The sequence below is a fragment of the Streptomyces sp. NBC_00029 genome (genome assembly GCF_045160505.1).
Taxonomy (GTDB): domain Bacteria; phylum Actinomycetota; class Actinomycetes; order Streptomycetales; family Streptomycetaceae; genus Streptomyces.
On record NZ_CP108292.1, the window covers coordinates 505,512 to 963,076 of the forward strand.

A 457,565-nucleotide genomic window follows, 5' to 3' on the forward strand; every position below is an offset into this window, starting at 1 on the left:
CGGACCCTCGGGACGATCCGGGCCAACCTCGTCTGGGCCTTCGGGTACAACGTCGTCACCGTTCCGCTCGCCGCGGTGGGGCTGCTCAATCCGATGGTCGCGGCGGCCGCGATGTCCGTGAGTTCCCTGATGGTGGTGGGCAACAGTCTCCGGTTGCGCACGTGGCAGCCCGCGCCGCATGCACGGCGGGCGGGTACGAGCGGCCGGGCGGAAGGTATGGGGCGATGACGCAATCACCTGCGGGGCAGACCGCGCGGTCCCGACTCCCGTCCCGTCGGCGCGTGCGGGACGGGCTGCGCGCCGCGATCGTCCCGGTGGTCGCGTGCGCGGTGACGCTGACCGGTCTGACGATCTGGACCTCGTCCGGTGCCGCGGGCAGCCCTCCGCGGATGGCCGTCGGCAACGGCCGTGTCTTCCTCCCCTACGGCAACAGCCAGGAGACGGCAGCCTTCTTCGACATCGTCAACGTGGGCGGTTCGGCGGACCAGTTGACGTCCGTGACGTCACCTGCCGTCGAGAGGTCGATGCTGAGCCGGCACGCGAGTTCCGGCCTCGGGGCCGACACCATGCGGATGGCGGGATCGGTGCAGGTGCCCGCGGGCGCCGCCCTCACCATGTCCCCCTTCGGCGTGAGCGTCATGGCGCGCAAGAAGACGAGTACGAGCTGGCGGGCGGGCGACTTCGTGCCGTTCGTTCTCCACTTCCGGCACGGCCCCCCGGTGGAGGTGCTGGCGGTGGTGATCCGGCCCGGCAGCTGACCCGCCCCGGGAGGAGAAAGGGGCCGCGCGGCATCAACACGGACCGGCCGGGTATCCGCGCGGGGTCAAGCACGGCCGTCGTACGGTCCGCCGCGCGCGCCGCCGCGTGGCGGACGGCCGGCGCCGTGACAGGAACCCGATGCGAGGTGGGCCTCATGCACGACCTCATGCGTACCCCTGACGACCCCGTACCGCCCAACCCCACGCCGGCGCCCGGACCCGGGCCCGGTCCGCAGCCCGGTCCGCTGCCCGGGCCCGTCCCGGGTCCCGGCGGCCCCGACCCGGTGCCACCGGCGCCGCCCCGGCCCGGGCCCGATCCCCGGCCGGATCCCGCCCCGCAGCCCGATCCGCTCCCGCAGCCGGGACCGCTGCCCGGGCCGGTACCGGCTCCCGAACCGATCACCTGACGGCCGCGCCCATGGGCCGGGCGGGTGACCGACCGCTTCGTACAGGTTTCAGGAACGCTGTCCGGGCAAGCCGCAGCCCATGAGGACACGGCAGGGAACCGGTCCCGGGCGCCCGGAGGCACAGCGTGAGAAATTTTCCTCCCTCTCCGTCGGACTTCGCGGCCCGGCCCGGAACCCCGCTTCCGGAGGCAGGCGGTGCGGACGGAAGCCTGCCGCACGACCACACCCAGGCGATCCTGGAGACCACCAAGCGCGTGGCGGCGCTCCTGAAGGCGTCGGGGCAGCCGTTCGCACTCGCCGGCAGCGTGGCCGCCTTCGCCCACGGCGTGCCGGCCGGCTTCCAGCACGACACCGACTTCTGTGTCCGGCCCGAGGACGCGGACGCCGTGGTCAAGGCACTGGAGAACGGCGGTATCGCCATGCGCCGGGCACCCGAGGACTGGCTGGTCAAGGGCCGGGCGGGCGGGGAGGAGATCGACCTGATCTTCGAGCTCGCCCGGCGTCCGGTGAGTACCGCGCTGCTGGAGCGGGCCGAGGTCCGGCCGGTGGACTCGGTGTGGATGCCCGTCCTGGCACCGACCGACCTCATGGACGCCCGGCTCACGGCGCTCTGCGAGCACTACTGCGACTTCGGCGACCTGCTCCCGATGGCGCGGATGCTGCGGGAACAGATCGACTGGGACCGGCTGAACCGGGCCCACCGGTCCGCCCCGCTGCCCGACGCGTTCCTCTACCTGCTCGAACGGCTCCAGATCACCGATCCCTGGGAGGCGACGCCGTGACTTCGACCGAGCTCATCGAGTACCGCATCGAGCACCTCAGGGAACGCCTCGCGCGCGAGGAGATCGCCGAGCTCGGCGTCCGGGTCGAGGCGCGCGGCGCGGGCGTACTGGTCCGTGGCGGCGTGAGCAGCGGGGAGTGCCGGGCGGAGATCCTGCGCATCGCCGGGGAGGAACTCGTGGGCCTTCCCTGGCGCGAGGACGTCACCGTGTGCTGCGCCAGCCCTCCCGACCGCTCGGAGGAGCTGCTGTGATCCGCGTCGCGGCTGTCGGCGACATCCACCTCGGCCCCGGCAGCGAAGGCCTGTTGCGCCCCGCCTTCGAGACGCTCGGAGACTGTGCGGACCTGCTGCTGCTCGCCGGCGACCTGACGCGTCACGGCACTCCGCAGGAGGCCCATGTGGTGGCCGGAGAGGTGGACCGGCTCCCGGTGCCGGTGATCGCGGTGCTCGGCAATCACGACTACCAGAGCGGCCGGCAGACGGCCGTCACCCGCGTGCTGGCGGAGGCAGGGGTACGGGTCCTGGAAGGCGACGGCGTCCTGGTCGACGTCGACGGCGCGAGGGTCGGAATCGCCGGAACGAAGGGCTTCGGCGGTGGCTTCGCGGGGCGCTGCGGCAGCGAGTTCGGCGAGCCCGAGATGAAGGCGTTCATCCGCTACACCCGGCGCTGCGCGGAGGAGCTCGAGCGGTCGCTGCGCGAACTCGCCGAGGCGGGCAGTGACCTGCGCATCGCGCTCACCCATTTCTCCCCGGTGGCGGACACGCTGGCCGGTGAGCCGCCCGAGATCTATCCCTTCCTCGGAAGCTACCTGCTCGCGGAGGCCGTCGACGGGGCCGGTGCGGATCTCGCCGTCCACGGCCACGCCCACCTGGGTACGGAGCACGGAACGACGGCGGGCGGGGTGCGGGTGCGCAACGTCGCGATGCCGGTCATCGACAGGGCCTTCGCCATCTACCACCTGACCCCGGACGGCTCCGCGACCCGGTGACGGGCGCCCCAGCGCCGCGCTTGAGCCCCTCATCCCCTCACGCAGAGTCACGCACGGCGACGACCTGCACAGCTTCAACCGGTCGGGAGCGGGTATGTGGCTTGAGGGAACTCCCAAGGAGGCCTCATGCCTACCACTCTCCGTATTCAGGCCGCCCCCGCGCCGCAGCCGGACGCACTCCCGGACCTTGCCAGGACCCCCGAGATCCCCGAGATCCCCGAGATCCGCGAAATCCGGGAGCTGCAGTCCGTGAGCACGGCGGACGCGCACGATCTGTCCGTGACGCTCTTCCGGCGACTGCACGAACTGGACGAGGGCACCGCGGAGTACTCGTACGTGCGCAACACCCTGGTCGAACTGAATCTGAGCATGGTCAAGTACGCGGCCACGCGCGTCCGCCATTGCAGCGCACCGTGGGAAGACGTCATGCAGGTGGGCACCATCGGCCTGATCAAGGCGATCAACAGGTTCGACCCGGATCGCGGGTTCGAATTCATGTCGTTCGCCCTGCCCACGATCGTGGGAGAGATCAAGCGGTTCTTCCGTGACACGACCTGGGCCGTCCGCGTACCGCGCCGGCTGCAGGAGCTGCGCATCGACCTGGCCAAGGCGAATGACGCGCTGGAGCAGGAACTGGGGCACGCCCCGAGTGCGCAGGAGCTCGCCGAGCGGCTGGACGTCACGGTGGAGGAGGTCTGCGAGGGCCGGCTGGCGGCCAACGGCTTCACCAGCCTTTCCCTGGACCTCTCCGTGACGGAGGAGGACGACGCGCCCGGCACGCTGGCGCGCAGCCTCGGCATGGAGGAGAGCCGCTTCGAGACGGTCGAGGACCTGGAATCGCTCAAGCCCCTGCTGGAGGAGCTGACCGAACGGGACCGGACGATCCTCGCCCTCCGCTTCGGGGAAGAGCTGACCCAGGCCGAGATCGGCGAGCGCCTGGGCATGTCCCAGATGCACGTCTCCCGGCTGCTGGGCCGCATCCTGGGCCGGCTGCGGCAGGGACTGCTCGCGGAGGACCCGCAGACCGCAACGGCATGAGGCGCTCCACCCTTCGCGCGGGACAGACAGGTATATTGCGCTGGATCCCGGGCAGGCGCACAAGAGCACGACGGAAGGGTGGTGCCGGATGGTGCCGGAAGCGGAAAGCGGACGCTTCACCGTCGCGGTCGAGGCCGTGGAGGACGGAGCCGTCGTCATCGCGCTCGCGGGGGAACTGGACCACGATACGGCGCAGCCCCTGCGGGACGCCCTCGACGCGGCCCTCGCCCCGGGCCGCCGGGTGCTGGTCGATCTGGCGACGCTCGGCTTCTGCGATTCCACTGGGCTGAACGTGCTGCTGAACACGCGGCTCGCGGCGCAGGAGGCAGGGGCCACCCTCGAACTGGTTGGCCTGCACGGGCCCGTCGCCCGTATGTTCCGGATCACCGGTGCGGACGGTGTGTTCCCCATCCACACCGATGTGGCGGAAGCCCTGCGCACCCCGCGCGGCGGAGGAGCCTGAGCGCCATGGAGCAGCGCGGGCCGTCGGACCGGACCTGGAGCCTGAGGCTGTCCGGAACCACCGACGTCGTCTCGCGCAGCCGTGATTTCGCCCGCGAGGCGCTGACCGCCTGGCACTGGCTCCCGGGCAACGGGGAGCGCGAGCGGGAGGCCGCCGAGGACGTGCTCCTGCTGGTGTCGGAGGTGGTGGCCAATGCCTGCCTGCACGGCGGAGGGCCCCGCGCACTCGTCCTCGACTGCTCGGCCGAACGGCTGCGGATCGAGGTCACGGACGGCAATCCGGCGCCGCCGGTGCGCGTACCGGCGGGGCGGGGCGAGCGCTCGCAGCCCGGCGGTCACGGGCTGCTGATCGTGGAACGTCTGGCCCGGGACTGGGGTTCCGAGCCGGGGGCGGACGGCAAGCGCGTCTGGTGCGAGGTCGCCTGCCCGCCGGGGATCCATGTCCCCGGGCGACGGTGACGAACACCGGCCGGGCGGTCGGTCAGCCCGGTGGGGTCTGCGCGAAGGGGCTGCGGTCGAGGTGCTCGAGCAGATCGGCCGGGTCGCGGTACACGGCGCGGGCTCCGGCCTCCTCCAGGTCGTGACGCGCAATGCCGCCGCACAGGAGCCCGACGCCGGTGACCTCCGCGCGGGCGGCGGCCTTCATGTCCCAGACGCTGTCGCCGACGAACACGGCGTCGCGCGCCCGCGCCCCGGCGAGGCCGAGGGCGTGGTGCACCGGGCCGGGTGCCGGTTTGCCCTCGCTCACGTCGTCGGAGCTCGCGGTGGCAGTGATGGCGTCCTCGGCGTCGATCGCCTTCTTCAGCGCCTCCAGTTCGACGCTGTTCGCCGAGGTGACCAGCACGACGCGCCAGCCCCTGCGGTCAAGTTCGCGCAGTAGGTCGGCGGCGCGGTCGTAGCTCGGCAACCGGTCGAAGTACGTGCCGTACAGGGTCTCGTGCGCGGCGCTCAGTGCGTCGTCCTCGCTCTTGTCGCGAGCGTCACCGAGGAGCCGCGCGATCAGGTCCTCGCCCGGCAGTCCCAGGGCCCGGTGGACGGAGTGCATCGGCACCCGGTGACCGGCCTGCCGCAGCGCCTCCCACCAGCACGTCACGTGCAGGTGGTTGGTGTCGGCGAGCGTCCCGTCGACGTCGAAGAGCGCGGCGCGGCTCATGACGCGGGTCCGCCTCCCGGCTCGGCCGGCCCGGCGCGCCGGACGGCGAAGCCGCCGCGCGTCCTGGCCGGGGCCTGACGCGCGGCGCAATTGCGGATCACGGGATACGGCATGTCCGGCGGCTACCCATCACCACCCAGCTCATTCGCGCTCATTCGCGAGGTTTTCCGCAGCCGCCCCCCGGGCAAAAGCCGACTGCCGCCCTGCGGGAATGACCGCAGGGCGGACCATGCGTCCGTGGATCCCACGCGTCATGCTCCGGCGCGGGGTCCGTCGCCGAATTCCTTCACGAGAGCCGCGCAGAAGGCGTCCAGGTCGTCCGGCTTGCGGCTCGTGACCAGCGTCGAGGGTCCTGCGTGGCAGACCCGGACCTCCTCGTCGACCCAGGTACCGCCCGCATTGCGGATGTCGGTCGCCAGGCTGGGCCAGGAGGTCAGCGTCCGCCCGCGTACGGCGTCGGCCTCCACCAGCATCCACGGGGCGTGGCAGATCGCGGCCACCGGCTTGGCCGACGCGAAGAAGTCGCGGGTGAAGTCGACGGCCGGCTCGTACATCCGCAACGCGTCGGGATTGGCGACCCCGCCGGGCAGGACGAGGGCGTCGAAACTGTCGGCCGTGCGGCTCGCGAGGACCCGGTCGACGGGGTACGTGCCGGCCTTGTCCAGGTGGTGGAAGGCCTGGACGAGGCCCGCCTCGGTCGAGACCAGCTGCGGGTTCCAGCCCGCCCCGAGCACGGCCTTCCACGGTTCGGTGAGTTCGATCTCCTCGACACCCTCGGGCGCCGTCAGAAAGGCGACTCGCACAGCGTTCACATCCTTCCTCGTTCGGCCGGTGAGCGGTTGGGCCGTTCGGTGACTCGGTCAGTCGGGGGGCTCCGGGACCGGCGGTGACGTGCCGGGTTCCGGGGCCGGAGGTTCCGGCTCGGGCGGCTTCTCGCCCGGGTCGGGCGGACGCGGGTCCCGTGGGACCGGGTCCGGCGTCGCGGGTGTGGGCCCGGGCCCCTCGGGCTCCGGCTCGGTGGTCCGTTCCATGGCACTCACCCTCTGTTCCTGGTACGGGTACGCCCTTGCGCCTGCCCATCCGGACGCGCCTCAAGCGGTCCGGGCCCGTGGGGCCGGCCTGCTGTTTGGGGGCCGGTTTCGGGGTACACGTAGAACATGACCGCCACCGAGCCGCGCAGTCTTCCGGCCGGCGTCCCGGACCGCGGCCCGGGACGCGCCACCGCAGCGGTGCTCGCCACGACGGGGAGACCGGTGGTGTCGACGGTGGGGGTCGAGGAGGAGTTCTTCCTCGTCGACCGCCTGACCAGAGCCCCGGTGGCGCGCGCCGGACCGGTGATCGAGGCCGCTTCGTACGCCCTCGGTGATCTGGTGCAGACCGAGTTCTACCGCTGCATGGTCGAGGTCTGCACCCGGCCCGCGACCACCTCCGACGATCTGCGGGCCCAGCTGTGCTTCCTTCGGGCCCGCGTCGCCGACGCGGCTCGTGCCTCGCACTGCCTGCTCGTCGCCTCCGGCACCGCCGTGGTGCCGCCGGCGGCACCGATCCCGGTCACCGACTCTCCGCGCTACCGCCGCATGGCCCGGCACTTCGGCGCCCTCGTCGACGGCAGGCTGGGGATCGTGTGCGGCTGCCACATCCACGTCGGCACCGCCGACCGCGCGCAGGCCCTGTTCCTGGCCAACCGCGTACGCCCCTGGCTCCCCGCCCTCCAGGCCCTGGCCGTGAACTCGCCGTTCGCCGGCGGGCTGGACACCGGTTACGCGAGCTGGCGGGCCCTGGAATTCGGCCGCTGGCCGACCGCGGGCCCGTCCCCGCTGGTGGACGCCGTTTCGTACGAGAGGACCGCGGACGCCCTGGTCGCCTCGGGCGTCCTCATGGACCGCCGGATGATCTACTGGTTCGCGCGTCCCTCCGAGCACCAGCCGACCGTCGAGTTCCGCGTCACGGACACCAGCGCCGACGTCGACACCACTGTCCTCGCGGCACTGCTGCTGCGCGGTCTGTGCGCCTCGCTCCTCGCTCGGGCGGACGAGGACGGGCCCGCGCCCGACGTCTCCGTCGCACGGCTGCGTGACGCGCACCGGTACGCCGCCCGGTACGGGCCCACGGGCTTCGCCCTCGACCCGATCACCGGCGATCACGTGCCTGCCGAGGTCCGGATCGCGGCCCTGATCAGGGCCGCGGGCCCGGGGCTCCGCGCGGCGGGCGACGAGGCGGAGGTTTACCGCCTAGTCGACGCGCTCCGCAGGAAGGGCAGTGGCGCGGCGCGCCAGCGAGCCGTCCTCGATCGTGCGGGCCGCCTGCGGGACGTGGTCGACCATCTGGCCGGCCTGACCACCTGCGGCTGAGGCTCGTCGGAGGTCACCCCGCCGGCGCGGTGTCGGCCTCCAGACGTGCCAGGAGCCGGGGGCGGTGCAGCTGCGCTATCGGCGCGAGGAGATCGGGGTGGCGCATCAAGGCAGCGGCGTCGAGGTCGGTCGCCGTCGGCCGGGTGAGGCGGTGGAAGGCGAGCGGTACGGCGCTGCCGTGGTGGGTCCGCGCCAGGGCCCTGGCCGCGGCCGCGGCCAGGTGGGGGTGGCTCAGCAGGCATGCCGCCCAGCTGGCCACGATCTCGTCCACCCAGGTGCGCCACGCGTCGCCGTCACCGGCTTCCTCGCTGAAGCCCCCCACGCCGCCCCCGGCGCCGTGGCCGCTCGGGGCGGCGGCGTCCGTACCGGCGATCCGGTCGAGCCGGTTCGATCCGCCGGGGCCCGTCAGAGCGACCAGCTGCGCGTCCAGCTCGGTCGGGTAGCACAGCCAGGCCGCGACCGTGACGGCCTGGCGGGCCTGGGCTTCGGCCAGGCCGCGCTGCAGGGCGCCGCCGTCGGCGGGATAGGCCCGGGTGAGCCAGTGCGCGGTGGCCGCTATCAGGGGCGAGAGGGAGAAGTCTGCGGACACGGCTGACCATCCGGACCGGTGAGTGAGGGGATCGGACGGTCACGATAGCGGACCGTTCGGCCGAAATGGAATGTTCCGGCCACCCCGAACCAGCCCCTCAGCGGATCCTTGCTCCTTCGGGCCGCCGCGCGTCACGCACGGGGCACGGGACGCACGCTCACCCGCGAAGCGGGCTCCTGGTGGCCGCCGCTCGCGATCATGCGCACGTCGCCCCGGTCGCTGATCTCCGCCTGCACGATCCCGGTGTCGTCGGCGTAGATCGGGTGGCCGCCGGGGCCGGTGCGGTCGGTGCGGTGCACAAGGAGGACCGTTTCCTCGCCGCCCGGTACCGCATGGTCAGGGCCGGCGAACACCAACTCGTACCTGCTCTCCCGTCCCATTCCGGCCTCCTCCGCGCCCGAATCCGGGCGAATGGTCCACCAGCAAGCGAATGCCCCCTGGGCACCATTATCAGGCAGAGCCGGGCGACCGCCCGCGCGGCGGCGGGCCCTGTCGGGACTGAGCGTCTGTAGGTGTAACGCTCCGTGCACACCCCGGGTTCCCGGTCCCGTTGTGATCTTCAGCCGCTGATGTACACCTTCCGGCAGCGGCTCCCACCTGCGCATACTCCAGGACCGCCGCCCCGGACGACCTCGGGGCAATGGCCGACCGAATGGAGCCGATGCAACAGATGAAGACGCCGCACACGATCTCCGCCGCAACGGCGGGCACCTGGACGCTCGGTGACCTCACGGTCAACCGGATCGGCTTCGGCGCGATGCGGCTGACCGGCGGCGCCGCCTTCGCCCACGACGGGCCTCCCGGCGACCGCGGCCGGGCGATCGCCGTACTGCGCCGCGCGGTGGAACTCGGCGTCAACCACATCGACACCGCCGCCTTCTACTTCTCCCGGCTCCGCTCCGCCAACGAGCTGATCAACTCGGCGCTGGCGCCGTACGCGGACGACCTCGTCGTCTCCACCAAGGTCGGCCCGGCCCGCGACGCCTCCGGCGGGTGGGCCGAGTCCGCCCGGCCCGACGAACTGCGGGGCCAGGTCGAGGAGAACCTGCGCCAGCTCGGCCGCGACCACCTGGACGTGGTGAACCTGCGCATCATGGGCCAGGACTCGATCAGCGAGCACTTCGGGGCCCTGTCCGACCTGCGCGCCGCGGGACTCGTGCGCCACCTCGGCATCTCCAGCGCCCGCCCGGAACATCTCGCCCAGGCCCGGGAGATCGCGCCGGTCGTGTGCGTTCAGAACCGCTACGGGATCGACGCGCCCGACGGGCAGGAGATGCTCCGCGCCTGCGCGGCCCACGGCATCGCGTTCGTGCCCTTCTTCTCCATCGCCGGGGAGGGGCGGGAGGCCGGCGCCGTCCGGACCGAGCACGACCAGGTCCTCGCGGTGGCCCGGCACCACGGCGCGTCACCGGCGCAGGTACGGCTCGCCTGGATCCTGCATCAGGGCACTCACGTCCTGGCCATCCCCGGGACGGGAAACCCGGACCACCTCGCCGACAATGTGGCGGCGGGCGCACTGCGGCTCACCGCCTCCGAACTGCGACTGCTCGGCACGGTCGCCAACGGCGGGGCGACGAAGACTCCTTGACGGCCGGCGGCCGCCTCTGCCACTCCCGCCGGCCCGAGAAACAGAACACCCGATCGCCTCGCGCGAGCGCGTGCGAAGAAGCGGCAGGAGTGGCCGTTACGGGGCCCTGAACCCGTTCGGCGCAGGGCCGGAGGGCATCACGGGGGACGGGCGTCCCTGCTTGAGGAACCCTTTCCGCAGTGATGCCAAGGCGTGTTGGGCACGCTCCCGCCGTTCGCGTCAGCGCAGCGTTGACCCGTGTCCACTACAAGCGAGAGTCACCGATACGTCCGTATTTTGCAACACGACCCGAATTAGTGGCTTTTGATGGCGCTTGGGGGCCAGAGTATGGCTCCTCGGCAGGACGCCGGGAACTGTTCGGAGCCCACCCGCCGTACACGAAGCGGGCCGGGCCGCTGTCTGTTGAAGGGGTCATCTTCATGTCTGCTTCTCTCGCCACCCGCCGGGTCGTCGCCGCGCTCCTGGCCGCAGGTGCCCTGGTCGGCGCCGCCGCCCTCCCGGCCACCGCCGACGACCACGGGCGTGACCGCGACCGCCGGGCCCCGTCCTCGATCGTGATCAGCGACGTCCAGTACGGCGGGGCCGACCGCGGCGACCGCTCCGCCCGTGCGCTGAACCGGGAATGGGTCGAGGTGAAGAACACCGGCCGCAAGAGCGTCAACCTGCGCGGCTTCACCCTCACCGACCGGCAGGGCAACCGCTACCGCTTCGCCGACTTCCGCCTGGACGGCCGCTCCAGCGTCAAGGTCCACACCGGCCAGGGCCGCGACACCCGCCGCGACGTGTACCAGGACCGGCGTCACCAGATCTGGGACGAGCGCGACACCGCCACCCTGCGCGACAACCGTGGCAACGTCCTCGACAGCGACTCCTGGAACGGCCGCCGGCACCACCGCAACGGCTGACCGCCCGGCTCTGCCGACAGCCGCGCCCGTACTCCCCGCACGACGGGGAGTGCGGGCGCGCACGTCGTTGGCGGCGATAATGTGCGGCGGCTGTCAGTGGGGGGTGGCAGGATCTACGGCGGTGATCCGACCACCTACAGGGGGCAGGCATGGGGAGCACGACGTTCGAGTGGCCGCGCGGCGCGGAGCCCGAGGACACGGCGGCACTGGAGCTGTGGCTGGCCGTGCACGGCTGGGAGGTCGACCCGACGGTGTTCATGGCCGGCGGACTGGGCCCGTCCGTGCAGGTGCAGCGCATCGGCGGGGCGTGTCAGAACGGCGAGTCCGGGCTGCTGATCCTGCCGGGCGAGACCGTGGAGTACGCGCGGGACCGGGTGCGGATAGCGCCCCGGGCCGCCGCTGCCGTCGGCTGCGGTTCCGCGTAGCGCGACGGCCGGGCCCGCTGCCGGGCGGCCTGTCAGTGGTATGGGTCACAGTGGTAGGGATGCCGATTTCTCCGTGAACGAGGTGATCCCGTGAGGTACGCGATCCAGGCCGAGGGCCTGGCCAAGCGGTTCAAGGAGACCCGCGCGCTGAACGGGGTGGACCTCGAGGTGCCGGCGGGGACGGTACTGGGCCTGCTCGGCCCCAATGGCGCGGGCAAAACGACCGCGGTCCGTATCTTCGCCACCCTGCTGCGCCCGGACGAGGGGCGGGCCGAGGTGGGCGGGCACGACGTGGTGCGGGAGGCGGGGCTGGTCCGCTCGCTGATCGGGCTGACCGGGCAGTACGCGGCCGTGGACGAGAACATGACCGGCACGGAGAACCTGCTGATGATCGGGCGTCTGCTCGGGATGTCGCGCGGCGGTGCCCGGGCCCGCTCCGCCGAGCTGCTCGACCGCTTTCACCTCACTGACGCGGCGGGACGGGCCGTGAAGACCTACTCCGGCGGAATGCGGCGCCGGCTCGACCTCGCGGCCAGCCTGGTCGGGCGTCCGCAGATCCTCTTCCTGGACGAGCCGACCACCGGACTCGATCCGCACAGCCGCGGCGAGGTGTGGGACATGCTGCGCGTTCTGGTGGCGGAGGGCATGACCACCCTGCTGACCACGCAGTATCTGGACGAAGCCGACCGGCTGGCCAACAGCATCGTGGTGATCGACAACGGGCGGGTGATCGCCGACGGTACGCCGGACGAACTGAAGGCCCAGGTCGGCGGTCAGGTCCTGCACCTGCGCCCGGTCCGGCCGGCCGATCTCGACGCGGCGCACGCCCTGGTCGCGGAGGAGGCGGGGCCGCAGGCCAAGACCGAGGGCGACGGAATCATCGCCCCCGTCAACGACCCGGCGCTCATGCCGCGCGTCGTCCGTCGCCTCGACCAGTCGGGTATCGCCGTCGCGGAGCTCACGCTGCGTCGCTCGTCCCTGGACGAGGTGTTCATCGCCCTGACCGGCCACCGCGCCGAGCCGGGCGCACCCCCTCGGGGCGACACCGATGCCGACGCCGACGACGACGCGGACGAGCAGTACGCAGAAGCACGGAGTCCGTCATGACCGGCACGACGCTCACGGACGGCCTCGGACGCGGCGGCCGGGTCCGGCCGCTCGCCGCCCTGCGGCAGACCGCCACCATGGCCTGGCGCAGCCTGGTCTCGGTGAAGCACAACCCGCTGGAGCTCGTCGACTACAGCATCACACCGATCATGTTCGTGTTCCTGTTCACCTACGTCTTCGGCGGGCAGATGGCGGGCTCCCCTCAGGAGTACCTCCAGTACGCGCTTGCGGGGATCATCGTTCAGAACACGCTGTTCATGAGCATGTATACCGCCATGTCGCTGAACACCGACCTCACCAAGGGCGTGTTCGACCGGCTCCGCAGTCTGCCGATCGCCCGTTCGGCGCCGTTGTTCGGCCGGATCGTGGCGGACCTCGCCAAACAGCTCTGGGCGATGCTGCTGATGATCGCGCTGGGGCTGGTGCTGGGCTTCGAGATCACCGGCGGTCCGGCCGGTTTCCTCGGCGCGACGGTGCTGCTGCTCGTCTTCGCCGCGGCCGTCTCGTGGACGGCGGTGCTGATCGGGATGGTGGCCGGGGACGCGGAGAAGGTTCAGGTCTTCGCCTTCACCTTCATCTTCCCGCTCACCTTCACCAGCAGCGCGTTCGTCGAGGTCGACACCATGCCCGGATGGCTCCAGGCATGGGTCGAGGTCAACCCCGTGACACATCTGTCGGACGCGTTCCGCGGGCTGCTGCTCGGCACTCCGGCCGGCGAGGCGATTCTCTGGTCGCTGGTCTGGGCGGTCGGCATCACGGCGGTCTTCATGCCCCTGGCGATGCGCGCCTACCGCTCCGAGAGCCACTGAGCCCCGCGTCGTCGGTCAGTAGGTGACGACGATCCTCCGCGCCGGGCCGTCCACCCAGATACGGCCTCCGACCGGGATGACGACTTGCGGGTCGGTGTGGCCGAGTTCGACGTCGAACACCACCATGGTGTCGGGGGCGTACTGCCGCAGGGCGCGCAGGACGGCCTCGCGCTGCTGCAGGCGGTAGTGCGCCTTGCCCTCGGCGTCGAGCGGGTTCTCGAACGACCAGCTCTTCGCCCTGCCCATGAGCAGTGCGGGGAACTGCTGCAGCAGTCCGCGCTCGCCCATGCTCCGAAGGACCCGGTAGACCTCCTCGGCGGGCGGCATTTCCTCGGAGGTCTCCAGGAACAGCACATTTCCGGCGTAGGAGTCGACCGGCTGCACCACGCGGTCGGCCATCAGCAGCCAGGAGATGATCTCCAGGTTGCCGCCCCAGCTGATGCCTTCGACGACCCGGTCGGCGTTGTGCCAGGACCAGCCGTCGGCCGGCTCCATGAACGGCTCGGATTCGAAGGTGTGCGGGTCCTCCCAGGGGCTGTTGACGTCTCCGTAGGTGTCCGCCGCGGTGAGCTCGTACTCGCCCGACGTGAACAGCGCCGCCCGCAGCGAGTCGGCGGTCGACGGGTGCATCGCGCCGGGCCGTCCGAAGCCGACCATGACCGACCCGCCGTGGTAGCCGACGATGCCCAAGTTCCTGAGGAACAGCAGCAGGTTGGTGTTGTCGCTGTAGCCGAGGAACGGCTTGGGGTTGGCGCGTATCAGGTCACGGTCGAGGTGGGGAAGGACGGTGATCTGGTCGTCGCCGCCGATGCTGGTGATCACGGCCTTGATGTCGGGGTCCGCGAAGGCGGCGTGGATGTCCGCGGCCCGGTCCTCGGGCGTCGCACCCATCGTCCGGGTCGTCGGGTACTCCACCGGCTTCAGACCGAAGTCCTCCAGGAGCCGGCGCAGCCCGAGCTCGTACGGCATCGGGAAGAGACCGGGGAGGCCGGACGAGGGCGACAGTACGGCGACCTGGTCTCCGGGGCGGGGTTTCACGGGGTAGCGCGGATCCATCATCCGATGATCATAGAAGCCGGCGGATCCGGCCTCACGCAGATTATGCGGGGCGAGCCCGCAAAGGCGTCGCGGAGCGGCATGTCGGGCGCGTCGGTATGGCAATCATTCATGCCTATCATCTCGAATCGAATGCAAAATCGAGACAAATCAGCCTGTGTCCGACACCGTTCAGCGTGCCGCGTCGGAGAAAACTGGTCCGCCGTCAGACCCATGAGGCATTCGACCGAGAACAGGACCTTGACCACTGACCTGACTGTTACCTGCCAACCGATTGCGGAGGTGTCACGATGTCCTGCTTCAGGACCGACTTCCGAAAGGCCCCCAAGGGCCTTCTCCCCACGTGCTGTTGCCCCAGAGCACGCGCCGCACTCTCCCTGCTGCTCCTGACGGCCGCCGCACTGACCGGCCCCGCAGCCCCGGCGCACGCCGCCGCCCCGTATGGCGCCAGAGCCGTCGCGGTGGCCGCATCCAAACAGGGCTCGCCGTATGCCTACGGCGCCACCGGCCCCAAACGCTTCGACTGTTCGGGCCTCACCCTCTACGCCTTCAAGAAGGCCGGCAAACGCCTCCCGCGCACCGCGGACCAGCAGTACGAGCACACCCGCCACATCCCCGAGGCCGATCGCGCGGCCGGGGACCTGGTCTTCTTCCCCAGCGGCTCGACCATGACCCACGTGGGCATCTACGCCGGCGACGACCGGATCTGGCATGCCCCGCGCCCCGGAACCCGGGTACGCCTGGAGCGGATCTGGAGCTCAGCGGTCCGCTATGGGCGGGCCACCTGATCGGGCGTCCGGCCGTTCCGGCCCCGGGGACTGCGCTCCCCCGCCACTACCGCTGTCGCTGCCGCCACCACGACGGGCCCGGTGCCCGCGGGCAGCCTGCGGACGGCCCGCACGCTCGGGACGAGCAACAGTGCCAGGCTCGCCGACACCATCAGTACGGCACTCCAGAGCAGGACGGATTCCGTACCGAGCCGGGTCGCGACGGCTCCCACCGCGAGGTAGCCCAGCGGCACCGACATGAGCTCACCGGCCGAGCTGAAGGAGGTGACCCGCCCGAGCACCTCGGGCGGCAGCTGTTCCTGCACGGCGGTGTTCCAGCACACGATCGCGATGTCGAGGCCGATGCCGGCCATGACCGTCGCCCCGGCCAGCACGGGGAGCGGGGCGCCCAGGGCGAGTGCCAGGAAGGGCAGCGCGAGAGGCACATTGGCGCAGACGCACACGACCATGATTCTGGACGGTTTCCACTTGAGCGAAACGATTCCGCCCAGGAGCAGGCCTGCCGCGAGTGCGCCCTGGACGATTCCCCAGGAGGAAGCACCCAGATGACCGTTGCGGGCGATCACCGGGCCGAGGAGCTGATAGCCGCCGAGCCAGAGGGCGACGACCACGGTGCCGGACAGCGCATAGGACCAGATCCAGGAAAGACGGGAGAACTCTTTCCAGCCATCCTTGAAGTCACGGAAGACTGAAGCAGTCGCGGTCCTGGCGGGTCCGGGAACGTCGAGACGGCTGCAGAGGAAGGCCGCGACCGCGAAGCTGGCGGCGTCCCAGGCCAGGGTCGGTTCCGGGCCGACGAGTGCGACGAGGGCGCCGCCGACCGCCGGCGCGAGGATGCGGACCACATTGCCGGGCAACCGCATCAGCGCGTTCGCCTGCTGCAGCTCGCCGGGATCGACGAGCTGCGGCAGCAGGCTGTTCATGGCGGGCTGGGTCAGGGCCGACGCGCAGCCCGCCAGCGCCGCGAAGAGGGCGATCCGCCCAGTGGTGGCCGTTCCCGTCGCCACGAGCAGGGCGACGCAGCCCTGGGTGACGGCCGGCACCAAGTTGCCGATCACCATGACCCGTTGACGGGAGAACCGGTCCGCGACGACTCCTCCGACGAGGAGGAGGACCAGCTGGGGCGCGGTGTTGCAGGCGAGGACGATCGCCAGGGACGCCGGACTGCTGTCGAACCCGAACACCGCGAAGGCCAGGGCCACGGGAGCCATCGCCGTTCCGCTCATCGAGATGAGCCGTGCGAGGAGGAACAGCCTGAACGGTTTGTGCCGCAGCGTGGAGAGAGATCCCGGTCGAACCATTCGACGGAGAGTAACCTGCCGCGCAGGGGCGCCGGTTCACCCGGGTCAGATCGGTCCGGGGCCGCCGAGGACGATCAGCGCCTCAGAGGGATTCGCCCGGCCGCAGATAGCGGTACCCGTGGTCGGTCTCCTCCTCGAGCCAGCCGTTGACGCTGCCGAGACCTCGATCGTTGATCTGGGCGTCGTGAATGCCGAACGCCCGCTGTGGTTTCACGGCCTTGACGAAATCGATCGCCTCCACCATTTTCAGCCACGACCCCTGCACCGGCACCAGGAGCGTCTCGACCGGCTGCTCGGGAACGTGCAGCGAGTCACCCGGGTGGTAGACCGCGTCGTCGATGACGTAGCCGAGGTTCGCGCAGTCGGGCTGGCCGGCGTAGATGAAGGCATGGCGACCGCCGACCGCCCGTATCCGGAAGCCGGCGGCCGTGAACTCCGTACCCGAGGACACCTCGATGGCTTCGAGCCGTGGAATGTCCGCCCCGGCGGGGGCGTAGACCGGCACACCGAGCCCGGCCAGGCGCAGCACGTCGACGTGATCGGTGTGTTCGTGGGTGACCAGGACCGCGTCCGCGCCCGCCAGGGCGGCCGGTTCGCTCCACGTCCCGGGTTCGATGACCAGGACGCGGCCTTCGTGCTCGATCCGGACACATGCGTGGGTGTACTTCGTGATCCGCATGACTGCGGACCGTACCGCGCCCTGTCCGGCCTCCGCCCGGATATTTCGCGGGTGTCCCCGATGTCCCCGGGTCACTCCCCCGTCGTGCCGTCGATGGCCTCGCGCAGCAGGTCCGCGTGCCCGTTGTGGCGGGCGTACTCCTCGATCATGTGGGTCAGGATGTAGTGCAGCGAGTAGGCCTGATCCCCGGAGTGCCCCGTCACGTCGAGGGACTCGGCGGCGTCCACGATCGCCCGTGACCGCTCGCACGACTCCTCCCAGATCCTGAACGAGTCGGCCACGTCCGCGTTCCCGACGTGGAACTCGGTCCACTCCCCCGCCGCGTTCCTCGGGAAGTAGCTGCGTACGTCCTCACCGCCCAGGACGTTGCGGAACCACCCGCGCTCGACCTCCGCGAGGTGGCGCACCAGCCCCAGCAGGCTCAGGCCGGACGGGGGGACCGCCCGCATCCGCAGCTGGTCCTCGCCCAGGCCCGCGCACTTCATCATCAGGGTGTCCCGCTGCCACTGCAGGATGCTGGTCAGCGTGGCGCGCTCGTCGCCCACCAGAACGGGCCGGGTCCTCTGCTCGTCGATCATCGGGCGATCATCACATCAGGGGCGGGCCCTGCCCACCTCGATTTCACCTGCCGGACGGCCCAGCTGCCGGAAGAAGGCGCGGATGTCCCCCACCAGCAGCTCGGGCACCTCCATGGCGGGGAAGTGGCCGCCCCGGTCGTACGAGGTCCAGCGCACGATGGTGTCGGTGCGGGCGGCGATGTGACGCAGCGGGATGAAGTTGTCGCGGGGGAAGTCGGCCAGTGCGGTCGGGGTCCGCGACACCTCGGGCGGCCGTCCGGCGTACGCGGCATGCGCGCGTTCGTAGTAGATGCGGGCCGCGCTGCCGGCCGTTCCGGTGAGCCAGTACAGCATGACGTTGGTCAGCATCTGGTCCCGGTCCACCGGGCACGCGGGGTCGCTCCACTCGTCGAACTTCTCCGCGATCCAGGCGAGCAGCCCGACGGGCGAGTCGTTCAGTCCGTACGCGAGGGTCTGCGGCCGGGTCGCCTGGATGTCGGCGTAGCCCTGCCGCTCGCGGGCCCAGATCCGGTACCGCTCCCAGGAGGCCAGCGTCCGCTCCCGCTCGGCGGGGGACAGCCCGGCCAGCTCCTGCGGCCCGGGTTCGGCCGTGGCCCCGCCCCCGGGGAGCAGGTTCAGGTGCACTCCGATCACATGGTCCGGCCGGATCCGCCCGAGTTCCCGCGAGATGGCGGCCCCCCAGTCGCCGCCCTGGACCCCGTACGACCGGTACCCCAGGCGGTCCATCAGCGCGCCGAAGGCCCGGGCCACCCGCTTGAACTCCCAGCCCGGCTCGGTCGTGGGCCCGGAGAGCCCGAAGCCGGGGATGCTCGGGAGCACCAGATGGAAGGCGTCCGCCGGATCGCCGCCGTGCGCGCGGGGGTCCGTGAGCGGGCCCGCGACCCGCTGGAATTCCACCAATGAGCCCGGCCAGCCGTGGGTCATCAGCAGGGGCGTCGCGTCGGGCTCGGGCGAGCGGACGTGCGCGAAGTGCACCCGCGCGCCGTCGATGAGGGTGGTGAACTGCGGCCACTCGTTCAGCCGTGCCTCGGCCGCCCGCCAGTCGTACTCCTCGCTCCAGTACGCGACGAGCTCCCGCATCCGGTCGCGCGGCATCCCGTACGCCCGCCCGACGCCGGGCAGCTCGTCGGGCCACCGCACCCGCGCCAGCCGCTGCTTCAGGTCGTCCAGCTCGTCCTGGCCCACTTGGAGCCGAAACCCGCGCACCCGGTCGTCAAGATCACTCATGGTCCGCATGCTAGGTCGTCCGAGCCTGCCGATGGCGCGGCAGCGGCGTCGGCTCACCGGAGGCCCCTCCCGGGCCACGAGGCAACCGCCCGCTCCCCGAGCCGCATCACGCAGCGGGGACGGTGAACTCACCTTCTCCACAGGTCCGTTACCGACTCCACCCATCCAGCGGCGAAGAAACAATCACGCAAAGGACCACACAACTCCGCGAACTGCTCCGCCGCTTCCGCGAAAAAGTACCTGTCGACTGGTTTCCTTTCGCATCACCCGACTACATTGACCGCACACCGCAGCGAACGCCGCTGCTGGGGCAGGGACCAGGGAGACGAGCACACGTGGCGAGGGCCAGACAGGAGCGGGCCGAGATCACCCGCCAAGCCATACTCGATGGCGCGGCGACCGCCTTCGACCTCAGCGGGTTCGAGGGCACCAGCCTCAGCGACGTCGTCAAGCACGCCGGAGTCACCAAGGGCGCCCTCTACTTCCACTTCCCGTCCAAGGAAGCGCTCGCCCGCACCCTGATGGACGAACAGTTCCAGGTCTCCGAGCACGTTCCCGCCGTCGAGGACCCGGGCCTGCAGACCGTCATCGATCTCACCCACCAGATGGCCCACGGACTGCGCTCCAATGTCCGCATCCGCGCCGGCATCCGCCTGGTCATCGAGTTCGGCTCCTTCACCAACCCCGACCCCACCCCGTACGACGCCTGGATCGACACCTGCCGCGGCTGCCTGACCCCCGCTCAGGAACGCGGCGACATAAACCCGTCGCTCGACGTCCAGGACCTGTCGACGCTGCTCGTCGGAGCCTTCACGGGCATCCAGGTGACCTCGTACGTCCGCACCCGGCGCGAGGACCTCCACACCCGCGTGACGGACCTGTGGAACTTCCTCCTCCCCACGATCGTCCCGCCGCAGCGCATCGGCCGCTTCCGCCCCGAGGGCTCGCCCGAAGCGGTCCCGCCGGCCCCCACCCACTGACGCAGGACGGCCTCGCACACGCCGTGGCGAACCACGGGGGTGCTCGCCACGGCGTGGCCGAGACCGTCCTGCCCAGAACAGATCCGGACCGGCCCATGTTGCGCGCCCGGCCGGGGCCTCACCGAAGGTGCGACCGACGGCACCTCCGGTGGGGCAACTGGTCGCGCCGGGCCGGGTGGGGAGCGGCGCCGTGCGGCTCAGACCTCGGGAAGGGACGGGTCGGGCGTCCAGGGGCCGGGGGCTGTGATCGCCCAGCGTTCGTGGTCCCGCCAACCTCCGTCGATGTAGAGGTAGGCGGGCGAGAGGCCCTCGTAGGAGAAGCCCAGCCGCTGGACCAGTGCCAGGGATGCCTCGTTCGCCGGCTGGATGTTGGCCTCCAGCCGGTGGAGCCGCAGCTCGGTGAAGGCGTGGTGCAGGGCGGTGGTGAGCCCTTCGGTCATGTAGCCGTGGCCTGCGGACGGGGCGAAGGCCGCATAGCCGAGCGACGCACCCTGGTAGCGGCCCCGGATGATCGAATTGATGTTGATCATGCCTGCGGCCGCGCCGGTCTCCCGGACACGGACCAGGAAGCCGCGGTTGGTGCCGTCGTCGAAGCGGCCCATCCAGGCCTGGAACTCCTCCGCGTTCGCAGGCAGTTGCATCCACGGCCGGTGCAGCTCGGAGCTGGCCCGTACGAGCGTGCAGAACTCGTCCTGGTCGGAGCGGGTGAGCGGGTGCAGTTCGACCCGTGACGGCATCTTGAGCATGGACCTACGTTAGCTCCCGTGACGCGTGGGGCAGCCGGTGCAGGGTGGTCTCGCGCAGTTCGCCGTCCACGACGGTGAGGGACAGGAAGGTGTGGTGCGGCTGGCGACGGCGGTCGGTCGGTGAGCCAGGGTTGAGGAGGCGCAGCCCGCCGGGGGCGGTGGAGTCCCAGGGAATGTGGCTGTGGCCGAAGACCAGGACGTCCGTATCGGGAAAGCGCTCGGAGCAGCGGCGCTCGCGCCCGGTGGCCGGACCGGTCTCGTGGACGACGGCGAAACGCAGCCCGCCCAGATCGGCCCGGGCCACCTCCGGCAGCCTGCGGCGCAGGGCGGGGCCGTCGTTGTTCCCGTACACGGCGACCAGGTGGCGCGACCTGGACTCGAGCAGGTCGAGGGTGGCCTCGTCGGTCCAGTCACCGGCATGGATCACCACGTCCGCCCGGTCCACGTGCTCCAGGAGGGCCGGCGGCAGGTGCTTGGCGCGGGCGGGCACGTGGGTGTCGGAGGTGACCAGGAGCCTCATGCTTCCCACTCTAGGGTGGTTCCGCGGGCTCTCGTCGTTGAACCTGGCGGCCTCGGACCGGCCTACGAGAGTTCCTTCCGCATCAACGTGCACATCGTTTCGTAGCGGCGCAACGATCCATCGGGGCACTGTTCGTCCCACGCGTCCGGCTCGCGCCCGTACGCGACATAGCCCAGTCGCCGGTACAGCGCATGCGCGCGGGGGTTGCTTTCCTCCACAGCCAGCTCGGCCTGCCGCAGACCGCGGTTCCTGATCCGCAGTTCTGCGGCCTCGACAAGGAAGGTGCCGATGCCGCACGACTGCAATGCGGGGTGGACCGCCAGCTGCCACAAAGTGCCGACGCCCTCCTTGACCTGGTAGTCGACGCCGCCCTTCGCCACAGGGATGTCCGTCCCGGGGCAGACCGCCAGGTAGTCGACCTCACCGGTCCGGGCACGTTCCAACTGTTTCGCGACGCCGGCCAAGTGGTGGTCGGACCCCGCCCACCCGCACGACGCCAGGTCCGCATGCAGCAGATCACGGGCTGACAGCTTCAGCACCACATCGGTCACCTTCAACACCTCCGGCCAGTCAGCATCCACACCGATCGCAAGGCGCGCAAAGCCGTTTTCTCAGCGAGGGAATCGAGGTATGGCGGAAGGCGGCCACGAAGCGGGCGCCGGTCTCAGGGGGCCGCACGACCGATGCGGGACGCCAGGACCTGGGCGAGGCGGGCAGCAGCAGCGAGCGCCGCGCGGCCCTGCCGCCGGAGCTGGGACGGGCCCAGCAGCGGTGCCCTCATCACGCCCAACGCGAAGAGCAGCTGCCCCATGGCGGGGATGATCAGGATCGGCGGGAAGAAGAGCAGGAACCAGAGCGGGAGGAGCAGGAGCAAAGCGAGTGGGCCCCGGAATGCCATACCGGTGCGACTGTTGGCCAGCCCGTAGACGAAGCTGATCACGATGGACGGGATCCCGATGTACATGACGAAGAGCAGCCCGTCGTGGGCGGCGAACCTGAACTCCGCCGGCAACGACGCCGACACGGCCGCCAGGGTGATGGTGAATACGAGGGCGTACCGGACGACCAGGTCGACCAACCGCAGTCCGATGACTCCCAGGTTCCGCCATGGTGTGCCCTCGTTCACAGCCTTCTCCCCCTGATGGCATGCCTGGTCGAGACGGCACGCCAGAGCGGCGTCCGCTGTGTGACATCCTGCCAGCTCCATTGAACGCGTTCAATATTGAATGCGACGCAGCTTCGGAGACACGAGCCGGCCGATCGTCACCAATCGCCGCTGGCTGCAGTGCAGTCAGTGACCGCGGGGGGCATACATGATCACGGCCATGCCCGCGAGGCAGACCAGGGCGCCGATGATGTCGTAGCGGTCGGGCCGGTAGCCGTCGGCGACCACGCCCCAGGCGATCGACCCGGCGACGAAGATCCCGCCGTACGCGGCGAGGATGCGGCCGAAGTTGTCGTCGGACTGGAAGGTGGCGACCACCCCGTAGAGGCCCAGGGCGATGACGCCGGCGCCGGTCCAGATCCAGCCCTTGTGTTCGCGGATGCCCTGCCAGACCAGCCAGGCACCACCGATCTCGAAGAGCGCGGCGACGACGAACAGGGCAACTGAACGAGCTACGGTCATGCGGGCGACCCTATCGGCGGCCGGCGCCTCCGATCTTCAGCGGTTCCGCGGACGCCTTGCAGCCGCACCCGCCCTCACCAGCGGTCTTCGGCGCGCAGGCTCCCGCTCACCGCTGCTCCCGGGTGGCCGCGGTGCGGGCGGCCAGCGCTTCCAGGACCGCTTCGTGCGCCTGGTCCACCTCGATGTCCAGGCCGATCCCGCCGTCGCCGACCGCGAGGGTGAAGGTGAAGAACGAGCAGCAGCCCCTCTCGCGGTCGACCAGGTCCCGCACCCACTCCTCGACTCCCGGCCCGTCGGCCACGTCCAGGCGCAGATGCAGCGCCCCCGGCCGGGACAGGCCAGTCAACCGCTCGGAGAGCAGCCCGTCCCATTCCGCCACCCGCAGGGGCCGCTCCTCGGTGGGCAGCGTGCAGGACTGCGGCACCCACGCCGGATCACTCATCGCGCTCACTCCCGTCAGCACATCCCCGGTGCGGGGACACCTCCGACGGTAAACCTGTACCCAAGTACCGGATGCAAGGACGGGCGAGCTGGACACGGGACATGGCGGGGCCCCGGTGTCGGCGTCGGCGTCGGCGTCGGTGTCGGAGGGACGGGTTAATCTCCGGCCATGAATATGACTTACAGCACCAGGCCTTCGGCGGAGGAGATCGTGGCAGCTGTGCCCGGACTCGCGCCGTACCCCCGGGCGGCCGTGGTGCTGACCCCCGAGCGGGGCGCGCCGACGGTCCATCAGAGCTCGGTGGGCGGACCGTTGCTCTGGCCGGCAGATGAGCCCTGGCCGCACTGCGATGTCCCCGACGAGAAGTCCGGCTCCGGGAGCCCCGCCACGGCCATGGTGGCGGTGGTGCAGGTGTATCGCAGGGACGCACCGGGTGACTGGTGGCCCGAGGACAAGGACGTGTTCCAGCTCCTGTGGTGCCCCAACGTGCACTGCGACCCGCCGGCTCCGCACGCCGACATCAGCCCGGTCGCCGAGATCCGCTGGCGCCGAAGCGCCGACGTCACGCACATACTCGGGTCGCCCCCGTTGCCCGTACGGCAGGAGGACCCCGACTACGGCTACACCCCGGTGCCGTGCGCGCTCACCCCGGAGCCCCTCGTCGACTTCCCCTACGCCCAGGGCCTGCCGGACCCGGAGCTCGTCGAGTCCGTGCTGGAGTACGTGGAGGCGACCGGAGACGGAAACGACGTCATCACCTGCGTGGCAGGGATCAAGTTCGGCGGGTGGCCCACCTGGCACCTGACCGAACCGGATGACATGCCGTGCGACACCTGTGGTGCCCCGTGCCGTCTGCTGTTCACCGTGGGCAGTGACCACACCACCAACATCACGGTGGGCAGGTGGGGCGACTTCCGGGTCTTCGCCTGCCCAGCCGGAGAGGAACACGGCTACATTTTCGACCAGCACTGACGTCGCCGGCGAGTGAACCCGCACAGGGGCATGACCATGACCTGGGTACGGGATTGAGGATCGGCCGGTGGGCTTGTTCGCCCGGGTGCCGCTCACCCTCCGCAGGCCGCACAGCATCGTCTTCGGTCGGTGTGGCACCCCAGCGCGCGGGAGTGACCGCGGCGGTCGGCCCGGACGACGAAGTCGCGGACTTCGTCGCGGGTCCCAGGGTTGCCCCAGAGCCGGGCATCGACTTCGTGCTGAGTGACGTCCCCGATGTCCGGGCCGCGGGTGCTCGCCGTGGTGAGGAGTTCGGCGGCTCGATGTCCGGGCGCCGTGACATCGTCGTGGAACGAGACCCGCACGCCCTCGCTCAGCCAGCCCTGGGTGCTGCGAGGTCAGTGGAAGGGGGCGAATCCCTCCGACTGGTCGAGAGGGAACGGGGAGCCCGGGGTTGTGGGGCTCCAGCCGCGGGTGAGGGCGGTTCGGATACCGGTGGCGACATCCGACGGCAGGACGGGGACGGCCGGACTGCCGATCCAGTTGCTCGGGTGGGGCTGGTCGGTGGTGACGACGAGAGTGGTGCCGGGGTTGTCGGCATGATCGACCGCGTACGTGAGAGGTGACCAGACCATTCCCTGGCCGTAGGTCGGCCTTCCGCGAAGTCGCCATCGGTAGGTGATGCCGTCGACGGTGATGTGCCGCGACCCCTTCTTGACCAGTGCCATGCCCGCATTCTTCCGGGTGCGCGGTGGTGCACGGCCATGGGGCCGTGGCGGATGCCTCGTGTCCACCAGGCCGAACTTCGCGAACGTATGCGCGCGAAGACCAAGCGCGGACGATGCGTCTGATGCCCCGTGGGTCACGTGGTCGAGGACTCGGGCGGTGGCCGAGCACGATCAGTGGCTTGTGGCTTGTTCCAGCAGGTACCAGAGGAGCATCAGACCTGCCCAGCCCAGTACGCCCAGGGCGCCGAGCAGGATGCCGGTGACCGATGCGATCCGCCCGGAAGGTGCTGCACCGCCGCGGCGCAGCGCGCGGACACCTGAGGCGATCGCGGCGATGCCGAGGGGCAGTGCGAGGAGGACGAGGTAGTGCAGCACGGGCAGGGTGCCGAGAGCCAAGAACGCGCTGGATCCCAGCGCCAGGGCCGGCATGCCCGTCTCGGGGCCACGGGGCGCGAGGTCGAGATCGCAGGACAGCCGGTCGGCGCTCATGGGGTGCATGGGTGTCACGGTAGGTCTGACACGGTCGCTTGCGTATGGGCGCTGCTACTCGGTCGTCCCTGAGTACGAGGCCATGCCCCAGGCCCGCGAGAGCATCACGCGCCTGCACCGCGTCCACCCGGCCGGGACGATCTCCGGAGCGTCTCGGGCATGGTTGACCGCAGTGAGACCGGCCGATCTGTCAAGCGGCGGAGAGGTCCGGTTCCTCCTGAGCGAACGCGATGCGGCAGCGTTCCACCTGGTCGGCCACCTGCTCCATGAACCAGCCCATGACCTCGTAGGGGACGACGCGCTCGTCAGGGCTCCAGACGCGGACGGTCGGCTGCAGACTCGGGTCCTCGTCCGGGACAAGCGCCACCAGGAAGGCAGCGCCGGGCACGTGGGTCACCGAGGCGTCGGGGTTCTCGGCCCCCTCGGTCGGCACAGGCACGGCCTCGCTCAGCTCCACGGCCCAGGCATCGTCGTGCAAGGCGTAGTGGAACAGCACGGCGTAGTGACGGCCTGCATGTTCGCGTAGTTCCCATGGCATCGCAGCAGACTGCCACAGCTGCCGCGTCGGAGGCTCGCGGGTATCCCGGCTCGCTCGGCCGAAGTCGACCGGTCGTGTCCTGGGTGGCCGGCCGGCTGTCGGCGCCTTCACCGACGCTTCCTCGCCCGCGTCGGCACAGCCGCAGCCCTCGTCTCCCACCGCCGCCTCCGGGCGGTGAATGCGGCCGCGGGAAGCCGGTATGTCCTGCTGCGGTCATCCGGGCAGGATGGTCCTGCGCGCTGGAGGCCGCCGGATGAAGGCATCGGCGATCTCGTCCTGGAGCGGGTCCTCCTGCCACGTTTCGGTGATGTCGGTCCAGTTGCGGAGGACGGCCTTGCTCTCCGCCTTCGGCGTCCCGCGGTCGTAGGCGGGATCTGCATGGGACGTGTACGGCCTGGGACATGAGCCGATCTTGTGTCACCTGCGCCCGAAGCACGCCCGGCGCGCACCGTGATCGTCGATCCACCGGAGTCGAGGTCTGCCGTCCGGTTCAAGGTCCGGTGGACGCGCGCGAACGACCCATTGGCGTCACATACGTCGAGGTTCAGAACGGGGGGCAGTCGCCGTGGCCCACCGGCTCGGGCGGGCGGACGGCGGGGCGCGGCGTCCGAAGGAGCGCTACGGCCTCCTCGACCCGGCCCAGCTCCACCAGCAGCGGGGCGAGGACCCGTCGGTGGCCCGGGCGGTCCGTGTCCAGGAGGGCGACGGCCTCCTCCGGGCGTCCGGCATCGGCCAGCAGACGGGCCACGCTCTGCACCGCGTACGGACCCCCGCCCTCGGGATGGGCGCAGGCCTCCTCCACCGCCTCGTCCAGCCGGCCGCAGGCGGCCAAGAGCGGGCCCCGCAGCCGGAACAGCTCCCATTCCTCCGCTCCCCGCCGGGCCTTGAGCGCGTCCAGGTGTGCGAGCCCCTCCTCGGCGCGGCCCTCGGCGGCGAACAGCTCGCACAGCAGGTGCAGGATCCAGTCGTCGGCACCGCCCATCGCGCGGACCACCTCGATGGCTTCGTCACCCCGCCCGTGCCGGGCGAGCAGCTGCGCGAGCAGTACCGGGGCGTGCCAGTCGTCGTGCTCCGAGTGCCGCCGGTACACCTCGACCGCGCCCGCCACGTCCCCCCGGGCCTCCAGCAGTTCGGCCAGACGACGGACGGCTTCCTCGCGGTCCTCGCCCGCCGCGTACGCGCGCAGCTCGTCGATCCGGTCGTGCCGCACCAGCAGTTCGGCCAGCGGGTCGCAGTCGTTGACCGGGGCGGAGCCGTGCGTGCGCAGCACCTCGATGGCCTCGTCCGTACGGCCCTGGCCCTCGCGGACGGACGCCAGCAGGGTTACCGCGTTGGACGGCTGCGGGTTCCGGTCCGCGCATTCCTGGCTGCCGCACCGCGTGCACGGAAGGCCCGGTGCGATCCGGGCCTCCAGCAGCGCAGCCACCTCCTCGTCCCGGCCCAGACCGATGCCCACCTCGACCAGGGCCTCGGCGGCGGGCCAGTCCGCGATGTGCGGCAGGAGCAGCGCGTACGCCTCCTCGCCCTGCCCGTGCCGGGCCAGCAGCAGGGCCAGGTCGCACAGGGCGAACCGCTCCCCCGCGGTCACGAAGGGGCGGACGAGCGCGATGGCCTCCGCGCCCCGGCCTCCCTCGTCCAGCAGCCGGGCCGCCTCGGCGGCCGCCGTCCACCAGCCCGTCCCGACGTACGGGGCCAGCACCGCGAGGGCTTCGTCGAGCTCGGCCCGGCCGGCGAGCAGGCGCGCCCAGGCGCGGGCGCAGAACCAGTCACCGTCCTCCGCCACGGCCAGCCCGCGGACCGCTTCGGTGTGGCCGAGGGCCAGGAGACGGTCGATGAGGTCCGGCGGTATGCACTCGTCGTGCATCCGGGTCCGGCGGTCGAGTACGGCAGCGTCCATGACCGCACACTAGGGGGTGTCCTGAGGGGATCCCAACGCCGAGAGGTGCGGCGCCGGCCGGTCCTGGCCGTTGCGGGTCAGGCTTCGGCGGGGGCGAGGGAGTCGATGTCGTCCATGAAGCTCAGCATCCGGGCGTTGACCAGGTCGGGGTGGTCGATCTGGGGTCCGTGGCCGGTGGCGGCGACGATCTCGGCGCGGGCGCCGGGTATCAGCCGCGGTACTCGTTCCAGCTGCCGCTTGGGGTGGACGAGCAGGCTCCGCCGGCCGAGGACCAGGTAGAGCGGGGTGCGGATGGAGCGCAGGGCCTCCTCGGCCAGTGGCCGGGGCGCGGGGCGCCGGATCCGGAAGGCGCGGGCGCCCACCTGCACCCACCTGCGCAGCTCGGGCACGACGATGACCGGCTGCTCCAGCCAGGCGGCGAGGCGCGGGCGCAGTGCCTTGGGCGCGAAGCTGGCGAAGAGGCTGACGAACACCCAGGCGAAGAAGCGCAGGCCCACCTTTTCCAGGCCGCCCGGATCGAGGAGGGTGACGGAGGCGAGCCGGTCGGGACGGCGGTGGGCCTGGTTGAGGACGAGCCAGCCGCCGTAGGAGGAACCCACGAGGTGGACCCGGTCGAGGCCCAGTGCGTCCAGGGCCTCGTCGAGCCACTGCGCCGCACGCTCGGGCTGCCACATGGGCTCACGATGGACGCTGCGGCCGGCGTCGCCGGGGGTGTCGAGGGCGTAGACGGGGCGTTCGGCGCTGAGCGCGGGGGTGTTGGGGTACCACATGGCGGAGCAGTAGCCCGCGCCGTGGATCAGGACGACCGGCGTACGGGACTCCGCCGCCGGGTCGTCGGGTCCGTACCGGTAGACGTGCGTGGTGCCGAAGCTCGTCTCGACGTCCGTCTCGGAGCGGACGGGTGCGCCCATCGCGTAGAGCACGTCGCTGGCGGCGAAGTACCGGTCGCGCAGGGTGTCGTTCACGTAGCGGCCGACGTCGCGGCGTGCGCGGGTTCGATTGGCGTTGTCAGGCACGGGGCACCTCCTGGAAGATCCGTTCTTCGTAATACGAACGTACCATAAAGATGGTACGGCGGTATCATCAAAGGGTCCGGGCACTCCGGACCACGGGAGCACCACCGACGGGCGGAGAGAAAGCACATGCCTAAGCGCGTGGACCACGAGGAACGGCGGGCCCAGATCGCCGAGGCGCTCATCCAGGTGGCCGGGCGGCGCGGACTGCACGCCGTCGGCATGCGCGACGTGGCGGCGGAGGCGGGGGTGTCGCTGCGGCTCGTGCAGTACTACTTCGAGACCAAGGAGAAGCTGCTCTTCTACGGGCTCCAGCACCTCACCGACCGGTTCACCGCGCGCGTGGGCGAGCGCCTGAGGGCCGCCGGCCCGAACCCCGGACCGCGCGCGACCATCGAGGCGCTGCTCCTGGCCTCCCTCCCCACCGACGAGGAGAGCCGCACCTTTCACCTCCTCTACAGCTCGTACTCGATCCTGTCCGTGACCGACGAGACCCTCGCCGCCCAGCCGTTCATCGACAACCCGGACGCGGCGGAGAACGCCCTCGCCGGACTGCTCCGTCAGGCACAGGAGAGCGGCCTGGCCGACCCCGGCGTCGACGCGCGCACGGAGGCGATCAGCCTGCTCGCCATGACGGCGACCATGGGCACCAGCATCCTCGTCGGCCAGCGCACGCCCGAGTCGGCCGTCGCGGTGCTCCACCACCACCTCGACCGGATCTTCACCCCGGCCCGGCCCGCGGCGTCCCCCGACCCCCGATAGCCCCTCGGCCCCCTACGGCCCGCGGACCCCGACGAGTTCCAGGACTGTTCACCCCCACGTGACCTGCGCCTTCCCGGACCGGCCGGACGCGGCCGGTCGAATGACCGGGAGCAAGAGGTCTGGACCAATGAAGTCACGCCATTCCGTGGCGCATTGGCTCCGCTGCCACACGCTCGCAACAACTGGTCTACACCTTTACCCTTAGGGTGGGCCACCTGAAACGGGCACATGCACAGCCGTGGGGGGCTTTATGACCTTTCATCATCTTCCTCAACCACCTTCCGACGAGGAGCTCTACTGGTACTTCGGACCGCAGCGCCGCTGGGTCCTGGTCAGCACCTCGCTCGCCTTCGTTTTCACGGCGGCGACCATGTTCACCTTCGCCCTGCGAACGCCCGCACTGTGGGCGTTCCTCGCCGTCCTCGGCCTCAACGTCGTGGCCCTCGTGCTCTCCTCCGTCAACAGCCTGCGCCAGCGCCGGCTCACCCGACCGTCCCACGAGGTGCTCGTCCACGCCTGGCAGCCCGCCGTACTGCCCGGCGTCGACCTCTACCTGCCGACCTGCGGCGAGCCCCTCGACGTCCTGGGCAACGCCTACCGGGCGGTCGCGGCCGTCGACTGGCCCGGCGCGCTGACCGTCTGGGTCCTGGACGACGCAGACCGCCCCGAGGTCGCCGCGCTGGCCGCCTCGTACGGTTACGAGTACGTCGTACGGCCCGACCGGGGCCATCTGAAGAAGGCCGGCAACCTCAACCACGCGCTCACCCTGAGCAGCGCGGAGTTCATCGCGATCCTGGACGCCGACTTCGCGCCGCGGCCGGACTTCCTGCGCCACCTCGTGCCGTACCTGGCCGATCCCGCCGTCGGCATCGTGCAGAGCCCCCAGTGCTTCGACACCGACGAGAGCATGGGATGGATCCAGCGGGCCGCCGGCTCCGCGCAGGAGTGGTTCTTCCGCTGGATCCAGCCGTCCCGGGACGCGAGCGACGCCGCGATCTGCTGCGGCAGCAACGCCGTGTACCGGCGCAGTGCGATCGACCTCGCGGGCGGCTTCGCCCGGCTCGACCACAGTGAGGACCTGTACACCGGACTCGCCCTCCACGAGCGGGGATTCCGCACGCTGTACGTACCGGTGCTCGTCGCCAAGGGCACCTCGCCCGACGAGGTCGCCTCCTTCGTGAACCAGCAGTACCGGTGGGCAATGGGCAACCTCCACCTGCTCGGGACCCCCGTGCTGCACAGGATGCGCGCGCCCTGGCGGATGCGCCTGTGCTTCTACGAGGGCATCGTCGGCTATCTGACCACCGCGGTGAACACCTTCGCGGCGCCGCTGCCGCCGCTGGTCATGATGTTCTGGTACCCGGACCACATCCGGCCCTGGCACGTGCTGCCGCTGCTCGCCCCGCTGTGGCTGTGGCACGTGCTGCTGCCAAGGATCAGCCGGACCCGCTGGCGCGTGGAGGTCATCCGGGCGAACGTCCTGACGAGCGTGGCCGCCGCGGCTGCTTTCGTGCACACCCTGCGGGGCCGCAGCGCCGCCTGGGTGCCCACCGGCGCGCGGAGCACGGCGGCCCCGGGCGGGATGGCCCGCCGGGTGATCGCCGTCTCGCTCGTCTGGCTCGTCCTGTCCAACGGCGCCGCCGCCGCGGGGCTCGTGCTGGCCGTGGCCGGCCATGGCTGGGAGCCCAACTGGGGGCTGCTCCTCTACCTCCTCGTGCAGTGCCAGATCAACGTGCCGCTGATCCGGGACCTGGTGGCCGAGCTCTACCCGGCCGCGGGGCCGGTGCGCGCCCGGGTGCGCGACGCCCTGCGCTCGCGCACCGGCATGCTGCCGCGCCGCTGGCCCGAGACCGTCGCCGCCTCCGCGGTCCTCCTGCTCACCGGCCTGCTGGCATCGGGGTGGGTCGACCCGATGCTTCCCTGGCTGAGTTGAAAGGCACCATCCCATGTCCTTCCTCGTCACACCCGTCCGGCGCCGGCTCCGCAGGGGCGCCTCCCCCGGGCCCGGAGACGCACCATCCGGTCCCCGCTCCGGCAGCGAGTCCGGGCCGAGCCCGCACCGGTCCGCCTTCCGGCCGGACATCGAGGGCCTGCGCGCCGTCGCCGTGCTCGCGGTCCTCGCCTTCCACGCCGGGATCCCCTGGACGACCGGCGGTTTCGTCGGCGTGGACGTCTTCTTCGTCATCTCCGGCTACCTGATCACCGGTCTGCTGGTCCGGGAGGCGATCACGACCGGCCGGATCCGGCTGGGTGACTTCTTCTCCCGGAGGGCCCGGCGGCTGCTGCCCTCCGCGGCCGTGGTGCTCGCCGTCGTGGCGGTGGCCGGCGCCTGGCTGACCGTACCGCTGCGCCGCACCGGCATGGAGTACGACGTCGTCGCGGCGGCGCTGTCCTTCGCCAACTGGCGGTTCGTGTCGCAGCGGACCGACTACCTCGCCGCCGGGCACGACCAGAGCCCGCTGCTCCACTTCTGGTCCCTCGCCGTCGAGGAGCAGTTCTACCTTTTCTGGGCCCCTCTGCTGGCGGTGCTGGTGCTGGGCGCGGCCCGTGCCGTGCGCCGGGGCCGGGCCGTGCGCCTCGTCGTGGTCCTCGCCGCCGCCCCGCTCGCATGCGCGTCGTACGCCCTTGGGGCGTACTGGACCGTGCACTCCGTTTCGCTCGCCTACCTCGCAACTCCCTCGCGGGTCTGGCAGTTCGGCGTCGGCGCCCTGCTCGCCCTGCTGCCCTGGCACCTGATGCGCGGGCCGCGCCCCCTGCGGCTGCTGTGCGGCTGGGCCGGGGCCGCGGCCATCGGCTGGTGCGTCGTGTCGTACGACGCCGGGACCCCGTACCCCGGCCGCGCGGCGCTCGTGCCCACGCTGGCCACCGCCGCCGTGATCCTGGCCGCGATACCCGGCCGGGGCGAGCGGTACACCCCGGGCACCTGGGACGTGGGGCGGCTGCTGTCGGGGCGGGCGCCCCGGGCCGTAGGGCGGCTCTCCTACAACCTGTACCTGTGGCACTGGCCGGTGCTGGTCCTCGCCGAGGCGCGGCTCGGAACGCTCGGCTGGCCCGCGAAGACCGCGCTGACGCTGGCGGCCGTCCTGCCCGCCCTCGCCACCATGCGCTGGGTCGAGCAGCCGCTGCGCCGCAGCCGTACGGTCTCCGAACTGCCCCGCCGCGGGCTGTCGGTGGGCATCACGGCCATCGTGCTGCCGGTGGTCCTCGCACTGGTGGTGGGTACGACGACGCTGCGGGTGCTGGGCCCGGTCACCCCGGTCGACACGCAGGGGCTGCCCCCGGGCGCCGCCTCAGGCCCCACGCTGCTCGCGCGCACCCCCGGTACGCCGCTCGTGGACGGCCCGGTGGTGCCGAGTCCGGCGCAGGCGCGCCGGGACTTCCCGCCGGACGGGGCCTGTGAGGTCGCCCCGGCCGGGACCCGCAGCCCCGACTGCCTCTTCGGGGCGGTGGACAGTCCGGACCGGATAGTGCTGCTCGGCGACTCGCACGCCGGGCAGTGGTTCTCCCCGATGCTGGCGCTGGCCTCGCAGCGGGGCTGGGCGCTGCAGGAGCTGGTGAAGCAGGGATGCCCGCTGCCGGAGCTGGCGGTGAACAGCCCGCAGCTCGGCCGTGCCTACCGGGAGTGCGACACCTGGCGGGCCGACTCCCTGGAGCGGCTGAGGCAGCAGCCGAAGCCGCGCCTGATCGTGATCGCCTCGCTCAACCGGTACACCGACGACGCGGAACTGCTGGCGCGGGCCTGGGAGAAGACGCTCACGCCGCTACGGGCCCTGGGGGCGCCGATCGTCTACATCGAGGACACGCCGGTGCCCGGTACGGACATCCCCGCCTGCGTCTCCGGCAGCCCCCGGTCCCCGGACGCCTGCGCGTTCAGCCGTGCGGACGCGCAGCTGCCGGATCCGCTGGCGCTGCGGATAGCGTCCGGCGCCCTGCCCGGCGTACGGAGCATCGGCGTGAACCCGGTGCTGTGCCCGGGCGACGGACCGACCTGCCCTGCCGTCCTCGACCGGATCCTGCTCTACCGGGACGACGCGCACCTGACCAATGCGGCGGCCGTGGTCCTGACCAGCCGACTGGAGCGGCTGCTCACGGAGTCCGGGCTGCTGCCTGGCCCGGCCGGAGCGCCGGCGCCGGGGGCGGGGGCGGGGGCGGACGGGTGGACGCGGCTGCTGCACGACGGCTTCGACGGCCCGGCGGGCTCCCCTCCGTCCGCCGTCGACTGGCTCCACGACCTCGGCACCTGCTATCCGGGCTGCCCCGCTCCGCAATGGGGCACCGGGGAGATCGAGACCATGACCGACTCGACCGACAACGTCCGCCTGGACGGGAGGGGCGCACTGGAGATCGTGCCCACCCGGAAGGACGGGCAGTGGAGTTCGGGGCGGATCGAGACGCGGCGCTCCGACTTCGCGCCGCCGCCCGGGGGTGTGCTGCGGATCGAGGCGTCGATCGCCCTGCCGGACGTGACCGGGGAGAAGGCGGCGGGGTACTGGCCGGCGTTCTGGACCCTGGGGGCGCCGCTGCGCGACGGGTACACGGGGTGGCCGGGCGTCGGGGAGCTCGACATCATGGAGAACGTGAACGGTCGGGACACCGTCTTCGGCACCATGCACTGCGGTGTCCTCGGAGGGGGCCCGTGCCAGGAGCCGGCAGGCCTGACGTCCGGCCCGCAGCCGTGCTCCGGCTGCCGTACGGCCTTCCACTCGTACGCCGTGGAGGTCGACCTCGCGCCCGGCGCAGAGGAGGTGCGCTGGTCCCTGGACGGGCGCGTGTACCACCGGGTGACCGCCGGCCGGATGGACCCCGCGACGTGGAAGGCGGCCGTGGAGCACGGGCTGTTCCTGATCCTGAACGTGGCGGTCGGCGGCAGTCTGCCGCTCGCCGACGGCGCGGGCGCGGGGCCGGCAACCGAGCCGGGTCATGCGATGCGCGTGGACCACGTCACCGTCTCGGCCCGGGAGCGGACCGCGCAGAGGTAGGGGGGTACGCAGGGGAGCGCCCCGCCTCCGGGCCGGTGACGGTCCGGGAGGCGGGGCGCTCCGCGTCGGCGTGTTCCCGGCGTTGCCGGCCGAGGATCGCGGGGGTGGCTTCCCCCGCCCGGCCGGGCGCAGGTGCGACGCGGGATCAGAACGCGAAGACGGCGTTGCCGTTGAGTGTCGCGGCCATGACGCAGGAGTTGGAGAAGGTGTTCTTCCAGGAGACGCGGCTGCCCTTCCACACGCCGTCGGCGGTCACGGTGACCGGGGCGTAGTGCATCGGGCAGGCGCGGTCCGGGTCCGGGGCGGCCAGGAGGCGGTCGAGCGCTCCGCCGGTGGAGTTGAGGGCGGCGCAGGCGGCCCGCGGGTCCGGGTGGGTGCCCAGGGCGGTCGGGGCACAGCTGAGGGTCGACGCCCGCAGGACGGTGGAGGTGGCTGCGTCGTCGCCCTGCGAGACGCTCAACACCAGGGCGGAAGGGGCGTACAGGCTGGAGGGCTGTGCGGCTGCCATGCCGGTGGTGCCGATCACGCAGAGGAGTGTGGCGGCAGAGGCAGCTGCGATGCGGTGACGCACGACGAGACTCACTTTCAATTCGAAGGTTGAGCGCGATATTTGGTTTCGATATCGCGTTTCGGTGGGACCAGACTGTCCGACCTCAGGGCCCACCGCACATCGATGACCGATTTACGGACAGAGCATTCGCATATCGACTACCGAATGGTCGTTCGGGCAGCTCACGGGGTACATCCCACCCCCTGCCGGTAGGCGCCGACGGACGCCGCGGCGGCTGCGACGTGCAGCACCGCCCCCGCTGACCTGCCGTCGGCCGCACGCGGTTCACCGGACGGCCACGGAGCATGACCGGATATGGGCGTTCACGCCACGAGGGCGCGGTGCGACGGCGTCCCAACTCCGGGACATCTCGGCAAAGTTAGGTAAGGCTTGCCTAAAAATAACCTAGGATGCCGCCATGAAGAAGATCATCCGCGTACTGACGGCGGTGACGGCCGGCCTGGCCCTCGCCGCACCGGGCACGCTCACCACCCCCGCCACGGCCGCATCCGCCCCGGCCGGCGCCCCCAGACTCGAACTCCCCCGGCCCACCGGGGACTTCGCCGTGGGCCGCGACACCCTCCACCTGGTGGACCGCGAGCGCCGCGACCCCTGGGCGCCCACGGCCGACCGGGAATTACTGCTGTCGCTGTACTACCCGGCGCTCGCTCGCACCGGAACTCCCGCTCCCTATATGGGCGTTCCCGAGGCCAAGGCGCTGCTCACCGACCGCGGGCAGCTCGGCGACCACGTCACCCCCGAGCGCGTGGCCGCCACCCGGACCCACGCACGGGCGGACGCGTTGCCCCGGCCTTCCGCGCACCGCTACCCGCTGATCGTGCTGTCGCCCGGCTTCACCCTGCCCCGCGCCTCGCTCACCACCCTCGCGGAGGACCTCGCCAGCCGCGGTTACGTCGTCGCCGCGGTGGACCACGCGTACGAGTCGGACGGCACCGTCTTCCCCGGCGGCCGGACGCTCACCTGCAAGGCGTGCGAGCAGGTGTTCCCCGACGGGTCTCTGCACCGGGTCTCCGACGGCCGGGCCCGGGACGTTCCGTTCGTCCTGGACCGGCTGACCGGCCCGCGCTCCGCGTGGCGGTACTCCTGGCTGATCGACTCCCGGCACATCGGCATGGCCGGTCATTCGATCGGCGGCGCGGCCGCCTCGGCCACCATGGCCGTGGACCCGCGCGTGGACGCCGGGGTCAACATGGACGGCACCTTCTTCACCCCGGTCCCCGAGACCGGCCTCGGCGGACGGCCCTTCCTGATGCTCGCCGGCGACCCCGCCCTGCTGCCGCCCGACTTCCCCGACACCTCCTGGGAGGACAGCTGGCCCCGGCTGGACGGCTGGAAGCGCTGGCTGACCGTCACGGGAGCAGGGCACCCCGGCTTCACCGACTGGCCCGTACTGGGCGACCAGGCGGGCTACCCGCATCCGGAGACCCCGCTGTCGGGCACCCGCTCCCAGCAGATCACGCGGGCGTACGTCGGCGACTTCTTCGACCTGCACCTGCGCGGGAAGCCGGCGCCACGGTTCGACGGCCCCACGGCGGCCGACCCGGAGGTCGTGTTCCACCGCGACTGAAATCCCGCACGGGGCGCCCGGCGTCCACGGTGGTGCGCCGGTGGCGGCGTGGCGGCGGTGGTGCGGGCGTGGGGTCCGGAGAACTGCCGTGCGCCGCAGCCGGGTTGACTCGGCACCCGGTGCTGCACGGGAATCCCACGACCGAGGACGCATATCTCGCCCAGCACTCGACTCTTAGGTTAGGCTTACCTAATAGTGGGGGTGTGGGGATGCAGGAGAAAGCGCAAGACCAAGCGCAGGACCAAGCCCAGCAGGACGAATGGGCCGACGAAGTACTGGCCTGGATGGGCTCGCAGGAGGAGATGGACCGGGCGCTGCGCGACGCACTGCGTCGCACGCCCAGTCAGCGCGAGGAAACGATCGCCCGGATGGCCGACGCCCTCCGCGGGGCGGCCCAGGGACTGACCATCCCCGGGTGCGCGGCCGCGGCCGGGGTTCCCGAGCGCATTCTGCGCGAGTGGCTGGAGATCGACGCCAGTTTCGCCACGGCGCTGCGTTCCGCGCACGCGCTGGCCGAGGCACACGGACTGAGGCCGGGGACAGCGCCCACCCCGGCCGCGTTGCAACTCATGCTGAACGCGATCCGCAAGGGGGCGGCCTGGCCGGCCGCGGCGACCCTCGTCGGGATCTCGGTGCGCGGGTTCAACCGCCTGCGCGCCGAGGCGCCCCCCGTGGGAGCCCTGATCGCGGCGGCCCAGCGGGCCCGTTCGGCGAAAGCGGGCAGCGGCCGGCGGCGCAGACCCCCCGAGGCGGCGAACCGCCGGGTCGGGTACCGGATCGTGCAGCTCGACGACCCCCTCCTGTCCCCGGACGCCCAACCGGACGGCCCTGCGGGCGGGTTGGGCGACCGCACCATACGCCGGGACTGAGCCGGAGCACCTGAGAGCGCGGGGCCCGGAGACCGAACCGGGCAGGGACGGACTCTCACAAGATCCAAATTGGTTAGGTTAGGCTAAGCTAAGCACAAGATGAGGGGCAGGGCATCCTCCACCCCTCGTCGAGCTCCGCGCGCCCGTTCACCACCGGCGCCCCGCGTAGCGCCGGCATCAAGGAGATCCAGCCGTGGGCCCTGCGACCATTGCCCCTTACCCCATGCCCACCCAGGACGTCGTGCCGCGTTCCGCGGCACCCTGGTCCGTCGACCCCGACCGGGCCGCCCTGCTGATACACAACATGCAGAACCATCTGCTCCGGCCGTTCCCCCGTGACCACTCACCCCTCGTCGACCTGATCGGCAACATCGCCGCACTGCGCCGCTCCGCGCGACGGCTCGGCCTCCCGGTCGTCTTCAGTGCGGTGCCGTCGGCCGAGCGCCCCGAACAGCGGGGTCTCGCGGCCGAGATGGAGACAGGACCGGCGGCGGACGACCCCGACGTGTCGATCACCGAGGAACTCACCCCGCACCGGGGAGAGCACCTGATCACCAACGCGCGGCACAACGCCTTCCTGCGCAGCCACCTGGAGCGGATCCTGCGCACCTCGGGCCGGGACCAGCTGATCCTGTGCGGCGTGTTCGCGCACTCGGGCGTGCTGCTCACCGCGGCGGACGCCTTCATGAACGACATCCAGCCGTTCGTGGTCGCCGACGCGGTGGCGGACACCTCCGCGGAGGAGCACGCGCTCGCGCTGCGCTGGACGGCCGCACGCGGCGCCGTCGTCAGCACCACCATGACCCTCATCGACGAACTGGAAGCCTGAATGACGACCCCCCACCCCGCGCCGTGAGCGGACCTGCCGCGCCACGGGCGCGCACCCTCATCGAGGCCCTGCCATGGCTGGAGCGGTTCCAGGGCCGCACGGTCGTGGTCAAGTTCGGCGGAAACGCCATGGTGAACGAAGAGCTCAAGGCGGCCTTCGCCCAGGACGTGGTCTCCCTGCGCTACGCGGGGCTCCGGCCGGTCGTGGTGCACGGTGGCGGCCCGCAGATCAGCGCGATGCTCGAGCAACTCGCCCTGGAGGTACGGTTCGCCGCGGGCCTGCGGGTGACGACGCCCGCGGTGATGAACGTGGTCCGCATGGTGCTGGCCGGCCAGGTCCAACGGGACATCGTCGGGCTGATCAACCGTCACGGTTCCTTCGCCGTGGGGATGACCGGCGAGGATGCCCGCACCCTGTCCGCCGTGCGACGGCCGGCCCTGGTGGACGGCGCGGAGGTGGACATCGGCCTGGTGGGCGACATCGTGCACGTGGACCCCGACACCGTACGGGGACTGCTGGAGCGGGGCCGCATCCCGGTGATCTCCCCCATCGCCCGGGGGGCGCACGACGACAACGTCTACAACATCAACGCGGACCTCGCGGCAGCCGCCCTCGCCGAGGCGCTCGACGCCGAGAAACTGGTGATGCTCACCGACGTCGCCGGCCTCTACGCGGACTGGCCGCACAGCACGGAGATCATCGACCGGCTCACGGCGCGCGAACTGGGGGAACTGCTGCCCTCGATGGCCGGTGGCATGGTGCCCAAGATGGAGGGCTGCCTGCGGGCGGTGCGCTCCGGTGTCCGGATGGCGCACGTACTGGACGGCAGGGTTCCGCACGCCCTGGTCCTCGAGGTCTTCGCCGACGAGCACACCGGGACCACGGTGGTGCCCGACGCCCCGCCGGGCGGGGACTCCCCCCTCCGCTGAACCGGGGGAGGGCGTACCACCCAGGCCCCTCCCCCACCCGCACCCCGTGGCCGGTCCGGCCACGGGGCCTTCGGCGTGCCCAACTGACGTGCCACCAGGTCAGGTTGACGCTCGGTGAGACAGCCATGGGTCCAACTTGACAGCTTCCGGCCTGTCAGAGATGTTAGGCCAGCCTTACCTAAGCAAATGGGGTAGGACCGAGGAAGGATGGGCATGTCCGCACCGCACGCGAGCTCCACACCCGGGGACGCTCTCCCGGACACCAGGGACCTGGTGGGCATCGGCTTCGGGCCGGCCAACCTCGCCCTGGCGATAGCGATCCGGGAGCACAACGGCCGGCGCGCCCCCGGCGAGGCGATCCGTGCCTCGTTCATCGAGCGCCAGGCCGACTTCGGCTGGCACCAGGGCATGCTCCTCGAAGGGGCCACCATGCAGGTCTCCTTCCTGAAGGACCTGGTGACGATGCGCAATCCGGGGAGCCCCTTCAGCTTCCTGCACTACCTTCAGGACCGGGACCGGCTGGCCGACTTCATCAACCAGAAGTCCTTCTTCCCCACCCGCCTCGAATTCCACGACTACTTCCGCTGGTGCGCGGCCTCCTTCAGCGGTCTGGTCGACTACGCGACCGAGGCCGTCGAGGTGCGCCCGGCGGGACCGGCCGACGCCGTGGACCGGCTGGACGTCATCACGCGGCCCGCGTCCGGGACCGGTCCGCGGCGCGCCACCCGCACCCGCAACCTCGTCCTCGGGACCGGGCTGCGCCCCCGCGTCCCGGCCGGAGTCAGCACCGGCCCGCACGTCTGGCACAACCGCGACCTGCTCCACCGGGCACCGGGGCTGACGGTGCGTCCGCACCGCCGGTTCGTGGTGGTCGGCGCCGGCCAGTCCGCCGCGGAGACGGCCGACCACCTGCACCGCACGTTCCCGGACGCCGAGGTGTGCGCCGTGTTCACCCGGTACGGGTACAGCCCCGCCGACGACAGCCCGTTCGCCAACCGGATCTTCGACCCGGCCGCCGTCGACGAGTTCTTCGCGGCGCCGGAGGAGGTCAAGCAACGGCTCATCGGCTACCACGCCAACACCAACTACGCGGTGGTGGACGGCGATCTGATCGAGCACCTGTACCGGACCGTGTACCAGGAGAAGGTCGCGGGCACCGAACGCCTGCGCATCCTCAACACCACCGCCCTCACCGCCGTGGAGGAACTCCCCGACGGGGCACGGGCCGTGGTGCGCTCCCTCACCACGGGAGAGACCCTCACCCTCGACTGCGACGCGGTGGTCCTGGCCACCGGCTACCGGCCCACCGAACCGGCGGAGCTGCTCGGCGACCTGGCCGGGGAGTGCCTCACGGACGGGCAGGGACGGCTGCGCGTCGGCCGCGACCACCGGGTGGAGACCACCGACCGCGTCCGGGCCGGCATCTACGTCCAGGGCGCCGCGGCCGAGCACACCCACGGCATCACCGCCTCCCTGCTGTCCACGCTGGCCGTGCGCTCGGGGGAGATCTGCGACTCCCTGCTGCTGCGCGTCGCCGAACGCGAGGTGCAGGCCGCTCTGGCGACCAGGGCGGCCGTCGCCGACGGCGTCCCCGCGCACCGGGGCTGAGCGGCCATGCCGCGCACCGATACCCCGGCGGCGGCCGGGAGGACCGGCCTCACGGCGGCGCAGGCGCACATCCTGGCGGCCCAGAGCGCGGATCCCTCGTACGCCGGCCACAACGTGGGCCAGTACATCGAGCTCGTCGGCCCGCTCGACACGGCGGCGCTCGACGAGGCCGTGCGCCGCACCCTCGACGAGGCCCCCTGGCTCCGCTCGCGGCTGATGACCCGGGGCGGCCTGCCGCGCCTGGACACCTCCGGGGCGGCCGACCCGGTGGGCGCCGCCGTCGAGCTCGTGCGCGGCCAGCTCGCCTGCCCGCCACGGGCCGAGCTGCTCACCGCCCCGGCGGGCGCCGGCCCGGCACCCGATCTCACCGGCGCCCTGCTGGTCAGGGTCGGCCGCGAACGCCACCTGCTGGTGCAGTACTTCCACCTGCTGGCGGTCGACGGGTACGGAGTGGCGCTGCTCAGCCGACGGATCGCCGACGTCTACACGGCCCTCGTGGCCGGACGCCCGCCCGGCCCGACCCCCTTCGAGCCGGTCTCCGTACTGGCCGACGCGGACCGCGCGTACACCGGCTCGGCAGCGCAGGCCGCGGACCGGCGGTACTGGACGGAGCGGTACGCCGACCGCCCGGCACCCGTGTCCCCCGCCGGCCGGGCCGCCCCGGCCCAGGACACCGCGCGGCGGCACACCGTGCACCTCGACGCGACTGACAGCGCAGCCGTACGTGCCGCCGCCCGCTCCGCCCGCGTCACCTGGGCCGAGGTCGTGCTCGCCACCACCGCGGTGCGGGTGACGGCGCAGGCAGGAGCGCGCGAGGCGGTCCTCGCCGTGTACGCGGCGGCGCGGACCGGCCCGGGAACGCTACGGGTGCCCGCGACGGCGGTGAACGTGCTGCCGGTGCGGCTGCCGGTCCGCGGGGCGGACACCTTCCGGTCGCTCCTGCACGCGGCGGCCGGCGAGCTGACCCTGCTCCGCCGTCACCAGCGGCTGCGCGGCGAGGAGCTGGCGCGCGAGCTGTGGCCCGAGTACGGGGGCGGCCGCGTCCCCGGGCCGCTGGTCAATCTGCGGCCGTTCGAGACGGACCTGGACTTCGGCGGGATCCGCGGCCGGGTCGTGAGCCTCGCCTCGGGCCCGGTCGACGACCTGTCGGTGTCCGCCGGGGCGGACGCCGACGGGCGGCTGCGCCTTGACTTCGACGCCAACCCGGTGCTCTACGAGGAGGGTGAACCGGCCCGGTTCGCCAGCCTGTTCACCGAGGACCTGGCGGCGCTCTGCGGCGCCCCCGACGCTCCGGTCGCCTGCCTCGCGGGGTCCGATCCCGTACCGGCCCCGGCCGCGGCACCGGGGTCCGGCCCGCCCGGGCCGGACTCCCCCGCCCACCACTGATCCCATCCCCGTTCCGACCACCCCGGTCATCACCCAAGGAGAGACACCATGGCCACCAACCCGTTCGAGGACGACGACGCCCGCTACTTCGTCCTCGTGAACGCCGAGAAGCAGCATTCGCTCTGGCCCGCCTTCGCGGAGGTTCCCGCGGGCTGGACCGTCGTGCACGGCGAGGACAGCCGGGAGGGCTGCGCCGCGTACACGGAGGCGAACTGGACCGACATGCGGCCCGCCAGCCTGGTCGCCAGGAGCTGACGCCGGGGCCGCCCGGCCCCCGGTCACGCGTGGGGCCGGACCGGAGGATGCCCTCCGGCCCGGCCCCCGGTCACGTGCGGACCGTACGGTTCACAGCCGTCGGGAGAGCACCTCCGAACCGCGTGCGGGGTCAAGCGCCCCCGCCCAGGCGACGGGTGCCCGCCCCGGGCACGCCGGCGCGAAGCCGTGCCGCCGGAAGAAGGCGGCGCCGCCGGTGGTCGCGGTGAAGACCTCCCGCACGAGGCGGTTTCCGGCGTCGGCCAGCGCGGCGCGCAGCAGCGCGGCCCCGAGTCCCTGGCCCTGGTTCCCGCTCGCTACGCAGAAGTTGTAGAGCACGGCGGCTCCGTCCCCCTCGTCGCTCAGGGCGAGGCAGCCCAGGACCGCGGTGCGGCCGCGCCCGGTCGCGAGGAGGAACTCCCCGGCGTGCGCGAGGTAGTGGTCGATGCTGCGGGGCCGTAGAGCCCCGGAGCGGATGAACGCCAGTGAGAGGGCGTGGAGGGCGGGGGCGTCGTGCAGGCGCGCCCGGCGCACCAGCGGCGGGAGGCCCTCCGTGCCGTGCAACGGGGGACGGGGGGTGGCGGCAGTAATCACAAAGTTAGGTTAGCCTTCCCTAAATTACGCCGCAATTCCGCCTCCCGGCCCAACACATCACACGCAGAGGCGGCAGAGGCCAGTTCATCCAGGCGGCAGCCCCGTGTTCACCACACCCCGCTTGACGTGCAGCTATGCATTTAGTTAGGTAAGCCTTACCTAATGCAATGCTGAAATGTCGCCGCCATTCCACCGATCACCGAGGAGAGAGCCCCTCCATGTCCGCTTCCCCGCCCTTCACGCTCGACCGGCTGGTCCGCGACGTCGCCGACGTGCTCTACACGGAGCCCGCCGACGTCTCCCTGGAAGAGGACCTGCTGGACCAGGGCCTCGACTCCATCCGGCTGATGTCGCTCGTCGAGAAGTGGCGGGCGGAAGGCGCCCGCATCAGCTTCGTGGACCTCGCCGAGCGGCCGACCCTGCGCCAGTGGGCCGAGCTGCTCACCGCAACCCCCTGATCCTCCCTCCCCCGCACCTGCCCGCCCCGGAGCCTGCCGTGCCCTTGCGTGACTTCGTCATAGACATCGAACCCCTGCGTACCAGCAGGGACTTCCGCGCCATCTTCATCGCCCGCGTGGTGTCCCTGTTCGGCCTCGGCATGGCGACGGTGGCCCTGTCCGCCCAGGTGTACGGTCTGACGCGCTCCACCTTCAACGTCGCCGTCGCCAGCATGATCATGAGCATCACCGTGCTGCTCGGGTCGCTCTGGGGCGGCGTCATGGCCGACCGGAGCGACCGCCGGCGCCTGATCGTGTGCGCCCGTGGGGCCGCCGCCCTCGCCTTCGCCGGCCTCGCCGTGAACGCGATGCTGCCCGACCCCACCTTGTGGGGCATCTACGTCTGCGTCGCCTGGGACGGCCTGGCCACGGGCGTCAGCGTGACGGCCCTGATGGCCGTCGCGCCGACCCTGGTCCGCCCCGACCAGCTCCCCGCCGCGGGCGCGCTGATCTCCCTGACCGGTGAGATCGGCTCGGTCAGCGCGCCGTTCCTCGGCGGCATCCTGCTCGCGCTGTGGGGGCCCGGCCCCGTCTTCGCCTTCACCGCCGTCACCACGGCCGTCACCACTGTCCTGATCTCCCGCATCCGCCCCCTGCCCCCGGTCAAGGACGACGAGGAGGACGAGGAGGCCGCCGCCGACAGCGGATCGCTGCTCGTCGCGTTCAAGTACGCCGTCCGCAATCGCGTCGTCGGCGGCCTGCTCGTGCTCGGCGGCGTGATGGCCCTCTTCAACCTCCCGGTCGTGCTCTTCCCCGAGATGGTCGACCGGCAGTTCCAGGGCGGCGAGGTCATGCTCGGCCTCCTCTACACCGCCCCCGCCATCGGCGCGGTCGTCGTCTCCGCCACCAGCGGCTGGCTGACCCGGGCCGCGCGGCCCGGCCGGCTGCTGATCGTCGCGGCGTTCACCGGTGGCCTGTCCGCCGTGGGCTTCGGCCTCAGCGGCAACATCTGGGCGGCCTTCGCGCTGCTCGCCGTGGGCGGAGCCGCCGGAACGGTGTACGAGATCCTCGAGTACGCCCTCGTCCAGCACAGCACCCCGGACCGGCTGCGCGGCCGCATCGTCAGCGTCATCACCACGCAGGGCACCACCGGCGGCGTCGTCGGCGACGTCGAAGTGTCCGCCCTCGCCCGCTGGTTCAGCCCCGGTGGCGCGGCCGTCGTCAACGGCGCTGTCTGCGCCGTGGCCGCCCTCGCCGTGGCGATCGCCGTACCCGGCCTGCGCAGGGCCACCCTTCCCCGCGACGAGGGGGACGAGGAGGACCGGCACGACGACGGGCCGGGCCCCGACTCCGCCGGTCTGAAGCCCGCCGCCCCCGCGGCCTAGACAGGGCCTCCCGGGCCCGCCCGCAGCCCCCATCCCGTCGACCTCCCCCGGCCGGTCCCGCCACCGGCCGGGGACCCGCAGCGAATCTGGAGCACGATGTCCATGACCGAGCGTCCCTCCCAGCGCCTTCCCCTCACCGGGGCCCAGACCGGTGTCTGGTACGGGCAGCGGCTCGACCCCGACTCCCCGGTCTACAACGTCGGCCAGTACGTCGAGATCGACGGCCCCCTGGACGCCGGCCTGTTCGTGACCGCGCTCCGGCAGACGGTCGCCGAGAGCGAGGCGCTCACGGCGCGCTTCGCGGAGGGCCCGGACGGGGAGCCGTACCAGGTCACCTGGAGCGGGCCCGCGGCCGGACCGCTGGTCGCCGTGCTCGACCACACGAGCCAGGACGACCCGTACGGCACGGCGCTGTCCCTGATGCGCGCCGACATGGCGCGCCCGGTGGACCCGGTCCGGGACTCCCTGTACGTGTTCACGCTGCACAGGATCGGCCCGGACCGCACCCTCTGGTACCAGAGGGCCCATCACATCGTCCTGGACGCCTTCGGGTTCTCCCTCCTCTCCCGGCGCACCGCCGAGATCTACACGGCCCTCGCCGGGGGCGTGGAGCCCGCGCCCGGGCCGTTCGGCGGGCTGGAGGTGATCCTCGGCGAGGAGCAGGACTACCGCGCCTCCTCCCGGTTCGCCGAGGACCGCGCCTACTGGCTGGAGCGGCTCTCGGACCACCCCGAGCCGGAGCCGCTGAGCGGTGCCCGTTTCCCCGCGGCGCACGCGTTCCTGCGCGACGGCGCCACCCTCACCCGGGAGGAGACCGCCGGCCTCCTTGCCATCGCCCGGGCCGCCAAGGCCAGTTGGGCCGATGTCCTGACCGCCGCGTTCGCCGCCTACCTGCACCGCGCCACCGGCAGCCGGGACGTGCTGCTGTCGCTGCCCGCCATGGCGCGGCTCGGCTCGGCGGCCCTCAAGGTGCCGTCCATGGTCGTCAACGTGCTGCCGCTGCGCGTCGCTGTGCGCCCGCAGACCCCCCTCGCCGAGCTGGTCGCCGCGGTCGCCTCGGACATCCGCGACCTGCGCCGCCACCAGCGCTACCGGGCCGAGGACATCCGCCGCGATCTCGGCCTGGCCGGCCGCGAACAGGGCCTGCTCGGACCCATGGTCAACATCAAGGCCTTCGACAACTCCCTCGACTTCGCCGGAGCAGCAGGCTCCGTGCACAACGTCGCCGCCGGCCCGGTGGACGACCTCACGCTCGGCGTTTACCACGACGCCGCCGAGGGCCGCATCCGGTTCGAGCTCGACGCCAACCCGCAGGCGTACGACGCCACGTCGCTGGCCGCGCGCCGCGCCGAGTTCGCGCAGTTCCTCCGCGAGGCCGCCGCGGCCGGGCCGCAGGCACCCGTCGGGCGCCCCGACCTGCTCTCGCCGACGGCCCGGGACGCCCTGCTCCTCGACCTGAACGACACCGGCCACCCGGTGCCGGCCGGCACCGTCGTCGACGCCTTCGAGCACGCCGCCCGGCTGCACCCCGAGATGCCCGCGGTGATCGCGGGCGGCCACACGCTGGGCTACGCGGCCCTGGAGGAGCGCGCCAACCGGCTCGCCCGCCTCCTGATCGGCCGCGGCGCCGGCCCGGAGACCATCGTCGGCCTCGCGCTGCCCCGCACCCCGGACCTCGTGGTCGCCCTGCTCGCCGTCATGAAGGCGGGCGGCGCCTATCTGCCGCTCGACCTCGACTACCCCGCCGACCGGCTGGAGTTCATGGTCGGGGACGCCCGCCCGCTCTGCGTCCTGACCACCCTGGACTGCGCGGCGACCGCCCCGGTCGTCGACGGGGTCGAGACCGTCGTCCTCGACGCCCCCGACACCCTCGCCGAGCTGGCCGACACCGCCGCCCACGCCCCGACGGACGCCGACCGCACCGCGCCGCTGGACGGCGGCCACCCCGCGTACGTGATCTACACCTCCGGCTCCACGGGCCGGCCCAAGGGCGTCGTCGTCCCGCACGCGGCCCTGGCCAACTTCCTGCGCATGCAGGCCCACGAGCTCGAACTGGCCCCCGGTCAGCAGCTCGTCGCGGTCACCACCATCTCCTTCGACATCGCGGCCCTGGAGATCCACACCCCGCTGATCAGCGGCGCCACCGTGGTCCTGGCCGACCGCGACACCGTACGGGACCCGGCCGCTCTCGCCACGCTCGTCGACGCGCACCGGCCCTCCGTCATGCAGGCCACGCCGTCGCTGTGGCACGCCCTGCTGGAGGACGGCCGCCCGGCCTCGCTCGGCGGCACCCGTGTGCTCGTCGGCGGAGAGGCGGTGCCCGCCGCCCTCGCGGAGCGCCTCGCGCGCACCGCGCGGTCGGTCACCAACGTGTACGGCCCGACCGAGGTCACCGTCTGGGCGACCTCCCGCCTGCTCCGCCCCGGGCACACCGGCGTTCCAGACATCGGGGAGCCGTTCTGGAACACCCGCGCCCACGTCCTCGACGGGGCCCTGCGCCCGGTCGGCGTCGGCCGGCCCGGGGAGCTCTACCTCGCCGGTGACCAGCTCGCGCGCGGTTACCTCGGCCGCGCCGCGCTCACGGCGGAACGTTTCGTCGCTGATCCGTACGGGCCCGCGGGCAGCCGGATGTACCGCACCGGTGACCTCGTACGCCGCACCGCGGACGGCCGGATCGGCTTCCTCGGCCGCGTCGACGACCAGGTCAAGCTGCGCGGCTTCCGCATCGAACTCGGCGAGATCGAAAGCGCGCTCACCGCCGGTGAGGGCGTGGACCGGGCCGTGGCCCTGGTCCGCGAGGACCTTCCCGGATTCCCGCACCTCGTCGGCTACGTCACCCCCGCCGGCCAGGGCCCCGGACCCGACGCGGCGGACCTGCGCCGGGCGCTGGCCGAAGTGCTGCCCGAGTACATGGTCCCGTCCGCGGTCGTCGTCCTCGAGGCGTTCCCGCTGACGGCCAATGGAAAGATCGACCGCCGTTCCCTGCCCGCGCCCGATCTGGCGGCGCTGGCGGGAGCCGGGGCGCGTGCCCCGCGCGGGGCCCGCGAGGAGATCCTCTGCGGGGTCTTCGCCGACGTGCTGGGCCTGGAATCCGTGGGTCCCGACGACGACTTCTTCACCCTCGGCGGGCACTCGCTGCTGGCCGCGCGGGTGGTCGCCCGCGTGCGGACCGCCCTGGGCACCGAATGCGGGATCCGGGACGTGTTCGAGGCGCGCACCGTGGCCGCACTCGCCACGCTGCTGGCCGGGCGCACGGCCGCCGCCCGTCCGGCGCCCGTCGCGGGTCCGCGCCCGGACCCGCTGCCGCTCTCGTACGCCCAGCAGCGTTTGTGGTTCGTGCACCAGGTGGAGGGCGCGAGCGCCACCTACAACATCCCGTTCGTGGTGCGCTTCGACACGGCGCTCGACGCGGACGCCCTGGCCGCGGCCCTGCGCGACGTGGCGGGCCGCCACGAGGCCCTGCGGACCGTCTTCGGGGAGCGGGACGGGGAGCCGTACCAGCGGGTGCTGGACGTGGCGGAGGCCGGGGTCCGGCTGCACGTCGACGACGTGGCCGGCGACGGGTTCGAGTCCGCGGTCCGGGAGGCGCTGGGTCATCTCTTCGACCTGTCCGGGGAGGCCCCGCTGCGGGTGACCCTGGTGCGTGACGCGGCCGGCGGTGAGCAGGCCCTGGTGGTCCTGCTGCACCACATCGCGAGCGACGAATGGTCGATGGGGCCGTTCCTGCGCGACCTGGAGCGGGCGTACGCGGCCCGCTGTGCGGGCGAGGACCCCCAGCTCGGGGTTCCGGCCGTGCAGTACGCCGACTTCGCGCTGTGGCAGCGGGAGCTGCTGGGCTCGGCGCGGACCCCCGGTTCGCTCGCCGCATCCCAGGCGGCGTACTGGCGCGAGGCGCTGGCGGAGCTGCCTCCGGAGGCCGGGCTGCCGGCCGACCGGCCGCGTCCGGCCGTGGCCGACCCGGCCGGGGCCGTGCTCTTCAAGGCCGTGCCGCGCGAGCTGGCGTCCGCGGTGCGGTCGCTGGCCCGTGAAACCGGTACCAGTGTGTTCATGGTGGTCCACGCGGCGGTGGCCGCGGTGCTGCACCGGCTCGGCGCGGGCGAGGACATCGTGCTGGGCAGCCCGGTCGCCGGGCGGACCGACAGCGCGCTCGACGACCTCGTCGGCTTCTTCGTCAACACGGTGGTGCTGCGTACCGACCTGTCCGGCGACCCGTCCTTCACGGAGCTGCTGGACCGGGTGCGCACGGCCGATCTGGCCGCGCTCGACCACGCCGACCTGCCCTTCGACTCGGTCGTGGAGGAGGTCAACCCGCAGCGTTCGCTCTCCCGCCACCCGCTCTTCCAGACGATGGTCTCGCACAGCACGGTGACCCAGGACGTGGCGAACCTGTTCGGGTACCCGGCCCGGGTGGACCGGGTGGACCCCGGTGTCACCAAGTTCGACCTCGACATCACCTTCTCGGACGCGGCGCACAGCGACGACCTGGAGCTGGAGGTGTTCTACGCGACCGCGCTGTTCGACCGCCCGACCGTGGAGACCTTCGTCCAGCGGCTGCTGCGCGCGCTCGCTGCGGCGGTCGCGGCTCCGGCGGACCCGGTGTCCTGGTGGGAGCTGCGGGACTCCGCCGAGCGGGCCCGGCTGGCCCGCTGGAACGACACGGACCGGCCGGTGGAGCCGGGTGCGGTGACCGAGGTGTTCGCGGCCCGGGCGGCCGCGGCTCCCGACGCGGTGGCCGTGGTCGCCGGGGAACAGCGCCTCACCTTCGCCGAACTGGAGGACCGGGCGGGCCGGCTGGCGGCCCTGCTGGCCGAGCGCGGGGTCGGCCCGGACGCCGTGGTGGCGCTGGCCGTGCCGCGTTCCGCCGACACCGTGGTGGCGACGCTCGCGGTGCTCAAGGCGGGCGGCGCCTACCTGCCGCTGGACCTGGACCACCCGGCCGAGCGGATCGCGTTCATGCTCGGGGACGCGGAGCCGGTGTGCACGGTGACGACCCGGGCGGCCGCGGACCGGCTGCCCGGTGCGGACCTGGTGGTGCTGGACGACCCGGCGACGGCCGAGCGGCTGGCCGCCCTCGCACCCGCGGCCGATGTGCCCGTGGACCCCGAGCACGCCGCGTACGTCATCTACACCTCCGGTTCCACCGGCCGCCCCAAGGGGGTCGTGCTGCGGCACGCCGGTCTGACGCGGCTCTTCCGCGACCACGAGCGGGAGCTGTACCTGCCGGTCGCCGACCGGCTCGGGCGCCGGGTGCGGGCGCTGCACACCGCCTCCTTCTCCTTCGACTCGTCCTGGGAGCAGCTGCTGTGGCTGGTGGCGGGGCACGAGCTGCACGTCCTGGACGAGTACGGCCGCCGGGACGCGGACGCGGTCGTGGCGTACGTGCGCGCCGAGGGGATCGACGCCCTCGACGTCACTCCCTCGTACGGCCGGCAGCTGGTGGACGCCGGGCTGCTGGCGGGCGAGTGGCGGCCGCCGCTGTTCCTGCTGGGCGGGGAGGCGGTGCCGCCGGCGCTGTGGGAGGAGTTGCGCACCGTACCGGGCGTGGAGGTCGTCAACTACTACGGGCCCACCGAGTTCACGGTGGACGCCCTGGTGGCGCGGGTCGGCGACTGTGCCTCGCCGGTGGTGGGCCGGCCGCTGGACAACAGCAGGGCGCACGTGCTGGACGGGCGGCTGCGGCCGGTGCCCGTGGGGGTGCCGGGTGAGCTGTACCTGGCGGGCGAGCAGGGAGCGCGCGGCTACCTGGGCCGGTCCGCACTGACGGCGGAACGTTTCGTCGCAGATCCGTTCGGCTCCCCGGGCGCCCGGATGTACCGTACGGGCGACCTCGTACGGTGGCGGGCCGACGGCCTGCTGGAGTTCCTCGGCCGCGTCGACGACCAGGTCAAGATCCGCGGCTTCCGTGTGGAGCCGGCCGAGGTCGAGGCCGAACTCTCCGCCCTGGACGGGGTGACCTCGGCCGCCGTGGTGGTCCGCGAGGACACCCCGGGCCTGCCCCGGCTCGTCGGCTACGTCACGGGCTCGGCCGATCCCGGCCGGCTGCGGGCGGAGCTGGCCGGGCGACTGCCCGAACACCTGGTCCCGGCCGCCGTGATGGTGCTGCCGGTGCTGCCGACGAACGTGAACGGAAAGCTGGACAAGGCGGCGCTGCCGGTGCCGGTCGCGACGGCCGACAGCTCCGGGCGGGCCCCGCGCGGGGATGCCGAGGAGCGCCTCGCCGAGGCCTTCGCCCAGGTCCTGGGGGTCCCCTCGGTCGGAGCCGAGGAGGACTTCTTCCGCCTCGGCGGGCATTCCCTGCTGGCCACCCGCGTGGTGGCCCGGATCCGGACGGCGCTCGGCGCCGACTGCTCGGTGCGGGACGTGTTCGAGCTGCGCACGGTCGCGGCGCTCGCACAGCGGCTGGCCGGCCGCCGCGCGGCGGCCCGCCCGGAGCTGACCGCGGGGCCGCGCCCCGAGCGGCTGCCGCTGTCGTACGCCCAGGCCCGGCTGTGGTTCCTGCACCGGATGGACGGCCCGAACGCGACCTACAACATCCCGCTGGCCCTGCGGCTGCACGGTGAGCTGGACACGGCCGCGCTGGAGGCTGCCGTGCACGAGGTATCGGCCCGGCACGAGGTGCTGCGCACCGTGTTCGCGGAGGACGCCGAGGGCCCGTACCAGCGGGTGCTGGAGCCCGCCGACGCGGCGGTGCCCTTCGTGGTGGCCGAGGTCGAGCCGGCTGATCTCGTCCGGAGCATCGACGCGGGGGCCGGTCACGCCTTCGACCTGGAGCGCGAGACGCCGCTGCGGGTGAGCGTGCTGCGCACCGCCGCCGACGAGCAGGTGCTGCTCCTGCTGCTGCACCACATCGCCGGTGACGAGTGGTCGGCCGGCCCGCTGCTGGCCGACCTGTCCGCCGCCTACGCGGCACGGTGCGCGGGCGGGGTCCTGGACACCGCGCCGCCCGCGGTCCAGTACGCGGACTACGCGCTCTGGCAGCGCGAGCTGCTGGGCGAGGCCGTGACTCCCGGATCCGTCGCGCACGGGCAGGCCGGCTTCTGGCGGGAGGCCCTGGCGGGCCTCCCCCAGGAACTGGAGCTTCCGGTCGACCGGCCGCGTCCGGTCCGCCCCACGCACGAGGGCCGGACCGTGTCCGCGGCGCTGCCGCAGGAGCTGGTGGCGGAGCTGGAGGCACTGGCCGGGGAGCGCGGCACCACGATGTACACGGTCGTGACCGCGGCCGTGGCGGCGCTGCTGCACCGCCTCGGCGCGGGCGAGGACATCCCGCTCGGCAGCCCGGTGGCGGGGCGCGGCGAGGAGGCCCTGGACGGGCTGGTCGGGTTCTTCGTGAACACCCTGGTCGTCCGGGCCGACCTGGCGGGCGACCCGTCGTTCGCCGAACTCCTGCGCCGTACGGCCTCCTTCGGGGCCGCCGCCCTCGCCCACGCGGACCTGCCGTTCGACGCGGTCGTCGAGGCGGTCAATCCGGAGCGCTCGCTGTCGCGGCACCCGCTCTTCCAGACGATGGTGGCCTACGAGGACGGCGGTGCGGAGCCGGTCCGCGCCCTCGGCTCCCTGCCGGCCGAGGAGTTCCCGGTCTCGGCGGGCAACGCCAAGTTCGACCTGGAGATCCTCTTCCGCCGCACCCCGGGCACCGACGGCTCGCCCGCTGCGATGACCTGCGGAGTGCGGTACGCGACCGACTTGTTCGACGCGGAGACCGTACGGTCCCTGCTGGCCCGGCTGCTGCGGCTGCTCGGCGCTGCAGCGGCGGCCCCCGAGGTCCCGCTGGCCGAGCTGGAGCTGCTGGACCCCGCCGAGCGCGCCCGGGTCCTGGACGGATGGAACGACACCGTCCGGCCGGTCGCGCCGCAGACCCTGGACTCCCTGGCGGCGGCCGGCTCCCGGCGCGATCCGCTGGCCACGGCCCTCGTCCTCGAGGGGCGTGAGCTGTCGCGCGCCGAGTTCGAGGAGCGGGTCAACCGGCTGGCGCGCTTGCTCATCGGCTCAGGGGTCGGGCCGGAGTCGGTGGTGGCCGTGGCCCTGCCGCGCTCCTTCGACCTCGTCGTCGCCCTGCACGCGGTGGTCCGGGCGGGCGGCGCCTATCTGCCGCTCGACCTCGGTCTGCCGGCCGAGCGCCTGGCGTACATGGCGGAAACAGCTGCTCCGGTCTGCCTGCTGACGGACCTGCCCTCACTGGGGGCGCTGCCGGACCTGCCCGACACCGAGATCCTGGTCCTGGACGCCCCCGAGCGGGTGGCCGAGCTCGCCGCGCTTTCGGGCGGCCCGGTCGCGGACGCGGACCGGCGCGCGCCCCTGCTGCCCCGCCACCCCGCCTACGTCATCTTCACCTCCGGCTCCACCGGGATGCCCAAGGGCGTGCTCGTCGAGCACGAGGCGATCGTCAACCGGCTGCGCTGGATGCAGGACGCGTACGGCCTGGACTCCACCGACCGGGTGCTGCAGAAGACCCCGGCGAGCTTCGACGTCTCCGTCTGGGAGTTCTTCTGGCCGCTCGCCGAGGGCGTCCCGCTGGTCATCGCGCGCCCCGACGGGCACAAGGACCCGCGCTACCTCGCCGACCTGATCCGCGAACAGCGCGTGTCGGTCCTGCACTTCGTCCCGTCGATGCTCGCCGCGTTCCTGGGTGACGCCGAGATCACGGACTGCCCGTCCCTGCGCCTGGTCGTGTGCAGCGGCGAGGCCCTGCCGGGCGAGCTCGTCGGCCGCTTCCACGCGTCCGCCCCCGGCGGCGCGGCCCGTCTGGTGAACCTTTACGGCCCCACCGAGGCGGCCGTCGACGTCACCGCCGCGGACTGCCCTTCCACCGGCACGGGTTCCGCGTCCGTGTCCATCGGCAGCCCTGTGTGGAACACCCGCGTCTACGTCCTCGACGCCCGCCTGCGGCCGGTCCCTGTCGGGGTTCCCGGCGAGCTCTACCTGGCCGGCGTCCAGCTGGCCCGCGGCTACCTCGGCCGCCCGGCACTCACGGGCGAACGCTTCGTCGCCGACCCGTACGGCACGCCCGGCGCCCGCATGTACCGCACCGGCGACCTGGTGCGCTGGAGCCGGGACGCGCGGCTGGAGTACCTGGGCCGCACCGACGACCAGGTCAAGCTGCGCGGATTCCGCATCGAACTCGGCGAGATCCAGGCCGTGCTCGGCTCTTCCCCCGACATCGCCCGGGCCGCGGTGATCGTCCGCGAGGACCAGCCCGGCGTGCAGCGTCTGGTGGCCTACGCCGTCCCCGCGCCCGGCGCCACCATCGACCCGGCCGCCCTGCGCACCCTGGCCGCCGCCCGCCTGCCCGAGTACATGGTCCCGGCCGTGGTGGTGCCGCTCGCCGTGCTCCCGACCACCGCCAACGGCAAGCTGGACCGGCGGGCGCTGCCCGCGCCCGCCGCGCCGGTCGCCGGGTCGTCCCGGGCTCCGCGCGACGCCCGCGAGGAGATCCTCGCCGGGATCCTGGCCGACGTCCTCGGCCTGGAATCGGTCGGTGTGGAGGACGACTTCTTCGCCCTCGGCGGCCACTCGCTGCTCGCGGCGCGTGCGGTGGGGCGCTTCAGGTCCGCGCTGGACGTGGACTGCGCCATCCGCGACCTCTTCGAGATGCGGACGGTCGCCGCGCTGGCCGCGCTGCTTGCGGAGCGGACCGGCGCCGGGCGTCCGCGCCCCGCGGCGGCCGTGCCGCGGCCCGAGCGCCTGCCGCTGTCCTTCGCGCAGCGCAGGCTGTGGCTGCTGGACAGCGTCCGCGGCCCCGGCACCACCTACAACGTGCCCCTCGCGGTGCGGCTGAGCGGGCCGGTGGACACCGCGGCCCTGGAGGCGGCGGTGCGCGATCTGGTCGGCCGGCACGAGAGCCTGCGGACCGTGTTCCGCGAGCACGGGGGCGAGCCGTACCAGGTGGTCCTGCCGGCCGAGCGGGCCGGTGTGGCTCTGACGGTGCGCGAGGTGGCGGCGGACCTGCTGGAGGAGGCGGCGGTCCGCGTCGGCGGGCACGTCTTCGACCTGGCCGCCGAGGCGCCGGTGCGGGTCACGCTGCTGCGGGCCGCGCCGGACGACCACCTGCTGGTGGTGCTGGTGCACCACATCGCCACGGACGAGGGGTCGGCCGGCCCCCTGCTGGCGGACCTGGACCGGGCGTACGCCGCGCGGGCGGCGGGCGCGGAGCCCGGCTTCGCGCCGCTGCCGGTGCAGTACGCCGACTTCGCGCTGTGGCAGCGCGAGTTGCTCGGCGACGCCGGCGATCCGGACTCGGTGGCGGGGCGGCAGGCCGCGTACTGGCGGCAGGCCCTGGCCGGCGCCCCCGTGGAGCTGGCGCTGCCGGCCGACCGGCCGCGGCCGGCGGTCCCCTCGTACGAGGGGGACGTGGTGACCTTCGAGGTGCCGGCGCGGACCGGGGCGGGGCTGGCGCGGATCGCCCGGGAGAGCGGTGCGACGCTGTTCATGGTGGCGCACGCGGCCGTCGCGGCGCTGCTGCACGGGCTCGGCGCGGGTGAGGACATCCCGCTGGGCAGTCCGGTCTCGGCCCGGGAGGGCGAGGAGCTCGACGGGCTCGTCGGCTTCTTCCTGAACACACTGGTGCTGCGCGCCGACCTGTCCGGGGACCCGACCTTCGCCGAGCTGGTGGCCCGGGTGCGGGACACCGGGCTGGCGGCCTTCGCCCACGCCGATCTGCCGCTGGAGGCGGTCGTCGAGGCGGTGGATCCGGAGCGGTCCCGGTCGCGCAATCCGCTGTTCCAGACGATGGTGACCTACCACTCCGTGGACGGTGCGGTTCCGGAGCTGTTCGGGCTGCCGGCGCGGGAGTTCACGGTGGAGACGGGCGGCGCCAAGTTCGACCTGGAGTTCGCCTTCGGGGCCTCCCAGGAGCACGGGGCGATAGCGGGCGGCATCCGCTTCGCGACCGACCTCTTCGACCGCGGAACCGTCGAACTGCTGGCCCGACGGCTGCTGTTGCTGATGGAGGCGGTCGTGGCGGCGCCGGACCGTCCGGTCTCGGCGGTCGAGGTGCTGGACCCGGCGGAGCGCGAGCTCGCGCTGCACGGCTGGAACGACACCGTCCGCCCGCTCGGCGGCGCGCGGACCCTGGCCGCTCTGGCGGCGGCGGGCGCGAAGGAGGAGACCGCTCCCGCGCTGGTCTTCGAGGGGCGTGAGCTGTCGCGCGCCGAGTTCGAGGAGCGGGTGAACCGGCTGGCGCGGCTGCTGATCGACCGCGGGGTGGGCCCGGAGTCGGTGGTGGCCGTGGCCCTGCCGCGCTCCTTCGACCTCGTCGTCGCGCTGCACGCGGTGGTGCGGGCGGGCGGTGCCTATCTGCCGCTCGACCTCGGTCTGCCGACCGAGCGCCTGGCGTACATGACCCGTACCGCCGAACCCGTCCTGATACTCACCGACACCTTGTCGGGAACCTTGCTGTCTCCCGAAGTGGGCAGGGAGCGGGTCCTGCTGGACTCCCCCACCGTCCGCTCCCGCCTGACCGCACTGGACGGCTCGGACCTCTCCGACGCGGAGCGGCGCGCACCCCTGCTGCCCCGCCACCCCGCCTACGTGATCTTCACCTCCGGCTCCACCGGGATGCCCAAGGGCGTGCTCGTCGAGCACGAGGCGATCGTCAACCGGCTGCAGTGGATGCAGGGCGCCTACGGCCTCCGTCCCGGAGACCGGGTGCTGCAGAAGACCCCGGCGAGCTTCGACGTGTCCGTGTGGGAGTTCTTCTGGCCGCTCGCCGAGGGCGTCCCACTGGTCATCGCCCGTCCGGACGGGCACAAGGACCCGCTGTACCTCGCCGACCTGATCCGCGAGGAGCGCGTGTCCGTCCTGCACTTCGTCCCCTCCATGCTCGCCGCCTTCCTCGGCGAGACCGGGACCGCCGGCTGCCCGAGCCTGCGGCTGGTGGTGTGCAGCGGCGAGGCCCTGCCCACCGAGCTCGTCACCCGCTTCCATGCCTCGGCGGCGGGCGCCCCGGTGGCACTGGAGAACCTCTACGGCCCCACGGAGGCTGCCGTGGACGTCACCTCGGGCGCCTGCACAGCGCTCACCGCCGCCGAAGGACGGGCCTCGGCCCCGATCGGTCTGCCGGTGTGGAACACCCGCGTGTACGTGCTCGACGCACGCCTGCGGCCGGTGCCCGTCGGGGTTCCCGGCGAGCTGTACCTGGCCGGCGTCCAGCTGGCCCGCGGCTACCTCGGCCGCCCGGCACTCACGGGCGAACGCTTCGTCGCCGACCCGTACGGCGCGCCCGGCGCCCGCATGTACCGCACCGGCGACCTCGTACGGCGCCTCGCCGACGGGCGCCTGGACTACCTCGGCCGCACCGACGACCAGGTCAAGCTGCGCGGATTCCGCATCGAACTCGGGGAGATCGAAGCCGTCCTGACGGGCTCGCCCGAGGTGGACCGGGCGGCGGTGATCGTCCGCGAGGACCAGCCCGGCGTGCGCCGCCTGGTGGCCTACGCCGTCCCTGCGCCCGGCGCCACCGTCGACCCGGCCGCCCTGCGCACCCTGGCCGCCGCCCGCCTGCCCGAGTACATGGTCCCGGCCGTGTTCACGGAGCTGGAGCGGCTGCCGTTGTCCGCGAACGGCAAGCTGGACCGGCGGGCACTGCCCGCACCGGTGATCGCCGGACCGGCGGCCTCCGCCGCCCCGGCGGCGCAGGTGCCCGCCGGGACCCCGGAGCAGATCCTGTGCGCCCTGATGGGTGAGGTGCTGGGCCTGCCCGGAGTCGGCCCCGACGCCAACTTCTTCGAGCTCGGCGGCGACAGCATCGTCTCCATCCGGCTGGTGGGGCTGGCCCGCAAGGCCGGGCTGACCGTCTCCGCCCGGCAGATCTTCACGCACCCGACCCCGGCCGCGCTGGCCTCGGTCGCCACCGTGCCCGAGGACTCCGCCGCTCCCGCCGCAACGACCGCCGACGCGGGTCCCGGCCCGCTGCCGCTGCCTCCGGTGGCGTCCTGGCTGGCCGAACGGGGCGGCCCGTTCGCCTCGTTCGCGCAGGCCCGGCTGGTCCGGCTGCCCGTCGGGGCCCGGCGCCCGCACCTCACGGCCGCGCTGCAAGCCGTACTGGACCACCACGACGCGCTGCGCCAGCAGCTGACCGTGCCCCGCCCCGGGGTGTGGAGCGCGGAGATCCGGCCGACGGGCGCGGTGGACGCCTCCACCGTCCTGGAGGGCGTGGACGCGGTCGGCCTGTCCGACACGGCCCTGCGCGAACTGGTCGCCGCCGAGTCCGAGCGGATCTGGCGCCTGCTGGACCCCGAAGCGGGGACCCTCGTGCGCGCCGTGCACCTCGACCGGGGTCCGGCCGAGCCCGGCCGGCTGCTGCTCGTCGTCCACCACCTCGCGGTGGACGAGGTGTCCTGGCAGATCCTGCTGCCCGACCTGGAGGCGGCCCACGAGGCCGCCGCTGCGGGCCGGACGCCGGACCTGGAGCCGGTCGGTACCCCGCTGCGGGCCTGGACCACGCACCTGCTGGCCGAGGCGCAGAGCCCGCGCCGCACCGCCGAGCTGGACCGCTGGCTGGCCGCCGCCCCCGGCGGGCCGCTGCTCGCCGGACGTCCGCTGGACCCGTCCACGGACACGGCGGCCACGGCTCGCCGGCTGTCCGTACGGATCTCCGCCGAGCGCACGGCCCCGCTGCTCCAGGCCGTTCCGGCAGCCTTCCACGGCACCGTCGGGGACGCCCTGCTGAGCGCGCTGGTCCTGACGGTCGGCGACTGGGCGACCCGCTCGGGCCGGACCCGGCCGGACGGGTTCACGGTGGACCTGGAGGGTCACGGCCGGGAGCAGGAACTGCTGCCGGGCGCCGACCTCACCCGCACGGTGGGCTGGCTGACCAGCATCCACCCGCTGCGGCTGCCGGTGGGCGCCTACGACCCGGCGGCGGTGACCGCCGGGCGCGCGGACGCCGGAGCACTGCTCAAGGAGGTCAAGGAGCTGCTGCGGGCGGTGCCCGACGGCGGGCTGGGCGCCGGCCTGCTCCGCTACAACAACCCCTCCACGGCGCGGCTGTTCGACCCGGCGGCCCGGGCCGAGATCCTGTGGAACTACCTGGGCCGGCAGACCGGCCGGGCCGATTCCGCCTGGGGCCCGGCCCCGGAGGCGGACGCCCTGTCCGCCCGTCCCGACCCGGCGATGCCGCTCTCCCACGTACTGGAGATCACCGCGGAGATCACCGACGGGGACGGCGGGCCGGAACTCACCGCCCACTTCATCTGGGCGGGCGAAGCGCTCTCCCAGGACACCGTGGGGCGGCTCGCGGACGGCTGGACGGCCGCCGTGGACGCCCTCGCCGCCTGGGCCGACGGCGGCACGTCCGCGGGATACACCCCCTCGGACCTCGACCTGGTCGATCTCGACCAGGACCAGATCACCATGCTCGAAGAAATGTGGAGGGCCCAGCAGTGACGCAGGCTCGAATAGAGGACATGCTTCCGCTGTCCCCCTTGCAGCAGGGCATGCTGTTCCATTCCGTCTACGACGCGAGCGCGCCGGACGTGTACACGGTGCAGGTCTCCGTGTCGCTGGCCGGCCCCGTGGACGCGGACCGGCTGGAGCGGGCGGGCGCCGCCCTGCTGCGCCGCCACCCCAACCTGCGGGCCGGCTTCTGGCACGAGGGGGTGCCCCAGCCGGTGCAGTTCGTGCCGGCCGAGGTGACCTTCTCGCTCGGCCGGGCGGACCTGTCGGCCGACCCCTCGCAGGCCGCGGTGCGCCGGGCGGAACGCGCCGAGCTGGACCGCCGGTTCGAGCTGCACCGGCCGCCGCTGCTGCGGCTGCTGCTGGTGCGCCGGGGCCAAGGCGACCACCTGCTCGTGGTCACCGTGCACCACATCCTGGTCGACGGCTGGTCGATGCCACTGCTGGTCGGGGACCTGCTCGCGCTGTACGAGAGCGACGGCGACGCCTCTGCGCAGCAGCCCGTACGCCCCTACCGCGACTACCTCAAGTGGCTGAAGGCGCAGGACGTCCCGGCCGCCGAGGGCGCCTGGCGGACCGCGCTGGCCGGGCTGGACGAGGCCGTGCTCGTGGCCCCGGCCGACCCGTCCCGTACGGCGGTGCGGCCCGGTGTGCACCGCGTGGAGCTGTCGGGGGCGGCCACCGCCCGGCTGACGGCGGCGGCGCGCTCGCTGGGCACCACGCCCAGTACGGTGATCCAGGCGGTCTGGGGCCTGCTGCTCGGCAGTCTGACGGGCCGCCGGGACGTGGTCTTCGGGCTGACGGTCGCGGGCCGGCCCGAGGAGCTCCCGGGCGTCGAGTCGATGGTCGGACTGTTCATCACCACCGTCCCGGTGCGGCTCACGGCGCGGCCGTGGGAAAGCGTCGCGGACCTGCTCAGACGGTTCCGGGACGAGCAGAACGCCCTGCTCGCCCACCACCACCTGGGCCTGCGCCTGATCCAGAAGCAGGCGGGCGGCGGCGAGCTCTTCGACACCCTCGTCGTCATCGAGAACTACCCGGTGGACCCGTCGACCCGCGCGCCGCTGGCAGACGGGGTGCGGGTGACGGGGGTCGAGGCCCGGGACGGCACGCACTACCCGCTCACCCTCTCGGTGTCCCTGGACGAGCGGGTCGAGCTGGCCCTGGAGTACCGGCCGGACCTCTTCGACGCCCGGACCGTCGCCCGCGTGGCCGAGCGGTTCACCACGCTGCTGGACCAGGTCGCGGGCGACCCCGGCAGGGCGGCCGGGACGCTGGAGCCGCTGACCGCGACCGACCGCGCGGAGCTGCGTACCGCGGAAGCGGGCACCGCGCGCGATGTGGCCGACGGTACGGTCGCCGACCGGTTCGCCGAGCAGGCCGCCGCCACCCCGGACTCCTGCGCCGTGGTCTCGGGCCCCGACCGGCTGACCTTCGCCGAACTGAACGACCGGGCGGACCGGCTGGCCTCGCTGCTCGCCGCGCGCGGCGCCGGACCCGAGTCCGTCGTGGCGCTGGCCGTGCCGCGCTCGGCCGCGTCGGTGGTGGCCATCCTGGCCGTCCTGAAGTCGGGCGCTGCCTACCTGCCGCTGGACCTGGACTACCCCGCCGACCGGATCGCTCTGATGCTGGACGACGCGGCGCCGGTGTGTGTGCTGACCACGGAGGCGGCGCTCGCGCTGCTGCCCGCCGAGACCGTGGGCGGACCCACCCGGATCGTCCTGGACTCAGCGGAGGCGACCGCGGAACTCGCCTCGCACGGCGCCGGTTTCCGTCCGCCGCGCACGGAGTCCGGCCACCCGGCCTACGTGATCTACACCTCCGGTTCCACCGGCCGCCCCAAGGGGGTCGTGCTGACCCACGGCGGTCTGGCGAACCTGTACGCCAACCACGTCGCGGACGTCTTCGCCCCGGCCGTGGCGGCTGCGGGCGGGCGGCCGCTGCGCGCCCTGCACACCGCCTCCTTCAGCTTCGACACCTCGTGGGAGCAGCTGTTCTGGATGGTCTCGGGGCACGAGCTGCACGTCCTGGACGAGATCGGACGCCGCGACGCCGAGTTCACCGTCGGCTACGTCCGCGAACACCGGATCGACGCCATGGACGTGACCCCCACCTACGCGGGAGCCCTCCTGGAGTGGGGGCTGCTGAGCGGCTCGCACCACCGGCCCGGGCTGCTGCTGCTGGGCGGCGAGGCCGTTCCCGAGTCGCTGTGGAGCGAGGTCCGCTCGGCGCCCGGGGTCATGTCGGTGAACCTGTACGGGCCCACCGAGTACACGGTGGACGCGCTCGGCGCCGACCTTGCCGACTCGGCCACCCCGATCGTGGGACGGCCCATCGGGAACACGGCCGCCCGCGTACTGGATTCCGCGCTGCGGCCCGCGCCGGCCGGCACCCCCGGTGAGCTGTACCTTGCGGGCCACGGTCTGGCCCGCGGGTACCTGGGCCGGTCCGCGCTGACCGCCGAGCGGTTCGTCGCCGACCCGTACGGTCCGCCGGGCTCGCGGATGTACCGTACGGGCGACCTCGTACGGCTGCGCTCCGACGGGCAGCTGGAGTTCCTGGGGCGGGCCGACGACCAGGTGAAGATCCGCGGCTACCGGATCGAGCTCGGCGAGGTGGAGTCGGCCCTGACCGCGCTGCCCGGTGTCGGTTCCGCTGCCGTGGTGGTCCGCGAGGACACGCCCGGGGTCAAGCGGCTGGTCGCCTACGTGACCGGCCCGGTCGCGGGGGCGGCGCTCCGGGAGGCGCTGGCCGGCGTACTGCCCGACTACATGGTCCCGGCGGCCGTGGTGGCCTTGGATTCCCTCCCGACGAACGTCAGCGGCAAGCTGGACCGGGCGGCGCTGCCCGCGCCCGAGCTGGGCACGGCGGCGCGCTCGCGCCCGCCCCGCGACGCCCGCGAGGAGGCGCTGTGCGCCGTCTTCGCGCAGGTGCTGGGGCTGGCCTCGGCCGGGATCGACGACGACTTCTTCGTACTGGGCGGGGACAGCATCGTCTCCATCCAGCTGGTGACCCGGGCCCGGAAGGCGGGCCTGGTCCTCACACCGCGCGATGTCTTCGAGCAGCGGACGGTCGAGCGGATGGCCGCCGCGGCCCGCAACGCCGGGGATCAGGGGGGCGGTTACCCGGCGTCGGCCGGTCCACTCGTCACCCTCGACGCCGGGCAGGAGGCCGCGCTGGCCGCGGTGTTCCCGCACGTGGCGGAGGTCCTGCCGCTGGCACCGCTGCAGGAGGGCCTGTACTTCCACGCCGTCTACGACGACCGGGCGCTCGACGTCTATCTGATGCAGAACTTCGTCGAGCTGCTGCACGCCGTCGACGGGCCCGCCCTGCGCGCCGCCTTCGACACCCTGCTGCGGCGCCACCCCAATCTGCGGTCCGGTTTCCGGCACGAGGGTCTGGACGGCCCGGTGCAGGTGGTGCCGGGCGAGTGGGAGCTGCCCTGGCGGGAGATCGACCTCAGCCATCTCGACCGGGCGGCACAGGACGAGGCGCTGCGGGAGTTCTCCCTGGCCGACGCGGCGACGCGGTTCGACCTCGCGGCCCCGCCTCTGCTGCGCGTGGCCCTGATCCGCTTCTCGGCGGAGCGCTGGATGCTGTGCGTGACGCAGCACCACATCCTGACCGACGGCTGGTCGGAGTCGCTGTTCTTCGAGGAGCTGTTCGCCCTGTACGGGCACGGCGGCTCCGAGGACGTGCTGCCGCCCGTCACCCCCTACCGGGACTACCTGCGCTGGCTGTCGGCCGTGGACCGGGACGCGGCCGAGCAGGCCTGGCGCACCCACCTGTCCGGGCTGGACCAGGCCACGCTCGTGGCCCGCGCCGATCCGAACCGGCAGCCGGTGACCGCCGAGGTGGTGGACCTGTCCCTGGACGTGGACACCAGCGACCGGCTGCGTGCCTTCGCGCGCGGCTGCGGGGTGACCCTCAACACCGTGCTCAGCACGGCGTGGGCGATGGCGCTGGCCGGCATGACGGGCCGCGACGACGTGGTCTTCGGTGCCACCGTCTCCGGCCGTCCGGCGGATCTCGCCGGGGTCGACCAGATGATCGGCATGTTCATGAACACGCTGCCGTTCCGGGTCGCGCTGCGCCCCGACGAGCCGCTGCGCGAGCTGATGGTGCGGGTGCAGGGCGAGCACGCGGCCCTGCTGCCGCACCACTACGTGGGGCTCGGACCGATCCAGCAACTGACGGGGCTCGGGCAGCTCTTCGACACCCTGTACGTCTTCCGCAACACCCCGCTGAACGACGCGGCCCGCGAGGAGGCGGTGGCGGCCCACGCCATCGGCTGGACGCACAGCGTCGACGGCACCCACTATCCGCTGACCCTCGCGGTCACCCCCGGTCCGGCCCTGGAACTGAGCCTCGGCTACCGGCCCGACCTGTACGACGAGGCCACCGCCCGGCACCTGGCGGGCCGGCTCGCGCTGCTCGTGGAGCAGCTCGCCGACGGCGGGGCGGTCCCGGTGGGCCGGCTGGTCACCCTGGAGACCGCGGAGCGGGCCGGACTGCTCGCGACCGGCGACGACACGGGCCACGAGGTCCCGGACACCACGGTGATCGACCTGTTCGCCGAGCAGGCCGCCCGTACCCCCGGGGAGACGGCCCTGGTCTTCGAGGGCCGTCGGCTGAGCTATGCGGAGCTCGACGCACGCGCCAACCGGCTGGCGCGCGCCCTGGTGGCGCGGGGTGCGGGGCCGGAGGTCGTGGTGGCCCTGGGCCTGCCCCGGTCGGCGGACTTCGTGGTCGCGCTGTTCGCCGTACTGAAAACCGGCGCGGCCTATCTCCCGCTGGACCTCGACCACCCCGTGGACCGGCTCGGCGCGATGGTGGAGGACGCCTCGCCGCTGTGCCTGATCACGACGGCCCCGGTGACGGACCGGGTGCCGGTGGTGGAGGGCGTACCGGCGCTGTTGCTGGACGACCCGGCGGTGGTGGCCGAGCTGGCGGCGCTGCCGGAGGGACCCCTGGCGGAGTCGGAGCTGGCGGGCGTCCGGGACGGCCGGCACCCCGCCTACATCATCTACACCTCCGGCTCCACCGGACGGCCCAAGGGCGTCGTGGTCCCCTACTCGGGTCTGACCAACATGCTCCTCAACCACCGCGAGCGGATCTTCGCTCCGGCGGTGGCGCTGGCGGGCGGGCGCCGGATGAAGGTGGCGCACACCGTGTCCTTCGCCTTCGACATGTCGTGGGAGGAGTTCTTCTGGCTGGTCGACGGGCACGAGGTGCACGTCATCGGCGAGCAGCTGCGCCTGGACCCGGCGGCCCTGACCGCGCACTACGACCGTGTGGGCATCGACGTGGTCAACGTGACCCCCTCGTACGGCCTGCAGTTGGTCGAGGCGGGTCTGCTGGACGCGGACCGGCACCGGCCGACGCTGTTCCTGCTGGGCGGCGAGGCGGTGCCGGACGGCCTGTGGGAGCTGCTGAAGCGTACCGAGGGCACCATGGGCTACAACCTGTACGGCCCGACCGAGTACACGATCAACGCGCTGGGCGCCGACGTGGACGACAGCGCCGCCTCCTGCGTCGGGCGGCCCATCTTCAACACCCGGGCCTATGTACTGGACAGCGCGCTGCGGCCGGTGCCGGTGGGCGTGGCCGGTGAGCTGTACCTCGCGGGAGCGGGGCTGGCCCGCGGGTACTTCGGGCGGCCGGAGCTGACCGCGGAGCGGTTCGTCGCGGATCCGTTCGGCGAGCCCGGCACGCTGATGTACCGGACGGGCGACCTGGTGCGGTGGCGCGGGGACGCGCAGATCGACTACCTCGGGCGCGCCGACGACCAGGTCAAGATCCGCGGGTTCCGCATCGAGCTCGGCGAGATCGAGTCGGCGGTGGCGGCGGAGCCCGGCATCGCGGCGGCGGCCGTGGTGGTCCACACGGGGCCGACCGGTGTGAAGCGGCTGGTCGCCTACACGGTGGCGTCGGCCGCGGAGGCCCCCGAACCGGCGGCCCTGCGGGCCCGGCTGTCGGCCGCACTGCCGGAATACATGGTTCCGTCGGCCTTCGTGGAGCTGTCGGCGCTGCCTCTGACGGTGAACGGCAAGGTGGACCGGGCGGCGCTGCCCGCCCCCGACTTCGGGGACGCGGGCGGCGGCCGGGCGCCGAAGGACGCCCGCGAGGAACTGCTCTGCGCGATCTTCGCGGACGTGCTGGGCCTCGAGCGGGTCGGGGCCGAGGACAACTTCTTCGAGCTCGGCGGCCATTCGCTGCTGGCCATGCGGCTGGTCGGCCGGATCCGCGCGGAGTTGGGCACCCCGGTCCAGGTCGGCGCCGTGATGGCCGCGCCGACGGTGGCGGACCTGGCGGCTCGGATCGGGTCGGACGCCCGCCGGGACGCGCTGCGGGTGCTGATGCCGCTGCGGGAAAGGGGAACGGCCGCGCCGCTGTTCTGCTTCCACCCGGCGTCCGGCTTCGCCTGGCAGTACACCGGCCTGCTGCGGTACCTGGACGCGGACCGGCCGGTGTACGGGCTCCAGTCGCCCGGGCTCGCCGGCGCGCAGCCCGAGGTGGCCGATGTCGCCGCTCTGGCGGAGCTCTACCTCGATGAGATCCGTACCGTCCAGCCCGAGGGTCCCTACCACTTCCTCGGCTATTCCTTCGGCGGGACCGTGGCACAGACACTGGCCGCGCTGCTCCAGGAGCGCGGCGAGGAAGTCGCCTTCCTGGGGCTGCTCGACGCGTACCCGCCGGAGACCGAGGACTGGTCGCACATCGACGCGCCGGACTGGCGCGAGCGCCTGGAGCGCGAGGAGAGCGGTTTCCTGCTCTCGGTGGCCGGACTGAACCCGCCGGAGGGCGATGCTCCGGTGGACCGGGCGGAGGCGGTCGACGCGATCCGCGACAGCCAGGGCCTGCTGGCCGGCTTCGACGAGGCGCTGCTGGGGGCGATCGTCGACACGAACGTGCACTGCGTACGGCTGCTGTCGCGCAGCCGCACCCTCCGCTACCGGGGTGACGTGCTGTTCTTCACGGCGGCCCGGTCCACTCCGGCGGACGAGGCGCCGGGACTGGTCTGGCCCGCGTACCTGGGGGGCCGGCTCGAGGAGCACGTCCTGGACTGCGCGCACGACGACCTGATGTCCCCTGGCGTCCTGGCGGAGATCGGTCCGGTGCTGGCCCGTGCGCTGGCCGCGCCCGAGCCGGGCGCCCGGGACTGACCCCCGGGACTGACCCCCGGGACTGACCCCCGGGTGCGGGTGGGGGCGCTCCGTCGCGCCCCCACCCGCAGCGGCGCCGAGGCCCTCGTCACAACCCACGCGCCGCGTAGTGCCGTTCAGCATTTAATTAGGTTAGGCTTACCTAAGATTTGAGGAGGGGCGGCATGTCCGACCACCGTGTGCCCGGCGTCCCCGGGACCAGCGGCTTCACCGGGAAAGTCGCGCTCGTCACCGGCGCGGGCCAGGGCATCGGCGAGGCCGTCGTCCGGACGCTGTTCCGCCTCGGCGCGTCCGTGGCCGCGACGGACGTCTCGGCGAAGGCCGTCACCGCGCTGGCGGCGGAGCTCGGATCGCAGACCGGCCGGGTTCCGGCCGCGGGCGTAGGCGCGGTCCGCGCCTACGGGCTCGATGTCACCGACCCGGCTGCCGTCGGGCGGACCGTCGCACTGATCGGACGGGAACTCGGCCCGGTCGACATCCTGGTGAACGTGGCCGGGATCCTGCGCGCCGCGCCGGTCGCGGAACTGACCGACGAGGACTGGGCGGCCACCTTCGCCGTCAACGTCCAGGGCGTCTTCTTCACTTCCCGCGCCGTCGTTCCCGCCATGGCGGAACGCGGCTCCGGCAGCGTGATCACCGTCGCCTCGAACGCGGCCGGAATCCCGCGCACCGGCATGTCCGCGTACGCGGCTTCGAAGGCTGCGGCCGTCATGTTCACCAAGTGTCTGGGCCTGGAGTACGCCCGGAGCGGAGTGCGCTGCAACATCGTCGCCCCCGGGTCCACGGACACCCCCATGCAGTGGGGGCTCTGGAAGGACCCGCAGGCGTCCGCCCGGGTGCTGGACGGGGATCTCGCCAGCTACCGGACGGGGATCCCGCTGGGCCGGATCGCCGACCCGCAGGACATCGCGGACGCCGTCGTGTTCCTCGCGTCGGACCAGGCCCGCCACATCACCATGCAGGACCTCTACGTGGACGGCGGAGCCACGCTGCGCTGACCCCGCGGCAGCACGGCCCGCGCCCTCCCCCGCGCCATGCGCGCCACGTGCGCACGACGCGCAATCCCCGCGCCCTCTGCATCACATGCGCCTCGCGTACCACCCGCGCCATGCGCACCACCCGGACCTCCGCAGCCGGCGACCGCCCGGCCGCACCCACCTGCCCGCACCTGCCCGCACCTGCCCCCACCCTGAAGAGGAGTCACCGTGCCGACGGTCCACCAAGTCGCCACGCCCCCCGCACCGGCCGATCCGGTGCACCCCTCCGTCGGCGCCGCCACCACGCTGCTCGACGCCTATCGCAGCGGATCGCGGTTCCTCGCGACACCCACCCGGACCCTGCTGGCCGAGGGCGTGCGCCAGGAGGTCGCGCACTCCGCCGAGCCCCTGCCGCACCGCGTCGCCCGGGCCCTGGCCGAGGCCCGGCGGGCCGGGCACCCCTGTCCCACGGTGATCGGCGCGATCCCCTTCGCCCCGGACGCCCGCGCGGCGCTCGTCGTTCCGGAGTTCCTGCGCAGCGGCCCGCCGCTCGCCTCGGACCCGCTCATCGCCCTTCCCGCGGACGGTCCCGAAGCCACCGGCTGGGCCATCGCGTCCGTCCCCGAGCCCGACGTCTACGCCAAGGGCGTGGCAACAGCCGTGGACCGGATGTGGCAGGGCGAGTTCAGCAAGGTCGTACTGGCCCGCACCCTCGAACTCGCCTCCGACAGACCCCTGGACATACCCGCCATGGTCCAGCGTCTCGCCCGCCGGGACCCCTCCGGCTACACCTTCGCGCTCCCCACCGGCCCCGGCCGCAACCTGCTCGGTGCCAGCCCGGAACTGCTGGTGTCCCGCCGCGGCGACCGGCTCATCTCCAACCCGCTGGCCGGGTCGACCCCGCGCAGCGCGGACCTCGCCGAGGACGTCCGCCGGGCCGCCGCCCTGCTCCAGTCCGCCAAGGACCTCCACGAGCACGCCGTGGTCGTCGACGCGGTCCACCAGGCGATGGCCCCGTACTGCAGCTCCCTCGACGTCCCGGAGCGGCCCACTCTGCTCCGTACGGCCACCATGTGGCACCTGTCCACCACCGTGACCGGAATGCTCGCACGACCCGACGTCTCCGCACTGGAGATCGCCTCCAGCCTGCACCCCACGCCCGCCGTCTGCGGCAGCCCGACCGACGTGGCCCGCCGGGTGATCGAGGAGACCGAGCCCTTCGACCGCGGCTTCTTCACCGGCATGATCGGCTGGGAGGACGGCAGCGGTGACGGCGAGTGGGTCGTCACCATCCGCTGCGCCGAGGCCGAGGAGAACCGGCTGCGCCTGTACGCGGGGGCGGGCATCGTCTCCGCGTCCGAGCCCGACGCCGAGACCGCGGAGACCGCAGCGAAGTTCCGTACCTTCCTGCAGGCGGTCGGAGCCGAGCTGTGAGCGACCCCCTGGAGCCTCTCACCCCCGCGGCCGGCCCCGCCTGGCAGCCCTGGCCCGCCGAGTTCGCCGAGCGCTACCGGGCGGCCGGCTGGTGGCGGGGCGAGACCTTCGGGTCCGTGCTGCGGGAGCGGGCCGCGGCCCACCCCGACCGGATCGCCCTCGTGGACCCGGCCGGCGGCCCGGACGGGGTCCGGCGCACGTGGAGCTACGGCGAACTCGACGCGCGGGCCGACCGGATGGCCGCGGGCCTCATGGCGCGCGGCATCGCCCCCGGCGACAAGGTCGTCGTACAACTGCCGAACACCGCCGAGTTCTTCGAGGTCGTCTTCGCGCTCTTCCGGATCGGCGCCCTGCCCGTCTTCGCCCTCCCGGCGCACCGCCGCACCGAGATCTCCTACTTCTGCTCCTTCACCGGAGCGGCGGCCTACGTCGTTCCCGCCGTGCACGGCGGCTACGACTACCGCGAGCTCGCCGCCGCGGTCCGAGCCGAAGTCCCGGGCCTGCGCCAGGTGTTCGTCGCCGACGCCGACCCGGGCGACTTCACGTCGCTGGCCGAGGTCCCCCTCGACGCACCCGCCGGAGGCCTCGGCGACGGGCCCGCCCCGCACGACCTCGCCTTCCTCCAGCTCTCCGGCGGCAGCACGGGCGTCCCCAAGCTGATCCCCCGCACCCACGACGACTACATCTACTCGCTGTGGGGCTCGAACGAGATCTGCGGCGTGGACGCGGACTCGGTGTACCTGGTGGCCCTGCCCGCCGCCCACAACTTCCCGCTGTCCTCGCCCGGTTCGCTGGGCGCCCTGTACGCGGGGGGCCGGGTGGTGCTGTGCCCGCAGCCGGTGCCCGACGTCGCCTTCCCGCTGATCGAGTCCGAGGGCGTGACGATCACCGGCCTGGTGCCTCCGCTGGCCCTGCTGTGGACGGAGGCCGCCGCGCGCACCGATCTGGACCTGAGCAGCCTGGACGTCCTGCTGGTCGGCGGCGCCAAGTTCAGCGAGGAGGCGGCCCGCCGGGTGCGGCCGGGACTGGGATGCACGCTCCAGCAGGTGTTCGGGATGGCGGAGGGGCTGGTGAACTACACCCGCCTCGACGACCCCGAGGAGACCGTGGTCACCACCCAGGGCCGGCCGATCTCCCCGGACGACGAGATCCGGATTGTCGACGACGAGGACCGCGAGGTGCTCCCCGGCGAGTCCGGCCATCTGCTGACCCGCGGCCCGTACACGATCCGCGGGTACTGGAACGCGCCCGAGCACAACGCCCGTTCGTTCACCCCGGACGGCTTCTACCGGACCGGTGACATCGTCCGGATGACACCGACCGGGCACCTGGTGGTCGAGGGGCGCGCCAAGGACCAGATCAACCGGGGCGGGGAGAAGATCGCCGCGGAGGAGGTGGAGAACCACATCCTGGCCCATCCGGCCGTCCACGACGCCAATGTCGTCGGCGAACCGGATGCCTATCTCGGCGAGCGCACCTGCGCCTACGTGATCCTGCGCGAGGGCGCCGAGGCGCTGCGGCCCGCCGCCGTGAAGAAGTTCGTGCGGGAACGCGGCCTCGCCGCGTACAAGGTGCCGGACCGGGTGGAATTCGTCTCCGCCTTCCCCAAGACCGGCGTGGGCAAGGTCTCCAAACGGGACCTGCGCACCGCCGCCCCCGAGGCCCCGGCCCTCGTCCCCGTACCGCCCCATCAGCACTGAACGGATGAACCCATGGCCCTGCCCGCCATCGCCCCCTACCCGCTGCCGACCGCCGAGGAGCTGCCGGCCAACCGCGTCGACTGGACGGTGGACCCGGACCGCGCGGTCCTGCTCGTCCACGACCTGCAGAACTACTTCCTGTCGGCCTTCGACACGGACGCACAGCCCGTCACCGGCATGCTCCAGCAGGTCGCGCGACTGAAGAAGGAGGCGGGCCGGGCCGGGGTGCCCGTGTTCTACACCGCCCAGCCCGGCGGCCAGAGTCCGCTCGAGCGCGGGCTCCAGCAGGACTTCTGGGGGCCCGGCCTGCCCGCCGACCCGATGGCCGGCGCGATCCCCGACGCCGTGGCCCCGGGCCCCGGAGACACGGTGCTCACCAAGTGGAAGTACAGCGCCTTCGTACGGACCGACCTCGCGGAGCAGCTGCACGCGATGGGCCGGGACCAGCTGGTCATCACCGGCGTGTACGCGCACATCGGCGTGCTGATGACGGCCTGCGACGCCTGGATGCAGGACATCCGGGCCTTCGTGGTCGCGGACGCCGTCGCCGACTTCTCCGAGCGCGAGCACCGGACGGCGCTGGAGTGGGCGGCGGGCCGCTGCGCCGTGGTCACCACGGCCGACCGGGTCTGCGCGCAGCTGTGAGACCGGCCTCGCTCCGGGCACGGCCGCGGCCGGCAGCCGCGCACGTGCCGCCCGTGTACCCCGTGCCCGTGCCGGTGGCCCTGCCCGGACAGACCCGTGTCTGGACGGCCTCGGTGGCGGAGAACGCCGCGGCCGCCACCGCGCGGCGGGGCGAGCTCGACCGGGCCGAGTCGCTGCGGGCGGACGGCTTCCGCCGGTTCGCGGACGTGGACCGCTTCCTGGTCGCGCACGTCTGCCTGCGCGACATCCTGGGCACGGTCCTCGGGACTCCGCCGGCCCGGCTCATCATCGACCGGGAGCCGTGCGTGGCGTGCGGCGGTCCGCCCGGCCGGCCGCCTTCGCCCGCTGCTGGACGCGCAAGGAGGCCGTGCTGAAGTCCACCGGGCAGGGGCTGTCGCACGGCGCGCGGCTGCCCTACGTGGGCACGGCCGCGGAGCCGGCGCGTACGTCCGCACACCAGGTGTACGACCTGCCCGTGCCCCCCGGCAGGGTCGCCGCCCTGGCCCTCTGGACCGCCTGAGGTCCTCCCCCGCTCACCCCCCACGTCCCCGTATTCGAACGAAGGATCTCCCCATGACGGAACGTCTGAACAACGCCCAGCCCTATGCCCTGGGTCTCTTCCGGATCGTCACCGGTCTCTTGTTCGCCTGTCACGGCGCCGCTTCCCTCTTCGGCGTCCTCGGTGGCGCGCACGGCGGCGGCACGGTCCCCGTCGGGGCCTGGCCGGGCTGGTACGCGGCGGTGATCCAGCTCGTCGGCGGCGCCCTGGTGATGGTCGGCGCCGGGACCCGCGGCGCGGCCTTCATCGCCTCCGGCTCGATGGCGTACGCCTACTTCACGGCCCACCAGGCCGAGGCGCTCTTCCCGATCCAGAACCACGGCGAGTCCTCCGCGATGTACTGCTGGGCCTTCCTGCTGCTCGCCTTCACCGGCCCGGGCGCCTTCGCCCTGGACCGGCTCCTGCCCGCCCGCGGGAGCCGGGCGGCGCAGCCGCAGACCGCGAGCAAGACCGGGAGCGAGAGCGAGCAGCGGCCTCGGGCCGCCACTGTCTGACCCCTGACCGGTGACCTGAGCCCCGCCCCCGCATCCCGGGGCGGGGCTCAGGCCTGTTCCAGATAGCAGGCCAGGGTGTCGCGGCTGTGCCGCAGGCCCTCGATGCGCGCGTCCATGGCCGCCAGTTCACCGTCGAGGACGGTCCGGATCTCCTCGCACCAGGCGAACCGCACCCCCTCGCCGCGGACGCACGGCAGGACGGAACGGATCACCTCGGTGGACAGGCCCGCCGCCAGCAGGGCGCGGACCTTGCGCACGGCGGCCACGGAATCCGCGGTGTAGTCGCGGTACCCGTTCGGGCCGCGCTCCGCGTCGAGCAGCCCCTGGGCCTCGTAGTAGCGCAGCAGCCGGGAGCTGACTCCCGTGCGGCGGGACAGTTCACCGATGAGCATGTGCCGTACCTCTGCGTCCGGTTGACCTTCACACTGATGTCAACCTCTAACGTCACCGCTGAGCGCGGGCATTCCGCCGACTCGAAAGCGCACCTCTGGAGTGATGTTCATGACCGACCGCTCGTTCCTCTTCGTCCTCGGCAGCTCCCGGTCCGGCGGCAACACCGAGATCCTCGCGCGGGCGGCCGCCGAGCAGTTGCCCGCCGGGGTTCGACAGAGGTGGATCGATCTGGAGGCGCTGTCGCTGCCGGACTTCCGGGACGGACGGCACGAGGCCGAGGGCTGGACGGCAGGGGAGAGCGAGGAGATCCTGCGCCGGGCCACGCTGGAGGCGACCGACCTGGTCATCGCCTCGCCCCTGTACTGGTACTCCCTCTCCGCGCACACGAAGCGGTACCTCGACTACTGGTCGGGCTGGCTGACGGTGCCCGGCTCGGACTTCAAGCAGCGGATGGCGGGCCGGACCCTGTGGGGGGTGACGGCCATGGCGGACCACGACGAGACCCGTGCCGCCGGGCTTGTGACCAGCCTTCATCACACCGCGGCCTACATGCGGATGCGGTTCGGCGGTGTACTGCTCGGCAACGGCTCACGGCCGGGCCAGGTCCGCGACGACGAGCGGGCGAGGATCCGCGCCAAGACCTTCTTCGAGCAGGACGCCCCTCTCGCCCGCTTCCCGCACGAGGAAACGGCCTGAGACGGTCATTCCTCCAGGCGGGAGAGCCAGCCGGTGAGCAGCGTTTCGAGCGCCGCGGCCTCCTCGGGCGTCACGAGGTCCAGGAGGCGGCGTTCGTTGCGCATGTGGTCGGTGAACGCCCGGTCGACGAGGTCGCGTCCAGCTGTGGTGAGGGCGACGATCCGGCCGCGCTGATCGTCGTCGGAGCGTCGGCGGGTGACGAGCCCGGCCCGTTCCAGGCGGTCGATCCGCTTCGTCATGGCACCCGTGGTGACCATGGTGTGCGCGGCGAGCTCGCCCGGTGCCCGCTCGAAGGGCTCGCCCGCGCGGCGCAGTGCGCACAGGGCGTCGAACTCCCCTTCCCCGAGTCCGTAACGGTCGTAGACGAGGCGCAGTTCCGCGCCGAGCCGGTCGGCGAGGCGGTGCAGCCGGCCGATCACGCCCTGCGGGGTGACGTCGAGGTCAGGCCTTTCGCGACGCCATTCGGCCTGGATCCGGGCCACCCGGTCCCGGGGCGGGTCCTGCGGTGGGTCGTGCTCGGCGGACGAGACAGTTGCTTCCATGGAAGCTATATTACCTTCCATGGAAGCAAATGCGCGCTGGGTGGCGCTCACCGCAGTGGCGCCGGTGGCCTGGGGGGCCAACTACTTCGTCACCCATGAGTTCCTGCCGGCCGGACACCCGCTGTACGGGGCCGCCCTGCGGGCGCTGCCGGCCGGCCTGGTCCTGCTGGCGTTCTGCCGTCAGCGGCCGCGCGGCGCATGGTGGGGCCGGTCCGCCGTGCTCGGGCTGCTCAACGTCAGCGTGTTCTTCGTCCTCGTCTTCGCCGCCTCCCAGCTGCTCCCGACGAGCGTGGCCTCCACCGTCATGGCGGTCTCCCCCTTGGTCATGATGCTCGCCGCCCGGTTCCTGGTGTCCGAGCGGCCCGGCGCCGCCCACCTGGGAGGCGCCGTGATCGGGCTGGGCGGGGTGTGTCTCATGCTGCTCGGGGGCACCGGCGGGATCAGCGTGCCGGGCGTCCTGGCCTCGGCCGCGGCGGTGCTCGTGTCGTCGTTCGGCCACATCCTGGCCAAGCGGTGGAACACCGGCGCCGCGGGTGCCGGTGTGCTCGCCTCGACCGCCTGGCAGCTCACCGCCGGGGGCCTGCTCCTGCTGCCGGTCGCCGTCGCCGTGGAGGGCGCCCCGCCGGCGGTGTCCCCGTCGGCCTTCCTCGCGTTCTGTTACGTCGGCCTGGTCGCCACCGCACTGGCCTTCGCCGCCTGGTTCGCCGGCCTTGCCCGGCTGCCCGCCGGGACGGTCGGTCTGATAGGGCTGCTCAACCCGGTCACGGGGGTCCTGCTCGGGACGGCGGTCGCCGGCGAGGTACTGACGGGCCGGCAGCTGTGCGGACTGGCGCTGGTACTGGCCGGGGTCGCTCTGGGCCGCCCGCGGGGGCGCGCCGGAGTCCCCGGACCGATCGGGGCCCGGGGACATCCGGCGTCGCAGGCCGGGTGGGGTGTCAGGTCACGATGGCGGTGACGGGCTCGAGGCCGTAGGTGCGGGCGTAGCCGTTCTCGGTGCCGACCAGCAGGTCGACGACCGTGAAGTAGCGGTCCCAGAAGGGCGTTTCGCGCAGCACGTCGATGAGGAGCTGGTAGGCGTCGTGGTCGTCGGCCTCCCAGACCCAGACGTCGGTGACGCGCGTGGAGTAGAACTCCGTGTCGTAGAAGCGCGAACGGACGCCGGTCGTCCTGGCCTTGACCGCGGGGACGACCTCGGTGGCGAAGGCGTTCACGCGCTCCTGGGGGGTCATGGCGAGCCACTCGGGCATGGTCTTGATCAGCATGAACGCCGTGACCGGCGATGTGCTCCGCTCAGCGGGCATGACGGGTTCCTTCCGAGAGGACTGCGGGTGCCAGGGTCCGGGCGCACCACTGCCGGAAAGTGGTGGGGGACGCGGTGGCCGGGGTGCGGGTGACCCCGGCGTCGAGGCCCTCGTTCTTGGCCCTTTTCATGTCGACGACGCCTTGGGCGAACTCCTTGTCGAGGCGGTGGCCGAGGAGTTCGGTGTACAGCTCCTCCAGCGGCCGGCGTTCGTAGCGGACGGGGCGGCCGAGTTGTTCGGTCATGATGCGGGCCAGGTCGTCGGGGGAAAGGTCCTGGGGTCCGAGAACGGGGACGCTTTCGTTGCCCGACCATGTACGGCTGCGCAACAGGTCTGCGGCGACGGCCGCGATGTCGGCGACGGCGGCCCGGGGGGCCTTGAGGCCGGCGTCGACGGCGTCGGTGAAGACGCCCGTCTCCCGGATCGACCCGGCGTCCTCGAGGAGGTTCTCGAAGAAGGACGGGCAGGCCAGGGCGCGGTAGGCCACACCGGTGCCGGCGATGAGGTCGTCCATGGCGAGGGAGGCGGTGACGAGGCCGGCGCGGTGGGCGAGCGAGGTGCCGCGGCCGAGCGCGGAGACTCCGACGACGTGTCCGACGCCGTGGGCGACGAAGGCCTTGGCGGCGGGCCGGGTGAAGCCGCAGTAGGCATCCTCGGGAGGCAGGGACGCGTCCGGGGGCACGAGCCAGAACACTGCGTCGGCGCCCTCGCATGCGCGCCCGACGGCCTCGGCGTCGCCGTGCGAGCCGGTGATCACCTCGACGCGGTCGCGCACCGCGTCGGGCAGCCGGGCGGGGTCGCGTACGACCACGCGTAGGTGCTCGCCGTGGGCGGGGGCGGATTCCAGGAGCAGGGACAGCAGATGGCTGCCGATGTTCCCGGTGGGAGCGGTGATGACGATCATGGAAACCTCAGGGTCGTGACGGATCGGGACGACCCTCATCCTGTGGAGGACCGAGATGTTGCCACAATGGGAACTCCAGCAAGGAATCATTGCCTGAAATGGAATTACTCCCATGAGCAGCAGCGCAGGGCCCGTCATCGATGCCAATCTCGCCGTCGCGCTGGACGCTTTGCTGACCGAGCAGAGCGTCACTCGCGCCGCCGCCCGCTTGCACACGTCGCCCGCGGCCATGAGCCGCACCCTCGCCCGGCTGCGGCGCATCCTCCAGGACCCCCTGCTGGTCCGGGCCGGCCAGGCCATGGTCCCCACTCCCCGCGCCAGGGCCCTGCGCGAGGAAACGGCCGCGGTGGTACACCGGTTGGAGGTGCTGCTGGCCCCCGGCGCCGGCGTCGATCCCGCGCTCCTGCGCAGCACCTTCACCCTCCAGGCGGCCGACCTGGTGGGCGCGGCGCTGGCCCCGGGCATGGCGCGGCTGTCCCGGCAGGAGGCACCGGGGATTTCGTTGAGGTTCCGGTCCGAGGAACTGGAAGCCGGATCGGCACTGCGCGACGGCCGGATCGATCTGGAGGTCGGCGCCATCGACCACGTGGACCCCGAGACCCGGATCGAGGAGCTGGTCACCCTTCGGATGGCGGCGGCCGTCCGGCCCGGCCACCCGCTCACCGAAGGGGCCCTGACCCCCGACCGGCTCGCCGCCGCAGATCATGTGGCGGTGAGCCGCCGCGGCCGGTTCACCGGTCCCCTGGACGCCGCGCTGGCCGAACGGAACCTCCGCCGGCGCGTCGCTGTCGTACTGCCCAGCCACCTGGCCGCGATGAATCTCGCCGCTTCCAGCGACATCGTCTGCCTCGTCCCCACCGCACTCCCCGGCGATGCCCCCTCCCCCGTCACGGACACCGCCACCGCCCTGGGACTCCGCCTCCTCGACATCCCCGTGCCCCTGCCGCCACTGGCGATCGGCATGGCGTGGCACCCCCGCCACGCCGCGGACGGAGGCCACCACTGGCTCCGCAACGCCGTTCGCCGGACGCTTCGCGCACCCGGCGCAACGGCGGCCTGACGGTGGTGTGCGCAGGCCGACGGCGCACGCACGCAGGGAGCACCGGCCGGGTCGGCGGCGCGTCCGGCCGGCGGAGACCGGGCGCCGCCGGGCCCCCTCCTACGCCGACCTGTCCAGCGAGCTCCGCACGTACGCGCCCGGCGTCTGCCCGAAGTGGCGGCGGAAGGCCAGGATGTAGCCGTTGGTACTGACGAACCCCACCCGGGCGGCGACGGCGCTGACCAACTGGCCCTGTTCCAGCAGGCTCAGCGAGTGGTTGAGCCGGAGCCGGGTGCGCCACTCGGAGAAGGCCATCCCGGTCTCCGCACGGAAGGCCCGGCGCAGGCTGGTCGAGCTCGTGTAGAGGTTCTCCGCCCACTCCGTCGCGGTACGCGGGTCGCTCGGGGTCCGCGCCAGCTCCCGCGCCACGGCGCCGGCGGTGTGGCTCGTGGGCTGGGGCAGCGGCAGGCAGTTGCGGTGTCCGGCGGACAGGGCGGCGAACACCTCCGGGTCGTCGTCCTCGGCGCGGGTGCTGCGCATCCGGCCGAGGATCAGCCGGCGCTGGGCATCGGTGATGTTGATCGGGGTGACGTCCTCGTACGGCAGCTGGAACAGCTCCGCGTCGAAGGCCTCGACCGCGATGACGGAGTCCGCACCGAACCGTGCGCTGTGCGCAATGCCCGCCGGTATCCACAGCGCCACCGAGGCGGACAACTCGTAGTCCCGGCCGAGGGCGCTGACCACGATCCGGCCGATCGGTACGTGCAGGAACTGGTGGAACTCGTGGACGTGCAAAGGGTGTCCGCCCTCGGCGATGAAGTCGTCATCGGCCACGACCACGGCGTCCGCCCGGGTCTCCCCCTCGTCGCGCACGGTGCGCAGTTCGGCCTCGGCCACAACGTCCTCCCCCTGCCGCAGGGGCCGTGTTCCTGACCCCTGATTGTGAGCGGTTCGCCTCCGGCATTGGACCGGACCCCGCTTTGGTAAGGCTATCCTAACTTCGAGCTTGAGCAGGTGAGGAGTACCCGAAGACCCATGAAGCAATCGGCTTCGCCGGCCGCACCGACGATCCCCCCGACGCCCGCGAGGCCCCGTTTCTCGCGTGCCACGGTGGTCGTGGTGCTCGCCGGCCTGATGCTGGCCACCGTGACCGTCGCGAGCGTCGGCCTCGGCGCGCGTGACATATCGCCGCTGGAGATCCTGCGGATCGTGCTGCACCCCGGCGCGGAGGGCTACAACGGCGATGTCCTGTGGACCGAGCGGATACCCCGCACCCTGCTGGGCCTGACCGTCGGGGCCTCCCTGGGCGCCTCCGGGCTCATCATGCAGGCACTGACGATGAACCCGCTCGCGGAGCCGGGGGTCCTGGGCGTGGAGCAGGGCGCGGCGGTGTTCGTCGTGCTCGGGATCCTCTTCCTCGACGCTTCGAGCGTGCAGGGCTACTTCTGGATGGCGCTGACCGGCTCGGCCGTGACGGCCGTCCTCGTCTTCCTCATCGGCACCCGCACCAACGCGGGCAGCAGTACGATCGGCCTCGTCCTCGCGGGCGTCGCCGTCGCCGCGGTGATGTCCTCCCTGATCACCCTGCTCGTGGTGCGCGACGAGGCCGTCTACGCCCACCTGCGCTTCTGGTCGGTGGGCCAGCTCACCGGCCGCGGCCAATTCCTGTTCCAGGTACTCCCGTTCGCGCTCAGCGGCCTGGTGCTGGCGCTGCCGTTCGGGCGCACCCTGAACCTGCTGAGCCTCGGTGACGAGACCGCCCGCGGGCTCGGCATCCGGGTGGAGCGGGCCCGGCTGGCCAGTGCGGCCGTTGCGGTGCTGCTGTGCGCCGCGGCCACCGCGGCCGTGGGACCGGTCGCCTTCGTGGGGTTGATCGCCGCGCACGCCGCCCGGATGCTCGTCGGCGCGGACCACCGCTGGTCGCTCCCCCTGTCCATGGTGTGCGGGTCCGTCCTGCTCGTCGGCGCCGACACCGCGGGACGGCTGGTCATCGACCACGGCGAGATCCAGGTGTCGGTGATGACCGCCCTGGTCGGAACCCCCTTCTTCGTGTGGCTCGCGCGCCGCCGCGACCTGGTCCGGATGTGAGTGACATGCCACAGACCCACGAGCCGCAGACCGATGAACCGAGGCCTGATGAGCCGAAGCCCCGGCAGCCGAAGCCCCGTCAGGAGCCCCCTCGGCAGCCGCATCAACCGGGCACTCCCGGGGCCACGTTCGTGGACCCCTCCCGCGATACCACCCGCGACACCGCCCGTGACACCGCCGCCGCGCTCAGGACCGCCACCGTCGCCCGGCTGCGCGGCGCCCACCGGGCCGGGGTCCGCCGCGCCACCCTGGTGGCCTGCGCACTCGTCCTGATGCTGCTCGCCCTGCTCGTCACCTCGGTGCTCCTCGGCGGGGTCAAGCGGATCCCGGCGGGCGACATCCTGCCCGCCGCCTTCGGGATGCGCACCGGACTCGCCGACTACGTGATCTTCCGGATCCGGATGCCGCGCGCACTGGCCGCGCTGCTCGCCGGAGCGCTCTTCGGTCTCGCCGGCGCCCTGTACCAGCGGCTCCTGCGCAATCCGCTGGCCACCCCGGACATCGTCGGCATCGCGGCGGGCGCCGGAGCCGGCGCCACCACGATGCTGCTGTTCGCCCCGGCTGTCCCCTTCGGGGCCTCCCTGGCCGGTCTCGGCGGGGCGTTCGCCCTCGTGGCGATGGTGCTCGCGCTGAGCAGGCGCCGCGGGACCATGGACACGTACCGCCTGATCCTCGTGGGCATCGGCCTCAGCGGTGTGTGCACCGCCTACGTGAACTACCTGTTCACGGTGGCCGGGCAGCACGGGATCGCCCAGGTGATGCGCTGGCTGGTCGGCAGCGTCAACGACGCAACCTGGGAAGGGGTGTCCACGCTGGCGGGCGCGCTCGCCGTGTGCGGGCTCTGCGCCGCCCTGCTGGGCCGCTCCCTGGGGAGCATGGCGCTCGGCGACCAGCTCGCCCAGGGGCTCGGCACCCGGGTGGGCGGCGCCCGGATCGCGGCCCTGCTCGTCGGAGCCGCGGCCGCCGCGCTGGCAACCAGTGTCACGGGGCCGATCGGCTTCGTCTCGCTGATCAGCGGCCCCATCGCGGTCCGCCTGGTCGGCGCCGACCGGTCCATCGCCCTGGCCGTCCCGATCGGAGCCGTCATCGTCCTCGGGGCCGATGTCCTCGCCCAGCACGGCCCGCTGATCAGCCCGGTCCCGACGGGTGTCCTCACGGCGCTGCTCGGCGCCCCCTACTTCGTCTGGCTGATCCTCCGGCGCAGGCAAGGAGCCACCGCATGAGCGCACGAACCGTACTCGCCTCCCCCGATGCCGGCTTCCGGCTCGAAGCCCGCGGCATCAGCGCCGGGTACGAGCGCAAGCCGGTCATCCAGGAGCTGTCCCTCGGGATCGAACCCGGCAGGATCACCGCGCTGGTCGGCCCGAACGCCTGCGGCAAGTCGACGCTGTTGAAGTCGGTCGCGCGGCTGCTGCCGGTGGCGGCCGGCTCCGTCCTCCTGGAGGGGCAGGACATCCACGCCCTGCCCACCCGCGAGGTGGCCCAGCGCCTTGGCATCCTGCCGCAGTCGCCGATCGCCCCCGAATCCATCACCGTCGGCGACCTCGTCTGGCGCGGACGCCATCCGCACCGCCGCTTCGGACAGCGGCGCACCGCCGCCGACGACGAGGTCATCGCGGACGCCCTGACGGCGACCGGCACGGCCGAGCTGATCGACCGCCCCGTCGACCAGCTCTCCGGCGGCCAGCGCCAGCGGGTGTGGATCGCCCTCGCGCTCGCCCAGGACACGCCCACGCTGCTCCTGGACGAGCCCACCACCTACTTGGACATCGCCCACCAGATCGAGGTCATGGACCTCCTCGCCGACCTCAACGAGCAGGCCGGCAAGACGATCGTGCTGGTGTCCCACGACCTCAACCAGGCAGCCCTGTACGCCTCGACGATCGTGGCCATGCGCGACGGCCGGATCGTGCGCCGGGGCACTCCCGAAGAGGTCCTCACCGAGCAGACCGTGGCCGAAGTCTTCGGCCTGGAATGTCTCGTCGTCCCCCATCCCCGCTCAGGGCGGCCCCAGATCTTCCCCCTGGGCCGTCGTACCCTCGCATAGGAGAACCACCATCATGTCCGTCCTGAACAGAACGCGCCGCCGCCCGGTCCGCGCCCTCGCCGCCCTCACCGCGGCCGCCGCCTGCCTCGGCCTGCTCACCGCGTGCGGCGGGGACCCGGCCCCCGCCAAGGACAAGCCGGCCGCCGCCGGCGCCGGCGCGTCCGCGGGCTTCCCCGTCTCCCTCACCAACGCGTGGGGCAAGACCGAGGTGAAGAAGAAGCCCGTGAAGGTCGCGACGGTCTCCGACGGCGACACCGCCATCGCGCTGGCCCTCGGCATCGTCCCGGTGATCACCCCGGACGTCGAGGACGGCGGCAAGGTGCCCGAGTACAAGCAGCGCGCCATCGACAAGCTCGGCGCGGGCAAGCTGAAGACGTACGACGACACCGACGGCACCGCCTACGAGGCCATCGCGGCCGAGGCTCCCGACGTCATCCTGGGCATGAACACCTGGGAGATGGACGCCGACTACGCCAAGCTGCAGCCGATCGCCCCGGTGGTCACCTTCACCGACAAGGCGCACGCCGACACGATGACCTGGCAGGACCGCCTCAAGACGGCGGCGAAGGCCCTCGGTCTGAGCGCCAGGGCCGACGAGGTCATCGCCGCGAACGAGAAGGCCACGACGGACGCCGCCGCCGCGCACCCCGAGTTCAAGGGCAAGACGTACACCTACACGGTCGTCCACCCCGAGCAGATCAGCTTCATGTCCTACGCCGACCAGGACCCGGGCGTCTTCGAGAAGCTCGGCTTCACCAAGACCGACAAGGCGAAGAACTACGCGCCGAACAAGAACGCGGTGAGCCTGGAGAACCTCGACCAGCTCGACGCCGACGTCCTCCTCGTCACCTACCCCTTCGGTGACCGCGGTGTGATCAGCGCGACCGAGCTGGAGTCCAACAAGCTGTTCCAGTCGCTGAACGCGGTGAAGACCAAGCACTTCACGGTCATCCCCTCGGACAACTCGCTGTCCTCGGCCATCGCCTACCCGGACGCGCTGAGCGCCCCGTGGGTCGTCGAGCAGATCACCCCGCTGCTCGCGAAGGCCGTCGCCGGCCAGTAGGCCGCCGCACAAGCCGGGCACAAGCCCCGTGCACACAGCCGAGGCCCGTCTCCCGTGGGAGGCGGGCCCATGGCGTATCCGTGCCGGGGCTCTTCAGGCCTCCGTGCCCTCGACGGGGCACCCTCCGTAGAGGTACGGCTCGATCTCGTTGCCCTCGCGGTCATGAAGAGGGAAGCAGCTGCCGTTGGCCCACACCGTGAGCGAGTCGGGCCGGTGCTGGACCTCGAACGGTTCGTCCCCGAGCGTCGTCCCGGGCCAAGTGCCATACCCCGCAAGGGAGTGCGTGACGACGGCACAGAGCTCAGCGGGCATGATCCGATGGACATCGCCCCGGGGCTCGACCGCCAGATCCAGCGGCTCCTCGGCATCGTTGCGGACCATCAGTCGCGCCGCTCTCCCCACGAACTGCTCCATCACCCCTCCTCGGTGCCCACGTCTCACGATTCTGTCAGTGGTGCCAGGCGTGGCCGCCCGTGTTGTGGATGAAGCGCTGGAGGACCTTCAGCGTGAGCACGTACTCCTCGTCCGGGATGCCCCGGTGGCGCTCCTGCCGGAGCTCCGCCTGCGTCGTGACGAGCAGGGCGTGGAAGTCCTTCCCTCCGGCGCTGAGTTCGAGGTGCCCGCCGGCGTCCTGCATGACCCAGCCCCGGGCCACGGTGGCGTCGATCTCCTCGTCCAGGTCGTCGATGCCCGCTGCCGCGTAACCGCTCAGCACCCCGGTCACGCCGTCGCGGGTCGGCGGTGTCTCCGCCTGCGCGATGCGGTCCAGGATCCAGGCCTGCGGCTGGGTGGTGCCGATCTCGGCGAGGGCGGTCCTGATCCGGGTGACGACCGCTTCGGCGGCGGCCCAGCTCCAGTAGCCGATGGGCTGCCGGACCAGTTCGGCGTCAGCGTGCGAGTACTCCATGGCGGATGCGCTCCGTTCTCTGTTTCGAGATCCCCTGCCGTACGACACCGTAGGAACTCAAGTGCACTTGAGGTCCAGTCCCACGGGCCGTTCTGTGCCGGGCGCCGGCCGGAGAGGGTGCCGGGCACCGGCGCAGCAGGGACGGCGGCGGGGTGGTGGCGGGGCGTGCGGCGGCGTGGACGAGGAGGACATCGTGGCCACCGTAGGAGCGCGTCCGGCGGCGGCATCGAAGCGTGCGCACCGGATCGTGGAACCGGGCGTGCGGATTGCGCGCGGGGTGTCAGTGCCGTGGCCCGCGGGTTGGATGCCGGGCGCGCAGGGCGGCGTAGCGTGGCCGCAACCCGAACCCGGATCTACCGGCCGGATGTGAAGGAGCAGTCAGATGTCCACCCGTAGTCCCCGCTCGGTCGTCACCTTCCCCATCGTGCTCAGGGAGCTGACGGTGTTGCGCGTCTCGGACGTCACGCCCGGGATGCGGCGGGTGACCCTCGGCGGGCCTCAGCTGCACGCCTTCGAGCACGCGGGACTGCCCCTCCCGCCGCTGCGCACCGAGGGCTTCGACGACCACGTGAAGTTCTTCTTCGCCGAGGAGGGCCGCGATCCGGTGCTGCCCCGGCAGAACGTGAGCAGCCTGGACTGGCCCTCGGACGGCCGTCCGATCTCCAAGGACTACACGCCGGTGCGGTTCGACCCGGTCGCCGGGGAGATCGACTTCGACTTCGTCCGGCACGACGGCGGGATCGCCTCGTCCTGGGCGCAGCAGGCGGCTCCGGGCCAGGTGACGTGGATCGCCGGGCCGAAGATGTCGCACGGTCACCCCGAGGGCGCGGACTGGCTGCTGGTGATCGGCGACGAGACCGCGCTGCCCGCGATCGGCCGCTGGCTGGAGGAGATGCCCGAGGGCACCCGGGCGCGGGTGTTCGTCGAGGTCGGCGAGGACAGCCACCGTCAGGAGCTGCCGACGCGGGCCGACGCCGAGGTCACCTGGCTGGTGCGCGGCGGGATTCCGGCCGGGCGCAGCGATCTGCTGGAGCGCGCGGTGCGGGACATGGAGTGGCTGCCGGGCACGGTGTTCGTCTGGGCGGCCGGGGAGGCCGTCACCCTCAAGGGCATCCGCCGGCACCTGTCGGTGGACCGGGGCGTTCCGCGCGAGCAGACACACATCACCGGCTACTGGCGCCGCGCCGAGGTCGCGCCCGGCCTCGCCGAGCCCGCCCACCCGGATGTCCTGGAGGGCGAGGACGCGCACGGGCGGCTGCACGAACTGACCGACCTGGCCCCCGGGCTGGCGATCCGCGTGGCCGTCACGCTGGGCTTGGTCGACCTCGTCTACCAGGGTGTACGGGAGACCGCGGAGCTGGCGCGGCGCAGCGGGACCGAAGCGCGCACGCTGGGCGCGCTGCTGAAGTTCCTCGTGGAGATCGAGGTGTTCGAGGTGGCCGACGACGGCTACCGGCTGACCCCGGTGGGCGAGGAACTCGTCGAGGACGACCATTCGTTGGAGGAGTACGACCTGCGCGGCGCCCAGGCGGCCTTCGACCTGTCGCTGGCCGGGCTCGCCGAGCGGCTCCGCTCGGGCGCGAACGGCTGCCGGACCGCGTCCGGCGAGACCTTGGCGGAGGCGCTGCGCACCGATGTGCGGCTGGGCGCCTCCGCCCGTACCGCGATCGAGGACGAGGCACGCTGGGTCGCGTCCGGCATCTCCGGTGCCTACGACTGGTCGGGGGTGGACGTCCTCGGCGCGTCGGGCAACGGCGCCGGGACGGTGGTCAACGCGCTCGTCAAGGAGTTCCCCGGCCTGCGGGTGCGGATCGCCGCCCTGCCGTCGGTGCTGGACGTCCTCGGCGAGCAGATCCTGGATCCGGAGGTGCTGCCCCGGGTGGAGCTCGTGGCGCAGACCCGCCCGGTGCCGTCGGGTGCGCGGACGCTGCTGCTGTGCCGGCTGCTGGAGTGGCTGCCGGACGAGGACGCGGTGCTGACCCTCACGGAGGCCGCGGCCACGCTGCCGGCCGACGGCGCCCTGGTACTGGTCGAGCAGGTGGAGGCGGCGGACCCGGACGACATCGACGCGGTCTTGCACCACCTGCGGCTGACGGCGGCGTTCGGCTCCGGGCTGCGCTCGGTGAAGGACGTGACCGTACTGGCGGAGCGCGCGGGACTCGTCGTGCGCGACTGCCGCGACGTCGGCTGGGACCACCGCCTGTGGGTCCTGGGCCCGACGGCCTGACCGGGCGGGCCGGGCGGGCCGTACGCCCTCTCACCTCCGCGGGATCCACCGGATCCGTACGGCGCCTGCCCGGCCGGGGCGGCGCCATTCACGAAACCCGCCTTCAGCGCGGGCGCCGGACCGGCGAGCGGCCGTCCACCGCTCGGGGCATCAAGGCCGTGTGCGGGGTACACGCAGGGCATGACCGAGGAACAGCGCGGATCGCAGCCCGAGGACGTCCTGCTCGCAGGTCTGAGCGTGGACGCGACCCGGCCGGAGCAGCCGGTGCTGCTGGACGGATCGGGGGCACCGATCCGGACGTGGCAGGAGAACTACCCCTACACCCGCAAGATCCGGCGGGCGGACTACGAGAGGAAGAAGCGGATCCTGCAGATCGAGCTGCTGAAGCTCCAGCGCTGGGTCAGGGACACCGGGGCCCGCGTGGTGGTGATCTGCGAGGGCCGGGACGCGGCCGGCAAGGGCGGGACCATCCGGCGTTTCACCGAACGCCTCAACCCGCGTGGTGCACGCATCGTGGCCCTGGACAAACCCAGCGAGCGGGAGACCGGGCAGTGGTACTTCCAGCGGTACATCGCGCACCTGCCCGACCGCGGCGAGATCGTCTTCTTCGACCGCTCCTGGTATAACCGGGCCGGCGTCGAGAAGGTCATGGGCTTCTGCAGCGAGGTGGACCACCAGCGCTTCCTGCGCCAGTGTCCGGCCTTCGAGGCGATGCTCGTCGAGGACGGAATCCTGCTGGTCAAGTTCTGGTTCTCGGTCTCCCGCGCCGAACAGCGCACCCGCTTCGCGATCCGCCAGGTCGACCCGGTACGCCAGTGGAAGCTCTCGCCCACCGATGTTGCCTCCCTGGACCTGTGGGACGCCTACACCTCTGCCAAGGTCGAGATGTTCCGGGCCACGGACACCGCTCACGCGCCGTGGACCGTGGTCAAGAGCAACGACAAGCGGCGCGGGCGGCTGGAGGCGATGCGGAGCCTGCTGTGCCGCGTGGACTACGCCAGCAAGGACGGGGCGGCCGTCGGCCGGCCCGACCCGCTGATCGTCGGCGCCGCCGACACCCTCCTCGAGGCGGGCGAGGCGCCTGCGGACCTGTCCCCCACCCCTCTGGGGAACAGGTCCGTAGGTCCGGGCAATCACCCGGGCACGCGAACACCCCCGGGCCGGGACGCGGAAGCCTGACCTAGGCAGTGTCTGACAAATGATCACGGGCTGGTTCGCGGAGCCAGAGGATCAGTGAGGCCAGGACCACTCCGGCGCGGTGGCGGTCGGCGAGCTTGTCGAACCTGGTCGCGATCGCGCGGAACTGCTTGAGGCGTGCGAAGCATCGTTCGACCACGTTGCGGTCGCGGTAGACCTTCTTGTCGAAGGCGGGTGGTCGGCCGCCGAGGCGCCCTCGGCGGCGCCGGCGGTTGGCCGCTTGGTCGCGGCGCTCGGGAATCGTGATGGCGATGCCCCGACGCCTCAGAAGGTGTCTGATCGCCCGGCTGGAGTAGCCCTTGTCGCCCAGGACCCGGGGCGGGGTCGTGCGCGGCCGGCCGGTGTCGGCTCGCGGAATTCGGATCCCGTCGAGGACCCGGCCGAAGGCGATGGCGTCGTTGACGTTGCCGGGCGTGAGCACGATGGACAGGGGCAGGCCCCGGCCGTCGACGGCGAGGTGGACCTCGGTGGTCAGCCCGCCTCGGGACCGGCCGAGGGCCTGGCGCGCCTGCGGCCCGGATCTTCCCGTTCGTCCCCGTATGTGGCCCCCTTTTGCGTGCGCCGGCGGCGTGCTGGTGGGCACGGTTGACCGTGGAGTCGACGGCGACGGTCCACTCCACCCGGCCCACCGCGTCGTCCCGGACCTGCACATGCTCCAACAGCCCTGCCCACGTGCCATCCGCCTCCCAGCGGGCGAACCGCTCGTAGACGGTCTGCCACGGCCCATACCGCCCCGGCAGATCACGCCACGGAGCCCCGGTCCGCAACCGCCACAGCACACCATCGACCACCTGCCGGTGGTCACGCCACGGCCGACCACGCCCGTCCACCTGCGGCAACAAGGGCTCCATCCGCTCGCACGCCGCGTCCGTCAACTCACCTCGACCTGCCGCAAGATCAACTATCAGTCAGGCCTTAGCGGCCAGCCCCCGCTGACCGTCCGGGGGCCCGGACGGCCAGCGGGCCCCCGACCTCTCCCGCACACCAGCAGGCACCCAGGCCCGGCTGCCGCCCGTTCACACTGAAGGGAGCACCGATAAAGCTCCGTACGGATCTCGCCCCGCTCGCGGCCGCTGTCACCGACGCCGCCCGAGCCCTGCCCGCCCGGCCCCCGTCCTCGCCGCGATCCGGCTGTGGGCCACCACCGGCGCCCTGGCCGTCGCCGCCTTCGGCTACGAGACCAGCGCCCAGGCCACCGCGGAAGCCGAGGTCACCACCCCCGGCACCGTCCTGGTCTCCCGCCGCCTCCTCGCCGACGTCACCCGCACGATCTAGGGCACCTACCCGGTCGACCTCGAACTCGACGGCCGCCTGGTCCTGACCTCCGGCCGCACCCGCTACACCCTGCACACCCTCCCGCTGGAGGAGTACCCCACCCTGCCCCGTGCCGCAGAGGCCAGCGGCACCGTCTCCGGGCCCGCCCTCGCCGAGGCGATCCACCAGGTCGCCATCGCCGCGGGCCGCGACGACGCCCTCCCGACCCTGACCGGCATCCAGGCCGAGATCACCGACGACGCCGCCATCGTCGAGCTCGGCGGTGTGCTGGAGCTCCCAGCTACCCGTATCGGGCGCTTCAGGGGCGCGGCCATCCCGGAAGGCTGCGCGGTCAGCGCCGGCCGCCGCCGATGCGGCGGTCGTCGGCCAGTGCGGTAAGCGGGCCGAACTCGCGGGCAAGCTGGTTCCACGTCAGAACCTCGCCACAGCGGGCCGGGAACTCCTTCGGGTTGAACTCGGGCATGGTCCAGGTGCCAGTGCCCCGGTCCCGCAGCCACAGGTCCCCGTCACCGTCGACCACAGTCGGCGGGACCGGTACGGGCTCGGCCTGATCGGTGGGCTCCCAGGTGACCCGGCCCGGGTGGGAAACGCGGCGCAGCTCGGTGGTGGCCAGCCGCGCGGCCAAGTCACGGGTGGACTCTTCGGCGTCCTTGACCGACGTGAGTCGGAATGCGTCGTCAAGTACGGGCAGGGCTGGATTCTTGCTGCGCTTTGAACTCATACGCTGACTACCTCCGGTGGGGGGCGTCACATCCGTTGTGGCACCCCGTAGAGGACCACGGTATCCGAGGCGGGAGCCGGGCCGGCTACGACCACTGTCCAGGTGGAGGCGCTGGCACACCGGGCGGTGGGGCTAGGTGGTGAGCTGGTCCTGGACGTGGCGCAACCCGCAGCCAATGGCACCGGACCCGCGATGGCCGCGACATTTGCCCTGCCTGCTGGATGAACGAACGACGATGATCGCCAACCGACACGCGACGAACGCCCAGGTTCGGGGCGCCGAGGCAGTATTCGCGAACTCAGGCGGTTCCCGGCGGATACATCGGCGACTCCGCCCGCGCCGAGATCGCCTACGCCTACCAGCTCGGACGGCCCGTCCGCTACACCGACCCGGTCGGCCACGCGGTCATCCTCCACCGGCCGGACCTGGACCCGGTACGGATTGGCCCGTACGAGCACGAGTACCGGGCCGAGGAGATTGCCGCCGGCCTGCGCAGGCAGATGCGCTCCACCGCGCACGTTGAGGGCACCGTCATCGAGACCGGAGCCTTCCGACCCGACCTCGGCCACCTCGCACCCCAGATACCGGCCGACCCGCACGCCGTGGCCGAAGCCATGGACAACGCCCCCGGCGGCGACGGCACTGGTCGCAAATTTTCGCTGGCGCGGGCGCCGGAGCTGACGTGGCAGGCCAGCGCCTGGAGCGGGCCCGTACGGCCCTCACCGCGCTGGAGGCGTCGTGAAGGTCACCGGCCACGAGGACTGCCTGCGCCGAGTGCGACGGCCGGTCCGACCGCCCCCACGTGGCCGGCCTGCGGCCCGGCCACCTCCACCAGGCACCCGAACGCGCCGCCCCGGCGGGTCGCGGTCGAAGCGGGGTGGGCGGTCGCCATGGCTGCCTCGTCGTTGGCGGTGGCCGATCTGGTCGGACGGCTGAGGGATGACCGCGCGGATGCCCCGGCGGCGCAGGTGGGCCCGGATGGCGCGTGAGGAGTAGGCGCGGTCGGCCAGAACAGCGTCGGGCCCGGTCCGGGGCCTGCCGGGTCCGGTGCGGGGTACGCGGATGAGGGCCATCACCGTCTCGAAGGCAGGTGCGTCACCGGCCTGGCCTGCAGTGACGGTGAAGGCCAGGGGACGGGCCCGGCCGTCGGCCGCCAGGTGGACCTTGGTGCTCAGGCCTCCGCGGGTGCGTCCGAGTGCGTGATCGGCCGGCTCCCGGCGCCCCGCCGCCCCTTTTTGAGTGCTCCGGCGGCGTGCTGGTGGGCCCGGACGATCGTCGAGTCGACGGAGACGGTCCAGTCGATGTCGTCGTTGGCGTCCGCCGCGGCCAGGATGGACGTAAGGATCCGTTCCCAGGTGCCGTCGACGGCCCATCTGACCAGCCGTTTGTGCGCGGTCTGGAACGGACAGGCGATGGCTTCAGTGCGGCGGTGGTAGGCCCACCGTCGTCCACGGACCGGATCGGCTGGCATCAGCGGCTCGATCCGGTCCCACATCGCATCAGTGATCACTAATCGGACAGACACATCCGATCAACTGACCAACCCATCAAAGAGACACGCGCTAAAGGTTGTTTCACAAGCCCCGTCGGCCGCGAATCAGGTCCGCTTTGACACGATTCAGCCATGCCGTTCGGTGGCCGGGAAAGCGGACAAACCAGCCGCCTTCGAGCTGGCGCGAGCCGCCTACCTGAGACCCGATCACCTTGTGAAACAACCTTTAGGTGTGGAGGCGGCTGTTGGGTCCGTCCTGGTCGCCGGCGGCTTCCTCGTTGAACCAGTAGTCACCTGCCGCCAGGTACCGGAAGGAATGGCTGCTCCTGCTGGGCAGCTCGACCGTGACGGCACGCTTGCCGTCCTTGCGCGGCTGGAGCGTGTGGACTCCGGGCTGCCAGTCGTTGAAGTCGCCCACCACGCTGACGGGGCCGGGCGGTGTGTCGGCCGGGAGGACGAAGGTGACCCTGGTGCGGTCCTTCTTCAGCGTGCGCTCCAGCATGTGGTGACTCCAAAGACGGTGAAGGGAGGGCTACGGGCACATCCTCGGCGGCGGAAGCCCGCAGAGCGTGCAGACGCCGCTGCCCGGGTCGCGGCATCACCCGCCCACCGCATTGTGTGCAGCCCGCACGCATCGCGCCTGCGGTGCCCCCTGGAGCCGGCCGGCGTCCTCGGGCACCGGCCACGGGGAAGTCGCGCCGCGCGGCATGTCGGATCCGGCAGCCTCCCGTGCTGAGGGAAGATGCCGTGTCGGGGCCCGTGGACGGCTGAGGAAGACGGTGATTCGGCTGTGACGCCGCCCAGTGGTTACGTGGAGGAAGCGGCTCCGGTCACCGCGGGTCCCGGTGCCGGGAAGAAGGGCCTCAAGGCCGGCGCCCTGGGCCTGGCCTCCTCCGTGGCCATCGGCGTGGCGTCCACCGCCCCCGCCTACAGCCTGGCGGCCACGCTCGGCCTCATCGTGTCGCGGGTCGGCCCCCAGGCCCCGGTCATCACCATGCTGGCCTTCATCCCGATGCTGCTGATCGCCTACGCCTACCGGGAGCTCAACGCCGGCGACGCGGACTGCGGAACCACCTTCACCTGGGCGACCCGGGCCTTCGGCCCCCGCATCGGGTGGATGGGCGGCTGGGGAATCATCGTCGCCGACGTCATCGTCATGGCGAACCTCGCGGAGATCGCCGGCATCTACACGTACCGCCTGTTCGGATACGAGTCGCTGGCGGAGAGCAGGCTGTGGGTCACCGTCGCGGGGGTGCTGTGGATCGTCGTGATGACCGCCGTCTCGTACGTCGGCATCGAGATCTCCGCCGCCCTGCAGCGCGCGCTCCTGACGGTCGAGGTGGTCGTACTGGTCCTCTTCGCCGTCACCGCCATGGCCAGGGTCTACACGGATCCGCCGGCGACCGCGATCCGGGTCTCCGCCTCCTGGTTCAATCCCCTGCTCGTGCCCAGCGCCGAGGCGTTCACCGCGGGGCTGCTGGCCGCCGTCTTCATCTACTGGGGCTGGGACACCGCCGTCACGGTCAACGAGGAGACCGCCGACAGCACGCACATCCCCGGGCGGGCCGCGGTCCTCTCCACCGTCCTGCTGCTGGTCATCTACGTCGCGGTCGCCACCTCGGCGCAGGCCTTCGCGGGCGTCGGAACGGGGGGCATCGGCCTCGCCAACACGGACAACGCCGATGACGTGCTCTCCGACCTCGGCAGCGCGGTCTTCGGCGACGAGGGAATCGGCCGGTTCCTCACCGGACTGCTGATCTTCATGGTGCTCACTTCCGCGGCGGCCTCCACCCAGACCACGATCCTGCCCCTGGCCCGGACCGTCTTCTCGATGGCCGCCCACAAGGCGGTCCCCGCCGGTTTCGCCCGCGTCCACCGCAAGTACCTGACCCCGACCTGGTCGACGGTGGGCATGGGCCTGGTGTCGATCGCGTTCTACGTCCTGCTGTCGCTGACCAGCCGCAACGTACTGTCCGACTCCATCGAGTCGGTCGGCCTCGCGATCGCCTTCTACTACGGCCTCACCGGCTTCGCCTGCGTCTGGTACTACCGCAAGGTGCTCAGGCGCAGCGCGAAGGACTTCGTGTGCAAGGGCCTGCTGCCGGGCCTGGGCGGCCTGACGATGCTCTCGGTGTTCTGCTACGCGGGCTTCCACGTCTACGCCGACCCCGCCTACGGTGCGACCTCCATCGACCTCCCCTTGTTCGGGCCGACGGGCGGGGTGGCCGTGGTGGGGCTGGGAGCCCTCCTCATCGGCGTCGTGCTCATGCTGGTCGTCACCCGCGAGCACACCGCGGCGCTGGGGCTCCAGCGGAGGCTGCTGCCGCGCAGACTCGCGCCGCAGACGGCCGTCGAGGCGGCGAGCCGCTACGTGCCGGCCGACAGCCGGTCCGGAGTCGGCGGTGACTGGTTCGACGTCGTCCCCTTGTCGGGTACGCGCGTCGCCCTGGTGGTCGGAAACGTGCGCGGGCACGGGCTGCACGCCGCTGCCGCCATGGGCCTCCTGCGCACGAGCGTGCGCGTCCTCGCCCGCATGGACCTGCCTCCGGACGAGCTCCTCTCCCACCTGGACGACGTGGCCCGCCAGACCTCCTCGGAGTGGGCGGGAGAGCTCGGCGGGAAACCCGGCAGGGGGCTCGCGGGAGAGCGCGGTGGCGAGCTCGGTGAGGACGGAGCACGATCCGGCACCGGCGGCCCGCTCTCCGGCGTCGCCCCGGTGGCCTGCCTGTACGCCGTGTACGACCCGGTGTCGGGTCGGTGCACCATGGCGCGGGCGGGCAGCTGGCCGCCCGCGGTGGTGGACGCCGCCACCGGCACGGTCTCCTTTCCGGACCTGCCGCCCGGCCCGCCGCTCGGCCTGGGGGGCCAGTCCTTCCAGAGCGTCGAAATGCAGCTGCCGCCCGGCAGCCTGATCGCCCTCTTCACCGACGGTCTGACGCACTCCGTCGGCCACGACCCCGACGTGGCCCTCGGCCGCCTCGCCGAGACCCTCGCCCAGCACCGGCGCCCGCTGGAGGAGCTGTGCGACCTCGCACTGGCGAGGCTGCTGCCCGGGCCCGTGGACAACGACGTGGCCATGCTCCTGGTCCGCACGCGGATGCTCGACGAGCGCCACGTGGCCGACTGGGAGCTGGAGGCCGACCCGGCGATGGTCGGCGCCGCCCGTGCCGCCGTCACCGGGCAGCTGAGCGCCTGGGGGCTCGACGAGCACGCGTTCGTCACCGAGCTGATCGTCAGTGAACTGGTCACCAACGCCATCCGTTACACCGACGGCCCCGTCCACGTCCGGCTGATCCGTGACGAGAACCTCATCTGCGAGGTCTCCGACACCGGCCACACCTCACCGCACCTGCGCCACGCCGCCACCGACGAGGAGGGCGGCCGGGGCCTCTTCCTCATCGCCCAGATGGCCTACCGGTGGGGGACGCGCTACACGGCCGACGGAAAGACCATCTGGGCCGAACAGGCCGTGCCGCCGACGGAGGGACCGTGAGCGGGCGGCGACTGCGCGTCGCGGAACACGGGCCCCGGTGTGCGTGAAACGCCCGGGGCGGGAAAGGTGCAGATCATACCGTTGAGGAAGAAATCGATCAGCGGTCATGTGTGACGAGGAGTGCCATGAGTGACGATCCGATGGCGGATGACGTGTACCAGCCCACCGGCGACAGCGAGGAGCAGGAGGACGCGGCGCCGCTGGATCTCCAGAACGCTGTGGACGAGCGCACTTACGACGAGATGCTGGACGAGGGCTACTCCCCTCCGGAGAAGCCGCTCGGGGTGACGAAGCACGGTACGACGGCCGCGGAGCAGCGCGAGGGCGAGACGCTGGACCAGCGCCTGGCGCAGGAGGTCCCGGAGGTCGGCCCGGACCCGGGCGACGGTCTGGGGGATCTGCCCGGGGGCGAGGGCGAGCTCAGGGACGCGGAGGTCGGCACGGAGCGCGCGGGCCGCCTGACCGCTCCGGACGAGGGTGCGCACGCCGACGTGACCAAGGAACTCATCGCGGAGGACCACGGCATCGACGCGGGGGCCGCGTCGGCCGAGGAAGCCGCGATGCACATCGTGCAGGAGGAAACGGACGAGGAATCGTACGGGGAGCCGGACGAGGAGCCCGGCGAGGAGGAGCCGGACGCGTAGGACCCTTCGATGGGACGTCCGAACGGACGTGAACGGCTGACCTTCGACGGCTGGATCGCCGCCGTCGGGACGCTGTCCGGAACCCGCCTGGTGGTGGGCCACTGGCCCCGTTCGCCCTTCGGGCCGTTCAGCGACGTCATGCTGGAGCGCGCCGACGGGCACCGCATCCTGCTGGCGCCCACCTCCCGTACGGCCGGGTACATCGCGGACGTCTACCACTTCGACGAGGTCCGGACGGGGCCGGTGAGCGTGCACCGCCGCGGCTCCGTGTGGGACGTCGTCGCCGCGGACCTGGTCCTGCGCTTCGACGTCGGACGACGCGGAGCGCTCGGCCTCGCCCTGCGGGCCGTACCCCGGCCCCTCGCCCGCCGGCCGGGGTGGGCCGCTGTGGCCAGCTGGCCCGCGCGCCTGGTGCTCGGCGTCCGGACCCGGGGCAGCTCGCGCCCCGGATGGCGCCAGTGGTACGCGGCCCGCGACCTCCGCCCGATCACCTCGGCCGCGGCGTCCTTCGAGGGGACCGACCTCGGCCGGCTCGCTCCGGTGGTGCCGCCCGTGCGGTTCGGATTCGCGTCGGCGCCCGCCGCGCCGGCACTGGTGCGGGTCGTCTCCACGGTCGAACGCGCCGCTCCTGCGGTCCGGCGGTGACACGCCCCGCCTCGCACGCCCCGGGCCGGGCCGGTCCCGCACCAACCCCAGGCATGCGCGTTCAGCATGCACACATCGGGGTATATGCGTTTTCCAGTACCAGCCGGACCAGGTCGTATCCCGGGGGTGATACCCAATGTCCCAGTGCAAGATCCCCGACTACCGCACCGGCCACCGCGGTCGTCACTGGACGCACGCCCTGCGCAGTGCTCAGCGCGCCGGGGCCGTGATCGTCACCGACGAGACCTTCGAGGCGGTCACCTATGCCCACGACGAATCCGGTCCCGGCCGCTTCCGGCCGTGGATCACCTCGTCCGGCATCCGCCACGACAGTCACGACGTCCATCCCGAGTGGTGAGCAGCCCGCGCGACACGGTGGCCGGGACGGCCACGGGCCCGGCCGTCGTGTCGCGCGGTGCCGCACGCGCGGGACGACGAGGATGGGACGCACCAGGCACCCGATCGGCCGGTGAGAATCGGGGTGCGAGTGGTTCGAGAGGAAGTGGCGCCGACTGTGACCTCGGACGAGAACGCCCCGGCGGTCCCGGACGGGCTGGAGCCCGTTCTGGCGTGGGTGCTCGAGCGCTCGCACGGGGCGTCCGCCGTGCAGCTGGCGGGGCTGATCGCAGAGGCCGCGCGACGGCTGGGAATCGGGCGGAGCCGCTTGTACCTGGCCGACGTACAGCAGCAGCGGCTCATCCCGCTGCCCCAGCCCGACCTCGCGGCCGAGGAACGGGACGGCTTCGGCATCGACGGGTCACTCGCCGGTCTGGCCTACCGGACCCAGCAGGTCCAGTCGTCCCGCGCGGAGGACACCACGTGGTTCCCGATGGTCGACGGCATCGAGCGGATCGGCGTGATGCAGGCTGCCGGCGGCCGCGCCGCCGCCGGCCCGGCGGGTGCGGGCCGGGCCCTGGCGAGTCTGGCCGCACTGCTGGTGGTCTCCAAGTCCTCCCACCACGACGTGCTCGTGCAGCGCGAGCGGACGCGCCCGATGACCGTGCAGGCGGAACTGCTGTGGGCGTTCCTGCCGCCTCGGACCATCGGCACCGACCGGGCCACGTCCTCCGCGGTGCTGGAGCCCGCGTACGACATCGGGGGCGACGCCTTCGACCACACCTTCATCAACGAGGTCCTGCACCTGACGCTGGTGGACGCGATGGGCCACGACCTCGCCTCCGGGAACGCCAGCGCCGCCGCCCTGGCCGCCTGCCGCGCCACCCGCCGCTCCGGGGGAGATCTCCGCGAGATCGTCTCCACCATCGACCGGACCCTGATGGAATGGATCCCCGACCGGCTGATGACCGCCGTCTTCGCCGAACTCGACACCGTCCACGGTGACTTCACCTGGATCAACTGCGGTCATCCGCCGCCGCTCCTGATCCGTGACGGCCACGTCGTGCACCAGGCCCTCGAACGGCCCGCCCACCTCCCCCTGGGCTTCGGCCATCACACACCCGACGCGCCGCCCCACCAGCACGTCCGGCTCCAGCCCGGCGACCGCGTCCTGATCTACAGCGACGGCATCACCGAGGCCCACTCCCCCGACGGGACCTTCTTCGGCGAGGAACGCCTCGCCGATTTCGTCATCCGCTCCACCGCCTCGGGAGACACCGGCCCGGAAGCACTGCGCCGCCTCCTCCAGAACCTGCTCACCCACCAGCAGCACCGCCTCAGCGACGACGCGACCATCCTCCTCACGGAATGGCACCCCCCGTCCTGACCCGTCCCGAGCCCTTCACCGCACGTCGTCACAGGGGTGCGGCGGGCGGCGCCCGGAGGCCGGATCGGCCTTTCGTGCGCATACAACGGCGGGAACCGGGCAGGCGGCCGGTACAGAGAAGGTGTGCGTCGCGTAGAGAAGGAGTGTCCGTGCTGCCCGTCAAGGTGACCGACCGAGGTGTGCTGATCATCCGACTGCAGGCCGACCTCGACATCGGCAGGCGGGCCACGACCGCGTGCGCGATCGACCGCGTGCTGGCCGCCCACCGGTCCTCACCCGTCGTGCTCGAACTGACCGACGCCGCGCTGAGTCCTGCGGGCGTGAGCACCGTCGTACGGGCGTTGCGGATGTGCCGCGACGCGGGCACGGCATCGGCCGTGGTCACCGCCAGCGCGGACGCCCGCCGGACCCTGGGGACCGGCGCCGGAGCCCAGGCTCCGGACGTCCACGCCACACTCCCCCTGGCCGTCACCGCCCTGTCGGCCACGGTGGGCGCGGCGGCGTAGCGGTTTCCGCCCCGGCCCGCCGGCCCGGCACGGAGTCGGGCCGGCGGGCCGCACGGCGGTGGGCTACATGGGGTCCATGCTGCCGGCGCCCGGGCCGTACATCTGCTCGCTCTTCTCGCGGATGTGCAGCGCCTTCTCCGTCAGCCGCTGCCGTTCTGCGGGATCGGTGGCGTGCTGGGCGGACTGCTCCAGCTGCTGGGCCTTGTCGCGCATCTCCTGAGCTCGCTTGGCGGACGCGTCCTCGATACTCACTTCGACCTCCTCGGTCGGGCTGATGGGATCCCCCCTACCCCAGCATGCGAAGGGCATTCGCCGTGGCGCCGTGCGACACGCGGCCCCCGCGGCCCCGATGCCGGGCGCGCCCCCGGGTGCCCGTCGCCAACACACTGCAGCACTGGCGGCCTTGCCGATGCGGGCGTTTCCCTGACGGCGCGGGCCCGGCCGGTTACGGTGCGTATGCCGACGTACGAGGGGCCGGGGCCGCGTCCCGGCGCCCGGCGGCAGCGGGCCCCTGTGACCGGGCCCGGTCACGGGGCAGGAGGGACCGCACCATGCTGACCGATGAACTGCTGACGCTCGCAGCCGCGGCGGGTGCCGCGGTGGCGACCGCCGCGGGCACCGACGCCTGGGAGGGCCTGCGCGCCCGGCTCGCTGGCTGGTTCGGCCGGGGCGACGCCCGGCTCGAGGAGAGCGTGCTCGGCGAGCTGGACAGCAGCGCCGACCGGCTGCTGGAGGCCGGTACGCCGACCGGCACCGAGCTGGAACACTGCGGTGCGACCTGGCGGGACCGGGTGGCCGCCGCTCTGGAGCAGCTGGACGGACCCGATCGCGAGGACGCCGCCCGTGAGCTGAGCGGGCTGGTGGCCGGGGAGACGGCGCCTGCACCGGCCCCCGGCGGTGACCAGAACGTCCGGGGCGACATCCGCGTCCACGCCGAGCAGGGCTCGCTCGCCGCGGGCCTGATCAACGGGAACGTCACTTTCAGCCCCCCTCCCCTGCCGGTCCGGCCCGAGGGCTGACCGGACCGGCCTCCGGCGGCACCCCCGCCGGCGATGCCCCTGACCATCCCGACGCCCCCCGTACGCCCAGCACTTCAGGCGTCTTGGGAGGCGCCGACCGGACACCTGGCAGCGCGCACGCCTCCGGCAACGGGGGGCTCGCGGTGGGCTCGGCGCACAACGTCTTCCAGCTCAGCACCGACCGCGGCGGCCGTGCCGTCGGCCCGCTCGCCGCCGTGCTCTGCCTGCTGCTGGCCGCCGGTACTGCCGTCGGCGGCACCCTGTGGTGGCAGAGCCGCGACGCGGACGGCGACGTCGACACGGCCCGGCCCCCGGCGGACACCCGGCCCCGCCCCGCCCCGTCCGGGAGTCCGCCCGTGCTGGTCGCCTCCGTCACCGGGCCGGTGAGCGACCTGCCGGGACGGGACTTCGCGCTGCCGGACGCCCTGCGGATGAGCGAGGCCGAGCTGGCGCGTTTCGGCTCCGGGATCGTGCCCGACTCGGCGGCGTTCGCCTCCTGGTACGACCGGCACGGCGCGGTGGTGACCGAGTCCGGCACCATCACCGTGGCCCTGCGCGGCAACGCGGCGGAGGAGGTCCAGGTCACCGACATCAACGTGCACAAGAAGTGCGGACCGCCCCTGGACGGCACACACTTCGAGGGGCACTCACAGGGCGGCAGCGACACGGTGGCGATCGGTTTCGACCTCGACGCGGCCGACCCGTATCCGCAGCTGCGGGCCCGCACCGGCGCGGGCCTGAAGTGGACGGAGCGCAACTACTTCGACGAGCAGACCCTCACCCTCGAGCCGGGCGAACGGGAGACCCTCAGCGTCGGTGTCATCAGCGCCCGCCACCGCTGTTCGTTCACCCTGGAACTGGTGGTGGCCACCAGGGACGGGGTTCTCACCCAGCAGATCGACCGGCAGGGAAAGCCCTTCGAGCTGACCGCCGCCGCCCCGGCCGCCCAGGGCAGCCGCCCGCCCGCCGGATACCGCGCGGCCTACGCGCAGGACCGCGACGGCTGGCACCCCGCCGACCCGGCCGCCGCGGCCGCGAAGGGAGCGGACCGATGACCGGGCCGCGCGGGATCGCTGTGGGCCGGTTCGCCGCCCTCGTGGTGCTCGTCCTGGCCGTCGCCGTCGCCGCCACCCTGCTGATCACGCGGGCCACGGACGGGAGCGGCGCAGGCGGCGGAGCCGGGGAAGGAAAGGGCGGGACCGCAGACGGCCGGCCGTCCCAGGCCTCGTCGAACGGAGCCACGGCCGGACCCACGGCCGCACCCGCGGGCGGGACACCGTACGCGTACACCACCGAGCAGGAACTGGTCCTCGTGCGCGGTGACCGGCCGGCGACCCGTGTCCCGCGGGTCTTCGACCTTGCCGACCCGCATCGGAACAAGGTGGTGTGGACCCACGACGGCCACCGGGTGGCGTTCTTCTCCGACGACGAGCTGCTCGACCGGCGCGACGACACCCGGCTGATCACCGTCGACGCCCGGACCGGCGAGGTGCGCAGGCTGCCCTGCCCCGGCTGCCACGACCTCGCCCCGGTGGGCGACCACGACGTCATGGTCCTGTCCTACGAGCCCGGCCCCACCAGCGCGTTCCGCATCGACCTGGACCGCCCCACCGCCCCGCGGACCGAGCTCGACAACGGCAGCTACTGGCAGCCGCAGCTCCTCGGCTCCACCCCCACGCACGTGCTCACCGGGCAGTACGAGATGTCCGGCGGCGACCCCGGGATGGAGCTGCGCCTGAACGACCTCAACACCGTCGGGATCACCGTCTATCCGCGCTTCGACTCCAACGCCTACATGCCGGCCGCGCTCGCCGCCGTCGGGGGCGGCGAGCGGATCGCGGTGGCGGCCCGCCACAACCCCGGCGGCTGCACCGCCCCGTTCCCCATCCACGTCCTCGGACCGAAGGGCGAGGTCGGCGGCAGCGACCAGTCGGCCGCTCTGCCGCCCGGCTACATCGACGGCGTCACCGGCGGGATCGACGTGAGTGACCTGTGGTGGGGACCCGACCGGCATCTGTACGCCACCATCTCCGCCTGGACCTGCGACAAGAGCCAGGATTCGCAGGACGGCAGGAAGCGGCCGCACCGCCCGGCCACGCTGTTCCGGCTGGACGGTGACCGGTGGGTGAGCGCGGGCGACCAACCGGCGACCGTGGTGCGCCCCTTGGACCGCGACATCAGGATGGTGCTGGTCGTCCCCGACTGCAACGGCCCCGTGGAGCGGACCGACGGCATCACCTACTGCAACACCGGTTCCCTGTACCGCGAGGAGGCCGGACAGCGGACGAAGGTCGCGGACGACGTCCTGTCGCTCTCCGCCCCGGCCACTGCTTCCTGACCGCGCACCAACCAGGTTCGGGCTCGCGGGTGTTGGCGGGCATCGTTTCGCGAACTAGGCTGGGCGGCGATGACTCCCGGGACGGCCTTGCGCCACACACAGACTGGTGACCCGGTGCTCCTCTGAGCCCGGTAGGGGCCGGTACGGGCTCCCTGTCCGATCGAGGAGCCGGCGCGGCTGCGCGGGCTCCGCCTCCGTCGTGTTGATCACAGGCTGCAGACATCAACCACGACAGGAGAACTCATGCCCACCGCAACGCTGTCGATCCCCACGGCGGACGGCCAGGCCGACGCCTTCGCCGCGTTCCCCGAGCACGGCGAGCAGCACCCAGGGGTGCTGATGTACCCGGACGGCCTCGGCATCCGCCCCGTGCTGCGGGAGATGGCCCGCGAACTGGCCGGGCACGGGTACTACGTACTCGTGCCCAACCCCTACTACCGGCACGGCCCGGCACCGGTGATCGAGCTTCCCGAGCACATCGGGGCAGAGGTCCGGCCCGCGATCTTCGCCCGGGTGATGCCCATGATCGAGGCGCACACCGCCGAACGCATCCTGAGCGACGCCGACGCGTACCTGACGTTCCTCACCAGCAGGCCCGAGGTCGGTCCCGGACCGGTCGCGGTGACCGGCTACTGCATAGGCGGCCTGCTGGCGATGCGCACTGCCGCGGCGCACCCCGGCCGGGTGGCCGCCGTTGCCGGATTCCACTGCCCCGTGGCCGCCGACGGCCCCGACGGCCTGCGCCGTCTCCTCTCCACGCTCACCGCCCGGGTCCACCTGGGACATGCCGAGACCGACATCACACCCGCGGCCCTCGACGAGCTCAACAACGCCATGGATGCCGCAGGGGTCGTCCACACCTCCGAGATCTATCCCGGCACCGTTCACGGCTTCACCATGTCCGACACGGATGCCTTCAACGCCGGCGCACTGCAGCGCCATTGGGACCACTTGCTGCCCCTCCTCGGCGGCACCCTGATCACCGGCTGAGGCGGCTACAGGGCTTCTGGCCCCACACATCCAGACGCCCGTGCAACTACCGCGAAATCCTCGCCAGTTGCACGGGCACAGGAAGTACTACGCGCTGAGGTCACCGACTTGGCCGGTCCGCTCCGTCACGCAGGTCCTCGATACGGACGGTCAGGGCGGGCCAGTGTCCGGACCACCGCGCGGGATCATCCGCGGTCAGCGCTCCGTGCGAACGCAGGCCCTCGGCCGGCAGGAAGCGGACGCAGGTGCCCGTGGTCCCGTCCGTCTCGACGGACTCCAGTCCGGTGACCGGGACGCCGTGCTCATAGCGCCGGCTCCAGGATCCGTTGAGGCGGCGGTTGGTGTGGATCAGCCACTCGCTGAGCGCTGCGACGGTGGACATGCCTCGGCGCGGGTGACCGTCCGGCAGCCGCTCCGCCTCCGGGTGGTCGAAGAACCGGAGGTCCTTGGTGGCCATCACCGGCTTCTTCACCACCCGGCCGTGCTCGTCCACCCGGGTGTCGGTGCCCCGCCCGTCGTCCTGCACCGATACGGAGCCGTCCGCATGCAGCGTGACCACGCACCGTCCCCCGCCCCTGCTCGCCGCCTCGTCGGCGGCGTAGGCGACGACCTCGAGCACGAGGTGTCCCGGCCCGCCCGGAGCGAACTCTCCCGGTTCCCGGCGGATCCGGCCCAGATGGTCCGCGTCCACGGTGTCGGCCCAGTCATGTGTGGTGTTGACCCACGAAGCCCTTGATCCGTCCATCCGACCAGTATCGGCGAAGCCGGCGAGCAGTTCGCGGATCCGATTGCGGACAGGCCGTGACTCTCGCCCGTCGAGCTCGTTGAAGGGACAGGTCAGCGAAGTGCACGAAGGCCCCGAGTCGATTGCGGGGCCTTCGTGGTGTCCGCAGCCGCGGCCGGCACCTACCCGTTTGCACAGACGCAGCCCGGTGTCACAGTCCGGCCAGCGCGATGAGCCGGTGCATCTGTGCGGGCGGCAGGTCGGCGTTGCCGGCCGCGGTGGCCGCGACCCGTTTCGACGGGTCCGACAACAGCCGCGTCAGGATCCGGGCCGGGAGTCCGGGACGGGTCGCGATCGCGTGGCGTACCGAATCGTCGGGATCGGCGGCGAGGGCACGGAGCAGTTCCACCGGCAGGTCGGGGTCACGGGGGGCCAGCCTCCGCATTCTCGGGTCGGGGTCGGTGGCCAGTCGCCGCAGGACGTCCGCCGGCAGGGGGAAGTCGTCGGCCGGGCGCCATCGCGTCCTCTTGTACGGGCGGTGGCTGCGGTCGATGCGTTCGGCGGTGGCGGGATCGATCCGGTCACGTGCGTGCCGGGCCATCGTCGTGCGGACGCTGCTCTCCTCGTCGTCGAGCAGCCGGGCCGCGACCGGCCTGGGCAGGGAGTCGGACATCGCGGCCGAGGCACGGAAGCAGACGTACGGCGATTCGGTGTGGGGCAGGGGATCGGCGGTCACCCACGGCAGACGCAGCGTCCGCAGTTCCAGACGCGCGATCTCGCTCAGGATCTGTCGTTCGAGCGCGTCGTCGTCCAGTTCCTGGTCGTCGTCGAGCCAGTCCGCCGGGGGCGCCTCGGTCAGGATGCGTGCGTGGATCGCGGCACGGGTCGGTTCCGGGGTGTCCTGACGGGCGAAGATCCCGAGCGCGACCCGCGGGTCGGGATCCTCCGCCAGCCGGTCGCGCAGCGGAGCCGAGAGGCCGGGATGCTCCGCGAGTTCCTTGCGCACCGCTTCGTCCGGGTCGTGGGCCAGCCGGCGCTCCGTGTCCGCGTCCAGAGTGCAGTGGCGGACGGCCCCGGCGCGTGTGACCGGGTCGGCCAGGAGCGCGGGGAGCAGGTCGGCCGGCGGAACCGGGTGGGGCAGCTGCCGGTAGTAGGTCGCGCAGGCGCCTGCGCGCACCGCGTCGTTGGGGTCCGTCAGCAGACGGCGACGCACCGGTTCGGGGGCCTGCGACCACCATTGGGCCAGTGTCGCCCGGACCTCCGGGTCGGCGTCGGCCGCCAGCAGGGCGCGCAGATCCGCCGGCATGTGATCGTTCTCCGCCAGCGATCCGCGCACCTTGGGGTCGGCGTCGCCGAGAAGCCGCTCGAACAGCTCCCGGTGCGCGTCGCCGCCCGCCCTGGACGCCACGGCCGTGCGTACCGCAGGGTCGGGGTGCTCGGCCAGTGCCATCCGGAAGGCGTGCGGGAGGCTGCGGTTGAGGGCGAGCGAGTGAGTGAGCCAGTGATCGTCGATGGCGATGATCTCGGCGATCATGTCGTCGGTCAGGTCCGGGCGCTTGGCGACCTCGCCGAAGCCGTTGCGATGGGCGAAGAGGCGGCGGACGAGCTCGGGCGGCAGCGCAGGATTCTCCGCGAGTGCCTCCACCACCTCGTTGAGGTGGACCGGGGACGGTGTGGCGTCCGACACGGGAAGTGACCCTTCTGACTGGGCGAGTTGACCGCCGAGTCTCTCACGCGGGGCCCGGCCGGCCGGGCAGCCCCGTCGTACGGATTCATCGAGGGGGACGACAGTCATGGGTGCCAGCAGCACACGGTCCTCCAGCGGAAGAGACCACGGGCGGCCATTGCGGACCGGATCCACACCTTCGCGGCGCAGGGCCGTCACCAGCTTGCCGAAGACGCGCGGGCTCAGCCCGGTGAACGGGGCTATCCAGACACCTCAGGCCGCTAACGCGTCAAGTCCCCATCGTTGAGTTCACCGGTTTCCCCAGCGGTTCCAGAGCGTGTGATGCCATTCGGTGGCATCGGCTCCGGGTAGCGTCACCGGCGGCACCGGTCCTGGGCTGGTCTCGATCAGGTGCAATAGCGACCAGGCGACGCCGTAGCAGTCGTCGGGGCCGAAACAGGTAGCCAAAGCATGCGCCTCGTCGGCTGTGACGGGCGCCGAGATGGCTTCGAGTTGGTTGACTCGGCGGTCGATCTCCTCCTCGTCGGCGTCCCAGTCAGGGAGGGGGCCGGCGGCGACGAACGTCTGAACTCCGGGTCTCATCTGTGAATGATCGACCGCTGTGGGCGACCTGATCAAGGGGCGTTGCCACAGGTCAGGCGGCAGCTGTCTCCGTCACCGAGGGTGGCGTGGGGAAGGCCGCCAGCTCGTCGAACCGTTCGCCGTTCTGGAGGCAGTGGTAGAGCTGGCCGATCATGCGGTTGAAGAGGTTGCGCTGGGCGGAGGCGTGCCAGTCTGCGTGGTTGTCGCGTCGTCGCCGGTAGTGGGCCTTGGCACCGGGCGAGGCGGTGATCGCGGAGAATGCCCAGAGGTATCCGGCATGGTTGAGGCGGTCGTTCTTCACCCAGCGTCGGGTGACGCTGGACTTCTTGCCAGACGCCCGGGTGATAGGCGAGGCGCCGGCGTAGGCCTTCAGGCCGCGGGCGTCGGCGAATCGCTGTCGGTCGTCCCCAATCTCGGCAAGTACCCGGGCGCCGAGCTGGGTGCCGAGGCCGGGGAAGCTGAGGATGATCTCAGCGTCCGGGTGCTGCGGGAATGCCTCTTCGACCGCCTCAGCGAGGCTGTCGGCGGCTGTGCAGGCGGCCTCCAGCTGAATCAGGAGAGCAAGCATCTGCTTGCCGAGTGCGTCCTCGACCAGCTGCGGCTGGTGAGCCCAGTCGGCTCTGAAGACCTCGCGGAGCCGCTCGGCGTCGGCGGCGATGCCCCGCTGACGACCGGCCCGCTTGAGCGCGGTCTGTAACTGTGTGCGCGTGAGGCGAGCGGCCTTGGCCGGCGTCGGGGCCAGCTTGAGGAGCTGGTGAGCCTCAGGTCGGCAGAGCCCGTTCTTCCAGGATTCGACGGCCGTGAGAGCGGCCGGGTAGTACTCGCGCAGCAGGGAGCGGAGCTGGTTGGCGATCTGCTGGCGGTTCCAGGTCGCGTCCTGCTGAGCGCGGGCGAGGACGCCGACCGCGCGGGCCAGATCGCTGTCCTGTGGAAGCGGCCGGTGAGCGTGCATGTCGGTCCGCAGCACGTTGGCCAGGACCAGGGCGTCGCCCGGGTCGGACTTCTTGCGCGAGACGGAATGCCGGTCTCGGTAGCGGGCCGCGGCCATCGGGTTGATCGCGAACACCTGTCGTTTGCCGGTCCGCAGCACCGAGACCAGCAGGCCCCGGGATGTCTCGATCGCGACCGGGATCGGGGCCTCCGCCGTGTCGCCGTACTCAGCGAGCAGATCCAGCAGGATCTTGTAGCCAGCGGCGTCATCGGTGATATGCCGCTTGGCCACCAACTGGCCGCTGTCGTCGACCAGGGCGACGTCGTGCGTCTTCTCCGCCCAGTCGATGCCGCAGTAGATCAAGATCTTTCCCCTCCCCGTGCTCGGGTGTTTCGTACTGGTCACGAGCTCATGCGGAACCACGCAGCGACCTAATCCAAGGACTCGACAAGAGGTCGGTCCGCCACCTCAGCAGCTGTTCGTGGCACCAGCTCACCGCACGGGCCCCGGTCTGCGTTGGAGCTGAAGTGGCTCGGGCATCACGAGGGGTCACCATGCAGCGGGCTCGCAACACAGACACCAACGAGTGATCAAGCGGGCAGTGTTGACGATGATGGCGGTCACGAGAGCGTCGGGCATCACCGCTCTGGATATAGGGATCAAGTCCCAGGACGACTCAAGGCGTCAGCCCGACACTCACGTGACCGCCATCGCGACCACCGTGGCTGCTCGAACAGCCACGGTGTACGCCCCTCAGAGCTGTCGCTACCACCGGATTAGGACGGCTCCGACGCCGTGATCACACCAGACACTGCAAGATCATCTCACCTGGCGGGAGCGTTCCTGAGACGGTATGTGAAGGCGTCACAGCCAGGCTGCCCGCTCGGTACGATCGGCACCGCCATCGCCATCCACCACGTAGATCAGTGCCTCTGCGAAGCTGGTGCCCAGCTGCCACAGGAAGCCCGGTCCCACGGTGATGACACGCCCGCTCGCCGCCACGTATGACCTGTACTGGATTGACCACATGCCCAGAGGGCTGTAGTTCTCCCCGTATCGGCGCCTCAGCCTCTGAGCCTCCGCAGACGCGTCGATACAGGCGTCAACGGGATCCAGGTGCAGCGACGAGGAAGGGACACGAGCCGGAGAACTTTCGATCGTCAGTTCGCCGAACTCTGCCCAAACCGCTGTCGCCAAGTCGTTGAACTCGAACCCTGCCGCCACGAGTTGCTGTGTCCAGGTCTCAGTGTCGATCCGTCGTCCTGCTCTCCACCCGGCAATCCTGAGCGCTTCCAACACCGAGGGCCTGCACCCCGTCAACAATCCACCGACGCGCTCTATGCGCCCACCCCGTCTCCTCAGCGAACCTGCTTCACGCAAGTCTGTCAGGTGCGGACCCGCACACTACAGGGCGGCGCGACACGTGCCAGCAGGGAATTCAGTTACGGGACAGCCCTTAAAGGTTGTTTCACAAGGTGATCGGGTCTCAGGTAGGCGGCTCGCGCCAGCTCGAAGGCGGCTGGCTTGTCCGCTTTCCCGGCCACCGAACGGCATGGCTGAATCGTGTCAAAGCGGACCTGATTCGCGGCCGACGGGGCTTGTGAAACAACCTTTAGACGAGCGGGCCGCCGATGGGCTGTTCCGTCCAGATGGTCTTGCCCGTACGTGTGAAGCGGCTGCCCCAGCGGTCGGTGAGCTGGGCGACGAGGAAGAGGCCGCGCCCTCCTTCGTCCGTGTCCCGTGCCCGGCGCAGGCGGGGCTGGGTGCTGCTGGGGTCGGACACCTCGCAGACGAGCACCCGGTCGCGGATCAGCCGCAGCCCGACCGGGCCGCCCGCGTAGCGGATCGCGTTCGTGACGAGCTCGCTGGCGACGAGTTCGGTCACGAAGCCCAGTTCGTCCAACTGCCATGCGGACAGCTGGCCCACCACCAGCTCACGGGCTTCGGCGACGAGGGAGAGGTCGGCCTCGAACTCCCACTCGGCGACCTGGTCGGACGAGAGCGTGTGGATGCGGGCGAGCAGCAGGGCGGCGTCGTCGACGGGCATGTGAGGCCGCACCCCGTCGAAGACGCCCCGGCTGATCTCATCGATCGGCCGGCTCGGGTCGGCTCCGGCGAGTGCGCCCCTGAGCCTCTCCATTCCCTCCTCGATGTCGCCGTCGCGGCTCTCCACGAGTCCGTCCGTGAAGAAGCCGAGCATGCTGCCCGGCCGTACGCCGAACTCCGTCACCTCGAAGGGCACTCCGCCCACCCCCAGCGGCGGTCCGGGCGTCACGTCGAGGAAGGCCGGCTCCCCTTCCGGCGGCAGCAGGACCGGCGGCGGATGTCCCGCGGCGGCAGCGGCACACTGGCCCGTCACGGGGTCGTAGACGGCGTACAGGCACGTCGCCCCGAGCACCGCCGGTTCGGAGCGCTCCGAGTGATCCGAGGGTTCTGAGGAATCCGAGGGCTCCGAGCGGAACTCGCCGGTCATCTGCTCGTCCGAGAAGCCGAGCACCAGGTCGTCGAGATGCGTGAGGAGCTCCCCCGGATCCAGATCGAGGTCGGCCAGGGTCTGCACCGCGGTCCGCAGCCGCGCCATGGCGGCCGTGGCCTCGAGTCCGTGTCCGACGACGTCCCCGACCACGAAGGCCACGCGCAGCGACGACAAGGGGATCACGTCGAACCAGTCCCCGCCGACCCCCACACCGCCCCCGGCGGGCTGGTACACCCCCGCCGTGTCCGCGGCCGCCACGTTCAGGGCGGAATGCGGCAGCAGGCTCCGCTGCAGGGCCACCGCCGACCGGTGTTCCTTGGTGTAGCGGCGCGCGTTGTCCACGCCGAGTGCGGCTCTGGACGCGAGGTCCTGGAGGAGGGCGGCGTCCTCCTCGCGGAACGCGGAAGGCAACTGGCTGCGCCAGACCGTGACGCAGCCGAGGATCAGGCCGCGTGCGTAGAGCGGCACCGCCACCGAGGAGTGCGCCCCGCTCGGGACGAACAGGCGCAGGGTCTCGGTGTCCACGCCGAGCTTCGCGCGCAACGCGTCGATGTCGGACACGAGCACGGGCTGTCCCGCCATGAGCGGACGCATCACATCGGAGTCCGACACGGGAGGAAGGGCCTCGCCGACCGGCAGGAGGTCCTCCGCGGATATCCCGGGACTCTGTGCCGCGGCGGTCCGGCACAGGCGGACATCACCGCTGGCTTCGAGGTGCGGCGGCTCGTCCCCCACCAGCACCGGCTCCGCGAGGTCCACGGTCGCCAGGTCGGCGAATTCGGGGACCAGCAGGTTCACGAGGGTCTGGGCCATCTCCGTGACGTCGAGCGAGGCCCCGATGCTCGAGGTGGCGGCGCGGGACAGCCTCTTGCGGCGGCGCTCCGAGTCGTGATCGGCCGCCTCCGCGACCGCTTCGGCCGGGGTGACCAGGACGAGCCACTGGGTATCGTCGGCATCGGGGGCGCCGCGGGTACAGGCCGCGAGCCGGACTATCCTGCAGACGAGCGGGACCTTCCGGCCCGCCTCGTCGCTTCCGGGCACCGTCACGAGCCGACCGGCCGATCCCGCTTCCGGTCCGCCGCGCGGCAGCAGCCCCGACAAGGGGGCGTACGTCTCCCCCGGCGAGCATGCCAGCAGCGTCGCGGCCGACGCGGAACGGGCGATGACCACGCCCTCGTCGTCCAGGACGACCGCTGCCGTGTCACTGACGGGCGCCGAGGCCGGCCTCGGGCCGCGATGCTCCGGTTCACCCATGTCGCCTCCACGCACCGTGCCTTCAGTATCGACCCCGAAGGGGCGCCCGGCGACCTGCGGCCCCACCGGACGCAGGGCGGCCCGCGGTGCTCAGGTCAGGCCCCACGACCACGTTCCGTCGGCGGTGACGAGGCAGACGAGGACCAGCACGTCGGCCAGGCCCAGGGCGATGCCCAGGCGGGCCCGGCCGGGCCTGGAGGTGTGCCGCCGCAGGGCGAGGGCGCCGAGGACGACGGCGACCGGGCCGAGGATCAGGTTCATCACGAGCAGCCCCACCAGCCCGAGGACGAAGCCGGTGACGGCCATCGCGTCGGCGTCACGGGTGCGGGTGGCCGGGGCCGGGCCCCGGCTGCCGGTACGGGGTCCGGTACGGGCTCCCGTACGGCCTCCGGGGCGCGTACGGGACTCGGTCCGCGGGCTCATCGCAGACCTCCCCGGTCGTGGTCGACGTAACCGGCCCGGCGGTGCCCCGAGAAGCGCTCGCGCGTGGCGAAGAGGGCGAGCCAGAGGGCGATGGCGAGGCCGGCGACCAGGCTGACGGGCACGGGGACGTGGGCCACGGTGCCGAGGACGACACCGAGCACCAGCAACGCACCTACGAGGAAGAGCATGAGACATCCTCCGTTCAGGTAACAGTTGTTCACTGACTACCCGGTTCAGTCGGTCTCATGCTGGCGGCGGACAAGTGTGACGCGGTTGACTTCGCGTCATGAGTCCGCACACCGGCATTCGTGAGACCCAGCGCCGCCGTACCCGACGCGCCCTGCTCGACGCGGCCCTGTCCGAGTTGGAGGAGCGCAGCCTCGGCAGCCTCGGCCTCAGGGAGGTGACCCGGGCCGCCAAGGTCGCCCCCACCGCCTTCTACCGGCACTTCCGGGGCATGGAGGAACTCGGGACCGCGCTCGTCGAGGAGGCGCTGGACAGCCTGCAGGAGACCGTGCGGGGCATCCTCGCCGCGACCGGCGACGCAGACCGGCGCGGCGACGCCGCGGTGCAGCTCGTCGCCGAACTGGTGCGCAGCAGGCCCGCGCACGTCCGCTTCCTCGTCCGCGAGCGCCACGGCGGGGTGCCGGCGGTCCGCGAGGCCATCGCCGGCCAACTCAACGTCCTCGCGCATGAGATGGGCGCCGCGCTCGGCGCCGACCCGGTGAGCGCGGGCTGGGACGCCGACGACGTGACGATGCTGTCGCGGCTGCTGGTGGATCACATGTTCATGACGGCCTCGGCGTTCCTGGCCGCCTCGCTCCGGGGGGAGGACTGGTCGGCGGCCACCGGCACGGCCCGCGCCCAGCTCCGCCTGATCCATCTCGGGCGGGTGAACTGGCCGAAGTGACCTGGGGGGTGTCTGCGCCGCGTCCGCGTCGGGGGCCACGACGAGGAAGGCGTCCCTCTCGAGGTCCCTCACGACGGTCGCCCGCTGGCCCCGCTCCCCTTCGTCCGCGGTCAGGAGGCAGGTGCTCCGTCGGGCGTACGTGCGCCGAGCGTCGCGACGGCGGCGATCATCCGGTCCCAGAACCGGCCGGCTTCCAGGGTGACGGCCACGCGTGCGTTGACCGGACGGCCCGTGGAGCGGTGCAGGTCCACCACGGTGGCGCCGCGCGTGAACCGGCCGTGCAGTTCCACGGCGACTTGGGCGTCCACGCAGTGCACCAGCCCGGGATCGATGACCCGGGCCACCGCGACGGGGTCGTGCAGCGGCGGACTGGAGAACCCCCACAGCGCACGGTAGGTGGAGCCGAAGTAGGTGAGCAGCTCCGCGCAGGTCTGCCCCAGTGGCGTGCCCAGCGCCACGAAGCGGGCCACCACCTCGGGTGTCGCCAGTGCCTGGTGCGTGACGTTGAGCCCGCACATGGTGACCGGCACGCCCGAGCGGAAGACGATGTCGGCGGCCTCCGGATCGGTGAGAACGTTGAACTCGGCGGCCGGGGTCCGGTTGCCCCGCTCCGTGGAACCGCCCATCAGGACGATCTCGCGGATGCGCGAGGCGTCCTGCGGGTACCGCGTCAGCAGCAGGGCGATATTGGTCAGCGGAGCGGTCGGGACGAGGGTGACCGGCTCGGGGTGCCCGGCCAGCAGTCGGTGGATCAGGTCCACGGCGTGCTCCGGGACCACGTCCACGGTGGGGGCCGGGAACATCGGTCCGTCCAGTCCGGTGACCCCGTGCACGTCGGCCGCCACGTCGAGCGGCTGGACCAGCGGCCGGTCGCACCCGGCGGCGATGGGGACGTCGGTGATCCCGGCGACCGTGCAGACGCGGCGGGCGTTGAGCGTCGTCTTGTCGAGGGTCTGGTTGCCGGCGACCGTGGTGATGGCCAGCAGGTCCACCGCCGGGTCCCCGGCGGCCAGCATGATCGCGAGGGCGTCGTCGTGTCCGGGATCGCAGTCGATGATGATCGGGACGGGCACGTCACTCCTGCCGCTGCGGGGGCGTGGGGCTCCAGTCTGCCCCCACGCCCGCGCCCTGACCACACCGCCTCGCCCGGGGCCGGCCCGGCCGGCTCAGCTCGGGCGGCGGCTGAGCCGTCCCGGCCACCAGGCCGCGGGGCCGATGTCCAGGACCAGGGCGGGTACCAGGAGCGAGCGCACGACCAGGGTGTCCAGGAGGACGCCGAAGGCCACGATGAAGGCGATCTGCACCAGGAACGCCAGAGGGATGACGGCCAGCGCGGCGAAGGTGGCGGCGAGGACCACGCCCGCGGACGTGATCACCCCACCGGTGGCCGTCAGGCCTCGCGTCACCCCCTCGTGGACGCCGTGCCGCAGCGACTCCTCGCGCACCCTCGACATGAGGAAGATGTTGTAGTCCACGCCGAGGGCCACGAGGAAGACGAACCCGTACAGGGGGACGGACGAGTCCGTGCCGCTGAACCCGAACACGTGGCGGAACACGAGCGCGGACACGCCCAGGGTCGCGAAGAAGTTGAGGGCCACCGTCGCCACCAGCAGCAGCGGCATCACCAGCGAGCGCAGGAGGGCCACCAGGATGACGAGGATGATGGCCAGCACCACCGGAACGATGATCTCGCGGTCGCGCTCGGCGGTCTTCTGCGTGTCGTACGCCTGTGCCGTGTAGCCGCCCACGAGGGCCTGCGCACCCGGCACCGGATGGACCGCCTCGCGGAGCCTGACCACGGTCTCCTTCGCCGCCGCACTGTCCACGGGGTCCTTCAGGACCACGTCGATCCGCACCCGGCCGTCCTTCTCGCCCCGCACCGCGGCCGAGTCCACGCCCTGCGTGCCCTCGGCGCGCTCGCGCACCTGCGCCTGCCGGCCGGCGGCGGCGATCACGACGGCCGGATTGCCCGCCCCTCCGGGGAAGTGCCGGCCGAGTGCCTTCTGGCCCGTCACCGACGGGGCCTCGTTCACGAAGATCTCGTCCAGGGGAACCCCGCCCGAGTGCAGCGTGGGCGCGAAGGCTGCGCAGGCGAGCAGGCCCGCCAGAGCCACGGCCCACACCCGCCGCGGGGCCCCGCTGACGAGGGTGGCGATCCGCTTCCAGATCCCTGCCGCGCCGTTGCCCGCGCGCACGTGGGCCGGCCAGTAGGCCTTGCGTCCGAGCAGCACCAGCGCGGCCGGCAGGAAGGTGAGGGCGCTCGCCACCGCGCAGACGATCCCGATCGCTCCCACCGGCCCGAGCGCCCGGTTGTTGGTCAGGTCGCTGAGGAACAGGGCGAGCAGGCCCAGGGCCACGGTGCCGGCGCTGGCCACGATGGGGCCCCACGACTGTCCAAGGGCCGCTCGCATGGCCGCGTACCGGTCCTCGGTGTGCCCCAGTTCCTCACGGAAGCGGGCGGTCAGGAGCAGGGCGTAGTCGGTGGCCGCGCCGATGACGAGGATCGAGAGGATGCCCTGGACCTGCCCGTCGACCCTGACCAGGTCCGCGCTCGCCAGGGCGTAGACGATCGCGCAGGCCAGGGAGAGGGCGAACACCGCCCCGATGATGATCAGCAGGGGCAGGAGGACGCTGCGGTAGACGAGCAGCAGGATCAGGAGGACGGCCGCCAGCGCCACGCCGAGCAGCAGCCCGTCGATTCCGGCGAAGGCCTCGGACAGGTCGGCCCGGGTGGCCGCCGGTCCCGTCACGTGGAACGTGGTGGCCCCGACCCGGGAGCCGGCCTCGCGGATCTCGGCGACCGCCGCGGGCAGTTCGTCGCCCAGCGCCGGGTCCAGGGGGACCACCGCCTGCAGCGCCCTGCCGTCGCGCGAGGCGACGACCGGGGAGGGCGGGCCGGCGCTCCAGGGGCGGCCCGCCAGGCCGGCCAGCGCGGCCTGCGCCGAGGCGGTTTCGGCCGGGGTCACCCCTGCGGCGCCGTCCGCCGTCCAGACCACGACGGCCGGCAGCGACTCCTCCTGCCGGAAGGCACCCTGGGCCTGGGCGACGCGGGTGGATTCGGCGCTGCGGGGCAGGAAGGCCGCCTGGTCGTTGGTGGAGACCTCGCCGAGCTTCCCCGCGTAGGAGCCGAGGCTGCCTCCGACGCCCAGCCAGACCACGAGGAGGAGGACGGGCACCAGCCACCGGGCCGGTCGGGGCGAGGTGCGCATGATGCTCCTGAACAGGTACGGGTGGACGGCCCACGGGCTCGATGGTCAAGCGTGGGCCACGGACGGGCCCGGACGGCGATGGGACACGCCCCCCGGTGAGAGGGCCCACCCTCCCCCGCGAGGGCACCCCGGGGGCAACACGCAGCGTTTCTGCATCACTTCCGGCCGGCGGCGGCCAGGGGCGTACATCCGTTCGAACGGGGTCGGAACAGTTCGGCCCGCACCTGCCTGATCGCCGGAATCCGGGGCAGACGGCGTGGTGAGACCGAAGGAGGTTCCGGATGCCCGGAATCCGCGCCTGGCCCGGCCGCCTGAAGGACGGCGCCGCCGCGCTCGGTAAGCGTCGCGCCCAGGTGCAGGCGCGCAATGAGGCCGAGCTGCTGGCCGAGCGGGAGCGTGCGGCGGAGGCCCGCCGGACGCGTCCGCGCAATCCGGACCCCGCCCGGGCGGTGCCCTGGGGCGTACGGGTCGCGGCCGAGGCCTGCTGGCGGTTCCTGGTGCTCGCGGCAGCCCTGTGGGTCGTCATGCGGGTCATCGGATCCGTCCGGCTCGTCGTCCTCGCCTTCGCCGCCGCGCTGCTGATCACGGCCCTGTTGGAGCCGACGGTCGCCCGGCTGCACCGCATCGGGCTCTCCCGGGGGCTCTCCACCGCCTTCACGGCGATCTTCGGGTTCGTCGTCCTGGGACTGGTCGGCTGGTTCGTCGTATGGCAGGTGCTCGACAACCTCGACAACCTGTCCGAGCGGCTCCAGGAGGGCATCGACGAGCTGAAACGATGGCTCCTGGACAGCCCCTTCCACGTGACCGAAGAGCAGATCAACGACGTGGCCGGCAGCCTGAGCGACGCCATCGGCACCAGTACCAGCGAGATCACCTCGACCGGTCTCCAGGGCGTGACCGTCCTGGTGGAGGTCCTCACCGGGATGCTGCTGGCGATGTTCTCGACGCTCTTCCTGCTGTACGACGGCAGGCGCATCTGGCAGTGGACGCTCAAGCTGGTGCCCGCCGCCGCCCGGCCGGACGTGGCCGACGCGGGCCCGGCGGCCTGGCGCACGCTGACCGCGTACGTGCGCGGGACCCTGATCGTCGCCTTCATCGACGCCCTGTTCATCGGCCTCGGCATCTACTTCCTGGGGGTCCCGCTCGCCGTCCCGATCGCCGTGGTGATCTTCCTGGCCTCGTTCGTGCCCCTCGTCGGCGCCGTCGCGTCCGGGGCCCTCGCCGTGGTCGTCGCCCTGGTCACCCAGGGTGTGTTCACCGCGCTGATGACCCTGCTGGTGGTGCTCGTCGTACAGCAGATCGAAGGCCACGTGCTGCAGCCGTTCATCCTCGGGAGGGCCGTACGGGTCCACCCCCTGGCCGTGGTCCTGGCCGTCGCCACGGGCGGAGTGGTCGCCGGCATCGGCGGGGCCGTGGTCGCCGTTCCGCTGGTCGCCGTGGCCAATACGGTCATCGGGCACCTGCGCGCCAACGCCGGAGACGAAGGGCCGCCGGCGGACCAGCCCCCTGCGGAGCCGGCAGAGCCCGCGGAGCTCGCGGAGCCCGCGGAGCCCGCGGGGAAGCGCCCGGCCCCGCCCCCGGCGCCGGACCGGGAACCCTCCTGATCCGCAGCAGCCGGGGAGCCGGTCCGAGGCACGGGTCCTCCTCCCCGACGGGCACGTGCGGGCCAGGACTCAGGGCCGTGCGAGGCTCCGGGGGTCGGCCGGGCGGGGGACGAAGACCGGGGAGTCCGACTGGTAGAAGAGGTCGATGTCGGCCTCCTCGCCGCCGACGATCAGGGTGTCCCAGGCGCCGCTCTCCAGCAGCGTGCGGAGGGTGGCGGGGGCGATCGAGGACAGGTGGGAGCGGAGTTCCGAGTCCGTGGGGAGGCCGGGGAGACGGGACGCCAGCCGGTCCCGGATCCCGGCCATCCGGTCCAGCAGCGCGTCCAGGTCGCTCCCGTCCGTGTCACCGGCACCGGCCCGTGCACCGGCACGAGCCCCGGAGGCGGCACCGGCACCGCTTCCGGCCTCCGCGCTGCGCGCGATGATGTCCCTGATGGCGCGCGTGACGCCGTGATCGTCGGTGGTCACCATCGCGTTCCAGGCCCGGCTCTTGTGCCGGTACTGGAGCATCGACATCGCCGCCTCGTGCCGGATGAAGTCGGCGTCCCGCAGCGGCTTGCCCTGCCAGGCGCGGCTGAGCGACCGGGCCAGTGAAGTGGCAGAGGCCAGACCGCTGTTGAGGCCGCGGCCGGGCCAGAAGTGAATGGCGTTGGCCGCGTCGCCCAGCAGGAACCCATAGGTGCCGGGGGTGCTCGCGGTCGGTCGGTGCAGCTGCGCCGTGAACCGCGGGCGCTGCACCATGTCCAGCCGGAACGAGGTGATCGCGGACAGGTCCTCCTCGGCCACGCCGAACAGGCCGAGGCCCTGCCGGATCTCCTTCCAGAGCGGGGAGCCGCGCAGCAGGGCGGGCAGGAAGAGGGTGCCGTGGGTGGGGCACCGGAACTCGTTGTCCTCCTCCTGGCGGCTCATCAGGCACGGGCGGGCGGCGATGCACTCCTCGAAGACGTGGCGGACCGGGTCGATGCCGATGACGTTCTTGGCCTCCTCCCGGGTGAGCCGCATGTTCAGGAAGCCTTCGCCCCGCAGCGAGTTGAGGAGGAAGCGGTTCTGGGACACGGTGAGCAGCACGCTCATCGGGTCCGGCAGCCTCGACTTGACGCGCAGCCCCAGCACGATGTCCTGGAGGTGCTCGCCGTCGAGGGAGTAGATCGAGGAGTCGGCCGTGCCGAAGCGGTCGGCGTAGTGCTCGCGGGTGCGGGAGCGGCCGCCCTCGCAGACGACGAGGACGTGTTCCTGGGTGAGCCGGTTCTGCTGCTCCTCCACGTCGAAACGCTTGGGGACGAGGCGGATCGCCGGTCTCCGGTTGGCCAGGTCCAGCAGCCGGTCCTCGATGTGGGCGATCCGGATGTTGCGGGGAGGATGCCCGTCGACCGAGTCGGGGCCGACCGGCCACATCTCGGAGTAGGCGCCGCTGTCGTCGAACAGGGCGGAGCGGACTTCCTCGGACAGGGCGAGGTACTGCCGGCTCTGGACGGTCACGACCTGCTGGCGGCGGAAGTTGCCCTGGGTCTCGTCCTTCCAGGCGATCGCGGAACCCTTCCTGGTCCAGCGTCCGTCATAGAGGGTGATGACGGTCCGGCCGGGCAGCATCTCGTCGAGCGCCAGCGCGAAGGCGAGGCCCACCGGTCCGCCGCCGGTGATGGTGACGCGCAGCGTGCCGGGGTCTGCGGCGCTCACCCTGGGGACGTCCAGGAGAGAGAGGTCCATGACCGTTTCCATGGCGTCCTGCGCCTCATAGAGGAACGTTTCGTCGCCGATCCGGATGCAGTCGTTGGGGCGCAGCACGTGCCGGGTGACGCGCTGGTCGTTGACGAACGTGCCGTTGCGGCTGTCCCGGTCGTAGAGGACGAACCCGGCGTCCTCGGCGAGGATCTCGGCGTGCAGCCGGGAGGCACTGGCGCTGACGATGACGACGTCGTTGTCGCTCTTGCGCCCGAAGCTGAGGGACTCGCTGCCCAGAACCGCGCTCTGCCCGGTGAAGGGACCCGTACGCCCGACGATGACCGATGCCACTCAATGCTCCTCGAAAAAGATGCCGCTGACTCCTCGTACGACCACACGTCATCGAGAACATGTTCGGTTCAACTATTTCTGAGAATTTCTTGCGCCTCGCTGAACCGGTGCCCCAATCGCTACGTGATGTTTGAGTCGGCTGGCAATTCGAGGGAGAACCGCCCCCATGTACAACGAGGAAACCGAGACCGTGACGGAGACCGCACTCGCGGGCACCACCGCGCTGACCAGTGCCATGACCAGCGCGCTGACCGGCCCCGGTACGGCCACCGACGCGTCCACGATCGCGGACACGAACACGGACACGGCCACCACCGCGGCCGCGCCGGCTGCGGCGGGCGGGGAACGGCTGATCGCGGGCCGCTACCGGCTGCTGTCCCGGCTCGGCGAAGGGGGCATGGGCACCGTGTGGCGGGCCCTCGACGAGACCCTGCACCGGGAGGTCGCCGTCAAGGAGGTCCGGGCCCCGGCCGGTCTGCGGGCCGGGGACGTCGCGCGGATGTACAGCCGGCTGGAGCGGGAAGCCTGGGCGGCGGCGCGCATACCCGACCGCAATGTGGTGACGGTCCACGACGTGGTCATGGAGGACGACCGGCCCTGGATCGTGATGGAGCTGATCCGCGGGCAGTCGCTGGCCGACCTGCTGCGGGCCGAGGGGCCTCTCACCCCGCGGCGCGCCGCGCACATCGGCGCGGAGGTGCTGAGCGCGCTGCGGGCCGCGCATGCCGTCGGGGTGGAGCACCGGGACGTGAAGCCCGCGAACGTGCTGCTCGCGCAGGACGGCCGGGTGGTGCTCAGCGACTTCGGTATCGCGATGGTCGAGGGCAGCACGGCCCTGACGATGACGGGCGAGCTGGTCGGCTCCCCCGAGTACCTGCCGCCGGAGCGGGCGCTGGGCCGCCCCTCGGGCCCCGAGTCCGACCTGTGGTCCCTCGGCGTGATGCTGTACGCGGCCGTGGAGGGGATCTCCCCGTTCCGGCAGGACACCGCCCTGAGCACCTTGCGGGCCGTCGTGGACGAGGAGCCTCCGGCGGCGACCCGGGCCGGCCCGCTCACCCCGGTCATCGCCGGGCTGCTGCGCAAGGAGCCCGGCGAGCGGACCCCCGCCGCCGAAGCCGCCGAAGCCCTGCGGGACATCGCCGCCGCACCGGACGCCACCACGACCGCAGCCCGCATCCTGCCGGCCCCCGCGGAACCGGCCGCGGCGGCGGCCCCGGTCCCCGCGGTGGAACCGGCGACCGCGGCAACCGGGATGCCCCGGTCTTCGGAAATGCTCCCGTCTCCCGAGGCGCCCCGGTCGTCCGAGGCCACGCCCACCGCGGTTGCCACCACTGCCGCCGCCGCTGCCGCTGCCGCCGCCCCGCCCCGCAAGCGTCGTACGGCGGTCTTCGTCGCGGCCGGCGCGGCCGCCTGCGTACTGATCGCCGCCGGGCTGGCCTACGCCCTCTCCGAGAGCAACAAGGAAACCGCCCTCGTCTCGGGCGTACGGATGTCGGTGGCGGGCGCGAACACCAAGTACGTCGGCAGCTGCCCCACCCCCGAAAGCAAGGCCCCGGCGTTCACCGCGACGTTCACCGCGTCCGAGCCGACCCTCATCTCCTACCGCTGGGTGTCCGGTGACGGTTCGGTGGTGGATCCGCACTGGCGCACCATGTCGATCGGGGACGAGGCCAACCCCACGGGACACGACACCGTGCGCCTGACCACGTACGCGAAGACCGGCACCCTGACCACCGGAATGGCCGTGGAACTCCAGAGCCCCGGCCGGGCCACCTCCAACCCGGTCCCCTTCTCGATCACCTGCACCGGCTGATCCCGCCCGGCCGGGGCACCCCGGTGCGGCCGTGAAGGCGGCCGGCCGTCACCGCAGGACGACGTCCACGCGCCGAGCTTCGAAGATCTCCAGGAGCAGGTCGAACAGCGATCCCTCGCCCCCACCGGTGGGCACGCGCTCGGCCAGCCGGGCTCTGGCCTCGGCCGAGTGGTCCCAGCGCAGGGTGAACGGAGCGGCGGCACCCCAGCCGCCGCTCAGACAGTCGTCCAGAGCGTCGAGGTTCCAGCCGAAGTATCCGCCGGGCCCGCCCACGGCCTCACCGATCGCGCAGTAGAAGCTGCCGATGTCGACGATGTGCCGGCCGTCCACGGTGAACACCCGGCCCGCGGGAGCATCGGTCTTCCCCCGGCGGCGGTACTCCCGGGACCACAGCGCCACCGACAGCCACGCCTGCCTGTCCTGTGGAGCGAGCTCGTGCCACATGCCGGTACGGTCCAGGCGCCCCGCGCGGATCAGGTCCCACACCCGGTCCGCGCCCGGCATGGCGTTCTCGCACCACAACGTCAGCGCGAGGTCGACGCGACCGGCTCCGTGGGCGGAGGGCCGGGCGTCGGTGACCGTGACCTCGTTGACGAAGTAGGAGCCCATCGCGGCGCGGTCGGAGTCGAGGAGGTCCCACCAGGCGCTCCCCGCCGTGGCACGACGACTGCCGATGTGGTCGAGGCTCTTCAGCAACCCGCCCTGCGGCAGACAGCCCGACAGGCGCACTCGGCGCGCGCCCTCTTCCTCCGGCAGCGGCGTGAACAACCCCTCGGCCTCGTGGGCGAAGCCCCAGAAGTCGGTGTCGTCGTCGTCCGAGGTGAGTGCGTGCCGTTCAGGCATAGATGCCGAAAAGGGCGTCAATGTATTCCTCCAGTCTCTGCGTCAGGACCCCGGCTGTCAGATCGACGCGGCCCAGTTCGCGCCAGGGGACAGCGACCTTCTCCGCGTCCGGTGCGAAGGCCAACGCGTCCAGCAACCGCCAGTGGAGATGCGCGCCGCGTTCCTCGGCGAGGGCTCCTCCCGCAGCGACGTACCGGTCGGCGAAGCGCATGCCGGCGGAAACCCCGTGCAGCAGGGCGAGGGCCGTGGAGCAGTGGGCAACGTCCAGGTCGGCCGGCCCCCAGGAGGTCTCCACCCAGTCGACGACACCACTGATCCGGACCTCGTCATCGGTACCGGTGAAGAGGACGTTGCCGGGATGGAAGTCCCGGTGCAGGAAGCATCCCTGATGGGCAAGCGGCTCCCGGCGGATCACGTCCACAGCACGCTGCCAGAGCTCGGGCCGCTCGGTGTCCGCGGGCGGAATCACTCGTTCGGGAGAGGTCCACGGCTGGTAGGTACGAGGGCGTTGCCGTCCGGGCACCGGTAGTTGATGGATGCGCACCAGCTGGCGGGCCAGCAGTTCGGCACGGTCGTCGGCACCCGGATCGCCGAGGCGCACGGTCCCCGGCAGCAGGGACATCAGCAGGGAGGGGTGGTCGCAGTACTGCGCGGTCGCGTCCACCGCCACGAGTGCGGGCGCGGGCACGCCCGTGCCGTCGAGGAGGCGCAGAACGGCCGCCTCACGGGTCAGCAGGCCCTCCGCGTGCCGAACGTAGAAGGGCTTGACGAACGACCTCAGGACGAGTGAGCGTCGGCCGCTCGGCCGGCGGAGGTCCAGGCGGCGCATGTGCGAGGTCCAGCCGCCGCGCAGCCGCACCACCTTCTCGATGCGCTCCGCGTCGGACAGCCCCTTCTCCACCCAGCAGCGGGTGGCGCCCCACTCCTGACCGTCAAGATCCGCGCCGATGCCCTCGGCCGCCCCTTCAACCGAACCCATGCCGGAAGACTATCCCGGAGGCCGTCCCGGACCGCACCCTGCCCGCCCTTGCGACGAGGCCGGCAGGAGGAGCGGTCCGGCGGCGCACCGTCACGGCCGACCACCCGGTTGCGGTTGGCCAGGGCTCCGAGCGCGCTCAGGAATGTCTTGGACAGGAAGTCCTTGCCCCGGTCGACACGGACGTGTTCCGGTACCCCGCCTGCCGGACCGTAGGGGTCACTCCACAAGGCCACACACCCGCCGGCCGCGGCACCAACCTCTCCGGACAACACACCTAGCGGCTGGTGGTGATCCACCGCACGAGGGTGGCGTGGGTCGTGTCGTCGAGCGACGAGAGGATGTTGATGGATTCCAGGTCCCCGGGGAGTGGTGGAATGCCCACGGTGGTCAGCGCTGCTTGCAGGTCCAGCCTGCGCCGATCCACGGGCGTCAGGGGCCGGGTGAGGCGTGGGTCGGATGCCGGCCCGCGTGCCGGATGCCATTCGCCGAGGGGAGGCGGTTGCCAGCCCGTATCACCCGGGTTCTGCGGCCGGGCGTCGTAGGCCGCGGGCGCGTCTGTGTCAGCGCCGGGGAAGCGATAGGGGTCGAGGTCCAGCTGAGGGACCGCGACATCGGACGGGGCATACTGCAAGAACTCCACGAAGACCCTCCATGCGCCGGGGGTGTTGCGTGCCGCGGCGGCTGGCCGCGGCACGCCGTTGCTACTGGGGGCCGGCAGTTCACGGACCCCGATGGTGTGACTGCCGGGCCGGATCAGCGGGAGCCGCGACGGCCCCAGGTCTCGGTGTCGATGACACGGCCGCGGTCGTCGCGCAGGGTGGCAGTGTCACGCTCGTCCCAGATCTGGTGACGGCGGTCCTGGTACACGTCGCGGCGGGTGTCGCGGCCCTGGCCGGTGTGGACCTTGACGCTGGAGCGCCCGTCGAGACGCAACCCGGCGAAGCGGTAGCGGTTGCCCTGCCGGTCGGTGAGGGTGAAGCCGCGCAGGTTGACGGCCTGGCGGCCGGTGTTCTTCACCTCGACCCATTCGCGGTTCACGGCGCGGTTGTCGCGTCCGCGACTGTCGTGCTGGACGTCGCCGATGACGATCGAGGAGTGCGGGCCCCGGGGGGCCCGCAGGTCGGACCCGTGGGCGACGGCCGGCAGAGCGGCCGCCCCGATCAGTGCGCCGGCGGCCACGATCAAGGTGACGGTGCGGCGGGTGGCGAGAGAAGCAGACATGCAGATGGCTCCTTCAACAGACAGCCGGCCCGGCCTTGTGCGAGCCGGGCGGGCTCCGTGCGGTTCCCGGCGTTCTGCCGAGGAGCCACACTCTGGCCCGCACCCGCCATCAACCGCCACAACTCACAACGCGCGTTGCCCAATGCGGACATGTCCGTAACTCTCCCTTGCAAGTTGCAGACGTCAAGCCCCAGTTGACGCAGACGGGGCGAGATGCGGGGGCGGCCCCACCGGTGCTGGAACGCATGGGTTTCGGCCAGATAAGAAGCTCATTCACGCCTGCCTCGCACTCTGCGCCGAATGGGTACCGAGCTCTGTAACAGACACGTTGGCCGTTTCCTCGAACCACTTGCGCACAACCGTACGGACGTGCGGGCGGTGACGGCCGCCAGGTCGGGGCCGGACGGAACACCGGCCAAGGAACCCTGCCCTCCGACCTCCCGTGCCGCGTCCGCCGGCCGCACCAGCAGCCGAGGTCTCTACGGCCGCGTCGGCTGCCATCTGCCGCACCGGGCCGGTACAAGGGATGGCAGACCGCCAACCCTCGGCGTTCCGAGACGAGGAGCACGATGTCGCACCCCCGGTCCGCCCTGCGCCGCCCGGAAGCCGGGCTCGCTCTCGCACTGGCGTTCGCGGCTGCCGCCGCGGTCTTCGTCGCCGTCTTCCTGCTCGGCCGGACGAACACGCCGGACTACACGGCGACACTGTTCGGCCGGTCGGACGCCGATGCCATGCGCCTCAAGGCACAGCTCGCAACCGGCGTCCTGGGGTTGGCAGCTCTCCAGCTGCTGCTGGCAGTGTGGATGTACGGTCGGCTGCCCGGGGTGCGCCGGGTTCCGGGCTCGGTACCGATCACCCACCGGATCGTCGGGGTGGTTCTGTTCGCCCTCACTGTCCCGATCACGGTGCACTGCGTGCGAGCGTACGGCGTGCAGCTGACCGGCTCCCGTGCGGCGGTGCACTCGATCGCGGGTTGCTTCTTCTACGGGGCGTTCGCCGCCAAGCTCCTGCTGGTGCAGAGCCGGCGCTTGCCGGGCTGGGCTCTGCCACTGGCCGGGGGCAGTCTGGTGGTCGTGGTGGTGCTCCTCTGGTACACGAGTGCGCTGTGGCACTTCAACGGAAGCAGCATCCCGGTCCTGTCCCTCGGGCGCCACCACCTGCCACCCGGGCAGATGTGATGCGCGGCGCTGCGAGCTCCCTGAACGGTGAAGCGTGTGGGGGCTGCGGTGACCGCCGAAGGACGATCCAATCGGTACAGAGACCCTTCCGATCCACGCCGCCCGGCAGACCACGGCCGCCGCATCCCGGTGAGCACGGGCGTGTGCAGGCCCACGCGGGTCCTCTGCGACAACGAGCCGACCCTGTCAGGCACCGCCGTGGAATCGCGGCGGACGGCTTCGGGCGCGGGTGCTCCGCCCGTCAGGTGCCGAAGCGGTGGCGGGAGGCCTCGATGTGGCCGAGGTAGCGGTGGGTCCAGTCGCACAGTGCGTCGATCGTCACCCGCAGGGCCTGGCCCGGCTCGGTCAGGGTGTACTCCACCCGCGGCGGGACCACCGGGTACACCGTCCGACCGACCAGACCGTTGCGTTCCAGCATGCGCAGGTTCTGGGTGAGCATCTTGTGGCTGATGCCCTCGATCTCGTCGCGCAGCTCGCTGAAGCGCAGCGTCCGCTCCCCCAGGGCCTCGATGATCAGGAGTGCCCATTTGTTGGCGACGTCCGAGAAGATCTCCCGCGCCAGGGAGTCCGCGCGCCGCAGGTCCGCATCGTCGGGCGAACCCGTGAACTGCTTGGTCACCTTGAGGTTCCCCTGTCACCGAAAAGTGCGTTCTTCCATGTCAGCGGCCACTCTCCTACGGTTCCTGAGTAACCACAAGAGACCAAGGGCGCCTTGGTCCCGCCGGCAACGAGCCCGTAGGGCTGGCTCCCGCGACAAGGAGACGGACAGCATGGCCATCACCCTGGTGAACCCCACCGGACTGCCCGAGATCGATGCCTACCGGCAGATGTCGATCGCGACCGGATCGAAACTCGTCTTCATCGCAGGACAGGTCGCCTGGGACGCCGACGGCGTCACGGTCGGCGAAGGCGACCTCGCGGCCCAGGTCGAGCGGTGCTACCTCAACATCGGTACCGCCCTGGCCGCGGCAGGTGGCTCCTTCGACGATGTGGCGAAACTGACCGTCCACGTCGTCGACTGGACTCCCGACAAGATGCCCCTGCTGATGGAGGGGATCACCCGGGCAGCCTCCACGCTGGGCGTCGTCCCGGTCCCGCCGGCCACTCTGCTGGGCGTAGCAGCCCTGGACGTACCCGAGCACCTGGTCGAGGTCGAAGCCACAGCCGTCATCGACTGACCTGACGCTTGCGGCTGTCTGGTGGGCTCACTGCCCCGATGCGCTGGGTCTGCGCAACGGGGCAGTGAGCCCACCGTTGGGATGCGCGAGGTGAACGAATCACTCTCTTGGTCAGATGCGCCATGCATCCTGTGTCGAAGTGCGCAGTAGCCAACACAGAGTGCTACTTGTCGCTTGGCGGCGGCTCGGGGATACAGGGCCTCCTCAACCGCCCCCGGCTGCGACGTTCCTGCGCCGCAGCCAGTGCCACCACCGGCTCTGTGGCCGTTGGGTGGACATGGCTAGCGCTGTCTCCAGCGCGTTACGGGTGCTCAAGGTATGCGTGTGCTCGTCGCCCAGGATGCGGACGCGGTCATCGAGGGTTCGGCGCAGCAGGTCTATCGCCTCGGCCTGCTCACCTGCACTGGTCAAAGCGAGAGCGAGGTTGTGGCGACTGGCAAGGGTATCCGGGTGCTCGGGGCTCAAGATGCGGGTGCGGTCGTCAAGGGTGCTCCGGTGCATGCGCACTGCTTGTGCGTGCTCGCCCATCCCGTCCAGCGCGAGACCGAGGCTGTCCCGGCTGGCCAGCGTGTGCGGATGCTCGTCGCCCAGAACGCGGGCGTGGTCGTTGAGCGCCTGCCGCAGCAGCCGTATCGCTTCCGTCTGCTCACCCGCCCTGGTTAGGGCGCTGGCGAGGTTGTGGCGGCTGAGCAGGGTGAGGTGGTGCTCGGGGCCCAGGACACGGATGCGGTCGTCAAGGGTGCTCCGGTGCATGCGCACTGCTTGTGCGTGCTCGCCCATCCCATCCAGCGCGAGACCGAGGCTGTCCCGGCTGGCCAGGGCATGCGGATGCTCGGGGCCCAGGACACGGTTACGGTCGTTGAGGGTCTGCCGCAGCAGACCCACCGCCTCGGCATGCTCACCCGTCCCGTCCAAAGCGCATGCGAGGTCATTGCGGCTGGTCAAGGTATCGGGGTGCACGGGGCCCAGGATGCGGGTGCGGTCCTCCAGGGTCTCCCGGAGCAGGCGTATTGCCTCGGCCGGCTCTCCCATTCCGAACAAGGCATTGCCCAGGTTGTTGCGGCTGGTCAAGGTATCGGGGTGCTCGGGGCCCAGCATGCGGGTCTCGACGTCGAGGAGCCGTTCATGCAGCAGGCGCGCCGCACCGAAAGCGCCAGCCTTCTGCAGCACCTGCGCCAGGGTGTTGAGAGTGGTGCGCTGGTGTGTGGCGGTGCGCGGGTCCGCGTGGTCGAGCAGCAGCGGCAGGTGGGGGGCGAGGAGCACGGCTCCAGGCCAACCGGCGCGCCCGCGCTGGTCGGCCTCGTGTACAGCCGTGGTCAGCCGCTCGGCAAGAGCCCGGTGCCACACGGCGAGATCGGAGGTCTCGGCCGTGAGGGCGACAGCGTTGATCTCTCGGATCAGGGGATGCAGTACCACCTGCGCCCCCTCACTGCTGCCCGACGCCGGGCCGGTGCTGCCGGGAGAGTGGGGCAGGCCGAGGAGACCGTAGCGGTGCAGGCCGGCGAACGCGGCCTCCAGGGCCACCGCGGTGACGTCGTGTCCGGTGACGACGGATAGCAGGTCCGGGGTGATCAGGGACAGTGGGACGGGGGCTTGAGCCAGCAGGGCCAGCAGTCGCAACAAGGGGCGGGCCAAAGCGTTGCCCTCCCCGGCGAGCTGGTCCAAGGACACCTCCCAGGTGTGCCGCACCACGGCGCGGGCGACCTGCGGATGGGAGGCATTCGGGTGCGCCGCTCCCAACAAGAACCGCAGTTCGTGTTCCAGGGCCTGGCGGTAGGCGGCAAAGGTGCGGTAGCGGCTGGTGGGTCCGGCCAGATAGGTGCCGGCCGCGTGCAACGCCAGTGGCAGCCCGCCCAGTCGCGCCGCCAGCTCGCGGGCCTGCTCGGCGGTGCCGGCCACGGGAGCGGCGTCCAGCAGGACCTGCCCCGCAGGTCGCACCGGCAGCGGCTCCAGTGGCAGCAGCTGTGCGCACGGACCCCAGGTCTGCTCGCTGCCATCCCGGCTGGTCACCACCAGCAGGCCTCGGCCGTGAGGACGGATCCAGCCGCGATAGTCGGCCACCGGCTCCCCTGCCGGGCCGATCTCGTGCGGCTCGTCGGCGTTGTCCACCACCAGCAGCCAACGGCGCACCCGGCCCAACTGCCGCCAGACCACATCCGGCAGGTTCGCCTGCCCCGCTCGCGCGGCCTCCAGCTCTGCCTCTGGCAGGCCGCAGGCCAGCGCCGTCTCCACCATCTGCTGCGCCAGCTCGGCACCGTCGCGCCAGCGGACCCAAAACACTCGCCAGCCCGCCGCCTCGGCCTGGGTGGCCAGTTGCGCGGCCACCGTTGTCTTGCCCATCCCGCCGACCGCGCACAGCACCGCGAACCGCCCTTGTGGCCGCCGAAGCATGCCTGCCAGCACGCCGAGTTCTCCCTCACGCCCCCGCACGCGCTGAACATGCGGGGGGCGTAACGAAGCCTGCTGGCCTCGGGCCAGTCGGCTCACCGGTGCCAGCCGCGCCGGGGGCCTTGGTGCGGCATCCAGATGCCGGCCCCACAGCAACAGCACGATGCTGACCACCACCAGCACGGCGAACACCGGCCAGATCACCCACGCCTGCGCCGCCCAGCCAGGCACCGCGTCACTGGCGTAGTTGGTCACCGGCCCCAGCACAGCCGCCACCAATGCGGCCCCTCCCGTTACCACCGACCCGACCCACGCACCCCGTCTACGCCCCACGGTCTGCCACCCCCGTCCACCGTCACCAGATGTTCCCGCCTGGATTACGTCCATGGAAGGGTGCGGGTGGTCACGACGCGGGCGGCGGTGTTGCTCCGGTTCAGCGGCCGGATGCCGAGCCTGCTGCGTGAACGCCGTCATCCGCCGCGCGGCGCGGCCCGGGCACCAGGGCAGGCAGCAGGTCGAGCCGCTTGTCCATGTCGAGGCGGAAGGTGCCGTACGGGTTGATGTGCGACCAGAACAGCGCAGTCAGTCCTCGCCGGTCCACGTCGGACAGCTTCTTCGCCCAGGCCGGTTCGGCGAGGACCTGCTGCAACAGCAGGGTGTCGACGTGCACCAGGGCGGACTGGAGCAGGTGCAGGGCGAGCATCCCTGGCGGCCGGGCTCGGAACCGTCACGCGCGCGGTACGCCAACGCCATCCTGGACGACGGTGATCCCCGTGCGGCCGGATCGGATCGGTCGGCGCGGGCTGCGGGGAGCGCCTGCCGGTCGCGCGAGCACGGCGCCTCTGCCCCGTCGATCTGGCGATCGGGGAGCACCACGGCGGTGACCACGGGTAGTTCGCGACCGGCTGCGGCAAGGTTGAGGGCCAGGGTGCGCGGGGTGGCGTCGAGGAGGTCGGAGCCGGTGGGGTGCTGGACTGAGCGCAGGGCCTGCTCGGTGGCGGCAGCGCTGCCGGTGGGTATGGAGGTGCGGCGGCCGGGCCAGGGCTTCGTCGGCGTCCTGCACCTGCTGGGCGGTGTCCGCCGTCTGACCGCCCTACGCGGGCGAAGGCGCAGGAGCGGCGGTGCCGGGCTGTGGCCCATGGAGAGGGTGAGCTCTTGACCGGGGACGATCGGGTCGGGGTTGTCGAACCTTCGGCCGCGGGGCAGGGGTTGTCCTTGTTGCAGGCCATGGACGAATCCCACCCTCGGTGCAGGAACTGCCGCGACGGCCGTGCACGGACCTCAGGGCTCCCCGCAGTGGGCGGTCCTGCACGACCGTGCCCAGCAGTGGCGAGCAGTGGCGAGCAGTCGCGAGCAGTCGCGAGCAGTCGCGAAATGATTTACGGCCTTCGGCCGTGGGCTGTTCCGGTGGTCCCGTACGCGGGTTCGCGGCCCGCGTGCGAGGGGTGCGGCGGCCCGCCGGGGTGCGGGGACCATCCTGGGGATCCCGTGCGGCCCGGCCGCTTCCACCGTCCTTCGATCCCGGCCCGCCGGGAAGCTACGGAGACCGATGTCCCCCACCGTCGCCCCCGAAGTCACCGCCATGGCCCTGGTGCGCCGCCCCCAGCTGTGGTTGGTCCCCACGATCCTCACGGGGCTGCTCGCCCTGCTGCTGTCCCTCCTCTACATGGGCGGCATCGTCAACCCCAACGCCGACCTGCACGACCTGCCCATCGCCCTGGTCAACGACGACAAGGGCGAGCCGCCGCAGGGCCAGCAGCAGAACCTGGGTACGCAGATCACCGCCGCCATCGCCGCCGACCCCGCGGGCGGCAAGGCGGACTGGCGCGAACTGACCCTCGTCCAGGCGCAGGACCAGCTCGACTCAGGCCAGATCTACGGCGCGCTGGTGGTCCCGGCCGGCTTCACGGACTCCGTCACCGCGCTCCCCACCTCCGCGGCCACGAAGCTCCCGACCATCACCGTGCTCACCAACCCCGGCAAGGGGAGCCTCGGGTCCTCGCTGGCCGGCCAGATCACGACGCAGGCCGCCCACCGCGCGTCCCGGGCCGTGGGCGAGCAGCTCACGGCGGCCGCCGGCGCCCAGGCGAGCCCCACCGCGAAACTGCTGCTCGCCGACCCCGTCGAGGTCGTCACGCAGGTCGGCCACCCGATCGGCACGCACAGCGGTCTCGGTCTGACGGCCTTCTACTACACCCTGCTGCTGGTCCTGGCCGGATTCATGGGCGGCAACGTCATCAGCAACGGTGTCGACACCGCCCTCGGATACGCCGACAACGAGATCGGCCCCTGGCACACCCGCCGCCCGACGGTGCCGATCAACCGTACGCAGACACTGCTCCTGAAGATGGTGATGACCGCGGGCATCACTCTCCTCAGCACCTCCCTGGTGATGCTGGCCTGCGTCGCCGTTCTGGGGATGGACGCGACCCACCTGCCCCTCCTGTGGGTGTATTCCTACTGCGCCGCCCTCGCCGTCGGCCTGGGCGTACAGGCCATCAACGCCGCGTTCGGCGGGATCGGCCAGCTCGTGTCGATGTTCGTGTTCATCGTGCTGGGTCTGCCGTCGTCGGGTGCGACGGTCCCGCTGCAGGCTGTCCCCGGCTTCTACCGCTTCCTCTCCCACTTCGAACCGATGCGTCAGCTCAGCGACGGCGTGCGCGCGATCCTCTACTTCGACGCCCGCGGCGACGCAGGGCTCACCCGCTCCTGGATCATGATCGCGGTCGGCACCGTGCTGGCCCTGGTCTTCGGTTTCGCCATGACCGCCTACTACGACCGCAAGGGCCACAAGAGACTCACCCCGCAACCCGCCTGACGTCGCCTGGTCCAGGGCCGGCAGCTGCGTGTACATGCCTGGCGCGCCTCGGGGTACACGAGCCGGTGAGAACACCAAGGAGGCGCCATGTCGACGTTGTTGACCCGTATCAAGCAGTTCGCGCGCAGCCCCCAGGGGCAGCGGGCCGTCGCGTCGGTCCGGCGGGCCGCCGCCGACCCGCGCAGGCGCACCCAGGCCGGGCGGCTCCTGAACCGCCTGCGCGGGCGGCGCTGACCGGTCCGGGTGGTCGGGCCGGACTGCCCTGGCCCGACCACCCTCGCCCCCGACCTCGATCGCCCGGCCCCCTCCCCTAAGCCCTGCCGTCGACGTACGCGGCGACGACCTCGATCGCTCCGATCCGCGAGGGTTCGACCCGGCGCGGGTCGTCGCCCAGCACGGCCAGGTCAGCGCGGCGGCCCGGGGCCAGGGCGCCCGCACTGCCGTCCCAGTGGCAGGCATAGGCACCGGCGACGGTGTAGGCGTACAGGGCCTCCTCCACGGTGATGCCCTCGTCGGGGCCGATCAGGGCGCCGGACGCGGAGGCCCGTTCGACCATGAACTGGACGGCCCGTAGCGGTGATCCGTCGGTGACGGGCCGGTCGGAGCTGCCCACCAGGGTGACGCCGTGGTCCAGGAAGCCCCGGCCCCGGTATAGCCAAGGGGCCCGGTCCGGGCCCATGACGGCCGCGTAGTCGTCGCCGAAGGAGCGCAGGAAGTTCGGCTGGACCACCGCGCTCACCCCGAGTCGGGCGAAGCGCGCGAGCTGGTCGGGCCGGATCAGGCCGGCGTGTTCGATCCGGTGCCGGGCCGTCGGGCGCGGTCTTTCCCGCTGGGCCCGCTCCAGTGCGTCGAGGGCCAGGTCGGCGGCTCGGTCCCCGATGGCGTGGACGGCGAGCTGCCAGCCGGCGAGGTGGCCGTCGACGATGATGCCGGCGATCCGCTCGGGGGTGTCCTGGAACTCGCCTGCTCGGTCGCTCCCTTCGTAGGGGCGGGTGAGTGCGGCGGTACGGGCCATCATGCCGCCGTCGGTGTAGACCTTGAGCGCGCCGAGGGAGAGCCAGTCGTCGCCGAACCCGGTGCGCAGGCCGAGGTCGAGGGCGCGGGGGATCCCGTCGGACGCGTGCGCGGCCACGGGCCGCAGGGTGTCGGCGGCCGCCATGAGCTGGACCCGCAGCGGGAGCCGGCCCTGGTCGCGCAGGAGCTGGTAGGCGCCGAGTTCGACCGGGCTGTGGCCGAGCAGTCCGCCGCCGATGCCCGCCTCGGCGCAGGCGGTGACGCCTTCGGCGAGGCAGGCGCGGCCGGCGCGTTCGATGGCGTCGGCGATCTCCTCCTGCGAGTACGGCAGGCGCAGCCGGCGGGCGGTGGTCATGGCGCTTTCGGCGAGGAAGCCCTCACCGTGGGCGAGTTCGCCGGGGAGCAGCTCCAGGACGGCTCCGTTGACGACGCAGCCGTGTCCGGAGTCGTGCAGCATGAACACCTTGCGGCCGTCGCTGACCTTGTCCAGCTCGGCGGCGGTGAGGTGGCGGCCGAGGGCGCGCTGGTCGTAGCCGCCGATGTCCACCCATGCTCCCCGCGGCGTGCGGGTGACGGCCTCGGCGACGACGGCGAGCACGTCCTCCACGCGTGTGCAGGGCGCCACGCTCGGGGTGGCCGCCTTGAGGCCGGTCCAGGCCAGGTGCACGTGGGAGTCGATGAAGCCCGGCAGCACGGTGGCGCCCTGCAGGTCGACGACCTCGCGGGCGGGCAGTGCGGTGACCGCCTCGTCCAGGCCGACGATCCGGCCGCGCCAGATGCCCAGGTCGTGGGCGACGGGGTGGCCGGGGTCCATGGTGAGGAAGGTGGCGTTCGTCAGCCTGGTGCAGAGCATGGGTGCTGTTCCTCAGGGGGTGGGCGCCGTGTGGGAGGCCGGTACCGGTACGCGGCCGTGGGTGACGATGGACCGGAGGATCTCGCCGACCCTGACGGCGGTGTTCGACAGGAGGGAGGACGTGATGCCGTGCGTGTGCTCGGTTCCTCCCTGGAGGTAGACGCCGCAGCGCAGTTCGGGTTCGCTCTCGACACGGTAGTCGCGGGCCACGCGGACGCGGCCGAGGTCGTCGCGCCGGCACAACTTCTCGACGTCCCCGAGCAGGCCGAGGCCGTCCGCCGAGCGGTAGCCTGTCGCGTAGACCAGCACGTCGGCCTCCAGGACCTCCTTCTCCCCCGTGACCAGCGACTCGACGGTGACGCGCACGCTGTCGGGGCCTTCGCAGACGTCCGCGAGCCGCGAGACCTTCAGGAAGCGCAGCCGCTCGGTGCCGAGGACCTTCTCCTGGTACTCCTGCCGGTAGAGGTCGTCGATCAGATCGATGTCCACCACCGAGTAGTTGGTGTTGGCGTGGTACTCGATCAGCTTGCGCTTGACCGATTCGGGGGCGGTGAAGTACTCGTCGACCGCCGAGGGGTCGAAGATGCGGTTGGCGAACCCGCTGTCGTCGGCGGGGCTGTAGCCGTAGCGGGAGAAGACGGCGCAGACCTCGGCCCCGGGGAAGGTGCGGTGCAGGAAGGCCACGTTCTCGGCGGCGCTCTGGCCCGCGCCGACGACGACGAAGCGGGACGGGTCCGCGTTCCCCAGCGCCGCCACGCGCGTCAGGAGTTCCGAGGTGTGCCAGACCCGCTCGGTGCGGTCCACGCCGTCCGGCATCTGCGGGCGCAGGCCGGTGCCGATCACCAGATTGCGCGCCCGGTGGACGACGAGCTCCGAGCCGGAGCGGGCGGTGACGTCCAGGTACTCGATGGCTCCGTCGCGCAGGACGGGACGTACGGCGACGACCTCGGACCCGTAGGACACCATGTCGTCGACCTTGGCCGCGGCCCACTCGAAGTAGTCGTGGAACTCCACGCGGAGCGGGAAGAGGCTCTTGTGGTTGACGAAGTCGATCAGGCGGCCGCGGCTCTGGAGGTAGCAGAGGAAGCTGTACTCGCTGGCCGGATTGCGCAGTGTCACCAGGTCCTTGAGGAAGGACACCTGCATCGTGGCGTCGTCGATGAGCATGCCGCGGTGCCAGCCGAAGCGTGGCTGCTGCTCGAAGAAGTGGGCGGTGACCGCCTCCTGCGGTCCGACTCCGGCGTTGTGCTCGCTGAGCGCGATCGCCATGGCCACGTTCGAGGGGCCGAAGCCGATGCCGATGAGGTCGTGGATCAGTGGCGCATCATCGGACAGATCCTGTGACATGTCACTCCCAATCGTGCGGGGGGCAGCCGATTGCCGTGCGTGGGGGAACCGGGGGCGGGGCACGCCGAAGGAGCGGCGCCCGAGGGGAACTTAGGGAAGGCTAACCTGATGCCATGGAGCTGTCGATGGGCAAATCAGATCGAGTCATCGTCGATTTCGAGCTGAACTGCCTTCAAAAAAGGCGATGTTGCGGACTTAGGTAAGGCTTGCTTTACTCATTCTGAAATCTGTCGCCGCTCCAAGGAGGAACCCCATGCGGGTCGTCATGTTCGGCTATCAGACGTGGGGACACCGCACCCTGCAGGCTCTGCTGGAGTCCGAACACGATGTCGTTCTGGTCGTGACGCACCCCAAGAGCGAGCATGCCTACGAGAAGATCTGGAGCGACTCGGTCGCCGATCTCGCCGACGAACACGGTGTTCCCGTGCTCATCCGCAATCGGCCCGACGACGAAGAGCTGTTCACCCGCCTCAAGGAGGCGGAACCGGACATCATCGTGGCGAACAACTGGCGCACCTGGATTCCCCCGCGCATCTTCGACCTGCCCCACCACGGCACCCTCAACGTGCACGACTCGCTCCTGCCGAAGTACGCCGGCTTCTCGCCGCTGATCTGGGCGCTGATCAACAACGAGCCCGAAGTCGGCGTCACCGCGCATCTGATGAACGACGAGCTCGACGCGGGCGACATCGTCGTCCAGCGCGCCGTACCGGTCGGCCCGGCCGACACCGCCACCGACCTGTTCCACAAGACCGTCGACCTGATCGCACCGGTCACGGTCGGCGCGCTGGGCCGGATCGCCGCGGGCGAGACCGAGTTCACCCGCCAGGACCGATCGCAGGCGAGCTTCTTCCACAAGCGGTCCGCCGAGGACATCCGCATCGACTGGAACTGGCCGGCGGAGGACCTCTCGCGCCTCGTACGCGCCCAGTCCGCCCCCTACCCGGCCGCGTTCACGTTCCACCGCGGCAAGCGGCTGGAGGTTCTGGCCGCGGTCGTCTCCGAGGGCCGCTACGGCGGCACCCCCGGCCGCATCTTCTACCGCGAGGGCGAAGGCGTCGTCATCGTGGCCGGATCCGATGCCCGTACCGGACGCAACCACGGCCTCGCCATCACCCGGGTGCGCACCGAGGGCGGCGAAGAAATGCCCGCCACCGACTACTTCACCACCATGGGCGGGTACCTGACCAGCCGCTGAGCCGCTGCGTCGACCCGGGCGGCGGGGAGGACCCGCGCCCGGGCGGCGACCCGCAAACGCCTGCATGACCATGGTTCCAGCCACTAGAATTCGGCCGGACCAGGCGCGATGCGGGGGGTCAAGTGGACGCATTGATACCGGGTGACCCCGTACGGGTCGGGCCCTACCACCTCGTCGCACGGCTCGGCAGCGGAGGCATGGGCCGGGTCTATCTGGCCCGGACGCCCGGCGGCCGCAGCGTGGCCGTCAAGGTGGTGCACCCGGAGCTGGCGCGGGATCCGGAGTTCAGGCGCCGGTTCGCCCGTGAGGTCGCCGCCGCGCGGGCCGTGGACGGGAGGTTCACGGCCCAGGTGCTCGCCGCGGGCGTGGACGACCCGACTCCGTGGCTGAGCACGGTGTTCGTACCCGGGATGTCGCTCGCCGAGGCGGTGGCCGAACACGGCCCATTCCCCGAGGCATCGGCGCTCGCCCTGGCCCGCGGGCTGGCGGCGGCGCTCGCGGCCGTGCACGCGGCCGGGCTGGTGCACCGTGACCTGAAACCGTCCAACGTCCTCCTGGGCCCCGACGGGCCCCGGGTGATCGACTTCGGCATCTCGCGGGCCACCGAGGCCAGCGCCCTGACCCGGACCGGAATGACCGTCGGTTCCCCCGGCTTCATGTCACCGGAGCAGGCCTCCGGCGGCGTGGTCGGCCCCGCCTCCGACGTGTTCTCCTTCGGGGCGGTGCTGGCCTTCACCCTCAGCGGCGAGAGCCCCTTCGGGACCGGTGCCACCCCGGCACTGCTCTACCGGGTCGTTCACTCCGAGCCACGCCTGGAGGCACTCTCCGGGGTCGCGCTGGACCTCGTCACGCGCTGCCTCGCCAAGGATCCGGCCGCACGGCCGTCCCTGGAGACCCTGTTCGCGGTGCTCTCGGTCGACGCGGACGACCCGGACTCGGAGCACCGGGCAGGCGGGACAGACGGCGCGGTCGGGAGGGACCGGGCGGACGGGTCGCACCGGGCGGGCCAGGGGAACGAGGCGGGTGACGGCCGCCCCGTCGGTTCCGGCTGGCTGCCGGCCCCCGTCGCGCACAGCCTCCTCGCGCGCGCCTCGTCGGCGCTGGAGGCGGACTCCGACCCCTCGATGACGGCCGCCGCGCCTCCGCGATACGCGCCGACGCGGGTGGATCCAGCCGCCGTGGCGGTGCCGCCGGCCGCCCTGCCCGTGTACGGAACGCGCCGGCGGGGAGCCCGCGCCCGGATCCGTACGGCACCCTTCATCGCCGCCGCGGCCGTGGTGGTGGCCGCGGCGATCGGCGTCCTGGCGTACACGGCCGGGCAGAACGGGAAGGACCCGGACCGGACCTCCGTCTCCCAGGACGACAACGGCGGCACCCCGACGGATCCGGCGCCGGAGAGCAGCGATCCCTTCGACGGCTGGTCCCTGTCGGACGAGGCGGAGATCCAGCTGCCCACCGGGTACGGCATCGACGCCACCGACTTCAGGGAGGGCAAGGCGGGCGACGGTTTCGACGTCGACCTGCACACGAACTGGGACCTCGGCGGGAAGGACATCCTGCTGCTCAAGTCCGGGGATTTCGAAGGGAACAGCGACTGCCTCGCGGACGAGCGCACCTCCGGCTACGGAACCCTGGCCGAGCACACCGAATGGGGCATCGCCGACGTCATCTGTGCCCGTGTCTCCTCCGATCTGCTGCTCGTCCTGGAGGTCACCAACATCGAGGACGGCCAGGACGACTACCTGGAGGCCGTCGCCAAGGTGTGGAAGCGCGAGTGAGTCCGCACGCCCGACAGCATGATCGTCGCCGGTAGGGTGGTGCGGTAATTCCTTGCGGAAAGTCCCTTGTGGCTAGGGACAGTTCACCGCACACCCCATACAACAGCGAAGCGACTCATACCTGTGAACGAGAAAGAGCGAGCCCCCATCGAGGACACGCACTTCGGCGCGGTCACCGTCCGCCAGGACGGCCAGGACCGCATCGAGGTCGACGGCGAGGCGATCCCCCGCGTGACCCTGGAGCGGGATCCGGCGGCGGAGACCGATCCGCACATCGCCATCGGCACCCGCGACCCGGCGCACCTCACGATGCGGGTCGACGGCGTGGAAGTCGGGCTGCTCCCCGCGAAGGGCCGGTTCAGCAGGCACTCGTACCGCGTGGACGTGGAGTACGACGGGGCGGCCTACCGCTTCGTCCCGGACTCCATCCCCGGCAGCCGGCTGACCCGCGACGGCCGGCACCTGGGCGACTTCTCATCAGACGGTGACGAGACGGTCCTGGCGGAGTGGCGGGAGGACGGCGAGATCCGGCCGGCCGACGCCGCGATCGGATACGCCCTGGCCTCGGCCTTCGGCACGGGCGCCCAGCCGATGTGGATGATGATCGTCGACGGCGTGAGCAACGCGATCCCCTAGGCCGTCTCCTTCGCCCATTCCTCCGGCTCTTCCGGACCCCTTCGTCGGAGTCCCGCCACCTCCTCCGGGAGGGTCACCCGCGTTCGAAGCAGTGCGTGTGGCCGATGACGGCGAAGCCGCGGCGCTCGTACCAGTGGCGCGGCCAGTCCAGGGCATCGGCGGTCAGGAATCGGAAGTCGCAGTCGTGGGCGGCGGCCAGGCTCAGGGCGCGGGCCAGGACGGCGTCGGCGTGGCCGCGGCCGAGGTGGGCCTCCGAGGTGATCAGGTCCTCGATCTGGGCCGTGCGCGTGGCCCGGTCCACGTAGAGATCGGCCCAGGAGGCGACCTCCCCCGCCTCCGTACGGGCACCGATGAACCGAACGACGTCCGCGCCGCGCCGGCGGGCCTCGCGCCGGTCGACGAGCTGGCGCAGGACCTCGTCGTCGGCGTCCGGGAGGAAGCCCCGCCAGCGCCGGGTCAGCGGAGCGCGCAGCGCGTCGAGGTCCACCTCCTGCGCCGGTCCGCCGTCCGGCACCGGGCCCGTGTGCAGCATGACCAGATAGGCGGAGTGGGTGTATCCGGCCCGGACCATCGGCTCCGCGCACGCCGTGCCGGCCTCGTCGTCGAGTACGGAGACCAGCCGGTGCTGCAGGTGCCCGAGGGCCTCCTCCGCGATGCCCGGCAGCGCCTCGGGATCGACGGCCGCATCGATGACGACCTGGTTGTTCGAATGGGACTGCGCGAACGTGTCGTCGTAGACGGCGAACCCTCCGGGAAGGGCCGTGGTGCGCTCGGCCTGGCGGCGGGCGAAGTCCGAAAGGAAGGCACGGACGCGCTGGAGTTCTGGTCTCGGCATGGGGTGAGCCTACGCAGCCGGGGGCCTGGGACGCCTTCGAATACCCGGCGGGATCCGTCACAGGCGGAGGATGACCAGCGCCGTGTCGTCGGTCATGCCCACCGCGGGGATGAGCTCGGCCAGCAGGGCGTCGGCCAGGTCGTCGGGGGTGGCGGTGCGGTGTCGTACGAGGGCGTCGGCGAGCCGGCCCAGGCCGACGTCGATGTCCTCGCGGCGGCGTTCGATGAGCCCGTCGGTGTAGAGGACGAGGGTGGAGCCCTCGGTGAAGACCAGCCGGTCCTCGGGACGGCGGGTGTGCTCGGGCCGGGCGCCGAGCGGGGGGTCGGTGGCCCGGTCGAGGAGGACGACGGTGCCGTCGGGGTGGCAGAGCAGGGGCGGCGGGTGGCCGGCGCTGCTGTAGGTGAGGGTGCTGCTGTGCCAGTCGATGAAGACGGACACGGCGGTGGTGGACTCCGCGCCGTCGACGGAGCGGGCGTACAGGCCGAGGACCTCCAGGGCCTGGCCCGGGCCCTCGGCGACCCGGGAGGCCGCCGACAGGGCGCTGCGGAGCTGGCCCATGACGCCGGCCGCGTGCAGACCGTGGCCGACCACGTCGCCGACGGCGACCGCGGTGCGGCCGGGCTGGTCGACGAGGTCGTACCAGTCGCCGCACACGTTCAGGGCCGCTGTGGCGGGCCGGTAGCGCACGGCGGCCTGGTGGTGGCCGAGGGGGGTCGGCGCGGGCAGCAGGGACTCCTGGAGGTGGACGGCCACGTCGCGCTCGTGGGCGTGGGAACGGCGCAGGCGCTCGTTGACCTCCTGGAGCTCCCGGGCGCGGGTGTAGATCTCGGCTTCCAGCACCTGGGCGTGGTCCTTGCCGCGGGAGGAACGGGCCCGGATGAGTTCGGTGACCTCCTCCACGCGGTGCAGCAGCAGCGCCACGGTGCCGTCGGGGGCGAGGACGGGGACGTTGACGGGGCTCCAGTAGCGCTCGTGCCACACCCCGGACCCGTGCGGGTATTCCACGTCGTAGCGCTGGACGGCCATGCTGTCGCGCTCCCCGGTGGCCGCGACCCGTTCCAGGGAGGCGCGCAGATTGCGCATCCCGCTGGCCCCGTCGTCGGTGGGGTTGTCGGGGAAGACGTCGAACAGGTACCGGCCGATGAGCTGCTCACGGGTGCGGCCGGAGGTCGAGAGGAACGACTCGTTGACGTCCATGTACACCAGATCAGGGGTGAGCAGCGCGACCGCGCCCGGCAGGGCTCGGAAGACCGCTTGATAGTCGATCCCGGATCCGTCCACGTCCACCTGTTCGCGCGCCACCGCCCGGTCATGGGCTCACTCCCACGATAGGCACGAGCCCCGGTGCGGGCTCGTCACCGGCTCCCGCATTGAGCCGTTCGGCTCAATGCGGGAGCCGTGCGCGAGGGCTCAGGGGGCGATCGGCAGCTGTCGCTTGTGCTCGGTGAGGCGGTAGCGGCCGACGATCGCCGCGAAGGCGGCCCCCTCGACGGGCTTGCCCTCCAGCAGGTCGTCGATGTCGTCGTACGAGACGCCGAGCGCGTCCTCGTCGGGCTTGCCCGGGTCGAGCGTCTCCAGGTCCGCGGTCGGGGTCTTGTGCACCAGCCCGGCGGGCGCGCCCAGCTCCTGCGCGAGGGCGCGCACCCGGCGCTTGGTGAGGCCGGTGAGCGGGACGACGTCGGCGGCGCCGTCGCCGAACTTGGTGAAGAAGCCGGAGACGGCCTCGGCGGCGTGGTCGGTGCCGACGACCAGGCCGTCGTGCGCGCCCGCCACCGTGTACTGGGCGATCATGCGCTGCCGGGCCTTGATGTTGCCGTGCACGAAGTCCTGGTGGTGCGCGTCGCGGAAGGCCGTGCCGCCGGCCAGCGCCGCGTCCAGGGCGGCGTCGCTCGCGGCCTTCACGTCCACGGTCAGGACCCGGTCGGCCCGGATGAACTCCAGCGCCAGCTGTGCGTCCTTCTCGTCTGCCTGGGTCCCGTACGGCAGGCGCATCGCGAAGAACGTCGCGTCGTGCCCGGCGGCGCGTACGCGCTCGACGGCGAGCTGGCACAGCCGGCCCGCGGTCGTGGAGTCCACACCGCCGCTGATGCCGAGGACCAGGGCACGCAGGCCCGTGGAGGTCAGCCGCTCGGCGAGGAAGGCCACTCGGCGCTCGATCTCCTGCCGTACGTCGAAGGACGCGCTCACCTGGAGATCGCGGGCGATCTCCTGCTGCAGGGATATGGACGCCAGGTCGGTCACGGTTGCTCCTCGATCGGGCCCGTGCGCGGGTCGGCACGCGCCGCCCGGCCGGGTCACAGTCACGTGTACGGGACGGAAGCACTCTAGAGGAAGGGCGGGAGGCCGTGACCCGGCGCCCTGGGCCCGGGGTCGCCGGCCGGGCCGGGAGGTGTCGGTGGGCCGTGCGACGATGCGAAGCATGATCGTCTCGCTCGCTGCCCTGGTGCCCGCATCCCGTCCGCACGCATCGACGACGTACGCCGACTGGGTCGCCGCCCACGACCCGGGCGCGGCCCAGGCCGCGCGCGGCCTGAACGACGAGATGCGCACGGAGCTCGGCCGGTCCCAGGGCAAGCCCGGCAGGTTCGTCGACACGATGACGGCGCGGGCGCGACGGCTGCCGCCCGCGCACCTGCCGTGGTTCTGGGACACGGTGGGCCATCGGCTGATCGGTTACGGGAGCCGGCCGGGCGGGCGGGCCTACGCGGCGGCACGCGCGGCCGAGGCGGAGCACGGGCTGCCGGTGGATCCCGCCTACCGCCGGGCCAACGCGCTGCTGTTCGCGGCGGGCGGGGCCATGCCGGCCAAGGAGTTCGGGGCGCATCAGCGTTTCCTCGCCGGCACACTGGATCCGGCGGCGGCGCACACCGCCCTGGAGGCGTTCCTGACCGCGTGGGCGGGCTCGAAGGCGGATCTGCCGGCGGACCTGGTGCGCCGGGTACGGGCTTCCGCCAAGGCGGCCGGGCACGGGGACGCCGAGGCCGCGCGGATGGTGGCGCACTCCTGTCGGTCACCCGCGGCAAGTCGGTGCCGGAGGCGCTGCTGACCGCCGCGGAGCCCGTCCTGACGGCCCATCCGCCGGCGGATGCCGTCCTGGCCGGGCTGGTGGAGGTCTTTCCGGCCGGGGTCACCGACGGCGGGGCCTGGCTGCGGCTGCTGATCGGCTGCGGCGCCACGGAGGCGATGGAGGCCGGGCGGCTGGTGCCGGAGGGCGGGCTGCCGCACTGGGTCGGGCACTTCGTCCGCATGTACCAGTACGCCCTGCAGTCCGGCGGCGGGGTTTCCCGGCAGCCGTTGCCGGGGGAATTCCTCGACCTGATCGGCCGGCTGGGGCCGCGGCTGCGGACGGCGGGCACGCCGGTGGCGGTGCACACCACCCGGTACCACTACCAGGGCTTCGACGCGGACGTGCTCGACGCCTGCCTGGCGTCCGGGGCCGCGGTGGTCGATCCGGGCGCGGAGGTCCGGATGCGCTTCTGGGGCGAGCGGTCCCGGCGGGACCTCGTCGCGCTGGCCGCGGACCCGGTGTTCGGCCCCCGGCTGGAGGGGACGGTCCATGCCGGTCTGCTCCCCGACCACTGGAACGCGCGCGGGCGTCGCGCCGGGTCCGCGGTGACGCTGCTGCCGGGCAACGAGGGCATCGCCCAGGAGGTGGCCGGGCGGGTCGGCAAGCTGGTCGGCGCGGTGGGGGGCGGCGGCATGGCGGGGGCCGAGGAGGCCCTGGCCGAGCTGGAGACGCTGCTGGACAGGCCGACGGTGAAGGCCCTCGGCGGGATCGTCGACGCCCTCGCCGGGGCGGGCGCGGCGGGCGCGCTGCGGCGTTCGCTGGCGGCCGGTCTGCCGGAGGAACTGGCCTGGCCGGCCCTGGAGTCGGTGTACGCGGGGTTCGCGGAGAGCGCCGAGAGCGCCGAGCCCACAGGGCCCGCCGGGTCCGCGGCCGACGGGGCCGACGGTGCCGACGGTGCCGACGGGGCGGATGCGGCGCCGGTCGCGGTGCGCCCTCCGCTGCCGGGCGTGGCCGGAGTGACCTGCACCTGGCCGGTGCTGACGGTGTTCGGGCGCGACCGGGCCGTCGCCGTCGCCCCCGACGGGGAACGGGGCTCCTGCCGGTTCACCGTGCCCGAGGACGCGACCCTGTTCGCCGTGCACTACGTGGGCGGCTCCTTCCTGGTGAGCTGGACCCTCAAGCCGAACCCGTACTACTGCGACACCGCCGTCTGGGCCGACCGTCCCGAGGAGCCGTTCGCGCCGCCGGAGGTGGGTGGTCTGGTGCCGTTCGGCGGCAGCCTGGACGGGGCGTACGGCTTCCAGTTCGAGACGGCCGACGGAAGCGGGCGCCACAGCGGCCTGCGCGTGCTGCGCCCGGGCGACACCGAGGGCATCGACAGCAAGGAACTGCTGCTCGGCGACGGCTCGCGGATCTGGATCAACCAGATCTACGGGCGGAAGCCGTGGGAGGTGGTCGACCCGGTCACCGGGGAGCCGCAGGGAGCCATGGCGCTGCCGGACTTCCCCGGCCGCGCCCCGGGCGCCGATGCGGGCGCGGATTCGGGCGCCGGTGCGGGCGCGGATCCGTCCGAGGCGGGGATGAGCCTGGCCTCGGAGGCACTGCAGCTGGCGCCGCTGCCCGCCGGGCTGTCCGACTCCCCGCTGGGCTGCCGGGACGGGCTGGTCGGGACCCGGGTGCTGTTCCGCACCCGGCACCGCGACCACGCGCCCGACCACTACCTGGTGGAGAGCGTGGACGGGCGAACGGCCCGTTTCGACATCGACCGGCAGGGCCAGGAGCCGTGGGGGCTCATGGCCGCGCCGGAGGGCGCCGTGGAGGACGTGATCCTGGCCGAGGCGCAGACCCCGACGGGCGTGCGCGCGTACGCCGCCGACGGTGTCCTGTTGTGGGAGCTGGAAGGGCACCACTCCCCCAAGCACCCGCGGGTGCGGCCGGCCCGGAAGGCGACCGTTTCGGGGGGCGTGGCTCTGCCGCCCGCCTTCTGGTACCTGCTGCGCACGCGTGACGCGGCCGGGTCCCGGGCACTGCGGGGCGTGGGACGGCAGTCGGCGGACGCGCTGCTCTCGGCCGCCCTCGACGGTGAGGAGGCGCTGCGCACCGCCGTGGCCCGGGAGTTGCCGGAGGTCACCGACCCGGTACTGGTCGAGGCCGTCGTGGCGGTCGCCGGACGGGCGGCCCGGGTGGAGGAGCGGCGGCGGACCCTGCACCGGCGCGTGTCGCTGATCGCCGCGGCCCCGTCGGTCCTGCTGCGCCGGTCCGCGCGGGACACCGAGCTGCTGCCCGCGCTGTTCGGGCTGGTCGCGGACGACGGGGGCGACACGCGTCGGCGGACCAAGGACGTGGCCCTGCCGGCGACGCTCGGCGCGCTGGCCGCGGACGGTGCCTGCCTGGCCGGGACGATCGTGGAGGAGGTGCGGCGGTTTTCGCCGCCTGCGCCGCCGCGGGACTGGTCGCAGCTGCTGGGCTCGGTCGACGCCGTGGCGTGGCGGGCGGCGGTGGCACCGACCCCGGACGCGGACCGGGCGGCTCTGCTCGCGCTCCTCGACGCGTGGGCGGACCAGCCGTTCGCCCGCACGGGCAGCCGGTGGTGGGTGGGCCGGACGTCCGACTCCGCGGCCCTGGACGGGCTGCGGGCGGGCGGGACCGCCGTGGCGTCCGCAGCGGTGCGGGCCGGGAGTTCGGAGTGCTGGTTCGTGGTGCCGGCCGCCGGGGACCCGGACGGTGACCCCGTACCGGCGGCCCTCGGCCAGGCGCGTCCGGTCCGGGTGGAACGGGACGACGCCGCCCGGCTCCGGACCCTGGTGACGGCGGTCGAGACGCACGGGCCGGTCCCGGTGCCGGAGTCGGCGGCCGCGCGCTTCGCGGAACTGACCGGTGTCCGGCGGGCCGTTGCCCGGCTCGTGGTGGCCGGCCTGGTCGGACGGCCCCGGCACGACGAGGACCTCGACCTGGCGCGCAAGGCCCCGTACGGCGCGACGGCGATGACCGCGGAGGCGTACGGGGAACTGCGCGCGCGGCTCGGAGGCGCCGGGCAGCGGGCCGTACTGGCCGCAGCCCTCCCCGAGGACCCGGCCGAACTGTGGCGGCCCGGCGGGGTCGAGGCGGCCGTGGAGCGGATGGCCGGGGTGTGGCGGGAGCTGCTCGGTGCGCTGCCCGCGGTGCACGACGAGGCGGCGGACGCCCTGGAGGCCGATCTGGGGCTCGGGGAGGTCTGGGCCCGGCGGCTGGCGGCCGGCTACGGGGCGGCCGCCGATCCGACCGTGGAGGCGGCCGGCTGGGAGCTGGCGGCGACCCCGTACGGCATCGGGGTGGAGGTCCGGCCCGTGCCCCCGGCCGGGCCCGAACTGCCTTACCGCACACCGGTGGGCCTCGATCTCCAGGGGATCGCGAGCGCGCTGGTGTGGGCCTGGACGGACCGGCCCGTCGGGGATCCCGCGGTGGCGGGCGCGCCGGACGTGTACGAGCGGCTGCGGGCCGAGCTGGCGCGTCCGGAGCTGCTGCTGGCGCTGCCCGGCGGGCGGGTGCAGGACACCTCGGCGCGGATCGCCGAACGGTTCGGGCCCGGGCTGCTGCCGGTGGCGATGGACAGCCGCAAGGAGGACGGTCCGGTCCCGGTGACCGCGTACGACTGTGGGCCGCTGGTGGTGTGCGCGCCCGGCGGCGCCTCGTTCGTGCGGCCCTCGGCGGTCGCGGATCCCGACGTCTGGCAGCGGGTCCGCGAGGTCACGGACCTCGCCGAGGAGTTGGACCGGGTGGAACCACTGCTGGCCGGTGGCGGGCTGGAACGGATGATGCTCCGGACCCGGTCCGGAGCGGTGCCGGCCGGTGCGTACGAGGCGGATCCGCGGCAGTCCTGCCCGGAGCTGGTCGCGCGGGCGGCGGCAGAACTCGGCGTCGGCGCGGACGCGGCGGCGCTGTACCTCCAGGTGGCGGCCCTGGCCTCCCCCACCGACCGGAACGTACGGCGGTGGAACGGCTGGTCGGCCAAGCGGCACAAGGAGGTCCGCGCGGAACTCCTCGCCACCGGCGCGGTCGTGGAGGCCAAACGGGCAAGGGCGGGCCGGACCGTGTTCCTGCCCGGGGAATGGACCGAACTGAAGGCCCCGAATCTGCCGCTGGAGACGGCCAAGCTGGCGAGTCACCTGGTGCGCCCGCTGTGGAGCAACTCGGTCCGCTCCCCCTTCGGCCGGGTGCTGCCGACGGCTCCCCTGCACGAGATGTTCGCGCAGGCGTGGGAGCGGAGGCCTGACGGTCGCTGAAAGCGTGCCGGGCAGATGATCCAAAATGGGGTGCGGGCGGCCTCGGCTGTTGAAAGGCTGCCCGGATGAACCGCGAAAAGATATCCGGCATCGCTCACACGGACCACCCGATAAAGGCCCCGCTCGACGACGAATCGGTACGCCGGCTGCTCGCCCATGGCGTTCCGCGCGGCGATGAGCGGGTGCTCGACCTGGGGTGCGGCACCGCGGAATGGCTGCTGCGCGCCCTGGCCGCGCATCCGGGGCTGCACGCCGAGGGTGTCGACACCTCGGACGAGGCCATCGAGCAGGCCGGCCGGTCGGCGGGCCTGCTCGGCCTCCGGGAGCGGCTCGTGCTCCACCACGGGAAGGCGGAGGACTTCGTCTCCGACCGGCCGTTCGACCTGGTGGTCAGTGTCGGGGCGACCCACGCCTTCGGCGGTCTGCTCCCGACCCTCGCGGCGGCCCGGGAGCACCTGGCTCCAGGTGGCCGCGTGCTGATCGGTGACGGGTTCTGGGACCGCACGCCGTCCCCGGAGGCCGTCGAGATCTTCGGCGAGATGGACGACCTCGCGACGGCCGTGGACCGGATCGTCGCCGACGGCTGGGCTCCGGTGCACGCACATGTGAGCACGCGCCATGAGCTGGACGACTACGAGTGGACCCTCTGGGGTTCGCTGGCCTCATGGGCTCTCGACCACCCTGCCGATCCGGACAGCGCCGAGGCACTCGAGACGGCCACCGCCCGGCGCAAGGAATGGCTGCACACCTACCGGGACAGCTTCGGATTCGTCTCCCTCGTCCTGCGCCCGACCTCCGGCTAGGGACAGCTGCCCGGCACGCTCTGGCCGCCGCACTTGCGGCGCTCGCGGCTCTTGCAGCGCTTGCGGCGGCCGGGTCTCCGCCCGCAACCGGCCCCGTGCGTGGTCTGCTGACCAGCCGCCTCGGCCCGGTTCTCGGGTTCATCTCACGGGCCTCGCGCCGATCTGGGCGAGAACCGCGGCGGCGCCGTCCTCGGCGGCGATGGTCCGGGCGAGTTCCGCCGCTCGGCGGCGGTGGGCGGGCTCGGTCACGCAGGCCGTGATCGCATCCCCCAGGACTTCGGCGGTGAGGTCCTCGAACGGCAGCGCCGAGGGGGCAACTCCCAGACGGTGCAGCCGGGATGCCCAGAACGGCTGGTCGTACATGACGGGTACCGGCAGGGCGGGTACTCCGGCGCGCAGTCCGGCCGCGGTGGTACCGGCCCCCGCGTGGTGGACGACGGCGGCCGTGCGGGGGAACAGCCAGTCGTGCGGGACGTCGCCGACGGACAGGACGTCGTCGCCACCGCCGCTCAGTCCGGCCCACCCCGCCTGCACCACCGCGCGCACTCGCGCCCGCCCCACTGCTGCGGCCACCAGTTCGCTGAGCCGTTCCCCCTGGCCCGGTGCCATGCTGCCGAAGCCGATGTAGACCGGGGCCGGGCCGGCTTCGAGGAAGTCGACCAGTTCGGGTGCGGGGCGCCAGCCGTCGGGCCGGGCGGGCCACCAGTAGCCCGCCACCTCGACCTGGGAGGGCCAGTCCGCAGGGCGCGGTACCACCGCCGGGCTGAAGCCGTGGAGGACCGGCCGGATGTCCCCCGTTGCCGACGGCGCGCCGGAAGGCAGCCCGAGGCGGGTACGCAGCCGGGTCACGGCGTCGGCGAAGAGGCCTTCCGCGCGCGTCGCCACAGTGTGGCCAGCGGCGAGGTTGCCCTCCGGCCCCAGATCGTCGACGCCCGGCGCACCGGGGAGCGGGAACTGCCGTGTGGCGAAGGCCGGTACGAGATAGGTGCCGATGACGGGTACGCCGAACGCCTCGCCGGCCGTCCGGCTGAGGGGTGCCGGGCCGGCGGCGGTGAGCACCAGGTCGCATCCGGCCTCCACGGCGGTGACCACGCCGTCGGCGAGTCCGTCCACGTACGCCCTGGTCAGCGCCCGGGCCTCCGCCCGCGACGCCGCGCGGGACCACGCGAGGATCAGCTCCTGCGGGTCGCCCGGCAAGGGCCGGTGGGCGAGCCCGCACCCGCTGACGAGCGCCGCCAGCAACGGGTGTGCGGCCACGGCGACTTGATGGCCGGCGTCCTGGAGCCGCCGCCCCAGGCCCGTGAACGGCGCCACGTCTCCTCGCGAACCGGCAGTGACGATCAGAATCCGCATGCGGCGATTCTCCATGGCCCGTGCCGTCCGGTCGCCGCCCCGTCCGCGCCGTCCGCGCCGGGTCGAGCACTCCCGGTTGTCACATCCGGCGGGCCGGTTCGGTCCCTGCGGTCGCGGAAGCGCTCGTGAACGACTCCGCCACCACCCCCTCGGCCCGCCCGGGGGTGGTGGCGGCAGGCGGAGGAACCCGTCTGTGCGGGGCCGTCTACGCGAGGCCGTCGGCGACCAGGCCGGCGAGAACCGCCTGGCCCAGGGTCTGCACGGCGGAGTGCGGGCGGACCATCACGGTGAACTCCTTGATCCGGCCCGCCTCGTCGAAATGCAGCAGGTCGATGCCGTGGATCTCCCGGCCGTCCACCGTGGCCCGGAAGAGCAGGACCTCCGCCGGGGCATCCGTGCCGTCCACGCTGGTCTCGGCGGATCCCTCGAAGCGGCCTACGTAGCGGAAGTCCTCGAAGACGCGCAGCAGGACCCCGAAGAGCCCGAGCACCATGGGGCGGCCCTCGAAGGGGGTGAACTTCACCGGGCTGTAGAGCCGCACGTCCTCGGTGAACAGATCCTCCAGTGCGGCAAGATCCCGCTTCTCCACGGCGGCGCGGAAGCGTTCGGCAGTCTCCATGAATCCTCCTCGTACTCGTACTGCTATCGATACTCATGAATCTGACTAGTCACTTTCATGAGTATGATGCAGGGGTTGACGAGGAAGGGGAAGGGGCGGCTGCGATGACCTTGCGACATGCCGTACTGGCGGCACTGCTGGACGGCGAGTACAGCGGCTACGAGCTGGCGAAGTCCTTCGACATCGGCGTCGCGAACTTCTGGCACGCCCTGCCCCAGCAGCTGTACGCGGAGCTCGCCAAGCTGGAGAGGGCGGGACTGGTCGAGGGCCGCGAGGTGGTCCAGGAGACGCGGCCCAACAAACGCCTCTTCCGTGTCACCGAGGCCGGCCGCACCGAGCTGGAGGAGTTCGCCGCGGCCCCGCTGAAGTCCTCGGTCATCCGTGACGACCTCCTCGTCAAGGTCCAGACCGCCGACCGGATCGGCATCGAGCCGGTGATCGAACAGCTCGAAGCACGGGCGGTCGCCTCCGACGCAAAGATCGAGCTCCTCGGCAAGGTGCTGCGCAAGATGCGCGGCGACATGGACGAGAACCAGTTCCTGCTCCACGGCGAGCGGATCGGCGGGTACCTGACGGGCCTGCGCGGCCTCGCCTTCGAACAGGGACACCGCGACTGGTGCCGCCGGAGCGCGGCGATCCTGAGGGAGAGGCTGACCCGTGCCGAACGGTGAGTACCTGCGCTACGTAGCCCTGGGCGACAGTCAGACCGAAGGTCTCGGTGACGGGGACGACACCGTGGGCCTGCGCGGCTTCGCCGACCGGTTCGCCGAACACCTCGCCGCCGTCAACCCCGGTCTCCAGTACGCCAACCTGGCCGTACGGGGACGTCTCGCCGGGCAGGTCCGCGCCGAACAGCTGGGCCCCGCCCTGGCCATGCGGCCCGACCTGGCCACCGTCGTCGCCGGGGTCAACGACATCCTGCGGCCCCGGTTCGACGCCGCGGAGGTCGCCGCGCACCTGGAGGAGATGTTCACGGCGCTCACGGCCGCCGGGGCCCGGGTGGCGACCGTGACCTTCCCGGACCTCGGGCAGCTCGTACCGCTCGCCCGGCCGGTCTCGCCCCGCATCGCGGACCTTAACGACCGCATCCGCGCGGCGGCCGCCCGCCACGGGGTCATGGTCGCCGAGACGGCACGCCCTGCCGCCGTGACCGACCCGCGGATGTGGACCGACGACCGGCTGCACGCGAGCTCCGTCGGCCACGAACGGATCGCCGCCGCTCTCGCCCACGCCGTCGGCCTGCCGGGCAGCGACGACACCTGGACGCGGCCACTGCCGCCCCGGGCGGCCGGCGAAGGCGCGTCGTCCGTGGCGGCCGAACTGCGCTGGGCGGCCGGGTTCCTCGGCCCCTGGCTGGGCCGCCGCCTGCGCGGCCGCTCCTCCGGCGACGGCCGCACCGCGAAGCGGCCCGCCCTGCTGCCGCTGGGCACCGCCGTCGACCAGTGAGCCGCTGACCAACGAGCATGCACAGCGGTTGCGTTACTGCAGGTCGAGACGGTCCGCGAGGCCCGGCTCGGTAGCATGCGACGCATGGGCATCAAACTTGAGAACGTCGGCATCGCCGTTCGCGACCTCGAAGCAGCGATCTCCTTCTTCACCGACCTCGGCCTCACGGTCATCGGCCGTGACACGGTCAGCGGTGAGTGGACCGACACCGCAGTCGGCCTCGACGGAAATCACGCCAGGATCGCGATGCTCCAGACGCCGGACGGACAGGGCCGCCTTGAGCTCTTCGAGTACATCCACCCCGAAGCGATCGAGTCGGAGCCCACTCGCCCCAACGAGATCGGCATGCACCGCGTGGCCTTCTCGGTCGACGACCTCGACAAAGCCCTTGAGGCAGCCGCACAGCACGGATGCCGCCCGCTTCGCGGCGTGGCGACCTATGAGGACGTCTACAAGCTCACGTACCTCCGCGGGCCCAGCGGCATCCTCGTGATGCTCGCCGAGGAGCTCAAGAAGAACTGACGCCGGCCGGTGCCGTTCTCTGAGCTCGCTCGGCTGAACAATCACATTGACCGGCGTGAGCGGGACGGAGATCGTGAGCCCATGACGGACAGCACCTGGCTCAACCGCGATCGCCAGCTCATCCCCGGCAAGGAGCTCTTTCGCAGCCGGCGCAGGTTCCACCTCTTGGCCTACACGGCGAGCCACGGCCAGCTCCTGATGCGGAGCGTCGGCGAGCCCGACACACCCGGCGAGCCCGGGACGACGATCGACCTGCTGTTCAAACCCGCCGCCGTGGTGAAGATCCGTGCCTACTACCGTGGCTTGGCGATCAGATGCGCGACCGCGGCCGAGAGCGCGCAGGTCGAGGCCGACCACGCCAGCGTGCCCTTCGGCCGGGACGACCGCGTCTTCATTCTGGAGAGCCAGGGTGAGTCCGACTACGTGGTCGCCATGGCCGTCGGCTGGACCGAAGGGGTCCTCGGCCGCACGCAGCAGAGCTTCTTCCACAACTTCCACCCCACCAGGCCGATCGTCTGGCCCAGCCGGCCTCTCCCCGGTGTCGACGCCGGCCTCGACATCGCCTCGGCCCAGGAACTCGTCGACGCACTGTGTGCCGAAGAGAACGCCACGATCCGACGAGAGCGCCACCGCCACGTCCACGTCGTCATGACGCGGATCATCCGCCCCGAGGGACCCGACGTCACCGGAGCGGGCGTCTTCCTCACCAGGGCGGACGCCGAGGAGGCTCGAGCCGTGATCGCCGCGACATCACTCGACTGCTGGATCGAGGAACTACCGATCGCGATCTGACGCCAGGCTCGGCCGGACGCGAGGCGTTCCTCGAGGACGCCCCCTAGTGCTCTGACCGCAAAGGTTCACCGGGTCCCTGTATCTGGCTCTGTAGCATCAGAGAGCGCTGGTGGTCGCCCATGTACGGAAGATCGCAAGAGCCTCGCTAAGGTTCCCGGGGCCGCACGCGGCGTGGAAAGTCTTCTCAGCGGTCCAGGCCCAGACCCAATCCTGGGCGTTGCGATTGACGTCCTTGCGGGGGTACTCGCGTCCCTCGAGGTCCGTCTCCTCTAGATCGATTTCGACGGTCCAGCCGGGGTTGTCGAGCGTGGCGATCTTCACGCCCCACTCGTGCTCCCAGTCGCCGTCGCACTGCTTCGCGTACCAGTCCTGTAGCCAGGCAAGAAGATGCTGCTCCGAATCACTCATGACAGGAGAGGCTAGTGCTGGGACCGTCTGGCGCGCTGGGCTGGGTGGTCAGGCTGCTGTTCGTAGCGGTCTGCCGCCCCAGCGGATGCCTTTCTCACTGCGGATGCGGGCGCGTTCGCGTCGTTGTGCTGCGAGAACTTCGGGGTGGCGGGCGTTCTTGTTGCGCCAGCGCAGGTAGGCGTGCAGGGCCCGGGTCTGGGCGGTGTGGTTGGGGTGGTGGGAGTTGGCGAGGGCGAACTGTCGCAGCGGTCCGAAGTGGGCTTCGATGGGGTTGGCCCAAGAGGCGTAAGTCGGGGTGAAGCACAACTCGACCTTGTTCTTGGCCGCTCACCGCTTCCGCCAGTTCGTGTGGGCGGAAAGGTTGTCGAGGATCACGTAGACCGGGGCGCCGTCCGGGCGGGCTGCCCGGATCGATCTCATCGCTGCCCAGGTGTGGTCGATGCCCTTGCGGCGCCGGTTGATCCCCACATCTGGTCGTCACCGACCGAGTAGCAGCCGTGGAAGTAGGTGATTCCGTGGGTGCGACGGTAGGTGGCCGGCAGCCGGTCGGGACGATTTTCTTCGGCCCAGCAGGACCCGGCTGTCGGCCGGATGCCCAGCGGGCCGAACTCGTCGAAGGCGAACGTGCGGTCGGGTCGCTTGTTGATCGCGTACTCGATTCGGTCCAGCTTGGCGTCGAAGTCCGGGTCCGGGGACTCCTTCCAGGTCTTCGTGCGCTGGAAGGTAATGCCTCGGCGGGCCAGTAAGCACCGCAGTGCCTCCCGACCGATCCGGACGGGCCTGGCTATGTCGCGCCGCAGGTGATCGGCGAGCTTGCGGATGGACCAGCGGGTGAAGGGCTTGCCGACCTGGGTCGGGCGGGCCGTGGCCGTCTGGATGACGAAGTCCTCGTCGTCAGGACTGAGCAGGCGGGGACGGCCTCCCGCCCAGCGAGGGTGCAGGCATGCGAGCCCGATCTCGTTGAACTTGTGGATCACGTCGCGGACGGTGTCCTCGTCCGCCTGGACCAGACGTGCAATGACCGGGACGGTGCTGCCGCCGGCCGAGGCCAGCAGCATCATCGCCCGGCAGAACCGAACCGAGCTGGTACTGCCCCGCCGCACGATCTGCTGCAGTTTCTGCCCCTCCTGCTCGGTCAGCCTGCGAACCCGGACCGGTTGCGCCATCCCGCCTCCCCACGCTGGTTGGAAGCGATCACTTCCAACCAGCACAACGAGCAACCCGGCGAACGTTCACGGTCACAGCACTAGATGTCCAGGTCAAGGGTGGTCAGTTCGCGCAGCGCCGAGACGGGCAGGAGCAGTGATCCGTTCGTGTCGCTGGATCGGTATGCGATCATGCCGACCAGCGAGCCGGCACTGGAGAAGACGGGCGCTCCGGCCAGCCCGTCGATCGTGTCTCCCGACACGCGCAGCCAGATCCCCGAGCGCCCCTTGAGCTCGAGAAGGCAGGAGAAGTACCCGGTCCCGGCGCTCGTGCGCGCGCCCACCACGAGCCGGGTGCCTGGCATGACGCGTGCGTCGCAGGTCAAGGGCCGATCGGGAACGGGAACCGGCTCGCTCAGACGGAGAACCATCAGGGTCACCGTGGTGTCGGAGGGCCCGGCCACCGGCAGCTCTTCCACCAGCGTGCCCCGGACCGACTTCTCACCGACGCCGACCGTCACCGGTGAGTCCCGGGCCGGAGGCTGCCAGTCGAAGGTGACCACCGTGTCCGCGTCGACGAGCAGGCCGTTACGGACGTCTCGATCGGGGATCTGCAGCCATACGGTCATCGAGGACACGAACTCTTCGTCCACCTGCCAGCTGTCGCTGACCACGTTGACGCCTCCGTTGACATGCCCGAAGTGGAACGTCGGGGAGCTGCGACGACCGGATGTGTCCCGAACGTCCAGGCCGCCGTCGATGTGTTCCCGTGTGGCCGGCAGCAGAGGGGCGCCGTTCAGCACGGCGGTCCTCTCGGTTTCGACGAGCTCCCGCTCGAGGCGTTCGCAGCGCTCCTCCGCCTCGCGGTGCAGGGCTCGTACGCGGGCCAGCTCATCCTTCAGGTCGCGGATCTCCGCGCGCAGCCGGACGTGCTCGTTCGCCGGCTCGCCGTCGGCGTCGACGGCCTCCGTCGCGGCTGCCCCGGCCTGAAGCTCGCGGTAGCGCAGGCCAAGGTCCCGAATGCGCTGTTCGCGGTCTTCGAGGGTGTCCTGCAGCCAGCGTTCCCGGGCGGCCGCACGCTGGGCCTCCCGGTCCGCGTCGGCGAGCTTCCGCTCGAGCAGGTGGACCCGGTGGACCGGGCTGTTGCCCGTCTGCCAGGCCGCGGTATGCAGCGTGCGCAGCATGTCGACGGCCTCTCCGGTGGGTGTGGCACCGCGCGCCTCGGAGACGTCGTTCAGCAGGTTCAGGACGAACTCCCACCGCGGAAGGCGCTGCCCGCTGAGGTATCGGGAGACGGTGGAGGAGTCGTACGAACGGCGGGCCGCGTAGCGGCGGGTCGTGAGGTTCAGGCCCGCGAAGAGGTCGCGCAGCGCCTGCGCGAGGGCGGCCGTCTCAGGGGGCAGTCCGTCGTGAACCGGTTGCAGTTCGCCGGCCATGGTCCGCGCCTCGCTTCCGTGTCCAGTGCGTGCTGCCGGTTCCCCGGCAGCAGTGCTGCACCTGCCGCAGCACCTCGGGCACAGCCAGTGTGTCCTGAGAACCTCTCCACCACTGCCCTGACCGGAAACCGGGAGACCACAATGAGGCAGCGCACCAGCCGAGTTCAGGACCTCGTCATCTTTCTCGCCGTGCTGGGTACCGCAACGGTGCTCATTCTGCGCGGGGTGGCGCCGGAGTCGCTGGCGACCATCGCCGTCGCGGTCTCCGGCCTCTACGCCGCCTGGCGTGGCACCGGCACCGGCACCGGCGGTGAACCACCGCAGCCGCCCTCCACCCGCTGAGCTGCCGGAACACGATGCCGTTGATCGGCCGACGGTGGTGGCCCGCACGGTTGCGTTCACCGTTTGCGCGGCCACCATCCGGTCCTCCGGCGGGAGCCGCGCGGGCCGCGGTCCGGCCGCAGGGACGGTGCCAGGGCGAAGGCCACGGTGATGTGCGCGCCTCCCCGCGGGCCGTGGGCGATGCGCATCGTTCCGCCGGTGACGGCCGCGGCCCTGCGGGCGATGTCGAGGCCGAGCCCCGAGGAGCCGGTGCTGCTCCCGCGGGAGAGGGCCCGGTCCGGTTCCGGAATGCCCGGGCCGGAGTCCTCCACGACCAGCTCCACGGCCTGGGCGGTGCGCACGACGCTGACGCCGAACGCGGTGCCGGGCGGGGTGTGGCTGAAGACGTTGCCGATGAGCGCGTCCACCACCGCGGCGATGTCGTCGTCGCTGAGGCTGACGGCCGTCGGCTCCTGCGTGATGTCGAGCGTGCAGGACCTGCTCTGCTGCTCCGCCAGGATCGCCCAGAAGGCGGTCCGCCGCCGGACGACGTCGGCGGTCTCGCAGCGGGGACCGGCGGTCTGCCCGGTCACGGCCGCCTGCTGGACCGTACTCGTTTCCGCACTGCGCATGCCGTGGCCCATGGGGCCCACGGCGAGCGGTGTCCGGGCCGCGGTGATGATGGCCTGAAGCTCCGTCTCCAGCGCGTGCACCGCCGCCTCGACCCTGGCCGATTCCGGCGTACCGGCCATCCGCTCCGATGCCAGGTGCAGGGCGGTCAGCGGCGTGCGCAGCCGGTGGGAGAGGTCGGCGACCAGTTCGCGCTCGATGGCGAGCAGTTCCGTCATCCGGTGGGCCATGGCGTTGAAGGCGTCGCCGGCGTCGCGCAGTTCCTTGGGGCCCATGGGCTCCACCCGGGTGTCCAGATTGCCCTGCCCGAGGGTGTGCGAGGCCTGGGCGAGCTTCTTGGAGGACCGGACGACCTTCGCGCCGAGCCGGTCGGCGACCAGGACGGAGCCGCCGACGAGGCCGACCGCGAGCAGGAGCATCATCGCCCAGGAGGACTTGACCCCACGGGTCAGGTCCTCGTCGGGGACGAAGTTCTCGATGACGGCGACCCGGTCGCCGCGGAGCACCACCGGCTGCAGGCAGATCCATCCGCCGGGAATCGCCTGGGATATGGACTCGCGTCCCTGCTGGGCCCGTTCGAGCAGTTTCGCGGGGGCCTGGGAGTCGCCGAGGGGCTGGGCGTCCGGCAGGTGGACGACCAGGTGCTCGGTCGCGTCCAGGCCGGCGGCGGACTCCCGTAGCGCCGACGGGTCCGTGGTGAGGGTGAGGACGGGCGCGAGGGCTGCGGCGCGCTGTTCGGCCGCGGTGACGCTCTGCTCCTTGACCAGCGACATCACCAGTGCGCCCAGGGGTATGAGGAAGGAGAGGGCGACCATGGACGTCACCGCGAGCGCCACTCCGGCCAGTGAGCGTCTCACCGCGGGGCCACCAGCTTGATGCCGACTCCGCGGACCGTCAGCAGGTAGCGCGGGGCGGCGGCGCGTTCGCCGAGCTTGCGGCGCAGCGAGGACAGGTGCACGTCGACGGTCTGGTCGTCCACGTACGGCTCGCGCCAGACCTCGGTGAGCAGCCGGCGCTTGGAGACGACCTGGCCGGTGTGGTGGGCCAGGAAGGCCAGCAGGTCGAACTCCCGCCGGGTGAGGTGGAGCTCCCGGCCGGCCAGGTACGCGGTGCGCGCGCCCGGGTCGACCGCCAGCTCGCCCACGGTGGTGGCGCGCAGCGGTTCGGCGGCCGGTGCGGGCCGCGCGCCCTGGACGGTGTGCGCGGCGCCGCCCGGCGCAACGTGGCTGGTGCGCCGCAGGACGGCGGACAGGCGGGCGATGAGCTGTCCCCCGGAGAAGGGCTTGACCAGGTAGTCGTCGGCGCCCGCGTTGAGGAGCTTGATGATTTCGGCCTCGTCGTCACGGGCGGTGGCCACCAGGACCGGAACGGAGGATATGCCCCGGATCATGCGCAGTGCGTCTCCCCCGTCCAGATCGGGCAGCCCCAGGTCGAGGACCACCGCGTCGACGGGCGTCTGGGTGACCTCCCGCAGGGCGCCGAACCCGTCGCCCACGCTGCGTACGGCATACCCGTGCTCCGCCAGGACCTCGATGAGTGACTGACGGATGCTGGGGTCGTCTTCCACGACGAGAACGCTGGGCATGGGCACACCTTAGGGGTCGGTCCGGACGCGCCTGTCTAGGGGGCGGCGGCGAAGGACGGGCCGTCGTCGGTGAGGCGCAGGCGTACGGGGCGGTCGGCTACCGGAATGGTGCAGCCCTGCTCGGTGCTGCAGCTGGCGTACCCGAGGATCACCGTCGCTTCTCCGTTGCCGTCGGCGCGGACGGGCAGGGTGGTGGTGACGGGGCCGTCCGGGTAGACGGGCACCGGGGCGTCGACACCGGGCACGGTGATGGTCCGTACGTCGGCGGCGGCCGTCAGCTTCCCGTCCGCCGTGAGGACGCCGCTGACGTCCATCGCGGTCGGCCGTCCCACGCCTTCTATGCCGGTGAGCGGAAGGTCGGTGCTGTAGAGGTGGAACCCCTTCTCCTCGGGGGTGAAGACGGCTGTCAGCGTGCCCTTCGAGGCGTGCCAGTCGGACACCGAGAGAGTGACGGTGACTCCGTTCTCGGTGAAGCTCGTCGTGGGCGGCGGCGCGGCGGCGGCGCTCCCGGCGGACTGCTCGCCGCATGCCGTGAGCGCGGCCAGGGTGAGGAGGGCGACCGCCGTCCGGGTCCTGCGGGAAAGTCCGATGCGCATGGAAACGTTCATCTGTGCCTCTGTGCCTCTTGTGTCAGGAAATCGAAGGGTCGTGCTTCTCGGGCTTCGGGGCGGATCCGAGCGGGTCCGGGCGGGACCCGGCGGATCCGGCCCCGGACCCGCTCACACGGCCGGGGTGAAGTCCGCGCTCCACAACTGCAGCCGGTACACCAGGTCGTTCCACACGCCGCTGGCCAGCAGTACGCCGACGAGCACGAGCATGCCGCCGCCGATCCGCAGGACCCACGGGTAGTGGCGTTTGACCAGGCCGAAGGCGCCCAGGGCGCGCCGGAAGGCGAGCGCGGCAAGGACGAACGGCAGTCCCAGGCCGAGGCAGTACGCCGCCATCAGCATGGCCCCGCGCAGCGCGCTGGCCTCGCTCCACGCCAGCGCCTGTACGGCGGCCAGCGTCGGGCCGATGCACGGGGTCCAGCCGACCGCGAACACCGCCCCCAGTACGGGGGCTCCGGCCAGGCCGAGGGCGGGGCGCCGGTGGCTGCGGAACTCCCGTTGCGCGAATCCCGGCAGGAACCCCATGAAGGACAGCCCCATCAGCACGGTGAAGACACCGAGCACCTGGGTGATCACCTCCTGGTGGGCCAGCAGGGTCCGGCCGAAGTACCCGAACAGGGCGCCCCCGGAGACGAGGACGGCCGTGAAGCCGAGGACGAACAGCAGCGCGCCGGCCGCCATCCGGCTGCGGCGCCCGCCGCGGGCCTCGGCCAGGTCGGAGACCGACAGGCTGGTCACGTAGCTGAGGTAGCCGGGCACCAGCGGGAGTACGCACGGCGAGAGGAAGGAGACGAGGCCCGCGAGGAACGCCACCGGAGCGGCGATGAGCAGGGCCCCGTGGAGGAGGGACGGGTTGTCCGCGGCGGCGAGCGTCAGACCCGCCGCGCCCAGGCCCGTACCCATGCCGCCGCCCATGCCCATCCCGCCGCCCATGCCCGTGCTCAGGCCCGTGACGATGTCGGCCGTCATGGCGCTTCCTCCGTCACGCGTGCCAGCAGGGGCCCCAGTTCGTCCTCGGTGACCGCGCCGCCGATGCTGACGGCGATGCGTCCGCGGCGGTCGATCACGAGGGTCGAGGGGATGGCCTGCGGGTTGAGAAGCGCGGGAGGGAAGCGGAGCAGCAGCTCCCCGGTGCGGTCGTGGAGGCTGGGGAAGCCGAGCCCGTGCGCCCGTACGAAGGACCGCGCGGCGGAGCGGTCAGGGTCCCGGGTGTTGATCCCGAGGAACCGGACGCCTTCGTCCCGGGTCTGCCGGCTGAGCCGCTCCAGGTCGTCCGCCTCCGCCCGGCAGGGCCCGCACCAGGATCCCCAGACGTTGAGCACGACGACGTGCCCCCGGAACCCGGCGAGGGCCACCGGCTTCCCGTCCAGGTCGTCGCCCGCGAGCTCGGGCGCGGCCTTCCGGTCGGCGGGGTCGATGACGGTGGCACCGGCCGCGGCCCGGACCGCGCCCGCCGGCCGTTCGGCCGTCCCGGCGCGGCCGGCGTCGGCGGCGACCGGGCCCACTGCGGCAAAGACACAGCCGGCTGCCGCCACCACGAGGGCGGCTCCGGCCAGGGCCGCGGTACGCAGCTCGGCCCGGAGCGGGCCCGTCCGTCTCACGAGGCCCACTGGCGCAGGAAGGCGTTGATCCCGTCCGCGGTCAGGGAGGGGTTGCCCGTGGCGTGCGTGTCGGTGCGCACCTTGCCGGACGGCGAGACGACGATCAGCACGGGCATCTTGTAGCTTCCGCCGGACGGGCTGTACTTGCGCAGGAGCGCGGAGTTGGCGGAGCTGTTGCCACCGATGTCGATCTTGACCAGGTGGTACGAGGCTCCGAGGATCGCCGCGGTCTGCGGCTGGGCGAACACCTTGTCGGCGGCCTTGCAGTTGCCGCACCAGTTGGCCCCGAAGTCGAGGAGCACCATCCTGCCGTCGGCCTTGGCCGCGCTCAGGGCCGCGTCGATCAGCTTCTGGGCGTCGGCCGAACTGTCGTAGCCGGGCCCGGGAACCTTGGCGGGCGCGGGCGCCGGGGCGGCGGACGTACGGGCCGGCTTGGGGGCGGCCGAACCGCTGCGGGTCCGGGAGGGGGTGGGCGAGGAGCTGGACGTCGCGCCGGCGGACGCCGACGGCGAGGCCGACGCGCTCGGGGACGCCTCGGCGGATGCGGAGGCCGACGGCGAGGAGGAGGTGAGGGCCCCCGCGGACTGCCCGGCCGTGGCAGGCGAGGCGGAGCCGACGGTCTGGGAGGACGGCCCGCAGGCGGCGCACAGACCCACCGCGACCACGGCCGCGGCGGCGAGCGGCAGTCGCATTCCCAGGGGCGCTGCGGAGCCGGGCCGCTGGGCGCGGTCGGCGGCACGGACGGGTCGGAACATGCGAGAAGTCATGGCGAAGACACCCCAAGGCGCGGTGAGGACTACGGGAAGGGCGAGAGGCCCCCCGACTCGGTGAAGCCGGCGGTCCTGCGGTTCGCCGGGGCAGAACGCCCGGGCGCCGAAGGCCGCTCGGCTGACGTGAGCATAGGACCGCGCGGGGCCGCTGGAACGGTCTGGGCGCGATCTTGAGGTTCCCCTAAGGAACAGCTCACCTTCCGCTTCGCCGGGGGCGGGCCGATGAGCACACACAAGGCAGCAAATCCCGTGTAACGGGCGGGTGGGCAGGGAGAGTGCGCAAGGGCATGAACCGGATGGAACGGTTCGGTGCTGCCGTCAGAATGACGTCTCGCGGACGGTGGCCTTGGCCGTCGGGTCGATCGTCGCGGTGATGACCGACCGGTGGTCCCCGCTGGTGAACGTGACCGTCAGGGTGTCGTCGTCGGCCTGGGACGTGGTGGCCTTGAATCCCCGGCTGGGCACCGCGGAGATCAGGCACACGCCGCGGCTCCCGTAGCGCACCGTGGCCTTGCCGCCCTGCGAGGGGACGGTGTGCAGGCCCGGTCCGCCGTTCTCGCAGTCGACGCCGGGCTTGGGCGCGCTGGTCCTGGGGGCGCCCGAGGCCTTCGGGGACGGGGAGGCCGAAGCGGAGGGCGTCGGCCGCTCGGTCGCGGAGGGCGAGCCGCTCGGGGAGGCGGAGGCGGTCGGGGAGGGCGGGCTCGGCGACGGGTCCTGCGCCGCCAGCCAGGCCGGCGGCGAGTCGAAGACCATGGGCGCGGACCGGGCCACCGGCGGCGTATGGCTGGTGGAGCCCACGACGAACTGGACCGTGGCGAGCACGGCGGTCACGCTGGTGGCCGTGCACGACAGCCATATGAACAGGTAGCGCGGAAATCGAGGCACGGCCCCATAGTGGCTGACGGGCCGGGCCTCCCGTCACCGGCTCCCCCGTACGGCGCCCGACGGCGCCCGACGGCGCCCCGGCAGGGCGGAACCGCGGGCGGACATGCCGATGTCCTCCTGACCCGTGTGCGGGTCAGGAGGACATCGGCGGCCCGGGGCCGGGCCGCGGCCGCGCAGCCCGGCGCCTCTGCGGCGGTCCGTGGCCGGGCGACCGGGCGGCCGCCGGTTCCCTGTGGGGGGCTCGGGAGGGGTCTGCCTACTTCGGCGCCCCGAAGTTCTGCGTCCACCACGGGCCGCCGTCGCCCTTGTGGACGCCTATGCCGATCTCCTTGAAGGCGCAGTTGAGGATGTTGGCCCGGTGGCCGGAGCTGTTCATCCACGCCTTCATGACCGCGTCGGCGTCCGACTGGCCGCGGGCTATGTTCTCGCCCAGGCGGGACCACGCGTACCCGGCGGCCTCCACGCGGGAGGTCATGGTGGACCCGTCGGGTCCGGTGTGGGACATGACCCCGCTGCGGGCCATCGTGTCGCTGTACCCGCGCGCCGCGGCGTTCAGCTTGGCGTTCGCGGTCACGGGACCGCAGCCGGCCGCGGCCCGCTCCTTGTTGACCAGCGCGAGGACCGCGGATTCGGAGTCGCCCGAGGAGCTGCCGGAACCGCCGCCGGACGACCCTCCGGTCGAGCCGCCGGAGTTCCCGGACCCGCCGGAGCCTCCGGAGCCGCCGCCGGTGGTCGACGCGGACGTACGCGCGGGCTTGGCGGCCGGGCTCGACTTGGCCGGGCCGCCCTCCCCGTCCTCGGGCTTCGGCGGAGCGCTCGACTCCGTACCCTCGGCGGCGGGAGTCACGGGCGGCGCAGAGCCCGTCGCGGCCGCGGCGTCGGCGGTGATCTCGGGCAGCGCAGCAGTGGGGCTCGCCGTCCCGGCCGTGTCCCCGGCGGTCGGCGTCCCGGACTTCGACCCGGTGGCGCCGTCGGCCCGCTGGTCCACCTTCGTACCGCCGTCGGAATCGGCCACGGCGACGCCGACCGCCACCGCGGCGGCGGCCGCGGTGAGGGACAGCACGATGCGCGTGCGCATCGCCTTCTTCCGTCGGGCCTCGACTCGGGACGGTGTTCCGGGAGTTCGGCTGCTCATGCCTGTAGCACCTCACAGAGGGAAGGGGGGGTGGTGCGAGTGAGCCTAGGGCGGTGATCAGCCGAAACAGCGCTCCGGAGGGGTTCTTCAAGTTCTCTTAAGGAAGCCCGCAGGAAAGGCACAGGGACGACTCGGGGCATCCCTGCCCATTCGGTCGATACGACCCCGGGCGAACCGGGTGCGAGCGCGGATGCGCAGAGTCCGGCCCCTGTCACAACCGGTGCAACTCGCCCTCCTGGTGCGGCTCGTGCCGGTTGTGCAGGCGGAAGCGGGACGTCTGCGGCACGACTGCACCGGATGAGCGGCGAACCACGGGCCCGACCGCACGGACGGAACTCCTCCGTCCGCGGGAGTCGCGGGAGGGCGGGGAGGGCTGCCGGTCGCACACCGGGGGCGTGTGATCATGTCCGTCGACAGATCCGCACCTCATGGGGGGACCATGCGCACCCGTACCACCACCGCCACGACCGGTCTCGTGACCGCGCTCGCGGCGCTGCTCGTCCTCGCCGGCTGCACCGCGCCGGGAGAGGGCCGGCCCGCGGCGGTGAGCTCCGTGGCTTCCGCGCCCCCGCAGGGCGGCGGCGGGTCCGGCTTCGACGGGCCCCGGCCGCAGGACCAGAACCTGCTGGCGTGGACCGGGGACCCCAACGACGCGGGCCATGTCACCGCCCAGTCGGCCGCCGGGGTCGGCGGCCGGGTGACCCTGGTACGGATCGTCCTGCGCGAGCAGATCACCTGGTCGAACATCTGGCTGGGGCTCGCCGGCATCGACCCGAACGCCCAGCTCGCCAACTGCTACCTCGGCGTGTACGACGCCAAGGGCGCCCTCGTGGCGAGCACCCCGGACGTCTCGCCCCAGCTGATGACCGACGCGATCGCCAAGCCGTTCGCCCTCGCCAAGCCCTTCACCGCCGCTCCCGGGACGTACTTCATCGCCCTTCTGCTCAACGGCACTTGGGCCACCAACGGACTCACCCTGAAGTCCACGGGCGCCGGCATCTCGGTCAACGCGGGCCTGACGCCGCCGAACCTCCGCTACAGCAACCTGCTGACCGGCCAGACCTCGCTGCCGCCCGCCCTGAACCTCGCCGAGCAGTCCACGAGCACCATCAACACCGGCTGGGCCAGCCAGTGGTACGCGATTTCCTGACGGGCCGGGCGCTGCCCACCGGCCGGGGCGCTGCGCTCACTCCCCGGTGGTGACCGCGCCCTCCGGGAGGGCTGCGCAGCGGGAGGTGACGGCCGCATCGTGCCGGTACCAGGCCGACTCGACGACCCTGCCGTCGGGGAGCGTGTGCAGGGGCGGGCCGTCGCACGGGACGAAGCCCGCCGCGCTCAGGGCCCCCCGGCAGCGGTGGTTCAGGGTCTCGGTGCCGGCCCGCACGGACTCCAGGCCGAGGTGCTCGTGGCCGAACCGGGCGGTCGCCGCCACGAGTTCGGCGCCCAGGCCCTGACCGCGGAATGCCGGGGCGAGCCAGAAGCCGATGGCTCCGTCGCGGTCCGGACTGAGCGAGCTCGTCCCGGCCACGAGACCCGTGGCCGGGACGACGGCGAGCAGTCTCTGCTCGCCGGCCGGGACGGGGAGCACCACCGGCTGTGTCAGTTCCCGGCGAAGCGCTCTGTGGAATGCACGCAGCCGCTCGGCGCGGTTGCCGTCGTGGATGGCGAGGAGATGTACGGCGGTCTCGGGGTTGACGAGCGAGGTGGGGATCCATCCGAACCAGCGCTGTGCGTCGGCGTCGGCGCCTGCCGCGGCGCCGATCTCCACGTCCAGAAGGTCGCGGGGGGTGTACAGGACCAGTCGTGCGGTCCGCATCGTGTGGCGGCCGTCGCCGCACCCGACGGGCACGGGCTGCGGCCCGCGCGATCCCCTGCGCCAGATCATCTGCGTCTCCTCACGCGGGCACTGTATGCGGCCCGCACACCCGCGCGGCGCCCGGGGCGGCCGGGCCCTGGCCGAGGCCTCCCCGGTCCGCCCGGAGGCCCTCCGCGGCTGACGGACGCACGGGCTCCGACATGAGGCGTCATATGCCGGTGGGTGACCTACCATGCAGCCATGAGTGATCGTGCGATGCAGGAACCGACCCTCCTCCTCCTGACCGCGCTCGCGGACGAGCCCCGCCACGGGTACGCGATCGCGCGCGAGGTGGAGCTGATCTCGGGCGGCCGCGTCAAGATGCGGACCGGCACCCTGTACGGGGCCCTGGAGCGGCTCCTGGGCCAGGGGCTGATCGAGGTCCACGAGGAGCTGATCGTCGACAGCCGGCTGCGCCGCACCTACAGCCTCACCGCCGAAGGCCGCCGGAGCCTGGCCGCCGAGGCGCGGCGGATCGCCGCCACCGCCCAGGAGGCCGCGCGTCGGCTGGGCATCTCCGGTGGGACGGCCACGGCATGACCCCCCGTCTGCTGCGCCTGTACCCCGCCGAGTTCCGCCGCACCTTCGGCGACGAGATGGCGGAGGCCTACCGGGAGGCGACCGAGGGGGCCGGAGCGTGGACCCGGCTTCGGGAGGCCGGGGACATCGTGGCGCACGCGCTGCGCCTTCGCCTGGGGATCGGTTCCGCGCACCGGGGCGGGCGCCTCTTCGCGGCGGCCGCGCCCTTCGCGCTGGCCGCGACGGGCGCGCATGCCGCCTTCCTTCTCGCCTCCACCCTCAACCTCGCGTACGTCACCGGCCGCCCCGACTTCGAGAGCCCGCTCGGGTACGCCATGAACGGCTTCTACGTGCTGACCCTCATCGGGGCGGTGGTGGGCCTGAGCGGGCGCTTCGCCGTCGGCGCGCGGACCGCCTTCGCCGCGGCCACGGGAACGATGGTCTGCTTCGTCATCGCGGTGCTGCCGGGGGCCCTGGACATGCCGCTGGCGCACGTGGCCTACCTTGCCCCGCCCCTGGCGATCGCCGCCCTTCCCCTGCTCTGTCCCCCGGACCTGCACCCGCCCTGCCGGATCCGGACCACCACGGGGTTCGTGGCACTGATGATCTGGGCCCCGCTGTCCGTGGTGCTCCTCGCGCTGCTCGACGCGGGCGGTTTCGGCATGATCCCGCTGTGGCGCTTCGCCGTGACCGTGACGGCCGCGCTGGTTCTGGCGGGCCGCCCGGCCCTGTTCGGCGTCCGCACCTACGGCCGGTTCGCGCTGGCCGCGGCCCCGTTCCTCGTCCTCGGGTACTTCGCCGGGGTGGTGGGCGAGGAGACCGCGCTCCCGTGCCTGGTCCTGCTCGCGTTCACGGCCCTGGCCGTGCGCCGGTGGCGACGTACTCACCCGGACTCGACCGGCCACGCCTGAGACCGACGCTCAGACCTCGGCGTCGACGCCTGCACCGGCATCGGCATCGGCACCCGCGACGCTCACGCGGATCTTCGACTGGCCGTGACCGAGCCGCTCCCAGTCGTCCATGAAGCGTGCCGCCAGCCCGTGCCCGGCGGCGAGGTCGATGAGGGTCTGGGTGCGGTAGTAGAAGTCCTCGCGCAGCACCTGGTGTTCGGTACCGGTGGTGCGGTCGAAGGTGAAGTCGAAGTATCCGCCGGGGGCCAGGACCCGGCCCACGTGGGCGAAGCACTCGTCGATGACGTCGATCGGCGAGTGCGAGAAGACGCTGTGGGCGTGGACGACGTCGAAGTATCCGTCGGGCAGGAAGTCCAGGGTCAGGTTCTTGGTGATGGTCAGATGCGGGACCTTGGCCTGCAGTTTGCGGTCGGTCAGGGTCCGCTTCGCCGCGATGAGGATGTCGGGCGAGATGTCGATGCCATAGTAGTGGCCCGCGTCGAGGTAGTCGATGAAGCGCCAGCCGGCACGCAGGTTGCCGCAGCCGATGTCCAGCATGCGCGCGCCCGGCTTCAGGCCGTGCCCCAGCAGGTAGTCGAACTGCATCTGCCCGAGCGCGAGCCAGCGTTCGTGGGTCTGGCTGCCGACCGCGGCCTCCGGGTTGCGGCGGGTGTCCGAGGCCATGACGGCCCGGTAGTAGCTGACGTGGTCGGGGTGCTTGAAGGCCAGCCACCGGTCGCGGGCGGCCCGCTTGAGGTACGGGGCGATGCGGTGCGGGCGGCTCGCGGCGTGGCGGACCTTGTGGACGAGCGATTCCCGGTTCGCGGTGAGGTTCTTCCTGGTGGCCATGAGTGCTCCGTCTCCATCGCAACGTGAACTCCCGACGGCGGGCAGGAGTGGCTGCCGCCGGAAGGATCTTCGAATCCACCATACGTCGGCGACCGACATATACAAACCACTTGAGCGTCCTGGGAAGCAGAAGGCGTCGCACGGCGTACGCACGGGAGTTCACGGGCGTGAGGATTGTGATGGTTTCACCCAGATTGCCACCCGGCAGGGCGTGGGTCCACGCAACGCGCCCGAGCGCGTGACGCGACGTCAGCGGGCCTCTGGCAGCATGAAGGGATGACAGACATACGCCGGACCGTCAGCTCGGGATCGCCGCTGGAGCCGCGGATCGGCTTCTCCCGCGCGGTGCGGTCGGGTCAGTACGTGGCCGTCGCCGGGACGGCCCCCATCGGGGACGACGGCTGCACGGTCGGCCCCGGCGACGTCCACGCCCAGACCGTGCGGTGCCTGGACATCGCCGAACGGGCCCTGCGGGAGACCGGGGCTTCCCTGGCGGACGTCCTGCGGACCCGCATCATGCTCACCGACGTGACGCGGTGGGAGGAGGCCGCGCGGGCGCACGGCGAGCGGTTCGCCTCGGTCCGGCCCGTCACCACCTTCGTGGAGGTGTCGCGCTTCATCGACCCCGAGTGGCTCGTCGAAGTGGAGATCGACGCGGTGGTCCCCCGCGAGCAGGGCTGAGGACCGGGCCGTCGTCCTCGCGCGCCCGTCACACGGCGGGTGCCGGGCGCTCCCCCAGCAACCGCGCACGGAAGAGGTCGAGGACCGTGTCGAGCGCCTGCCGCGTGGGCTGTCCGGGCTCGTCGATGAGGTGCTCCGTCAGGACGGAGTGGGGCGCGAGGGCGCTCTGCGGGTTCGCCGCGGCGTCGTCCAGCTCGACGGCTACGAACGCCTCTCCGAGCTCGCGCCGCAGGTACGCGAACCGGTCACCGGGCACCAGCCGGTCGCCCCGGAAGCGCAGCCCCAGGACCTGGAGCCCGTCGCGCTCGCAGCGTCCGCGGACGACCGCGAGGTCCTCGGGGCTGATGTCGATGGCGCCCGCGCGGCCGGCGGTGCAGGCGAGCGGGAGCGACGGCTGGGAGAGCACCGGCGCCACGAGACGCTCGTCCGTGGCCATGGCCAGGGCGAATCCGCCGGTCAGGCACATGCCGACGGCCCCCACCCCGGGGCCTCCACAGCGTTCGTGTTCGGCGGCGGCGAGCGCGCGCAGCCACCGTACGACGCGCGAACTGCGCCCTGTCGCCAGCAATGTGAACTCTCGGCTCACGCACACCTGCCACAGCGTCGAGGCCATGTAGCGGCCGGCGCTCGGCCAGCCGACGGCGGCGGGATCGGGATCCCTGCCCGGATCACCGAAGAGCACCGGGAGAACGGCCGTGCAGCCGGACGCGGCGACGCGCTCGGCGAACTCGAGGACCTTGGGCGTGATGCCCGGGATCTCCGCCATGATGATCACCGCGGGGCCGGTGCCCCGGCACAGGATCCGGCGTGTGACACCGTCATGGGTGAACGCGCTCTTCTCGAACCCGCTCAGGTCGTGGTCCGCCACGTGCCCTGCTCCTTCCGACGGCTCTCCTGGACGCCATCAAGTTACCGAGAAGTAGAGCCCTGTGGTCAAGGGACTTCACGCCCGCGTTTCATCCGGACGGCGGCGTGTGCCGGGCGAGCGGCGCGCGATCGGGTGAGGCTGGGCGGGAGAAGCGGTGCCCGCCGTCGGCCGCGCCCCGTCGGGTCAGGTCGGATCGGGTCAGGCCGGGTCCGGTCCGGACCGGACCCGGGATCGTCACGTACCGCCCAGGAGGTCCACGCGATGGAGAACGGCCGCGGACACGACGCCTCCGAAGCGGTCGCCGCCGCCCACCGCGAAGCGCGCGCCGGTGACGCCTTCGCGAACCGCGCCGACTTCGACGACGCCACCCGCGGCTTCATCGCCGCCCTGGAGCCCTGCGTCATCAGGTCCGAGGACGGGAGCGTCGTATGGGACGGCGACGCCTACGCCTTCCTGAACGGGGACCGCCCCGACACCGTCCATCCCAGCCTGTGGCGCCAGAGCTGCCTCGTCGCCCTCCAGGGCCTGTTCCAGGTCGTGGAAGGCGTGTACCAGGTCCGCGGGCTGGACCTGTCGAACATGACTCTCGTCGAGGGTGACAGCGGCGTCGTCGTGATCGACCCCCTGATCAGCGAGGAGACGGCGGCCGCCGCCCTCGCCCTCTACCGCGCCCACCGGGGCGACCGCCCGGTCACGGGCGTCCTGTACACCCACAGCCACGCCGACCACTTCGGCGGCGTCAAGGGGGTCACCTCACGGGCCGACGTCGACGCGGGCCGGGTCCCCGTCCTGGCGCCCGCGGGCTTCGTCGAACACGCGGTCGGCGAGAACGTCTACGCCGGCACGGCCATGGCCCGCCGGGCCGGCTACATGTACGGCGCCGGCCTGCCCAAGGGCCCGCGCGGCCAGGTCGGCGCGGGCCTGGGCCAGACCACCTCCACCGGCCGCGTGACACTGATCCCGCCGACCGTCGACATCACGCACACCGGCCAGGAGGAGACCGTCGACGGCGTGCGCATGGTCTTCCAGCTCACCCCCGGCACCGAGGCCCCGGCGGAGTTCAACCTGCTGCTGCCCGACCACCGGGCACTGTGCATGGCCGAGAACGCCACCCACACCCTCCACAACCTGCTGACCCTGCGCGGCGCGCTCGTCCGCGACCCGCGCGCCTGGGCCGCGTACCTCACCGAGTCCATCGCGCTCTTCGGCGACAAGTGCGACGTGGTCTTCGCCTCCCACCACTGGCCCACCTGGGGCGGCGAGCGGGCCATGGCGTACCTGGCGGAGCAGCGCGACCTCTACGCGTACCTGCACGACCAGACCGTGCGCCTGCTCAACCAGGGATACACCGGGACCGAGATCGCCGAAGTGCTGCGCATGCCGCCGGCGCTGGAGACCGCGTGGCACGCCCGCGGCTACTACGGCTCGGTCAGCCACAACGTCAAGGCCGTCTACCAGCGGTACATGGGCTGGTTCGAGGGAAATCCCGCGCTGCTGTGGCAGCACCCGCCGGAGGAATCGGCGCGCCGCTACGTCGAGTTCATGGGCGGTGCGGAAGAGGTCCTGCGTCGCGCCCGGACCTCGTTCGAGCAGGGCGACTACCGCTGGGTGGCCCAGGTGGTCGACCACGTCGTCTTCGCCGACCCCTCGAACGCGCAGGCCCGGGAGCTCCAGGCCGATGCCCTGGAGCAGCTCGGCTACGGCGCGGAGAACGGCACCTGGCGCAACTTCTACCTCACGGGCGCCCAGGAACTGCGCGGCGAGCCGATCGGGACACCGGCCACCGCCGCGTCGCCCGACGTGATCGCCGCCCTCGACCTGGACCAGCTGGTGGACTCCCTCGCCGTGCGCATCGACGGGCCGCGGGCCTGGCACGCGGACGCCGTCGTACGGTTCGTCCTGCCGGGCCCGGACCCGCTGACGCTGCGCCTCGGCAACGGCGTACTGACCGGCGTCCGTGGGGACAATCCCGCGGCCGGCCGCCCGCACGCGGTCCTCGTCCTCGACGAACCGCGTCTGCGGGGGCTGCTGCTCGGCGCCGTGTCCCCGCAGGACCTGCTGCGGGACGAGGGGGTGGCCCTCGACGGCGACCCCGCGGCGGTCGCCGAACTCTTCGCGTACCTCGACTCCCCCGACCCGGACTTCGCCATCGTCACCCCCTGACGGTGCCTGCCGCCGGTCCTGGAGCAGCCCCTATGCTGCGGAAATGATCAAGCCGATAGAACTCGTGATATTCGACTGCGACGGGGTGCTGGTCGACACCGAACGCATCGCGGTCCCCCTTCAGGTGGCGCTGGGCGCGGAGCTGGGCTGGCCGCTCACCGAGGACGAGGTCATGGACCGGTTCATCGGCCGGTCCAGTGCCTCCATCCACGAGGACATCGTGGCCCGGGTCGGCGACGAAACCGCCGGCATCTGGCGCGAGCTCTTCGAGGAGCGCCACCGTGAGGCGGTGGACGCCGGGTTGTCCGCGGTCGACGGACTGCCCGAGGCTCTCGACGCGATCACCCTGCCGACCTGCGTCGCCTCCAGCGGCTCGCACGACAAGATGCGCCACACCCTCGGCCGCACCGGCCTCTACGAACGCTTCGCGGGCCGCATCTACAGCGCCGCCGAGGTCCGCCGCGGCAAGCCCGCCCCAGACCTGTTCCTGTACGCGGCGCAGAAGATGGGCGTCGACCCGGCGGCGTGCGTGGTGATCGAGGACAGCCGTCCCGGGGTCGAGGCGGCCCGCGCCGCGGGCATGCGGTCCTTCGGCTATGCGGGAGGTCTGACCCCGGCGGGACGGCTCGAAGGCACGGACACCGTCGTCTTCCACGAGATGCGTGAACTGCCCGGTCTCATCGCCGGAGCATGAGGGCGGAGCAGGGCAGTGGGCGGAGGTCGCGCCAACGGCCCCCGCCCTGCGCGCGTTCCGGACCGCGGCGCCCGCGCGAGCGGTGACGAATCTTCAGAGATCCGCCGCAGGAGCAGTATGCGCCGCGGCGGAATTGTTCAGGGCGCCGGGTTCTTCGTGAACGATCCGGTCCTGCCGGACGGCCATGACCTGGCCGGATGCGCCGGTGAGGGAATTGTTCACGGCCGTCGGGACGGGCGCGGGAATTGTTCGGCGGGGCGGGCATGGGCGGAATGCCGGGCATTTCGGCTCATGAGCAAGGGATGTTGCGGGGAGCCGTGCTCGGGCATGGTGGTGGAGCACCCGCGGCCTCCGGGCCGCGAGCGGAACCGTAGCGCCAACTACGGGCCCGCGCAGGCGCGATGCACTTCCTTCCGGACCGTCGCTATTGAAGGAGTTGTCGTCATGGTGATTTCCGTGGCCTCGTTTCCCCGCCCCCACGGGCGTCCTTCCGCGCTCGTGATCAAGATCGTCGTCATCGTGGTGGTGGCCGTGCTGACGGCCGTTCTGGGCGCGCTCGGGTACTCCCCCGGCACTGCGCTCGCCGTGATCGTCATGGTGACGACGACCGCTCTGGAGCTGGGCCGCCGAATCACCGCCGATGGCGGCGAGGACGGCGTCCGGCCCGGCCCGATCGGCCGGTAGAGCCGTGGGAACGGGGCGGGGGCGGCCGCAGCGGCCGCTCGACACCACCGTCCCGGCCCTGGCGGAGCTCGCGCAGGAACTGCGCGAGCTCCGTGCCACGGCCGGGCTGAAGCTCGACGACCTCTACACCCTCACCCACTGGAGCAAGGGCGCGCTCAGCGCGGCCACCACGGGGCGGGACCTCCCGCGCTGGGACCTCGTACGGGCCTGGGTGACGGCCTGCGATCCCGGTGCCAACCTGGACCTGTGGGAGGCCCGGCACGCCCGCGCCCGCGCGCAGTACGAGCGGTCCCGCCTCGCCCCCGTCCCGGCCGAAGGCGGCCGTACGGAGCCCCCGCACGCCCCGGACGTGCTGGACGTGCTGGACGTTGTGGACAACCCGGCGGTACCCGCCGCCACTGCCGCGCTCGCCGACCGGGCCGACCCGGCCGGACCGGCCGGACCGCGGCCCAGCTCGCTGGAGCGGGACGCCTGGCGGACCCTCGCGCCCGACCGGCGGCCGTGGGGAGTCGCCGCCCACCCGGCCGCCATCCCGCTGCGCTTCTCCACCGTCGGCCCCGACTTCACCGACACCGGATCCGACGCCGCCGACCTCACCGGCCGCTACGACCAGATCGGGGAGATCTTCGCCCTCACCGGCCGGCGGCGCCTGCTGATCCTCGGCGACCGGGGCAGCGGCAAGACCCAGCTCGCCCGGCACTTGGGCACCCGGCTGCTGACCGCGGACGGAGGCGGTGGCGCCGGCGCCGTGCCCGTGCTCGTGTCACTGCGCGGGTGGCGGCCCGGCCACGGCCCGGACAGCCTCCTCGACTGAATCGCCGACGCGCTCACCGGCTGCACCGCCGAGGACGTACGGACCCTGCTGGGCCGGCACCGGCTGCTGCCCCTGCTGGACGACTTCGACAGCCTGACCCTGCGTCAGCGCGGCCGGGCACTGCACACCTTCAACCAGTTGCCGGCGCAGGCGCCGTTCGTCCTCATCAGCGGATGGACGGAGTTCAGCAGGGCGGTGGAGCAGACCGACACGGTCATCGCCGCGAGCGCCGGAGTGCGGCTGCTGCCCGTCGGCGCCGCCGACCTCGACGGATGGATCCAGCGCAGCTCCCGTTCCCGTACCAAGCAGCAGGAGTGGGCGCCGGTCCTGGCGGCGATCGCCGCCCGGCCGGAGCTGCCGGCGGCCACCGTCCTGGCCGATCCGACGCTGGCCGGCGCGGCCAGGCTGCTCTACACGGACGGCCGCGCGGTTCCGTCCGAGCTGGTGGCCGAGGACGCGACCGTCGAATCCCTGGAGGCGCGGCTGGTCCGGAACCTCTTCGGCTCCTTCTCGCCGTACCGCAGCCACCGGGACGCGGACGGCGGGCGGCTCTTCCAGGAACAGCACCGCCACCAGGCGCTGCACCTGCTCGCCAGGCGGGAGCTGGAGGAGGGCGGAGCCGTCGCCGATCTGCGGGTGCTCTACCGCGGGCGCCGTCCCTCCCGGCTCCAGGCGGGCGTCCACGTGGCCCTGCTGGTCCTGCTCATCTGGCTCTTCCTCGGAATCACGGACGACAGTACCGGCGCGAACGACTTCACCGATTCCTCGACGGCCCCCGACATGTCCGGGTTCCTCCTGAGCATCGTCATCGGGAGCAGCTGGTACGTGTACCTGAGACACCGGCTGAACCCCGGGGCGGCCCCGACGGATCCCGTCGGCCGGGTGCGCTTCCGGCTTCTGCAGAGCATCCCGGTCGCGGCGGCCTGGATGCTCGTGCTGGCATTCGAAGGCGATTCGGAGCTGGCCCCTCTCGCTCTGGTCCTGGTGTCGTTGCTGCTGGTGTGTGCCGTGTGGCTTGCGGAACAGGCCTCCAGCCGGCCGGCGCCGCGGTGGTTCCTGAGCGAGCTGGCCCTGCTGCCGGTCCTGTTCTTCACGGTGTCGCTGACACCGGGGTTCGATCTTCTCTTGCTGCCCGTGTTCCTGCCGGTGCTGCTGGGCGTCACGGTGACGGGGCACTGGTTGCGCGCGGTCCTGACCTCGCGCTTCGCCCTGTGGGGCCTCTATCCCGGGGTTCTGCTGGAACTGCTCGCCGAGGCCACCGGCCCGGAGATCCTGCGGGCGGGGCCGGACGGCTGGTCCTTCACCCACCCTGCCGTGGCGCGGTGGTACCGCGACGCCCCCGCCGGTCCGGCCGAAGCGGAGGACGATCCTAGGATGGACTGATGATCGGACGGCCGCCTCCGGCTCCCACAGCCCTGGTCCTCGACGTCCCCGACGGGCACGGCGTCATCGAGGTGACCGGGGACGAGAGCAGCAGCCTGCTCGTCCTGGCCGGCGACCCGGCGCTGCTGGAGGCCGGCGACGGCTGCGGGAGCATGGGCCGGCTGGCGGTCCGCGCCGGCCCGGGCGCGTCCGCCATGCCCGAGGTCAAGGCGCTGACCGAGTGGCTGACCGCGCCGGACCTCGTGCCCGACCCGCGTACCGGCCGGGCCGAGCCGCCGGATCCGCTGCGACTGCGCCCGCTGCTGTCCCTGCTCTCGCCGGGCCGGTACGTGATGACGGCCGAGGTGGCTCCGCACCGTCTGCACGTGGTGCACCCCCGTGCCCACCAGGTCGACCACCGGTACGCGGACGAGGATCTCGCGCTGCTGACCAGCGACTTCTGGCCGCCCGGCGACCACGCCGCCGTACGCAGGTACCGCGAGCGCATCCGCACCGGAGGTGTCCGCCCCGCACTGGTCGCGTTGTTCCCCACCGCAGCGAGCCGGGTGGGCTATCTCCTCGACGGGCACCACAAGCTGGCCGCCTACGAGCAGGCGGGCGTCCCTCCCCTCGTGATCCGGCTGGCCCCGCAGACACCCCGGCCGTTCCGGTCCGGGGATGTCGGCCGTGCCCGGGCGGCCTTCACCGGCGCGGCCTCCGCGGGCCACGACGATGCGCTGCACCGGGTCTTCGCCGACATGCGGGAAGAGGCGGCGCAGGGCCCGCGGTGAGGGCCCGGGAACCGTTGCGGGACCGCTTCGGGCGGTTGGCCGAGGGCGGATGCGACGTACGGGCCCGCCGCACTTCGGGTGCGGCGGGCCCGTCTCGCTTCGACGACAGGACCTAGGCCGTGGGCGACAGGACGGTGTCCTCCGGCCGGCGTGCCGTGGACGGGGTGCTGCCGGCGACGATCAGGGCGAGCAGGACCGCGGCGGCCTCGCTCTGCAGGATCCGGGCGGCCTGCTTCAGCCGGCCGGGGTCGGGGACGGGGATGGACAGGGCCACGCACTCCGCGTTCGGGCCCGCGGTGATGGGCACCGCCGCGCACACCGTGCCGACCGCGTATTCCTGCAGGTCGAGGAGGGGGGCGTTCGGCGGCCGGGCGTCGAGCTGGTGGAAGAGGTCCTGCTGGCTGGTGAGGGTGTGGGAGGTGAAACGGGTGAGCCGGTGCCGGGCCAGGTGGTCCTTGCGGTCGTCGTAGTCGAGCTGGGCCAGCAGGGCCTTGCCCACCGCGGAGGCGTGGGCGGCGACGCGGAAGTCGACCCACTCCTCCACCAGGGGTGCCGCCGGGCCGTCGGCGTACTGGGTGATGGAGACCTCGCCGTCGGTGTAGCGGGCGACGTAGACCGCGGCGCCGACGGCGTCCCGCACCCAGGCGAGGGTCTCGCGCAGGTGCCCGCGTCCTTCTCCGGTCGTCGAGTCCGCCAGCTGGAGGGCGTTGCCGGCGACGTACGCGTCCGCGCCCGTCGGAGTGGCGAGGTTCGCCCGGATCAGTTGCTCCACGGCCCGGGCGAGGACCAGCTGGGGCAGTGCGGTTTCCCGGGCGATCTGGGTCAGGTTCACGCCGCCCGAGTAGCGGTTGATGACCTCCAGGACGCGCAGTGCCTGGTGGACGGATTCCAGTGGGGCGGGGGCGGGCTGTCCTTCGCTGGTTTTCCGGGCCGCGTGGGTCAGGTGGGGCTGTTTCAGGGCCTCGAGTGCCCAGACGTTCGCCTGGTCCGTCAGGTGGAGGGGGTTGAGCCGTGCGTTCCGGGCGACGGCGACCGCGATCTGTGGGCCGGGGGTGAAGACCTCCCCCAGGTCGGGGTGTTGCCTGCGGGGCCGGGCCATGAGTGCCTGCCGCAGTCGTACGGGAAGCCGGCACGGGGGTCGGCCGGCTTCTCCGGGTCCGGTGGTGAGGGCGGTGAGGTCCTGGGTGGTGATGGGCGGGGAGGCCCAGATCACCGAGGCTCCGAGGGCCTCCTCGAGGTGTTCCGGGAGTTGTGGCAGGGGCGGCAGGTGATCCTCCCGGGAAAGGGTCCGGGCCTGGCACTTCCAGTAGCGGGCGGTGGCGACCTCGGCACGGGAGAGGTGGAGCAGGTAGAGGCAGCTGGCGGCGGTCCGCGAGCCCGCCCCGGCCGCGTACTGGAACCAGAACTGCGCGGCCTCCATCCGGTCGGCCAGGTGGAGCAGGCAGCCGAACAGCAGCGCGGAATCCACGCCGTGGGGCCAGGAGTCGGCGTCGAGGGCGAGTTCGGCGAAGGGCCGGCTCTCCACGAGGCTCCAGGTGAGGTCGTCCAGACCCCGGGCGGCGCGCACGTGGCAGGCGGCGTCGAGGACGAGGTCGTCGGCCGCCGCGAATGCCGTGTGCGCGCGCGCCGGAAGGGGCACGACTCCGGGAGGTCCGGTGGTTCCCGTCGCCGAGCGGGCGCGGTCGGCGACGATCCGGCGGGCGATCCTGCGGCGCGCCGCACCCTCGTCGTATCCGGCGTACTCCTCCCCGAGTACCGTCGCGTCCTCGAGGGCCGCGTCCAGTTCGCACAGCAGCATGTCGCGGTGGCGGGGCATGTCGCTCACTAGTCCTTCTCCTCTCCGGGAATCCAGTCCACCCCGAGCTTGCGGGACAGGGTGCGGCGTGCGCCGCGGATGTGCGAGCGGACCGTCGCGGGGGTGATCCCCATCATCCGGGCCACCGTGTCGGAGTCGTTGCCCAGGAGGAAGGCCAGCAGCACCACGTCGTACTGCCGCTCGGACAGGCCCGCGATCGCCGCGTACAGCCCGAGCTTCGACTCCAGCAGTTCCAGCCGCTCTCTGGAGGAGCGGCGCAGTGCGGCGAACCACGCCGTCTCCACCATCGCCACCTGTCTGCCCAGGGCCGCCAGCCGCCGCTCGACGTGCTCACGCAGCACCGCCCACGCGAAGCCGTGGAGGCTCGCCTCCTTGAGGGCCTGGCGCCACACCTTCAGCAAGAAGGTGAACACGTCGTCGACGACTTCCTCGGCGTCCTTGGGATTTCCCAGCTGCAGATGGGCGTAGCGCAGATAGGCGCGGTGCTGCTGGGAGTGGAAAGCGGTGAAGTCCACCGGCAGTACGCCGGCCAGTTCGCTGGAGACCGCCCGGTCCCCCGATGGATCGAATTCGCCTTCGCTCATACGCTCCCCCACAGCTGTTCGTCGCCGCGCGCCGGGGCGGCGGCGACCTCATGGTGGCGAGCGCGGGGAGCGGCACGGCGGGGGCCGGCGGATGGCCCACCGGTTCCCGTTCGTACCCCCGCGCCCGGCAGGCGCATCGGCGCCCTGACCACATCGATGACCAAATAGCGGGCAGTGGTGACTAACAGCGCGAGGGCGGCCGTCTCGGCAACATTCACGTCGGCGCGGAACCTTTCGAGTGGATCATGCGTAACCGGCCTGCCTGCCCCCGAACCGGCAGCCGTGGAGCACCGATCGCTCCCATTCACCACCCCATCGAAAAACGAGCCCGATCGTGCAAGCCGGTCCCCGGAAATCTTGCGCAGGAAGCGCATCCGCTCTCCCGTGCGCCCCGGTCCACCCGTGCGCGCCCCGGCGTGCCCGTCGAGCGCCACCTGCGCCTTCGTGAGCCTTCGTGCGCCCGTACGGTCCTCGCCGGTGTTTCCGTCACACGATCGGATGCCGAAAAGGACCCCATCCGGTGGGACACGTCCCGACTCCCCCCTCTGCAGGGGCGGACAGCTGCATGGTGGGTCCAGCTTTCGGCGCCCCGGCCCTTCGCCCCGCGCGCCCGTCGAGGAGGAAGGGCCCATCAGATGGCGTACGTGAGGACCTTGCTGCCCGCCGTACTCTCCCTGGCGCTGACCGGGGCACCCGCAGCGCTGCCCGGCGCGGCGGCCGCCCTGTCCTACGAGGGCCAGGCCGGCCACGAGACCGCGCTGTTCAGCGTGAAGGCCACGAACAACGCGGCGGCCCAGGCGTTCACGGTGGACGGCACCCGGCTCTCCCGGGTGAGCGTCTGGCTGGGCAGCGGGGCGGCGACGGGCACCGTGACCGCACAGGTGCGCCGGGTCCGCACGGACGCCGCCTCGGCGATCGCCTCGCAGACCGTGGACCTCGCGGCACTCGGCGGCGCCGGCGCCGGCTGGGTCGAATTCCCGCTGAGCGCCGACGTCACGGCGGGCAGCACCTACTACCTGCACCTCCAGGCGAGCACCGCCGAGAGCGGGCCGATCGCCTGGTACGGCACCACGCGCGCCGTGCCCGGCTCACTGACCAGCTGGAACTACGACAGGGCGTACTGGGGCGGCTGGCACTCCTCCGCCTCACGGCTGGCCTTCCACGTCAACCCCGCGGGCAGCGAGCGCTGCGGGGAGACCGAGCCCTGCTACGTACCCGCCTCCGCCCTCGCCGCCCGCACGTCGGGCCTGCTGACGAACCGGGTCGCCACCGAGGCGGTCCTGCCCTCCTTCGCCGTGGGCGCCTCCTACCTCGACGGGAGCAATGTGCTGCGCCTGCCGTCGGGCCGGTGGCGGTACCTGCCCGAAGGGGCCTCCGCGTCGGTGGTGGTCGAGGCGGACGACCCGGGCGCCCTGGCGCAGGCCGAGGAGAGCCGCGCATGGCTCGCCTCGGGCAGGGTGCCGGGAGCGACCGCCGCGCAGCGGGCGGCGTCGCAGCGCGCCCTGCTGTCGATGCGGGCGCTGCTGAAACCGGGCGGAGCCTTCGCGGCCGCCTGGGCTCCGCCGTGGGAGTACTCCTGGCCCCGCGACGGGGCGTTCGCGGCGGCCGCTTTCGCCGCCACCGGGCACGACGAGGAGGCGTACCGGATCCTGGGATACGACGCGCGAACCCAGCGGGCCGACGGCACCTGGGAGGCCCGTACGAAGCTGGACGGCAGCGGACCGCCGGACGCACGGAAGTGGCAGCTGGACGGCAACGGCTGGGTGCCCTGGGCCACTTGGCAGTGGTACCGGGCGGCGCCGCCCGACGGGCGGGACGACCGGCTGCGCGCCCTCTACCCGATGGTGCGCAAGGCCGCCGACTACGCGGCCCGGTCGCTGGGGCCGGACGGGCTGCCTCCGGCGTCCCCGGACTACTGGGAGCTGGACACGACGACCACCAACATCGGTACCGCCGCTCCCCTGCTGGCCGGACTCAACTCCGCGGCCGACCTGGCCGCCCGGCTGGGCATCGACGAGGACGCGGAGCGCTGGGGGGAGGCGGCCCGGCGGCTGTCCGCGGGGATCGCGTCCGGCTTCGCACCGCTGGGGTACCAGCGGACCGTGGACGGCAATCACGGCCGGGACAGCGCGGTGGCGTTCATGGCGCCCCCGTTCAACTCCGCCCCGGCCGGGCTGGGCGAGGCGCTGGACTCCACCTACCGGGCGCTGCTGCTGCCGAACGGCGGGCTCTCGCCGGGCAACGACCCCTCCTTCAGCTGGGGCGCGTACGCCTGGACGGCAAGCACCTCCTTCTTCGCCCTGGCCTGGGCCGGTACGGGTGAACGGGCGAAGGCCGACGAGGTGCTCGACTGGGTGCTGTCCAAGCGCAACGGGCTGGGCGAGCTGCCGGAGACCGTGAACGGGGCGGGCCTGCCGTCCGCCGTGGCGCCCCTGGGGTGGACGGACTCGCTGGTCGTACTCACCGCGCTGGCCCTCCAGGGTTCGCCGCAGCCCACTCCGCCGACGACGACGCCGGGCGGTGCCGGCGCGGCGTCGTCGTCGGTGCGTTGACGGTCCTGCCCGAACCGCTTCTCAGCGGTCCTTGGTCGTGTTGCTCGTGATCGAGCCGTCCGTGCCGGACACGGTGACCGCGTGCCGGACTCCGTCGGAGCCGACGACCACGGCCAGCCAGGCGCTGCCGCCGCCCTCCTGGGCGACCGCGCGCAGACTCGCCACCTTGCCTCCGGGCACCGCGGCAGCGGCCTTCTCGGCCGCCTCGCCGATGGCCAGGGAGGGGATGGGGGCGGGTGCCGGGGCCATCTTGGTGATGCCGCCCCGCCCGTCGGCGCCCTCGTGGCGGCCGAGCTCGTCGCGCACCTCGGGGCCGCCGGGGCGTCCCGGCTTCCCGGGCGCCCGCTCGGGCTTCGGGCCGTCCCGGAAGCCGCCCTCGGGGCCGGGTCCGGCCCAGGCGATGCGCGGGCCCCGGTCGATGCGCCCGTGGTGGTCGTGGTGCTCGGCCACGGCCACCGCCGTCAGTCCGCCGACGACGACGACCACCGTGGCCGCGCCCGCGGCCACCCAGCGGGCGCGCCTGCCGCGGGGCACGAAGCGACCCAGGGTCGCGGACCTGCCGGCTCCTGCCTCGGGGGCGGTGACCGGGGCGGTCCCGGCCGGATCGGACGGCTTGGCCTGCTCGGACGGCGGCGGGACAGAATCAGACATACAGGCACTCCTCAGGACAACCGGGCGCGGTGCGCGGCTCGTTCCAGAGCATGAACAGCGGATGCTGAAGCTCCGCTGAAGCCACCTGAAGACCTCTTCAGCCGGCGGCGGAGCGGTACTGCGATCCTGTCCGGCATGCGCGTACTGGTGGTGGAGGACGAACGGCGGCTCGCCGTGGCCCTGCAGCGTGGGCTGCAGTCGGAGGGCTTTTCGGTGGACATGGCCCACGACGGCCCGCAGGGCCTGTGGATGGCGACGGAGCACGACTACGACCTGATCGTGCTCGACATCATGCTGCCCGGCCTCAACGGCTACCGGATCTGCTCGAAGCTGCGCGCGGCCGGCAACGAGTCCGGGATCCTGATGCTCACGGCGAAGGACGGCGAGTACGACGAGGCGGAGGCGCTGGACACGGGCGCCGACGACTTCCTGTCCAAGCCGTTCTCCTACCTCGTCCTGGTCGCCCGGCTGCGCGCGCTCGGCCGCCGTACGGGCCGCCGGCAGCCCCAGGTGATGCGGTTCGGCGACCTGCTGCTCGACCCCGCCCGGCACTCCTGCTCCCGCGGCGGCACGGAGATACGGCTCACCGCGCGGGAGTTCGCGGTCCTGGAGTACCTGGCCCGGCGCTCCGGCGAGGTGGTGCCCAAGCGGGACATCCTGGAACAGGTGTGGGACAGCGCCTTCGACGGCGATCCCAATGTGGTCGAGGTCCACGTCAGCGCGGTCCGCCGCAAGATCGACGCGCCGTTCGGCCGCGCCGCGCTGGAGACCGTACGCGGGGCCGGGTACCGACTGGCGGCCGACGGTGGCTGAGCGTCGCGGCCTGCGGGAGCGCGCGGGCACCGCCGTGCGCGGGACCACGGGTGCGGCCGTGCGCCGGTGGCCGGTGCTGCGGCGGATGTGGCCCACCACCGTACGGGCGCGGGCCACGGTGGGCGCCAGCGCGGTGGTGGCCGCGGCGCTGGCACTCGCTTCGTTCGCCCTGCTCGGGCTGCTGGAGGCCAACCTGCTCCGCAACGCGGAGAGCGACGCCCGGCGGCAGGCCGAGACCGTGGCGCAGCTCGCCGCCACCGGGAAGCTGGCCCGGGTACGTCCGCAGGCCCGCGGCATCGACTTCGTCCAGGTGGTGGACGCGGACGGGCGCATCCTGTTCGCCAGCCCGAACCTGGCCGGTGTGCCCGCCTTCCCGCCGCCCGCCCCCGACGCCCCGGGAACCCGTTCCCACACGTGGCGGGTCCGCCCGGTGGACGCCGAGAACCGGCAGCGGGTCGTCCAGGTCGTCACGCAGACCCCGGACGGCATGGCCATCGTCTACGCCGGCGCGTCCCTGCGGGACGCGGACGCGGCCGACGACACCACCACCGCCGCCCTCGTCATCGGCCTGCCCCTGCTGCTGGCCACCGTCGCCCTCGTGACCTGGCGGGTCACCGGTCACGCGCTCAGGCCGGTGGAGGCGATCCGGGCCGAGGTCGCCGAGATCTCCGACCGCGGCCTGCACCGCCGGGTGCCGGTGCCGGCGACCCGGGACGAGGTCGCCCGGCTGGCCGAGACGATGAACGCCACCCTGGACCGGCTGGAGGCCTCCGGCATCCGGCAGCGGCAGTTCATCGCCGACGCCTCCCACGAGCTGCGCAGCCCGATCACCGTCCTGCGCACCCAGCTGGAGGTGGCGCTGGCCGTGCAGGACCCGGAGCTGTGGCCCGAGCTGATCGGCGGGGCCCTGGAGGACATCGAACGGCTTCAGCACCTGACGGCCGATCTGCTGCTGCTCGCCCGTATCGACGCGGCCCAGCCCGTGGTCGCCGCCCCTCTGGACCTGACGTCCCTGGTGCGCGAGGTGGTGGAGGGCCGCCACGGCGACCGGGTCCCCGTACGGCTGGCCCTGGAGCCCGAGGTGCGGGTCACCGCGGGGGCCCTGTGGCTGGGCCGTGTCGTGACCAATCTCGTCGACAACGCACAGCGTTTCGCCGACCGGCACGTGGAGATCACCCTGCGCACGACGAAGGGCGCGGGGCCGGGCACCGCCGTGCTGGAGGTCGTCGACGACGGCCCGGGGATTCCCGCGGCGGACCGGGAGCGGGTCTTCGAACGCTTCACCCGGCTCGACGACTCGCGCAGCCGCGATCACGGCGGGGCGGGCCTGGGCCTGGCCATCGCCCGTGACCTGAGCGCCCGCCACGGAGGCACCCTGACCGCCGAGGACAGTTCCGGGGAGCGGGCCGGGGACGGCTCCGGGGGTGCCCGGCTGGTGCTGCGCCTGCCCGTCACGCGCCGGGCGGGCTGACGCTGCCGGGGTGACTCCCCCTGTACTCCTTGAGCCGGCGGAACAGCTCGGGGAGGATCACCACCCCGGTGTCCGGGAATGGTGGTGACACTCTCGTCCGGGTGCCGTTCGATGCCGGTGAAGCCGAGCCGGGCCGAGAGCGCAGGCGTCGACATCCTCCAGGCGCCCGGTCGCCACTGACGTGGCGTCAATTCCGCCCCGCGGCGGGCCCGGGGAAAACCCGGTGCCCCCGGACGGCCCGGTCATTAGACTCGCCGTGCGCGCTGCCGACAGGGCACCGCGCCCATGCCGAGTGAAGAGAAGGGGAGCCGCGCCATGTGCACGTACCGCACTGCCGCCTTCGCTCCCCCGTCCCGGTACGACGTGATCCCGGTGTCTCGCAGCGCGCGGTGCCTGCCGCGCGGCAGTCACCGTACGCCCGTGACCCACCCCTAGGTTCCATCCCCTCCTGCTCCCGCAACGCCCTGACGCCTCCTGCCCGGACCTCCTCCGGTCGGGACGGCGGCGCTGCGGCTGCCCGTGGGGACCGGGGCCGGAGTCCGGGAATCGCGCCGCCCTCTTCCTCTGCACACTCGAAAGGCCTCGGGCCATGCGCGCCAACAGGCAGCCCTTCATCACGACTTCCCCCACCGCCGTCCGCAACCTGGGCATCCTCGCCCACGTCGACGCCGGCAAGACCACCATCACCGAACGGATCCTGTTCGCGACCGGTGCCATCCACAAGCGGGGCGAGGTCCACCACGGCACGACCGTCACCGACTTCGACGCCCAGGAACGCGATCGCGGCATCACCATCTTCGCCGCGGCCGTGAGCTGCGCGTGGGGCGGTCACCGCGTCAACCTGATCGACACCCCGGGGCACGTCGACTTCTCCGACGAGGTCGAGCGTTCCCTGCGGGTGCTGGACGGGGCGGTCGCGGTGTTCGACGCCGTCGCCGGCGTAGAACCGCAGAGCGAGACGGTCTGGCGGCAGGCCGACCGGCACGGTGTACCGCGCATCGCGTTCGTCAACAAGCTGGACCGGGCCGGCGCCGACCTCGATACGGCGGTCGCGTCGATCCGGGCACGGCTGGGCGTCGTTCCGCTGGTGGTGCAGCTGCCGATCGGAGCGGAGGACTCGTTCTCCGGCGTCGTCGACCTGCTGCGCATGCGCTCGCTGAACTGGCGGGCCGACGCCGACACCTACCAGGAGGGCACGGTACCCGAGGCGCTCCTGGAGGAAGCGGCCCGGCGGCGCCGGCTCCTGGAGGAGACGGTGGCCGAGCTGCACGCCGACGCCCTGGAGGAGTTCTGCTCGGCCTCGGCCCTGACGGAGCGCACCCTGGTGCGCGCCCTGCGCGAGCTGACGCTCCGCGGGGACGGCGTGGTCGTGCTGTGCGGCTCGGCGTACCGCAACCGCGGGATCGAGCCGCTGCTGGACGCGGTGCTCGCGTATCTGCCGTCGCCCGCCGACATGCCTGCGGTACGGGGGCTGGCGGCGGACGGTGCGGAGCAGGAGCGCGCCCCGGACCCGGCGGAGCCCTTCACGGCCCTCGCCTTCAAGGTGACCGCGACGGCGACCGGGCGCCTGACCTACCTGCGGGTGTACGCGGGCACGCTGCGCAAGGGCGCGACGGTACTGGACGCGGCCACGGGCCGTACGGAGCGGGTCGGCCGGATCCTGCGGGTCCAGGCCGACCGGCACGAGGAACGGGAGGAGGCGGTGGCCGGTGACATCGTCGCGGTGATCGGGCTGAAGGCCGCCCGGGCGGGAACGACCCTGTGCGTGCCGGGTGCACCCCTGGTCCTCGAACCGCCGTCGGTGGCCGAGCCGGTGGTGTCCGTCGCGGTCGAGGCCCGGCGCAACATCGACACGGGCCGGCTCTCGGCCGCACTGGCGCGGCTCGCCGAGGAGGACCCCTCCCTGGTGGTGCGGTCCGACCCGGAGAGCGGCCAGACCGTGCTGTCGGGGATGGGCGAGCTGCATCTGGAGGTCGCGGTGGAGAAGATCCGCAGTGGCCACGGGGTGGAGGTCGTCGTGGGCCGGCCGCAGGTCTCCTACCGGGAGACGGTCGTGCGCGGGGTCCGCGGACTCGTCCACCGGCACGTCAAACAGGACGGTGGGGCGGGTCAGTTCGCGCACGTCGTCCTCGACGTCGAGCCGCTGGAGGAGCCGTGCTTCGAGTTCCGCTCGACGGTCGTCGGCGGGCGCGTGCCGCAGGAGTACGCGCGCGCCGTGGAGGCGGGCTGCCGGGACGCGCTCGCCGAGGGGCCGCTCGGCGGGTTCCCGGTGACGGGGCTGCGGGTCACGCTCACCGACGGGGCGACCCACTCCAAGGACTCCTCGGAGATGGCGTTCCGCGCGGCGGGCCGGTTCGGGCTGCGCGAGGCGCTGCGCCTGAGCACGATGGAGCTCCTGGAACCGCTCGTCGAAGTCACGGTGACGGTCCCGGAGGACGGCGTCGGGGGCGTGCTCGGTGACCTCGCGGCCCGCCGAGGCCGGGTCAGCGGTTCCACGGCCGAGGCCGGGACCGCGGTGATCACGGCGGCCGTGCCGCTGGCCGAGCTGTTCGGCTATGCGTCCCGGCTGCGCGGCCGGACGCAGGGCCGGGGCACCTTCACCACCCGGCCGGCCGGTCTCGCGCCGGTTCCGGCCTCGGTCGCGGGGGCCCTGCCGGCCCGGTGACCGCCCGGCTCCCGCCGCGCCGTGGCCGCCCGCTCCGCCCCGTGCCCAGGGGCGGGGCGGGCGGCGCCCTGCCGTTAAGCTGCGGCCTTCGGGGGTCCACGCAGACAGGCAAGGTGAACATGTTCGAGTCGGTGCAGGAAAATCCCTACCCTGACAGCCACGTCCTCGGCGAAGGCCCCGCACCGCACCCGCAACTGCGGCCCGTCCTGGCCCTGCTGGGACGCTGGCACGGCCGCGGGCAGGGCGAGTACCCGACGCTCGAACAGGACTTCCGCTACGAGCAGGAGATCACCTTCAGCCACGACGGCCGCCCCTTCCTCCGCTACGAGGCACGCGCCTGGCTGATCGACGCGTCCGGGGCGCCCGTGCGGCCGGCGGGACGCGAGGCCGGCTGGTGGCGGGTGACGCCCGACGCCTCCCTGGAGGTCGTGCTCGCCCATCCGACCGGCATCGTCGAGACGTACGTCGGGCGGGTGTCCGGTGCGGAGATCGAGATCGAGACCAAGGACGTGTCGCTGACCCCGCTGGCCAAGGAGGTCACGGGCACCCGGCGCCGCTACACGGTCGGGGACGGCGAGATGACGGTCGTTCACGACATGGCCGCGGTGGGACAGCCCCTGCAGCACCACCTCACGACGCACCTGCGCCGGCGCCCGTCTCAGGAGGGGGCCCCGTAGCGGGTGGCCATCGCGGTGGCGCGGTCGCGCAGGGCGGTGCGCAGCGATTGCGGGGCGAGGGCCTCCGCGTCCGTGCCGAGCTGCCACAGCGCCCATTCCGCGTGCCATGAGTCCTGGAACGTCAGTTCAAGCCGCAGCCGGCCGTCCGCGTCGGGCTCCTCGGCGCGGACGGCCACCGCGGTGTCCAGCAGGTCCTCCCGCCGGGCCGGCTCCACCCGCACCAGCACGGTGATGTGGTTGTCGCCGAGGAACTGGGCGGAGCGTTCCCGCCAGATCCGGTCCAGGTCGACCCGGTTCGGCCGCTGCGCCGGCTCGGGGAGTTCCTCGGCGGCCAGCACCCGGGACAGCCGGTAGGTACGGTCCTCACCGGCCCGGGTCGCCAGCAGGTAGATGCGGTCGCGCACGGTGACCAGGCCGATCGGGTCCACCGTGCGCCACTGCGGCGGCCGGCCGGTGGCCTCGTAGTGGATGCGCAGCTTGTGTCCGGCGAGCACCGCGCGCCGGACCTCGATCATGGTGGTGCCGGGTACCTCGTCCGTGACCGGCCTGCGTGAGAGCAGGTCCGTCTCCGGCTCGACGAGGAACCGCCGGGCCGCGTCGCTCGCGGTGGCCCGGTGGCCTTCCGGCAGCGCGTCGACCACCTTCCGCATGGCCGAAGCGAGCGCCGAGCCGAGTCCGAACACCTGCTCGCCGCGGCCCGATCCGGCGGTCAGCAGGGCAAGGGCCTCGTCGTGGTTCAGCCCGGTGAGCTCGGTCCGGAAGCCGGGCAGCAGTGCGAAACCCCCGTGCCGGCCGCGTTCGGCGTAGACCGGTACGCCGGCCGCCGAGAGCGCCTCGATGTCGCGCAGCACGGTGCGGGTGGACACCCCCAGCTCGCCGGCCAGCGTGTCCGCGGTGAGCCGGCCGCGCTGGCGCAGCAGAAGTACCAGGGAGACCAGTCGGTCGGCGCGCATGCGGGGAATTTTATCGGAATACATGACCAAGGGTGTCGTGATTTGTTGGCAGGCTCTTCAACACGACGTCAAGGCCGGTGGCGCCCCGAGCCCACGGGCGGACGGATGTTCGTACGCACGTATTCCTGATGAATCGAATGGAGCTGATGACGCGATGGAGCGAACGGCGGTCAACCCGGTGACGTGGTCCGTGGAGATGGGGTTCAACCAGGGGGAGGTCGTCTCCGGGCACACCCGCACGCTGTACATCTCGGGGCAGACCGCGATGAGCGGCGACGGCAAGCCCTTGCACGAGGGGGATATGGCTGCGCAGTTGACGCTGAGCGTCGACAACCTGGAGGCCGTGCTCGGCGAGGCCGGGATGTCTCTCGCGGACCTCGTGCGGCTCAATGTGTACACGACCGACGTCGACCTGCTCTTCCAGCACTACGGCGTCCTGGCGGCGCGGCTCGGCGCAGCCGAGGTGGCGCCGGCCACCACGATGCTCGGGGTGACGCGACTGGCGATCCCCGGCCAGATGGTCGAGCTCGAGGGGACCGCCGTCGCGTGACGCGGCATCACCCGGCCCGCTGCGCGCGCCCGCCGATCACGTTCGGTCATGCCACCCCAGATTCCGTGCTCGATCCGGTGGTCGAGGGCGTAGGCAAGGCATTCGGTGCGCACCGGGCAGCCGGTGCAGAGGGCCTTGGCCCGGTTCTGGGCCGCGCTGTCCAGTTTTCCGACATGGGGGGTGTCCGGATCGGATGTGAGCTGCGAAACGCGTGACGTAGGCGTCCGTGACGTGGCTGGCTCGGGCAGCAGGGCAGAAATGGCGTGATGGCCTCGCCCCGTCAGGGGGCGAGGCCATCGGTGGTGTTGAGGGGTAGCCGCGACCGGCGCCGCGACGCCCTCCCGAACCCCGGCTGACCAGCAGATTCAACCGTCCCGACGAACCTGAACCACCTCGCCGGAGCAGTGGAACCCGGCGCCCACCCGACGCGACAGCCGGGCCGTCCTCACGCCCGAAGAACACCCTCGAACGCAGATCGGCCGCCAGTCGAAGCTGACGGCCAATCACGAAAGATCGAGGCTAGAACGCCGCGAGGTTACACGTCAGTATGAAGAGTCTCCGCTCATCTTCGGTGTACTCCGGCGGAACGTGCTCGACACAGCTTCCGCCTTCACGCTTCACCCGTGCGCCCGCAGAACTCGCACTGTTCTGGACAATGCGCTTCCTTTCCTCCGCATCGATGGTCGGCGCAGGGGCGGGTTGCGGAGCGGTGGCCGTTACGGTCACCACAACCTTTTCAGGCGTCTGTTCTGGGGTGCTGGAACAACCGGTGAGCGGGACCAGCATCAGTGCGTAGACGACCCCTTTAGCTATCTGTGTGCGGGCCTTCGCCATGGTGTCCCCATCCCCTTATGTTCCCTCGCGACGGCGGCCAGCGTAGTGCGCGATCACGGCCCTCACAATGAGCGCCGGCACCACCGCGGCAACGTCAGCCTGCCGCTGGACGTACTCGCTCGGCTCCTCGACGAGCAGCATTAAATGATCTCCGAGTCGTTACTGCCGCTGGGCTTCGAGAAGGTCCACTTCAAGTGCGGCGATGCGTTTGTCGCTGAAGCGAAGGTTGGAGCGGGCCCCCTCCAGACGTTCCTGCAAGGTGCGGTGCTCACGGGTGAGCTGTTGGATGCGGTGCCTGAGGGTGGTGTTTTCGGTGGTCAGTGTCTGAAGTGAATCGCCAGGGACCATCTGGTCGAAGTCGCGGATGTGGCCCATGAGCTCACCGATCCGGTATGCCGTGGGCGGAGGCATGCAGCCTGTACTCCGTGGTCATGTAGGCGAAATAGCTGCTGATCATCGCCGGGCTGACCAGGTAGACATCTCCCTTGGTCACCACCCCGTCGACCACCGCCCAGTCCGGCTTGATCTTCGCTGCCGCCCGGTTGGGGTTCGCCCTGCGATGGCACACGTGCACGTGTGGTGCCTTGCAGTCCCCGCAGTCGGCGTTCTCCCGCAAATGCAGATCGGACAGGTGCAGACCCGTCAGCCCCCCGATCCGCATCGTGGTGTCGGAAAGCCAGGTCACGACCATCCCGTCACGAGCCGTGTTCACGACGCCCAGAAGGTCGTGCCGGGCCCCATCGGGCAGCATTTTCGGATGACGGCGCCTGGTGGGCCGTTTCGGGCCCAGCGGATTGGCCGGCATCGACTTCTTCACGTGCCCCAGGAATGCCCAGCTCTTGTCAGCCTTCGTCGGCAGTCGCCTCCCGGCGAGCTCGACCGCCAACGCGTCGTTGACCCCTCCCCCAGCGCAGAGGTGCAGGTAGAAGCCCTTGAGGCAAGCCGCTGCGACCTGGAGGGCCGAGTCACCGCAGGGGCGCTTCGGCGGAACCCGCCACGGTTGCCCGTGGGGCATCATCACCTTCGCGCCGATCGCCCCCATGTAGCGATGGAGGTCGAGCAGCCTCACCGTCTCGGTCGACAACCCTTCCCGGACGCGCCAGCGCAGGTGATCGACGAGGCAGTAGGCGTACGTCCTCTGCGTGCCCGAGCCGTCGTACTGGCGAAGGAACCCGTCCGACTCCTCGTCAACCAGGCCGTCCGGCCACAGGATCGCGTACGCCCGTCCGCCGCCAGCCGGCATTGTCTGGACCCGTAGATCCTCCAGGACCATCCCCGCTCGCACATCGACTCCCGTCCGCCGTGTTGCTACGTACGGGATCGTTCCAACGCGTTCGGTAAATCAGTCCGCTGATGGCGATGGCCTGGTCGGCGAAGACGTCCGCGATCCACTGGTACCGGATGGCCGCGCGGCGCGGCCGCGGACCCAGACGGACAACAACACCTTCTACAAGCAGCTCGGCCTCGCCTGACCCGCGCGTGGCCCGGCGGTGCGGAAACTGCCGGGCCACGCACAGACACCCTGAAGTGCCACGAGGCGGGAGCAGGCGCCGAACACACGAGCCCGCGAACCCCACACCCCGCCCAGCCCTCCACCAGACTGTCCGACCTCAGCGCCGGCACCTGGATCCTGGACGCGACCAAGTCATCAGTGGAGTTCAAGCACAAGTCGATGCGGGGGCGGGGTGCTTCCGGAGCGGGTCCCGCCGCATGATGACCTTCCCCCGGTGTCATGGGGCAGGCTCGCCCGCACGACGGGCTGCCGCCCGGACCCGTACGGCAACCGCACACCCCGTCCAGGCCCCCTCCCCTGCCGGGACGGAGTGACCAGCCAACCCCCGGTGCCGGCGCTCAGACCGCCACCCCGGGCAACGAACCCGACGGCAGCAACCCGCCATGTGATCAGTACCGATAAGTTCGGGAGTCACCGACCGTTCGTGGCGCTCACCCGTCTCTGCCCGTACGGTCCAGGAGCAGGTCCGTGCAGCGGATCCCGCCTCCAGGGTGCGACTCCAACACCAGCCCCACCCCGTCGCCGTGCTCACCGCACCAGGAGACGGGGACCACGCCGCCGCAGTCGTGCGCGCGCAGACGCAGCCCTCACCCGGACCCGCGTACGCGACTTGAACCAGGCCGCGAACCCGGAACGCACCGCGTCCGTCACCGTCTGGCCGATCAGCTCCCTCGCCTGCCCCACCCGCCCCGTCCACCATCCCCTTCACTGCCCGGCTCCGGCTCCGGCTCCCGGCTTCGCCCCGGGCCTGCATCCCGGTATGCCACACCCCGGGCGCACACGCGCCCGGGAACGGGACGAGACCACCCTGCGCGGAGCCGGCACCGCTCCCAGACGGTTTCTCGACGGGCCGACTCCTTTCTGCTTCGGCACCGTTCGTCGAAGTGTGGTGCTCAGCGGTACGGCTGGTGGTCGTCGCGGTGGGCGATGGAGCGGTCCTCGAACCGCCAGGAGCGGCTGTGGCTGCTCAGGGCCCAGCCCTCGGGCGCAGACCGGGCGGCGTAGGTCCAGGCCGCGAGTTCGGGAAGCGCGTGCCGGAGCAGGGCCAGGCGGGCGATGCCCCGTCGGATGTCCGCGATCGGGGCGATGTGGATCCGTACGCTGTTCCACAGACCGGGATCGATGCCCGTGCCGTAGTTGGAAGAGAGCGGCGGTATCCACTCGACGTGTAGCAAGGTGCCGTCACTCCAAATGCGGTCGTCGAACCGCAGGTCGACGGCGATCGTCTCTCCCGTACCAAGGGCCGTGCGGATGTCTGTTGGCGAGAGCGGCCACGACAGGTCCCGAGGCAGGCGGCGGTTACGTGCTGACACGGGACCTGAGGATGACATACGCCCTGGTGAAACCACATGTGCTTTTCACAGTTCGTGCCGACGGCCGTGCGGAGGCATGGCACGGTGAGCTGGTGCGAGCCGGGGTCTCGATGCCGAGAACGGCGGGGTGCCGAGGACGGCCTGGAGAGGCCGTGCGCGACACCCAGGTAGCCGGCGCCCTCTCAGGAGTTGGGTGCGACGGCCGCACTGATGATGTCGGCGTGGTCGAACGCCAGGCGCTCCGGCAGATCCTTCACGGGCCATCAGCGGGCGGTGCGGGCGTCTTCCCTGGTGATGGCCGGGGTGCCGTCGGGGACGATGACCATGTACGCGAAGGTGACGTATGTGCCGCGCGGGTCGCGGCCGACCTGGTCCCAGACGCCGATCTGGTGGAGGTTGCCGACGGGCACGTGAGCACCGGTCTCCTCGGCCAGCTCGCGGGGGGCGCCCGCGGCCGCCCGGTGTCATGACGCCGGGGCCTGCCCGCCCCGCCGCGGCTGCGGTCAGAGGTCGACGGTCTTCCACCGGTCGGTCGGCATCCCATCGGCGCGGCCGAGCGTGATCGATGCGCCGGGCGCCTTCGACTCCTTGGTGTAGGCGCCGACGTGGCGCTCTGGGCACCGGGCCTCACCCACGCACGCCATATCGGCGCGGGCTGACCACGACCCTAACCGGCGCCCGGGACGGCCGAGGCACAGGCCGGAAAACTGGTCCTGGCACCCGACGCTGCCACCACCGCTCTCGGTGACATCCGTCCCCGAGCGACAGCAGCAAGGAACAGAAGGCGTCAGGCACCAGGACCCGGGGTCCGCCCGGGCAGGCCGAGGAGAACGGCAGGGCGTGCCCGGGACGGCGTGCGACCCAGGACCTTCAACGACCGGACACACCACCGGTTCCGCACCCCGGCCGCCGGGGTGCGAACTTCGCAGTCCTACGTATCCGGCCGGCCTGTGACCGGCCTGAGAGGCGTGGACGCGCCCACGCGCGCACGAGGGGATCCGGAGAGAGGCAGACGGTGCCTTGAGCCTCTTGCAGCCGTTGACGATGTGGGCGAGGCCGTCGGTGTTCGGGCGTATGCGGTATCCGAAGCCGGTCAGGACGGCGGCGAGCGCAGTGTTCATGGCGTCGCGGACCGTCTCGAAGCGGGTGACGACCGCTGCCTCCAGCCTGTCCGCGTTGACCACGGCGAGCGCCGCGGTGTTGAGGCGGGTGTGGGAGAGGCATGCGACGACGACTTCGCCGTCCTGGTCGGGGCTGACGACGAGTCCCTGGGCCTGGTCTGTCGGCGGGGTCGTGCAGAAGCCAGCGGTCTCCAGGTCGAAGCACACCCGGTCTACCAGGCCGTGGTGGTCGGTCGGCGGCGCCGTCCCGGCTCCTGCTTTCCGGTTTCAGTGCGCGGCATTTTCAGGTTCCTGTTCAGAAGGAGACGTCGAAATAGTCGATGTCCGTGAATTCGACTTCAAGGCCGTCCGCGCGGGTCCCGCCGTCCTTGAAATAGATTTCCTGCAATCCTTCGGCCACGATTGCACGCATCTGCTGGTCGCTTCCACCCTGGGCGCGGGCGTCGAAGAGACGCTGCGCGTACGCGGGCGGGAGATGGACGGTCAGGCGTCGCATCCGGCCGTCGTCGGTCGTGCCGACCGGAGCGGTGTAGCCGAACCGGGCCCGCGTCTCCACCGTGATCCCGGTGCTGGCTGCCGCCTCCTTGCGGCGGCGGCCACGCACCACGGGCTGCCATCAGGCCCGCACGGCCATGTCGATGCGGTCCGCGACCGGCTTGGGCGGGGTCTTCCGGTCGCCCTTGCGGTAACGCTCCACCGGCCGCTGGCTCACTTTGAGCTCCCGGGCGACGGCCTTGGTCGACTTCAACTGTCTCACCAGGAAGCTGATCCGCCCCTTCAACGTCCTGGGCGGCTCCCGCGTGAACCCTTCACGGTCCGCGCGGTCCAGGGCGTCATCGATGTCCCCCACCAGCTGCATTCCCTTCCTGCGTCACGGTCTACGGCCGCGCGCTGCCGCGGTCCTACGAGCGCTCGGCCCGTGCGGCCTGTGCCCTGCGTTCGTTCTCGTCATCGGTCATGCCCGCAGTGTGCCCGACCGCCCCGCCCGCGTGCGGCCGTTGTCCGGTGACAGCGAACCGGGATCGAAGTTGGATGGCCGGGGCAGGTGAGCGACGCTGGAGACATGGCCCGCGTTCGCTTCTGCGCCTCCTGTGGGACTCGGTTGCCCAGGGGCGCCCCATCCCGGCGCCTCTACTGCGACGACGTCTGGCGAGCCCAGGCGCACCGGGAGCGCAGGACCGCCGGCCGCATGCCGGGGCACGGGCTGATGCTGGGTGAAGCGGAGGGGAACGGCGAAACCGGCATGGTCCGGCTGCTGACCTGTCTGGTCTGCGGTCGCCTGACCTTCGCTGGAGCAGGCCGCCGTCAGGACACCGTGTACTGCTCGGGACAGTGCAGATCCAGAGCCTGGCGCAACCGCGCAGCACACCCGTGCGGGTCTAGCTCTGCGCGCCTGACGCACGGCCAGTATGCTTCCGGCCACTTATCATTTTGATCATCCGGAATGGAGCCCCACCATGACCATAACCCGCTTGTCCGCAGCAACTTGGAGCCTCTCGGCCGTAGCCGCCAGCGTGCTGCTCGTCGGCTGCTCGGGCTCCGTCAGCGTTGGAAACTCCGAGCAAAAACTGTCCAAGGCCAAGCTGGCCACCACAGTCGCCGAAAAGCTCGCCGCCACAACGGGCCAGCCGACGCCAGACGTCGCCTGTCCCGAGGACCTCGTCGGGAAGGTCGGCACCACCACCCGTTGCACGCTCACAGCGGGCGACGGCAGCACTTTGGGCGTATCAGTCACCGTTTCCTCTATCGTTGGAGACCAGATCAACTTCGACATCAAGGCCGACGACACAGCTTCCCCGGCTGCGAACTGACAACGGAGCTTTTCCGACCTACCCCCGCAACCTGTCCGACCTGAGGCTACGGATCGGCAGCGCCACCGAGCCACCCGTCATCGCCATCACCCGAGGCATCCAGCGCCACCTGCTCGATCTCCTCGGCCTGGAAGCCACACACCCCCGCTGGCCAGACACCTGAACGAACTAACCGCGAAGACGCTTCTCCACCACGGACGTCACCACCACTTCGAGGCGCTGACGCTCAGACCGTGGCAGCAGATGCCGGCATTCGGCTGTTTCTGCCCGGGCGCAGGCGGTCTTCGTGGATCATGGCGGGCGGTGTCCAGCCCGGGCGCCGCGCTCTGATGATCACGATGAAGGGGACCGTTTGGCAGGGTGAGGGCCCTGCTCGCAGGCGATCCGCACCCCTGGCCCCGGTTCAAGTGCCCCGAGTGCACCTCGACCTGGTACTCCAGCAACACCCCCTTTGGCCTGCGCAAGCGGTCAGACCGGGAAGGCTCCAACAGCCGCCTGCACACCTGACGGCACAACCGGCGTGACCGGGGCAGGCGCAGGTAGCCGACGACCGAGCGGAGAAGGGCCTGCGTCGTGTTCGCGGCGTGTGGTGTCGCGTCGGACGACCTCGTAACCACCCCGGTCGGTGGGTGCCTCCCCTCGCATCCCGCCCGACGGGAAAACCCCTACCCGCCAGGAACCACGTGTCGAAAGTGCCAGAGGTGTGCCACACACCAGACCCCACCACCCCCGACCGTGGCACCAGGGAGACCAACCGCCACCTCCAATGCATTCCCGACCCCGGCACCCAAGCCCCCACCCCGGCGCCCGTTTCCTCTTCGAGATGCTCAGCGACGGAACCCTCTACCAACCCCAACTCGCCACGTCAGGCTGAACCGCCGAGAGCCCGCCGTGCTTCAGCCCACAGCCGGTCGAACGGTTCAGCGGGTTCCAGCCGGTGGATGCCGCCACCGGCCGCGGAGAGCGGCGAAAGATCGACTTCCGGGCCGAGGGCTGCTCCGCAAGACTTGGGAAAAGCGATCCCCGAAGGAAGACCGAGGTGCGCGATGGCCGAATCGGAGGATGCCCTCAGCATCCGCCATGTCGCCGAGCGGCTAGTGAAGGCGCACCCTCAGCTGGACGCCGGCCTGGTACAAAAAACAGTACAGACGGCGTACGACGAGCTCAGGTACGCACGTGTGCGCACATACCTGCCCGTGCTGATGGAACGCCGAGCCAAGGACCTGCTGCCCCCGACGGATCGACAGAGCGCGATACCTGCTCGGCGCGGGCTTCTCGCACAGCGGGTGGTGCGCTCGCCGTCATCAGCCCCTCAGCGGGTGACTTCGGAGATCTGGACGCGGTCGCCGGCGTTGTCGGAGAGGAACGACGCGAGTGCCTGCCCCTGCTCGGCCACAGCGGTGCGGTCACCTCGGGGAAGGTGGCGTAGGGGGGTGACGATCACGGTGTCGGCCTTGAGGGTCCAGGTCGCGGCGACCCGGCCGTCGACCAGGACGACGCGGGCTCCGGTAACCGACAGGCCGCGGTAGGCATCATCGATGATGCGGCCCCGGTCGTGATAGCCGAGGACCGCGTTGTCGAAAGCCGGCAGGAACCGTACCGGGGCGGGTGTGTCGGGGTCGGGGCGTGGTGCGTCGGGGAGGTCCAGCAGTTCCCGGCCTCGCTCGTCGCGAAAGCAGACCAGTTCCTCCCGTAGTGCGGCGACCGCGGCCGGCAGTCCGGCGAGGCCGCACCAGGCGCGCAGGTCGGCCGAGGCGGCGGGGCCGAACGCGGCCAGGTAGCGACGCACCAGCGCTTCGCCGACCGGATCGCAGCCCTTCGGGGCCGGAGGGTCGACCTCGCGGCCCAGCCAGGCCGAGAGCGGGACGTTTCGTACCCCCGCCTTGGTGCGCCAGAGCCCGCGCGGGGGCAGTTGCGCCATCGGAATGAGGGCGGCGATCAGCATCTCCCCCAGTGCCCGCGGCCCGGGCGTGGGCCAGCGCGGGGCGAGCGCCCGCGTGAGCTCGGCCATCGAGCGCGGCTCACCGTCCGCCATCACGGCCCGGCCCGCTGTGGCGAGCTCGTCGAGGTCCGTCCCGTCGAGCTCGCGGCGGTAGGTACCGAGCACCCGTTGGCGCAGCATGGTGTCGTGGCGGGCCCGCCAGGCCAGAGCGTCTTCGGCTGTGACGAGGTGGACGGTGCGGCGCATGAGGTGGGTCCGTACCACGCGCCGCCCGGTCAGCAGGTCCGAGAGCACCCCCGGGTCGAACGCGCGCAGCCGCGACCAGAGCCCGACAAACGGTTCCTGCGGTTCCTGCGCCTGCAGGCCGCCGAGGTGCGCGACGGCGTCGAGAACCGGTACGTCGGCGCGGTCGAGCAGCAACTGCCGGGCGAGCGTCGCGCGGTTGAGCGCCCGGGTGTCGAGGACCCTCATCCGGTCAGGCCCCGGCACGCTCGTCGGCCGATCGCCGGGGTATCGACGCGCCTGTGATGGCCGGCAGCACGCAGTTGTTTCGGTCTGCCGACCGGTACGAACCTCGAGGTGCCCAGGCAGTAGAGCCTGCCCCGAAGTTCGCTTCGCCCTTGCTCGCGCATCTTCACGGTGACGTCGTTCCTTTCAGGTTGGTGGTGATCCGACTCCCTGGCCTGGCTCATCCGTGGGCCCGGGGCCGGGCGACAAGGAGTCGCCTCCAGCCCCGGGATCGCCGCTCAGGTGGACTTCTGGCCGTCGAGCGTCTCGCGCAGGATGTCCGCGTGCCCGGCGTGCTGGGCGGTCTCGGCGATGACGTGCATCAGCACCCGGCGCACGCTGCGGTCCGCTCCCGGATCGTTCCAGGGAGCCTGCGGCAGCGGGTGCGTCGCCGACAGGTCGGGCACGGAGGCAATGATCTCCTCGCTCCGGGCGGCGACCTGCTCGTAGCGCTCGAGGATGCCGGCCAGCGTCTCGCCGGGAAGCGTCCGGAAGTCGTTCTGGTGGTCGATCATCCACTGAGGGAACTCGCGTGCGGTGCCGGCGGCGAGCTCGGCCCAGGTGACACCGTCGGGCAGGTCGAACCGCATCGCGGACGGGCCCTCGGCCACGAAGCGCATCCATGCCTCCTCCATAGACGCAACGTGCTTGATCAGCCCGCCCAGGCACAGAGTGCTGACGGTCGGGTGCTCGCCGAGTTGCTCGTCGCTGAGCCCACGCGTGGTGGCGGTCAGGGCCGATCGCGCGGTCGCGAGCGCCGCGAGCAGGTCGGCGCGCTCTGCGTCGGGAGTCGAGGATGGCGTCGTGGCTGTCACGGAGATCGGGCCCTTCCGGTTGTTCTCGTTGTCTGGCACGAGAACAACGATCGCGGGGGAAGCGGACAGGGTGTGGCCGCTTCTCGGGGCAACATGGGGATCATGCCGAAGACCTCAGCACGCCTGCTCTCGCTGCTCTCGCTGCTCCAGGCGCGCCGGGACTGGCCCGGGGCGCTCCTGGCCGAGCGGCTCGACATCAGCCTGCGTACCGTGCGCCGTGATGTCGACCGCCTGCGCGAGCTCGGGTACCCGATCGTGGCGTTCAAAGGCCCCGACGGCGGGTACCGGCTCGATGCCGGAGCGGAACTGCCCCCGCTGCTGTTCGACGACGAGCAGGCGGTCGCCCTCGCCGTCGCACTCCAGATCGCCACCACTGCCGGCGCCGGCATCGAGGAGGCCGCGGCGCGCGCCCTGATCACGGTCCGGCAGGTCATGCCCGCTCGGCTGCGCCGACGTATCGACACCCTCCAGATCACCGCCGTCGAGCGACCCGTGACCCGGCCGGATCGGCAGGTCGACAGCGGGGTGCTCATGACGCTCGGGGCCGCCGTCCACGCCCGAGAGGTGCTGCGCTTCGGCTACGCCCCCGTACCCCGACCAGGAGCAAACGACGAGCCCGCCCCATCCGCTCCGCGCCGGGTCGAGCCCCATCACCTCGTCACCTGGGGCGGCCGCTGGTACCTCGTAGCCTGGGACCTCGACCGCGAGGACTGGCGCACCTTCCGCGCCGACCGCATCACCCCGCGCACCCCGACCGGGCCCCGCTTCGCCCCGCGCGAACTGCCCGGAGGCGATGTGGCTGCCTTCGTCTCCGGCAGGTTTCAAGGTCATGACGGCTCGGGCGACCAGCCCTGTCGCGGCGAGGTGATCCTCGACGTCCCCGCTGGCTTCGTGTCCCGCTACACCCGCGACGGGTTCGTCGAGGAACTGGGCCCGAACCGCTGCCGACTCACGTTGGGTTCGTGGTCATGGCCCGCACTGGCCGCCGCCGTGGGCAGGTTCGATGCCGACATCGAGGTCGTCGGACCGGCTGAGCTCAAGGATGCTTTCGCGCATCTGGCCCGCCGCTACGCCGACGCCGCGGGCGACGCCTCTGCCCCGCCGGCCCCGATCGGATGAGACGAGCGCACCGCCAGGTCGATGGGCCATTCTCGGACCACCTCATGGCCAGGAGTATCACGGGCCGGTGTACCTGGAACGTGCGGCGCCCGCCGAACAGGCTGCGGCGGATCGATCGGCGGGTGCTGCCGAGCCGCGGGCCCGGCGTGGTGGTGTCTCAGGGTTTCAGCTGGCGGCGGCCTGCCTGATCGGGTCGGCGTCGGGCTGCGCCACGGCCGGAACCAAGCCGACGATGGTGCTGAGCGCCGGCTGCCATGCGCTCGACCACGGCATCCGGTGCCGAGTAGACCCCGCCCACGGCCTTGCTCTCCTCGCCGAGCCCCTCCAGCAGGCTCCCGCTGATGGCTGCGGCCCCGACCGCCGCATCGCCGATTCTTCAGCTCTTCTCAGGGCTGGTCGGTGCTGTCTCGGTTCGTGGTCCGGCGGTTGCTGGAGCGTCGGACCAGGCGGCGGGTCGTCCAGGCTCCGGCGGTGACGAGGAGTGCAGCAACGGTGTTGCCAAGGACATCGTGGAGGAGGAACTCGTAGAACAACTGGCTCCAGTGCATCGCTTGCTCCATGGATTGGGAGAAGGGGCTGCGGACCACGATCTGCACTGGTGGGATATGACTGGCGCCTAACAGAGCATCAGCCCTGGTAGTTGCCTGATTCTGCGTGGACAACGGCCGGACAGGCCTGGACAAATACCGGGAGCACCATGCCGCGGCAGCGCGTTTTCAGGGGGAGGCCGCATGCGAACCGGCTGGCGGAGTTCTTGTGTCGGCTGATCGAACCTCAACGGCTCACGGTCAGGGATCTGGCCGCCCGCTTCGAGGAGGGCCCCAGTGCCTCCACCTGGGCCACCTACCTGAACGGGGCCCAGATCATCCCCCGGTCTCTGCTGCATCGTCTGCTGGAGAGCACTGCCTCCGATCCTCGTATGCTGCCGGCCTTGCAACGTGACGCGGCACAGTTGTGGCGGGAGGCCGACCGCGAATCACGGCGGCCCGAGGCCGAAGGCGAGGCCACGCACCTGGTACGCCTGCATGAACAGCTCACCGATGCCCTCGCCGGACAGGCCCGCGCGCAGGACGTCGCCGCGAAGGCCAACGCCGCCCTGGCCGAGCTGCGGCAGATGGGTGCCTACCTCGAGTCCGTCGTCGGTCAGCGGACCGTCGAGCTGGCCGCCGCCCGCGATCGTGAACGCGCCGAGATCGAGTACCAGCTCGCCCAGGCCCGCGCACGTCTGGAACGCACGAACAGCGAACTCGAACGCGCACGCCGCCGCCGCTTCACGGCCGAACAGGCCCAGCAGGCCCTCGCCCGCGAAGCGAACGAAGCACACGAACAGATCCAGCGCCTGCAGGAGAAGGCCGCGCAGCTCACCTCCCCCGAGCCGGCCGCACTTGCCGTATTGCGCCAGACGGTGCGGATGGAGGACCTCGACCACCGGCTCGACCTCATCAGCGACGACGCCACCGCCGAGGACGAGCTGCTCGCCGACCTCGTCGACCAGGCGCGCCTCGACCTCCCCCGGGGCAAGGAGGCTGAGGGGACAGCCGTCCCCGTGCCCCGAATCGTCAGCGGAAGCCTCGTCGAGAGCCGTCCCGGCTCCCGATCCGCTGCCACGTTGGGCGCCACGCGGATGTCCGGGACAACGCCGGACAACGCCGCCGCATCCGGCGCACGTTGCACAATCACCGGGCCGGAGGCATCCCGCAAGGCTCTGCTCGCCCACCTCGCCGGGAACATGCACACGCTGAACAGCCAGGCCACTGCCCACCCGACGACGCGTCTCAAGGACCTCCACGCGCCAGTCCTCCGGCGACTGCGGCACATCGCACAATTGCTCGTCGCGTTCGTCTTCTTGGTCGTGGCGAACCTGCCGTATTTCCTCGTGCTGCTGCTCAGTGTCGGTCTCGGCTGGGACAAGGAACACGGCACAACGACTGTCGGCTGGATCATCGCAGGCGTCGGCGGCACGGCAGCCGGCTGCTTCGCCTACTTCATGCTGCGCGATACCACCACGCAGGACGACGGCGAGCCCTTGCCCCGAACTGGCACCATCCTCCGTTCCCTGGTCGGCGCACCCCTGCTCCTGTTGCTCGCCATACCACCAAGCGGTGGGCAATAACCCCTGATCGGACTCTGGAGATCGAGCAGGCGCAGCGCAACCGGCGGCCGCCGGCGCTGTCCGAGCTCAGCCCGGAGACCGCCGAGCCCCTGAAGGTCATCCCGGCCGCCGTCACCGCGCTACGTGAGTTCGCAGTGCTGTTCGGCTGCTCCGACTCCCGCCTTGCTGCCGAGATCATCTTCGACCGCGGCCTGGGCGACCTGTTCGTGGTCCGCACCGCAGGCCACGTGGCGGGGGCAGAGGTGCTGGGCAGCATCGAGTACGCGGTCAGCGTGCTGGACTGCCCCTTGGTCGTCGTCCTGGGCCACGACACTTGCGGCGCGGTCGCGGCCACCCGCACCGCCCTGGCCGACGGCATCGTGGCCACCGGGTACGTACGCGATGTCATCGAGCGCGTCACGCCCAGCGTCCTGGCCGCCCGCGCCGCCGGACTCACCGAGGACGATGACATCATCGCCGAACATATCCGCCACACCGTCGACTTCCTGCTGGACCGCTCCCGCGTGCTCGCCGACCAGGTCAGCACCGGCCAGGTAGCCGTGGTGGGTCTGTCCTACCGGCTGGCCGACGGCAGCGCCCGGGTCGTCACCACACGCGGCCTGGCCAAGGAAGCGGTCCTCTGAACAGAGCTGACCCAGCCCCCTTGCCCCGGCCAGACCTGTAGAGATCTATAGGAGGGGCACTCTGGAAGGTTCTGCCCCGCCTCCGGTGAGCTTGCCCCGGGAAGCCTTGGGTTTAACGGACCGGAATGCTTGGCTGGAAAGCGCTCTCCGCGGTGGGGCGGAGCACTGTCGCGGGCAGACTGGCCGGGAATGCATGGGGGAGCGAGCGTAGGGGGCGTGCGGGATGCGCATGCAGGGGAGCGCGGCGGTGGTTCGGTGACGGCATATCACATCAAGCATCTGCCGACCGGGACTCTGCCCGAAGACGGTGTCGCCACCTGGTCCGTGACCGGGGACGGTGTCGCCTCCCGGTCGGTGTCCGGAGGAGGTGTCGCCACCTGGGCCGTGGCCGACGCCGAACGATGGCGGAAGGCGGCGGTCCCGACCGTTCTCGCCCCTGCCGTGGGCGGCTGGGTCCTGGCCGTCCTGGTGACGGCGGCGTACGTCCTGCTGTTCGGGCTCTCGTCCGCGTCCGCGGCCTGGCACAGCGGGCCCGGCGACGAGACGGACTGGCTGAGGTATCCGGGTCTGATCCTGCTGACCGCCCTGCCGCTCTGGTATCGGAACGTTCCGGTCGCGGCCATTCCGGCGGCTGTGTTCGTCGCTGGGGAAGCGGTTTTGACTCTGGCCCGGCCCGGCGACGTGGACCATCCGGCGAGGGCCGGGTGGCTGGTCGTCCTCGCCGCCTGCGCCGTCGCGTTCACAGGAGGCTTCCTGCGGCTGCGGGCCCGACACCGACAGCGGGCCATGGCCCTCGCCGCTGCGGGAGAGCGCCGCTTCCCGCTGCCCGACGGCACCCCGGAATCGGACGGCCACCGCGGACACCAGCAGGTCTACCTCGGGCTGGCGCTCTGCCTGGTCGCCGCAGCCATCCTCACCGACGGCCTGTTCGGGGAACCGACCGCGCCCGGCGTCGCCTACGACGCCGTCGGGCAGCAGGGCATCGGCCTGGTGCTCCTTGTGGCCGGTACGACCTTCTACGGCCGGGGCCAGCTCGCTCACCGGGCGGCGCGGCGGCTGCACGGGGAGCCCCAGCCGGCCCTGATCGTAGGCGTGCGCGCCGGGGCGGACGGACGCCACTGGGTGTGCGCAGACGCCCGCACCCGCTCGGCAACCCCCCTGATCGCGTACGTTCCCCGCAAGAGCGACACCCGCGCCAGGACGCGGCTCCTGGGCAGCGGCTCGGCGTACGGGGTGGGGAACGGGCACCACGACATCGACCCGAAGCACGAGCCCTTCGAAGCGGTCCTGTACGGCACCCCTGCGGAGGGCGACGAAGTCGTCCTCGAATACGCCTGCGCCGAATACCACCGCCACCAGGAGATGGGGCGGATGTACGCGACCGTGACCACTGCCCCGCTCCGCCCGGACCGCCGCCACGGGCTGGGCCCGTGGGAACCGGCGGACGGCCCTGCCCGGCAGCGGGAACGGCTCCGCGAGGGCCGGGAGAGGGCGGAGCGCTACCGCCAGGCGCAGCGCGAGGAGAAACGCCGCAGGAACCCACCGCGCGGCCCGTCGACCCGGGGCCGCGGGAGTGACTCCGGCAACCGGCACAACGGGGGCGGCTGCGGGTCGAGCTGCGGCGGCTGCGGGGGCGACTGAGCCCCGACAGCCGCCAGAGCCCGCAGTCAACATCCAGTTGTCAGCGGTCGGCGTGCAGAAGGTGGCGTGGGCCGTGGACCTGATGGAGAAGGGCCTCAACCCCGCCCGTCACATCAAGGGCGGCGACGCCGTCCTGGACGAAGGAGAGCCGAGCAAATCTACGGGGCACGGCCGTTCGCCTCCGTGGAGGACGAGGAGGTCTCTGGGGCCGGAACCGCGGTCCGCACAGCCTCCCGCCGGGCAGGGCCGTGAGCGAGCGGCAGGGGCGTTCGGCATCGCGTCGGAGCCGGTCGCTCACACGCCGGGCGGTGGGGTGAGGGACGTCCCGCGTAGCCGGAAGACGGCGATGCGGTAGGTCTCCTGCGACTGCACGGTGAGCCCCACCAGATCGCCGTTGTCGAATTGGAGCGGGTAGAGGTGGAGCCACCAGATGCCGCCCTGGAACTGGTAGGCCACCCACAGAGCTCGACCGTACGGTATCGCCGAGGTGAGGACCGCGAGGGCGTCCTGGTGGGCGGGACTTCCGGCGCCGCATGCCGCTTCCCGCGCCTCATCCGCTTTGGCTCTCTCTTCGTCGGCGCGCCGGTTCCTGGCCGCGGCCCGCCGCTTGGCCCGGCGTGGTCGCCACCCGTAGACGTAGAGGGCGTGGAGAAAGCCGATCACGATGGCGGCGAGGAGTCCGGCCAGGGTGATGAATCCGGCCGTGCCCAGCGACGGGCCGGCCTTGCGTCCCGAGACGACCAGGGCAAGCGTCACCAGCCCACTGAGCACCACCAGCACCACCGCACCGAGGGCCAGCAACTGCTGCGTCGTCAAGCTCCGAGAGATCACTTCGTCGCCGGACAGCACCCGCGGCGGGGGCAGCACGGAGCCGGGCAGCGGTCTGGTGAGGGCGGGGGTGGGGCCCGGGTCGGGGGTTGAGTCCGAGGCCGGCTTCGGGTTCGGGCCGGGGCCCGGAAACGCGGGGATCACCGCTCCGCCCTCGCCGAGCACGGCCGGGGCGCCCGGATCCGCGTGGACGCCGACGACCGCTGAGGCGTCGGAGGTGATCGCGTCCGGGTCGATCACCGTCGCGTTCCGGGAAGGTGGCGCCACCGGCGGGGGCGGCGCGTTCACCGGCAGGGGCAGCGCCGCGATCCGTTCCCGCACCGCGGCAGCGTTCGGCGGCCGGTCCCCCGGCGCTTTGGCGAGGAGATCCAGCACCAGCGCGTCCCACGCGGCCGGAATTCCGTCCCTGAGCGCACCGGGCGGCAAGGGAGCCTCCTCGATGTGCTGGCGCAGAACGCGGTGCCAAGGCCCCTCGGGGAAAGGCGGCCTGCCGACCAGGGCTGCGTACAGCAAGCAGCCCAGGGAGTAGAGATCGCTACGGCCGTCGAGTGCGGTCGCACCGATGGCCTGCTCGGGAGACATGTAGGCGAACGTGCCCATCACATGGCCGGAACGGGTGAGGGTGGACAGGTCGAGTCCTTCGCCCTCCAGGCGGGCGATACCGAAGTCCAGGACGGTGGCGTGCCCGTCGGGGCCGATCATCACGTTTGCGGGCTTCAGATCACGGTGCACGATCCCCGCCCGGTGCATGACCGACAACGCCGCGCAGATCCCGTCGCCCCAGCGGGTGATCTCCGCGAGCGACGGGGTGCGGGCACCGAGCAGCCGGTTCAACGGCTCACCCGGGATCTCCTCCATCACCAGGTACAGCAGTGGACGTCCGTCGACGAACGTCTCGCCCGAGTCGTGCGCCTCCACGATGTGCGGGTCACGCAGCAGCGAAGCCACCTGGATCTCACGGCGGAACCTGCGGGCCAGTTCGGAGGTGTCCGACTCGACGAGACCCGTCAGAGTCTTCACGGCGACGCTGCGCCGACGCAGTTGGTCACTGGCCCGCCACACGGTCCCCATGCCGCCCGCGCCGAGCGGCTCCCGTAATTGGTAGCGGCCGCCGAGTATCGCCCCCCGCATGTCACCCTCTCCCGCGCGGCGCACCGCCGGCGCGTCCGCCGGATCATTGTCGACCGAACAGGCCGGGGTCGCCAGCCATTCACGCCGATCGAAGGCCCCACCGTCACCAGGCTCGTCGACGCCGGGCTCCTGATCCGCGTCAGCGCCGCCGCCCTGGCCGTCCGAGCCGTCATGGACACGGTCCTCGCCGACGCCGCAGCCCGCGGCCGCCGCCCCACCCTCACCGCGGTCGAGCGGCGCCTCGGCATCGCGCACGCCACGTTCTACCGGCACTACAGCGACCTGATCGCTGGCTACTTCCAGCCCCGTATCCCCCGGTCGGCAGCATCTGCGGATGACGGCCAGGCGGACGCCGACGAGCCAGCAGCCCGGGCGGTGCGACGGCTGCGGCAGGAGAACATCGAGTTGCGCCGCACCGTGGAGATCTACTCGGAGATGATCCGGCAGTTGGCGACCGAGAACGATGCCCTGCGGCAGCCCTCGGTCGTCGTCCGCTCCCTTCCAGTGCGCGGCGACGTCTGAAGAGCCGCTCGCACGAAGCGCCATGTAGTTCTCCGCGACGCTAGGTGGCTGAGAGGCGGCGTTCGAGGGGGGTGCGCATGCTGGGCCGGATTCGGATGTCGCCGAGGAAGGCGGCCATCCGGCCGGCCTCCATGGCGGCGGCCGTGCGAGCTTCGCGGGTGCGGCCTTCGGGCGTCAGGGCATTGGTGACGATGCCGCCGTCGGGGCACTGGGCCCAGCCGCCGGCTATGCGGCCGTTCCACCACAGGGTGGGGCCGATGTTGCCGTAGGCGTCGAAGAGCTCGGGCACGAAGGCGGGGTCGAGGTACCAGTCGCGGTGGCGCCACCCCATGGACGTCGGGTCGAGCCCGGGGAGCAGAACGGCCGCCGGGCGGTCTCGGTGGGCGGGTCCAGGTGGTCGGGCAGCGCGTGGCCGGGGCCGTGGGAGAGGTCGACTTCGACGGCGCCGGTTCGGGTGATGGCCCTGCGGGTGTCGGTGAGGGTCCAGCCGGTCCACCACTTGACGTCCTCGGTCGTGGCCGGGCCGAAGGCCCGCAGGTAGTGGGTGGCGAGTTCGGCTCTGGCGTCGTCGGCGTGGAGTTCGGGGTGGGGTTCGGCTGTGGTCCAGCGGAACTGGGACGAGGCCCAGGTGCCCAGGGGGCGGCCGCGCCGGATGCGGCTCTCGGCGGCCATCACGCCGAGTACGCGGCTGGTGAGGCGTGGCGTGGCCGCGTACGGCTTGCCCGGGGCGACGGAGATCTTGGTCTTGAGGGCGGGTACGGCGTCGGCGAGCTGGGTGGCGGCCGCGTCGGGCGCCTCCAGCTCGCCTTCCAAGAGAGCGCTCCGAGGCCAACCCCTACGCACTCCGAGTCCGGCCCGGCGCTCCGAGCGACCCGGGCGGGCTCTGCCGGACTCCGGGTCCCGGCTGTGCGGCCTGGGCATGGTGACAGGCGGTCTGGTGGCGAAGGCAGGCCCGTACGGTGCGCAGAGCGTCGGTGGTGTCGGTATGGACCGGCAGCGAGGGCTGGTTGGCTTTGATGAGGTAGCGGACCGCGGCGGATGGTGTGGCCACGGCCATGACGATGCCGTTACCGGCATGGTGGTGGTAGAGGCGCAGTACGACGGAGACGGCTGCCGCGGTTGCGGCGATCGTGTGGTCGCGGGTGGGCACCAGGGTGCCGTCCACGATGAGCACGGCATCTCTGGCGAAGCGGCGCCGAGGCTGCAGCGCCAGGAGCGGACCGAGGTGGTCGATGATGCGGTCGGCAGCGGATTTGGATACGCCGAACAGCGGGGCGAGCTGGCGCATCGTCAAGTTCGTGCGCCACTACGCCGTGACCAGCAGTGCTCTGTCTGCGACGGCAGGCTCCACGGCCTGCCCCGGCGGGTGACATCGACTCCCGTGCGACGCAGTGCCGTCACCAGCTTCGTGAACCGGCGCGGGCTCAGCCCGGTGAACGGGACTATCCAAGACGGCTCCGACGCCGTGATTACACCAGCGACAGCAAGATCATTGCACTGTGGCGGAACCCTCCAGCCGGTGAGGGTGGGGTCCGGAGACGAAGGCGAGGATGTCGCGGACCGCTTCGTGCAAGGTGTCGAAGTGGCGATGCACGCCGTCCACCGCTGCGGGGGTGTTGACGCCCCACACCGTCATCCCGGCACGCAGCCCGGACTGCACTCCAGAGGGGGCGTCCTCGATGACCAGGCAGTCCTCCGGTTGTGCACCAAGTCGTGCGGCGGCCTGCAGATACGGCACCGGTGACGGCTTGCCCTCCTCCACCGCGGCGGCGTCCACGAGGACTTCCGGGACCGGCAACCCCGTCCGGGCGAAACGTCCACGTACCCGGTGCTCATAGTTCGACGTCACCAACGCCCAGGCCCCGGGCCGCAGAGCGTTCAGCAGCTCCGAGGCGCCGCCGAAAGCCGTATAGGTGCCGGTGCGGACGTCCTCGTCCTCCAGCTCGTGCAGTTCGGCCAGGCACTTCTGAGCGTCCCTGTCCGGAGCGACCTGCGCGAAGGTCTCCATCGGCCTCGTCCGTAGCGCCACCCGGTAGACCTCATCAGGGTCCAGCCCGTACCGCTCTGCCCACGTTCGCCAGACCAGGCGCTGATTGTCCACGGCATCGATCAACGTGCCATCGACATCAAACAGGACATACCTCATCGCACCAGACTGACCGGGTTCACTGATCACGCCTCGATCATGTCATCAGGCCCTGAGCAGGAAGTTTGCGGGACAAGCCTTAGACCGTGTCCTATGTGGTGAGGCGTCGTTGACGTCGGTATGGGGCGGGGTACTTGGAGTTGGATTGTTCCGGACGGGCTGTGGGAGATCGCGGAGCCTCTGATCCCACCGTCGAGAGTGCGGCCGCAGGGCGGCGGGACGCAGGACACGCCTGATGAGACGCTGTTCGCCGCGATCATCTATGTGCTGGTCAGCGGGTGCGCCTGGCGGGCTCTGCCACCCTGCTTCGGGATATCGAAGTCGACAGCCCACCGCCGGTTCCTGATCTGGTCGAGGGCCGGAGTCTGGGGCCGGCTGCACGAGGAGATCCTGCACCGGCTCGACGACGCCGGCCTGCTCGACCTCTCCCGCGCGGTCCTCGACTCCGCCCACGTCAGGGCTAAAAGGGGGCGAACTCACAGGTCCGAGCCCCGTGGACAGGGGCAAGCCGGGTTCCAAGATGCACGTCCTGTCGGACGCGGCAGGACTGCCCCTCCTCGTCGGTCTCTCGGCCGCCAACACCCACGACAGCCAAGCGCTGAAGCCCATGGTGCTCGGTCACCAAACGAGACACGACCCCCACCGCGGACGCCACTTCAAACCCCAGCGCCTCCACGCCGACAAGGCCTACGACATACCTGAACTGCGGAAATGGCTACGCGGCAAGCGGATCGGCGTCCGTATCGCCCGCAAAGGCATCGAGTCATCAGAGCGACTTGGGCGACGCAGGTGGGTGATCGAGCGGACCATGTCCTGGCTGACCGGCTACCGCAGACTCAACCACCGCTACGAACGCCATCCCCGCAACTACCTGGCCTTTCTCGGCCTCGCGGCAGCCCTGTGCTGCTACAAGCGACTCGTCCGCCTCACCACATAGGACACGGTCTAAGAGGCCATCTCATTTGGGTGGTTGGGTAGGCTGTCGGTCGTGGCGGGGATTGTTGAGCGGCTTGTGCCGGATGAGTTGTGGGCACTGTTCCAGCGGGTGGTGCCGGAGGCGCCGTCGCGGCCGCAGGGCGGTGGCCGACGCCGGCACGGCGACCGGGAGGTACTGGCGGCGATCGTGTTCGTCGCGACCTCGGGTTGTACCTGGCAGCAGCTGCCCGCGGCCTCGTTCGGACCGTCGGGAGCGACAGCTCACCGACGGTTTACCGAGTGGAGCAAGGCTCGAGTGTGGGCCAAGCTCCACCGCTTGGTCCTCGATGAGCTCGGCGCCCGCGGCGAGCTGGACTGGTCCCGCTGCGCTATCGACTCCGTCAACATGAGGGCCCTGAAAAGGGGGACCTGACAGGTCCGAATCCTGTCGACAGGGGCAAGTACGGGTCGAAGATCCACTTGATCACGGAGCGGACCGGTCTACCCCTGTCCGTCGGAATCTCAGGGGCGAACCTGCACGACAGTCAGGCCCTCGAGCCCCTCGTCCGCGGCATACCGCCCATCCGTTCACGCCGCGGACGCCGACGGCGCAAGCCCGGCAAGCTCCACGCCGACAAGGAATACAACTACACCCACCTGCGAAAATGGTTACGTCAGCGCGGCATCAAGCACCGCATAGCCCGCAGAGGCATCGAGTCCTCGCAGCGACTGGGACGTCACCGCTGGACCATCGAACGCACCATGGCCTGGCTTGCCGGCTGCCGCCGACTCCACCGCCGCTACGAACGCAAAGCCGAACACTTCCTCGCCTTCACCAGCATCGCCTGCACCCTCATCTGCTTCCGAAGGCTGGCCAAATGAGATGACGTCTCAGAGACCCAACCCTCCAACCCATCGCACACGGTGACCTCGCACTGGGGGGCTTCCCTCCCTGGCCAGCGGTGTCACGCGTGCCAGAGGTCGAGCGGGCTGGGCACCTGCCCGGGCCCCGTACCGTCCACCGGGGCTGGGCTTGAGGTGGACGGCCGCGGCAACGGGTCGCTCGGCCACCCTTCCTGCCGATGTCCGGCAATCGGACGGGCCCAGGGGTGCCGCCGGCAGCCCGTGACGCAGCCGCGGAGCCCCCCATACCGTTGCCCCGTACGTGAGCAGCGCATATGGGGGTAATGGAACATGGTCGAGACGGTACGTGCAGGCTCCGGGCACCGCATGGAAGTGTTCGTGTGGCTGGGTCTCGCGCTACTCCTGGGCGCTCTGTCGGCGCTGGTACTGATTCCCCAGGCCCAGCATCTGCGCTCGCTCCGCGACGGTGTACGCGCCGACGCCACGATGCATACCCGCGGCACGTGCGCGCTGGGACGGTGCAAGGTCGCCTTCGAGGCGCAGGGCCGCACCATCGTGGCGACCCTGCCACCGGGCAGTGGTGGCAGCAAATACCCCGCGGGCGCGCACCTCACCGTCCGGTACCGGGCGGACGATCCGCAGGTAGTCGCCAGCGCGGCCGACGTGGAGGGCGGTATGGCAACCTTGCTCGCCGCCACGACCGGGGCGGGCGCCGTTTTGTTCCTGCTTCTGCCGGTCATGAAGACGGCGGCCCGAGCACGGCGGCGACGCGCGCCGTCCAGCGCCGTGGGATGACGGGGCGAGCGCCGAGCGCCTTGCCGGGATCCGGTGACAGCGCCGCCTCACGAGGACCTCGGGTGGCTGCGCCTGGTCGGCCTCGGAGCACGGGGCGGGCAGACGACGGAGCCGGGGCCGGTGGATGCTGCCGACCGGGGGCGGTACCGGCGACGTGTGACGGCAGCCGGGTCCTGGCCCCGGCCGACAGCGCCACGGGGCTGGGAGCAGCCCGTCCGAAACCTTCCGAGGCAGTGCCTGGCCTTGACGCGCTCGAAGAAGGCGGTGTCCCACCCTGCTACTGAACTTGATTGGGTGATGTCGGGGCCGTTCGCCTGACACCCGGTGGCTGGTGCCGGTAGCTCTGGGGGCGTGAGGTATGCACAGGGTGGTGGACTGACAGACGCCGAGAGGGGCACGCGGGAGCGGTTACGGCTGCAGGCCGTGGCCTGCTTCGAGCGTGGGGAGAAGAACGGCGAGATCGCTGCCGCGCTGCGGGTCAGCGAGCGGTCGGTGGAGCGGTGGCGCCGGGCCTGGCGCGAGCAGGGCGAGGACGGGGTGCTGTCGAAGGGCTCGCCAGGTCGACCGCGACTCAGCGAGGCCCAGGTCATCAGGCTGGAACGGGAGTTGGAGCGCGGCCCGCTGGCACATGGCTGGGCCGATCAGCGGTGGACACTCGCCCGGATCAAGACACTGATCGGTCGGCTGTTCCGCGTCTCGTACACCGTGGAGGGCACCTGGCGGTTGCTGAAGCGGCACGGCTGGTCCTGGCAGCAGCCCGCCCGAAGGGCGATCGAGCGCGACGACGAGGCGGTCGAGGTCTGGAGAAAGGAGACCTGGCCGCCGGTAAGAGCATCGCGGCGGAACGCGACGCCTGGGTGGTCTTCGAGGACGAAGCCGGGCAGTCGATCACTCCGCCGCGTGCCAGGACCTGGGGCCGGATAGGCCAAACCCCCGTCGTCCGGGTGCGGGGACGTGGCTCCGGACGTGTGTCGATGGCGGGTATGACCTGCTACAAAACGGGCGAGCGGTCCCGGCTGATCTACGCGATACGCGAGTACCGGGGCCGCAAGGACGAGCCGAAGGGCTTCGGCTGGCGGGACTTCCGCGATCTGATCGTCCGCGCGCACGCCCAGCTCGGCGGCCCGATCGTGCTGGTTTGGGACAACGTCCGCCTCCACCTGACCGCCGAAATGCGAGAGTTCATCGCCGCGAGCGCCGAGTGGCTCACCGTGTTCCAGCTGCCGACCTACGCCCGGACCTCAACCCGCAGGAGGGCATCTGGTCGCTGGTCAAGCGCGACCTCGGTAACCTCGCCGCCGCCGACCTCAGCCAGATCACCAGAGCCGTAAAACGTCGGCTCAAGAAGATCCAGTACCGTCCGGAGCTGGTCGACGGCTGCCTTGCCGGAACCGGCCTCATCCTCGACTAACCGCCGAGCCCGTCGACCCCGCATTGCCGGAGGCGACGGTCACCCCCAACGACACCCCCCTCTGACGTGGGCGGATAGAGGTCGAGAACGACGTCGAGTCCCAGCCCGCCGACCTCGGCGAGCAGGTGGGCCGGCAGGACGCAGCCTCCCTGACCGTTGTCACTGCCGAAACCTAGATACAGCTCCAGATCACAATCGACAGACAGGCGCGTCAGCTCCTCACGACACCCGTTGACCAGTCGGACCAGCGCCGCGACGTGCTCCTCAAGCTGGCTGTCGCTTCCCAGTCCACTCCGCCGGATCCAGACGCTGGTCTCCCGCCGGGCGCTGCTCGGGTTTCGGGGACTCATCAAGCTCCCCTGCTCGAGCTGCTCGTCGGGGACGACCCCCAGGCGAACCGAGATCTCCTCGGCGCGGACCGTCCGGCTCGTGATCCGGATCGATCCGGCCGACCACTTCGTGTCCGGCAACGGCGAGTGCATCGTCAAGTGTTCTGGCACGTCCTCACGATCGCAGGCCAGTCAGCGGCAGGCCAGCGCATTCCTCAGGCTCCCCACGCAGCCTGCCCACCCGACATCACCCAATCAAGTTCAGTAGTGCGCGTCCTGGTGGGTGCGCCAAAGCTCGATGGCTGCCACTGGCGGCACCGAATAGGCTGCGCAAGCATCTGGGGCGAAGCAGCCTGACTGTCTGAGAGGCACGGTACTTGTCACCCACAGCCGATCCGCCGGCCTTCCTGTCACCGGGCCAAAGCGTGACTCGCGAGGACCTCATCGCCATGCTTCGCGAACAGACCCCGGCATGCGGACCTGCCCGTGACGCCTTGATTGCAGGGGGTGCCTTCGTCGTTTGGGACGGTCTGGTCCCTGCCAACCGGCACGCGGGTGTGTTCGCGATTCGAATCTGCACGGCTGCTCGGCGCGGCCACACTATCGAGGGCCTTGCCGCCACGGTCGACATCCTCCGGGAGGCTGGGGAAGAGCCTCTCCGTACCGGTTGCATTGACTCTGCAGACATGTCGTCCGTGTTCACGATCTTCCTGAACTGCTCAGCAACAGAAGTCCTGGCCTGCGCCGGCGGGCCCCGGCCCAACCCCGTGCAAACGCCAGCCGACGCCCCCGCGTGACAACACGCCGGCCTTGGTGTCAACTCTCGTGCTTCGGCTCAGTGGGCGCGCTGCTGGGCGCGGCCCCGGCCGGGGGGTCAGAAGCTGACGTCGAAGTAGTCGACGTCGGTGAACTCGCCCTGGAGCTGGTCGGCTCGGGTTCCGCCGTCCTTGAAGTAGATCTCCTGCAGTCCCTCGGCAACGCTCGCGCGCAGCTCGCGGTCGTCGGCGCCCTGAGCGCGGGCGTCGAACAGGCGCTGGGCGTAGGTGGCGGGCAGGTGGACAGTGAGCCGGCGGACGCGGCCGTCGTCGGTGCTGCCGACGGGGGCGGTGTAGCCGAACCTGGCCCGGGTCTCGACCGTGAGGCCGCCCGCTCTGACCGCGCTCTACCGCCAGCTCCGCAAGGCCTTCGAGGATGGCAAGGACGAGCCCGGCGCCGCCGACTTCTACTACGCCGAGATGAAGATGCGCCGCCTGGGCCCGGTCCCGTCGTAACCGGGCGGAGCACGGGCTGCTCACCGGGTACTGGGCCCTGTCCGGCTATGGCCTGCGTGCCTCCCGGGCTCTGGCCTGGCTGCTGCTGGCAATGACCGCCACCGTCATGGGCATGATGCTGTGGGGACTTCCCACAAACGATCCGAAGCCGGAGTCGACCGGGACGGTGACCGGCCAGTACATCCGGCTCACCACCGACACACCCACCCCCGTCAATCCCGTAGGTCCGCTGCACCAGCGTGTCTCGACCAAGCGGTGCGAGAAAAGCCTGCGGGTAGTGGTGAACTCCGTGATCTTCCGCTCCTCCGGCCAGAACTTGACCACCCGCGGCACCTACATCGAGATGGCCTCACGCCTGACCGAACCCGTCCTGCTCGGCTTCGCCGCCCTCGCCATCCGAGGACGCGTCAAACGCTGACTCACTGACACCTCTCCCGGCAAAGCGACTGACGTTGTTGTGGCAGACGACAACGTTCGAGGACCTGCTGGGCAGCCTGGACGCCCACGATGCGCAGCGCTGTAAGGCCAAGCGGGCCGACTTCGCCTCCCGCACCACGCTCGGCTCCCTGCTGAACGACCGCACCCACGAGATTCGCATCGGGCCCTGACCGGCCGGGACCCCGTCGGGCCATCGATGCCACGGCCCGTGCGTCACACCAGCCAGATCCTTGCCGGATCAGACAGCTGGGGGTGGCCCATGACAAGTGCGCTGCGCGCAGGTTCTCGCCGATACGGTGATCTGTACGGGGTTCAGGGCGGCTGTGCTGATGCCTTCACGGTGGTCTGGTGACCAGAGGCGGCCTTCTGGTGTCCACGCAGACGGAACCTCAGCTTTGGGGCCGTACGCCGGATTCGTCGCTGTGGGCGAGGCGGGCGAGGACCTTGGCGTACACCATGGTTGCCGCTGCGGTGACAGTCGCTACGGACGCCAGCGCGAGGATGCCCATCAGTGCGGGCCACTGCCGCAATTCGTCGCTTCGGCAGACTCTGTCCTGAGGCGACGGGTCACCGAGCGGCCCCTGGCACACAGCGTGGGTCCCCTTGTACGAGGACACCTCGGGGCCGTAGTCGGCGACCATCAGGAAGATGAAGCACCCCCAGACCAGCATGGCGAGGAGCATCCAGACGATCGACCATCCCTCGATGCGGCGTGCGTCCCGGGCCCTCTTCTCAGCCGTCTCTGGTGCGGTGTCTTCAGGAACCGACACTTCCAGAGGCGTGTCTTCGGCTTCCATTCGTCCCCCTGCTTTCAATTAACGATCATCAGTTCATCACAACCTGATTGCGCACCTGGACTGACGTCCCCAGACGTCGTTGCCGGACCTGCGTCTTTGCGATGGGGAGCGCAGCTCCGCAAACGCGAGGGGACCGTCGCCTCACGGACCGGAGGGATGTATGGGCTGTGGCACGCGGGTAGAGAGCGTGCTCCACCGTTCAGAGACGCTCGGCGGCTCTCGGGGCCACGCACCGGCGGATTGACCGCTCAAGGCTCGGGCGGGCTGGTGGGCAGCGGGGCCGGCCAGGGTGTGGGGGTGCTCGCCGGTGGTGGCCACGAGTATGCGTATCGTGGCGGACTCCATGTGGGCGCGGGCTCCGGTGCGAACGGGCCTGCCCGGTTCGCCATGAGGAGCATCATCGTCCCGGCGAAGAGGAGGGAGACGATGATCAGGGTGAGTCCGATGGGGTTGCGCGGGTTGTAGTAGTACCTCTGGGTGCCCCACTTGCTTCGTTTGAACACCGGCTCACGGTCGTAGTTCACCTGGCACCCCCTCGCTTCGCGCTCGCGTCTTGGGGCCCGCTCGCTCAGCGGGCCCCAAGGATGTGCGAGCTAGCCGGCGATTTCGATCTTGCCGTTGGATGAGTTCGGCTCGGGCAGGGCGGACGTCTTGGCGGTGGTCAGGCCGCCCAGGAGTTGGGCGAGGTCGATACCTGTGGCGGAGGAGAGAAGTTCCATGCCTTGGGCGACGTTGTCGGCGACGGTGCGGGAGAGTTTGCTCGCGCCGTCGGTGGAGATGACGGTCATCTTGTCGATGGCGGACAGCGGTTCGGCGGCCTTGGCCACGACCTGGGGCAGTGCCTCCACCATCATCTGGATCATCGCGGCGTCACCGTAGCTCTCGAAGGCGTCGGCCTTCTTCTGCATGGCCTCGGCCTCGGCGGCACCCTTGGCCAAGATGGCGGCTGCCTCCGCGTCGCCCTCCAGGCGTACCGCGTCGGCGATGGCCGCACGGCGGGCGCGCTCGGCCTCACCGCGCTTGGCGCCCTCGATGGCCTCGGCCTCGGCGAGGGCGGAGCGGCGCTGCTTCTCGCCCTCACCCGTCAGACGGGCCCGCTCAGCCTCCGCCTGGGCGGCGGCGATGGCGGCGAGGCGCTCGGCCTCGGCCTGCTTCACACGGGCCACCCGCAGCGCCTCGGCCTCCTGCTCCGCCTGGTAGCGGCGGGCGTCGGCCGGCTTGCGGACCTGGGTGTCGAGCTGGCGGTCAGTCAGCGCCGCCTGCCGTTCGGCCACCTTCTCCTGCTCGGCAAGGATCTGCTGCTGCCGGTCGGCGTCGGCCAGCGGGCCTGCCGCGTTGGCCTGGGCGGTCGCGGCGTCGGTCTCGGCCTTGATCTCGGCCTGGCGCAGGTACAGGGTGCGCTGCGCGACCGCGATCTCCTCCTCGGCTTTGAGACGGGCCTGTTCGGCGGCCTGGCGGGAGTTGGCCTCGGCGATGTCGGCCTCCTGCTTGGCGCGGGCGGCTTCGGGCCGTCCGAGGTCTTCGAGGTAGGAGCCTTCGGTGGTGATGTCCTGGATCTGGAAGGCGTCCAGGACCAGGCCCTGCCCGGACAGGCTCGCCTCGGCCTCCTCCGCGACCTGCCCGGCGAACGCGGCGCGGTCGCGGATGATGTCCTCGACGGACATCCGGCCGACGATGGCCCGCAGCGCGCCCGACAAAACTTCCTGGGTGAAGCCGACGATGCCGTCCTGCTGCTGCAGGAAGCGCTGGGCGGCGGCGCGGATGGCGTCCTCGTTGCCACCGACCTTGACGATCGCCACTCCTTCGAGGTTCGCCTTGATGCCGCGCAGCGTGACCGCCCCCCGCACGGCAATCGGGATGTGCCGGCTGGACAGGTCAAGCGTGTAGCGCTGCTGGACGAAGGGCAGGACGAACACGCCTCCGCCGACCACGACCTTCTGGCCGGTGTTGTCGGTCGATATCCGCCCAGTCTCCGGATCGGTGGAGCGTTTGCCGCGGCGTCCGGTGATGATGAACGCCTCGCTGGGGCCGGCGACCTTGTAGCGGGTGACGACAACGAGGGCGAGCAGGACGAGGAGTACGACGACTCCCACGACCGCGGTGACAACAGGACTCATGGCGGTTCCCCCCTGCCTCCTGGAAGGAGGCAGACTCAAGGGTTGATGGAAAGAGGATCGGAAGGTGGAAAGGCGCTGGTGGCGCCGCTCAGCGCTTGACGGCGCGGACGCTGACCGAGGTCATGGACGGCGTGGCCGTCACCCAGATCTCGGCCCCCCGCTCTATTGGGGCGTCGGCGGTCGCGGCGTACTTCAGCGGCTGGCCACCGAGCGACAGCAGTACTTCGCCGTAGCCGTCGGCCGGGATGGCGGTGACCACCCGCCCCGCTGAACCGACGAGGTCCGCCTGGTGCGGGGCACTGCCGTCGCCGTCCCGTAGCAGGGCCCGGCTGAAGCCGTACGTCGCCCAGCCCGCGCCTACTCCGGCCAGGGCCCCCGTGGCGGCTGCCGCTCCCGGCCCGAGCCCGGTGGACCCGAGCACGATCGCCCCCGTGAAACCGAGCATCGAGACGAAGCCCGCGACCACCGGGAGCGACAGCCACCCGTCGAACAGTCCGTCCAAGGCGCCGTCGAAGACCCCCTCGAAGACCCCGTCGAACACCAGCGACGCGGCCAGCAGGACGATTCCCCCGATGCCGAGACCCAGAAACAATCCCATGGGCACTTCCCCGTCTGACCACTGCCTTCCCGCTGGACAACTGCAGATTGACAGGGGGACGCGGACTCGCACATTGCCTGTGGTCGGCAATCTTTACGTCTCTTTGACGCACGTTGGGGAGGCCTCGAGGATCGGGGGCCGGTTTGTCAGCTGGCCGCGGCGCCGCGCGGAGCGGCCTCGGCGACGTGCCCGCTGGATTCACTGCCGCATCCAGCACTGGACGGCGGCCCGCAGGAACCACACGCCCTGAGGCGCAGGCTCACACCTCGGTGTCGGGCCAGGCGAGCAGTCGGGCGCCGATCACCGCGGTCTGGAGGGTGTAGCGGTTGACCGGGTCGGCCGGGTCGGCGCCGGTCAGACTGTGGATCCGCTCCAGCCGGTAGGTCAGCGCCCGCACGCTCAGCGACAGCCTACGTGCGGCCTCGGTCGCCACGCAGCCGCTGTCGAAATAGGCGGTGAGGGTGTCGAGGAAGGTCTGGGCGCCGCCGCGCCCGTTACGGAGCGGGCCCAGCACGTTTTCCACCAGGTCGACCATCGCCTGCCGGTCCCGCGTCAGGACCGGGTAGACCAGCAGGTCCGCGGCGTGCAGCACCGGCCCGTCCAGGCCCATCCGGTCGGCAAGGTCGAGGGCATTGAGCGCCTCCTCGTAGGAGTGCACCACGCCGCCGGCGCCGGGATGTGAGCGGCCTATGGCCACTTTGCCGCCGTCGGTGGCGGCGTACGCCTGCTTGGCGAAGAACGCCAGCACGTCCGGCTGGTCACCGGGGGCCACACAGATCAGCCGCCCATCCTTGGTGGTGAGCAGGATCTGCCGGCCCGCGAACCGGGTCAGCACCGCCGACTCGATCCCGCGGGCCACCGGGTAGCCGTCGCCGTACGGCTCGGGTCCGCTCGCCACGGCCACCGCGTGAGCCTGGGAGAAGCGCAGCCCGAAGCGTTCTGCGCGCTCCGCCAGTCTCCCGAGATCGCTGCGCCCGTAGAGGAGGTCGTCGATGAACTCCCGACGTGCAGCCTCCTCCTGGCGCACGGCCTGGTGCTGGGCGCGCTCGTATCCTTCGACGAAGGCGTCTACTGCCTGTTCGGTCACGGCAAGCAGGGAGCCTGCCTGCTGGATCGGCACCCGGGTGAGGACTTCCTGGGACACGGCCAGGTGCTCGCGGATCATCACGCGCAGAGTGAGCCCGAGCTCCGCGGCCCGCTCCCCCTCGGCGCGGCGTCCCTCCAGCTCGAAGCGCGTCATCCGGCGCCCGGTGGTACAGGCGTCGCGCAGGCACTCGGCGTACCCCGTCAGCTGGTGTTGCGGTGCTTCCCGCTCCGTCACGCACTCCCCCGTTCTCGTCGCGTCGGCGAACCCGTTGACGCGCACTCAGGTTGCCATAGCCAGCAAAGGGTCCTTCACCGGCAGCGACTGGTGGGCAAAGACTGCCGGTCGACGGCAATGCGCTGCTGCGAAGCGGCGGAGAGGATCAAGGAACGCCCTGTGTCGAGGACAGCTGCGCCGTGCCCGGTATCCGGTGGTCGCTGCCGCGCATCAGTACTGACCGTGGCTGGCATGGACCAGCGCGCACCCGCAGCTCCCAGCCCGTCGTCGGCCTGCGGTTCGTCCGCAAGCATGGGCAGTTTGGCGGTCTGCAGGGAACAACGCTCACCACGCTGCACTGCGGTGGTGTTCCCGTCACGTGCTTTTGTTCGTGCAGCGGCCTGTCTTGCTCGGAGAGGGTGTCGGCGACGGTGTTGCTGACGGGCTCGGCGTCGGCGATGCCTCGGGAGTCGGTGAGGAGGCCGGCGTCGGCGAGTTGGTGACCGACGGAATGCTGAACGGGACCCTGCCGGGCGGAAAAGTCAGCCACACAGCCGGTTCGACGGCAAACGCTGCAGGCCGGATGCCTCTGGGCCGCTGGAGCGCCGGGTCGGAGGCGATCTGGCCGGCCCGAGTCCCGTCATCGCGGCAGGCCCCAGAATCTCCCGTGAGGGTGTCACCCACGAGGACCGTGGCCACCGCCAGCGCGCCCACCGCCAGCACCGCGGCCGCCGGACGTAACCGGGTGCGCAGCGCGGCTCCCCGGCCCCGGACCAACGGCCGACCCCTACGTGAGATGTCGCGTGCGGGGCGTTGCGGTCCGGGCCCGTCCGGGGTCGTGGCGGTCGCTGCCTCGCTGGCCCGGCCCAGGACGTCGGCGGCGTCGCGGCGGGCCTGCGCGCGGATGTCCTCGGCGTCGGTGTGCGCGCTCGCACGGATTCGTTCGGCTTCCGCGTGTGCGGCCGTGCGTACGGCTTCGGCTTCGCGGACGGCGTCGTCGTGGATCTGCCGGACCGTGGCCTTCAGGCGGCGGTTCGCCGGCTGGGCGCGGCGCTGGAGCAGTTTGGTGTCCTGCCAGTACCCGCGCCACAGGGTGACGAGGGCGGCATCGGCGCGGAACTTCTGGGCGGCGGGCTTGTCCAGGCCGCTGGGGGTGGTGACGACCCGGACGAACTCGAGGAGCGACTCAAGGGAGGGCAGGCGCTTGCCGGAGAGCATCTCGTTGACGCCGGTGGTGGTCAGGCGCGGCCGCACCGAGGCGGAAGCGATGGCCGCGTAAGAGGGGGTGCCGCCGGCTATGTGGAGGAGATTCAGCTTCTCGGCGAAGGCCGCCAGCGAGGCCTCGTACGCCTCGATCACCTCACTGTCCTGCGACTCGATCCCGGGTCCCTCGACGGCCATCCGATCCCCCTGCCTGTGCGGAAAAGCCACGCTAGAGGGCGGTGCAGCCGTACGTACGCGGATTGCGCCGAACGGTTGCGGACACCTCGTGCCATCCGCATTCGGCCCGAACTCCGCCGGCCGAAACGGAAGGCCGTCCGGGTCCGGGCGGGCCCGTACGGATCACTGGGAAACCCGGCAGCAAGGCCGCTCTCCTGGGGTCATGACCAACACCGGCACCACCCCGCAGACACCCGACCCCGACCGGACTCCGGCCACCCGCGAACCGGCCCCGGAGCCCAGGACGCACCGCATCCCCGACGCCGTCGTCCTGGTCGCGCTCCTCGCGACCTGCGCCGGCACCTACCTCACCGTCGGCGAAGCCGGATTCGCCGGCGTCATCAGTGCCGTCGCCGCCCTCTACGGCACATGGCGCGCACGCCGCTGAACCCGGCGAGGTGTCTCCTCGCCGGGTACCAGCCTGCGATCGGGTGGGCCCGGCGGCACACACGCAGCACCGCGCAGGGCGGCCGCCCCGACAGGACGCCGGCCTTCGGCCAGCCCCGTCCTACGGGGCCGGGGTGAACTCCACCTCCGTGCCGCCGCAGCCGGCCGCGATGTCGAGCAGCCGCTCGCGCTCGGCTTCGTCGGCCGCGAGGCCCCAGCGGAGCTGGGTCGCGGTCCACTCGGCGCCGTACCGGCACAACGCGTCCGCGGACGGCGGCAGCCACACCCCGCGACCACCGCCCCGGACCGGGACGGTCAGCCGCCGGGTCAGCAGGGGTCAGCAGTCGCCCAAGACCTCGTCCCGTAGCGGTGAAGGTCCTGCGCGAGGACATCGACAGCACCCAGGCCGTGGCCCGATTCCGCCGGGAAGCCACCATCGGGGCGAGGCTGCGGCATGCCGGGATCACCACGGTGCATGACGTCGGGCGTGATGTCGGCCGGCTGTTCCTGGTGATGGAGCTCCTGGAGGGCCACGACCTGGCCGAGCTGCTGGCCCAGGCGCCCGGCGGACTGCCGGCCAGAGAAGCCGTCGAGCTGGGGTTGCAGATCACCGACGCGCTGGCCGCCGCGCACGAGCAGGACATCGTCCACCGCGACCTGAAACCGGGGAACGTCTTCCTCCACGAGGGCCGCGTGAAGATCTAAGCTACCTCGGCGGCCGTCAAGGCCAGCTGCGCGGCGCGCACGTAAGGTTTCGGGTTCGGTCACGGGCCGGCGGCGCGCCCCAGCCCCTTCGCGGGTCCCACCCCGAAATCCCCAGCGCGGCGGAGGACCTCGTCCTCGCGCTCCTGGCCAAGGACCGGCAGCAGCGGCCCGCGGACGCCCGCACCGTGCACGCGACCCTGACCACCCTCAGCCGGACCCCGGAACCGAAGGCCGAACAGCCGCCGCAACCCGGCCCCGGCCCGACCCACAGCACCCTCGTGGACGACCTCATCAAAGACGCCGACACCACGGGGTACGGCGGAGACCATCGCCGCCGTCATCATCTCCCACCGCACCGTCAAACTCGCGTTTTGGTCCCTCGCAACCCGCACCCGCATCACCACCGCAGACCTCAGCAGCACCCTTGGGGGCGGGATCCCGGTGCAGCCGTTCTTCAGTCCCGACGGACGGACGCTGGTCACCGCCAGTGAGGACAACACCGTCCGACTCTGGCCGCTCCCCATCCAGGCCGCTCACCCATAGCTACGGCCTCTGGTCGGCACAGAGCCCGGCGGCCCGGGGCACGTGAGGTTGTTCGTGTTTGGCGTCGAGGCCATGACATCAACTGAGGGGACTTCTTCGGCTGGATCGTCGTCCTCGTCGGAGGCGCCCTCGGTGCGGGCGGAATCGCACGCATGTGGGTCACGATCAAGCACCGGAGACCCGAACCAGGGGCATAACACTCACGGGTGATACACCGGCGTGTGCACAGCACTGTCGCAACTGTCGTACCCGGCGGTAATCTGCGGACCGGTCCGCAGCAGGGGGGAGTGGTATGGGAACCGTCACGGGATTCAATCCCTCCGCAGAGCACGAGAAGACCCGCGCCGCGCTGGGTGCCGTAGTCCCGCGGCTCGTCCGGCTGCTGCGCGATGTCCCCAACCTGGACGCGGCCTCCGGTGTCCCCGTGTGGACGGTGGGCGACGTCGGCTCGCACCTCTCGGCCGTGTACGTCGGGTACTCCTCCGCCAGCAGCGCCGACGAGTCCATGGACTGGGACAGCATCCTGCCGGCGGGAGAAGGGCCGTTCAGCGAGCGGATTGCGGCCATGAACGCCACATCAATAGGCCTCTTCGGCGACAACGACAGGGCCCGTCTGGCCGACTTGGTCGCCGAGTGGGGCGAGGTGTTCCTGCGGGTCACCGAGCACCTCGCCCCGGACACCCCTGTCACCGTGCCCTGGTTCGGGCAGGACATCACGCTGGCGACGGTGACAGGCCTGATGCTCAGCGAGAGCCTCGTGCACGGTCTGGACATCGCCCGCGGCGCCGGACTTTCGTGGCCGATCAGCCCGCGTGAGGCGCGCCTGGCACTCGGTCAGACACTACCGACGACGATGCCACTGGCCCTGGATTCCGAGAAGGCACGGGGTGTCAGCATTGCCTTCGACCTCGCCATCAAGGGCGGCCCGCGGCTGGCGGTCGTCGTCGACGACGGAACGGTGACGGTGGCCCGCGATGCTCCGCCACGCGCCTACGACTGCAGGATCACGGCGTCGCCGACCGCGTTCCTGCTGGTCTCCTTCCGGCGCACGCCGACCTGGAAGGCGATCGCGCGCGGCCAGATGCGCGCCTCCGGCCGCAGACCGTGGCTCGCCATGCGGCTCGGCGAACTCATCGCCACTCCCTGACCCAGGGCTGACTGCCTGCTTGGAGAATCAGCAGGTCGCAGGGTTGTGACGAACCTTCAGTACGGCAGTTCCGCACGCAACGAAGCTCCGATGATCAAGGGGACCTCCAAGTCGCCCGACCAACGGAGCCCCGATGTGCCGCCAGTCTGCCACCTTCTGTCTGATCAAGTCGCCCTCGCGCGCGTGAGCAGCGCCTGGGCATGCGGGTCCTGGTCACCGGCTGGCAGCACCAGCCCCAGCAGTGCATGGCCGAGGTCGCCGGCATCCCGGGACCCGGATCGGCCACCGGGGAGCGGTACGCGGTGGCAGGCTTCCGCCGGCTGGGTCAGGCCGCCTGCCCGCCCTCGGCGCGGCTCAGGCGAGAAGAGCCCGGTATCAGTCCTCTTTTCCCGCCAGGACACGATCAGCCGCATAGTGCGGGCAAAACAGAACATGCCACGTCACCGTCAGGCGGCACCCGGCCGCAACCGCAATCGTACGTGCCTGCCCGTCAGTCGGGCCCGCCGCGCAGTACGGGCACACGACGGTCTCTGCCCTCAACTCAGCCGTCATCCTCCAGATCCTGCCCCGCGGGCGTGGGCCGTGACGAGAGGGCCGCGCCGGTGGCCGCCTGGTGCACCACTGGCCAACTGCGCATTGTCGGTGGCGCCGGACCTCCTCCTCTCGGCTATCGCGTGAGGAAAAGGTGTCATCGTCGTGAGGAGGCTTGCCCACCGGGTCTGACCAGGGGGGTTCCGGGGGGTGCAGTCCAGGCAACTGTTGCCGGCCGACGGCTTGGACACTTTAGGCCCGCAACCGCGCCTGGCTTCGCCCCCCTGTGCGAATGATGGTCTGCCGGCAGTAATTTGGCCTGGTCAGGGCCCTGTGGCTGTGCCAGGAACGTAACCCAGTTCGCTCATCGCGCTCAAACGTTTGGCGCGGCCTGTGCCATGGCAAGCCCATCATTCCCACCTCGCGCTGGCCATCCCCGCCCCCCTCGAATCGGTCATACTGTGCAATCACCTGCACCGTCACCGCGTTCGCGCCAATCCGCCGAACCCGGCCCGCCCGCGTGTCGCACGCCGACCAAACAGGCGGGCACTGTGACCAGATCACCGAGGATTGGCGGCAATACGCCGCTCTGGCCGGATTCGGCAGCCAGCTGCGTGTACGCAAGGCCGCCGACCCGTCCAGGGGGTCGGACAACTCCGAGCAGACCGCTTGGAGGTCCTCAAGCTGCTGGTGACGGCGTGCGGCGCCGAGGACTGCTCCCGCCGCAGCCGGACCCCCCGAGCAAACGCCCGTCGCCAAGCGGCCCCGCTCCCTGCTCCGCTCACAGCTGACCGACCTCGCCGACTCCCCCGACGCCAACACCACATCGAGGACCTGGACGGCTGGACCCTGCACCGGCTCCGGCCAGCGTCCTGACACACGACGCCGAGGACGGCACCTCCACCCCGATGCCGCTGGCCCGCTCCCGCCACGCATCCATCCGCTCCCTGGAGCGATACGCACGGTCCGGCGTCGACCCGGTCGCCCGGCATGTCGCTGAACGCGACCCCGCTGCACGTCGCCGCACGTCAATCCGAGCGGATCAGGGCTTCAAGATCATCTTGTTGCCCCTTTGGCGCGTATCCCACAAGCCCCTTTAACGCCCCGCCGTGCAACCGCCCGCATGCCTCGGGCGGCTACTGTGCTACTCACTGCCAGCAGTGGTCGGATGGATCCTCCTGAAGGGCTCAGGGAGAGCCCTTCAGGAGCGGTCGTCATTACACGGACGTCCAGGTCGAGCAGGACGTCCACGTGTCACCCACGTATTCGCATGCCCGGAACTCCACAACGTCCCCGAAGACATTCTCGGAGTAGGACTCGGAGGCTGCTTCGTTGTGTGCGCCGTTCCTGTCGCAGAGGTAGACGTCGTTGACCTTCTGGAAGTTCAGCAGCAGGCAGACGCCGCGCTGGTCGGCCATCTCGTCATTGACCCAGGCCCACGAGGCGCCGGTTCCAGGGCTGTTGTCGACCGCGATCTTGTTCCCGGACCACGTCCATACCTGCTGCTGTGCGCTGGCAGAGCCCGCCAACGTGAGGGTCAGGCCGACTGCGGATACTCCGACCGCAAGGGCCCTCAAAGCGTTCTTGGCCGAGCAGACTCTGGTCTTGGGGTGCTTCACCGTTTTCCTCTTTCAGTCACCGTGACGATGCGGGTACTCCCGCTACGGACGCAGCAGAAACAGGCGCTCTTCGGAAGCGCCCGGCGTGAGCGGGAACGAAACCAACTAGAGCAGGCGGCAGCGAAGTTCGTCTACGAAAGAGAACTGGCGCGCGATCTGGGGTGGTCGCTTCTGATGGGGCTTCGCAAGCCACGAGGCCGGATTCGAACTGGATCGGCAGTCGGTGCCAGACGACTTCCCCGCGCCTGCAGGGTGACGCCGTCTGGCAGTGCAGGCGGGGCTTCACCGGTTGAGCCCTGTATCCGCAGCGACAATCCCAGGTGCTCCGGAACTGTGCACGGGCTCGACCGGCGCCTCCGCTCTGCTGCTACTCGTCGAGGTATCCGACGCTGTCCGGGCCCGCGAAGACAAGCTGGGTCAGGGTGTGGTTGTGGTTGGAGCGGACGGTGACGCGGTACAGGCCCGTGTCGGGGACGGTGAGGGTGGCGCGGAGCCGGTCGTCGCCGTCGGCCTGGGCCCGGGCGGACTTTGTGTAGTCGCCGTCGATGGCCGAGACGGTGCATTCGATTCCGGCCGGTTCGTTGGTGCCGGTGATGGCGAGATCCCACTTGGTGCGGGGGTGGACGTAGTCGGGCACGTTCAGGCCCAGGCCGTCGTCGGCCTGGTCGGGTCCGAGGTGGTCGTCCTCGAGGAGGAAGTCGGCGACCGTGCGACGGGCTTGCTCACCGCTGGCGAGCGCACCGTGCTGGGCGTAGATGGGCATCGCGCGGCGGACGGGTGAGGCGGAGACGCGGTGGACAGTGCCGTCTCCCTTGGCCGGGTAGCGCAGGGGTCGTCCGTGCCTGTCGCGCTTGAGTTCGCCGTTGTTGTCTTCGCGGAAGCAGTATTCGGAGGCGTGTACGACGCCTGCGTGGAGCTGCAGGGACTGGACGGTGTCCTGGCCGATGCCGGCGATGGGCCGGTGGTGGGGCAGCGGCTGGCGGTAGAGGCGGGCGAAGAAGTCCTGGGAGGCTGCGAAGAGTTCTTTGTCGCCGCCGAGGTCGGCAACGTCAGCAGGGGTGAGCGTGCGGACGGTGGGGCCGTCCTCCAGGCAGAGGAATCGGGGCAGGAGGTCGTGGACGCCGGGCATGGTGGCGGCGGCGGCCAGGCGGTTGTGCGGTAGGGGCAGGGGTGCGCCCTGGAGGGTGTTGAGGATGTTGGCGGCGACGACGGAGCCCTGGAACGGGGTGCCCAGGGTCATGACGCCGCGGGTGTCGTCGGCGAGGTCGTGGTCGCCGCCGTGGCTGAGTGCGGCGTAGGTGACCAGGCCGCCCATGGAGTGGGCGATGAAGACGAGGCGGGCTTCGCGGCCGGCGCCATCGACGTACGCCTCGACAGCCGGGCCACCCAGCGAGGCCTGCGCACCACCTTGCGCGGGGCCCGACAGTTTCTGCGGCCCGGGATCGTCCTCTGACCTGACGGGTCCGTCAGCCCTCGGGGTTGGTTCCGGCTGCGGCGAGGAGCCTCTGCGCCGTCCGTTGGCACGCCAAGTTCCCGGACGCGGCGAAGTACATCTGGGCCCAGGAGGAGCCGGCGAACCAGGGTGCGTGGCCGTTCATCGCGCTGAACCTGATCGACCACCTCGACCTGGCGGTCGGCGCGGACGTCCCGGCGGGCGAGCGCCTGCGGCGCATCTCGCGCCCGCACGGCTCGTCGCCGGCGGTCGGCTCCGCGAAGCGCCACCAGGCGGAGCAGCAGCAGCTGATGAACGAGGTCTACGAGGCCTGATCGCTGCGCTGAGCTCAGCATCACGGAAGGCCCGGCTCCCCCTCGGGGGGAGCCGGGCCTTCCGGCGTCCCTGGCCCGGCTTCCGGGTCGGTGCCTCCTCTCGGTCACCCAGCACCCCTGCTCCGTCCCGTCAAGTCACGTCCTTCCGGGACATGACCGGGACCGGCGACGACCGCGCCTTGGCCATCGAAGCGGTCACCGACCGGGCCCGTGCCCGCTACGGCCCCGGCACTATCCGACCCTCCACCCTCGCCAAAAAGACCAGGGGGAATACCCCGTTGCACGACTCGAAGCGGATGTCGCTGAGGAGGGTCTATCCGATAATCTTGAAGTAGATCTCCTGAAGCCCCTCGGCGACGATCGCGCGCAGGCCGGGCCGGGGAGCGGGTTCGGCTGTCAACGCCCGTGGGGGCCGAGTCGTGCGGCGGCCGCGGTGACGAAGGCGGTGGCGGCCTCCTTGGCGGCGTGCCGCCGGTCGTCCAGGTCGGCCCGGTCGGTGGCCTTGCGCAGCGCGTAGGTGGCATCTGCGGCCTGCTGGGCGGGGACGGCCAGTTCGGGGACCAAGATCTGCAGGCGGATGTGGGGCGCGGTGATCGCGGCGCGGGTCTCATGGGACCGTGTCTGCGCTGCCAGCTCCGGTTCCGGTCCGGCGCTGGTCAGGGTGAGGCGCTCACGGTGGAAAATCGCGGAGCGGTGCGCGTCGAGGGCGGCAGCGAACTCGGTGACGGCGGCGAGCTGGTCCTGGCGGTGGCCGTCGGCGCGCTGCTCGGCGCGCGCGGTGCGGGCGGAGCGGTGCTGGAGGAGTCCGGCGGTCAGGGCTCCGGCGCGGGTTCCGAGGACGGCGACGACCGAGGCCCACATCAGGCGGTCCGCCGGGTGCTGCAGAACGCGCAGGCGGAGGGGTGGGCGGTGCCGTTCTCAGCTTCGCAGTGCGCGCAGGTCCACGCGACGGTGCTCGTGGTGTGCTCGGCGAGGCAGGCTTTCGCGTCGTCGGCTGCCGCGGTGGTGGTGGGGTAATCGGGCGCGCTGGTGTGGTGGGTGCCGTCGGCGGCGACGGCGGTGAACATCCAGTGGTCGGTGGCCTGGTGGTGGAGCACGGCAGCGGTACCGCCGGCGTGCTGGACGGTGACGGGCGGCTGGGGGAGGTCGGCGCGGGAGGGGACAGCGTCGGGCCACTTCACGCGGGCGGACTGGCGGCTGATGCCCCAGGCCTCGCCGATCTTCGTGTAGCTGGCGCCTTGAAGGCCGGCGACCTTCGCGGCGACGGCGGCCCGCTTCTCGACGGCAGCCGCGGTCTGGCGGAGCGCGTGTAGCAGGGTCAGCTGGTAGTCGCCGGAGAGCACGACGCGGTCGGGGGCGTCCCCGTCGGCGGCTCGGTGGGCGCGGGCGCGTTCGGAGATCCGCCAGGCCATCGCGTCGGCGGCTTCGGCCACGGCATCCTGGAGGGCGAGCACGTCGTCCTCGGTCGGCTCGGAGTAGGCGGGGGTGCGGATCGTGTTGACGTCCACCCAGACGTCGTTCTCACTGTCAGAAGTCATGAGTGACAGCTTTAGCTGTCACTCATGATTTGACAATCAAACCTGCGATACCGGCATATGACAGTTCAACGGTTCTCGCCGTGCCCGTGGAGGCAGAAAATCCTTGCGGAGGTACGTGCGCCTGCTCGACGCCCCGCTCGGCAACGACGCGATGACCCTGCACGACGTGCTTGCCGGACAGCCGGCTGTCGACCTCGCCTTCGAAGGTTTCGAGGACCCGCGCCTGATCGAGATCCTGGGGACCCTGACCGCGGACGAGTGAACAGTGGCTGTGTGGCGCAGCCGCCGCGGGATCACCAACTGGGTCGAGGCCGCAAGGCTGCTGGTTTCCAAGAGAGGTAGGCGAGCAGGTTCGCCGGAAGGTGAAGGGGCTTGCCACCTGAATTACCCGCCGCGCCCGGCACCGGCAGCACTGACACGGTGCGGCTCGGGGCGTCCCCCGAGCCGCACCGTGTCAGTGCTGCCGGGGAACCCCTCGGGCCGGCTTCGGCGCTCTGCCCTCGCGCTCAGTCCGGGGAGGTCGAGGCCGGTTGTCTCGTAGGAGGTCGATCATGGCGAGGGCCAGGCCCTTTGCGGTTCCGATCTCTTTCATCATCTCCACCTGTGCCTTGTGCACGACGTCGGCGCGCAAGCCCCCGAGATGCCCGATTCCGAGGTCGGCGACAACGCTGGCTCGGTGGGTTGCGAGTAGTACTTGATGGTTCCAGGAGGCCATGAGGTCGCGCGTGAAGGGGTCCAGGTCACCCGTTGCGGCGGCCGGTCACCGCGGGACGGCCAGGCTCAGCGGGCGTCACCGTGGAACTCCCCAAGGGCGGCACCCACTCCTTCCGCTACCTCGCCACCGGCAACCACTGGTTCAACGACAACACCGCCGACGACCAAGACGGCCCCAACAGCCGCATCCACACCTGACCAGCACGTGACCGCGGCGGCCTCGCGTCGCTGGCAGCCCTTCCGGGAAGGGCGGGCGACGCAGCCGGTGAGCTCCGCGGCCGCGACGCGCTGATGCCGCCCGTCCCGTGGCCGCGCCGAAGGCGACCAGGCGCTCGGCGTCGGTGCCGGGACGGATCACGAATCCCCTTGGAGACCACGCGTTCCGCCCGCAAGCCGGAGCGCAGCGCGCCTGAGCCGGTCCCCTACGGCTGGGGCGGCCCCGGCTGTACTGCGTCCTGTGACCGGGGACCGGGGCCTGTCCCGTACTCCACCCCGGCACCGGCCAGGACGGAGCACGGCTCGCCCCAGAGACTTCGTGACCGACCGGGCAGGTCCCGCGCTCCCTCTGCACCGCCGTTCGCGGCCCTGACCTGCAATTCCCCACACAGCAATCGCGGTTGACGCGCTGCGGCGCGCACCGGTTTGCTGGGCCGATGACCGACCTTCGCATCCAAGGGGTGGACGACGACGCCTCGATCCACGACTGGCAGTACGTCCACAATTTGATCATCCCCGGGGACGTGCTGTCCCTCGACGACGTCCGTGCCCGCACCGGCCGCAACCGTATGGAGGTCGCCTACCTCGGCGACGTCCTGGTCGGCTGCACCACCGTGCGCCCGCCCACCGACGACAACGGCGCCACCGCCACGGTCATCGCCCGCATCCTGCCCGAGTACCGCCGCCGCGGCCTCGGAACCTGCCTCTACCAGCGTGCCCTGGGCCAGGCCCGCGCGTTGGACGCCCAGGTCATCGAGACCGTGGTGCTGGCCTCCAACCCGGACGGACTGCGCTTCGCCGAGCATCACGGCTTCACCGAGATCGAACGCTACCTGCTGCGCGAAAGCGACACAGTGCCCTGGATCGACCTGCGTCTGACCTGACCCGCAGGACCGGAGCGCAGCGCTGGGTGCTGCCGACCGGGGCAGTGTCGGCGACGTGTGACGGCTGCCTTTCCTGCCCGCAGTCGACAGCGCCACGGGGGCTGGGAGCAGCCCGGCCGGAGGCGGCTCCCCGCACTCGCCATTGCACCCCTCGGCCGGGTCAGACAGGGCATTGACGCGCGGGGGCGGGGTGAGCCCCACCCGGACGGAGCGTCGTCCCCGGCACGTGGGGCGACGCTCCGCTGATGGTGGGCGTAAGAATGTCGTCTCACTCGTGTCGGCGTCAGTGCGTCACGGCCTGTCAGAACCGCAAGGTCGCTGGGGCTACACCGCTGGCAGCCGGCTGACGAGACTCCGCTGCCACTCTCCCGCAGACCATCAGGAGCGCCTCGGGTCGTGCCGGGGTGGGGTGGGCGGGTGACCCGGCAGACACCACGGCGACGTCACCGCGCCCAGCCGCTGCTCGGGGTCGAGCATGGGCCCGTATCCCCGCTCGCCGTGCCCCTCAGGAGCCCCAGCGCGGAACGGCCCGTCCATCACCGTCCCGGGGAGCTCCCCGGGACGGTGATGGACGGGCCGTTCCGGGGAGCCCCCGGCCGGCCCGCGGGCCGGCCGGGGGACGGACGCGGAGCGGGGCGCACCCTGCCGACTCCGCGGCACGGACACGCTCATGCCGCTGGCCGGCGCGCGGCAACCCCAGGCGAACACGGCGGGCGCAGGGGCGCGCTGTACGACATCGTCATCGACAGGTACTACCGCGAAGTCGTCGGAGCAGCGTGGACCGGCGCGAGCGTTGCCCGCACCGCGGGCCGCTACGCCGACGGCCTGCTCACACCCCGGGTGCCCGGTGTGCCTCGGGTCTGTTCTCGGGTTCCGCCGTGTCGATCGAGAGGGCAGACGGTGCTGGCCGTGGACTTTCACAGGCCGGCGAAGGGGTCGTCTCCCGGTTCCTGTGGCCACGGCGGGTTCGGGTCCGCAGTGGCCACAGGGTTGGTTGTGTGTCCGGCAGTCCGCGTTCGCCGAGCCCTTCAGATCCTGGTCGTGGTCCTGGCCTGCCTCCTGGCTGGGGGCAGGAGCGCGTCGAGCCGGAAGAGGGCCTCGCGCAGGTCGGTGACCGCGTGGCGGGCGTCCGGCCACCTGCCCTCCTGCAGGGCGGCCGCGAGAGCAGCAACCCCGTGCAGAGCCCCACCCGCCGCCACCGACTGCCACTCCAGTCCCGTCGCGGTGGTCGTGACGGTCGCACGGCTGTCCATCGCGCTGCTCCCTTCCCCGTCGGCGTGTTCAACGAACCCGCCGCCCAAAGGGCCCTGTCCGCTGGGTTCTTTGCCGACTGTCAGGGATTTTGGGGGTCCAAGTCGGCTTCTCCGTTGGTGAAGTAGTCAGCTGCTGGCATTGCAGGCCCGGCATTGACGGCAGCATCGTAACTCTCTTTAACTATTTTAGCGAACGCTGCAGCCCTTCGCCGATTCCCCCCTATGGCGCCGCGAAGCCAGTCATGGCCGCCATATTCCCAATGCAATCTCCCAATCTCACCACGAAAATGCCGCTCCAGGGTATACCTGAGAGTTGAGTCGTCCACGTCTCCCAGTTGATATGCTGCGTACCACCTGCCCATGATCAGATTGGCGAATATGATCTGCCGGTACCGCTCGAAGGGCATCGGACTGTTGGGGGGTTCCAGGCATTCTGCCAGAGCACGATCCCCCATAGTCAGATAGATCATTTGCCTATGGGTCGACCTGTCTCGTTCATCTCTGGCGGCCTTTGTCTGCTGCCCTTGAAGCGTGAGCGAGATCGCGACGCCAGCTAGGGCAATTCCAGAGATCAGTACCGACGCTGCACTGAAGGCTTGCGTGCGGTTTTCGATCAATCTGAACACTGAGGCCAGAAGCACTAAAAGCAGGGTTACCGCTAGAATCGCGGAGAACAGGGGTTTACGAGGAAGCATCGCATCCATACCTCAGCATAGATTTCAGCCAGGCCCCCTATGCTGCCAGGCGAAGAACCCTTGAACAACAGGGGATGGATCGGAAGGTATCCACTCTGTTCCCTTGAATAACATCCGTCTCACTACAGTACGAATGCTCAGCTGATCATGTTGGGCCATGTGCCCGGAGCGGCCCGAGCGTGCGAAGCGGGACAGGCTACTGGGCTCTCGTCGGGCTACGGCGGCACCGACGGGGAATCCCCCGCCCCGGTAGACGGGAGCAGAGCGCGGCAGACACCGAGACCAGGTGCGGCTGCCTCGCTCTTGTCCGGCGGAGCTGGCACGGCTGGTCGCAGTGGTCATGGGTGCTGCCGAGCTCGCGATGCTGTACACGCCTGCCGGGACCGGGCTGGATGGTCACCGCAAGCCGCGCAGGCAGACGCCGGCGCGCGGTGCCGCAGCTGTCCAACATCAACGTGCGGTGCGGGCAGAGGCCGGGTGGGAGGAGCAGCTGGATGCTGTCGACCGGGGCGATGACCGGCGACGTGTGACGGCTGCCGTTCCTGCCCGCGGTCGACAGCGCCACGGGGGCCGGGAGCGGCCCGTCCGAAGGGCGGCTCCACAGCAGTCCCCATTGCATCCTGTGTCCGCGTGCGGCCGGGCGTTGACGCGCGGGGCGAAGCGTGAGCCCCACCCGGACAGAGTGCTCTCCCCGGCCGTCCCGCGCCCTCGGTGGCACAGCAGCGGCCGCGGCGGGGCCTTCCGTCCTTCCCCTGCTCGTGCCGCATCAAAACTCGTCGGAATAGTTTCCCCGGCACGGCCGAGGATGGTCCCTTCCTGCCCCCTGATGGGACTTTGGGTGAATGTCGGGTCGGGGTCTGGATGGGTTCCTTTCCTGCGTGCTGCGGGTGCCGCAGCAGCCCACTCCACCCATCGCCATATGTCGTCTGACCTGGCCTTCAATCCCCGCCGTTCCTATCATCGGTGTCGGTCGAAAGGGGGCCGGATGGACCGGACCGTACGCACCGTCGAGGACGTTCTCGCGCTCCTGGACGGACTCTTCACATCTCAACCCGACGCCGGCCGCACGGCGACCGGCGACGGCAAGGACTTCTGGGACCGCTTCTACGCCGACCGGTCAAGACCCGTCCCGTTCTTCGCGGCGAAGCCGGACGAGAACCTGGCCGCCTACCTCGACCACGGCCTGATCGCTCCAGGGCGGGCCCTGGACCTAGGATGCGGGCCGGGCCGCAATGCTCTGTACCTCGCAGCGCGCGGCTTCGAGGTGGACGCCGTCGACCTCTCTCCCGTTGCCGTCGCCTGGGGCGAGGACCGGGCTCACGAGGCTGGAGTCGCTCAGGGTGCTTCCACCACCTACCGCCGCACCGCCGCGTCAGCTACCTGACCCTCCTCGACCGCGTCCTCGCACCTGGCGGCCACTTCGCACTCACCAGCTTCGCCGCCGGCGAGGCGGGAATGGGGTCGGAACTCACCGACGCTGACCTCTACCGTGAACGCGAGCTGCAAGGCGGACTCGCCTACACACCCGAATCGCTGCGCTGGATCTTCTCCGACCTGGTAGAGGTCGAACTGCGCCGCATGCGCGAGGAACCCCCTGAGTCAGCACTGTTCGGCGTGCCGTTCCTGTGGACCGCGTTGTTCCGTCGGAGTGCGGCTGCGTCAGGCGACGTTGACCCTGTCCACGACGGCTCGTAGGCGCCGGTCGTCGGCATGGTGGTTTCACCAGATGACATTGCCTGCTCCGGCACTAGCTGACGGTGTCGTCGCAGACGGGCTTCGGCGGGGCCTTCGCGATCACGCTCCGCCAGTAGTCAGCCTCCCCGGCCGCAGAGCTCCGCGGGTAGGAGAAGTCCTCGTAGTTCAGTCGCTGACGGTCGTCGCCGCATCCGGCGCGATCCTGATCCTCGCCCCCGGATACGACCACGCAAGGTTGGCATGGGAGTACTCGGCCTTGTACTCCGTGCTCGCGGTCCACCGGATCTCACCGTCATCGACCGAGCTGTCCTCACGCGCCTCGGTGGCATCACTCTCCCCACTTCGCGATGCACGGCGCCGCCACCGCAGCACGCACCGGGCCCGGCGCCAAGTGCAGCACCGCGGCGAAAGCCGCCGGGCCGACTAAGAGTTTGCGCATCCCGTCAACGGCAGGGCAGCCCCGCCGAGGACGATCGTTTCAGCACCGCGGGTACCGGCGACCGGCCTGGCTGCGTAGGGCCTGTGTGCCTTCTGGCGGCAGGGCGGGTGCTGGTGGGCGCCGGGCTGCGGGGTGTCAACCGCGCCTACCAGGCGCGCCCGGCATCCGTTATGTCAGGCCGGGGCTATGTGGGCGAGCAGCGCCCGGATCTCGCCCACCCGAGGGTGGCTGGGATGGAGGTAGGGTTCGCAGGCGGTCAGCGCCCGCTGGGCCTCTTCTTTCGCCTCGTCGTGGCGGCCCAGGCCGTGCAGGGCCACGGCGGTGGCGAGCTCGTGCGCTCCGGCGCGGCTTCGCGACGACTCGGGGGAGTGTCTGCCGGACTCGGCCAGTGCCTCCTCATGGCGCCCTTGGCCCGACAGACTGTGAAGCAGCAGGAGATGCAGACCGGCCGCCAGGTGCCCCTCGGCCCGCGGCAGATGCCCGCGGGCGATCGTCTCCGCCTCCTCGTGCCGGTCCAGCGCGCACAGGACATCGCCCAGGCACACCAGAGCACTCAGTTCCAGCTCCCAGACATTGGTCACGTACATGGTCCGTGTCAACGCCCGCAGGACATACTCTGCCTCGGCCTCCGCCTCAGCCGGCCGTCCCTCATCGACCAGCACCCACGCACGGAACATCCGGGCGCTCAGCAGCAGCCGCCGCCTCGCGCCGGTCAGCTGCTCCAGTTCGGCGATCAGGCCTTCAAGTTCAGCCAGCACCATTGCCCCACGCCCATGGAGGACCGCCGCCACAGTGGCGTAGTACCTGCCCTCCCAGACAGCCACAGGCCGCCGATCACGCCCTCGCACACGCTCACGAACCGCGATGACAGCCCGCGCCCGTCCCTCCGCCGCCTCGAACGAGCCCTCCTGCACAAGGCGGTGGGCATCCTCTAGAGCCGCTTCGTGCCACGGCGCCGCAGCACCTCTCGCCCACGCCATCCAGGAGGACACACCCCACCACCGGCTTCGCAACGTCATGAACAGCGAGAATACGTTTCCGCTTGAACCGGTCGCCGCCGGGTGGCTTCGTCCTCGACGCGGGCTGAACGTCGTATCCGGCTCGGGCCGGCGGGAGGTACGCGTGGTATCCGCGTTCTGGGCACCAGCCCGATGGCTGTGATCACGCCGCGGAGGGTTCGTCCCAGGGCATGACGATCGATGCGGTGCCCTCGCCGGTCCAGGCGACGCGGCAGGTGCGGGTGTCGGCGTGGGCGCGCCAGCCGTGCATACGGGTGTCGTAGTCGGCACTGATCAGGGCGGTCTGCACCCGCGTGGGGCGGCGGGGTGTGACGTGGTCGTCCCATTCCAGGACGTCGACCACCGGCAGGCCGTCCACGACCGCCCAGCCGGCGCCGGCGACCTGCCGTGCCCACGTGCGGGATACGGACAGCTGGACCAGCGGCTCGTCGCCGTACTCGACCTTGTAGGTGAAGAACATCCCCGGCTCGCCGTCGGTGACGGTGGACTCCACCCGGGCCAGGGGCACCTCAGGCACGCGGGAAGCATCATGGCCCGCGCGCTCACGCCCGGCCCGGAACGCGGGTAGCGGGGCCGGACGCGTCGCGTAGTCCATGTCGTCGAACCAGGTCTCGAACCCGGAACGCACTGCGTCCGTCACCGCCTGGCCGATCAGCTCCCTCGCCTGCCCCACCCGCACCGTCCACCATCCCCTTTCACTGCCCGATGCAGCCCTCGCCCGGGGCCTGCATCCCGGTATGCCACACGCCGGGCTCAACGCGCCCGGGAACGGGACGAGACCACCCTTCTCACAGCCCCTCCCCGACAGGGCGCACACCCGCCGGCGCCGGACCGGGAAACCGGGGGCCTACTCAGCGGGCTGGAGGCGGACTGGAACCGGGCAGGTGGGTTTCGGGGTGCGACCCAGGTCGCGGCCCGACGGACGGCGACCCGACTCCCCTGGCCTGGGCGGCCGGTGACGTGTGGGACGGCCCGGTGGTACTGCATGCCCCCAGAGCGCTCTGGGCACCGGGCCTCGCCCGCGCACTCCCTGTCGGCGCGAGCTGATCACGACCCTAACCGTCGAACAGGCAGCCACCACCAGCACGGGCCGAAAAGCAGCCCCCAGGGGACAGTCCTGACACCCGACGCCACCACCACACGCGGCAACATCCGTCACCGCGGTGCGCCCAGCAGGGCAGAACACGTCAGGTGCCAGGAATCGGGCCCGCCCCGGGCAGACCCGGGGGAACGGAAAGAGCCCCCGGAGCGGTGTGCGTCCCAGCCCTTCAACGACCAGAGGCACCACCGGTTGCGCACCCCGGACGCCGAGATACGAAGGCAGGTCAACCCCTGGCGCGCCCGGCGACACCGAAGAACGACGGCACCCGCCCCCGGCCTGATCTCGGGGTGGCAGGGCAGCGGGAGTGGGGCTATCCGAGCCAGGTGATGGTGAAGACGGACAGACGGTGCAGGGGCCGGTTCACCCAGTAGGTGAGGGAGAGCTGGCCGACGGAGGCATGACGGACGTCCTCGCCCTCGGCGTCGTCGGCGTTCCACTGACGGAAGCCCCACGGGTCGGCCGCGGCAGCGTCCAGGATGTCCCACATCATGTCCTCGGCGTGCTCGGGCAGGGTGTCGAGGACCTTCGCGGCCTGGGCGGAGAAGCGGACCGCGTAGGGCTGCTGTGCGGTCACCGGCGCCTTCCCCGCAGCTCCGCCATGTCGATGAACTCGCTGTCGTCGTAGCCGGAGGCGACGAACGCGTCGACGGCCGGGGCGGAGGCAAGGCGTCCCTGCCAGTCCTGGACGACCTCGTACAGCCCGGCGAGGGAGAAGGTGCGGCGGGACTCCTCCAGCGCGGCCGCCCACTCTCCCTCGAAGGCCGGCACCCAGGTGTCCGCGCGCCGGTCGGCGCGCAGCTGGGCGAGCAGATCGGCCGGCGCCCCGGCGGCAGGCGCGTACGGGGTGGCGGGGGTGTGGTGGTCGGGCTGGGCGCTCATGGACGGTTCCTCCCGGCGGCGGGTCGTACCGCAACGGTACGCGCGCCGTGAGAGTACGGAAGCCGGCATCGTCAGATCCCTCCCTACCGGGTCAGGGTGCGGGCGAGAGTCTGGGCGTGGCGGCGCAGCAGGAGATCCTGCTTGTCCCAGGTGGCGGCGACGTAGGTGAGGAGTTCGGCCGTCGCGCGGTCGGTGTCGCTCGGGGCGGCGGTCGGCGGCGTAGGCGACGTCGGCGGCCGGGGCGGCTGACTCCCTCCCGTAGCCGGGGCGTGGGGCGCCGGTCACCTTCAGGGTCTACTCGTTGCCGGTGCGGGTGAGCGCGGTGACGGCGCCAAGACGGTCCGCTCCGAAGATCACCCGTTCCCTGGCCAGTGCCGCGGAGACGAAGTCCGGGTGGTTGCCGATCGCGGCGGCGACAGCATCCCAGGCATCGGCCACATGCTGCGCGTCGAGGATCGGTTCCACGGTGGTCAGGGACAGTTCGTAGCCGATGCCCTCCGCGTCGCGGAACCAGACTGTTTCGTCGCCGGGTTCGACCGGAGCGACGAAACGGATGTGCGGGCTCCCGCGCAGCGCGTCGGCGATGCGAACGGCGTCGAGCAGCGGGCTCTTGTCGCAGTCGATGGCCGGGTGTGACTGATTCCCAATGACCGTTGTCAAGCGTCGAGGGTGCTTACTGGGTGGCTGATGTCATGCCGATGGCACGCCGGAACCGTGCCCACAGAGAGGTCGGCAAGGTGACGCCAGAGACTTCGTCAGAAGAGTCGGCATCCTGTGATGTGGCGATCCGCTCTGCTCGGTAATCGTGAGCGTCTCCGCGGAATGCGACGGCGTCCTCGCCGATCCCGAGTACCTCCAGGAAGGTGTTCAGGGCCTTGTCTGCTTGCTCGTGCGGCTGGGTGAGCCAGACATACGAAACGCCAAGCGGATTGCCGTCGTGCTTGCTGATCGCGAAGCTGAAATCTTCCAGCCGGAACAGAACGACATCGAGCTCGTCCAGCCCGTCCCAGGACCGCTCCACGCGCAGACGCAGCCGCTGGGCCACGGGCTGCACTGGCAGTGCCAGCGCTCCGATCATCTGGAACAGCGGGGCGGAGTGCTCCCAGACGCTGTACTGGTAGGCCGGGTTCTTGCCGGTGTAATAGGGCGGTTGCGTAGCCGGCTGCCAGTCGGCCTCAGGCCCCGGGACCTCGATCTCTGTCACAGCAGCTCCTCCCCACGGCCTCCAGCCAACTGGTGATCAACCTACCTTCGCCAGGTTGGCCGGCGTTATGCGGCGCCGGTCAGGCCCGGTTGCGGTGGCTGGGCTGTCCATTGGCGTTGGTCGCGGATGAGGGCCCACAGAACGTCGAGGCGGCGGCGAGCGAGAGCAAGAATCGGTGTGCCGACGCACGGCAGGTGGCACCAGCGGCAGCTGTCGACCTGCGCTTTCGCCCTGGTGAGGAGCCGTAGTTGTCACCAGTTCGGCACGCCACCCGTCACCGGCCATGGGATCCGCAGAGCAACGGCCACGGACGGAGACGGTCGAACACCGGGACGCATTCGCTGTACTCCTGAAGGGTGACGCAGAGCCCTTCCGGCCCTCTGTCGCACGTTGGCAGGGAAGGGATCCGCCTGGCCCAAAAGATCAGCGGCGACCCTCACGGGCGCCGCACGACACGAGTGGAGTCGGCCATGGCACCCGTACCGAACGGCACCTACACGATCACCCGCCCTCGCGAACAGCTGCTCACGCTGCTGGACGGGGCATCGGAACCCAAGACACCCGTTGTCCTGCTGCCGCCCACCGGCAACCCCGGCGAGCAGGAGTGGCAGCTGGAGAGACTCGACAACGGCAACTACACGATCCGCAACCTCCGCAGCGAAACCTATGTCTCCTACGACGGCGACCCGGAGATGAACAAGCCGGTCGTCGGATACCCCGAGCCCCGTGAGTGGGCGCTCTACCAGAGCGACCGGCCGCACACCTTCCACGTTGTCGTCCCCGGCGGCCCCGTCGACGGCGAGGAGCTGGCCCTGGACCTCAGCCTGCTGCGGATCTTCCCGCCCCGTATCGCCCTGAGGCCACTCGACGTCAGCAACCAAAGCCAGGCGTGGACCTTCCAGTTCATGGAGTAGAGATCTGGACCGGGTGCCCGGACCGGCAGCCGGCCCGGGCACCGGCCCCGAAAACACGGCCCCGCCCACACCAGCCGCTCTCCGGATGACAACAAGCCCGCTTCTGTGTCAACTTTCGTGCTTCGGCTCAGTGCGGCGCTGCCGGGTGTGCCCGGCGGTGGGGTTCAGAAGGAGACGTCGAAGTAGTCGATGTCGGTGAACTCGACCCGGAGCTGGTCGGCTCGGGTTCCGCCGTCCTTGAGGTAGATCTCCTGGAGCCCCTCGGCGACGATCGCGCGCAGGTCGCGGTCGGCGGCGCCCTGGGCGCGGGCGTCGAAGAGGCGTTGGGCGTAGGCGGCGGGGAGGTGGACGGTGAGGCGGCGGACGCGGCCGTCGTCGGTGGTGCCGACGGGGGCGGTGTACCCGAAGCGGGCGCGGGTCTCGACGGTGATCCCGGTGCTGGTGGCGGCGTCCTTGCGGCGGCGGCCGCGTACCACGGGCTGCCAGCGGGCGCGTACGGCGGTGTCGATACGGTCCGCGACAGTCTTGGGCGGGGTCTTGCGGTCGCCTTTGCGGTAGCGCTCGACCGACCGCTGGCTGACTCCGAGCTCGGCTGCGACCGCGCTGGTCGTCTTGAGGTGCTTCAGCAGGAAGTTGATCCGGCCCTTCAGGGTCTTGGGCGGTTCCTTGGTGAAGGCCTCCTGGTCGGCGCGGACGATGGCGTCCTCGATCTCTCCCACAGCGGTTCAGCTCCTCAACGGGGGGGGCCAGGTCATGCGGCTTGAGCGGCCTGTCGGCTGTGGCCTCCGGCACGTCTCGCCAGAGGCCACAGAGCGGTTCTATTCGCCGTCGTCGAGGACGGCGTCGCCGCCCTTGATGTGGCGGGCGGGGTTGAGGCCCTTCTCCATCAGGTCCACCGCCCAGGCCATCTCCTGCACCCCTTCCAGCTTCGCCAGGCCGGGGGTGGGGCCTAGGCGGAAGCCGCCCATCAGCGGCTTGCCCGACGCGGCGTACGGTAGGAAGTCCAGCGGGGATGCACCGGGGCTGGGGTAGACGACGCAGTCGGAGAGGACCGCAAGCGGGTACAGCCCGGTGAGCTTGACCATGTTGGTCAGCTTGCGATGCATGTTGACGCGGGCCTTGGAGATGACGGCGGCGCGGATGTCGGGGCGCCAGGTCGGGCGCTGCATCGCGGGCCACGGGTCGCCGTCGCGGTAGGTGCGGCCCTGGGGGCGTTCGCGGAGCTTGCCGATGCCGCCCTTGACCGTGGCCTTGATCGCGGCGAGGACTGCGGCCATGGCGGGGTCGGTCTGCTTGTGGTGCTCCATCGCGGTGAGGAAGTCGGCGTCGGTTAGGTCGGCGGTGACGCCGAGGTCGGCGAGAGTGTCGACGTATGCGGTCTTGAGCCGGTCGTGCCACGGGTCGAGGTAGGCGCCGGTCTCGCGGCGCAGGTAGGCCTCGACGGGGTGGACGTCGTGGCCCAGTTCCTGGGCGTAGCCGAGGGTGTGGGTCTGGTACCAGGCCGGACCGGTCGGCCGGGTGCCGTCCGGGGTGAACGGCGAGGGCAGGCGCGGGTCGAGTTCGATGTGGGAGAGGTCGGCCAGCCAGGAGCCGGGGATCTTCTTGTTGAAAACCGGCCGGTGAAAGTGGTCCGGCGCGGACAGGCCCACCATCAGGCGGGCGGCGGCCGCGAGGAAGGCGGTGTTGAGGTCCAGGCCGACCGCGTACGGCAGCAGACACTCGGCGTCGGAGAGGAGGGCGGGGTCGCGGACCCACTGGTAGGCCTCCTCGTTCAGGAAACCCCCACTCCAGCCCGTCCCGACGACGACGGGGTGTTCGGCGATCGCCTCCGGAGGCGCCGGGTCCACCGGCTCCGAACCCAGCGAGCCCGGGTGGTACCCCGACACCCAGGCCCCGGTCCCGTCCTCCTGCACGGCCCGGGTGGGCGGGCGCAGGGCGGTCATCAGCTCCAGCCCGGACACGGCCGTCGAGCCGCGCGGGGTGATGACCCGCTGCGCGTACACGCCAAGGACGCGGGCGATGTCGGCGGGATCCATGGCAGCGACGCCCGGCCAGGAGCGGGTGTCGAGGGCGTCCCAGGACAGGACCGCGAGCTGCACGCACTGTCGCGCGCTGCCTTCGGCCTTGCGGTAGACGCGCGCCCACGGGCCGAAACCGCGCTGCGTGAGCTGCCACTTCGCCTTGCGGACCTGCTTCACGACCAGGTGGTCGTCCGCCAGACGCAGGGAGCGGCGCTCCTCTCGGCCCTCAAGGTGCTCGGGCAGGCCGAGCTTCACGGCGGCCGCGGCGGTGAGCACGATAAGCGGGTCGGAGTCCTTGCCGTTGCGGTTCAGGCGTGGAGCACCGAGCCCGGACTCCTTCAACGTCCACTCGACCAGTTCGACCACGGTGGTGGCGGGGCAGTCCAGCACGATCCCGTCCACGCCGTACGCGCTGCCGTCGCCATCCAGTACGGCGAGCGGGCCGTGCGGGAACCGGGGATCGGCGGGAGTAGAGGTAGCGGGCTTGGCCGCCTTCTTCGCGGCGGGGCGCCGCGAGGTCGCGGCCGGACGGACCACGGGCTCGGCAACGGCGTTACTACTGGACGCGGCTGACGGGGCAGCCGGAGCAGCGGCGGCCGGTGCGGGCCTGCCGGGCAGTGCGGCGGGCACGGGTGCGCTCGGGCGGGCGGGGTGCTGGGCGGACCAGCCGTCCAGCAGTCGCTGATATGCCTGACGGCGCGGTGGCCTCGGCTCGGACCGGCCCGCTTCCCAGTTCTTCACCGACTGGGTCGTGGTCCGCAGGACCTGGGCGAGTCGGGCCTGGGTGATACCGGCCGCCTCGCGCAGCCGGGCCCGCTCCGCCGGCGGCGGCATCTCGGGCTCACCGGTCAGCAGGGCATCCACGGCCGCGAACAGCTCATCCTCGGTTGGCATACCCAAACCCTAGCACGCCTTAACCCTGAATTCATGTATTTCTTACCTCTGGATTTAACCTCTGGTGGTTGTTCGTGTCGCGGGCGGCGGGCCTTGATCTGGAGCACTCGATGGGGTGCACCTGACGCACGGGCGAAACCGGTTCCACGGCTCGCGGGTTGCCGAGGGCATGAGCGACGAGAGCGTCATGACGATCGAGATCCGGGGCCACGAGCCGGCCGCAGTCACAGCTGCGCAGCGGATCTCCGAGCTGTTCCTCTCCAGCGGCCCGTGCCGGCTGCGCCGCACCCCGGGCGAGACCGAGGTGCAGGTGCGGTTGTACGCGGACGTCAGCCGGAAACCGGACGAGGGCGGCTACCCCTGCACCGAGGAGGATTTGGAGGAAGGAGCCAGGGCCCTGCGGTGACGTCCCGCCCCGTCCCTGGGAGACTGGGTACCGGCCACGGCCGCCCCGCTCGCGCCTCGGGCATGCCGATGGGGCTGCCACCCGACCGACAGGGTGGCAGCCTTCAGTCCGTCGACATCGCTACGGGGCGGGGGTGAACTCCACGTCGGTGCCGCCGCAGCCGGCCGCGATCTCCAGGAGCCGGTCCCGCTCCAGCTCATCGACAGCGAGACCCAGCGGAGCTTCGTCGCGGTCCACTCGGCCCCGTACCGGCACACCGCGTCTGCGGACGGAGGCAGCCAGTGCGCCGGGTCCTGGTCCGCCTTCGACCGGTTCGAACGGGCCGGTTATCCGGATGATCCGGGAAAGCGGCCCTTCGGCTTCAGTCCCGGCTACCATTTCGCGAAAGGCGTTCCCATCGCGAGCTCGGGAGCGGCGCGTCGCAGCGCGGACCCAAAATCGGCGGCCAAGCCGGCGAGAAGTTCGAGCGCTGCCGCCCGCGACAGGACCTCCACCTCCGGATCCGGGCGCCACGCGGTGCCCGAGACGCAGCGGATCTCCGTGGTACCCCCGGTGGGCGTGAAGGTCAGGCGCCGTTCGATGCCCTGCCCGTAGAGGTCGATCTCGGCGGAACGGCCCGACTGCAGATTGTCGATCGCCTGGGGGAGCTGCTCGATGACCGATGAGAGATCGTACGAAACACTCACCGGCCATTCTTCTTGGCCGAACCCCGAAACGAGGAAGCGTGCATCGGTTTCCGAGAGCAGCTGGCATGCATCCATCGCGAGCGACTCGTAGTCGCTATCGGAGAATTCGATTTCCACCAGGTCGGGAGCCAATTCCACCGAGGGGGACGTGAGGGACATCTTCATGGTCATTTCACCATCACTTCACTATGGGGAAGGCTGTTTTATAGGTTCCGTCAGGTTTGGGAACCATGCGGACGTGGGTCGGTTCCACGATCGAACCATCGGGTTTGATGACCTGCCCCATTCCCGGTGGGATCGGTACTTCGCGTACGCCGCCATCCGGATCGTGATGCGCCTTCAGAAACTCTACGGCCTTGGAGTTGTCCAGCCACTGCCCTTGGTCATTGCCTGTGGAGCGGGCACGGTCCGTGAGGCTTTGCGTGATCTTCGTTCCCGCTCCGTGCTCACTGAATGTATGCCCGAAGGTGGGTCGGCTCTTCTCGTTCCAGTTGAGATCCTCGGTCTTCTTCTTGCACGGTTTGAGGCCGAGCGGATCGGACCAGGTGTGAGGGTTGGACACGTAGGACCGAGGTGTGGGTGCAGGAGCCAGGCCCAGAGGGTCCGGTGTCAAGTATTGTGCCACCTCCGGGTCGTAGTGCCGGAAATAGTTGTAATGCAGGCCCGTCTCCGGGTCGAAGTACTGGCCCGGGAACCGGAGAGGGGTATAGGTCGCACTGGTCGCGGCCCACGTGGTCGTGCCCCACAAGGTGCTGCGCATGCGCCAGGCCAGATTGCCCTCATCGTCGATCAGTTCACTCGGCGTGCCGATCAGGTCGGTGACAATGGAGAAGAACCGCTCGGCAACCAGTTCCTGTGGTGCGTCAGGTCCGAGGATCCGCTCCGTCTGGGCGAGCGGATGCAAGCCGTCGTGGTCCCACGTGAGCGCCACAGGGTGCGGCAGGGCCGCGCTCGTGGTCGTCTGTTCGCACAGCAGGCTGTCGTCCCAGACGAACGACACCCGCTCGACGATCGAGGGGCCGCTGTCGGCCAGGCGCTGCTTGGACACACGGCGGCCCAGGGCGTCGTACCGGTAATACCACACGGAGCCGTCCGGTGTGGTGACGGAGGTCAGCCGGTCCTCGGCGTCCCATGTGTAGTGCCAGGTATCGGGTTTCCGTGACAGGCGGGTCTTCTGCCGGAGAACGATCCGGCCCTGGGCGTCGCGCTCGTAGCGGACACTCCCAGCGCGGGTGATCTGCGTGCCGCTGTAGGAGCGGGGGCCTGCCGCGTCCTGCTGCGCGTGCGTTACTGGCCATGAGGCATCGGTCTGGTTGCCGACCGCGTCGTAGGTGTACCGCTCGGTCCAGCCCTCGGCCCGAACCGCCGTGACCCGGCCGGCCGCGTCGAGGTCGAAGCGACGACGCCCGGCGAGCTCGTCGTCGATGCCGATCAGGTTACCGTCCGCCCGGTAGGCGTAGCCGCGGCGCTGGAGCGAACGTCCGTGGCTGCTGACGCCCTGCTCGGTCAGGCGGCCCATCACGTCGTAGCCGTGTGACAGCGTGACCGCTTCACCGACGCGGCGCACCACCTCCTGGCCGAGCGCGTCGCGTTCGAAGGTCATCGTGCGGCCAGCGGCAGTGAGCGATTCCGGTCGTCCGGCCGGGTCGTAGGTCCAGGAGCTGACGGCGCCGCTCGGTGTCTTCCTGCCGGTTCGGCGGCCGAGGAGGTCGTATTCGAAGGTGAGCGTCCGGCCGTCGACGGTCTCTGCCACGAGACGTCCGTGGCGGTCGCGCAGGCGCGTGAGGGTGACCTCAGGGGTCGTCGCCACGGCGAGTTCATCGAAAACGTCGTACTCGAAGGTGGTGACGGCCCCCGCGGCGTCCTTGCGGACGACCTGCCCGAGAGGGTTGTACTCGAACCCGATGCTCTGGCCCATGCCGTTCGTACGCGCGATCAGCCGGCCCGCCGGGTCGTAGCCGTAGGCGATGGTCCGCTGGTCGAAATCGGTCTCGGTGACGAGCCGCCCGGCAGGGTCGTAGTCGTACTGCCAGACGAGACCCTGTGGGTTAGTGACCTGCGTCAGCCGGAGGTTGGTGTCGTGGGTGAACCGGTACGCGAGCCCGTCCGGGCCGGTGCGAGAAGCGGGAAGGTCGAAGTCGGCGTACTCGTAGGTGGTGACCCCGCCCAGCGCATCGGTGTGGGTTGTGCAGTTGCCCTCGCCGTCGTATGTCCAGGAGTGTTCGCTGCCGTCCCCCTCGACGCGACCGGCGAGATGCCCCTCCACCGTCCACTGGAACCGGGCCGAGTAGCCCAACGCGTCCGTGAAGGAGACCGGCCGACCGAATCCGTCGCGTGCGATCCGTGTCGTCGCGCCGAGGGGGTCGGTCAGCTCGACCTCCAGGCCGGCCCCGTCACTGCGGACGACGGTGACATGGCCGAAGGCGTCCGTGACGGAGACGAGATTGCCCGACTCCTCGTAGTTGAAGTGGGTCGTGGCGCCGGACGGGGTGGTGACGGAGGTGCGGTTGCCGCGGTCGTCGAAGGTCTGGCGGGTCACCGCTCCATCGGCGCTCACCGTGCGCACAGGCCGTCCGGACGTGTCGTACTCCGCGCTCAGGGTCCGTCCGTCCGGCCTGACCACGGTGGTGAGACGGCCGGCCTCGTCGAAGGTGAATCGTTCCACGTTGCCGAGTGGATCGGTACGGGACCGAAGACGGTTGTGGCGGTCGTACTCGAAGCGGGTGGTCCCGCCCAGGGCATCGATCTCGGCGACGATCCGGGAGCGCCCGTCGACAACGAACTGCTTCGTGTGCCCGAGGCCATCGGTGATGGACGTCGTCCTCAAGCCGGTGTCGGGATCGGTCTCGCCCCAAGTGAACCGGGATTCGACGTGGCCGTTGGTGCCGGACTGGTAGGTGCAGCGGTCCTGGTCGTCGTAGACGTAGTCGTAGTGGTTGCCGTTGGTGTCGGTCCACGCGGTGATGCGGCCGTGCACGTCGCAGTCGAAGCGCAGCGGCCGGCCGGAGGAATTGGTGACCGCAGTCAGGTGCCCGTCGGTGTAGCCGTAGCGGAGGATCTCCTGGTCGCTGCCGTCCGCGGCCGCTCCCGCGAGGTGGAGGGCCGTCACCCGGCCCTCGCTCGTGGTGAGCTTCAGGTGGTAGCCGCCGTGGTGGACGATCGACGTCGGGGCGCCCGCTTCGTCGTGTTCGAAGCTGATCCAGCGGCCGTTGCGGTCCTCGACCTGGGCCAAGAGCGCGAGCTCGTCGCTGTGATCGACGAAGTGCCAGACCCTGCCGGTGTTGGGATCTGTGAGGGTGTAGCCGCCCTGGACCCGGTCCAGCGGCCACTGTCGGCCGTGCATCGGCAGAACCGGGATGCCGGGGGCCGGGTGGGGGTACGCCAGCAGGCTGCCCTCGTCGCAGCTGAAGACCACGCCTTTCGCGTCGATCTCCAGCCGCTGGTCCACCGTGCTCGACCAGGTCGGACCGAACCAGCGACCCGAGCGGCGTGAGGAGTCGAAGGTGCGCTGGAAAACGAGGGGCATCGATCCGGGAAGGGTGATGTCCGTCTGCGGCAGCAGCATACGGCCGGTCGCCATGTCCACCGGGTCGCCGTCGCAGACGTTGTCGCCACACTGGTTGCTGTTGTGGTTCGGATCCTTCTCGTGATCCTCTCGGCTGCCGCCCGGCTTCGTGTCGTCCAGGTGCTTCGCCTCTGAGCCGAGCCTTCGCCCGGCACCCATGCCCTTGCCGCCGAGGAAGTCCGGAATCATCCTGCCGACGCCCTCGTTCGAGTCCTTCATGAACTCGTCGAGCATCTGCTTGCCAGCGCCCCACGGGTCGTTGGCCATGGTGAGCAGCCCTGCGGCCGTCGAGTTCAGGTTGGTCCGAAATTCGGCGGGGTGCGTGATGTTGTAGAGGTCGAGCGGGTTGAGCCCGCGGGCGAAGTTGAGTGTGCCGGCCGTGCCCTTGAGGACACCACCCGCAAGGTGCGTCTTCGCGAGGTCGAAGTAGTCCATGCCGTCACTGAGCTGCTCGGCGTACGAGGGCTTCTTCGGGGCTTTGTCGCGGGCCGCGCAGACGGCCGTACGGGCCGTCTCCGCGACTTCGTTGCGCTGCTTGCGGGCGCTGGTGAGTTTGTCCTGGGCTGCGGCGATCAGGGGCTTTCCGGGGTCGTCGAAGTCTTCGGGGTCGACCGGCCTCGGTGGCAGGTGGTCCTTCTTTGCCTTCACCGCATCGTTGTAGGCCTCGGCCTGCTTGTTGTAGGCGTCGCGAGCGTCTGCTGAGACCTTCTTCGCGTGGTTGTAGTCCGCCAGGGCCTCCTTCGCCTGCCCCTGCGCCCACTCCACCGTGTCGGCGAAGCGGCCCATGGCGTCGGCGGCCTTGCCGAAGGCTTCAGCGGCCTGGAACCAGCGCGGCGGCTCCTTGGCCACCGCCGTCCGGAAGGCGTCCGCCGACTTGCCCTTGAGACCGTCGGGCTCCCCGATGCCCTTCAGACCGTTGCCGACCTGCTCAAAGGATGCCGTGAAGTCGTTCAGGTGCGATACCTGAGCCCGTATCTTGGCCACGCTGCCGTAGACCAGCTTCTTCGGGTCCTCGGTCTGGCCCAGCTCGAGTTCCTCCACGTCCGCGCCGAGCCGGTTGGCGGCGGAGCGGCTCTTGTCCCGGATCCAGTCGCCGGCGTCGTCGAGGCCTACCTTCTCCGCCAGGCCGGCCGTCTTGTTTCCGATCCGCTCGATGGAGTCGCCGGCTTCCTCGACGAAGTCCTCGGCAAAGTCCTCGACCGGGTCGGGTATGAAGTCACTCCAGCCCATCAGTTACCGCCCCCGTTGCCGTCCACCTGGTCCAGCAGATCCTTCAAGGAATGCACCCTGCCGGTGGAGGTCACCGTGTCCTTGGTCTCCGACCAGGTCTCCTTGATGTCCCTGTCGCTCTTCTCGAACGACTCGTCGCTGTAGTCCGGCTTGTAGACGTCCCACCGGAAGAGGTCTCCCCAGGCCTTCTTCTCGATGTCGTCCTCACTGGCATAGGGATTGCCGTACGCGGAGTTCACGACCACTTTGAAGGCACCCTGCATGTACTGGTCCTCCTCCCAGACCGTGCCCGCGGCGATCCCGAGGGACTGGGCGAGCGTGCTCGCATCCTGCACGAGGCTGCGTACACCCCACTCCCAGCGCTCGCAGAAGTCCTCGAAGTCGGTGGCCAGCCCGGCGTGCCCGGCTTCCATTCCCGTCATCGAAAGGTCGCTGAAACCAGCGCCCTGCGAGGCGCCGGCGGCATCCGAGGACTCACGCAGCTCCGAGATCGCCGCGCGCAGCCCGTCCTGGATGTTCTTGACCGCTGTCGGTGAGACCTCAAGGTCCCCGTCGCCCGCCATCAGGCCACGTCCACGGCGTCGACGGCGCACGCGTCGGGGACGATCCCCGCAACCGGCGGGAAGACCATCGAGCCGGCCTGGTCGGCGACGTTGACGGCTATGCCCGCAGGGCCGTCGACCATCGGGACCACGGCATCAACGAGTCGCGCGCCCAGAATGGAGAGGTACGGCCACTCCCGGTCGGCGGCGCCACGCGCCTCGGCGAACCGGGCCAGTGCCTCCTCGTCCGTGAACGCGTACAGCCAGCGAATACCGCCCCGGACGGCGGACATCAGGCCCCCATGGGCGCCGGCGGAGGCGGCGGAACCGTCAGCAGGGACAGCGAGGGGCACAATCAATACAGCCCGGCGGAACTCACCCATCAGCCGCGCCGGATCACCCCTGCCATCCCGGACGGCTGCTATCTCCCCGGTCAATTCCATGTTCCTCATCCCCCAAGTGCTGTTCAGCGCCCTGGAAGGAACCTTAACTTGGGTGTTTGCTCCGCCTTCAGGGGGATCTCTGCCATGTCTCCGACAGTCGGCCGAATATCAGTCAGGGCCAGCCCTCGCCCCCTCACCACCTGGCCCAGGAACCGGTTTACGCGCAGGGGAAGCCGCCCCCGGCTCGGGCGGGACGCACCGTTTCACAGCTCGTTCGGTGTTCTCACTTGTGAAACCCGCTCCTGCGCGCTGTCATCTACGACCCCCGTCCTGCACTGTCTGTCGAACGACCGTGGCAAGGGTTGCGGTTCGGGTTTGACGGCTCGCGGGCCTGCGGCGAATCCCTGGCACGGCCCGCGAAGGGCCGTGCCAGAGGTCAGGTCCGGGCAGGACGGGCAAGGTCACGCAGGGCATACCTCGTTCATGGGTGCCATCGCGACCAGGGGCCTCGGTTCCGGAGCGTCGGGTCCTGTCGGTGGCGACATGATGGTGTCGCCGAAGAGGTCATTGCGCTGGTGGTTGCTTCTTTCCTCACCGGGTGTGTTGGGGCCTCGGGCCAGCGTCGTGGCAGCCGGGTCCGTTGGTAGCTCGGGGGTCGGCGGCACGCTTCTGGAGTGCTGGGGGATCAGCACGGCCCTGGGCGGCACCAGGGTGATGGAATCCTGTGGTTTCTGGGTCCATTCCAGGGGCGGAACCACGACGATCGCGCCCTGCATCTGCGCGGATCGCTCCATCGGGGGTTCGCCTGCGAGCAGCAGGGAGAGCAGGACGGCGTCGCCCTCGGGGGCGTCGGGGGTTTCGGTGTCGCGCCAGGTGGGGGCCTGGCGGGTGGGGCCGTAGATCCGCCACCGCTTCGCGCCCTCGACCTGACAGACCACAACGTCATGGTCGTCCCAGTGCGTCCCGAAGCCCTCCGCCGCGGTCCACGACGCGTACGCGTTCACCTGCACCGGGGTGCGCAGGAACCGCTCCAGGCCTTCGGCGGCGGCCATGATCGGGGGGTGGATCTCGTCGATCGAGTCGACGACGAGGGAGGCGCCCTCGCGGATGCGGGCGTGGAGTTCAGCGGGCTGGATCCGGTGCCAGACCACGGACCGGCGGGTGGTGGGCGGCTCCAGACGGTGGGTGGCGATCACCTGGTTGAGGGTGCTCCAGGAAGCGAGGCCGGCGAAGTCGTCGGGCTTGCCGCGGACGACGAGGTGGGAGCGGAAATACGACTGGGCGAGGAAGAGGTCCCCGCCCAGCCGCTCCGCCCACGAAGGGGCGTCGAACATCAGAAGATCAGCTTTTGCCGGTTAGCTTGCCGTTTAAGGTCCTCCGTCGAACGGGGCTCGAACTTGTTTGGTTTTTTCCCAGTTCACGAGATGTGTGAGGGGCCGCGGGTCGATCCTGTGCTGAGCGACAGCGCAGTACGGAGGCCGGGATCGTGGGACTGGTCGAGCATGAGGTTGAACGAGATGCGTTGACGGTGGTGGCGGAGTTCCGCTCGGAGTTGTACGCGTGCCTGACCGCGCGGAGTGACGTCCTGTTCGAGTTGTGCGACGCGCTGTTATGCACCGACGGTCCGGTCCGCACCCTCGTGGACCTGGCGCTCGCTCCCGAGCATCGGCGCGGGCACGGGGCCTTGTACTCCGGGATCAACCACGGTCGGATCGACGTCGCCCGGCTGCGCCGAGCACTGACCAATGTCCCGCTTCCCCGAGCCAGTGACGGTCGGCTGGTGCTGGCCGTGGACGTCTCCCCGTGGTTGCGTCCGGACGCCGACACTTCCTCGGACCGGTCCTTCTGCCATACCTTCGGCCGGGGCCTGGGCAAGCACCAGATGGTGCCCGGCTGGCCGTACTCGATCGTCGCCGCCCTGGAGACCGGCAGGACCTCGTGGACCGCGTTGCTGGACGCGATCCGGCTGGAGCCCGGCGCCGACTTGGCCGCGGTCACCGCCGACCAAGTCCGCGACGTCGTCCAACGTCTCGTGGACGCCGGCCAGTGGCGCGACGGGGACCCGAAGGTCTTGGTCGTACTGGACGGAGGTTACGACGGGCCCCGCATCGCCCACCTCCTGGCCGACCTGCCCGTGGAGGTTCTGGGCAGGCTCCGCTCGGACCGGGTGATGCGTAAGCCCGTTCCGGTGCCGTGGATCTGCCCGCCGCAGGGCGGCCGCCCGCCCAAGCATGGCGGTGAGTTCGTCTGCGGCCGGCCCGGGACCTGGGGTGATCCAGACGTGGTCACCCTCACGGACACCGACAGGTATGGGACGGCGACGGCGCAGGCGTGGGACCGGTTGCATCCCCGGCTCACCCGCCGGGCGGCATGGGGCGATCACGAAGGGCCGCTGCCGATCATCGAGGGCACCGTGATCCGCCTGTCGGTCGAGAAGCTGCCCAGCGGCGGTGTGAACAAGCCCGTCTGGCTGTGGTGGTCGGGCACCGGCGCCGATCCCCAGGAGGTCGATCGCTGTTGGCAGGCGTTCCTCCGCCGGTTCGACGTGGAGCACACCTTCCGCCTGCTCAAGCAGACTCTCGGCTGGACCCGGCCCAGACTGCGGGACTCGCAGGCCGCCGACCGCTGGACCTGGCTCGTCCTGGCCGCGCACGCTCAGCTTCGCCTCGCCCGCCCGCTCGCGCGCGACCTCTGACGGCCATGGGAGCGGCCGGCAGAACCGAACAGACTCCCACCGGCCCGGGTTCGGCGGGGGTTCAGGAACCTGCGGGCGAAGACCGGGAGGCTGTCGCACAACTGCCGGCCACTGGTGGTCAAGTGCGAGCCGATGTTCGGTTCTGGTCTTCTGTGGGGCGTCTGAGCCTTGATCTGTGGGTCGGAACTTTCTCCCGCGTGACCGTGACCGTGTGCTTGAGATGCCGCAGGACGTGCGGGAGTGGCTGCCACCCGACCACCTGTGCTGGAAGGTGCTAGAGGTCGTTGATCACCTTGATCTGTCGGAGTTCGTGGACAGCTACCGCGATGACGGTCAGGGCCGGGCGGCCTATCCTCCGCAGGCTCTGATCGCGCTGCTTCTGTACTGCTACAGCAAGGGAATCCGCTCTTCCCGCAAGATCGAACAGGCATGCTTCGATGACGTGGGCTGCCGGATCATCACCGCGAACCGAAGAGTCGACCACTCCACCCTCGCTCGCTTCGTCCGACGTCATCGGGAGGCTTTGAAGCTGTTGTTTGTGCAGGTCCTTGCGATGTGCAGTCGTCAACAAGGGCTGCTTGACCTCGCAGCTGTTGCAGTGGACGGCTCTCCGATGGAGGCGAACGCCTCACGTGCTTCGAACCAACGCCTGCAGCGGCTTGACCGCGTGATCTCGGAGTGTGAAGCGGAGATCGACACGATGGTGGCCGGAGACCTGCAACCTGATGGGGCCGAGGACGCGGACAGCGACGTGGTGCGGAACGAGTGGCCTCGGTTTTCGCGGCTGCTGGACCGGCTCAACCGGGCAGCTGCGGCCAGACAGAAGCTCTTCGAGCGTGCTCTTCCCTCGGCTGGGGAGATCCGGCTCAAGGTGGAGGCCGCCGAGCGGATGGTGGCTCGGGCGGAGAAGCGACTGAACGCGGAATCTGAGGCCCACCGGAAGAAGCTGGAGAAATACGCCGAACGGACCCGTGCGGACCTGGTGGCGGGGCTTCGCGGAGCCAACGGCCGGCCACCGGTGCCGATGGAGCACAAGACCGTATTGGTCCGGCAACGAAAACGGCTGGTCAACGCCCAGGCATGGCTTGAGCGGGCCCGTAGCCCGAGGCCGGATCCTTCCTCGACTGCTCAGGCCTCGCTCAGCGATCCTGATTCTCGGATGATGCTTTGCAAGCGCGGCGGGTTCGTCCAGGGCTACAACATCCAGATCGCCTGCGCCCGCCGCCAGCTTCTCCTGGCGATCGAGGTTCAGGACAACCCGTCCGACATGACCGCCCTCGTCCCCATGGTGAACAAGACGCAGGTCAACTGCCTTGGCGCTGGGATAGAGCAGCCGATCCAGCTCTGGCTCGCCGACAGCGGATATGCCTCTACCTCGGCCTTCGAGGCACTCGCTGACTTTCCACTCCTTGTCTCGGTGACCAGTGAGGCCCACCAGGCAGGCTTCGAGGCGAAACGCGAAGGTCCACGGGGTGGCCAGCACGAGATGGCAGCCCGCCTCGCCACACCACTGGGAAAGGAGCAGTACAGACAACGGGGTGCCCTGGTCGAGCCCGGGTTCGCCCAACTCTTCCAGCGGTTCGGACGCCGGCTCAACTACCGCGGCCACGACGGCGTGGACACCGAGATCAAACTCCTCGGCGCGGTCCACAACCTCAGCAAACTCTTCGATCACAAGGCCAGACCGAGGTCTTGACTGCTGCCGGGCGGCAGTTGCGCGACAGCCTCCCGGCACGCCAGCCGGTGCACCGAAACCCACCCGCCCCGGCCCCGGCCGGCCACTCGGATCGAAGAACCGGCGGACCGCCACCCGCTACGACGTCGGACGCGTCCTCGCCACCGGCGAGGCATACAGCCGCCCCGCACACCACAAGAAGGGGACGAAGCCGCGACGAACGGACTGAGCTGCAAGTCAGGTGCCACGGCGCAGCTGTCTCTGGCAGGATCACCCCATGACGTTCTACAGAAAGGCCCATGCCGCGTAGACGGCCCGGGCGTGTCCGCGCCGAGCAGTGGCCGCGGCACCGGCTTACCTATCAACCCCCTATTGCTGGCCTGTCACCGCCTGCTCTTGCCGAAGTTGCCAGGGTCGAGAGGAACCGGAACTACCTGTGGCCTGGCGTCACGGCCGAGTCCGTGAGGATTTGGCGAGAGTTCGTACGGGACCCGTACCGCAACCTCTGGAGTGAGTACGAGGACGGCGGCTGCGGCGTGTGGGAATGCTGCGGCAGCCCCTTCGAAGCACGGGAGTTCCTGGATGCCGTGATACACGGCATGTCCCGGCGCCGAGCTCGCGAGCTTCGATTCCTCGTAGACCAACTCGACAACTCGTACTGAGCGAGTTCAGGCAGGACGTTAAACGGCAAGCTTAGGCCCGCCGTGGCCCGTGCCGGAATGGAGTGTGCGGGACAGGCCCCGGTTCCCGTGACGGGACGCAGTATGGCCGGGGCCGTCACTCCACGGGCGCAGGTCGTGCGGTCGCCGGTGACTCAGTCCAGGCGGGAGAAGTCGAGATCCACCAGGATCTCCTTCAGGTCGACGTTCTCGTCGTTGCAAAAGCCCCGAAGCTCGTCCCACATCTCGGAGAGGCCTTCCAGGGCACCGGAGAGCAAGGACAGCTGTCCGCGGTCCTCATCGAACTCCTCGTCGTGGAAGTAGACCATCTCCGCCTTCTGGAGCTCGCGTACGACGCTGAGTAGCGTCGCGTGGTTCGTCTTGAAGCGCCTCAGCACCAGTTGAAAGTCCGTGGTCTGCTCGTGTACCACAAGGGCGAGGACCTGTCGGGCCATCCGTGTGAGGCCGCCGACGCGCCCCGCGAAGCGGTTGACCAACTCGAGGACGTCCTGTTCGTCCGACGGGTCCTGGCCGGCGTCCTCCCAGGCGAAGAACCGGCGCATGGTGGTCGCGGGCCGGACCAGGGAGCCGTTGACCGTGTCCCGGAACTCGGCCTCGATGTCGTCGACCGTGTACCGGTACGTGCCCTCATGCTTCTGTTTGACTGCCCGCAGGTACTCGACGGTGTAGTCGTGCCGGGTGACGCTGCTGTCGATCAGGTCGTGGTGCACTCCGCACAGCAGCATCAGGTTGTCGAAGTCCCGTAGCTGTTCGACATCCTTACCGTCCCATACTTCGTGCCGGGCGCTGCCGGGCTCGGCTCCGATGATGTGGGCGATCTTGCCGACCCAGGCGCCTTCCTCCGTGACCAGCCGAGTTGAGCAGTGTGGGTCGCCCCAGGCGCATTCGTTGCCGGAGAACGCCCACAGTCGGCGCGCGACGCCGGACAGGGGCTCCTTACGGTTCTTCTCGGAGCCGTTCGTCTGCTTGGCCACAGATCCGCCTTCCTACGCCCTGACGACAGCGCGCAGCGTAGTCCAGCTGGGGGGCGCGGGTCGGCCGCCCGCACAGCAGGGCCCACGCCGTGCCACGGGGCAGGACCAGCCTCACGCTCCGTCAACCGGATCGCCGGTTTCCGTCCGTAGGCTCCTGCGTCCGTGCTGGTCCGGCCGGGCCCTCCCCCGATGACCTGATCGGGTGTTCCGGTGGCGTCGGGTGAACTTGTGAAACCCGGCGGCGGAGGGCTGGAGGCCGGTGGATACTGCCGGGGTGCCGACGGATCTGAAGAGCGCGCTGGCCGCGCTGGACGCCCATGAGCCCTGCTCCCTGCTGGGATTGCGCGAGACGCAGTGGCTCGACGCGAAGGGGGGCCCGTACCAGTTGGCGAACCCCAGGTCGGTCGAGGAGCTCGCAAAGGACGTCGCGGCATTCGCCAACGGCGGTGGCGGGCTCATCGTCATTGGCATCGCCACCCGCCTTGAGCACGACGAGGAGGTCCTGGACCGCATCGTCGGGGTGGATCCGGCCGAGGTGAATCTGGACCAGATCCGCAAGCTGATCCGGCAATGGATCACGCCGGCTCCTCGCGGCGTGCGGGTCGGATGGTCCGGTGGCGATGGCGAGCGGGTGGTGTTCATCGATGTCCCTGCGCAGGCTGTCGACACGCTCTTCGTCGTGCCGGCACCGGTGGGCAAGCCCGGTTCGCCGCGCACCGACACGGTCGCCGTTCCGATGCGGGACGGCGACAGCACGCACTGGCTGCCGCGGGCCGAGATCCAGCAGCTGCTCTCCGCCGGGGTCCGGGCCTCCGGCATGCCCACCGCCCAGGCCCTCACCGAGCTCGTACGGCAGGCCGTGTCCGATGTCGGGCCCGACGGTGGGCTGCGGGTCGGGCAGGGCCTGCCCGAACGGGAGAGGGAGATGCGGGCAGCCTACGAGCAGTTCGCCGAAGCGGGGCTGGGGCAGCCGGCCGGTGAGGCATGGGCGCAGGGCTCGGCCGCTTTGCAGGATCTGCACCATCAGCGGGACGGCGATCCGGGCTGGGTGCTGTGTCTGGTGGCCGGGCGCCCTGCGGCTGCCGTCGCCGCGCCGGTCTGGCAGGCGATCGTCGATGCCGGCCGACATGCACCGGGCCAGGACCCGCTCGCGGCCGTCGGCTTCCCCCGCCCGCCCGAGGACATGGACACCCCGTGGGTGATCGCGGCTGACAGCCGGAGCGTGGATCTCGACGGCGGGTCGTGGGGCGCGGGCCGCCTGGTGTGTTCGGGGCGCGGCGTGTGGCGGTGGCAGCCGCTGCCCCGCTTCAGCCTCGACCAGGGCCGGTCTGCCGAGAACTGGACCGCCGGCCAGACGCCGGCGCTGCGCCTGCGCGCCCTGGTGAGCCTTCCCTGGGCCAACCCGGGCACGCTGGATATCACCAGGCCCCGGCGCACTGTGCTCGAACAGCAGCTTCCGTACAGCGCGGTGGCCGGCGCGGTGACGTTGCTTTCCAGGCGCCGGGGTGCGGATCTGCCCGCCGCTCGCTGGGAACGGGGGCCCTTCGACAACTCGGCCCGTTCCGTCGGCTACACGTGCACGATCGCCGGACCGGACGGCGGCCCGGGGTTGAGGGCATCCGTCGTGCTCGCGCTGCCCACCGCCATGGAGTCCACCGTGGTCGCCTGCGCGGACGTCCTGATCGAGAACCCGGCAGCATGGGCAGCGGCCCTGGGCCCCGGCTCGGGCACGCAACTGGGCCTCGACGAGGTCCAGGCCGTGCTGCTGAGCGCGTGGGAGACGGCTGCCGAGCTTCTGCCCGACCTCGTCGGCGACCCGGCCCTGCTGTCATGGGCCGGCCCGCCCACCACCGAACTGCGGATGACGTGCGAACAGCCCGCCGACAACGGCGTCCTGCCGATCCTGGACTCGCTCGTCGACCTGTCGCCGCTCGGCGCCAACGGCGGCAGCCCCAGATCGCGGATGGCCGTCACCATCGCCGCCGCGCCGGCCATGAGCCGCGCAGAGCGCCAGCGCCTGCTCCGGGAGGCGCTGGCGCACATGGCCCAGGCGTTCGGGTACGTCGACGCAGAGGTGGACCTGCTCTAGGCATGCCCGCAGGGCTTGGAAGACCGTCGGCTGACGGCCCCCGTCTGGGGTGAGACTGACTTGACGCCCGCGGGGCGCCTCGTGCCGTCGTTCAAGCGGTGGCCGAGCAGCCGGGCATCGCCGGCAGCAAGGCCTCGCCCGTCAGGGAACTGATCCGTCGCCGGATCGCCGCGAACATCTCAGCCCGCTCCTCCACGACCGGGTAGTCGATGCGGTCGTAGCGCAGCTGGAGGGTGGCGGTGTTGTCCGGGGACTTCAGGAGGACCAGGCCGACGCTCTCGCCGGGCGTGAGATCACGGTGCCCGCGCAGTTCCAGCGGCAGGCCGTGCTCCGGGTCGGTGAGCGCCTGCACCAGCTCGGCGCGGCGCAGGCCGGTATCGGAGGCGTGGTCCAGCTCCAGGATCCACCAGGCCCCCACCCTGGCCTGATCGCCGCGGACGACCTGGGGGACGGCGACGGTGTGGAGAAGCCCGAGGCGACGCAGCAGCCCGCTGGGGAGCCAGGCCGCCTGGCGCCAGCTGGCGTCGTAGGAGAGCGGCTGACGCTCGTCCTCCCACAGCCGCTCGTGGGCCGTCCAGGCGTCGCCGGCCAGCCAGCTGGCCTCCCCTCCCTGGTCGTGGATCCGCTGGGCGAGGGCGGCCTCGGCCTTCTGGAAGGCGCGACGGGAGGGGCCGCTGATCTGGATGCTGGTCGGGTGGCCGAGCTTGCGGAGCTCGATGCCGCGCTCGCCTCGCGCGGTGATCCGCAGCCCGTTGACGCCATAGATGGTGTCGTCGTCGGTGCCCAGGGGCATGCGGCCGGGCAGCAGCCCGGGCAGCAGCCTGTCGAGGCTCCGGTTGCTCTCCAGGTGGAGCCTGATTCCCTCCGCCGTGGGCTGCACGTACCGAATACCGAAGGGAAACTCGAAGAAGTCCCGCTGGGAGTTGAGGATCCAGTAAAACGCCTCGGACTCGAGCAGGAGCTGCGCAGGGTGGGCGGGTGCCGGAATGAGAGGTGCATGCGGGGAAAGGCTGGCGACAACCTCGCACGCCAGCTGGCGGGGAGCACCGGTGTAGAGCGCGTATGTACGGGCTCGGTTGCTGATCTGGTTGGCCGACACGGGTTCAAGCACCTTTCACTCCGCTCCGTCGGCCCGCGGAGCATGAGGAACAGGCACGGGTGTGCGGTATTGCGGTCGGTGGGTTGGAACTGATCGAAGCCCAGCTTCTTCGCCTCCGCCTTGAACCAGTGGGCCGAGGTTCGCATGAGGAGCAGCAGACCGATGCCGCGGCGACACTGTAGCGGCAGGGCGTCGCACTGCCCGGCGCGCCACGCCGTCCCATCGCGGCCTCCCGGTGGTGCGCGGAGGCACGCCTCGTGTCGGATGGCGACATTGCTGGCGATCTGGAGGTGGGAAGCCGGGGCGCGGTAGGTAGATGTCAGGCCACGACCGGTCGGCTGCTGTGGTTGACTCCTTTCTTCGCTTGGGGATGGGGGAACGCATGAGCGACGGGATGACGCCGGACGTGACATGGGAAGAGATCGCAGACAGCTGGCGGCTGGACGAGCAGGTCGAGGGACGGATGCGGCCCACCACGAGCGACGACGTGCTGACGCTGATGACGATCGGGGCTCTGCGTGGTCGCAAGCCACTGAATGAGGGCGCGCGGCGGAATGCCTTCGACGCGATGATGGCGGCGGTTGTCGGCGGCGCGGAGGCCGAAGGGGACCAGATCCCGCGGGATCCTGCCCGCATCGAGCAGACTCGCCAGGCCACGCTGCGTGCCCTCGAAGAGGCCCGGCAGCAACTCGAGGAGTGACCAGGCGCAGCCGGCGCGCCGCAGAACCGCCGCGGGGCGTGGCCAGGAGTGCCTTCGAGCCGGGCGCCGTCGTTGATGTTGGCATGAGCGTTCGGAACCTCCTCGATACGGCCTTCGCGCAGCTGGCGGCTCCGGGTACGCGTGACGGCGGCCTCACCGTCACCGCCCTGGGCTCGGGGGCCTGGAAGGAGTTTCTTCTCGGTCCCGGTGCCGGGCCGGGCAGGTCGGGGTCCTGGGACGAGCAGCTGGCGGTGCTGTGGAAGCGGGTGGTCGCGGAGTGCGGCGAGGCACTGCGACTCGCGGACGAGCACGACATCGACTGGGAGCTGCTCCCCCATGAGTCGAGGCTCGTCCTCGCGCTGAGCGGCCCGGACAGCGTGGTGGTCGACGTCGCCGCAGCCGCACTGGCGACCCAGCGGGAGCAGTGGGAGCTTGAGCAGCGCTTCGCCCGGATCCATCGCCGCCTTCCCTCGGGCCTGTCCGGCCTGGTGCCCGCGGACGTCGGCGCGCTGCGGTCCGGTCTGCTGGACGAGCACGACTTCCGCACCAGCACCTACGCCGTGGAGCGGGACCGGGCCGTGCGGTGGCTGCGCGCCCTGACCAGCACCGCGGCCTACCTCGCCGCCGCGCACATGGTTCCCGCCCCGCTCGCCCTGGACGTGGTGACCACCGCCCCGCTCGACGAACCGACCCGGGCCGCTCTGCGGCTGCCAGCCCCCTGGTCGCTCATCACGCACGACGCCGTCCCTCTGCGCGCGGCCCAAGCCGATGACGACGAGCTCGCCGCGCTCGTCGAGGCCGGCATGTGTGTGGGACCGGAGCCCGTCATCCTCGGCGGGCTGCTCGCCGCCCAACCTGATGGCCGGCTCGACACGACGTCGGGGTTCCTGCTCATCTCCTGTCTCGACGCCGCAGGCATACGGTGCCAGGTGCTGCAGCCGGCCGCGTACGGTGACCACGCTGGCGGCCGTGTGCTGTACGGGTACGCCGCGCAGCTCGCGTTCGCCCGATGGACGCCGCCTCCCGTTCTCCCGGACCCCGGGCCGCGCCCCACGTCGCGCAGCACCCTGGGCAGGATCGCCACGAGCGAGGCCGGACAGGCAGGCGGCTTCCATGGGATCCGGGTCCTGGACTTCACCCCTCCGCCCGAGGAACCGCCCGAGGAGCGCCCGGCGCCAGCCGGCTCCCGGGGGCCGCTCGCCTTCGGCACGTGGCGGCGGGCCCACTGGAAGCCGGGGGTGCGGATCGGAATCCGCGATGGCGACGGGCGGCTCATCGGGCCGGTCTACAAGGACGGCGCGGTCGAGGGCCTCACCTTCGGCCGTGAGCGCCGGTTCTTCCCCCGCGCCCGGATCCGCCCCGACCTCCCTCTGGCTCCCACCACAGCCGTTTACAAGCTCTCGAACTCAGGTGCACCGCAGGGGCGTTAGCAGCCATCCGCGGCCGCTGCCCTGCGCTGCTGCTCTCGCGAGGCCGGGCAGGATCTGTCGGTCCTGTGCGGTATACACGAGGAGATCACAGACCGCCTGACCGCAAGGCGGCGCACCGGGGGTAGGGAATGACCGTTCCGCACGTGAGTACCGCGCTTCGTCCGGGGGACTACCTCCAGATCGCTTCGGAACGGATGGCCGTCGACGGCGTGCCGGACGGCGAGGGGTTCGCCCGGATCGAGCGGGTCGAAGTCATCTCCGACATCGGCTTCCTGGCACCAGGCTCCACCCACGTGCGGACCCGGGCCGCCCGGCAGATCGCGGTCGTGTTCTGCCACGGCATGCCGGGCCCGGTCATGCTGATCGAGGGCGATCAGTGGACCCTCGGCGAGGTGGACGGCGAACGGGCCCAATGGGATTCCGCCCATCCCTGGTGGCCGGAGATACCCGAACCGCTGTTCACCGGAAGCCGCATGGCAACGGGACCGCACCCCTTTCGCAGCAACGTCCAGGGCCCCGAGCTCGTGCCGCCAGCCGCCTCGTCGGAGCCGCAGCCGCCGCGGCAGCGGGCAGCCGTGTTCGCCAAGCCGGCCCACACGCTCATGGTCGGGGACTACCTGCAGATCCATGCCCTGCGCCACCCGGAGTGGGACATGCGCATCGACGAAGGATTTCACCGTGTCGAATGGATCGGCCACCTCACCGGGGACGCCCTCGCCGGAGTGCTGAACGATCCTGACTGGGCGCGCGGCCGCCTCACCCTCGCCTCAATCCACGGCCTGTCCGGCATCCTCGTGCTGCCCGAAGTCCCGGTGACCGTCCTGATCCAGCCCAACCCGGAGCGTCGCCGCTCCGACGAGGACGAGGCCTGGCACGAAGGTCCCTTCTACGAGCTGGCCGGTGTCACCGAACCCGACCTCACCGAGCAGCAGCACGCCGATGCCCGTCTACGGCCGGAGCCGCCCGGGTCCGAGGCCGAGCTGTACCCCAGCAGGTTCAGCAGCCCCGCCCAGCGGGCCCTGCACCTGGACGGCGTCACCGGCATCCGCCCCGTCGCGGCCTCACAACTTCCCTGGCCACATGGCCTATTCAAGTGCCCCTACGGTGAGCGGGCGAAGGACCTGGCTGCCACCTACCCCAAGGGCCACACCAAGACCGCCCACGCCGAGCTGTTCACCCGGCTCCAAGAACAGGACTTCGCCGCCTGCCCCTACCACCAGGCCGACGACTGGAAGGCCATCGCCGAGGCCGTGCTCACCTTCGCCCGCGCTGAACCCGACAGCGACGAACAGGACCAGCTCTACCGCGCCACGCACCTGAGCGACCGCGACCGCTCCTGGTTCCGCTCCCTCATCGGAGGGGGTCACATCTGGTGGGACACCGGACGCCAGAACCTGACCAACGGCCAGCACCGCCTGTGCGCACTGCGTGCCGCCGGAGTCGAGGTGATTCCCGTCTACGGCCGGCACCTTCCCGACCACGACGAGACCACGCCCTCCCAGGACGCCCAGGCACACGCCAGGCGCACCGTGGAGGACTTCTGGTCCGCCCGCGTCACCGCCGTCCTCAAGCCGGGCCTCCTCAGTACCCACTTTGCCCGGCTGCTTGCCCGCTACCCGCGGCTGCGTGCCCTGCTGCCGAAAAGCGAGTAGCGCGCTACGCCCCAGATGCCGTGGACGCTTGTGGAGGTGCCAGTTGCGCATGCCGCTTACCGCACGTGAGGCCGTCGCTGCTGCCGCCGCGTACGCGTACGACACCGCCATGAAGTTCGAGCTGCTGGCCCGCCAGTGGGAGGCAGAGGGCCATACCCGGGACGCTGACGTCTTGCGTGAGCAGGGCCGGAACCTCGTCCTGGCCACGGCCGAGTACGCCGCCGTGAACGGTCCGGACGCCGCCTACAAAGCGGTGGAGCAAACCGCCCGGCTCATGGGGTTGAATCTGCCCTGGCCTCGTGTTTGACCGCCGGTCTCTGACTCACAGATCAGCAAAGACAACACAGCGTGGTCGCGGGTTTCCGTCAGACGGGCATCGACCGATGGTCACGTCGGATCCGGCGAGTATGCCCCTGGACGCAGCGCACGGGGGGACGCGGCGTCCAGGGGGACTGCCCGCCAAGGTACCGCGACATCCAGCCTCTTATCGCATATATCGGCGAATCGGAGCGCGAGTCGGGGCTCGCGTTGACTCGCGCTGCCGGTCCGCGCAGCTGCTTCGTGACGGCTTCGGGGATGATCTCGATCGCCACCACGGCCTGTCCAGAGTGGCGCTACAGCATGTTCCCCGTGTCATGGTGATCAGCGTCGTCGCGGACCGGAGCGTCGGGCCGGGCTCGGTATCCCCACCTGGTCAGGTCTGTTCCTCGGGAAGCCGCTGCTGCATCTCGATCACGAAGGCTGAAGGTCCGCGGGATATCCAGTATCCGTTCTTGGTCTCGTATCCGGGGCCGGTGATCATGGTCACGGTCGACTCGGCACGGGTGAGGGCGACGTAGAAGGTGCGCCTTTGCTCGGCGAGCTCCGTCTCGGTCGGTCTCCGCCACTTCTTGTTCCCGATGGGGACATCACGCGGAATGAGGCCTTGGACGAGGCCCGGCAGGATCACGGTGTCGAACTCTCGGCCCTTGGCTGCGTGGTAGGTGGCGAGCAGGACTTTCCCGATGACTTCCTCGCCGCGCGCGAGGTCCTGCAGCACAAGGTTCTTGGACCTGCACAGACCGGCCAGGCCGTCGAGACTGCTCGTGTTGTCCTGGTCAGGGTGCCCCGCGGCTACCTCGTCGAGAGCCAAGCCGGCACGCAGCTGCTCCAGCCAGGCGAGGGCAGGGGCTTCGGCTGGGTAGAGCTCCCCGGGGGAAGCCCACCCGTGCCGGCTGAGGGCAGTGACCCCAGCGCCTAGCTGTGTTGTCCCGGGACGTTGGTGACACGCGTGCCGGGTTCTTGAAATGGGTGAGGGCCTCCGGGTTCGGTGTGGATTGCGACATCTGAACCGAAGACAGGAGGCCCTCGTGGTCCACCGTAATGCCCCGCTGACCGAGACCGGGCGACTGCGTCTGGCCCGCTGTGTCGTGGACGACGGCTGGCCCGTGCGGCGGGCCGCGGAACGTTTCCAGGTCAGCCACACCACCGCCGCCCGATGGGCCTCGCGCTACCGCACGCTGGGCGTCGCCGGAATGAGTGACCGCTCCAGCCGCCCCCACCACCAGCCACGACGGACTGCGGCCGAGGTGGAGGAACACGTACTGCGGCTGCGGCGCGAGCACCGGATCGGGCCCCTGCGGCTGGCCGCCCGCTGCGGGATCGCCCCCTCGACAGCCCACCGCATCCTCGCTCGGCACGGCCTGCCGCCGCTCGCAGTCCTGGACCGGGCCACCGGCGAACCCGTCCGCCGCTACGAACGCGCCCGCCCGGGCGAACTCATCCACATCGACGTCAAGAAACTCGGCAGGATCCCCGAGGGCGGCGGCCACAAGGCCCTCGGCCGGGCCGAAGGCCGCCGCCACAAGACCGGCGCCGGCTGGGCCTACCTCCACACCGCCCTCGACGACCACACCCACCTCGCCTACACCGAAGACCTCCCCGACGAGACCGCCCCCACCTGCGCCGGCTTCCTGATCCGAGCCGTTGCCTGGTTCGCCGAACGGGGCGTCACCGTCGAACGGGGCGTCACCGACAACGCCTGGGCCTACTCCAGGAACACCTGGCGCCAGACCTGCCGTGATCTGGGCATCAGCCCCCGCTGGACCAGGCCCTGGCGACCACAGACCAACGGCAAGGTCGAACGCTTCCACCGCACCCTGCTCGAAGAATGGGCCTACCGGCAGCCCTACACCTCAGACGCCGAACGCCGGGCCGCGTTCACCGACTGGATCGACTGGTACAACTACCACCGACCCCACACCGGCATCGCAGGCCAAACACCCGCCAGCCGCGTCACCAACCTGTCCGAACAACACACCTAGGCCGTGTCCGATGGGTCCTGTGGGTCGCCTCGCGCTGGATCGTTGCGGTCGGTGTGGGGCGAGGGGATCGTTCAGATGACGCTGGAACGGCATCTGCCGCGTTACCGCGGTCGGGGTCGATGAAGACCCTGTCGGCGCACATGCAGCCGATGGTGGTGCAGGCCCTGGTGACGGCCTTCCAGCGGTCGCTGTGGGAGGAACTGAGGGCGGCGTTCACCTCGGAGACCGGGTGAACGCCGCCTACGGGTGCTCTGCTCGCGGGCTCACACACCGCCCGCGAAGAACGTCCAGCCCGAGGAGACCCCGGCAAGTGGTCCGACGTTGGCGTAGGTGTTCCTGCTGAGCTTGGAGGTCCACGCGGTGCCGTCCGTCTTGTAGAAGATCAGGCTGTCCGAGGTCCGGCCCTCCTCCTCCCACATGCCCGACGTGCCGATGTCGCGGAACCCGCCGAGCCTGCCGTCGGTCGCCGTGGCGATGCGGTACCGGAGTCCCGAACCGTTGTCCGCCAGGGCCAGGACCGTGTCCTTGGTCGCGACCAGAGTGCCCAGGTCCTCGGTGCCTCTGCCGTTCACATGCGTGTAGACGCCGCCCTTGATGGTCCCATACCCGACTTCGCCGGGCTTCGTGAAGACCGCCGTGTCACACGAGGCGGCGATGGACTCCCAGCCCGTGCTGAAGTTGTCGTACGAGCGGACGTGCTGGTACCGGCCGTTCTTCAGTGTGCCCGTGCCCCCTTGGCCGTTGTCGGCGTTATAGAAGAGGGCCGAGTCGCCCGACGCCACGGCGTTGGTCCAGCCCGTCGAGAAGTTGTCGTAGGTCTGGACGCGGGTGTACTGCCCTCCCTTGAAGGTGCCGCTCTCCCCCGCTCCGGTGTCGGCGTTGTAGAACAGCATCGAGTCGCGGCTCGCGACGCCGTGCGTGTACCCGTCGGGAACCTCGATGTTCGAGCCATAGCGCCAGCGCCCGGCCGACAGGGTGCCGGTGCCCACGGCTCCGGTCTCCTTGTTGTAGCCGAGGAGCGACGTGCTCGGGGTCGTCTGGTTGCAGAACGCCGAAGCAGCGGCAGCGGGCGTCGCCGGAACGGCCGGCATGACGGCCATCACGGAAGTGGCAAGTGCGGCCATCAGGGTTTTCTTCATGGGTCTCCCCGCTTCTTCGCACGTGAACGGGTGATCCCCCCAGCTGTGCACGGTCGGAGAAGGACACGTGCCCTGTTCATCGTGCGCCGCGTCCGGCGCCGTCGCATCTCGGGCGCCGGACGCGCGAGGGGGCTGGCCCCCGTTGACCAGTTGATGTGCATCAGGAGCCCTCACTGGAGCGCAGGGGCATGCCCCACTCGATCCATTGCTGTAGGTCGAAGCGGTCGACATGCTTGACGGCGCAGCTCATGCCCTGGAGTGGCGAAGAGCTGCTCGCGAGATGTGTGGAAGGTTGCTGACCAGCTGGACGCTGCCGAAGTCGCCGGCCTCCGCCAAGCCGGGCCTCGAGAGTGGCGTGAACTCGTGGTTTTGGCTTCGGTCAGGGCAGGTATTGGCGAGTCTCTGTCCAGGCGAGAAGTTGATCCCGTACTGGGCTGGGTTGCAGGTGGCCGACGAGCCTGTCCAGATGAGCCGTCAGGTTCTTGTGCCGCCGCAGCTCGCCGATCTGCGCGACCTCGAGGTCGCGCCAGTGATCGGCGAGAGCCCGGGCCTCAGCAGAGGTGAGGGCAAGTGCGGCAACGGTGTCGGCCGCCAGCTTCTCGGGGCTCCAGTCGTGATCCTCGTCGTCAGGGCCGAACTGGTCGATCATCCACATCCGGAGCATGAAGTTCTGCTGAGCCCCTCGCGCTCGATCCCACAGACCGTCGCCGTGCAGACGACGGTTGGCCTGCAGCGACAGCTTGGCCCACTGCTGGCGGGCTTCGCGGGGTTCGTCGGCGCGACAGGCATGGCTCTGCGCGACGGCGCGTACCGCCTCCAGCTCCTGGCCTTGGGCGTACTCGGCGAACAACGAAAGACGTTCGATCGTCCAGGTGCTGAGGTCCCGGCTTGGGCTTTCGTGATCGGCGTCGGCGTTCAAAAGTCCTCGTTCCTGATGGTGGGCATGCCGAGGTCGACGTCGGCTCCCTGGTGGGGACGCCGTCGACCTGGGCGAGCTTGTCCTCGGCTCCCGCAAGGCTGACACGCAGGCCTTCGACTTCGCCAAGCCACCCCTCGCGCTCAGCCTCGGCGATTCGGGCGATGAGATTGTCGCGGATCTCGACCAGCCGGTCACGCTGGGCAGGGTCGGGCCAGAGCATCGGGCAGCGCACGCCCCGTTGACTGAACGAACCACGTTGATTGTGCAGTTCAGGGCACATGTGAGGTTGTCGCCCAGTACGGTCTGCGGTCGTGATGAACGATCGTGCGCCCCAGCAGGATCTGCCGAGATTAACCGTTCCTCGGTGGGGCCGACTGGTGGATACCGGCGACCGGTACGAGCCCTACCGGCTCGTCAGCGCCGACGGCGCGGCCGTGGTACCGGTAGCGGTGTTCTTCCAGGAACTGCTCGCAGCCGGGAAGGCGGCGGCGACCGTCCGCTCCTACGGCATGGACCTGCTGCGGTGGTGGCGGTTCCTGCACGCGGTTGAGGTGCGGTGGGATCGAGCGACGCGCGTGGACGCTCGGGATTTCAGTTGCTGGATCCAGCTGACGGTCAAACCGCGAGCAACCGCGGCCAAGCGGCGGCCGGCCCACAACGTCGGCGCCCCGAATCCGGTGACAGGGAAAACGAGCCCTGGGCTTGGCTATGCCCCGTCGACCGTCGCTCACAGCGAGACGGTCCTGCGCAGGTTCTACGACCTGCACCGTGATGCCGGATCCGGGCCGCTGCTCAACCCATTCCCGCTGGACCTGGCGCGTCGCTCCGGCCGAGCGCACGCACACCACAACCCGATGGACGCCTGGGCACCGGAGCGGACAGGCCGCTACCGGCCCACGGTTCCGCGCCGGATTCCACGCTCGATCCCGGACGAGTGGTTCAACACGCTGTTCGCGGCGCTGCCGTCGAACCGCGACCGGGCCATGATCGCCTTTTGGATCTCCAGCGGAGTCAGGGCCTCGGAGCTGATCGGCGTCCGGCAGTGCGACGTCGAACCGGGACAGCAGCTGATCAGCGTTGTACGGAAGGGCTCCCGAGCACGGCAGCAGGTGCCGGCCTCGGCAGATGCGTTCGTGTGGCTGCGGCTCTACCAGCAGGAGCTGCACGGGCTGATGCCGCGAGGCCGGACACAGCCGCTCGAACATGCGATGGGCGCCGTGGTAGGTCAGCGGCTGAAACGGACTGGACCCTTCACGCCCTTCGTCACAGCGCCGCCGCCCGCATGGTCCGCGATCCAGCGCTGACGCTGACCGACGTGCAGTGGGTCCTCGGGCACGCGCATCTGACCACGACCGAGATCTACCTCGCGCCGCGCCAGGACGAGGTCGTGGCCCAGGTGCTGGCCCACCACGCCCGGCAGGCAGACCGACGTGCCGAGCCGGTGCCGCCGCCTCCGGCACCCGGCTACGACCCGGAAGCCATGGACGTGCTCTTCGGGCGGTCTTCATGACCACCACCACGAAGCACTCGACGCTCCGACAACTGCAGACCGCGAATGCAACAGCCGAACAGGCCCGGGCACGGAACAACATACTGCGGGAACAGTTCCCGCCCCGCTCCGCGGAGGCGCGGTGGCTGGCGCCAGCGCAGTCGGCGGATGAGGTGCTGCGACGGCTCACATCGCCACCGTTCTTGCCAGCAGCCAACGCCACCCGGGCCGGGCGACAGCGCGGAGTCGCCAAATTTCTGCGCTGGCTGTCCAGTCTCCAAGGGGATACCTGGCAGCAGCGTTGGAAGACCGGCCGCGTCGAGGAGATCCCCGGCGCGGACTGGACAGATCTCCCGCTGCGTTTCTTGCGTCAGAGTGGGCCGTCACCGTCGTATGAGCGCGGTGACCTGACCTCAGGGCTGCTGATGCTGGTCTGCGGCGATGTCATCCGTCCCGACCTGGCGGCGGAGGGGCTCGGCCGAGACGGCCAGTCAGGCGCGAGCCGAGGAGACACCCGCCGGCGGCCCCGCACCCCCACCCCAGCAACCGATCCCGCCCAGGCGAGCCAAACCCAGTCCCGCCGGCGCTTGAGGCGCGGCCACCGGGCCGCACCCGGAAACGGCACCCGCACCCGCCCGGCCAGGGCACGGGCACGGGCGGAGCCCCAGGGGCCGCAGCCGGGGTGGCGGCACCGCCCAGGCGGGCCAAACCGCAGCTGTTCAGGTGGCTTCTCGGCTGACGCGGACTATGTGCTTGTCACTCCATTTCGACTATGCGCTGATTTATCCAGAACCTCAGTCGGCACTAGGAGCAACGCATGGCGCGAAGAATGACGGCACTATCGGTCATCGCCGGACTGATCGCCACAGCGTTGGGCTTGGCGGCCCCCGCTCAGGCCGAGACACGGCACCAGCATCTCGACGTAGCCACGTACAACATCTATCAAGGCGCCGACCTCACACCCCTCTTCACGGCACCCAACCTGCCGGAACTCGTCAGGCGAGCAGGAATCGCCTACGGCCAGGTGGTCGCCACCGACTTCCCGCTTCGCGCCCGCGCCATCTCCCGCCTGATCAAGAAGGACCGGCCCGAGGTCATCGGTCTGCAGGAGGTCGCCCTGTGGAAGACCGGCCCGCAGGGCGGCGACCTCACCACCACGTACGACTTCCTGGACATCCTGCTTCGCACACTGCGTAAGGCGGGGCTGGACTACCGGGCTGTCGCGGTCGACACCACATTCAGCGGCGCTCTTCCGATCAGCGCCACCGAGCAGGCGAGCTTCACGGACCGGGACGTGATCCTCGTACGCCACGGAGTCCGGGTGACGAACACCCAATCGCACATCTACACCGCAAAGCTCGTCGTCCCGACACCGTCCGGTATCACCTTCACCATTCCGCGCGGCTGGTCCACGGTGGACGTGAAACTCGCGGGCAAGCCGGTACGGGTGGCGAACACACACCTGGAGCCTGCGGCGCCGCCCGTCCGGAACGCCCAGGGCCAGGAGCTGTACGACGCGCTGGCACAGTCGCCGTACCCGGTCACCGCGATCGGCGACTTCAACTCCCTTCCCACGGACGCGACCGGGCCGTACAGCACGTTCACCACCGGCGGCTATGAAGAGGCGTGGCGCAAGGTCCACGCCACGGGACGCGGCTTCACCGCAGCCCAGGACCCTGACCTCACCAACGTGCCGTCCAAGCTGGACCGCCGCATCGATTACGTCTTCTACCACCCTGGCCGGCTGTCGGCGGTCTCCGCCGACGTGATCGGGGACAAGCTGCGGGACCGCACACCGACGGGGCTGTGGCCGTCCGATCATGCCGGCCTGGTGGCACGGCTGCGCCTCTCGCCGAGATAGCGTCCCTGCGGGGCCGAGTGCACGTCATAGCCGGCGGGCCCCTCGACCACCGAGGGGCCCGTTTCGTCATCGTGGGCGAAGTGCCGGAGGAACCAGGTCCGCGCGGCGCCCTAAAGGGTGTCGCAGAAGGCTTAGTTCTGGGCATTTTGCCTGTATGGGTGGGGTGTTGCGGGCTGAGCCGGTGTGGGTGGAGACGTTCACGGGCTTGCGGATCGATCGGTTCGCCAAGCTGGTGAAGGTGGTGCGGGAGCGGGGCGGGAACGGCCCCAATGGTGGCCGGCCCTGGTGCCTGCCCTTGGCAGACCGGGTGCTGCTGGTGGCCGTGTACTACCGCACGAATTTCACGATGCGGCAGCTCGCCCCGCTCTTCGGTATCTCTCCGGCCACGGTCTGTCGGGTCATCCAGCGCCTGCGGCCGCTGCTGGCGCCGGAGCCGGCCCCGCGGCCGGTCGCCGGGGTGGACCGGTTGTGGATCGTGGACGGAACCCTGGTCCCGGTCCGCGACCGCACGGTCGGCGCCTCGTCGAGGAACTACCGGTTCTCGGCGAACGTGCAGGTCATCATCGATGCCGACAGCCGTCTGGTCGTCGCGAGCGCCCGCCCGGCGCCTGGAAACAAGGCGGACGCCCACGTCTGGCGTGAGTCGGATCTGCCGGCCGCGGCGGCCGGGACGACGGTGATCGCGGATGGCGCCTACCTGGAACGGGTCTGATCGTTCCGCACCGCAAACGTGCCGGACGCCCCCTCCTGCGCGGCCAGGAGGAGGACAACGCCGAACATCGGCGGGTCCGTGCCCGCGTCGAACACACCTTTGCCCGCATGAAGAACTGGAAGATCCTCCGCGACTGCCGCCAGAAAGGAGACAGCCTCCACCACGCCGTCCAGGCCGTCGCCACCATGCACAACCTCGCCATGACAGGCTGAAACACCAGGCCAGGCACCACTCAAGCCTGCCCAAGACGGACCTTCTGCAACACCCTTTAGGTCCTGTGTTCCGCCGCCCAGTCAGGGGCGAGCAATGCACGCTCGAGCTCGGCCGGGGTGAGACGGAGGCACTGCCCGATCATGCTCATGAACCACACCGTAGGAGGAGCCACTGACAGGACCACTGTGTCTGGCAGGGCGAACGGCTGGGCAAGGCCCGCTGCCGGCTCCCGCAGCGCGGACGGAAACGGTCAGACGTCTTCCGCTCGTGCACGCAGCTCCGCCAGGCCCACGGGCCCCTCGGTGTCGCTCAGTGATCGTCCCGTCAGCTCCGTGAGGGCCTGGCACGGTGACAGTCCCCGATCGGAGGCGGAGCGCAGGCGGTCCAGCCACGTGAGCGCCGTCCGGTACCTCTCGTCGTCGTCGAGATCGAGGGGCTCGAAGCTCGCCGCGGGCTCGGTCTCAGAGGCCCAGAGATATCCGAGCACCCCGCGGTCGTCGGTCACCGGCACGTACCGGACCTCGCCCGGCACCGAGCGTCGGTATCCAATGTGCCCGAATCCGGGCGCATGGGTGAAGACGTCGTACCGCTGGGCAACTTCGTACCGGGTCCAGGAGTCGGACGGAGTTCCGTCCTGGTCGACATGGGGAACGACGCCCGTCTCCGTCGGCGTGCCGAAGTAGGTGGGGTCCTCGGGGTCCATGTCGGATCCCAGCACTTCGGTGAGCTCCGCGAGCACGGACGCCAAACGAGGCGCGTTCGCCTCGTAGACGGCGGACTGATCACGGCCTCGGAGGTCGTACCGCATCCATGCATCGGAGTACGTGCCCAGATCCACTGTGGCGAAGCCGGGGTCCACGACGACGGTCAGGTCGAACACTCCTTCCGTCCGGATCTCCTGCGCACCGGTGGACAGCGAGCCGGCCACGGCACACCGGGCATCCACCGATCCGATGCGACCGGGACGCATGGCAGACCTGATCGCGCCAGCCAGCTCCTCAGCGGATCCGGCAGCGGTGAGTTCGCTCTGGAACAGCATGCCGGCCGGTGTGGCGGGAGGTGTACCGGGCGGCGTGCCTGCCTCGGAGATGGCGAGACGGAAGGTCGGCACGCCGAGCGCGAGCCGGTACGAGGCCAGGACGGACCGGGCCGCCATCAGGTCTCCGAGGCACCGGACCAGCGGGTCCACACCATCGATGAATTCGCCCCACGTCCATCGGGCGACCGGCGTACTGGCTATCACGGCGCCACATCCGGCAACGGCGCCCACGGGCGCCCACATCGCCCACCCTGTGCTCGCGATCCTGACACTGTCCTCCCAGCTGGTGCCCTGGGCCTTTGCATCCGCTTCCCGGCCGCGGCCCGAAAGAGCGCGACCGCGTCCCTCCTGAACTCCTCCGAATACGGAGACCTGCGTCCCACCTGGACATCCCTCCCTGGACCAGCAAGATCCATTGTCAGGGTGTCCACTTCAGAGGGTCAGCCTCAACTGGCGCCTGCTCCTCGCGGTTTTCCACGACGGCCAGGTCGTCGGTCAGCAGAATCTCTCCGCACGCGACTTCGCCACCACCGGGGAAGCCCGCACCGGTTTCTGGCTAGGTCGCCGGTTCCAGGGCCAGGGCTACGGCACCCAGATGCGTGCCGCCGCCCTGACTCTGGCCTTCGACGGCCTGGGCGCCGCCCGCGTCACTTCCACCGCTTTCGCAGATAACGCCGTCTCCAGGGCTGTCTCTCTCAAATTCGGGTACCGCCCGAACGGAGTCCACCGCATCGCCGTCGACGGCCACGCCTACGACGCCCACGAGGAGGTCATCGAGGCTGCCAACTGGCAGGGCTGCGCCAGCGTGGTGCCGGTCGGAATGGCTAGGCTGTCCAGCTGCATCTCGTTCTTCCGCTAATGCGCACGACTTGGCCGGGGCGTCTCAAACGCCCCTCGGGGCCTTTTCCGCGGAGCCGGGGCCTGCTGCGTCGCCGGGGGCGGATCACCGGGGTCAACTGGGAGCGGTGGGGATATTGATGTCCCGATCGCCAACCGCCTGCGAGGTCAGTAGAGTGCGGACGCGCCGCCCCAGGTTGAGTGAGGCGGCCCGTCTTGTTGACTGTGTGGTCAGTCGAGTTCGGTCTCTCACAGGGCGCCGCGCGGCGGCCTGAGGCTGCTGAACGTCGCCCCGGCAACCAGGACCGCGACGCCCGCCAGGAGGGCGGGCATGCTGGTTGCGGCGTGCAGGACGACAGCCCACGGCTGCGCTCCGCGGCCGCCGCTCTTCCATCCTCCGACGGCGAGGACCAGGGGTATGGCGGTGAGGACCGGGGCTGCGATCCGGGCGCCGGTGAGGGGGTTGAGGAGGAGCGCCAGGCCGAGGTAGAAGGCGGTATTCCGGCCGATCGCCAGGGCCACGGCGTCGGCGCCCGCGAAGTGTCCGAGAACGGCCATGCTCAGGGCGAGGGTTGCGCAGGCGGCGGCGAGGGAGGCATCGAAGCGGTGGACGGCGCGCACGGCGACTGTTTCAGTGGCGTCCCGGGCGCGGCCGGTGAAGGCGAGCCATGTCACGGCGGGGATGACGGTGATCAGCGCGGCGAGAAGGAAGTGTCCGGCCCCGCCGACCATTGCGGGTACGGGGATGCGGCTCTGTCCGAATGCCAGGCCTGCGCCGGCCGTCACAGCGGTGACGGCGGCGAGGGTGGGGACGTTACGGGATGCGGCCCACCAGTTCACCGGCCTGCTCCTTCAGGGTTCAGGTTCGGCTTCTGGTCGCAGCCGGTGAGCGCGGCCCGGTTCGTTTCGTACCAGGCGTGCTGACGGTCGGAGGGCAGCGTGAGGACCTTCTGGGCGAGTTTCGCGTCGTCGGGGGAGACGCGGCCATGGACCGGCGCTGGGGGAGCTTGGGTGGCGATGGCGGTCAGCCATGCGGTGAGCGGTCCCCGGGCGGGGAACGCCGGGTATTCGTGGCTGGTTCGGGCACATTCGGGGATGGGGGGCAGGAGGGTGTTGGTGAGGTTGGCGGCGATGCCCTGCTCGCGGACCTGGCCTTTGCCTCCGAAGCCGGCCTGTCCTGGCTTGAGGTCACGGTTTTGGGTGAGGGAGGAGAGCACGGGAAGCCCGGCGTCTTTCAGGCGGCCGCTGTAGGTGCGGGTGGTCGCCACGATCCGGGTGCGTCCCGGGGTCTCGGGCCACAGGCACACTTCCGGGACGGCGGCGGTGTCGCAGACCAGAGCGTCGGGCTTCCGGTCGGCGACCGGGTCATAGTCCATGTCCACGACCAGGAACACCGAGGCCACGGACGCGGCGACAAGGGCGGCCAGAGGCTTCCAGGGGCTGGCCTGGGCGATCGCGAGGAGGCATGCGGTGATGATCCCGCCGGTGAACAGGAGCGGCGCCCGCACGGCCACAGGGTCGATGACCGATCCGACCGAGCAGCAGCTGTCGTAGGCGCCAGCGACCAGGTGGCGGGGCCACGGGGTGTCCCAGGATCCGGGGAACGCGGTCAGGCAGAACCCGGCGACCATCGCCAACGGTGCGGCCGCAAGGTGCGGAAGACGGCCGCCCAGAAGGTATCCGGCCAGCGTGGAGGCCGCCATCAGCAGCGCGTACACCACGAACATGCCCAGGTGGGAGAAGGGCGGAAGCGTTCCGGCGGCCGAGACCGCGACACCGACTGCGATGAGCATTCCGACCACGCCCATCGCCCACACCGGGACCAGCAGCGGCAGCGCGATGGCGAGCCGGCTGCGGGAAGGAGTCTGCCCGAAGACGTTGCCCCGGCGCAGGCGTGCGCTTTCCCACGCTCCGCTCGCCGCGCACGCTGCCGCGGCGAACGGGATCGTGTAGGAGGCATTGCCGAGGACGGACGGCCCGTAACCGGGGACGGTGCCCATGGTGATCGGCTCCGACAGGAGCAGCAGGACGTAGCCGGCGAGGAAGACGAGCATGAGTCCGGCGGAGGAGGACCGCAGGAGAGTGGCGATACGCATCGGTCAGATCTCCCGTCCGACGAGCATCACGTAGGCGGCTTCGGCCTGCTCGCGTCCGCGTGTGGAGGCCGGTGCCAGGGCGTGGAAGTCGGCGGGGCTGCCCTGAAAGCAGATCTTGCCGTGGGCGAGGACGGCCACATGCGTATACAGGTCGGCGAGGTCTTCGGTCTGGTGCGTGGAGACGATCACCTGCACGCTGCCGGCGAGGTCGTCAACGAGCTCACGGAACACCACGCGCTGCGTGGGGTCGAGGCCGGCGGTCGGCTCGTCCATCAAGATCAGTTCACTGCGATGGGTCAGTGCTCCCGCGATTCCCATGCGGCGGAGCTGCCCGCCGGACACCTGGTGGCTTTTGCGCTCCGCGAGGCGGGTGAGGTCGACGCGGCGCAGCGCGTCTTCGGACGCTTTCCACGCCAAGTCTTTCGGCATGCCCTTGAGCCATCCTGCGTAGGCGACCTGTTCGCGTACGGTCAGCCCGGGCACGGGGGTGATCTGCTGGGGGATCCACGCCACGCTTTTGCGGTAGGCGGCCAGGTGGCGGCCCTTTGCAGTGCCTCCGTTGAAGGTGACCGATCCGGAGGAGGGGGGCAGGTGGGAGGCGGCGATGGCCATCAGTGTGGATTTGCCGGCTCCGTTCGGGCCGAGGAGGACTGTTGCCCGCGCATCAATCCGGAGACTGAATTCGTTGAAAACGGATGTCTTCCGCCCGTATCGGAACGAAACATGATCAAAAACCAGAGCCATGGAGGAACGCACAATCCGCCACCCCGCCGCCAGCGGGATGGCTTTGGTCGTGGGACAGTGGACAGGAGAGGGTCCCGGTGCTGAATCCACCGGGACCCTCGTACTACGTGTGCAACAGCCTTACTACCAGGCGACCTTCACGTATTTGACGGTGAGGAACGTGCCGCTGTACACGTCCGTCAGCGCGAAGTAGTAGTTCCCCGCGTCGTCCGGGTCGCCGTAGTCCACCCACCCGCAGTTGTTCGACCGGGTCCCCTTGGAGCGGTCCGGAGCGGAAGAGATGTCCTTCCACAGCCGCAGCCCGGCGGAGTTGAAGCCGCTACCGCCGTCCGAGATGCAGTCCGCGAAGTAGATACCCGTGTAGTCCCAGGTGTCGTTGTTGTCCCACCAGCGGCGCGACTCGTTACCCACCCGCCACCCGGTGATGGACGACTCGAACTGACCCTCCGCCGTCACCCCGGCGTGCGCCGGAATCACCGACACCGCCCCCACCGGGCGGCACCCTCGCGGATCGGAAATCCGACCCCTGATCCGGCCTGCGACTACCAGGCGACCTTGACGTAGTCGATGTTGATGTAGTCGCCGTTAACCGACGTCCGTCAGCGCGAAGTAGTAGTTGCCCGCGTCGTTCGGATCGCCGTAGTCCACCCACCCGCAGTAGTTGTTCCGGGTGCCCTTACTGCGGTCCGGGGCGCTGGAGATGTCCTTCCAAAGGCGCAGCGACGCGTAGTCGTAGCCCCGATGGTCGTCATCCGACTTGCATCCCTGGAAGTAGATGCCGGTGTAGTCCCAGGTGTCGTTGTTGTCCCACCAGCGGCGGGACTCCGTCGGAGCCGTCCACCATGAGATGTGGGACTCGAACTGGCCTTCCGCGGTGACGCCCGCGTTCGCCGGGGTGATGCCGCCGATCCCGAGGAGCGCAACACCTGCCATCAGACCGGCAGCCTTCCTGCGCCGTGTACTCATCGGTTTCCCCTTCCCTTGCTCATTGGCCCTGTGTGAGGGCATGACGGAGGGAGGAGACGTTGTGCGAGGCCCCCCCCGAGGCGATTCGAACGCTAACCGCGGAACACCCCATTCTGCGAAAAGTGTTGGAGTATGACTCAAAAGAGTGCCGTTTCGCTGCCATCGGCGGAACAAGTCGTAGATCCGGCCCCACGGCCCGTACTCGACGGGCACGTCCACTCGGCGGCCACTGCGGCACAATCACGGGTATGTCGCCGGAAGTTCACCGAGCGGCCCCGCCAGCACAGCGGGCTCGGTAAGCGTGGCACCTGGGTGAGGCGTCGAGCTCGACGAATACCACCCGGGCCAGTCGGTCACCGATCCGCTCCGCAGCCTGACCGACCGGGATGCCCGAGTAGCTGTGACCCACCAGGACTACGTCACGCAGACCCTGGCACCATCCCGCCGGATGGGATCCGGGCAGGTGCCCGTCGTGATGGGGATGCCGCTAGTCAGGCTGTGTCGGCGTTGCGCGCGCGGACGTGGGTTTGGCTGATTCCCAATCGTTCTTATCAAGGCCACAGAAACCTGTGCGGACGTTGAGAGGGTCTGAGCGGCGGAGTGAGCCGACTGCACCGAACTCCGTTGTCAGAGACCTGTTGGACAATCCGTTCCGTCAGCCTGCACCGCAGCAGGGAGACCCGTAGCGGCAGGCTCGGTGCGGGCTGAAGGCATGAGGAGGACGGATTGGAAGACCAACCGGCAGCGGATAATCTCGTCCTGCGCCTTGATGAGCTGGCGGCCGGACTCACGGATCCGGATTGCGACCTCGACGACCTTGCAGAAATCGAAGAGGAGCTCGTAGCCGCCCGGCGGCGGGAGCTGATTCCGTACCTGGAACAGCATCTCGCGGCAGCTGTGGAGGCGGGCAACTGGTACGCCCGTCATGTGTTCGCTCGGATTCTGGCCGAGACCGCCGGCCACACGTCCCTTGCCGCCCTGTTGCGGGCCTACTCCCGCAACCTGGGTGACGACCAGGACTCCCTCTCGACGACGCTCCATGTACTCGTGAAGGAGCACCCGGCCGCCGCGCGCCGAATCCTCCTGCCATGCGCCGTCGGCAACGATGAGGACCTTCGCGGGGCGGCAATCTGGCTGCTCGGCTTCGTCCCCGAACCAGCCGATCTCAACCTGCTGGCCCACGCTGCGCAGGACTCGGACGAAGGAATCCGCAACGCGGTCGTGGGCACGCTCGGCAGCCATGGGACAGAGCCCGCGGCCATCGACCTGCTGTTGCACCTTCTGGACGACCCTTCCCCGCAGGTGCGCATCTCAGCCCTCAGCTCCCTCGGCTTTCTTCAGCAACCCAGAACCCTGCCGAGGATCCGCTTGCTCGCGAACGACGACAACCCCCGCGTTCGTGCCTGGGTCGCGGTCGCCTTGGGCCGCTTTCCCGCCCTGGACCGCGCAGACCCCGCGACCTTGGCCGTGCTCGACCAGCTGGCAGCAGACGCTGACCCGTACGTTCGTGACCAGACAACCGAGGCACGTCAGCGCAAGCCCCTCCGCAGCTGACGAGGCGTGCGCTTCATGCGGCGCTGGCCAGGCCCAGTTGCGGCGGCTGGGCTGTCCATTGGCGTTGGTCTCGGATGGACAGCCCAGCCGCCTCAACCGGAACCAGCCGCGGCATGACACCACGTGCTTGTCAGCGGACGCGGAACGCACACCCGTCGGAGTCGTTCCTGAGCGCCTGTCGTAGGTTCCCGGCCATGGACACGAACACACAGCCCGATGCGATTGAACTGATCCGGCTGACCGACCCTGGCCAGAGCATCACCGTTCGTTTGCGTTCTACCGAGCCTTAGCCTGCGGTTCATGAACCTGGATGCTGAACTGAGCGCTCTTGCTGTCCAAGAGGATCTACCCGCCGATCTTGTGCGGCGTCTGCTCCAGCATCCGCAGGCCCGGCGCTCGGCGGCCCTTCTGCGCAGGGATCTGACTCCGGAGTTGCTGGAGGAGATCATCAGGCTCGGCTCCGCCCGTAGTCTGGCCGCCAACGGCTTCGTGCCCGCCAAGTTCAGGGCGCGTTTCGCAGATAGTCCGGAGCCGCTGGTCCGGGCTGCGGTCGCGGCGAGCGTTACCGACGAGCCGCCTGGGCTGCTGGCACGCCTAGCGGCTGATCGGGATCCGTCCGTGCGTGCGTTCCTTGCGATGAACGAGCATCTACCGCCAGAGCTGTTGGCCGTGCTGGCCGAGGATCCCGAGCCGAGGGTGCGGTCGTCGGTTGTCGATCACTGGCGGCATGCACCCGAGCCGGTGCGCCAGGCTTTGCTGACGGACTCGGATGCGAATATCCGCAGGGCTGCCGCTTCGGTGTACTCGCCGCCGGCGGACCTGTTGCCTGCTCTCCTTGCCGATCCGCAGACCCGTGCCATCGCTGTCAGGCATGCCGGTCCGTCCCCGGAGCTGGCCGCCGACCCGGATTCCGGTGTTCGCAAGGCTGTGGCCGCCCACCCGGACCTGCCCGCCGAGCTGCGAGATCTGCTCGCGGGTGACCGGGACGCCTTCGTCCGCAACGAGATCGCGGCCCGCGCGGACACTCCCTCGACGCTGCGCGAGAGCGTCGTCGCCACCCTGACTACTGACGACCCCGTGACCGACTGGTTTCTGTCCTTCCGCCGAAACACCCACACATGCCCTCCACGCACACCGGCTCCACCCAAGCTCACGCGAGAACAGGCGGAAGACCTCCTCGCCCGTGCCGGCCTGTAGCCGTCGGGTTCTCCGGTTCAGGCAGCCTGAACCAGGTCGGTCGGGGTTGTTCCGCGTTCGGTCCGGATTCCGGGACTGCGGCTGATGCGGCGAGTCATGAGCGTGATGGCGGCCCAGGTGATGAGGGCTTCGCTGTGCTGCACAAGTCGCTCGTAGTCTCGTGCGTGGCGTCGGGCCTGCATGATCCAGGACAGGCTGCGTTCGACGACCCAGCGGCGGGGCAGAACAACAAATCGGGTGGCTTCCTTGGGGCGGCTGACGGTCTTCACCGTCAGGCGGAGGTACTTCTTGGCCCAGTCGACGAGTTGTCCGGCGTAGGCGGAATCGGCCCAGACGATGGTGATTTCGGGATGCATGAGGCGGAGTCGGAAGAAGACCTCTTTGGCGGCCTCGCGATCGGTCATGTCAGCCGGAGTGACCATGACCAGCAGCGGAAGACCGCGTGTGTCCACCACGCCTTCCGCGCCCCGCTCGCCCGCCCGACGCGCCTGCCCTGGCTGCCTTCCAGCCCCGCACTGCAGGGCTGGAGGTGCTCGGCGGCAACGGGCTGGCGCACCGGCGTGTGATGCCGTGGCGCCGGGCCGCGCAGTTGCTGGCCTGTCAGATCCCGCCTCTAGGCTGTCCGCAGAGATTCGATCAAGGCGCGAGGCAGTGGGGATAGAGCATCACCAGGCAGGCGGGGCGGCCGTGTCGGCGGCACGCGAGGACTTCACTGACCAGCCAGGGTAGGTCCGGAACGTCGCAGGCGTAGCCCCGCCACCCAAGGCGCCGTCGCTCACCTCGCTGTCCGCCGACCTCGCCACCGAAACCGACTACCCGACAGGACCCAACACCTGATGTCCATATGGCCTTCGCTCGTCGCCGTACTCGGTACCCTCGCCGGCGCCCTGACCGCCGGACTCCTCCAGCACCGTTCGGCACGAACCGCACGCGCCGAGCAGCGCGCCGACGGCCACCGCCAGGACCAGCTCGGCGCCGTCACCGACTTCGCGGCTGCCCTGGACGCGCACCGCTCGGCAATGTTCCATCGGGAGCGTCTGTCCCTGACCGAGGCAGGCACCGAGCACCAGCTGGAGGCCCAGACGAGGTCCCACGACACCCGGGCGGCAATCACCGCGCCCCACATCCGCCTTCAGGTCCTGGTCCCCGAGCTGGCCGGCCCCGCCCAGCAGGCCGCAGATGCCACGTACGCGCTGCGCAAGGCCATCGACCGAACCGAGCTGGACGCCCAGCGGCATGCGGCCAAGGAAGCATCCGTTGCCTTCATCTCCGCGGCAAGCCAGCTGTTGAGCCCCAACAACCGCTGATTGAAGGCGACCACTGCCAACGTCCTGGCCGTCCGGTGATGCCGGTTCATACGCCTCATGCGCCCCCGTGACAGAGGCGCGTTCGCCTCGTAGACGGCGGTCAGGTCGAACACTCCTTCCGTCCGGATCTCCTGCGCACCGGTGGACAGCGAGGCGGCCACACTGCACCGGGCATCCACCGATCCGATGCGACCGGGGCGCATGGCAGACCTGATCGCGCCAGCCAGCTCCTCAGCGGATCCGGTAGCCGTGAGTCCGCCTTGGAACAGCATGCCGGCCTCGGAGATGGCGAGACGGAAGGTCGGCACGCCGAGCGCGAACCGGTGCGAGGCCAGCACGGACCGGGCCGCCATCAGGTCTCCGAGGCACCGGACCAGGGGGTCCACACCCTCGATGAATTTGTCCCACGTCCATCGGGCCACTGGCGTACTGGCGATCACGGCGCCACATTCGGCATAGGCATGCTCGCTACCCGCCTTCTCCGAAATTCAGCCTCGGGGACGGATCAGCGTGGAGAAGGCCCGGCCCAGGACAGGCGCTTGCGCAGAACCACGGATCCACAGTCCGGAAATCCGGGCGCCCATCACTGCGCATACATGAATCAGGCCCTGGAATCACGCCTTGTCCCGATCCCAGGTTCGCGTAGGAGCACGGGTTTCGTCCCATTCGAACGCCTGGAGGGAAAAACGGCCGTCCTCGCTCTGAACCAGTCTTTGCGCAAGGACCCCGTTCTCATGCCATCGCCGGGCCTCCCCGGCCAAACGCCCCGTGCGCATCACGCCCTCGGCCTGCAGGACCCCGCTCGCGTACCACTGCCGATAGGGGCCGTCCTTGATGCCTTCCCGGTACGCCGTCAGGCTCACGCGGCGCCCGGCGACGAACTCTTCGGCCTCGCCCGTGAACAGCTCTCCGCGGTAGAGCAGCCTGTGAGCGTAGTCGCCGTCCACTTCTGGGTCGTCAATGTCGATGCGATGCATGCCCTCACCAAGCCTGGAAGTTCGTGTCCATGTCCGGCGGGAATCCTGTGAACCTACCGAAGCCGCTCGAAGACCACGCCGAGCACCTGGCCAAGGCGGTCGACCGCACCGAGTCTTCCACTCTGCCTGCCCCCGCAGTCCGCAAGACGCTAGCGTCAAGTCCATGATCGTATGGCTCAACGGCACGCACGGCGCGGGCAAGACGACGACCAGCGCGCTCGTCCAGCAGCTGATTCCGGACTCACGGGTGTTCGACGCCGAGAAAGTCGGCGAGACGCTCATGGACATCAAGCCAGGATTGCCCGCGACGGACAACTTCCAGCACTGGTCGCCATGGCGGCCGCTTGTAGTCGAGACCGCCAGACGCGTCCTCGACTACACCGGCGGAACCCTGGTGATGCCCATGACCGTCCTGGTCGAGGAGTACTGGCGCGAGATCAGCTCGGGCCTTGCCGAGCACGATATTCCGGTCCGGCACTTCGTCCTCCACGCCGACCAGGACACTCTCCGTGCGCGCATCGCGGGCGACACCGTTCTCGGCCCCGACTCCCCGTTCCGGCTCCAATACCTTGAGCCCTACGCCGAGGCGGCCCGCACGTGGCTGCACGCCGAGGCCGAGGTTATCGACACCACGCACCTCACCCCCGCCCAGACCGCCCAGTCGATCGCAGAGGCCGTCAAGAGTTGAGAGGCCAACCTTCCAGCGCCACACCTCGCAGGTGACAACAAGACTGCCTATGTGACAACTACCGTGCTTCGGCTCACCGGGCAATTAGACCGTGTCCTATGTGGTGAGGCGGACGAGTCGCTTGTAGCAGCACAGGGCTGCCGCGAGGCCGAGAAAGGCCAGGTAGTTGCGGGGATGGCGTTCGTAGCGGTGGTTGAGTCTGCGGTAGCCGGTCAGCCAGGACATGGTCCGCTCGATCACCCACCTGCGTCGCCCAAGTCGCTCTGATGACTCGATGCCTTTGCGGGCGATACGGACGCCGATCCGCTTGCCGCGTAGCCATTTCCGCAGTTCAGGTATGTCGTAGGCCTTGTCGGCGTGGAGGCGCTGGGGTTTGAAGTGGCGTCCGCGGTGGGGGTCGTGTCTCGTTTGGTGACCGAGCACCATGGGCTTCAGCGCTTGGCTGTCGTGGGTGTTGGCGGCCGAGAGACCGACGAGGAGGGGCAGTCCTGCCGCGTCCGACAGGACGTGCATCTTGGAACCCGGCTTGCCCCTGTCCACGGGGCTCGGACCTGTGAGTTCGCCCCCTTTTTAGCCCTGACGTGGGCGGAGTCGAGGACCGCGCGGGAGAGGTCGAGCAGGCCGGCGTCGTCGAGCCGGTGCAGGATCTCCTCGTGCAGCCGGCCCCAGACTCCGGCCCTCGACCAGATCAGGAACCGGCGGTGGGCTGTCGACTTCGATATCCCGAAGCAGGGTGGCAGAGCCCGCCAGGCGCACCCGCTGACCAGCACATAGATGATCGCGGCGAACAGCGTCTCATCAGGCGTGTCCTGCGTCCCGCCGCCCTGCGGCCGCACTCTCGACGGTGGGATCAGCGGCTCCGCGATCTCCCACAGCCCGTCCGGAACAATCCAACTCCAAGTACCCCGCCCCATACCGACGTCAACGACGCCTCACCACATAGGACACGGTCTTAGACCGTGTCCTATGTGGTGAGGCGGACGAGTCGCTTGTAGCAGCACAGGGCTGCCGCGAGGCCGAGAAAGGCCAGGTAGTTGCGGGGATGGCGTTCGTAGCGGTGGTTGAGTCTGCGGTAGCCGGTCAGCCAGGACATGGTCCGCTCGATCACCCACCTGCGTCGCCCAAGTCGCTCTGATGACTCGATGCCTTTGCGGGCGATACGGACGCCGATCCGCTTGCCGCGTAGCCATTTCCGCAGTTCAGGTATGTCGTAGGCCTTGTCGGCGTGGAGGCGCTGGGGTTTGAAGTGGCGTCCGCGGTGGGGGTCGTGTCTCGTTTGGTGACCGAGCACCATGGGCTTCAGCGCTTGGCTGTCGTGGGTGTTGGCGGCCGAGAGACCGACGAGGAGGGGCAGTCCTGCCGCGTCCGACAGGACGTGCATCTTGGAACCCGGCTTGCCCCTGTCCACGGGGCTCGGACCTGTGAGTTCGCCCCCTTTTTAGCCCTGACGTGGGCGGAGTCGAGGACCGCGCGGGAGAGGTCGAGCAGGCCGGCGTCGTCGAGCCGGTGCAGGATCTCCTCGTGCAGCCGGCCCCAGACTCCGGCCCTCGACCAGATCAGGAACCGGCGGTGGGCTGTCGACTTCGATATCCCGAAGCAGGGTGGCAGAGCCCGCCAGGCGCACCCGCTGACCAGCACATAGATGATCGCGGCGAACAGCGTCTCATCAGGCGTGTCCTGCGTCCCGCCGCCCTGCGGCCGCACTCTCGACGGTGGGATCAGCGGCTCCGCGATCTCCCACAGCCCGTCCGGAACAATCCAACTCCAAGTACCCCGCCCCATACCGACGTCAACGACGCCTCACCACATAGGACACGGTCTTAGACGTCATCTCATTTGGCCAGCCTTCGGAAGCAGATGAGGGTGCAGGCGATGCTGGTGAAGGCGAGGAAGTGTTCGGCTTTGCGTTCGTAGCGGCGGTGGAGTCGGCGGCAGCCGGCAAGCCAGGCCATGGTGCGTTCGATGGTCCAGCGGTGACGTCCCAGTCGCTGCGAGGACTCGATGCCTCTGCGGGCTATGCGGTGCTTGATGCCGCGCTGACGTAACCATTTTCGCAGGTGGGTGTAGTCGTATCCCTTGTCGGCGTGGAGCTTGCCGGGCTTGCGCCGTCGGCGTCCGCGGCGTGAACGGATGGGCGGTATGCCGCGGACGAGGGGCTCGAGGGCCTGACTGTCGTGCAGGTTCGCCCCTGAGATTCCGACGGACAGGGGTAGACCGGTCCGCTCCGTGATCAAGTGGATCTTCGACCCGTACTTGCCCCTGTCGACAGGATTCGGACCTGTCAGGTCCCCCTTTTCAGGGCCCTCATGTTGACGGAGTCGATAGCGCAGCGGGACCAGTCCAGCTCGCCCCGGGCGCCGAGCTCATCGAGGACCAAGCGGTGGAGCTTGGCCCACACTCGAGCCTTGCTCCACTCGGTAAACCGTCGGTGAGCTGTCGCTCCCGACGGTCCGAACGACGCCGCGGGCAGCTGCTGCCAGGTACAACCCGAGGTCGCGACGAACACGATCGCCGCCAGTACCTCCCGGTCGCCGTGCCGGCGTCGGCCACCGCCCTGCGGCCGCGACGGCGCCTCCGGCACCACCCGCTGGAACAGTGCCCACAACTCATCCGGCACAAGCCGCTCAACAATCCCCGCCACGACCGACAGCCTACCCAACCACCCAAATGAGATGGCCTCTTAGACCGTGTCCTATGTGGTGAGGCGTCGTTGACGTCGGTATGGGGCGGGGTACTTGGAGTTGGATTGTTCCGGACGGGCTGTGGGAGATCGCGGAGCCGCTGATCCCACCGTCGAGAGTGCGGCCGCAGGGCGGCGGGACGCAGGACACGCCTGATGAGACGCTGTTCGCCGCGATCATCTATGTGCTGGTCAGCGGGTGCGCCTGGCGGGCTCTGCCACCCTGCTTCGGGATATCGAAGTCGACAGCCCACCGCCGGTTCCTGATCTGGTCGAGGGCCGGAGTCTGGGGCCGGCTGCACGAGGAGATCCTGCACCGGCTCGACGACGCCGGCCTGCTCGACCTCTCCCGCGCGGTCCTCGACTCCGCCCACGTCAGGGCTAAAAAGGGGGCGAACTCACAGGTCCGAGCCCCGTGGACAGGGGCAAGCCGGGTTCCAAGATGCACGTCCTGTCGGACGCGGCAGGACTGCCCCTCCTCGTCGGTCTCTCGGCCGCCAACACCCACGACAGCCAAGCGCTGAAGCCCATGGTGCTCGGTCACCAAACGAGACACGACCCCCACCGCGGACGCCACTTCAAACCCCAGCGCCTCCACGCCGACAAGGCCTACGACATACCTGAACTGCGGAAATGGCTACGCGGCAAGCGGATCGGCGTCCGTATCGCCCGCAAAGGCATCGAGTCATCAGAGCGACTTGGGCGACGCAGGTGGGTGATCGAGCGGACCATGTCCTGGCTGACCGGCTACCGCAGACTCAACCACCGCTACGAACGCCATCCCCGCAACTACCTGGCCTTTCTCGGCCTCGCGGCAGCCCTGTGCTGCTACAAGCGACTCGTCCGCCTCACCACATAGGACACGGTCTTAATGCTCGCCATCCAAGGCTCCGAATTCAGAAGCTGATATCCAGGTAGTCGATGTCGCTGATTTCTACCTTCGACAGTCCCATAGCGCGGGCCCCGTGTCTTCTGGGATCAAGCCGGAGAAGAAGACTCTTTGGACGTCGCTCAAGCGAGGCTTGAACACCGCGAAGGACTGGACCATTGCCCACCGCGGGATCCTCGCCACGGTCGGGGCGACCATCACCTGCCTCGTACCAGGCCTCGGATGGGCAGTGTGTGCGGCGGTGACAGTCGGTGCACTGGTCGTGCGTACGGACCAACGGGCGTCCGAAGGCGGCGGCTGGGGTGAAACATGGAAGGAGAACGCCTTCGACGCGACCTTCACCGCCATGGCATGGCGTCAGCCCACTCCCAGAAGGCCCGGCCTTCGGACACCTCGCGTTGCATGATGTTGAACAGCGTCGAAGGATTCGCCTCAGGGGGGATGTCGACGGCGACGTGGCGGTCACCGTTCCACTCGCTCAGCAGACCTGTGGCATCGATTTCGGTCCGAATCCGATCTATCGTTTCCGTCAACTGCTTCGGGTCTGGGGCGGGCATGAGAAGCATCCGCAGGACACGATGGGAAGAGGGACCCACGACCTCCCCGACCTGGTCGTTCGCTGACAGGCGCACACGGTCGCCGAGAGCAAGTCCGTACGTTTGGAACGGGATGCAGGCGATAGAGAAAGTGCCGTCGTTGAGGGGCTTCAGCCACAGCTGTTCCACCTGACCGTCCAGCCCGAACGGCGCCAGGTCGGCTTGGGCGATGTAGTTGCTCTGGGCCCGACCAACCGGTTCGTCATGGACGATGAACTTGGTCATGGCATGCCCTCTCGATCACTCTTCGCCGCCATGATGCCGTGGCCGTATGACCACGTCGTCAGCGGGGTCTCCACAAGCGACCTCAGGCCGCTTCACGGAACTCCGGCCAGAGCCAAAATTCGGGATCGGCATCAATCCCGCAGCCCGCCGACCAGGCCGTGAACCGCAAGCGCCTCGGCCGGTTCGGCGCCGCCCGCCAGCCTTCGACCGTGAGGCTTGCAAGCAGCGGAACACCGTTGAGCGGTGCATCAACAAGCTCAAGCAGTGGCGTGGCCTGGCCACTCGCTACGACAAGAACGCCACCATCTACCTCGCCGGACCCCACCTCGCCGCCATCTTCATCTGGTCAGCAAGGTGACCGAATATGCGGCCTATCGTTCGCTCCGCCAGTTGACGAAGGACACCTCGTCCTGCAGGGAGATACTGATCTTCCCCTTTCGAAACACCGCATCACTCAGGAGCCGATGAAGGAACTCGGCCATGCCGAGAGGGTGCAACTGCATCTCGGGGTTGGTGTGTCGTCCGCAGATCAGGACCGGCCATCGATCCGGGTCGTCGTCCGTGGTCACCCAGCAGTAGATGTCCGCGCCCGACGTCACGGCCCAGGCCACGATGGACTCGGGGTCCACGTCGAAGTCGGCGCCGTCCCGGCACATCTCTCAGGTCTCGCGGGCGTTCTCCGTCTCGTCCCGCAAGCCCGGGCCGTCCCTGTAGGGGTATCCCTCGGCCCGCAGCGACGGCAGCAGGATGCTGATTCCGTCGCTGATCGCCCCCGACCCGTACACCTCCATGAAGCGGACGTAGTCCGAGGGGAACCGGGTCCCCCAGGCTGCCTCGACCTCGTCCCAGTCGACCTGCTCGTCGACCCCGACAGTCACCGGCATGAGCTCGGCAAGTGCCGCCACCGCTTCCGTCCCGCGCATGTCCCTACCCTTCGTCCCGCCACCCGCACTGCGCGGCGCTCGCCTCCAGGGCCCAACCTACGAGGACGGGCTCTGCAGCGAATCTCCAGGGCCCCGTCTCCGGAGCCCTGCAGGATCCGAAAGAGACGGCCTAAAGGTTGTCCCGTAACTAGGGCCTGGTGTCTCGCGGCATACTGGCGCTCGTTGATGACCTTGTTCGACTGTGGGTGGGGGCGTTCGTGCTTGAGTTGCGGTGTGAGGCGGTCCGCTGGTCGGACGATGAGCCGTGGCCCGGGGTGGTCGAGGTTCAGTTCACAGACGCGGCGGGGCGGCGCTGGTCGCTGTTCGACAAGGCTCCGATCTTTGCAGCGATGGGCGAGCTCGGCCCGGATACGTCGTATCCGGTTGAGGTCAGCGTCGCCTGCGCGGTCGCCGAGGGTGATCGCCTGGCGGGAGACGACGAGGTCGTCGCTATCTCCACCTCGCCGCACGGTGTCACCACGCCGGACGGACACGAGGAGTTCACGGTGCGGCGGGACCAGCTCATCCGCTGAGCGCGAGGTTGTGGAGCCGTGCGACGCCCATCATCGCGTGGTGCACGCCGGCTCCGCGCAGGCGGCAGTCGCGCAGGACCTTCCAGTTCTTCATGCGTGAGAAGACGTGCTCGACCCTGGCCCGGGCCCTTCGGTGGACGGCGTTGTCGGCTTCCTGCTCGGGCGTGAGGTGGTCCTGCCCACGACGGCGCCGGTGCGGGATCAGGGCGCCGGTTCCCTGGTAACCGCCGTCCGCCAGGACCGGTGCGTCCCGGCAAGCCAGGTCGACGCCCGACTCTGTGAAAGCCCGGCAGTCGTTGTGGTTGCCAGGCAGGGGCAGGCCGACAGCAACCACCAACCGGCTGTTGGCGTCGATTACCACCTGGTGGTTGGTGGAATAGCGGTAGTTCTTGCTGGAAGCAGCGATCGTCCTGTCCCGGGTGGGCACCAGGTGCCGTCTACGATCAGCACAGTGTCCTGCCGCGGCCGCCGCGCAGGCGAGATCGCCAGCAGCGGTGCAAGGTGGTCCAGTACCCGGTCCGCAGCGCAGCGCGACCTGCCGCGACGTCAGGTTCGTCCGCCAGTACGTGGCCACCAGCAGCACCCGATCCTCCAAGCAGAGCCGCCACGGCCGGCCACGCTGGACGTCACCGCCACGACGGCGGACCAGCGCGACCAGCTTGCGGAACTGCGACTCGCTCAACCCCGAGAACGGCTCGATCCACATCGGATCGCTTGCCGAGATCACCCACCCATGGCGTGACCAACGTGGAAGCGGGGCGGCGGTTACGGGACAGCCTTTAGCCGTACCAACCGCTTCGTGACCGACGACGGCTTCGGCCGCGGAGCGTGGGTTACCCGCTGCTGGAGTCTGCGCAACGCCGCAACCAACGACTCGCAGCTCGCCGAGATCAGCTACTAACTGATCGTTTCTGAATCAGGTCCTTCGGGAGGGCCTCCCACAAGGGGCTGCGGGCGTTTTAGGCCCGTCACGTGGTAGGCATGGCCAATGATTGGTCGCCTCCCGCTCGACGAGCAGCTTGCCGCCCTGAAGTCTGCGCTGGCCCGTAACGAGGTACTGATGGAGGTGCTGAACCGCACGGCAGAACTGGGTTTGCCCAATTGGTACGTGACGGCGGGTTGCCTGTTCCAGACCGTCTGGAACGTGGTCACGGACAGGCATCCAACCAGCGGGATCAAGGACTACGACGTCTTCTACTTTGACGACCGTGACTTGTCATGGGAGGCGGAGGACGCGGTGATCAAGGCCGCCGGCGAAGTGTTCGTAGCGCTACCGGCGGAGGTAGAGGTCCGCAACGAGGCTCGCGTCCACCTCTGGTACGAGCAGAAGTTCGGCGTCGCGTGCGCTCCTCATGCGTCTACGGAGGCGGCCATCGACAGCTTCGCGGCGACCACCTGCTGCCTGGGTGTGCGCCTGGAGCCGGGCGGCCAGTGGCGCGTCTATGCGCCGCACGGGCTTTCCGACGTGTTCAACCTCGTCGTGCGCCCCAACCCGGTGCTTGCCCCGCGCGAGGTGTACGAGGCCAAGGCGGATCGCTGGCAACAGCAGTGGCCCGAGCTGACCGTTCTCACCTGGCCATCGGCCCCTGTCGTCCCAGCCACCTCTTCATCCTGAGGCGTGCAGCCGACGCAGGCAGACGATGCTGCACGCAAGCTGGAGCAGGCCGAGATGGAGGGCGGCACGGCGTTCGTAGCAGTTGCAGACGCTTTAAGTGGTGAAGCCAGGCGAAGGTGCGCCCGGCCTTGCCGCCGCCGCCCGGCGCTCGACGACCCAGCGCACGTTGCCGAGTCCGGAACCGAGGGATTCAAAGTCAGTCTCGACAGCGCCAAGCACAAAACTTGACCAGCTCGACGGCCAGGCAAAGCGATCTCAGCAAGCCATCGACCTCCGCATCCCCTTCAAAAACCCCGACCACGCAAATCAACAGCTCCGCCGACAAGGAAGCCCGTGAGCGACCTCAACGCCCTGACCCGCCTCTGCCCACCGCCACAGCCCCCGCCGGCCCCCATCGATTGGGGCCGTGTCGAAGCTGAGCTCGGCATGCGCCTGCCCGAGGACTACAAGCAGCTTGCGTCCGCCTACGGACCGGGCTCATACGGCGGCGACCACATCAGCATCTACCACCCTCATGGGGTGACGCTGTATGTGAACCTGACCGGACCGATGCCGTCCCGGATCCGTGAACACCTGCAGCGCGACTACGATCAAGGCACATATCCCGTCGCGTACGACCCACAGCAGCTGTTCGCCATTGGCGGGACCGAAAGCGGACAGAAGCTGTTCTGGATTACCGAACCAGGAAATGCACCCGCCGCCTGGCGCATCGCGGTCAGCGAAGACAAGGGCCCCCGCTGGTTCACCTACGACGGAACCCTCACCGCCTTCCTGGTAGCCGTTCTCAGCGGTCAACTGGACATTCCGCCGTTCCCCAACCTTCGCGGACTTGCCGCCGACTTCACGCCTGCCGTGGCGCCTCCGTTCGAAGTCGGGGATCCTCCCATGAGAGAGCCGGTCAACACGGACGACATCCGGGACTGGGCCCGTGCCAACGGCTTCCAAGTCCCCCCGCGCGGCCGCATCCCCCGGGAGGTCCGCGAGGCATGGGAACAAGCCCACCCCGCCTGAGCTTGTCCCACTTCCTGACCTGCTGACGAAAAGAATGGCACCTCACCTACCGCGGCGGCTCCCGGCGGGGCCTCGCCATGCCACGTGCAGGCCGTCAGTGGTGAGGCACCGACTTCGTTACGGCGGAGTTCAGAAGGCGCCGGAGGGCGTCGGAGTACTGGCCCGGTAAATGGTGAGGCGACCATGCGCCTCGATAGCAGCAACGTGGCAGTCCTCCAGGCCGTCACGGCAACGAAGGCGGAGCGTGTCGGGGCGCCGTGGATGGCGTTGGAGGAACTCGCCGCGCAGAAGGCCTTGGACTACCTCGAAGCTCACAAGGTCGCGGCACGCGCGCTGCGACAACTCCAGAACAAGAGCCACCAATCGGAGCCGAGCTGGACGAGCCATGCCTGGATCTCGGAGTCTGATAGGCCGATGTCCGGGACCGGGTAGAACTCGCCGAGCCGCTGACGCAGCCGACCGGGCGGGTTGTTGGCGTAAGCGCGCAGTTGCTGCTCCGCGACGGACAGAGCCCAGGGGCGGGTGTGCCAGGTGTGCCGCAAGTAGGCCCGGAGGGCGAGGCTGGGCCGGTCGGGTTCGTCGGCGGCGGGCTGACCGAGGTAGGCGCTGATCACCTGGTCCAGCTCGCCGTAGCGGCGGTCGAAGTCGATGGGCTTCATGGACATCGGGTGTGGCCTCTACAGGTAGATCGGGACGGTGGTGTGTACGACGAAGCCGTGAGGTGCGCCGGGCTCGCGCCGGAGCACCACCCGCGCGGCCCGTACGTCCACAGGCCCGCGCCCGGCGAAGGCCATGGCCTGGAGCAGGACACGGCCGACCGGATCGGGACGGGAAGGCCAGGCCGCTTCGAGGGTGATCCGGAGGCGGGTGCCCTGGGCGAGCCAGCGGTGGATGGCCTGCTCGTTACGGGTGATGACCTCCTGGGTGGCCCATTGGGCGGTTTCCCGGTCGGGGTAGGTGGCGGTTCGCGTCAGCATGGATTCCCAGTTCGGTGGATCTGATCAGGTGGGGTCGAAGTACCAGATCATCGCGACTTCGGCGTCGTTGACGGCAATCAGACCGGCATCCCAGCCGTAGCGGCTGAACGGATCCGTCAGGCGGACGGGCTGCTCGTAAAAGTCCGGGTTTTCGGTCTTCCACCCCACATTGGAGTAGAAGCGTGTGCCGTGGAGGAAGCGCGAGAGGATCAGACGCGCTCGGCGTTCCATTTCGGGCCGGTCACGTCCGAAATCAGCCGCCTTGGCCACCTCCAGGCCGGGAATGCCGAGCAGGACGACCAGCGACTGGACCGAGCTCCGGGGAAGCTCGGTCACTCGCTGCCGGAAGCGGACCACGTCTTCGGGTGTGGTCGGGGCCTCGGCGAAGGGGAACAGCGGATCGTCCCGTCGTTCGTCCTCGTCCTCGTCCGGATCGAGCGATCGCCATCCGCGTGGGTCGGAAGTCTGACCGCGCATGATCGCGGCGGCGTCGAGCCACCACTCCTCGTGCTCCCGGCGGACAACGGATACGGAGGTATAGCTGTATTTGTAGAGCTCGAGCGCGTCTGCCCACGCCTCCGCGGTGAGTTCAGTCATCATTCACTCCACTACTCAGGTGACGATGTGTGGACGACGAAAGGCGGATTCAGGTTCGGGTCGTACTGAAGGCGCGTTCGCACACCTTTGGCATCCTCAACGGGCATCGGCACGTTGCTCACACCCCGAGAGGTCCGTCCGGTCACTGCGTCTCCGGTGAGCGGGCCTTCCAACAGTATCGATGGCACGACGATGGACAGTGCACGTTTGACCAGGCGCCGGAGAGGCCGGCGGCCGCCGGGTGCGACGACACCTTATCCATGGCTGCGATGCGCAACAGCAAGGGCCGATTTCCATCCGTAGATTTTCAGCTGATGAATGGCTGGACATGGAACAACCCATGACTGCACGTCATCGGCGTCGGACCGGCGAAGCGTTCGCAGCGCTACCGGCGGAGGTAGAGGTCCGCAACGAGGCTCGCGTCCACCTCTGGTACGAGCAGAAGTTCGGCGTCGCGTGCGCTCCTCATGCCTCCACGGAGGCGCCCATCGACAGCTTCGCGGTGACCACCTGCTGCCTGGTGTGCGCCTGGAGCCGGGCGGCCACCTCCAGCAGGAGCCGCCCGTGCGCGGCCATCGCGGTCAGGAACTCGGCGGCTCGGTTGATCCGGGAGTAGGACGCGCGGACCCGGCCGAGGAACCCGCCGCGCAGCCGCTCGTGGCGTCGGGCCGGGTGCCGTACCTCACAGTCGCTGGAGTCTACGGAAGGTCAGGCACTGTCCTGGCTGAACAGTGTGATGGGGTGGGTCCGCGCGAGATTGCAGCGCGCATTGACACCGAGGGGCAAAAATGCGGGGCAATATACGCCGACATGGGTCGTGGCGGAGAGCGGCGGCCGTGATCGTCGCAGCGTGGACGATCAGCGCGGGCACGGTGATGCCGGCGGCCGCCGATACCGACCCGCGGGGCTACCTCACGAAGATGAAAGCCCAGGAGATGTGGAAGGTGGCAGACGGCACCGGCATCACGGTGGCCGTCATCGACAGCGGCGTCAAGGATGTCCCAGGGCTGGAGGGGCGAGTCCTCCCAGGGGTTTCGTTCATGGAGCCGCCGCTCGAACACCCGGACAAGCCGTACCCGCCGCACGACGATTTCGACGGGCACGGGACCACCATGACCGCAGCGATCGTTGGCGACGGCTCATCAGGTGGCCCGCAGCGCCTCGCTCCCGGCGCCAAGGTCATACCCATCCGCACCAGCGTCGGCACGCCCATGGCTTTCGCCACGGGCGGCGAAGCCGCCAAGGGAGTTCGGTACGCGGCCGACAACGGAGCCAGAATCATCAACCTGTCCATCGGCGACTGGTATTCGCTGGACAAGATCCGGCCGGCTGTCCAGTACGCCCAGAGCAAGGGCCTGCTCGTCTTCGTCGCCATGGGAAACAACGAGGAGGAGGGCAACAACGCCACCAACCCCATCGCCATGCTGACGGGAGTCCTCGGCGTAGGGGCCGTGGACGAAAACGGTTCCCCCATGCCGTTGTCCTCCTACGGGCAGGACACGGACCTGTCCGCCATGGGCGGGAAGATCCTGCGCCGCTGCAAGGACAACACCGCCTGGTGCGTGGGAGACGGAGGTACCTCGTACGCCACCGCTCTGGCCTCCGCCTCCGCCGCGCTCGTCTGGTCGGCTCACCCCGACTGGACCGCAAACCAGGTGGCCCGGGTCCTCATCCAGACCGCCGGCGCCCCCGTCGACGGCTCCAAGCGCACCGACAGGGTCGGCTACGGAGTCGTACGCCCCCGCATAGCACTGCTCGATCGCGCGGGAGACCCGGGGGCGCCCGACGTCGACCCCCTGGCCGCCCCGGCCCCGGTGAAGGCCCCCACCCCCAGCGCCGACCAGACTGCGGCGCCACGCGCGGAAACCGCGGCTGCGAAATCCGGCTTCTCCTGGCAGTGGCCGGCACTCGGCGCCGTCGTCGCCGTAAGCCTCGGTGTAGGCATCACGGTGCTCATCAAGCGCCGTCGCCGCTGACCCGGGGCTCGCCCGCCCCGGTCGGCGATGTGAGCAACAGTCGGTGAGTTCCCCTCTCGTGCGCTCCCGCCTCCGACCAGGTGGGTCGGCCGGGAGGTGTCAGGCGGGAGCCGGGCCGCGGCGGACGCCGAGGAGCGTCCCGTCCCGTCCCTCCCCCGCACACCGACGGCCTTCAGCTTCCCCAGCGCCTCGTTGACCCGCTCTGCTCCAGACCGAGCCGGGCGGCAATCTCGCCAGGAGACTGCTGCCCGTCCGGCTGGAGGTGAGCCACATCGCTACCGCGCGCTCGGCGCTTCCGATGCCGGCGCTCAACAGCGTGCCGCGCAGCTCGGCGGACACCGCCACGTGCGCGGAGCCCGGCCAGGCTGCCTGGGAAGGCACGTCGCGCAGACCTGAGTCTCCAGCTCGTTGAGGAGAGGGAGAGCTGAGACGAGGTCCGCGCATTGCTCCGGCAGGCACAGGCGGTCATCTCGGCGCACAGCCCGGCGAGGGGGTCGAAGCCAGGGGGTGTGGCTCCTTTCCGGGGACAGTTGAGCTTGGGTTTTAGTGATCCGGGTGTGAGCGGGGTGGTGTCGTCTCTACCGTGCCGGTAGAGGAGGCGGCGCCGGATGGGCTCGTTGATCGGGGAACTGGAAGAGCGACAGGCGGCGGTGCGGTCCCGGGTGGCCGAACTCGAGCAGGAGGTCGCCGCGTTGACCGTGCGGCTTGAAGCGGAGCGGGAACGGCTGGAGCGGTTGACGGTGACGTGGGAGACGCTGGAGGAACTCGCGGCCGAGGGAGTGGCCGTCGGCGCGGTCGCGCTGCGGTCGGTGGAGGTCGAGCCGGTTGGCGGGGCCGGGTGGTCGGAGTGCAGACCGTGACCGCCTGGCGTGAGGGGATGACCAGCGCGGGTCTCCCGCCGGTCTACCGCCACATCGTGGACGTGATCGACGACGCGCCCGAGCCGGTGCGCAGGCGAAGCAGATCGTTCCTCGGATCGGTCTGCCCGCGCAAACGTCGAAGATCGAGGGAACCCGGTCGAAGCTGAAGCGTCTGGTTGAGCGGGGCTGGCTGGACGAGGAGACGCCGGGTCTGTCCACCGCGTCGGCCCGCCGGACGGCGGCTCGCTCGACTTGATGAGCCAACTGCCGGTGATGAAGGGGGCTCTTCTTCCTACTGTCGTAGGTGCCAACCAGAACGACCGTCCGGAAGACGAGCCCCTGTGATGGAACGCTACGACACCGACGATGTCCCTGACCCGTTTGCCTGCTCGATGGAGGCGGTGAAGTCGCTGGCAGTACGGCTGGCGGCACCCGAGACGGCCGCCTTGGACCATGCCGCCGTGGAACATCTGCTCGAGACGGACGGCCGGGAAATCCTGCGCCGTTTCTTCCAGGACTACCTCGACCTGCGTGCCTGGCGTGAGGAACAGACCTCGCCCGACCACGAGGTTCTCGGCGCGGACGGCGAGATACGCCCGTACCGCGAGACGGGGCATGAACGGCAGCTGACCTGCCTGTTCGGCAAAGTCACGGTGGCGCGGTGCGCCTGGCGCAGCCGGGGAAGGGCGAACGCGCACCCCGCGGACGCACAGCTGTCGCTGCCGCGCGGCCGGCACAGCCATGGGATCAAGCGTCTCGCGGTCCGTGAGGCGGTGCGTGGTTCGTATCAGCAGGCCGTCGCGGCGGTCACGGACCGGTGCGGGAACGTAGTGGGCAAGCGCCGGGCCGAGAGCCTGGTCGTCGAGGCCGCCGTCGACATCGACGCTTTCTACCACCACAAGATCGCGACTCTGTGCCGGCGGACATGCCGCTGGTCATCCAGGTCGACGGGAAGGGGGTGGTGATGCGGCCCGAAGCGTTGCGTGAGGCTACCCGCCGAGCCGCGGAGGCCAGGAAACGGCAAGGCCGGCAGGCCCGGCTGGCTCCGGGCGAGAAGCCGAACCGGAAGCGGATGGCGACGATCGCATGTGTCCACGACACCGCCCCCGCCGTGCGCCGTGCGCCGTCCGCACGACATCGTCCACCCGCCCGGCGGCCGCACCGGCCTGCGACCGGTCAGGCCCGGCCCGAAAGCCGTCAACCGGTGGTGCACCGCCTCCCTGATCCACGATCCCGCCGACGTGATCGCCGAAGCGTTCGACCAGGCCGACGACCGCGACCCGGGCCGCTTGCGGCCCTGGCTCGTCCTCGTCGACGGCGCCCGCCACCAACTCGACCTCATCGAAACCGAGGCACGGCACCGCAACGTGAAGATCCACATCCTGATCGACTTCATTCATGTCGCCGAGTACGTCTGGACGGCGGCCCATGCCTTCCACCCCGTCGGCAGCATCGCCGCCGAGACCTTCGCCACCGAGACGCTCACCGCGATCCTGCACGGACACGCCGACCGCGTCGCGCACGAGATGACCACCCGGGCCGGGAAAGTCCAGCTCACCGGCACGAAACGCAACAGCGTCGACACCTGCGTGCGCTACCTGACCGGCCACCTCGACCAGCTCCGCTACGACATCGCTCTGAAGAAGGGCTGGCCGATCGCAACCGGCTCGGTCGAAGGAGCCTGCAGGCACTTGATCGGCGACCGCCTCGACATCACCGGAGCCCGCTGGGGCCTCGCCGGCGCCGAAGCCGTCCTCAAACTCCGCGCCGTCCACGCCAACGGCGACCTCGACGCCTACCTCGCCTACCACCACACCCGCGAGCACCAGCGCACCTACCCCGACCAGCACCACTACCAACTCGGCGCCTGATCAACAACCCTCCCTTGAAAGAAGCCGCACCCAAGTAGGTTCACCGAGTTGGCCGTTGACTGCCGCGATCCGGAGAGGCTCGCGGCCTTCTGGTGCGAGGTCCTGGGCTTCAAGGTGATCGACCGGAGCGAGGGCAAGGTCGAGATCGGCTCCTGGGTGCCGACCGTCGAGGATGTTCGGGCCCGCCAGATGCCGCCCACCTTGCTGTTCATCCAGGTACCCGAGAGCAAGACCGTGAAGAACCGGCTTCATTCCGACGTCAGCCCGATCGACGGCAGCACCGAGGACGAGGGGACCAGACTGCTCGGCCTCGGCGCCACAAAGACGGATGTGGGCCAGGGCTCAGACCGAAACTGGGTGGTCATGGCAGACCCTGAGGGCAACGAGTTCGACGTCCTACGCACCCTGGCACCGCAGAACTAGGCCGCGAGCGGGCACCCGCACCCCGTCACACACCGCAACCGTCACGTTGCCGAGAAGGACCTCAGTGGCCCTGAGCGGGGCCGGCGGGCGAGCCGGCAGCACATGAGCACGGCGCAGGCACGGACCGCGCGGCGCGAGGCGCATCAGCCGGCCGAGCGTGCGCTCGACGACTCACCGCCTGGGCAACCGCCCTCGTAGCCCCGGGCCGAGGCCGGGACCGAGGCAGCGGCCCGCACTGACTGTGCATCGGTGATCCCGTCGGACGGCGTCGATCAGCTGCCGATGCGAGCAGCCCTCCGGCATGCCGCCCCGGACCTCGGCCCACCCCGCGTTCGTACGGGCAGAACCGCGCCGCCGGCGTCATGTACGCCACCCGCGAGTGCGCCCGGGCCCAAGCCCGATGCGGACTCCGCCCCCGGAGGACCGCCGCGGCCTCGCGGATCCGGTCCACGCGGGCGGCCACTGGCGGGAACCGGCCAGGGGCCCTGCCTCCGTCAGGGATCACCGGCTGAGTGGTGGCGGCCACTCAGCCGGCCAGTGGTCGACGCGCGTAGCTATTGCGGATGGGACACAGATACACGCATGCGGCGGGCTCCCGCCCTCACTGCGCGCCCTCGGCGACCGTGCGCCAGACTTCCGCCGCCAGGTCCGGCATGTTGGCGGATTGCACCTGCGCCGCAAGGGCCTTGAGCTCGTCGAACGCGTCGGGATCGCCGGCTCGTATGGCCAGCAGGCCCTTGAGGACGTCGAGGCGGATCTGGTCCCGGTACAAGAGGAGGCTGCGGCCCTCGGCCCCTGCCGTGACGAATGCCTGGGCCTGGTCCAGCCGTCCCTGGTGGAAGGCCAGCTTCGCCTGGAGGAAGAGCATCTCCTGCTGGTGACGGGCCGTTCCGATGAGCTCCAGGGCGGGCTCGGCACTGGCCAGGTAGGACTCGGCCGCGTCCAGCTGGGGAGGCGTCGCCTGGAGCGAGAGGGACGCGGCGGCGAGGCGCAGCCGGATCCACAGCATCAGGTCGTCCCGGCTGTCGATGGCGGGAAGGGCCCGGGCGAGGTGTTCGGCGGCGCGGACGTGGTTGCCCTGCCGGGTGCTCACCGTCGCCGCCGTCCAGAACGCCTCGGCGGCGAGCGGGCCCGAGACGGCGGGGAGCGAGCCACAGACCTTCTCGCTGAGCCGGGCGGCCTCCGCGAGGTCACCCAGTTCGGCCTCGGCCGAAACGAGCAGGAGCTCGCTGCGCAGCAGGTCCGTGACGGAAATACGCAGGTTGTGCCGCTCGCTGAGGGCGATGGCTTCCCGCACGGCCTGACGCGCGGCCTTGACGTCACCGAGGTTGCGGGCGCAGCGGGCCAGCCGGATGCGGGCTCGGAACTGGAGGGCCGGGCGACCGAGTTCCTCGCTCAGGGCGCCGAGCTGGTCGAGCGCGGTACGCTCTTCCGCGAAGTCGCCCAGGACCTCGTGGACCTGGGCGAGTTGGGTGAGGGCGTGCCAGCGGGTCATGGAGTCGGCGTCACCGGCGGCCTTCAGCGCATCGGCCAGAAGCTTGCCGGTCTCGGCGTCCAGTTCGCGTTCGGGTATGGCACTGACGGCGGCGACGATGTCGATCAGGCTGTCCTCGGGACGGTCCTCAAACGCGTCCACGGAGACATCGAGGCGCCGCGTGAGATAGAGGACGGCCCGTTCGGTGGGTCGTCGGTCTCCGGATTCCAGCCGCGAGAGATAGGCCGCGGACATTCCCGGGCCGGTGAGGTCGACCTGGGAGACGCCTTGGCGTTGTCTCAGTTGACGTAGTCGCTTGCCGAATCCTGGCTGCTCAAACAAATTCCACCTCTGTGTGGAATACACCTGCGGACCCCGTGGACTGAAATGCCCATGCGGGGGTGAGTCATGGGACTCACCCCCGCATGGTTTCACGTCGCACGACACCCAGGCAACTATTGACAAGGATTCGGCAACAGTGCACTCGAAACGTTACGGCCAATCGATCAGCACGGTCGCCGTGTCCGCGAGGGAGCCGGCCGACTCCACGGGGGAGGAAGAGGCCCCTCCGCCGACGAGGGTGACCGAGAAGGCGAAAGCGATCAGCCCACCGAGGGCGACCTTGACAATCTTCATGAAATCTCCTTGCCGTCACGTACAGACGGTCGTTCGACATGCAGTGACTCACGGGAGCCAGCACTTTCCGGCCCAATGGGCACGAAAAAAAGATAGATCAAGTCAACAATCTTGGCAATGCTTGACTTGTGCAGTCAATTTTCGACATGCACTAGGCGGAGCACCGTGCCAGTACGAGCGCGAGCACAGTCCGCCCGACCACCACGGGCGCCCATCTGCCGGGACTCGTGCCCCCTCATGAAGAGAGCGGCCCTTCCGCAGCCGTCGCCTCGCTCGGCCGCTTGTGCGTCCGGGCCGGCGCCGCAGCCGGCCGCTTGGCGAGCGGCGGGTTCGCGCGATGGCGTTCGATCGCCCCGGTGTCCCACAGGCCGCCGAAGCGGCTGGAGCGGCCGCAGTGGTAGTAGGCCTCGGTGACGCGTACCAGGGAGCCCCATAGCAGGCGCTCCCGCTCGCCCTCGTCGAGCGGGAGCTCACCCCAGCGCGGATCGGACCGGGTGAGCGGCTCCGCCAAGCCGTTGACGCGGGCGCTCTCGGGCATCCCCGGGATGAGGAAGAGCATCCCGATGCCCGGGTTCTCCTCGAGGTTGCGCAGGGTCTGCAGCAGCCGGTTGCCGGATTCCTCCGGCACGAACAGCGTCTGCTCGTCCAGGACCCGGACGAATCCGGGGGCGCCGCCGCGTGGTGAGGCGTCACAGCATCCCCGCCCGTCGGTACTTGCCAGGACCACGAAGGGCGACAGCTCGATGAACCGGCGGAGCCAGTCGTGCAGGACCGGCGACAGCTTGCCGCTGACCCGCTGGAGCGGATCGCCCCACTGTTCCGTCAGCTCCGCGCGGACCGAGACGGGCGCGGGTGCTCCGGAGACGTTCACGGCACCATCAGCGCTCCCCCGTTGACTCCTAGGGTCTGGCCGGTCACATATCCGCCCAGGTCCCCGGCGAAATACGCGACGGCGTGGGCCACCTCCTCGGGCAGGGCCACCCGGCCGAGCGGGATCTTGGCCCCCTTGGCGGCGAACCCCGCTTCGTCCAGGCCGGGTTGGGTGGTGCGCGTGATCCCGGGCGCGACGGTGTTGACCGTGATCCCGTGTCCGGCCAGGGCCCGGGCGAGCGACTTGGACAGGGCCACCAGGCCGGCCTTGCTCGCCGCGTAGTGGGCGCCCGCGGGGGATCCGGTGAAGGCCGCGCTGGAGGACACGTTCACGATCCGGCCTCCGCCCCGCTCGATCATGAGCGCGGCGGCCTCCTGAGCGCAGAAGAAGGCGCCCTTGAGGTTGGTGTCCAGAACCAGGTCCCAGGCCTCCTCGTCGATGTCGAGCGGATGGGCGCGGGGGAACACCCCGGCGTTGTTGACGAGGATGTCCAGCCCGCCGAACCGGTCGGCGGCCGTTCGGAACATGGCGGTCACCTGCCGCCGGTCGCGGACATCCGCCTCAACGGCGAAGCAGCCCCCGGGCAGTTCCCCGCTGCCAGGACCGCCGCCCGGGTGGTTGACCGCCACCCGGGCGCCGAGCCCGGCCAGGGTCCGGGCGACGGCCAGGCCGATGCCGCCGGAGCCGCCCGTGACCAGGGCCGTACGCCCTTCCAGAGAGCCGGAGAGCGCCGTCACGGCCGACCTCCCATCTGGCGCTGGGCCTCGTCGAGCACCCGGTAGACCTCCAGGCACGACGCGAGCGTGGATCCGCCGGGACCGCCTTCCAGCACGGCCGTGTGGAACGCCTCCAGCGCGGGCGCGTAGCCGGTGCGGCCGTATCCTCCGCGGCGGATGGGCCACTCGTACCGGAGGGTTTCCTTCCCGTCGAGCGCGCCCGTTCCGGACGCGTCGGCGGGCAGCGCGAGGGTGAGGGTGCCGAGCTGGTCGAGCACCCCGACCGCCGACCGGTCCGTCACTAGCTCGCAGCGGTACTCGAGGCGGTTGGAGTAGTTCCCGACGAGCAGGGCGGCATGGCGGCCGTCCGTGTAGTCCAGCCAGATCCGGACCGCGTACCGGTCGCCACCGATGTCCGTGCGCCGGGCGGTGACCGCGTCGGGCCGGCCGAGCTCGCGCAGGGCGAGATCGACCAGGTGCGTACCGAGGCCCTGCAGCAGGCTCTCCATCACCGTGGTGCACCCCCACACAGGGGTGGTGGGCTTGGCGGAGAGCATCCGCAGGTCGAGCGAGCGCAGGCTGCCGTGGCCGCCGAGCGTCCCGCGAAGCTTTCGGTAGGGCTGCGCATGGGGGAAGTTGAAACCGACGAACGCCACGGTGCCCGCGGGCGCGCCGCGCTCGGCGGCGACCAGCTGCTCCAGCGTCGCGGTGTCCGGGGCCGGGGGCTTCTCCACGAACACGCTGACCCCGGCGGCCAGTGCCCGCCCCACGACCTCGGCGTGCAGCTCCGGAGAGCCCGTGACGACGAGGGCGTCGATCTCGGCCCGGCCCTCGCCTTCGATCAGATCGGTCCAGTCGGCGGTCCACAGGGGTGCGCCCCACCGGGCGGCGGCGGCCGCTGCGGCCTCGGGCCTGCGCGCCGCCACCGCCGTCAGCCGGGCGCCCTCCAGGCAGGACAGGGCGGGCAGCAGGTTCTCCTGCGCGTGGGTGCCGGGGCCGACGATTCCGTAGCGCAGCACCGCCCGCCCGGTACCGGCCTGTAGGAGGGCAGCCACTAGATCAGCCCCAGCTCTTCCAGCTTCACGCACCAGAAGCGGTACTTCTCCAGGGTCATCTGGCGCTCGGCACGACGCTCGGAGGACTCGCGGTCCTCACCGACGCGCCAGAACATCGTCCCGACCTCGGCCGACTCCGGTTCCACCTCGGACAGTTCGCCAGGGGTGACGGCCGTCTCCTGGAGCGAGCGGACGGCTTCCTCACGTCCCCGGGCCTCCTTGAACATCACCGGGGCGCGGTCCTTGACGGGGTTGCCGCGCAGCACGAGCGAGATGGTGCCCAGCTCGGTGAACGGGGTCGAGTGCAGCGCGTTGTGGTGGATGGTGAAGCACTCGCCGGCTCGGTCCTCGTGCAGCAGCACGGGGTGCACGTCGTCGGGGAGGGTGTTCTCGTCGAAGCCGCCCCGGGCGAAGTAGTTGCGGTGCAGGTAGGTGCCGCGCAGGACGAGGTTGGTGAACGAGAAGCGGTGGTTGTGGGCGAGCTGCTGCTGGTGGTCGGTGGACATCCGGAGCCTGATGCGCAGTCCCTTCTCCACGTCGTCCCACAGCACGATCTTGTCCTCGACCACGTCCTCCTCGCACTTGGCCCACAGGTACGGGTCGTGCTCGACTGCGAGCAGCAGCCTGCGGAACAGCGCCTTGTCCTCGGCGAAGTCACGGATGAGCTGCTGGGTCAGGGCAGCGGCGGCGGGCAGGTCTTCCCAGTCGATGGGCCCGACGTTCTCGAACAGGTCGACGCGGGTGTTGTTGACGTGTACCCGGTCTGCCGTCTCGATGCTCATGGGTGGTTCTCTCTCTTCGGGGTGCACCGGGCGGGCGGTGCGGGGTGGGGCGCGAAGGTCCAGGGCCGTCAGATGACGGCGAGCTTCGCCAGGCGGTCGCGGATCTGGCGGTACGCGTCGAGGCCCATGGCCTTCTGACGGCGGCGTTCCTCGGGCTCGTCCTGGCGGCCGAACCGCCACCACAGGCTGCCCTCCTCCTTGTCCATGATCACGGAACGGTCCTTCTCGACCGGGCCGCGCAGGAAGAGGGAGACGGTGTCGGGGGTGGTGAACGTGGTGTGGAGCGCGCTGTGGTGGAGCGTGTAGCAGCTGCCCGGGCCCTCCCAGCGCACGACGTGCGGGGTGAGCTTGTCGACTATGCCGGCGGCTCGCGGGTCGGGGTTGTGGCGGTTGAGGTACTTCTTGGCCTCCGGGTCGGGACCGTCGCCGTACACGTCGCCGTCCATGTGGTACCAGGTGTGGGTGTACCCGCCGGTGACGATGCGGCTGGAGAAGGAGAACCGGTGGTCGTGCGGTCGGTCGAAGTGATCGTCGGTGGAGATGTGCAGCCGCAGCCGAATACCACGGTCGAGTGCGTCGTACAGGACGATGTAGTCGAGCAGCTGGTGGCGTTCGCACATGGCGAGCAGCTCCGGCTTGTTCTCCACGTCGAGGACGAGCTTGCGCAGCGACTCCTTGTCGTCGGCGAGGCGTTGCACGAGGTCGCGCGTCACCTTGCCGGCGGCCTCGAAGTCGGTCCAGTCGACGGTGAGCTGGTCCAGGTAGTCGATCATCGTTTCTCCCTGCTTCTGCGGTGTGTCGGAGGCGGTGGCCTCCTCGTACGTCCGGCGGATGCGAAGGCCCATGGGCGAGAGGGCGGCCAGCAGGCCGTCCAGCTCGCCCGAGGTCCGCCGTCCGGTGCGGACGTCGATGAGCATGTCTGCCAGGACGTCCAGGTCGGACGCCCCCACGACATCGCGGGTGGGGCTCACGGGGGTTCTCCTCAGCGCGCGGTCAGTGCTCGGATGTGACGGACGACGACAGCGGCGATCTCCTCGGGCGGCGCTGCGGGGTCCGGGGCGATGACGAGCCAGCCCCGGTCTGCGGCCATCCGCGCCAGCTGCTCCCGGATGACGCCCTGGTAGGCGATGAAGGCCTCGCGCGGAGGTCCGTCGTACCCGTCCCAGCGGCCGAGTTCCGTGTCCTTGAAGCCGTCGCGCCGCGACCAGGCGGTCTCGGGCCGCACGTCGAGCAGGACCGTCAGGTCGGGCTCGGGGACCGGGGCGAAGAGGGGCTCCACCCAGCTCGCGTCCAGTGGTTCACGCACGAGGGTCTTGGCAATGTTGCGGTAGTACCAGCCGTCCATCACCGTGACCGTGTCCGGGTCGCGCAGGTCGGGGCGGAGTCGGGCCAGGGCCGCGTACCAGGAGGCGATGAGCAGGATCCAGTGGGCCGCGCCGAAGGTGTCTCCGGCGGACTCGTCCGAGGACCAGATGAGGCGGCGCAGGCCGTCTGCGCGTGTCCCGGTGCCGGGGTCGGACGCCACGAGGTGCTTCTTGCCGGCCGGGACGGGGTGGTCGGGGGCGAGCGCGCGGGCCACGAGCGCGGCGAGGGTGGACTTGCCGCTGCCGTCGATGCCCTCGATGACGATCAGCACGGCGGTCCGCCGTCCAGCAGGTGGCGGACGATGCCGTCCTCGTCGTTGCCCGCGGTGACGGTGGTCGCCCGCGCGAGTACCTCGGGGTGCGCGTTGGCGGGGGCGACCCGGCGGTCGGCGACGGCGAACATGGGCAGGTCGTTGAGGTGGTCGCCGTACACGGTCAGACGCGCGTCGGTCAGGCCGGTGACTTCGGCCAGGTGGCGTACGGCGAGGCCCTTCTCGGCCTCGGCGTGCGCGATCTGCACCTCGCTCCAACCGGGTACGTACCGGTTGGCGGCGGCGAGTACGTGGGCCTCTCCGGCCAGGCCGGCCGTGGAGAGCGCGGCTTCGAGTGCGGCGACGGCGGCAGCGGCCCGCGAGTCGGGGACGAAGGCGATCACCGCAGCGGTCCTGGTCGTGGCGGTTGCGGCTCGCAGGTCCGCGCAGGGGGTGAGTCGCGGGTCTGCGTAGGCCGCCTTCTCCGCCACGTACCAGGCAGTGGCCGGGTCGGCTCCGGGACCGTGCAGGACGCGGTCCGCCGTACCGTCCCAGGTGGTCAGTACCGGCTCGGCGCCGATCCCATCCAGTACGTCCAGGGTGAGCGCCACCGTGTGGGGACCGAGGGTGCGGTGAGCGAGATGTGCTCCGGTCGCCAGGTCCGTGAGGAAGGCGCCGTTCAGCTCGATGACGGGCAGGACGAGGCGTACGCCCGCGAGCAGGTTTCGCATGGCGACGGCGCTGCGCGCGCTGGCGACGGTGAGCAGGGTCCCGGCGTCGAGCAGGGAGTTCAGCCCGTCGCGGGCGAACGGGCTGAGGGTCGCGTCGGAGCGCAGCAGCGTGCCGTCCAGGTCGAAGACGTGCAGGCCGGCGCGGTCTGTGGTCATCGGCGGGTCTCCTGGAGCGGGGCGGGGAAGAGCGCGGTGATCAGCTCGCGCAGTTCGGCCATCGAGGTGAAGACGCGGTGTGCCTCGCCGAGCCGGGACGGTGGGGTGAGGGTGGCGAAGCCGTACACGGTCATTCCCGCCGCGCGGGCCGCTCGCACTCCGATCTCGCTGTCCTCGATCACGAGGCAGGCCGCGGGATCGACCCCGAAGTGCTGTGCAGCATGGAGGAAGAGGTCGGGGGCGGGCTTGGGTCGTGGGACGAGGTCCGATCCGAAGGTCCTGCCTCTGGTGCGGGCTGCCAGACCGGTTCGGCCGAGCGAGACCGCGAGCCGGTCGGAGCTGTCGTTGGAGGCGACGCAGTAGGGCACGGTCAGCGCGTCGAGATGGTCGAGCGTTTCCTCGACGCCGGGTACGGCGGTCAGTTCGCGGGCGAACTCCCCCATGAGCCGCTCGTGGAAGCGCGCCTGGAATCCGGCGGGAAGTTCCCTGCCCGTGCGTCGGGTGATCAAGGACGCGAGGTCCGCGAAAGACGTCCCCAGGTAGCGCTCGGCCGCCTCGCCGAAGGTCGTCGGGAACCCCGCCGCCGTCAGCTCCAGGGCCAGCACGCGGTTGGCGGGGCCTTCGCTGTCCGCGAGAACACCGCTGTTGTCAAAGATGACGAGTTCGTGTCTCATCCGTGTGCCCCCACCCTGCTTGCCATGACTTGCCGGAGCAGCATACGAAGACGTGACATTCGAGTCAAGCATGATTGACAGACCGTCTTGACAAACTTGCCAACCCGTCTGAAGCACCCGGACTGGGCCATAGGCACAGGTCAAAGCCCCTTGCACTCTCAAGATCGCCTGGTATCGTCAGCGCTCGTCCATCTGCGGCAACAGCAGTTTGTCAACGTCTGCATGACAAAAGGCTGGCTCGAAAGTAAAGAGGGAAGAGCAATGGAGAACCCATCCGGCACGGCGTCGACCCCCACCCCCCTGCTCCCGGTGGAAGTCCACTGCCACGGCTTCGCCGGGGTGGACTTCTCGGAGTTCTCCCTGCTCGACCTCGAACTGCTGGAGGAGGTCTGCGCGAAGGAGGGTGTGCTCAGCATCCCCACGCTCTACCTGCACCACCACCGACTGGGCGAGTTCGTCAAGTTCATGCATCGCTACGACGCCATGCGCCGGGCCGGCCGCATCCCGCACGTGGTGGGCGTCGCACTGGAGGGCCCGCTGCTCTCCAGCCACGGTGGAACGCCTGGCGACACCGTGTGGGCGCCGACGCGCGCGGAGTGGGAGCTGCTCGCCGGCCTCGGGGACTACGGCCTGTGCTACATGGTGCTCTCGCCCGACGCCTTCTCTCCCGCCTCGGACTTCTACGGGCAGACCTTCGACCGCCACCCGGGCTTCGACTGGATCGTCCCGCTGCTCATGGGCCACGGAGTGCGTCCCGCGCTGGGGCACTTCACCCGGACCGACCCCAACCTGAGCGCCGCGCTGGTCAAGGACATCGTCGACATGGCCTGGGCCTCGGAGTGGAACGGACGCGGTGCCCGCGTCGTGACCGACCACCTCTTCAATGACATGCCCCTGAACATCCGGCACGCCTTCCGCACCACCCGGGCCCGCGCGGCGCGCGAGTCGACGCTGGCCTCGTACGACCTGCCCGGCTGGTCCCTCGACACGATGGAACAGATCACCGGCCCCGTCCCGGCCGCGATCATGAACGAGGCCGCCGCCGGACGGATCGCCGCGTGCATCAACTTCGACGGCGAACACGTGGACCTCGCCATCGCGAGCCGCGCGGTCAACCTCATGGGCCTGGAGAACTCCATGATGATGACCGACCGCTGCGACTCGGCCCGGCTCGGCGGCCAGGACCTGACCCAGGGCGAGGAGAACGGCCTCTGGTACCAGGAGGGCGGCATCGTCGCGGCCGGCTCCCAGCCGCTGGCGCAGCAGATGCGCAACGCCATCGGCAACGACATAGAGGGCCGCAGGCTGTGGGACCTGGCCGCCGGGACCGCGCACCGCGCCTTCGGGCTGGCCAACCCCACCGCCTCGGACCTGCCCGACGGCATGCTGGCTGCGACGCACGAGCGCTGGGCCGCCGTCGACACCGTGAGCGCCGGACGGTGATCGGCGGGTTCCGGGGCGGGCCGGCTTCCCCTCCGCCCGGCGTGCTGCCCCTGGGTCCGGCCCGGTCCGGCGGCGGGCCCTTGCGGATCGGCGTCCTGGTGTCGGCGACCGGCGCGAACCTCTCCACCCTGATCTCCATGGAACGGGCCGAACCGGACCGGTTCCAGGTCGCCCTGGTGGCCTCGCACGGGGAGCGGGCCAAGGCACTCGACGTGGCCCGCGCTCACGGCGTGGAGACCTGGACGGGCGATTTCGACGCCCGGTGCGGCGTCGCCTCGCGTGCCACCGGCCCGGCGGCACGCGCCGAGTACCGCCGCCGGGCCCGCAGCTGGCACGACGGGCTCAGCGCCCGGATGGCCGCCTGGGAGGCGGAACACGGGGAACTCGACCTGATCGTCCTGGCCTACCACCGCTGGATCGAGGGCGATCTGCTCGACCGGTACCACGGCCGGATGGTCAACCAGCACCCCGGCGATCTCTCGGTCCTGGACCCGGACGGCCACCGAGTACTGATCGGCAACGACCCGGTCACCGCGGCGATCGCGCTGGGCCACAGCGCGACCCGTACGTCCTGCTTCCTGGTCGATGCGTCCCCTGACGGCGGTGCCGTCCTCTGCCAGGGCCCGCCCCTAGTGCTGCCCCGGGGCAGCACCCCGCCGGACTCCCGGGCCCACGAGCTGGAGCAGAAGCGGGTCAGCGACCGGCCCGCGCTGGAGTGGACCGTACGGGCCTTCGCCTCCGCGTCGCTGGCCCTGTCGGACCGCACGCACCCGGATGGCAGCCGCGTCGTACGGATCAACGGCACGGACACGGCGCTGGGCGGCCGGCGTCTGACCGGCTCCTGAGCGTCGGCTCCTGACCGCCGCCGGGCCGTTCACCCTGCACGAAACCGCCGTACACAAGAGACACCCGATTGGAGGCGCATCTTGTCGCACACCGCGATCGACGCCCGGGCCATGGCCCCGCTCACCCAGGACCAGCGCAAGGCCGACGCCTACCGCCACGACCCGTACATGCGGGAGGGGCTACGGTCGCTGGCGGCTGCGCGGGACGGCGAGACACTGCGCCGCCACACCTTCGTGGTCCTCAAGCCGGACGCCGTCGCCGGCCGCCGCTGCGCGCTGATCCTCGACGTCCTGCGCTCGAGGGGCTGGCACCCGGTGGCTGCGACCGCCGTGCGTTTCGACCCGCTGCTCGTGCGCGAGTTGTGGCGCTACCAGTTCAACGCCGCTTCGGCGCAGCGCATCGCGGTGGTCGACCCGCTGCTCTCCTCGGGGCCCGCCCTGCTCGTCCTCTTGGAGGACCTCGACCGGCCCGACTGGCTGCCCGCCAGCGCCCGTCTGACAGCGGCCAAGGGGTCGGCCGAGCCCTCTGTGGCCCGCAGCACGGACCTCCGTACACTGATCGGCCGCGTGAACGGTCTCTTCAACTTCATGCACACGGCGGATGAACCAGCCGACGTGGTAAGGGAGTTGCAGCTCTTCTCCTACCAGACCGGCTGGTCCTGGTGCGCGGGACCGCTGTTCGGCGGCTCAGACGATGCGGCGGCGCCCGCCGTGGAGGTGACCTTGGCCTCACTCCTGGCCGAGCTGGAGGCCGCGATACCCGCGCACGACCTGGACGTGGCGGCGAGCATCGGGCGCCTCGCACTTCTGGACGGGCCGTGGGGGGACTGCGCCCGGACGCGGACCGACCCCGCGCGGATCGACGACTGGCTCGGCATCCTGCACGTCACGCCACTGCCCCCGGGCCCGGCCCGCTGGGACGTGCTGACCGTCCTGACCAGCTGGATCGACTGCAACGAACCAGGGGTTCTGCCCCTCATCGCCACTGGCACCGCCGAGGCCTGGCGCCCCACGAAGACCGACGAGGTGACCTTCGCATGACCGCGACCAACGCCACGAACGCGGCCACGGCCGTGCCCCCGCGGCCCACACCGACCGTTCCCCTGTTCGCCGGGGCCGGTAATCTGATCTACCGGGCCGAGCACGTACCCCGCTTCGTACGCGGCGAGGGAAGCTACCTCGAGGCGGCCGACGGCCGACGCTACCTCGACGCCGAGGCCGCCAACGGTACCGTCGCCTTCGGTTACGACCGGCGGATCCTCGCAGAGGCACTCGCACACTGCCAGGACCTGCCCGCCCTGCCCTCGTTCTGCGAGTCCGATCTGCGGCTCGGCGTGCTGGAGCGACTGGAGCGCCTCTTCGCCGAGGCAGTGGGGGCCCCAGGACGCGTCGAGCTCGACCTGGGCGGCGCCCAGGGCATGGAGACCGCGCTGCGCATCGCGTTCAGCGCGGTGGGCCCCGGAACCATCGTCGTGTTCGAGGGTGCCTTCCACGGCCGGTCGGGGGTGACGAGCATGCTCAGCTCCAGCCCGCGCTACCGCGAACTACTCGCAGCCTGGGGCCTGGAGGTCGTACGGCTCCCCAGCCCCGACTGCGGAATCTGCCCCCACGCCGCCGCGGAACGCAAGGGATGCGGCACCGGGTGCATCACGGCGGCGAGCCGATGGGGCTCGGAGCTGTCCGGGGTCGGCGGCGCGGGATTCGCCCGCAAGGTGAGCGCGTTCGTCTTCGAGTCGGTGCAGAACGTCGGCGGCATGGCCGAGCCGGACCACGCCCTGCTGCGCGCGGCGGTGGACCACGCCCGTGCGAACGGCGCGGTGGTCATCTCCGACGAGATTTTCACGGGGATGCACCGGACCGGCCCCCGCTGGGGATTCCAGCGTTCGGGGGTCGTGCCCGACGTGGTCGTCGCGAGCAAGGCACTGACCAACGGCGGGGCCGCCCTCAGTGCGGTCTGGGCACGGGAACCCCTCGCGGATCCCCGCACCTACCGGCCCAGCAGCCACTCCTCTACATACATCGGCATCCCGCACGCGCTGGGCGTCACCCGGGCCGTGCTGGACCGCTGGGACATGTGGGCCGACCCCGAGGCGGACATGAGCCGGCTCGCGACGCGCATGACGGCACGCCTGGAGCAGCTCAAGGCGGCGCATCCCGCACTGATCCGTGAGGTCGGGGCGTTCGGAGGGGCCGCGCGCATCGTACTCACCGGGAATCACGCACCCGAACTGCGCAGGCTGTGCCTGACCGTCGACCCCCGGGTCGGCCTGATCGTCGCCTCGACCGGGATGGCCCCGCACGTGATCAACATCCACCCACCGCTGGTCATCGGGGACGAGGAGCTGGACGTGATGACGGAGGTCCTGGACCTGGCCTTGACCGCGCTGGTCACCACCACGGAGCCCCGCTCATGACCCTGGCCCCTGCGGATGACCCGTTGATCTGCCTGTGCGCCCGCGTTCCGGAGAGCGTCATCCTCTCCGCGGTGGCCGCCGGCGCCCGCGACGTCTGCGCCCTGCGGGAGGCGACCGGCGCCAACACCGGCTGCGGCGACTGCCTGATGGATCTGGAGGAGATCTTGGAGTGAGGCAGGCCCACATCCGACGCCCGGCGCCTGTTGACGGAAGTGTCCCTCTCCCGTGGCCGGTTCCGGGCTGTCGCACAGAGCAACGAACAAGGGAATGACGAAGTGGCGCTAGGAAATCTGGGTTGGTGCGCGGCGTTGTGATGAGGATCGACGTCGATGAGGACACCCTCCGCACCGTCCGCCTGACATTCAGCCCTCTCTGGGAGACTTTCGGCAGCCTCGGTCTCCTGGCGCGATACCGAGGCGAGGCCCCTTCACCGTACGCGGAGTGGGCGCGGACGGTGCGTCTGACCATGCCGGTGGGTCTGGCACGCGATGTGGCCGGGGTTCTGCGCGGCTCCGGTCTGTCGCGCCTCATTCCCGAGTTCGTTCCCCTTCCCGACCCCGCACGGACCACGTTCGCGGCTGAACTGGACCACCTGCGTCGCACCCGGGGCAACCCGCCGGATGAGCGCCACCTCTGCTCGGTGCTGGCGCGGTACTGGGAGTGGGCGCTTGCCCCTCACTGGAACCGGATCCGCTCCTCTCTGGAGGAGGAGATCCTGCTCCGGGGCCGCACGCTCGCCGTCGAGGGACCCGAGGCGATGCTCGGCGAGCTGGGTGGCCGGGTGCTGTGGACCAGGCCCCGTCTCACCGTGCCCTACCACCGGGATCTGGATCTGACGATCACGCGTTCCCGGCTGCTTCTCGTCCCCACCGTGTTCTCCGGCGGTCTGAGACTGCTGGTCGAGAACCACGACGGGGTGGCCATGTCCTACCAGGCGCGAGCCACAGGCCGCCTGCGGATCCTGACGGCCGGGAACGACGGCGGCCCGAGCGAGGACCGGCTGGCGTTGCTGCTGGGGAAGGGACGCTCGCAGGTCGTACGAGCCCTCGAACTGCCGATGACGACCACCGCTGTGGCGGAGTCCCTGGGCTTGGCGAAGAGCACTGTCTCGCAGCACTTGGCCGTACTGTCCGACAGCGGAGTCGCATGGAAGCGACGCATCGGTGCGAGCGTCTTCTACCAGCTCGACGACAGCGGCCTCGCGTTGCTGAGGCAATTGGGCTGAAGTGCCCTGGGCGAACCGCTTGCCGGACCGAGGAGCGGCCGGCTTCGACACCCCGCACAGCGGAGCGAGCCGGCCCCCGGCGTCAGGACACGTCCACCCGCATCGCAATGTCCTGGCACAGGGCGAGCACGTTCTTGATCCAGGGGAGAGGGTCGGCAATGTCGTACGTTGCCATGGTCTCCACGGTCCAGTACTCGTCGAAGGTGAGAACGCCCGGGGTGGCAGCCTTGAACCTGTTGGCGCGCCATTTCGGCTGGTGACTGCCGAACTCCCCTGCGCCTTCGAGGAGGGCGTCAACCGCATGGCCGAATGCCTGACGGGCTGAAAGCACCGCGCTCTCCAGGTCGTTGGCCTCCATCTGGCCCAGCGCGTCCTCGACCAACGTGTCCGCCGCCCCCAGGGAGCGGGCGATGGCGAACGAACTGAACGCCGTCTCACCGAGCTGGGTCCGTCGCTCTTCGACCCATTCGGCGCCGATCAGGGGAAGGCAGTTCCCGAGTCGGGCGAGCGTCAGTTCCTCCAGTGGCGTGAGGACCTTTCCGGGGATGCCACCCCGTTCGTACGCGTCCCACGAGACCTTGGCCAGCATCTGAGCAATGTGCGCGTCGCTCCAGTACTTCACCTCCCAGCGCTTCGCCTGCGCGTAGAAGACCTCGACGTTGAAGAACGGGGGCTCCAGTGGTACCGGAACTGCCGCGCTCGTCTCAGCCGCGTAGAGCGGGTCGGAGACGACGTAGATGTCGTAGTCGCTGCGCGGGTTGTGCCAGCCGCGAGCGACAGAGCCGACCACGAATACGGCCTTGGCCCCTTCTGGAATCAGACCCCGCTCGCGCAGCGGAGCCAGCCAGTCGTTCTCGGTCCTATTCTCCATCCCGCATTCCTCTCTCCTGAACATGCCTCACCATTCGATGATCCCCTGATCCGTCAAGTCGCCCAGGAACTCTGCGACATCCGCCAGAGCGGTTTCCTCGTCCACCCCGTACTCCCGGGATACCAGCCGCGCCACCTGAGCAGTGCTCCGGCGGCCATCCACCGAGACGAAAATGAACGCGGCGATGTCCTCCATGAGGACCGCCCGGTCCTCGTCACCGATCAGGAAGTCGTCCTTGATCCGGCGGATTCTGATCCCCAGTACCCGCCGGGGCACGGAGTCGCTTTGTTTGACGACGTCATTCACGAGGATCGATCTCTCCTTCTTCGCAGCATTTCTGCAAGGGTCCGCGACCTGCGCTGTCATACCCGCGCCTCACTCAGATCACGAAGCTTTCGCACGGTGCTCGAGATGAGCACGACCGGTGCGAGGAGGAATCCTGCGCATACCATCCACAGGGCCGGGCGCAGGCCGATCGATTCGGCGAGCAAGCCGCTCAGAAGGGCGCCCACAGGAAGCGCTCCCCATGAAATGAAACGCACCGTTGCCATGACCCTCGACAGGAGCTCCGGCGGCGACTCGACCTGCCTGTGGGTCCTCGCGAGAATGCTTCCGATCACCACGGCCACTGAAACTGCGGCATTGCCGATGACAAAGTAGCCGATATCGCCCAGCGAGGTCGTCACCGGAATCACCAGCGCAAAGGCGCCACCGAGCACCCCTGACACGATCATGGCGCGTGCCGTACCGATCCGCACCGAGAGGCGAGTCGCCACCATCGAACCGAGGAGCGACCCCACTCCGTCGGCGGCGATCACCAGCCCTACGACGGCCGGCGATGCCCCCACTTCTCGCACAAGGTAGAGCGGGGTGAGAGCCATCAGGGCTGCGGTGAAGAAGTTGCTCACTGTGGCCCAAATCACACACGGCCTCATCACAGGATGCCGCATCACGAAGGCGCATCCCTCACGTATGAGAGCCAGTACCGGTACCTGCGGCAGCGGCTTGGGCTTGCGCTCGGGAAGAGTCCACAACGTTACGGCCGATATCAGGTAGCTGATGCTGTCGATCACAAGAACATCGACGGCTCCCACGGCCTTGATGAGCAGGCCGCTGACCGACGGCGCACCGGTCTGGGTGACCGCGTCGGTGCCCGAGATCAGGCTGTTGCGCGCGGTTAGTTCCTCCTTGGAAACCAACGCCGGCAGGAACGTGGAATTGGCGATGTCGAAAATCACCGTTGCCAAGCCCGTGATCAGGGCCGTGAGCAGCAGATGCCCGAAAGTGAGTCGGTCCAGCCACCAGGCCACTGGTACGGAGCCCATGGCCACCATCCGGACCAGGTCCATCGACACCTGCAAGGCACGCAGCGGGACCCTCTGCACGATGACTCCGGCCGGCAGCCCCAGGAGCAGCCAGGCGGCCTGGCTCGCGGCGGCCAGCAGCGTCACCTGGAGAGTGGTGGCATGGAGAGTCATCAGTGCCACGAGCGGCAGGGCCACCGCCGTGATGTTGGATCCGGTGCGACTCACGGTGGAAGCGGACCAGAATCGCCAGAAGGCCCGGGAGTCGGTGGCGGTCACCGTGACCGTTGGAGTGCTTGTCATCCCACGAGCTCCTTGGCGACGTTTCCGGGCTCCTCGTACCTCGCGCCCACCAGCTTGGCGCCCTCGAATGCGGCGAGGGTGCCCTTGTCCTGCAGCGCTCCGACCTCTTCGAGGTATCGCGTCAGCTGTGCTGCCGCTGCTGCCACGTCGCACCGGACCCGGCCGACCGGCCAGCTCTCGGCAATGGCCTGCTGGATCTCCTCACCTGTCAGGCCGATGTCCCGCAGGTGACGTGCTGTCTGCACATAGTCCGGCTCCAGGAAGGCATAGACGATCTCGGGGATCAGCGGGCCGACGGCTGCCCGTTCGGCGCGCCCGAGCGCCGGCCACAGATGGGTGAGCAACGACCTGAAGTAGACGTGGTGGCGGCCTTCGTCCTCCGCATGATCACGGATGATGTTGCGGACCGACAGCGGCAATCTGTCGTCGCGGGGAATCTGGGACAGCATTCCCGAGATCAGGGTCTCGCTCACGATGGCGAACAGCAAACCTTCCACGCCGCGGAGGTTCTGCGGCAGCCGTTCGCGTATCTCGTCGAGCCGCAGCAGAAAGGCAGGGGGGACGTGGCTCCCCCTGAGTGACCACGTCACGCGGGTCTTGGCCTCGATCTCACAGGTGAATTCGTGAGAGAACTGCGCGTGCCAGGTCTCGTCTGTAACGATCTTGAACGCGTCGGACATCATGCGTCCGGGAAGGAGGAGCCCCGAACGTCCACGGCTGATTTTGGTGGCCACGGGAATGACCGCGAGGGTCTCCAGCTCCGTCGTGAACTCCATGTAGTCGTAGAGCCGCTGCAGGAGCAGTCCCTTGACGACTTCGCCCCCCTTCGCCTCGACCAGGGGATGGCGCACCACCGGGTACAGCTCGGGCGGGAAGTAGAGTTCCAGCTCCGCGGCGGCGAAGTGGCGACGAGGGCGGCGCCGCACACTCGCCAGGTCGTCCCAGCGTTCGAATCGACTGACGTACTTCGGGCCGCGCGGCCGTTGGGCGGCATCTCCACGGAGCAGCTGCTCCTCGAACCGGTGGACGTACATTCGCGCTCCCGTCATGCAGCGAAGAGGACGAGACGCTGGTCGACGAGCAAGCCCAGCTCCTCTTCCACCGCCTTGAGTTCGACGCCTGCCTCGCGAAGTGCCGCGGCCAGGGTGGACGTCCCGTCGATCTGCCGCAGCACACGGGCGATCAAGCTGTCCGGTTCGAGCACGAACTCGATCTGCCCGTCGTTGACGAGGTACTGATCACCGCCAGCGTCGGACAGGAGGAGGAGCCCCTCGGCCTGGACCGGCACAGCCTGCAGGTCGTAGTTCCGTCCCGGCTCGAAGATCTCCTGGGTCTGGGCCAGCAGATTGCTGTGCGCCCCGAGTTCCGTGCGCACCGATCCCGCATCCATCGATTCCAACCGCGGCGCGGACGTTGCCATCTCTGCGAGGAGGCCCATGTTGACGAGACGCATCAGCAGTTCCACGGAGGGCGAATCACTCGTGCCCTCCGCGAAGTCCTTCAGCCCCCGCCGGATCCTGTCGGCATCCAGATGGGCGCCGGCGCCCGGGGCCGCCAATGCCCGCTCGACCAGCTCCTGGCCGTTGCCGTTCATCAGTCGCACGAGCATGCCGTAGGCGTGGTGGGTTCCCTGACCGTAGAAGAAGGGGACCTTCGGCCGTTCGGCTATGCGTCGCGGGACCCGCGAACCCACGGCCTCGCGGAGTATCCGCTTGTCCCACAGGAGCCGAGGACGGAGACGTTCGGGAATGGACGAGGTGAGTTCCACGATCCGGTGGTCGAGGAACGGCACGCGGGCCTCGACACCGCTGCCGGCGGCGGTCCGGTCCTCGTGCCAGACGTTGTACTGCTGGACCTTCCGGTACTCGGACAGCACGTACGACGCGTAGAGGTCGGTTTCCTGTGCGGTGCCCAGGGAATCGAGGGCGTCGTCGGACAAGAACCCCTCACCCTCACCCCACCAGTACCGGAGGCTGGATTTCCGGTCGAGACGCGTCGCGCGGTTCATTTTACGCAGCCCGTCGAGGAAACCCGCCCAGTCGTCGCCCATACCTTCGGAATAGCCGCCGTTGAACTCGTCGCTGGCGGCGCCGAGCAGCATGCCGCGCAGCTCCGGCCGTACTTCGCGGGCAAACCGGTGGAGCTCGTGCTTGTAGTAGATCTCCGGCCCGACCATGGGACTCTCGGTGAGCCAGACCAGGCGCCGCCACTGCTCGGGCGTCGGCGTGAGGCCGGGCTCGAAGAGCACCTGATGATTGGGGATCCCCCACTCACCTGCCAGCCAGCTGGAGTGCTCGGCGTCACCGTTCGCACGCGTGCCGCCACTCAGCGCGGTAAAGGTGTGCAGCTCGTCCACCTGCTCCCGCGCAAGGGCCAGGACGATCGACGAATCGATCCCCCCGGAAAGGAAGAGCCCCAGTTCGCTGTCGGCCGTAGCGCAGTCCCGGATCGACGACGCGAGCAGGTCACCGTACCGCTCGATGAAGCCCTCGGCACTCGTCGACTCATCGGCCTCGGTCGGCAGTTCCCAGTAGCAGTGCTCCACCGTCTTGCCGTCACGGAGGTCCACACGAAGGACCGAGGCGGCAGGCACGCTTTCCACGCCCTCGAACCAGGTACACATCTGCTCCGCACTGAAGCGGGGGGCAGCGGCGACGGCGGGCACGGACAGGGCCTTGTCCCAGGCGAACGTGCGAGGGGTCGCGGGGTCGGCGAAGAGGCCCTTTATCTCGGAAGACAGGACAATGCGCTCGTTGGTGCGGTGGTAGTACAGCGGCTTGATGCCAAAACGGTCTCGCGCCAGCACGAGTTGTCCGCGGGCACGGTCCCAGAGGATGATCGCGAACATGCCTCGCACATCACGGAGGAAATCCAGGCCGTGCTTGCGGTAGAGGTAGAGCAGAACCTCGCAGTCGGATCCGGTCTTCAGCCGTACGTCCGAAGGAAGGCTGGCGGCCAGCTCCTTGTGGTTGTAGACCTCGCCATTGGCGATCAGCACGAGGTTGCCGTCGTCACTGACGAGCGGCTGGGTGCCGTCCTGCGGGTTCACCAGCGACAGCCGGGTGAAGGCGAGGCCCACCGGGCCACTGCGCAATACCTCACGCTCGTCAGGGCCCCGGTGGTGCAGCAACTCGGCAAAGTTGTTGAGGAGGCCGTCGAACTCCGGTCCGAGGTCCTGTCCATCGAGCCGGGCAAATCCTGCGAGTCCACACATGAGAAATCCTTCAGCGGCGCGTTAACCGTGTTTCGAATTTAGGTGGCGAGCGCGCCCGATGAACGGGCGCACTCACCGGTGGCCGTGATCAGGCCGTGCCACGCAGAACGGCGCCCTGGGTGACGGTCTTGACTACGGGCTTCGCGTACTTACGCATGAAAGTACCTCTCTCTTATAGATGTTGTGCCGGCAAAGGGCCAATGGCGCTCATGCCACCGACTTCCATTTCACCGACAACCGAAGTCAACCACGGCGACAGCGGACCCGACCAGATGATTCGGTTCTCACCGAACCACCGATCCGTATGCCCGAATCGCACATGAATTGCGAAAAGTTCGGGGGTCACCCCCCTGAGATGGCGAGTGCGCTCTATGGACGGGCGCACTCACCGGCGGCCGTGATCAGGCCGTGCCACGCAGAACGGCGCCCTGGGTGACGGTCTTGACTACGGGCTTCGCGTACTTACGCATGAAAGTACCTCTCTCTTATAGATGTTGTGCCGGCAAAGGGCCAATGGCGCTCATGCCACCGACTTCCGTTTCACCGACAACCGAAGTCAACCACGGCGACAGCGGACTCGACCAGATGATTCGGTTCTCACCGAACCACCGATCAGGTTGCCCGAATCGCGCTTTACCACAGCGCCTCGAGACGACCCCGTCACCACATGAGCCCACACTTGTCCCTCGGAGTGCGGGGTTGTATAGATGGACGCACCCCGGGCGTGTGCGGCACCCCAGGACGGACGAGCCGAATACCTGGCATGTCTTTCTCTTTCCGCTGGTATCGGCCGGAGTTGGTGGCGAAGGCCGTACCCCCTTTGACATCATCTTCCGGAGTGACATTGTGAAGCAGCGCCAGGACCTCTCGTCCTCGGAAACCGTGCACACGGCGGGCGACCTCCATGACGTGTTCCATCGCCTGCCGGGCCGTGCATGGCCGGGCGAAGCCGCCGACGAGGATCTGGCGCTTCTGGGCTGGATCGGCCCGCTCGCCGTCTCGGCGCGGGAGAACCTGCGCCGACGGCTCGGTGAGGCGGGTGGGGCGCCGTGGCCGGAAGACCTCCCCGCGATCCTCGCGCTTCCTTCTGCCCGCTTCCTGGCCATGGTGAAGCCGATGCTGGTGGAAGAGCTGAAAGCGACTCGGGAGGGCCGCGAGCCCGACGGGCTGGACACAGGAGTGCTGGGGTTCAAGCGCTTCACCGCCTCGCTCCGTGAGCCGGAGACCGCGGTGGCCCTGCTGCGGAAGTATCCGGCGCTGGCCCAGGAACTGGTGGCGGAATTCGATCGTTGGACAGCATCTCGTCTTGAATTCATGACGCGTCTGCTGATCGACCTGCCCCTGCTCCGGCAGAAGCTTGCTGTGACGGCGACGTCCGCCGCCGATGTCGAAGCCGTCGAATTCGGGGCGGGAGATGCCCACAACGGGGGACGAGCGGTGGCCGTAGTCTCCTTCCGCGGGGGCCTCAAGCTCGTCTACAAGCCCCGTTCCCTCGCGTGCGACGCGGCGTTCGCGGGATTCGTCGACTGGCTTGGCGACCAGGGTCTGACACACCGTCTCCAGCCGGCGCGAGTCCTCGACCGCGGCACTCACGGATGGTCGGCCCACTACGCGCCGGCCTCGTGCCCGGACCGCAACTCCCTCCGGCGTTTCTACTGGCGGCAAGGTGCCTTCCTCGCCGTGTTCCATCTGCTGCGCGGCTACGACATGCACTTCCAGAACCAGGTGGCAGTCGGCGAACACCCGGTCTACTTCGACCTGGAGGCGCTGTTCCACGCGGAGTCCTCGGACCCGGGCTGGCTCGACGACGCGGAAGGCGTGGTCGCGCGCCGGCTACGCGAATCCGTGCTGGCGGTGGGTCTCCTGCCGCACCGGATCGTCCGCACGGACGAACACGGCGTCCGGGCCATGGAGATGAGCGGCCTTGCCGGTGGCGCGGGACCCGGTGAGTTCTGGGCCCACCCCCGCATCGAGTACACCGATCCGGGTACTGACCGCATGACCCCGGTCCCCGCGTTCCACCCCGTCGGGGAGTACGGCAACCGCCCCGTCGTCGTGGGCCATCGTCACACCCCGGACGAGATGGCCGACGACCTGGTCGCAGGCTTCACCCACTGCTACCGCCTGCTGCTGTCGCAGCGTCCGACGCTGTCACGATCCGACGGCCCGCTGGCGCAGTTCTCCGGGGTCACCGTGCGGGCGGTGCTGCGCGACACCTTCCAGTACCGCACCGTGCTCGCCGAGTCCTGGGATCCGGCCCTGCTCACGGATCCGGACCGGCGCCACGCCCACCTTCGTGGCCTTGCACGACACGATGCCGGGCACCCCGTAGAGGACAGCGAGTGGCGCCAGCTCGCATCCGGCGACATACCCGCCTTCCAGACCACCCCCGACAGCATCGACATAGCGGACCACCAGGGGGTTCTGCAGCAGCCCTTCTTCCTGCGCACCGGCGCGGACCTCGTGCGGGACCGCCTCGCGTCCTTCTCGGAGGAGGATCTGCGGGACCAGATCTGGTTCATCGAGACCTCTTTCGCCACCCGCCACGAGGGCGGCCACGTATGCCTGCCGGCTCCCTCCGCTCCTGTTCCGGCGAACGCCGGACTCGATCCGGAGCTGGCCCTCGCCGCGGCCCGCGCCATCGGGGACCGGATCTGCGACTCGGTGATCCGAGGCGAGGGCGGGCTCGTCGAATGGCCATCGCTCCGTATGGTGGCCGAGCGCTACTGGCTCGTGGACTCCAGCGGCATGGGACTCGACCGAGGCGTCAGCGGCATCGCCCTCTTCCTCGCCGAGCTGAGCAGGGCGACCGGGACGGACCGCTACCGGGCGCTGGCCGAGGACGTCCTCACTGCTCTGCTGGACCCCGACGACATGCCCGAGCCGGAGGAACTGGCGGGTTTGGGCATCGGGGCGTACGCCGAACTCGGCGGCGTCCTCTACTTCCTGACCCGGGCTGCCGAGATCTGGAACGCCCCGGAACTCCTGAGTGCCGCCCACCGGCTCGTGCCGGCGTTCACTGCGGCCTTCGAGGCACCGCAGTCCCTGGACGTTGCGACCGGCCTCTCCGGGGCGGCGCTGGCCCTCCTCGCCCTTCACCGGACGGAGCCGAGCGCCCAGGCCCTGGAGGCCATCCGGGCGGCTGCGGCCCGTCTGTCCGACATGACGGAGTCCGACGTCCCCGGGTTCGCTCACGGCCTGGCAGGTCGGGCCCACGCCCTGACCGCCGTCGCTGGTCTGACGGGTGATGCGGCGCTGCTGGACCGGACAGGTGAGGCACGCGGGCTCATCGACGGCTCGCGTCTCGCCAGCGCCTCGTGGTGCCGTGGAAACGCGGGACTCGTCATGGGTGCGTTCGGCAGTCGGCGGCTCCTCGACGGCCCGGAGTTCCAGGGAGCACACGGGCTCGACCTCGCCGCGGCGGTGGCAGCAGCGTTGGCCCGAGGAGTCGACAACGACTCGATCTGTCACGGCGCCCTCGGACTGGTCGATGCGCTGTTGACCACCACCGATCACACGGGCGACCAGGAGTTGCTGCGCATCGCGCGCGACGCGACGGCGGATGTGGCCCGGAGGGTCCTCGCCGGCAGGGTGGTGACCGGCGCTCCCCGGGGCACATGGACACCCGGGCTTCTGGACGGGGCGGCGGGAATCGGGTACGGCCTCCTGAGGATCTTGTCTCCGCACCGGGTGCCGAGCGTCCTGCTGATGTCCGTCCCGTAGGCATCAGCCGCGGTCGTCGTGCGCGGAGCGGGAGGAGACCACCGGCCGCGCCGCCCGGGCATGCGCAGGCGCCGTCCCGCACCCCCGCGCACCCCTTCCATCCGTGGGACACCGCGGCAGCGCCGCCAACCAGTCCAGTCATCCCGGATGGGTGCGGCTTCTTTCAAGGGAGGGTTGTTGATCAGGCGCCGAGTTGGTAGTGGTGCTGGTCGGGGTAGGTGCGCTGGTGCTCGCGGGTGTGGTGGTAGGCGAGGTAGGCGTAGAGGTCGCCGTTGGCGTGGACGGCGCGGAGTTTGAGGACGGCTTCGGCGCCGGCGAGGCCCCAGCGGGCTCCGGTGATGTCGAGGCGGTCGCCGATCAAGTGCCTGCAGGCTCCTTCGACCGAGCCGGTTGCGATCGGCCAGCCCTTCTTCAGAGCGATGTCGTAGCGGAGCTGGTCGAGGTGGCCGGTCAGGTAGCGCACGCAGGTGTCGACGCTGTTGCGTTTCGTGCCGGTGAGCTGGACTTTCCCGGCCCGGGTGGTCATCTCGTGCGCGACGCGGTCGGCGTGTCCGTGCAGGATCGCGGTGAGCGTCTCGGTGGCGAAGGTCTCGGCGGCGATGCTGCCGACGGGGTGGAAGGCATGGGCCGCCGTCCAGACGTACTCGGCGACATGAATGAAGTCGATCAGGATGTGGATCTTCACGTTGCGGTGCCGTGCCTCGGTTTCGATGAGGTCGAGTTGGTGGCGGGCGCCGTCGACGAGGACGAGCCAGGGCCGCAAGCGGCCCGGGTCGCGGTCGTCGGCCTGGTCGAACGCTTCGGCGATCACGTCGGCGGGATCGTGGATCAGGGAGGCGGTGCACCCCTCACCAAAACCCCAGCTCAACTCTCCCCGGAAAGGAGCCACACCCAAGCCAGGGCGTACCGGGGTGCCCCCAGGCTCTTCGAGCGTCAGAGCTCGGACGTAGGGTCCCGGCATGAACGTCCAACGTCCCGTCCTGGGAGCCGAAGGCCCGTACGACACCGCGTACCTCCCCCGGTTCGAGATGCGCCTCGTGCCGGCCAAGGCCCCCGTAGTCGAGCCCGTCGCAAAACTGGGCGGTGAACCCTTCTGGCTGGGCGAGCCCAACTGGCCGGTGGCCCCCAGGACGGGAGTCCCGCTGGACTTCATCGGCCAGTTCCCTGTTCCGGGCGAGCCCGGCGAGGAGCCGCGGATGGCGTACCTCTTTCTCTCGTACGACGACTATGAAACTGGCGGCATCGACGCCGACGATGGGGAGGCCGTACTCCTTGTACAGCCGGGCGGCCGGATCCCTGACTTCGCCGTCATCGGACCGCCCGGGACTATGGGGCGCTCCCTGTGGGCCTTCGATGCGGAGGAGGAGAGGGAGCCCGTCGAGTTCCGGATCGATTTCCGACCGGTGGCGGACGAGCTGGAGGCGGAGCTGGATGAGGACGGGGTGCTCTTCGTCGATAACTACATAGGTGGGCGGCCGTCGTATCCCGACTGGTCGGGATATCAGGCTCCGTGGCGCTTCTTCTTCAAACTCGGCCCTGGGGACGGCGACCCCTACTTCCTCAACTTCGCTGACGGTGGCGGCTACGCCTACCTCAGTCCGGACCGACTCGAAGGCCGCTTCAAGTGGGAAGCGGCTTAGCTTGTTCTTATGGCCTGAGGACGATCTTCAACCCCTATACGGTCAGGTAGGGGTGTCCAGAGCGACCAGGAGAGAGGCGACATCGAGGCCTGTGGTGAGGTACTCCCCGAACATCTGATTGCGGCATCCGCGGCGACCCAGGCCACGGGCAGCGGAGAGGCAAGTGCCCGCAGAACCATGGTGCGGGCCAGGTCGTTCTTCGTCGCGAAGCTGCGCTCGCTGGGGATCTTGGCAGCGCGGCAGCGTTCGGCGTCGTCGGTCCAGGACTTGGGCAGGTAGAGCTCGCGATCGACCAGGGCGTGGCCCAGGGCGGTGGCGTAGGCGGCGAAGACGCCGATCTGGCAGTTCTCGGTGCGGCCGGCGGTGCCGGAGCAACTGCCGTTGCACCCCGGCCGAGGTGATGCCCTTCTTGACGAAGCCGGTGTCGTCGATGATCAGGACACCACCGTCGGCGCCAAGATGCTCGGCGACGTAACCCTGCAGGTCATCGCGGATCTCGTCGGCTTCCCACCGGCTCTTCGCCAGGAGGTGCTGCAGTCCGTCCGGCGTGCAGTGCCCTGCTCACTCGGCCAGTTGCCAGGAATTCTTGCGGCCCACCGGCCCGAGCAGACCACGGACGTAGTCCCGCCTACGACGCCTCGGCTTGACACGCGAGAAGCGATGCAACCACGTTCGTGTGCGGGTAGCTGCCGTTCCCCCGGGCGCGCCAAGTCAGCTGCTGAGCTGACCCCACCGCCAGGACACGCTCATTCGGAGCAAGCCGCGCGTAAGTAGCGAGACGTGGGCGCCTCTGTAACCTGCCGCTCACTAGATCCGCGAGGACGCCGCACGTATGCCACAGATGTTCGTCCAGGTAGGTCCAGCATCGACGCTCCCTGGGCGAAGGACGCGAACGGCAAGGCCGTGCCCACGAGCTACAGCCTCGACGGCAACACCCTCGTCCAGACCATCGAAACTGGCCCCGACACCGCCTACCCCGTGGTGGCCGACCCTCACTACACCTGGGGCATCATCAGCGGCACCGTGTACTTCAACAAGAGTGAGACCAAGGTCATCGCGCTCGGCGGAACGGTCGTGTCCCGGCTGCCGCACCCGGCCGCGGTCGTCGGTGGCCGGTCCCTCGCGGGGTACGCAGTCGCGACCGATCAGTGCATCAAGTTTAAGGTCAACCCCGCTCTGGCGCACCTGTCACCGGCGGCAGCCGTGGCCGGAAGCGGCACTTACGGCGGCAGCGCCGACGACGGATACTGCAGGTAAACAGACCGGCAGCCAAGTGAACCCGAACAGGGAGTACGGCCGACCGTGGCGGCCGGAAACACATGTCGGCTTCCGAATCTGAAAGGTTGCTGAATGAATACTCTAACCGCCCTGGCGTCGGCCGCTTTCGGCTCCACCGTATATCTCACGATGCTCTCGACGGTGAAATGGCTCAATCAGCTGTCCCGCCGATTTAAGATCATCGGTCTGATTGTGACCGGCATAGTCCTGTGCGCAATCATCGGGACCATCGCGGTCGCGAGCCAGAGCGTCGCACTCGGGTTCATCGTAGGCGCCGTCCTGACACCGCCTGTTCATCAGTGGATCCTGCAACGACGCAGGCACGCCGTCAGCTCCTGACCTTCCGGCCCACAGCACTCAAGGTGCTGCCGCTGACCCGGTGACAGAGGGCTTTCCACGCAAGCCTCAAGCGGTTCCGGCGCGAAAAATCCGCGCAGGCCTTCACCATTCCCGGCGCGCGGCACTACCCCCGGACGAGCTGTACCGCCGGTCGAAGGAGGCGCGCGCGGCCACGGCCAACCTGCCGTCAGTGCGGGCCAACCGGGCGGCTGCAGCTCGGCGGAGCCTCACCCACGCCCATGCCGCGCTGCGCACCGCCCTGAAAGCCAAAGCCCGCGACGCTGGCTTCGCCTCGATGACAAGCACGATCGAGGCGACAAAGACCCTGCCGATCTCGGCAGCAGCCGAGCGGATCAGCGTGGGCATGAGCACGATCAAGAGGTGGCGTGCCAGGGCCTCCCTGCCGTCCTCCCGCACTGCCGTCATGGAGGCGAAGGCCCGCGACGCCGGCTTCGCCTCCATGACGGACGCGATCGAGGCGACAAGGACCCTCCCGGGCCGGCACGCGGCCGAGCGGATCGGTGTAAGCGTCACCACGGTGAGGCGGTGGCGCGCCAAGGCGTCCCCACCCTCCTCTCCGAGCGCGTGATCCAACTCCAGGCCAACGAACCAGAAGTCGCGGTCAGGCGCTACGGCGCGGCTTGCTCTTCGCGGCGGTCTTCTTGGCTGCGGCCTTTTCCCCTGTCGCCCGCGTGCTGGTGGGGTGGGTTTCCGCGCAACACCAGCCGGCTCTGCAGACCGCCTCCCTTCAGCCGCCCGTGGGGTGGGCTCGCTCGGTCCTCAACGGGCTCACCCGACGCATCCGCGGGGCCGCGGTGAAGGGCGATGGCTGACGAGCACCTCCGTCGGGGTGCAGGTGCCGAAATGTGGCGGCGTCGGCACCTGCTCGGCGGGTAGCGTCGTCTGCAGGGGGGTGCGGCCCTGGCCACCAGGGCCGCGACGGGGGCCGCGCCCCGACATACTCCAGCCTGGTTCAAGGCTCGGTGCCGCAGGCACGACCTGGCGGCCCGCTGTAGTCGTCGGTGCGGTGTGCCCCGGCTCCGGCCCGGCGGATGCCCGGGCGGGCAGTCCTTTCCCGTCTGCCGGAACGCGCGGCACGGTCGGTATGCCGGGGCCTGGCATCTGCCGGCCGGTGTTTCGCCGCTCCGCCCGGAAGCCCGGCAGGCTCACCTCTGAGCGGCCGCGGTGCCCTGCGAGACTGACCGCAGGGGGCCGCAGGTCGTCGCTCCCTGCGGGTAACCCGGCCCGGAGGGGGCGGGGTTGGGCGATCTCAGGGAGCAGTTGATGAGTGCCATGGGCGTGTCGGGTCCGGTAATTACGCAGGTGCAGCTGACTGGTCCGGCCGACGAGGTGAGTCGGCTGATGCAGGTGCTGAGCGGCGTGTCCGAGGTGATCTTCGGTCCTGTCATGCAGCCCGGGCGCGGCGGGGACGTCTCGTGCACCGCGCAGGTGGTCACGCACCCCTCCCCCGAGCCGGTGCCGGCGGGGCGGCCCGCCTCGGTCACGGTGCAGGTCGAGCTTGAGGTCGAGGCGGATGCGGTTCCTGGTCTGCCGGGCACGGCGACCGCGCGGCAGGTGGAGGAGTCGGTGGCTGTTGCCGTATCAGCGCTGCCCGGCGTCCGCGGGGTGAGCAGCCGGCTCGTCGCCTCCGTGGGGCTGCCCGCTGCGCGGGAGTAGCCCGTCGTGGCGGGTGCCGAGGCACGGCTCGACGAGGCGGGTGTCGCTCTGTGGCTGACCGGCTGGAAGGTCGAGATCCCCGTGGCGTGGACGCCGAGGCGGGTGCTGGCCATGGTCGTTGGCGAGCGGGCCGGACGGCTGGACTTCCTCGTCCACCGCGACGGACAGGCGGTGTCGGTGTGGGCGGTCGAGGTGGAGCCCGGGTTCCAGCGTCGGAATCTGGGCGCGGTGATGACGGACGCGCTGTATGCGGCGTACCCGACGGCGTGGATTGACCATGGCTGCCGGGGCCGGACGGCGTGCGGTGGTGGGATCGGTACACCGACCCGGCGCCGGAGCGCAACATCCACAACCGGCCTCCGTCGGAGTGGGCGCAGTACTTCGACGCCGTTCAGGTGGCGGCGCAGCGGGCCAAGATTGCCTATTTGAACCGGCACTTCGACTTGGATGGGCACCGCGCGGCCGAGTACCGGTACGGGGAGCGGCTGGAGGCTGAGGCGCAGGAGTAGGTGCCTGCCTTCCGGGAGGCTGCCGCTCAGGGCCCTGACCCGGCGGTGCAGGAACTGTACGGGGGGCTTCGGCTGGTGTTGCCGCCCCGGCTGCACCGGCTGGTGCACGATGGGCGGCGCGGCGGGGGCGAGCGGGCCGAGATGCTGCTGGACCACATCGGTCACGGCAACCTTCCCTACGGTGCCGGTTGGAACACCACGGAGCAGGCCGCGTTCGAGGACATGGCGCACGAGGAGGTCTTCGATCCGATCCTGGGGAAGGACGAGGTCACCCACCTGTCGTTCCGGGTGCGGCTGGCGGCCGGGCAGGAGGTTCCGCCTCACGATCTGCGGGCGACCTGGCTGACCTACTGACGTTTTTGTCGTGGTGTCGTCATGTGAGGCCTGTGGCGGTGAGGCATCCGTTGATGGCTGCGGTGTGGTGTTGGAGGCGTCTCAGGCCGGTTCGGAGGGCGTGGACGAGGTCCTCGGGGGTGGTGAAGATGTGGTTCGCGTGGTGGGTGCGTCTGAGTGCTGACCAGATGCCTTCGACGGGGTTGAGGTCGGGTGCGTAGGCGGGCAGGTGGTAGACGGTGAGCCATTCGGTCGCGGCGATGAAGTCGCGCATGTCTTTGGTGCGGTGTGTGTTGAGGTTGTCCCAGACGAGGACGATGGGTGCTTTGAGGCTGCCGTGGGCGGCGACGATCATCCGCCGGAAGTCCTTCGAGCTGTAACTGCGGCGTTGGCCCTTGACCGGGCGCCGGTTGTGAACGTGCAGCTTGTAGATCAGCCGTGAGCGCTCACCCGGTTTGTAGCAGCACATTCCGGCGAGCGTCACGCGGCATCGGGTCCAGCCGCGCATGCGGACGGTGGGCGTGCGTGCGCGACGGGCCCATGTGGCGCGGGAAGGCGGCGTCATCGAGAAGCCGGCTTCGTCCTCGAAGACGATCCAGGCCCCGAGCGCCGCCGCAGTCATTCCACGTCCGGCCACACGTCTCTCGTCCAGCCGGCCACGGCGGCTTCGTCTCTTTCCAGTGCGCGTCTGGCCGGGGCCTGCCGGCTCCAGCCCCCGCGTCGCATGGTCTGGTAGACCGCCGCGATGCTGAGGCTCTTGTGGAGTCTGCGGCCGATGATGCTCTGGATCCTGGCCAGGGTCCAGGTCTGGTCCGGCCATCCATGGGCAACGGCACCCTTGTCCAGTTCGGTCTCCAGGGCCTTGAACTGACTGGGGCTGATCTTCGGCCGGCACATCGGCCCTTTCGAGCGCAGAGCGTCAGGACCGTTCTCACTCCAGGCTTTCCTCCATCTCTGCACTGAGCGCTCGGTGACCCGTAATCGCTTCGCGATCACGGCATTGGACACGCCCTTACCGAAGAGCACGACAGCGTCCAGGCGAAGGCTCTCCCGGAAAGCCTGACGTTCCGACGTCAGACCCCCTCCCTGCGGATACCTCATGCAACCGGCATACCGCGACGATCAAGAACTGTCAGCCGACACAGCGCCAAAATCCTCAGTATGTCAACTCGCCGGGGGTCGGGGTGGAGCTGACCGGCATGTCCTGGCGGTCCCCCGGGCGGCCGTGGACCACACATGAGGCCGGCTTCAGCCTGCCGATCGACGCCGCAGTCGCGCCGAGGGAGGCGCGCAACACCAGCCCGCAGTACGCCGCGCGGTATGACCGGGACGGTGAGCTGCTGCCCGGCCAGCTCCCGCGGCGGTCGGACGACCCATTCTCGGGCCGCGAGGGGGAGATCGCCGCGATGGCCGCCAAGCTCAAGGCGTCGGGCCTTGAACGTGCCCGCGCACTGCCTGCGCCCCCGACCATGCAGGAGGTCTTCGAGGGCCTGCAGGTGCACCAGCAGGACCCTTCTCAGCGGCAGGCTCCACGTCTGCGGTAGGACCGCCGCAGGCGCCACGATGCCGCCGCGCTGGGAGGTCAGCTTCAGCGACGGCATCCGCGCGGGTCCAGGCCGCCGCTCACGGACGCCGACGACGGCATCGTGAGCGTGCCGGGCATCACCGACGTCGTGGAACCGGCCGTGACGATACTCACCCTGTAGCGGTCCGGGAACGACTGTGGGACCCGGATCTCACTCGGCGGGCCCCACGGGACCAGAGAACCCTGGCCATCGGCTCGACCAGCGTACGGTCCGCACACGGCGGACGCCGACGAGTCCCGACTTCGGAGCCGATGAGCTTCTCTCACCGGCGCGGCGCGGCACGGCGGGCTACCTCGCGCTCTAGCCTCTGGCCTCATGGCTGACATGTTCGAGCACGCGCCGCAGGTCTGGACGGCAGGGCAGCTGCGGTCCGCTCTCACCGAGGTTCCCGACGAGACCCCCGTGCACGTCGGAGTGGCGGATGTGCCGGGGGACTTCACCGGCGGCTACGACGAGTTCGTGCTGGTTCATGCTGAGCCTGTTGAGCAGGCGGACGGCGCCGAGACGGTTCCGCAGCAGGTCCGCTTCACGCTCTTCGCAGACGCCGCGGCAGGCGCGTACCACCTCGACGTGGACTGACCACGTCGCCAGCCGAACACCGCTGGTGTGCGAGGGCTACTGAGCGGGCGTGCGCCCGCCGGTGATGTTGTGCTGGTGGGCGGCGGACTGGGCCTGCTCGTGCTGATGGGGTGCGTCCGGCCGCTGTGGGGCCGCGGCGCGGTTCTGGGCTCCCTCGCGAAGCCGGTCGCGCAGTTCCGCGGCGCGATGCCCGGCGGCCTAGCGGCCGCTGCGATCCGCTCCTCCGACTCGGCGGCGAGCTGATCGAAGTCGATGTCGGCGTGCGGGGCTTCGGCAAGGTCGGCGTACTCCACGCTGTCCGTGGCCGGCCCGCCGACAAGATGCTGGTCCAGCTAGTCGATCAAGCTCTTCCGCTCGAAGTACTTCGGGATGCTCTCGCCTGCGGCTGGCTCTTGCCCTGCCAGGCGTCCCTCGCGCTGCTCCATCGGCGGCGGGCCCGCGGGGCGGGGCGCGGGGGCGGTCGCCGACGGGTTGGTGCCCGCGTGAAGGGAGGAGCTCCGGTCGCTGTCGTACGGCCGAAGTAGTGTGCGCACGATGGCCACGACCAGTGGTTTTCACGTTCGGATGGCAGGAAGCAATGACGACTCGGCACAGTATTCGACGCCCGCGGCGCATGGGCCTGGTGGCCGCCGCTCTCCTTGGCGGTGTGGCTCTGACGACGGGATGCAGCGGCACAGCAGGCGGTTCGCCGGGTGGGGCCGCCAAGTCCGGCTCCACGGCGGGCGCGCAGGAGCTCGTGCTCGGCCAGCCCAGCCAGAAGGAGCAGGAGATATCGCGGGGGAACAAGACGGGGAAGTTCCTGCTCACCCCGCAGAAGGTCGTGGAGGGCAAGCCGGAGGATCTGCAGGAGCTCAAGGACGGCAAGTTCGCAGGCCAGAAGGTGGCGTGGGTGTACGTGGACGCGCGGCATGTGGGCGGGGATCCGGTGAAGGGCCCCATGATCATGAAGGACATCGGTGCCGAGACGGACAGCGGCCGCAAGGCGACCCCTCTGCTCGTCTTCGGGGATCTGAGCACCAGGCCGAAGGACTGCGTCGAGGACGACGGGGAATCGGTCTTCAAGGAGGGCGAGAGCCACACCCGGTGCGCCCCGTACCTGATCCCCGCGGATGCCAAGGTCGGGAAGGTGACCTACTCCCAGGGCTACTACCAGGAACCGCTGAAGTGGAAGGTGCAGTAGCCGCGGACGACTGGCCGGGCAGGTATGCCTGCCCGTCCAGCCGCACCGTGCACCTCGGCGTCGCCCCTCTCTCCTGAGTGATCTGCCGATCGAGGTGCTGGGTTGGCTGCGCTCGGACCGGGTGATGCGCAAGCCGGTCCCGGTGCCGTGGATCTGCCCGCCGCAGGGCGGTCGACCGCCCAAGCACGGCGGTGAGTTCGTCTTCGGCCGGCCCGAGGCCTGGGGCGAGGTCACCGCGGTGACCGTCACGGACACCGACCGGTACGGACAGCTGCCGCGCAGGCGTGGGATCGACTGCATCCTTGGCTGACCCACCGGGCAGCATGGATTGACAGGCCCCGGTGTTGAAGGCCTCGTCAGCCGCCTTCAACAACTGCATTCTTTCGAGCGCTCCTTTGGCCCTGGGCCTCGGCCTCGGAGAGACGGGGGGTGCGGGTTGCCCTTCAGGCTCCGTGCCGTGCGCCACTCCCTGCGCCGCGGCTACGCCGAGGCCACCCGCCACGCCCAGAAGGACCCCCTCGGGGCCGCCCGCCACAGCGGCTGGTCCGACGGATCCCCCTCCTTCGCCGGCTACCACGACCGCGCCGCCGCCTTCGACGAGGAGCTGAACCCGCTGTACGGCATCGGCCTGTAGCGGAACATCATTTCTCGGTGGACGACCGGATCGCGCTGCGGCGGATCGTCTGTGCGCATTTCAAGAACGCGATCTGGGCTGATGTTCCGGCGGAGCGTGTCGGGTTCAGCGGAGTGGCGGCTTGGAGGCGTCACCGACTCCTACTGCCTGGCCGTCACCCGGGCCGCGTCGAAGCAGCCGCGGCCGCCAGTTGAGCGGGCCTCGCGACCCGCTTCCCGCCATCGGCCCCGACGCCCTGATCGTCCGCGACCGGCCGGCCGAGGAAGAATGCCAAGCCGATCTGTTCCACGAACCGGCTTCCACCGTCCAGTGCCGCTTGGCCTGGCAGAACGGCCGCCACCAGCGCGTTCGTCGGTGGCGCTGCCCGGGGCTCGGCGGCAGCAAGAGCCGGTAGATTTCGTCCGGCAGCGCCACAGACGGTGGCCCGGCGGTAGGTCGACGTGGAGGGGCGCCATGGAGTTCTTGCGCGAGGGCGGCCACCGGCTGCTGCTGGGTTCTGTCGGGCTCCTCGCCATATCGGTCTCCGTCGTACTCGCGGTGCGGACCTGCAGCCGATGGCTGCTCGTCCGCAAGACGTTCAACGAAGGGCTGGCCGGCGGGGGCAGAGTGCTGGATGCTTACGTGCTACCGGGAGACCAGGGCCGGGCGGGCCTACAGCATGCCATCGTGGGCTTTCGTGCGGCCGACGGGCGCCAGTACCGGCTGGACATCGACACCGACCGGCGGCGGCCCCTGGGCGCGAAGGTGCGACTGCGTTATCTCCCGTCGAGCCCGGAACGAGCAATCCTCGACGAAGCGGGCCGGGGCACCGTGCGCACGGTGCTGACCCTCTTGTTTCTGGTGGTCCTCGGGCTGGTCGGCGTCCTCGTCACGGCGCTGAGCCTGCTCTGAATCTGGCCTTCGGGCAAGCACGTGCTGGCTTGACCTATGGCATTCGCTGCCCAGCGACGAATGGAACTCTGTCTGAGTCGCCGTCCGCCAGCTGCGCACTGATCCGTCGGCCAGGGCGGCCAAAACCCGGATACCTGACCCAGCTGACGGGCGCTGGCGTTCGGTCCTTATCGCGGTTCGCCTGGACTCGCACTCCTACTGCTCGTCAGCAGCGAGGTCGCGAGGGCGCCACCACGCGACAAGGTGTTCTCCGAGAAGATCAGCACCCGCATCCGGGTCCGAAGCTTTCCCGTCGCTGTACCCAGCGTTGGTCAGCCGGCAGGTGCGCCGGGTGGGTGGCTGCGACGGTGCACAGGATGCGGATGAGGCTCTGGGGCTCGAGGCGCGTACCCGCTCCCCCCGGCACCCCCCCGGCGCGCCGTCGCGTGCCGCTACTTACCGAGGAGCAGCGCGAGGGCGGCCACGCATCCGAGGTGCGCGACGGTCAGGAGCAGCCACGCGCCGAATCCCATGCGCCAATGGGTGCGTGCCGTCGCTCGCCATTCGTAGGCAATGCACACGACGGTGGCGACCAGTAGCGGGGCCCAGAGCAGTGCCCACCAGGTCCACACGCCGCCGAAGTGGAGTACGGCGCAGGTTGCTCCGGTGAGTGGCACGGGCAGTGACCAGGAAGGCGTCCGCAGTGTGGCGTCGGTGTGTTCGGTCGTGAAGGTGTTCATGGCTGACCGCCTTTCATGCCGGGGGTGAGTCCGAGGATGGCCGAGGGCGCGCCGCACCGGTGGGGTGCGGCGCGCCCTCAGTTACGCCTCAGCGTCTTACTGGAACATATGCCAGAGGGTGTACAGGTCGCTGCCGATCCCGGCGAGGACCAGCGGAGCCTTCCACTTCCAGTCGAGGGCCTTGTGCCACTTTTGCGAAGTCGTCGTGGCTGCCCTTTACGGCCCGGGCGGAGCCGGGGATTTTCAGGAACAGCTTCTTGATCGCGTCCCACTTGCCCGCGGTGGCCGCCTCGCCATTCGCGACGGCCTGCAGCTCGGTCCGCTCTGCCACGGTGAGCTCGATCGGTCCGTTCAGCAGGGCCTGGGCGAGGATGCGGGCCTGCTGCTCCTGGAGCGCCGGCAGTGAGAAAACGGTGTGGCTGTGGGACGTCGCCGCCCGAACAGCCCGGGCCCCACTGACCGGCCACACCGACAGCGTCCGGTCCCTGGCGTTCAGCCCCGACGGGAGCACTCTCGCCACCGGCAGCACCGACAAGACAGTACGGCTGTGGAACGTCGCCACCGGCAAGGCAAGGGCTCCCCTGACTGGTCACACCGCCAAGGTCAATTCCGTGGCCTTCAGCCGCGACGGGCGGACCGTCGCCTCCGGCAGCGACGACTTCACAGTTCGACTGTGGGACGTACACACCGGAAAGACCCGCGCCACCCTCACCGGCCATACCAACATGGTGGCGTCGCTTGCGTTCAGCCCCGACGGGCACACCCTCGCCAGCGGCAGCGGGGACACCACTGTGCGGCTGTGGAACGCGGTCCTTCCCGATCCCGATGCAGCGATCCGGAGGATCTGCCAGGCCGTTCGTCGCGATCTGGCCGCAGACGAAAGGGCGTCCTACCTGTCCGGACAATCTGATGGGCACGCCTGCCCATCAGGCTGATACGCCAAGGCATGGAAGCGCGGGCACTTGGGTAAGCACGGTGGCCGGCCACCGGATATCACCGAGAATATGCTCCACACCGTGCTGCGGCGCCGCGTGCTCGGGGATTCCGTCGAGCAGATCCAGTCCGAGCTGATCATCCCCACCGGCGAACGCAAGGGGACCCGTCCCTCCGGGTCTCGGTCACGGGGTGAGCCTTGCAGCTGGTACTGCTCCTTCACCCGGGAAGCTGGAGCAGTTCTTCCGCCTCGACGCGAAGGCGCTGGAGGCGGCGCGGTCGAAGCGGGCGCTGGCGAACTCGATGGAAGAGTTCGAGCTGAGCGTGTGCGCCCCGCCGACCGCGGCATTTCCTGTACGTCAACTACTCACGCCCGAGTCAGGACACCGGTACCGGAGACACGGACAGTTCCGCCCCGCTGTTCCCGGAACCCTGTACGCGATAGCGGCCACCTCCGATCGGCACGGACCGACCCCGCATCACCGCTGTAACGTCATCAGACCAGCGTGTCTGCTCCGACCACGTCACGTCCATCAGGTGCGCGCCGTCCAGGTTCGCACCGACCAGGTCCGCACCGACCAGGTCCGCGCCGGCCAGGTATGCGGCGCGCAGGTTCGCACCGACCAGGTTCGCGTCAGCCAGGTGCGCGTGGCTCAGGTGCGCATTGGTCAGGTTCGCGTTGGACAGGTTCGCGTTGGACAGGTTCGCGTCGCGCAGGTTCGCGCTGATCAGGTCCGCGTGGCTCAGGTCCGCGTGGCTCAGGTTCGCGCTGATCAGGTCCGCGTGGCTCAGGTCCGCGTGGCTCAGGTTCGCGTCGGACAGGTTCGCGTTGGACAGCTTTGCGTGAGGGAGGTGCGCGCCGGTCAGGTTCGCACCGGTCAGGTTCGCACCGGCCATGTACGCGTTGAGCAGGTTCGCGCCGTTCAGGTTCGCGTGAGCCAAGTCCGCGTGAGTCAGGTCCGCGTGAGCCAAGTCCGCGTGAGTCAGGTTCGCGTGAGTCAGGTTCGTGCCGGTCAGGTCCGCGAGGCTCAGGTTCGCGAGGTGCAGGTCCGCGCCGGAGAGGTTCGCGTTGCGTAGGTCGGGGTCGGACAGGTCCGAGCTGATCATGCTCGCGCCGCGCAGGTCCGCCTCGCGCATTTCCGCGCGGATCAGGTCCAAGCGGTACATGTTTGCGTCGTGCAGGGAATGGCATCGAGCACCGCCCGCCACAAGTACACGGGTCCACCAGCTGGAAGCCTGAATGCGCAGCCAGGGACGGGAAGGGATGGCAGCCATGGCAAGCCGCCCAAGGAAGGCGTCAGAGCGCGTCTTCACGGAGCTCCTCCCCCTCCCCGGAGACTCGCGGCAGTGGCGGGGCGGCAGCCTGAGGGCGGCGTCGGCGCCGCGATGGTTCGACCTCCACACCGGAAAGGAGGCCCCGGATCGTGGTGGGAGCGCCGATGCCGAAGATGAAGGCGGGCCACGGCCCACTGATCTGACTATGTGCGGCGGTGGCCACCAAAGCACCCAGCACGAGTCCGGCGACCACCACGAACAGCCGCGGCCCCAGGTCGCCTTCCTTACGCCAGGGCCAGGTGTATCCCGCCGAAACGACGGCGGCGGACAGGGAGAACACGGAGGCCGCTCCACCGCCCGCCAAGCCCCACAGTGCCGCCTGCCACCACGTCATTGTTTAACGATATCCACCCAAGGTTGTTATCCGCAGGGATAGTTGGAGAAGGTGTCAAAGCGTCCGACGCCCGGCGGCAGCTGATCGACGGCATACGGTTTCGGGTCCGCACCGGCATCCCCTGGCGGGATGTACCTGCCGAGTACGGGCCGTGGGGCAGGGTGTACGACCTGTTCCGGCGTTGGCAACGCGATGGCACGTGGCAGTGGATCTTCGCCGCACTTCAGGCCCGCGCGGACGCGAAGGACCTGATCACCTGGGACATCAACGTCGACTCCACGGTGTGCCGGGCCCACCAGCACGCCGCCGGGGCACGGAAAAGGGGGATCTACAGAAGGAGCCGCCCGGCGGTGTCGCCAGCGAACCGGCCGACCACGGGCTCGGACGCTCGCGCGGCAGCCTGACCACCAAGCTGCACCTCACTGTCGAGCAGGGCCAGAAGCCCATGTCGATCGTGATCACGGCCGGGCAGCGCGGCGATTCCCCGCAGTTCGAGGTCGTTCTGGGACGCATCCGGGTCGCGCGGCTGGGGCCGGGCAGACCGCGCGTTCGTCCTCGCCGGGTACGGGCCGACAAGGCCTACGCTTCCCGCAAGAACCGCGCCTATCTGCGTCGACGTGGCATCCGCTGCACGATCCCAGACAAGGTTGACCAGGCCCGCAACCGCAAGAAGCGCGGCTCACACGGCGGCCGAACGCCGAAGTTCGACTCGGAGGACTACAAGGAGCGCCACGCAGTCGAGTGCGGCATCAACCGCCTCAAGAGGAATCGGGCGGTGGCCACGAGATACGACAAACTCGCGGTCCGCTATGAGGCGACCGTCCTCGTTGCGGCCATCAACGAGTGGCTGTGACCGGCGCGGAAATCGGTTTGTCTCACTGTGCTACAGGCCTGAAGCTCGTCCCCATGACGGCAGACCTCATCGTGCGTCCGGCCCGGCCCGCCGATTCGCGGACCTTGGCCGAACTGCGTTGGACGTTCAAGCAGGAGGACCACGAAGGGCAACCGCCAGCTCCTGCTCGCCTCCTGGAAGAGGCCGAGCAGTGGATCCGCACCCGGCTCAGCAATGGCCACTGGTTGGCCTGGGTCGCGGAGACCGAGGGCGAAATCTGCGGACACGTCTTCCTCTGTCTGGTGGAGAGGATGCCGGAGCCCTATGGCGACAACAACCCGGTCGGCTATGTCACGAACTTCTTCGTCATGCCGTCACAACGGAACAAAGGAGCCGGCTCGGCACTCCTGGAGGCGCTGAAGCAGCACTCACGCAGCGCCGGCCTCGAGGGCTTGATCGTATGGCCGTCAGAGCGCAGCACCCCTCTGTATCGGCGCTCCGGTTTCCAGCCTCCAGAGGAACTGCTGGAACTTCCGCTCGACACCTGATGAGATCCACTTCCGATACACCCCCTAAAGGTTGTTTCACAAGCCCCGTCGGCCGCGAATCAGGTCCGCTTTGACACGATTCAGCCATGCCGTTCGGTGGCCGGGAAAGCGGACAAACCAGCCGCCTTCGAGCTGGCGCGAGCCGCCTACCTGAGACCCGATCACCTTGTGAAACAACCTTTAAAGGGTGTTGCAGAAGGCTCGGTTCGGGGTATTTCGCCTGTATGGGTGGGGTGTTGAGGGCTGAGCCGGTGTGGGTGGAGACGTTCACGGGCTTGCGGATCGAGCGGTTTGCGAAGCTGGTGAAGGTGGTGCGGGAGCGGGGCGGAAACGGTCCCGGCGGTGGCCGTCCGTGGTGCCTGCCGCTGGCGGACCGAGTGCTGCTGGTAGCGGTGTACTACCGGACGAACCTCACGATGCGGCAGCTCGCTCCGCTCTTCGGGATCTCCCCGGCTACTGTCTGCCGGGTCATCCAGCGCCTGCGGCCACTGCTGGCGCTGGAACCGGCGCCGCGGCCCGTCGCCGACGTGGAACGGTTGTGGATCGTGGACGGAACCCTCATCCCCGTCCGCGACCGAACGGTTGGCGCTTCGTCGAGGAACTACCGATTCTCGGCGAACGTGCAGGTCATCATCGACGCGGACAGCCGCCTGGTCGTCGCGAGCGCACGCCCGGCACCGGGGAACAAGGCCGACGCCCACGTCTGGCGGGAGTCGGACCTGCCGGCCGCGGCGGCCGGGGCAACGGTCATCGCGGACGGCGCCTACCTCGGCACCGGCCTGATCGTCCCGCACCGCAGAAGAGCCGGACGTCCCCTCCTGCGCGGCCAGGAAGAGGACAACGCCGAACACCGGCGGGTCCGAGCCCGCGTCGAGCACACCTTCGCCCGCATGAAGAACTGGAAGATCCTCCGCGACTGTCGCCAGAAAGGAGACGGCCTCCACCACGCCGTCCAGGCCGTCGCCACCATGCACAACCTCGCCATGACACGGTGAAACAGCAGGCCAGACAGCACACCGGCATGCCCGCGACGGACCTTCTGCAACACCCTTTAGGGTCCGTAGCAGGGAGAAGGATGCTCGTCCGTATGACCTGCGCTTGATCAGCTTGATACGTGTGACCTGACCTTCGACTACCCCGGAGCTCCAGGGCAGGCTGAGGCCGTTGACGACCGCGTCCCAGTCGTGTTGGAGGAACGCGGCGAAGGACTGGATCGGCTTCGGTCCGTCGGCCAGGGCCCGGGTCATCCACCGCGCCAGTTCCGTGCCCCGTCCCTCGCGGGCTATGACGTTGAAGGTATGCGCAAGCTCGCGGGCAGTGCTCAGATCCGGGAGGACATGAGCAAGTCACCGTTCAGGCACGAAGTAGTGCCCGGTCCTCGATGACGAACCGGGTCATCGAGCTCTTCGGCAACTTCGTCGACGAGGAGAAGCAGTCCCCATCTGGCGCTGAAAGTCCTGCTTACGTGCATGGATCCGTCCTCGGGGAGTAGGGGTTCGGTGGGTAGCGGGTGGGTGTTCAGTTTGCTGAATAGCTTCTCGGGTCGGGTCAAACCGGTCAGCGTTTGATGCGTCCGCGGATGGCGAGGACGGCGAGGGCGAGGAGGGCGGGTTCGAGGATGCGGGAGGTCATCTCGATGTAGGTACCGGTGGTGGTGAGGTCCTGGCCGCTGGAGCGGAAGACGACGGAGTTGAGGGTGACGCTGAGGGCTTTATCGAAGCGTTTGGTGGTGAACCGGTCCTTCACGGGGTTCTTCGGGTCCTGCTTGTCGATGACGAAGGTGACCGTGCCGCCGCCGACCGGGACGGTGCCGGTGGCTTCCTGCTTCGGGGAGGAGGCGGGCAGGCCGAAGGCCATCAGCAGCAGGATCGTGGTGAGCATGGCGGCGGCGAGCCAGCACAGAGCGCGGGAGGCGCGCAGGCCGTAGCCGGACAGTGCCCAGTACGCCCACAGCAGGTGGCGTTCAGTTCTGGGGGTGCCGGTGCGGTCGTGGCGGCGCATCTCGCACTCGCCGTAGTAGAAGTCCGCCGCGCCGGGTTCGTTCTTGCCGTCCTCGAAGGCCTTGCGGAGCTGGCGGTAGAGGGCGGCGACATCGTCGGGGTCGGGGGTGCGGGCGGGGTCGCCGTGGTCCGAGCCGTTGCGCCACTGGCGAGGCTCGGACGGGGCGCCCGCGGGTGCGGGGGGTTGCCCGGCGCTCTGGGCGCGCCAGTGGTGCTCCTCGGCCAGGGTGCGCCGGCGGGTCCAGCGGATCGGGGCTATGCCGCGGCGGTGGAGGCCGGTGGGGGTGGGAGCCAGGGTGGTGCGGCCCTCCAGGCGGAGCTGGTCGAGGTGGAAGGCGCCGGAGAACAGGCAGTCGGACAGATCGGTGTCGGTCAGGACCAGGTGCGCGGCGTCCACTCCCTGTACCGACGTCACCCGCACCCGGTCGGGGCCCGTCAGCAGGCTCTCGTCCAAGACGCCGCTGTCGCTGGTGAAAGGGGCGGGGTGGGCGGTGACCGCGACCGGGGCCGCGAGTACCGCGTAGGCGAGATTCACCTCGGCCCGCCGCACCCGCACCGTGGCTGTTGACTCCCACCGGGTCCGCGCACAGCGCACCGCGCTCGCCGCGATCTCCAGCGTCACCGGCGCTCCGAACACCGCACCCGACAGATCCAACTCTCCCTCACACGCCACCGGGCCCCACCATGAAGCTTCCGGAAACTGCGTCCCGATGAACCAGGCATCGCCGGAGAAATGCGCCTTGCCGAAGTGAGCGTCGCTGGAGAACTGTGCTCTGTGGAACCCGGCGTCGCTGGAGAACTCTGCCCCGCTGAACTCGGCGTCGCTGGAGAACTGTGCCCCGCTGAAGCTGGCGCCGGTGAACCGCGCCAATCTGAACCAGGCGGTCCGGGTGAACTGTGCCCTGCTGAACTGGGCGATGCTGGAGAACTGCGTTTCGGGGAAGTTGGCAGTTTGGCTGAACTGCGCCCCGTTGAAACAGGGGTAGCCGCTGATCTGCGCCCTGCTGAACCAGGCGTGGCCGCTGAACTGCACTTCGTCGAACACAGCGTCCCGGGTGAACCACGCCCGGATGAACTTAGCGTCGCCGGTGAACAGCGCCTCGTCGAACCCGGCGTCGCCGGTGAACAGCGCCTCGCTGAAGTCGGCATCGCCGGTGAACAGCGCCCCGCTGAAGTCGGCATCGCTGGAGAACTGAGCCCCACCGAACGAGGCGGTCCCGAGGCGGGGGCGTGTGGTGGTGGGGTCGCGGACGGCGTTGAGAAGACGGTCGAGGAGTTCATCGGTGAAGGTGGTGCCGCGGTGGTCGATGTCGGCGCCCGGTGCCAGGCCCGCCAGGTACGCGGCGCGGTCGGCGTCGTTCAAGTGTGCGAGACAGGCTCTGTGGCCGGGGACGTGGATACCGCGGCAGCCGACGGGATCGGTGGCAGGGTCGGCGCCGTGAGCGCAGTACGGCCAGGACGGCACTGCCGCCGGGGGTATCGGGGGCAGGGGGGTGCTCATGCCGGGATGCTCCAGGCGAGAAAGGCTCCGTGCCGGCGGTCGCCGGACGGGTGACGGACGTCGGGAGTGCGGGTGGTTCCGGGTCAGGCGGGCCCGGGTCGGAACGGGTTGTACGCGGTTTAAGGGTCCTGATCCGTCTCGCCGCGGTGGTGCCGCTCGGCCTGGTAGGCGTCCCAGGCCGCCTCGCCCTGCTGGGCGGAGCGCCACGGCAGGTTCTTTCTGCGGGTGAACTCGGCGTACTCCAGGTCCGGCTCGGCGAGCCGGCGGCGGCGCTCGGCCCTCGGATCGTTACCGGGGCGGGCACCGGTCAGATCCTCCACGCTCCGGGCGCGGGCGAGTTCGTCGACGTCGTAGGCGATCTGGCGCAGGATCGCCGAGACCCGGGCGGAGTCCACCACCACGTTCGAACGGTCCGGGAAGTCGGCCTCGGGGCGGAGGTTGGCGGCCGGCGGGTAGGACTCGCGGTCCAGGTGGTCGATCCAGTCGGCGCACTGCCGGATCCAGCCCACCTCGTCCACCAGCCGCTCAGCAATACACGGGCGGCCGGAGAGCTCTTCGTCGCCGCTGCCGTCCGGGTCCTCCGGCGCAGGCCAGCCCGCCGTACGGAGTTCACCCAGGACGACGTCCAGGGCGTCCAGGTCAGTGTCCTTGGTGAGCTGATGCACCCCGCTGGGCGAGAGCCCGGCGGCCTCCGCCGTCGCCCGGACGGACAGCCCAGCCGCCCGGGCCGCACTCAGCGCCCATACTCGCTCCCGCTCCGCCTGCTCCAAACGCCAGGCAGCCCTGCGCACACGGGTCAGATCACGCCGCACCCGCCGGAACTTCGTCAGCAAGTCACCCTTCACCCCACCCAGCCTGCCAGCCCCACACCAGCCTGTACGGGCCGTTCAACAAACTGAACGCCCCACCGCTACCCACGTCGGCCATGCTCCCCGAGGCCGGGGACGTACGGCCCGTGCAACGACGACGCCTGAACCTTCTCTGGCTCTTGTTAAGTTGCCCTATCAAGAGCCAGAAGACGGACGACGGATGACGGGGAGACAGGCATGGGACACGCGGTCGAGAAGCACGCCGGAACCCCCGCGACTACCGTGTTCGGGTCCGCCGCCCTCCGCGGCGCCTCGACTGTCGTACCGGCGGCCCGGCAGCAACTGTCCGAGGCCGCACTCGCCGCCATGGCCAAGGGCGTCCCGGCCGCCACCGCCCGCGGCTACCTTGGCGACTGGGCCAGGTTCGAGCAATGGGCCCTGGCCGTCAGCCTCCGCCCGCTGCCCGCCACCGGCGAAACCCTGACCGAGTACGTCACCTGGTGCACCCTCACCCCGCGGCCGCGCACCGGCCGCCCGTACAAGCCCGCCTCCATCGACCGCGCCCTGGCCTCCATCGCCGTCGCCCACCAGGCCGCCGGCCTCCCGCAGCCGTCCCAGACCGGCGCCCGGCTCGTGCTCCGCGGCTACGAGGCCGAACTCAAAACGGCCAAGGACCCCCGCGGCAAGACACGCAAGGCGGCCGCCGCGACCCCGCGCGTGCTCCGGCAGATGATCGCCGCCACTGACACCACCACCGTCATCGGCGCCCGCAACGCCGCCGCCCTCACCACCGGGTTCGCGCTCGCCGCCCGCAGCTCCGAGGGCGCCCTGCTCGACTGGGAGGACGCCGTCGACGCCGCCGACGAGGAGGGCCTGCTCTTCGACCTGTACCGGCCCAAGGTCGCGAACGACCAGCCCCTCGGCGTGCCATACGGCAGCTACGCCTCCACCTGCCCGGTCCGCGCCCTACGCGCCTACCGCCAGGCCCTGCTCGACCACGGCCACCAGCCCACCGGGCCGATGTTCGTACGCATCGACCGCCACGGCCGGATCAACCCGCCGATGTTCCGCAACGGCCAGCGGATCGGGGATCCATCCGGCCGGATGACCGCCGAGGGCATCGCCGACATCGTCACCCGCGCCGGCCTGGCCGTCCGCCCCGGCGACGTTCTCCCCGACGGCGCACCCCGCTGGACCGGCCACGCCCTACGCCGCGGCTACGCCGAAGCCACCCGTCACGCGAAGAAGGACCCCCTCGAAGCCGCCCGCCACGGCGGATGGGCCGACGGATCCCGCGCCTTCGCCGGCCACCACGACCGCGCGGCCGTATTCGACGAGGAGCTGAACCCGCTGTACGGCATCGGCCTGTAGCAGGATCGCCCGAGCCTTCAGAAATCCGCCTGCGCGGTCGCGAAGTGATACAGCTGTGGCCTGGGCGGGAACGTTATGCGGATCTCCGTGCAATGTGAACGATCGTTATTGGGCCTCCGAATCCCCATTTCCCACTTTCCCCTGCCAGTAGGCGAGGCTGTCCCGGCTGGTGAGGGTGTCGGGGTGGTCCGGGCCCAGCACTTTCAGTTGGTCGTCGAGCAGTTTGGTGAATGCGGTGGTGGCGCCGACCGGATCCCCCGCGATCCCCTTCCAGGAGGCAAGGTTGCCCCGGGTAATGAGGGTGTCGGGGTGGTCCGGGCCCAGCACTTTCAGTTGGTCGTCGAGCAGTTTGGTGAATGCGGTGGTGGCGCCGACCGGATCCCCCGCGATCCCCTTCCAGGAGGCGAGGTTGCCCCGGGTAATGAGGGTGTCGGGGTGGTCCGGGCCCAGCACTTTCAGCCGATCGCCGAGTAGTTCGGCGAATGCGGCAGCTGCGCCGACCGGATCCCCCGCCTCCCCCCTCCAAGCGGCGAGGTTGTGCCGGGTCATGAGGGTGTCGGGGTGGTCCGGGCCCAGCACTTTCAGTTGGTCGTCGCGTAGTTCGGCGAATGCGGCGGCCGCGCCGTGCGCGTCCCCTGCTTCCCCCTTCCAGGAGGCGAGGTTGCCCCGGGTGGCGAGGGTGTGGGGGTGGTCCGGGCCCAGCACCTGCACCATGCGTTCCAGCAGTTCGGCAGTCGTGGTGGCGGCGCTGGCCGCATCCCCCGCTACCCCCTTCCAGCGCGCGAGGTTGCCTCGGGCGGTGAGGGTGTCGGGGTGGTCCGGGCCCAGCACTTTCAGCCGATCGCCGAGTAGTTCGGCGAATGCGGCAGCTGCGCCGACCGGATCCCCTGCTTCCCCCTTCCAGGAGGCGAGGTTGCCCCGGGTGGTGAGGGTGTGGGGGTGGTCCGGGCCTAGCACTTTCAGTTGGTCGTCCAGCAGTTCGGCAGTCGTGGTGGCGGCGCCGACCGGATCCCCCGCGATCCCCTTCCAGGAGGCGAGGTTGCCCCGGGTAATGAGGGTGTCGGGGTGTTTCGGGCCCAGCACTTTCAGTTGGTCGTTCAGCAGTTCGGCGAATGCGGCGGCTGCGCCGACCGGATCCCCCGCCTCCCCCCTCCAGGAGGCGAGGTTGTGCCGGGTGGTGCGGGTGTGGGGGTGGTCCGGGCCCAGCACCTGCACCATGCGTTTGAGCAGTTCGGCGAATGCGGTGGTGGCGCCAACCGCATCCCCCGCCTCCCCCCTATAGGAGGCGAGGTTGCCCCGGGCGGTGAGAGTGTCGGGGTGGTCCGGGCCAAGGTGCAGGCGGGTGGTTGCGGCGAGGTACCGGAAATGGTCGTGTGCCGCAATGACCTGACCGCTGTCGCCAAGGCTCTGGCCCGCGCGGTACAGCACCGCATGCGCGTCTGGCCGGTACAGGGCGTCCTGGGCGTGGCCGGTGAGTGCTGTGGTGTTGGCGCGGAGGATTTGGGCGAGGCCAGTGTCGCGTTCGATGCCGGGCCAGGCGGCGGATAAGGCGTCCGCAGCGGTGTGGGCGAGCCGGTCCTGATGTTCGGGGGTGAGGGTGTCTCGGGTCGCGCGCTGGATGAGCTGATGCACACGGACGGCCTGGTGCGGGGTGTCGGGTGTGTGCTCGATAAGGCTGAGCCGATACAGAGCCCGCAGGGCGAGGTCCACGTCGTCGGCGGTGGCGTGCTCCGGTTCGTGGCCGCCGTCGGGGTGCGGGGTGCGGTGGGTAGTGAGGTGGGCGAGGGCGGGCTCGCTGATCAGGACAGTGCGGGGGATGCCGTTGGAGTCGAGCATCGCAGTCAGCTGCAGCAGAGGGCGGGCCAGGCCTGCCGGGCGCAGTGCGTCGGCACGTTCGACGGACAGAGACCAGACAGCGGCCACGGTGGCGGCCTGGTCGTCAGGCAGGGTGGGAGGTTCGGGCAGCAGCCGGGCAAGTTTGTTCGCCCGGTCGGCCAGCTGCCGACGGTAGGCCGCGCAGCTGACGTCGGTGTCGATGAGGTAGGCGGCGGCCTGGGACAGGGCCAGAGGCAGGAGTCCGAGGTCGGCAGCCAGGGCAGTGAGCTGGTCGGCGCTCTCGCTACGGCCGTGGGCTGCCAGGGCTGCGGTGAGGTAGGCGACGGCCTCGACCTTGGTGAACAGGCCGACGTCGATCCGGCGGCGGCCTTGGCCGGTCAGGGCGGCGTCGCGGCGGCGGGTGGTGACCAAGGTGCGGCCGTGCTGGCTGTCGGGCGGCCACAAGCCGAGCAGGTCGCCTGGCTCGGCGACGTCGTCCAGGACGATGAGCCACCGGCACGGCCGCTTCCCCACCTTGGGCGTGAGCCAGGCCAGGAACGTCCTCGCGGCCTGCTCAGGGTCGGTGGGGTCGGCCTGGCACAGCTCGACCCCGGCCTGCGCGTAGCCGGCCACGATCGCCGGGCGGGTGCCCGCGGTGACCCAGACCAGGACATCCGTCTGCCCGCGGCCCAGGACGGTGTGGGCGTAGTCGGCGGCGAGCTGGGTTTTACCCACACCGCCCATACCAGTAAGAACCTGGCACAGCACAGCCGTGCCCCCACCGACCACGGCCGTCTGCAGCCGTTCTGCCTCGGCGCGGTGCTGGAAGGACCGCGCCCGGCGGGGGATCACACCTACCTGATGCGGCCAGAAGACTGCCCGCCGGGGCGGGGCCACATAAGTGACACTGTCGGCCCGGCCCACCGCCAGACTGCCCCGATCGGCATACACATGCATGCCGTTGGCTGATGGTGTGATGTCGGTGGGGCTTGGTACTGCCGGTCCGTTCAGCCCTGGGACGGATCCGGCACCGGAGGGTGGCCGATCTGGGCTCCTCCCTGCAGGACGGCCGCGGCGATCGAGCCCTGTTCGGCCTTCACGTGGATGTCCCGGCCGGCCGCCACCCCGCCGGGCCCGGCCGAGACACGACTTGCGGCCGTGCTCTCCGGCAGGAGTACCTGCAGCTCGGCCGCTGCCCGTTCCCGCTCCGGCTCGTCCAGGTCCTCGAGTACGCCTTCGAACCGGGTCTGCCACTCCCTGGCCAGAAGGTCCCGCTCATGCTCCGTCCCCTCACCCGCGGTCAGCGCGGCCGCCGTTCGGTCGAGTCGCTCCAGCTGAACCTGTTCTCGCCGCTGGTCGCCGCGACCGAACCACTGCGCGACCCGGTCCCTGAAGCCTGCCCATGCGTCCGTCGTCGCGGCCTGCACGACCCCGGCGCCTGCTGCAGCGGCCAGGGCGGTCAACGATTCCGCCAGCATTCACTCACCCCGTCCGTAGGCCATTCATGCATACGGCCCGTACGGGCCATGTGCGACGGTAATACCGGCCGACGAGGTACACAGCCCGTTTCTCGTAAGAGCAGCCTGCGGGATCAGCGTTGCCCTCCGGGCATCGCGCTCCGGCCTGGATACAGCTCCTCCCGATTGCTAGCGCCGCTACCGCCTGCGTTCGGGGCACGCCGCCGGATGGTGGATCGCCGAGGCGCGCGGTGCCGGGCTGATCCGGCCCCGGCCGCGCCACAGCCCGATGCTACGCAGCTGCCGCTTCTCTCGGAGCGACGACGAGAGGCCCCAGGCGAACTCGTCCACCCGCGAACTGCGGTGGGCTATCTGCGACGAGCAGAGCGCCCACCTGGCCACGGCGCCCCGGTACTGGCGGCGCTGGTCGAGACCGGTGTTCCCCGCCCCTCTCTGTCCTCGAAGGTGCGCTCGATCAGGGTGGTCAGGGCGCCGAGGGCCCACACAAGGGCAGCCCCTCGGGGCGGCGGGATTTCCGGCAAGGGCGGTCAGGCTTCTGGCTGTCTGGCGGGTGAGTGGGTGACGGCGTCGGCTGATAGGGCGGGCGCGGCTTCTTCGAGGTCGGGGTGGGTGGCGGCGACGGCGCGCAGGATCCGGATCAGGCTCTGGGGTTCGAGAGGGCGTCCGTTGACGGTGGTGAAGAGGTGCCCGGTGTCGTCGCGGGGGGTGGCGCGGTGGGGGAGGTAAAGAGGTCCCCCCACAGCAGCACCTCGCCCATCCCGCCGGTCACGACGACCCGGACCCGGCCGCCCTCGGCGTCCAACTCGTGTCCAAAGTGCTGTTGGACAAGCCCCCCGCCAGCAGCGACACAGAACGGACCGCCTCCGACTCTTCAGAGCGAACACAGGCTCAGGCCTCCCGTTCGCGTCTCCCGGAAGAAGCCGCTGACGCATCGCGTCCTGTCCCGGAGACACGGCGCCCCGGGGTCGGCACACGGGCGGCGATATGGCTCGGACTACTGGACGAGGCGACGCCCGATGCGGCCGCGGGGAGCCGCTCGGAGCAGACGGATGCCCGCACCGACGATGTCGCCAATTCACACGGGGGCGTTCTGAGCGGACGGCTCTTGAGACTGTTCGGCAAAACCGCTGAAGAGCGCAAGGAGCTGCTCCTTGGGCTCGGCATCACCCTGAACATCACTTTGCTGTTCATCAGCGTCTGGATGTACTTGATCGGCCAGGACGTAGCTGCCAGACGAGAAAGCGGCGCAGGCTTCGCCGACCCGATCGTGGCCATCGCGTTCTGCCTCGCACCCCTGTACGGGGGGCTGAGGCTGGTGAGGATGCCGAACATCCCCGCATGCATCCTGGCTGGCAGCATCCATCTGATCTGGTCGGTTCTGCTGCTCTTCGACCTGTTCCCCTGGACCGCCCCCCACTTCGGGACCAAGTAGAAGTCGCTGGTGTGGCCGCAGGGTGCGCTTCCGCGGTGCTGGGCGCGGTGCGCGCGGGCTGACTCTCGCCGCCACCGCCCTCACCACGGGCGTCGCCACATGGATCACCCAGCGCTGAACAGGGGGCAAGGAATCCCCGTGGCGGTCTCCGGGGAGACCGCCGTCCGGTGATCTGAGGCCTACCGGGTCTTGAGCGTGCGGGCGGCGGGTGTGCGGATCGTGGTGGCGATGACGGAGATGAGGGCGGCCCACAGGAGGGCGGCGAGGACGATCGCGGTGGGAGGCGGTGTCGGGTGCAGGCGGGGCTGGGGCCCTACCTCGTTCCACAGCCCTTCGGCGATCTCCTGCGGTGCTGCCTCGGCATCGTCGGGGCGGTCAGCGGCGGCAGGCAACCCCGGAGGCTCTGCGTCGGCCACGGGGTCGGCCCCGGAGTAGGGCTGCTCGCCGGTCCCGTCGGGGACGTCTGCTGTGGTGTGGAGGCCGAGGACGATGGCGTCCCACGCCTCGGCGTAGCCGGCGTCGGCGGGGTAGCCGCCGTGGTGGTCCGGGCCGCCGTAGTTGTTGTGGCTGTACCCGCCATAGTCGTACCCGCCATAGCCGTTGTAGCCGTACCCTCCGTACCCGCCGTAGGCGTCGTGGCCGGTGCTGGTGTGGGCCGGTGTGTCCGTCCAGGCCGTGTCTTCGATGTAGCCAGCCGGGGGCAGCCCGGGCGTCTGCCCGTAGGGGTCCGGGCTGCTGGTCGGCTGCTGGGGGCAGTGTGCGGGCGGCCAGGCCTGGGGCAGCACGGGCGCCGGTGCCGACCATGGCAGCACGGCGGCTGCCGCAGGCACCGTCGCGGCCATGGGTACGGGCTCGGCCCGGTGCGGCAGCGTGATGTAGACGTACTGCGGCTCGCTGACCTGCGTTGGCAGGGCGGCAATAGCGGCATTCTCTTCGACGAGCCGGCGGTTTTGTTCCTGCAGCTTCGCGACTTTGCCTTCGAGGCCGCCGGTCTGTGCCTTCTGCTCTTCGAGTTCGGTCTCGATGCCGCGGATGTAGTCCCCGGCCTTGCGCAGGCTCCGGTCCTGCACGGCGACACGCGTCTGCAGGTTCAGTCGGACGCCCTCCGCGCTGCCCTCGCGGCCGCGTGCCTGCCGGAGGTTCTCGGCGAGGCGGCCCACCACCCGCTCCAGCCGGTGCTGCCGGCCCTCAGCGGTGCGCCGGGCCCGCTCGTGCTCGGCGCAGGCCCGCGCCAGGCGTTCCTTCTCCTCTTCCAGTTGGCGGACCTGCTTGCAGGCGAGGTGCGCCTTGCCGCACAGCTCGTCGAGGTTCTCCCAGAACCCGTCGGGGAAGGTGAAGGACTCTCTTTCGAGGTGGGCCCTGATGGCGTTCATCGCCTTCCGCGGAGCGACCCGCTGCCCCGACAGGTACCGCGACAGGGAGCTCTTCTCCACGCCCGTGGCTTTGGCCAGGGCCACTTTCGTGCCACCGCTCGCGATGTAGTCCTTCACAGCCTCCCGCAACGCGGCCGCGTAGGCCTCCTCGGCCGTTTCCCCGGCTCCGCCCATCACTCGTCTCTCCTCGGAAAGCGCTGCCCACCAGCACGGTTGGCCGATTGTCATGCAAGCCGTGACACCCCTGCACCGACCCCGCACACGTGGACGGACCCACGACGGATTCGCAGGTACCATCCGTTGCCCCTCCCGCATGATCACCGCCACCGGCAGGCTGAAATCCGCTCGCGGAACCGCCGCGCGCACCGGCTGCAGACCCCCCGCAGCCCTACATGGGAGAGACACGATGGCCACGAGGGGGGCGGCCACAGTGGCCGCGGCCATGACCGGGTCGGTCAGCCGCGGATGGTCGGCCACCACGTAGACGACCGTCCCCAGGATCAGGGCGACGACGAGGGCCAGGAGCAGCAGCACGACCGGGTCCGAGCCGGGGCCGCCCCCGCGCTGCGGCCGGGGACGGTACTCGGGGTGAGGGTCGGGATGGGGCTGGTTGGCGGGCTGCTGCCGCGACTGCGGCTGGGGCTGATGGCCCGGCTGCGGAGCGGGCTGGGGCTGGGGCTGGAGGTCGTCGTAGGACATCGGGGCGCGCCGCTGCGGCCAACGCCGTCATCGCCTCCGCCAACATCCAGCCCACCCCCTGATGACCACTCATGCGCACAGCCCCGCGCATAGAGGACCGTCTGTGACGGTAGTGCCGGCCGCCGCGGTCCACATCCCCTTTCGCGAGGAAAGCGGACATGGCCCACACTGGGCGTCGCCGCAGCGCATGGAGATCGGATCTGCTCGTGGAGGTCAGTCGCCGCGGGCCGCAGAGGCACAGGCGGTTGTCGTCGCCGCCTCAGCCGCGCCCTCGCCGAGCTTCGCCGGGAGGCGAGGGACGGGGAGGATGCAGCCGGCGCCGCTGCCTGGCCCTCACCGCACCGGGCGTCGGCCACGGCGCGTTCCCCGGGTCGCTCCCGCCCCTAGCCCTGGCCGCTGGCCGACTCCTGCGAAGCGGCCCCGTCCGGCCCAGCCGCCCGGCATGATCCCCCCAACACGCCACCTGGGGGACCCATGCGCACCCTCGGTGCGGCGGTCCCCGGCCCGCTGGATGCGGGCCGGGCAGGAGTGCCGGCGATGCTCAGCCGTCCGCCTGAGAATGCAGCCTGAGGAGCTCGTAGTAGCTGGTCGCGACGGTCTGGCAGACCTGCTCGGAGCCGAGGAAGTGCTCGGCGCAGGTGGCGAACATGTCCGCCCGCAAGATCTCATCGATGCGTACCTGGCCATCGGGGTTGTTCTGGAAGGCCTTTTCGCCGTAGATGTCGCGGTAGTTGCGGTACAGGAAGTCGTGCCGGGCGCAGGCCACCCTGAAGTCGTAGATTCCGAAGGCGATGTCGGGGCCCGGGGAGCTGCAGAAGTCGGTGCTCCACCGGAACTCATAGGGGTCGGGAATCGCCTTGCGGTGTGCGTCGCGGGCGGCCTTCCAGGCCTTGCGGCTGGCTGCGCCCTCCTGGTTCAGCGTGTTGAAGTAGGCGGACTTCTCCGCAGGGGACGCGGCGGGGACGGCGGCCGGTGCTCCGAGGTTCTTCCACTCCTGGTATACGCCGCGGCGGACGAATGCCTGGACGGAGCGGCGGTCGGGGGCGAGGCGGTAGAGGTGGTCGCCGCTGGTGGCGAAGGCGGCGGCGGGGCCGCTGATGCGGTTCCACAGGTCGGGACGGCCGTTGTACTTGTAGAGGTCGCCGGTGGCCTGGTTGGTCGCGTAGAGGGTGTTGCTGGCGAAGATGGTTCCGGCCGGCCCTCCGACGCGCCTCCACTTGTTCTTGCCCGGGTCGTACTCGACGACGGTACGGCGGTCGGGGGTCAGGCCGTAGAAGTTGTTGTCGGTGACGGCAAAGGTGTCGCCGGGGCCGCCGACGACGGTCCACTTGCCGTCGTACTTGACGATGCTCTTGTCGACGGGGTTGGTGGCGTACAGGGCCTTGTCGGGACCGGTGTAGAGGTTCTCGGCCCGGTCACCGACCTTGCGCCACACGTCACCCTTGCCGGTGTACTCCATGACCAGCTTGTGGTCGGGGCTGATGCCGTAGAGCTTCTTGGAGGTGGCGGCGAAGGTGGCGCCGGGGCCACCGATGCGGTTCCACTCGTTGGGATCGCCGCCGTACTTCATGATGTCGCCACTGCCCTGCTCGATCGCGTAGACGGTGTCACCGCCCGCGTAGAGCTTCTGGGTCGCGCCCTTCACCTTTTGCCAGTTGGCCTGGCCCTCGGACCACTCGTAGACGGCCTGGTGGTCGGCGGCCAGGGCGAAGACGGAGTCCCCGGCCGCGACGATCTGCTCCATGGCCACGTTCGGGTGGTCCGGGGAAGCGGCGGCCGCGGCGATGGCCACGGTGTCGGCGCGGCCGGCGGCGCCGGCCGGAGCGGGGCCGGTAGGGGTGATGGCCCAGCCGACGCCGCCGGCGAGGGCGGCGACCAGCGACCAGCAGGCGATGCGTGATGTCCTGCGGCGGGGAAGACGGATGCGGTGGCGGGTGCTTGTGCCCTGACCCGTATCGCGGTGACAAACGGACGGAATCATCTCTTGTGGCCTCCTGCTCGTAGTTGACGGCGTGGGGCTCACAGTGGGCAGCTGGCCCTGTTGTCCGTTGTCCGGGAGAGCAAAGGCCCAGCTCAGCAGGTGGACAAGTGCCATATTCCGCGGACATGGCGGGCCCGCCACTGGGGCGCTGGCCGGCTGTAGGCGTCCGCCGCCGGTCGGGGGAGGCCGACCGGCGCCCCCGTGTGGGCGCCGGCCGCTCGCGGGGTTCAGTGCCAGGTCTGGGCGGGGGAGTTGTCGCAGGGCCACTGGCTGGCGAGGGCGCCGTCGCCCTGGTCGCGGATGGTCAGGCACTTCCCGGAGTTGGCGTTGACCAGGCTCCAGCCCCCGCCAGCGACTGGCTGGAAGCGCCAGCTCTGGGTCGGTGAGTTGTTGCACGTCCACTGGTTGGCGGTTGCGCCGTCCTCGACGGAGTCACGCCGGATCTCCAGGCATTTACCCGAGTCCATACTCACGACGGTCGTCACCCCGGTCGGGTTAGCGATGATCCACTTCTGGCTGGAGGAGTTGTTACAGGTCCACTGGTTGGCGGTCGCCCCGTCATCGCCGGAGCTGCGACGGATCTCCAGGCACATCTGCGTTCCCGCGCTCACCCATGTCCGGGGCCCTGTCCCCACCACCGGGGGAGGAGGGGCGGCCTGCGGGGCCTTGCTCTTCGTCGGCGCCGGCTCCGCACTCGGCTTCACGGCGCTCTCCGAGGGCGCGGGTTCGGACGGCGCGGGTTCGGACGGCGTGGGTGTGGCGGAGGCGGCGGGCTCCGGGCTCTGCGGGTCGTTGAGCCCGCTCGGTGTGATGTCGGATCCGCTGGGCGGTGCCGTGGGGGCGTCAAGACGGGTTTCGGGGCCTCGGGCCTCGGCGGGCGGAGCCGTGTAGCGGGCGATGAGCATGCCGCCGATCACGCAGGCGGCGATCAGGAGTGCGAGGGAGGCTCCGGCGGGCAGCCGGAGCACGCGCTGGCGGACGGGCTCGGCGTCGGACTCCTCCGGCCCCTCCTCGGCACCGGGCTGTGGCTCCTTCGCACCACCCGGGCCGGCCCGACCACCATCACGGCAGCCCTGGGGCGGGCCGCTGTCGTCGTGATCGGCCTTCGCGGCGGCGGAAGCCTCCACGCCGGTGTCCGCAACCCGGACGGCAGCGGGTGCTCCGGCCGGGCCCGATCGAGGCGCCTCCTGCTCCGGCCGCCCGGTGTCATAGCCGGCGGAGTGAGAGGACCGGCCGTGCACCGGACCCGCTTTGGCACCGGCATCGCCCTCCTGGCCTTGGCCGGCATCGCCGTCCGGGGCGCCGCCTCCGTGAAGGCCGCCGCCGCGGCCGCTCGCGGCGTCCGTACCCCCCTCGTCCCCGTCCCACAGGCGCAGCATCTCGCGCTGCCGCGCGGCAGTGTCGTGGAGCTGGGCGAGGCTCCCCACCAGTTCCGTGCCTGACTGCGTCTGAACCGCGGCCGGCTCCTGACCGGAGGCCGAGTCTTGGCCGGTCTGCTCGGCGGGGGCTTCTGACTGGGCCGCGTCGTAGGCATCGCGGGTCGCGTCCCGTACCCGGCGTGCCTCCTCGACGTGACGGCGCAGAACTTCGAGCTGTGCTGCGATCGTTGTGACCGAGCCTTCTGCGAGCCCCGTGCCCTCGGCGCCGTCGTCTGTGGTCTGCTTCGCCGCCTCGTCCTGCAGGGCGTCGATCCGTGCGACGAGGACCTTGATGAGGCGGGTCATGTCGGCGATGTCCTGCTCCGCCTGCCGCAGGGCCTCACCCACCGCCAGGTCGGGCTGGGCCTCGGACTGTGCGGTCATGGCATGGCCGTGGAGCTGGCGGGCCTTGGCCAGCATGACCTCCCTGCCCCGTGCATCCCGCACGCGGTCCTTGACCACGGTGTTGAGCCGCGACAGTGGGACGATCTGCGCCCCTGACCGGTACTCGCCCCACAGTGTCTTGCCGCCCTCGTAGCGCTCGGCGAGTTCCCGCAGGCTCAGGCCGTCGGTCAGCTCCCTCAGGAACACCGCCAGCGTGTTGGCCGCCTCGGTCATTCCTTTTGGCTCGCCCTGAGGACGCCCTTGCTTCACCACGTTCTCCCCCTGTGATGTCCGCGGACAACAGCGTTGTCCACCCCCGACACCCTTCTGACCTGCCTGTTTAACGTGCCGGACACCGGTCAATCCCTCGGCCGCCCAGCCTGGGCGACAACGCCCGGACCGGCTGGCAGCAGGCTCGCTGCCGGCCCGCGACGTCGTGCCCGACACCGGTTCCTGGCGACACAGAACAGGCCCCGGCACCTGCCGTCCACCATGGGGAGTCCAGTTGTCTCAAATACGTACGCTGGCGTGTCTCGCGGCCTCGATCGCCCTCATCGCCCTCGTCGCCGCCTGGATGACCTCCCGGCCCCCCGGCCCCGGCCCCGGCCCGGTCCGGGCCGACACCGTCCCCGCCGCCACCTCGACCCGGCTCGGGAGCCCCATCACCCGGCAGGAGGTCATCCAGCGCGCCCAGTCATGGGTGGACATGAAAGTCCCCTACAGCCAAAAAACCGCGTGGTCTGAGAAGGCCATCGGCAGGGAATGGCGGATGGACTGCTCCGGATACGTCTCGATGGCCTGGAAGCTCCCGGCCAGCGAGACCACCCTCACCCTTCCGGCCGTGACGAAGCCGATCAGCTCCTCTGAAATGCTCCCGGGCGACATCCTGAACTCCAAAGGGCACGTGGTGCTCTTCGCCAGCTGGATCGACAAGACCAAGGGGACCTTGACCTACTACCAGGAGAGCAGGAACGGGGTCCTCACGAACAAGTCGAAGGGCAGCCTCAAGGCGAACTTCAGCGGCTACAGCGCGCAGCGCTACCTCCGCATCATCGACCAAGCAGCGCCACCCACCCCCGATGCACCCTCCACGGCCGCGCCCACGCCCTCCTCCGAACCGTCCCCGTCGGCTTCACCGGCCAGGGAAGAGAAGGCGAAGCCGGCGGCCAAGCCCACGCCAGCAGCCCCGAGTCCGACAACATCCACAGCTGCGACGCCAGGTACTGTTCCGCCGGGGCCCCGGACGTGGGTGAACGCAAAAACCAACTTCTGTCTGGAGATCCGGAGAGACGCCCTCCACGAGGGTGCCACGGCCAACCAGTGGAACTGCAACAACTCACCTACCCAGAAGTGGACCACCACCAACCCGGGCGGATGGGGCACCCTCGTCAACGCGAACTCCAGGATGTGCCTGGAGATCCGCAGCGATGCCGTCAAGGACGGTGCGACGGCCAACCAGTGGACGTGCAACAACTCACCGACCCAGAGCTGGCGCTTCCAGCCAGTCGCTGGCGGTGGCTGGAGTCTGGTCAACGCGAACTCCGGGAAGTGCCTGAGCATCCGGTTCACCGGTGACGGAGTCCTCGCCGACCAGCAGAAATGCGACGGTACCCCCGCCCAGACCTGGCACTGACCCCGAGGTGACTGGGCGCGGGACAGGAGCTGCTGAGCGACGGCGGCCCGATGCCCGCACCGGCCTGCTGGCCGTGGCCCCCGATACACCGGGCTGGCCGACGGACCGGGGGCCCCTCCGGGCGGATGACCGCCGAGGGCATCGCCGACATCGTCACCCGGGCCGCCGCACGCACCAGCCTGGCCGCCCGCCCCGGAGACGTCCTCCCCGACGGCGCCCCGCGTTGGACCGGCCACTCCCTGCGCCGCGGCGACGACGAGGCCCCGCGATGGAGGCGGCACGGAGGAATGGCAGCGGCCAGAAGGCGAAGTCGAACGACGCCGGACACTTCGCTGCCGCTCATGCCTGCCCCCACGGTGTGTAGCCGAGCTCCAGGTGCCCGAGACCGGAAAGGCGCTGCACGGTCGCGACGAACGCCCGGGTGAACAGGCGCTGCGCCGACGTCTCGCCGTACCGGGCGACGTGGTCGAGAACGACCTGGTGGTCAGCGGTCGCGCGGTCGCGCCAGTCCAGGACCTGCTCCCGGGTGAGGTCCTTGAGGACCAGCTCCTGATCCTCGTCGACGCCGGCCCGCTCCGGGGCCGGGGTGCCGGCGGCTGGGCGTGAGGGCGATCCTTGGAAGCGGCTGTGGCAGATTCAACGAGCGCCATCACCGTGAGGATCGCCTCGCTCGTCCGTGACGCAGGTGCCCTCACCGGTCTTGAGGCAGCCCGAGCACTGCGCACCGAGATCCGCGACACCGGCATCACCGCGGCCGAAGCTGTCCTCGAGCTCGCCCTCGCCTTCCACCACGCCGTCCAGGTCGAGGAAGACAAGGCCCGCGCCGTCATCAGCCGACTGCGCGAACTCGCCAGGAGCGGCGACTACACCTACTACGCCGACATCGCCCACTTCATGGCCGGCCTCCCTCTGCCCAGCCCGTCCCCCGCCACCTGGCTCCACGGCCCAAACGCCGTACGCGCCCGCTGGCGGCAGCTTGTCCAAGACCGCCGGGACCGGCTCGGAAAACCTGAGTAGGCGCCGACAGACACCGCCACGCCACAAGGGCCAGACAGCGGCGAGAGGACGGCAACACCACCTACAGTGGAAGGCAGATCCGGCGTGCCCAAAACATCGGCCGGACCTGTTTTTCGCCGACAGTCGTGAACGGCTCCAGCTGACGGTCCGTTCAGTTCGCCGTGGCCCGGAGCGACCCCTCCCAGAGCCGCTGGACAACCCCTCCCGCCTCCAGCAGAATGTCTGGCGACCCCGGCGTGCCCAAAAACCGCCGGTCTGACAGGGCGAGGCACTTGGTTCCTCGCCCTTTTTTCATGCCCTGGCGCACCGGCCGAGCAGCGCCTCGTCACCCGCTACGGCCCCCTCAAACCCGAGGCCCCGTCCACAGGACGGGGCCTTTTGCATGCCCGCCCTCGGGCCCCACGGAAGGAACCCTCATGCCCGGCTTCAGCCACGCCGACCAAGCCGTCTATGACTACCTGCGCTCCTACACACCAGCTCCAGCCTAAGCGCCCCCCACACCGGCCAACCTCCCCCGCCGCCGGCCCACCCCGCGTACGGCCGCCGAAGTCGAACGCGCAGAAGGACTCGACCTCAACCTCGACCAGTACCGGGTTTCCCGGCCGCCCCAGCCGCCCCAGCCGCCCCGGCCTCGCCGGAGGACGCCTCGTCCTCGGCCCGGAGAACAGAGCCTCCCGGTATGGATCTTCCACCGCATCGCTGAGTCTCCCGCTGGCTACGACCGCGAGACCGCCTGGTCCCTCGCCGAGAGGTGGGCACAGGCTGTCGTGGACCGTGAGGAGTTCACCGCGTGGTCCTGGGCAGTCGGACTGACCCGGCCGGACGCCGCCGTCGAGCTGAAGGACCACGGCTTTGCATCCGACGCGCTGGACACCCTGATCAACGGCAAGCCCGCCCGCAGCCTCCTGCGTACCGGGCACGATGTCCAGCAGGTGATCGCCGGCCTGTACCGGGCAGCCGCCCGTCGCCGGACCAGTCCTTGACTCAGCGCAGCGGTCGAACTGCAGGATCGGCGAAGAGTGTCCCCAGCCATCCGGGTGGGTTTCTTCCCGCAGGGGCATCTGGGGGTAGTGCCGGGCCGTTGATGCGGCGTGACCAGCTGCTCATGCGACTTTGGCACCATCGGCGGGCCGGCGATGATGGCCGCCGGATTCCTCCGCCGCATCCAGGCCCGGGCCAGCGGCAAGAAGAGGCAAAGCGAAGACGGGACCACCAGGAATGTGCTGGACATCCTTTCCTGCCAGCTACAGGGCAGTGGCCCGGTTCTCTTCGACTTCGCCCGCTGGGCCACAGAACTGAAGGTCACCGTCGCGCGACTGCGGGAGGTGGTGGCGTGGCTCGTCGAGCACGAGTTCCTCGCGCTCGAGGGAGACGTGGGCGGCGTCGCCCGACTGTGGGTGAACCCTTCGGTGGCGTTCTCTCCCTGGACAGACCCGAGGGTCCTCGCGTCCCGTCACCGTTTCCCCTACATCACAACGGCGGAAAGGGGCATGGCCGCGGAGGAGCCGGTGATCGTCCACCCCTACGACGCCACAGGGTGGGATGAGGTGTACCAGAGCAACCTGCACATGATCGAGGACCCCGTCTGTTTCTCCTCCGCAGGCTGCCCGATCCACGAGCGGTAGCTCCCTGATGCAGGGTGTGGCGGATGTCCGGGGCGCTGACCACGTTGAGCTCACCGGCCACGGTCACCCGGCAGCTGCCGGGCCGGGTCGGCTGTACCGACACCTGGATCGAGTTGTACACGGCTCCCCCGGTCAGCACCGACGGGGTGTGCTTCCAGGAAAGCCCCGAGCCGGCACCCGCACCGGTCGTGACCGGCACCCCCGGACAGCCGGGTCACCGCGTCCCGACGCCGGATCACTTGCCTGCCACAGCCAGTGGGTGACCATCGGGCGGGAGGACACCGGGCGTGTCAGGCTGCGGGGGGGAAAATCCGGCTCGACAGAGTGCCCACGCAGGCAGGACCCGGCCCATGCCCGTAGTCACACCGGCCGGGTCCTGCGCGCTTCCCTCGCGTGTGAAGCCGTGCCTGACAGACCACCGGGTTCTGCGCGTGCGCAGGGGTGTACTACGCGGCCAGCCGTGTCATGGGCGGAGCAGAAGACCGAGGCGCGCAGCCGGTGTCAGCAGTACGAAGGCCCTGAGTTGGGGGATCAGGGCGTTTGTCTGCCTCGGGGGAAGCTGACGCGGCCCCGATGCCAGAGCGCGGAATCAGGGGCCGCGGACTGCACCGGCCCGACGTGGGGGCCGAGCCAGTGCACGCGTCGCACCACCAACACCGACGACGACCCGAAAGACACGGCCAGCCTCTCCAGACCCTATTCCTACAGCCCCCTCACGGTGTGGCGCCCGTCCCCAGCGCCTGCCGACCTTCCTGCACGGGCTGGGCTGCGAACACCCGCCGCCAGGGGTGGTGATACGGGCCGCCGCAGGACCGGCACCGCGGCACGCACCACGCAGTCCGCTAGCCACAACCGTGTCGACGCCTGGGGCAAGGATTCGGGGTGCCGGTAAGAACCGTGTCACCAGCCGCAAGCGGTGTCTCGCCCACTCAGCCGACTGCGTAGGGGCACGCTGGAGTCGGCAGCCCTTCGACAAGGGCAAGGCGAACGGCCTTTCAGTTAAGTCACCTACCGGCAGCGTGCTGGTGGGCGCGGACGACGGTGGAGTCGACCGACACCAGCCAGTCGATATCGCCTGCGGCGTCCGCGTTTGCCTGCGCTGCCTGGAGCATCTGCTTGAAGGTCCCGTCCGCGCCCATCTGCGGAAGCGTGTGTGGAGGCTGGCCCATGACCCGTACCGCTCAGGGACATCCCGCCAGGCGACCCCGGTGCGGAACTTCCACACGATTCCGTTGAGGACCGTCCGGTCGCCCGGCCGCGGCTGCCCGAAAACAGGCCGGGGCAGCAGCGGTTGCACGAGTTCCCACTCGTCTCGGACAGTTCACGGCGACGTATCACGACAGCATGATCCACAAAGCAAGATCACTTCGACGACAGACCCTAGCCTCTCGGCTTACCCAGTGCCAGCGCTGGAGTCCGGCGGAAGCTCGAGATCCGTCGTCTCGCGCGATGCGGTCGGGATGCTGCCCGGCGCCCAGCCGAGCACTTCCTCGAAACAGCGGGCCACGAGGGAAGTGGGCTGGCGTTCGTGATCACTCTCGTGGAGCCTGATGGTCGCCTGGCTCAACTGGGTGCGATGCGCAAGCTCCGTCACTGAGATGCCCTCGGCTTCCCGGAACTCGATGAGAGCCTTCGCCAGCCGCTCCAATTCTTCACTCATGGCCAAAGCCTTGCGCATCACAAGACTGATCCGCATCCGACTTGCGCTTCTCGCCGCTCCATCAGGAGCCGAAGTCGTTCCCAGCCGAAGGCTTGCATGCCACCCGCATCTACCGAGGCTCGGAAACCGTGACCACTGGGGTCACCAATGGGGCCCGGTAGCGGGCGGCGGCCTGGGCGCGGCGGCTCCGGTGTGCGGCTATGCCATGGTCAGCTGGATCGCTGGTGAGCAGCATCGCGGCGAGGCGCTGGATCTTGCGGTCCAGAGCGAGGGCGAGGCGCCGACGGTCCCGGTTCCGGATCGCGGCGAGGGTCTGAGTGCTGGTGTGCAGATGGTTGGCGAGAAAGCTCGTGGGCCAGCCGTGTTCGGCGAGGTCCTGCAGGCTGGTGGCGGCTCTGTCCGCTTTGACGAGGCCGGGGAGTAGCCGTTCGCGCCGACGGACGGTGCGCAGCGGATGCCGAGTATGGCTTCCGCGGTGGTCCGGTGGATGCGGGCAGGCCGTGCTTCGGCCGGGCGCAGCAGGCGCCGGACGAGGGTGACAGCAACGCCGGATATCTCGGCGATGTCCGATGCCGACAGGCCCGTGCTCTGGAGTCGGCGTGCGGCCGCGGCGGCTTCGGATGAGGGGATGCGGGCCGGGCGGCCGGCCATGAGTTCGCTGGTGCGCCGGGCGCGGTCCCGACGGGTCGCGGCCCTGCACTGCGACCGCGAGCAGCCGTAGTCGGCGCAGGTGGGGCTGCCGTGCCTGACCCCAGACCGCAGCGGCTGCCTGCGATCCCTGCCGACAGTGCGGGTCTGCGTGGAGGCTGCAGGGGTTGGTGAGTTCATGCCCGTTCGATTCTGCCCGCTCACGACCACGTCTGCGCCCCGCACCTTCGGTCAGATCACGCGGAGCGTACGACGCAGTGCGGGAAGCAGCGGTGTTCAGCCCGGCAGGTCCTTGCCACGCCCGGAATCCGGCGACGTGCCGGCCGTGCCTGGTGCGGGCGGATCATCGCGCGGCCACAGGCCCAGCAAGTCGAGTAGCTGCGCGAGATCAGCGCGATCCATGGCGCGCTCGGCGACCGCGCGCCGCGCTGCGTTCCGGTCCACACGCCCCACCGGGGCCAGGAGGGTGGATGCCTCCGCGGAGGAGAAGGGGTCTTTCATGGCGTGATGCCACCACAGACGGCATCACCTTGCAGGGTGGACTGCGCCAACCGGTAACTCGACGGCAGCCTGACTGCGCGCATGTTCTGGGGATGGCAGGGAGATCCGGGCGTGCAGCGCGGATCGGCGCCAGTTCTGCGGGGCAGAGGAGTTGCTTCGCGCGGGTTCCGCTCTCCTCACCCCGGGCTGGCGGAGTGACGGCAAGTCCGGGGGCGAGGGGCGGTGAGCCGCAGCCACCCCTTTCAGGTGTCTGAGGCTTCCGGGGCGCGGGTAGCGGCGTTCGGCGGCCTGGAGGCTGGCGACTCCGAGGGGTCCGGCGAGGTCCGCCCAGCTCGCGCCCTCGCCGCGGGCGGTTTCGATCAGCCCGCTCTCCCAGCCCGCGAGCTCCTCGCGGACCTCGCGCAGCATCAGCAGTGCGGCCAGGGCCGCGTGCGGGCCGGAACCAGCCGTTCAGGGGATTGCCGCGCGTCCTTCACGGAGTGGTTGATGGCCTCCAGTGCCGCTGCGGCGGCAGTGAAGGAGACAGTTACGGCCGTCGGAGCGGCGTCGTTCATGGGACTCTCCAGCGGGAGCCGGGCGCGGTAGCGATCACGAAGTTCGGCTTGATTCCCATGCCATAGGGTCATGCAGTGACCAGCTCCCTGCCCGCTTCCGAATACGTGTTTGCCGATGAGTTGCTGCTCGAGGGGTATGGCGGCCCGAGCGCGCTTTATGTGCGCCGGCCCGACCGGCACGGGCGGCGGGCGGGTGGATGACTCCCGGTCCTCTTCCGATGCCCTTCCAGTGTTCTCGCGGTGCTCTTGCGGTGTGCGGAAGAGCGGTCTCCCCGGCGCGCCCGGACCCCGCCGGGGAGATCACCCGGGTGCCCCGGCACGGGCTGCGGGGACCTCGGGCTGCTGCGCCGCATAGTCGGTGGCAGGGCCCGCCCGGGGCCGTGATCGTGGGGAGTGACCGTGGTGGACAGGGAACGACGTTCCGCCCTGGCGGCCATGGCCGCCCTGTTGTCGGCGGGTATCGCGGGCCTGGCGCCCGGGACGGGCCCGGCGGCGGCCGCGGCTGCGTCTGCGTCTGCGTCTGCGTCTGCGCCCAGGGACGCGGACGCGGCCACGCCTCGGCGGGACGCCCGGGCCGCGGGTCCCCGCCCCCCGGCCTCGCTCCTCGGCGATGAGATCCGCCGGCTGCCCACGACCCGCAACGTCCTGGCCCTCACCTTCAACGCCGCCTGGGACGACGCCGGCGTCGACACGGTGCTGGCCGAACTGCGACGGCGCAAGCTGCCCGCCACCTTCTTCCTGACCGGCGAGTTCGCCGAGGCCGAGCCCGCGGCGGTGCGCGCCATGGCGGACGCGGGGCACGGCCTCGGCAACCACTCGTACAGTCACCCCTACTTCGACGACCTGAGCACTGCGGCGCGGACCGAGGAGGTGCGCAGCGCCCACGCGGCGATCCGGACGGCGTCCGGGACGGAGCCCCTGCCGCTCTTCCGTTTCCCCTACAGCTCCACCACGCCGCAGGCCATCACCGACGTCAACGCGCTGGGCTATGCGGCGATCGAGTTCAGCGCCGACACCAACGGCTACCTCGGCCCGGCCGGCGGCATGACCGTGGACAAGGCGGTCAAGCGGGCCGTCGACGCCTTCAGGCCCGGCGCGATCATCCAGATGCACGTCGGCAGCCGCGGTGACGGCATCGTCCTCGACGCCGACGCCCTCCCGCTGATCGTCGACGCCGCCCGGGCCGATGGCTACGAGGTCATCGACCTGCGCCAGTTCCTCGAGGCGTAGGCCGATACGGAGACGCACGCTCGGCCCGGTCTGCGCCGGCTCCCCAACTCTTAGGCCTGTGACGTCCGTTGACCTGTTCGGTTATCGTCCGGTCCGGAACCGGCGGATCGGAACACGGGGATGTGGCGCGTGAGCGAGAAGGAAATCCTGGCCCAGCGTTTCGAGGAGCACCGCTCCCATCTGCGGGCGGTGGCCTACCGGATGCTGGGCTCGCTCAGCGAGGCGGAGGACGCCGTACAGGAGACCTGGTTCAAGCTGAACCGCTCCGACGCCGACGCGGTCGAGAACCTGGGCGGCTGGCTGACCACCGTGACCGGCCGCGTGTGTCTGGACATGCTGCGCTCGCGCGGCACGCGGCGCGAGGATCCCCTCCACGACCAGGACGGGCAGGTCCGCCTTCCCGACCCGATCGTCAGCCGCGCGGACGGACTCGACCCCGAGCAGGAGGTCATGCTGGCCGATTCGGTCGGCATCGCCCTGATGGTCGTCCTGGACACCCTCGCCCCCGCCGAGCGCCTGGCGTTCGTGCTGCACGACCTGTTCGCCGTGCCTTTCGACGAGATCGCCCCCGTCCTCGGGCGTTCCGCCGCCACGACCCGGCAGCTCGCGAGCCGCGCCCGTCGCCGCGTCCAGGGCGCGGCGCCCGCCCCGGACCCCGACCGGGGCCGACTGCGGGCGATCGTCGACGCCTTCCTGGCAGCCTCGCGCGGCGGGGACTTCGACGCGCTCGTCGCGGTCCTCGACCCCGATGTGGTCGCACGTTCCGACGGCGGCACGCTGCGCCCCACGCTGCTGCGCCGCGGTGCGGCCGAGGTCGCCTCCCAGGCGATCGCCTTCGCCCGGTTCGCCGAGGCCGCGCACGCGGCTTTGGTCAACGGGACTCCCGGGGTGGTAGCCGTGGCGGAGGGCCGGGCGCTGTCGGTCATGGCGTTCACCGTCCGGGACGGCAGGATCACCGCGCTCGACATCCTCACGGACCCCGAGCGCTTGGCGCGCATCGACCTGAGCGTCCTAGACGTCTGACCCGTCGCCGGACCGCACGGCGGGCCCCACCTGCGGAGTGACCTGCCCCACCACCTGTCACAGGCCGGGGCGACGCGGTGCCTTGAGGGCGATCCCACTGCACGTCAGTCAACGACACACATCGACCAACAATCAGATGATCAGAGAGAAACGCCCGGGCCGCGCAGGACCTGCACGGCCCGGTCGAAGGCGGAGTCCTTGTTCTGGTCGAACTCCTCCGCGGTGAAGACCGGCTCGGTGAGGTGCGGCGGGATGCCGGCGCCGTCGAAGGTCCTGCCCGACCGCGCCAGCAGCTCCTCGTTCGGCAGCCAGACCGACATGCCGTTGGGGAGCTTGCGCACCAGGACGTCCGAGAAGACGCCCTGCGTGGGCTGCCCGATCCGTACGGTCCGGCCGGGGCGGTCCATGAGGGCCTGGGTGAAGGTCTCTCCCGCGCTGACGGTCGAGGCACCGGTCAGCACGGCGACCGGTCCGGTGTAGCGGGGGCCCTGGGCGGGCGTGACGTACTGGGGCTGGGGCCGCGTGTGCCGGGTGGGGTCCGCGGGATCGTTGCGGGCCCGCTTGGCGTAGGCGAGGTAGGGGGTGTCGGTGAGCCGCCCGGCGATGTGGAGCCCCATGGCGTCGGAGCCGCCGCCGTTGATCCGCAGGTCGATGACCAGGCCCTTCAGGTGCTGGGTGCGCTCCTGGCCGAGGACCGTGTCCAGGGCCCTGTCGAGCTCGGCCAGCTCGGCGGCGTAGGGGGCGTCGTCGCCCGCGTAGCCGCCGAAGCCGGAGATCCGCAGGTAGCCCTGCCCGCCGGGGAGGTCGGCGTAGGTGATCCGGCCGGCGGCGAAGTCCTGGAGGTTCCGGGCGCCCTTGAGGTCGCGCTCCACGACGAACTTCTTGATCCTGGCATCGAGTGTCCCGTCGGGCAGGACGGTGCCGGGGCGGGCCTGTGCGAAGCGGCTGTCGGGAATGCCGTCGGCATCGGCGTCGACGTCCCAGACGGCGACGTGGGCGTCGTGCAGCGGCTCGACCATCTTGCTGAAGACGGCGAAGAGTTCGTCCGGGGTCGTCCCTTCGTGGACCGTGGGGCGGTACCGGTCGCGCACGGCGTGCCAGTCGATGCCCTTGACGGAGAAGAAGGGGTAGTTCTCCTCGAAGGACTGCCAGAAGATGTCGAAGGAAGCGAGCGGACCCCCGGGGGCGGGACCCGTGCAGGCCTCGGGCAGTCGCGTCATCCGGCGCAGGTTCCGGTCGCCGACGTCGCCGTCCAGCCGTACGGAGGCGCGGTCGCCGGCGCCCCGGGTGCGCACGGTCAGGACGGTGCCGTCGGGCGTGGTGTAGGTGCCGGGGCCGGTCCGGTGCGCGGTGGCGCCCGCGATGCAGCCGACGGCGGTGGTCTGGTACTCCTGGAGAGTTCCGTTCCGGATGGACAGCACGGTGCCGTAGCCGTCGGTCCGCCAGATCCCGTCGGCGGCCGGCTGGTGAGCGGTGGCGGTCGGCGCGACTGCGCAGACGAGGGCCAGGGCGACGGCGGTGGCCGTGACAATGCGCACGATCTTGCCTTCTCTGTAGGCGACTTGCTCGGTACGCCCACCGTCGCCGACACGCGATCCACCGGGCCATCCGGCTGTCCGGTCGATCGGGGGTGGGGCCAGCCCCCGCTACCGGCGGTACCCCGGGCCACAGGGCGAGGCCGACTCTTCCGGATCCTGCTCCCCCAGCTACCGCTGGGAGGTGCCCCCAGGCCCGCGGCGCCCGGCACCGGACACCGGACACCGCTGGATCGGCCGACAGAATCCGAAAGGGACAGCCTGGTTCGACGGCGTGATGGCGATCTGCCTGGAGGACGCCCGTGTCACCGGCATCCACTGCGTCCGCACCCCGGAGAAGCTGACCCGTGTCGCGTCCGAAACCCCTCCGACCCTGCGGTGAGTCCCGGCCGCGGCGCGGGCGCCGCCGTCCCCGTGGACGAACTCCTGCCCTCCGCACCGGCTTCGGCGACGCTCCCGGCCCGCGTCGCGCCCGCCGCAGCTCACAGGTCGTGACGAAGGGAATTCGGCAGGTAGCAATTAGGTGAATTCCTGACTGAATTCCCGTCAACAAGCCTCCACTTCATATCTCGATTTGATAACAACCCACCCAGAAAGGACTGGACCATTCGGGCGCGACGCGCGTAACTCGCCTTTTTTTGCTAAGAGTTGATTGTTCGTCAAATCAGGCCGACAGGTAACGGAATGATTTCTCGGGGCACGCTCCCGTTTGTCCGAATTCTCCTCAGCATTCGTCTGGCAGGCTGCGGCGCACCCAGTCTTCCGACAACGATTTGAGGTGCCCATGACAGGACGTCGCAGACGCCCTGCCGCCGCCGACCACCGGCGCAGACCCCGGCGGTTGATACTCATCACCGCCGCCACAGCCGCGGCGGGGTTGATAGCCGCAGGCATCGCCTACTCCGGAATCGGCGACGGCGCCCAGGCGGCAGCACCCGTACAGGCCGCCGCGGCACCCGCCGCCGCGCCCGCGCGCGACAAGGAGCCCGAGCCGATCGCGGCCGCGCCCGCCAACGAGACCGCGCGCGGCATGATCTACGACGGCCTCGAGGCCGCGCCGAAGGGCGACCGGTGCGTGGGTGTCTACCGCACCGCGGACGGACACTGCACCCACGGCCCCGACGCCCCGCCCAAGGGCGTCGACATCACCAAGGACATCGCGCCCGCCGTCAAGGAGACGGCCCCGGCGGCCGATCCGGCCCGTCCCGCGGCCGATGACCCGGCGAGCAAGGAAGGCGGCGGGCGTCCTCAGGACGCGCCCGCGGCCGACGCCTCGGCCGCCACGAAGGCCGCGGCGCCCGCGCCCGCGGCCTCGGCAGGCAGCCAGAACGTCGCCGCCGGCCCCGCCGGCCAGACCGTCCAGTGCGAGGGCGACGGCAGCACCGGCAACCGCGTGCAGGTCGTCTACGTCCACGCCCCGGGCAAGGACCGCTACTCCGAGTACGTCGCCTCGTTCCGCAAGTGGGCGGCCGACGCCGACCTCATCTACTCGGCGAGTGCCCAGGAGACCGGCGGGGTACGTCACATCCGCTATGTGACGGCCGCCGACTGCACCCCCACCGTGCTCAACATCGAGCTCCCGGCCTCGGCTCTGGGCGAGTTCAGCGCGACCAACAACGCGCTCGCCGCCAAGGGCCTCGACCGTCGCGACCGCAAGTACATGATCTTCGCCGACAGCCAGGTCTACTGCGGCATCGGCACCTTCGCGGGCGACGAGCGGCCCGGCCAGGCCAACCAGAGCAACTTCGGCCCCTCCTACGGGCGCACCGACTCCGGCTGCTGGGGCGGTCACACCGCCGCGCACGAACTCGGCCACAACCTGGGCGCGGTCAACAACAGCGCCCCGAACACCAGCCGTGGCGCGCACTGCACCGATGAGTACGACGTGATGTGCTACTCGGACACTCCGTACTACCCGCAGATGCGCAACATCTGCACGAACCAGGCGTCCGAGAACATCCTGGACTGCAACCACGACGACTACTTCCACACCAGTCCGAAGGCCGGCAGCTACCTGGCCACGCACTGGAACATCGCCGACAACCAGTTCCTGATGAAGAGCAAGGGCGGCGGCACGGACCCGGGTCCGAACCCGAACCCGACTCCGACGCCCACCAAGAAGCCCACGCCGACGCCGACCAAGAACCCCACCGGCGGACCGGACGTGACGGCGGGCCAGATCCAGTCCAGCTCCGTCGTCGTCAGCTGGCCCAAGGTCGACGGCGCCGCCTGGTACGCGGTGCAGCTGAACGGCAAGCACCTGACGTGGGTCCAGTCGCAGGTGCTCCGCATCTACAACCTGCAGCCCGACACCGCGTACAAGGTCACCGTCTCGGTCCGCGACAACGCCGGCCGTGACAGCGGACCCGGCAAGGCCGCGTCCTTCCGTACGACCGGTGGTGGCGGCGGCGCGACCACCCCGGGCACCCGCTACGTGCTCGGCAACGGCAGCACCGGCATGGCCGCGGAGCTGTGGGGCGGCCGCACCGCCGACGGCACGGTCCTCGTCGGTGGCCGCACCAACGGCTACGCCCAGCAGCAGTGGTACTTCGACGACGCGGGCAACGGCCAGGTACGCATCCGGTCCGCGGCCTCCGGCAAGTGCCTCCAGCCGGGCAGCACCCCCGCCGCGGGCATGTGGGTCGCACAGCAGCCCTGTGCCAACGGCGCCGGCGCTCAGGCCTGGAAGCTGACGTCGCGCGGTGGCACGGTGACCGTGACGGACCCGAGCGGCGGCTTCGCCCTCACCGTCAGCAACCGCCCCTACTACGGGAACTGGCTGCTCGACCTCCAGCGTGCGGACGGCCGTCCGGCGCAGGCCTGGACCCTCCAGAAGTCCGGCTGATCACCGCCACGGCGCAGCACACCTGACGCCCTGACGGCGTGAACCCACCCCGACGGACGGCCGCACCGCGCGGCCGTCCGTCGGCACCCCTCATCTCGACCGGAGCACCCCGACGATGCGCATACGAATCGTTTTCTCGGCCGCCCTGGCCGCACTCGGCCTCATGTTCCTGCTCCCCGCCACGGCCCACGCCCACGGTGACACCCTGAAGGTGGTGGTGACGGGACAGCGGAACGGTCACGTCACCGCCGACGTCACCTGGGAGAACGACGGGGATGCCGTCGAGGAGGCCGTCGCCGCCACCGTGAACGCGGTGAGCGCCGACGGCTCCCGGACCTTGGGGCCCTGGCGTCTGGTCCGCGATCCCGGCGCGGCGCCCGCGGGCTGGACAACGGCCGAGGCGCTGCCGCCGGGTAACTGGAAGGTCGGTGTCGACGTGGGCTTCCCGGCCCTGGGACACGGTGAACTCGAGGTGGGCGTGCCTGTGGTGGACCCGGCGCCCGGCACCCCGGCTCCGGTCGGCTCTTCGCCGGCCGCCGTCGCCCCGTCCGCCGCGGCGCCGGATCCGTCGGGGGCCTCCCCCGCCTCGGCCCCGGCCGCGTCCTCGGCGCAGGCCCCGGACGCCGCTGCCGGCACCGAGGGATACGCCCTGTGGTGGACGACGGCAGGTGTCGCGGTGACCGCCGTCGCCGGTGCGGCCGTGGGTCTCCTGCTGCGCCACCGTCGCCGCGTGCGGCTGGACCGGCTCGGCTAGGCCGTCTCTTTCGGATCTTGTCGGTCGGGCCCGCGTTGTCCGGTGCCGTGCATCGCAAGGCGGAGGAGCGCCGTTGTACTGGACGTACTGCGGTGCTCCGACAACGCGGCGAGGTGCGGTGCCGGTCGACGCGGGCCCGGCAAGATCCGAAAGAGACGACCTAGTAGTGCTTTGTTATCCGGTCTTGTCACGTCGGGTGTTCGGTAGTTCGCTGGCTGTATGAGGGCTGGGGAGCTTGCGGCGGTGCGGGTCCGGTTGGAGGAGTTCGCTTCCGAGGTGTTCGCGCCGCTGGTGCGGCGGGACTGGCTGGAGAAGGGCCAGTTGTATCTGCGGGGCCTGTTGCTGGACGGCCGACGCAAGTCGATGCAGCCGATGGCCGGGCGTCTCGGGGTGGACCATCAGCGGTTGCAGCAGTTCATGACGTCCTCGACCTGGCCGGTCGCTGACGTGCGGGCCCGACTGGCCTGGCGGGCGGTGGCTGTGGTCCGCCCTGAGGTGTGGGTGGTGGACGACACCGGTTTCCCCAAGGACGGCACTGCTTCGCCCGGGGTGGCCCGCCAGTACTCCGGCACGTTGGGCAAGGTCGGCAACTGCCAGATCGGTGTCAGCGTCCACGCCGCCTCGGACACGGCTTCGTGCCCGCTGTCATGGCGGCTGTTCCTGCCCGCCGCATGGGACGGGCCCCAGGCCGCTGCACGCCGGGCTGCCTGCCGGATCCCCGACAGCGAACATCACCGCGCGAAGTGGCAGCTCGCGCTGGAGATGCTCGACGAGCTGTCCGCGATCGGCCTGCGGCCCGCCGCACTGGTCGCCGACGCCGGCTACGGCGCGAACGCCGACTTCCGTCACGGCCTGGAAGACCGGGGTCTGGCCTACGTCCTGCAGGTCAAGGGTGAGATGACTGCCCACGGTGAGGATGCCGAGCCGCATCAGCCCGCCTACAGCGGGCTCGGTCCCCGCCCTCTGCCCCGATACCGCACCCGGCCACGTTCCTTACGCGACCACGTGCTGGCTGCCGGAAGAAGCCGTGGCCGGACGCTGACCTGGCGCAAAGGCTCCAAGGCCGCGATGAGCTCGCACTTCGTGCTCCTTCGGGTCCGCCTCGTCGGCCGCCGCCCGAAACCGGCGGCCGACGGGACGATTCCGCTGGTCTGGCTGATCGCGCAGTGGCCCGAGGGTGAGGCGGAGCCGGTGAAGTACTGGATCTCGAACCTGCCCGCGAACATCCCCGCCAAGGACCTGGTCCGGCTGGCGAAGGCCCGGTGGCGGATCGAGCACGACTACCGCGAACTGAAGACCGCTCTGGGCCTGGACCACTTCGAGGGACGTTCGTTCACCGGCTGGCACCGCCACGTCACCCTCGTCACCGCCGCCCACCTGTTCCTCACCGAACAGCGGACCTGCCCAAAAGCCCCTGCCAGGGCCTGACCCTCTACCAGGCCCTGGACCTCCTCCAACACCTACTCGCCACCTGGACCGGCACCTGCCCCACCTGCAGACAACCCACCCCATGGCAGCCCCACGACACCAGTTAACAAAGCACTACTAGGGCCTGTCTCCTTGACAGGCTATGGGCGCCATTCCTGCTGGTAGGCGGGGTGTTCGGCGTATGACTGGGCAAGGATTCGCAGCGCGTATGCCAGGCCGGCCGAGCGGGAGTCCGAGGGGTCCATGGCCTTGTAGTCGTGCGCCAGTTGCTCGGTCAGGTCGAGCATGGGGAGATGGCTGTCGAGAAGAGCCTCACCGCCCAGGGTGTCGGCCACGTAGGCATAGGCGTGGTTGTCGTCCATGATGCGTGCGACGAGGAACTTCACAAGATCGTCCATGTGGTCATCTTCTCGGGAAACGTGCTTCGGCGGTCAAGCGGCTGTCCAGATGAGGATTGCGGCGAGGTGGAGTGCGGCCTGATAGGCGATGGCGAGCTTGTCCGTTCGCATGGCCAGTCCGCGCCACTGCTTGAGTCGGTTGATGCACCGTTCGACGGCGTTGCGCTGCTTGTACGTCGGCGTCGAAGGCCGGTGGTCGGCCTCCGTCGCGGCCTCGCCGCAGACGGTGGCCGACCTGGTCGGACGGCTGGGGGATGACGGCGCGGATTCCGCGTCGCCGGAGGTGATTGCGGATCGCGCGGGATGAATACGCACGGTCCGCCAGGACGGCATCGGGTCGGGTCCTCGGTCGTCCGAGTCCGCTTCGCGGAACACGGATGCCTGCCATGACGGTCTCGAAGGCCGGGGCGTCGCCCGCCTGGCCTGCGGTTATACGGAGGGCCAGGGGCCGTGCACGGCTATCGCTGGCAAGGTGGACTTTCGTGCTCAGGCCGCCGCGGGAGCGTCCGAGGCCATGATCGTCAGGTTCGGCCCGACTTGGCGCCCCTTTTTCCTGGCACCGGCGGCGTGCTGGTGGGCTCGGCAGACGGTGGAGTCCACCGAGACGGTCCAGCCGATATCGGCATCAGCGTCGGCCGCTGCCAGAACTGCGGCGAGGATGCGTTCCCAGGTGCCGTCTACGGCCCACCTGATCAGGCGTTTGTGAGCGGTCTGGAACGAGCCGAGCTCGTCCGGCAGGTCCCGCCAGGGCGAGCAGGTGCGGTACTTCCACGCGATGGCTTCCAGAGTTCGGCGGTGATCGGCCCATCGCCGACCACGGACCGGATCGGCCGGCATCAGCGGCTCGATCCGGTCCCACATCGCATCAGTGATCACTAATCGGACGGACACATCCGATCAACTGACCAACCCATCAAAGAGACACGCCCTAAAGGGTGTTGCAGAAGGTCCGTCGCGGGCATGCCGGTGTGCTGTCTGGCCTGCTGTTTCACCGTGTCATGGCGAGGTTGTGCATGGTGGCGACGGCCTGGACGGCGTGGTGGAGGCCGTCTCCTTTCTGGCGACAGTCGCGGAGGATCTTCCAGTTCTTCATGCGGGCGAAGGTGTGCTCGACGCGGGCTCGGACCCGCCGGTGTTCGGCGTTGTCCTCTTCCTGGCCGCGCAGGAGGGGACGTCCGGCTCTTCTGCGGTGCGGGACGATCAGGCCGGTGCCGAGGTAGGCGCCGTCCGCGATGACCGTTGCCCCGGCCGCCGCGGCCGGCAGGTCCGACTCCCGCCAGACGTGGGCGTCGGCCTTGTTCCCCGGTGCCGGGCGTGCGCTCGCGACGACCAGGCGGCTGTCCGCGTCGATGATGACCTGCACGTTCGCCGAGAATCGGTAGTTCCTCGACGAAGCGCCAACCGTTCGGTCGCGGACGGGGATGAGGGTTCCGTCCACGATCCACAACCGTTCCACGTCGGCGACGGGCCGCGGCGCCGGTTCCAGCGCCAGCAGTGGCCGCAGGCGCTGGATGACCCGGCAGACAGTAGCCGGGGAGATCCCGAAGAGCGGAGCGAGCTGCCGCATCGTGAGGTTCGTCCGGTAGTACACCGCTACCAGCAGCACTCGGTCCGCCAGCGGCAGGCACCACGGACGGCCACCGCCGGGACCGTTTCCGCCCCGCTCCCGCACCACCTTCACCAGCTTCGCAAACCGCTCGATCCGCAAGCCCGTGAACGTCTCCACCCACACCGGCTCAGCCCTCAACACCCCACCCATACAGGCGAAATACCCCGAACCGAGCCTTCTGCAACACCCTTTAGGGCGTCCCAGGGGGTGTCCTGCCGATCACGCCGGGCTCGCGGGCTTATCGGCAGGACACCTCCTAGGCCAGGGCGGTCGTGACCGCCCGTGCGAAGTGCTCCAACCCCTGCGGGTTGATGCACAGGAACAGATTCGGCTCGATGAGTTCCAGCTCCATGACCACGGGTTCCCGGTCCTCGTTCAACGCGAGGTCCACCCGGGCGAACAACAGGTCGCCCGGGTCGGGGACCGCGTCCAGCGCCGCCCGCGCCGTGCGGAGCTCGGCCTCGGAGGGCTCGTAGGGGACGGCCCCGGGGTGCGGCACCCTGAAGTTGTCGATCAGCCCCGCCTCCGTCAGCAGGGGGCGCTTGCGGATCGCGTGGCTGAAGGTGCCGCCGAAGAAGACCAGGGCCCGCTCCCCCTCCTCCACGAGCGGCAGGTACGGCTGGACCATCGCGGTGCGCCCCTGGTCCAGCAGCATGCGGGCATGATGCTCGGCGTCCGCCCGGCGGCCGGGCTCGTAGCGCGCGGTGTCCCGTGCGCCCGAGGAGACCGCGGGCTTGACCACCACTCCGTGCGGCCCCTCGAAGTCCGCCGCGTCGCAGCTCCCGCCCGGTTCGAGGAAGCGGGTCGGTACGACGTGGACCCCACGCCCGGCGAGCTCCAGCAGATAGCGCTTGTCGCTGTTCCAGCGCACCAGCGGCGCAGGATTCCGGAGCCGGGTGACCTCGGCCGTCGCATCGGCCCAGGCCAGGAACTCCGCCAGGCGGTCCACGTAGTCCCAGGTCGACCGGATGACCGCCAGGTCGTATCCGTCCCATTCCGGCTCGTCCGCGTCCCAGGCGACCGCCTGCGCCGACAGGCCCGCGCCCTGCAGAGCCGTCAGGATCAGCGGGAGATCCGCGTCCTGGCCGGCGCCGCCCGCGCTCGTCACGACCGCGATCCTTGCCTCACCCATAAGCGTCTCCCGTCCTGACGTCCTGCGCCGCCCTGCGCGTCCGCGGCCAGGACGATCACTCTTCCACACCCGCTCCGCAGGGAACCCTGCGGCCGGATCATGCGTCGTACGGGTCGCGGAACGCGGGGCGACGGACGCTCCGAGGCAGACGGGTGGGGCTCCAGTGGTGGACGTGGCGGGAAGCGGTGCGCAGCGCACCGCCCGGTGGCGCTGGGGCACGGACGCCCGGGGCCGTACGTCCTGGACGCGCGGTCGCCCACTCGCGGCGCTCGCCGTACTGACCGCCGGCCTGCTGGTGTTCCACTCCGCCGTACCCAATGCCGCGGGCCGCCCGGGCAGTGCGCTGGAGACCTTCCTGCCCTGGCTGGGCCTCGCCGTCCCGGTCCTGGTCGTGGCGGCGCTGGTACGCCGCTCGGTCACCGCGCTCGTGGCCGTGCTGCTGCCCGCGGTGGCGTGGGCCGGCCTCTTCGGCGGCCTGCTCCTGCCGGCGGACGGCGGCCCGCACGACCTCATGGCGCTCCAGCACAACGTGAGTGACGAGAACCCCGACCCCACGGGCACCGCGCGTGCCCTGGCCGGGGCCGGGCCGGATCTGATCGCCCTGGAGGAGCTGACGCCCTCCGCGCTGCCGGCCTACGAGGCGGCGCTGGCACCCGCGTACCCGTACCACGCGGTCGAGGGCACGGTCGGCCTCTGGTCGAAGCACCCGTTCACCGATGTCCGCCGCGTGGACATCAAGCCCCGGAGCATCGGGGAGGGCTGGAACCGCGGCCTGCGCTGCGGTGTCCGCACGCCACGGGGCGAGATCGCGGTGTACGTGGCGCACCTGCCCTCGGTACGCATGCGGGCGAACGGTTTCGGCTCCGGCCCGCGCGACGAGAGCGCACGGTTGCTGGGCGCGGCCGTCGCCGCCGAGGAGGTGGACCGGGTGATCCTGCTGGGTGACCTCAACGGCACGGTGGACGACCGTGGACTCGCCCCGCTGGCCTCCCGGTTGAGCGCGCCGCGGCGGGGGCTCGCCCTCAGCTGGCCGGCCGCCGTCCCGGTCGCCCGGATCGACCAGGTCCTGACCCGTTCGGCGACCGCCGCCGAGGTCTGGACCCTGCCGGCCACCGGCAGCGATCACCTGCCGGTCGCCGCCCGCATCAGGCTCGACGCCTCATAGCCGGATGGCGATCTTCCCTCGTACGTGGCCGTCCCTGAGGTAGCGGATCGCGTCGGGGACCTCGGCCAGCGGGTAGGTCCGGTCGATGGCGGGGGTCACCGAACCGGCTTCGATGAGCTCCGTGAGGGCTTCGAGGTCGTGGTGGCGCACCACGGTGCCGAGCGGGCGGAGCCGGTGGCCGACGAAGGGCGACAGCAGGAGCGCGCCCAGCTGCCGCTCGTTGCCGCCGATCCAGTTGCCGCCGCCTTCCCCGCCCACGATGACGAGGGTCCCGCGGGGAGTCAGGGCGCGGCGCAGCCGGGTGAGGGGGCGGTTGCCGGCGATGTCCAGGATGACGTCGTAGCGGCGGCTGCCGTTCACGGGGTCCTCCTGCGCGTAGTCGAGGACTTCGTCGGCGCCCAGGGAGCGGACCAGGTCGGCCTTGCCGGCACTGCAGACTCCGGTGACGCGGGCTCCGTAGGCCTTGGCCACCTGAACGGCGAAGCTGCCCACGCCGCCCGAGGCGCCGAGTATGAGGACGCTCTGACCGGGCGTGACCCGGCCGCTGTCCCGTACGGCATTGAGGGCGGTGCATCCGGAGACGGGCACGGTTGCGGCCTGTTCGAAGCTGAGGCCGGGCGGCTTGGGGGCCAGCGTGCTCTCCTTGGCGCAGGCGTACTCGGCGAACGACCCGGAGCAGTTGCCGTACACCTCGTCGCCGGGCCGGAAGCGGGTGACGTCCGCACCGACGGCTTCCACCACCCCCGCGACGTCCATGCCCCGCACCCGCGTCCTGGGTCTGCGCAGGCCGGTCACGGCCCGGACGGCGTAGGGCATGCCCGCCATGAGGTGCCAGACGCCCTGGTCGACGGCGGCGGCGCGCACGCGTACGAGGACCTCACCCCGGCCGGGTGCCGGCCGGTCCACTTCTTCCATCCGCAGCACCGAGGGCGGTCCGTAGACGTCCTGGACGATGGCCTTCATGAGTCGTCTCCTTCGGTGGTGGTGTACTGGAACACGCTGTCGAGCGGTACGGAGAACACGCGGGCGATCTCGAACGCCTTCTCCAGGGAGGGCGAGTAGCGGCCCTGCTCGATGGCGATGACGGTCTGACGGGTCACACCGATCCGGCGGGCGAGCTCGGCCTGGGTCATCTCGCCGTTGGCGAAGCGCAGGGCCCGGATGGTGTTGGTGACCCTGGTGGGCCTCACCACGGTTGGAAGCCGAACCGGTACGAGACGATCTTCGCCGTGGAGGCGAGCAGCGCCGACAGGACGAAGCCGAGGAAGATCGCGTTGGCGATCCAGAACTGGTCCGCCTCGGCCATCGCCAGGAGGAGCCCGGCCACGGCCCCGATCACGACGAAGGACTGTCCGATGTGGTCACCGAACCGGTGGATCTCCCGGTCGCGCTGGTCCTTGACCTTGCCCTCCTCGGGCGACACCAGCGTCACGATGATGTGGAGCGCGATGGAGGCGGCGATCGCCGCGCCGACCGTCCAGAGCAGTGCGGTCTCGTACGGCTGCTGAGCCAGCGGCCCGCTCCCGGAACCGGACCCGCCGAGGACGACCGCCAGGTACACCCCGTACGACACCAGCGTGACCACGATCATGATCCACGCACGTTTTTCCTCGACTGCCACGACCGCTCCCGTGTAAAGAAAACCAGACATGGGCAGTGTCAAGGAATCAGGACACCGTGTCAATATTTCTTTACCTCGCCAGGCCGCGTGCAGGATTCGCCGGACAACGCCGGGAGGGCGGCGGGAGGGTTGGCAGGAGGCTGGCGGGAGGGTCTGCGGGAGGCCGGGGACCTCAGGCGGAGGGCGCGTCCAGGAGTTCGGGGCCGTTGTTGCGCACGTTGTTGACCGCGGTCGACACGGCGCGCACGTCGAGCCGGCCGCCCGCGGGAGCGGCGAGCAGGGCGCGCAGTTCGCCGGGGTCCTGGTGGGACGGGTCGAGCCAGGCCTCGTAGTCCGCCGGGGCGAGGGCCAGCGGCATACGGGGGTGGACGCGGCCGGCCGCGTCGGTGGCCTCGGTGGTGATGATGGTGCAGGTCGCCCACCAGGCCGCCGGATCGTCGTCGTCGGTGACGGCGGGGTCGCGCCAGAACTCGTAGAGCCCGGCCATCGCCATCACCTCGCCGTCCTCGGGACGGATGAAGTACGGCTGCTTGTACGCCTTCGCGGATCCGGAGGCGGGGACCGGCTCCCATTCGTAGAACCCGTCGGCGGGCAGCAGGCACCGGCGCTTGGCGAACGCGCGCCGGTAGGCGGGCTTCTCGTGCACCGTCTCCACCCGGGCGTTGATCATCTTCGCGCCGCCGGACAGGCTCTTCGACCACGAGGGCACCAGCCCCCACCGCAGGGGGCGCAGCCGCCGCTCCAGCAACCCGCTCTCCCGGTCGGCACGCTCCAGCACCGCCCACACCGCATCGGTGGGGGCGACGTTCCAGCTCGGCTCCAGTAGGTGCCCCGGGTCCGGGGGCGTGGCTCCGAAGAGGCCGGACAGGTCCTCGGGACTGCGGGTGGAAGCGTAGCGGCCGCACATACCGTCCACCCTGCCAGCTGAACCGGCTTCCCGCAGGCTACGCCGCGAAGTCCCCCGGGCCGGGATCGTCGTGGTGGTTCACCTGGTGGATGCGCAGCGCGAGTTGGAGCTCCAGAGCGCGTTCGGGGCTCTGCCAGTCGCGTCCGAGGAGGTGGGCTATGCGGTCCAGCCGCTGCACCACCGTGTTGACGTGCACGTGGAGCGCCGCGGCGGCCCGGGACTGGCTCGTGCCCGCGTCGAAGTAGGCCCGGAGGGTGTGCGTGAGGTCGGTGCCGCGCTTCGCGTCGTAGGCGAGTACGGGGCCCAGGGTCTGGCGTACGTAGCCGCCGAGGTCGGTCTGGTCGCCGAGGAGCACGCCGAGGAAGCCCAGGTCGTGGAGGGCGGCACCGGTGCCGTCGCGGCCCAGGGCGCGCAGTGCGGTCCGGCAGCGGCGGGCCTCGGCGCAGGCGTCGGCGAAGGCCGCGGGACCGGTGACCGGTCCGGCGGCTCCGACGGTGACGGGACCGGCGAGGGCCTGGCGCAGCTCGCTCGCGAGGCTCGCGGCGGCGGGGCCGGCCGCCTCGGCGGGGCAGACCAGGACCACGTCCTCGTGGTGCAGCCCGGCCAGTCCCCTGCGCGCGTGGGCGATGCGGGCGGCTGCGGCCAGCAGCCGGGTCCGGGGTGCGGCGCCGGTGTGCAGGACGAACACCGCGTGCGGGTGGCCGAGGTCCACACCGAGCCGGCGGGCCCGCGCGGCCAGCCCGGCCGGGTCCGCGGCCCTGGTGAGGAGGTCGCCCAGCAGTTCGCCCCGTACCCGGTCCTCGGTCTCGGCGACCGAGCGGCGCAGGAGCAGCAGCAGGGCGGTGACGAGGCTGGCGCGCTCGAAGAGGCGACGGTCGGCGTCGCCGAGGTCGGCGCGGCCGGTCAGGGCGATGCTGCCGAGCAGTTCGTGCCCGGCGAGTACCGCGCAGACCCAGGTCCCGTTGACGGAGACCGCGCGTCCGTCGGCCCGGGAGGCGGCGACGGCCCCGGCGGACGGGGGCCCTGCTTCGGTGCCCGACCTGGCCAGTTCGGCGCCCTCGGCGTCGTGGATGAGGGTGCCGCCCTGGAGGACGGCGCCGATGGCGGTGGCCACCTCGCCGACATCGCCGCCGCGCAGCACCAGGTCGGTGAGCCGGTCGTGCGCGTCCTCGGCGCGGCGCATGGCCTCGCTGTGCGCCTCGATGGTCCGCGAGGCCTCGTTGAGGTCGACGAGTGCGGTGCGCGTCTCGTCCAGCAGGCGGGCGCCGTCGATGGCGATCGCGGCGTGGTCGGCCAGGGAGGACAGCAGGGCGACCTCGTCCGGTGTGAAGGTACGGGCCGTGCGGTCCGCCGCGTAGAGGACGCCGATCACCCGGGTGCCCAGGCGCAGCGGTACGCCGAGGATGGCCCGGAGGCCCTCCTCCGTGACGGCGCCGTCGATCGTGGCGGTGTGCCTGAAGCGCCGGTCGTCGCGGTAGTCGCCGGTGGAGTACGGGCGCGCCGTCTCCGCGACCAGTCCGCCCAGCCCCTCCCCCATGCCGAGGCGCACCTGCTGGAACGCGGCGGAGACCGATCCGTCGGTGACCCTCATGTACGTGTCGCCCGCCTCCTCGTCGTTGAGGGACAGGTACGTCACGTCCGTACCGAGGAGCAGCTTGGCCCGGTGGACGATCGCCTCGAGCACGGCGTCCGGCTCCCTGAGCCGGGCGAGGTCGCCGGCGGTGTCGAAGAGCGCCGCGAGTTCGGCCTCGCGGCGGCGGTGCTGGCCGAGGGTGCGGCGGATGCGCAGGGCGATCCGGGTCGCGTCCGCGACCACCGCGGCTTCGGCGTCGGAGAGTTCGGCGTCGGGGGGCGGGGTGAACTGCTCGGCGGGGGCGCCCCGGTCCAGCAGGTCGAGGAGGTCGCGGAGCTGCCGCAGCGCGCCGGTGCCGGTTCCGGGCCTGGTGCCGCTGACGGAGCCGGAGCCCCTCCCGGTCGTCCCGCTGTCTTCGGTGATGGGCATCGGGCGCTCTCCGAGGTGCTGGACGAGGACGGGGGCGGCACCGGCCGGCCGGGCCGGGCCGGGCCGTCGGGCCGGGTACCGCCCTCGACCGGCCGGTCAGTTGTCGGCCGGCACCGGGTCGTGTCCGGCCTGCCGGGCGGCGGGAACGGCGTTGCGCGCCGGGGTGTGCTCCCGGGCCAGGCTACGCCCGCGGGTCTCCTTGGCCACCAGGACGGTCAGTGTGGTGACCGCTGCCGCCGCGGCGAGATAGACGGAGACGGGCAGCGAGGAGTCGTAGTCGCGCAGCAGGGCCACGGCGATGATCGGGGCGAGCGCTCCGCCGATGATGGAGGCCAGCTGGGAGCCCATCGAGGCGCCGGAGTAGCGCACCTTGGTGTCGAACATCTCGGAGATGAAGGCCGCCTGCGGGCCGTACATGGCGCCGTGCAGGAGCAGTCCGACGGTCACCGCGGCGGCGATCACCGGGAAGGACTTGGAGTCCAGCAGCGCGAAGAAGGCGAACGCCCAGCCGATCATGCCCACCGAGCCGATCAGCGTGACGGTACGACGGCCGATGCGGTCGGACAGCGCGCCCCAGGCCGGGATGGTCACGAAGTGGACGGCGGAGCCGATCAGCACGGCGTTCAGGCCGTCGCTCTTGGGCAGCCCGAGGTGGCTGGTGACGTAGACGAGCAGGAAGGCGGTGATGACGTAGTAGGAGATGTTCTCTCCGAGGCGGGTGCCGATGGCGGTCAGGACTCCGCGCCAGTTCGTCCGGAACACCTCGGCCACGGGCGGCTTCGCCCTGACCCCGGCCGCGGCCTGCTCCGCCGCCCTGGCCTGCGCCTCCAGGAAGACCGGGGACTCCGAGACGGACACCCGGATCCACAGGCCGATCATCACCAGCACGCCGGAGAGCAGGAACGGGATCCGCCAGCCCCAGGCGAGGAAGGCCTCGTCGGACTGTACGGCGGCCAGTACGGCGAGTACGCCGGTGGCCAGCAGATTGCCTCCGGGTGCGCCGGCCTGGGGCCAGGAGGCCCAGAAGCCGCGGCTCCTGTCGTCCCCGTGCTCGGAGACGAGCAGCACGGCACCACCCCACTCACCGCCGAGCGCGAACCCCTGGATCAGGCGCAGGAGGGTGAGGAGGACGGGGGCGCCGACGCCGATGGTGGCGTGGGTGGGAAGCAGCCCCATGGCGAAGGTGGCCCCGCCCATGAGCAGCAGGCTGAGGACGAGGAGCTGCTTGCGGCCGATCCTGTCCCCGTAGTGCCCGAAGACCAGCCCGCCGAGCGGGCGGGCCGCGAAGCCGATCGCGTAGGTGAGGAAGGCGAGGAGGGTCCCGACCAGGGGCTCACTGCCGGGAAAGAACAGCTCGTTGAACACCAGCGCGGCGGCCGAACCGTAGAGGAAGAAGTCGTACCACTCGATGGTGGTGCCGATCAGGCTGGCGGCGACGATTCTGCGGATTCCGGTTGCTGATGGTGCGGCTGTTGCGGGGGAGGTCATGTGCACCACTTCCGGGGTCTGCGGGGACGTTTGGTGTGGCCACACCGTAGAAGCCCGCAGGTCGGCAGCGTATGTGGCGGGACATCACATTCAGGCGCCACCTTGTGTACCCAACCACCACACCGCCACCCTGCACACCTTGAAGGCTTCCGGAACGCCCCGCCGACACCTGCCACAAACGCGTGGATCAGCCTGTTTTGCGCCCCTCGTGCTGACTCCCGTGCTGGTTCGGTGCTGACCCGAAAGCCCTTGTCAGCACCTCTGGCGACCCGTCCCGTGCTGGTTCGGTGCTGACTACGCAGCGTTGAACTCGGTCATTCACGGGCGGACCGGACCCTTTGCACTGCCCGTCCGGCGATGCGGCCGGCCGGGCGAGACCGGTCCGCACCGCGATCGCGCCACCGGACGTCAGGCCGCTTGGACCACGGCCTCGAACTCGAGCGGCAGGCTCAGCTCGGTCTCGCGCGTGAAGACCGAATCCATCAGGGCCCTCAGTCGTCCCGGGGCGTCGGGCATCACGTGCGCGTACGTCTCGTGGGTGATGCGTGAATCCCGGTGCCCGAGCCACTCGGCCATATCCGTTACCGGTACGCCCTTGGACAGTCCCGCCGAGGCGAAGAAGTGGCGCAGCCAATGCGGGGTGATCGTCCTTGTGATGCCCGCGCTCTGCTTGGCCTTCCGCCACAGACGGTCGACAAGCGAGTACATGAGGATGTTGGTGCGCCCGACGTTCGAGAAGAGGTAGTCACCCGGGAGCCGGTTCACCGCATCTCTGACTCGAAACGTTCCATACCGCTGGACGTGCTCCTGCACCTTGGCAGCGATGCTGGGCGGCAGCGGAACCGCTCGGCCCTCGTCCAAGTCACGCCACTTGAGGTGCCTTACGCAGTGGGCCCGTCCCCGGCCCTTCGTGATCGCCTTCTGGACAGCGGTTTTTGGCTCCTCGTTCTCGCCGTCCTGCGTGACCTGACGGTCCACGAAGATCAACCCTGCCTCGAAGTCGAACTGCTGGAGCGTCACGGCGCACGCCTCGCCAATACGCAACCCACAGCCGGCCATCAACCACGCGAGGAGCTTGTACGGGCCCGGAAGGTGTCTCTCTATGGCTTCGATCTCCTCCAGTGTGGGCAGACGAATGGTCTTCTTCGCCTTACGCTTCACACGCCGTCGGCTGGTGCGGACGTGCTGGCACGGGTTCTTGGTGATGTACTCATTGGCGACGGCGAAGCTGAAGACTCCGGCGAGAGTCTCATAGCGGTTGATCGCCGTCGACTCCTTGTAGCCACGTTCCTCGACCATCCATTTCAGCCATGCCTGGAGGTCCTTCGGCCTTACAGCACCAATGGCGGTGCTGCCAAAGTACGGCTGCACGTGGAGACGCAGGCTCGTCTCATACTGGTACCTCGTACCGTCTGCGCGATCCCCCGACGTGATGAACTCGCGGTACACGGCTACGAGAGGATGCAAGAGACCCGTCGGCGCGATGTAAGTGCCGAGATCCTTGTCCCGCTCCACCTTGGTGGCAAAGGCGTCGGCCTGTCCCTTCTTCTCGAAGGACTTCTCTCGCTGACCTCCCGCCCTGCCGCCTGGTTCGCGGTACCGGACGGTCCACGGATGACCGCAGCGGGTCTGCCCACACGGGTAGTGAACGTTCCTCGGGTCGTCCTTACACTTCTGCAACACGCGGGCCAAGCTTCAGATTCTCCCTGCTGGGCCTCACGGGAGGCTCCCCTATCCGTACCTGCTGTCGAGGTAGGAAACGACATCTCGCTCACGGAATCGGAGGAGGCGACCTACTTTCTGGGGGCGAAGCCCCCAAGATCGGTACTTGTTCTTCACAGTGACTTCGCTGACCTTCAGCCATTCAGCTACTTCGGCCGGCGTGAGCAACCGATAACTCCCACCCTGCGCCAATCGAGATCCTCCGGTCTTCACACTCCCCCGCCCACAGAACAGAGCGAGCGGCCACGAACACGTCCGAGGCTATGATGCGAAGAATCCCCGGTTTCGCTAACCGGGGTTCCGGGACTATATTGCGCCCAGCCGTCCGAACGATCGGGGTCTACCCACCTCCCGCGAAGGCGAGCCTTCGACGGTCAGTACAACCACAAACCCTTCCATATTCAGGGGGTTCCGGGATCCCACGACCGATACCTTTCGGGTGCGCGAGGACGAATTCCGCAAGCTCGCACCGACTCCTGAGCCATTGGAAGTGCGGACACTCGTACGTTGACATGCCCTCCGGAAGAAAATCCAGTCGTTCATGTCTGCCGTCGGCGAATGGACGGAATAGCCGACGCTATAGGCACAGGATGTCGCTGGTGACGTCGCTCGCTGCCACTGCACTCGTTCTGCGGCAGAAGCCGAACCGGGTGGCCGGGTGCTGCACTTCCTATGGCTGGGGGCCGGACGTCGGCGAGCAGGGCGGCGTGGTGGGCCCGCTCAGGTCAGGAAGCGACGGTGTCAGCTCCTACCGATCCGAGCGCGCCGGGATCTCGCTTATGCGACACGTTCGTGCCGAACTGCCTGGCCGACAGGTCATACGCATTCGGCCGGTAAACCCTCCTTGAACAACCGTGGCCTCGTGGCGCTCAGCGCAGTTCCCCTTCGCTGATTCCCGAGGGTTGCCGGTGGCAAAGCGCCCGGCGAAGAAGGGCAGCAGCAGGCCCGTAACACTGACGGCCGGACTTCGCACGTCGTACCGCTGGGCACGCTAGCTAAGGCCGATTCGATGGCCGGCTTCAGCCTCACCCCTGTGGCCGCCGACCAGCGTGTCCGGCCGGTCGACGTCCTGTCGGTCACCTTCCGAACCGTCATCGAACGAGCCTTGGGCCTCGTTCGGCAACCTGGAGGGATTGACGCTTAGCCTGGCCATCGGCAGGTGCGCGGATTGGCAGTGGCCGATGAAGCCGTGGCCAGGGCATTGCCAGCGCCCTGATGAAACGGGCCTGTGCAGCCTGCACCCCCGCTGCGGGTACGGTGTGCACGCCGTCGGCCAGGAATTTCTCCTCGACCGCATCGGGCTGCCCTTCGGCATCAACGCCAGCCCCGACCATTGCGTGTTCACTCGTCGGCGGCCGCGGCACTGAGCCCGCCGTGCCAGGGGCATGGAGGCCCAAGCAGGCACCGTCCGGTGTCCCTTCCCAGGGTCAGGGTCGCTCGGCAGCGGGGTCCCAGTAATGCTCCAGCATCACCGCCGGCCACGCCGGGCTGGTGATAGGGCCGCGAGGTCCCATCTGCTCGAAGTAGGGGCCGAGATCGTAGATCGGGGTGCCGTTGACAGCATCAAGGTCGGTGACGTGCAGATCCCGTCCTTCGACCTTGAGCAGCCGGGGAAAGCTGGTCGCCATTCGGTTGGGGCGCCGGTGGTTTCGGTGCACGAAGGTGCCGGTGGGCTCCCACTCCGGGTTGTTGCGGGGGCTGCGGGCTCCGAGGTGAAGGTCGGCATCGGATCCCAGGTGGAAGCGCCAGGTGACGATCAGGTGGGAGAACTCCTCAAGGCCTTGCAAGGTATCCAGCGGGAGGTCGGGGCGAAGGCGGATGATCGATTCGACTCCGCCCTGGTAGTCGTCGGCCGGCTTCTCGTGGCCGCCGATGACATGGGCGACGGCCTCCAACGTGATCGGGTCGTCCACGAAATCCTCCCCTACGACTACCCGCTCGGCCTGGGTGTTCCCCGGTCCGAGCCGGTGCTGTGATGGCCCGGTCAGCGTACCCGGCTGATCACCATGCGGGCGCGATCGTCCAGTTGGGCCAACGACGTTCCTCCGCGGCCTCGATATGGAGATAGGGATCGGCGCATCTGGACCACGGTGTCCAGAGCCCGACCGGACTGGACTCCCTGCATGGTGTCCAGGGCTTGGGACCAGGTGGCGCAGGCCGCATCGACAGCTCCGCGCTGTATCTGCACCGCGCCCAGGAGGCCGAGGGTGACCGCATGTGTGCGGGCGAAAGGCTGGGCGCGGCGGGTGCGGACGCTGCGCTGGAACTCACGTTCAGCTCCGCGGAGATCTCCGAGGCCCTGCAGAGTGCGGGCCGTCGTCGCCGAAGACCTCGTCGCCGGCGACCCAGCGGGCGGACGTTCCCGCATCCAGGGCCCGGGTGATCATCCGAGCCGCCAGTACCGGCTTGGTCGTGAAGGTGAGGTCTTCGGGGATGCCGGCGGTCCGGCAGCGGTCGAGGTCGTCGGTCCACGAGCGCGGGACGTACAGGGCCCGGTCGATCGCGGCATGCCCGCAGGCGGCGGAGTAGGCGAGGTAGACGGCGACCTAGGAGTCCTCGATCCGGCCCGCCGTGCCGGTGTACTGGCGCTGGACGCCGACCGTGGCGGTGCCTCTCTTCAGGTCGCCGGTCTCGTCGACCACCAGCACGGCTTCGTCATCGGCCAGGTGCTCGACCACGTAGGCGCGTACGTCGTCGCGGACCGCGTCGGCGTCCCACTTCGCGCGGTGCAGCAGGTGCTGCATGCCGTCCGGGGTGGAGTCGCCCGCGTGCTCGGCCGGCGTCCAGCAGTTCTTCCTTGCCAGGTCCGCCAGCAGGCCCAGCACCGACGCCGTTGCGTGGCGGCGTGGTTCGACCCGCGCGAACCGGCCCGCGATACGGCCCGTCAGCTGGTCGAACATCGACCGCCACCGGGCAGGCACTACGCTGCGACCTGCTGCCACCGCCTGATCTTCGTTGGTCGACACAACTCACGATGATCAACGGTGGCCGCAGCCGTCTCCGCACCGGCCCCGACCAGCAAGATCACGACCTACGGCTGGAGTACTAGTCGGCCTGCAGGACGAAGAACAGGAAGCACAGGAAGCGCGGCTTGGCCGCGATTGCCTCGGGGAACATCTCGCGGGCGGCGGGATCAGGCTCCGGCTCGCTGATGTCCGTAATCCGGAAACCGGCCCCGATGAAAGCCTCGATCATCGCGTGCAGCGGCCTGTTCCACCTGCTCACCAGGGCGGTATGGCCGCCAATGGTCCACTCCACGGTCCATTTGGTGGTGTCGAAGTAGTTGTGCTCGGCCTCGCGACCGGCCTCGCGGTGTATGAGGTTGATGGCAAAGGGATGGTCGACGGATGCGATCAGCCGACCGCCGGGCCTGAGTACGCGTCGCAGCTCGGCCAGCGCCGGCCCCCAGTCCTCCAGATAGTGCAGCACCAGGGACGCCGTTACATCGTCGAATGTGTCATCAGCGTAAGGAAGCGGGCTGCCCAGGTCCGCCACCTGCAGGTCCGCACCGTCGCCGAGCCGCCGCCGAGCCAGCTCCAGCATCCCGGCACTCGTGTCGAAGCCACTCACAACGGCGCCACGGTCGCGCAGCACGGCAAACAGGGCCCCCGAGCCGCAGCCGGCGTCGAGAATCCGTCGGCCGGCCACGTCTCCAGCGAGGGCCAGCATCGCGGGCCGCTCGTAGTAGGCATTGACCAGGTTGGTTTCGTTTGCGGCCGCGTACGCCTCGGCGAAGCTGTTGTAGTCGTTGGTCTTCGACGGTTCCGCACTCACTGCGGACGGCGAGACCAGCTTGGTGGAGATCGCGTGCTCTTGGCGCTCACTTGAGATCATGGTGCGGGAGACGTGTGCTGCACCAGTTCAGTTCCGGGCCGCTCCCGACGGCCCTCACATCCTCCGAGATCCAACGAGCCGTTCGTTCCCGAGTTCGTCCAGCACCGCTCGGTGCAGCCGACGCCACAGGCCGGCCTCGGTCCATACCGACCTGCACCGAGATCCAATGCCTGTTCACCACCCTGACCAGCCGGGCCCACGACCTCGCGCACCGACTCCGCTGGTCACACTGGCGACGCCGACACCAGGCCCGCGCCCGCGACTGCCACTACCGACGGCAAGCAGCCGCCCAGCCATGAAGATCACGATCTACGGCTGGAGCACTAGGGCCGATCTAACTACTCGTCAGTAAAGTCAGCAAAAGGTCAGCATTCGTCCAACCAGAGCTGATTGCAGCCTGCAACACCTGAGACTCGATCGCGCACCCCGAAGGCCGTCGGACGAGGTCCGACGGCCCCCCCTTCGGCAACAAGAAGCGGAAAGGATGCCGCGCGCGCTGCGCCCGGCCGGGGGCGGAATGAAGTGGCAGGTCAACGCACCCTTCCCCTGGCTTTCAGGTGCGTCGGCGGGAGTTCGGGAGCCGGAATCGGAGGGCCGTCGTAGCCCTTGACCTCACCGAATCGGGACCCGTTCATCCAGTCTTCGCGGGCCTGCGCGATATCATCGTGTGACCGTCCGATCCAGTCCAGAACCATTGGATCTCTCGACATTTCCACAGGTCAGAGCGTTAAAAGTCGCTGGAAGTCAGCAAAAGTCAGCATCGGCGCCTCTCCCGGCGGGCATGCACAGGCACCCGAACGTGCGCCCAGCCGCTCGACGTATCCGCCACTGCCGCCGAGGCCACGTCGCACGTCGTCGAGAACAGGTTGGCGACCAGTTAGCCGACAACAGGCGCGACCGCCGGGAGACAACGGATGCATCCGTGAGTTGCACGGCAGTCCAAGCGGAGCGGCCAAACAGACAGGTCGGCCGAGACGAGGCTCCTGGCAACACCGGCGGTGCCGAGTGGCTCAGTGCCGCCGGGCAGACCGAGGACCGCCAGGACCGTTCGACCCTGATCGTTTGCAGCTGGCCCAGGGCCGCCACCGTCGCGGCGGCCCCGGACCGTCCTCCGGCGTCGTCAAACGAGCCAGCGCTTGCCGCGGACAAGGGGCAGGCTCTGCCAGAGGCTGCCCAGACCCCAGGTGCGTCCGGCTCCGATCGCCGCGAGGGTCACCAGGACCGCCGCGTACAGGACGTGATAGTCCACCAACGGATTCGTGGACATGCTGAGGCTGCCGTCCGACAGGTGCCTGGCAGGGGGCCACTCGGCGGCCCACATGAGCGCCATCATCGTGGTGCCCGCAGCAGCCGCGACGCGTAGGGCGACGCCGCTGGCCAAGGCGATACCGATGCCGAGCAGTCCCAGCATGAAGGTCCAGTCGGCCCAGGCCGCCCCGGCCCAGGAGTGGAACGTCGCCTCCAGCGGCCCGGCAGAGACGTGGCTCAGGAAGCCCTTGGTCGGAGACCCGCCATCGATCCATCCCTTGCCCGCCGGGGTCGCGTATCCCCAGCCGAACGTCTTGTCGCCGAAAGCCCAGAGGAACGTGAACGCGGTCAGCAGCCGGGTCGCTGCCGCGACGCGCGCGACGGTCAGAGGCGTGGTGAGTTCATCAGCCGCGGTACCGGGCGCTGTGGCCGAGGTGGCCTTGCGCCACCCGGCGAAGCGCATTCCCGGCTGACGGTGCTGGCGCTGGTGCTGGTGGAGAGCCATGTCGTAGGAACCTTTCCTCATGGGCAGGCCCTGTGCGTGCCCCCATGGCCAATGTCCCCGCACGGAGGGCGCGGGCCATGAGGGCGAACGGCCTACGCCGCGCCGCCAATGGTCCCTCAGAGCCGCGCGGTTCACCGTCGATCTCGGAAGCGGGGGCAAGTGCCGGGGGCCGGAAGGTTCGCTCTCGCCGCTGTGAGGGCCCTGTTGGCCGAGAGAGGGCCGACAGGCCCCTGTGAGCCCGCTGCACCCTTCGGAACAGTGAGGTCTGCACGGGGCAAGGAGTCTCGTGGACGACGGACAAGGGAGGTGAGTGCCATGGCCGGTCTCCTTGCCATCGGCGCCATCACATCGATCGGTCTCGGCGCCATTCTCACGTTCGCTGTGGACTGGCAATGGGCCACCGCCGACCGGCCGCTCGTCGGACTGATCATGATGGCCGTCGGCTTCATCGCTCTCGCTGCCGCCACGAGCCTGGACCGTCAGGGCAGCGGCACCGGAAGGTCGACAGGCCTGTGATCGTCCCCGCCCTGGGCCGAAGGGCCCTCGGGAGCCAGCCGGACAGCCTCTTGGCCGGGCACTGGTCGGCAACAGGCGAGGAAGGAGGCATTGGCCAGGGAGAGCTGGCCGGAGCTGCCCCGGTGAGGGACCGGCTGCCGACACGCGACTCATCGCAAGGCGGGGCACGTGTAAGTCCCCCGGATACGAGATCTCCAGCAGCACCGGAGGGACCAACGGACCTGGCGACCAGGCCCCTCGGCTCCTGTGGGACGTGCTGGCAGGGGAGTTGGCTGGACGGAGTGGCGGGGAGGAACCTCGCCCTTCGAAGGGCATGGCCATGACGAAGGAAACCCAGAACTCCCACGCCTATCTGGTCGGCGGAGGCATCGCCTCGCTGGCCGCGGCGGTCTTCCTCGTACGGGACGCGGGGATGCCCGGCGAGAACATCCGCATCCTCGAGGAACTGCCGCAGACCGGCGGCGCACTCGACGGCAGTGGCGCACCGGACACCGGCTACGTCGCCCGGGGTGGCCGGATGCTGGAGGACGAAGCCTACGTCTGCCTGTGGAACCTCCTGGCGGCGATCCCCACGCTCGGCAACGACAACGTGTCCGTCCTGCAGGAGACCGAGGAGTTCAACGCCCGCTGGCTCACCCACGCCAACGCCCGGCTCATCGACGCCTCCGGCCGAATCCTCGACGCCTCAGAGCTGGGCTTCACCACTGCCGACCGGGTGGAGATGGCCCGCCTGCTCGCCTTGCCCGAGTCCGTCATCGGCGCGCGCCGGATCGAGGACTTCTTCTCCGAGCGCTTCTTCACCACCAACTTCTGGGCGATGTGGCGCACCACCTTCGCCTTCCAGAACTGGCACAGCGCCATCGAGCTCAAGCGCTACTTCCTGCGCTTCCTCCAGGAACTCCCCCGTATCCACACCCTCGCCGGAGTACGACGCACGCGGCTGAACCAGTACGACTCGATCGTTCTGCCGGTACAGGCGTGGCTGGGACGGCAGGGAGTCCGCATCGAGCACGGAATCCGAGTCACCGACGTGGAGTTCGCCGTCGGCGAGGCCGGCGAGCGCCGGGCCGAGCGCATCCTCTTCGAGCGGGACGGCACAGCGGGATCGTACGGAATCGGGCCGCAGGACTACGCGTTCATCACCATCGGCTCCATGACCGCGGACGCCCGCTACGGAGGCGACGACACCGTCCCCGAGCTGGTCCGCGACAAGCGCGACGGGGCCTGGAACCTGTGGGAGACGCTGGCCCGCAAGGCTCCGGACTTCGGTCGGCCCGGGGCCTTCAACGGCAACGTCGACGAGGCCAAGTGGGAGTCGTTCACCTTGACGATGCGCAGTCCGGCGCTGCTCAAGCGGATCGAGGAGTTCTCCGGCAATGCCCCCGGCACCGGGGCGCTGATGACGTTCAAGGACTCGCGCTGGCTGATGTCGGTGGTCGTGCCCCACCAGCCGCACTTCGCCGGCCAGCCCGAGGACGTCTTCACCCTTTGGGGGTACGGGCTGTTCGTGGACGAACCGGGCGAGTTGACCGGCAAGAAGATGTCGGAGGCCACGGGACAGGAGATCCTCGTCGAACTGCTCGGGCACCTCGGCTTCGACGACATCGCCGACGAGGTGTGCGCCACCACTGCCGTCACGACGGTGATGATGCCTTACATCACCAGCCAGTTCGAGCGCCGTGACATCCACGACCGGCCGCTGGTGGTCCCCTCCGGGTCGACAAACTTCGCCTTCCTCGGGCAGTTCACCGAGATCCCCGAAGACGTCGTCTTCACCGTCGAGTACTCCGTCCGCGGGGCGATGCGCGCGGTGTACGAACTGCTGGGCGTCGACAAGGAGGTTCCGGCTGTCTACCACGCGCTGTCCGACCCGTTGACGGCGCTGCGGGCCCTCAAGGCCGTCTTCGCCTGAGCTGTGGCTCGCCTCTCCCAACAGCACGGCTCGCCGTTTCAGACCGGAGGTCCTTCCGTGTTCCACCCCGTGCCAACCTCTCCACCCGATCTCGGGGTCCGCCGGTCCCGGGCGATCACCGTCGGGCTCGACGGATCTCGCGAGAGCCTGGCCTCCGTCGCCTGGGCCGCGGACGAAGCGCGCCGACGCGGTCTCGCCCTTCGCCTCGTGCACGTGTGGGGCCTGGAACCGGACGTCCATTCACCGCTCATCGGCTCTCGCACCAGGCTGGAGCCGTACGACGTGGACCCGCGCTCCACGGCCGAGCGGATACGGCGCACGCATCCGGGCCTGGACGTGGTCGCGCAGGAGCTGTGCGGCGAGCCGGCCACCGTTCTGTGCGGGGCCGCCGAGGAGTCCGAGCTGTTGGTGCTCGGTTCCCGCGGTCTGGGCGGGGTCGCCGGGTTCGTGTCCGGTTCGGTGGCCCTGTCCGTGGTCGCCCATACCCGGCATCCTGTCGTCCTGGTTCCGGGCCGCGCTCCGATCCCGAACGGCGGCATCGTCCTCGGCCTGGACCTCTCGCACCCGTGCGACGAAGTTCTGGACCACGCCTTCTCCCGGGCCCACCGGCTCGGTGTACCCCTGCGAGTCGTACACAGCCCGCATACCCAGCGGGGGCTCGGCAGCGATGCGGCACTGACCGCTTCGGCCATGGCGCCCGGAGCTGCGGACGCGAGGACCGCACGAGACCTGACGCAGGTGATCGAGCAGTGGCGGCATGCGTACCCCGGCCTGCGCGTCACAGGGGAGATCCGCCCCGGCCACCCCGCGCGAAGGTTGGTGGAGGCTTCCCACACGGCCGGCCTCCTCGTCATGGGCCGCCGCAACCGCCAATCCCGGCTCGGTCCCCACACAGGAGGTGTGACCCGTGCGGTCCTGCACCACTGCCGAACGCCGGTGGCCGTCATCCCCCACGACTGACCATTCACAGCCCTCCGCATCGCCGTTGCCCGCGTTCCCTCTGTGAGGGACGCGGGCCGCTTCGCGTACCAGGTGCTCAGTGACTGGTGTGGGCACCGCGCACGTCCGTGTCCGGCACAGCCACTGTCCGGCCGGGCGACGAGGGACGTTCGGCCCGTTCCCCGGGTCTCCTGGACCATCGCTCCCCCACGGTACGGAAGGGAAGGGTGGGACACACACCGCCGACGACGGACGACGGTACTCGCCCCATAGGCTCCGGAGGAAACACCATGTCACGTACGGTCATTGCGGGAATCGACGGATCCCCTGCATCTCTTGCCGCCGCCGAGTGGGCCGCCCGGGAAGCCCGGCGGCGCCGGGTCCCCCTCAAGCTGTTGCACGCCATGGAGGAGTGGATCCCGTCCTACGGATACGCGTCGCAGACCGAGGCCACCCCGTCACCCCAGTACTGGGGTGAGCGCATCCCCCGGGAGGTCGCGCTGCAGTTGACCGAACGGCACCCCGGCCTGGAGATCACCACGGAGCAGGTGGACGGGCGGCCGCTGACCGTCCTGGTCGCTGCCGCGCAGGAGGCCGAGGTACTGGTACTCGGCTCGCGCGGACTGGGGGCGATGACAGGATTCCTCGTCGGATCCGTCTCCCAGGCCGTGCTCGCCCAGGCCAAGCGCCCGGTCGTGGTCGTGCGGCCGGGCGCCTGGCTGGACGCCGACTGCCTGCCCGGATCTGATGGTGACGCACCACGGAAGGACAAGGACTGGCCTGTCGTGCTCGGGCTGGACCTCTCCTACCCGTCTACCGAGCTCCTCGACCACGCCTTCGACGCGGCGGCCGTACGCCGGGCCCCACTGCGTGTGATCCACCGCTGGAGCATGCCGCCCGCCTTCGCGTTCGACCCGGCGCTGCTCGCGCCCGAGGTACGGGACGGCATGGCGACCTCCATGGCGACTGCGCTCGCCGATGAACTGCTGCCCTGGCGCGACAAGTACCCCGAAGTCCGTGTCGAAGTGGACTGCTCGGTGGGGCAACCCGCCAACCAGCTCGTCGAAGCCTCGGCAGACGCCTCACTGGTCGTCGTCGGCCGGCGGATACGCCGCTCCGCCATCGGCGCCCATCTCGGCCCGGTCGTCCACGCTGTCCTCCACCACGCCACAGCCCCGGTCGCGGTCGTACCCCACGCTTGAAGCGATCACGTGTGCCGGGTTGCCCTGACCGTCCGCGGCTGACCACAGACCTGGGAGCAACCCATGCGCGCCGAGCCCGGCCGGGTGATGTCCACCGGCCGGGCTCAGCGTGTGCCTGGCGCTACTGCGTTCCGCCTGTGCCTCGTTCTTCACGGCGGACGTCTTCCTCGCCCCACCGTTCCGCCTCTGAGGGGCACTGGCCGGTAGTGGCACTTCGGCTCTCGGTGGCAGGGGGCAGATCTTGTTGAGGGGCTGTGGTGAGGACGAGGCGAAGCCCCAGCCCGCGCTTCTCGGCCTCGGTTGCCGCCCGAGCCAGGCTCGCGTACCAGTTTTCCGCCGGGTCGATGCGGACGAGAATCTCGCCGGCTTCGGTGGTGGCCATCTCGGTGGTCGTCATGACGCCTCGCTCCTGGGCTCGTCGGCGTGCCGCGGGATCAGTTCGACGGGGCAGTACGCATGGTGCAGCAGGCTGTGCGTCACGCGCCCCAGGGTGCGCCCGAGGTAGCCGGGCGAGCGGCGCCCACCCATGACCAGCAGATCGGCGTGGCGGGAGGCCTCCACCAGCACCCCGGCGACGGACACACTCCTCTCCGCGTCCGCCTGGACCGTCAGCGAGGGGCACTCAAGCCCGGATCTGCTCGGCTACGACCTTCAAGCTCTGCCCACGGTGGCCGGCGACCCCGTTCTGGCCATCGGCTGCTCCCGCCGCGGATACGACGGACTGCAGGACGCCCTGTACGTACAGCAGCCGCAGCGAAGCCTTGCGCAGCTCGGCTTCACGCGCGGCGTGACGGACGCAATCGAGATCGCGCTCGTCGCGCACGGCGGCCAGCACGACACCGTTCACGGCCTCGTGCTCGCTCCCCCGCACGACGATCACGGGGGTACGAGCGTCCGCAGCGACCTTGAGGCCGACCGAGCCCAGGGTCAAGGAGCTGAATCCGCCCGGTCCCCGGTTGCCGACGACGAGGGTCCCGCGGTCGCTCGCGGCCCGGCTCAGGCTCATCGCAGGCCCGCTACGGCTGAACTCCGTCGTGACCGAGAGCGCAGGATGCCGGGCCTGCACGGCCTCGGCCGTAACGTCCAGCAGTTCACGCCCTGCGACACGGACCCGTTCCATGTCGTCGTCCGAAAGCTCGAGGACCCGGCCGTCGACGTCGGACCCGTACACGATGTGCAGGGGGCGACGGCGCCGCGCAGCCTCGTCCGAAGCCCAGAGCGCCGCCCACCGGGCAGGCTCGGACCCATCGACACCGACGATGACCGATCCGAGGTCCGGACTTCTGCTGTTGTTCTCCATAGCTCCTCCTCGCCGACCGCTATTGGGGGCAGCTCCACGCTGACACCCCAGCGCCGGACAGAAGAGGGGCCCTAGGTACCTCGTCGGGGCCGAAGGTCCCCACCAAGGGTTCTGCTCGTCTCCATATGGAATTCGACCGTTGCCACAAGACGGTGTCGGACGGCTCGGCAGCGCACCCGATCAGCTCGCGGTCGCCACAGCCTGCCCGGTACAGCACCGTCTCGGCGCAGACCGGGCTTGGGCCACCGATGTCGGCGGAGCATGCGCGGGGTTCCTCGACGCCTTCAAGACAGCCCGCGACATCCTCGCCGCATCCCACCCCGATGGACGCGCGGTGGTCATTGGAGCCGAGGTGTTCTCGACTCCTAACCGACCCACCCAGCCAGCCTGCCGCCCTGGACCACCGCCCGGGGCGGCCCCCATGCCCGTACGCGGCTCACCGCCGCATAGCGGATTCGGCGGCGGCCGGTTCAACGGCCAGCCGCTAATGCAACGGCACACGACGTGCTCGGCCTCGGCGGTGCCCAGGCGCAGAGTCGGCGGAAGCGACTCTTCCGGACTTCGCCGAGGAAGGGGGCAGCGCCGCAACTGCCAGGCAGACTGCTCTGCTAGCCGTGCCTTCTCGGAGCGCGTACGCGGTCCAGTCTGCGATCGGTCCCGGTGAGGCCTACCTCCACCGAGCCCTCCGGCGAGACGAAACCGAGCTTGACGACCTGGCCCAATCGACCGTGCGGACGCCGAGCCGCCGCGCGGCTTGGTCTGGGTCGAGGGGGACGTGCCGGTCGAGCAGACCGGCCCCGTGGTCGGCTGCCGCCGCACCCGCCGCGCCGTCTCCCGCGACCTGCCCAGGATCAGACCGCCCGAAGGTCTCCGCACTGAAAGGCCTACCGGATGGCCAACCCCGTGATCGACGGGAAGCGGGCCGACTCTGCCCGCCGCCGCGAACGCGTCCTGAAGGCCATCGACGCCGCGGTGAAGTCCGGCGGGGACATCACCATCTCCGGCCTCGCCCCGCACGGCTCGAGTCGACCGGACATTCCTCTACCGCCATCCCAACCTGCTCGAACGCGTCCACGTCGCTGCCAGCGCACCCACGGGAGATGGGCGGATGGCGGCGGTGTGCCGGACGTCCAAACCAACCTCGCGAACGCGCTGGAGGCCAACAAGCGCCTTACCGCACGGGTCCGGCAGCTAGAACGGCGCCTGGCGTGTCAGCTCGGCACAGGGTCTGCACCCGAACAGGGTTGCCGGCCATCGGTGTACCCGGGCTGCGCCCCACACTCGGCGTTCGGTGCGCATGACCTTCCTCGTAGCGTGGAGGCGGCTGCAAGGAGAAGTTGATGGTCACGGGCCGGAAGAGGCGTCTCATGTGGCGCGCATCCGGCTGGTTCAGTGTGCCCGCAAGCCGTGCGCCCGGAACTGGTCGCGAACGCGCTCGACCAGTGCGGCGTCCGGAACCGGATTGTCGCGGAGCGGGAAGGGGATGCCGAGCGAGTCGTACTTATGGGTACCGAGTTTGTGGAAAGGCAGGACGTCGACGCGGTCGACGTTGTCCAGTTCCGCGAGGAAGCGGCCCAGACCATCGATGGCAGCCGGATCGTCGGTCCAGCCGGGAACCAGGACGTAGCGGATCCAGGTCGGGACGCCGAGACGGTTCAGCCGGGTGGCGAAGTTGAGGGTGGGTGCAAGGTGGCCGCCGGTCAGGCGCATGTAGACGCCAGCGTCGAAGGACTTGATGTCGAGCAGGACCAGGTCGGTATCGGCCAGGAGCGCGTCGTCGGCGCGAGTGCCGAGGGCGCCGGAGGTGTCCAGTGCGGTGTGCAGGCCGAGCTCCTTGCAGCGTCGGAACACCTCGGCGGTGAAGGCGGACTGGAGCAGAGGCTCCCCTCCGGTCAGCGTCACGCCTCCACCGGCCAGGGTGGTGAACTGCCGGTACCGCTCAATGCGCCCCACCACTTCGTCCACGGTGACCGGCTGCCCGTCGCGCATGTGCCAGGTGTCGGGGTTGGCGCAGTACAGGCAGCGCAGCTGGCAGCCACTGAGGAAGAGAACGAACCGGGTGCCGGGCCCGTCCACGCCGGTGGACAGGTCCCAGGAGTGGATGCGGCCCGTGGTCATCGCGCACCGTGGAAGGTGCGGTTGATGACGTCGAGTTGCTGTTCGCGCGTGAGGCGGACGAAGTTGACGGCGTAGCCGGAGACGCGGATGGTCAGGTCGGGGTAGTTGTCCGGGTGTTCCATGGCGTCCTCGAGGGTGGCTCGGTCGAGGACGTTGACGTTCATGTGGAAACCGCCTGCGGCGGTGTAGGCGTCGAGGATTCCGACGAGGTGTTCCGCACGTTCGGCCGGATCGTGCCCCAGGCCCTCCGGTGTGATGGTGGACGTCAGGGAGATGCCGTCGCGGGCCTGGTCATACGGGATCTTCGCGACCGACAGCGCCGATGCCGCCATCCCGTGTCGGTCACGTCCGTTCATCGGGTTTGCGCCCGGGGCGAAAGGCGTACCCGCACGGCGGCCGTCGGGGGTGTTGCCGGTGTGCTTGCCGTAGACGACGTTGGAGGTGATGGTGAGCACCGACTGTGTGTGCTCGGCCCCCCGGTAGGCCGGGTGGCGGCGCACCTTGGCCATGAAGGAGCGGACCAGGTCGACCGCGATGCGGTCGGCGCGGTCGTCGTCGTTGCCGTAGGTCGGGTAGTCGCCCGCGACGTGGTAGTCGACGGCGAGCCCGGTGGCATCCCGAATGACCCTGACACGGGCGTGCTTGATGGCCGAGAGGCTGTCGGCCGCCACGGACAGCCCAGCGATGCCACAGGCCATCGTCCGATGCACCGGGTGGTCGTGCAGGGCCATCTCGATGCGCTCGTAGGCGTACTTGTCGTGCATGTAGTGGATCACGTTGAGCGCGTTGACGTAGGTCGCGGCGAGCCAGTCCAGCGTGCGGTCGTACGCGTCGGCCACATCGGCGTAGTCGAGCTGCTCGCCTGTCAGCGGGGCCGTCGCCGGGGCGACCTGCTCGCCGTTCATCTCATCGCGGCCGCCGTTGATGGCGTACAGCAGCGCCTTGGCCAGATTCACACGGGCACCGAAGAATTGCATCTGCTTGCCCACCGCCATCGCGGAGACGCAGCAGGCGATCGCGGTGTCGTCGCCGGTGCGGGGGCGAAGGAGGTCGTCGGACTCGTACTGGATGGAGCTGGTGTCGATGGATGTCTGGGCGCAGAACTGCTTGAAGCCCGCCGGCAGTCGGGGGGACCACAGCACGGTCAGGTTGGGCTCGGGGGCGGGGCCGAGGTTGTACAGGGTCTGGAGAAGACGGAAGGACGTGCGGGTGACCAGGGGGCGGCCGTCCTCTCCGATGCCGCCGATGGACTCGGTGACCCAGGTGGGGTCGCCGGAGAACAGCGCGTCGTACTCCGGTGTGCGCAGGAACCGCACGATCCGCAGCTTGATCACGAAGTCGTCGATGAGTTCCTGGGCGCGGCTCTCGTCGATTTTTCCTTCGTCGAGGTCACGCTGGAGGTAGACGTCCAGGAAGGTGGAGGTGCGGCCCAGGGACATCGCCGCGCCGTTCTGCTCCTTCACGGCGGCGAGGAAGCCGAGGTAGAGCCATTGGATGGCCTCGTGCGCGGTGGCTGCGGGACGGGACACGTCGCAGCCGTAAGAGGTGGCCATCCGTTCCAGCTCGCCCAGTGCCCTGATCTGCTCGGCCAGTTCCTCGCGGTCGCGGATCACGTCGGCCGTGGACGGTGTCTCGTCCAGCCGGGTCCGCTCGGCTCGCTTGGCCTCGATCAGCCGGGCGGTTCCGTACAGCGCGACGCGGCGGTAGTCGCCGATGATGCGGCCTCGCCCGTAGGCGTCTGGCAGGCCGGTGATGATGCCGGCCCTGCGGGCACCAAGCATTTCGGGGGTGTAGGCGTCGAAGACACCGTCGTTGTGGGTCTTGCGGTACGTGCCGAAGACCTTGGTGACGAACGGATCCGGTTCGAAGCCGTACGCGCGCAGCGCGTTGTCCACCATCCGCAGCCCGCCGTTGGGCATGATCGCCCGCTTCAGCGGAGCATCGGTCTGCAATCCGACGATCAGTTCCAGGTCGCGGTCGATGTAGCCGGGCGCGTGGGAGGTGATGGTGGACGGCATGGCGGTGTCCACGTCGAGCACACCCTTGCGGCGCTCCTCCGGGAAGAGCGCGGTGACGGTCTTCCACACGGTGCGGGTGCGCTCCGTGGGACCGGCGAGGAATGCGGCATCGCCCTCGTAGGGCGTGTAGTTGGCCCGGATGAAGGAACGGACGTCGATGTGTCGCTGCCACTCCTCGCCGGTGAGACCACGCCACGACCGGGTGACGAGGGGGCTGGGGTCGGCAGAGTGCTGGACGGTCACGGTCATGTCGTCATCTCCTGAGCCGGGGCGGAGGCGAGGTGGGCGATCGCCCTTTCTCACTGCTGATGGTTCCCGTCGGCTGTGTCGCCGGCCAGGGTCGAAGAGGCAAGGCGGAGCCCGCTGACCGGCCCCGGTGAGCGGGGCGGAGAGGGCCTGTGGTCCCGTCGGGGCGAGGGACCATGGGCCCTCCCGCAGAGCGTCACGAGCCCTACCCGGCAGCCGCGGCGGGTACGGGTGCATGACGACGCGGCTCTCCGCGCCCCCGGGCAGCACGGTGCGGGGGCTATGCGCTCGCGTCGGTGCCGTTCGCTTCCAGGGCTGCCCGGCCGGCCTCAAGGCGGGCGACCGGGACACGGAAGGGCGAGCAGGAGACGTAGTCCAGGCCGGCCCCGTGGAAGAAGTGGACCGAAGCGGGGTCTCCTCCATGCTCCCCGCACACGCCGATCTTCAGGTCCGGGCGAGCTGCCCGGCCCTCCTCGACCGCGATCTGCACCAGCCGGCCGACGCCTTCACGGTCGATCGTCTCGAACGGGGAGACGGGGAAGACGCCCTTGTCGAGGTACGCGGAGAAGAACGCGGCTTCGACGTCGTCGCGGGAGAATCCCCAGGTGGTCTGTGTCAGGTCGTTCGTGCCGAAGGAGAAGAACGCCGCCTCCTTCGCGATCCGGCCGGCGGTGAGAGCCGCCCTGGGCAGTTCGATCATGGTTCCGACCGGGCAGGTGACGTCGATGCCGGTCTCTTGCGAAACCTCTGCCAGGACCCGGTCCACTTCCTCCCGTACGAGGTGGAGCTCCTCGACCGCGTCCACCAGCGGGACCATGATCTCCGCCCGAGGGTCGCCGCCCGCACGCCTGCGCGCGACGACGGCCTCCGCGAGGGCCCGTACCTGCATGGCCACCAGCCCCGGCACCACCAGCCCCAGGCGCACGCCGCGCAGGCCGAGCATCGGGTTCTCCTCGTGCATGCGCGTGACGGCCGCCAGGAGTTCGCTGTCGTGCGGATCGGCCGGTGTGCCGAGCGCTTCGCCGCGTGCGAGACGGACGGCGAGTTCCGTGCGGTCCGGCAGGAACTCGTGAAGTGGCGGGTCGAGCAGCCGGACGGTGACCGGCAGGCCGTCCATCGCTTCGAGGATGCCGATGAAGTCGTGCCTCTGGAGCGGCAGCAGCGCCGCGAGTGCCGCCTCTCGTTCGGTGTCGCCGTGCGCGAGGATCATCGCCTCGACCAGGGGGCGCCGGTCGCCGAGGAACATGTGCTCGGTACGGCACAGGCCGATCCCCTGGGCACCGAAGCGACGGGCGCGGGCCGCGTCCTCGGGGGTGTCCGCGTTCGCCCTGACCTCCAGGCCCCGCACGGCGTCCGCCTGCAGCATGAGCCGGTGCACATCACGCACCGGCTGCCGGGCCGTGCCGTCGGCCGGCAGCACGCCGCCCTCCTCGAAGTACCGCATGACGTCGGAGTCGACCAGGGGTACGGAGCCGAGGCGCACCACGCCTTCCGACCCGTCGACGGAGACGACCGTGCCTTCGGGGACCGTCACGCCACCGGCGCTGAAGCGCCGCTCCCGGGTGTCCACGACGATGTCCTCCGCGCCGCACACGCACACCTTGCCCATGCCGCGCGCGACGACCGCGGCGTGGCTGGTCTTCCCGCCCCGGCCGGTGAGCACCGCCTGGGCGGCGACCATGCCCGGCAGGTCGTCGGGCGTCGTCTCCTGACGTACGAGAACGACCTTCTCGCCGGCGGCCGCCCTGCGGACCGCTTCCGCGGAGTCGAATACGACGGCGCCCACGGCCGCTCCCGGTGAGGCGGGCACGCCCCGCGCGATGACCTCGCTCGAGTCCGTGGTGGCGAAGCGGGGGAACATCAGCCGTGCGAGCGCCTCGCCGCCGACCCGGCCCAGCGCTTCCCGCTCGCTGATCAGTCCTTCGTCGGCTAGCTGCGAGGCGATGGCGAAGGCGGCCTGGGCCGTGCGCTTGCCGATGCGGGTCTGGAGCATCCACAGTGTGCCGCGCTCGATGGTGAACTCGATGTCGCACAGATCGCGGTAGTGGGCCTCCAGCCGGTCCATGTAGCCGCGCAGCCGCGCGAACGACGCGGGGTCGAGACCGGCCAAGTCCTGGAGGGGCGCGGTGTTGCGGATGCCGGCGACGACGTCTTCCCCCTGGGCGTTGGGCAGGTAGTCGCCGTAGACGCCCTGTCGGCCGGTCGCCGGATCCCGGGTGAAGGCGACGCCGCTGCCTGAGTCCGCACCGAGATTGCCGAAGACCATGGTCTGGATGTTGACCGCGGTACCCAGATCGTCCGGAATGTGCTCGCGCCGGCGGTACAGGCGTGCGCGGTCGCCGTTCCAAGAGGTGAAGACGGCGAGTACCGCCCGCCGGAGTTGCTCGGCCGGATCCTGCGGGAATTCCTCCCCGGTCCGCTCGTGGATCAGGTCCTTGAAGGTCTCGACGATCCGGATGAGGTCGCAGGTGTCCAACTGCGTGTCGTCGCCCCGGCTGTGTTGCTGCTTGACGGCGGCGAGCGCCGCCTCGAAGTGGGAGCCGTCGACGCCCATGACCGTACTGCCGAACATCTGCACGAGGCGCCGGTAGGAGTCCCAGGCGAAGCGTTCGCGCTCGGGGGTCTTGGCCAGGCCCAGGACCGAGAGATCGTTCAGCCCGATGTCGAGGATGGTCTCCATCATGCCCGGCATCGAGAACCTCGCCCCCGAGCGGACGGAGAGCAGGAGCGGGTCGTCCACCTGGCCGAGCCGCTTCCCGGCGGCTCGTTCCAGCGCCGCGAGATGCTCGCCGATCTGCCGGTCGAGGCCGTCCGGAGCCTGCCCCGTGGCGAGGAAGATCCGGCAGGCTTCGGTGGTGACGGTGAAGCCGGGCGGCACGGGCAGGCCCATGCGCGCCATCTCCGCGAGGTTCGCTCCCTTGCCTCCCAGGAGACCGGCCATGTCCCGGCCGCCCTCGGAGAAGTCGTACACATAGGTGGTCATGGCTGCTCGCCTGTCTCTTCGGTGGATGTCGGGTCCCGGGAAGCGGGGCGGCATGCCGCACGGTAGCGGCCGGTTCGGTCGGTCAGTCGTGTGGCACGACCGTGACGGGAGCCAGGGAGTGGTGGATGACGGCGTGGGTGACGGCCCCGATGTGCGTGCCGATCCGCGCACGCCGGTTCCGGCGACCCACCACGACCAGCCGGGCCCCTCGCGAGGCTTCCGCGAGGTCCTGCGCCGGCCGGCCCTGGCGGCATTCACGGACGACGGACACACCAGGGTATTTCTCCGTCCACGGGGCCAGCGCCTCGTCGAGCGCCCGGCGCGCGTCCTGCGCGACTTCCGCCCACATCAGTTGCAGGGCGGCGCCCATGTCGGCTCCGTAGAGCGACGGAACGGCCCAGGTGTGCAGTACCCGCAGACCGCAGCCGTACCGGTCGGCCGCCGCGAAGCCGAAGGCGAGCACCTCGTCGCCTGGTGCGGACACGTCCAGGCCGACCACGACCTCTCCGGCCGGTCCGTCCTCCCCGGCCGCCGGGCGGTTGTGCGGGCGGACCAGAACGACCGGGCGCCGGGTGCGGGCGAGCACGGCCAGCGAGACGGATCCGGCGAGGAAGCCGGCCAGCCCGCCCAGGCCACGGGAGCCGAGCACCAGCAGCTCCGCCTCGTCCGCGGCGGCACACAGCTCCTCCACCGGGTCACCGCAGACCCACTGCGTCTCGGTCCGCAGACCCGGGTGGCGTCGGCGCAGTCGCCTCCCCGCCGTACCGAGCGCCCGCTCACCCCACGCCTGAGCGGTCGCCGGGGCCACCAGGCGCGTACGCGGATCGTCGTCCTTGCTCCAGACCTGGAGAATACGGATGGGCACCGCGCGGCGCACGGCCTCCCCGGCAGCCCAGTCCACGGCGGCGAGGCTCTCACGGGATCCGTCGAAGCCGACGGTGACGGTGACGGTGCGGGACATGAACGGCTCCTCGGGAGAACGGGGAAGGGCCTTGCATCTCCACAGTGGCCTGCCTACGACCCACCCGCCGAGGGGCCACAGGTCCCTGCTGCGGGTCCTGTAGGCCCCACACGACCGCACACCGCCGGGCGGTCGGTCGCCCATGCAGTTCCGGCACCACGCCCGCTGCCCCGTAGCTGTCGTGTCGCACGCCTGACGGCCCCGCCGCGCTTCGGGGACGGCCCCGGCCGGCCTCTCCGGCAGACATGCGGAAGCGGCCCGGCCCGACGTCCGAGAAGGACGCCGGGCCGGGCCGCTCAGCCGTTTCGCGGGCGCGTGAACCTGCGCTCAGATCCCGGCACAGCCGTCACACCTTGCCGAGCCGCCCGCTCTGGTCTCCCTGGGCGGCCAGAGCCTGCGTGGCGATGACGGCGGCCTGCACTCGCCGTTCGACGCCCAGTTTGGCGAGCAGCCGGGAGATGTTGTTCTTGACCGTCTTCTCCGCCAGGTAGAGCCGCTGACCGATCTCACGATTGGTCAGCCCTTCCCCGACAAGAGCGAGGATCTCACGCTCGCGCTCCGTCAGGCCGGGCAGACCCTGTGGAAGCTCCTCCTGTGGAGGTCCGCCGCGCAGCCGGGCCATCACCCGCGCCGTAGCGCCGGGGTCCAGCATGGACTGGCCGGATGCGACCGTCCGCACGGCGTTCACCAGGTCGGTTCCGGTGATCTGCTTGAGCACGTATCCGGAAGCGCCGGCCATGATCGCGTCGAGCAGCGCCTCCTCGTCGTCGAACGACGTCAGCATCAGGCAGGCGAGGTCGGGCATGCGGGAGCGCAGCTCCCGGCAGACACTCACGCCGTCCCCGTCCGGCAGGCGCACATCCAGGACGGCGACCTGCGGGCGCAGCGCGGGCACACGGACGAGCGCCTGCTCGACCGTGCCCGCCTCCCCTACCACGGTCAGGTCCGGCTCGGCGTCCAGCAGATCGTGCACACCGCGGCGCACGACCTCGTGATCGTCGAGGAGGAAGACCCTGACCGGTTCCTTCCCGGTGAGGCCGCCGCTGCTGTCCGTCATCGCACACTCCGAGTCCGCCGAATCGTCCGCCCGCCGGCGGATCCACTGCATCGTGCCTTGCGAGTGGGACCTTCAGCCAGGGCCGGATGGCCCTCATACGCGGCCGCGCCCCAGATGGCTGCCCTGGACCCCTGGTCCACACGGTCTCGGCGGCCCGCCCGCAGAGGGGCCGCCGCCCTACGCGCGGTCAGAAGGAGGGAAGGGGCCGCGGCCCGGCATAGTAGGCCGCGCGCATGATGTCCTCCATGTCGTCCAGCATCGGCATGCGCGGGTTGGCCGGGGCGCACTGGTCCTCATAGGCGTTCAGTGCCTGCTGCGGCAGCGCGCCGATGAAGGCGGCCTCGTCAAGTCCCAGGGCGCGCAAGGACGGTTCGATGCCCACGGCGTCCCGCAGGCGTTCCACCGCGGCGGCGTACGAGGCCACGCCCTCGGCGGGGGTGGATGCGGGGAGCCCGAGGGCGCAGGCGATGTCCTGGAACCGCTCGGGCGCGTGGTAGCTCTCGTACTTGGGCCATCCCGTCAGCTTGCCGGGAACGGTGCCGTTGTAGCGGATCACGTGCGGCAGGAGGATCGCGTTGGTCCGCCCGTGGGCGATGTGGAAGGTGGCGCCCAGGGTGTGGGACATGGCGTGGACGATGCCGAGGAAGGCGTTGCCGAAGGCCATGCCGGCGATGGTGCCCGCGTTGTGCATCCTCTCCCGTGCCACGCTCCGCCGTGCCGACTCGCCGGTGACCGCCGCCTCGAGGTGGTCGAAGACCAGCCTGATGGCGTGCAGCGCCAGACCGTCGGTGAAGTCGTTGGCATAGACGGATACGTACGCCTCGGTGGCATGGGTGAGGGCGTCGAAGCCACTGTCGGCGGCGAGCGACGCGGGCAGCTCGGCGGTCAGGACGGGATCGACGATCGCGACACTGGGGGTCAGGGCGTAGTCGGCCAGCGGATACTTCTTGCCGGTCGCCGGGTCGGAGATCACCGCGAAGGGGGTGACCTCGGCACCGGTGCCCGAGGTGGTGGGGACGCAGACGAGACGGGCCTGCTTGCCGAGCACCGGGAAGCGGAAGGCCCGCTTACGGATGTCGGAGAACTTCTGCCGCATGTCGGCGAAGTCGACGTCCGGCTGTTCGTACAGCAGCCACATCACCTTCGCCGCGTCCATCGGGGATCCGCCACCCAGGGCGATGATGGTGTCCGGCCGGAAGTCGCGCATGAGGGCGGCGCCACGCTGTACGGAGTCGATGCTCGGCTCCGGCTCGACGTCGTCGATGACCTGGATGGTCACGGGTTGCTGCCGCTGTTGCAGGACACGGCTGACGCGCTCCACGTAACCGAGCCGGGTCATGGTCGCGTCGGTGACCACGGTGACGCGGTGAACGTCGGGCATCGCGGCGAGGTAGCGGATGGCCTGGGGCTCGAAGTAGATCTTCGGCGGCACCTTGAACCACTGCATGTTGTTCTGCCGGGTGGTGACGCGCTTGATGTTGAGCAGCTGGGCGGCCGAGACGTTGTCCGAGACCGAAGTACTGCCCCAGGAACCGCAGCCCAGGGTCAGGGACGGAACCAGACGGTTGTAGATGCCGCCGATCGCTCCCTGCGAGGACGGCGAGTTGACGATGATCCGTACGGTCTTCATACGACGGCCGTAGCGCTCGGCCAGGGCCGGGTCCCCGGTGTGTATCACCGCGCTGTGTCCCTGCCCGTGGAAGTCGACCATGTCGGCCGCTAGATCGAAGCCCTCCTCGGTGGACGCTGCCCGCAGCACGGTGAGGACCGGGCAGAGCTTCTCCCGCGTCAGCGGCTCGTCGGGCCCGACGTGGCTCGCCTCGGCCAGGATGAGCGAGGTGTCCGTTGGTACGGTGAACCCGGCCTGCTCGGCGATCCGGTCGGGGCTCTGCCCGACGGCGGCCGGGTTGACGCGGCCCTGCTGGCCGGCCGGGCCGGGCGGGAAGAGGTAGGTCTCCAGCTTCCGCTTCTCCTCGGCCGTCGCGATGTACGCGTGCAGGCGCCGGAACTCGGCGAGCGCCTCGTCGTACACGTCGGCGTCCAGGATGACCGCCTGCTCCGACGCGCAGATCATGCCGTTGTCGAAGGACTTGGACAGGACGAGGTCGTTGACCGCCCGGCGCAGGTCCGCGCTGTGGTGCACGTAGGCGGGCACGTTGCCGGCGCCGACGCCGACGGCGGGCTTGCCGGCCGAGTAGGCGGCCTTGACCATGGCGTTGCCGCCGGTCGCCAGGATCAGCGCGACGCCTGGGTGTCGCATGAGGAGGCTCGTGGCCTCGATGGAGGGAGCCTCGATCCACTGCACGCAGTGCTCGGGCGCTCCGGCGGCGACGGCGGCGTCCCGCACGATGCGTGCGGCTTCGGTGCTGCATGCCTGTGCGGAGGGGTGGAAGGCGAATACGACGGGGTTGCGTGTCTTCAGCGCCAGCAACGCCTTGAAGATGGTGGTGGAGGTCGGGTTGGTGACGGGCGTGACCGCGCAGAGCACACCTACGGGTTCGGCGATCTCGATGATGCCCTCGATGTCGTCACGGCCGATGACGCCGACCGTCCTCGCCCGGGACATGCTGTGGGTGACGTGCTCACAGGCGAACATGTTCTTCGCCGCCTTGTCCTCGAAGACACCCCGCCCGGTCTCCTCCACCGCCGAGCGGGCCAGGGCGGTGTGCTGATCCAGGGCGGCCACCGACGCCTTGGCGACGATGTGGTCGACCTGCTCCTGCGTGAAGGACTCGAAGTCGGCGAGCGCCTTGGAGGCGTTGTCGACCAGGAGGTTCACGGCGATGAGCGTGTCCGACGGGGTGCCGTCGATGGTGGTGCGGGGGTCGCTGGTCGCCTGTGTCATGGAAAGCTCCCTGGGTGTGGGTGGCACTGTGGCCACACGTGGCCGGCCACCGGGGTGGCCACCCGTTCCGTCCTGTCACCTACAGCCTTGCCCGGGACGCGTCCTCGGCGGAGGTCCCGAAGGTCCCTCGACGGGGCCCGATGGTCTCCGGCCGCTGTGGCAGCGCAGAGGCTTGCGCCACCACCCGGCCTTCCGTGCCTCTACGGCGTCCGCTGCCCGGGCTGCCGCCGGCTCACCGGACGTCGAGCAACGTGGCGACGTACTGGGTCAGGTCGACGAGACGGTTGGTGTAGCCCCACTCGTTGTCGTACCAGCTGAAGACCTTGACCAGGTTGCCGTTGGCCTGAGTCAGCGGGGCGTCCACGATGCACGAGGCGGGGTCGCCGACGATGTCGCGCGAGACGATCGGGGCATCGCTCACCCTCAGGACGCCCTTCAGCGGTCCCTCGGCGGCTTCCCGGAAAGCGTCGTTGACGTCCTGTGCGGACACCTGCCGTGCCAGCACCAGGCTGAGGTCGGTCAGCGAGCCGTCCTCGACCGGCACGCGCACGGCGATGCCGTCCAGGGTGCCCGCGAGTTCGGGGAGCACCAGGCCAACGGCGCGGGCAGCGCCGGTGCTGGTCGGGATGATGTTCACTGCGGCCGTGCGGCCGCGGCGCAGGTCCTTGTGCGGGCCGTCGAGCACGACCTGGTCGTTGGTGTAGCCGTGGATGGTGGTCATCAGTCCCTTGACGATGCCGAAGCGCTCGCTGAGGACTTTCATCATGGGAGCCACACAGTTGGTGGTGCAGGACGCGTTGGAGATCACGTGGTCGACGCGCGGGTCGTACGCGGACTCGTTGACGCCCATGACGATGGTGGCGTCGACGCCCTTGCCGGGGACGGACAGCAGCACCTTGCGTGCTCCTGCCGTCAGGTGCCGGCCCGCTTCCTCCTTGGTGCGGAAGCGTCCGGTGGCCTCGATGACGACGTCCACGCCGAGCGCGTCCCACCGGAGGTCGGCGGGGTCGCGCCGGGACGTGACCGCGATGCGGTGACCGTCCACCGTAATGGATTCGCCGTCGTGATCAACGGTGCGGTGGAGTCGGCCGTAGGTGGAGTCGTAGGTGAGCAGATGGGCCAGCGCAGCCGGGGAGGTGAGGTCGTTGACGGCCACCACCTCGATGGGGGTGCCGTTGCTCGTCTCCGCGCGTTCCATGACGCAGCGCAGGTAGTTCCGGCCGATGCGTCCGAAGCCGTTGATTCCGATGCGTACGGTCATCTCCGCCGCCCCTTCCCTTGGGTGCCGATGCGAGTGGTGCCAGCCTGGGGGGCATGTCGCGCCGCGGGCAGGGGTCGAACGGGGTGCACGCCAGGGCCGTTGGGCCCTCTCCCCCGGCGGGCCCCGCCCGGCCCGGCCTGTCACGGGCCGAACGGCCCGGCGTGCGGGTCCTGACCGGTTCTGTCCCCCCGGCCGTCCTCCGCCCCACTCTGGAAGCAACGGCAAGCATGAGGAGCAGACGAACCCGGGGCTTCCCGGCCCCCTGCGCGCTGAGCACAGCGGTCGGCGGGCAGTCAGAGGCCGGGGCGCCATCGGCGGTATCCGGAAACCTGCGAGACGAGTGGAGATGAGCACCGTGGTCGAAGAACGGACGGTGGGCCAAGTCATGACCAGCGAGGTGGTCCAGGCCCGCCCGGACACCTCCTTCGAAGAACTGGCTCGCATGCTCATCGCCCATCGGATCGGCGGGCTGCCGGTGGTGGATGACGACGACAAGGTCATGGGCGTCATCTCCCGGAAAGACCTTGCCAGGCAACAGGGCTGTCTCGGCCGGCACGACTCCGGGCGGCATCGGATGGCGCTCACACCACGGCGACCGGCCGACGCTCACGCCGTCGCGGGACTCGCCATGGCGGCAGGCGAGCTGATGACCAGCCCGGCTGTAACCGTGCATCCCGAACAGCGCGTCGCCGACGCCGCGCGCATCATGGAACGTCGCCACGTCGACCGGTTGCCGGTGGTGGACGAGGAAGACCGTCTGATCGGCATCACCACGCGACGTGATCTGCTGCGCGTCTTCCTGAGGACGGACGAGGAGATCCTCGCGGACGTCGCCGATGCCGTCTCCGGCCGGACGCCGGCCGCCCACCGCATCGACGGGCTCCGCATCGACGTTCGCGACGGGATGGTCACCATGGTGGGGTCATCCGAACCTGCCCTCGATACAACGGCGTTGATCAGAGTCACGTGGCGCGTGGACGGTGTGGTGGGTGTGGTGAACCGGCTGACAACCGCCCGCGAAAGCGATCACTGACAACAGGGCGGGACACCACGGGCTCTTCCGTCGGCCGAGCGGCGGCGGTCACCGCGGCCGGTCGCGGCGACCCGGAGCCGCCGACCCGAGCCGTGCTGTCGGTCCGGCACGTCACGCGATATCAGGCCGGGGCTCGTCGACTTGCCCGTCTCTGGGTCTGTAGGCCGAACGGCCTTGTCCGGCCGACCGGAAGTCCCGGTTTCTCGGGTGGTGTCGGTACCAGTGGCGCCGTGGCGGGGTCCGGACGGCTCTGCCCGGGAGCGGCCGCCGGCAGACAGGCTGAAAGGGATCGAGGAGGAGTTCTCATGAGCGGTCTCAAGACCAGCCGGACAGCCGACGTCCAGGTCCGCAACCGAGGGCAGCTGCCCGATGGCGCGGACGTGTACGCCCAGGGAAAGATGCTCGCGGTGATCGGCCACGTGCGCGGACCCGTGCCGACCGTGCGGGTGAAGCTCACGCAAGCCGTCAACACTTCGGCGAACCGCCCGGCCACGGCTCAGGCCGTGGTGGACGTCAACGGCCGGATGGTTCGCGCCCACGTGGCCGCGAACAGCATGTTCGAAGCGGTCGACCTCCTGCAGGAGCGCCTGGCTGCCCGGCTCACCCGGCCACGGCGGTATGCGGCGGGCGGCCCCCACCGCAACGGCACGCCCAGCCGGACATCGCGGGACGGCGCACCGCACGACCACCGTCCGCACCGGCATCACGTTCCCGCCGAAGAGCGCCGGATCGTGCGGCACAAGTCCTTCAGCCTGGTCCACCAGACGCCTGAGGACGCCGTGATCGACCTGGAGGCCATGGACCACGACTTCTGGCTCTTCACGGACCTGGCCTCCGGGCGCGACAGCGTCGTCTACCGCGACGTCCGTACCGGGCGGCATCGCATGGCTTCGCTGGGACCTCTGGGTCAGGAACGGGAGGTCGACGGTCTGCTCGGCGTGAGCACGGTTCCCGTGCCGACGAGCAGTGTGACCGAGGCCGTTTCACGGTTGCACCTCACCGGGCTGCCCTTCGTCTTCTTCAACGACACGGCCACCGGCCGGGGCTGCGTCCTCTACCACCGCTACGACGGCCACTACGGGCTGATCACTCCGTCCCGGTAACACGTTCCGGGCGACGCCGCGCGCCCGGCCGCCGGTCCCCGGACCAGTGCCGCAAACCACCCGAAGACCCCTCACCCGGAGGAATCATGTCACGTACCGTCATCGCCGCTGTGGACGGCTCGGCCGAGTCGCTGGCCGCTGCGGACTGGGCCGCCCACGAGGCACAGATGCGCCGTCTGCCCCTGCACCTCCTGCACGTCTGGCAGGACTGGTCACGGGCCTTCGCCCACGCCCCGTTCACCGGCCTGGACACCGCGCCCTGTGAGGGGGCGACCGCCGCACAGCACTACGCCGAGCAGGTCACCCACGACGCGTCCGACCGGCTGCGGGCGGCGCACCCCGGCCTGGAGATCAGCGTCGAGCAGGTGCACGGCCGCCCCGCGGAGGTGTTGCTGTCCGCCGCAGAGAAGGCGGAAGTCCTGGTCGTGGGTTCACGAGGGCTGGGTGGCCTGGCCGGCTTCCTGACCGGATCGGTGTCCCTGCCCGTCATCGCGCACGCCGAGCGTCCGGTCGTCGCCGTACGGGCCGGGGAACGGGCCGAGTGTGAACCGCTCCCGGGGACGGGCGACCACGGGGACCGCAAGGGGCAGTGCCGCGACGTGGTGCTCGGCCTCGACCTCTCCAGGCCGTGCGACGAGCTGCTCGCGTACGCATTCGAAGCCGCCGCTGCCCGAGCGGCCACCCTGCGGGTCGTGCACGGCTGGAGCGTACCGGTGGTCGAAGGGTACGACCCTGCGGCGGCCGACCCTGGCCACGGCGTCGCGCTGGGACTGCGCGAGGCGAGCGCACTCACCGACGTACTGCGGTCGTGGCGCGGCAAGTTCCCCCAGGTCGAGGTCAAGGAGCAGTGCCTGGTGGGACGGCCCGCGGGCCACCTCGTGGAAGCGTCGAAGGAAGCCTCGCTGCTGGTCGTCGGACGGCGCATACGCCGGGCGGCGGTCGGAGCACACATCGGCCCGGTCACCCACGCAGTGCTGCACCACGCCACGACGCCCGTGGCGGTCGTCCCTCATCTCTGATCGTCGCGAGCCTCACCGAGGACGGATGCACCCCGGCTGCGGTCCCCCGACGGACGCCGTCGCCCCTTGACACCAGGAGCCCTCGTCGCGCAGCTGCGCGACGGGGGCTCCTGGTGTGCTGCGACCGCAGTGGTCGGTGCGTTGCTTGTCGTACCGGGTGGAAAAGACGGAAGCCACCGCGGCGAGGGGCGGGATGGGGCGGTCGGTCCGGGTCCACAGGCCGGCCGGGAAGGACCGTTGCGGCAGTTCCCCGCCCGTCCCCACCACCTCGACCAAAGCGTCCGTGCAGGCCTTGCCCGCCCGCCTGCGCTGGCGCAACTCTCAGGCCTGCCAACCCCGATGGGTGGCCGCCCGACGCCGCGAGCGTATCCGTATCAGCAGCCGCAGCGAGACGGCCATCCGGTGGGGCGGGCGCCCCACCAGTGGCCCGTCGGCGCTGTCGCACCGCCAGTCCACAGCGAGGACGGGAATCGCGCCCGTGCAGTCGCTCCGATGGCCGGCAGTCCGGGCATGAGGCCCCACCTCCTTGAGCGGCCACGGACACCATGCCCCGCCTGAGCTCACGGTCGCGGCTCAGAGGAGCGCCCAGGGCCCTGTTGGCGCCGTCCGGCGGAGCCCACAGGTCCGCCTCGTGCTGGGCACACGACGGTGGCCGGCTGGTCGGTGTCCCGACCAGCCGGCCACTTGCCTGCCCCGTAGCGATTCAGCGCACTGCCGCACCGAGTGCGAGGAATCCGGCGACGGCCACCAGCAGAGCACCCATCAGTGGTGCCATGAAGCGCAGGTACCGGTCGTAGCGGACCTTGGCAAGGGCGAGGCCTCCCATGACGACGGCCGAGGTGGGCGTAACGAGGTTCACCCATCCGGAAGCCGACTGGTACGCGGTCACCACCAGGGCCCGGCTCACTCCGGCGAAGTCGGCCAGGGGGGCGAGGATGGGCATTGCGAGGGCCGCGTGGCCGGACGAGGAGGGGACGAAGAAGGCCAGCGGGAGGTTCACCGCGAACATCAGTACGGCGAACACGCCGGAGGATGTGTCGGCCACCGCGCTCTGCAGGACGTCGAGGATGGTGTCGGTGACACTGGCGTTGTTCATGATCACCGTGACTCCCCGGGCCAGCATGACGATCAACGCCGCTCCGATGAAGTCCCCTGCGCCGGCGGTGACGGCGGTCACCGTTCCCTTCTCGCCCAGGCCGCCGACCAGCCCCACGGCGACCGCCGCGACGATGAACAGGGCGGCGAGTTCGGGGAAGTACCAGCCGAGGGTGGGCAGGAAGGTGACGTGCAGATCGGACCAGGGGACGACGGCGAAGATCATGAAGAGGAACGTGGTCGCGAAGAGGCACAGGACCGTGCGCTGGCGACTCGTGAGCTTCGCCGCTTCGCCACCCTCGGCCTTGATGCGGAGGTCGTCCTCGGTGAGGGGTGTCAGCGACCGGGAGGGGTCCTCGGTGACGCGGCGGGCGTAGCGCACGACGTAAGCGGCTGCCAGGGCCGTCAGGCAGGCCCACATCACCAGTCGCAGGACGATGCCGTCTCCCGTGCCGATGCCGGCGCTGTCGGAAGCCACTCCGGTGGCAAAGGGGTTGACGGTCGAGGCGAGGGTGCCGACCCCGGCTCCCACCATGACGACCGTCGCAGCGACCATGCGGTCGTAGCCCAGGCTCAGCATCAGGGGGATCATCAGCCCGTAGAAGCCTAGGGTTTCCTCGGCCATGCCGTACGTGGTCCCGCCGAGGGAGAACACCGTCAGCAGGACCACCAACAGCAGGGTCCTGCGGTGGTGCAGACGCTGCGCGAGGCGCGCCACTCCCGTCGTGAGTGCCCCGGTGCGCATCGTGACGGTGATGAACGCGCCCACGGCCAGTATGAAGAGGAACACGCCCGCCGCGCCCGCGAAGGAGCCGGTGCCGCCAGGTGCGGTGAGGCCGGTCCCGGCGTCGGTGACGCCGTACAGACCGTTGACCGGGGCGAGGAACAGGTCTTTGAGCCGCTCCCAGAATCCGGTGGTCAGTTCTACGGAGTGGTAGGTGCCCGGTACGGGGCTGCCGTCCTCGGTGTCGTAGCGGCCGGCGGGGATGACGAACGTCAGGGCCCAGACTGCGACGGTGACGACGATCAGGACGGTGAAGGCGGACGGGAACCGAAGCCGCCGCCGTGGGGCGTCGGGCGCGCCGGAGTCCGTTCTGGCTCTGGCCGGCTGTGGGGATGCGGGTGCGCTCTGCAGAGTCATGTCAGGTCCTGTGTTCCGTCGTGGCGGGCTTCGCGGTAGCTGCCGCTGGGTGTGACGACGGTGCCGGCGGCTCCGTCGAGGATGGCTCGGGCGTCTTCGAGAGCGCCGATGGCCGCCATTCCGCCGGTGAGCTCGACGAACCGGCACACGGCGTCGACCTTGGGTCCCATGGATCCGGCGGGGAACTGCTGGGCTCTCAGGGCTGCGGGTGTGGTCCGTCCGATGGGCTCGGCGCCGGGGGTGCCGTAGCCGAGCGAGACGTGGGGAACGTCCGTGAGGAGCAGGAGCGCGTCGGCGTCGAGCGCCTCGGCCAGGAGGGCGGCGGTGAGGTCCTTGTCCACCACGGCTTCGACGCCGGTCAGCTGCCCCTGTTCGTCACGGATGACCGGTACGCCGCCGCCTCCTGCGCACACGGCCACCGCTCCCGAGTTGAGCAGCAGCCGGATGAGCCGTGTTTCCACGACGCGTTGTGGACGGGGGGACGGTACGACGCGTCGCCAGTGGGCGCCGTCCTGCTTGACCGTCCAGCCGCGTTCGGCGGCCAGTCGCTCCGCTTCGGTCCGGTCGTAGACCGGGCCCACGAATTTGGCCGGGTCGGTGAAGGCGGGGTCGGCCGCGGAGACGAGGGTCTGGTTGAGCAGGGCGCAGACCTGCCGTTCGGGCAGGGCGTTCTGCAGGGACTGGAGCAGCCAGTAGCCGATCATGCCCTGGGTCTCCGCGCCGAGGACGTCGAAGGGGTAGGGGCTGCTCAGGGAGCGGTCGGCGGCGCTCTGGAGAGCGAGCACGCCGACCTGAGGTCCGTTGCCGTGGGTGATGACGAGTTCGTGCTCGTGCGCGAGGGGGGCGAGCGCGGACACAGCAGCGCGGATATTGGCGAACTGTACGGCGGCGTCCGGCCGCTCCTCGCGGCGGAGCAGGGCGTTGCCGCCCAATGCGACGACTACACGCATGACGTGTTCTCCGGAGGTCGAGGGGATGCCGGTTCAGTCGCCGAGGGTGGCGACGAGGACGGCCTTGATGGTGTGGAGCCGGTTCTCGGCCTGGTCGAACACGATGGAGTGCGAGGACTCGAACACCTCCTCGGTGACCTCCAGTGCGGTCATGCCGGTCCGCGCAGCGATCTTGGCGCCGACGGTGGTGTCGCTGTTGTGGAAGGCCGGAAGGCAGTGCATGAACTTGACCGCCGGGTTGCCCGTCGCCTCCAGGGTCTTCGCTGTCACCTGGTACGGCTTGAGCAGGGCTATGCGCTCGTCCCACATCTCCGGCGGCTCTCCCATGGAGAGCCATACGTCGGTGTAGACGAAGTCGACGCCGGCCACGCCTTCGGTCACGTCCTCGGTCAGGGTGATGCGCGCACCGCTGACGGCCGCCGCCCGCCGCGCGTGGTCGACGACGTCGGAGGCGTTGTGCAGGGACCGCGGGCCGACCATGCGTACGTCCATGCCGAGCATCGCCGCGACGATCAGCAGGGAATTGCCGACGTTGTTCCTGGCGTCGCCCAGGTAGGCGAAGGACACCTGGTTCAGCGGTTTGTCGGTGTGCTCCCACATGGTGAGCACGTCGGCGAGCGACTGGGTGGGGTGCCACTGGTCCGTCAGGCCGTTCCAGACCGGAACGCCGGCGTGCTGGGCCAGCTCCTCCACCAGGCGCTGGTCGCTGCCCCGGTATTCGATCCCGTCGTAGTAGCGGCCGAGGACGCGTGCGGTGTCCTTGATGGACTCCTTGTGCCCGAGCTGGGAGCCGGCCGGGTCGAGGTAGGTCACGTGCGCGCCCTGCTGGTGCGCGGCCACTTCGAAGGCGCATCGGGTCCTCGTCGACGTCTTCTCGAAGATGACGGCGATGTTCTTGCCGCGCAGCCGCTGCTCCTCGCGTCCCTCGCGGCGGGCCGTCTTGATGGAGGCGGAGAGTTCCAGCAGGTGGCGGAACTCCTCGGGAGTGAAGTCGAGTTCCTTGACGAACGGGCGCTGGTGCAGGTCGTCGTGCATGGCGGGCTCCTTGATGTGTACGGGGTGTGTGCGGCGCGCGGATCACCGGGACGCGGGGGCGCGGGAGGGGTGGTCAGGCGGCCTCGCGCTCGATGGGACAGGTCATGCACCGCGGGCCGCCACGGCCCCGGCCGAGTTCGCTGCCTCGAACGGTGATCACCTCGATACCGCTCTTGCGCAGGTGGGTGTTGGTGGTCACGTTGCGCTCGTAGGCGACGACCACGCCGGGTTCCACGGCCAGCACGTTGCAGCCGTCGTCCCACTGCTCCCGCTCGGCGGACCGCAGGTCCTGGCTCGGGGTGAGGACGTTGATGGACGGCAGACCCAGCGCGTCGGCGATGGCCCGGTCCATGTCCTCGGGGGCGTGGTCGGTGACCCTCAGCCCCTCCCCGCCGGTCCCGGGTTCGATCGTGGAGGAAGGCAGCATGCCGAGGCCGGCGTATCGGGTGAAGGTGTCGCCGCTGACCATCGTCATGACCGTGTCGAGGTGCATGAAGCTGCGGCTCTTCGGCAGGCTGACGGCCACGACCCGCTGGGCGGAACCCGCCGCGAACATGCGCAGGGCGAGATTCTCCACGGCCTGAGGCGTGGTGCGCTCGCTCATGCCGACGAGCACCGCGCCGTTGCCGATGACCAGGACGTCGCCGCCCTCGATGGTGGCGGGATAGGCCGCCTGTCCGTCGGACCACCGGTGGAACTCCCCCTTCGCGAAAAGGGGGTGGTGCTGGTAGAGGGCTTCGAAGTGAACCGTTTCACGGCGGCGTGCCCGTTTGTTCATCGGGTTGACGCTCACGCCGTCGTACACCCAGCACGAGGTGTCGCGGGTGAACAGATGGTTGGGCAGCGGCGCTAGGAGGAAGTCGTCGGGCGCCATGGCGTGCAGTCGTACGCTCGGTATCGGGCCCGTACGCTCGAGCAGTTCCGCCTTGGTGACGCCGCCGATGAGGCAGGCGGTCAGGGCGGCCGGCTCCAGGGAGTCGAAGTGCGTGCGGAGCCGGTCGGTGCCGAGGATGCCGAACTCGCGTTCGTCGAAGACCCGGTCCAGTACGAGCTGCCGTGCCTCGATGCCGTCCAACGTCTCGGTGAGCAGGTCGGCGAGGAGGTGCACGCGCACTCCGCGGTCCCGCAGGACATCGGCGAACGCGTCGTGCTCGTCGCGGGCGCGCTTGGCCCACAGCACGTCGTCGAAGAGGAGCTCGTCCTTGTTGGTGGGTGTGAGGCGTGTCATTTCGCGGTCGGGGCGGTGCAGGATGACCTGCCGCAGCCGGCCGGTCTCGGAGTCGACGTGAAACGTCATGGGGTCCCCCGGAGGTGAGACGGAAGGTGCGCTCGACGGGCGCCGAAATGGGATGTGCGCCCGGCCGGGCGTCCTCTGGGGGGGCGCCTCGGGGAGCACTTGAACTCTGTCACTCGCGCCCCCTCATGCCCGGCGGCAACAGTCCCTGTTGGCGGGCCGGTCGGCACTCTCCGGGGGGAGCCGTTCGGTCGCTGCGCAGGGCCCTTCGGCCCTGCATGGCGACGGTCGGGAACCGAACGCGGCGGGGACGAGGGACACCCGCGGTCAGAGGTCTGTGTGCCGTGCAAGGGCCACGGGCGGCCGGCAGGGGTCCCGCGCGGCGTACATGACGGCGCCCCAGAACGCGCCACCCGGTGACGGGCACGTACAGCGGCCGACCTCCACGACCGCCCCGCCAAACCGCTCTACGACGACACAGACGTCGAGAACACACTGAGGGTCTGCGCGAACGTCGAAATCGGCACCGAGATCCGGTTTTCTTGCAGTTAAGTGACCATCCAGCCGCTACATCGTTAGGCCATTCGTGCGGGAGCTGGAACGGAATTTGATAACTGCGGCCGAGGAACCCATCAAGCCTGGCTCGAGGGCCCGCCCGGCAAGGGCTAGGAACTCCCCGTCCGCTGCCGCCTGCCACGACATATCACCAGTCACCAGGAATCCACCCTCGAAATTCCAGGGCGCGTATGCGAGCGCCGTCATCGTTGCGCAAGGTGCCGACACATGGAGAGGCCGCATGGACGTCAAACCCTGCGACGGCTGGGTTCATACTTTGAGCGAGCAAACCCTCTGCTTCACCGGCAAAGTCCTCATGGATGGCGAATGGGTCATTCGAAAGGACTGCGAGGAGATGATCCAGCAGTTCGGTGCGAATTCCAAGCCGGACTTCTCCCGAAAGATCACCGTCGTCGTCCACGGCGATCTCGCCAGTCAGCTCGTAACCGACTCGCACCGGGAGTACAGCAAGAAACTCGTCCTCGCCGCACGGGAACGCGAGCAAGGACATCACGTATGCGTGGTGGATGGGAACGGATTCGTCGACTTGATCGATGGAAATCCCGCGCCCTGCCGAGAGCTGCAACGGGCTCAGGGCGCGGACGACGGCGTCTTCGTCCTCGCCCGCTCCGGAGACGGGATCTTGGGCGGCCCCCTTCATCGACGCAAGGTCGGGCAGCACGGAACCGGAGCCCTGTCGCTCGACCTCGATCACCTCGACAGGGGCACCAGGGCTCACGAGGCAACCATCGCCGCACTCATCGAGCACCTGGCCTACCAGCAGGTCGAGGTACGCGGGCACGCACGCAATGCCCCACGATTCGACGCCGGCTGGTCACGTGCCGATGACATCTTCATCGCCGAGGTCAAGAGCTTGACCGGCGCGAGTGAGGATCAGCAGATTCGCCTGGGGATCGGGCAAGTCCTCGACTACACGCACCAGCTACAGCTCGGGCGCACCGACATTCGGGTATGCCCCGTCCTGGCCCTGGAGAAGCGGCCAACTGAACCGAGATGGACCTCGCTCACGGAAGCCAACGGAATCCTTCTCACATGGGCTCCCGTCTTCGCAGGATGCTGAGCCAAAGACTTCACCCCCGACATGGGCAGCCGCCCCCGGCGCATGGCGGCAGACGATCCCAGCGAACACCCGAACCACCCGGACCGCATTCCCCCGACTTAGTCACCAGCAGGGGCCGGGCGGCACTTTTCGGGGCGGCAGGTCCTGCTCATTCAGCCTCGTACCCTGCCCCGCGGCTCCATGCCCGATATGCCTCCAAAGCCGTGGGGAGGGTCGGATAGATGCGGTCGGCGCCCACCGAGGCGGTCAGCCCGTAGGCATCCAGGTCTTCGCGGAGTTCCTGCTTGACCCTGGCCAGGGCCAGGACGATGCCCCGGTCCTCGAGTTCCTGGCGGAGTGCGTCCACGGCGTCCAGGGCCGTGATGTCCACCTCTACGTTCGCCTCGGTGTTGAGGACGAACCACCGCGTCGGAGAGTTCTGTTCGTCGACCGCTGCCAGGGCACGACGGCGGAAGTTCTCCGCGTTGGCGAAGAACAGCGGCGAGTCGTAGCGGTAGATCAGCAGCCCCGGAACTGTCCGCGCCGTCGGGTAGTCGTCCACATCGTGCATGCCGGCGAGCCCGGGCACCATGCCTTCCACGGCGTCGTGCGGGCGGGCCACACGGGCCAGCAACTCGACCACGGACAGGGTGACGGCGACGAGCACGCCGTACAGGATGCCGAGGGCCAGAACCCCCAGGAGGCATCCGAGTGCCAGCAGCAGCTCGCGCCGGCGGAAGCCCGCGAGGCGCTGGAACTCGCCCAGTTCGACGAGGCGGACGGCGGCGTAGACGACGATGGCGCCGAGGACGGCGCTCGGGGTGTGGGCCAGGAGCGGCCCCAGGAAGAGGAGGACCATCAGTACCGCGAGTGCGGCGAACAGGGAGTAAGCCTGGCTCCGTGCCTTCGCCGACTGGGCCAACGCGGTGCGGCTGGCGCGCTGCTGACGGGGAACCCGTGCATGACGCCCGCCCCCAGGTTCGCCGCCCCCAGGGCGAGCAGCTCACGGTTGGGGTCCAGCGGAAGCGGGTCGCCCCGGTCGGCGAAGGCCCGGGCGGTGAGGATCACGTCCGAGTAGCCGACGAGAAGGACGCCCAGCGCCGGGATCACCAGCTGCGGCAGGTCACCGGGGGACGGCAGCGCGGGCACCGGCAGCCCGGAGGGTACGGATCCGATCACGGCGATCCCGTACCGCTCGTCCAGCCCGAATGCCGCCACCAGGGCTGTGACGGCGACAAGGGCGAGCAGGGGACGCGGAACCAGCCGCCAGTACCTCGGCGCCACCAGGAGCAGGACGAGCACAGCGGCGGCCAGGCCGACGGTCGGCCAGTGAACGTCCGAGACGTTGAGGGCGAAGGTGTACAGCTGTGAGAAGAAGCCGGAGCCGGTGGCTCTTACTCCGGTGAGCCGGGGCAGCTGGTCGACGATCATGATCAGGGCGACACCGGCGAGGTAGCCGACGAGCACGGGCCGTGAGAGCAGGTCGGCGAGGAAGCCGAGGCGCACGGCCCAGGCCGCCAGCGACACCAGGCCGACGACCACGGCGAGGGCCGCCGCGAGCACCGCGTACCGGCCCGGGTCCCCTCCTGCGAGCGGCCCCACGGCGACGGCCGTCATCAGCGCGGTGGTCGACTCGGGTCCCACCGACAGCAGCCGTGAGGAACCGATCAGGGCGTAGAGCACCATGGCGGGCAGCACGGCCCAGAGTCCCGCGACCGGTGGCAGCCCGGCCACCCCCGCGTAGGCCATGGCCTGGGGCACCAGATAGGCGGCCACGGTGATTCCGGCCAGTGCGTCCCGGCCGAGCCACGGCCGGCGGTACCCCCGGAGACCGAGGGGCAGCAGGGACGGCCTTCCACGTGCGGACATCGCGCTCCTCGCTGACGGTGCACTTGGCGACTCCGCGTCGGGATCTGCCGTGCTTCAGTCGTTCCCGAGCGTGGACGCGTGGTCGGGGACGGCGTTCTGGAGGTCCTTGGGAGGTCGCTGGTATCCCGTGGAAGGAGGGCGGGGCGGCATGGTGAGCGACGGCAGGGCCACGTCCGCGTAGGGAAGCGAGGACAGCAGGTGGGCGATCATGTTGAGTCTCGCGCTGCGCTTGTCGTCGCTCTCGACCACGTACCAGGGGGCGTCCGCCGTGTCGGTGTGGACGAGCATTTCGTCCTTGGCTCGCGAGTACGCCTCCCAGCGTGTGAGGGACTCCAGGTCCATCGGGGAGAGCTTCCAGCGCCGCAGTGGGTCCTGTGCCCGGGCGCGGAACCGCTCCTCCTGCACTGCGTCGCTGACGGAGAACCAGTACTTGCGGAGCAGGATCCCGTCTTCGACGAGCATGCGCTCGAAGAGTGGACACTGGCGCAGGAAGAGCCGGTGTTCCGCGGGTGTGCAGAAGCCCATGACGTGCTCGACTCCGGCGCGGTTGTACCAGCTGCGGTCGAACAGGACGATCTCGCCGGCGGCGGGCAGGTGCTCGGCGTAGCGCTGGAAGTACCACTGGCTGCGCTCCCGCTCCGTCGGCGTGGGCAGGGCCGCGATGCGTGCGACACGGGGGTTGAGGTGTTCTGCGACACGCTTGATCGCTCCTCCCTTGCCCGCCGCGTCACGGCCCTCGAAGACGACCACCAGCCGGGCGCCCTCAGCGCGCACCCACTCCTGGAGTTTGATCAGCTCCGTCTGGAGCCGCAGCAGCTCGTCCTCGTAGACCGCCTTCTTCAGGCCCATGGCGCATCCTCCCCGTCGTCGTCCGGCGCTTCGGTCACGTCAGTCTCGGCTGGCATCCGCGCGCAACGATGCCCATCGGGCCCGGGCGTGTCGATACGCTGACCGTGGATCGGGCAACCGAGCGAGCCGTCGGAGGGGAAGCACGTGGGTGTGAGGGATCCGTTGACGCAGGTACCGCGGATGCGGCTGGACGAGCTGCTGGACGAGCTCCAAGCGCGCATCGACGAGGTGCGCGGCACCCGCGACCGGGTGCACAGCCTCCTGGAAGCCGTGGTGTCGGTGGGGCGGGAGCTGGATCTCGCCCAGGTACTGCGGCGGATCGTGGAGGCGGCCGCGCTGCTCGTCGACGCCGAATACGGCGCGCTGGGAGTGATCGGCCCCGACGGCCGGACTCTCTCACAGTTCCTGACCGTGGGTCTCACGGATGCGGAGATCGCCGAGATCGGTCCCCTGCCGGCCGGCCACGGCCTGCTCGGGGAGGTCATCCACCACCCGGAACCGCTGCGCCTGACGGATCTCGGCGCGCACTCCTCGTCCTACGGCTTTCCGGCCCATCACCCGCCGATGCGTACGTTCCTGGGTGTGCCGATCCGGGTCCGCGAGGAGGTGTTCGGCAATCTCTATCTGACCGACAAGCGTGGCGGGATCGATTTCGACACCGAGGACGAGACGGTGATCTCCACCCTCTCGGTGGCGGCGGGTGTCGCGATCGACAACGCGCGGCTCTACGAGGGCTCGCAGCGCCAGCAGCGATGGCTCAAGGCCAATGCGGAAATCACCGAAAGCCTGCTGTCCGGCAGCTCCCGCCCGGCGGTACTGGAGCTCATCGCCCGCCGCGCACAAGAGATCACCGCGGCACGCCTCGCGGACATCGCCATGCCCGTGGCGGGTATCGACGGCCTGGTCGTGGAGTTCGCGGCCGATGCGGACGGAGCCGAGCGGCAAGGTCTCGTCGTCCCCTTCGCGGGCACGCTCGCAGGAGCGGCGCACCTGGCCGGCAAACCCGTCACAGCGGTGCAAGCCTGGGCCGACGAGCGCTATCCCGCTGAGTCCCAGGTTCAGGAAGGGTTGGGGCCCGCCGTGGCCGTCCCTTTGGGCACCGCGGGCGGCGAAAGCAGAGGTGTCCTGCTGCTCGCGCGCCCGGCGGGAGAGCCGGCGTTCGGCGAGGGCGAGCTGGAGCCCCTCGTCGCCTTCGCAGGTCAGGCCGCACTCGCCCTGGAGCTGGCGGAGCGGCGCCGGGACGCCGAGCAGATAGCACTGCTGGAGGAGCGCGACCGAATCGCCCGTGACCTGCACGACCTGGCGATCCAGCGTCTCTTCGCCACCGGCATGACCTTGCAGAGCGCCGCCCGGCTCGTCGAGCACGATGGGGCCGCCGAAAGGGTCGGCCGGGCGGTCGACGACCTGGACGAAACGATCAAGATCATCCGGTCGACGATCTTCGGGCTGCGTACCAAGGACCGCGAGGGCGGCCCTGGTCTGCGGGCGCGCGCCGCCCGTGCCGTCGGCGACGCGGCCACCACCCTCGGCCATCCGCCGCGCCTGAGCATGGAGGGCCTGCTCGACACCGACGTACCTCCACAGATCGCCGACCACGTCATGGCTGTGCTGGGTGAACTCCTCAGCAACGCCGCCCGCCACGCACAGGCGACCCGGGTCGGAGTGACCCTCAAGGCGGGCCAGGGCGAGGTTGTGCTGACCGTCTCGGACAACGGGAAGGGCATTCCGGCCCAAGGCCGCAGAAGCGGCCTGCTCAACCTCGACGAGCGGGCGCGGAGCCTGGGCGGCTCCTTCACTCACGAGACTCCGGATGACGGGGGTACAAGGCTCGTCTGGCGGGCTCCCCTCCCCACCGGGGGCTGAGGACCGGGGCAAGGCGTCAGCCCCGGGCCGCGGGCACGGGCTGCGTCGGGTCCGCCTCCAGCCGGAACCCGGTGACGAGATCCGGACGGATCCTCAGGGTGCTGGTCATCCGGTGCGCCACCCATGGACGCAGCAAGTGCGCGTACCGGTCCATCTCGTCGGCATCTGACACCACCCTCGCGTAACCAGTGACGACAACGCTCCAACCGAGGTGCGTGACGGAATCGATGACGTCCGCTTCGTAAGCGACCACCACGCCGGGAGCGTCGGCGGGTGCCGCCAGGGATGCCAATGCCCCGTCCTCATGTATCCGGACGATGATGGCCTCGTTCTCGACGAGATGGTTCACCGGGCGGACGGCGGGCAGCGCGTGCTGTGTGAAGACGATGCGCCCCAGGGACACTGTCGAGAGCAGCCGCAGGGCCTCGGCCCTGTCCAGCTCCCGCATGTAGCGGCGGGCTGTCGTGTCACCGACCTCTCGGGCCCGTAGCGGGTTGCCTTCGTGATCCATGCTGCTTACCTTCGTCCGGCCCCGATGGGCCCTTGCGGCTTCCGCGTCCCAGCCTTCACCGCGATCCACGGGAGAACCAGGGCCGAACGGTCCCCGTCAGGGGGCGAGATTCGGACACCCGCTCGATCACGTCACGGCGAGCGGCAGGCCGCGGTCGACACCGAGCACCTGCATGGACTTGACCAGCAGGGGTGGTACGCCGCAGAGCAAGAGCTGCGTGCCCGCGCTACGGCAGCGCTGGTGGAGCCGGAGGAAGAGTTCGATGCCTGAGCTGTCGCAGAAGGAGATCCCGGACAAGTCCAGGACCATGTTGCGGTGGCCGAATCCGGCGAGTTCGGCGAGGCGTGGTTCCACTCGTCCCGCCGTATGGAAGTCGAGCTCTCCGGCCAGGGCCATCCTCAGGCCGCGGTCGTCGCGTGCCACGGTCCTCAGGTCGATCAAGGCGGTCGTCATGGTGTCCTCCGCGCTGCGTGCGGCTCCGTCGAGTCGCGCCGTTCCCCGTGCACCCGCAGTTCATCGGGTGCTGAGTGCACTCGGGAAGGCCCGGCAGGCCCTCGGACAGGGCCGAAGGTCCCTCCTCCTCTGCCCACACCGGCCCTGCCGCGCGCAGCGGCAGGCCGATGAGTGCCAATCGGCACTGTCCGTTCCGCCCGTACGGGAGGCAGGATGCCGGTGTTCGTGCGTTCAGGACATACCAGGCGAAGGAGTTGCGTCATGACCGGCAGCGGTGCCCACTCCCACGCGACGAGCGCGAGCGGCGCGACCGTTCCCATCAGCATCTTCCTGCTCGACGACCACGAGGTCGTGCGCAGAGGGGTGCACGACCTGTTGGACGCCGAGTCCGACCTGACCGTGGTCGGTGAAGCGGGCACGGCGGAACAGGCGCTGATCCGCATCCCCGCACTGCGCCCCCGGGTCGCGATCCTGGACGTACGGCTCCAGGACGGCGACGGAGTCAGCGTCTGCCGGGAGCTGCGCTCACGGATGCCCGAGCTGGCCTGCCTGATGCTCACGTCGTTCGACGACGAGGAGGCACTCCTGGACGCCGTGATGGCAGGGGCCTCCGGCTACGTCCTCAAGCAGATCACCGGCACCGACCTGGTGACCGCCGTCCGGACGGTGGCCTCCGGCCAGTCGATGCTCGACCCCGGCGCCACCACGCGGCTGATGGCCCGCATACGCGGCGACGTGCCGAAGGAGGAACAAGTCACGGGTCTTCCCGGCTCCACGGACCGGGAGAAGGAGATCCTCCTCATGGTCAGTGAGGGTCTCACCAACCGGGAGATCGGCAAGCAGCTGCACCTCGCGGAGAAGACCGTCAAGAACATCATCTCGCGGCTCTTCATCAAACTCGGCGTGGAGCGGCGCGTCCAGGCCGCGGTGATCGCCAGCCACGCGCTGACCCCACCCGGCCGGCACCCGATCCCGGCCGCGGAGTAGGAACCGCCCACGGTAAGGGCCGGGCACGCCGCACGACGGCGAGCCCGGCTTCAACCGTCGATTCGGCGTCAGTGGTGCGGGACGACAGCGACGGGGCAGGCCGCGTGGTGGAGCACGGCATGGGCCACCGAACCGATGCGCGTACCCACCGCCGACTCGCGGACCCGGCGGCCGACGACGACCAGCTGGGCGTCCGAAGCCTCCGACAGCAGCACGTGGCCGGCGCTGCCCCGCTCCACGTGCGCGACGACCTCCACCTCGGGAAACCTCAGCCGCCACGGCTCCAGCGCCTGGTCCAGCGCGGCCTTCTCGAACGGCTCCAGACCGCCGAACTGCTCGGCGATCCACATCGAGCCGGGGCTGTATCCGTACACCGGGGGCAGGTTCCAGGCCCGGACGGCGCGGAGCGGGACCTTGCGCGCCGCGGCCGCCTCGAACGCGACGCGCAGTACCTCGGCTGATTCCTCCACTCCACCCTGCTGTCCCACGACGACCTCGCCCTCTTCCGGCACGGCCAGCGGCCTGCCGTGGCGGGATCGGACGGAGACGACGGGGCACTCGGCGGCCGCGATCACCTGCTGACCGTAGGAGCCGAGCAGGAAGCCGAGCAGGGCTCCGTGCCCGCGGGTGCCGAGGATCAGCAGCTCGGCTTCCTTGGCGGTGCGCAGCAGGGCCGGCACGGGCGTGTCGCACAGGACTTCTGCGGTGAGCGCGAGCGACGGGTACCGGTGGGTGAGCTCCTGCTCGACCTCGTTCAGGATGTCGTCGGCCCGGCGGGATTCGGTGTCGCGGTCCTGGACGATCGGGACGGCGAGCGGCTGCCACAGCCAGGCGTGGACCACGTGCAGGGGCAGGTCACGCCGTACGGCTTCGCGCGCGGCCCAGTCCGCGGCGGCCCGGCTTTCCGGGGATCCGTCCACTCCGACAACGAGGGTGCGCTTCACAGGTCTGTCCTCCGTACTGATGCGAGAGGCATCGGGGTCGGCCGGCGGGGATTGGGTGGCGCCGGCCGGGGGAAGGACCGGCGCCACCGGGATTCACCTTGCTCGTGCTGGGCAGGGGCGCAGAAGGGCCAACGGTCCCTCCTCGAGGGCCGGTCCTCCTCTCGCGGCCGCACCACAGCAGGGGCAGGGTGTCGGTATCGGCCCCGTCGACGAACGTCCCGGACCCTCAGACGCAGGAGCGGACATGACCGCGTTGACCGCGCACTCGATCTCGCAGCTGGACGCCCACTGGCGCGCCGCGAACTACCTGGCCGTCGGTCAGATCTACCTCATGGGCAACCCCCTGCTGACCCAACCGCTGAGGCCGGAGCACATCAAGCCGCGGCTGCTCGGCCACTGGGGCACCTCGCCCGGCCTCAACCTGGTGCACACGCACCTCAACCGCGTGGTCAAGGAGCGTGCGCTGGAGGCCCTGTGCGTCTGGGGTCCGGGACACGGAGGTCCCGCCGTCCTGGCCAACTCCTGGCTGGAAGGGACATACAGCGAGACGTATCCGGACGTGAGCCGCGATGCCGACGGCATGGCCAAGCTGTTCCGGCAGTTCTCCTTCCCCGGCGGGGTGCCGAGCCATGTGGCGCCGGAGACCCCCGGTTCCGTCCACGAGGGTGGGGAGCTGGGTTATGCCCTCGCCCACGCCTACGGAGCCGCCTTCGACCACCCCGGCCTGCTGGTCGCCTGCGTCATCGGCGACGGCGAGGCCGAGACCGGTCCGCTCGCCGCGTCCTGGCATTCGAACAAGTTCCTCGACCCGGTCCACGACGGCGCGGTCCTGCCGATCCTGCACCTGAACGGCTACAAGATCGCCAACCCGACCGTCCTGTCCCGGATCCCCGAGGACGAGCTCGACGCGCTGCTGCGCGGCTACGGGCACGACCCGCTGTACGTGACCGGCAGTGACCCCGCCCAGGTGCACCACGCCATGGCCCGCGCGATGGACCACGCCCTGGACCGCATCGCCCTCATCCAGCAAGAGGCACGGACGGCGGGCACCGACCCCGGCCGAGAGTACGCACGCTGGCCCATGATCGTGCTGCGCACGCCCAAGGGCTGGACCGGTCCGGCGAACGTCGACGGCGACCCGGTCGAGGGCACGTGGCGGGCCCACCAGGTCCCGCTCGCCGGTGTGCGCGAGAACCCGGCACACTTGCAGCAGCTGGAGGCCTGGCTGCGCTCGTACCGGCCGGAGGAGCTCTTCGACGCCGACGGTCGGCCGACGGCCCAGGTCCTGGCCTGCGTGCCGGACGGCGAGCACCGCTTGGGCGCCGTGCCGTACGCGAACGGGGGCCGCCTCCTGCGGCCGCTCCCGCTGCCCGCGCTCGACCAGCACGCCGTCCCCGTCGACAAGCCCGGCCGCACCCTCCACGAACCGACCCGCGTCCTCGGCCGCTTCCTCACGCAGATCATGCGGGACACGGCTGAGCGACGGGACTTCAGGGTCGTCGGTCCGGACGAGACCGCCTCCAACCGGCTGGACGACCTGTACGAAGCCACCGGCAAGGCCTGGCAGGGCATCACGGAGGCCACGGACCGGAACCTGTCACGCGACGGCCGGGTCATGGAGATCCTCTCCGAACACGTCTGCCAGGGCTGGCTGGAGGGCTACCTCCTCACCGGCCGCCACGGCCTCTTCTCCACCTACGAGGCCTTCGCCCACATCGTCGACTCCATGGTCGCCCAGCACATCAAGTGGCTGAAGACCTCGCGCGAACTGTCCTGGCGAGCGCCCATCGCTTCCCTCAACTACCTGCTCACCTCGCACGTCTGGCGCCAGGACAACAACGGCTTCTCGCACCAGGACCCCGGATTCGTCGACCACGTCCTCAACAAGAGCCCCGAGGTGGTACGGGTCTACCTGCCGCCGGACGCCAACACCCTCCTCGCCGTGGCCGACCACGCCCTGCGCAGCCGCGACCAGGTCAACGTCATCGTCGCCGGCAAACAGCCCTGCTTCGACTGGCTGCCCATCGACGAGGCCCGCACCCACGTGACGCGCGGCGCCGGCATCTGGGAGTGGGCGGGCACCGACCACGGCTCCCGCGAACCGGACGTCGTAGTCGCCTGCGCCGGCGACGTACCCACCATGGAGGTGCTGGCCGCCGCGGCCCTGCTCCGCGAGCACCTCCCCTCGCTGGCCGTCCGCGTCGTCAACGTCGTCGACATCGCCCGGCTCATGCCCCACGAGGAACACCCCCACGGCATGACGAACCCCGAGTACGACGCCCTCTTCACCACCGACAAGCCGGTGATCTTCGCCTACCACGGCTACCCGTGGCTCATCCACCGCCTCGCCTACCGCCGTACCGGCCACCCCCACCTGCACGTCCGCGGCTACAAGGAGTCCGGCACCACGACCACCCCCTTCGACATGGTCGTGCGCAACGACATGGACCGCTACCGGCTCGTCATGGACGTCATCGACCGCGTTCCCGGCCTCGCAAGCCGCGGCGAGGGCCTGCGCCAGGCCATGGCCGACCAGCACATCCGCCACCACGACTGGATCCGCGAGCACGGCACCGACCTCCCGGAGGTCGCGGACTGGTCCTGGCCGTACTGATCGGCACGGGAACCAGTGCTGCACGTTCTGAGACGCCGTCACCCAGATGGGGGGATGAACACAAGCGGGGTCAGCCGACGAACAAGATTCCGCAGGTCCTCAGTCGCTGCCTGCCACCCTTCCGGAAGGATGGGTTCAGCTCTCTCCCGATCCTGGCCGGTCTTGACCCGGCCCGTGCGCACGTAGTGCGGTCAGACGTTGTTCGTACTCTTCTTCGTCGATCTCGCCTCGGGCGAACCGTTCGGCGAGCACCTGCTTGGCGGAAGGCGCAGCCGGGGGCTGCCCTGGGCCCGAGGGGAAGCGGTCGACACTGCGGAGGAGCAGTGCGACTCCCGCGACGGCCAGGGCCACGAGGAGGACCATGGTGAACGTCATGGCGACCCAGCCCCATCCGCCCATTCCGTGGTCGTACCAGAACATGGCTCACGCTCCTGTTGCGATGGTCTGGGACACGGCCCGCAGGGCATGTGCCCCATGTCCTCACTGTCCGTCGGCCCGTGTCGTCCGGGCATGGGCCGGTCGGGGTCGCGACCAGGGCCGATAGTCCCATGCCTGTGGCCGTGTCTGCCTCCAGACGGAAAGCGGGGACCCGAACGGAGGCCGCTTCCCGCCCCGGGCCACACCGCAAGAGTCGGCTCTTCACCGCAGAAGTTGTGCCGGAAGCCGAGTGCCGACAGCAATGACGGCCGTGGCACAGCGGGTGGGCGCAGTGACAACATGGTGTCCCTCTAGGGTGGCCTCGCGGGCCGATTGAGGCGACGCCGACCTTGGTGAGGAGGGCGTCAGCATGTCGGAGCGGGAGCAGGGGCTGGGCGACGTTCAGCGTGCGCACTGGCAGCAGACCTACGGTCGGCATCCCGGCATGTACGGGGAGGAGCCGTCCGATCCGGCGATCCACGCCGCTGCCGTCTTCGGGGCCGCCGGCGCCCGGAAGGTGCTGGAGCTGGGTGCCGGCCATGGCCGTGACGCGCTGTACTTTGCCCGCCAGGGATTCTCCGTGTCGGCCACCGACTTCAGCCCAGTGGGTCTGGAACAGCTGCGTGAAGCCGCCGCGGCCCAGGACGTCACGGAGCGGGTCACCACAGCGGTCCACGACGTCCGCGATCCTCTGCCGCTCGCGGACGCCTCGGTGGATGCCGTGTTCGCCCACATGCTGCTCTGCATGGCACTGTCCACCCAGGAGATCCACGCCCTGGTCGCCGAGGTGCGACGGGTACTGCGGCCGGGCGGAGTGTTCGTCTACACCGTCCGCCACACTGGGGACGCCCACTACCAGGCCGGTGCCGGGCACGGAGACGACATCTGGGAACACGGCGGCTTCGCCGTCCACTTCTTCTCCCGCGACCTGGTCGACGCCCTCGCCGGAAGCTGGACTCTGGTCGAGGTCGCCGCCGTCGAGGAAGGCGGCCTCCCCCGGCGGCTGTGGCGCGTCACGCAGACCGTCCCTCGGTGAGTACCGCCTGAAGGCTCAGCGCTGTCCGATCTCGGGTTCCGGTTCGGCTTCGTCGTACCGCTCCGATGCCCGGTGCACCCGACGGCGGGCGTCGTCACGCAGTCCTCACCGCACGGGGACCGTGATCACCGGGCAGTGCGCCCGGTGCAGCAGCCCGTGGACAACCGATCCGAGTCGCATGCCCGTGTAACCTCCCTTGCCACGACGGCCCACGACCACGGCGAGGGCGTGCTCGGCGGCACCGGCGAGCTCCTCCACCGGGTGCCCGGACAGCACCTCGTGCGTCAACACGACGTCCGGGTACTCCTGCGACCAGCCTGCCGTCGTCTCGGACAGCATGCGTCGTTGCCCTTGGAGCGCGGCCTCCTCGTCGTGGTGCAGGAAGAGCGGGGGCTCCCACACCGACACGGCACGCAGCCTGGCCCCCCTGAGGTCGGCCTCTTCGAATGCCAGCGCGAGGGCCGCCTTCGAGGAATCGCTCCCGTCAATGCCCACCACCAGGTAGGGCGGCTGTTGCGTGACGTGCTCGGCGTCGCCCACGACAATGACCGGACACTGCGCCTGGGCGCTGACGGGAACAACCAGGGAACCGGCGCTGAGGAACTCCGAAGTCCGGCTCAGGTGACGGGAGCCGAGCACGATCATGCGGGCCCGCCTCGACAGGCGACCGATCTCCGGGGCGGGGAACCCCTCGACGAGATCCACGACCGATTCGACCTCCGGGTGTCGCTCCCTGCTCCAGGCGGCAGCCTCGCCGAGGGCGTCTGAGGCCGCCTGATGCAAGGCGATGCTACGCGGTGTGTCGTCAACGTGTTGCGTGTCGTGTTGAGGAGGTACGGCTACGACGAGTCGCAGCCGTAGCCGGCGTCGCCCGGCCTCGTCCACCGCCCAGGCCAGGGGAAGACGCCAGTCCCTGGCCGGGTCGATGCCCACGACGATCTCCTCGTGTTCGCCCGCGTCGCTCACGATTCGCTCCCGTTCTCGTCCGTGTGGCGCGGAATGAGCTCTACGGGGCAGTGGGCATGATGGACGAGGCTGTGCGTGACCCGTCCGAGCGTGGGCCCGAGGTAGCTGGGTGCCCTTCGGCCGCCCATCACCAGCAGGTCCGCCCGGCGCGAAGCCTCGACCAGGACAGAAGCCACTGACGTGCTCTTCTCCGCATCACCCTGCACGGCCAGGTCCGGAAACTCCTGGCGCACCCGGTCCGCCACCGCGTTCAGGTGATGGACCTGCTCGTTGGCGATTTCCTCCACGTCGTCGAGCAGGGTCACGACCTCGCCGACGGACTGCAGGATGTTCCACACGTGCAGCAGCCGCAGTGAGCCCTCGCGGATCTGTGCCTCGCGTGCGGCGTACCGCGCGCAATCGAGGTCGTGCTCGTCACGGACGGCGGCGAGCACCGCGCCCGTCCCTGCGCCGTTCTCGGTGCCCCTGACGATGATGACGGGCGTCTTCGCCCCCGCTGCGACCTTGAGGCCGACCGATCCGAGCATGAGGGAGCTGAAACCGCCCAGCCCCCGGCTGCCGACCACGATGGTGCCGTCGGGGCCCGCGGCCTGGTGGAGGCTCGGGACCGGTGCCCTGCGGCTGAACTCAGCGTTGACTTGCAGGCCGGGAAACCGCTCCGTGACTGCGGCCACCGTGGCATCCAGTAGTTCCCGGCCTGCCTGGCGGACATGCTCGATGCTCTTCGCCGAGACGTAGAGGACCCGGCCGTCCGTGTCGGACCCGTGCACGATGCGCAGCGGGCACTCCCGGCGTGCGGCCTCGGCCGCCGCCCAGAGCGCTGCCCACCGGGCCGGTTCGGAGCCGTCGACACCGACGACGACGGTGCCGAGTTCCGAGCTGCTCGTGGTGCCTTCCATGGTTCCTCCTCGGGGAGCCGCCAGGGGTCGGGGTCTCAGGTCGGCTCTTCTGACTTCTCGGTCAGGACGGCCCTTCAGTACCTGGCAGGGACCGGTGGTCCTGGTTCATGCAATCCCGCGCCGCAGGTGCGGCACAGGTCCGATCGGGCCCGGCTCCGGACCATTCGGCCCTCCTCGTCTCTTGGCATGGGGCGGATCGTGGTTATAGGCGTCCTCCGGCGTTCCCGTCCGGGTGGATCGCCGTGACGGCAGGAGGTGCCTCATGAAGCACATCAAGGTCGGAGACCTGATGACCGACGAGGTCGTCTCGGTCATGACGTCCACCCCTTTCAAGGATGTCGCGAAGCTGCTCGCTCAGCACGACATCAGCGGACTGCCGGTCCTCGACGACGAGGACCGGGTGCTCGGCATCGTCTCCGAGAGCGACCTGATCGGCCTCGCAGCCGCCGATCACGCACCGGTGGGCGAGGAGCCCGATACCGGCCGGGGCGGGGCCCCATTCCCGTCCGTGGTGACCTTCACCGCTGGTGAGGCCATGTCCGCACCGGCGGTGACGGTTCACGCGGACGAGACCGCGGCAGGAGCCGCCCGGCTGATGGCCCGCCGCGGCGTCGAGCGACTGCCGGTCGTGGACGACGAGGACCGACTCGTCGGCATCGTCACCCGCCGTGACCTGCTCTGGCTCTTCCTGCGACCGGACTCGGAGATACGTCACCGCGTAGTCGCGGACATACTCGTGGACACGATGGGGCTGAGCGCCGATGCGGTCACCGTCCACGTGGTCGACGGCATCGTGACACTGGAGGGCCGGCTGGAGAAACAGAGCCAGATTCCGGTCCTGATCCGCCTCACCAGCCAGCTGGACGGTGTGGTCGCAGTCGCCTCCCGCCTGGCGGCCACCCACGATGGCTCCCTGCCCACCCCACCGCACCGCACCGCCTACGGGATGTCCCTGTAACGGCGACGTCCCATGTCGCCCATCCGGGGGAATCGCCGACGCCCGCTCGCTGCGTTTACGGCCGTCACCCGACGTGACGCTGTCTCCTTGATGGTTCCAAGGCAAGGAGAAGGACCCGGCCATGGATTACTCGATCATCCGCAAGCAGCCCGGCCCCGGTGTCGTCTTCATGCTCCAGGACTACGAGCGGGCCCGCGCGGACTTCAACTGGGAAACGGCCAGGTCCTTGCTGTCCGGGCTGCCTGGAGGCGGGCTGAACATCGGCTACGAGGCCGTCGACCGGCACCTGGCGGCAGGCCGGGGCGGGCGGGAAGCACTCCGCTGCATCGCACCCGACGACACCGTCACCCGCCTCACCTACGCCGAGCTCGGAGGCCTCACCGGCCGCTTCGCCAACGTCCTCACCTCCCTGGGCGTGGAGCGACAAGAGAGGGTTTTCACCCTCTTGGGCCGCTGCCCCGAGCTGTACACGACCGTCTTGGGCACGCTGCGCAGCGCACGCGTGCTGTGCCCGCTCTTCTCGGCCTTCGGCCCCGAGCCCGTGCGCCAGCGGCTGGAGCTGGGCGATGCCCGGGTCCTTGTCACCACCGAGGCGCTGTACCGGCGCAAGGTCGAGGAGAACAGGCACCGCTTGCCTCATCTGGACCATGTCCTGCTCGTGGGTCCGGTTACCGATCCGCCGCCTGGCACGCTCTCCTTCGCCGCACTCATGGACGAGGCTCCGGAGGAGTACACGGTGCCGGCCACCGATCCGGAGGACATGGCGCTGCTGCACTTCACCAGCGGTACGACCGGTACCCCGAAGGGCGCGGTCCACGTGCACGAAGCGGTTGTGGCCCACCACGCAACGGCGGCCTTCGCGCTCGATCTGCGCCGGGAGGACGTGTACTGGTGTACGGCGGACCCGGGATGGGTGACCGGTACCTCGTACGGGATCATCGCACCGCTCACGCACGGCGCGACCGTCGTGGTCGACGAAGGGGACTTCGACGTCCACCGCTGGTACCACATCCTCGACAACCATCGGGTCACCGTCTGGTACACGGCACCGACCGCCATCCGCATGCTCATGCGTGCAACCCCCAGGGACGGCACCCGAGATCTGCCCGGGCCGTACGACCTGTCGGCTCTGCGCTTCATCGCAAGCGTGGGTGAACCGCTCAACCCGGAAGCCGTCCTGTGGGGGCAGGAGGTGCTCGGCCTGCCGATCCACGACAACTGGTGGCAGACGGAGACCGGGGCGATCATGATCGCCAACTTCGCGGCCAGCGACATCCGGCCCGGCTCCATGGGACGGCCTCTGCCCGGTGTGGAGGCCGCGTTGCTCGAACGCGGCGAGGACGGACGCGCCGAGGTCGCGGGAGGCCGCGTTCGGGTCATCACCGGGGCGGGCGTCGAGGGAGAGCTGGCGCTGCGTCCGGGCTGGCCCTCCATGTTCCGGGGCTATCTGAACGAGGAGGCCCGTTACCGGGCCTGCTTCGCAGACGGCTGGTACCTCACGGGCGATCTTGCGAAACGCGACGAGGACGGGTGGTTCTGGTTCGTCGGCCGCGCCGACGACGTCATCAAGTCGGCAGGACACCTCATCGGACCGTTCGAGGTGGAGAGCGCGCTGATGGAGCATCCCGCGGTCGCGGAGGCCGGTGTGATCGGCCGCCCGGACCCGGTCGTGGGAGCTGTCGTCAAGGCATACGTCTCCCTCCGTCCCGGGCTCTCCCCCGACGCGTCCCTCAAGCGAGAACTTTTGGCGTTCGCACGCAGGCGGCTGGGCCCCGCAGTGGCGCCCAGGGAGATCGAGTTCGAGCAGAACCTCCCCAAGACGCGCAGCGGCAAGGTGATGCGCCGCCTGCTGCGCGCCCGGGAACTGGGATTGCCCGAAGGTGATCTGTCCACGCTGGAGAACCCCGGATGACCCGCTCGTGAGAGAAGGCGGAACCATGAGCAGCACCACCCCGCAGCCCGAAGGAAAGGCCCGGAGCGCAGCACGCAGGAGCGGGCACAGGAAGGGACCCGCCACTGCCGCCCGCGGCACTCCCGACGGGCATCCCGCACCCGGGCACCACCTGTCCCTGCTCCGCCGGATGCTTGCCATCAGACGGTTCGAGGAAAGGTGCGTGGAGCTCTACAGCGGCGCGAAGATCCGTGGGTTCGTCCACCTCTACATCGGTGAGGAAGCCGTCGCCGTGGGCGTCAACCAGGCACTGCGCGAGGAGGACGCGGTGGTCTCCACCTACCGCGAACACGGGCATGCCCTGGCTCGCGGAGTTTCCGCCGACGCCGTGATGGCCGAGATGTACGGCAGGGCCACCGGCTGCAGCCGCGGACGCGGTGGCTCCATGCACCTGTTCGACGCCACGCACCGCTTCTACGGGGGCAACGCGATCGTGGCCGGCGGCCTGCCCCTGGCTGCCGGACTCGCACTCGCCGACCGGATGCGCGGCAGCACCCGCGTCACCTGCTGTTTCTTCGGGGACGGAGCTTTCGCCGAAGGCGAGTTCCACGAGACGGCCAACCTTGCGGCCCTGTGGCGGCTACCCCTGCTGCTGGTCTGCGAGAACAACTTGTACGCCATGGGCACGAGCCTGGCCCGGGAGCACGCCCAGACCAACCTCGCCATGCGTGCCGCCTCCTACGGAATGCCCGCGTGGACGGTCGACGGCATGGACGTCCTCGCCGTCGAAGCGGTCGCACTCAGGGCGGCGGAGTCCGTGCGCGCGGGCAACGGACCGCACTTCCTCGAGGCACAGACCTACCGGTTCCGCGCCCACTCCATGTACGACCCTGACCGGTACCGGGCCAAGTCCGAGATCGAGGAATGGAAGGGACGCGACCCCCTCAAAGGACTGGCCGAACTGATGCGTTCCGAAGGGCAGCTCGACGACCGGGTACTGGAAGAACTCGACAAGGAAGTACTCGCCGAGATCGACCAGTCCGTACAGCGGGCCGAGAAGGCCCCGCTCGAACCGGTCTCGGACCTGCTCCGCTTCGTCACGAGCGAAACCGGGGGCGCGGCATGAGCACACGGAAGGCACCGGCCGGGACTTCCCGGCCGACCACCTATCGGGAGGCGCTCCGTGAGGGGCTACGCGAAGCCCTGCTGCAGGACGAACGGGTCTTCCTCATGGGCGAGGACGTGGGCCGGTACGGCGGATGCTTCGGCGTCAGCCTGGGCCTGCTCGAAGAGTTCGGACCTGACCGTATCCGCGACACGCCTTTGTCCGAATCCGGATTCGTCGGCGCGGGCATCGGCGCCGCACTCGGCGGGATGCGGCCCGTGGTCGAGATCATGACCGTCAATTTCAGTCTCCTGGCCCTGGACCAGATCCTCAACAACGCGGCCACACTGCTCCACATGTCGGGCGGGCAGCTGAGCGTCCCCGTCGTGATCCGCATGACCACCGGGGCAGGCCGACAGCTCGGCGCCCAGCACTCCCACAGCCTCGAAGGCTGGTACGCCCACATCCCCGGCATCAGGGTGCTGGCACCCGCGACGGTCGACGACGCGCGCCACATGCTCGCAGCCGCCCTCGCGGACCCCGATCCGGTGCTGCTCTTCGAACACGGCAGTCTCTACAACGCGGAGGGCTCGCTGGACGCCACCGTTGATGCCGTCGATCTCGACACGGCGGCCGTACGCCGGCCGGGTACGGACGTCTCGGTGATCACGTACGGCGGCTCCCTGCCGAAGGCCATGGCCGCAGCGGAAACCCTTGCCGGGGAGGGCATCAGCGCAGAGGTCGTGGACCTACGCACCCTGCGCCCCCTCGACGACGCCACCGTCATGGCGTCCGTCGGCCGAACCCACCGGGCCGTGATCGTCGACGAGGCGTGGCGCAGCGGCAGCCTGGCCGCGGAAATCTCGTCCCGCATCACCGAGCAGGCGTTCTACGAGCTCGATGCCCCCGTTCAGCGCGTATGCAGCGCGGAGGTCCCCATTCCCTATGCCCGGCAGCTCGAAGAAGCGGCGCTTCCCCAGCCCGCGACCATCGTGGACGCCGTTCGTCGGGCGGTGAGCTGACATGGCCGACTTCACCATGCCCTCCCTCGGCGCGGACATGGACGAGGGCACCCTCGTGGAATGGCTGGTAGGACCCGGTGACACCGTCACGAAGGGCGATGTCGTCGCCGTCGTGGAGACGGCGAAGTCGACGATCGAAGTCGAATGCTTCGACTCGGGAACGGTCGGTGCACTCCTCGTCGACCCAGGGACCACCGTGCCGGTCGGCACACGGATGGCCGTCATCAACACGGAAACTGAGCCTCCAACCACCATCCCTGCCCCTGCCACTCCTTCTGCGAAGCAGCCGACGGCCCCGGCCTCCGAACTGCAAGCCGTTCCGGGCCGCACCACAACCGGGGGCGGGGACACCGTGTCCACTCCCCTGGTGAGGCACTTGGCCGAGCGGAAGGGCATCGACCTGTCGTCCGTGCACGGTTCCGGCAAGGGCGGTCGGATCACCCGTTCCGACGTGGAGCACGCGCCAGCCGACGGGCCACATCGGGTGAAGGCCTCGCCGCTCGCCCGCAGGCTGGCCCAGTCGTCGGGCATCGACCTGAGCGCCCTGCGGGGAACCGGACAGGGCGGCACGATCCGGGCCGACGATGTACGGGCCGCCACGGCGGGCCCTCCGGCCCGTACGGTCGAAAGCCACGCACAGGCGCGCCCGTCTTCGTCGACGGCCGAGCCCGCGTATCCGGCGCGTGCGGCGATCGCGGCTCTGATGAGCCGTGCCAACCGCGAGATCCCCCACTACTACTTGTCGACGAAGATCGATCTGGCCGCCGCGATGGCATGGATGCGCGACCGGAATGCCGACAGGCCCGTGGCGGAACGGCTCGTACCAGCGGCCCTGCTGCTCAAATCGGTTGCCCTGGCTGCACGCCAAGCACCGGAACTGAACGGTTACTGGAAGGACGAAGCGTTCGTCCCCTCGCACACCGTGCGACTCGGTGTCGCGGTGTCCCTGCGCGGTGGCGGCCTGGTCGCGCCGGCGCTGACCGACGCCGACACGATGCCGCTGCCAGAGCTCATGGCGACGCTGAAGGGACTGGTCTCGCGGGCGCGTGGCGGCCGACTGCGGGCCTCGGAGACCGCCGACCCGACGCTGACCGTGACCAACCTCGGTGATCAGGGGGTGGAGGCGGTCTTCGGGGTGATCTACCCGCCGCAGGTCGCACTCGTCGGTCTGGGGCGTGTCATCGAGCAGCCGGTAGCCGTGAACGGGATGCTCACGGTGCACCCGACCGTCACGGCCACGCTCTCCGCCGACCACCGTGCGAGCGACGGTGCGACCGGGGCGCGATTCCTGACGTCCATCGACCGCCTGCTCCAACGACCGGAGGAACTGTGAACCGTGACGAGGCCCTCGTACTGATCAAGAACGTGCTGACAGACGTGGTTCCCGGCGCCGACGCGGCGGTTCTCTCGCAGGACGAGAACTTCCGGGACCACCTGGAGATGGACTCGCTCGACTTCCTCAACTTCATCGAGGCGCTGAGCGAGCGCACCGGTCTCGCCCTGCCCGAGACCGACTATCCGGCGTTGAACACCCTGGACGGCTGCGCCGACTACGTCGCCTCACGCTCCTCCGTGGAGTAGCGGGGGCTGATCGGTCCCACATGGGGCCACTCGGCCCCTCCTCGGTCGCCGCGCCGCAGGTGACGCTGGAAGAGGGCCATGGTCCTGCGGCACCCAAGGAGGTCTCGCCATGAAGCACCATGTGACCGTCGGCGTCGACGGCTCTCCCGAGAGCCGGGCCGCGGCCCGTTGGGGCGCCCGGGAAGCGGTCCTGCGGGAAGTGCCGCTGAGGCTCGTCCACGCTGTCGACTGGCTGATCAGCCCCTCGGTACCGGCGCCGGGCCGCGAAGCGGCCGATCGTTGGACCGACGAGGCGCTCACCGATGCGGCGGAGGACGTGCGACGCCGGCATCCCGGGCTGGAGGTCTCGACCAGATGCCTTTCCGGCAGGCCGGCGGCAGCCCTGGCCGCGGAGGCGGCCGACGCCGGGCTGCTCGTCCTCGGCTCCCGCGGGGTGGGAGGTTTGGTCGGATTCCTCATCGGCTCGGTGAGCTTGTCGACACTGGTGGCCACCGAGACGCCGGTGGTGCTCGTACGCGTGTCGGACGCGCCCGAGGAGGCCCAGCTCACCCGCTACGGGCAAATCGTCCTGGGCGTCGACATCCACGAGGCAGCGGACAAGGTACTGGCCTTCGCTTTCGAGGAGGCCGACCGTCGCGGCTGCGCCCTGCGTGCGATCCACGGCTGGAAGATGCCGTCCATGTACCAGTACGCGCCCTTCTTCGACCCGGAGAACGAGCGGGAGATCGGCCGGACCATCACCGTGATGCTCGACGAGATGCTGATGCCGTGGCGGCACAAGTTCCCGTCCGTGAGCGCCACCCACGAGGCGTTCGAGGGGCCCGCACCCGTGCAGCTCGTCCGGGCCGCGGCAAGCGCGGACCTGATCGTCGTGGGTCGCCGCCTGCGCCGCTCACCTCTGGGCGTGCATCTGGGGTCCGTGGCTCATGCGGTCCTGCACCACGCCGCTGCGCCCGTCGCGGTCATCGCTCACGGCTGACGGCCCCATTCACAAGGAGATCGGACCATGTCTCATCGCACTGTCGCAGACGTCATGACCAGGAACGTGGCCACGGCGAGCCCCGAAGCGTCACTCAAAACGGTCGCCCGGAGCCTCAACGACAACGGGGTCTCGGCCCTGCCCGTCGTGGACACCCGTCGCCACCCGATCGGCATCGTCTCCGAAGCCGACCTGCTCCGCAGGCAGGCCGGGCTGCCCGACACCGAAGGACGCGACCCCATGCACGCCACGTCGTCCATAGACCGTGTCTCGATGGGCGCCCGGACCGCCGGCGATCTGATGTCCACTCCCGTCCTGACCGCCCGGCCGGAGTGGGGCATCGTCGAGACGGCCCGCTTCCTGCACGAGCGAGGCGTCAAGCGCCTGCCGGTGGTCGACGAGACCGGAACCCTGGTGGGCATCGTCAGCCGCACCGACCTGCTGCGCCCCATGCTCCGCAACGATGACGCAATCCGCGACGAGATCGTCGACGACGTACTGGGCCGGACCCTCAGGATGACCCCGGGAGGCGTTGCGGTGACTGTAAGCGAAGGGGTCGTCTCGTTGAGCGGCCGGGTCGAGGAGCGGTCGACCATTCCGGTTGTCGAACGACTGTGCCAGTCGGTCGACGGGGTCGTCAGCGTGGACCAATCCCTTGGTTACGCGGTCAACGACCTGTCTCCGGTTGCCGACCCTCACGATGCCCTGCATTGAACCCTCGCGGCAAAGGGCGGAAAGAGCCCACCCGCTTCTCGCGGATCCCGATCGTGCGGTGCACGGCCACCAGCCGCTTCTCCGCATCCTCTCAGGGACTCTTTCCGTCAATTTCATAAAAGCACGCCCGACACCTGGACAACAGGGCCGATCAGCCCGAAATGATCCCCTGGCGGCCCTACCGCCGTCGGGCACGGGTGTCCACGCTCAGACGTATCGGGACGCCGTTCTGGAGGCATCATGAAGCACCTTCGCACCGTCGAGGACGTAATGACGCATGCCGTCATCTCCGTCGACCGCGGAACACCCTTCAAGGAAGTCGTGGAGGCCATGCGGCAGTGGCGGATCAGCGCCCTGCCCGTCCTGTCGGAGGAAGGACGGGTCGCCGGCGTGGTGTCCGAAGCGGATCTGCTGCTCAAGGCCCAGGGTGCGGACGAGTCCCGCGCAGTCACCGCCGGGCAGCTGATGACCGTACCGGCGGTCACCGTGACCAAGGACGCCACCATCCCCGGCGCCGCCCGCCTGATGGCCCGCGGCCACCTCAAGCGGCTGCCCGTCGTCGACGGCGACGGCCGCCTGATCGGCGTCGTCAGCCGGGGCGACCTCCTCAAGATCTATCTCCGCCCCGACGCCGACATCGCCGAGGAGCTGCGCGAACTGATCATGGCCGAGCTCATCCCCGCCGGATCCGCCATGGTGCAGGTCCACGTGGCCGACGGCATCGTGCACCTGGACGGCTCCCTTCCCGACCCGGCCCTGAAGGACGTGCTGGTGCGTGTCGCACGCACCGTACCGGGCGTCGTGGACGTCACGGCCGCGCGCCTCGACACCGAAGTCCGCACGTGAAGGAGGCCGACGATGAGGCACCGCAGCGTCGCCGACCTGATGACCCCGACAGCCGTCAGCGTCCAGCGGGGCACCCCGTTCAAGGAAATCGCCAGGCTCCTCAAGGAGTTCGACATCTCCGCCGTGCCCGTGGTGGACGAGGCCGAGCGTCCCGTGGGCGTCGTCTCCGAAGCCGACCTGCTCCGCAAGCGCAGCTCCGGCAGCGGCACGAACACGGCCGCCGATCTCATGACCAGCCCCGCCATCACGGCCCGGACCGAATGGAGCGTCGTCCGCGCGGCGCGAGTCATGCGGGGGCGCCAGGTCAAGAGACTGCCCGTGGTGGACGCCGCCGGCCGACTGATCGGCATCCTGAGCCGTAGCGACCTGCTTCAGCTCTTCCTTCGCAGGGACCACGCGATCCAGGAGGAAATCCTCGAAGACGTGGTGACCCACACCCTCGGCCTCAGCCCCTCGTCGTTGACCGTCGACGTCACCGACGGGCTGGTGACCCTCAGCGGCACCGTAAGCCGACGCAGCCTGGTCCCCATCGTGCTGCGCCTGTGCCAGAGCGTCGACGGCGTCGTCGACGTGGTCAACCGGCTCGACTACGCGCAGGACGACGTGTCGGTCGGCGCCCGAACGCCCACCGAGCGGTAGGAGAAGAGCATGAAGCATCGGGAAGTCCGCGAGCTGATGACCCGCGAGGTCGTCACCGTCCCCAGCAACGCTCCGTTCAAGGAGATCGCCCGCACCCTGACGGAGCACAAGGTGTCAGCCGTGCCGGTCGTCGACTCTGCCGGCCGGCCGCTCGGCGTGATCTCGGAACGGGACCTGCTGCCGAAGTCCGCCGGCCAAAGCGACTACTTCCGGTCACTTCCCGAGCGGGAGGCCTGGCAGGAGGACAAGGCCGCGGGTACGCGCGCCGAGGAGCTGATGTCCTCGCCCCCCGTGTGCGCCAGACCCGACTGGACCGTCGCCGAAGCCGCCAGGTTGATGGAAGCACAAGGAGTCAAGCGGCTCCTGGTCGTGGACGACTCGGACGTACTGATCGGAATCGTCAGCCGTCGGGACCTGCTAAGGATCTTCCTCCGGGCGGACGAGGACATCCGTCACGAGATCATGGGTGACGTCCTCGAACTCGGCGTACGTCAGAGCCCCTCGGCCATCACCGTGGCCGTCACCGACGGCCGGGTCGAACTGCACGGAACCGTCGACTTCAGGAGCCTCATCCCGCTCATCGAACGCCTCTGCCGGACCGTCGACGGCGTCGTCTCCGTAACCCAGCATCTCGGATACGCCATCGACGACACGAACTCAGTCTGAAGAAACCGCCGTGCAGCCTCGGCACGTGCGACGACCAACTCCCCGACCCATGCGGGACCCTGCCGGGAGAAGCCATCATGAACGATCGAATCGTCGCCGGTATCGACGGATCCGCGGAAAGCCTCGCGGCCGCCCGCTGGGCGGCGCGAGAGGGCCTGCTGCGCGGCGTGCCACTCCACCTCGTCCACGCCGAGGAATGGTCATCTCCCCGCGACCTCCCGATGCCGACCAGCGATGTGCGCCGTCACTGGGCCCAGGCGCTGCTGAATGAGACCGCCGACGAACTGCGCGCGAGCCACCCCGAACTGGAGGTCGGCATCCGATCGATCGACGGCAGACCGGCCGCCGAGCTCGTCGGCGCCGCGGCCGGCGCGAACATGATCGTCCTGGGCTCTCGGGGACTGGGCACCGTCACGGGCTTCGTACTCGGTTCCGTCGGCATGGCGGTCATCCAGGCGACGGTACGGCCCGTGGTCATGGTGCGGGCGAGCGAGGACGCGGTGCCACACCCCGACGGCCAGCACACGGCCCGTGAGCTGCTGGTGGGCGTTGACATCAGCCGACCGTGTGACGCCCTGCTCGCCTTCGCCTTCGAGGAGGCGCGGCGGCGGGCATGCACCCTTCACGTCCTGCACAGCTGGTCGCTGCCTCCCCTGGTGGGGTACGGCGCGGCGTACGATCCGAGAGTCCACGCCCAGCTCGAAATGAGCGCGGAGGCCTCTCTGCACGATGTCCTGGCGCCTTGGCGGGACAAGTACCCGGATGTCGGCGTCATCGCTCGCGCGAGCCTCGGACACGCCGCCACGGAACTCATCAGGATGGGCGCAGAGGCGGGGCTCATCGTCGTGGGCCGCCGCATCCGGCGGAGCTCAATCGGCGCGCACATCGGACCGGTCACCCATGCGGTCCTCCACCACGCCGAGGCGCCCGCCGCCGTCATCGCGCACGAATAGCGACGCCCACATGCATTCTGGTGCGGCTCACCGCTCCGCGCAGATCGTCTCGACGAAGTGACCCACCTGCTCCTCGGACAGGTGCCTGGCGAGATCGGCCTCACTGATCATGCCGACGAGGCGGTGGTCGGCGATCACCGGGACACGCCGGATCCGGTGATCCTGCATCGTCTGCAGCACCTGGCTCGTGTCAGCGCCCGCGTCGACCGTGATGGGCCTGCCCTGCGCCAGCTGTCCGGCTGTCATGTGGTGCGGGTCCTTGCCCTTGGCCAGACACTTCAGCACGATGTCACGGTCGGTAATGATGCCGTGCAGACGGTCGTCGGGCCCGCAGATCGGCAGTGCGCCGACGTCCAGTTCGCTCATCCGCCGGGCCGCGTCCATGAGCGTCTCGGTCTCCTGTACGCAGGTGGCACCGCTGTGCATGATGTCCCGCGCGGTGGTCATGGCTGCCTCCTCATATGCACGTCCGTACCCGTTTCCAGTCTGGGCTCGTGCTCGGCGCCCCGCTCGTCGACGCGAGATCATGGGGACATGGCTTCTCTGCGGCATGGACCAGAGCACAAGGCCTTCCGAGCTCTCGCCGGATGCCAGGCCGACCGGCAGACCTCCTGACGTGACCGGCCCTGGTTGATCAGGCCCCAGACCTCTCTCCACCGCACCAGGGGCGGGCCGGTCGGCCCCCCGAGGGGCCGACCGGCCCCTCAACAGGAGGCCGTCGGGCAGTCAGTCTGGAGTGAGCGGGAAAACTCCGATCCGCGAACAGGGAGATGGAGACCATGGCGAACCGAGTGACCGTCGGCCTCGACGGGTCCCCGGAAAGTACGGCGGCTGCCCGCTGGGCAGCCCATGAGGCCGAGCTTCGCGGTGCTTCCCTGGACCTGGTCCACGCCGAGGAATGGCTGGAGAATCCTCCCCTTCCCGTCACGACCACCGAGGAACGTCGGAGGTGGGCCGAGGCCGTCCTCCGCGACACCACCGATGAGACGCACCGCGCACATCCGTCGCTGAAGGTCGACACCCGCCGAGTGGGCGGGCTACCTTCCCTGGCCCTCGCCCGCGCCGCCGAGGAATCCGACATGCTCGTACTTGGCTCGCGCGCGCTCGGCAGCATCGCGGGTTTCCTCGTCGGATCCACCGGCGCCGCCACCGTCATCGAGGCCGTGCGCCCCGTCGTGCTGGTCCGGTCCATGGACCGCGCGGGCAATCCGCCGGACGGTACCCGCGACCGAGGGCCCATCGTGGTCGGCGTGGACATCCACCAGCCCTGTGACAAGTTGCTCGCCTTCGCCTTCGAGGAGGCCTCCCACCACCGCTGCCCGCTCGTGATCATCCACGGCTGGTCGCCACCGCCCATCCTCAGCTACGCACCGGCGCTCGACCCCGGGGTCCAGCAGGAAATGGCCCACGGCATCACCACCACACTGGACGAGATGATCAGCCCCTGGCACGAGAAGTACCCTTCGCTGCAGGTCGACTCCCGGGCCACCATCGGCCAGCCGGCGATTCAGATCCTCGACGCGGCCTCCACCGCCGCCCTCGTCGTCGTCGGCCGCCGAATCCGCCACTCCGCATTCGGCACTCACATCGGCCCCATCACACACGCCGTGATGCACCACGCGGTCGCACCGGTCGCCGTCATCGCCCACGAGTGAAGCCCACAGCACAGGCAGGTAAGTCTCATGAACGCATCGTTTCCGGACCCGGCAGCGATTGTTCCGCTCATCGAGGACGCTGCCATGGCTCCTTCCATGCACAACGCCCAGCCTTGGAAGTTCCTCTACCGACCGGCCTCCGGGCTCATCGAGCTCTACGGCGACCCGGGCCGTGCCATGCCCCATGCCGACCCGGACCACCGCGCCCTCCATATGGGCTGCGCCGCCGCGCTGTTCAACCTTCGAGTGTCCACAGCCTCGGCAGGCTGGGGCGCTGACGTACGGTTGCTGCCCGCCCCGGACGATCCGTGGTTGCTGGCCGCTGCCAACCTCCGGGAACCGGGGCCCACGGACAGCGATCTCGGAACCCTCCATCCAGCCGTCCGGCGACGTCACTCCAGCCGATTTCCTTTCGCGGAGGAGGAGATCCCTCCAGCACTGCTGGACGGCCTGCGAGCCGCAGCTCTTCTCGAAGGGTGTCGCCTGGCCGTACCGGATGCTTGGCACACCGACACCGTCCTGGGTCTGGTACACGACTCCGAGCATCGCGAGGAGATGGACCCCTCCCTGACGGCAGAGACGATGGCGTGGACACATGTCGGCACACCGGACGAGCAGACCCGTCCCGACGGAATTCCCGTGAACGCCCTCGGTCCGAAACCCTCGGGTCGGGGTGGAGTCGTGCGCGACTTCGGTCGCTCCCGGCGCGTTCCCGGGCGTGGGTGGGCCACCTTCGAACAGAAACCGCAGATCGTGCTGCTGGGTACGTCGGGTGACAGGCCCGAGGACTGGCTACGAGCAGGACAGGCCCTGCAGCGGGTTCTCCTTCAAGCCACCGCCGACGGGCTGGTCACGTCCATGACCTCGCAGCCGCTCGAATGGCCCGCGCTCCGCTGGACGGTGCGTGATCCGGGCTCGGCGATGACCCACGTCCAGATGGTGATCCGGCTCGGCTACGGACCGCAGGGTCCCACAACGCCCCGGCGCCCGGTAGCCGAGGTGCTGGACATCCGATGAGACCGGACATCGAGCTGCCGCCAGGACTTTCGTTGCCGTGAGCACGCCGCTGCACGCGGCGTCGCCACTCGCCTCAGTCCGGTTCCATGTAGGGGCGGCGGAAGACCGGGGCCTGGCCGGAGCCGTACGGGCGCACGGCCGCCATCGCCTGGATGACCGCGGCCTCCAAAAAGCCGCCGGTGTCGACGGGGACGGCCTCTTCCCACGGCGGCTCCGCGGCTGCCATGGCCGTGGCCACCTCAGGGGTGGCGTCGGACGCCCCCGGGGCGCGGGCGCTCAGGCGCGCTGCCGACACGTCTCCCGGAGCCTGACAATGCAGGGCCACCAGGTCGGCGCTGGTGCGTTCGGCCATGCGTAGGGCGGCTTCACGCTGTCCGGCATCGGACCATGTGGCGTCCAGAACGACGGACTCGCCCAGGGACAGGAGGGCGGACGCCCGGTCGAGCAGCGCCGCGTACGTCCTCGCGGTCCACTCGGGCGTGTACAGCCCTTCGCCGTAACCGGCGGCTGCGGATTCCTCCGCCGGCATCCCTGCCAACTCCTTACGAAGGCGGTCGCTGCTGAGCAGCGTGACACCGAGGCGATCAGCCAGTGCGCCGGAGAGCGTGGACTTTCCGCTGCCCGGGAGGCCGCCGACGAGGGTCAAGTTGACGGCGGAAGTGCGCAGGTGGCGCAGCGTCGTGGTGACCAGGCGCCTCGCTGCCGTCTCTGCGCCGCGGGCGCCTTGCGCTGCCTGGATCAGGGACACCTTGGCGCGGACGAACGCGCGGTAGGCGACGTAGTGGTGCCACAGGGACGGCGGTGCGGGGTCACCGGAATACTCGCCGTACTGAGCCAGGAAGAACGCCGCGGTCTCCGGGGCACCCGTCTGCTCCAGGTCCATGGCGAGGAAGGCCGCGTCGTCGAGGCCGTCGACGGAGCGAAGGCGGTCGTCGAACTCCAGGCAGTCCAGGACGCGGGGGCCGTCGTCGAGACAGAAGATGTCCTGGGCAAGCAGGTCGCCGTGGCCGTCGACCACCCGCCCCTGCTCGATACGCGCGTCGAACAGTTCCTCGCGGCCGGCGAGATAGCGCCGCACCAAGCGCTCGATCTCCTCCACCCCGTCGATCAGCTGGGCGTCGTCGGTCAGTTCCCTGACCTGCGTGAAGCTCGCTTCCCAGCGTGCGGACAGCGCGTCCCGCCTGCCCTGCTCGTCGATGTCCGGGCCTCGGGGCGCGTCCGCGTGGCGGGAGGCGAGGAGACGCGCAACGCTTCGCAGAGCGTCGTCGACGTCGGCGCCCTGGCTCACGAGCAGCGACAGGCGGCGTTCCGCCGGCATGCGGCGCATCACCACGAGTGGTTCGGGCGTGTCCGCGTCCGGGCTGCGGAATTCTCCCAGCCCCAGGTACACGTCTGGGGCGAAGCGACGGTTGAGAGCGACTTCCTGTTCGCACGCGGTCCGCCGGGCGGCCGTGGTCGTGTAGTCGAGGAACCCGAGGTCGACCGGCTTCTTGACCTTGTAGGCGCGGTCACCGACGAAGAACAGCACGGCCGTGTGTGTCTCGCACACCTCTGCCCGCGGAAGCGGCGGAACGTCGAGGCCAGCGCCGGTCCGGAGCACGGACGCATCAGCCGGGTGCGCCGAGACCGGCGGCTCCTCGGGGTGACCCGGCTCAGTCATGGGGAATGACGGCAACGGGGCAGCGCGCGTGATGGATGGCGGCGGTGGCCACGGAACCGATTGGGGGCGCGAGGGCGGGGCGGTGCCTGCGCCGGCCGACAACCAGTAGTCCTGCACCTTCGGCGGTCCGGACCACGACCTTGGTCGGGCTTTCAAGACCGACACCGGGAGTTACCTCCACGGTCGGGAACTTCTCGCGCCAGGGGCGGAGAGCCTCACTCAGGAGCTTCTGCGCGTCCTGTCTGATCTTCTCGGTCACGTCGTGGTCCACGCCCCAGGGAGCGTGAGCGTGGAGGGGCATGCTTCGGCCGTGGACGGCTTGCAGGGGAACACCCCGTGCCGCGGCGGCGGCGAAGGAGAATGCGAGCAGGTCGTCGCACGGACCGTGCAGTTTCAGCGCCACCACTACGCCGCCCGAGGCGCCTGGAGCGGACGATGTCCCCGCTTCGCGCGTCCCGGCGCGTACCAGGACCACCGGCCGCTCGGCCCGTGCCACGACGGGCATGCTGATGTCGCCCAGGAAATAGCTCTCGACGGGCTCCATCCCCCGCGAGCCGAGCACCGTCATATCGGACTCCGCTGCCGCCTTCAGCAGTGCCTCCTGGGCATCTTCGGCGACCAGATTGCCGACGATGGTCAGGCCCGGGTGGCGCGCCTGGAGCTCGGCCTTCGCGTTGTGCACGATCCGCTTCGCCCAGTAGTTCTGATCCATCTCGGCGGGAACGTGGGTCGGTTCCGGCGCCAGGAGGGGCCACGCGTGCAGCAACCGCAGCGTGAGCTTGCGGCGGGCGGCTTCGTCAGCGGCCCAACGGGCGGCGGCAAGGCTCTCGGGTGAACCGTCGAGGCCCACGGTGACGACTGGCTCCATGCCGACTGCTCCGTCTGGTAGATGACTGGAATGACCGTGAGGTATCCGTCCGGCCTGCCCGGAGCCCTGTCGTCTCCGCGCTCGCACCGGTAGCCGTGCAGCGACCGTAGGCGGTACTCGCCGAAGCAACTACGCCAACGCGCCGAGCACACGGTCACATGTCACCCGAGCAGCACCTGGGCGGGATCAGTGGGTGCGCTCGATGTCCAGTTCCAGGAAGTGGGCCGAACACGAGATGCACGGGTCGTGGTTGCGGACGGCCCGCTCGCACAGCCGGCTGAGCTCGGCCTCGGAGCCCTCACCCCGATCGAGACCAGCTTGGACCAGCCGACGCAGGTCCTCCTCGATGGCGCCCTGGTTCTGGGCGGTCGGCGGAACGATGCAGGCGTCGGTGACACGGCCCCCGCCGTCGAACACGTAGCGGTGGTAGAGCAGGCCGCGCGGCGCCTCCGTGGCACCGTGCCCGGTGCCGGCCCGGGCCGGCACCTCTACGTACGGGCGGGCTGGACGCTCGTACTCCGCGATGATCCGCAGGGCCTCTTCCACCGCGTACAGGACTTCCACCGCACGGACGAGGATGCTTCGGTACGGGTTCCTGCAGACCTCTCCCCGCCCGCCGTCTGCGCGCGACGGGGGGGCACCCAGCCCGGCCTCCCGTGCCGCTTGCAGGGCCAGCGGGGACAGCAGGTGACCGCTGACCGCCCAGCGGGCGAGGGAGCCGGTGAGATGCCTTCGGCCGTCCAGCCGGGAGTGGAGGGCTGTGGAGTGTGACACCTGCTCCTCGGCCACGTGGTCGGTGAAATCCCGCAGGGGGAAGCTGTACGGCGGGAGCGTCCCGTCGTACCGGAGCACGGTGGGCACGCCGGACTCGATGGCGTAGGTGTCCTCCTCGGCGAGGGCGAGCAGGTCGGCGTCGCACTCGGCGTCCGGGAATTCGAAGCCGGCGACCCAGCGCACCGTGTCCCAGGCGTCGTCGAGGGCGGTGCGCAGCCGTTCTTCCAGGGGGCGGAGTTCGGCGCGGGTCGGGGCGCGGTGGAAACCTCCGAGCCGGACGTTGACGGGGTGGATGGCCCGGCCCCCGAGCAGTTCGACCACGGCGTTGCCGGTCTGCTTCAGGCGCAGTCCGCGCTTGACGTGCTCCAGATGGGAGCGGGACAGACCGATCACGTCGTCTTCGCCGAGGAAGTCCGGTGCGTGCAGCATGTGGATGTGCAGCGTCTGGCTCTCGATCCATTCGCCGCAGTACAGCAGGCGGCGCAGGGCGGCCAGTTGTCCGTCGACGACGACGCCGCACGCGTCCTCGACGGCACGGCAGGCACTCATCTGGTAGGCGACGGGACAGATCCCGCAGATGCGGGAGGTGAGATCGGGTGGCTCCGTGTGCGCCCTGCCCCTGAGGAAGGCTTCGAAGAACCGCGGTGGCTCGTAGATCTTGAGCCGCGCCTCGATGACGGTGCCGTGGTGGATCCTCAGGTGCAGCGCGGTCTCGCCCTCGACACGGGCGAGTGAGGGGATGCGGAGCTCCTGGGACCTGGGCGTGGGATCGCTCATCCGGGGCCTTCCGCGTCGGTCGTACCGGGCTGTCCTTGCTCCTCCACGGCGGTGAAGGCGGTCACGTTGAAGGTGTGCAGGTACCTGCCGATGTCCTCCTCGCTCATCCCGTCGCGCTGCATGAGCGGGACCAGCGCGGGAAGGTTCGTGGTTCCGGCCGGCCCGAAGCAGCCGTAGCAGCCGCGCCCGTAGGTCGGGCACAGGGCTCCGCAGCCCGCGTGGGTGACGGGGCCGAGGCAGGGCGTGCCGTGAGCGACGGTGACGCAGACGTTGCCGCGCCGCTTGCAGGCGAAGCAGACGCTGTGGTTCGGGATGGCGGGCTTGCGTCCGGCGAGGAACGCGGTGATGACCTCGACGAGCTGGCCGCGGTCGATGGGACAGCCGCGCAGTTCGAAATCGACCGGCACGTGGGCGGAGATCGGCGTGGAGGTCGCGAGGGTCTCGATGTACTCGGGGCGGGCGTAGACGGTCGCCAGGTACCCCTCGACATCGGCGTAGTTCCGCAGCGCCTGCACGCCGCCGGCCGTGGCGCAGGCGCCGATGGTGACGAGGTGGCGGGCATCGGCGCGGATGCGCCGGATGCGCTCCACGTGCTCGGGCGTGCTGACCGAGCCCTCGACGAGGACGAGGTCGTACGGGCCGGGCGCGGGCTCGCTGGACGCTTCCAGGAAGTGGGCGATCTCCAGTTCGGCGGCGATGCCGAGCAGTTCGTCCTCGCAGTCAAGGAGGGTGAGCTGGCAGCCGTCGCAGGAGGCGAACTTGAACACGCCGAGGCGTGGGCGGGCAGGAGGCTGGGGCGGGGCGGGGGTGCTCATCTCATAGTTCCCGGACGGTGAGCAGGGGCTCGGCCTGGTCGTAGCCGACGACCGGGCCGTCTCGGCAGAGAAGGAGGGGCCCGAGCTGGCAGTGTCCGCAGTGGCCGATGGCGCAGCGCATGTTGCGTTCGAGGGAGACCTGGATGCGGTCGGGACGTACTCCTTGGTGGATCAGTGCCCGGGCGGTCGCGCGCATCATCACCTCGGGACCGCAGACGAAGGCGACTGTGTCCAGCGGCGTGAAGCGGGCCTCGCGGAGCAGCGTGGTGACGACTCCGACCCGGCCGGCCCAGCCGCCGGAGGGCCGGTCGACCGTGACGGCGCCGAACGGCTTCTCCCAGGCGGGGAACTCGTCTCCGTAGAGCAGATCGGCGGGGGTCCGGGCACCCGCGAGGACGTTCAGCCGCCCGAAGACGTGGGGCTCGGCCAGAACGGTGTCGACGAGGGGACGCAACGGCGCGAGCCCGATGCCGCCTGCGATGACGAGCAGGTCGCTGCCGTGGGCGGCCGCCGTGTCCCAGGCGGTACCGAAGGGGCCGCGCACGCCGACCCACCCGCCGGTCCGCAGGCCGCACAAGGCGCGGGAGACGGCCCCCACGGCGCGGACCGTGTGCGTCAGCCGGTGCCCGTCTCCGAGCCGAGACACGGACACCGGGATCTCGCCGACACCGAACGCGTACAGCATCGCGAACTGGCCGGGTGCGAAGCGGTCCAGGGCATCCTTGGCAGGCTCCAGGACAAGCGTGACCGTGTCATGCGTCTCGTCACGGCGGTCCACCACGCGATAGGACAGCGGTGCGGGCGTCATGGTGCTGCTCCGCTCCCCCGCGGTCCCGGCGGTCCGTAGAGGTCGAGCAACCGGGTGCGGGTCGCCCGCAGCCGGTCGCCGATGGTCTCGGCGACGGCGGTCACCAGCGAAAGGCCCAGCGCCGTGTCCTCGGCGCACAGGTCATGGACGGCGGCGGCATCGAACTCCCAGGCGCGGACGGGTTCCCGTGTCTCGGCCGCCAGATGCCACTGCCGAGGCGGGCACAGCCACGACCAGCCGAGCAGGCTGCCCGCACCAATGGTCTCGACGACGGCTCGCCCCCGACCGGGCATGTGGATGTCGAGCGCGACCGTGCCCGAGCGGATGATCCAGAAGCGGTCGGCTTTCTCCCCTTCTTCGAAGATCCGCGTGCCGGCCGGAAGGGCGATGTCCCGGGCGAGGGTCATCAGCTTCCCGCGCTGCTCCGCCGTCAGAGCCGCGAGCACACTCTCACCGGGTGGCTCACCCGGATGCGGGGTCACGGCGTGTTCTCCCGCTGCGTGGCCTCCTGGTGCAGGGCGTGGGCTTCCTCGGTGAGGTCGATGCCCGTGGGACACCACACGATGCACCGGCCGCATCCGACACAGCCGGAGCTGTCGAACTGGTCGTGCCAGGTGCCCAGCTTGTGGGTGAGCCACTGGCGGTATCGGCTGCGCGGGGTGGACCGGACCGGACCGCCGTGGAGGAGGGAGAAGTCCAGGTCGTAGCAGGAGTCCCAGAGGCGCCAGCGCTCGGCGTGATCGCCGGTCAGGTCGGTGACGTCCTCGGTGGTGGTGCAGAAGCAGGTGGGGCAGACCATGGTGCAGTTGCCGCAGCTGAGGCACCGGGCGGTGACGTCGTCCCAGCGCTCCGCTTCCAGGTTGTCCCGCATCAGCGTGCGCAGGTCCACCGGCGGCATGGAGCGGCCCATGCGTTCGGCGGCGGCGCTTACGGCCTGGGTCGCAGCCGCTCGGGTGGAGCGATCGGGGCTCCGCCCCGGCAGTTCCGCGAGGACGGCGGCTCCCTCCTCGCTCCCGCTCCGGCACAGGAAGCGGTGACCGGCATCGTCCACGACCTCGGTGAGGGCGAGGTCGTACCCGGCGTCGACGGCCGGCCCGCTCCCCATCGAGACGCAGAAGCAGGTCGCACCCGGCTCGGTGCACTCGGCCGCGATCAGGAAGGCGCCCGTCCGCCGGGACAGGTAGGTGGGATCCCGGTACCTGCCTCCGCTCATCACACGGTCCAGGATCTGAATGGCACGCAGATCGCAGGGCCGCACGCCGAGGAACGCGTACGAGATGCTCTCCGGCTCCTCCTCCCGGACAACCGGAGCACCGTCCGTACCGCGGTCCGCGGACCACTGACGGACGCGCTCCGGGTGCAGGAACGACTTCCATGACTGGGGTCCCGCACTGTGCGCGAAGGCCGCCCCGTCCTCGCGGCGGCGCAGCCGGTACTGCCCCGCCTCCAGTTCGACCCCCCACCCGTAGGGCAGTGCGTCTGCGGTGTCCAGCTCGTCGAGGACGATCGCGCCGTCGCGCACGGTCGGGCCGATCACCGTGCGGCCGCGCCGCTTCAGGACACGCACGAGCGCGTCCAGACCGTCACGGTCGAGGACCGCCTCGGCCTGGTGGTCGAGGACGTCTCCGGCATCCGAAGCGTCGGTCATGGTGCACCTCTCGGTCTCCACGTGCCTGGATTCGGCAGCATGTCAGACCTCCCGGCTCCGGGGTTCGAACCCGGTCCGGCGAGTCCGCTCGTCGTGCCGGCGAACATCCGCCTCGATACGCAGGGTCAGAAGCGGCAGGGCGGCCGCGACCGCCGGCGTGAGCCCAGTGCCCAGCGAACGGTCCGCCCCCTCGACCGCATACACGATGAGCCGGCCGGGGCCGCGCCCGACGCGGTCGGCGAGGCACACGGCCTCGGCGAGCCCCAGCCCGTGGGTGCTCTGCCTGCCTGCGGCAGCGGGGTGCGGCATCTCGCCGGGAGCGACACACCACCGGTGTGTTCGCCCTGGCTGAGCCGCAGGTGGGAAGCAGGCGTCGACGACGAGGGTGAGGGCCTTGCCTTCCCAAAGGCCGATCAGTCGGCCGGGGTCTCCGTCGCACTGGGCGAGGTCAGTGCCGGACGGGAGAGGTCGCTGTGCTTTCCGTGCGCGCAACAAGGAGATGGCGGCCCACCCCAGCCCGTCATCGCGCCGGAACTCGTTTCCGATCCCGATGACCGCAGTACCGGCGAGGGGCTTCACAGGTACCCACTTCCTTGTCCGGGCGTCTCCAGGAACAGCCTGCCCTGCTAGCGGGACGAGGTCCTGTGCCGCGGGGCAAACGGCGTATGGCGCGGTACCGAGTGCGGGACGGCGCACCAAGGCTCTGAGGCCGATCATGGGACTGACAACCGTGGAAGGGGACCGTTCGGCACTGGCCCTCCGATCGGCAGGGCACCGGAACCACCGTCGGCACGGCCCACCGGGCCACACGCGAGGCCGACCTCAGGAACGCGTCCCCTCCTCGCCACTCCACTGCCGATAGGCCGCCACGACTGTCAGAAGCGTGGGGTAGAGACGGCTGGCTCCGATGGACGCGGTGAGGCCGTACGCGTCGAGGTCGTCGCGCAGGTCCTCCTTGACCCGGGCCAACGCCAAGACGATTCCCCGGCGTTCGAGCTCGCGGCGAAGGGCGTCGACAGCATCGAGGGCGGTGATGTCAACCTCTACGTTGGCCTCGGTGTTCAGCACGAACCACTGGACAGGCTCGCGCTGTACGTCGACGGTGGCCAGGGCGCGACGGCGGAAGTCTTCTGCGTTCGTGAAGAAGAGCGGCGAGTCGTAACGGTAGATCAGCAGGCCGGGGATGGTTCGCGCCTGGGGACAGTCGTCAACGTCATGCATTCCGGCTACGCCGGGAACGAGACCCTCGATCGCGTCGTGCGGGCGGGCGACCCGTACCAGCAGCTCGGCGACGGACAGAGCCACCGCCGCCAGCACTCCGGCCAGGATGCCGAAAGTGAGGACACCAAGGGTGCAGCCGAGGGCCAGGAGCAGCTCGCGTCGCCGGAACGCGGCAAGGCGGCGGAACTCGCTCAGCTCCACCAGACGTACGGCGGCGTACACGACAATGGCGCCGAGGATCGCGCTCGGGGTGTGGGCCAGGAGTGGACCGAGGAAGAGCAGGACGGTCAGCACGCAGGCGGCGGAGACGAGGGGGTACACCTGGCTGCGCGCGCTCGCCGAGTCGCCGAGGGCCGTGCGACTGGCGCTGAGGAACGTCCACGAGAGCAGGAAGCGCGGGGGCGGGCAGTCCCGCGGGTACCACGGCGATCACGGAGATGCCGTACTCGTCCTCGAGTCCAAAGGCAGCAACGGCCGCCGTCGCCAGCACGAGAACGGGCAGCGGGCCTGGCAGCAGTCGCGATACGTGCGGCAACGCGAACAGCAGAGCCAGCCCGACCGCACCGAGGATCACCGTTGGCCAGTGCACCTGGGATGCCTGCCGGAAGAACGAGAGCAGCCCGCCTGCCGTCCGTGGTCGCGCGCGAACGCGTCGAGAGCCTGCCTGGGCGGGCCCTGGGTGTGCAGGAAGCGCTCGTCCAGGATGCCCGCGAGGTCTTCCAGGGCGGAGCGCAACACCGTGGCGGCGAGCCGGACATCCCGGTGCCCGGCCTCCGAAGCCTCATCGGCGATGTCGAGGGCGTAGCCGATCTGGAGGGCCAGGGAGGTCCGTTCGTCGCCGTCATGGAAGTAGTAGGACTCCGCGTACTGGAGGAAGTCGACCGCTGCCACGGACAGTGCTGTGGCCAGGCCGTCCAGCATGGCCGCCCCGGCCGGGGAGTCGATCTGTTCCTTCGAGGGGTGGGTACGGGAGAGGTGGGAGAGCCGCAACGCAAGAGCCCTGCGGCGGGCCAGAGCCGGATAGATGCCGAGGATCCAGGAGACCGTCGCGGTCAGCAAGGCGAACCCGACCAGCGCCTCCAGGGGTGCGAGGAGGCGCAGCCAGCCCTCGGCAGGTGCGACGTCGCCGAGACCGAGCGTGGAGAGCGTGACCAGTGAGACGTACGTCGCGTCCAGCAGGCCCGCATGGTCGTCGGGCTGCAACCCGCCCGCGTACACGAACGCGTCGGGCATGTGAGGCCAGTAGATCAGTGCCCACCCCGCCGCCACGGTGAGGGCCCACAGGGCGACGACAGACACCATGGCAAGCGGACCCGCCAGGCCGGCTGCCGTACGACGGGTGCCCAGGGCGAAGGACAGCCGCCACAGTGTGGTCATGACCAGCCGGCTCAGCCCGCCGTGACGCGTCGGGTGCCACAGCGTGTGGAACACGTCCCGGAGGATCAGCAGTACCAGGGCGGCGCCCATGGCCGTCACCAGCCAATCCATCCGGAACCCCTTTTCCGCTGCGTTTCGCCCAGGTTCGCGCACCTCCGTGGTCCCTGATCGCAGCCCACGCCGTCCCCCGGTGTCAGAAGCGGGGCCGGACCTCGCCGGCGGCCGGAATCGGCCGAGGTTCCGGCCACAGGCGGAACCCGGTGACGAGTTCGGACCGGATCCGCAGGATGCGGGGCATCGCCTCGTTCCTCCACGGATCGAGCAGCGCCGCGAGCCGTTCGGCTTCGTCGCGGTTCACGACGAGCTCGGCGTAGCCGACCACCACGACGCTCCAGCCGAGATGCGTGTCGGGGTCGATGGCATCGGCTTCGTAGGCGAGGACGATGCCGGGCTCGCCCGGCCTCGCCACCAGCGACGCGTGTGAAGCGCCTTCGTCGAACTGCACGAGCACGTCCTCCCCGTGGACGATGTGGCTCATCGGCCGGATGACTGGCAGCGCTTGGTGGGTGAAGACGATGCGGCCGAGCGAGACGGTACCCAGGAGCCGCAGCGCTTCGGAGCGGTCCAGCTGCTCCGTGGACTGCGCGGGGTCCGGGGCAGGGCGGTGGTCCGGTCTCCTGGCGGTTTCGTGATCCATCACGCGGCCCTCCGCTCCGGCCCTGTCTTGTCGGCCTCGGCTTCACTCAGCGTCTTTTCCGTCTCGCACGCCGTGCCAGGGCCGAATGGTCCCCTGTCCTGCGGAATCGGGGGCCGGTCGGCCCATCCCCGGCACCTGCAGTGCCGCTCAGACTTGAATCGGAATCGGCCGGAGGCCGCCATGAGGACCACTCCCCCTACGGGGGTGGCCGAGCGGACAGGTTCTGGATCGTCCGAACGGGCATCGTCGCCCTGGGCACGGCAGTGCTAGCTATCCCTGGCGGCCGGTGTCGGCCACCTGAACCGCCAGCAGTGAGGAGTCCGTCATGCCCGCGTCCCAGTACACCGTCAGCGACGTCATGACCCATACGGCTGTGGCCATCGGCCGCGAGGCTTCCTACAAGGAGATCGTCGAGCTGATGGACCAGTGGAAAGTCAGTGCTGTTCCCGTCCTGGAGGGCGAGGGGCGCGTCGTCGGAGTGGTCTCCGAGGCGGACCTGCTGCCGAAGGAGGAGTTCCGGCGGGACGACCCCGTGCTTCCTGATCAGCTGGAAGAGGCTTCCAAGGCAGGGGGTGTGCTGGCCGAGGAACTGATGTCGAGCCCAGCCGTGACTGTGCACCCCGACGCCACACTCGCCGAGGCTGCCCGGATCATGGCGCGAAAGCACGTGAAACGCCTCCCCGTGGTGAACGGTGTGGGGATGCTGGAGGGAGTCGTCAGCCGGAGCGACCTGCTCAAGGTGTTTCTGCGACCGGACGAGGAGATCGGCGAGGAGATCCGCGACTCGGTTCTCGCCGGGCTCGCTCCTCCCGTACATCTGCAGGCGTCGGTGAAGGAGGGCGTCGTCACCTTGCGCGGATCGCTCCGTGATCGCGCACTGGTGCCGCTGATGGCCCGTGCGGTCCGTGCCGTGGAAGGCGTGGTGGACGTGCGGATGGAACTGGAAGGGCAGCCCACCGGGGCCTCCTGAGGCCTCTTACCGCCCCGGAACCCGGGGGCGCCGCCCAGGTGCGTCCGCCTGATCCCCTGAGACAATTCGTATGAAACATAGAATGCGGATCGATCACAGGGGCGTACATGTCCGACGTACCGGCAGCCTCCTACGAGGGAAGCGTCCGGGTCTTCCTCTTGGACGATCACGAGGTCGTACGCCGCGGCCTGTACGACCTGCTGGACGCGGAGCCGGACATCGAGGTCGTCGGCGAGGCCGCCACCGCCGAGCAGGCGCTGGCCCGCGGACCGGCGCTGCGCCCGGACGTCGCCGTACTCGACGTCCGGCTGCCCGACGGCGACGGGATCACCGTGTGCCGCGAGCTGCGCTCGCGCATGCCGGAACTCGCCTGCTTGATGCTGACCTCGTTCGATGACGAAGACGCGCTGCTCGACGCGATCATGGCTGGTGCGGCCGGCTACGTCCTCAAGCAGATCAAGGGGTCCGACCTCGTCTCGGCCGTACGAACGGTGGCGACCGGGCAGTCGATGCTGGACCCGGCGACGACCGCCCGCCTCATGCACTCCCTGCGGGACCCGGAGACCGTCAAGGCTCCGGATGACGATCGGCTGGCCGCTCTCTCCGAGCGGGAGCGTTCCGTACTCGAACTGATCGGCGAGGGCCTCACCAACGCGCAGATCGCCAAGCGGCTGTACCTGTCCGAGAAGACGGTCAAGAACCACATCTCAAGGCTGCTGGGCAAGCTGGGGGTGGAGCGCCGGGTGCAGGCCGCTGTCATCGCCACGCAGGTCCATGAACACGAGCCGGAGCGCGGCAAGGGCCGGAGCTGAGTGACTACGGGGCGTGCTCACCTGGAGGGTGGGCAGTGGCCTCCACCGCCCAGTGGGACCCGCCATTCCAGCTTTGTGCCCTGCCCGGTCGGCCCGCGCGCCGAAACGGAGAGTTCACCACCCAGGCGTTCGGCCCGTTCACTGAGATTGCGCAGCCCGCTGCGACGACCTCCCTCCGCCATTCCCACTCCGTCGTCGTTGACCAGTACGGTCAGTACGCCCTCGACGGCTGCGATGGACACTTCCGCTTGGCTTGCCCTCGCGTGCCGGGCGACGTTGGTGAGCGCCTCCCCGACCACGGCGAGTGCCTCGTCCGCGGTCTCGGCGGGTACGTCGGTGTCGATCAGGCCCTCCATCCGCAGGGCCGGGGCGAAACCGAGTACCTGGGCGGCCTCCTCGATGGCCTGAACGGCACGGAGCCGCAGCTTCGGCGGCACCCCGGATACTTCGTGTTCACGAAGCCCGAAGATCGTCGACCGAATGATCTTGATGGTGGCATCCAGGTCGTCGATCGCCCGGGCAAGTCGTTCCGAAGCCTCGGGATGCTCGACGAAGGGTTGCGCGCTCTGCAGGGTCATACCTGTGGCGAAGAGGCGCTGGATGGCGAGATCGTGCAGGTCACGGGCAATGCGGTCGTGATCCTCCAGCATGCTCATCTGCTCGGTGTCCCGGCGCCGGTCTGCGAGCTCCAGCGCCACGGCGGCCTGGCCGGCGAAGCCGGGCAGGGCTGCGATCTCGGCGCGGGCGAACGCCGGGCGGCCGCGCCTGCGGGCCAGGATGAGGACGCCGCTCAGCTTCTCCTTGGTGCCGAACGTGACGGCGACGGCGGGGCCGAAACCCTTCCACCGTTCCGGCTGCACGGTGATCCGGTCGTCGGCCCCGACGTCGGCCACGGTGATCAGTCCGTCCTCCTCGCCGAGGGCAGCGGCGGCCAGGGTGCCTTCACTGCTGGGCAACACGATGCCGCGATGTGCCTCGGCGCCCTCCCCCAGGGCCAGCGAGCCGCGCAGCTCCCCGCTCTGGCCCACGAGGTAGAACACACCGATGTCGGCGCCCGTGATGTCGCGAGCTCGCTCCAACATCCCCTCCAGCACCTCCGTCTCGGCCGAGCCGGAGAGCAGAGCACTGGTGAAGTCGGAGCTGGCGGCCAGCCAGCGCTCCCGGAGGCGTACCTCTTCGAAGAGGCGGGCGTTCTCGACGGCAATGCCGGCCGCCACCGCCAGCGTGGACAGGACCGCCTCGTCCTCCTCGTCGAAGTCGATACCACCCCGCTTCTCGGTCATGTAGAGGTTGCCGAACACGTCCTCGCGAACCCGGATGGGGACGCCGAGGAAGGAGTGCATCGGGGGGTGGTGGGGAGGGAAGCCGTAGGAGGCGGGGTGACCGGACAATTCCGAGAGCCGGAGCGGCTCGGGGTGCCGGATGAGCTGGCCGAGGATGCCGTGGCCGGAGGGCAGGTCGCCGATCTCGGCCCGGAGGTCGTCGCTGATGCCGACAGGAAGGAACTGGGCGAGCTTCTGGTCGTCACCGATGACGCCCAGCGCTCCGTACTCCGCGTCCACCAGGACGACAGCGGCTTCGACGATGCCACTCAGGACCTGCGGCAGATCGAGCTCCCGACCGACGGACATCACAGCCTCGAGGAGCCCGTTCAGCCGGTCCCGGGTGCCGCGCACCTCGTCGATACGAACCTGGAGCTCCTCGAGCAGTTCGTCCAGCCGGAGCCGCGGAAGCCCAGGACGCACGGGACCCAGCTCGTCCCCGCCCATGCGTACCTCCAGCGGCGCCCCGGGGAAGTTCGGCCTGCCTCTTCACCGTATCCCTGCCCCCACCTTCCCGCTCAGGCTGAAGGCATCATCCGGAGTCGTCCGCGCCGAGATGCCGAATGTGTGCGTCCGGTCCCGGGAAGAAGAGGGTGGTCCTGCCGGTGTCCGACCAGCGGACGTCGTAGGGCGGGGTGCCGTCGTCGTGGTGCAGTCCGACGACTTCGCCGTCGCGACCCGCTTTGCCGACCGTCGGCCCGCCCACCACTATCTCGTCACCGACGCGAGCGTGGGGTCCGTGCTCGGACGTGCGCGTCTCCATGATCATCATCTCCTTCGGAATGCGTGCCGTGCGAGTCGGGCCGCCGCGAAGCCACTGGTGAGGGCGGCTGATGCTCGGCCAGTCGGCGTTCCGCTTCGAGGTCGGTGAGCCCGCCGGGCGCGCGCACCGGTACCTCTGCGGGGGCCGGGGCCATCGCCATGGCGGTCCTATTCGGCCGGAACCGTGATCACCGGGCAGAACGCCCGGTGGAGCAGTCCGTGGACAACGGAGCCCAGGCGCATGCCGGAGTAGCCTCCTCGTCCGCGACGGCCCACCACCACGGCCAGGGCGTGCTCGGCGGCTTCCGCGAGCTCTTCCACCGGGTGCCCGATCGGGACCTCGTGGGAGAGCACCACGTCCGGGTACTTCTGCGACCAGCCGGCCGTGGCCTCGGACAGCATCCGCCGCTGAGCCTGCAATGCGACCTCCTCGTCGTGGAGCAAGAAGACCGGCGGCTGCCACACTGCGATGGCGCGCAGTGCTGCGCCGCGCAGGTCGGCTTCCTCGAAAGCAAGCGCCAGCGCAGCCTTCGAGGACTCACTGCCGTCGATGCCGACGACCAGGTAGGGCGTCTCCTGGGTGGTGTGCTCGGGGTTTCCCACCACGACGACGGGGCAATGCGCCTGGGCCACGACCGGGACCACCGTGGAACCGGCGCTGAAGAGTTCCGCGGTCCGGCTCAGGTGACGGGATCCGAGCACGAGCATGCGGGCCTGGTGAGACAGGCGTCCGATGGCGGGAACGGGGAATCCTTCGATCAGATCAGTGGCCGCGTCAAGCCCCAGGTGTCGGTCCCGCGCCCAGTCGTAACCTGCCGCGAGGGCTTCAGAGCCCGCCTGGCGCAGAGCCGTCCTGCGGGGTGTGTCATCAACCTGCCGCGTACGCTGCGGCGGAGGCACAGCCACGACGAGTCGGAGCCCGATCCCACGACGGTGGGCCTCGTCAGACGCCCAGGCAAGGGGCAAGTGCCAGTCCCTGGCCGGGTCAATGCCTACGACGATCTCGCGGCGTTCGGCGGTGG

At 70.5% G+C, this 457,565-nt stretch carries 416 protein-coding genes and 37 pseudogenes (2 of these 453 cut by a window edge); 214 read left to right on the top strand and 239 right to left on the bottom strand.

The window, feature by feature from the left end; translation table 11 throughout:
* The 8 genes from OG753_RS02510 to OG753_RS02545 form a co-directional block, all read left to right on the top strand.
* Positions 1-228, top strand: partial view of a heavy metal translocating P-type ATPase gene (locus tag OG753_RS02510; RefSeq protein WP_405792508.1) — the final stretch only. It extends 2,013 nt beyond the left edge of the window; only the last 228 of its 2,241 coding nucleotides appear in the window; its start codon lies beyond the left edge, outside the window; it ends in the stop codon at positions 226-228.
* A complete protein-coding gene (locus OG753_RS02515; RefSeq protein ID WP_405786907.1) occupies positions 225-758 on the top strand; it encodes a copper chaperone PCu(A)C in 534 nt (177 codons plus the stop codon). The genes OG753_RS02510 and OG753_RS02515 overlap by 4 nt, the downstream gene beginning before the upstream one ends.
* Before the next feature lie 532 nt (positions 759-1,290).
* On the top strand, positions 1,291-1,947 hold the full coding sequence (locus OG753_RS02520) for a nucleotidyltransferase family protein (protein WP_327260426.1): 657 nt from the start codon (positions 1,291-1,293) through the stop codon (positions 1,945-1,947).
* Positions 1,944-2,198, top strand: coding sequence for a hypothetical protein (locus tag OG753_RS02525; protein ID WP_327260427.1), 255 nt, complete (start codon positions 1,944-1,946; stop codon positions 2,196-2,198). The genes OG753_RS02520 and OG753_RS02525 overlap by 4 nt, the downstream gene beginning before the upstream one ends.
* The gene (locus OG753_RS02530) at positions 2,195-2,935 is read left to right on the top strand and encodes a metallophosphoesterase (RefSeq protein WP_327260428.1); all 741 of its coding nucleotides are present in this window, start codon (positions 2,195-2,197) and stop codon (positions 2,933-2,935) included. Before OG753_RS02525 ends, OG753_RS02530 begins: the two co-directional genes overlap by 4 nt.
* Before the next feature lie 126 nt (positions 2,936-3,061).
* Positions 3,062-3,973, top strand: coding sequence for a SigB/SigF/SigG family RNA polymerase sigma factor (locus OG753_RS02535; RefSeq protein WP_327260429.1), 912 nt, complete (start codon positions 3,062-3,064; stop codon positions 3,971-3,973).
* 88 nt (positions 3,974-4,061) lie between these two features.
* Positions 4,062-4,436 carry an STAS domain-containing protein gene (locus tag OG753_RS02540; protein ID WP_383191120.1) on the top strand — a complete coding sequence of 125 codons (375 nt, stop codon included), beginning with the start codon at positions 4,062-4,064 and terminating at the stop codon, positions 4,434-4,436.
* Positions 4,437-4,441: 5 nt separating this feature from the next.
* Positions 4,442-4,894, top strand: coding sequence for an ATP-binding protein (locus tag OG753_RS02545; RefSeq protein WP_327260431.1), 453 nt, complete (start codon positions 4,442-4,444; stop codon positions 4,892-4,894).
* Positions 4,895-4,916: 22 nt separating this feature from the next.
* Here the strand turns inward: OG753_RS02545 and OG753_RS02550 are convergent, their stop codons facing one another.
* The gene (locus OG753_RS02550; RefSeq protein WP_327260432.1) at positions 4,917-5,588 is read right to left on the bottom strand and encodes an HAD family hydrolase; all 672 of its coding nucleotides are present in this window, start codon (positions 5,586-5,588) and stop codon (positions 4,917-4,919) included.
* Between the two features lie 251 nt (positions 5,589-5,839).
* Positions 5,840-6,391, bottom strand: a complete 552-nt coding sequence (locus tag OG753_RS02555; protein ID WP_327266633.1) for a type 1 glutamine amidotransferase domain-containing protein — start codon at positions 6,389-6,391, stop codon at positions 5,840-5,842.
* A 354-nt stretch (positions 6,392-6,745) separates the two neighbouring features.
* On the opposite strand from OG753_RS02555, the gene OG753_RS02560 reads away from it, so the two are divergent.
* The gene (locus OG753_RS02560; protein WP_405786908.1) at positions 6,746-7,939 is read left to right on the top strand and encodes a glutamate--cysteine ligase; all 1,194 of its coding nucleotides are present in this window, start codon (positions 6,746-6,748) and stop codon (positions 7,937-7,939) included.
* Between the two features lie 13 nt (positions 7,940-7,952).
* Here the strand turns inward: OG753_RS02560 and OG753_RS02565 are convergent, their stop codons facing one another.
* Both OG753_RS02565 and OG753_RS02570 read right to left on the bottom strand, forming a co-directional pair.
* Positions 7,953-8,528, bottom strand: a complete 576-nt coding sequence (locus tag OG753_RS02565) for a hypothetical protein (protein ID WP_405786910.1) — start codon at positions 8,526-8,528, stop codon at positions 7,953-7,955.
* 131 nt (positions 8,529-8,659) lie between these two features.
* Positions 8,660-8,908 (bottom strand): DUF6296 family protein, encoded by a 249-nt coding sequence (locus tag OG753_RS02570; RefSeq protein ID WP_327260435.1) that lies wholly within the window; start codon positions 8,906-8,908, stop codon positions 8,660-8,662.
* Between the two features lie 290 nt (positions 8,909-9,198).
* Here OG753_RS02570 and OG753_RS02575 point away from each other — a divergent pair, with 290 nt between their 5' ends.
* From OG753_RS02575 to OG753_RS02595, 5 genes are all read left to right on the top strand, one after another.
* Positions 9,199-10,116 carry an oxidoreductase gene (locus OG753_RS02575; protein WP_405786912.1) on the top strand — a complete coding sequence of 306 codons (918 nt, stop codon included), beginning with the start codon at positions 9,199-9,201 and terminating at the stop codon, positions 10,114-10,116.
* Between the two features lie 419 nt (positions 10,117-10,535).
* Positions 10,536-11,021 carry a lamin tail domain-containing protein gene (locus OG753_RS02580; RefSeq protein WP_327260437.1) on the top strand — a complete coding sequence of 162 codons (486 nt, stop codon included), beginning with the start codon at positions 10,536-10,538 and terminating at the stop codon, positions 11,019-11,021.
* Between the two features lie 149 nt (positions 11,022-11,170).
* Positions 11,171-11,446, top strand: a complete 276-nt coding sequence (locus tag OG753_RS02585) for a hypothetical protein (RefSeq protein WP_327260438.1) — start codon at positions 11,171-11,173, stop codon at positions 11,444-11,446.
* A gap of 90 nt (positions 11,447-11,536) precedes the next feature.
* A complete protein-coding gene (locus OG753_RS02590; RefSeq protein WP_405786914.1) occupies positions 11,537-12,553 on the top strand; it encodes an ATP-binding cassette domain-containing protein in 1,017 nt (338 codons plus the stop codon).
* Positions 12,550-13,362: an ABC transporter permease gene (locus tag OG753_RS02595; protein ID WP_327260440.1), complete on the top strand. Its 813-nt coding sequence runs from the start codon at positions 12,550-12,552 to the stop codon at positions 13,360-13,362. Before OG753_RS02590 ends, OG753_RS02595 begins: the two co-directional genes overlap by 4 nt.
* A 15-nt stretch (positions 13,363-13,377) precedes the next feature.
* On the opposite strand, the gene OG753_RS02600 is transcribed toward OG753_RS02595, so the two are convergent.
* Positions 13,378-14,418: a S66 peptidase family protein gene (locus tag OG753_RS02600; RefSeq protein ID WP_405792510.1), complete on the bottom strand. Its 1,041-nt coding sequence runs from the start codon at positions 14,416-14,418 to the stop codon at positions 13,378-13,380.
* Positions 14,419-14,708: 290 nt separating this feature from the next.
* Between OG753_RS02600 and OG753_RS02605 the strand changes: the two genes are divergently transcribed.
* A complete protein-coding gene (locus OG753_RS02605) occupies positions 14,709-15,206 on the top strand; it encodes a C40 family peptidase (RefSeq protein ID WP_327260442.1) in 498 nt (165 codons plus the stop codon).
* Here the strand turns inward: OG753_RS02605 and OG753_RS02610 are convergent.
* From OG753_RS02610 to OG753_RS02625, 4 genes are all read right to left on the bottom strand, one after another.
* Positions 15,188-16,507, bottom strand: coding sequence for an MFS transporter (locus OG753_RS02610; protein ID WP_405786915.1), 1,320 nt, complete (start codon positions 16,505-16,507; stop codon positions 15,188-15,190). The genes OG753_RS02605 and OG753_RS02610 overlap by 19 nt on opposite strands.
* Before the next feature lie 82 nt (positions 16,508-16,589).
* Complete coding sequence (locus OG753_RS02615; RefSeq protein ID WP_405786916.1) at positions 16,590-17,186, bottom strand: MBL fold metallo-hydrolase; 597 nt, start codon at positions 17,184-17,186, stop codon at positions 16,590-16,592.
* 71 nt (positions 17,187-17,257) lie between these two features.
* Complete coding sequence (locus OG753_RS02620; protein WP_327260445.1) at positions 17,258-17,764, bottom strand: DinB family protein; 507 nt, start codon at positions 17,762-17,764, stop codon at positions 17,258-17,260.
* 15 nt (positions 17,765-17,779) lie between these two features.
* Entirely contained in the window at positions 17,780-18,991 is a 1,212-nt protein-coding gene (locus OG753_RS02625) for an epoxide hydrolase family protein (RefSeq protein WP_327260446.1), read from the bottom strand.
* 335 nt (positions 18,992-19,326) lie between these two features.
* Here OG753_RS02625 and OG753_RS02630 point away from each other — a divergent pair, with 335 nt between their 5' ends.
* A complete protein-coding gene (locus OG753_RS02630; protein ID WP_327260447.1) occupies positions 19,327-19,971 on the top strand; it encodes a ScbR family autoregulator-binding transcription factor in 645 nt (214 codons plus the stop codon).
* 197 nt (positions 19,972-20,168) lie between these two features.
* Here OG753_RS02630 and OG753_RS02635 read toward each other — a convergent pair whose 3' ends face one another.
* The 6 genes from OG753_RS02635 to OG753_RS02660 all read right to left on the bottom strand — a co-directional run bounded on the left by OG753_RS02635 (position 20,169) and on the right by OG753_RS02660 (position 23,306).
* Entirely contained in the window at positions 20,169-20,717 is a 549-nt protein-coding gene (locus OG753_RS02635; RefSeq protein WP_405786917.1) for a GNAT family N-acetyltransferase, read from the bottom strand.
* Between the two features lie 4 nt (positions 20,718-20,721).
* A complete protein-coding gene (locus OG753_RS02640; protein WP_405786918.1) occupies positions 20,722-21,237 on the bottom strand; it encodes a metallophosphoesterase family protein in 516 nt (171 codons plus the stop codon).
* A 62-nt stretch (positions 21,238-21,299) separates the two neighbouring features.
* Positions 21,300-21,788, bottom strand: coding sequence for a GNAT family N-acetyltransferase (locus tag OG753_RS02645; RefSeq protein WP_405786919.1), 489 nt, complete (start codon positions 21,786-21,788; stop codon positions 21,300-21,302).
* 113 nt (positions 21,789-21,901) lie between these two features.
* Positions 21,902-22,363 (bottom strand): hypothetical protein, encoded by a 462-nt coding sequence (locus OG753_RS02650; protein ID WP_405786921.1) that lies wholly within the window; start codon positions 22,361-22,363, stop codon positions 21,902-21,904.
* Positions 22,364-22,528: 165 nt separating this feature from the next.
* Positions 22,529-22,864, bottom strand: coding sequence for a YnfA family protein (locus OG753_RS02655; protein ID WP_327260452.1), 336 nt, complete (start codon positions 22,862-22,864; stop codon positions 22,529-22,531).
* A 106-nt stretch (positions 22,865-22,970) separates the two neighbouring features.
* Entirely contained in the window at positions 22,971-23,306 is a 336-nt protein-coding gene (locus OG753_RS02660; RefSeq protein WP_405786922.1) for a hypothetical protein, read from the bottom strand.
* 168 nt (positions 23,307-23,474) lie between these two features.
* Between OG753_RS02660 and OG753_RS02665 the strand changes: the two genes are divergently transcribed.
* The gene (locus tag OG753_RS02665) at positions 23,475-24,278 is read left to right on the top strand and encodes a hypothetical protein (RefSeq protein WP_405786923.1); all 804 of its coding nucleotides are present in this window, start codon (positions 23,475-23,477) and stop codon (positions 24,276-24,278) included.
* A 377-nt stretch (positions 24,279-24,655) separates the two neighbouring features.
* On the opposite strand, the gene OG753_RS02670 is transcribed toward OG753_RS02665, so the two are convergent.
* From OG753_RS02670 to OG753_RS02690, 5 genes are all read right to left on the bottom strand, one after another.
* On the bottom strand, positions 24,656-24,985 hold the full coding sequence (locus tag OG753_RS02670) for a hypothetical protein (RefSeq protein ID WP_405786925.1): 330 nt from the start codon (positions 24,983-24,985) through the stop codon (positions 24,656-24,658).
* A 171-nt stretch (positions 24,986-25,156) separates the two neighbouring features.
* The gene (locus OG753_RS02675) at positions 25,157-25,483 is read right to left on the bottom strand and encodes a hypothetical protein (protein WP_405786926.1); all 327 of its coding nucleotides are present in this window, start codon (positions 25,481-25,483) and stop codon (positions 25,157-25,159) included.
* Positions 25,484-25,664: 181 nt separating this feature from the next.
* Positions 25,665-26,012 carry a hypothetical protein gene (locus OG753_RS02680; protein WP_405786927.1) on the bottom strand — a complete coding sequence of 116 codons (348 nt, stop codon included), beginning with the start codon at positions 26,010-26,012 and terminating at the stop codon, positions 25,665-25,667.
* 544 nt (positions 26,013-26,556) lie between these two features.
* On the bottom strand, positions 26,557-27,909 hold the full coding sequence (locus OG753_RS02685; protein WP_405786929.1) for a tetratricopeptide repeat protein: 1,353 nt from the start codon (positions 27,907-27,909) through the stop codon (positions 26,557-26,559).
* A 77-nt stretch (positions 27,910-27,986) separates the two neighbouring features.
* Positions 27,987-28,925, bottom strand: a complete 939-nt coding sequence (locus OG753_RS02690) for an alpha/beta fold hydrolase (protein ID WP_327260459.1) — start codon at positions 28,923-28,925, stop codon at positions 27,987-27,989.
* 126 nt (positions 28,926-29,051) lie between these two features.
* Between OG753_RS02690 and OG753_RS02695 the strand changes: the two genes are divergently transcribed.
* The 3 genes from OG753_RS02695 (at position 29,052) to OG753_RS02705 (ending at position 34,663) form a co-directional block, all read left to right on the top strand.
* Positions 29,052-29,684 (top strand): TetR/AcrR family transcriptional regulator, encoded by a 633-nt coding sequence (locus tag OG753_RS02695; RefSeq protein ID WP_405786931.1) that lies wholly within the window; start codon positions 29,052-29,054, stop codon positions 29,682-29,684.
* A 250-nt stretch (positions 29,685-29,934) separates the two neighbouring features.
* Positions 29,935-31,617 (top strand): cellulose synthase catalytic subunit, encoded by a 1,683-nt coding sequence (locus tag OG753_RS02700; protein WP_327260461.1) that lies wholly within the window; start codon positions 29,935-29,937, stop codon positions 31,615-31,617.
* Between the two features lie 13 nt (positions 31,618-31,630).
* Positions 31,631-34,663: an SGNH hydrolase domain-containing protein gene (locus OG753_RS02705; protein WP_405786933.1), complete on the top strand. Its 3,033-nt coding sequence runs from the start codon at positions 31,631-31,633 to the stop codon at positions 34,661-34,663.
* Between the two features lie 145 nt (positions 34,664-34,808).
* Here the strand turns inward: OG753_RS02705 and OG753_RS02710 are convergent, their stop codons facing one another.
* A complete protein-coding gene (locus tag OG753_RS02710; protein ID WP_405792512.1) occupies positions 34,809-35,171 on the bottom strand; it encodes a subtilase-type protease inhibitor in 363 nt (120 codons plus the stop codon).
* A 460-nt stretch (positions 35,172-35,631) separates the two neighbouring features.
* Between OG753_RS02710 and OG753_RS02715 the strand changes: the two genes are divergently transcribed.
* The 7 genes from OG753_RS02715 (at position 35,632) to OG753_RS02745 (ending at position 42,677) form a co-directional block, all read left to right on the top strand.
* Positions 35,632-36,801 (top strand): alpha/beta hydrolase family protein, encoded by a 1,170-nt coding sequence (locus OG753_RS02715; RefSeq protein WP_405786935.1) that lies wholly within the window; start codon positions 35,632-35,634, stop codon positions 36,799-36,801.
* Positions 36,802-37,010: 209 nt separating this feature from the next.
* On the top strand, positions 37,011-37,670 hold the full coding sequence (locus OG753_RS02720) for a hypothetical protein (RefSeq protein ID WP_327260465.1): 660 nt from the start codon (positions 37,011-37,013) through the stop codon (positions 37,668-37,670).
* Positions 37,671-37,893: 223 nt separating this feature from the next.
* Positions 37,894-38,499, top strand: coding sequence for an isochorismatase family protein (locus tag OG753_RS02725; RefSeq protein ID WP_327260466.1), 606 nt, complete (start codon positions 37,894-37,896; stop codon positions 38,497-38,499).
* Between the two features lie 23 nt (positions 38,500-38,522).
* A complete protein-coding gene (gene argB / locus OG753_RS02730; protein WP_327260467.1) occupies positions 38,523-39,428 on the top strand; it encodes an acetylglutamate kinase in 906 nt (301 codons plus the stop codon).
* A gap of 213 nt (positions 39,429-39,641) precedes the next feature.
* Positions 39,642-41,036, top strand: coding sequence for a lysine N(6)-hydroxylase/L-ornithine N(5)-oxygenase family protein (locus tag OG753_RS02735; protein WP_405786937.1), 1,395 nt, complete (start codon positions 39,642-39,644; stop codon positions 41,034-41,036).
* Between the two features lie 6 nt (positions 41,037-41,042).
* Entirely contained in the window at positions 41,043-42,422 is a 1,380-nt protein-coding gene (locus OG753_RS02740; RefSeq protein ID WP_405786939.1) for a condensation domain-containing protein, read from the top strand.
* 48 nt (positions 42,423-42,470) lie between these two features.
* Positions 42,471-42,677, top strand: a complete 207-nt coding sequence (locus OG753_RS02745; RefSeq protein ID WP_405786941.1) for an MbtH family protein — start codon at positions 42,471-42,473, stop codon at positions 42,675-42,677.
* 90 nt (positions 42,678-42,767) lie between these two features.
* On the opposite strand, the gene OG753_RS02750 is transcribed toward OG753_RS02745, so the two are convergent.
* Complete coding sequence (locus OG753_RS02750; RefSeq protein WP_327260471.1) at positions 42,768-43,268, bottom strand: GNAT family N-acetyltransferase; 501 nt, start codon at positions 43,266-43,268, stop codon at positions 42,768-42,770.
* Positions 43,269-43,486: 218 nt separating this feature from the next.
* Here OG753_RS02750 and OG753_RS02755 point away from each other — a divergent pair, with 218 nt between their 5' ends.
* The 11 genes from OG753_RS02755 (at position 43,487) to OG753_RS02805 (ending at position 72,456) form a co-directional block, all read left to right on the top strand.
* Positions 43,487-43,726: a phosphopantetheine-binding protein gene (locus tag OG753_RS02755; RefSeq protein ID WP_327260472.1), complete on the top strand. Its 240-nt coding sequence runs from the start codon at positions 43,487-43,489 to the stop codon at positions 43,724-43,726.
* Between the two features lie 38 nt (positions 43,727-43,764).
* Positions 43,765-45,090 carry an enterobactin transporter EntS gene (gene entS, locus OG753_RS02760; protein ID WP_405786943.1) on the top strand — a complete coding sequence of 442 codons (1,326 nt, stop codon included), beginning with the start codon at positions 43,765-43,767 and terminating at the stop codon, positions 45,088-45,090.
* Positions 45,091-45,192: 102 nt separating this feature from the next.
* Positions 45,193-59,472 (top strand): amino acid adenylation domain-containing protein, encoded by a 14,280-nt coding sequence (locus tag OG753_RS02765; RefSeq protein ID WP_405786945.1) that lies wholly within the window; start codon positions 45,193-45,195, stop codon positions 59,470-59,472.
* A 20-nt stretch (positions 59,473-59,492) separates the two neighbouring features.
* Positions 59,493-66,647 carry an amino acid adenylation domain-containing protein gene (locus OG753_RS02770; RefSeq protein ID WP_405786947.1) on the top strand — a complete coding sequence of 2,385 codons (7,155 nt, stop codon included), beginning with the start codon at positions 59,493-59,495 and terminating at the stop codon, positions 66,645-66,647.
* Positions 66,648-66,811: 164 nt separating this feature from the next.
* Positions 66,812-67,645 carry a 2,3-dihydro-2,3-dihydroxybenzoate dehydrogenase gene (locus OG753_RS02775; RefSeq protein ID WP_327260476.1) on the top strand — a complete coding sequence of 278 codons (834 nt, stop codon included), beginning with the start codon at positions 66,812-66,814 and terminating at the stop codon, positions 67,643-67,645.
* Positions 67,646-67,852: 207 nt separating this feature from the next.
* The gene (dhbC, locus tag OG753_RS02780; protein WP_405786949.1) at positions 67,853-69,058 is read left to right on the top strand and encodes an isochorismate synthase DhbC; all 1,206 of its coding nucleotides are present in this window, start codon (positions 67,853-67,855) and stop codon (positions 69,056-69,058) included.
* The gene (locus OG753_RS02785) at positions 69,055-70,758 is read left to right on the top strand and encodes a (2,3-dihydroxybenzoyl)adenylate synthase (protein WP_405786950.1); all 1,704 of its coding nucleotides are present in this window, start codon (positions 69,055-69,057) and stop codon (positions 70,756-70,758) included. Before dhbC ends, OG753_RS02785 begins: the two co-directional genes overlap by 4 nt.
* Positions 70,759-70,770: 12 nt before the next feature.
* Positions 70,771-71,403 carry an isochorismatase family protein gene (locus OG753_RS02790; RefSeq protein WP_327260479.1) on the top strand — a complete coding sequence of 211 codons (633 nt, stop codon included), beginning with the start codon at positions 70,771-70,773 and terminating at the stop codon, positions 71,401-71,403.
* A gap of 53 nt (positions 71,404-71,456) precedes the next feature.
* On the top strand, positions 71,457-71,777 hold the full coding sequence (locus tag OG753_RS02795) for a hypothetical protein (protein ID WP_405792983.1): 321 nt from the start codon (positions 71,457-71,459) through the stop codon (positions 71,775-71,777).
* Positions 71,714-71,923 carry a 4'-phosphopantetheinyl transferase superfamily protein gene (locus tag OG753_RS02800; protein ID WP_405786951.1) on the top strand — a complete coding sequence of 70 codons (210 nt, stop codon included), beginning with the start codon at positions 71,714-71,716 and terminating at the stop codon, positions 71,921-71,923. Before OG753_RS02795 ends, OG753_RS02800 begins: the two co-directional genes overlap by 64 nt.
* Positions 71,924-71,976: 53 nt before the next feature.
* Positions 71,977-72,456, top strand: coding sequence for a DoxX family protein (locus OG753_RS02805; protein ID WP_405786953.1), 480 nt, complete (start codon positions 71,977-71,979; stop codon positions 72,454-72,456).
* Positions 72,457-72,503: 47 nt separating this feature from the next.
* On the opposite strand, the gene OG753_RS02810 is transcribed toward OG753_RS02805, so the two are convergent.
* Positions 72,504-72,848: a MerR family transcriptional regulator gene (locus tag OG753_RS02810; protein ID WP_327260482.1), complete on the bottom strand. Its 345-nt coding sequence runs from the start codon at positions 72,846-72,848 to the stop codon at positions 72,504-72,506.
* A 103-nt stretch (positions 72,849-72,951) separates the two neighbouring features.
* Between OG753_RS02810 and OG753_RS02815 the strand changes: the two genes are divergently transcribed.
* On the top strand, positions 72,952-73,545 hold the full coding sequence (locus OG753_RS02815) for a flavodoxin family protein (protein WP_405786954.1): 594 nt from the start codon (positions 72,952-72,954) through the stop codon (positions 73,543-73,545).
* Positions 73,546-73,550: 5 nt separating this feature from the next.
* On the opposite strand, the gene OG753_RS02820 is transcribed toward OG753_RS02815, so the two are convergent.
* Complete coding sequence (locus tag OG753_RS02820) at positions 73,551-74,087, bottom strand: MarR family transcriptional regulator (protein ID WP_327260484.1); 537 nt, start codon at positions 74,085-74,087, stop codon at positions 73,551-73,553.
* A 19-nt stretch (positions 74,088-74,106) separates the two neighbouring features.
* On the opposite strand from OG753_RS02820, the gene OG753_RS02825 reads away from it, so the two are divergent.
* The gene (locus OG753_RS02825; protein WP_405786955.1) at positions 74,107-75,042 is read left to right on the top strand and encodes an EamA family transporter; all 936 of its coding nucleotides are present in this window, start codon (positions 74,107-74,109) and stop codon (positions 75,040-75,042) included.
* On the opposite strand, the gene OG753_RS02830 is transcribed toward OG753_RS02825, so the two are convergent.
* Complete coding sequence (locus OG753_RS02830; RefSeq protein ID WP_327260486.1) at positions 75,023-75,388, bottom strand: darcynin family protein; 366 nt, start codon at positions 75,386-75,388, stop codon at positions 75,023-75,025. The two genes, OG753_RS02825 and OG753_RS02830, sit on opposite strands and share 20 nt — an antisense overlap.
* On the bottom strand, positions 75,378-76,292 hold the full coding sequence (locus OG753_RS02835; protein WP_405786956.1) for an NAD(P)H-binding protein: 915 nt from the start codon (positions 76,290-76,292) through the stop codon (positions 75,378-75,380). Before OG753_RS02835 ends, OG753_RS02830 begins: the two co-directional genes overlap by 11 nt.
* Before the next feature lie 112 nt (positions 76,293-76,404).
* Here OG753_RS02835 and OG753_RS02840 point away from each other — a divergent pair, with 112 nt between their 5' ends.
* The gene (locus OG753_RS02840; RefSeq protein ID WP_405786957.1) at positions 76,405-77,352 is read left to right on the top strand and encodes a LysR family transcriptional regulator; all 948 of its coding nucleotides are present in this window, start codon (positions 76,405-76,407) and stop codon (positions 77,350-77,352) included.
* Positions 77,353-77,451: 99 nt separating this feature from the next.
* Here OG753_RS02840 and OG753_RS02845 read toward each other — a convergent pair whose 3' ends face one another.
* Positions 77,452-78,228 (bottom strand): AraC family transcriptional regulator, encoded by a 777-nt coding sequence (locus OG753_RS02845; RefSeq protein ID WP_405786958.1) that lies wholly within the window; start codon positions 78,226-78,228, stop codon positions 77,452-77,454.
* 138 nt (positions 78,229-78,366) lie between these two features.
* Here OG753_RS02845 and OG753_RS02850 point away from each other — a divergent pair, with 138 nt between their 5' ends.
* From OG753_RS02850 to OG753_RS02865, 4 genes are all read left to right on the top strand, one after another.
* A complete protein-coding gene (locus OG753_RS02850) occupies positions 78,367-79,419 on the top strand; it encodes a FecCD family ABC transporter permease (RefSeq protein WP_405786959.1) in 1,053 nt (350 codons plus the stop codon).
* A 131-nt stretch (positions 79,420-79,550) separates the two neighbouring features.
* A complete protein-coding gene (locus tag OG753_RS02855) occupies positions 79,551-80,642 on the top strand; it encodes a FecCD family ABC transporter permease (protein WP_405786960.1) in 1,092 nt (363 codons plus the stop codon).
* Entirely contained in the window at positions 80,639-81,466 is an 828-nt protein-coding gene (locus OG753_RS02860) for an ABC transporter ATP-binding protein (RefSeq protein WP_327260492.1), read from the top strand. Before OG753_RS02855 ends, OG753_RS02860 begins: the two co-directional genes overlap by 4 nt.
* 13 nt (positions 81,467-81,479) lie before the next feature.
* Entirely contained in the window at positions 81,480-82,529 is a 1,050-nt protein-coding gene (locus tag OG753_RS02865; RefSeq protein WP_405786961.1) for an ABC transporter substrate-binding protein, read from the top strand.
* Positions 82,530-82,622: 93 nt separating this feature from the next.
* Here OG753_RS02865 and OG753_RS02870 read toward each other — a convergent pair whose 3' ends face one another.
* The gene (locus OG753_RS02870) at positions 82,623-82,943 is read right to left on the bottom strand and encodes a hypothetical protein (RefSeq protein ID WP_405786963.1); all 321 of its coding nucleotides are present in this window, start codon (positions 82,941-82,943) and stop codon (positions 82,623-82,625) included.
* A gap of 34 nt (positions 82,944-82,977) precedes the next feature.
* Positions 82,978-83,436 (bottom strand): MarR family transcriptional regulator, encoded by a 459-nt coding sequence (locus tag OG753_RS02875; protein WP_405786964.1) that lies wholly within the window; start codon positions 83,434-83,436, stop codon positions 82,978-82,980.
* Between the two features lie 382 nt (positions 83,437-83,818).
* On the opposite strand from OG753_RS02875, the gene OG753_RS02880 reads away from it, so the two are divergent.
* Together OG753_RS02880 and ppk2 (OG753_RS02885) are read left to right on the top strand one after the other, a co-directional pair.
* Positions 83,819-85,663, top strand: coding sequence for an SIP domain-containing protein (locus OG753_RS02880; RefSeq protein ID WP_405786965.1), 1,845 nt, complete (start codon positions 83,819-83,821; stop codon positions 85,661-85,663).
* Positions 85,664-85,843: 180 nt separating this feature from the next.
* Positions 85,844-86,842, top strand: coding sequence for a polyphosphate kinase 2 (ppk2, locus tag OG753_RS02885; protein ID WP_327260497.1), 999 nt, complete (start codon positions 85,844-85,846; stop codon positions 86,840-86,842).
* 1 nt (position 86,843) lies between these two features.
* On the opposite strand, the pseudogene OG753_RS02890 reads toward ppk2 (OG753_RS02885), so the two are convergent.
* A pseudogene (locus OG753_RS02890) lies at positions 86,844-87,711 on the bottom strand (IS5 family transposase).
* A 154-nt stretch (positions 87,712-87,865) separates the two neighbouring features.
* Here OG753_RS02890 and OG753_RS02895 point away from each other — a divergent pair.
* Positions 87,866-88,135, top strand: coding sequence for a hypothetical protein (locus tag OG753_RS02895; protein WP_405792514.1), 270 nt, complete (start codon positions 87,866-87,868; stop codon positions 88,133-88,135).
* Positions 88,136-88,466: 331 nt separating this feature from the next.
* Here the strand turns inward: OG753_RS02895 and OG753_RS02900 are convergent, their stop codons facing one another.
* From OG753_RS02900 to OG753_RS02910, 3 genes are all read right to left on the bottom strand, one after another.
* On the bottom strand, positions 88,467-88,856 hold the full coding sequence (locus OG753_RS02900) for a hypothetical protein (RefSeq protein ID WP_030773773.1): 390 nt from the start codon (positions 88,854-88,856) through the stop codon (positions 88,467-88,469).
* Between the two features lie 719 nt (positions 88,857-89,575).
* A protein-coding gene (locus OG753_RS02905; protein ID WP_405786966.1) for an IS5 family transposase occupies positions 89,576-90,381 on the bottom strand; the annotation gives its coding sequence in 2 pieces (ribosomal slippage) (positions 89,576-90,096 and positions 90,096-90,381; 807 coding nt in all).
* A 193-nt stretch (positions 90,382-90,574) separates the two neighbouring features.
* Entirely contained in the window at positions 90,575-90,850 is a 276-nt protein-coding gene (locus tag OG753_RS02910; RefSeq protein ID WP_327260499.1) for an isoamylase early set domain-containing protein, read from the bottom strand.
* Between the two features lie 288 nt (positions 90,851-91,138).
* Here OG753_RS02910 and OG753_RS02915 point away from each other — a divergent pair, with 288 nt between their 5' ends.
* The 6 genes from OG753_RS02915 to OG753_RS02940 all read left to right on the top strand — a co-directional run bounded on the left by OG753_RS02915 (position 91,139) and on the right by OG753_RS02940 (position 97,359).
* Positions 91,139-93,841, top strand: coding sequence for a SpoIIE family protein phosphatase (locus OG753_RS02915; protein ID WP_405786967.1), 2,703 nt, complete (start codon positions 91,139-91,141; stop codon positions 93,839-93,841).
* Positions 93,842-93,966: 125 nt separating this feature from the next.
* Entirely contained in the window at positions 93,967-94,485 is a 519-nt protein-coding gene (locus OG753_RS02920; protein WP_327260501.1) for a DUF5709 domain-containing protein, read from the top strand.
* Between the two features lie 9 nt (positions 94,486-94,494).
* On the top strand, positions 94,495-95,130 hold the full coding sequence (locus tag OG753_RS02925) for a hypothetical protein (protein WP_327260502.1): 636 nt from the start codon (positions 94,495-94,497) through the stop codon (positions 95,128-95,130).
* 136 nt (positions 95,131-95,266) lie between these two features.
* On the top strand, positions 95,267-95,488 hold the full coding sequence (locus tag OG753_RS02930) for a hypothetical protein (protein WP_327260503.1): 222 nt from the start codon (positions 95,267-95,269) through the stop codon (positions 95,486-95,488).
* Between the two features lie 156 nt (positions 95,489-95,644).
* On the top strand, positions 95,645-96,853 hold the full coding sequence (locus OG753_RS02935; protein WP_327260504.1) for a PP2C family protein-serine/threonine phosphatase: 1,209 nt from the start codon (positions 95,645-95,647) through the stop codon (positions 96,851-96,853).
* Positions 96,854-97,002: 149 nt separating this feature from the next.
* Positions 97,003-97,359, top strand: coding sequence for an STAS domain-containing protein (locus tag OG753_RS02940; RefSeq protein ID WP_327260505.1), 357 nt, complete (start codon positions 97,003-97,005; stop codon positions 97,357-97,359).
* A 63-nt stretch (positions 97,360-97,422) separates the two neighbouring features.
* On the opposite strand, the gene OG753_RS02945 is transcribed toward OG753_RS02940, so the two are convergent.
* Positions 97,423-97,611 carry a DUF6381 family protein gene (locus OG753_RS02945; RefSeq protein WP_327260506.1) on the bottom strand — a complete coding sequence of 63 codons (189 nt, stop codon included), beginning with the start codon at positions 97,609-97,611 and terminating at the stop codon, positions 97,423-97,425.
* A gap of 299 nt (positions 97,612-97,910) precedes the next feature.
* Between OG753_RS02945 and OG753_RS02950 the strand changes: the two genes are divergently transcribed.
* The 4 genes from OG753_RS02950 (at position 97,911) to OG753_RS02965 (ending at position 101,706) form a co-directional block, all read left to right on the top strand.
* Entirely contained in the window at positions 97,911-98,378 is a 468-nt protein-coding gene (locus OG753_RS02950) for a hypothetical protein (RefSeq protein ID WP_405786969.1), read from the top strand.
* 83 nt (positions 98,379-98,461) lie between these two features.
* Positions 98,462-99,433 carry a hypothetical protein gene (locus tag OG753_RS02955; protein WP_405786971.1) on the top strand — a complete coding sequence of 324 codons (972 nt, stop codon included), beginning with the start codon at positions 98,462-98,464 and terminating at the stop codon, positions 99,431-99,433.
* Positions 99,430-100,716, top strand: coding sequence for a hypothetical protein (locus OG753_RS02960; RefSeq protein WP_405786973.1), 1,287 nt, complete (start codon positions 99,430-99,432; stop codon positions 100,714-100,716). Before OG753_RS02955 ends, OG753_RS02960 begins: the two co-directional genes overlap by 4 nt.
* 243 nt (positions 100,717-100,959) lie before the next feature.
* Positions 100,960-101,706 (top strand): dienelactone hydrolase family protein, encoded by a 747-nt coding sequence (locus OG753_RS02965; protein WP_405786974.1) that lies wholly within the window; start codon positions 100,960-100,962, stop codon positions 101,704-101,706.
* Positions 101,707-101,806: 100 nt separating this feature from the next.
* Here the strand turns inward: OG753_RS02965 and OG753_RS02970 are convergent, their stop codons facing one another.
* The 9 genes and pseudogenes from OG753_RS02970 to OG753_RS03010 form a co-directional block, all read right to left on the bottom strand.
* On the bottom strand, positions 101,807-102,451 hold the full coding sequence (locus OG753_RS02970) for an ATP-binding protein (protein ID WP_405786975.1): 645 nt from the start codon (positions 102,449-102,451) through the stop codon (positions 101,807-101,809).
* A gap of 190 nt (positions 102,452-102,641) precedes the next feature.
* A complete protein-coding gene (locus tag OG753_RS02975) occupies positions 102,642-104,117 on the bottom strand; it encodes a hypothetical protein (RefSeq protein ID WP_405786976.1) in 1,476 nt (491 codons plus the stop codon).
* A gap of 114 nt (positions 104,118-104,231) precedes the next feature.
* Positions 104,232-104,360 (bottom strand): annotated as a pseudogene (locus OG753_RS02980) (IS5/IS1182 family transposase); the annotation flags it as partial.
* Positions 104,361-104,405: 45 nt separating this feature from the next.
* Positions 104,406-104,699 carry a hypothetical protein gene (locus OG753_RS02985; protein WP_405786977.1) on the bottom strand — a complete coding sequence of 98 codons (294 nt, stop codon included), beginning with the start codon at positions 104,697-104,699 and terminating at the stop codon, positions 104,406-104,408.
* 52 nt (positions 104,700-104,751) lie between these two features.
* A complete protein-coding gene (locus OG753_RS02990) occupies positions 104,752-105,996 on the bottom strand; it encodes an IS110 family transposase (protein ID WP_405792516.1) in 1,245 nt (414 codons plus the stop codon).
* 498 nt (positions 105,997-106,494) lie between these two features.
* Positions 106,495-106,929: an SUKH-3 domain-containing protein gene (locus OG753_RS02995; RefSeq protein ID WP_405786978.1), complete on the bottom strand. Its 435-nt coding sequence runs from the start codon at positions 106,927-106,929 to the stop codon at positions 106,495-106,497.
* A gap of 313 nt (positions 106,930-107,242) precedes the next feature.
* A complete protein-coding gene (locus OG753_RS03000) occupies positions 107,243-109,360 on the bottom strand; it encodes a SpoIIE family protein phosphatase (RefSeq protein WP_405786979.1) in 2,118 nt (705 codons plus the stop codon).
* A 90-nt stretch (positions 109,361-109,450) separates the two neighbouring features.
* Entirely contained in the window at positions 109,451-109,783 is a 333-nt protein-coding gene (locus tag OG753_RS03005; protein WP_327260515.1) for a DUF4190 domain-containing protein, read from the bottom strand.
* Complete coding sequence (locus OG753_RS03010; protein WP_405786981.1) at positions 109,780-109,971, bottom strand: hypothetical protein; 192 nt, start codon at positions 109,969-109,971, stop codon at positions 109,780-109,782. The genes OG753_RS03005 and OG753_RS03010 overlap by 4 nt, the downstream gene beginning before the upstream one ends.
* 98 nt (positions 109,972-110,069) lie before the next feature.
* Between OG753_RS03010 and OG753_RS03015 the strand changes: the two genes are divergently transcribed.
* On the top strand, positions 110,070-110,693 hold the full coding sequence (locus tag OG753_RS03015) for a TetR family transcriptional regulator (protein WP_405786983.1): 624 nt from the start codon (positions 110,070-110,072) through the stop codon (positions 110,691-110,693).
* A 110-nt stretch (positions 110,694-110,803) separates the two neighbouring features.
* Here OG753_RS03015 and OG753_RS03020 read toward each other — a convergent pair whose 3' ends face one another.
* Positions 110,804-111,766: a nucleoside hydrolase gene (locus OG753_RS03020; RefSeq protein ID WP_405786984.1), complete on the bottom strand. Its 963-nt coding sequence runs from the start codon at positions 111,764-111,766 to the stop codon at positions 110,804-110,806.
* A gap of 93 nt (positions 111,767-111,859) precedes the next feature.
* Positions 111,860-113,902, bottom strand: coding sequence for an MMPL family transporter (locus OG753_RS03025; RefSeq protein WP_405786986.1), 2,043 nt, complete (start codon positions 113,900-113,902; stop codon positions 111,860-111,862).
* 281 nt (positions 113,903-114,183) lie between these two features.
* Between OG753_RS03025 and OG753_RS03030 the strand changes: the two genes are divergently transcribed.
* Positions 114,184-115,506, top strand: coding sequence for an AI-2E family transporter (locus OG753_RS03030; protein WP_405786988.1), 1,323 nt, complete (start codon positions 114,184-114,186; stop codon positions 115,504-115,506).
* A 69-nt stretch (positions 115,507-115,575) separates the two neighbouring features.
* Here OG753_RS03030 and OG753_RS03035 read toward each other — a convergent pair whose 3' ends face one another.
* Entirely contained in the window at positions 115,576-117,519 is a 1,944-nt protein-coding gene (locus OG753_RS03035) for an FHA domain-containing protein (RefSeq protein ID WP_405786990.1), read from the bottom strand.
* Positions 117,520-117,916: 397 nt separating this feature from the next.
* Between OG753_RS03035 and OG753_RS03040 the strand changes: the two genes are divergently transcribed.
* Entirely contained in the window at positions 117,917-119,332 is a 1,416-nt protein-coding gene (locus OG753_RS03040) for a serine/threonine-protein kinase (RefSeq protein ID WP_405792518.1), read from the top strand.
* A 48-nt stretch (positions 119,333-119,380) separates the two neighbouring features.
* On the opposite strand, the gene OG753_RS03045 is transcribed toward OG753_RS03040, so the two are convergent.
* The 4 genes from OG753_RS03045 to OG753_RS03060 all read right to left on the bottom strand — a co-directional run bounded on the left by OG753_RS03045 (position 119,381) and on the right by OG753_RS03060 (position 122,375).
* Positions 119,381-120,175 carry a barstar family protein gene (locus OG753_RS03045; RefSeq protein ID WP_405786991.1) on the bottom strand — a complete coding sequence of 265 codons (795 nt, stop codon included), beginning with the start codon at positions 120,173-120,175 and terminating at the stop codon, positions 119,381-119,383.
* Positions 120,168-121,154, bottom strand: a complete 987-nt coding sequence (locus tag OG753_RS03050) for a phosphotransferase family protein (RefSeq protein WP_405786992.1) — start codon at positions 121,152-121,154, stop codon at positions 120,168-120,170. The genes OG753_RS03045 and OG753_RS03050 overlap by 8 nt, the downstream gene beginning before the upstream one ends.
* 274 nt (positions 121,155-121,428) lie before the next feature.
* Positions 121,429-121,794 carry a hypothetical protein gene (locus OG753_RS03055; RefSeq protein WP_405786994.1) on the bottom strand — a complete coding sequence of 122 codons (366 nt, stop codon included), beginning with the start codon at positions 121,792-121,794 and terminating at the stop codon, positions 121,429-121,431.
* A gap of 113 nt (positions 121,795-121,907) precedes the next feature.
* A complete protein-coding gene (locus OG753_RS03060; RefSeq protein WP_405786996.1) occupies positions 121,908-122,375 on the bottom strand; it encodes a lamin tail domain-containing protein in 468 nt (155 codons plus the stop codon).
* Between the two features lie 569 nt (positions 122,376-122,944).
* Between OG753_RS03060 and OG753_RS03065 the strand changes: the two genes are divergently transcribed.
* Positions 122,945-123,553, top strand: coding sequence for a DUF6529 family protein (locus OG753_RS03065; protein WP_405786998.1), 609 nt, complete (start codon positions 122,945-122,947; stop codon positions 123,551-123,553).
* A gap of 241 nt (positions 123,554-123,794) precedes the next feature.
* Here OG753_RS03065 and OG753_RS03070 read toward each other — a convergent pair whose 3' ends face one another.
* The gene (locus tag OG753_RS03070; protein WP_327260528.1) at positions 123,795-124,172 is read right to left on the bottom strand and encodes a helix-turn-helix domain-containing protein; all 378 of its coding nucleotides are present in this window, start codon (positions 124,170-124,172) and stop codon (positions 123,795-123,797) included.
* A 151-nt stretch (positions 124,173-124,323) separates the two neighbouring features.
* On the opposite strand from OG753_RS03070, the gene OG753_RS03075 reads away from it, so the two are divergent.
* Positions 124,324-124,731, top strand: coding sequence for a RidA family protein (locus tag OG753_RS03075; protein ID WP_405787000.1), 408 nt, complete (start codon positions 124,324-124,326; stop codon positions 124,729-124,731).
* Between the two features lie 204 nt (positions 124,732-124,935).
* Here the strand turns inward: OG753_RS03075 and fxsT are convergent, their stop codons facing one another.
* Positions 124,936-127,374, bottom strand: coding sequence for an FxSxx-COOH system tetratricopeptide repeat protein (fxsT, locus tag OG753_RS03080; RefSeq protein WP_405787001.1), 2,439 nt, complete (start codon positions 127,372-127,374; stop codon positions 124,936-124,938).
* A gap of 178 nt (positions 127,375-127,552) precedes the next feature.
* A complete protein-coding gene (locus tag OG753_RS03085; RefSeq protein ID WP_405787003.1) occupies positions 127,553-127,822 on the bottom strand; it encodes a Tn3 family transposase in 270 nt (89 codons plus the stop codon).
* An 846-nt stretch (positions 127,823-128,668) separates the two neighbouring features.
* Between OG753_RS03085 and OG753_RS03090 the strand changes: the two genes are divergently transcribed.
* Positions 128,669-129,937, top strand: a complete 1,269-nt coding sequence (locus OG753_RS03090; protein WP_405787005.1) for a YhgE/Pip domain-containing protein — start codon at positions 128,669-128,671, stop codon at positions 129,935-129,937.
* Positions 129,938-130,024: 87 nt separating this feature from the next.
* Entirely contained in the window at positions 130,025-130,171 is a 147-nt protein-coding gene (locus tag OG753_RS03095) for a hypothetical protein (RefSeq protein WP_327260534.1), read from the top strand.
* Between the two features lie 76 nt (positions 130,172-130,247).
* Here the strand turns inward: OG753_RS03095 and OG753_RS03100 are convergent, their stop codons facing one another.
* Both OG753_RS03100 and OG753_RS03105 read right to left on the bottom strand, forming a co-directional pair.
* The gene (locus OG753_RS03100; RefSeq protein WP_405787007.1) at positions 130,248-131,804 is read right to left on the bottom strand and encodes an amidohydrolase; all 1,557 of its coding nucleotides are present in this window, start codon (positions 131,802-131,804) and stop codon (positions 130,248-130,250) included.
* Positions 131,805-131,816: 12 nt separating this feature from the next.
* Complete coding sequence (locus tag OG753_RS03105) at positions 131,817-133,151, bottom strand: lysine N(6)-hydroxylase/L-ornithine N(5)-oxygenase family protein (RefSeq protein ID WP_405787009.1); 1,335 nt, start codon at positions 133,149-133,151, stop codon at positions 131,817-131,819.
* 253 nt (positions 133,152-133,404) lie between these two features.
* On the opposite strand from OG753_RS03105, the gene OG753_RS03110 reads away from it, so the two are divergent.
* The 3 genes from OG753_RS03110 to OG753_RS03120 all read left to right on the top strand — a co-directional run bounded on the left by OG753_RS03110 (position 133,405) and on the right by OG753_RS03120 (position 136,763).
* Positions 133,405-134,349 (top strand): methionyl-tRNA formyltransferase, encoded by a 945-nt coding sequence (locus OG753_RS03110; RefSeq protein ID WP_405787010.1) that lies wholly within the window; start codon positions 133,405-133,407, stop codon positions 134,347-134,349.
* A gap of 122 nt (positions 134,350-134,471) precedes the next feature.
* A complete protein-coding gene (locus OG753_RS03115) occupies positions 134,472-136,127 on the top strand; it encodes a serine/threonine protein kinase (protein ID WP_405787011.1) in 1,656 nt (551 codons plus the stop codon).
* A 123-nt stretch (positions 136,128-136,250) separates the two neighbouring features.
* On the top strand, positions 136,251-136,763 hold the full coding sequence (locus tag OG753_RS03120) for a hypothetical protein (protein WP_327260539.1): 513 nt from the start codon (positions 136,251-136,253) through the stop codon (positions 136,761-136,763).
* Positions 136,764-136,836: 73 nt separating this feature from the next.
* On the opposite strand, the gene OG753_RS03125 is transcribed toward OG753_RS03120, so the two are convergent.
* From OG753_RS03125 to nadE, 3 genes are all read right to left on the bottom strand, one after another.
* A complete protein-coding gene (locus OG753_RS03125; protein WP_327260540.1) occupies positions 136,837-137,598 on the bottom strand; it encodes a GNAT family N-acetyltransferase in 762 nt (253 codons plus the stop codon).
* Between the two features lie 57 nt (positions 137,599-137,655).
* Complete coding sequence (locus OG753_RS03130) at positions 137,656-138,900, bottom strand: PP2C family protein-serine/threonine phosphatase (RefSeq protein ID WP_405787012.1); 1,245 nt, start codon at positions 138,898-138,900, stop codon at positions 137,656-137,658.
* A gap of 108 nt (positions 138,901-139,008) precedes the next feature.
* The gene (gene nadE / locus OG753_RS03135) at positions 139,009-139,839 is read right to left on the bottom strand and encodes an ammonia-dependent NAD(+) synthetase (protein ID WP_405787014.1); all 831 of its coding nucleotides are present in this window, start codon (positions 139,837-139,839) and stop codon (positions 139,009-139,011) included.
* 178 nt (positions 139,840-140,017) lie between these two features.
* Between nadE and OG753_RS03140 the strand changes: the two genes are divergently transcribed.
* The 3 genes from OG753_RS03140 (at position 140,018) to OG753_RS03150 (ending at position 145,670) form a co-directional block, all read left to right on the top strand.
* Positions 140,018-140,644 carry a hypothetical protein gene (locus OG753_RS03140; RefSeq protein ID WP_405787016.1) on the top strand — a complete coding sequence of 209 codons (627 nt, stop codon included), beginning with the start codon at positions 140,018-140,020 and terminating at the stop codon, positions 140,642-140,644.
* Complete coding sequence (locus tag OG753_RS03145) at positions 140,626-144,867, top strand: hypothetical protein (protein ID WP_405787018.1); 4,242 nt, start codon at positions 140,626-140,628, stop codon at positions 144,865-144,867. The genes OG753_RS03140 and OG753_RS03145 overlap by 19 nt, the downstream gene beginning before the upstream one ends.
* Positions 144,868-144,932: 65 nt before the next feature.
* Positions 144,933-145,670 carry a class I SAM-dependent methyltransferase gene (locus OG753_RS03150; RefSeq protein ID WP_327260543.1) on the top strand — a complete coding sequence of 246 codons (738 nt, stop codon included), beginning with the start codon at positions 144,933-144,935 and terminating at the stop codon, positions 145,668-145,670.
* Between the two features lie 138 nt (positions 145,671-145,808).
* On the opposite strand, the gene OG753_RS03155 is transcribed toward OG753_RS03150, so the two are convergent.
* Entirely contained in the window at positions 145,809-147,023 is a 1,215-nt protein-coding gene (locus OG753_RS03155) for a glycosyltransferase (protein ID WP_405787020.1), read from the bottom strand.
* A gap of 205 nt (positions 147,024-147,228) precedes the next feature.
* On the bottom strand, positions 147,229-147,642 hold the full coding sequence (locus OG753_RS03160; RefSeq protein WP_327260545.1) for a nuclear transport factor 2 family protein: 414 nt from the start codon (positions 147,640-147,642) through the stop codon (positions 147,229-147,231).
* Positions 147,643-147,746: 104 nt separating this feature from the next.
* Here OG753_RS03160 and OG753_RS03165 point away from each other — a divergent pair, with 104 nt between their 5' ends.
* From OG753_RS03165 to OG753_RS03180, 4 genes are all read left to right on the top strand, one after another.
* Positions 147,747-148,313, top strand: a complete 567-nt coding sequence (locus OG753_RS03165) for a PadR family transcriptional regulator (protein WP_405787022.1) — start codon at positions 147,747-147,749, stop codon at positions 148,311-148,313.
* Complete coding sequence (locus OG753_RS03170; RefSeq protein ID WP_383199240.1) at positions 148,300-149,088, top strand: SGNH/GDSL hydrolase family protein; 789 nt, start codon at positions 148,300-148,302, stop codon at positions 149,086-149,088. Before OG753_RS03165 ends, OG753_RS03170 begins: the two co-directional genes overlap by 14 nt.
* A gap of 84 nt (positions 149,089-149,172) precedes the next feature.
* A complete protein-coding gene (locus OG753_RS03175) occupies positions 149,173-149,610 on the top strand; it encodes a VOC family protein (protein WP_327260548.1) in 438 nt (145 codons plus the stop codon).
* Positions 149,611-149,691: 81 nt separating this feature from the next.
* The gene (locus tag OG753_RS03180; RefSeq protein WP_405787024.1) at positions 149,692-150,402 is read left to right on the top strand and encodes a hypothetical protein; all 711 of its coding nucleotides are present in this window, start codon (positions 149,692-149,694) and stop codon (positions 150,400-150,402) included.
* Between the two features lie 96 nt (positions 150,403-150,498).
* Here the strand turns inward: OG753_RS03180 and OG753_RS03185 are convergent, their stop codons facing one another.
* The 3 genes and pseudogenes from OG753_RS03185 to OG753_RS03195 all read right to left on the bottom strand — a co-directional run bounded on the left by OG753_RS03185 (position 150,499) and on the right by OG753_RS03195 (position 153,391).
* Positions 150,499-150,810, bottom strand: a complete 312-nt coding sequence (locus OG753_RS03185; protein ID WP_405787025.1) for an immunity 53 family protein — start codon at positions 150,808-150,810, stop codon at positions 150,499-150,501.
* Positions 150,811-150,858: 48 nt separating this feature from the next.
* Positions 150,859-151,976, bottom strand: a pseudogene (locus tag OG753_RS03190) (IS630 family transposase).
* 80 nt (positions 151,977-152,056) lie between these two features.
* Positions 152,057-153,391 (bottom strand): hypothetical protein, encoded by a 1,335-nt coding sequence (locus tag OG753_RS03195; protein ID WP_405787027.1) that lies wholly within the window; start codon positions 153,389-153,391, stop codon positions 152,057-152,059.
* 141 nt (positions 153,392-153,532) lie between these two features.
* Here OG753_RS03195 and OG753_RS03200 point away from each other — a divergent pair, with 141 nt between their 5' ends.
* A complete protein-coding gene (locus tag OG753_RS03200) occupies positions 153,533-153,733 on the top strand; it encodes a hypothetical protein (protein ID WP_327260551.1) in 201 nt (66 codons plus the stop codon).
* 56 nt (positions 153,734-153,789) lie between these two features.
* Here OG753_RS03200 and OG753_RS03205 read toward each other — a convergent pair whose 3' ends face one another.
* From OG753_RS03205 to OG753_RS03240, 8 genes are all read right to left on the bottom strand, one after another.
* Positions 153,790-155,199 (bottom strand): HAMP domain-containing sensor histidine kinase, encoded by a 1,410-nt coding sequence (locus OG753_RS03205; protein ID WP_327260552.1) that lies wholly within the window; start codon positions 155,197-155,199, stop codon positions 153,790-153,792.
* The gene (locus OG753_RS03210; protein WP_327260553.1) at positions 155,196-155,927 is read right to left on the bottom strand and encodes a response regulator transcription factor; all 732 of its coding nucleotides are present in this window, start codon (positions 155,925-155,927) and stop codon (positions 155,196-155,198) included. The genes OG753_RS03205 and OG753_RS03210 overlap by 4 nt, the downstream gene beginning before the upstream one ends.
* Before the next feature lie 35 nt (positions 155,928-155,962).
* Complete coding sequence (locus OG753_RS03215; protein ID WP_405787029.1) at positions 155,963-156,523, bottom strand: hypothetical protein; 561 nt, start codon at positions 156,521-156,523, stop codon at positions 155,963-155,965.
* Positions 156,524-156,646: 123 nt separating this feature from the next.
* Positions 156,647-157,438 (bottom strand): cytochrome c biogenesis CcdA family protein, encoded by a 792-nt coding sequence (locus tag OG753_RS03220; RefSeq protein WP_405792520.1) that lies wholly within the window; start codon positions 157,436-157,438, stop codon positions 156,647-156,649.
* 62 nt (positions 157,439-157,500) lie between these two features.
* Positions 157,501-158,136, bottom strand: coding sequence for a TlpA disulfide reductase family protein (locus OG753_RS03225; protein ID WP_405787030.1), 636 nt, complete (start codon positions 158,134-158,136; stop codon positions 157,501-157,503).
* Positions 158,133-158,891, bottom strand: coding sequence for a thioredoxin family protein (locus tag OG753_RS03230; protein ID WP_401704424.1), 759 nt, complete (start codon positions 158,889-158,891; stop codon positions 158,133-158,135). The genes OG753_RS03225 and OG753_RS03230 overlap by 4 nt, the downstream gene beginning before the upstream one ends.
* Before the next feature lie 333 nt (positions 158,892-159,224).
* Positions 159,225-159,791, bottom strand: a complete 567-nt coding sequence (locus tag OG753_RS03235; RefSeq protein ID WP_327260557.1) for a hypothetical protein — start codon at positions 159,789-159,791, stop codon at positions 159,225-159,227.
* Between the two features lie 256 nt (positions 159,792-160,047).
* A complete protein-coding gene (locus OG753_RS03240; protein ID WP_405787031.1) occupies positions 160,048-160,869 on the bottom strand; it encodes a CAP domain-containing protein in 822 nt (273 codons plus the stop codon).
* A 496-nt stretch (positions 160,870-161,365) separates the two neighbouring features.
* On the opposite strand from OG753_RS03240, the gene OG753_RS03245 reads away from it, so the two are divergent.
* Positions 161,366-162,076, top strand: coding sequence for a hypothetical protein (locus OG753_RS03245; RefSeq protein ID WP_327260559.1), 711 nt, complete (start codon positions 161,366-161,368; stop codon positions 162,074-162,076).
* A gap of 36 nt (positions 162,077-162,112) precedes the next feature.
* Here OG753_RS03245 and OG753_RS03250 read toward each other — a convergent pair whose 3' ends face one another.
* Positions 162,113-162,811 (bottom strand): GNAT family N-acetyltransferase, encoded by a 699-nt coding sequence (locus OG753_RS03250; RefSeq protein WP_405787032.1) that lies wholly within the window; start codon positions 162,809-162,811, stop codon positions 162,113-162,115.
* A gap of 171 nt (positions 162,812-162,982) precedes the next feature.
* Here OG753_RS03250 and OG753_RS03255 point away from each other — a divergent pair, with 171 nt between their 5' ends.
* Positions 162,983-163,321, top strand: coding sequence for a PadR family transcriptional regulator (locus OG753_RS03255; RefSeq protein ID WP_327260561.1), 339 nt, complete (start codon positions 162,983-162,985; stop codon positions 163,319-163,321).
* Positions 163,318-164,211: a hypothetical protein gene (locus OG753_RS03260; protein ID WP_327260562.1), complete on the top strand. Its 894-nt coding sequence runs from the start codon at positions 163,318-163,320 to the stop codon at positions 164,209-164,211. Before OG753_RS03255 ends, OG753_RS03260 begins: the two co-directional genes overlap by 4 nt.
* A 9-nt stretch (positions 164,212-164,220) precedes the next feature.
* Here the strand turns inward: OG753_RS03260 and OG753_RS03265 are convergent, their stop codons facing one another.
* Positions 164,221-165,039 carry a class I SAM-dependent methyltransferase gene (locus OG753_RS03265; RefSeq protein ID WP_327260563.1) on the bottom strand — a complete coding sequence of 273 codons (819 nt, stop codon included), beginning with the start codon at positions 165,037-165,039 and terminating at the stop codon, positions 164,221-164,223.
* A 276-nt stretch (positions 165,040-165,315) separates the two neighbouring features.
* Between OG753_RS03265 and OG753_RS03270 the strand changes: the two genes are divergently transcribed.
* Positions 165,316-165,720, top strand: coding sequence for a RidA family protein (locus OG753_RS03270; RefSeq protein WP_327260564.1), 405 nt, complete (start codon positions 165,316-165,318; stop codon positions 165,718-165,720).
* A gap of 28 nt (positions 165,721-165,748) precedes the next feature.
* On the opposite strand, the gene OG753_RS03275 is transcribed toward OG753_RS03270, so the two are convergent.
* Complete coding sequence (locus OG753_RS03275; protein WP_327260565.1) at positions 165,749-166,588, bottom strand: dienelactone hydrolase family protein; 840 nt, start codon at positions 166,586-166,588, stop codon at positions 165,749-165,751.
* Between the two features lie 261 nt (positions 166,589-166,849).
* Between OG753_RS03275 and OG753_RS03280 the strand changes: the two genes are divergently transcribed.
* The 6 genes from OG753_RS03280 (at position 166,850) to OG753_RS03305 (ending at position 173,096) form a co-directional block, all read left to right on the top strand.
* Positions 166,850-168,751 (top strand): alkyl sulfatase dimerization domain-containing protein, encoded by a 1,902-nt coding sequence (locus OG753_RS03280; RefSeq protein ID WP_327260566.1) that lies wholly within the window; start codon positions 166,850-166,852, stop codon positions 168,749-168,751.
* Between the two features lie 43 nt (positions 168,752-168,794).
* A complete protein-coding gene (locus OG753_RS03285) occupies positions 168,795-169,445 on the top strand; it encodes an HAD family hydrolase (protein ID WP_327260567.1) in 651 nt (216 codons plus the stop codon).
* A gap of 444 nt (positions 169,446-169,889) precedes the next feature.
* Positions 169,890-170,129: a hypothetical protein gene (locus tag OG753_RS03290; RefSeq protein ID WP_327260568.1), complete on the top strand. Its 240-nt coding sequence runs from the start codon at positions 169,890-169,892 to the stop codon at positions 170,127-170,129.
* A 4-nt stretch (positions 170,130-170,133) separates the two neighbouring features.
* Positions 170,134-170,943 carry a helix-turn-helix domain-containing protein gene (locus OG753_RS03295; RefSeq protein WP_405787033.1) on the top strand — a complete coding sequence of 270 codons (810 nt, stop codon included), beginning with the start codon at positions 170,134-170,136 and terminating at the stop codon, positions 170,941-170,943.
* A gap of 138 nt (positions 170,944-171,081) precedes the next feature.
* Positions 171,082-172,326, top strand: a complete 1,245-nt coding sequence (locus OG753_RS03300) for a hypothetical protein (RefSeq protein ID WP_327260570.1) — start codon at positions 171,082-171,084, stop codon at positions 172,324-172,326.
* Positions 172,326-173,096 (top strand): hypothetical protein, encoded by a 771-nt coding sequence (locus OG753_RS03305; protein WP_405787035.1) that lies wholly within the window; start codon positions 172,326-172,328, stop codon positions 173,094-173,096. The genes OG753_RS03300 and OG753_RS03305 overlap by 1 nt, the downstream gene beginning before the upstream one ends.
* Positions 173,097-173,208: 112 nt before the next feature.
* Here the strand turns inward: OG753_RS03305 and OG753_RS03310 are convergent, their stop codons facing one another.
* Together OG753_RS03310 and OG753_RS03315 are read right to left on the bottom strand one after the other, a co-directional pair.
* Positions 173,209-174,039: an IclR family transcriptional regulator C-terminal domain-containing protein gene (locus OG753_RS03310; RefSeq protein WP_327266638.1), complete on the bottom strand. Its 831-nt coding sequence runs from the start codon at positions 174,037-174,039 to the stop codon at positions 173,209-173,211.
* A gap of 881 nt (positions 174,040-174,920) precedes the next feature.
* The gene (locus OG753_RS03315; protein ID WP_327260572.1) at positions 174,921-175,496 is read right to left on the bottom strand and encodes a sigma-70 family RNA polymerase sigma factor; all 576 of its coding nucleotides are present in this window, start codon (positions 175,494-175,496) and stop codon (positions 174,921-174,923) included.
* A 635-nt stretch (positions 175,497-176,131) separates the two neighbouring features.
* Here OG753_RS03315 and OG753_RS03320 point away from each other — a divergent pair.
* Complete coding sequence (locus OG753_RS03320; protein WP_405787037.1) at positions 176,132-178,048, top strand: hypothetical protein; 1,917 nt, start codon at positions 176,132-176,134, stop codon at positions 178,046-178,048.
* Between the two features lie 21 nt (positions 178,049-178,069).
* Here the strand turns inward: OG753_RS03320 and OG753_RS03325 are convergent, their stop codons facing one another.
* Positions 178,070-178,699, bottom strand: a complete 630-nt coding sequence (locus OG753_RS03325) for a hypothetical protein (RefSeq protein ID WP_405787039.1) — start codon at positions 178,697-178,699, stop codon at positions 178,070-178,072.
* A gap of 135 nt (positions 178,700-178,834) precedes the next feature.
* Here OG753_RS03325 and OG753_RS03330 point away from each other — a divergent pair, with 135 nt between their 5' ends.
* From OG753_RS03330 to OG753_RS03345, 4 genes are all read left to right on the top strand, one after another.
* Positions 178,835-179,512: a response regulator transcription factor gene (locus tag OG753_RS03330; protein WP_327260575.1), complete on the top strand. Its 678-nt coding sequence runs from the start codon at positions 178,835-178,837 to the stop codon at positions 179,510-179,512.
* Positions 179,513-179,588: 76 nt separating this feature from the next.
* Positions 179,589-180,983: a sensor histidine kinase gene (locus OG753_RS03335; RefSeq protein ID WP_405792522.1), complete on the top strand. Its 1,395-nt coding sequence runs from the start codon at positions 179,589-179,591 to the stop codon at positions 180,981-180,983.
* 589 nt (positions 180,984-181,572) lie between these two features.
* A complete protein-coding gene (gene fusA / locus OG753_RS03340; RefSeq protein WP_405787040.1) occupies positions 181,573-183,648 on the top strand; it encodes an elongation factor G in 2,076 nt (691 codons plus the stop codon).
* A 119-nt stretch (positions 183,649-183,767) separates the two neighbouring features.
* Positions 183,768-184,325 (top strand): FABP family protein, encoded by a 558-nt coding sequence (locus tag OG753_RS03345; protein WP_405787041.1) that lies wholly within the window; start codon positions 183,768-183,770, stop codon positions 184,323-184,325.
* Here OG753_RS03345 and OG753_RS03350 read toward each other — a convergent pair.
* Complete coding sequence (locus tag OG753_RS03350; protein ID WP_405787042.1) at positions 184,307-185,278, bottom strand: helix-turn-helix transcriptional regulator; 972 nt, start codon at positions 185,276-185,278, stop codon at positions 184,307-184,309. The two genes, OG753_RS03345 and OG753_RS03350, sit on opposite strands and share 19 nt — an antisense overlap.
* A gap of 154 nt (positions 185,279-185,432) precedes the next feature.
* Between OG753_RS03350 and OG753_RS03355 the strand changes: the two genes are divergently transcribed.
* On the top strand, positions 185,433-185,828 hold the full coding sequence (locus OG753_RS03355) for a RidA family protein (protein ID WP_327260580.1): 396 nt from the start codon (positions 185,433-185,435) through the stop codon (positions 185,826-185,828).
* 26 nt (positions 185,829-185,854) lie between these two features.
* Here the strand turns inward: OG753_RS03355 and OG753_RS03360 are convergent.
* From OG753_RS03360 to tpg (OG753_RS03395), 8 genes and pseudogenes are all read right to left on the bottom strand, one after another.
* Positions 185,855-186,076 (bottom strand): annotated as a pseudogene (locus OG753_RS03360) (WhiB family transcriptional regulator); the annotation flags it as partial.
* 271 nt (positions 186,077-186,347) lie between these two features.
* Positions 186,348-186,662, bottom strand: coding sequence for a hypothetical protein (locus OG753_RS03365; protein ID WP_405787043.1), 315 nt, complete (start codon positions 186,660-186,662; stop codon positions 186,348-186,350).
* Positions 186,663-186,821: 159 nt separating this feature from the next.
* On the bottom strand, positions 186,822-187,037 hold the full coding sequence (locus OG753_RS03370; RefSeq protein WP_405787044.1) for a hypothetical protein: 216 nt from the start codon (positions 187,035-187,037) through the stop codon (positions 186,822-186,824).
* A 4-nt stretch (positions 187,038-187,041) separates the two neighbouring features.
* Positions 187,042-187,935, bottom strand: coding sequence for an integrase (locus OG753_RS03375; RefSeq protein ID WP_405787045.1), 894 nt, complete (start codon positions 187,933-187,935; stop codon positions 187,042-187,044).
* Between the two features lie 1,133 nt (positions 187,936-189,068).
* Positions 189,069-189,488: a hypothetical protein gene (locus OG753_RS03380; RefSeq protein ID WP_405787046.1), complete on the bottom strand. Its 420-nt coding sequence runs from the start codon at positions 189,486-189,488 to the stop codon at positions 189,069-189,071.
* A 263-nt stretch (positions 189,489-189,751) separates the two neighbouring features.
* Positions 189,752-189,928, bottom strand: a pseudogene (locus OG753_RS03385) (hypothetical protein); the annotation flags it as partial.
* Between the two features lie 63 nt (positions 189,929-189,991).
* Positions 189,992-190,123, bottom strand: coding sequence for a hypothetical protein (locus OG753_RS03390; RefSeq protein WP_405787047.1), 132 nt, complete (start codon positions 190,121-190,123; stop codon positions 189,992-189,994).
* 781 nt (positions 190,124-190,904) lie between these two features.
* A pseudogene (gene tpg / locus OG753_RS03395) lies at positions 190,905-191,459 on the bottom strand (telomere-protecting terminal protein Tpg).
* A gap of 607 nt (positions 191,460-192,066) precedes the next feature.
* Here tpg (OG753_RS03395) and OG753_RS03400 point away from each other — a divergent pair.
* Positions 192,067-192,420, top strand: a complete 354-nt coding sequence (locus tag OG753_RS03400) for a DUF4333 domain-containing protein (protein WP_405787048.1) — start codon at positions 192,067-192,069, stop codon at positions 192,418-192,420.
* A 1,046-nt stretch (positions 192,421-193,466) separates the two neighbouring features.
* Positions 193,467-193,637 (top strand): annotated as a pseudogene (locus tag OG753_RS03405) (three-helix bundle dimerization domain-containing protein); the annotation flags it as partial.
* A gap of 95 nt (positions 193,638-193,732) precedes the next feature.
* Here OG753_RS03405 and OG753_RS03410 read toward each other — a convergent pair.
* Positions 193,733-194,833, bottom strand: coding sequence for a winged helix DNA-binding domain-containing protein (locus OG753_RS03410; RefSeq protein WP_405787049.1), 1,101 nt, complete (start codon positions 194,831-194,833; stop codon positions 193,733-193,735).
* Positions 194,834-195,108: 275 nt separating this feature from the next.
* On the bottom strand, positions 195,109-195,684 hold the full coding sequence (locus OG753_RS03415) for a DinB family protein (protein WP_405792524.1): 576 nt from the start codon (positions 195,682-195,684) through the stop codon (positions 195,109-195,111).
* 102 nt (positions 195,685-195,786) lie between these two features.
* Between OG753_RS03415 and OG753_RS03420 the strand changes: the two genes are divergently transcribed.
* Positions 195,787-196,803 carry a helix-turn-helix transcriptional regulator gene (locus tag OG753_RS03420; RefSeq protein ID WP_405787050.1) on the top strand — a complete coding sequence of 339 codons (1,017 nt, stop codon included), beginning with the start codon at positions 195,787-195,789 and terminating at the stop codon, positions 196,801-196,803.
* Between the two features lie 386 nt (positions 196,804-197,189).
* Here the strand turns inward: OG753_RS03420 and OG753_RS03425 are convergent, their stop codons facing one another.
* Complete coding sequence (locus OG753_RS03425) at positions 197,190-197,351, bottom strand: hypothetical protein (RefSeq protein ID WP_383201407.1); 162 nt, start codon at positions 197,349-197,351, stop codon at positions 197,190-197,192.
* Between the two features lie 149 nt (positions 197,352-197,500).
* On the opposite strand from OG753_RS03425, the gene OG753_RS03430 reads away from it, so the two are divergent.
* The 3 genes from OG753_RS03430 to OG753_RS03440 all read left to right on the top strand — a co-directional run bounded on the left by OG753_RS03430 (position 197,501) and on the right by OG753_RS03440 (position 201,180).
* Positions 197,501-198,916: a hypothetical protein gene (locus OG753_RS03430; RefSeq protein ID WP_405792985.1), complete on the top strand. Its 1,416-nt coding sequence runs from the start codon at positions 197,501-197,503 to the stop codon at positions 198,914-198,916.
* The gene (locus tag OG753_RS03435; RefSeq protein ID WP_405792526.1) at positions 198,913-199,539 is read left to right on the top strand and encodes a carbonic anhydrase; all 627 of its coding nucleotides are present in this window, start codon (positions 198,913-198,915) and stop codon (positions 199,537-199,539) included. The genes OG753_RS03430 and OG753_RS03435 overlap by 4 nt, the downstream gene beginning before the upstream one ends.
* Positions 199,540-199,794: 255 nt before the next feature.
* Positions 199,795-201,180, top strand: a complete 1,386-nt coding sequence (locus OG753_RS03440; RefSeq protein WP_405787051.1) for a hypothetical protein — start codon at positions 199,795-199,797, stop codon at positions 201,178-201,180.
* A 294-nt stretch (positions 201,181-201,474) separates the two neighbouring features.
* On the opposite strand, the gene OG753_RS03445 is transcribed toward OG753_RS03440, so the two are convergent.
* Entirely contained in the window at positions 201,475-203,139 is a 1,665-nt protein-coding gene (locus OG753_RS03445; protein WP_405787053.1) for a serine/threonine-protein kinase, read from the bottom strand.
* Positions 203,140-203,310: 171 nt separating this feature from the next.
* On the opposite strand from OG753_RS03445, the gene OG753_RS03450 reads away from it, so the two are divergent.
* Positions 203,311-203,661, top strand: coding sequence for a hypothetical protein (locus tag OG753_RS03450; protein ID WP_405787054.1), 351 nt, complete (start codon positions 203,311-203,313; stop codon positions 203,659-203,661).
* A gap of 40 nt (positions 203,662-203,701) precedes the next feature.
* Here OG753_RS03450 and OG753_RS03455 read toward each other — a convergent pair.
* The 3 genes and pseudogenes from OG753_RS03455 to OG753_RS03465 all read right to left on the bottom strand — a co-directional run bounded on the left by OG753_RS03455 (position 203,702) and on the right by OG753_RS03465 (position 205,837).
* Positions 203,702-204,840, bottom strand: a pseudogene (locus tag OG753_RS03455) (DNA glycosylase AlkZ-like family protein).
* A pseudogene (locus OG753_RS03460) lies at positions 204,785-205,131 on the bottom strand (transposase family protein); the annotation flags it as partial. The pseudogenes OG753_RS03460 and OG753_RS03455, both read right to left, overlap by 56 nt.
* 19 nt (positions 205,132-205,150) lie before the next feature.
* Positions 205,151-205,837, bottom strand: a complete 687-nt coding sequence (locus OG753_RS03465) for an HAD family hydrolase (protein WP_405787055.1) — start codon at positions 205,835-205,837, stop codon at positions 205,151-205,153.
* Positions 205,838-205,927: 90 nt separating this feature from the next.
* Here OG753_RS03465 and OG753_RS03470 point away from each other — a divergent pair.
* The 5 genes from OG753_RS03470 to OG753_RS03490 all read left to right on the top strand — a co-directional run bounded on the left by OG753_RS03470 (position 205,928) and on the right by OG753_RS03490 (position 209,712).
* Positions 205,928-206,744, top strand: a protein-coding gene (locus OG753_RS03470) for an IS5 family transposase (RefSeq protein ID WP_405787056.1) whose coding sequence is annotated in 2 segments (ribosomal slippage) — positions 205,928-206,271 and positions 206,270-206,744 — 819 coding nt in all. Because the reading frame shifts where the segments join, the coding sequence is not laid out codon by codon here.
* 60 nt (positions 206,745-206,804) lie between these two features.
* A protein-coding gene (locus OG753_RS03475) for an IS5 family transposase (RefSeq protein ID WP_405792528.1) occupies positions 206,805-207,604 on the top strand; the annotation gives its coding sequence in 2 pieces (ribosomal slippage) (positions 206,805-207,140 and positions 207,143-207,604; 798 coding nt in all).
* A 312-nt stretch (positions 207,605-207,916) separates the two neighbouring features.
* Complete coding sequence (locus tag OG753_RS03480; RefSeq protein ID WP_405787057.1) at positions 207,917-208,381, top strand: DUF3592 domain-containing protein; 465 nt, start codon at positions 207,917-207,919, stop codon at positions 208,379-208,381.
* A gap of 351 nt (positions 208,382-208,732) precedes the next feature.
* Complete coding sequence (locus tag OG753_RS03485) at positions 208,733-209,305, top strand: winged helix-turn-helix domain-containing protein (RefSeq protein WP_405787058.1); 573 nt, start codon at positions 208,733-208,735, stop codon at positions 209,303-209,305.
* Positions 209,239-209,712: a transposase gene (locus OG753_RS03490; RefSeq protein ID WP_405787059.1), complete on the top strand. Its 474-nt coding sequence runs from the start codon at positions 209,239-209,241 to the stop codon at positions 209,710-209,712. The genes OG753_RS03485 and OG753_RS03490 overlap by 67 nt, the downstream gene beginning before the upstream one ends.
* 76 nt (positions 209,713-209,788) lie before the next feature.
* Here the strand turns inward: OG753_RS03490 and OG753_RS03495 are convergent, their stop codons facing one another.
* Positions 209,789-210,274, bottom strand: coding sequence for a DUF4279 domain-containing protein (locus tag OG753_RS03495; RefSeq protein ID WP_405792530.1), 486 nt, complete (start codon positions 210,272-210,274; stop codon positions 209,789-209,791).
* Between the two features lie 721 nt (positions 210,275-210,995).
* Positions 210,996-211,280, bottom strand: a pseudogene (gene tpg / locus OG753_RS03500) (telomere-protecting terminal protein Tpg); the annotation flags it as partial.
* On the opposite strand from tpg (OG753_RS03500), the pseudogene OG753_RS03505 reads away from it, so the two are divergent.
* A pseudogene (locus OG753_RS03505) lies at positions 211,258-211,810 on the top strand (pentapeptide repeat-containing protein); the annotation flags it as partial. The pseudogenes tpg (OG753_RS03500) and OG753_RS03505 sit on opposite strands and share 23 nt — an antisense overlap.
* A 37-nt stretch (positions 211,811-211,847) precedes the next feature.
* Positions 211,848-212,000, top strand: coding sequence for a hypothetical protein (locus OG753_RS03510; protein WP_405787060.1), 153 nt, complete (start codon positions 211,848-211,850; stop codon positions 211,998-212,000).
* Positions 212,001-212,219: 219 nt separating this feature from the next.
* Here OG753_RS03510 and OG753_RS03515 read toward each other — a convergent pair whose 3' ends face one another.
* The 6 genes from OG753_RS03515 to OG753_RS03540 form a co-directional block, all read right to left on the bottom strand.
* Entirely contained in the window at positions 212,220-212,627 is a 408-nt protein-coding gene (locus OG753_RS03515; RefSeq protein WP_405787062.1) for a hypothetical protein, read from the bottom strand.
* Between the two features lie 248 nt (positions 212,628-212,875).
* Entirely contained in the window at positions 212,876-213,151 is a 276-nt protein-coding gene (locus tag OG753_RS03520) for a hypothetical protein (RefSeq protein ID WP_405787063.1), read from the bottom strand.
* A 69-nt stretch (positions 213,152-213,220) separates the two neighbouring features.
* Complete coding sequence (locus tag OG753_RS03525) at positions 213,221-214,744, bottom strand: flotillin family protein (protein WP_405787064.1); 1,524 nt, start codon at positions 214,742-214,744, stop codon at positions 213,221-213,223.
* An 88-nt stretch (positions 214,745-214,832) separates the two neighbouring features.
* Positions 214,833-215,342, bottom strand: coding sequence for a hypothetical protein (locus tag OG753_RS03530; RefSeq protein ID WP_405787065.1), 510 nt, complete (start codon positions 215,340-215,342; stop codon positions 214,833-214,835).
* A 259-nt stretch (positions 215,343-215,601) separates the two neighbouring features.
* Positions 215,602-216,663: a PucR family transcriptional regulator gene (locus tag OG753_RS03535; protein WP_405792532.1), complete on the bottom strand. Its 1,062-nt coding sequence runs from the start codon at positions 216,661-216,663 to the stop codon at positions 215,602-215,604.
* Positions 216,664-217,017: 354 nt separating this feature from the next.
* The gene (locus OG753_RS03540) at positions 217,018-218,043 is read right to left on the bottom strand and encodes a hypothetical protein (RefSeq protein WP_405787067.1); all 1,026 of its coding nucleotides are present in this window, start codon (positions 218,041-218,043) and stop codon (positions 217,018-217,020) included.
* Between the two features lie 202 nt (positions 218,044-218,245).
* Here OG753_RS03540 and OG753_RS03545 point away from each other — a divergent pair, with 202 nt between their 5' ends.
* The gene (locus OG753_RS03545; protein WP_405787069.1) at positions 218,246-218,470 is read left to right on the top strand and encodes a hypothetical protein; all 225 of its coding nucleotides are present in this window, start codon (positions 218,246-218,248) and stop codon (positions 218,468-218,470) included.
* A 120-nt stretch (positions 218,471-218,590) separates the two neighbouring features.
* Here the strand turns inward: OG753_RS03545 and OG753_RS03550 are convergent, their stop codons facing one another.
* Positions 218,591-218,755 (bottom strand): hypothetical protein, encoded by a 165-nt coding sequence (locus OG753_RS03550; protein WP_405787070.1) that lies wholly within the window; start codon positions 218,753-218,755, stop codon positions 218,591-218,593.
* A gap of 74 nt (positions 218,756-218,829) precedes the next feature.
* Between OG753_RS03550 and OG753_RS03555 the strand changes: the two are divergent.
* The 3 genes and pseudogenes from OG753_RS03555 to OG753_RS03565 all read left to right on the top strand — a co-directional run.
* Positions 218,830-219,174 (top strand): annotated as a pseudogene (locus tag OG753_RS03555) (protein kinase domain-containing protein); the annotation flags it as partial.
* A 441-nt stretch (positions 219,175-219,615) separates the two neighbouring features.
* The gene (locus OG753_RS03560; RefSeq protein ID WP_405787072.1) at positions 219,616-219,717 is read left to right on the top strand and encodes a hypothetical protein; all 102 of its coding nucleotides are present in this window, start codon (positions 219,616-219,618) and stop codon (positions 219,715-219,717) included.
* A 292-nt stretch (positions 219,718-220,009) separates the two neighbouring features.
* Positions 220,010-220,864 (top strand): maleylpyruvate isomerase N-terminal domain-containing protein, encoded by an 855-nt coding sequence (locus OG753_RS03565; protein ID WP_405787074.1) that lies wholly within the window; start codon positions 220,010-220,012, stop codon positions 220,862-220,864.
* Positions 220,865-222,612: 1,748 nt separating this feature from the next.
* Here OG753_RS03565 and OG753_RS03570 read toward each other — a convergent pair.
* Positions 222,613-222,924 carry a hypothetical protein gene (locus OG753_RS03570; protein ID WP_405787076.1) on the bottom strand — a complete coding sequence of 104 codons (312 nt, stop codon included), beginning with the start codon at positions 222,922-222,924 and terminating at the stop codon, positions 222,613-222,615.
* A gap of 457 nt (positions 222,925-223,381) precedes the next feature.
* On the bottom strand, positions 223,382-224,329 hold the full coding sequence (locus OG753_RS03575; RefSeq protein ID WP_405787077.1) for a hypothetical protein: 948 nt from the start codon (positions 224,327-224,329) through the stop codon (positions 223,382-223,384).
* Positions 224,330-224,332: 3 nt separating this feature from the next.
* Between OG753_RS03575 and OG753_RS03580 the strand changes: the two genes are divergently transcribed.
* The gene (locus OG753_RS03580; protein WP_405787079.1) at positions 224,333-224,467 is read left to right on the top strand and encodes a hypothetical protein; all 135 of its coding nucleotides are present in this window, start codon (positions 224,333-224,335) and stop codon (positions 224,465-224,467) included.
* A gap of 71 nt (positions 224,468-224,538) precedes the next feature.
* Positions 224,539-224,781, top strand: a pseudogene (locus tag OG753_RS03585) (hypothetical protein); the annotation flags it as partial.
* A 396-nt stretch (positions 224,782-225,177) separates the two neighbouring features.
* Here OG753_RS03585 and OG753_RS03590 read toward each other — a convergent pair.
* Both OG753_RS03590 and OG753_RS03595 read right to left on the bottom strand, forming a co-directional pair.
* The gene (locus OG753_RS03590; protein ID WP_405787080.1) at positions 225,178-225,642 is read right to left on the bottom strand and encodes a protein kilB; all 465 of its coding nucleotides are present in this window, start codon (positions 225,640-225,642) and stop codon (positions 225,178-225,180) included.
* A complete protein-coding gene (locus OG753_RS03595; RefSeq protein ID WP_405787082.1) occupies positions 225,642-226,319 on the bottom strand; it encodes a hypothetical protein in 678 nt (225 codons plus the stop codon). The genes OG753_RS03590 and OG753_RS03595 overlap by 1 nt, the downstream gene beginning before the upstream one ends.
* A 103-nt stretch (positions 226,320-226,422) precedes the next feature.
* On the opposite strand from OG753_RS03595, the gene OG753_RS03600 reads away from it, so the two are divergent.
* Positions 226,423-226,581, top strand: coding sequence for a hypothetical protein (locus OG753_RS03600; protein ID WP_405787083.1), 159 nt, complete (start codon positions 226,423-226,425; stop codon positions 226,579-226,581).
* 1,105 nt (positions 226,582-227,686) lie between these two features.
* Positions 227,687-228,133, top strand: coding sequence for a GNAT family N-acetyltransferase (locus OG753_RS03605; protein WP_405787085.1), 447 nt, complete (start codon positions 227,687-227,689; stop codon positions 228,131-228,133).
* A 1,028-nt stretch (positions 228,134-229,161) separates the two neighbouring features.
* Here OG753_RS03605 and OG753_RS03610 read toward each other — a convergent pair.
* Together OG753_RS03610 and OG753_RS03615 are read right to left on the bottom strand one after the other, a co-directional pair.
* Positions 229,162-229,386: a hypothetical protein gene (locus tag OG753_RS03610; protein WP_405787087.1), complete on the bottom strand. Its 225-nt coding sequence runs from the start codon at positions 229,384-229,386 to the stop codon at positions 229,162-229,164.
* 80 nt (positions 229,387-229,466) lie between these two features.
* Positions 229,467-230,090, bottom strand: a complete 624-nt coding sequence (locus OG753_RS03615; protein WP_405787089.1) for a DUF6082 family protein — start codon at positions 230,088-230,090, stop codon at positions 229,467-229,469.
* Positions 230,091-231,066: 976 nt separating this feature from the next.
* Here OG753_RS03615 and OG753_RS03620 point away from each other — a divergent pair.
* Positions 231,067-231,776, top strand: a pseudogene (locus OG753_RS03620) (class I SAM-dependent methyltransferase).
* Positions 231,777-231,828: 52 nt separating this feature from the next.
* On the opposite strand, the gene OG753_RS03625 reads toward OG753_RS03620, so the two are convergent.
* The 7 genes from OG753_RS03625 to OG753_RS03655 all read right to left on the bottom strand — a co-directional run bounded on the left by OG753_RS03625 (position 231,829) and on the right by OG753_RS03655 (position 236,419).
* Positions 231,829-232,005 carry a hypothetical protein gene (locus OG753_RS03625; RefSeq protein WP_405787091.1) on the bottom strand — a complete coding sequence of 59 codons (177 nt, stop codon included), beginning with the start codon at positions 232,003-232,005 and terminating at the stop codon, positions 231,829-231,831.
* Positions 232,006-232,388: 383 nt separating this feature from the next.
* Entirely contained in the window at positions 232,389-232,973 is a 585-nt protein-coding gene (locus tag OG753_RS03630; protein WP_405787092.1) for a hypothetical protein, read from the bottom strand.
* Between the two features lie 403 nt (positions 232,974-233,376).
* On the bottom strand, positions 233,377-233,751 hold the full coding sequence (locus tag OG753_RS03635; protein WP_405787094.1) for a hypothetical protein: 375 nt from the start codon (positions 233,749-233,751) through the stop codon (positions 233,377-233,379).
* An 895-nt stretch (positions 233,752-234,646) separates the two neighbouring features.
* Complete coding sequence (locus OG753_RS03640) at positions 234,647-234,910, bottom strand: hypothetical protein (RefSeq protein ID WP_405787096.1); 264 nt, start codon at positions 234,908-234,910, stop codon at positions 234,647-234,649.
* Entirely contained in the window at positions 234,907-235,215 is a 309-nt protein-coding gene (locus OG753_RS03645) for a DUF6247 family protein (protein WP_405787098.1), read from the bottom strand. Before OG753_RS03645 ends, OG753_RS03640 begins: the two co-directional genes overlap by 4 nt.
* Positions 235,216-235,509: 294 nt before the next feature.
* On the bottom strand, positions 235,510-235,875 hold the full coding sequence (locus OG753_RS03650; protein WP_405787099.1) for a hypothetical protein: 366 nt from the start codon (positions 235,873-235,875) through the stop codon (positions 235,510-235,512).
* Between the two features lie 13 nt (positions 235,876-235,888).
* Entirely contained in the window at positions 235,889-236,419 is a 531-nt protein-coding gene (locus OG753_RS03655) for a hypothetical protein (protein WP_405787101.1), read from the bottom strand.
* A gap of 470 nt (positions 236,420-236,889) precedes the next feature.
* Here OG753_RS03655 and OG753_RS03660 point away from each other — a divergent pair, with 470 nt between their 5' ends.
* Entirely contained in the window at positions 236,890-237,333 is a 444-nt protein-coding gene (locus OG753_RS03660; RefSeq protein WP_405787102.1) for a hypothetical protein, read from the top strand.
* 164 nt (positions 237,334-237,497) lie between these two features.
* On the opposite strand, the gene tpg (OG753_RS03665) is transcribed toward OG753_RS03660, so the two are convergent.
* Complete coding sequence (gene tpg, locus OG753_RS03665) at positions 237,498-238,052, bottom strand: telomere-protecting terminal protein Tpg (protein ID WP_405787104.1); 555 nt, start codon at positions 238,050-238,052, stop codon at positions 237,498-237,500.
* Between the two features lie 99 nt (positions 238,053-238,151).
* Positions 238,152-240,248: a telomere-associated protein Tap gene (gene tap, locus OG753_RS03670; RefSeq protein ID WP_405787106.1), complete on the bottom strand. Its 2,097-nt coding sequence runs from the start codon at positions 240,246-240,248 to the stop codon at positions 238,152-238,154.
* 169 nt (positions 240,249-240,417) lie between these two features.
* On the opposite strand from tap, the gene OG753_RS03675 reads away from it, so the two are divergent.
* Complete coding sequence (locus OG753_RS03675; RefSeq protein ID WP_405787107.1) at positions 240,418-240,654, top strand: DUF6207 family protein; 237 nt, start codon at positions 240,418-240,420, stop codon at positions 240,652-240,654.
* Positions 240,655-240,774: 120 nt separating this feature from the next.
* Here the strand turns inward: OG753_RS03675 and OG753_RS03680 are convergent.
* From OG753_RS03680 to OG753_RS03705, 6 genes and pseudogenes are all read right to left on the bottom strand, one after another.
* Positions 240,775-240,977 (bottom strand): annotated as a pseudogene (locus OG753_RS03680) (HNH endonuclease); the annotation flags it as partial.
* Between the two features lie 48 nt (positions 240,978-241,025).
* Complete coding sequence (locus OG753_RS03685; protein WP_405787108.1) at positions 241,026-241,511, bottom strand: hypothetical protein; 486 nt, start codon at positions 241,509-241,511, stop codon at positions 241,026-241,028.
* A 7-nt stretch (positions 241,512-241,518) separates the two neighbouring features.
* Positions 241,519-246,135, bottom strand: coding sequence for a putative T7SS-secreted protein (locus OG753_RS03690; protein ID WP_405787110.1), 4,617 nt, complete (start codon positions 246,133-246,135; stop codon positions 241,519-241,521).
* A complete protein-coding gene (locus OG753_RS03695) occupies positions 246,135-246,698 on the bottom strand; it encodes a hypothetical protein (RefSeq protein WP_405787111.1) in 564 nt (187 codons plus the stop codon). The genes OG753_RS03690 and OG753_RS03695 overlap by 1 nt, the downstream gene beginning before the upstream one ends.
* The gene (locus OG753_RS03700) at positions 246,698-247,129 is read right to left on the bottom strand and encodes an SseB family protein (RefSeq protein WP_405787113.1); all 432 of its coding nucleotides are present in this window, start codon (positions 247,127-247,129) and stop codon (positions 246,698-246,700) included. Before OG753_RS03700 ends, OG753_RS03695 begins: the two co-directional genes overlap by 1 nt.
* Before the next feature lie 392 nt (positions 247,130-247,521).
* Entirely contained in the window at positions 247,522-248,394 is an 873-nt protein-coding gene (locus tag OG753_RS03705) for a JmjC domain-containing protein (RefSeq protein WP_405787114.1), read from the bottom strand.
* Positions 248,395-248,546: 152 nt separating this feature from the next.
* On the opposite strand from OG753_RS03705, the pseudogene OG753_RS03710 reads away from it, so the two are divergent.
* The 3 genes and pseudogenes from OG753_RS03710 to OG753_RS03720 form a co-directional block, all read left to right on the top strand.
* Positions 248,547-249,836 (top strand): annotated as a pseudogene (locus tag OG753_RS03710) (NF041680 family putative transposase); the annotation flags it as partial.
* Between the two features lie 139 nt (positions 249,837-249,975).
* Complete coding sequence (locus tag OG753_RS03715; protein ID WP_405792534.1) at positions 249,976-251,451, top strand: transposase; 1,476 nt, start codon at positions 249,976-249,978, stop codon at positions 251,449-251,451.
* Positions 251,452-251,491: 40 nt separating this feature from the next.
* Positions 251,492-251,659, top strand: a pseudogene (locus OG753_RS03720) (transposase); the annotation flags it as partial.
* 585 nt (positions 251,660-252,244) lie between these two features.
* On the opposite strand, the gene OG753_RS03725 reads toward OG753_RS03720, so the two are convergent.
* Positions 252,245-253,084, bottom strand: coding sequence for a hypothetical protein (locus OG753_RS03725; protein WP_405787115.1), 840 nt, complete (start codon positions 253,082-253,084; stop codon positions 252,245-252,247).
* 274 nt (positions 253,085-253,358) lie between these two features.
* On the opposite strand from OG753_RS03725, the gene OG753_RS03730 reads away from it, so the two are divergent.
* Entirely contained in the window at positions 253,359-255,173 is a 1,815-nt protein-coding gene (locus tag OG753_RS03730) for a helix-turn-helix domain-containing protein (RefSeq protein WP_405787116.1), read from the top strand.
* Positions 255,174-255,264: 91 nt separating this feature from the next.
* Here the strand turns inward: OG753_RS03730 and OG753_RS03735 are convergent, their stop codons facing one another.
* Positions 255,265-256,272 (bottom strand): hypothetical protein, encoded by a 1,008-nt coding sequence (locus tag OG753_RS03735; protein ID WP_405787117.1) that lies wholly within the window; start codon positions 256,270-256,272, stop codon positions 255,265-255,267.
* A gap of 382 nt (positions 256,273-256,654) precedes the next feature.
* Between OG753_RS03735 and OG753_RS03740 the strand changes: the two genes are divergently transcribed.
* The 4 genes from OG753_RS03740 to OG753_RS03755 all read left to right on the top strand — a co-directional run bounded on the left by OG753_RS03740 (position 256,655) and on the right by OG753_RS03755 (position 260,361).
* Positions 256,655-256,972, top strand: a complete 318-nt coding sequence (locus OG753_RS03740; protein WP_405787118.1) for a hypothetical protein — start codon at positions 256,655-256,657, stop codon at positions 256,970-256,972.
* Between the two features lie 83 nt (positions 256,973-257,055).
* A complete protein-coding gene (locus tag OG753_RS03745; RefSeq protein ID WP_405787119.1) occupies positions 257,056-258,402 on the top strand; it encodes a hypothetical protein in 1,347 nt (448 codons plus the stop codon).
* Positions 258,403-258,545: 143 nt separating this feature from the next.
* Positions 258,546-260,054, top strand: coding sequence for a hypothetical protein (locus tag OG753_RS03750; RefSeq protein WP_405787120.1), 1,509 nt, complete (start codon positions 258,546-258,548; stop codon positions 260,052-260,054).
* Positions 260,055-260,103: 49 nt separating this feature from the next.
* On the top strand, positions 260,104-260,361 hold the full coding sequence (locus tag OG753_RS03755; protein ID WP_405787122.1) for a hypothetical protein: 258 nt from the start codon (positions 260,104-260,106) through the stop codon (positions 260,359-260,361).
* 387 nt (positions 260,362-260,748) lie between these two features.
* On the opposite strand, the gene OG753_RS03760 is transcribed toward OG753_RS03755, so the two are convergent.
* Positions 260,749-261,186, bottom strand: a complete 438-nt coding sequence (locus tag OG753_RS03760) for a 3'-5' exonuclease (protein ID WP_405787123.1) — start codon at positions 261,184-261,186, stop codon at positions 260,749-260,751.
* Positions 261,187-261,403: 217 nt separating this feature from the next.
* Between OG753_RS03760 and OG753_RS03765 the strand changes: the two genes are divergently transcribed.
* Positions 261,404-262,357, top strand: coding sequence for an IS481 family transposase (locus tag OG753_RS03765; RefSeq protein WP_405787124.1), 954 nt, complete (start codon positions 261,404-261,406; stop codon positions 262,355-262,357).
* Positions 262,358-262,473: 116 nt separating this feature from the next.
* Positions 262,474-262,590: pseudogene (locus tag OG753_RS03770) on the top strand (transcriptional regulator); the annotation flags it as partial.
* A 30-nt stretch (positions 262,591-262,620) separates the two neighbouring features.
* On the opposite strand, the gene OG753_RS03775 reads toward OG753_RS03770, so the two are convergent.
* The gene (locus OG753_RS03775) at positions 262,621-263,496 is read right to left on the bottom strand and encodes a hypothetical protein (RefSeq protein WP_405787125.1); all 876 of its coding nucleotides are present in this window, start codon (positions 263,494-263,496) and stop codon (positions 262,621-262,623) included.
* A gap of 379 nt (positions 263,497-263,875) precedes the next feature.
* Positions 263,876-264,415 carry a hypothetical protein gene (locus tag OG753_RS03780; RefSeq protein ID WP_405787126.1) on the bottom strand — a complete coding sequence of 180 codons (540 nt, stop codon included), beginning with the start codon at positions 264,413-264,415 and terminating at the stop codon, positions 263,876-263,878.
* Positions 264,416-264,729: 314 nt separating this feature from the next.
* Here OG753_RS03780 and xerC point away from each other — a divergent pair, with 314 nt between their 5' ends.
* From xerC to OG753_RS03800, 4 genes and pseudogenes are all read left to right on the top strand, one after another.
* The gene (gene xerC / locus OG753_RS03785; RefSeq protein WP_405792536.1) at positions 264,730-265,719 is read left to right on the top strand and encodes a tyrosine recombinase XerC; all 990 of its coding nucleotides are present in this window, start codon (positions 264,730-264,732) and stop codon (positions 265,717-265,719) included.
* A complete protein-coding gene (locus OG753_RS03790) occupies positions 265,698-265,925 on the top strand; it encodes a hypothetical protein (protein ID WP_405787128.1) in 228 nt (75 codons plus the stop codon). Before xerC ends, OG753_RS03790 begins: the two co-directional genes overlap by 22 nt.
* 808 nt (positions 265,926-266,733) lie before the next feature.
* Positions 266,734-267,765 (top strand): endonuclease/exonuclease/phosphatase family protein, encoded by a 1,032-nt coding sequence (locus tag OG753_RS03795; protein WP_405787130.1) that lies wholly within the window; start codon positions 266,734-266,736, stop codon positions 267,763-267,765.
* Positions 267,766-267,919: 154 nt separating this feature from the next.
* A pseudogene (locus OG753_RS03800) lies at positions 267,920-268,689 on the top strand (transposase family protein).
* Between the two features lie 251 nt (positions 268,690-268,940).
* Here the strand turns inward: OG753_RS03800 and OG753_RS03805 are convergent.
* On the bottom strand, positions 268,941-269,933 hold the full coding sequence (locus OG753_RS03805) for a hypothetical protein (RefSeq protein WP_405787132.1): 993 nt from the start codon (positions 269,931-269,933) through the stop codon (positions 268,941-268,943).
* Between the two features lie 211 nt (positions 269,934-270,144).
* On the opposite strand from OG753_RS03805, the gene OG753_RS03810 reads away from it, so the two are divergent.
* Positions 270,145-270,588, top strand: a complete 444-nt coding sequence (locus OG753_RS03810; RefSeq protein WP_405787133.1) for a GNAT family N-acetyltransferase — start codon at positions 270,145-270,147, stop codon at positions 270,586-270,588.
* Between the two features lie 227 nt (positions 270,589-270,815).
* Here the strand turns inward: OG753_RS03810 and OG753_RS03815 are convergent, their stop codons facing one another.
* The 6 genes and pseudogenes from OG753_RS03815 to OG753_RS03840 all read right to left on the bottom strand — a co-directional run.
* Positions 270,816-271,406 (bottom strand): hypothetical protein, encoded by a 591-nt coding sequence (locus tag OG753_RS03815; protein ID WP_405787135.1) that lies wholly within the window; start codon positions 271,404-271,406, stop codon positions 270,816-270,818.
* On the bottom strand, positions 271,403-272,662 hold the full coding sequence (locus OG753_RS03820; RefSeq protein ID WP_405787136.1) for a hypothetical protein: 1,260 nt from the start codon (positions 272,660-272,662) through the stop codon (positions 271,403-271,405). The genes OG753_RS03815 and OG753_RS03820 overlap by 4 nt, the downstream gene beginning before the upstream one ends.
* Positions 272,663-272,665: 3 nt before the next feature.
* Complete coding sequence (locus OG753_RS03825; RefSeq protein WP_405787138.1) at positions 272,666-273,418, bottom strand: ATP-binding cassette domain-containing protein; 753 nt, start codon at positions 273,416-273,418, stop codon at positions 272,666-272,668.
* A 111-nt stretch (positions 273,419-273,529) separates the two neighbouring features.
* Positions 273,530-273,889: a hypothetical protein gene (locus OG753_RS03830; protein WP_405787139.1), complete on the bottom strand. Its 360-nt coding sequence runs from the start codon at positions 273,887-273,889 to the stop codon at positions 273,530-273,532.
* Between the two features lie 102 nt (positions 273,890-273,991).
* Positions 273,992-274,339: a hypothetical protein gene (locus OG753_RS03835; protein WP_405787140.1), complete on the bottom strand. Its 348-nt coding sequence runs from the start codon at positions 274,337-274,339 to the stop codon at positions 273,992-273,994.
* A 279-nt stretch (positions 274,340-274,618) separates the two neighbouring features.
* Positions 274,619-274,799 (bottom strand): annotated as a pseudogene (locus tag OG753_RS03840) (alpha/beta hydrolase); the annotation flags it as partial.
* Between the two features lie 299 nt (positions 274,800-275,098).
* On the opposite strand from OG753_RS03840, the gene OG753_RS03845 reads away from it, so the two are divergent.
* A complete protein-coding gene (locus OG753_RS03845; protein ID WP_405787141.1) occupies positions 275,099-275,926 on the top strand; it encodes a HEAT repeat domain-containing protein in 828 nt (275 codons plus the stop codon).
* A 300-nt stretch (positions 275,927-276,226) separates the two neighbouring features.
* Entirely contained in the window at positions 276,227-277,123 is an 897-nt protein-coding gene (locus OG753_RS03850) for a hypothetical protein (RefSeq protein WP_405787142.1), read from the top strand.
* A 74-nt stretch (positions 277,124-277,197) separates the two neighbouring features.
* On the opposite strand, the pseudogene OG753_RS03855 reads toward OG753_RS03850, so the two are convergent.
* Positions 277,198-277,584: pseudogene (locus OG753_RS03855) on the bottom strand (transposase); the annotation flags it as partial.
* A 375-nt stretch (positions 277,585-277,959) separates the two neighbouring features.
* Between OG753_RS03855 and OG753_RS03860 the strand changes: the two are divergent.
* Positions 277,960-278,430 carry a hypothetical protein gene (locus tag OG753_RS03860; RefSeq protein WP_405787144.1) on the top strand — a complete coding sequence of 157 codons (471 nt, stop codon included), beginning with the start codon at positions 277,960-277,962 and terminating at the stop codon, positions 278,428-278,430.
* 614 nt (positions 278,431-279,044) lie between these two features.
* Here the strand turns inward: OG753_RS03860 and OG753_RS03865 are convergent.
* Complete coding sequence (locus OG753_RS03865; RefSeq protein WP_405787146.1) at positions 279,045-279,407, bottom strand: toxin-antitoxin system YwqK family antitoxin; 363 nt, start codon at positions 279,405-279,407, stop codon at positions 279,045-279,047.
* Between the two features lie 163 nt (positions 279,408-279,570).
* Here OG753_RS03865 and OG753_RS03870 point away from each other — a divergent pair, with 163 nt between their 5' ends.
* Entirely contained in the window at positions 279,571-280,095 is a 525-nt protein-coding gene (locus OG753_RS03870; protein WP_405787148.1) for an AAA family ATPase, read from the top strand.
* A 96-nt stretch (positions 280,096-280,191) separates the two neighbouring features.
* Here the strand turns inward: OG753_RS03870 and OG753_RS03875 are convergent.
* The 3 genes from OG753_RS03875 to OG753_RS03885 form a co-directional block, all read right to left on the bottom strand.
* A protein-coding gene (locus OG753_RS03875; protein ID WP_405787056.1) for an IS5 family transposase occupies positions 280,192-281,009 on the bottom strand; the annotation gives its coding sequence in 2 pieces (ribosomal slippage) (positions 280,192-280,667 and positions 280,667-281,009; 819 coding nt in all).
* Positions 281,010-281,059: 50 nt separating this feature from the next.
* A protein-coding gene (locus tag OG753_RS03880; protein WP_405787056.1) for an IS5 family transposase occupies positions 281,060-281,877 on the bottom strand; the annotation gives its coding sequence in 2 pieces (ribosomal slippage) (positions 281,060-281,535 and positions 281,535-281,877; 819 coding nt in all).
* Between the two features lie 50 nt (positions 281,878-281,927).
* Positions 281,928-282,727 (bottom strand): IS5 family transposase gene (locus OG753_RS03885; protein ID WP_405792496.1). Its coding sequence is split into 2 segments (ribosomal slippage): positions 281,928-282,379 and positions 282,379-282,727, totalling 801 coding nucleotides; the frame shifts between segments, so codons are not numbered across the junction.
* 89 nt (positions 282,728-282,816) lie between these two features.
* Here OG753_RS03885 and OG753_RS03890 point away from each other — a divergent pair.
* A protein-coding gene (locus tag OG753_RS03890; protein WP_405787056.1) for an IS5 family transposase occupies positions 282,817-283,634 on the top strand; the annotation gives its coding sequence in 2 pieces (ribosomal slippage) (positions 282,817-283,159 and positions 283,159-283,634; 819 coding nt in all).
* A 368-nt stretch (positions 283,635-284,002) separates the two neighbouring features.
* Here the strand turns inward: OG753_RS03890 and OG753_RS03895 are convergent.
* Positions 284,003-284,485, bottom strand: a complete 483-nt coding sequence (locus OG753_RS03895; protein WP_405787149.1) for a DUF4265 domain-containing protein — start codon at positions 284,483-284,485, stop codon at positions 284,003-284,005.
* Positions 284,486-284,613: 128 nt separating this feature from the next.
* Between OG753_RS03895 and OG753_RS03900 the strand changes: the two are divergent.
* A pseudogene (locus OG753_RS03900) lies at positions 284,614-284,843 on the top strand (IS5/IS1182 family transposase); the annotation flags it as partial.
* 13 nt (positions 284,844-284,856) lie between these two features.
* On the opposite strand, the gene OG753_RS03905 reads toward OG753_RS03900, so the two are convergent.
* Both OG753_RS03905 and OG753_RS03910 read right to left on the bottom strand, forming a co-directional pair.
* Positions 284,857-285,141, bottom strand: a complete 285-nt coding sequence (locus OG753_RS03905; RefSeq protein ID WP_405787150.1) for a hypothetical protein — start codon at positions 285,139-285,141, stop codon at positions 284,857-284,859.
* A 3-nt stretch (positions 285,142-285,144) separates the two neighbouring features.
* On the bottom strand, positions 285,145-285,408 hold the full coding sequence (locus OG753_RS03910; RefSeq protein WP_405787151.1) for an SMI1/KNR4 family protein: 264 nt from the start codon (positions 285,406-285,408) through the stop codon (positions 285,145-285,147).
* A gap of 158 nt (positions 285,409-285,566) precedes the next feature.
* Here OG753_RS03910 and OG753_RS03915 point away from each other — a divergent pair, with 158 nt between their 5' ends.
* On the top strand, positions 285,567-285,941 hold the full coding sequence (locus tag OG753_RS03915; protein WP_405787152.1) for a hypothetical protein: 375 nt from the start codon (positions 285,567-285,569) through the stop codon (positions 285,939-285,941).
* Here OG753_RS03915 and OG753_RS03920 read toward each other — a convergent pair.
* Positions 285,931-286,647, bottom strand: a pseudogene (locus OG753_RS03920) (transposase). The gene OG753_RS03915 and the pseudogene OG753_RS03920 overlap by 11 nt on opposite strands.
* Before the next feature lie 282 nt (positions 286,648-286,929).
* Between OG753_RS03920 and OG753_RS03925 the strand changes: the two are divergent.
* Positions 286,930-287,556, top strand: a complete 627-nt coding sequence (locus OG753_RS03925; protein WP_405787154.1) for a nucleotidyltransferase family protein — start codon at positions 286,930-286,932, stop codon at positions 287,554-287,556.
* On the opposite strand, the pseudogene OG753_RS03930 reads toward OG753_RS03925, so the two are convergent.
* A pseudogene (locus OG753_RS03930) lies at positions 287,548-287,739 on the bottom strand (hypothetical protein); the annotation flags it as partial. The gene OG753_RS03925 and the pseudogene OG753_RS03930 overlap by 9 nt on opposite strands.
* 150 nt (positions 287,740-287,889) lie before the next feature.
* On the opposite strand from OG753_RS03930, the gene OG753_RS03935 reads away from it, so the two are divergent.
* Positions 287,890-288,567, top strand: a complete 678-nt coding sequence (locus OG753_RS03935; RefSeq protein WP_405787155.1) for a histone-like nucleoid-structuring protein Lsr2 — start codon at positions 287,890-287,892, stop codon at positions 288,565-288,567.
* Between the two features lie 377 nt (positions 288,568-288,944).
* On the opposite strand, the pseudogene OG753_RS03940 reads toward OG753_RS03935, so the two are convergent.
* The 3 genes and pseudogenes from OG753_RS03940 to OG753_RS03950 all read right to left on the bottom strand — a co-directional run.
* Positions 288,945-289,232, bottom strand: a pseudogene (locus tag OG753_RS03940) (hypothetical protein); the annotation flags it as partial.
* Between the two features lie 12 nt (positions 289,233-289,244).
* Entirely contained in the window at positions 289,245-289,544 is a 300-nt protein-coding gene (locus OG753_RS03945) for an RNase A-like domain-containing protein (protein WP_053176088.1), read from the bottom strand.
* Positions 289,545-289,568: 24 nt separating this feature from the next.
* Entirely contained in the window at positions 289,569-290,141 is a 573-nt protein-coding gene (locus OG753_RS03950) for a hypothetical protein (protein WP_405787156.1), read from the bottom strand.
* Positions 290,142-290,481: 340 nt separating this feature from the next.
* Between OG753_RS03950 and OG753_RS03955 the strand changes: the two are divergent.
* From OG753_RS03955 to OG753_RS03975, 5 genes and pseudogenes are all read left to right on the top strand, one after another.
* Positions 290,482-290,604: pseudogene (locus OG753_RS03955) on the top strand (hypothetical protein); the annotation flags it as partial.
* Positions 290,605-290,977: 373 nt separating this feature from the next.
* The gene (locus OG753_RS03960; protein WP_405787157.1) at positions 290,978-292,117 is read left to right on the top strand and encodes a S8 family serine peptidase; all 1,140 of its coding nucleotides are present in this window, start codon (positions 290,978-290,980) and stop codon (positions 292,115-292,117) included.
* Between the two features lie 608 nt (positions 292,118-292,725).
* Positions 292,726-292,977, top strand: coding sequence for a hypothetical protein (locus OG753_RS03965; protein WP_405787159.1), 252 nt, complete (start codon positions 292,726-292,728; stop codon positions 292,975-292,977).
* 344 nt (positions 292,978-293,321) lie between these two features.
* Positions 293,322-294,848 (top strand): annotated as a pseudogene (locus OG753_RS03970) (ISKra4 family transposase).
* Positions 294,849-294,896: 48 nt separating this feature from the next.
* A complete protein-coding gene (locus tag OG753_RS03975; RefSeq protein ID WP_405787161.1) occupies positions 294,897-295,271 on the top strand; it encodes a VOC family protein in 375 nt (124 codons plus the stop codon).
* A gap of 601 nt (positions 295,272-295,872) precedes the next feature.
* On the opposite strand, the gene OG753_RS03980 is transcribed toward OG753_RS03975, so the two are convergent.
* From OG753_RS03980 to OG753_RS04030, 11 genes and pseudogenes are all read right to left on the bottom strand, one after another.
* Positions 295,873-296,907 (bottom strand): transcriptional regulator, encoded by a 1,035-nt coding sequence (locus tag OG753_RS03980; RefSeq protein WP_405792987.1) that lies wholly within the window; start codon positions 296,905-296,907, stop codon positions 295,873-295,875.
* Between the two features lie 3 nt (positions 296,908-296,910).
* Positions 296,911-297,192, bottom strand: a pseudogene (locus OG753_RS03985) (helix-turn-helix domain-containing protein); the annotation flags it as partial.
* A gap of 45 nt (positions 297,193-297,237) precedes the next feature.
* Entirely contained in the window at positions 297,238-297,381 is a 144-nt protein-coding gene (locus OG753_RS03990; RefSeq protein WP_405787163.1) for a hypothetical protein, read from the bottom strand.
* 235 nt (positions 297,382-297,616) lie between these two features.
* Positions 297,617-298,252, bottom strand: a complete 636-nt coding sequence (locus OG753_RS03995) for a pyridoxamine 5'-phosphate oxidase family protein (protein ID WP_405787165.1) — start codon at positions 298,250-298,252, stop codon at positions 297,617-297,619.
* Positions 298,249-298,989: an SDR family NAD(P)-dependent oxidoreductase gene (locus OG753_RS04000; protein WP_405787167.1), complete on the bottom strand. Its 741-nt coding sequence runs from the start codon at positions 298,987-298,989 to the stop codon at positions 298,249-298,251. The genes OG753_RS03995 and OG753_RS04000 overlap by 4 nt, the downstream gene beginning before the upstream one ends.
* On the bottom strand, positions 298,986-300,023 hold the full coding sequence (locus OG753_RS04005; RefSeq protein WP_405787168.1) for a Gfo/Idh/MocA family protein: 1,038 nt from the start codon (positions 300,021-300,023) through the stop codon (positions 298,986-298,988). The genes OG753_RS04000 and OG753_RS04005 overlap by 4 nt, the downstream gene beginning before the upstream one ends.
* On the bottom strand, positions 300,023-300,805 hold the full coding sequence (locus tag OG753_RS04010; protein WP_405787169.1) for a hypothetical protein: 783 nt from the start codon (positions 300,803-300,805) through the stop codon (positions 300,023-300,025). Before OG753_RS04010 ends, OG753_RS04005 begins: the two co-directional genes overlap by 1 nt.
* Before the next feature lie 68 nt (positions 300,806-300,873).
* Positions 300,874-301,776, bottom strand: coding sequence for a hypothetical protein (locus tag OG753_RS04015; protein ID WP_405787171.1), 903 nt, complete (start codon positions 301,774-301,776; stop codon positions 300,874-300,876).
* 11 nt (positions 301,777-301,787) lie between these two features.
* Positions 301,788-302,441, bottom strand: a complete 654-nt coding sequence (locus tag OG753_RS04020; protein WP_405787172.1) for a dTMP kinase — start codon at positions 302,439-302,441, stop codon at positions 301,788-301,790.
* A complete protein-coding gene (locus OG753_RS04025; RefSeq protein ID WP_405787173.1) occupies positions 302,435-303,307 on the bottom strand; it encodes an HAD family hydrolase in 873 nt (290 codons plus the stop codon). The genes OG753_RS04020 and OG753_RS04025 overlap by 7 nt, the downstream gene beginning before the upstream one ends.
* Positions 303,304-303,981: an HAD family hydrolase gene (locus OG753_RS04030; RefSeq protein ID WP_405787175.1), complete on the bottom strand. Its 678-nt coding sequence runs from the start codon at positions 303,979-303,981 to the stop codon at positions 303,304-303,306. The genes OG753_RS04025 and OG753_RS04030 overlap by 4 nt, the downstream gene beginning before the upstream one ends.
* A gap of 261 nt (positions 303,982-304,242) precedes the next feature.
* Here OG753_RS04030 and OG753_RS04035 point away from each other — a divergent pair, with 261 nt between their 5' ends.
* The 6 genes from OG753_RS04035 (at position 304,243) to OG753_RS04060 (ending at position 309,908) form a co-directional block, all read left to right on the top strand.
* A complete protein-coding gene (locus OG753_RS04035) occupies positions 304,243-305,424 on the top strand; it encodes a hypothetical protein (RefSeq protein ID WP_405787177.1) in 1,182 nt (393 codons plus the stop codon).
* A gap of 41 nt (positions 305,425-305,465) precedes the next feature.
* Positions 305,466-306,269, top strand: coding sequence for a formyltransferase family protein (locus OG753_RS04040; protein ID WP_405787179.1), 804 nt, complete (start codon positions 305,466-305,468; stop codon positions 306,267-306,269).
* An 81-nt stretch (positions 306,270-306,350) separates the two neighbouring features.
* Positions 306,351-307,310 (top strand): nucleoside-diphosphate kinase, encoded by a 960-nt coding sequence (locus OG753_RS04045; protein ID WP_405787180.1) that lies wholly within the window; start codon positions 306,351-306,353, stop codon positions 307,308-307,310.
* Positions 307,307-308,683, top strand: a complete 1,377-nt coding sequence (locus OG753_RS04050; RefSeq protein WP_405787182.1) for an aminotransferase class III-fold pyridoxal phosphate-dependent enzyme — start codon at positions 307,307-307,309, stop codon at positions 308,681-308,683. Before OG753_RS04045 ends, OG753_RS04050 begins: the two co-directional genes overlap by 4 nt.
* The gene (locus tag OG753_RS04055; RefSeq protein WP_361767844.1) at positions 308,680-308,856 is read left to right on the top strand and encodes a (2Fe-2S)-binding protein; all 177 of its coding nucleotides are present in this window, start codon (positions 308,680-308,682) and stop codon (positions 308,854-308,856) included. The genes OG753_RS04050 and OG753_RS04055 overlap by 4 nt, the downstream gene beginning before the upstream one ends.
* Before the next feature lie 281 nt (positions 308,857-309,137).
* Positions 309,138-309,908 carry an ArsR/SmtB family transcription factor gene (locus OG753_RS04060; protein ID WP_405787184.1) on the top strand — a complete coding sequence of 257 codons (771 nt, stop codon included), beginning with the start codon at positions 309,138-309,140 and terminating at the stop codon, positions 309,906-309,908.
* Positions 309,909-309,990: 82 nt separating this feature from the next.
* On the opposite strand, the gene OG753_RS04065 is transcribed toward OG753_RS04060, so the two are convergent.
* From OG753_RS04065 to asnB, 5 genes are read right to left on the bottom strand one after another with little or no spacing between them, the layout of a single operon-like run.
* Positions 309,991-310,779, bottom strand: a complete 789-nt coding sequence (locus tag OG753_RS04065) for a nucleotidyltransferase domain-containing protein (protein WP_405787185.1) — start codon at positions 310,777-310,779, stop codon at positions 309,991-309,993.
* Positions 310,780-310,806: 27 nt separating this feature from the next.
* Positions 310,807-311,085 (bottom strand): PqqD family protein, encoded by a 279-nt coding sequence (locus tag OG753_RS04070; protein WP_405787186.1) that lies wholly within the window; start codon positions 311,083-311,085, stop codon positions 310,807-310,809.
* A gap of 56 nt (positions 311,086-311,141) precedes the next feature.
* Entirely contained in the window at positions 311,142-312,386 is a 1,245-nt protein-coding gene (locus OG753_RS04075) for an MFS transporter (RefSeq protein WP_405787187.1), read from the bottom strand.
* Entirely contained in the window at positions 312,383-313,420 is a 1,038-nt protein-coding gene (locus OG753_RS04080; protein WP_405787189.1) for a diiron oxygenase, read from the bottom strand. The genes OG753_RS04075 and OG753_RS04080 overlap by 4 nt, the downstream gene beginning before the upstream one ends.
* Before the next feature lie 11 nt (positions 313,421-313,431).
* Positions 313,432-315,600, bottom strand: coding sequence for an asparagine synthase (glutamine-hydrolyzing) (gene asnB / locus OG753_RS04085; RefSeq protein ID WP_405787190.1), 2,169 nt, complete (start codon positions 315,598-315,600; stop codon positions 313,432-313,434).
* Between the two features lie 846 nt (positions 315,601-316,446).
* Here asnB and lanM point away from each other — a divergent pair.
* Entirely contained in the window at positions 316,447-319,323 is a 2,877-nt protein-coding gene (gene lanM, locus OG753_RS04090) for a type 2 lanthipeptide synthetase LanM (RefSeq protein ID WP_405787192.1), read from the top strand.
* 181 nt (positions 319,324-319,504) lie between these two features.
* Here lanM and OG753_RS04095 read toward each other — a convergent pair whose 3' ends face one another.
* A complete protein-coding gene (locus OG753_RS04095; protein WP_405787193.1) occupies positions 319,505-320,191 on the bottom strand; it encodes a hypothetical protein in 687 nt (228 codons plus the stop codon).
* A 91-nt stretch (positions 320,192-320,282) separates the two neighbouring features.
* On the opposite strand from OG753_RS04095, the gene OG753_RS04100 reads away from it, so the two are divergent.
* Complete coding sequence (locus OG753_RS04100) at positions 320,283-320,963, top strand: hypothetical protein (RefSeq protein ID WP_405787195.1); 681 nt, start codon at positions 320,283-320,285, stop codon at positions 320,961-320,963.
* Between the two features lie 122 nt (positions 320,964-321,085).
* On the opposite strand, the pseudogene OG753_RS04105 reads toward OG753_RS04100, so the two are convergent.
* A pseudogene (locus tag OG753_RS04105) lies at positions 321,086-321,629 on the bottom strand (IS701 family transposase); the annotation flags it as partial.
* Positions 321,630-321,866: 237 nt separating this feature from the next.
* On the opposite strand from OG753_RS04105, the gene OG753_RS04110 reads away from it, so the two are divergent.
* From OG753_RS04110 to OG753_RS04135, 6 genes are all read left to right on the top strand, one after another.
* A complete protein-coding gene (locus OG753_RS04110) occupies positions 321,867-322,220 on the top strand; it encodes a hypothetical protein (RefSeq protein ID WP_405787196.1) in 354 nt (117 codons plus the stop codon).
* A 93-nt stretch (positions 322,221-322,313) separates the two neighbouring features.
* Positions 322,314-322,580, top strand: a complete 267-nt coding sequence (locus OG753_RS04115; RefSeq protein WP_405787198.1) for a hypothetical protein — start codon at positions 322,314-322,316, stop codon at positions 322,578-322,580.
* 295 nt (positions 322,581-322,875) lie between these two features.
* Positions 322,876-323,169: a hypothetical protein gene (locus tag OG753_RS04120; protein WP_405787200.1), complete on the top strand. Its 294-nt coding sequence runs from the start codon at positions 322,876-322,878 to the stop codon at positions 323,167-323,169.
* A gap of 695 nt (positions 323,170-323,864) precedes the next feature.
* A complete protein-coding gene (locus tag OG753_RS04125) occupies positions 323,865-324,257 on the top strand; it encodes a hypothetical protein (protein ID WP_405787201.1) in 393 nt (130 codons plus the stop codon).
* Positions 324,258-324,556: 299 nt separating this feature from the next.
* Positions 324,557-324,766: a hypothetical protein gene (locus OG753_RS04130; RefSeq protein ID WP_405787203.1), complete on the top strand. Its 210-nt coding sequence runs from the start codon at positions 324,557-324,559 to the stop codon at positions 324,764-324,766.
* 75 nt (positions 324,767-324,841) lie between these two features.
* Positions 324,842-325,120 (top strand): hypothetical protein, encoded by a 279-nt coding sequence (locus OG753_RS04135; RefSeq protein ID WP_405787204.1) that lies wholly within the window; start codon positions 324,842-324,844, stop codon positions 325,118-325,120.
* Between the two features lie 19 nt (positions 325,121-325,139).
* Here OG753_RS04135 and OG753_RS04140 read toward each other — a convergent pair whose 3' ends face one another.
* Entirely contained in the window at positions 325,140-325,721 is a 582-nt protein-coding gene (locus OG753_RS04140; protein ID WP_405787206.1) for a transposase, read from the bottom strand.
* Positions 325,718-326,200, bottom strand: a complete 483-nt coding sequence (locus tag OG753_RS04145; RefSeq protein ID WP_405787207.1) for a transposase — start codon at positions 326,198-326,200, stop codon at positions 325,718-325,720. The genes OG753_RS04140 and OG753_RS04145 overlap by 4 nt, the downstream gene beginning before the upstream one ends.
* Before the next feature lie 98 nt (positions 326,201-326,298).
* On the opposite strand from OG753_RS04145, the gene OG753_RS04150 reads away from it, so the two are divergent.
* The 7 genes and pseudogenes from OG753_RS04150 (at position 326,299) to OG753_RS04180 (ending at position 329,969) form a co-directional block, all read left to right on the top strand.
* The gene (locus OG753_RS04150) at positions 326,299-326,643 is read left to right on the top strand and encodes a hypothetical protein (protein ID WP_405787209.1); all 345 of its coding nucleotides are present in this window, start codon (positions 326,299-326,301) and stop codon (positions 326,641-326,643) included.
* A 357-nt stretch (positions 326,644-327,000) separates the two neighbouring features.
* Positions 327,001-327,264 (top strand): DUF6225 family protein, encoded by a 264-nt coding sequence (locus OG753_RS04155; RefSeq protein ID WP_405787210.1) that lies wholly within the window; start codon positions 327,001-327,003, stop codon positions 327,262-327,264.
* Positions 327,265-327,339: 75 nt separating this feature from the next.
* Positions 327,340-327,507, top strand: a complete 168-nt coding sequence (locus OG753_RS04160; RefSeq protein WP_405787212.1) for a hypothetical protein — start codon at positions 327,340-327,342, stop codon at positions 327,505-327,507.
* A gap of 403 nt (positions 327,508-327,910) precedes the next feature.
* Positions 327,911-328,444 carry a hypothetical protein gene (locus OG753_RS04165; protein WP_405787213.1) on the top strand — a complete coding sequence of 178 codons (534 nt, stop codon included), beginning with the start codon at positions 327,911-327,913 and terminating at the stop codon, positions 328,442-328,444.
* Positions 328,445-328,514: 70 nt separating this feature from the next.
* A pseudogene (locus OG753_RS04170) lies at positions 328,515-328,771 on the top strand (transposase); the annotation flags it as partial.
* 130 nt (positions 328,772-328,901) lie between these two features.
* Positions 328,902-329,078 (top strand): hypothetical protein, encoded by a 177-nt coding sequence (locus tag OG753_RS04175; RefSeq protein WP_405787214.1) that lies wholly within the window; start codon positions 328,902-328,904, stop codon positions 329,076-329,078.
* Between the two features lie 453 nt (positions 329,079-329,531).
* Positions 329,532-329,969, top strand: coding sequence for a DUF3592 domain-containing protein (locus OG753_RS04180; RefSeq protein ID WP_405787215.1), 438 nt, complete (start codon positions 329,532-329,534; stop codon positions 329,967-329,969).
* Between the two features lie 431 nt (positions 329,970-330,400).
* On the opposite strand, the gene OG753_RS04185 is transcribed toward OG753_RS04180, so the two are convergent.
* Both OG753_RS04185 and OG753_RS04190 read right to left on the bottom strand, forming a co-directional pair.
* Positions 330,401-330,688, bottom strand: coding sequence for a hypothetical protein (locus OG753_RS04185; protein WP_405787216.1), 288 nt, complete (start codon positions 330,686-330,688; stop codon positions 330,401-330,403).
* An 88-nt stretch (positions 330,689-330,776) separates the two neighbouring features.
* Positions 330,777-331,250, bottom strand: a complete 474-nt coding sequence (locus tag OG753_RS04190) for a hypothetical protein (protein ID WP_405792989.1) — start codon at positions 331,248-331,250, stop codon at positions 330,777-330,779.
* Here OG753_RS04190 and OG753_RS04195 point away from each other — a divergent pair.
* Positions 331,174-331,623: a WD40 repeat domain-containing protein gene (locus tag OG753_RS04195; RefSeq protein WP_405792538.1), complete on the top strand. Its 450-nt coding sequence runs from the start codon at positions 331,174-331,176 to the stop codon at positions 331,621-331,623. The two genes, OG753_RS04190 and OG753_RS04195, sit on opposite strands and share 77 nt — an antisense overlap.
* Positions 331,624-331,999: 376 nt before the next feature.
* Here the strand turns inward: OG753_RS04195 and OG753_RS04200 are convergent, their stop codons facing one another.
* Positions 332,000-332,935, bottom strand: a complete 936-nt coding sequence (locus OG753_RS04200) for a pentapeptide repeat-containing protein (RefSeq protein WP_405787218.1) — start codon at positions 332,933-332,935, stop codon at positions 332,000-332,002.
* Positions 332,919-333,290: a hypothetical protein gene (locus OG753_RS04205; protein ID WP_405787220.1), complete on the bottom strand. Its 372-nt coding sequence runs from the start codon at positions 333,288-333,290 to the stop codon at positions 332,919-332,921. Before OG753_RS04205 ends, OG753_RS04200 begins: the two co-directional genes overlap by 17 nt.
* Between OG753_RS04205 and OG753_RS04210 the strand changes: the two genes are divergently transcribed.
* From OG753_RS04210 to OG753_RS04220, 3 genes are all read left to right on the top strand, one after another.
* Positions 333,269-334,143 (top strand): IS5 family transposase gene (locus OG753_RS04210; protein ID WP_405787222.1). Its coding sequence is split into 2 segments (ribosomal slippage): positions 333,269-333,662 and positions 333,662-334,143, totalling 876 coding nucleotides; the frame shifts between segments, so codons are not numbered across the junction. The two genes, OG753_RS04205 and OG753_RS04210, sit on opposite strands and share 22 nt — an antisense overlap.
* Positions 334,144-334,196: 53 nt before the next feature.
* Positions 334,197-334,670 carry a GNAT family N-acetyltransferase gene (locus tag OG753_RS04215; protein WP_405787224.1) on the top strand — a complete coding sequence of 158 codons (474 nt, stop codon included), beginning with the start codon at positions 334,197-334,199 and terminating at the stop codon, positions 334,668-334,670.
* A gap of 224 nt (positions 334,671-334,894) precedes the next feature.
* Positions 334,895-335,665 (top strand): transposase, encoded by a 771-nt coding sequence (locus tag OG753_RS04220; RefSeq protein WP_405787225.1) that lies wholly within the window; start codon positions 334,895-334,897, stop codon positions 335,663-335,665.
* Positions 335,666-335,740: 75 nt separating this feature from the next.
* Here OG753_RS04220 and OG753_RS04225 read toward each other — a convergent pair.
* The 3 genes and pseudogenes from OG753_RS04225 to OG753_RS04235 all read right to left on the bottom strand — a co-directional run.
* Positions 335,741-335,995 (bottom strand): annotated as a pseudogene (locus tag OG753_RS04225) (transposase); the annotation flags it as partial.
* Positions 335,996-336,227: 232 nt separating this feature from the next.
* Positions 336,228-338,171: a pentapeptide repeat-containing protein gene (locus OG753_RS04230; RefSeq protein WP_405787227.1), complete on the bottom strand. Its 1,944-nt coding sequence runs from the start codon at positions 338,169-338,171 to the stop codon at positions 336,228-336,230.
* A gap of 119 nt (positions 338,172-338,290) precedes the next feature.
* Positions 338,291-339,016, bottom strand: coding sequence for a hypothetical protein (locus OG753_RS04235; RefSeq protein ID WP_405787228.1), 726 nt, complete (start codon positions 339,014-339,016; stop codon positions 338,291-338,293).
* A 201-nt stretch (positions 339,017-339,217) separates the two neighbouring features.
* Between OG753_RS04235 and OG753_RS04240 the strand changes: the two genes are divergently transcribed.
* Positions 339,218-340,351 carry an integrase gene (locus OG753_RS04240; RefSeq protein WP_405787230.1) on the top strand — a complete coding sequence of 378 codons (1,134 nt, stop codon included), beginning with the start codon at positions 339,218-339,220 and terminating at the stop codon, positions 340,349-340,351.
* A gap of 105 nt (positions 340,352-340,456) precedes the next feature.
* Here OG753_RS04240 and OG753_RS04245 read toward each other — a convergent pair whose 3' ends face one another.
* The 3 genes from OG753_RS04245 to OG753_RS04255 all read right to left on the bottom strand — a co-directional run bounded on the left by OG753_RS04245 (position 340,457) and on the right by OG753_RS04255 (position 344,384).
* Positions 340,457-343,177, bottom strand: coding sequence for a tetratricopeptide repeat protein (locus OG753_RS04245; RefSeq protein ID WP_405792540.1), 2,721 nt, complete (start codon positions 343,175-343,177; stop codon positions 340,457-340,459).
* On the bottom strand, positions 343,174-343,644 hold the full coding sequence (locus OG753_RS04250) for a hypothetical protein (protein WP_405787232.1): 471 nt from the start codon (positions 343,642-343,644) through the stop codon (positions 343,174-343,176). The genes OG753_RS04245 and OG753_RS04250 overlap by 4 nt, the downstream gene beginning before the upstream one ends.
* 527 nt (positions 343,645-344,171) lie before the next feature.
* Entirely contained in the window at positions 344,172-344,384 is a 213-nt protein-coding gene (locus tag OG753_RS04255; protein ID WP_405787234.1) for a hypothetical protein, read from the bottom strand.
* Between the two features lie 65 nt (positions 344,385-344,449).
* On the opposite strand from OG753_RS04255, the gene OG753_RS04260 reads away from it, so the two are divergent.
* Positions 344,450-345,076, top strand: a complete 627-nt coding sequence (locus OG753_RS04260) for a hypothetical protein (RefSeq protein WP_405787235.1) — start codon at positions 344,450-344,452, stop codon at positions 345,074-345,076.
* A 179-nt stretch (positions 345,077-345,255) separates the two neighbouring features.
* Here OG753_RS04260 and OG753_RS04265 read toward each other — a convergent pair whose 3' ends face one another.
* The 3 genes from OG753_RS04265 to OG753_RS04275 all read right to left on the bottom strand — a co-directional run bounded on the left by OG753_RS04265 (position 345,256) and on the right by OG753_RS04275 (position 351,165).
* The gene (locus OG753_RS04265) at positions 345,256-346,623 is read right to left on the bottom strand and encodes a hypothetical protein (RefSeq protein WP_405787237.1); all 1,368 of its coding nucleotides are present in this window, start codon (positions 346,621-346,623) and stop codon (positions 345,256-345,258) included.
* Positions 346,624-347,689: 1,066 nt separating this feature from the next.
* Complete coding sequence (locus OG753_RS04270; RefSeq protein WP_405787238.1) at positions 347,690-349,129, bottom strand: phospholipase A2; 1,440 nt, start codon at positions 349,127-349,129, stop codon at positions 347,690-347,692.
* A 227-nt stretch (positions 349,130-349,356) separates the two neighbouring features.
* A complete protein-coding gene (locus OG753_RS04275) occupies positions 349,357-351,165 on the bottom strand; it encodes an RICIN domain-containing protein (protein WP_405787240.1) in 1,809 nt (602 codons plus the stop codon).
* Positions 351,166-351,436: 271 nt separating this feature from the next.
* Here OG753_RS04275 and OG753_RS04280 point away from each other — a divergent pair, with 271 nt between their 5' ends.
* The 5 genes from OG753_RS04280 (at position 351,437) to OG753_RS04300 (ending at position 355,206) form a co-directional block, all read left to right on the top strand.
* Positions 351,437-352,564, top strand: coding sequence for an RICIN domain-containing protein (locus OG753_RS04280; RefSeq protein ID WP_405787242.1), 1,128 nt, complete (start codon positions 351,437-351,439; stop codon positions 352,562-352,564).
* Positions 352,565-352,939: 375 nt separating this feature from the next.
* Positions 352,940-353,170: a hypothetical protein gene (locus tag OG753_RS04285; RefSeq protein ID WP_405787243.1), complete on the top strand. Its 231-nt coding sequence runs from the start codon at positions 352,940-352,942 to the stop codon at positions 353,168-353,170.
* Positions 353,171-353,191: 21 nt separating this feature from the next.
* Positions 353,192-353,581, top strand: a complete 390-nt coding sequence (locus OG753_RS04290; protein WP_405787245.1) for a hypothetical protein — start codon at positions 353,192-353,194, stop codon at positions 353,579-353,581.
* Between the two features lie 767 nt (positions 353,582-354,348).
* Positions 354,349-354,564, top strand: a complete 216-nt coding sequence (locus OG753_RS04295; protein WP_405787247.1) for a hypothetical protein — start codon at positions 354,349-354,351, stop codon at positions 354,562-354,564.
* Between the two features lie 153 nt (positions 354,565-354,717).
* Positions 354,718-355,206, top strand: coding sequence for a hypothetical protein (locus OG753_RS04300; RefSeq protein ID WP_405787249.1), 489 nt, complete (start codon positions 354,718-354,720; stop codon positions 355,204-355,206).
* A gap of 1,010 nt (positions 355,207-356,216) precedes the next feature.
* On the opposite strand, the pseudogene OG753_RS04305 reads toward OG753_RS04300, so the two are convergent.
* A pseudogene (locus OG753_RS04305) lies at positions 356,217-356,503 on the bottom strand (transposase); the annotation flags it as partial.
* A gap of 96 nt (positions 356,504-356,599) precedes the next feature.
* Positions 356,600-356,866, bottom strand: coding sequence for a multiprotein-bridging factor 1 family protein (locus OG753_RS04310; protein WP_405787250.1), 267 nt, complete (start codon positions 356,864-356,866; stop codon positions 356,600-356,602).
* Between OG753_RS04310 and OG753_RS04315 the strand changes: the two genes are divergently transcribed.
* Positions 356,865-357,290, top strand: a complete 426-nt coding sequence (locus OG753_RS04315; protein WP_405787252.1) for a hypothetical protein — start codon at positions 356,865-356,867, stop codon at positions 357,288-357,290. The two genes, OG753_RS04310 and OG753_RS04315, sit on opposite strands and share 2 nt — an antisense overlap.
* A gap of 500 nt (positions 357,291-357,790) precedes the next feature.
* Here the strand turns inward: OG753_RS04315 and OG753_RS04320 are convergent, their stop codons facing one another.
* Positions 357,791-358,015, bottom strand: a complete 225-nt coding sequence (locus OG753_RS04320; RefSeq protein ID WP_405787254.1) for a hypothetical protein — start codon at positions 358,013-358,015, stop codon at positions 357,791-357,793.
* Positions 358,016-358,644: 629 nt separating this feature from the next.
* Between OG753_RS04320 and OG753_RS04325 the strand changes: the two genes are divergently transcribed.
* The 3 genes from OG753_RS04325 (at position 358,645) to OG753_RS04335 (ending at position 360,822) form a co-directional block, all read left to right on the top strand.
* On the top strand, positions 358,645-358,770 hold the full coding sequence (locus OG753_RS04325; protein WP_405787255.1) for a hypothetical protein: 126 nt from the start codon (positions 358,645-358,647) through the stop codon (positions 358,768-358,770).
* A gap of 201 nt (positions 358,771-358,971) precedes the next feature.
* Complete coding sequence (locus OG753_RS04330; RefSeq protein WP_405787257.1) at positions 358,972-359,799, top strand: polysaccharide deacetylase family protein; 828 nt, start codon at positions 358,972-358,974, stop codon at positions 359,797-359,799.
* 129 nt (positions 359,800-359,928) lie between these two features.
* Positions 359,929-360,822 (top strand): sigma-70 family RNA polymerase sigma factor, encoded by an 894-nt coding sequence (locus OG753_RS04335; protein ID WP_327260582.1) that lies wholly within the window; start codon positions 359,929-359,931, stop codon positions 360,820-360,822.
* Positions 360,823-360,962: 140 nt separating this feature from the next.
* Here the strand turns inward: OG753_RS04335 and OG753_RS04340 are convergent, their stop codons facing one another.
* The gene (locus OG753_RS04340) at positions 360,963-362,360 is read right to left on the bottom strand and encodes a S41 family peptidase (RefSeq protein WP_405787258.1); all 1,398 of its coding nucleotides are present in this window, start codon (positions 362,358-362,360) and stop codon (positions 360,963-360,965) included.
* A gap of 838 nt (positions 362,361-363,198) precedes the next feature.
* Between OG753_RS04340 and OG753_RS04345 the strand changes: the two genes are divergently transcribed.
* The 3 genes from OG753_RS04345 (at position 363,199) to OG753_RS04355 (ending at position 367,384) form a co-directional block, all read left to right on the top strand.
* Positions 363,199-365,202 carry an RICIN domain-containing protein gene (locus OG753_RS04345; RefSeq protein WP_405787259.1) on the top strand — a complete coding sequence of 668 codons (2,004 nt, stop codon included), beginning with the start codon at positions 363,199-363,201 and terminating at the stop codon, positions 365,200-365,202.
* A 115-nt stretch (positions 365,203-365,317) separates the two neighbouring features.
* The gene (locus OG753_RS04350) at positions 365,318-365,956 is read left to right on the top strand and encodes a hypothetical protein (protein ID WP_405787261.1); all 639 of its coding nucleotides are present in this window, start codon (positions 365,318-365,320) and stop codon (positions 365,954-365,956) included.
* 219 nt (positions 365,957-366,175) lie between these two features.
* A complete protein-coding gene (locus OG753_RS04355) occupies positions 366,176-367,384 on the top strand; it encodes an IS701 family transposase (protein ID WP_405787262.1) in 1,209 nt (402 codons plus the stop codon).
* 140 nt (positions 367,385-367,524) lie between these two features.
* On the opposite strand, the gene OG753_RS04360 is transcribed toward OG753_RS04355, so the two are convergent.
* From OG753_RS04360 to OG753_RS04375, 4 genes and pseudogenes are all read right to left on the bottom strand, one after another.
* On the bottom strand, positions 367,525-367,782 hold the full coding sequence (locus OG753_RS04360) for a DUF6221 family protein (RefSeq protein ID WP_405786533.1): 258 nt from the start codon (positions 367,780-367,782) through the stop codon (positions 367,525-367,527).
* 33 nt (positions 367,783-367,815) lie between these two features.
* Positions 367,816-368,673: pseudogene (locus OG753_RS04365) on the bottom strand (IS5 family transposase).
* A 97-nt stretch (positions 368,674-368,770) separates the two neighbouring features.
* On the bottom strand, positions 368,771-369,541 hold the full coding sequence (locus OG753_RS04370) for a transposase (protein ID WP_405787225.1): 771 nt from the start codon (positions 369,539-369,541) through the stop codon (positions 368,771-368,773).
* 106 nt (positions 369,542-369,647) lie between these two features.
* Complete coding sequence (locus OG753_RS04375) at positions 369,648-370,523, bottom strand: hypothetical protein (RefSeq protein WP_327260586.1); 876 nt, start codon at positions 370,521-370,523, stop codon at positions 369,648-369,650.
* Between the two features lie 277 nt (positions 370,524-370,800).
* Between OG753_RS04375 and OG753_RS04380 the strand changes: the two genes are divergently transcribed.
* Positions 370,801-371,688 carry an endonuclease/exonuclease/phosphatase family protein gene (locus OG753_RS04380; protein WP_405792542.1) on the top strand — a complete coding sequence of 296 codons (888 nt, stop codon included), beginning with the start codon at positions 370,801-370,803 and terminating at the stop codon, positions 371,686-371,688.
* Here the strand turns inward: OG753_RS04380 and OG753_RS04385 are convergent.
* The 13 genes and pseudogenes from OG753_RS04385 to OG753_RS04445 all read right to left on the bottom strand — a co-directional run bounded on the left by OG753_RS04385 (position 371,683) and on the right by OG753_RS04445 (position 385,015).
* Positions 371,683-372,651: an NAD(P)-dependent alcohol dehydrogenase gene (locus OG753_RS04385; protein ID WP_327260587.1), complete on the bottom strand. Its 969-nt coding sequence runs from the start codon at positions 372,649-372,651 to the stop codon at positions 371,683-371,685. The two genes, OG753_RS04380 and OG753_RS04385, sit on opposite strands and share 6 nt — an antisense overlap.
* Positions 372,648-372,851, bottom strand: coding sequence for a helix-turn-helix transcriptional regulator (locus OG753_RS04390; RefSeq protein ID WP_327266640.1), 204 nt, complete (start codon positions 372,849-372,851; stop codon positions 372,648-372,650). Before OG753_RS04390 ends, OG753_RS04385 begins: the two co-directional genes overlap by 4 nt.
* Positions 372,852-372,874: 23 nt before the next feature.
* A complete protein-coding gene (locus tag OG753_RS04395; RefSeq protein WP_327260588.1) occupies positions 372,875-373,309 on the bottom strand; it encodes a hypothetical protein in 435 nt (144 codons plus the stop codon).
* 172 nt (positions 373,310-373,481) lie between these two features.
* Complete coding sequence (locus OG753_RS04400; RefSeq protein ID WP_405787263.1) at positions 373,482-374,216, bottom strand: SOS response-associated peptidase; 735 nt, start codon at positions 374,214-374,216, stop codon at positions 373,482-373,484.
* Between the two features lie 37 nt (positions 374,217-374,253).
* Positions 374,254-376,218 (bottom strand): helix-turn-helix domain-containing protein, encoded by a 1,965-nt coding sequence (locus OG753_RS04405; RefSeq protein WP_405787265.1) that lies wholly within the window; start codon positions 376,216-376,218, stop codon positions 374,254-374,256.
* 96 nt (positions 376,219-376,314) lie between these two features.
* Positions 376,315-377,706, bottom strand: coding sequence for an MFS transporter (locus OG753_RS04410; protein ID WP_405787266.1), 1,392 nt, complete (start codon positions 377,704-377,706; stop codon positions 376,315-376,317).
* Positions 377,707-378,114: 408 nt separating this feature from the next.
* Entirely contained in the window at positions 378,115-379,389 is a 1,275-nt protein-coding gene (locus tag OG753_RS04415; RefSeq protein WP_405792544.1) for a tyrosine-type recombinase/integrase, read from the bottom strand.
* A 48-nt stretch (positions 379,390-379,437) separates the two neighbouring features.
* Positions 379,438-379,641, bottom strand: a complete 204-nt coding sequence (locus tag OG753_RS04420) for a helix-turn-helix domain-containing protein (protein WP_326746944.1) — start codon at positions 379,639-379,641, stop codon at positions 379,438-379,440.
* Positions 379,642-380,855: 1,214 nt separating this feature from the next.
* The gene (locus OG753_RS04425; RefSeq protein ID WP_326746945.1) at positions 380,856-381,341 is read right to left on the bottom strand and encodes a TrmO family methyltransferase; all 486 of its coding nucleotides are present in this window, start codon (positions 381,339-381,341) and stop codon (positions 380,856-380,858) included.
* A gap of 402 nt (positions 381,342-381,743) precedes the next feature.
* A pseudogene (locus tag OG753_RS04430) lies at positions 381,744-382,328 on the bottom strand (IS701 family transposase); the annotation flags it as partial.
* Between the two features lie 145 nt (positions 382,329-382,473).
* Complete coding sequence (locus OG753_RS04435; protein ID WP_326746946.1) at positions 382,474-383,262, bottom strand: class I SAM-dependent methyltransferase; 789 nt, start codon at positions 383,260-383,262, stop codon at positions 382,474-382,476.
* 530 nt (positions 383,263-383,792) lie between these two features.
* Positions 383,793-383,957, bottom strand: a pseudogene (locus tag OG753_RS04440) (pirin family protein); the annotation flags it as partial.
* A gap of 425 nt (positions 383,958-384,382) precedes the next feature.
* Positions 384,383-385,015 (bottom strand): hypothetical protein, encoded by a 633-nt coding sequence (locus tag OG753_RS04445; RefSeq protein WP_326746947.1) that lies wholly within the window; start codon positions 385,013-385,015, stop codon positions 384,383-384,385.
* A gap of 315 nt (positions 385,016-385,330) precedes the next feature.
* Here OG753_RS04445 and OG753_RS04450 point away from each other — a divergent pair, with 315 nt between their 5' ends.
* The 4 genes from OG753_RS04450 to OG753_RS04465 all read left to right on the top strand — a co-directional run bounded on the left by OG753_RS04450 (position 385,331) and on the right by OG753_RS04465 (position 389,584).
* A complete protein-coding gene (locus tag OG753_RS04450; RefSeq protein ID WP_030648435.1) occupies positions 385,331-385,531 on the top strand; it encodes a hypothetical protein in 201 nt (66 codons plus the stop codon).
* Positions 385,532-385,850: 319 nt separating this feature from the next.
* Entirely contained in the window at positions 385,851-387,443 is a 1,593-nt protein-coding gene (locus OG753_RS04455) for an oleate hydratase (protein ID WP_326746948.1), read from the top strand.
* A gap of 69 nt (positions 387,444-387,512) precedes the next feature.
* On the top strand, positions 387,513-388,403 hold the full coding sequence (locus OG753_RS04460) for a universal stress protein (RefSeq protein ID WP_326746949.1): 891 nt from the start codon (positions 387,513-387,515) through the stop codon (positions 388,401-388,403).
* Positions 388,404-388,672: 269 nt separating this feature from the next.
* On the top strand, positions 388,673-389,584 hold the full coding sequence (locus tag OG753_RS04465) for a universal stress protein (RefSeq protein WP_390032290.1): 912 nt from the start codon (positions 388,673-388,675) through the stop codon (positions 389,582-389,584).
* A 121-nt stretch (positions 389,585-389,705) separates the two neighbouring features.
* Here OG753_RS04465 and OG753_RS04470 read toward each other — a convergent pair whose 3' ends face one another.
* The 10 genes from OG753_RS04470 to gap all read right to left on the bottom strand — a co-directional run bounded on the left by OG753_RS04470 (position 389,706) and on the right by gap (position 404,373).
* Entirely contained in the window at positions 389,706-389,981 is a 276-nt protein-coding gene (locus OG753_RS04470; RefSeq protein ID WP_326746951.1) for a hypothetical protein, read from the bottom strand.
* Complete coding sequence (locus OG753_RS04475; RefSeq protein ID WP_390032293.1) at positions 389,978-390,166, bottom strand: universal stress protein; 189 nt, start codon at positions 390,164-390,166, stop codon at positions 389,978-389,980. The genes OG753_RS04470 and OG753_RS04475 overlap by 4 nt, the downstream gene beginning before the upstream one ends.
* A 40-nt stretch (positions 390,167-390,206) precedes the next feature.
* Entirely contained in the window at positions 390,207-390,884 is a 678-nt protein-coding gene (locus OG753_RS04480) for a universal stress protein (RefSeq protein ID WP_390032295.1), read from the bottom strand.
* 1,389 nt (positions 390,885-392,273) lie between these two features.
* Positions 392,274-393,002: a pyruvate formate-lyase-activating protein gene (gene pflA, locus OG753_RS04485; RefSeq protein ID WP_053626424.1), complete on the bottom strand. Its 729-nt coding sequence runs from the start codon at positions 393,000-393,002 to the stop codon at positions 392,274-392,276.
* On the bottom strand, positions 392,999-395,269 hold the full coding sequence (gene pflB, locus OG753_RS04490; protein WP_405787270.1) for a formate C-acetyltransferase: 2,271 nt from the start codon (positions 395,267-395,269) through the stop codon (positions 392,999-393,001). The genes pflA and pflB overlap by 4 nt, the downstream gene beginning before the upstream one ends.
* 277 nt (positions 395,270-395,546) lie before the next feature.
* Positions 395,547-398,249 carry a pyruvate, phosphate dikinase gene (gene ppdK / locus OG753_RS04495; RefSeq protein ID WP_326746955.1) on the bottom strand — a complete coding sequence of 901 codons (2,703 nt, stop codon included), beginning with the start codon at positions 398,247-398,249 and terminating at the stop codon, positions 395,547-395,549.
* Positions 398,250-398,331: 82 nt separating this feature from the next.
* Positions 398,332-399,210, bottom strand: coding sequence for a universal stress protein (locus tag OG753_RS04500; RefSeq protein ID WP_405787272.1), 879 nt, complete (start codon positions 399,208-399,210; stop codon positions 398,332-398,334).
* A 346-nt stretch (positions 399,211-399,556) separates the two neighbouring features.
* On the bottom strand, positions 399,557-400,267 hold the full coding sequence (locus OG753_RS04505) for a response regulator transcription factor (protein ID WP_030895875.1): 711 nt from the start codon (positions 400,265-400,267) through the stop codon (positions 399,557-399,559).
* Positions 400,268-400,454: 187 nt separating this feature from the next.
* Positions 400,455-403,112 (bottom strand): bifunctional acetaldehyde-CoA/alcohol dehydrogenase, encoded by a 2,658-nt coding sequence (gene adhE, locus OG753_RS04510; RefSeq protein WP_405787274.1) that lies wholly within the window; start codon positions 403,110-403,112, stop codon positions 400,455-400,457.
* Positions 403,113-403,344: 232 nt separating this feature from the next.
* A complete protein-coding gene (gene gap / locus OG753_RS04515; RefSeq protein ID WP_326746958.1) occupies positions 403,345-404,373 on the bottom strand; it encodes a type I glyceraldehyde-3-phosphate dehydrogenase in 1,029 nt (342 codons plus the stop codon).
* 346 nt (positions 404,374-404,719) lie between these two features.
* On the opposite strand from gap, the gene OG753_RS04520 reads away from it, so the two are divergent.
* From OG753_RS04520 to OG753_RS04530, 3 genes are all read left to right on the top strand, one after another.
* Complete coding sequence (locus OG753_RS04520; protein ID WP_326746959.1) at positions 404,720-405,406, top strand: CBS domain-containing protein; 687 nt, start codon at positions 404,720-404,722, stop codon at positions 405,404-405,406.
* A gap of 305 nt (positions 405,407-405,711) precedes the next feature.
* Positions 405,712-406,509, top strand: coding sequence for a sigma 54 modulation/S30EA ribosomal C-terminal domain-containing protein (locus tag OG753_RS04525; RefSeq protein WP_405787277.1), 798 nt, complete (start codon positions 405,712-405,714; stop codon positions 406,507-406,509).
* Positions 406,510-406,595: 86 nt separating this feature from the next.
* A complete protein-coding gene (locus tag OG753_RS04530) occupies positions 406,596-407,528 on the top strand; it encodes a universal stress protein (RefSeq protein ID WP_405787279.1) in 933 nt (310 codons plus the stop codon).
* A gap of 703 nt (positions 407,529-408,231) precedes the next feature.
* Here the strand turns inward: OG753_RS04530 and OG753_RS04535 are convergent.
* From OG753_RS04535 to OG753_RS04550, 4 genes are all read right to left on the bottom strand, one after another.
* Entirely contained in the window at positions 408,232-409,764 is a 1,533-nt protein-coding gene (locus OG753_RS04535; protein ID WP_326746962.1) for a YfcC family protein, read from the bottom strand.
* Positions 409,761-410,714, bottom strand: a complete 954-nt coding sequence (gene arcC / locus OG753_RS04540) for a carbamate kinase (RefSeq protein WP_326746963.1) — start codon at positions 410,712-410,714, stop codon at positions 409,761-409,763. The genes OG753_RS04535 and arcC overlap by 4 nt, the downstream gene beginning before the upstream one ends.
* 33 nt (positions 410,715-410,747) lie before the next feature.
* Entirely contained in the window at positions 410,748-411,749 is a 1,002-nt protein-coding gene (argF, locus tag OG753_RS04545; RefSeq protein ID WP_326746964.1) for an ornithine carbamoyltransferase, read from the bottom strand.
* Positions 411,750-411,822: 73 nt separating this feature from the next.
* Positions 411,823-413,046: an arginine deiminase gene (locus tag OG753_RS04550; RefSeq protein ID WP_326746965.1), complete on the bottom strand. Its 1,224-nt coding sequence runs from the start codon at positions 413,044-413,046 to the stop codon at positions 411,823-411,825.
* 733 nt (positions 413,047-413,779) lie between these two features.
* On the opposite strand from OG753_RS04550, the gene OG753_RS04555 reads away from it, so the two are divergent.
* On the top strand, positions 413,780-414,619 hold the full coding sequence (locus OG753_RS04555; RefSeq protein WP_405787281.1) for a hypothetical protein: 840 nt from the start codon (positions 413,780-413,782) through the stop codon (positions 414,617-414,619).
* Between the two features lie 148 nt (positions 414,620-414,767).
* Here OG753_RS04555 and OG753_RS04560 read toward each other — a convergent pair.
* A pseudogene (locus tag OG753_RS04560) lies at positions 414,768-416,467 on the bottom strand (SulP family inorganic anion transporter).
* A gap of 54 nt (positions 416,468-416,521) precedes the next feature.
* Complete coding sequence (ppk2, locus tag OG753_RS04565) at positions 416,522-417,316, bottom strand: polyphosphate kinase 2 (protein ID WP_405787282.1); 795 nt, start codon at positions 417,314-417,316, stop codon at positions 416,522-416,524.
* A 180-nt stretch (positions 417,317-417,496) separates the two neighbouring features.
* Here ppk2 (OG753_RS04565) and OG753_RS04570 point away from each other — a divergent pair, with 180 nt between their 5' ends.
* On the top strand, positions 417,497-419,179 hold the full coding sequence (locus tag OG753_RS04570; RefSeq protein WP_326750310.1) for a GAF domain-containing sensor histidine kinase: 1,683 nt from the start codon (positions 417,497-417,499) through the stop codon (positions 419,177-419,179).
* Positions 419,180-419,195: 16 nt separating this feature from the next.
* Here the strand turns inward: OG753_RS04570 and OG753_RS04575 are convergent, their stop codons facing one another.
* Complete coding sequence (locus OG753_RS04575) at positions 419,196-419,690, bottom strand: pyridoxamine 5'-phosphate oxidase family protein (protein WP_326746966.1); 495 nt, start codon at positions 419,688-419,690, stop codon at positions 419,196-419,198.
* A 126-nt stretch (positions 419,691-419,816) separates the two neighbouring features.
* A complete protein-coding gene (locus OG753_RS04580; protein WP_389128385.1) occupies positions 419,817-420,143 on the bottom strand; it encodes an STAS domain-containing protein in 327 nt (108 codons plus the stop codon).
* Positions 420,144-420,404: 261 nt separating this feature from the next.
* On the opposite strand from OG753_RS04580, the gene OG753_RS04585 reads away from it, so the two are divergent.
* Positions 420,405-421,130, top strand: a complete 726-nt coding sequence (locus OG753_RS04585) for a response regulator transcription factor (RefSeq protein WP_326746968.1) — start codon at positions 420,405-420,407, stop codon at positions 421,128-421,130.
* Between the two features lie 68 nt (positions 421,131-421,198).
* Here the strand turns inward: OG753_RS04585 and OG753_RS04590 are convergent, their stop codons facing one another.
* Positions 421,199-422,074, bottom strand: coding sequence for a universal stress protein (locus OG753_RS04590; protein ID WP_326746969.1), 876 nt, complete (start codon positions 422,072-422,074; stop codon positions 421,199-421,201).
* Positions 422,075-422,318: 244 nt separating this feature from the next.
* Between OG753_RS04590 and OG753_RS04595 the strand changes: the two genes are divergently transcribed.
* Positions 422,319-424,688, top strand: a complete 2,370-nt coding sequence (locus OG753_RS04595) for a phosphoketolase family protein (RefSeq protein WP_326746970.1) — start codon at positions 422,319-422,321, stop codon at positions 424,686-424,688.
* Positions 424,689-424,823: 135 nt separating this feature from the next.
* On the opposite strand, the gene OG753_RS04600 is transcribed toward OG753_RS04595, so the two are convergent.
* Positions 424,824-425,108 carry an SHOCT domain-containing protein gene (locus tag OG753_RS04600; RefSeq protein WP_326746971.1) on the bottom strand — a complete coding sequence of 95 codons (285 nt, stop codon included), beginning with the start codon at positions 425,106-425,108 and terminating at the stop codon, positions 424,824-424,826.
* 367 nt (positions 425,109-425,475) lie between these two features.
* On the opposite strand from OG753_RS04600, the gene OG753_RS04605 reads away from it, so the two are divergent.
* Positions 425,476-426,141, top strand: a complete 666-nt coding sequence (locus OG753_RS04605) for a class I SAM-dependent methyltransferase (RefSeq protein ID WP_390032306.1) — start codon at positions 425,476-425,478, stop codon at positions 426,139-426,141.
* Between the two features lie 105 nt (positions 426,142-426,246).
* On the opposite strand, the gene OG753_RS04610 is transcribed toward OG753_RS04605, so the two are convergent.
* The gene (locus OG753_RS04610) at positions 426,247-427,107 is read right to left on the bottom strand and encodes a universal stress protein (protein WP_326746973.1); all 861 of its coding nucleotides are present in this window, start codon (positions 427,105-427,107) and stop codon (positions 426,247-426,249) included.
* The gene (locus tag OG753_RS04615) at positions 427,104-428,006 is read right to left on the bottom strand and encodes a universal stress protein (protein WP_326746974.1); all 903 of its coding nucleotides are present in this window, start codon (positions 428,004-428,006) and stop codon (positions 427,104-427,106) included. The genes OG753_RS04610 and OG753_RS04615 overlap by 4 nt, the downstream gene beginning before the upstream one ends.
* A gap of 262 nt (positions 428,007-428,268) precedes the next feature.
* On the opposite strand from OG753_RS04615, the gene OG753_RS04620 reads away from it, so the two are divergent.
* The 12 genes from OG753_RS04620 (at position 428,269) to OG753_RS04675 (ending at position 439,360) form a co-directional block, all read left to right on the top strand.
* The gene (locus OG753_RS04620; protein ID WP_326746975.1) at positions 428,269-428,964 is read left to right on the top strand and encodes a CBS domain-containing protein; all 696 of its coding nucleotides are present in this window, start codon (positions 428,269-428,271) and stop codon (positions 428,962-428,964) included.
* Between the two features lie 121 nt (positions 428,965-429,085).
* A complete protein-coding gene (gene acsA / locus OG753_RS04625; protein WP_405787285.1) occupies positions 429,086-430,876 on the top strand; it encodes an acetate--CoA ligase in 1,791 nt (596 codons plus the stop codon).
* Between the two features lie 25 nt (positions 430,877-430,901).
* Positions 430,902-431,981 carry a pyruvate dehydrogenase (acetyl-transferring) E1 component subunit alpha gene (gene pdhA, locus OG753_RS04630; protein ID WP_405787287.1) on the top strand — a complete coding sequence of 360 codons (1,080 nt, stop codon included), beginning with the start codon at positions 430,902-430,904 and terminating at the stop codon, positions 431,979-431,981.
* Positions 431,978-432,982, top strand: a complete 1,005-nt coding sequence (locus OG753_RS04635; protein ID WP_326746978.1) for an alpha-ketoacid dehydrogenase subunit beta — start codon at positions 431,978-431,980, stop codon at positions 432,980-432,982. The genes pdhA and OG753_RS04635 overlap by 4 nt, the downstream gene beginning before the upstream one ends.
* 1 nt (position 432,983) lies before the next feature.
* Positions 432,984-434,315, top strand: a complete 1,332-nt coding sequence (locus OG753_RS04640) for a dihydrolipoamide acetyltransferase family protein (protein WP_405787289.1) — start codon at positions 432,984-432,986, stop codon at positions 434,313-434,315.
* The gene (locus OG753_RS04645; RefSeq protein WP_326746980.1) at positions 434,312-434,563 is read left to right on the top strand and encodes an acyl carrier protein; all 252 of its coding nucleotides are present in this window, start codon (positions 434,312-434,314) and stop codon (positions 434,561-434,563) included. The genes OG753_RS04640 and OG753_RS04645 overlap by 4 nt, the downstream gene beginning before the upstream one ends.
* 109 nt (positions 434,564-434,672) lie before the next feature.
* On the top strand, positions 434,673-435,542 hold the full coding sequence (locus tag OG753_RS04650; protein ID WP_390032310.1) for a universal stress protein: 870 nt from the start codon (positions 434,673-434,675) through the stop codon (positions 435,540-435,542).
* A gap of 27 nt (positions 435,543-435,569) precedes the next feature.
* Positions 435,570-436,256: a CBS domain-containing protein gene (locus OG753_RS04655; protein WP_405787292.1), complete on the top strand. Its 687-nt coding sequence runs from the start codon at positions 435,570-435,572 to the stop codon at positions 436,254-436,256.
* 240 nt (positions 436,257-436,496) lie between these two features.
* Positions 436,497-437,102 carry a CBS domain-containing protein gene (locus tag OG753_RS04660; RefSeq protein ID WP_326746982.1) on the top strand — a complete coding sequence of 202 codons (606 nt, stop codon included), beginning with the start codon at positions 436,497-436,499 and terminating at the stop codon, positions 437,100-437,102.
* 12 nt (positions 437,103-437,114) lie between these two features.
* A complete protein-coding gene (locus OG753_RS04665; RefSeq protein WP_030648546.1) occupies positions 437,115-437,741 on the top strand; it encodes a CBS domain-containing protein in 627 nt (208 codons plus the stop codon).
* A gap of 9 nt (positions 437,742-437,750) precedes the next feature.
* The gene (locus tag OG753_RS04670; protein WP_030648547.1) at positions 437,751-438,407 is read left to right on the top strand and encodes a CBS domain-containing protein; all 657 of its coding nucleotides are present in this window, start codon (positions 437,751-437,753) and stop codon (positions 438,405-438,407) included.
* Positions 438,408-438,484: 77 nt separating this feature from the next.
* The gene (locus tag OG753_RS04675) at positions 438,485-439,360 is read left to right on the top strand and encodes a universal stress protein (RefSeq protein ID WP_405787295.1); all 876 of its coding nucleotides are present in this window, start codon (positions 438,485-438,487) and stop codon (positions 439,358-439,360) included.
* 27 nt (positions 439,361-439,387) lie between these two features.
* Here OG753_RS04675 and OG753_RS04680 read toward each other — a convergent pair whose 3' ends face one another.
* Positions 439,388-439,807: a CBS domain-containing protein gene (locus tag OG753_RS04680; RefSeq protein WP_329096259.1), complete on the bottom strand. Its 420-nt coding sequence runs from the start codon at positions 439,805-439,807 to the stop codon at positions 439,388-439,390.
* Between the two features lie 332 nt (positions 439,808-440,139).
* Between OG753_RS04680 and OG753_RS04685 the strand changes: the two genes are divergently transcribed.
* Together OG753_RS04685 and OG753_RS04690 are read left to right on the top strand one after the other, a co-directional pair.
* Complete coding sequence (locus OG753_RS04685; RefSeq protein ID WP_326746985.1) at positions 440,140-441,015, top strand: universal stress protein; 876 nt, start codon at positions 440,140-440,142, stop codon at positions 441,013-441,015.
* Positions 441,016-441,042: 27 nt separating this feature from the next.
* Positions 441,043-442,032 (top strand): Acg family FMN-binding oxidoreductase, encoded by a 990-nt coding sequence (locus tag OG753_RS04690; protein WP_405787298.1) that lies wholly within the window; start codon positions 441,043-441,045, stop codon positions 442,030-442,032.
* Positions 442,033-442,105: 73 nt separating this feature from the next.
* Here the strand turns inward: OG753_RS04690 and OG753_RS04695 are convergent, their stop codons facing one another.
* The 11 genes and pseudogenes from OG753_RS04695 to OG753_RS04745 all read right to left on the bottom strand — a co-directional run bounded on the left by OG753_RS04695 (position 442,106) and on the right by OG753_RS04745 (position 452,677).
* The gene (locus OG753_RS04695) at positions 442,106-443,581 is read right to left on the bottom strand and encodes an AAA family ATPase (protein WP_405792545.1); all 1,476 of its coding nucleotides are present in this window, start codon (positions 443,579-443,581) and stop codon (positions 442,106-442,108) included.
* A gap of 103 nt (positions 443,582-443,684) precedes the next feature.
* The gene (locus OG753_RS04700) at positions 443,685-444,560 is read right to left on the bottom strand and encodes a universal stress protein (protein WP_326746988.1); all 876 of its coding nucleotides are present in this window, start codon (positions 444,558-444,560) and stop codon (positions 443,685-443,687) included.
* A gap of 186 nt (positions 444,561-444,746) precedes the next feature.
* Positions 444,747-446,111, bottom strand: a complete 1,365-nt coding sequence (locus tag OG753_RS04705) for a nickel-dependent hydrogenase large subunit (RefSeq protein WP_326746989.1) — start codon at positions 446,109-446,111, stop codon at positions 444,747-444,749.
* Positions 446,108-446,926 carry an oxidoreductase gene (locus OG753_RS04710; RefSeq protein WP_326746990.1) on the bottom strand — a complete coding sequence of 273 codons (819 nt, stop codon included), beginning with the start codon at positions 446,924-446,926 and terminating at the stop codon, positions 446,108-446,110. Before OG753_RS04710 ends, OG753_RS04705 begins: the two co-directional genes overlap by 4 nt.
* Before the next feature lies 1 nt (position 446,927).
* Positions 446,928-447,734 carry an FAD/NAD(P)-binding protein gene (locus OG753_RS04715; RefSeq protein WP_326746991.1) on the bottom strand — a complete coding sequence of 269 codons (807 nt, stop codon included), beginning with the start codon at positions 447,732-447,734 and terminating at the stop codon, positions 446,928-446,930.
* Entirely contained in the window at positions 447,731-448,216 is a 486-nt protein-coding gene (locus OG753_RS04720) for a cyclic nucleotide-binding domain-containing protein (protein ID WP_326746992.1), read from the bottom strand. The genes OG753_RS04715 and OG753_RS04720 overlap by 4 nt, the downstream gene beginning before the upstream one ends.
* A complete protein-coding gene (locus tag OG753_RS04725; RefSeq protein ID WP_326746993.1) occupies positions 448,213-449,382 on the bottom strand; it encodes a 4Fe-4S dicluster domain-containing protein in 1,170 nt (389 codons plus the stop codon). The genes OG753_RS04720 and OG753_RS04725 overlap by 4 nt, the downstream gene beginning before the upstream one ends.
* Positions 449,383-449,424: 42 nt before the next feature.
* Entirely contained in the window at positions 449,425-449,961 is a 537-nt protein-coding gene (locus OG753_RS04730) for a hydrogenase maturation protease (protein ID WP_326746994.1), read from the bottom strand.
* Between the two features lie 243 nt (positions 449,962-450,204).
* A pseudogene (locus OG753_RS04735) lies at positions 450,205-451,222 on the bottom strand (SulP family inorganic anion transporter); the annotation flags it as partial.
* Positions 451,174-452,091: a potassium channel family protein gene (locus tag OG753_RS04740; RefSeq protein ID WP_326746995.1), complete on the bottom strand. Its 918-nt coding sequence runs from the start codon at positions 452,089-452,091 to the stop codon at positions 451,174-451,176. The gene OG753_RS04740 and the pseudogene OG753_RS04735, both read right to left, overlap by 49 nt.
* 82 nt (positions 452,092-452,173) lie before the next feature.
* A complete protein-coding gene (locus OG753_RS04745) occupies positions 452,174-452,677 on the bottom strand; it encodes a pyridoxamine 5'-phosphate oxidase family protein (protein ID WP_326750312.1) in 504 nt (167 codons plus the stop codon).
* A gap of 325 nt (positions 452,678-453,002) precedes the next feature.
* Here OG753_RS04745 and OG753_RS04750 point away from each other — a divergent pair, with 325 nt between their 5' ends.
* On the top strand, positions 453,003-453,647 hold the full coding sequence (locus tag OG753_RS04750) for a CBS domain-containing protein (RefSeq protein ID WP_405787301.1): 645 nt from the start codon (positions 453,003-453,005) through the stop codon (positions 453,645-453,647).
* Positions 453,648-453,754: 107 nt separating this feature from the next.
* The gene (locus OG753_RS04755) at positions 453,755-454,459 is read left to right on the top strand and encodes a response regulator (protein WP_405787303.1); all 705 of its coding nucleotides are present in this window, start codon (positions 453,755-453,757) and stop codon (positions 454,457-454,459) included.
* Between the two features lie 17 nt (positions 454,460-454,476).
* Here OG753_RS04755 and OG753_RS04760 read toward each other — a convergent pair whose 3' ends face one another.
* From OG753_RS04760 to OG753_RS04770, 3 genes are all read right to left on the bottom strand, one after another.
* On the bottom strand, positions 454,477-456,228 hold the full coding sequence (locus tag OG753_RS04760) for a GAF domain-containing protein (RefSeq protein WP_326746997.1): 1,752 nt from the start codon (positions 456,226-456,228) through the stop codon (positions 454,477-454,479).
* Positions 456,229-456,313: 85 nt separating this feature from the next.
* Complete coding sequence (locus tag OG753_RS04765) at positions 456,314-456,544, bottom strand: DUF1918 domain-containing protein (RefSeq protein WP_185559125.1); 231 nt, start codon at positions 456,542-456,544, stop codon at positions 456,314-456,316.
* 167 nt (positions 456,545-456,711) lie between these two features.
* Positions 456,712-457,565, bottom strand: the 3' portion of a protein-coding gene (locus OG753_RS04770; RefSeq protein ID WP_326746998.1) for a universal stress protein. Its footprint extends 4 nt past the window's final position; 854 of the gene's 858 nt are visible here — the last part of the coding sequence; its start codon lies off the right edge, out of view; its stop codon occupies positions 456,712-456,714.

Excerpts from the sequence above, each read along its gene's own strand:
- OG753_RS04685 (WP_326746985.1), top strand. The coding sequence starts at position 440,140 with ATGGCGAACCGAGTGACCGTCGGCCTCGACGGGTCCCCGGAAAGTACG.
- adhE (WP_405787274.1), bottom strand. The coding sequence starts at position 403,112 with ATGACACAGGCGACCAGCGACCCCCGCACCACCATCGACGGCACCCCG.
- OG753_RS04620 (WP_326746975.1), top strand. The coding sequence starts at position 428,269 with ATGAAGCACATCAAGGTCGGAGACCTGATGACCGACGAGGTCGTCTCG.
- OG753_RS04120 (WP_405787200.1), top strand. The coding sequence starts at position 322,876 with ATGACAAGCACGATCGAGGCGACAAAGACCCTGCCGATCTCGGCAGCA.
- OG753_RS04100 (WP_405787195.1), top strand. The coding sequence starts at position 320,283 with ATGAACGTCCAACGTCCCGTCCTGGGAGCCGAAGGCCCGTACGACACC.
- OG753_RS04480 (WP_390032295.1), bottom strand. The coding sequence starts at position 390,884 with ATGGAGAACAACAGCAGAAGTCCGGACCTCGGATCGGTCATCGTCGGT.
- OG753_RS04710 (WP_326746990.1), bottom strand. The coding sequence starts at position 446,926 with ATGAGCACCCCCGCCCCGCCCCAGCCTCCTGCCCGCCCACGCCTCGGC.
- OG753_RS03660 (WP_405787102.1), top strand. The coding sequence starts at position 236,890 with ATGGCACCCGTACCGAACGGCACCTACACGATCACCCGCCCTCGCGAA.
- OG753_RS04055 (WP_361767844.1), top strand. The coding sequence starts at position 308,680 with ATGACCCTGGCCCCTGCGGATGACCCGTTGATCTGCCTGTGCGCCCGC.
- OG753_RS04500 (WP_405787272.1), bottom strand. The coding sequence starts at position 399,210 with ATGTCCCGCACCGTCACCGTCACCGTCGGCTTCGACGGATCCCGTGAG.
- OG753_RS04750 (WP_405787301.1), top strand. The coding sequence starts at position 453,003 with ATGCCCGCGTCCCAGTACACCGTCAGCGACGTCATGACCCATACGGCT.
- OG753_RS03595 (WP_405787082.1), bottom strand. The coding sequence starts at position 226,319 with ATGACTTCTGACAGTGAGAACGACGTCTGGGTGGACGTCAACACGATC.
- OG753_RS02965 (WP_405786974.1), top strand. The coding sequence starts at position 100,960 with ATGCCCACCGCAACGCTGTCGATCCCCACGGCGGACGGCCAGGCCGAC.
- pdhA (WP_405787287.1), top strand. The coding sequence starts at position 430,902 with ATGAGCAGCACCACCCCGCAGCCCGAAGGAAAGGCCCGGAGCGCAGCA.
- OG753_RS03015 (WP_405786983.1), top strand. The coding sequence starts at position 110,070 with ATGAGTCCGCACACCGGCATTCGTGAGACCCAGCGCCGCCGTACCCGA.
- OG753_RS02535 (WP_327260429.1), top strand. The coding sequence starts at position 3,062 with ATGCCTACCACTCTCCGTATTCAGGCCGCCCCCGCGCCGCAGCCGGAC.
- OG753_RS02550 (WP_327260432.1), bottom strand. The coding sequence starts at position 5,588 with ATGAGCCGCGCCGCGCTCTTCGACGTCGACGGGACGCTCGCCGACACC.
- OG753_RS03350 (WP_405787042.1), bottom strand. The coding sequence starts at position 185,278 with ATGCGCGCCGACCGACTGGTCTCCCTGGTACTTCTGCTGCGCCAGCGC.
- OG753_RS03290 (WP_327260568.1), top strand. The coding sequence starts at position 169,890 with ATGGTGATTTCCGTGGCCTCGTTTCCCCGCCCCCACGGGCGTCCTTCC.
- OG753_RS03610 (WP_405787087.1), bottom strand. The coding sequence starts at position 229,386 with ATGGACAGCCGTGCGACCGTCACGACCACCGCGACGGGACTGGAGTGG.
- OG753_RS02610 (WP_405786915.1), bottom strand. The coding sequence starts at position 16,507 with ATGGTTCGACCGGGATCTCTCTCCACGCTGCGGCACAAACCGTTCAGG.
- ppdK (WP_326746955.1), bottom strand. The coding sequence starts at position 398,249 with ATGACCACCTATGTGTACGACTTCTCCGAGGGCGGCCGGGACATGGCC.
- OG753_RS02680 (WP_405786927.1), bottom strand. The coding sequence starts at position 26,012 with ATGCCATGGGAACTACGCGAACATGCAGGCCGTCACTACGCCGTGCTG.
- OG753_RS03865 (WP_405787146.1), bottom strand. The coding sequence starts at position 279,407 with ATGCATCGCATCGACATTGACGACCCAGAAGTGGACGGCGACTACGCT.
- OG753_RS02575 (WP_405786912.1), top strand. The coding sequence starts at position 9,199 with ATGAAGACGCCGCACACGATCTCCGCCGCAACGGCGGGCACCTGGACG.
- OG753_RS02660 (WP_405786922.1), bottom strand. The coding sequence starts at position 23,306 with ATGAGTGATCCGGCGTGGGTGCCGCAGTCCTGCACGCTGCCCACCGAG.
- OG753_RS03265 (WP_327260563.1), bottom strand. The coding sequence starts at position 165,039 with ATGGCCACCAGGAAGAACCTCACCGCGAACCGGGAATCGCTCGTCCAC.
- OG753_RS02655 (WP_327260452.1), bottom strand. The coding sequence starts at position 22,864 with ATGACCGTAGCTCGTTCAGTTGCCCTGTTCGTCGTCGCCGCGCTCTTC.
- OG753_RS02545 (WP_327260431.1), top strand. The coding sequence starts at position 4,442 with ATGGAGCAGCGCGGGCCGTCGGACCGGACCTGGAGCCTGAGGCTGTCC.
- OG753_RS02815 (WP_405786954.1), top strand. The coding sequence starts at position 72,952 with ATGTTCATGACCGACCGCTCGTTCCTCTTCGTCCTCGGCAGCTCCCGG.
- OG753_RS04530 (WP_405787279.1), top strand. The coding sequence starts at position 406,596 with ATGTCACGTACCGTCATCGCCGCTGTGGACGGCTCGGCCGAGTCGCTG.
- OG753_RS04310 (WP_405787250.1), bottom strand. The coding sequence starts at position 356,866 with ATGAGTGAAGAATTGGAGCGGCTGGCGAAGGCTCTCATCGAGTTCCGG.
- OG753_RS03715 (WP_405792534.1), top strand. The coding sequence starts at position 249,976 with ATGCCGCAGGACGTGCGGGAGTGGCTGCCACCCGACCACCTGTGCTGG.
- pflB (WP_405787270.1), bottom strand. The coding sequence starts at position 395,269 with ATGACCGTGACCGTCCAGCACTCTGCCGACCCCAGCCCCCTCGTCACC.
- OG753_RS02900 (WP_030773773.1), bottom strand. The coding sequence starts at position 88,856 with ATGAGTTCAAAGCGCAGCAAGAATCCAGCCCTGCCCGTACTTGACGAC.
- OG753_RS04575 (WP_326746966.1), bottom strand. The coding sequence starts at position 419,690 with ATGGATCACGAAGGCAACCCGCTACGGGCCCGAGAGGTCGGTGACACG.
- OG753_RS03155 (WP_405787020.1), bottom strand. The coding sequence starts at position 147,023 with ATGCGGATTCTGATCGTCACTGCCGGTTCGCGAGGAGACGTGGCGCCG.
- OG753_RS02820 (WP_327260484.1), bottom strand. The coding sequence starts at position 74,087 with ATGGAAGCAACTGTCTCGTCCGCCGAGCACGACCCACCGCAGGACCCG.
- OG753_RS03040 (WP_405792518.1), top strand. The coding sequence starts at position 117,917 with ATGGGCACCGTGTGGCGGGCCCTCGACGAGACCCTGCACCGGGAGGTC.
- OG753_RS04615 (WP_326746974.1), bottom strand. The coding sequence starts at position 428,006 with ATGGAAGGCACCACGAGCAGCTCGGAACTCGGCACCGTCGTCGTCGGT.
- OG753_RS02670 (WP_405786925.1), bottom strand. The coding sequence starts at position 24,985 with ATGGCACTGGTCAAGAAGGGGTCGCGGCACATCACCGTCGACGGCATC.
- OG753_RS02725 (WP_327260466.1), top strand. The coding sequence starts at position 37,894 with ATGCCCACCCAGGACGTCGTGCCGCGTTCCGCGGCACCCTGGTCCGTC.
- OG753_RS03540 (WP_405787067.1), bottom strand. The coding sequence starts at position 218,043 with ATGGCCGTCGAGGGACCCGGGATCGAGTCGCAGGACAGTGAGGTGATC.
- OG753_RS04050 (WP_405787182.1), top strand. The coding sequence starts at position 307,307 with ATGACCGCGACCAACGCCACGAACGCGGCCACGGCCGTGCCCCCGCGG.
- OG753_RS03835 (WP_405787140.1), bottom strand. The coding sequence starts at position 274,339 with ATGGCAGGTGTTGCGCTCCTCGGGATCGGCGGCATCACCCCGGCGAAC.
- OG753_RS03095 (WP_327260534.1), top strand. The coding sequence starts at position 130,025 with ATGTCGACGTTGTTGACCCGTATCAAGCAGTTCGCGCGCAGCCCCCAG.
- OG753_RS04065 (WP_405787185.1), bottom strand. The coding sequence starts at position 310,779 with ATGGAGAATAGGACCGAGAACGACTGGCTGGCTCCGCTGCGCGAGCGG.
- OG753_RS02640 (WP_405786918.1), bottom strand. The coding sequence starts at position 21,237 with ATGAGGCTCCTGGTCACCTCCGACACCCACGTGCCCGCCCGCGCCAAG.
- OG753_RS03965 (WP_405787159.1), top strand. The coding sequence starts at position 292,726 with ATGGGCTCGTTGATCGGGGAACTGGAAGAGCGACAGGCGGCGGTGCGG.
- OG753_RS04185 (WP_405787216.1), bottom strand. The coding sequence starts at position 330,688 with ATGAACACCTTCACGACCGAACACACCGACGCCACACTGCGGACGCCT.
- OG753_RS04360 (WP_405786533.1), bottom strand. The coding sequence starts at position 367,782 with ATGGACGATCTTGTGAAGTTCCTCGTCGCACGCATCATGGACGACAAC.
- OG753_RS02720 (WP_327260465.1), top strand. The coding sequence starts at position 37,011 with ATGCAGGAGAAAGCGCAAGACCAAGCGCAGGACCAAGCCCAGCAGGAC.
- OG753_RS02970 (WP_405786975.1), bottom strand. The coding sequence starts at position 102,451 with ATGGACGGATCAAGGGCTTCGTGGGTCAACACCACACATGACTGGGCC.
- OG753_RS04405 (WP_405787265.1), bottom strand. The coding sequence starts at position 376,218 with ATGCCCATCACCGAAGACAGCGGGACGACCGGGAGGGGCTCCGGCTCC.
- OG753_RS03175 (WP_327260548.1), top strand. The coding sequence starts at position 149,173 with ATGGGCATCAAACTTGAGAACGTCGGCATCGCCGTTCGCGACCTCGAA.
- OG753_RS04690 (WP_405787298.1), top strand. The coding sequence starts at position 441,043 with ATGAACGCATCGTTTCCGGACCCGGCAGCGATTGTTCCGCTCATCGAG.
- OG753_RS02765 (WP_405786945.1), top strand. The coding sequence starts at position 45,193 with ATGACCGAGCGTCCCTCCCAGCGCCTTCCCCTCACCGGGGCCCAGACC.
- OG753_RS04180 (WP_405787215.1), top strand. The coding sequence starts at position 329,532 with ATGGAGTTCTTGCGCGAGGGCGGCCACCGGCTGCTGCTGGGTTCTGTC.
- OG753_RS03325 (WP_405787039.1), bottom strand. The coding sequence starts at position 178,699 with ATGTCTGATTCTGTCCCGCCGCCGTCCGAGCAGGCCAAGCCGTCCGAT.
- OG753_RS04205 (WP_405787220.1), bottom strand. The coding sequence starts at position 333,290 with ATGACGTGGTGGCAGGCGGCACTGTGGGGCTTGGCGGGCGGTGGAGCG.
- OG753_RS04725 (WP_326746993.1), bottom strand. The coding sequence starts at position 449,382 with ATGACCGACGCTTCGGATGCCGGAGACGTCCTCGACCACCAGGCCGAG.
- OG753_RS04505 (WP_030895875.1), bottom strand. The coding sequence starts at position 400,267 with ATGACGGACAGCAGCGGCGGCCTCACCGGGAAGGAACCGGTCAGGGTC.
- OG753_RS03740 (WP_405787118.1), top strand. The coding sequence starts at position 256,655 with ATGAGCGACGGGATGACGCCGGACGTGACATGGGAAGAGATCGCAGAC.
- OG753_RS04435 (WP_326746946.1), bottom strand. The coding sequence starts at position 383,262 with ATGATCTCAAGTGAGCGCCAAGAGCACGCGATCTCCACCAAGCTGGTC.
- OG753_RS03030 (WP_405786988.1), top strand. The coding sequence starts at position 114,184 with ATGCCCGGAATCCGCGCCTGGCCCGGCCGCCTGAAGGACGGCGCCGCC.
- OG753_RS04410 (WP_405787266.1), bottom strand. The coding sequence starts at position 377,706 with ATGACCTCCCCCGCAACAGCCGCACCATCAGCAACCGGAATCCGCAGA.
- OG753_RS04465 (WP_390032290.1), top strand. The coding sequence starts at position 388,673 with ATGTCACGTACGGTCATTGCGGGAATCGACGGATCCCCTGCATCTCTT.
- ppk2 (WP_327260497.1), top strand. The coding sequence starts at position 85,844 with ATGACCGAGGAACAGCGCGGATCGCAGCCCGAGGACGTCCTGCTCGCA.
- OG753_RS03905 (WP_405787150.1), bottom strand. The coding sequence starts at position 285,141 with ATGTGCCGGGACGGCGCCGACTTCGACGTGGACCCCGAGTCCATCGTG.
- OG753_RS04025 (WP_405787173.1), bottom strand. The coding sequence starts at position 303,307 with ATGACCACAGACCGCGCCGGCCTGCACGTCTTCGACCTGGACGGCACG.
- OG753_RS04445 (WP_326746947.1), bottom strand. The coding sequence starts at position 385,015 with ATGGCTCTCCACCAGCACCAGCGCCAGCACCGTCAGCCGGGAATGCGC.
- OG753_RS02635 (WP_405786917.1), bottom strand. The coding sequence starts at position 20,717 with ATGCTCAAGATGCCGTCACGGGTCGAACTGCACCCGCTCACCCGCTCC.
- OG753_RS02560 (WP_405786908.1), top strand. The coding sequence starts at position 6,746 with ATGACCGCCACCGAGCCGCGCAGTCTTCCGGCCGGCGTCCCGGACCGC.
- OG753_RS04700 (WP_326746988.1), bottom strand. The coding sequence starts at position 444,560 with ATGGAGCCAGTCGTCACCGTGGGCCTCGACGGTTCACCCGAGAGCCTT.
- OG753_RS04675 (WP_405787295.1), top strand. The coding sequence starts at position 438,485 with ATGAACGATCGAATCGTCGCCGGTATCGACGGATCCGCGGAAAGCCTC.
- OG753_RS04140 (WP_405787206.1), bottom strand. The coding sequence starts at position 325,721 with ATGACTGCGGCGGCGCTCGGGGCCTGGATCGTCTTCGAGGACGAAGCC.
- OG753_RS03270 (WP_327260564.1), top strand. The coding sequence starts at position 165,316 with ATGACAGACATACGCCGGACCGTCAGCTCGGGATCGCCGCTGGAGCCG.
- OG753_RS04080 (WP_405787189.1), bottom strand. The coding sequence starts at position 313,420 with ATGTACGTCCACCGGTTCGAGGAGCAGCTGCTCCGTGGAGATGCCGCC.
- OG753_RS03200 (WP_327260551.1), top strand. The coding sequence starts at position 153,533 with ATGAGGCAGCGCACCAGCCGAGTTCAGGACCTCGTCATCTTTCTCGCC.
- OG753_RS02950 (WP_405786969.1), top strand. The coding sequence starts at position 97,911 with ATGCTGACCGATGAACTGCTGACGCTCGCAGCCGCGGCGGGTGCCGCG.
- OG753_RS04230 (WP_405787227.1), bottom strand. The coding sequence starts at position 338,171 with ATGAGCACCCCCCTGCCCCCGATACCCCCGGCGGCAGTGCCGTCCTGG.
- acsA (WP_405787285.1), top strand. The coding sequence starts at position 429,086 with ATGGATTACTCGATCATCCGCAAGCAGCCCGGCCCCGGTGTCGTCTTC.
- OG753_RS02825 (WP_405786955.1), top strand. The coding sequence starts at position 74,107 with ATGGAAGCAAATGCGCGCTGGGTGGCGCTCACCGCAGTGGCGCCGGTG.
- OG753_RS04250 (WP_405787232.1), bottom strand. The coding sequence starts at position 343,644 with ATGCTGGCGGAATCGTTGACCGCCCTGGCCGCTGCAGCAGGCGCCGGG.
- OG753_RS03575 (WP_405787077.1), bottom strand. The coding sequence starts at position 224,329 with ATGGGCGGCCTGGTCACCTACGCCGCACTCAGCCACGGCGGCGACCAC.
- OG753_RS03925 (WP_405787154.1), top strand. The coding sequence starts at position 286,930 with ATGATTGGTCGCCTCCCGCTCGACGAGCAGCTTGCCGCCCTGAAGTCT.
- pflA (WP_053626424.1), bottom strand. The coding sequence starts at position 393,002 with ATGACCACGGGCCGCATCCACTCCTGGGACCTGTCCACCGGCGTGGAC.
- OG753_RS04580 (WP_389128385.1), bottom strand. The coding sequence starts at position 420,143 with ATGACGACCGCCTTGATCGACCTGAGGACCGTGGCACGCGACGACCGC.
- OG753_RS04765 (WP_185559125.1), bottom strand. The coding sequence starts at position 456,544 with ATGGAGACGCGCACGTCCGAGCACGGACCCCACGCTCGCGTCGGTGAC.
- ppk2 (WP_405787282.1), bottom strand. The coding sequence starts at position 417,316 with ATGGGCCTGAAGAAGGCGGTCTACGAGGACGAGCTGCTGCGGCTCCAG.
- tap (WP_405787106.1), bottom strand. The coding sequence starts at position 240,248 with ATGCCAACCGAGGATGAGCTGTTCGCGGCCGTGGATGCCCTGCTGACC.
- OG753_RS03125 (WP_327260540.1), bottom strand. The coding sequence starts at position 137,598 with ATGCCGAGACCAGAACTCCAGCGCGTCCGTGCCTTCCTTTCGGACTTC.
- OG753_RS04680 (WP_329096259.1), bottom strand. The coding sequence starts at position 439,807 with ATGACCACCGCGCGGGACATCATGCACAGCGGTGCCACCTGCGTACAG.
- OG753_RS02695 (WP_405786931.1), top strand. The coding sequence starts at position 29,052 with ATGCCTAAGCGCGTGGACCACGAGGAACGGCGGGCCCAGATCGCCGAG.
- OG753_RS04650 (WP_390032310.1), top strand. The coding sequence starts at position 434,673 with ATGAAGCACCATGTGACCGTCGGCGTCGACGGCTCTCCCGAGAGCCGG.
- OG753_RS04660 (WP_326746982.1), top strand. The coding sequence starts at position 436,497 with ATGAAGCACCTTCGCACCGTCGAGGACGTAATGACGCATGCCGTCATC.
- OG753_RS03480 (WP_405787057.1), top strand. The coding sequence starts at position 207,917 with ATGGTCGAGACGGTACGTGCAGGCTCCGGGCACCGCATGGAAGTGTTC.
- OG753_RS04760 (WP_326746997.1), bottom strand. The coding sequence starts at position 456,228 with ATGGGCGGGGACGAGCTGGGTCCCGTGCGTCCTGGGCTTCCGCGGCTC.
- OG753_RS02745 (WP_405786941.1), top strand. The coding sequence starts at position 42,471 with ATGGCCACCAACCCGTTCGAGGACGACGACGCCCGCTACTTCGTCCTC.
- OG753_RS03090 (WP_405787005.1), top strand. The coding sequence starts at position 128,669 with ATGTCCCCCACCGTCGCCCCCGAAGTCACCGCCATGGCCCTGGTGCGC.
- OG753_RS03700 (WP_405787113.1), bottom strand. The coding sequence starts at position 247,129 with ATGAGGAACATGGAATTGACCGGGGAGATAGCAGCCGTCCGGGATGGC.
- OG753_RS02570 (WP_327260435.1), bottom strand. The coding sequence starts at position 8,908 with ATGGGACGGGAGAGCAGGTACGAGTTGGTGTTCGCCGGCCCTGACCAT.
- OG753_RS04705 (WP_326746989.1), bottom strand. The coding sequence starts at position 446,111 with ATGAGCGATCCCACGCCCAGGTCCCAGGAGCTCCGCATCCCCTCACTC.
- OG753_RS03065 (WP_405786998.1), top strand. The coding sequence starts at position 122,945 with ATGTCGCACCCCCGGTCCGCCCTGCGCCGCCCGGAAGCCGGGCTCGCT.
- OG753_RS02710 (WP_405792512.1), bottom strand. The coding sequence starts at position 35,171 with ATGGCAGCCGCACAGCCCTCCAGCCTGTACGCCCCTTCCGCCCTGGTG.
- OG753_RS03320 (WP_405787037.1), top strand. The coding sequence starts at position 176,132 with ATGGCGTACGTGAGGACCTTGCTGCCCGCCGTACTCTCCCTGGCGCTG.
- OG753_RS03820 (WP_405787136.1), bottom strand. The coding sequence starts at position 272,662 with ATGCGTATCGCCACTCTCCTGCGGTCCTCCTCCGCCGGACTCATGCTC.
- OG753_RS03185 (WP_405787025.1), bottom strand. The coding sequence starts at position 150,810 with ATGAGTGATTCGGAGCAGCATCTTCTTGCCTGGCTACAGGACTGGTAC.
- OG753_RS04715 (WP_326746991.1), bottom strand. The coding sequence starts at position 447,734 with ATGACGCCCGCACCGCTGTCCTATCGCGTGGTGGACCGCCGTGACGAG.
- OG753_RS02740 (WP_405786939.1), top strand. The coding sequence starts at position 41,043 with ATGCCGCGCACCGATACCCCGGCGGCGGCCGGGAGGACCGGCCTCACG.
- OG753_RS03745 (WP_405787119.1), top strand. The coding sequence starts at position 257,056 with ATGAGCGTTCGGAACCTCCTCGATACGGCCTTCGCGCAGCTGGCGGCT.
- OG753_RS04355 (WP_405787262.1), top strand. The coding sequence starts at position 366,176 with ATGAGGGCTGGGGAGCTTGCGGCGGTGCGGGTCCGGTTGGAGGAGTTC.
- OG753_RS03695 (WP_405787111.1), bottom strand. The coding sequence starts at position 246,698 with ATGGCGGGCGACGGGGACCTTGAGGTCTCACCGACAGCGGTCAAGAAC.
- OG753_RS04745 (WP_326750312.1), bottom strand. The coding sequence starts at position 452,677 with ATGGATCACGAAACCGCCAGGAGACCGGACCACCGCCCTGCCCCGGAC.
- OG753_RS02700 (WP_327260461.1), top strand. The coding sequence starts at position 29,935 with ATGACCTTTCATCATCTTCCTCAACCACCTTCCGACGAGGAGCTCTAC.
- OG753_RS04035 (WP_405787177.1), top strand. The coding sequence starts at position 304,243 with ATGGAGAACCCATCCGGCACGGCGTCGACCCCCACCCCCCTGCTCCCG.
- OG753_RS02705 (WP_405786933.1), top strand. The coding sequence starts at position 31,631 with ATGTCCTTCCTCGTCACACCCGTCCGGCGCCGGCTCCGCAGGGGCGCC.
- OG753_RS03870 (WP_405787148.1), top strand. The coding sequence starts at position 279,571 with ATGATCGTATGGCTCAACGGCACGCACGGCGCGGGCAAGACGACGACC.
- OG753_RS04550 (WP_326746965.1), bottom strand. The coding sequence starts at position 413,046 with ATGACGTTTCACGTCGACTCCGAGACCGGCCGGCTGCGGCAGGTCATC.
- OG753_RS03230 (WP_401704424.1), bottom strand. The coding sequence starts at position 158,891 with ATGTTCCGACCCGTCCGTGCCGCCGACCGCGCCCAGCGGCCCGGCTCC.
- OG753_RS02685 (WP_405786929.1), bottom strand. The coding sequence starts at position 27,909 with ATGGACGCTGCCGTACTCGACCGCCGGACCCGGATGCACGACGAGTGC.
- OG753_RS03160 (WP_327260545.1), bottom strand. The coding sequence starts at position 147,642 with ATGGAGACTGCCGAACGCTTCCGCGCCGCCGTGGAGAAGCGGGATCTT.
- OG753_RS03705 (WP_405787114.1), bottom strand. The coding sequence starts at position 248,394 with ATGTTCGACGCCCCTTCGTGGGCGGAGCGGCTGGGCGGGGACCTCTTC.
- argF (WP_326746964.1), bottom strand. The coding sequence starts at position 411,749 with ATGCACGACGACCTGCACCAGCGCCCGTTCGTCAAGGAACTCGACTTC.
- OG753_RS04315 (WP_405787252.1), top strand. The coding sequence starts at position 356,865 with ATGGCCAAAGCCTTGCGCATCACAAGACTGATCCGCATCCGACTTGCG.
- OG753_RS03545 (WP_405787069.1), top strand. The coding sequence starts at position 218,246 with ATGACCAACACCGGCACCACCCCGCAGACACCCGACCCCGACCGGACT.
- OG753_RS04640 (WP_405787289.1), top strand. The coding sequence starts at position 432,984 with ATGGCCGACTTCACCATGCCCTCCCTCGGCGCGGACATGGACGAGGGC.
- gap (WP_326746958.1), bottom strand. The coding sequence starts at position 404,373 with ATGACCGTACGCATCGGAATCAACGGCTTCGGACGCATCGGCCGGAAC.
- OG753_RS02615 (WP_405786916.1), bottom strand. The coding sequence starts at position 17,186 with ATGCGGATCACGAAGTACACCCACGCATGTGTCCGGATCGAGCACGAA.
- OG753_RS03675 (WP_405787107.1), top strand. The coding sequence starts at position 240,418 with ATGAGCGACGAGAGCGTCATGACGATCGAGATCCGGGGCCACGAGCCG.
- OG753_RS04670 (WP_030648547.1), top strand. The coding sequence starts at position 437,751 with ATGAAGCATCGGGAAGTCCGCGAGCTGATGACCCGCGAGGTCGTCACC.
- OG753_RS02875 (WP_405786964.1), bottom strand. The coding sequence starts at position 83,436 with ATGGAGTACTCGCACGCTGACGCCGAACTGGTCCGGCAGCCCATCGGC.
- OG753_RS02840 (WP_405786957.1), top strand. The coding sequence starts at position 76,405 with ATGAGCAGCAGCGCAGGGCCCGTCATCGATGCCAATCTCGCCGTCGCG.
- OG753_RS03220 (WP_405792520.1), bottom strand. The coding sequence starts at position 157,438 with ATGGGTACGGGCCTGGGCGCGGCGGGTCTGACGCTCGCCGCCGCGGAC.
- OG753_RS03375 (WP_405787045.1), bottom strand. The coding sequence starts at position 187,935 with ATGGTCCTGGAGGATCTACGGGTCCAGACAATGCCGGCTGGCGGCGGA.
- OG753_RS04585 (WP_326746968.1), top strand. The coding sequence starts at position 420,405 with ATGACCGGCAGCGGTGCCCACTCCCACGCGACGAGCGCGAGCGGCGCG.
- OG753_RS04600 (WP_326746971.1), bottom strand. The coding sequence starts at position 425,108 with ATGTTCTGGTACGACCACGGAATGGGCGGATGGGGCTGGGTCGCCATG.
- OG753_RS03050 (WP_405786992.1), bottom strand. The coding sequence starts at position 121,154 with ATGGGTTCGGTTGAAGGGGCGGCCGAGGGCATCGGCGCGGATCTTGAC.
- arcC (WP_326746963.1), bottom strand. The coding sequence starts at position 410,714 with ATGCGTGTAGTCGTCGCATTGGGCGGCAACGCCCTGCTCCGCCGCGAG.
- OG753_RS04030 (WP_405787175.1), bottom strand. The coding sequence starts at position 303,981 with ATGAGACACGAACTCGTCATCTTTGACAACAGCGGTGTTCTCGCGGAC.
- OG753_RS03280 (WP_327260566.1), top strand. The coding sequence starts at position 166,850 with ATGGAGAACGGCCGCGGACACGACGCCTCCGAAGCGGTCGCCGCCGCC.
- OG753_RS02580 (WP_327260437.1), top strand. The coding sequence starts at position 10,536 with ATGTCTGCTTCTCTCGCCACCCGCCGGGTCGTCGCCGCGCTCCTGGCC.
- OG753_RS03895 (WP_405787149.1), bottom strand. The coding sequence starts at position 284,485 with ATGACCAAGTTCATCGTCCATGACGAACCGGTTGGTCGGGCCCAGAGC.
- OG753_RS04320 (WP_405787254.1), bottom strand. The coding sequence starts at position 358,015 with ATGAAAGACCCCTTCTCCTCCGCGGAGGCATCCACCCTCCTGGCCCCG.
- OG753_RS04755 (WP_405787303.1), top strand. The coding sequence starts at position 453,755 with ATGTCCGACGTACCGGCAGCCTCCTACGAGGGAAGCGTCCGGGTCTTC.
- OG753_RS04215 (WP_405787224.1), top strand. The coding sequence starts at position 334,197 with ATGACGGCAGACCTCATCGTGCGTCCGGCCCGGCCCGCCGATTCGCGG.
- OG753_RS02835 (WP_405786956.1), bottom strand. The coding sequence starts at position 76,292 with ATGATCGTCATCACCGCTCCCACCGGGAACATCGGCAGCCATCTGCTG.
- OG753_RS02925 (WP_327260502.1), top strand. The coding sequence starts at position 94,495 with ATGGGACGTCCGAACGGACGTGAACGGCTGACCTTCGACGGCTGGATC.
- OG753_RS03195 (WP_405787027.1), bottom strand. The coding sequence starts at position 153,391 with ATGGCCGGCGAACTGCAACCGGTTCACGACGGACTGCCCCCTGAGACG.
- OG753_RS02755 (WP_327260472.1), top strand. The coding sequence starts at position 43,487 with ATGTCCGCTTCCCCGCCCTTCACGCTCGACCGGCTGGTCCGCGACGTC.
- OG753_RS03755 (WP_405787122.1), top strand. The coding sequence starts at position 260,104 with ATGCCGCTTACCGCACGTGAGGCCGTCGCTGCTGCCGCCGCGTACGCG.
- OG753_RS04240 (WP_405787230.1), top strand. The coding sequence starts at position 339,218 with ATGGGACACGCGGTCGAGAAGCACGCCGGAACCCCCGCGACTACCGTG.
- OG753_RS04525 (WP_405787277.1), top strand. The coding sequence starts at position 405,712 with ATGAGCGGTCTCAAGACCAGCCGGACAGCCGACGTCCAGGTCCGCAAC.
- OG753_RS03075 (WP_405787000.1), top strand. The coding sequence starts at position 124,324 with ATGGCCATCACCCTGGTGAACCCCACCGGACTGCCCGAGATCGATGCC.
- OG753_RS03425 (WP_383201407.1), bottom strand. The coding sequence starts at position 197,351 with ATGCACTGGAGCCAGTTGTTCTACGAGTTCCTCCTCCACGATGTCCTT.
- OG753_RS03400 (WP_405787048.1), top strand. The coding sequence starts at position 192,067 with ATGACCATAACCCGCTTGTCCGCAGCAACTTGGAGCCTCTCGGCCGTA.
- OG753_RS03445 (WP_405787053.1), bottom strand. The coding sequence starts at position 203,139 with ATGCGGGGGGCGATACTCGGCGGCCGCTACCAATTACGGGAGCCGCTC.
- OG753_RS02910 (WP_327260499.1), bottom strand. The coding sequence starts at position 90,850 with ATGCTGGAGCGCACGCTGAAGAAGGACCGCACCAGGGTCACCTTCGTC.
- OG753_RS02665 (WP_405786923.1), top strand. The coding sequence starts at position 23,475 with ATGAATATGACTTACAGCACCAGGCCTTCGGCGGAGGAGATCGTGGCA.
- OG753_RS03795 (WP_405787130.1), top strand. The coding sequence starts at position 266,734 with ATGACGGCACTATCGGTCATCGCCGGACTGATCGCCACAGCGTTGGGC.
- OG753_RS03775 (WP_405787125.1), bottom strand. The coding sequence starts at position 263,496 with ATGAAGAAAACCCTGATGGCCGCACTTGCCACTTCCGTGATGGCCGTC.
- OG753_RS02620 (WP_327260445.1), bottom strand. The coding sequence starts at position 17,764 with ATGATCGACGAGCAGAGGACCCGGCCCGTTCTGGTGGGCGACGAGCGC.
- OG753_RS02805 (WP_405786953.1), top strand. The coding sequence starts at position 71,977 with ATGACGGAACGTCTGAACAACGCCCAGCCCTATGCCCTGGGTCTCTTC.
- OG753_RS02625 (WP_327260446.1), bottom strand. The coding sequence starts at position 18,991 with ATGAGTGATCTTGACGACCGGGTGCGCGGGTTTCGGCTCCAAGTGGGC.
- OG753_RS02790 (WP_327260479.1), top strand. The coding sequence starts at position 70,771 with ATGGCCCTGCCCGCCATCGCCCCCTACCCGCTGCCGACCGCCGAGGAG.
- OG753_RS03605 (WP_405787085.1), top strand. The coding sequence starts at position 227,687 with ATGACCGACCTTCGCATCCAAGGGGTGGACGACGACGCCTCGATCCAC.
- OG753_RS04605 (WP_390032306.1), top strand. The coding sequence starts at position 425,476 with ATGTCGGAGCGGGAGCAGGGGCTGGGCGACGTTCAGCGTGCGCACTGG.
- xerC (WP_405792536.1), top strand. The coding sequence starts at position 264,730 with ATGAACGATCGTGCGCCCCAGCAGGATCTGCCGAGATTAACCGTTCCT.
- OG753_RS03355 (WP_327260580.1), top strand. The coding sequence starts at position 185,433 with ATGGAGCGAACGGCGGTCAACCCGGTGACGTGGTCCGTGGAGATGGGG.
- OG753_RS04350 (WP_405787261.1), top strand. The coding sequence starts at position 365,318 with ATGCGCATACGAATCGTTTTCTCGGCCGCCCTGGCCGCACTCGGCCTC.
- asnB (WP_405787190.1), bottom strand. The coding sequence starts at position 315,600 with ATGTGTGGACTCGCAGGATTTGCCCGGCTCGATGGACAGGACCTCGGA.
- OG753_RS04220 (WP_405787225.1), top strand. The coding sequence starts at position 334,895 with ATGGGTGGGGTGTTGAGGGCTGAGCCGGTGTGGGTGGAGACGTTCACG.
- OG753_RS03990 (WP_405787163.1), bottom strand. The coding sequence starts at position 297,381 with ATGAAGATTGTCAAGGTCGCCCTCGGTGGGCTGATCGCTTTCGCCTTC.
- OG753_RS02850 (WP_405786959.1), top strand. The coding sequence starts at position 78,367 with ATGAAGCAATCGGCTTCGCCGGCCGCACCGACGATCCCCCCGACGCCC.
- OG753_RS03330 (WP_327260575.1), top strand. The coding sequence starts at position 178,835 with ATGCGCGTACTGGTGGTGGAGGACGAACGGCGGCTCGCCGTGGCCCTG.
- OG753_RS03645 (WP_405787098.1), bottom strand. The coding sequence starts at position 235,215 with ATGAGCGCCCAGCCCGACCACCACACCCCCGCCACCCCGTACGCGCCT.
- OG753_RS04270 (WP_405787238.1), bottom strand. The coding sequence starts at position 349,129 with ATGATTCCGTCCGTTTGTCACCGCGATACGGGTCAGGGCACAAGCACC.
- OG753_RS03045 (WP_405786991.1), bottom strand. The coding sequence starts at position 120,175 with ATGCCTGAACGGCACGCACTCACCTCGGACGACGACGACACCGACTTC.
- OG753_RS03860 (WP_405787144.1), top strand. The coding sequence starts at position 277,960 with ATGTCCATATGGCCTTCGCTCGTCGCCGTACTCGGTACCCTCGCCGGC.
- OG753_RS02515 (WP_405786907.1), top strand. The coding sequence starts at position 225 with ATGACGCAATCACCTGCGGGGCAGACCGCGCGGTCCCGACTCCCGTCC.
- OG753_RS04655 (WP_405787292.1), top strand. The coding sequence starts at position 435,570 with ATGTCTCATCGCACTGTCGCAGACGTCATGACCAGGAACGTGGCCACG.
- OG753_RS03315 (WP_327260572.1), bottom strand. The coding sequence starts at position 175,496 with ATGAGCGAAGGCGAATTCGATCCATCGGGGGACCGGGCGGTCTCCAGC.
- OG753_RS03365 (WP_405787043.1), bottom strand. The coding sequence starts at position 186,662 with ATGGCGAAGGCCCGCACACAGATAGCTAAAGGGGTCGTCTACGCACTG.
- OG753_RS02605 (WP_327260442.1), top strand. The coding sequence starts at position 14,709 with ATGTCCTGCTTCAGGACCGACTTCCGAAAGGCCCCCAAGGGCCTTCTC.
- OG753_RS04595 (WP_326746970.1), top strand. The coding sequence starts at position 422,319 with ATGACCGCGTTGACCGCGCACTCGATCTCGCAGCTGGACGCCCACTGG.
- OG753_RS03285 (WP_327260567.1), top strand. The coding sequence starts at position 168,795 with ATGATCAAGCCGATAGAACTCGTGATATTCGACTGCGACGGGGTGCTG.
- OG753_RS03060 (WP_405786996.1), bottom strand. The coding sequence starts at position 122,375 with ATGTCTGCTTCTCTCGCCACCCGCCGCACCGTCACCTTGATCGTGGCC.
- OG753_RS03430 (WP_405792985.1), top strand. The coding sequence starts at position 197,501 with ATGCCGCGGCAGCGCGTTTTCAGGGGGAGGCCGCATGCGAACCGGCTG.
- OG753_RS03910 (WP_405787151.1), bottom strand. The coding sequence starts at position 285,408 with ATGCGCGGGACGGAAGCGGTGGCGGCACTTGCCGAGCTCATGCCGGTG.
- OG753_RS02770 (WP_405786947.1), top strand. The coding sequence starts at position 59,493 with ATGCTTCCGCTGTCCCCCTTGCAGCAGGGCATGCTGTTCCATTCCGTC.
- OG753_RS04665 (WP_030648546.1), top strand. The coding sequence starts at position 437,115 with ATGAGGCACCGCAGCGTCGCCGACCTGATGACCCCGACAGCCGTCAGC.
- OG753_RS02595 (WP_327260440.1), top strand. The coding sequence starts at position 12,550 with ATGACCGGCACGACGCTCACGGACGGCCTCGGACGCGGCGGCCGGGTC.
- OG753_RS03420 (WP_405787050.1), top strand. The coding sequence starts at position 195,787 with ATGCCGAAGACCTCAGCACGCCTGCTCTCGCTGCTCTCGCTGCTCCAG.
- OG753_RS03100 (WP_405787007.1), bottom strand. The coding sequence starts at position 131,804 with ATGCTCTGCACCAGGCTGACGAACGCCACCTTCCTCACCATGGACCCC.
- OG753_RS03085 (WP_405787003.1), bottom strand. The coding sequence starts at position 127,822 with ATGCTCGCCCTGCACCTGCTCCAGTCCGCCCTGGTGCACGTCGACACC.
- OG753_RS04265 (WP_405787237.1), bottom strand. The coding sequence starts at position 346,623 with ATGGGCGGAGCCGGGGAAACGGCCGAGGAGGCCTACGCGGCCGCGTTG.
- OG753_RS02880 (WP_405786965.1), top strand. The coding sequence starts at position 83,819 with ATGTCCACCCGTAGTCCCCGCTCGGTCGTCACCTTCCCCATCGTGCTC.
- OG753_RS04400 (WP_405787263.1), bottom strand. The coding sequence starts at position 374,216 with ATGTGCGGCCGCTACGCTTCCACCCGCAGTCCCGAGGACCTGTCCGGC.
- OG753_RS04275 (WP_405787240.1), bottom strand. The coding sequence starts at position 351,165 with ATGACCGAGGCGGCCAACACGCTGGCGGTGTTCCTGAGGGAGCTGACC.
- OG753_RS03260 (WP_327260562.1), top strand. The coding sequence starts at position 163,318 with ATGACCCCCCGTCTGCTGCGCCTGTACCCCGCCGAGTTCCGCCGCACC.
- OG753_RS02920 (WP_327260501.1), top strand. The coding sequence starts at position 93,967 with ATGAGTGACGATCCGATGGCGGATGACGTGTACCAGCCCACCGGCGAC.
- OG753_RS03180 (WP_405787024.1), top strand. The coding sequence starts at position 149,692 with ATGACGGACAGCACCTGGCTCAACCGCGATCGCCAGCTCATCCCCGGC.
- OG753_RS04555 (WP_405787281.1), top strand. The coding sequence starts at position 413,780 with ATGGACGTCAAACCCTGCGACGGCTGGGTTCATACTTTGAGCGAGCAA.
- OG753_RS04010 (WP_405787169.1), bottom strand. The coding sequence starts at position 300,805 with ATGAGCATCGAGACGGCAGACCGGGTACACGTCAACAACACCCGCGTC.
- OG753_RS03615 (WP_405787089.1), bottom strand. The coding sequence starts at position 230,090 with ATGGATGCGATGCTTCCTCGTAAACCCCTGTTCTCCGCGATTCTAGCG.
- OG753_RS04145 (WP_405787207.1), bottom strand. The coding sequence starts at position 326,200 with ATGAGGTATCCGCAGGGAGGGGGTCTGACGTCGGAACGTCAGGCTTTC.
- OG753_RS03110 (WP_405787010.1), top strand. The coding sequence starts at position 133,405 with ATGCGGGTCGTCATGTTCGGCTATCAGACGTGGGGACACCGCACCCTG.
- OG753_RS04300 (WP_405787249.1), top strand. The coding sequence starts at position 354,718 with ATGATGGCCGCCGGATTCCTCCGCCGCATCCAGGCCCGGGCCAGCGGC.
- OG753_RS03790 (WP_405787128.1), top strand. The coding sequence starts at position 265,698 with ATGGTCCGCGATCCAGCGCTGACGCTGACCGACGTGCAGTGGGTCCTC.
- OG753_RS04635 (WP_326746978.1), top strand. The coding sequence starts at position 431,978 with ATGAGCACACGGAAGGCACCGGCCGGGACTTCCCGGCCGACCACCTAT.
- OG753_RS04125 (WP_405787201.1), top strand. The coding sequence starts at position 323,865 with ATGAGTGCCATGGGCGTGTCGGGTCCGGTAATTACGCAGGTGCAGCTG.
- OG753_RS02585 (WP_327260438.1), top strand. The coding sequence starts at position 11,171 with ATGGGGAGCACGACGTTCGAGTGGCCGCGCGGCGCGGAGCCCGAGGAC.
- OG753_RS03410 (WP_405787049.1), bottom strand. The coding sequence starts at position 194,833 with ATGAGGGTCCTCGACACCCGGGCGCTCAACCGCGCGACGCTCGCCCGG.
- OG753_RS03215 (WP_405787029.1), bottom strand. The coding sequence starts at position 156,523 with ATGCGCATCGGACTTTCCCGCAGGACCCGGACGGCGGTCGCCCTCCTC.
- OG753_RS04520 (WP_326746959.1), top strand. The coding sequence starts at position 404,720 with ATGAGCACCGTGGTCGAAGAACGGACGGTGGGCCAAGTCATGACCAGC.
- OG753_RS02735 (WP_405786937.1), top strand. The coding sequence starts at position 39,642 with ATGTCCGCACCGCACGCGAGCTCCACACCCGGGGACGCTCTCCCGGAC.
- OG753_RS03000 (WP_405786979.1), bottom strand. The coding sequence starts at position 109,360 with ATGGGTGAACCGGAGCATCGCGGCCCGAGGCCGGCCTCGGCGCCCGTC.
- OG753_RS04450 (WP_030648435.1), top strand. The coding sequence starts at position 385,331 with ATGGCCGGTCTCCTTGCCATCGGCGCCATCACATCGATCGGTCTCGGC.
- OG753_RS04150 (WP_405787209.1), top strand. The coding sequence starts at position 326,299 with ATGTCCTGGCGGTCCCCCGGGCGGCCGTGGACCACACATGAGGCCGGC.
- OG753_RS02810 (WP_327260482.1), bottom strand. The coding sequence starts at position 72,848 with ATGCTCATCGGTGAACTGTCCCGCCGCACGGGAGTCAGCTCCCGGCTG.
- OG753_RS03025 (WP_405786986.1), bottom strand. The coding sequence starts at position 113,902 with ATGCGCACCTCGCCCCGACCGGCCCGGTGGCTGGTGCCCGTCCTCCTC.
- OG753_RS04370 (WP_405787225.1), bottom strand. The coding sequence starts at position 369,541 with ATGGGTGGGGTGTTGAGGGCTGAGCCGGTGTGGGTGGAGACGTTCACG.
- OG753_RS03525 (WP_405787064.1), bottom strand. The coding sequence starts at position 214,744 with ATGAGTCCTGTTGTCACCGCGGTCGTGGGAGTCGTCGTACTCCTCGTC.
- OG753_RS02715 (WP_405786935.1), top strand. The coding sequence starts at position 35,632 with ATGAAGAAGATCATCCGCGTACTGACGGCGGTGACGGCCGGCCTGGCC.
- OG753_RS02775 (WP_327260476.1), top strand. The coding sequence starts at position 66,812 with ATGTCCGACCACCGTGTGCCCGGCGTCCCCGGGACCAGCGGCTTCACC.
- OG753_RS03010 (WP_405786981.1), bottom strand. The coding sequence starts at position 109,971 with ATGCTCTTCCTCGTAGGTGCGTTGCTGGTGCTCGGTGTCGTCCTCGGC.
- OG753_RS04385 (WP_327260587.1), bottom strand. The coding sequence starts at position 372,651 with ATGAAGGCCATCGTCCAGGACGTCTACGGACCGCCCTCGGTGCTGCGG.
- OG753_RS03255 (WP_327260561.1), top strand. The coding sequence starts at position 162,983 with ATGAGTGATCGTGCGATGCAGGAACCGACCCTCCTCCTCCTGACCGCG.
- OG753_RS04740 (WP_326746995.1), bottom strand. The coding sequence starts at position 452,091 with ATGGATTGGCTGGTGACGGCCATGGGCGCCGCCCTGGTACTGCTGATC.
- OG753_RS04115 (WP_405787198.1), top strand. The coding sequence starts at position 322,314 with ATGAATACTCTAACCGCCCTGGCGTCGGCCGCTTTCGGCTCCACCGTA.
- OG753_RS03210 (WP_327260553.1), bottom strand. The coding sequence starts at position 155,927 with ATGCCCAGCGTTCTCGTCGTGGAAGACGACCCCAGCATCCGTCAGTCA.
- OG753_RS03945 (WP_053176088.1), bottom strand. The coding sequence starts at position 289,544 with ATGCTGACGCGAACCGCCACCTACCCCGACCGGGAAACCGCCCAATGG.
- OG753_RS03565 (WP_405787074.1), top strand. The coding sequence starts at position 220,010 with ATGGGAACCGTCACGGGATTCAATCCCTCCGCAGAGCACGAGAAGACC.
- OG753_RS03450 (WP_405787054.1), top strand. The coding sequence starts at position 203,311 with ATGGACACGGTCCTCGCCGACGCCGCAGCCCGCGGCCGCCGCCCCACC.
- OG753_RS02860 (WP_327260492.1), top strand. The coding sequence starts at position 80,639 with ATGAGCGCACGAACCGTACTCGCCTCCCCCGATGCCGGCTTCCGGCTC.
- OG753_RS03165 (WP_405787022.1), top strand. The coding sequence starts at position 147,747 with ATGACCTTGCGACATGCCGTACTGGCGGCACTGCTGGACGGCGAGTAC.
- OG753_RS02830 (WP_327260486.1), bottom strand. The coding sequence starts at position 75,388 with ATGCCCGCTGAGCGGAGCACATCGCCGGTCACGGCGTTCATGCTGATC.
- fusA (WP_405787040.1), top strand. The coding sequence starts at position 181,573 with ATGCGCGCCAACAGGCAGCCCTTCATCACGACTTCCCCCACCGCCGTC.
- OG753_RS03240 (WP_405787031.1), bottom strand. The coding sequence starts at position 160,869 with ATGCGCACGCGCATCGTGCTGTCCCTCACCGCGGCCGCCGCCGCGGTG.
- OG753_RS03690 (WP_405787110.1), bottom strand. The coding sequence starts at position 246,135 with ATGGGCTGGAGTGACTTCATACCCGACCCGGTCGAGGACTTTGCCGAG.
- OG753_RS04455 (WP_326746948.1), top strand. The coding sequence starts at position 385,851 with ATGACGAAGGAAACCCAGAACTCCCACGCCTATCTGGTCGGCGGAGGC.
- OG753_RS02960 (WP_405786973.1), top strand. The coding sequence starts at position 99,430 with ATGACCGGGCCGCGCGGGATCGCTGTGGGCCGGTTCGCCGCCCTCGTG.
- OG753_RS03105 (WP_405787009.1), bottom strand. The coding sequence starts at position 133,151 with ATGTCACAGGATCTGTCCGATGATGCGCCACTGATCCACGACCTCATC.
- OG753_RS02675 (WP_405786926.1), bottom strand. The coding sequence starts at position 25,483 with ATGCACCCCATGAGCGCCGACCGGCTGTCCTGCGATCTCGACCTCGCG.
- OG753_RS03515 (WP_405787062.1), bottom strand. The coding sequence starts at position 212,627 with ATGGAAGCCGAAGACACGCCTCTGGAAGTGTCGGTTCCTGAAGACACC.
- OG753_RS04470 (WP_326746951.1), bottom strand. The coding sequence starts at position 389,981 with ATGACGACCACCGAGATGGCCACCACCGAAGCCGGCGAGATTCTCGTC.
- OG753_RS02600 (WP_405792510.1), bottom strand. The coding sequence starts at position 14,418 with ATGGATCCGCGCTACCCCGTGAAACCCCGCCCCGGAGACCAGGTCGCC.
- OG753_RS02865 (WP_405786961.1), top strand. The coding sequence starts at position 81,480 with ATGTCCGTCCTGAACAGAACGCGCCGCCGCCCGGTCCGCGCCCTCGCC.
- OG753_RS03590 (WP_405787080.1), bottom strand. The coding sequence starts at position 225,642 with ATGTGGGCCTCGGTCGTCGCCGTCCTCGGAACCCGCGCCGGAGCCCTG.
- OG753_RS03140 (WP_405787016.1), top strand. The coding sequence starts at position 140,018 with ATGATCGTCTCGCTCGCTGCCCTGGTGCCCGCATCCCGTCCGCACGCA.
- OG753_RS03250 (WP_405787032.1), bottom strand. The coding sequence starts at position 162,811 with ATGATCTGGCGCAGGGGATCGCGCGGGCCGCAGCCCGTGCCCGTCGGG.
- OG753_RS03345 (WP_405787041.1), top strand. The coding sequence starts at position 183,768 with ATGTTCGAGTCGGTGCAGGAAAATCCCTACCCTGACAGCCACGTCCTC.
- OG753_RS02870 (WP_405786963.1), bottom strand. The coding sequence starts at position 82,943 with ATGGAGCAGTTCGTGGGGAGAGCGGCGCGACTGATGGTCCGCAACGAT.
- OG753_RS02540 (WP_383191120.1), top strand. The coding sequence starts at position 4,062 with ATGGTGCCGGAAGCGGAAAGCGGACGCTTCACCGTCGCGGTCGAGGCC.
- OG753_RS03530 (WP_405787065.1), bottom strand. The coding sequence starts at position 215,342 with ATGGGATTGTTTCTGGGTCTCGGCATCGGGGGAATCGTCCTGCTGGCC.
- OG753_RS04375 (WP_327260586.1), bottom strand. The coding sequence starts at position 370,523 with ATGGGTGAGGCAAGGATCGCGGTCGTGACGAGCGCGGGCGGCGCCGGC.
- OG753_RS03685 (WP_405787108.1), bottom strand. The coding sequence starts at position 241,511 with ATGACCATGAAGATGTCCCTCACGTCCCCCTCGGTGGAATTGGCTCCC.
- OG753_RS04535 (WP_326746962.1), bottom strand. The coding sequence starts at position 409,764 with ATGACTCTGCAGAGCGCACCCGCATCCCCACAGCCGGCCAGAGCCAGA.
- OG753_RS02930 (WP_327260503.1), top strand. The coding sequence starts at position 95,267 with ATGTCCCAGTGCAAGATCCCCGACTACCGCACCGGCCACCGCGGTCGT.
- OG753_RS04075 (WP_405787187.1), bottom strand. The coding sequence starts at position 312,386 with ATGACAAGCACTCCAACGGTCACGGTGACCGCCACCGACTCCCGGGCC.
- OG753_RS02985 (WP_405786977.1), bottom strand. The coding sequence starts at position 104,699 with ATGAGACCCGGAGTTCAGACGTTCGTCGCCGCCGGCCCCCTCCCTGAC.
- OG753_RS03850 (WP_405787142.1), top strand. The coding sequence starts at position 276,227 with ATGAACCTGGATGCTGAACTGAGCGCTCTTGCTGTCCAAGAGGATCTA.
- OG753_RS04155 (WP_405787210.1), top strand. The coding sequence starts at position 327,001 with ATGGCTGACATGTTCGAGCACGCGCCGCAGGTCTGGACGGCAGGGCAG.
- OG753_RS03950 (WP_405787156.1), bottom strand. The coding sequence starts at position 290,141 with ATGACTGAACTCACCGCGGAGGCGTGGGCAGACGCGCTCGAGCTCTAC.
- OG753_RS03150 (WP_327260543.1), top strand. The coding sequence starts at position 144,933 with ATGAACCGCGAAAAGATATCCGGCATCGCTCACACGGACCACCCGATA.
- OG753_RS03370 (WP_405787044.1), bottom strand. The coding sequence starts at position 187,037 with ATGGGCCACATCCGCGACTTCGACCAGATGGTCCCTGGCGATTCACTT.
- OG753_RS04570 (WP_326750310.1), top strand. The coding sequence starts at position 417,497 with ATGCGGCTGGACGAGCTGCTGGACGAGCTCCAAGCGCGCATCGACGAG.
- OG753_RS03245 (WP_327260559.1), top strand. The coding sequence starts at position 161,366 with ATGCGCACCCGTACCACCACCGCCACGACCGGTCTCGTGACCGCGCTC.
- OG753_RS03495 (WP_405792530.1), bottom strand. The coding sequence starts at position 210,274 with ATGCACTCGCCGTTGCCGGACACGAAGTGGTCGGCCGGATCGATCCGG.
- OG753_RS03305 (WP_405787035.1), top strand. The coding sequence starts at position 172,326 with ATGATCGGACGGCCGCCTCCGGCTCCCACAGCCCTGGTCCTCGACGTC.
- OG753_RS03005 (WP_327260515.1), bottom strand. The coding sequence starts at position 109,783 with ATGAGCCCGCGGACCGAGTCCCGTACGCGCCCCGGAGGCCGTACGGGA.